General features: G+C 67.7%; 407 protein-coding genes, 1 tRNA gene, 3 rRNA genes, 12 pseudogenes and 1 riboswitch (2 of these 424 cut by a window edge). Of the genes and pseudogenes, 189 read left to right on the top strand and 234 right to left on the bottom strand.

Going from position 1 to position 461,373, the window contains the following annotated elements; translation table 11 throughout:
• The 8 genes from ehuA to murA form a co-directional block, all read right to left on the bottom strand.
• Positions 1-609 carry the 5' portion of an ectoine/hydroxyectoine ABC transporter ATP-binding protein EhuA gene (gene ehuA, locus IM25_RS14000; RefSeq protein ID WP_198162578.1) on the bottom strand. 156 nt of this gene lie to the left of the window's left edge, so the window shows 609 of its 765 coding nt (coding positions 1-609); the start codon lies at positions 607-609; the stop codon falls past the left edge of the window.
• A gap of 61 nt (positions 610-670) precedes the next feature.
• Positions 671-1,315, bottom strand: coding sequence for an ectoine/hydroxyectoine ABC transporter permease subunit EhuD (gene ehuD / locus IM25_RS13995; protein ID WP_006554720.1), 645 nt, complete (start codon positions 1,313-1,315; stop codon positions 671-673).
• A complete protein-coding gene (ehuC, locus tag IM25_RS13990; protein WP_006554719.1) occupies positions 1,312-2,046 on the bottom strand; it encodes an ectoine/hydroxyectoine ABC transporter permease subunit EhuC in 735 nt (244 codons plus the stop codon). Before ehuC ends, ehuD begins: the two co-directional genes overlap by 4 nt.
• A 16-nt stretch (positions 2,047-2,062) precedes the next feature.
• Positions 2,063-2,956 (bottom strand): ectoine/hydroxyectoine ABC transporter substrate-binding protein EhuB, encoded by an 894-nt coding sequence (gene ehuB / locus IM25_RS13985; protein WP_006554718.1) that lies wholly within the window; start codon positions 2,954-2,956, stop codon positions 2,063-2,065.
• 305 nt (positions 2,957-3,261) lie between these two features.
• Positions 3,262-3,378, bottom strand: a 5S ribosomal RNA gene (rrf, locus tag IM25_RS13980).
• A 109-nt stretch (positions 3,379-3,487) separates the two neighbouring features.
• Positions 3,488-6,621 (bottom strand): 23S ribosomal RNA (locus IM25_RS13975).
• Between the two features lie 304 nt (positions 6,622-6,925).
• Positions 6,926-8,447, bottom strand: a 16S ribosomal RNA gene (locus tag IM25_RS13970).
• Together the 16S, 23S and 5S rRNA genes form the textbook arrangement of a ribosomal RNA operon.
• Before the next feature lie 562 nt (positions 8,448-9,009).
• Positions 9,010-10,290 (bottom strand): UDP-N-acetylglucosamine 1-carboxyvinyltransferase, encoded by a 1,281-nt coding sequence (gene murA / locus IM25_RS13965; RefSeq protein WP_019288974.1) that lies wholly within the window; start codon positions 10,288-10,290, stop codon positions 9,010-9,012.
• A 58-nt stretch (positions 10,291-10,348) separates the two neighbouring features.
• Between murA and IM25_RS13960 the strand changes: the two genes are divergently transcribed.
• Complete coding sequence (locus IM25_RS13960) at positions 10,349-10,921, top strand: cob(I)yrinic acid a,c-diamide adenosyltransferase (RefSeq protein WP_033097976.1); 573 nt, start codon at positions 10,349-10,351, stop codon at positions 10,919-10,921.
• A 10-nt stretch (positions 10,922-10,931) separates the two neighbouring features.
• Here IM25_RS13960 and IM25_RS13955 read toward each other — a convergent pair whose 3' ends face one another.
• The 14 genes from IM25_RS13955 to IM25_RS13890 form a co-directional block, all read right to left on the bottom strand.
• A complete protein-coding gene (locus tag IM25_RS13955; RefSeq protein ID WP_371683106.1) occupies positions 10,932-11,330 on the bottom strand; it encodes a DUF2550 domain-containing protein in 399 nt (132 codons plus the stop codon).
• Positions 11,331-11,405: 75 nt separating this feature from the next.
• Positions 11,406-11,774: a F0F1 ATP synthase subunit epsilon gene (locus IM25_RS13950; protein WP_006552597.1), complete on the bottom strand. Its 369-nt coding sequence runs from the start codon at positions 11,772-11,774 to the stop codon at positions 11,406-11,408.
• Positions 11,775-11,780: 6 nt separating this feature from the next.
• A complete protein-coding gene (atpD, locus tag IM25_RS13945; protein ID WP_006552596.1) occupies positions 11,781-13,229 on the bottom strand; it encodes a F0F1 ATP synthase subunit beta in 1,449 nt (482 codons plus the stop codon).
• Positions 13,230-13,235: 6 nt separating this feature from the next.
• Entirely contained in the window at positions 13,236-14,219 is a 984-nt protein-coding gene (locus IM25_RS13940) for a F0F1 ATP synthase subunit gamma (protein ID WP_006552595.1), read from the bottom strand.
• A 48-nt stretch (positions 14,220-14,267) separates the two neighbouring features.
• Positions 14,268-15,911 (bottom strand): F0F1 ATP synthase subunit alpha, encoded by a 1,644-nt coding sequence (gene atpA, locus IM25_RS13935; protein WP_006552594.1) that lies wholly within the window; start codon positions 15,909-15,911, stop codon positions 14,268-14,270.
• A gap of 60 nt (positions 15,912-15,971) precedes the next feature.
• On the bottom strand, positions 15,972-16,787 hold the full coding sequence (locus IM25_RS13930) for a F0F1 ATP synthase subunit delta (RefSeq protein WP_065996527.1): 816 nt from the start codon (positions 16,785-16,787) through the stop codon (positions 15,972-15,974).
• 5 nt (positions 16,788-16,792) lie between these two features.
• On the bottom strand, positions 16,793-17,356 hold the full coding sequence (locus IM25_RS13925) for a F0F1 ATP synthase subunit B (RefSeq protein ID WP_006552592.1): 564 nt from the start codon (positions 17,354-17,356) through the stop codon (positions 16,793-16,795).
• A 13-nt stretch (positions 17,357-17,369) separates the two neighbouring features.
• Positions 17,370-17,618 (bottom strand): ATP synthase F0 subunit C, encoded by a 249-nt coding sequence (locus IM25_RS13920; protein ID WP_006552591.1) that lies wholly within the window; start codon positions 17,616-17,618, stop codon positions 17,370-17,372.
• Positions 17,619-17,708: 90 nt separating this feature from the next.
• On the bottom strand, positions 17,709-18,407 hold the full coding sequence (atpB, locus tag IM25_RS13915; RefSeq protein WP_006552590.1) for a F0F1 ATP synthase subunit A: 699 nt from the start codon (positions 18,405-18,407) through the stop codon (positions 17,709-17,711).
• 409 nt (positions 18,408-18,816) lie between these two features.
• Positions 18,817-19,296 (bottom strand): hypothetical protein, encoded by a 480-nt coding sequence (locus IM25_RS13910; protein WP_006552589.1) that lies wholly within the window; start codon positions 19,294-19,296, stop codon positions 18,817-18,819.
• 11 nt (positions 19,297-19,307) lie between these two features.
• Positions 19,308-20,513, bottom strand: coding sequence for an MraY family glycosyltransferase (locus IM25_RS13905; protein WP_065996129.1), 1,206 nt, complete (start codon positions 20,511-20,513; stop codon positions 19,308-19,310).
• A 19-nt stretch (positions 20,514-20,532) separates the two neighbouring features.
• Positions 20,533-21,195, bottom strand: coding sequence for an L-threonylcarbamoyladenylate synthase (locus tag IM25_RS13900; RefSeq protein ID WP_065996128.1), 663 nt, complete (start codon positions 21,193-21,195; stop codon positions 20,533-20,535).
• Positions 21,196-21,246: 51 nt separating this feature from the next.
• Positions 21,247-22,170, bottom strand: coding sequence for a peptide chain release factor N(5)-glutamine methyltransferase (prmC, locus tag IM25_RS13895; protein WP_006552586.1), 924 nt, complete (start codon positions 22,168-22,170; stop codon positions 21,247-21,249).
• Positions 22,171-22,293: 123 nt separating this feature from the next.
• On the bottom strand, positions 22,294-23,496 hold the full coding sequence (locus IM25_RS13890; RefSeq protein ID WP_033097977.1) for an IS110 family transposase: 1,203 nt from the start codon (positions 23,494-23,496) through the stop codon (positions 22,294-22,296).
• 249 nt (positions 23,497-23,745) lie between these two features.
• Here IM25_RS13890 and IM25_RS13885 point away from each other — a divergent pair, with 249 nt between their 5' ends.
• Positions 23,746-24,192: a hypothetical protein gene (locus tag IM25_RS13885; RefSeq protein WP_033097978.1), complete on the top strand. Its 447-nt coding sequence runs from the start codon at positions 23,746-23,748 to the stop codon at positions 24,190-24,192.
• A gap of 33 nt (positions 24,193-24,225) precedes the next feature.
• On the opposite strand, the gene prfA is transcribed toward IM25_RS13885, so the two are convergent.
• The 8 genes from prfA to argS form a co-directional block, all read right to left on the bottom strand.
• Positions 24,226-25,305: a peptide chain release factor 1 gene (prfA, locus tag IM25_RS13880; protein ID WP_033097979.1), complete on the bottom strand. Its 1,080-nt coding sequence runs from the start codon at positions 25,303-25,305 to the stop codon at positions 24,226-24,228.
• Positions 25,306-25,392: 87 nt separating this feature from the next.
• Positions 25,393-25,626, bottom strand: a complete 234-nt coding sequence (gene rpmE, locus IM25_RS13875; protein WP_006552583.1) for a 50S ribosomal protein L31 — start codon at positions 25,624-25,626, stop codon at positions 25,393-25,395.
• 122 nt (positions 25,627-25,748) lie between these two features.
• On the bottom strand, positions 25,749-27,872 hold the full coding sequence (gene rho, locus IM25_RS13870; RefSeq protein WP_084295013.1) for a transcription termination factor Rho: 2,124 nt from the start codon (positions 27,870-27,872) through the stop codon (positions 25,749-25,751).
• A gap of 391 nt (positions 27,873-28,263) precedes the next feature.
• The gene (gene thrB, locus IM25_RS13865) at positions 28,264-29,193 is read right to left on the bottom strand and encodes a homoserine kinase (protein ID WP_033097981.1); all 930 of its coding nucleotides are present in this window, start codon (positions 29,191-29,193) and stop codon (positions 28,264-28,266) included.
• A gap of 37 nt (positions 29,194-29,230) precedes the next feature.
• Entirely contained in the window at positions 29,231-30,322 is a 1,092-nt protein-coding gene (thrC, locus tag IM25_RS13860; protein WP_006552580.1) for a threonine synthase, read from the bottom strand.
• Entirely contained in the window at positions 30,319-31,605 is a 1,287-nt protein-coding gene (locus tag IM25_RS13855) for a homoserine dehydrogenase (protein WP_006552579.1), read from the bottom strand. Before IM25_RS13855 ends, thrC begins: the two co-directional genes overlap by 4 nt.
• A gap of 38 nt (positions 31,606-31,643) precedes the next feature.
• Positions 31,644-33,065, bottom strand: a complete 1,422-nt coding sequence (gene lysA, locus IM25_RS13850) for a diaminopimelate decarboxylase (RefSeq protein WP_024103697.1) — start codon at positions 33,063-33,065, stop codon at positions 31,644-31,646.
• Positions 33,062-34,714 carry an arginine--tRNA ligase gene (gene argS, locus IM25_RS13845; RefSeq protein WP_006552577.1) on the bottom strand — a complete coding sequence of 551 codons (1,653 nt, stop codon included), beginning with the start codon at positions 34,712-34,714 and terminating at the stop codon, positions 33,062-33,064. The genes lysA and argS overlap by 4 nt, the downstream gene beginning before the upstream one ends.
• A 155-nt stretch (positions 34,715-34,869) precedes the next feature.
• On the opposite strand from argS, the gene IM25_RS13840 reads away from it, so the two are divergent.
• The 3 genes from IM25_RS13840 (at position 34,870) to IM25_RS13830 (ending at position 36,597) form a co-directional block, all read left to right on the top strand.
• Positions 34,870-35,691 carry a DUF3105 domain-containing protein gene (locus tag IM25_RS13840; protein ID WP_065996126.1) on the top strand — a complete coding sequence of 274 codons (822 nt, stop codon included), beginning with the start codon at positions 34,870-34,872 and terminating at the stop codon, positions 35,689-35,691.
• A 2-nt stretch (positions 35,692-35,693) separates the two neighbouring features.
• The gene (locus IM25_RS13835; RefSeq protein WP_033097983.1) at positions 35,694-36,401 is read left to right on the top strand and encodes a DUF305 domain-containing protein; all 708 of its coding nucleotides are present in this window, start codon (positions 35,694-35,696) and stop codon (positions 36,399-36,401) included.
• A gap of 120 nt (positions 36,402-36,521) precedes the next feature.
• Positions 36,522-36,597: transfer RNA gene (locus tag IM25_RS13830), tRNA-Arg, on the top strand.
• A gap of 67 nt (positions 36,598-36,664) precedes the next feature.
• On the opposite strand, the gene IM25_RS13825 is transcribed toward IM25_RS13830, so the two are convergent.
• The 6 genes from IM25_RS13825 to IM25_RS13800 all read right to left on the bottom strand — a co-directional run bounded on the left by IM25_RS13825 (position 36,665) and on the right by IM25_RS13800 (position 43,023).
• The gene (locus IM25_RS13825; protein WP_006552574.1) at positions 36,665-37,027 is read right to left on the bottom strand and encodes a nuclear transport factor 2 family protein; all 363 of its coding nucleotides are present in this window, start codon (positions 37,025-37,027) and stop codon (positions 36,665-36,667) included.
• Positions 37,024-38,022 (bottom strand): MBL fold metallo-hydrolase, encoded by a 999-nt coding sequence (locus IM25_RS13820; RefSeq protein WP_033097984.1) that lies wholly within the window; start codon positions 38,020-38,022, stop codon positions 37,024-37,026. Before IM25_RS13820 ends, IM25_RS13825 begins: the two co-directional genes overlap by 4 nt.
• A 52-nt stretch (positions 38,023-38,074) precedes the next feature.
• Complete coding sequence (locus tag IM25_RS13815; protein WP_033097985.1) at positions 38,075-39,202, bottom strand: 3'(2'),5'-bisphosphate nucleotidase CysQ; 1,128 nt, start codon at positions 39,200-39,202, stop codon at positions 38,075-38,077.
• A complete protein-coding gene (gene cysC, locus IM25_RS13810) occupies positions 39,199-41,034 on the bottom strand; it encodes an adenylyl-sulfate kinase (RefSeq protein ID WP_065996125.1) in 1,836 nt (611 codons plus the stop codon). The genes IM25_RS13815 and cysC overlap by 4 nt, the downstream gene beginning before the upstream one ends.
• Positions 41,034-41,966, bottom strand: coding sequence for a sulfate adenylyltransferase subunit CysD (gene cysD, locus IM25_RS13805; RefSeq protein WP_033097986.1), 933 nt, complete (start codon positions 41,964-41,966; stop codon positions 41,034-41,036). Before cysD ends, cysC begins: the two co-directional genes overlap by 1 nt.
• Before the next feature lie 115 nt (positions 41,967-42,081).
• Positions 42,082-43,023 (bottom strand): IclR family transcriptional regulator, encoded by a 942-nt coding sequence (locus tag IM25_RS13800; RefSeq protein WP_033097987.1) that lies wholly within the window; start codon positions 43,021-43,023, stop codon positions 42,082-42,084.
• Positions 43,024-43,105: 82 nt separating this feature from the next.
• Between IM25_RS13800 and IM25_RS13795 the strand changes: the two genes are divergently transcribed.
• From IM25_RS13795 to IM25_RS13780, 4 genes are all read left to right on the top strand, one after another.
• Positions 43,106-44,272, top strand: coding sequence for a hypothetical protein (locus IM25_RS13795; RefSeq protein WP_006552567.1), 1,167 nt, complete (start codon positions 43,106-43,108; stop codon positions 44,270-44,272).
• Positions 44,269-45,060: an SDR family oxidoreductase gene (locus IM25_RS13790; RefSeq protein ID WP_065996124.1), complete on the top strand. Its 792-nt coding sequence runs from the start codon at positions 44,269-44,271 to the stop codon at positions 45,058-45,060. The genes IM25_RS13795 and IM25_RS13790 overlap by 4 nt, the downstream gene beginning before the upstream one ends.
• 12 nt (positions 45,061-45,072) lie before the next feature.
• Entirely contained in the window at positions 45,073-46,221 is a 1,149-nt protein-coding gene (locus IM25_RS13785; protein WP_033097988.1) for a sulfotransferase family protein, read from the top strand.
• Positions 46,222-46,293: 72 nt separating this feature from the next.
• Complete coding sequence (locus tag IM25_RS13780; protein WP_033097989.1) at positions 46,294-46,821, top strand: MarR family winged helix-turn-helix transcriptional regulator; 528 nt, start codon at positions 46,294-46,296, stop codon at positions 46,819-46,821.
• 76 nt (positions 46,822-46,897) lie between these two features.
• Here the strand turns inward: IM25_RS13780 and IM25_RS13775 are convergent, their stop codons facing one another.
• The 8 genes from IM25_RS13775 to IM25_RS13740 form a co-directional block, all read right to left on the bottom strand.
• The gene (locus tag IM25_RS13775) at positions 46,898-47,674 is read right to left on the bottom strand and encodes an enoyl-CoA hydratase (RefSeq protein ID WP_006552563.1); all 777 of its coding nucleotides are present in this window, start codon (positions 47,672-47,674) and stop codon (positions 46,898-46,900) included.
• Positions 47,671-48,579, bottom strand: coding sequence for a 3-hydroxyisobutyrate dehydrogenase (gene mmsB, locus IM25_RS13770; RefSeq protein ID WP_006552562.1), 909 nt, complete (start codon positions 48,577-48,579; stop codon positions 47,671-47,673). The genes IM25_RS13775 and mmsB overlap by 4 nt, the downstream gene beginning before the upstream one ends.
• Positions 48,576-49,640, bottom strand: a complete 1,065-nt coding sequence (locus IM25_RS13765; RefSeq protein ID WP_065996123.1) for an enoyl-CoA hydratase/isomerase family protein — start codon at positions 49,638-49,640, stop codon at positions 48,576-48,578. Before IM25_RS13765 ends, mmsB begins: the two co-directional genes overlap by 4 nt.
• Complete coding sequence (locus IM25_RS13760; protein WP_033097990.1) at positions 49,637-50,791, bottom strand: acyl-CoA dehydrogenase family protein; 1,155 nt, start codon at positions 50,789-50,791, stop codon at positions 49,637-49,639. Before IM25_RS13760 ends, IM25_RS13765 begins: the two co-directional genes overlap by 4 nt.
• An 11-nt stretch (positions 50,792-50,802) precedes the next feature.
• A complete protein-coding gene (locus IM25_RS13755) occupies positions 50,803-52,335 on the bottom strand; it encodes a CoA-acylating methylmalonate-semialdehyde dehydrogenase (RefSeq protein WP_006552559.1) in 1,533 nt (510 codons plus the stop codon).
• A gap of 176 nt (positions 52,336-52,511) precedes the next feature.
• Positions 52,512-53,063, bottom strand: coding sequence for a DUF1360 domain-containing protein (locus IM25_RS13750; protein ID WP_006552558.1), 552 nt, complete (start codon positions 53,061-53,063; stop codon positions 52,512-52,514).
• A gap of 108 nt (positions 53,064-53,171) precedes the next feature.
• Positions 53,172-53,942, bottom strand: coding sequence for an SWIM zinc finger family protein (locus IM25_RS13745; protein ID WP_033097991.1), 771 nt, complete (start codon positions 53,940-53,942; stop codon positions 53,172-53,174).
• Positions 53,943-56,750, bottom strand: coding sequence for a DEAD/DEAH box helicase (locus IM25_RS13740; RefSeq protein WP_065996122.1), 2,808 nt, complete (start codon positions 56,748-56,750; stop codon positions 53,943-53,945).
• Positions 56,751-56,799: 49 nt separating this feature from the next.
• Between IM25_RS13740 and IM25_RS13735 the strand changes: the two genes are divergently transcribed.
• The 3 genes from IM25_RS13735 to IM25_RS13725 all read left to right on the top strand — a co-directional run bounded on the left by IM25_RS13735 (position 56,800) and on the right by IM25_RS13725 (position 59,601).
• The gene (locus IM25_RS13735) at positions 56,800-57,723 is read left to right on the top strand and encodes an NADP-dependent oxidoreductase (protein WP_033097992.1); all 924 of its coding nucleotides are present in this window, start codon (positions 56,800-56,802) and stop codon (positions 57,721-57,723) included.
• A gap of 70 nt (positions 57,724-57,793) precedes the next feature.
• Positions 57,794-58,465, top strand: a complete 672-nt coding sequence (locus tag IM25_RS13730) for an HNH endonuclease family protein (protein ID WP_006552554.1) — start codon at positions 57,794-57,796, stop codon at positions 58,463-58,465.
• 317 nt (positions 58,466-58,782) lie between these two features.
• On the top strand, positions 58,783-59,601 hold the full coding sequence (locus IM25_RS13725; protein WP_006552553.1) for a shikimate 5-dehydrogenase: 819 nt from the start codon (positions 58,783-58,785) through the stop codon (positions 59,599-59,601).
• Here the strand turns inward: IM25_RS13725 and IM25_RS26445 are convergent.
• Entirely contained in the window at positions 59,538-60,065 is a 528-nt protein-coding gene (locus tag IM25_RS26445; protein ID WP_198162491.1) for a hypothetical protein, read from the bottom strand. The genes IM25_RS13725 and IM25_RS26445 overlap by 64 nt on opposite strands.
• A complete protein-coding gene (locus IM25_RS13715; protein WP_006552551.1) occupies positions 60,062-60,901 on the bottom strand; it encodes a sulfurtransferase in 840 nt (279 codons plus the stop codon). Before IM25_RS13715 ends, IM25_RS26445 begins: the two co-directional genes overlap by 4 nt.
• Before the next feature lie 184 nt (positions 60,902-61,085).
• Between IM25_RS13715 and IM25_RS13710 the strand changes: the two genes are divergently transcribed.
• Positions 61,086-61,559 carry an acyl-CoA thioesterase gene (locus IM25_RS13710; protein ID WP_065996121.1) on the top strand — a complete coding sequence of 158 codons (474 nt, stop codon included), beginning with the start codon at positions 61,086-61,088 and terminating at the stop codon, positions 61,557-61,559.
• Positions 61,560-61,563: 4 nt separating this feature from the next.
• Here the strand turns inward: IM25_RS13710 and IM25_RS13705 are convergent, their stop codons facing one another.
• The gene (locus IM25_RS13705; RefSeq protein WP_065996120.1) at positions 61,564-62,052 is read right to left on the bottom strand and encodes an Lrp/AsnC family transcriptional regulator; all 489 of its coding nucleotides are present in this window, start codon (positions 62,050-62,052) and stop codon (positions 61,564-61,566) included.
• A 166-nt stretch (positions 62,053-62,218) separates the two neighbouring features.
• Between IM25_RS13705 and pdhA the strand changes: the two genes are divergently transcribed.
• From pdhA to IM25_RS13685, 4 genes are read left to right on the top strand one after another with little or no spacing between them, the layout of a single operon-like run.
• Entirely contained in the window at positions 62,219-63,316 is a 1,098-nt protein-coding gene (pdhA, locus tag IM25_RS13700; RefSeq protein ID WP_033098049.1) for a pyruvate dehydrogenase (acetyl-transferring) E1 component subunit alpha, read from the top strand.
• Positions 63,313-64,296: an alpha-ketoacid dehydrogenase subunit beta gene (locus tag IM25_RS13695; RefSeq protein ID WP_006552547.1), complete on the top strand. Its 984-nt coding sequence runs from the start codon at positions 63,313-63,315 to the stop codon at positions 64,294-64,296. The genes pdhA and IM25_RS13695 overlap by 4 nt, the downstream gene beginning before the upstream one ends.
• 9 nt (positions 64,297-64,305) lie before the next feature.
• Positions 64,306-65,625 (top strand): dihydrolipoamide acetyltransferase family protein, encoded by a 1,320-nt coding sequence (locus tag IM25_RS13690; RefSeq protein ID WP_065996119.1) that lies wholly within the window; start codon positions 64,306-64,308, stop codon positions 65,623-65,625.
• A 31-nt stretch (positions 65,626-65,656) separates the two neighbouring features.
• The gene (locus IM25_RS13685; protein WP_084295011.1) at positions 65,657-66,826 is read left to right on the top strand and encodes an MFS transporter; all 1,170 of its coding nucleotides are present in this window, start codon (positions 65,657-65,659) and stop codon (positions 66,824-66,826) included.
• Between the two features lie 43 nt (positions 66,827-66,869).
• On the opposite strand, the gene IM25_RS13680 is transcribed toward IM25_RS13685, so the two are convergent.
• The 3 genes from IM25_RS13680 to IM25_RS13670 are packed head-to-tail and all read right to left on the bottom strand — an operon-like array spanning position 66,870 to position 69,751.
• Entirely contained in the window at positions 66,870-68,294 is a 1,425-nt protein-coding gene (locus IM25_RS13680) for an NAD(P)(+) transhydrogenase (Re/Si-specific) subunit beta (RefSeq protein ID WP_033097995.1), read from the bottom strand.
• On the bottom strand, positions 68,294-68,623 hold the full coding sequence (locus IM25_RS13675) for an NAD(P) transhydrogenase subunit alpha (RefSeq protein WP_006552916.1): 330 nt from the start codon (positions 68,621-68,623) through the stop codon (positions 68,294-68,296). Before IM25_RS13675 ends, IM25_RS13680 begins: the two co-directional genes overlap by 1 nt.
• Positions 68,624-69,751 carry a Re/Si-specific NAD(P)(+) transhydrogenase subunit alpha gene (locus tag IM25_RS13670; RefSeq protein ID WP_006552915.1) on the bottom strand — a complete coding sequence of 376 codons (1,128 nt, stop codon included), beginning with the start codon at positions 69,749-69,751 and terminating at the stop codon, positions 68,624-68,626.
• A gap of 437 nt (positions 69,752-70,188) precedes the next feature.
• Between IM25_RS13670 and IM25_RS13665 the strand changes: the two genes are divergently transcribed.
• Genes IM25_RS13665 through IM25_RS13640 form a run of 6 tightly spaced genes read left to right on the top strand, consistent with a single transcriptional unit; the run spans position 70,189 to position 73,422 of the window.
• Positions 70,189-70,392, top strand: coding sequence for a hypothetical protein (locus tag IM25_RS13665; protein WP_006552914.1), 204 nt, complete (start codon positions 70,189-70,191; stop codon positions 70,390-70,392).
• 22 nt (positions 70,393-70,414) lie between these two features.
• Positions 70,415-71,179 (top strand): SIR2 family NAD-dependent protein deacylase, encoded by a 765-nt coding sequence (locus IM25_RS13660; protein ID WP_033097996.1) that lies wholly within the window; start codon positions 70,415-70,417, stop codon positions 71,177-71,179.
• A gap of 9 nt (positions 71,180-71,188) precedes the next feature.
• Positions 71,189-71,629: an HIT family protein gene (locus IM25_RS13655; protein WP_052040114.1), complete on the top strand. Its 441-nt coding sequence runs from the start codon at positions 71,189-71,191 to the stop codon at positions 71,627-71,629.
• On the top strand, positions 71,626-72,480 hold the full coding sequence (locus IM25_RS13650; protein ID WP_065996118.1) for a maleylpyruvate isomerase family mycothiol-dependent enzyme: 855 nt from the start codon (positions 71,626-71,628) through the stop codon (positions 72,478-72,480). The genes IM25_RS13655 and IM25_RS13650 overlap by 4 nt, the downstream gene beginning before the upstream one ends.
• Before the next feature lie 4 nt (positions 72,481-72,484).
• The gene (locus IM25_RS13645) at positions 72,485-73,135 is read left to right on the top strand and encodes a Type 1 glutamine amidotransferase-like domain-containing protein (protein ID WP_033097999.1); all 651 of its coding nucleotides are present in this window, start codon (positions 72,485-72,487) and stop codon (positions 73,133-73,135) included.
• Entirely contained in the window at positions 73,132-73,422 is a 291-nt protein-coding gene (locus tag IM25_RS13640) for a GNAT family N-acetyltransferase (RefSeq protein ID WP_006552909.1), read from the top strand. The genes IM25_RS13645 and IM25_RS13640 overlap by 4 nt, the downstream gene beginning before the upstream one ends.
• Positions 73,423-73,426: 4 nt before the next feature.
• Here IM25_RS13640 and IM25_RS13635 read toward each other — a convergent pair whose 3' ends face one another.
• The 5 genes from IM25_RS13635 to IM25_RS13615 all read right to left on the bottom strand — a co-directional run bounded on the left by IM25_RS13635 (position 73,427) and on the right by IM25_RS13615 (position 78,736).
• Complete coding sequence (locus IM25_RS13635; protein WP_065996117.1) at positions 73,427-75,079, bottom strand: ABC transporter permease; 1,653 nt, start codon at positions 75,077-75,079, stop codon at positions 73,427-73,429.
• A complete protein-coding gene (locus IM25_RS13630) occupies positions 75,076-76,020 on the bottom strand; it encodes an ABC transporter ATP-binding protein (RefSeq protein WP_033098001.1) in 945 nt (314 codons plus the stop codon). Before IM25_RS13630 ends, IM25_RS13635 begins: the two co-directional genes overlap by 4 nt.
• A 10-nt stretch (positions 76,021-76,030) precedes the next feature.
• On the bottom strand, positions 76,031-76,687 hold the full coding sequence (locus tag IM25_RS13625) for a TetR/AcrR family transcriptional regulator (protein WP_006552906.1): 657 nt from the start codon (positions 76,685-76,687) through the stop codon (positions 76,031-76,033).
• Positions 76,688-76,789: 102 nt separating this feature from the next.
• Positions 76,790-78,328: a carboxylesterase/lipase family protein gene (locus IM25_RS13620; RefSeq protein WP_033098002.1), complete on the bottom strand. Its 1,539-nt coding sequence runs from the start codon at positions 78,326-78,328 to the stop codon at positions 76,790-76,792.
• A 93-nt stretch (positions 78,329-78,421) separates the two neighbouring features.
• A complete protein-coding gene (locus IM25_RS13615; RefSeq protein WP_228044996.1) occupies positions 78,422-78,736 on the bottom strand; it encodes a non-ribosomal peptide synthetase in 315 nt (104 codons plus the stop codon).
• A 341-nt stretch (positions 78,737-79,077) separates the two neighbouring features.
• On the opposite strand from IM25_RS13615, the gene IM25_RS13610 reads away from it, so the two are divergent.
• Positions 79,078-80,112, top strand: a complete 1,035-nt coding sequence (locus tag IM25_RS13610) for an alpha/beta hydrolase (RefSeq protein ID WP_033098051.1) — start codon at positions 79,078-79,080, stop codon at positions 80,110-80,112.
• A 25-nt stretch (positions 80,113-80,137) separates the two neighbouring features.
• Here IM25_RS13610 and IM25_RS13605 read toward each other — a convergent pair whose 3' ends face one another.
• The 3 genes from IM25_RS13605 to IM25_RS13595 are packed head-to-tail and all read right to left on the bottom strand — an operon-like array spanning position 80,138 to position 82,202.
• Positions 80,138-80,476, bottom strand: a complete 339-nt coding sequence (locus tag IM25_RS13605) for a 4Fe-4S dicluster domain-containing protein (protein WP_006552903.1) — start codon at positions 80,474-80,476, stop codon at positions 80,138-80,140.
• Positions 80,473-82,047 carry an FAD-dependent oxidoreductase gene (locus IM25_RS13600; RefSeq protein ID WP_033098004.1) on the bottom strand — a complete coding sequence of 525 codons (1,575 nt, stop codon included), beginning with the start codon at positions 82,045-82,047 and terminating at the stop codon, positions 80,473-80,475. Before IM25_RS13600 ends, IM25_RS13605 begins: the two co-directional genes overlap by 4 nt.
• On the bottom strand, positions 82,044-82,202 hold the full coding sequence (locus IM25_RS13595; RefSeq protein WP_019288929.1) for a hypothetical protein: 159 nt from the start codon (positions 82,200-82,202) through the stop codon (positions 82,044-82,046). The genes IM25_RS13600 and IM25_RS13595 overlap by 4 nt, the downstream gene beginning before the upstream one ends.
• Before the next feature lie 231 nt (positions 82,203-82,433).
• Between IM25_RS13595 and IM25_RS13590 the strand changes: the two genes are divergently transcribed.
• Positions 82,434-83,867: a T3SS (YopN, CesT) and YbjN peptide-binding chaperone 1 gene (locus tag IM25_RS13590; protein WP_006552899.1), complete on the top strand. Its 1,434-nt coding sequence runs from the start codon at positions 82,434-82,436 to the stop codon at positions 83,865-83,867.
• Here IM25_RS13590 and IM25_RS13585 read toward each other — a convergent pair.
• The gene (locus IM25_RS13585; protein ID WP_033098005.1) at positions 83,858-84,388 is read right to left on the bottom strand and encodes an O-acetyl-ADP-ribose deacetylase; all 531 of its coding nucleotides are present in this window, start codon (positions 84,386-84,388) and stop codon (positions 83,858-83,860) included. The genes IM25_RS13590 and IM25_RS13585 overlap by 10 nt on opposite strands.
• 61 nt (positions 84,389-84,449) lie before the next feature.
• Here IM25_RS13585 and malQ point away from each other — a divergent pair, with 61 nt between their 5' ends.
• Complete coding sequence (gene malQ, locus IM25_RS13580) at positions 84,450-86,573, top strand: 4-alpha-glucanotransferase (RefSeq protein WP_033098006.1); 2,124 nt, start codon at positions 84,450-84,452, stop codon at positions 86,571-86,573.
• A 75-nt stretch (positions 86,574-86,648) separates the two neighbouring features.
• Here the strand turns inward: malQ and IM25_RS13575 are convergent, their stop codons facing one another.
• Positions 86,649-88,439 carry an AMP-dependent synthetase/ligase gene (locus IM25_RS13575; protein WP_019288924.1) on the bottom strand — a complete coding sequence of 597 codons (1,791 nt, stop codon included), beginning with the start codon at positions 88,437-88,439 and terminating at the stop codon, positions 86,649-86,651.
• The gene (locus IM25_RS13570) at positions 88,432-88,920 is read right to left on the bottom strand and encodes a MarR family winged helix-turn-helix transcriptional regulator (RefSeq protein WP_016694262.1); all 489 of its coding nucleotides are present in this window, start codon (positions 88,918-88,920) and stop codon (positions 88,432-88,434) included. The genes IM25_RS13575 and IM25_RS13570 overlap by 8 nt, the downstream gene beginning before the upstream one ends.
• Before the next feature lie 174 nt (positions 88,921-89,094).
• Here IM25_RS13570 and IM25_RS13565 point away from each other — a divergent pair, with 174 nt between their 5' ends.
• From IM25_RS13565 to IM25_RS13555, 3 genes are read left to right on the top strand one after another with little or no spacing between them, the layout of a single operon-like run.
• Positions 89,095-90,624, top strand: a complete 1,530-nt coding sequence (locus IM25_RS13565) for a DUF2397 domain-containing protein (RefSeq protein WP_033098007.1) — start codon at positions 89,095-89,097, stop codon at positions 90,622-90,624.
• On the top strand, positions 90,621-91,766 hold the full coding sequence (locus IM25_RS13560; protein ID WP_033098008.1) for a TIGR02678 family protein: 1,146 nt from the start codon (positions 90,621-90,623) through the stop codon (positions 91,764-91,766). The genes IM25_RS13565 and IM25_RS13560 overlap by 4 nt, the downstream gene beginning before the upstream one ends.
• Positions 91,763-95,989 (top strand): TIGR02680 family protein, encoded by a 4,227-nt coding sequence (locus IM25_RS13555; protein ID WP_052040115.1) that lies wholly within the window; start codon positions 91,763-91,765, stop codon positions 95,987-95,989. The genes IM25_RS13560 and IM25_RS13555 overlap by 4 nt, the downstream gene beginning before the upstream one ends.
• Positions 95,990-96,049: 60 nt before the next feature.
• Here the strand turns inward: IM25_RS13555 and IM25_RS13550 are convergent, their stop codons facing one another.
• On the bottom strand, positions 96,050-97,234 hold the full coding sequence (locus tag IM25_RS13550; protein WP_006552890.1) for a thiolase family protein: 1,185 nt from the start codon (positions 97,232-97,234) through the stop codon (positions 96,050-96,052).
• A 192-nt stretch (positions 97,235-97,426) separates the two neighbouring features.
• The gene (locus IM25_RS13545; RefSeq protein WP_033098009.1) at positions 97,427-98,374 is read right to left on the bottom strand and encodes a hypothetical protein; all 948 of its coding nucleotides are present in this window, start codon (positions 98,372-98,374) and stop codon (positions 97,427-97,429) included.
• Between the two features lie 319 nt (positions 98,375-98,693).
• On the opposite strand from IM25_RS13545, the gene IM25_RS13540 reads away from it, so the two are divergent.
• Positions 98,694-98,990: a chorismate mutase gene (locus tag IM25_RS13540; protein ID WP_019288919.1), complete on the top strand. Its 297-nt coding sequence runs from the start codon at positions 98,694-98,696 to the stop codon at positions 98,988-98,990.
• Between the two features lie 149 nt (positions 98,991-99,139).
• Positions 99,140-99,937 carry an SDR family NAD(P)-dependent oxidoreductase gene (locus IM25_RS13535; RefSeq protein WP_033098010.1) on the top strand — a complete coding sequence of 266 codons (798 nt, stop codon included), beginning with the start codon at positions 99,140-99,142 and terminating at the stop codon, positions 99,935-99,937.
• Positions 99,938-99,994: 57 nt separating this feature from the next.
• Here IM25_RS13535 and IM25_RS13530 read toward each other — a convergent pair whose 3' ends face one another.
• The gene (locus tag IM25_RS13530) at positions 99,995-101,419 is read right to left on the bottom strand and encodes an aldehyde dehydrogenase family protein (protein WP_006552885.1); all 1,425 of its coding nucleotides are present in this window, start codon (positions 101,417-101,419) and stop codon (positions 99,995-99,997) included.
• 326 nt (positions 101,420-101,745) lie between these two features.
• Between IM25_RS13530 and IM25_RS13525 the strand changes: the two genes are divergently transcribed.
• The 6 genes from IM25_RS13525 to IM25_RS13500 all read left to right on the top strand — a co-directional run bounded on the left by IM25_RS13525 (position 101,746) and on the right by IM25_RS13500 (position 112,816).
• A complete protein-coding gene (locus IM25_RS13525) occupies positions 101,746-107,241 on the top strand; it encodes a glutamate synthase-related protein (protein ID WP_065996115.1) in 5,496 nt (1,831 codons plus the stop codon).
• Positions 107,238-109,001 (top strand): sulfite reductase subunit alpha, encoded by a 1,764-nt coding sequence (locus IM25_RS13520; RefSeq protein WP_033098012.1) that lies wholly within the window; start codon positions 107,238-107,240, stop codon positions 108,999-109,001. The genes IM25_RS13525 and IM25_RS13520 overlap by 4 nt, the downstream gene beginning before the upstream one ends.
• Before the next feature lie 151 nt (positions 109,002-109,152).
• Entirely contained in the window at positions 109,153-111,195 is a 2,043-nt protein-coding gene (locus tag IM25_RS13515) for an elongation factor G-like protein EF-G2 (protein WP_065996114.1), read from the top strand.
• Positions 111,196-111,233: 38 nt separating this feature from the next.
• Positions 111,234-112,007 carry a PIG-L deacetylase family protein gene (locus IM25_RS13510; RefSeq protein ID WP_033098053.1) on the top strand — a complete coding sequence of 258 codons (774 nt, stop codon included), beginning with the start codon at positions 111,234-111,236 and terminating at the stop codon, positions 112,005-112,007.
• A 23-nt stretch (positions 112,008-112,030) separates the two neighbouring features.
• Entirely contained in the window at positions 112,031-112,492 is a 462-nt protein-coding gene (locus IM25_RS13505) for an SRPBCC family protein (protein WP_033098014.1), read from the top strand.
• 129 nt (positions 112,493-112,621) lie between these two features.
• Positions 112,622-112,816, top strand: coding sequence for a hypothetical protein (locus IM25_RS13500; RefSeq protein WP_006552878.1), 195 nt, complete (start codon positions 112,622-112,624; stop codon positions 112,814-112,816).
• Between the two features lie 7 nt (positions 112,817-112,823).
• Here IM25_RS13500 and IM25_RS13495 read toward each other — a convergent pair whose 3' ends face one another.
• Both IM25_RS13495 and IM25_RS13490 read right to left on the bottom strand, forming a co-directional pair.
• Positions 112,824-113,954 carry an iron-containing alcohol dehydrogenase gene (locus IM25_RS13495; RefSeq protein ID WP_033098054.1) on the bottom strand — a complete coding sequence of 377 codons (1,131 nt, stop codon included), beginning with the start codon at positions 113,952-113,954 and terminating at the stop codon, positions 112,824-112,826.
• Between the two features lie 116 nt (positions 113,955-114,070).
• A complete protein-coding gene (locus IM25_RS13490) occupies positions 114,071-115,051 on the bottom strand; it encodes an ADP-ribosylglycohydrolase family protein (protein ID WP_033098015.1) in 981 nt (326 codons plus the stop codon).
• Between the two features lie 61 nt (positions 115,052-115,112).
• Between IM25_RS13490 and IM25_RS13485 the strand changes: the two genes are divergently transcribed.
• The gene (locus IM25_RS13485) at positions 115,113-115,778 is read left to right on the top strand and encodes an NUDIX hydrolase (RefSeq protein WP_024103645.1); all 666 of its coding nucleotides are present in this window, start codon (positions 115,113-115,115) and stop codon (positions 115,776-115,778) included.
• 30 nt (positions 115,779-115,808) lie between these two features.
• On the opposite strand, the gene IM25_RS13480 is transcribed toward IM25_RS13485, so the two are convergent.
• Entirely contained in the window at positions 115,809-116,717 is a 909-nt protein-coding gene (locus IM25_RS13480) for a pseudouridine-5'-phosphate glycosidase (RefSeq protein WP_033098016.1), read from the bottom strand.
• Positions 116,718-116,737: 20 nt separating this feature from the next.
• Positions 116,738-117,298, bottom strand: coding sequence for a TIGR03086 family metal-binding protein (locus IM25_RS13475; RefSeq protein WP_033098055.1), 561 nt, complete (start codon positions 117,296-117,298; stop codon positions 116,738-116,740).
• A gap of 36 nt (positions 117,299-117,334) precedes the next feature.
• Between IM25_RS13475 and IM25_RS13470 the strand changes: the two genes are divergently transcribed.
• Both IM25_RS13470 and IM25_RS13465 read left to right on the top strand, forming a co-directional pair.
• A complete protein-coding gene (locus IM25_RS13470; protein ID WP_006552873.1) occupies positions 117,335-118,207 on the top strand; it encodes a helix-turn-helix domain-containing protein in 873 nt (290 codons plus the stop codon).
• A 155-nt stretch (positions 118,208-118,362) separates the two neighbouring features.
• Positions 118,363-118,638 (top strand): hypothetical protein, encoded by a 276-nt coding sequence (locus tag IM25_RS13465; protein WP_006552872.1) that lies wholly within the window; start codon positions 118,363-118,365, stop codon positions 118,636-118,638.
• 102 nt (positions 118,639-118,740) lie between these two features.
• Here IM25_RS13465 and IM25_RS13460 read toward each other — a convergent pair whose 3' ends face one another.
• Entirely contained in the window at positions 118,741-119,520 is a 780-nt protein-coding gene (locus IM25_RS13460; RefSeq protein ID WP_033098017.1) for a maleylpyruvate isomerase family mycothiol-dependent enzyme, read from the bottom strand.
• Positions 119,521-119,577: 57 nt separating this feature from the next.
• Here IM25_RS13460 and IM25_RS13455 point away from each other — a divergent pair, with 57 nt between their 5' ends.
• A complete protein-coding gene (locus tag IM25_RS13455; protein ID WP_371746955.1) occupies positions 119,578-120,015 on the top strand; it encodes a PPOX class F420-dependent oxidoreductase in 438 nt (145 codons plus the stop codon).
• A 78-nt stretch (positions 120,016-120,093) separates the two neighbouring features.
• Here the strand turns inward: IM25_RS13455 and IM25_RS13450 are convergent, their stop codons facing one another.
• Entirely contained in the window at positions 120,094-121,056 is a 963-nt protein-coding gene (locus IM25_RS13450) for an Acg family FMN-binding oxidoreductase (RefSeq protein WP_033098056.1), read from the bottom strand.
• A 104-nt stretch (positions 121,057-121,160) separates the two neighbouring features.
• Here IM25_RS13450 and IM25_RS13445 point away from each other — a divergent pair, with 104 nt between their 5' ends.
• The gene (locus IM25_RS13445; protein WP_065996113.1) at positions 121,161-121,358 is read left to right on the top strand and encodes a DUF4177 domain-containing protein; all 198 of its coding nucleotides are present in this window, start codon (positions 121,161-121,163) and stop codon (positions 121,356-121,358) included.
• A gap of 90 nt (positions 121,359-121,448) precedes the next feature.
• The gene (locus IM25_RS13440) at positions 121,449-123,053 is read left to right on the top strand and encodes an MFS transporter (protein WP_033098019.1); all 1,605 of its coding nucleotides are present in this window, start codon (positions 121,449-121,451) and stop codon (positions 123,051-123,053) included.
• A gap of 64 nt (positions 123,054-123,117) precedes the next feature.
• Here the strand turns inward: IM25_RS13440 and IM25_RS13435 are convergent, their stop codons facing one another.
• Entirely contained in the window at positions 123,118-123,600 is a 483-nt protein-coding gene (locus IM25_RS13435) for a flavin reductase family protein (RefSeq protein WP_065996112.1), read from the bottom strand.
• The gene (locus tag IM25_RS13430; RefSeq protein ID WP_019288904.1) at positions 123,597-123,863 is read right to left on the bottom strand and encodes a hypothetical protein; all 267 of its coding nucleotides are present in this window, start codon (positions 123,861-123,863) and stop codon (positions 123,597-123,599) included. Before IM25_RS13430 ends, IM25_RS13435 begins: the two co-directional genes overlap by 4 nt.
• 136 nt (positions 123,864-123,999) lie before the next feature.
• On the opposite strand from IM25_RS13430, the gene IM25_RS13425 reads away from it, so the two are divergent.
• The gene (locus IM25_RS13425) at positions 124,000-124,659 is read left to right on the top strand and encodes a DedA family protein (RefSeq protein ID WP_033098021.1); all 660 of its coding nucleotides are present in this window, start codon (positions 124,000-124,002) and stop codon (positions 124,657-124,659) included.
• Positions 124,660-124,663: 4 nt separating this feature from the next.
• On the opposite strand, the gene IM25_RS13420 is transcribed toward IM25_RS13425, so the two are convergent.
• The 25 genes from IM25_RS13420 to IM25_RS13300 form a co-directional block, all read right to left on the bottom strand.
• Entirely contained in the window at positions 124,664-125,449 is a 786-nt protein-coding gene (locus IM25_RS13420) for an energy-coupling factor transporter transmembrane component T family protein (RefSeq protein ID WP_019288902.1), read from the bottom strand.
• On the bottom strand, positions 125,446-127,443 hold the full coding sequence (locus tag IM25_RS13415; protein WP_198162490.1) for an ABC transporter ATP-binding protein: 1,998 nt from the start codon (positions 127,441-127,443) through the stop codon (positions 125,446-125,448). The genes IM25_RS13420 and IM25_RS13415 overlap by 4 nt, the downstream gene beginning before the upstream one ends.
• Before the next feature lie 29 nt (positions 127,444-127,472).
• Positions 127,473-128,531, bottom strand: coding sequence for a DNA polymerase IV (locus IM25_RS13410; protein WP_033098023.1), 1,059 nt, complete (start codon positions 128,529-128,531; stop codon positions 127,473-127,475).
• A 130-nt stretch (positions 128,532-128,661) separates the two neighbouring features.
• Positions 128,662-129,882: a bifunctional 3,4-dihydroxy-2-butanone-4-phosphate synthase/GTP cyclohydrolase II gene (locus IM25_RS13405; protein WP_065996110.1), complete on the bottom strand. Its 1,221-nt coding sequence runs from the start codon at positions 129,880-129,882 to the stop codon at positions 128,662-128,664.
• The gene (locus IM25_RS13400) at positions 129,879-130,376 is read right to left on the bottom strand and encodes a flavin reductase family protein (protein WP_033098025.1); all 498 of its coding nucleotides are present in this window, start codon (positions 130,374-130,376) and stop codon (positions 129,879-129,881) included. The genes IM25_RS13405 and IM25_RS13400 overlap by 4 nt, the downstream gene beginning before the upstream one ends.
• On the bottom strand, positions 130,373-130,876 hold the full coding sequence (locus tag IM25_RS13395) for an NADPH-dependent FMN reductase (RefSeq protein ID WP_016692083.1): 504 nt from the start codon (positions 130,874-130,876) through the stop codon (positions 130,373-130,375). The genes IM25_RS13400 and IM25_RS13395 overlap by 4 nt, the downstream gene beginning before the upstream one ends.
• A 167-nt stretch (positions 130,877-131,043) precedes the next feature.
• Entirely contained in the window at positions 131,044-132,075 is a 1,032-nt protein-coding gene (locus IM25_RS13390) for an ABC transporter permease (protein WP_033098026.1), read from the bottom strand.
• Complete coding sequence (locus IM25_RS13385; protein WP_033098027.1) at positions 132,075-133,613, bottom strand: sugar ABC transporter ATP-binding protein; 1,539 nt, start codon at positions 133,611-133,613, stop codon at positions 132,075-132,077. Before IM25_RS13385 ends, IM25_RS13390 begins: the two co-directional genes overlap by 1 nt.
• Positions 133,600-134,778 (bottom strand): sugar ABC transporter substrate-binding protein, encoded by a 1,179-nt coding sequence (locus tag IM25_RS13380; RefSeq protein ID WP_065996109.1) that lies wholly within the window; start codon positions 134,776-134,778, stop codon positions 133,600-133,602. The genes IM25_RS13385 and IM25_RS13380 overlap by 14 nt, the downstream gene beginning before the upstream one ends.
• 131 nt (positions 134,779-134,909) lie before the next feature.
• Positions 134,910-135,560 carry an isochorismatase family protein gene (locus tag IM25_RS13375; protein WP_033098029.1) on the bottom strand — a complete coding sequence of 217 codons (651 nt, stop codon included), beginning with the start codon at positions 135,558-135,560 and terminating at the stop codon, positions 134,910-134,912.
• A complete protein-coding gene (locus IM25_RS13370) occupies positions 135,557-137,044 on the bottom strand; it encodes an MFS transporter (protein WP_065996526.1) in 1,488 nt (495 codons plus the stop codon). Before IM25_RS13370 ends, IM25_RS13375 begins: the two co-directional genes overlap by 4 nt.
• 8 nt (positions 137,045-137,052) lie before the next feature.
• Positions 137,053-138,705 carry an amidase gene (locus tag IM25_RS13365; protein ID WP_033098030.1) on the bottom strand — a complete coding sequence of 551 codons (1,653 nt, stop codon included), beginning with the start codon at positions 138,703-138,705 and terminating at the stop codon, positions 137,053-137,055.
• Positions 138,702-139,670, bottom strand: coding sequence for a carbon-nitrogen hydrolase family protein (locus IM25_RS13360; protein WP_065996108.1), 969 nt, complete (start codon positions 139,668-139,670; stop codon positions 138,702-138,704). Before IM25_RS13360 ends, IM25_RS13365 begins: the two co-directional genes overlap by 4 nt.
• 72 nt (positions 139,671-139,742) lie before the next feature.
• Positions 139,743-140,828: a pyrimidine utilization protein A gene (rutA, locus tag IM25_RS13355; RefSeq protein WP_033098032.1), complete on the bottom strand. Its 1,086-nt coding sequence runs from the start codon at positions 140,826-140,828 to the stop codon at positions 139,743-139,745.
• Between the two features lie 132 nt (positions 140,829-140,960).
• A complete protein-coding gene (locus IM25_RS13350; RefSeq protein WP_033098033.1) occupies positions 140,961-142,010 on the bottom strand; it encodes a LacI family DNA-binding transcriptional regulator in 1,050 nt (349 codons plus the stop codon).
• Between the two features lie 150 nt (positions 142,011-142,160).
• The gene (locus tag IM25_RS13345) at positions 142,161-142,961 is read right to left on the bottom strand and encodes an ABC transporter ATP-binding protein (protein WP_033098034.1); all 801 of its coding nucleotides are present in this window, start codon (positions 142,959-142,961) and stop codon (positions 142,161-142,163) included.
• Entirely contained in the window at positions 142,958-144,010 is a 1,053-nt protein-coding gene (locus IM25_RS13340) for a FecCD family ABC transporter permease (RefSeq protein ID WP_033098035.1), read from the bottom strand. Before IM25_RS13340 ends, IM25_RS13345 begins: the two co-directional genes overlap by 4 nt.
• Positions 144,007-145,026, bottom strand: a complete 1,020-nt coding sequence (locus IM25_RS13335) for a FecCD family ABC transporter permease (RefSeq protein ID WP_052040117.1) — start codon at positions 145,024-145,026, stop codon at positions 144,007-144,009. Before IM25_RS13335 ends, IM25_RS13340 begins: the two co-directional genes overlap by 4 nt.
• Before the next feature lie 20 nt (positions 145,027-145,046).
• The gene (locus IM25_RS13330; RefSeq protein ID WP_033098037.1) at positions 145,047-146,084 is read right to left on the bottom strand and encodes an iron-siderophore ABC transporter substrate-binding protein; all 1,038 of its coding nucleotides are present in this window, start codon (positions 146,082-146,084) and stop codon (positions 145,047-145,049) included.
• 141 nt (positions 146,085-146,225) lie between these two features.
• A complete protein-coding gene (locus IM25_RS13325; RefSeq protein ID WP_033098038.1) occupies positions 146,226-147,011 on the bottom strand; it encodes an AraC family transcriptional regulator in 786 nt (261 codons plus the stop codon).
• 60 nt (positions 147,012-147,071) lie between these two features.
• Positions 147,072-149,621, bottom strand: coding sequence for a phosphoenolpyruvate synthase (locus IM25_RS13320; protein WP_065996107.1), 2,550 nt, complete (start codon positions 149,619-149,621; stop codon positions 147,072-147,074).
• Between the two features lie 115 nt (positions 149,622-149,736).
• Complete coding sequence (locus IM25_RS13315; RefSeq protein WP_033098040.1) at positions 149,737-150,792, bottom strand: AAA family ATPase; 1,056 nt, start codon at positions 150,790-150,792, stop codon at positions 149,737-149,739.
• Positions 150,792-151,421 (bottom strand): nicotinamide riboside transporter PnuC, encoded by a 630-nt coding sequence (gene pnuC, locus IM25_RS13310; protein ID WP_006552830.1) that lies wholly within the window; start codon positions 151,419-151,421, stop codon positions 150,792-150,794. The genes IM25_RS13315 and pnuC overlap by 1 nt, the downstream gene beginning before the upstream one ends.
• A gap of 121 nt (positions 151,422-151,542) precedes the next feature.
• Positions 151,543-152,421 (bottom strand): sulfurtransferase, encoded by an 879-nt coding sequence (locus IM25_RS13305; protein ID WP_033098041.1) that lies wholly within the window; start codon positions 152,419-152,421, stop codon positions 151,543-151,545.
• 82 nt (positions 152,422-152,503) lie between these two features.
• Entirely contained in the window at positions 152,504-153,724 is a 1,221-nt protein-coding gene (locus IM25_RS13300) for an MFS transporter (RefSeq protein WP_033098042.1), read from the bottom strand.
• A gap of 11 nt (positions 153,725-153,735) precedes the next feature.
• Here IM25_RS13300 and IM25_RS13295 point away from each other — a divergent pair, with 11 nt between their 5' ends.
• Positions 153,736-154,401, top strand: coding sequence for a FadR/GntR family transcriptional regulator (locus IM25_RS13295; RefSeq protein WP_006552827.1), 666 nt, complete (start codon positions 153,736-153,738; stop codon positions 154,399-154,401).
• 9 nt (positions 154,402-154,410) lie between these two features.
• On the opposite strand, the gene IM25_RS13290 is transcribed toward IM25_RS13295, so the two are convergent.
• Positions 154,411-154,770 (bottom strand): hypothetical protein, encoded by a 360-nt coding sequence (locus IM25_RS13290; protein WP_033098043.1) that lies wholly within the window; start codon positions 154,768-154,770, stop codon positions 154,411-154,413.
• A gap of 82 nt (positions 154,771-154,852) precedes the next feature.
• Between IM25_RS13290 and IM25_RS13285 the strand changes: the two genes are divergently transcribed.
• The 3 genes from IM25_RS13285 to IM25_RS13275 all read left to right on the top strand — a co-directional run bounded on the left by IM25_RS13285 (position 154,853) and on the right by IM25_RS13275 (position 157,059).
• Complete coding sequence (locus IM25_RS13285; RefSeq protein WP_019288188.1) at positions 154,853-155,404, top strand: helix-turn-helix domain-containing protein; 552 nt, start codon at positions 154,853-154,855, stop codon at positions 155,402-155,404.
• 140 nt (positions 155,405-155,544) lie between these two features.
• Positions 155,545-155,898: a hypothetical protein gene (locus IM25_RS13280; RefSeq protein ID WP_006552824.1), complete on the top strand. Its 354-nt coding sequence runs from the start codon at positions 155,545-155,547 to the stop codon at positions 155,896-155,898.
• Between the two features lie 171 nt (positions 155,899-156,069).
• A complete protein-coding gene (locus tag IM25_RS13275; protein WP_024103618.1) occupies positions 156,070-157,059 on the top strand; it encodes a rod shape-determining protein in 990 nt (329 codons plus the stop codon).
• Positions 157,060-157,063: 4 nt separating this feature from the next.
• Here IM25_RS13275 and IM25_RS13270 read toward each other — a convergent pair whose 3' ends face one another.
• The 3 genes from IM25_RS13270 to IM25_RS13260 all read right to left on the bottom strand — a co-directional run bounded on the left by IM25_RS13270 (position 157,064) and on the right by IM25_RS13260 (position 162,054).
• A complete protein-coding gene (locus IM25_RS13270) occupies positions 157,064-159,892 on the bottom strand; it encodes an FtsW/RodA/SpoVE family cell cycle protein (RefSeq protein WP_065996106.1) in 2,829 nt (942 codons plus the stop codon).
• Positions 159,879-161,222: a hypothetical protein gene (locus IM25_RS13265; RefSeq protein ID WP_232333328.1), complete on the bottom strand. Its 1,344-nt coding sequence runs from the start codon at positions 161,220-161,222 to the stop codon at positions 159,879-159,881. The genes IM25_RS13270 and IM25_RS13265 overlap by 14 nt, the downstream gene beginning before the upstream one ends.
• Positions 161,223-161,316: 94 nt before the next feature.
• Positions 161,317-162,054, bottom strand: a complete 738-nt coding sequence (locus IM25_RS13260; protein WP_232333327.1) for a hypothetical protein — start codon at positions 162,052-162,054, stop codon at positions 161,317-161,319.
• A 109-nt stretch (positions 162,055-162,163) separates the two neighbouring features.
• On the opposite strand from IM25_RS13260, the gene IM25_RS13255 reads away from it, so the two are divergent.
• Positions 162,164-163,708 carry an HD domain-containing phosphohydrolase gene (locus IM25_RS13255; RefSeq protein ID WP_033098047.1) on the top strand — a complete coding sequence of 515 codons (1,545 nt, stop codon included), beginning with the start codon at positions 162,164-162,166 and terminating at the stop codon, positions 163,706-163,708.
• Between the two features lie 166 nt (positions 163,709-163,874).
• Here IM25_RS13255 and IM25_RS13250 read toward each other — a convergent pair.
• Both IM25_RS13250 and IM25_RS13240 read right to left on the bottom strand, forming a co-directional pair.
• Positions 163,875-165,040, bottom strand: a protein-coding gene (locus tag IM25_RS13250) for an IS3 family transposase (protein WP_112320133.1) whose coding sequence is annotated in 2 segments (ribosomal slippage) — positions 163,875-164,765 and positions 164,768-165,040 — 1,164 coding nt in all. Because the reading frame shifts where the segments join, the coding sequence is not laid out codon by codon here.
• A 149-nt stretch (positions 165,041-165,189) separates the two neighbouring features.
• Entirely contained in the window at positions 165,190-165,555 is a 366-nt protein-coding gene (locus IM25_RS13240; protein WP_033098712.1) for a VOC family protein, read from the bottom strand.
• Positions 165,556-165,874: 319 nt separating this feature from the next.
• Here IM25_RS13240 and IM25_RS26890 point away from each other — a divergent pair, with 319 nt between their 5' ends.
• From IM25_RS26890 to IM25_RS13215, 6 genes are all read left to right on the top strand, one after another.
• Entirely contained in the window at positions 165,875-166,321 is a 447-nt protein-coding gene (locus IM25_RS26890; RefSeq protein ID WP_033098695.1) for a hypothetical protein, read from the top strand.
• A 383-nt stretch (positions 166,322-166,704) separates the two neighbouring features.
• Positions 166,705-167,253: a hypothetical protein gene (locus tag IM25_RS13230; RefSeq protein WP_052040191.1), complete on the top strand. Its 549-nt coding sequence runs from the start codon at positions 166,705-166,707 to the stop codon at positions 167,251-167,253.
• A 155-nt stretch (positions 167,254-167,408) separates the two neighbouring features.
• Entirely contained in the window at positions 167,409-168,164 is a 756-nt protein-coding gene (locus IM25_RS13225) for a hypothetical protein (RefSeq protein WP_230826349.1), read from the top strand.
• Between the two features lie 345 nt (positions 168,165-168,509).
• Positions 168,510-169,145 carry a hypothetical protein gene (locus tag IM25_RS25510; protein WP_157126956.1) on the top strand — a complete coding sequence of 212 codons (636 nt, stop codon included), beginning with the start codon at positions 168,510-168,512 and terminating at the stop codon, positions 169,143-169,145.
• Positions 169,109-170,323, top strand: coding sequence for a hypothetical protein (locus IM25_RS13220; protein WP_033098697.1), 1,215 nt, complete (start codon positions 169,109-169,111; stop codon positions 170,321-170,323). The genes IM25_RS25510 and IM25_RS13220 overlap by 37 nt, the downstream gene beginning before the upstream one ends.
• On the top strand, positions 170,320-170,697 hold the full coding sequence (locus tag IM25_RS13215; RefSeq protein ID WP_033098698.1) for a hypothetical protein: 378 nt from the start codon (positions 170,320-170,322) through the stop codon (positions 170,695-170,697). Before IM25_RS13220 ends, IM25_RS13215 begins: the two co-directional genes overlap by 4 nt.
• A 160-nt stretch (positions 170,698-170,857) precedes the next feature.
• On the opposite strand, the gene IM25_RS26080 is transcribed toward IM25_RS13215, so the two are convergent.
• Complete coding sequence (locus tag IM25_RS26080) at positions 170,858-171,286, bottom strand: hypothetical protein (RefSeq protein ID WP_157126955.1); 429 nt, start codon at positions 171,284-171,286, stop codon at positions 170,858-170,860.
• A 14-nt stretch (positions 171,287-171,300) separates the two neighbouring features.
• On the opposite strand from IM25_RS26080, the pseudogene IM25_RS13210 reads away from it, so the two are divergent.
• The 5 genes and pseudogenes from IM25_RS13210 (at position 171,301) to IM25_RS13190 (ending at position 178,348) form a co-directional block, all read left to right on the top strand.
• A pseudogene (locus IM25_RS13210) lies at positions 171,301-172,699 on the top strand (IS1380 family transposase).
• A 628-nt stretch (positions 172,700-173,327) separates the two neighbouring features.
• Positions 173,328-174,365, top strand: coding sequence for an HNH endonuclease domain-containing protein (locus tag IM25_RS13205; RefSeq protein WP_033098699.1), 1,038 nt, complete (start codon positions 173,328-173,330; stop codon positions 174,363-174,365).
• Positions 174,366-174,491: 126 nt separating this feature from the next.
• Complete coding sequence (locus IM25_RS13200) at positions 174,492-176,363, top strand: DUF2075 domain-containing protein (RefSeq protein ID WP_065996105.1); 1,872 nt, start codon at positions 174,492-174,494, stop codon at positions 176,361-176,363.
• Positions 176,364-176,459: 96 nt separating this feature from the next.
• Complete coding sequence (locus IM25_RS13195; protein WP_232333326.1) at positions 176,460-177,317, top strand: HNH endonuclease signature motif containing protein; 858 nt, start codon at positions 176,460-176,462, stop codon at positions 177,315-177,317.
• 260 nt (positions 177,318-177,577) lie between these two features.
• A complete protein-coding gene (locus IM25_RS13190; RefSeq protein WP_084295009.1) occupies positions 177,578-178,348 on the top strand; it encodes a helix-turn-helix domain-containing protein in 771 nt (256 codons plus the stop codon).
• 16 nt (positions 178,349-178,364) lie between these two features.
• Here the strand turns inward: IM25_RS13190 and IM25_RS13185 are convergent, their stop codons facing one another.
• Positions 178,365-178,853 (bottom strand): DUF2510 domain-containing protein, encoded by a 489-nt coding sequence (locus IM25_RS13185; RefSeq protein WP_033098702.1) that lies wholly within the window; start codon positions 178,851-178,853, stop codon positions 178,365-178,367.
• Positions 178,854-179,675: 822 nt separating this feature from the next.
• On the opposite strand from IM25_RS13185, the gene IM25_RS13180 reads away from it, so the two are divergent.
• Positions 179,676-180,923 (top strand): IS3 family transposase, encoded by a 1,248-nt coding sequence (locus IM25_RS13180; RefSeq protein WP_442971902.1) that lies wholly within the window; start codon positions 179,676-179,678, stop codon positions 180,921-180,923.
• A 319-nt stretch (positions 180,924-181,242) separates the two neighbouring features.
• On the opposite strand, the gene IM25_RS13175 is transcribed toward IM25_RS13180, so the two are convergent.
• The 3 genes from IM25_RS13175 to IM25_RS13165 form a co-directional block, all read right to left on the bottom strand.
• The gene (locus IM25_RS13175) at positions 181,243-184,206 is read right to left on the bottom strand and encodes a Z1 domain-containing protein (RefSeq protein ID WP_157126953.1); all 2,964 of its coding nucleotides are present in this window, start codon (positions 184,204-184,206) and stop codon (positions 181,243-181,245) included.
• Positions 184,203-185,054, bottom strand: a complete 852-nt coding sequence (locus tag IM25_RS13170) for a PD-(D/E)XK motif protein (RefSeq protein WP_232333464.1) — start codon at positions 185,052-185,054, stop codon at positions 184,203-184,205. The genes IM25_RS13175 and IM25_RS13170 overlap by 4 nt, the downstream gene beginning before the upstream one ends.
• A 152-nt stretch (positions 185,055-185,206) precedes the next feature.
• A complete protein-coding gene (locus IM25_RS13165; protein ID WP_033098706.1) occupies positions 185,207-186,715 on the bottom strand; it encodes an ATP-binding protein in 1,509 nt (502 codons plus the stop codon).
• Positions 186,716-187,363: 648 nt separating this feature from the next.
• Between IM25_RS13165 and IM25_RS13160 the strand changes: the two genes are divergently transcribed.
• The 4 genes and pseudogenes from IM25_RS13160 to IM25_RS26870 all read left to right on the top strand — a co-directional run bounded on the left by IM25_RS13160 (position 187,364) and on the right by IM25_RS26870 (position 190,286).
• Positions 187,364-188,455, top strand: coding sequence for an MrcB family domain-containing protein (locus tag IM25_RS13160; RefSeq protein WP_198162487.1), 1,092 nt, complete (start codon positions 187,364-187,366; stop codon positions 188,453-188,455).
• A gap of 250 nt (positions 188,456-188,705) precedes the next feature.
• Positions 188,706-188,951: pseudogene (locus IM25_RS25505) on the top strand (DUF475 domain-containing protein); the annotation flags it as partial.
• Positions 188,887-189,456 (top strand): annotated as a pseudogene (locus IM25_RS27470) (TerD family protein); the annotation flags it as partial. The pseudogenes IM25_RS25505 and IM25_RS27470, both read left to right, overlap by 65 nt.
• 195 nt (positions 189,457-189,651) lie before the next feature.
• Positions 189,652-190,286: pseudogene (locus tag IM25_RS26870) on the top strand (TerD family protein).
• Between the two features lie 73 nt (positions 190,287-190,359).
• Here IM25_RS26870 and IM25_RS13150 read toward each other — a convergent pair.
• The 6 genes and pseudogenes from IM25_RS13150 to IM25_RS13120 form a co-directional block, all read right to left on the bottom strand.
• On the bottom strand, positions 190,360-191,832 hold the full coding sequence (locus IM25_RS13150) for a hypothetical protein (protein ID WP_157126952.1): 1,473 nt from the start codon (positions 191,830-191,832) through the stop codon (positions 190,360-190,362).
• A 654-nt stretch (positions 191,833-192,486) separates the two neighbouring features.
• On the bottom strand, positions 192,487-194,019 hold the full coding sequence (locus IM25_RS13140) for a DUF4407 domain-containing protein (protein WP_033098709.1): 1,533 nt from the start codon (positions 194,017-194,019) through the stop codon (positions 192,487-192,489).
• 81 nt (positions 194,020-194,100) lie between these two features.
• Positions 194,101-194,760, bottom strand: a complete 660-nt coding sequence (locus IM25_RS13135; protein WP_033098710.1) for a hypothetical protein — start codon at positions 194,758-194,760, stop codon at positions 194,101-194,103.
• Positions 194,720-195,655, bottom strand: a complete 936-nt coding sequence (locus tag IM25_RS13130) for a protein phosphatase 2C domain-containing protein (protein ID WP_157126951.1) — start codon at positions 195,653-195,655, stop codon at positions 194,720-194,722. The genes IM25_RS13135 and IM25_RS13130 overlap by 41 nt, the downstream gene beginning before the upstream one ends.
• Complete coding sequence (locus IM25_RS13125; RefSeq protein ID WP_157126950.1) at positions 195,652-196,323, bottom strand: vWA domain-containing protein; 672 nt, start codon at positions 196,321-196,323, stop codon at positions 195,652-195,654. Before IM25_RS13125 ends, IM25_RS13130 begins: the two co-directional genes overlap by 4 nt.
• A gap of 57 nt (positions 196,324-196,380) precedes the next feature.
• Positions 196,381-197,545, bottom strand: a pseudogene (locus tag IM25_RS13120) (IS3 family transposase).
• Positions 197,546-197,832: 287 nt separating this feature from the next.
• Between IM25_RS13120 and IM25_RS13110 the strand changes: the two are divergent.
• Together IM25_RS13110 and IM25_RS13105 are read left to right on the top strand one after the other, a co-directional pair.
• Positions 197,833-199,554, top strand: coding sequence for an alpha/beta hydrolase (locus IM25_RS13110; protein ID WP_033098794.1), 1,722 nt, complete (start codon positions 197,833-197,835; stop codon positions 199,552-199,554).
• A 112-nt stretch (positions 199,555-199,666) separates the two neighbouring features.
• The gene (locus tag IM25_RS13105) at positions 199,667-201,400 is read left to right on the top strand and encodes an alpha/beta hydrolase (protein WP_084295007.1); all 1,734 of its coding nucleotides are present in this window, start codon (positions 199,667-199,669) and stop codon (positions 201,398-201,400) included.
• 515 nt (positions 201,401-201,915) lie between these two features.
• Here IM25_RS13105 and IM25_RS27615 read toward each other — a convergent pair.
• Positions 201,916-206,222, bottom strand: a pseudogene (locus IM25_RS27615) (AAA domain-containing protein).
• A gap of 213 nt (positions 206,223-206,435) precedes the next feature.
• Positions 206,436-207,641, bottom strand: a complete 1,206-nt coding sequence (locus IM25_RS13095; RefSeq protein WP_065996103.1) for a glutamate dehydrogenase — start codon at positions 207,639-207,641, stop codon at positions 206,436-206,438.
• A 175-nt stretch (positions 207,642-207,816) separates the two neighbouring features.
• Between IM25_RS13095 and IM25_RS13090 the strand changes: the two genes are divergently transcribed.
• Positions 207,817-208,728 (top strand): LysR family transcriptional regulator, encoded by a 912-nt coding sequence (locus IM25_RS13090; protein WP_065996102.1) that lies wholly within the window; start codon positions 207,817-207,819, stop codon positions 208,726-208,728.
• A 24-nt stretch (positions 208,729-208,752) separates the two neighbouring features.
• Here the strand turns inward: IM25_RS13090 and IM25_RS13085 are convergent, their stop codons facing one another.
• On the bottom strand, positions 208,753-211,551 hold the full coding sequence (locus tag IM25_RS13085; RefSeq protein WP_065996101.1) for an aconitate hydratase: 2,799 nt from the start codon (positions 211,549-211,551) through the stop codon (positions 208,753-208,755).
• Positions 211,552-211,856: 305 nt separating this feature from the next.
• Here IM25_RS13085 and IM25_RS13080 point away from each other — a divergent pair, with 305 nt between their 5' ends.
• The 18 genes and pseudogenes from IM25_RS13080 (at position 211,857) to IM25_RS13010 (ending at position 222,294) form a co-directional block, all read left to right on the top strand.
• Entirely contained in the window at positions 211,857-212,696 is an 840-nt protein-coding gene (locus IM25_RS13080) for a formate/nitrite transporter family protein (protein ID WP_033098790.1), read from the top strand.
• Between the two features lie 136 nt (positions 212,697-212,832).
• The gene (locus IM25_RS13075) at positions 212,833-213,417 is read left to right on the top strand and encodes a DUF3558 domain-containing protein (protein ID WP_065996100.1); all 585 of its coding nucleotides are present in this window, start codon (positions 212,833-212,835) and stop codon (positions 213,415-213,417) included.
• Positions 213,418-213,498: 81 nt separating this feature from the next.
• On the top strand, positions 213,499-213,795 hold the full coding sequence (locus IM25_RS13070) for a hypothetical protein (RefSeq protein WP_232333323.1): 297 nt from the start codon (positions 213,499-213,501) through the stop codon (positions 213,793-213,795).
• A 124-nt stretch (positions 213,796-213,919) separates the two neighbouring features.
• Positions 213,920-214,105: pseudogene (locus IM25_RS27465) on the top strand (ISL3 family transposase); the annotation flags it as partial.
• Positions 214,106-214,206: 101 nt separating this feature from the next.
• On the top strand, positions 214,207-214,494 hold the full coding sequence (locus IM25_RS26850) for a helix-turn-helix domain-containing protein (protein ID WP_232333322.1): 288 nt from the start codon (positions 214,207-214,209) through the stop codon (positions 214,492-214,494).
• On the top strand, positions 214,461-215,237 hold the full coding sequence (locus IM25_RS26845; RefSeq protein ID WP_232333321.1) for an ISL3 family transposase: 777 nt from the start codon (positions 214,461-214,463) through the stop codon (positions 215,235-215,237). The genes IM25_RS26850 and IM25_RS26845 overlap by 34 nt, the downstream gene beginning before the upstream one ends.
• Positions 215,238-215,340: 103 nt before the next feature.
• Positions 215,341-215,937 carry a DUF3558 domain-containing protein gene (locus tag IM25_RS25495; protein WP_084295006.1) on the top strand — a complete coding sequence of 199 codons (597 nt, stop codon included), beginning with the start codon at positions 215,341-215,343 and terminating at the stop codon, positions 215,935-215,937.
• 25 nt (positions 215,938-215,962) lie between these two features.
• On the top strand, positions 215,963-216,322 hold the full coding sequence (locus tag IM25_RS13060; protein WP_033098787.1) for a hypothetical protein: 360 nt from the start codon (positions 215,963-215,965) through the stop codon (positions 216,320-216,322).
• Between the two features lie 82 nt (positions 216,323-216,404).
• On the top strand, positions 216,405-216,992 hold the full coding sequence (locus IM25_RS13055) for a DUF3558 domain-containing protein (protein WP_033098786.1): 588 nt from the start codon (positions 216,405-216,407) through the stop codon (positions 216,990-216,992).
• A gap of 26 nt (positions 216,993-217,018) precedes the next feature.
• Positions 217,019-217,378, top strand: a complete 360-nt coding sequence (locus IM25_RS13050; protein ID WP_033098795.1) for a hypothetical protein — start codon at positions 217,019-217,021, stop codon at positions 217,376-217,378.
• An 82-nt stretch (positions 217,379-217,460) separates the two neighbouring features.
• Positions 217,461-218,048 carry a DUF3558 domain-containing protein gene (locus IM25_RS13045; RefSeq protein WP_065996099.1) on the top strand — a complete coding sequence of 196 codons (588 nt, stop codon included), beginning with the start codon at positions 217,461-217,463 and terminating at the stop codon, positions 218,046-218,048.
• Between the two features lie 18 nt (positions 218,049-218,066).
• The gene (locus tag IM25_RS13040) at positions 218,067-218,426 is read left to right on the top strand and encodes a hypothetical protein (protein ID WP_033098784.1); all 360 of its coding nucleotides are present in this window, start codon (positions 218,067-218,069) and stop codon (positions 218,424-218,426) included.
• A gap of 255 nt (positions 218,427-218,681) precedes the next feature.
• A protein-coding gene (locus IM25_RS13030) for an IS3 family transposase (protein WP_112320133.1) occupies positions 218,682-219,847 on the top strand; the annotation gives its coding sequence in 2 pieces (ribosomal slippage) (positions 218,682-218,954 and positions 218,957-219,847; 1,164 coding nt in all).
• Positions 219,848-220,026: 179 nt separating this feature from the next.
• Positions 220,027-220,218: a hypothetical protein gene (locus IM25_RS27460; protein WP_335739964.1), complete on the top strand. Its 192-nt coding sequence runs from the start codon at positions 220,027-220,029 to the stop codon at positions 220,216-220,218.
• On the top strand, positions 220,215-220,613 hold the full coding sequence (locus tag IM25_RS13025; RefSeq protein ID WP_335739963.1) for a DUF3558 domain-containing protein: 399 nt from the start codon (positions 220,215-220,217) through the stop codon (positions 220,611-220,613). The genes IM25_RS27460 and IM25_RS13025 overlap by 4 nt, the downstream gene beginning before the upstream one ends.
• Positions 220,614-220,630: 17 nt before the next feature.
• Positions 220,631-220,990: a hypothetical protein gene (locus IM25_RS13020; RefSeq protein ID WP_065996098.1), complete on the top strand. Its 360-nt coding sequence runs from the start codon at positions 220,631-220,633 to the stop codon at positions 220,988-220,990.
• Positions 220,991-221,320: 330 nt separating this feature from the next.
• A complete protein-coding gene (locus IM25_RS13015) occupies positions 221,321-221,908 on the top strand; it encodes a DUF3558 domain-containing protein (RefSeq protein WP_065996097.1) in 588 nt (195 codons plus the stop codon).
• Positions 221,909-221,934: 26 nt separating this feature from the next.
• Positions 221,935-222,294 carry a hypothetical protein gene (locus tag IM25_RS13010; RefSeq protein WP_033097368.1) on the top strand — a complete coding sequence of 120 codons (360 nt, stop codon included), beginning with the start codon at positions 221,935-221,937 and terminating at the stop codon, positions 222,292-222,294.
• Between the two features lie 68 nt (positions 222,295-222,362).
• Here the strand turns inward: IM25_RS13010 and IM25_RS13005 are convergent, their stop codons facing one another.
• Positions 222,363-224,132, bottom strand: a complete 1,770-nt coding sequence (locus tag IM25_RS13005; protein ID WP_033097407.1) for a TerD family protein — start codon at positions 224,130-224,132, stop codon at positions 222,363-222,365.
• 199 nt (positions 224,133-224,331) lie between these two features.
• On the opposite strand from IM25_RS13005, the gene IM25_RS13000 reads away from it, so the two are divergent.
• The 5 genes from IM25_RS13000 to IM25_RS12980 are packed head-to-tail and all read left to right on the top strand — an operon-like array spanning position 224,332 to position 233,150.
• Positions 224,332-225,810, top strand: coding sequence for a DUF3375 domain-containing protein (locus IM25_RS13000; RefSeq protein WP_033097367.1), 1,479 nt, complete (start codon positions 224,332-224,334; stop codon positions 225,808-225,810).
• Positions 225,807-226,406: a DUF4194 domain-containing protein gene (locus IM25_RS12995; RefSeq protein ID WP_033097366.1), complete on the top strand. Its 600-nt coding sequence runs from the start codon at positions 225,807-225,809 to the stop codon at positions 226,404-226,406. Before IM25_RS13000 ends, IM25_RS12995 begins: the two co-directional genes overlap by 4 nt.
• Positions 226,403-229,711: an ATP-binding protein gene (locus IM25_RS12990; protein ID WP_065996096.1), complete on the top strand. Its 3,309-nt coding sequence runs from the start codon at positions 226,403-226,405 to the stop codon at positions 229,709-229,711. Before IM25_RS12995 ends, IM25_RS12990 begins: the two co-directional genes overlap by 4 nt.
• Positions 229,708-230,916, top strand: coding sequence for a DUF3322 domain-containing protein (locus IM25_RS12985; protein WP_082937549.1), 1,209 nt, complete (start codon positions 229,708-229,710; stop codon positions 230,914-230,916). The genes IM25_RS12990 and IM25_RS12985 overlap by 4 nt, the downstream gene beginning before the upstream one ends.
• Positions 230,913-233,150, top strand: a complete 2,238-nt coding sequence (locus IM25_RS12980) for a glycoside hydrolase family 3 C-terminal domain-containing protein (RefSeq protein ID WP_065996095.1) — start codon at positions 230,913-230,915, stop codon at positions 233,148-233,150. Before IM25_RS12985 ends, IM25_RS12980 begins: the two co-directional genes overlap by 4 nt.
• A gap of 12 nt (positions 233,151-233,162) precedes the next feature.
• Here IM25_RS12980 and IM25_RS12975 read toward each other — a convergent pair whose 3' ends face one another.
• Complete coding sequence (locus IM25_RS12975) at positions 233,163-234,209, bottom strand: zinc-dependent alcohol dehydrogenase family protein (RefSeq protein ID WP_033097404.1); 1,047 nt, start codon at positions 234,207-234,209, stop codon at positions 233,163-233,165.
• A gap of 180 nt (positions 234,210-234,389) precedes the next feature.
• Here IM25_RS12975 and IM25_RS12970 point away from each other — a divergent pair, with 180 nt between their 5' ends.
• Positions 234,390-235,670 carry a serine hydrolase domain-containing protein gene (locus tag IM25_RS12970; protein WP_033097364.1) on the top strand — a complete coding sequence of 427 codons (1,281 nt, stop codon included), beginning with the start codon at positions 234,390-234,392 and terminating at the stop codon, positions 235,668-235,670.
• Positions 235,671-235,803: 133 nt separating this feature from the next.
• Complete coding sequence (locus tag IM25_RS12965; RefSeq protein WP_065996094.1) at positions 235,804-236,748, top strand: type IV toxin-antitoxin system AbiEi family antitoxin domain-containing protein; 945 nt, start codon at positions 235,804-235,806, stop codon at positions 236,746-236,748.
• Positions 236,749-236,763: 15 nt separating this feature from the next.
• On the opposite strand, the gene IM25_RS12960 is transcribed toward IM25_RS12965, so the two are convergent.
• Positions 236,764-238,068, bottom strand: coding sequence for an LLM class flavin-dependent oxidoreductase (locus IM25_RS12960; protein ID WP_033097363.1), 1,305 nt, complete (start codon positions 238,066-238,068; stop codon positions 236,764-236,766).
• Positions 238,068-238,832 carry a 3-oxoacyl-ACP reductase gene (locus IM25_RS12955; protein ID WP_033097362.1) on the bottom strand — a complete coding sequence of 255 codons (765 nt, stop codon included), beginning with the start codon at positions 238,830-238,832 and terminating at the stop codon, positions 238,068-238,070. Before IM25_RS12955 ends, IM25_RS12960 begins: the two co-directional genes overlap by 1 nt.
• A 54-nt stretch (positions 238,833-238,886) precedes the next feature.
• Positions 238,887-238,978, bottom strand: a riboswitch (TPP riboswitch).
• Positions 238,979-239,240: 262 nt separating this feature from the next.
• On the opposite strand from IM25_RS12955, the gene IM25_RS12950 reads away from it, so the two are divergent.
• A complete protein-coding gene (locus IM25_RS12950) occupies positions 239,241-240,737 on the top strand; it encodes a stealth family protein (RefSeq protein WP_033097361.1) in 1,497 nt (498 codons plus the stop codon).
• On the opposite strand, the gene IM25_RS12945 is transcribed toward IM25_RS12950, so the two are convergent.
• Both IM25_RS12945 and IM25_RS12940 read right to left on the bottom strand, forming a co-directional pair.
• Positions 240,734-241,654, bottom strand: a complete 921-nt coding sequence (locus tag IM25_RS12945; protein WP_033097360.1) for a phosphodiesterase — start codon at positions 241,652-241,654, stop codon at positions 240,734-240,736. The genes IM25_RS12950 and IM25_RS12945 overlap by 4 nt on opposite strands.
• Before the next feature lie 162 nt (positions 241,655-241,816).
• A complete protein-coding gene (locus IM25_RS12940) occupies positions 241,817-242,734 on the bottom strand; it encodes an alpha/beta fold hydrolase (RefSeq protein WP_033097402.1) in 918 nt (305 codons plus the stop codon).
• A gap of 78 nt (positions 242,735-242,812) precedes the next feature.
• Here IM25_RS12940 and IM25_RS12935 point away from each other — a divergent pair, with 78 nt between their 5' ends.
• Together IM25_RS12935 and IM25_RS12930 are read left to right on the top strand one after the other, a co-directional pair.
• The gene (locus IM25_RS12935) at positions 242,813-243,280 is read left to right on the top strand and encodes a MarR family winged helix-turn-helix transcriptional regulator (RefSeq protein WP_033097359.1); all 468 of its coding nucleotides are present in this window, start codon (positions 242,813-242,815) and stop codon (positions 243,278-243,280) included.
• Positions 243,281-243,355: 75 nt separating this feature from the next.
• Positions 243,356-244,384 carry an esterase/lipase family protein gene (locus IM25_RS12930; RefSeq protein WP_052040059.1) on the top strand — a complete coding sequence of 343 codons (1,029 nt, stop codon included), beginning with the start codon at positions 243,356-243,358 and terminating at the stop codon, positions 244,382-244,384.
• A gap of 146 nt (positions 244,385-244,530) precedes the next feature.
• On the opposite strand, the gene IM25_RS12925 is transcribed toward IM25_RS12930, so the two are convergent.
• Positions 244,531-245,163: a TetR/AcrR family transcriptional regulator C-terminal domain-containing protein gene (locus tag IM25_RS12925; RefSeq protein ID WP_033097358.1), complete on the bottom strand. Its 633-nt coding sequence runs from the start codon at positions 245,161-245,163 to the stop codon at positions 244,531-244,533.
• Positions 245,164-245,240: 77 nt separating this feature from the next.
• Here IM25_RS12925 and IM25_RS12920 point away from each other — a divergent pair, with 77 nt between their 5' ends.
• The 7 genes from IM25_RS12920 to IM25_RS12890 all read left to right on the top strand — a co-directional run bounded on the left by IM25_RS12920 (position 245,241) and on the right by IM25_RS12890 (position 253,366).
• A complete protein-coding gene (locus IM25_RS12920) occupies positions 245,241-245,726 on the top strand; it encodes a hypothetical protein (protein ID WP_052040058.1) in 486 nt (161 codons plus the stop codon).
• A complete protein-coding gene (locus IM25_RS12915; RefSeq protein ID WP_033097356.1) occupies positions 245,719-247,164 on the top strand; it encodes an MFS transporter in 1,446 nt (481 codons plus the stop codon). The genes IM25_RS12920 and IM25_RS12915 overlap by 8 nt, the downstream gene beginning before the upstream one ends.
• Positions 247,161-248,933 carry an ABC transporter ATP-binding protein gene (locus IM25_RS12910; RefSeq protein ID WP_033097355.1) on the top strand — a complete coding sequence of 591 codons (1,773 nt, stop codon included), beginning with the start codon at positions 247,161-247,163 and terminating at the stop codon, positions 248,931-248,933. The genes IM25_RS12915 and IM25_RS12910 overlap by 4 nt, the downstream gene beginning before the upstream one ends.
• Entirely contained in the window at positions 248,930-250,654 is a 1,725-nt protein-coding gene (locus IM25_RS12905) for an ABC transporter ATP-binding protein (RefSeq protein ID WP_065996093.1), read from the top strand. The genes IM25_RS12910 and IM25_RS12905 overlap by 4 nt, the downstream gene beginning before the upstream one ends.
• A gap of 88 nt (positions 250,655-250,742) precedes the next feature.
• On the top strand, positions 250,743-251,054 hold the full coding sequence (locus tag IM25_RS12900; protein WP_065996092.1) for an antibiotic biosynthesis monooxygenase family protein: 312 nt from the start codon (positions 250,743-250,745) through the stop codon (positions 251,052-251,054).
• Positions 251,055-251,227: 173 nt separating this feature from the next.
• Positions 251,228-252,124 carry a hypothetical protein gene (locus tag IM25_RS12895; protein ID WP_065996524.1) on the top strand — a complete coding sequence of 299 codons (897 nt, stop codon included), beginning with the start codon at positions 251,228-251,230 and terminating at the stop codon, positions 252,122-252,124.
• 159 nt (positions 252,125-252,283) lie between these two features.
• Positions 252,284-253,366 (top strand): DUF3558 domain-containing protein, encoded by a 1,083-nt coding sequence (locus tag IM25_RS12890; protein ID WP_229567629.1) that lies wholly within the window; start codon positions 252,284-252,286, stop codon positions 253,364-253,366.
• Positions 253,367-253,426: 60 nt separating this feature from the next.
• Here IM25_RS12890 and IM25_RS12885 read toward each other — a convergent pair whose 3' ends face one another.
• The 6 genes from IM25_RS12885 to IM25_RS12860 form a co-directional block, all read right to left on the bottom strand.
• On the bottom strand, positions 253,427-254,908 hold the full coding sequence (locus IM25_RS12885; RefSeq protein ID WP_033097353.1) for a sodium:solute symporter family protein: 1,482 nt from the start codon (positions 254,906-254,908) through the stop codon (positions 253,427-253,429).
• Positions 254,909-254,929: 21 nt separating this feature from the next.
• Positions 254,930-255,961 carry an isopenicillin N synthase family dioxygenase gene (locus IM25_RS12880; protein ID WP_006550408.1) on the bottom strand — a complete coding sequence of 344 codons (1,032 nt, stop codon included), beginning with the start codon at positions 255,959-255,961 and terminating at the stop codon, positions 254,930-254,932.
• Positions 255,958-256,569, bottom strand: a complete 612-nt coding sequence (locus IM25_RS12875) for a hypothetical protein (RefSeq protein WP_232333320.1) — start codon at positions 256,567-256,569, stop codon at positions 255,958-255,960. Before IM25_RS12875 ends, IM25_RS12880 begins: the two co-directional genes overlap by 4 nt.
• A 152-nt stretch (positions 256,570-256,721) precedes the next feature.
• Complete coding sequence (locus tag IM25_RS12870) at positions 256,722-258,692, bottom strand: 5-oxoprolinase/urea amidolyase family protein (RefSeq protein WP_065996091.1); 1,971 nt, start codon at positions 258,690-258,692, stop codon at positions 256,722-256,724.
• Between the two features lie 7 nt (positions 258,693-258,699).
• The gene (locus IM25_RS12865; protein ID WP_019288136.1) at positions 258,700-259,350 is read right to left on the bottom strand and encodes an urea amidolyase associated protein UAAP2; all 651 of its coding nucleotides are present in this window, start codon (positions 259,348-259,350) and stop codon (positions 258,700-258,702) included.
• The gene (locus IM25_RS12860) at positions 259,347-260,195 is read right to left on the bottom strand and encodes an urea amidolyase associated protein UAAP1 (RefSeq protein WP_024103516.1); all 849 of its coding nucleotides are present in this window, start codon (positions 260,193-260,195) and stop codon (positions 259,347-259,349) included. The genes IM25_RS12865 and IM25_RS12860 overlap by 4 nt, the downstream gene beginning before the upstream one ends.
• A gap of 174 nt (positions 260,196-260,369) precedes the next feature.
• Here IM25_RS12860 and IM25_RS25490 point away from each other — a divergent pair, with 174 nt between their 5' ends.
• The gene (locus tag IM25_RS25490) at positions 260,370-261,056 is read left to right on the top strand and encodes a TetR/AcrR family transcriptional regulator (RefSeq protein ID WP_071934601.1); all 687 of its coding nucleotides are present in this window, start codon (positions 260,370-260,372) and stop codon (positions 261,054-261,056) included.
• Here the strand turns inward: IM25_RS25490 and IM25_RS12850 are convergent.
• Positions 260,953-262,524, bottom strand: a complete 1,572-nt coding sequence (locus IM25_RS12850; RefSeq protein ID WP_033097350.1) for a flavin-containing monooxygenase — start codon at positions 262,522-262,524, stop codon at positions 260,953-260,955. The two genes, IM25_RS25490 and IM25_RS12850, sit on opposite strands and share 104 nt — an antisense overlap.
• A 59-nt stretch (positions 262,525-262,583) precedes the next feature.
• A complete protein-coding gene (gene ctaD / locus IM25_RS12845; protein WP_065996090.1) occupies positions 262,584-264,332 on the bottom strand; it encodes an aa3-type cytochrome oxidase subunit I in 1,749 nt (582 codons plus the stop codon).
• A gap of 219 nt (positions 264,333-264,551) precedes the next feature.
• On the opposite strand from ctaD, the gene IM25_RS26840 reads away from it, so the two are divergent.
• Genes IM25_RS26840 through IM25_RS26830 form a run of 3 tightly spaced genes read left to right on the top strand, consistent with a single transcriptional unit; the run spans position 264,552 to position 265,260 of the window.
• Positions 264,552-264,881 carry an acyl-CoA synthetase gene (locus tag IM25_RS26840; RefSeq protein ID WP_033097348.1) on the top strand — a complete coding sequence of 110 codons (330 nt, stop codon included), beginning with the start codon at positions 264,552-264,554 and terminating at the stop codon, positions 264,879-264,881.
• Positions 264,875-265,141, top strand: a complete 267-nt coding sequence (locus tag IM25_RS26835) for an AMP-binding protein (protein ID WP_230810126.1) — start codon at positions 264,875-264,877, stop codon at positions 265,139-265,141. The genes IM25_RS26840 and IM25_RS26835 overlap by 7 nt, the downstream gene beginning before the upstream one ends.
• Positions 265,042-265,260, top strand: coding sequence for a hypothetical protein (locus IM25_RS26830; RefSeq protein WP_006553967.1), 219 nt, complete (start codon positions 265,042-265,044; stop codon positions 265,258-265,260). The genes IM25_RS26835 and IM25_RS26830 overlap by 100 nt, the downstream gene beginning before the upstream one ends.
• A gap of 72 nt (positions 265,261-265,332) precedes the next feature.
• Here IM25_RS26830 and IM25_RS12830 read toward each other — a convergent pair whose 3' ends face one another.
• The 6 genes from IM25_RS12830 to IM25_RS12805 form a co-directional block, all read right to left on the bottom strand.
• A complete protein-coding gene (locus IM25_RS12830) occupies positions 265,333-266,316 on the bottom strand; it encodes a TauD/TfdA dioxygenase family protein (RefSeq protein ID WP_019288129.1) in 984 nt (327 codons plus the stop codon).
• Between the two features lie 194 nt (positions 266,317-266,510).
• A complete protein-coding gene (locus IM25_RS12825; RefSeq protein ID WP_033097347.1) occupies positions 266,511-267,236 on the bottom strand; it encodes a hypothetical protein in 726 nt (241 codons plus the stop codon).
• Positions 267,237-267,381: 145 nt separating this feature from the next.
• Positions 267,382-267,894, bottom strand: a complete 513-nt coding sequence (locus tag IM25_RS12820) for a hypothetical protein (protein ID WP_006553962.1) — start codon at positions 267,892-267,894, stop codon at positions 267,382-267,384.
• Positions 267,891-268,748: a ParA family protein gene (locus IM25_RS12815; RefSeq protein ID WP_006553961.1), complete on the bottom strand. Its 858-nt coding sequence runs from the start codon at positions 268,746-268,748 to the stop codon at positions 267,891-267,893. The genes IM25_RS12820 and IM25_RS12815 overlap by 4 nt, the downstream gene beginning before the upstream one ends.
• A gap of 95 nt (positions 268,749-268,843) precedes the next feature.
• Positions 268,844-269,302, bottom strand: coding sequence for a hypothetical protein (locus IM25_RS12810; protein WP_231780921.1), 459 nt, complete (start codon positions 269,300-269,302; stop codon positions 268,844-268,846).
• Positions 269,303-269,454: 152 nt separating this feature from the next.
• A complete protein-coding gene (locus IM25_RS12805) occupies positions 269,455-270,657 on the bottom strand; it encodes a hypothetical protein (RefSeq protein ID WP_033097346.1) in 1,203 nt (400 codons plus the stop codon).
• Between the two features lie 793 nt (positions 270,658-271,450).
• Between IM25_RS12805 and IM25_RS12800 the strand changes: the two genes are divergently transcribed.
• The gene (locus IM25_RS12800; RefSeq protein WP_065996089.1) at positions 271,451-276,928 is read left to right on the top strand and encodes an ATP-binding protein; all 5,478 of its coding nucleotides are present in this window, start codon (positions 271,451-271,453) and stop codon (positions 276,926-276,928) included.
• Between the two features lie 73 nt (positions 276,929-277,001).
• Here IM25_RS12800 and IM25_RS12795 read toward each other — a convergent pair whose 3' ends face one another.
• On the bottom strand, positions 277,002-277,385 hold the full coding sequence (locus IM25_RS12795) for a hypothetical protein (protein WP_232333319.1): 384 nt from the start codon (positions 277,383-277,385) through the stop codon (positions 277,002-277,004).
• Between the two features lie 97 nt (positions 277,386-277,482).
• Positions 277,483-278,262: an alpha/beta fold hydrolase gene (locus tag IM25_RS12790; RefSeq protein WP_037215787.1), complete on the bottom strand. Its 780-nt coding sequence runs from the start codon at positions 278,260-278,262 to the stop codon at positions 277,483-277,485.
• A 672-nt stretch (positions 278,263-278,934) separates the two neighbouring features.
• Between IM25_RS12790 and IM25_RS12785 the strand changes: the two genes are divergently transcribed.
• From IM25_RS12785 to IM25_RS12760, 6 genes and pseudogenes are all read left to right on the top strand, one after another.
• Positions 278,935-279,768: a 3-oxoacyl-ACP reductase family protein gene (locus tag IM25_RS12785; protein WP_006553955.1), complete on the top strand. Its 834-nt coding sequence runs from the start codon at positions 278,935-278,937 to the stop codon at positions 279,766-279,768.
• Positions 279,769-279,814: 46 nt separating this feature from the next.
• Positions 279,815-281,698: a ketoacyl-ACP synthase III gene (locus tag IM25_RS12780; RefSeq protein ID WP_033097342.1), complete on the top strand. Its 1,884-nt coding sequence runs from the start codon at positions 279,815-279,817 to the stop codon at positions 281,696-281,698.
• A gap of 95 nt (positions 281,699-281,793) precedes the next feature.
• Positions 281,794-282,150 (top strand): excalibur calcium-binding domain-containing protein, encoded by a 357-nt coding sequence (locus IM25_RS12775; RefSeq protein WP_065996088.1) that lies wholly within the window; start codon positions 281,794-281,796, stop codon positions 282,148-282,150.
• A gap of 139 nt (positions 282,151-282,289) precedes the next feature.
• A pseudogene (locus IM25_RS26825) lies at positions 282,290-282,445 on the top strand (salicylate monooxygenase); the annotation flags it as partial.
• Between the two features lie 147 nt (positions 282,446-282,592).
• A complete protein-coding gene (locus IM25_RS12765; RefSeq protein WP_033097339.1) occupies positions 282,593-283,750 on the top strand; it encodes a helix-turn-helix transcriptional regulator in 1,158 nt (385 codons plus the stop codon).
• Between the two features lie 3 nt (positions 283,751-283,753).
• Entirely contained in the window at positions 283,754-284,857 is a 1,104-nt protein-coding gene (locus IM25_RS12760; protein WP_033097338.1) for a glycosyltransferase, read from the top strand.
• 53 nt (positions 284,858-284,910) lie between these two features.
• On the opposite strand, the gene IM25_RS12755 is transcribed toward IM25_RS12760, so the two are convergent.
• Positions 284,911-285,276: an SRPBCC family protein gene (locus tag IM25_RS12755; RefSeq protein ID WP_033097337.1), complete on the bottom strand. Its 366-nt coding sequence runs from the start codon at positions 285,274-285,276 to the stop codon at positions 284,911-284,913.
• Between the two features lie 21 nt (positions 285,277-285,297).
• Positions 285,298-286,098 carry a DUF5602 domain-containing protein gene (locus IM25_RS12750; RefSeq protein ID WP_033097398.1) on the bottom strand — a complete coding sequence of 267 codons (801 nt, stop codon included), beginning with the start codon at positions 286,096-286,098 and terminating at the stop codon, positions 285,298-285,300.
• Positions 286,099-286,308: 210 nt separating this feature from the next.
• On the opposite strand from IM25_RS12750, the gene lhgO reads away from it, so the two are divergent.
• From lhgO to IM25_RS12725, 5 genes are all read left to right on the top strand, one after another.
• On the top strand, positions 286,309-287,505 hold the full coding sequence (lhgO, locus tag IM25_RS12745) for an L-2-hydroxyglutarate oxidase (protein ID WP_065996523.1): 1,197 nt from the start codon (positions 286,309-286,311) through the stop codon (positions 287,503-287,505).
• An 88-nt stretch (positions 287,506-287,593) separates the two neighbouring features.
• Positions 287,594-288,253 carry an SDR family oxidoreductase gene (locus IM25_RS12740; protein WP_006553946.1) on the top strand — a complete coding sequence of 220 codons (660 nt, stop codon included), beginning with the start codon at positions 287,594-287,596 and terminating at the stop codon, positions 288,251-288,253.
• Positions 288,254-288,333: 80 nt separating this feature from the next.
• On the top strand, positions 288,334-288,918 hold the full coding sequence (locus IM25_RS12735; protein WP_033097336.1) for a DUF1772 domain-containing protein: 585 nt from the start codon (positions 288,334-288,336) through the stop codon (positions 288,916-288,918).
• A 10-nt stretch (positions 288,919-288,928) separates the two neighbouring features.
• Entirely contained in the window at positions 288,929-290,101 is a 1,173-nt protein-coding gene (locus IM25_RS12730; RefSeq protein ID WP_161793634.1) for a sensor histidine kinase, read from the top strand.
• Between the two features lie 13 nt (positions 290,102-290,114).
• Positions 290,115-290,774 (top strand): response regulator, encoded by a 660-nt coding sequence (locus IM25_RS12725; protein WP_033097335.1) that lies wholly within the window; start codon positions 290,115-290,117, stop codon positions 290,772-290,774.
• 61 nt (positions 290,775-290,835) lie between these two features.
• Here the strand turns inward: IM25_RS12725 and IM25_RS12720 are convergent.
• The 6 genes and pseudogenes from IM25_RS12720 to IM25_RS12695 form a co-directional block, all read right to left on the bottom strand.
• Positions 290,836-291,228: pseudogene (locus IM25_RS12720) on the bottom strand (aromatic ring hydroxylase); the annotation flags it as partial.
• A 325-nt stretch (positions 291,229-291,553) separates the two neighbouring features.
• Positions 291,554-292,906 (bottom strand): permease prefix domain 1-containing protein, encoded by a 1,353-nt coding sequence (locus IM25_RS12715; protein WP_033097395.1) that lies wholly within the window; start codon positions 292,904-292,906, stop codon positions 291,554-291,556.
• On the bottom strand, positions 292,906-293,268 hold the full coding sequence (locus tag IM25_RS12710; protein ID WP_024103494.1) for a PadR family transcriptional regulator: 363 nt from the start codon (positions 293,266-293,268) through the stop codon (positions 292,906-292,908). The genes IM25_RS12715 and IM25_RS12710 overlap by 1 nt, the downstream gene beginning before the upstream one ends.
• Before the next feature lie 95 nt (positions 293,269-293,363).
• On the bottom strand, positions 293,364-294,344 hold the full coding sequence (locus IM25_RS12705) for a hypothetical protein (protein ID WP_033097333.1): 981 nt from the start codon (positions 294,342-294,344) through the stop codon (positions 293,364-293,366).
• A gap of 106 nt (positions 294,345-294,450) precedes the next feature.
• Positions 294,451-296,526: a hypothetical protein gene (locus IM25_RS12700; protein WP_065996086.1), complete on the bottom strand. Its 2,076-nt coding sequence runs from the start codon at positions 296,524-296,526 to the stop codon at positions 294,451-294,453.
• A 240-nt stretch (positions 296,527-296,766) separates the two neighbouring features.
• Positions 296,767-296,958: a hypothetical protein gene (locus IM25_RS12695; protein WP_006553937.1), complete on the bottom strand. Its 192-nt coding sequence runs from the start codon at positions 296,956-296,958 to the stop codon at positions 296,767-296,769.
• A gap of 210 nt (positions 296,959-297,168) precedes the next feature.
• Between IM25_RS12695 and IM25_RS12690 the strand changes: the two genes are divergently transcribed.
• A complete protein-coding gene (locus tag IM25_RS12690) occupies positions 297,169-298,074 on the top strand; it encodes a hydroxymethylglutaryl-CoA lyase (RefSeq protein WP_033097331.1) in 906 nt (301 codons plus the stop codon).
• Positions 298,071-299,030: a glycerate kinase family protein gene (locus IM25_RS12685; protein WP_065996085.1), complete on the top strand. Its 960-nt coding sequence runs from the start codon at positions 298,071-298,073 to the stop codon at positions 299,028-299,030. The genes IM25_RS12690 and IM25_RS12685 overlap by 4 nt, the downstream gene beginning before the upstream one ends.
• 84 nt (positions 299,031-299,114) lie before the next feature.
• Here the strand turns inward: IM25_RS12685 and IM25_RS12680 are convergent, their stop codons facing one another.
• The 6 genes from IM25_RS12680 to IM25_RS12655 all read right to left on the bottom strand — a co-directional run bounded on the left by IM25_RS12680 (position 299,115) and on the right by IM25_RS12655 (position 306,572).
• A complete protein-coding gene (locus IM25_RS12680) occupies positions 299,115-300,116 on the bottom strand; it encodes a hypothetical protein (RefSeq protein WP_033097329.1) in 1,002 nt (333 codons plus the stop codon).
• An 83-nt stretch (positions 300,117-300,199) separates the two neighbouring features.
• Positions 300,200-300,694, bottom strand: coding sequence for an LppA family lipoprotein (locus IM25_RS12675; protein ID WP_006553933.1), 495 nt, complete (start codon positions 300,692-300,694; stop codon positions 300,200-300,202).
• Positions 300,691-302,271 (bottom strand): alpha/beta hydrolase, encoded by a 1,581-nt coding sequence (locus IM25_RS12670; protein WP_232333318.1) that lies wholly within the window; start codon positions 302,269-302,271, stop codon positions 300,691-300,693. The genes IM25_RS12675 and IM25_RS12670 overlap by 4 nt, the downstream gene beginning before the upstream one ends.
• A 134-nt stretch (positions 302,272-302,405) precedes the next feature.
• Entirely contained in the window at positions 302,406-304,931 is a 2,526-nt protein-coding gene (locus tag IM25_RS12665) for an ABC transporter permease (protein WP_065996084.1), read from the bottom strand.
• An 11-nt stretch (positions 304,932-304,942) separates the two neighbouring features.
• Positions 304,943-305,704, bottom strand: coding sequence for an ABC transporter ATP-binding protein (locus tag IM25_RS12660; RefSeq protein ID WP_006553930.1), 762 nt, complete (start codon positions 305,702-305,704; stop codon positions 304,943-304,945).
• A gap of 91 nt (positions 305,705-305,795) precedes the next feature.
• On the bottom strand, positions 305,796-306,572 hold the full coding sequence (locus tag IM25_RS12655; RefSeq protein WP_006553929.1) for an SDR family NAD(P)-dependent oxidoreductase: 777 nt from the start codon (positions 306,570-306,572) through the stop codon (positions 305,796-305,798).
• 78 nt (positions 306,573-306,650) lie between these two features.
• Here IM25_RS12655 and IM25_RS12650 point away from each other — a divergent pair, with 78 nt between their 5' ends.
• Complete coding sequence (locus IM25_RS12650; RefSeq protein ID WP_033097326.1) at positions 306,651-307,421, top strand: deoxyribonuclease IV; 771 nt, start codon at positions 306,651-306,653, stop codon at positions 307,419-307,421.
• 100 nt (positions 307,422-307,521) lie between these two features.
• Here the strand turns inward: IM25_RS12650 and IM25_RS12645 are convergent, their stop codons facing one another.
• The 3 genes from IM25_RS12645 to IM25_RS12635 are packed head-to-tail and all read right to left on the bottom strand — an operon-like array spanning position 307,522 to position 309,619.
• A complete protein-coding gene (locus IM25_RS12645) occupies positions 307,522-308,133 on the bottom strand; it encodes a TetR/AcrR family transcriptional regulator (protein WP_019288104.1) in 612 nt (203 codons plus the stop codon).
• Entirely contained in the window at positions 308,130-308,885 is a 756-nt protein-coding gene (locus tag IM25_RS12640; protein ID WP_033097325.1) for an ABC transporter permease, read from the bottom strand. Before IM25_RS12640 ends, IM25_RS12645 begins: the two co-directional genes overlap by 4 nt.
• A complete protein-coding gene (locus IM25_RS12635) occupies positions 308,882-309,619 on the bottom strand; it encodes an ABC transporter ATP-binding protein (protein WP_033097324.1) in 738 nt (245 codons plus the stop codon). Before IM25_RS12635 ends, IM25_RS12640 begins: the two co-directional genes overlap by 4 nt.
• 125 nt (positions 309,620-309,744) lie before the next feature.
• Between IM25_RS12635 and IM25_RS12630 the strand changes: the two genes are divergently transcribed.
• The 3 genes from IM25_RS12630 to IM25_RS12620 all read left to right on the top strand — a co-directional run bounded on the left by IM25_RS12630 (position 309,745) and on the right by IM25_RS12620 (position 312,838).
• The gene (locus IM25_RS12630; protein WP_033097323.1) at positions 309,745-310,335 is read left to right on the top strand and encodes an AMIN-like domain-containing (lipo)protein; all 591 of its coding nucleotides are present in this window, start codon (positions 309,745-309,747) and stop codon (positions 310,333-310,335) included.
• A gap of 89 nt (positions 310,336-310,424) precedes the next feature.
• Complete coding sequence (locus tag IM25_RS12625; RefSeq protein ID WP_033097322.1) at positions 310,425-312,326, top strand: ABC transporter ATP-binding protein; 1,902 nt, start codon at positions 310,425-310,427, stop codon at positions 312,324-312,326.
• Complete coding sequence (locus IM25_RS12620) at positions 312,323-312,838, top strand: mycothiol transferase (protein WP_033097321.1); 516 nt, start codon at positions 312,323-312,325, stop codon at positions 312,836-312,838. The genes IM25_RS12625 and IM25_RS12620 overlap by 4 nt, the downstream gene beginning before the upstream one ends.
• Before the next feature lie 6 nt (positions 312,839-312,844).
• Here IM25_RS12620 and IM25_RS12615 read toward each other — a convergent pair whose 3' ends face one another.
• The gene (locus tag IM25_RS12615) at positions 312,845-314,725 is read right to left on the bottom strand and encodes a DEAD/DEAH box helicase (RefSeq protein ID WP_033097320.1); all 1,881 of its coding nucleotides are present in this window, start codon (positions 314,723-314,725) and stop codon (positions 312,845-312,847) included.
• A 158-nt stretch (positions 314,726-314,883) separates the two neighbouring features.
• Between IM25_RS12615 and IM25_RS12610 the strand changes: the two genes are divergently transcribed.
• The 3 genes from IM25_RS12610 (at position 314,884) to IM25_RS12600 (ending at position 318,931) form a co-directional block, all read left to right on the top strand.
• On the top strand, positions 314,884-316,227 hold the full coding sequence (locus IM25_RS12610) for a TrpB-like pyridoxal phosphate-dependent enzyme (RefSeq protein ID WP_065996083.1): 1,344 nt from the start codon (positions 314,884-314,886) through the stop codon (positions 316,225-316,227).
• Between the two features lie 39 nt (positions 316,228-316,266).
• A complete protein-coding gene (locus tag IM25_RS12605; RefSeq protein ID WP_033097318.1) occupies positions 316,267-316,977 on the top strand; it encodes a phosphoribosyltransferase in 711 nt (236 codons plus the stop codon).
• 151 nt (positions 316,978-317,128) lie between these two features.
• Complete coding sequence (locus IM25_RS12600; protein ID WP_033097317.1) at positions 317,129-318,931, top strand: AMP-dependent synthetase/ligase; 1,803 nt, start codon at positions 317,129-317,131, stop codon at positions 318,929-318,931.
• Between the two features lie 28 nt (positions 318,932-318,959).
• Here IM25_RS12600 and IM25_RS12595 read toward each other — a convergent pair whose 3' ends face one another.
• The 3 genes from IM25_RS12595 to IM25_RS12585 are packed head-to-tail and all read right to left on the bottom strand — an operon-like array spanning position 318,960 to position 321,530.
• Positions 318,960-319,634, bottom strand: coding sequence for an alpha/beta hydrolase (locus tag IM25_RS12595; RefSeq protein WP_033097316.1), 675 nt, complete (start codon positions 319,632-319,634; stop codon positions 318,960-318,962).
• Positions 319,635-319,661: 27 nt separating this feature from the next.
• Positions 319,662-320,855: an alanine racemase gene (locus tag IM25_RS12590; RefSeq protein WP_006553919.1), complete on the bottom strand. Its 1,194-nt coding sequence runs from the start codon at positions 320,853-320,855 to the stop codon at positions 319,662-319,664.
• A gap of 30 nt (positions 320,856-320,885) precedes the next feature.
• On the bottom strand, positions 320,886-321,530 hold the full coding sequence (locus tag IM25_RS12585) for a TetR/AcrR family transcriptional regulator (protein WP_024103473.1): 645 nt from the start codon (positions 321,528-321,530) through the stop codon (positions 320,886-320,888).
• A 76-nt stretch (positions 321,531-321,606) separates the two neighbouring features.
• Here IM25_RS12585 and IM25_RS12580 point away from each other — a divergent pair, with 76 nt between their 5' ends.
• Entirely contained in the window at positions 321,607-322,914 is a 1,308-nt protein-coding gene (locus IM25_RS12580; protein WP_033097315.1) for a D-arabinono-1,4-lactone oxidase, read from the top strand.
• Positions 322,915-322,941: 27 nt separating this feature from the next.
• On the opposite strand, the gene IM25_RS12575 is transcribed toward IM25_RS12580, so the two are convergent.
• The 4 genes from IM25_RS12575 to IM25_RS12560 all read right to left on the bottom strand — a co-directional run bounded on the left by IM25_RS12575 (position 322,942) and on the right by IM25_RS12560 (position 327,420).
• Entirely contained in the window at positions 322,942-323,874 is a 933-nt protein-coding gene (locus IM25_RS12575; RefSeq protein ID WP_065996082.1) for an adenosine deaminase, read from the bottom strand.
• A 53-nt stretch (positions 323,875-323,927) separates the two neighbouring features.
• Positions 323,928-324,689 (bottom strand): crotonase/enoyl-CoA hydratase family protein, encoded by a 762-nt coding sequence (locus IM25_RS12570; RefSeq protein ID WP_033097313.1) that lies wholly within the window; start codon positions 324,687-324,689, stop codon positions 323,928-323,930.
• 78 nt (positions 324,690-324,767) lie between these two features.
• Positions 324,768-325,811 carry a class I adenylate-forming enzyme family protein gene (locus IM25_RS12565; protein ID WP_052040057.1) on the bottom strand — a complete coding sequence of 348 codons (1,044 nt, stop codon included), beginning with the start codon at positions 325,809-325,811 and terminating at the stop codon, positions 324,768-324,770.
• A gap of 133 nt (positions 325,812-325,944) precedes the next feature.
• Entirely contained in the window at positions 325,945-327,420 is a 1,476-nt protein-coding gene (locus IM25_RS12560) for an MFS transporter (RefSeq protein WP_033097394.1), read from the bottom strand.
• 94 nt (positions 327,421-327,514) lie between these two features.
• On the opposite strand from IM25_RS12560, the gene IM25_RS12555 reads away from it, so the two are divergent.
• The gene (locus IM25_RS12555) at positions 327,515-328,210 is read left to right on the top strand and encodes a hypothetical protein (RefSeq protein ID WP_024103467.1); all 696 of its coding nucleotides are present in this window, start codon (positions 327,515-327,517) and stop codon (positions 328,208-328,210) included.
• A 25-nt stretch (positions 328,211-328,235) separates the two neighbouring features.
• Positions 328,236-329,255 carry a glutathione S-transferase family protein gene (locus IM25_RS12550; RefSeq protein ID WP_065996081.1) on the top strand — a complete coding sequence of 340 codons (1,020 nt, stop codon included), beginning with the start codon at positions 328,236-328,238 and terminating at the stop codon, positions 329,253-329,255.
• 32 nt (positions 329,256-329,287) lie between these two features.
• Here the strand turns inward: IM25_RS12550 and IM25_RS12545 are convergent, their stop codons facing one another.
• Both IM25_RS12545 and IM25_RS12540 read right to left on the bottom strand, forming a co-directional pair.
• Positions 329,288-329,752 (bottom strand): VOC family protein, encoded by a 465-nt coding sequence (locus IM25_RS12545; RefSeq protein WP_006554329.1) that lies wholly within the window; start codon positions 329,750-329,752, stop codon positions 329,288-329,290.
• On the bottom strand, positions 329,749-330,609 hold the full coding sequence (locus tag IM25_RS12540) for an AraC family transcriptional regulator (RefSeq protein ID WP_033097311.1): 861 nt from the start codon (positions 330,607-330,609) through the stop codon (positions 329,749-329,751). The genes IM25_RS12545 and IM25_RS12540 overlap by 4 nt, the downstream gene beginning before the upstream one ends.
• Positions 330,610-330,666: 57 nt before the next feature.
• On the opposite strand from IM25_RS12540, the gene IM25_RS12535 reads away from it, so the two are divergent.
• The 7 genes from IM25_RS12535 (at position 330,667) to IM25_RS12500 (ending at position 344,091) form a co-directional block, all read left to right on the top strand.
• Positions 330,667-331,401: a hypothetical protein gene (locus tag IM25_RS12535; protein WP_033097310.1), complete on the top strand. Its 735-nt coding sequence runs from the start codon at positions 330,667-330,669 to the stop codon at positions 331,399-331,401.
• A gap of 2 nt (positions 331,402-331,403) precedes the next feature.
• Positions 331,404-332,198 (top strand): alpha/beta fold hydrolase, encoded by a 795-nt coding sequence (locus tag IM25_RS12530; protein WP_033097309.1) that lies wholly within the window; start codon positions 331,404-331,406, stop codon positions 332,196-332,198.
• A gap of 67 nt (positions 332,199-332,265) precedes the next feature.
• Complete coding sequence (locus IM25_RS12520; protein WP_442971901.1) at positions 332,266-333,447, top strand: ABC transporter ATP-binding protein; 1,182 nt, start codon at positions 332,266-332,268, stop codon at positions 333,445-333,447.
• The gene (locus IM25_RS12515; RefSeq protein WP_024103462.1) at positions 333,444-334,223 is read left to right on the top strand and encodes an ABC transporter permease; all 780 of its coding nucleotides are present in this window, start codon (positions 333,444-333,446) and stop codon (positions 334,221-334,223) included. Before IM25_RS12520 ends, IM25_RS12515 begins: the two co-directional genes overlap by 4 nt.
• Positions 334,224-334,304: 81 nt before the next feature.
• Entirely contained in the window at positions 334,305-338,147 is a 3,843-nt protein-coding gene (locus tag IM25_RS12510) for an ABC transporter ATP-binding protein (protein WP_033097307.1), read from the top strand.
• A 203-nt stretch (positions 338,148-338,350) separates the two neighbouring features.
• Positions 338,351-342,127 (top strand): multifunctional oxoglutarate decarboxylase/oxoglutarate dehydrogenase thiamine pyrophosphate-binding subunit/dihydrolipoyllysine-residue succinyltransferase subunit, encoded by a 3,777-nt coding sequence (locus IM25_RS12505; protein ID WP_084295005.1) that lies wholly within the window; start codon positions 338,351-338,353, stop codon positions 342,125-342,127.
• 170 nt (positions 342,128-342,297) lie between these two features.
• Complete coding sequence (locus IM25_RS12500; RefSeq protein ID WP_033097305.1) at positions 342,298-344,091, top strand: thiamine pyrophosphate-requiring protein; 1,794 nt, start codon at positions 342,298-342,300, stop codon at positions 344,089-344,091.
• Here the strand turns inward: IM25_RS12500 and IM25_RS12495 are convergent.
• Complete coding sequence (locus IM25_RS12495; protein WP_033097304.1) at positions 344,048-344,743, bottom strand: TetR/AcrR family transcriptional regulator; 696 nt, start codon at positions 344,741-344,743, stop codon at positions 344,048-344,050. The two genes, IM25_RS12500 and IM25_RS12495, sit on opposite strands and share 44 nt — an antisense overlap.
• Positions 344,744-344,813: 70 nt before the next feature.
• Between IM25_RS12495 and IM25_RS12490 the strand changes: the two genes are divergently transcribed.
• Genes IM25_RS12490 through IM25_RS12480 form a run of 3 tightly spaced genes read left to right on the top strand, consistent with a single transcriptional unit; the run spans position 344,814 to position 348,120 of the window.
• Positions 344,814-346,376, top strand: coding sequence for a flavin-containing monooxygenase (locus IM25_RS12490; RefSeq protein WP_033097303.1), 1,563 nt, complete (start codon positions 344,814-344,816; stop codon positions 346,374-346,376).
• The gene (locus IM25_RS12485) at positions 346,373-347,200 is read left to right on the top strand and encodes an SDR family NAD(P)-dependent oxidoreductase (RefSeq protein WP_065996078.1); all 828 of its coding nucleotides are present in this window, start codon (positions 346,373-346,375) and stop codon (positions 347,198-347,200) included. The genes IM25_RS12490 and IM25_RS12485 overlap by 4 nt, the downstream gene beginning before the upstream one ends.
• Before the next feature lie 8 nt (positions 347,201-347,208).
• The gene (locus IM25_RS12480; RefSeq protein WP_065996077.1) at positions 347,209-348,120 is read left to right on the top strand and encodes an alpha/beta hydrolase; all 912 of its coding nucleotides are present in this window, start codon (positions 347,209-347,211) and stop codon (positions 348,118-348,120) included.
• Positions 348,121-348,138: 18 nt separating this feature from the next.
• Here IM25_RS12480 and IM25_RS12475 read toward each other — a convergent pair whose 3' ends face one another.
• The 4 genes from IM25_RS12475 to IM25_RS12460 form a co-directional block, all read right to left on the bottom strand.
• Positions 348,139-349,095 carry a glycine betaine ABC transporter substrate-binding protein gene (locus IM25_RS12475; protein WP_019288076.1) on the bottom strand — a complete coding sequence of 319 codons (957 nt, stop codon included), beginning with the start codon at positions 349,093-349,095 and terminating at the stop codon, positions 348,139-348,141.
• A 132-nt stretch (positions 349,096-349,227) separates the two neighbouring features.
• Positions 349,228-350,421, bottom strand: a complete 1,194-nt coding sequence (locus tag IM25_RS12470) for an NAD(P)-dependent malic enzyme (protein ID WP_033097302.1) — start codon at positions 350,419-350,421, stop codon at positions 349,228-349,230.
• Between the two features lie 469 nt (positions 350,422-350,890).
• Positions 350,891-351,313 (bottom strand): hypothetical protein, encoded by a 423-nt coding sequence (locus IM25_RS12465; protein WP_006554312.1) that lies wholly within the window; start codon positions 351,311-351,313, stop codon positions 350,891-350,893.
• Positions 351,310-352,164: a PHP domain-containing protein gene (locus IM25_RS12460; protein WP_006554311.1), complete on the bottom strand. Its 855-nt coding sequence runs from the start codon at positions 352,162-352,164 to the stop codon at positions 351,310-351,312. The genes IM25_RS12465 and IM25_RS12460 overlap by 4 nt, the downstream gene beginning before the upstream one ends.
• Before the next feature lie 132 nt (positions 352,165-352,296).
• On the opposite strand from IM25_RS12460, the gene IM25_RS12455 reads away from it, so the two are divergent.
• Positions 352,297-353,352 (top strand): magnesium and cobalt transport protein CorA, encoded by a 1,056-nt coding sequence (locus IM25_RS12455; RefSeq protein ID WP_033097391.1) that lies wholly within the window; start codon positions 352,297-352,299, stop codon positions 353,350-353,352.
• On the top strand, positions 353,349-355,157 hold the full coding sequence (locus IM25_RS12450; RefSeq protein ID WP_006554309.1) for a hypothetical protein: 1,809 nt from the start codon (positions 353,349-353,351) through the stop codon (positions 355,155-355,157). The genes IM25_RS12455 and IM25_RS12450 overlap by 4 nt, the downstream gene beginning before the upstream one ends.
• Before the next feature lie 52 nt (positions 355,158-355,209).
• On the opposite strand, the gene IM25_RS12445 is transcribed toward IM25_RS12450, so the two are convergent.
• Complete coding sequence (locus IM25_RS12445; protein WP_006554308.1) at positions 355,210-355,800, bottom strand: suppressor of fused domain protein; 591 nt, start codon at positions 355,798-355,800, stop codon at positions 355,210-355,212.
• A gap of 74 nt (positions 355,801-355,874) precedes the next feature.
• On the opposite strand from IM25_RS12445, the gene IM25_RS12440 reads away from it, so the two are divergent.
• The gene (locus tag IM25_RS12440; protein ID WP_006554307.1) at positions 355,875-356,720 is read left to right on the top strand and encodes a hypothetical protein; all 846 of its coding nucleotides are present in this window, start codon (positions 355,875-355,877) and stop codon (positions 356,718-356,720) included.
• Between the two features lie 56 nt (positions 356,721-356,776).
• Here IM25_RS12440 and IM25_RS12435 read toward each other — a convergent pair whose 3' ends face one another.
• The 5 genes from IM25_RS12435 to IM25_RS12415 all read right to left on the bottom strand — a co-directional run bounded on the left by IM25_RS12435 (position 356,777) and on the right by IM25_RS12415 (position 362,428).
• Positions 356,777-357,943 carry an ABC transporter ATP-binding protein gene (locus IM25_RS12435; RefSeq protein ID WP_024103451.1) on the bottom strand — a complete coding sequence of 389 codons (1,167 nt, stop codon included), beginning with the start codon at positions 357,941-357,943 and terminating at the stop codon, positions 356,777-356,779.
• Positions 357,944-357,948: 5 nt separating this feature from the next.
• Positions 357,949-358,779: a carbohydrate ABC transporter permease gene (locus tag IM25_RS12430; protein ID WP_006554305.1), complete on the bottom strand. Its 831-nt coding sequence runs from the start codon at positions 358,777-358,779 to the stop codon at positions 357,949-357,951.
• Positions 358,779-359,660, bottom strand: coding sequence for a carbohydrate ABC transporter permease (locus IM25_RS12425; protein WP_094981110.1), 882 nt, complete (start codon positions 359,658-359,660; stop codon positions 358,779-358,781). The genes IM25_RS12430 and IM25_RS12425 overlap by 1 nt, the downstream gene beginning before the upstream one ends.
• Before the next feature lie 65 nt (positions 359,661-359,725).
• Positions 359,726-361,084, bottom strand: a complete 1,359-nt coding sequence (locus IM25_RS12420) for an ABC transporter substrate-binding protein (RefSeq protein ID WP_052040065.1) — start codon at positions 361,082-361,084, stop codon at positions 359,726-359,728.
• Positions 361,085-361,198: 114 nt separating this feature from the next.
• Positions 361,199-362,428 (bottom strand): GNAT family N-acetyltransferase, encoded by a 1,230-nt coding sequence (locus tag IM25_RS12415; protein ID WP_033097300.1) that lies wholly within the window; start codon positions 362,426-362,428, stop codon positions 361,199-361,201.
• Positions 362,429-362,515: 87 nt separating this feature from the next.
• On the opposite strand from IM25_RS12415, the gene IM25_RS12410 reads away from it, so the two are divergent.
• Entirely contained in the window at positions 362,516-362,956 is a 441-nt protein-coding gene (locus IM25_RS12410; protein WP_019288067.1) for a protein-tyrosine phosphatase family protein, read from the top strand.
• Positions 362,957-362,960: 4 nt separating this feature from the next.
• On the opposite strand, the gene IM25_RS12405 is transcribed toward IM25_RS12410, so the two are convergent.
• From IM25_RS12405 to IM25_RS12395, 3 genes are all read right to left on the bottom strand, one after another.
• Positions 362,961-363,839 (bottom strand): hypothetical protein, encoded by an 879-nt coding sequence (locus tag IM25_RS12405; RefSeq protein ID WP_033097299.1) that lies wholly within the window; start codon positions 363,837-363,839, stop codon positions 362,961-362,963.
• 72 nt (positions 363,840-363,911) lie between these two features.
• Positions 363,912-364,397 carry a general stress protein gene (locus tag IM25_RS12400; RefSeq protein ID WP_006554299.1) on the bottom strand — a complete coding sequence of 162 codons (486 nt, stop codon included), beginning with the start codon at positions 364,395-364,397 and terminating at the stop codon, positions 363,912-363,914.
• 121 nt (positions 364,398-364,518) lie between these two features.
• Entirely contained in the window at positions 364,519-365,478 is a 960-nt protein-coding gene (locus IM25_RS12395) for an HpcH/HpaI aldolase/citrate lyase family protein (protein ID WP_006554298.1), read from the bottom strand.
• A gap of 58 nt (positions 365,479-365,536) precedes the next feature.
• On the opposite strand from IM25_RS12395, the gene IM25_RS12390 reads away from it, so the two are divergent.
• The 5 genes from IM25_RS12390 to IM25_RS12370 all read left to right on the top strand — a co-directional run bounded on the left by IM25_RS12390 (position 365,537) and on the right by IM25_RS12370 (position 370,740).
• Entirely contained in the window at positions 365,537-366,811 is a 1,275-nt protein-coding gene (locus IM25_RS12390; RefSeq protein WP_065996076.1) for a magnesium transporter MgtE N-terminal domain-containing protein, read from the top strand.
• Complete coding sequence (locus IM25_RS12385; protein WP_006554296.1) at positions 366,804-367,325, top strand: DUF1003 domain-containing protein; 522 nt, start codon at positions 366,804-366,806, stop codon at positions 367,323-367,325. The genes IM25_RS12390 and IM25_RS12385 overlap by 8 nt, the downstream gene beginning before the upstream one ends.
• Positions 367,326-367,429: 104 nt before the next feature.
• Positions 367,430-368,359, top strand: a complete 930-nt coding sequence (locus IM25_RS12380) for a hypothetical protein (protein WP_033097298.1) — start codon at positions 367,430-367,432, stop codon at positions 368,357-368,359.
• A 222-nt stretch (positions 368,360-368,581) separates the two neighbouring features.
• Positions 368,582-369,448, top strand: coding sequence for a lytic transglycosylase domain-containing protein (locus tag IM25_RS12375; protein ID WP_065996075.1), 867 nt, complete (start codon positions 368,582-368,584; stop codon positions 369,446-369,448).
• Between the two features lie 158 nt (positions 369,449-369,606).
• Positions 369,607-370,740: an Mrp/NBP35 family ATP-binding protein gene (locus tag IM25_RS12370; RefSeq protein ID WP_065996521.1), complete on the top strand. Its 1,134-nt coding sequence runs from the start codon at positions 369,607-369,609 to the stop codon at positions 370,738-370,740.
• 63 nt (positions 370,741-370,803) lie between these two features.
• On the opposite strand, the gene tatB is transcribed toward IM25_RS12370, so the two are convergent.
• The 4 genes from tatB to sigE all read right to left on the bottom strand — a co-directional run bounded on the left by tatB (position 370,804) and on the right by sigE (position 374,002).
• Positions 370,804-371,208, bottom strand: coding sequence for a Sec-independent protein translocase protein TatB (gene tatB, locus IM25_RS12365; RefSeq protein WP_006554292.1), 405 nt, complete (start codon positions 371,206-371,208; stop codon positions 370,804-370,806).
• Between the two features lie 92 nt (positions 371,209-371,300).
• A complete protein-coding gene (locus IM25_RS12360; RefSeq protein WP_033097297.1) occupies positions 371,301-372,917 on the bottom strand; it encodes a trypsin-like peptidase domain-containing protein in 1,617 nt (538 codons plus the stop codon).
• A gap of 82 nt (positions 372,918-372,999) precedes the next feature.
• On the bottom strand, positions 373,000-373,332 hold the full coding sequence (locus IM25_RS12355; protein WP_019288062.1) for an anti-sigma factor family protein: 333 nt from the start codon (positions 373,330-373,332) through the stop codon (positions 373,000-373,002).
• A gap of 16 nt (positions 373,333-373,348) precedes the next feature.
• Positions 373,349-374,002 carry an RNA polymerase sigma factor SigE gene (gene sigE, locus IM25_RS12350; RefSeq protein ID WP_006554289.1) on the bottom strand — a complete coding sequence of 218 codons (654 nt, stop codon included), beginning with the start codon at positions 374,000-374,002 and terminating at the stop codon, positions 373,349-373,351.
• Positions 374,003-374,319: 317 nt separating this feature from the next.
• Here sigE and IM25_RS12345 point away from each other — a divergent pair, with 317 nt between their 5' ends.
• The gene (locus tag IM25_RS12345) at positions 374,320-374,955 is read left to right on the top strand and encodes an O-methyltransferase (protein ID WP_006554288.1); all 636 of its coding nucleotides are present in this window, start codon (positions 374,320-374,322) and stop codon (positions 374,953-374,955) included.
• 34 nt (positions 374,956-374,989) lie between these two features.
• Here IM25_RS12345 and glgC read toward each other — a convergent pair whose 3' ends face one another.
• Positions 374,990-376,204 carry a glucose-1-phosphate adenylyltransferase gene (glgC, locus tag IM25_RS12340; protein ID WP_006554287.1) on the bottom strand — a complete coding sequence of 405 codons (1,215 nt, stop codon included), beginning with the start codon at positions 376,202-376,204 and terminating at the stop codon, positions 374,990-374,992.
• A gap of 113 nt (positions 376,205-376,317) precedes the next feature.
• Between glgC and glgA the strand changes: the two genes are divergently transcribed.
• The gene (gene glgA, locus IM25_RS12335; RefSeq protein WP_006554286.1) at positions 376,318-377,490 is read left to right on the top strand and encodes a glycogen synthase; all 1,173 of its coding nucleotides are present in this window, start codon (positions 376,318-376,320) and stop codon (positions 377,488-377,490) included.
• Here the strand turns inward: glgA and IM25_RS12330 are convergent.
• From IM25_RS12330 to dapE, 10 genes are all read right to left on the bottom strand, one after another.
• On the bottom strand, positions 377,477-378,370 hold the full coding sequence (locus IM25_RS12330; protein WP_033097296.1) for a putative RNA methyltransferase: 894 nt from the start codon (positions 378,368-378,370) through the stop codon (positions 377,477-377,479). The two genes, glgA and IM25_RS12330, sit on opposite strands and share 14 nt — an antisense overlap.
• An 84-nt stretch (positions 378,371-378,454) precedes the next feature.
• Positions 378,455-378,622, bottom strand: a complete 168-nt coding sequence (locus IM25_RS12325; protein ID WP_006554284.1) for a DUF3117 domain-containing protein — start codon at positions 378,620-378,622, stop codon at positions 378,455-378,457.
• 151 nt (positions 378,623-378,773) lie between these two features.
• Entirely contained in the window at positions 378,774-379,451 is a 678-nt protein-coding gene (locus tag IM25_RS12320; protein ID WP_232333317.1) for a DNA-3-methyladenine glycosylase I, read from the bottom strand.
• The gene (locus tag IM25_RS12315; protein ID WP_033097295.1) at positions 379,448-379,906 is read right to left on the bottom strand and encodes a DivIVA domain-containing protein; all 459 of its coding nucleotides are present in this window, start codon (positions 379,904-379,906) and stop codon (positions 379,448-379,450) included. Before IM25_RS12315 ends, IM25_RS12320 begins: the two co-directional genes overlap by 4 nt.
• A 57-nt stretch (positions 379,907-379,963) precedes the next feature.
• On the bottom strand, positions 379,964-380,881 hold the full coding sequence (locus IM25_RS12310; RefSeq protein WP_033097294.1) for a glucosyl-3-phosphoglycerate synthase: 918 nt from the start codon (positions 380,879-380,881) through the stop codon (positions 379,964-379,966).
• The gene (gene folP, locus IM25_RS12305) at positions 380,878-381,798 is read right to left on the bottom strand and encodes a dihydropteroate synthase (protein WP_065996074.1); all 921 of its coding nucleotides are present in this window, start codon (positions 381,796-381,798) and stop codon (positions 380,878-380,880) included. Before folP ends, IM25_RS12310 begins: the two co-directional genes overlap by 4 nt.
• An 18-nt stretch (positions 381,799-381,816) precedes the next feature.
• Positions 381,817-383,568, bottom strand: coding sequence for a long-chain-acyl-CoA synthetase (locus IM25_RS12300; RefSeq protein ID WP_033097293.1), 1,752 nt, complete (start codon positions 383,566-383,568; stop codon positions 381,817-381,819).
• 148 nt (positions 383,569-383,716) lie between these two features.
• Positions 383,717-384,277, bottom strand: a complete 561-nt coding sequence (locus IM25_RS12295; protein ID WP_019288053.1) for a TIGR00730 family Rossman fold protein — start codon at positions 384,275-384,277, stop codon at positions 383,717-383,719.
• Positions 384,271-385,074, bottom strand: a complete 804-nt coding sequence (locus tag IM25_RS12290) for a TIGR00730 family Rossman fold protein (protein WP_006550564.1) — start codon at positions 385,072-385,074, stop codon at positions 384,271-384,273. The genes IM25_RS12295 and IM25_RS12290 overlap by 7 nt, the downstream gene beginning before the upstream one ends.
• Before the next feature lie 10 nt (positions 385,075-385,084).
• Entirely contained in the window at positions 385,085-386,161 is a 1,077-nt protein-coding gene (gene dapE, locus IM25_RS12285; RefSeq protein WP_006550565.1) for a succinyl-diaminopimelate desuccinylase, read from the bottom strand.
• A gap of 98 nt (positions 386,162-386,259) precedes the next feature.
• Between dapE and dapD the strand changes: the two genes are divergently transcribed.
• Both dapD and IM25_RS12275 read left to right on the top strand, forming a co-directional pair.
• Entirely contained in the window at positions 386,260-387,213 is a 954-nt protein-coding gene (dapD, locus tag IM25_RS12280; RefSeq protein ID WP_006550566.1) for a 2,3,4,5-tetrahydropyridine-2,6-dicarboxylate N-succinyltransferase, read from the top strand.
• Between the two features lie 107 nt (positions 387,214-387,320).
• Positions 387,321-388,658 (top strand): amino acid permease, encoded by a 1,338-nt coding sequence (locus IM25_RS12275; protein WP_220577881.1) that lies wholly within the window; start codon positions 387,321-387,323, stop codon positions 388,656-388,658.
• Here IM25_RS12275 and IM25_RS12270 read toward each other — a convergent pair.
• The 8 genes from IM25_RS12270 to IM25_RS12235 all read right to left on the bottom strand — a co-directional run bounded on the left by IM25_RS12270 (position 388,627) and on the right by IM25_RS12235 (position 398,518).
• Positions 388,627-390,243 carry a substrate-binding domain-containing protein gene (locus IM25_RS12270; RefSeq protein WP_232333316.1) on the bottom strand — a complete coding sequence of 539 codons (1,617 nt, stop codon included), beginning with the start codon at positions 390,241-390,243 and terminating at the stop codon, positions 388,627-388,629. The two genes, IM25_RS12275 and IM25_RS12270, sit on opposite strands and share 32 nt — an antisense overlap.
• A gap of 153 nt (positions 390,244-390,396) precedes the next feature.
• Complete coding sequence (locus tag IM25_RS12265; RefSeq protein ID WP_006550569.1) at positions 390,397-391,650, bottom strand: PucR family transcriptional regulator; 1,254 nt, start codon at positions 391,648-391,650, stop codon at positions 390,397-390,399.
• 172 nt (positions 391,651-391,822) lie between these two features.
• On the bottom strand, positions 391,823-393,253 hold the full coding sequence (locus IM25_RS12260; protein ID WP_033097291.1) for an acyl-CoA synthetase: 1,431 nt from the start codon (positions 393,251-393,253) through the stop codon (positions 391,823-391,825).
• Positions 393,254-393,310: 57 nt separating this feature from the next.
• A complete protein-coding gene (locus tag IM25_RS12255) occupies positions 393,311-394,015 on the bottom strand; it encodes a hypothetical protein (RefSeq protein ID WP_033097290.1) in 705 nt (234 codons plus the stop codon).
• Positions 394,016-394,064: 49 nt separating this feature from the next.
• Positions 394,065-395,177 (bottom strand): succinyldiaminopimelate transaminase, encoded by a 1,113-nt coding sequence (gene dapC / locus IM25_RS12250; protein ID WP_071934566.1) that lies wholly within the window; start codon positions 395,175-395,177, stop codon positions 394,065-394,067.
• Positions 395,178-395,199: 22 nt separating this feature from the next.
• Positions 395,200-395,523, bottom strand: coding sequence for a ferredoxin (gene fdxA / locus IM25_RS12245; RefSeq protein ID WP_006550573.1), 324 nt, complete (start codon positions 395,521-395,523; stop codon positions 395,200-395,202).
• Between the two features lie 154 nt (positions 395,524-395,677).
• On the bottom strand, positions 395,678-398,239 hold the full coding sequence (locus IM25_RS12240; RefSeq protein WP_442971921.1) for a bifunctional FO biosynthesis protein CofGH: 2,562 nt from the start codon (positions 398,237-398,239) through the stop codon (positions 395,678-395,680).
• Between the two features lie 81 nt (positions 398,240-398,320).
• Positions 398,321-398,518 carry a hypothetical protein gene (locus IM25_RS12235; RefSeq protein WP_006550575.1) on the bottom strand — a complete coding sequence of 66 codons (198 nt, stop codon included), beginning with the start codon at positions 398,516-398,518 and terminating at the stop codon, positions 398,321-398,323.
• Between the two features lie 101 nt (positions 398,519-398,619).
• Between IM25_RS12235 and IM25_RS12230 the strand changes: the two genes are divergently transcribed.
• Genes IM25_RS12230 through IM25_RS12220 form a run of 3 tightly spaced genes read left to right on the top strand, consistent with a single transcriptional unit; the run spans position 398,620 to position 401,434 of the window.
• On the top strand, positions 398,620-399,177 hold the full coding sequence (locus tag IM25_RS12230) for a PH domain-containing protein (RefSeq protein ID WP_006550576.1): 558 nt from the start codon (positions 398,620-398,622) through the stop codon (positions 399,175-399,177).
• Entirely contained in the window at positions 399,174-400,679 is a 1,506-nt protein-coding gene (locus tag IM25_RS12225) for a PH domain-containing protein (RefSeq protein ID WP_033097289.1), read from the top strand. The genes IM25_RS12230 and IM25_RS12225 overlap by 4 nt, the downstream gene beginning before the upstream one ends.
• On the top strand, positions 400,676-401,434 hold the full coding sequence (locus IM25_RS12220) for a uracil-DNA glycosylase (protein ID WP_019288045.1): 759 nt from the start codon (positions 400,676-400,678) through the stop codon (positions 401,432-401,434). The genes IM25_RS12225 and IM25_RS12220 overlap by 4 nt, the downstream gene beginning before the upstream one ends.
• Here IM25_RS12220 and IM25_RS12215 read toward each other — a convergent pair.
• The 5 genes from IM25_RS12215 to typA all read right to left on the bottom strand — a co-directional run bounded on the left by IM25_RS12215 (position 401,391) and on the right by typA (position 407,055).
• A complete protein-coding gene (locus IM25_RS12215) occupies positions 401,391-401,831 on the bottom strand; it encodes a hypothetical protein (RefSeq protein ID WP_065996073.1) in 441 nt (146 codons plus the stop codon). The genes IM25_RS12220 and IM25_RS12215 overlap by 44 nt on opposite strands.
• 77 nt (positions 401,832-401,908) lie before the next feature.
• Positions 401,909-402,067 carry a hypothetical protein gene (locus IM25_RS26435; RefSeq protein WP_198162486.1) on the bottom strand — a complete coding sequence of 53 codons (159 nt, stop codon included), beginning with the start codon at positions 402,065-402,067 and terminating at the stop codon, positions 401,909-401,911.
• 86 nt (positions 402,068-402,153) lie between these two features.
• On the bottom strand, positions 402,154-403,077 hold the full coding sequence (gene mshB / locus IM25_RS12210) for an N-acetyl-1-D-myo-inositol-2-amino-2-deoxy-alpha-D-glucopyranoside deacetylase (protein WP_052040055.1): 924 nt from the start codon (positions 403,075-403,077) through the stop codon (positions 402,154-402,156).
• Complete coding sequence (locus IM25_RS12205; protein ID WP_198162485.1) at positions 403,056-405,089, bottom strand: ABC transporter family substrate-binding protein; 2,034 nt, start codon at positions 405,087-405,089, stop codon at positions 403,056-403,058. Before IM25_RS12205 ends, mshB begins: the two co-directional genes overlap by 22 nt.
• Before the next feature lie 79 nt (positions 405,090-405,168).
• Entirely contained in the window at positions 405,169-407,055 is a 1,887-nt protein-coding gene (gene typA / locus IM25_RS12200; RefSeq protein ID WP_065996520.1) for a translational GTPase TypA, read from the bottom strand.
• A 360-nt stretch (positions 407,056-407,415) separates the two neighbouring features.
• Here typA and IM25_RS26430 point away from each other — a divergent pair, with 360 nt between their 5' ends.
• Positions 407,416-407,592, top strand: coding sequence for a hypothetical protein (locus tag IM25_RS26430; RefSeq protein ID WP_006550584.1), 177 nt, complete (start codon positions 407,416-407,418; stop codon positions 407,590-407,592).
• Positions 407,593-407,616: 24 nt separating this feature from the next.
• Here IM25_RS26430 and IM25_RS12195 read toward each other — a convergent pair whose 3' ends face one another.
• A complete protein-coding gene (locus tag IM25_RS12195) occupies positions 407,617-408,039 on the bottom strand; it encodes a (deoxy)nucleoside triphosphate pyrophosphohydrolase (protein WP_024103420.1) in 423 nt (140 codons plus the stop codon).
• A gap of 25 nt (positions 408,040-408,064) precedes the next feature.
• Here IM25_RS12195 and IM25_RS12190 point away from each other — a divergent pair, with 25 nt between their 5' ends.
• Positions 408,065-408,361 carry a 4a-hydroxytetrahydrobiopterin dehydratase gene (locus tag IM25_RS12190; protein WP_006550586.1) on the top strand — a complete coding sequence of 99 codons (297 nt, stop codon included), beginning with the start codon at positions 408,065-408,067 and terminating at the stop codon, positions 408,359-408,361.
• Here the strand turns inward: IM25_RS12190 and IM25_RS12185 are convergent.
• Positions 408,297-409,550, bottom strand: coding sequence for a mannosyltransferase (locus tag IM25_RS12185; protein WP_033097288.1), 1,254 nt, complete (start codon positions 409,548-409,550; stop codon positions 408,297-408,299). The two genes, IM25_RS12190 and IM25_RS12185, sit on opposite strands and share 65 nt — an antisense overlap.
• Positions 409,551-409,928: 378 nt before the next feature.
• Here IM25_RS12185 and IM25_RS12180 point away from each other — a divergent pair, with 378 nt between their 5' ends.
• The 3 genes from IM25_RS12180 to IM25_RS12170 all read left to right on the top strand — a co-directional run bounded on the left by IM25_RS12180 (position 409,929) and on the right by IM25_RS12170 (position 412,825).
• The gene (locus IM25_RS12180; protein ID WP_065996071.1) at positions 409,929-410,771 is read left to right on the top strand and encodes an Rv1157c family protein; all 843 of its coding nucleotides are present in this window, start codon (positions 409,929-409,931) and stop codon (positions 410,769-410,771) included.
• A gap of 70 nt (positions 410,772-410,841) precedes the next feature.
• Positions 410,842-411,225, top strand: coding sequence for a hypothetical protein (locus IM25_RS12175; RefSeq protein ID WP_019288039.1), 384 nt, complete (start codon positions 410,842-410,844; stop codon positions 411,223-411,225).
• A 157-nt stretch (positions 411,226-411,382) separates the two neighbouring features.
• Positions 411,383-412,825, top strand: coding sequence for an MFS transporter (locus tag IM25_RS12170; protein ID WP_033097287.1), 1,443 nt, complete (start codon positions 411,383-411,385; stop codon positions 412,823-412,825).
• Here the strand turns inward: IM25_RS12170 and IM25_RS12165 are convergent.
• Both IM25_RS12165 and IM25_RS12160 read right to left on the bottom strand, forming a co-directional pair.
• Positions 412,822-413,580, bottom strand: coding sequence for a DUF1906 domain-containing protein (locus IM25_RS12165; protein ID WP_033097286.1), 759 nt, complete (start codon positions 413,578-413,580; stop codon positions 412,822-412,824). The two genes, IM25_RS12170 and IM25_RS12165, sit on opposite strands and share 4 nt — an antisense overlap.
• Positions 413,581-413,706: 126 nt before the next feature.
• Positions 413,707-414,645, bottom strand: a complete 939-nt coding sequence (locus IM25_RS12160; RefSeq protein WP_065996070.1) for a winged helix-turn-helix domain-containing protein — start codon at positions 414,643-414,645, stop codon at positions 413,707-413,709.
• 183 nt (positions 414,646-414,828) lie between these two features.
• Here IM25_RS12160 and IM25_RS12155 point away from each other — a divergent pair, with 183 nt between their 5' ends.
• A complete protein-coding gene (locus IM25_RS12155; protein WP_065996069.1) occupies positions 414,829-416,214 on the top strand; it encodes a carotenoid oxygenase family protein in 1,386 nt (461 codons plus the stop codon).
• Between the two features lie 25 nt (positions 416,215-416,239).
• Positions 416,240-416,806 carry a G/U mismatch-specific DNA glycosylase gene (mug, locus tag IM25_RS12150; RefSeq protein WP_033097284.1) on the top strand — a complete coding sequence of 189 codons (567 nt, stop codon included), beginning with the start codon at positions 416,240-416,242 and terminating at the stop codon, positions 416,804-416,806.
• Between the two features lies 1 nt (position 416,807).
• On the opposite strand, the gene IM25_RS12145 is transcribed toward mug, so the two are convergent.
• A complete protein-coding gene (locus IM25_RS12145; RefSeq protein ID WP_006550595.1) occupies positions 416,808-417,149 on the bottom strand; it encodes a DUF1330 domain-containing protein in 342 nt (113 codons plus the stop codon).
• Between the two features lie 87 nt (positions 417,150-417,236).
• On the opposite strand from IM25_RS12145, the gene IM25_RS12140 reads away from it, so the two are divergent.
• Positions 417,237-418,016, top strand: a complete 780-nt coding sequence (locus IM25_RS12140) for a helix-turn-helix domain-containing protein (RefSeq protein ID WP_006550596.1) — start codon at positions 417,237-417,239, stop codon at positions 418,014-418,016.
• An 85-nt stretch (positions 418,017-418,101) separates the two neighbouring features.
• Entirely contained in the window at positions 418,102-418,317 is a 216-nt protein-coding gene (locus tag IM25_RS12135; protein ID WP_026061451.1) for a hypothetical protein, read from the top strand.
• A gap of 7 nt (positions 418,318-418,324) precedes the next feature.
• On the opposite strand, the gene IM25_RS12130 is transcribed toward IM25_RS12135, so the two are convergent.
• Both IM25_RS12130 and IM25_RS12125 read right to left on the bottom strand, forming a co-directional pair.
• Positions 418,325-418,849, bottom strand: a complete 525-nt coding sequence (locus IM25_RS12130; protein ID WP_033097283.1) for a 2'-5' RNA ligase family protein — start codon at positions 418,847-418,849, stop codon at positions 418,325-418,327.
• Positions 418,849-419,598: a CPBP family intramembrane glutamic endopeptidase gene (locus tag IM25_RS12125; RefSeq protein ID WP_228045102.1), complete on the bottom strand. Its 750-nt coding sequence runs from the start codon at positions 419,596-419,598 to the stop codon at positions 418,849-418,851. Before IM25_RS12125 ends, IM25_RS12130 begins: the two co-directional genes overlap by 1 nt.
• 281 nt (positions 419,599-419,879) lie before the next feature.
• Between IM25_RS12125 and IM25_RS12120 the strand changes: the two genes are divergently transcribed.
• Complete coding sequence (locus tag IM25_RS12120) at positions 419,880-421,577, top strand: fumarate hydratase (protein ID WP_019288028.1); 1,698 nt, start codon at positions 419,880-419,882, stop codon at positions 421,575-421,577.
• Between the two features lie 147 nt (positions 421,578-421,724).
• On the opposite strand, the gene IM25_RS12115 is transcribed toward IM25_RS12120, so the two are convergent.
• A complete protein-coding gene (locus tag IM25_RS12115; protein ID WP_006550601.1) occupies positions 421,725-422,117 on the bottom strand; it encodes a hypothetical protein in 393 nt (130 codons plus the stop codon).
• A gap of 221 nt (positions 422,118-422,338) precedes the next feature.
• Between IM25_RS12115 and uraD the strand changes: the two genes are divergently transcribed.
• Genes uraD through pucL form a run of 3 tightly spaced genes read left to right on the top strand, consistent with a single transcriptional unit; the run spans position 422,339 to position 424,091 of the window.
• Complete coding sequence (gene uraD / locus IM25_RS12110; RefSeq protein WP_006550602.1) at positions 422,339-422,845, top strand: 2-oxo-4-hydroxy-4-carboxy-5-ureidoimidazoline decarboxylase; 507 nt, start codon at positions 422,339-422,341, stop codon at positions 422,843-422,845.
• The gene (gene uraH / locus IM25_RS12105) at positions 422,842-423,165 is read left to right on the top strand and encodes a hydroxyisourate hydrolase (protein ID WP_065996068.1); all 324 of its coding nucleotides are present in this window, start codon (positions 422,842-422,844) and stop codon (positions 423,163-423,165) included. The genes uraD and uraH overlap by 4 nt, the downstream gene beginning before the upstream one ends.
• Before the next feature lie 5 nt (positions 423,166-423,170).
• Positions 423,171-424,091 carry a factor-independent urate hydroxylase gene (gene pucL, locus IM25_RS12100; protein WP_006550604.1) on the top strand — a complete coding sequence of 307 codons (921 nt, stop codon included), beginning with the start codon at positions 423,171-423,173 and terminating at the stop codon, positions 424,089-424,091.
• A 30-nt stretch (positions 424,092-424,121) separates the two neighbouring features.
• Here the strand turns inward: pucL and IM25_RS12095 are convergent, their stop codons facing one another.
• On the bottom strand, positions 424,122-425,585 hold the full coding sequence (locus tag IM25_RS12095; protein WP_232238041.1) for a PucR family transcriptional regulator: 1,464 nt from the start codon (positions 425,583-425,585) through the stop codon (positions 424,122-424,124).
• A 141-nt stretch (positions 425,586-425,726) separates the two neighbouring features.
• Between IM25_RS12095 and IM25_RS12090 the strand changes: the two genes are divergently transcribed.
• The 4 genes and pseudogenes from IM25_RS12090 to IM25_RS25480 form a co-directional block, all read left to right on the top strand.
• Complete coding sequence (locus tag IM25_RS12090; protein WP_033097281.1) at positions 425,727-427,100, top strand: 8-oxoguanine deaminase; 1,374 nt, start codon at positions 425,727-425,729, stop codon at positions 427,098-427,100.
• Positions 427,101-427,105: 5 nt separating this feature from the next.
• Positions 427,106-427,948, top strand: a complete 843-nt coding sequence (locus IM25_RS12085) for an FAD binding domain-containing protein (protein ID WP_050993395.1) — start codon at positions 427,106-427,108, stop codon at positions 427,946-427,948.
• Positions 427,945-430,641 carry a molybdopterin-dependent oxidoreductase gene (locus IM25_RS12080; RefSeq protein WP_033097280.1) on the top strand — a complete coding sequence of 899 codons (2,697 nt, stop codon included), beginning with the start codon at positions 427,945-427,947 and terminating at the stop codon, positions 430,639-430,641. Before IM25_RS12085 ends, IM25_RS12080 begins: the two co-directional genes overlap by 4 nt.
• Before the next feature lie 134 nt (positions 430,642-430,775).
• Positions 430,776-430,955, top strand: a pseudogene (locus IM25_RS25480) (GMC oxidoreductase); the annotation flags it as partial.
• Positions 430,956-431,010: 55 nt separating this feature from the next.
• On the opposite strand, the gene IM25_RS12075 reads toward IM25_RS25480, so the two are convergent.
• Positions 431,011-432,003, bottom strand: coding sequence for an isopenicillin N synthase family dioxygenase (locus IM25_RS12075; protein ID WP_033097279.1), 993 nt, complete (start codon positions 432,001-432,003; stop codon positions 431,011-431,013).
• 457 nt (positions 432,004-432,460) lie between these two features.
• Between IM25_RS12075 and IM25_RS27610 the strand changes: the two are divergent.
• The 5 genes and pseudogenes from IM25_RS27610 to IM25_RS12055 all read left to right on the top strand — a co-directional run.
• Positions 432,461-432,871, top strand: a pseudogene (locus tag IM25_RS27610) (ATP-binding cassette domain-containing protein); the annotation flags it as partial.
• Between the two features lie 228 nt (positions 432,872-433,099).
• A complete protein-coding gene (locus tag IM25_RS27605) occupies positions 433,100-433,903 on the top strand; it encodes an ATP-binding cassette domain-containing protein (RefSeq protein WP_418345743.1) in 804 nt (267 codons plus the stop codon).
• The gene (locus tag IM25_RS12065) at positions 433,900-434,973 is read left to right on the top strand and encodes an ABC transporter permease (RefSeq protein WP_006550610.1); all 1,074 of its coding nucleotides are present in this window, start codon (positions 433,900-433,902) and stop codon (positions 434,971-434,973) included. The genes IM25_RS27605 and IM25_RS12065 overlap by 4 nt, the downstream gene beginning before the upstream one ends.
• Entirely contained in the window at positions 434,970-435,932 is a 963-nt protein-coding gene (locus tag IM25_RS12060; protein WP_006550611.1) for an ABC transporter permease, read from the top strand. Before IM25_RS12065 ends, IM25_RS12060 begins: the two co-directional genes overlap by 4 nt.
• A 70-nt stretch (positions 435,933-436,002) precedes the next feature.
• Entirely contained in the window at positions 436,003-437,025 is a 1,023-nt protein-coding gene (locus IM25_RS12055) for a BMP family protein (protein ID WP_228044946.1), read from the top strand.
• 113 nt (positions 437,026-437,138) lie between these two features.
• Here IM25_RS12055 and IM25_RS12050 read toward each other — a convergent pair whose 3' ends face one another.
• The 6 genes from IM25_RS12050 to IM25_RS12025 all read right to left on the bottom strand — a co-directional run bounded on the left by IM25_RS12050 (position 437,139) and on the right by IM25_RS12025 (position 444,019).
• Positions 437,139-437,876 carry an alpha/beta fold hydrolase gene (locus IM25_RS12050; protein ID WP_065996067.1) on the bottom strand — a complete coding sequence of 246 codons (738 nt, stop codon included), beginning with the start codon at positions 437,874-437,876 and terminating at the stop codon, positions 437,139-437,141.
• On the bottom strand, positions 437,873-438,928 hold the full coding sequence (locus tag IM25_RS12045) for an isopenicillin N synthase family dioxygenase (protein ID WP_065996066.1): 1,056 nt from the start codon (positions 438,926-438,928) through the stop codon (positions 437,873-437,875). The genes IM25_RS12050 and IM25_RS12045 overlap by 4 nt, the downstream gene beginning before the upstream one ends.
• The gene (locus tag IM25_RS12040) at positions 438,909-440,303 is read right to left on the bottom strand and encodes a uracil-xanthine permease family protein (protein WP_019288016.1); all 1,395 of its coding nucleotides are present in this window, start codon (positions 440,301-440,303) and stop codon (positions 438,909-438,911) included. The genes IM25_RS12045 and IM25_RS12040 overlap by 20 nt, the downstream gene beginning before the upstream one ends.
• Before the next feature lie 127 nt (positions 440,304-440,430).
• Positions 440,431-441,399 (bottom strand): allantoicase, encoded by a 969-nt coding sequence (gene alc / locus IM25_RS12035; RefSeq protein WP_019288015.1) that lies wholly within the window; start codon positions 441,397-441,399, stop codon positions 440,431-440,433.
• Complete coding sequence (allB, locus tag IM25_RS12030; RefSeq protein ID WP_065996065.1) at positions 441,396-442,748, bottom strand: allantoinase AllB; 1,353 nt, start codon at positions 442,746-442,748, stop codon at positions 441,396-441,398. Before allB ends, alc begins: the two co-directional genes overlap by 4 nt.
• Entirely contained in the window at positions 442,745-444,019 is a 1,275-nt protein-coding gene (locus IM25_RS12025) for a DUF6986 family protein (RefSeq protein ID WP_019288013.1), read from the bottom strand. Before IM25_RS12025 ends, allB begins: the two co-directional genes overlap by 4 nt.
• A gap of 166 nt (positions 444,020-444,185) precedes the next feature.
• On the opposite strand from IM25_RS12025, the gene IM25_RS12020 reads away from it, so the two are divergent.
• The gene (locus IM25_RS12020; protein WP_006550619.1) at positions 444,186-444,611 is read left to right on the top strand and encodes a helix-turn-helix domain-containing protein; all 426 of its coding nucleotides are present in this window, start codon (positions 444,186-444,188) and stop codon (positions 444,609-444,611) included.
• 44 nt (positions 444,612-444,655) lie between these two features.
• Here the strand turns inward: IM25_RS12020 and IM25_RS12015 are convergent, their stop codons facing one another.
• The 3 genes from IM25_RS12015 to IM25_RS12005 all read right to left on the bottom strand — a co-directional run bounded on the left by IM25_RS12015 (position 444,656) and on the right by IM25_RS12005 (position 446,285).
• Positions 444,656-445,249: an ATP-dependent Clp protease proteolytic subunit gene (locus IM25_RS12015; RefSeq protein ID WP_033097276.1), complete on the bottom strand. Its 594-nt coding sequence runs from the start codon at positions 445,247-445,249 to the stop codon at positions 444,656-444,658.
• Positions 445,246-445,854, bottom strand: coding sequence for a ClpP family protease (locus IM25_RS12010; protein WP_006550621.1), 609 nt, complete (start codon positions 445,852-445,854; stop codon positions 445,246-445,248). The genes IM25_RS12015 and IM25_RS12010 overlap by 4 nt, the downstream gene beginning before the upstream one ends.
• A 77-nt stretch (positions 445,855-445,931) precedes the next feature.
• Positions 445,932-446,285: a hypothetical protein gene (locus IM25_RS12005; RefSeq protein ID WP_006550622.1), complete on the bottom strand. Its 354-nt coding sequence runs from the start codon at positions 446,283-446,285 to the stop codon at positions 445,932-445,934.
• A 684-nt stretch (positions 446,286-446,969) separates the two neighbouring features.
• Between IM25_RS12005 and IM25_RS12000 the strand changes: the two genes are divergently transcribed.
• Positions 446,970-448,496, top strand: a complete 1,527-nt coding sequence (locus IM25_RS12000; protein WP_033097275.1) for an acyl--CoA ligase family protein — start codon at positions 446,970-446,972, stop codon at positions 448,494-448,496.
• A gap of 25 nt (positions 448,497-448,521) precedes the next feature.
• Here IM25_RS12000 and IM25_RS11995 read toward each other — a convergent pair whose 3' ends face one another.
• A complete protein-coding gene (locus IM25_RS11995) occupies positions 448,522-449,844 on the bottom strand; it encodes an MFS transporter (RefSeq protein ID WP_033097274.1) in 1,323 nt (440 codons plus the stop codon).
• A 33-nt stretch (positions 449,845-449,877) separates the two neighbouring features.
• Positions 449,878-450,366 carry a VOC family protein gene (locus tag IM25_RS11990; protein WP_019288011.1) on the bottom strand — a complete coding sequence of 163 codons (489 nt, stop codon included), beginning with the start codon at positions 450,364-450,366 and terminating at the stop codon, positions 449,878-449,880.
• Between the two features lie 111 nt (positions 450,367-450,477).
• Between IM25_RS11990 and IM25_RS11985 the strand changes: the two genes are divergently transcribed.
• The 7 genes and pseudogenes from IM25_RS11985 (at position 450,478) to IM25_RS11960 (ending at position 456,049) form a co-directional block, all read left to right on the top strand.
• A complete protein-coding gene (locus IM25_RS11985) occupies positions 450,478-450,705 on the top strand; it encodes a hypothetical protein (RefSeq protein ID WP_019288010.1) in 228 nt (75 codons plus the stop codon).
• Positions 450,706-450,716: 11 nt separating this feature from the next.
• On the top strand, positions 450,717-452,786 hold the full coding sequence (locus IM25_RS11980) for an ATP-binding protein (protein WP_033097273.1): 2,070 nt from the start codon (positions 450,717-450,719) through the stop codon (positions 452,784-452,786).
• A 67-nt stretch (positions 452,787-452,853) separates the two neighbouring features.
• Positions 452,854-454,296 (top strand): FAD-dependent oxidoreductase, encoded by a 1,443-nt coding sequence (locus IM25_RS11975; RefSeq protein WP_232333315.1) that lies wholly within the window; start codon positions 452,854-452,856, stop codon positions 454,294-454,296.
• A 25-nt stretch (positions 454,297-454,321) separates the two neighbouring features.
• Positions 454,322-454,840, top strand: coding sequence for a phosphatase domain-containing protein (locus IM25_RS11970; RefSeq protein WP_006550630.1), 519 nt, complete (start codon positions 454,322-454,324; stop codon positions 454,838-454,840).
• Between the two features lie 275 nt (positions 454,841-455,115).
• Entirely contained in the window at positions 455,116-455,673 is a 558-nt protein-coding gene (locus tag IM25_RS11965) for a CGNR zinc finger domain-containing protein (protein WP_065996064.1), read from the top strand.
• Positions 455,660-455,707: pseudogene (locus IM25_RS27600) on the top strand (hypothetical protein); the annotation flags it as partial. The gene IM25_RS11965 and the pseudogene IM25_RS27600, both read left to right, overlap by 14 nt.
• Before the next feature lie 66 nt (positions 455,708-455,773).
• Entirely contained in the window at positions 455,774-456,049 is a 276-nt protein-coding gene (locus tag IM25_RS11960) for a hypothetical protein (RefSeq protein WP_019288005.1), read from the top strand.
• Between the two features lie 10 nt (positions 456,050-456,059).
• Here IM25_RS11960 and IM25_RS11955 read toward each other — a convergent pair whose 3' ends face one another.
• From IM25_RS11955 to IM25_RS11940, 4 genes are read right to left on the bottom strand one after another with little or no spacing between them, the layout of a single operon-like run.
• Positions 456,060-457,454, bottom strand: a complete 1,395-nt coding sequence (locus tag IM25_RS11955) for a xylulokinase (RefSeq protein WP_033097270.1) — start codon at positions 457,452-457,454, stop codon at positions 456,060-456,062.
• Positions 457,451-458,383, bottom strand: coding sequence for a carbohydrate kinase family protein (locus IM25_RS11950; protein ID WP_033097269.1), 933 nt, complete (start codon positions 458,381-458,383; stop codon positions 457,451-457,453). Before IM25_RS11950 ends, IM25_RS11955 begins: the two co-directional genes overlap by 4 nt.
• Positions 458,380-459,852 carry a mannitol dehydrogenase family protein gene (locus IM25_RS11945; RefSeq protein WP_065996063.1) on the bottom strand — a complete coding sequence of 491 codons (1,473 nt, stop codon included), beginning with the start codon at positions 459,850-459,852 and terminating at the stop codon, positions 458,380-458,382. The genes IM25_RS11950 and IM25_RS11945 overlap by 4 nt, the downstream gene beginning before the upstream one ends.
• Positions 459,853-459,858: 6 nt before the next feature.
• Complete coding sequence (locus IM25_RS11940) at positions 459,859-460,878, bottom strand: NAD(P)-dependent alcohol dehydrogenase (RefSeq protein WP_024103315.1); 1,020 nt, start codon at positions 460,876-460,878, stop codon at positions 459,859-459,861.
• 128 nt (positions 460,879-461,006) lie between these two features.
• Between IM25_RS11940 and IM25_RS11935 the strand changes: the two genes are divergently transcribed.
• Positions 461,007-461,373 carry the beginning of a sugar-binding transcriptional regulator gene (locus IM25_RS11935; protein ID WP_065996062.1) on the top strand. 701 nt of this gene lie beyond the right edge of the window, so the window shows 367 of its 1,068 coding nt (coding positions 1-367); it begins with the start codon at positions 461,007-461,009; the stop codon falls past the right edge of the window.

Below are 461,373 nucleotides of genomic sequence, written 5' to 3'. Positions count from 1 at the left end.
CACGATCAGCATCGTGATGTCGGTCGTCTCGGCGATCGTCCGCAGCACGTCCAGCACATCGGCGACGAGTTCGGGGTCGAGGGCCGAGGTCACCTCGTCGAGCAGCAGGATCTCCGGATCCATCGCGAGGGCACGGGCGATCGCGACCCGCTGCTGCTGACCACCCGACAGTTGCGTGGGGTGGGCGGTCTCCTTGTCGGACAGACCGACCATCGCGAGCAGCTCCCGCGCACGGTCGCGTGCCTCGGCCTTACTGCGACCGAGGACGTGGACCGGAGCCTCGGTGAGGTTCTCCATCACGTTCATGTTGGGGAAGAGGTTGAACTGCTGGAAGACCATGCCGATGCTGCGGCGCATCGTCCTCAGGTAGCGCTCGGAGGCCGGGACGAGACGCGTCCCCTTGCGTTCGTGGCTGAGTGGTTCGCCCTTGACCCACACCACACCGTCGTCGATCTTCTCGAGGGTCATGAGCAGGCGCAGGATGGTCGTCTTGCCCGAACCGCTCGGACCGATCAACGTGACCCGTTCCCCCTGGGCGACGGTGAAGTCCAAGTGGTCGAGTACTACGTGGTCGCCGAATCTCTTGACCACGGAGTCGAAACGGATCATGGATCCATCGGAGCTGGCGGCGGGAAGCGAGTCGCCGTCGGCACCGGCTTCCTTGTGCATCTCAATAGGCAAGGCGACGCTCCAATCGGCGGACGAGCAACGACGTCGGGTAGCTGGCGATGAGGAAGATCAGGCCGGCCAGCGTGAGCGGCTCGAGGTACTGAAAGTTGCGCGCACCGAACTGCTGGGCTGCGGTCACCATCTCCACGACGGAGATCGTGAACAGGAACGGGGTGTCCTTGAACAGCGACACCGCGTAGTTGCCCAGCGCGGGCACGACACGGCGCACGGCCTGCGGCAGGATCACCGCACGCCACGTACGCATCGGCGACAACGACAGGGCGCGGCACGCCTCCCATTGTCCCTTCGGCACGGCGTCGATGCCCGCCCGGTACACCTCGGCCATGTAGGTCGAGTAGTGGATCCCCAGTACCGCGATGCCGATCTGCAGCGCACTGAACTGCGGGAGCAGGTAGTACACGAACAGGAGCTGCACCACGAGTGGTGTGAGCCGGATGAACTGGACGACGGCGGACAGCGCCGTCGCGAGCACCTTCGGCAACGAGCGGCGGGCGACGGCCACGACCAGCCCCAGCACCGCGGCGACCACGAATCCGAGGACCGTGGCCAGCAGGGTGATCCGGAATCCTTCGAGCAGTACCGGAAGCGCGTCGGCCGCGCGTTGCCAACTCCAGTCGACGGTCATGAGCGTGCCCCCACCGGCTGATCGAAGACCGGGGCGAGCCCGAAGATCTCACGGAGCGTCGGACCGGTCCCGAGTCGGCTCTTCGCACGCACCTCGAGCGCATTCATCAGCAGCGTCAGCAGATAGCCGAGCACGAAGTACAGCACCAACCCCACACCGAACGCGAAGATGGTGTCGCCACTGCCTCTACGGAGCTGCTCGATCTGGAACGTGAGATCCTGCAGGAGGATGTAACTCGCCAGTGCTGTTCCCTTGAGCAGCTGGATGAGCAGATTGGTCAACGGCGGGATCATCTCGGCCCAGGCCTGCGGGAAGACCACCCGTCGCATGCGTTGCCAGTAGCCGAAATTCAGCGCTGTCGCCGCCTCGATTTGCGGCTTCGGCACCGAGGCGATCGCACCGCGCACCACCTCCGCTCCGTAGGCGCCGTAGTTGAGCGACAGCGCGAGGATCCCGCACACGATCGATTCGAGCCGGAACCCGAATAACGGCAGAACATAGAAGAACCAGAACAGCTGCACGAGAAGCGAAGTGCCGCGGAAGAACTCGATGAACACTCTCGCGCTGCCACGCAGGACGAGGTTCTTCGCGCCTGCCGCCAGCCCGAGGGCCACTGCGAGCAGGAACGCGAAGACCGCACTCCCCAGGGTCAATTCGACGGTGACGAGCAGACCGTCGAACAGTTGGGGGAAGGAGTTCCACAGCAGTTCGATCTTCGAACCGAAATCCATTACGACGCAGCCGAGATCAGGAAACGCCCTCGCAGAGCATCTCGGTCGTCAGCCCCGGATCGGGCATCTCGGCCTCCGTGAACCCGAAGTCGCCGACGATCGAAAGGTACTTCTGCGGGTCGGACGTGATCTTCGCCAGTTCCTCGTTGTAGGCGTCGCGCAGTTCGGTGTCCTCCTTGCGGAAGACCGTCCCGCCGGCGCCCACCTGAGGTACCCCGTCGATCTCCGCGACGAACGACTCGGTGACGTCGACGGGCGCACCCTCGTTGTTCTGCTTCATCCAGTTCAAGGAGATACCCGTCAGGGCGAAGACGTCGGCGCGTCCGTTGACGACGGCATCCATCCCGTCCTGGGGAGACGCCACCTGCATCGCGTCGATGCCGAGGGCGGACGCGTAGTCGGCTTCGATCGCGCCGGTCATGACGGCCATCCGGACGCCGCTCTCGGCGATCGACTGCATGTCGGCGAGTTGTTCCGGGTTGCCCTGCGGGACCATGAGTGCGGTGGTGTAGTTGAACTCCGGCTCGCTGAACAGTGCCTGTTCGCAACGCTGCGGGAGGATCGACATGCCGGCGCTGACCACGTCGAATCGTCCGGCCTGCAGGCCGGGAATGAGCGCACCGAAGTCGGTGGCCACACCTTCGACGTTGTCGATGCCGAGGTTCTTGAAGATCTCGCGGTGCAGAGCGACGGTGGCGCCGGTGAGTTCGCCGTCCTGCATGAAGCTGTAGGGTGCCTCGCCGGCGAACCCGACGGTGACGGTGCCTTCCTGCTGGAGCCGTTCGAGGGTCGAGCCCTCGGTGTCGGTGTCGACGCTCGTACATCCTGTGATGGCCGCGCCGATGAGTCCCAGTCCCGCGATCACCGCCGTGAACTTGCCGGCGGTACCCGTAGTCGATCGATTCGTCATCGTCTCGCCCCTCCTCGTCGTCGACGAGAACGCCCCCGACAGGCGCTCACACGCCGAACCCACACGAACCGTGCGATCGTGCATGAGCGGACGTTACCGACATAAGTAGGCATAGCCTGGAACAGGGCGTGTTTGTTACGAGGTCGTGATCGGCCGGGCGCCGGCGATGGAAAAGGGGCGCACCGTACCCGAGAACCGTTCGGAGCGTGAGTACTTTCCCGTGAGATGGGATCATCCGACGGTCCGGAGAGAGCCCGGAGAACACGAAAGGGGACCCACAGTGTGGGTCCCCTTTCGGAACGGGTGTTCGGCGGTGTCCTACTCTCCCACACCCTGTCGAGTGCAGTACCATCGGCGCAGACAGGCTTAGCTTCCGGGTTCGGAATGGGACCGGGCGTTTCCCTGTCGCTATGACCGCCGTAACTCTATGAAACAATAGTCCACGCAGATTCCTCGAATCACCTGCTGCTGCAGGATTTTCGGATCTGTGTGTGTTGTTTCAGATACCGCACAGTGGACGCGTAACATCTTCGTGGTAAGTCCTCGGCCTATTAGTACCGGTCACCTCCACCCATTGCTGGGCTTCCAGTTCCGGCCTATCAACCCGGTGGTCTGCCGGGGGCCTTACCCCCTCGAGGGGGTGAGAAACCTCATCTTGGAACAGGCTTCCCGCTTAGATGCTTTCAGCGGTTATCCCTTCCGAACGTAGCCAACCAGCCATGCCCCTGGCGGGACAACTGGCACACCAGAGGTTCGTCCGTCCCGGTCCTCTCGTACTAGGGACAGCCTTCCTCAAGTTTCTAACGCGCGCGGCGGATAGAGACCGAACTGTCTCACGACGTTCTAAACCCAGCTCGCGTGCCGCTTTAATGGGCGAACAGCCCAACCCTTGGGACCTACTCCAGCCCCAGGATGCGACGAGCCGACATCGAGGTGCCAAACCATCCCGTCGATATGGACTCTTGGGGAAGATCAGCCTGTTATCCCCGGGGTACCTTTTATCCGTTGAGCGACACCGCTTCCACATGCCGGTGCCGGATCACTAGTCCCGACTTTCGTCCCTGCTCGACCTGTCAGTCTCACAGTCAAGCTCCCTTGTGCACTTGCACTCGACACCTGATTGCCAACCAGGCTGAGGGAACCTTTGGGCGCCTCCGTTACATTTTGGGAGGCAACCGCCCCAGTTAAACTACCCACCAGGCACTGTCCCTGAACCAGATCATGGTCCGAGGTTAGAGGTCCAATACGATCAGAGTGGTATTTCAACAACGACTCCACCCATACTGGCGTATGAGCTTCACAGTCTCCCACCTATCCTACACAAACCGAACCGAACACCAATACCAAGCTATAGTGAAGGTCCCGGGGTCTTTTCGTCCTGCCGCGCGTAACGAGCATCTTTACTCGTAATGCAATTTCGCCGAGTCTGTGGTCGAGACAGCAGAGAAGTCGTTACGCCATTCGTGCAGGTCGGAACTTACCCGACAAGGAATTTCGCTACCTTAGGATGGTTATAGTTACCACCGCCGTTTACTGGGGCTTAAATTCTCAGCTTCGCGGATTGCTCCGCTAACCGGTCCTCTTAACCTTCCAGCACCGGGCAGGCGTCAGTCCGTATACATCGTCTTACGACTTCGCACGGACCTGTGTTTTTAGTAAACAGTCGCTTCTCTCTGGTCTCTGCGACCACCCCCAGCTCGGACCGCAAGGGCCGTCACCGAGCGTGGTCCCCCTTCTCCCGAAGTTACGGGGGCATTTTGCCGAGTTCCTTAACCACAGTTCTCTCGATCGCCTCGGTATTCTCTACCTGACCACCTGTGTCGGTTTGGGGTACGGGCCGTGTACCAACTCACTAGAGGCTTTTCTCGGCAGCATAGGATCACTGAATTCCCCTCAACGGGTACGCATCACCTCTCAGGCTTGATGAATGGCGGATTTGCCTACCATTCGCCCTACCGGCTTACACCAGGTACTCCATCACCTGGCCCAGCTACCTTCCTGCGTCACCCCATCGCTTGACTACTACAATCAGGGTCCCGTGCAGCCATCCCCACAGTTCCCGAAGGAACAGCGGAAACTTTTGGACGGTTAGCACAACTGATTCGCCATTGGGCGCGGATACACGGGTACGGGAATATCAACCCGTTGTCCATCGACTACGCCTGTCGGCCTCGCCTTAGGTCCCGACTCACCCTGGGCGGATTAACCTGGCCCAGGAACCCTTGGTCATCCGGCGGACGAGTTTCTCACTCGTCTTTCGCTACTCATGCCTGCATTCTCACTCGCGCAGCCTCCACACCTGGATCACTCCGGCGCTTCCACGGCTGCACGACGCTCCCCTACCCACCCACACCACTGCACACGTTCCCGCAGGAACGAATGGGTGTTGTGTGAGTGCCGCGGCTTCGGCGGTGTACTTGAGCCCCGCTACATTGTCGGCGCAGAACCACTTGACCAGTGAGCTATTACGCACTCTTTCAAGGGTGGCTGCTTCTAAGCCAACCTCCTGGTTGTCTCAGCGATCCCACATCCTTTTCCACTTAGTACACGCTTAGGGGCCTTAGCCGGCGATCTGGGCTGTTTCCCTCTCGACTACGAAGCTTATCCCCCGCAGTCTCACTGCCGCGCTCTCACTCACCGGCATTCGGAGTTTGGCTGATTTCGGTAAGCTTGTGGGCCCCCTAGACCATCCAGTAGCTCTACCTCCGGTGAGAAACACGCGACGCTGCACCTAAATGCATTTCGGGGAGAACCAGCTATCACGGAGTTTGATTGGCCTTTCACCCCTACCCACAACTCATCCCCTCAGTTTTCAACCTAAGTGGGTTCGGGCCTCCACGACGTCTTACCATCGCTTCACCCTGGCCATGGGTAGATCACTCCGCTTCGGGTCTAGAACATGCCACTACATGCGCCCTATTCGGACTCGCTTTCGCTACGACTACCCCACACGGGTTAACCTCGCGACATGCCACTAACTCGCAGGCTCATTCTTCAAAAGGCACGCCATCACCCACCACGAACTGAATCGTGCATCGGCTCTGACGGATTGTAAGCGCACGGTTTCAGGTACTATTTCACTCCCCTCCCGGGGTACTTTTCACCTTTCCCTCACGGTACTAGTCCGCTATCGGTCACCAGGGAGTATTCAGGCTTATCGGGTGGTCCCGACAGATTCACACCGGATTTCACGGGCCCGGTGCTACTCGGGTACTTCTCACGAGAGCCGGCAAGTTTTCGTCTACGGGATTCTCACCCTCTACGACAGGCCGTTCCAGACCACTTCGACTAACCAACCGGTTTCTTACTCTCGCCCGTCATGACAGTGACGGGAAGAAAAGCCCCACAACCCCACGGATGCAACGCCTGCCAGCTATCACACACCCATGGTTTAGCCTCATCCGCTTTCGCTCGCCACTACTCACGGAATCACTGTTGTTTTCTCTTCCTGTGGGTACTGAGATGTTTCACTTCCCCACGTTCCCTCCACACACCCTATATATTCAGATGCGGGTAACACGACATCACTCGTGCTGGGTTTCCCCATTCGGAAATCCTCGGATCACAGCTCGGTTGACAGCTCCCCGAGGCATATCGCAGCCTCCCACGTCCTTCATCGGCTCCTGGTGCCAAGGCATCCACCGTACGCTCATAAACACTTACAACAAAGATGCTCGCGTCCACTGTGCAGTTCTCAAACAACACACAACAACCCCTACCAACGCCGGCCACACGGCCAACCGCCTTCGTAAGTCATCGTCGCTGACAAAACACTCGCGTGTTCTCTCAGGACCCAACAGTGCACCGATATAACTTTCTTCCTGCCGGCACTCGGGCCCGCAGTAATGAAGAAAATGCTTGTCAGCGTTCCACCCATGAGCTTCTGCCGTTCCACCTGCGGGAACGAAACAGTCTCTGCCCGTAAGGAAGTCACCTGTGTGACCCCTCGCCGGGAGAAATGCTCCTTAGAAAGGAGGTGATCCAGCCGCACCTTCCGGTACGGCTACCTTGTTACGACTTCGTCCCAATCGCCGATCCCACCTTCGACGGCTCCCTCCCACAAGGGGTTAGGCCACCGGCTTCGGGTGTTACCGACTTTCATGACGTGACGGGCGGTGTGTACAAGGCCCGGGAACGTATTCACCGCAGCGTTGCTGATCTGCGATTACTAGCGACTCCGACTTCACGGGGTCGAGTTGCAGACCCCGATCCGAACTGAGACCGGCTTTAAGGGATTCGCTCCACCTCACGGTATCGCAGCCCTCTGTACCGACCATTGTAGCATGTGTGAAGCCCTGGACATAAGGGGCATGATGACTTGACGTCGTCCCCACCTTCCTCCGAGTTGACCCCGGCAGTCTCCTGCGAGTCCCCACCATCACGTGCTGGCAACACAGGACAAGGGTTGCGCTCGTTGCGGGACTTAACCCAACATCTCACGACACGAGCTGACGACAGCCATGCACCACCTGTCTACCGGCCACAAGGGAAACCACATCTCTGCAGTCGTCCGGTACATGTCAAACCCAGGTAAGGTTCTTCGCGTTGCATCGAATTAATCCACATGCTCCGCCGCTTGTGCGGGCCCCCGTCAATTCCTTTGAGTTTTAGCCTTGCGGCCGTACTCCCCAGGCGGGGCGCTTAATGCGTTGGCTACGGCACGGATCCCGTGGAAGGAAACCCACACCTAGCGCCCACCGTTTACGGCGTGGACTACCAGGGTATCTAATCCTGTTCGCTACCCACGCTTTCGCTCCTCAGCGTCAGTTACTGCCCAGAGACCCGCCTTCGCCACCGGTGTTCCTCCTGATATCTGCGCATTTCACCGCTACACCAGGAATTCCAGTCTCCCCTGCAGTACTCGAGTCTGCCCGTATCGCCTGCAAGCCCGCAGTTGAGCTGCGGGATTTCACAGACGACGCGACAAACCGCCTACGAGCTCTTTACGCCCAGTAATTCCGGACAACGCTCGCACCCTACGTATTACCGCGGCTGCTGGCACGTAGTTGGCCGGTGCTTCTTCTCCCACTACCGTCACTTGCGCTTCGTCATGGGTGAAAGAGGTTTACAACCCGAAGGCCGTCATCCCTCACGCGGCGTCGCTGCATCAGGCTTGCGCCCATTGTGCAATATTCCCCACTGCTGCCTCCCGTAGGAGTCTGGGCCGTGTCTCAGTCCCAGTGTGGCCGGTCGCCCTCTCAGGCCGGCTACCCGTCGTCGCCTTGGTAGGCCATTACCCCACCAACAAGCTGATAGGCCGCGGGCTCATCCTGCACCGAAAAACTTTCCACCCCAGAACATGCATCCCGAGGTCATATCCGGTATTAGACCCAGTTTCCCAGGCTTATCCCAGAGTGCAGGGCAGATCACCCACGTGTTACTCACCCGTTCGCCACTAATCCACCCAGCAAGCTGGGCTTCATCGTTCGACTTGCATGTGTTAAGCACGCCGCCAGCGTTCGTCCTGAGCCAGGATCAAACTCTCCGTTGAAGACTCACAATCACCCCCAAAAAGGGGCAATCAGTCAAAGACAAAAGAGTCAAATCACTAGCAAAAAAACTCAAACTAGCTCAAACACTGATCATCCCAGACGGAAGAATGAGACGATCAGCAAATACCCACCCCATCGAAAATGATGGAGCGGAGTACCAAAAATATTTGGCACTGACATTCATCGGCACACTGTTGAGTTCTCAAAGAACACGCACACACCATCGCTCCCGAACCTTCCGGTTCGTTCACTCCGGGGTGACTGTCCATCAGGAGGTCTCTTCGACCTCCGGGGCCACCGACCTTACCAGAAGAATCGGGGACTCGTAACCAAGTTCAGGCGCCTTCGTCCAACCTCGTTGTCCCGTTCCTCTCGGCCCGGGTCGGTGTCCGTGTCGCTCTGACCTGGAATAAGTTACGCGAGGATCAACTCCCTGCCAAATCGCCTGGTCAGAGGTGGTAGTCCTCGAGAAAAGCCCAGGTGAATGTCTCCGAGAGGCGCCGACCGGACCGAAATCGCTTCCGGTGACGCCGGACACAGGGCCCGAACAGGGTTTCCTCCCTAGTGAGACAGGAGTCGGCCTTCCTCGACACCCACCCGCTCGATGGTTCCGCCGAGCTCCTGGAGGATCTCGACGAACCGCGGATAACCACGGTCGATGTGGTAGACGTCGTGCACTTCCGTGACCCCGTCCGCACACAGGCCGGCGAGCACCAGACCTGCGCCCGCACGAATGTCCGATGCCCACACGGGAGCACTCGACAACTGCTCCACTCCCCGCACGACCGCGTGGTGGCCGTCGGTGCGGGCGTCCGCTCCGAGACGCACCATCTCCTCGACGAACCGGAACCGTGCTTCGAAGACGTTCTCGGTGATCATCGACGTCCCGTCGGCGATGGCCGCGAGACCGATGGCCATGGGCTGCAGGTCGGTGGGGAATCCCGGATACGGCAGCGTCGCGAAGTTGACGGCACGGGGCCGCTCCTTCTGCACGACGTGGAATCCGTCTGCCAACGGCATGACTTCGGCGCCGGCACTGCGCAACTTGTCCAGCACCAACGCGAGATGCTTCGGATTGACGCCACGGACGGCGATATCGCCCCGCGTCATCACAGCTGCGATCCCCCACGTCGCCGCAACGATCCGGTCGCCGATGCACCGGTGCTCGGTGGGACGGAGGGACGAGACTCCCGAGACCCGCAGCGTCGTACTGCCCGCACCGGTGATCCGTGCCCCCATGCGGACGAGCATGTTGCACAGGTCGACGATCTCGGGTTCGCGGGCCGCGTTGTCGATGGTCGTGTCCCCCTTGGCGAGGACCGCGGCCATGAGGATGTTCTCTGTCGCTCCCACCGAAGGGAACGCCAGACGGATGGTGGCACCGTGCAGATCGTCCGCTTCCGCGACGACGCATCCGTGCTCGATCGACGAATGGGCGCCGAGCAGTCGCAGACCCGCCTGGTGCATGTCGAGCGGACGGGAGCCGATGGCGTCGCCGCCGGGCAGCGCCACGATCGCCTTGCGGCAGCGTGCAACCAGCGGGCCGAGTACGCAGACCGACGCCCGGAACTGCCGCACTGCCGCGAAGTCGGCGCGGTACTCGGGTTCGGCAGGCGTCGTGATGCGTACGGCGTCGCCTTCGAGTTCGACCTCGCAGCCGAGTCCACGCAGGACGTCGGCCATCAGGGGCACGTCGAGGATGTCGGGGCAGTTGGTGATCGTGGTGGTGCCCTCGGCGAGCAGCGCCGCAGCCATCAACTTGAGGACGCTGTTCTTGGCACCCCCGACGACGACGTCGCCGGAAAGGCGGTTCCCACCTGTGACAAGAAAGCGTTCACTCACAACGACACAGCGTAACGGGCGTGTCCGCGGGAAGAGCAGAGCCGGTACCGTGACGCGCATGGCAGTCCACCTGACACGGATCTATACGCGCACCGGAGACGACGGAACAACGGGGCTCAGCGACTTCTCGCGCGTCTCGAAGAACGATCCTCGTCTGGTCGCCTACGCCGATTGCGACGAGACCAACGCGGCGATCGGTGTGGCCCTCGCACTGGGAGCGCTCCCGGAACGGCTCATCCCGGTACTCCGACAGATTCAGAACGATCTCTTCGATGCCGGCGCGGATCTGTCGACGCCCGTGGTCGAGAACCCGAAGTACCCGCCGCTGCGGATCACCCAGCAGTACATCGACCGGCTCGAGGGCTGGTGCGACGAATTCAACGAGGAGCTGGAACCGCTCAACTCGTTCATTCTTCCGGGCGGCACGCCGGGGGCGGCTCTGTTGCACACCGCCAGGACGGTGGCACGACGTGCGGAACGGTCGGCGTGGGCGGCGGTGGACGCGGCTCACGACGACACGAACGTCCTGCCCGCGAAGTACCTGAACCGGCTCTCGGATCTGCTGTTCATCCTGGGCCGGATCGCGAACCCGGACGGCGACGTGCTGTGGAAGCCGGGAGCGGGCGCGTGAGAAAGTCCCTCTAGAGGGGGCGGCGGCGCTGCGACCGGCCGTCGGGCCTGGATTCGACCCAGGACATGAAGGCCATCAAAGCGCCGCTGTCGAGCGCGATCTCGTACGAGTCGTCGCGGTCGATCACATCGAGGATCACGATGTCCTCGGTCATGATGTCGAATTCACTGCCTTCCGGCTTCCGTCGCGAACGCACATCGATGCCCTGACGGGTCAGTCGTACGTCGGGTCCGGGCCGAAGGCTCGAAAGCTTGTAGAACGCGAGTGTCTCGTCGCCGTACCGAACGATTCCGTGCCTCCAGCCGGAACCCTCGTTCTGAGGCATCACTCGCAGAATGGCGGCGGTACCCCCGCCGCGCAGGGCAAAGAGGCGGTACAACAAAGCCGCGACGGAGACCGCGAGCAGCACCACAAGGATACTGAGAATCAGAAATCCAGGTGACACTGCTCGTCGGCTCCGTCGCGGCTTCTCGTTGTTCGACGATCAGGCTCGTTCGACAGCCCGCAGGCGGCCGCGGGCCGCTGCGATCTCCGACTCGTCACGATCTGCATCGTTCAGAGTCGACTTGGCTGCCTCGACGTCGATGTCCTCCACGCGGTCGGCGGCTTCGGCGAGCACCGTCACCGTCGTCGCGGTCACCGAGAGGAATCCGCCATGGACGGCCATGACGATCCGCTCACCGTCCGCGGTCCTGACGGACACGACGCCACCCTCGACGAGCTGGCCGAGCACGGGCTCGTGACCGGGCATGATGCCGATCTCGCCCTCGGTGGTCTGGGCGGTGACGAGAGTCGCCGATCCGGACCACACACGCTCCTCGACGGCAACGATGTCCACGCTCATCTCAGCCACGGTGGCCTACTTTCCGGCGATCTTCTTGGCTGCAGCCTCGACGTCGTCGAGTCCACCGCAGCTGTTGAACGCCTGCTCGGGCAGGTGGTCGAACTCGCCCTTGCACACGCGGTCGAAGGCCTCGATGGTGTCGGCGAGCGGCACGACCGAACCCGGCTGACCCGTGAACTTCTCGGCGACGATGAAGTTCTGGCCGAGGAACTTCTGGAGACGACGGGCACGGGCGACCGTGACCTTGTCTTCTTCGGAGAGCTCGTCCATACCGAGGATGGCGATGATGTCCTGCAGTTCCTTGTACTTCTGCAGGATGCGCTTGACCTCGTTGGCCACCCGGAAGTGGTCGGCACCGACGATGCCCGGCTCGAGGATTCGCGAGGTCGACGTCAGCGGGTCCACAGCGGGGTAGATACCCATCTGCGAGATCGGACGCGAGAGCTCGGTGGTCGCATCGAGGTGAGCGAACGTCGTGGCCGGCGCGGGGTCGGTGTAGTCGTCGGCGGGCACGTAGATCGCCTGCAGCGAGGTGATCGAGCGGCCACGCGTCGAGGTGATGCGCTCCTGGAGCTCACCCATCTCGTCCGCGAGCGTGGGCTGGTAACCCACGGCCGACGGCATACGGCCGAGGAGGGTCGAAACCTCCGAGCCGGCCTGCGTGAAGCGGAAGATGTTGTCGATGAACAGGAGCACGTCCTGTCCCTGGACGTCGCGGAAGTACTCCGCCATCGTCAGGGCCGACAGGGCGACGCGCATACGCGTGCCCGGCGGCTCGTCCATCTGGCCGAAGACGAGGGCGGTGTCCTGGAGGACGCCCATCTCTTCCATCTCGAGGTGGAGGTCGGTGCCCTCACGGGTGCGCTCACCGACGCCGGCGAACACCGACGTACCGGAGAACTCACGCGCGATACGGGTGATCATCTCCTGGATCAGAACGGTCTTGCCGACACCGGCACCACCGAACAGACCGATCTTGCCGCCCTTCACGTACGGGGTCAGCAGGTCGATGACCTTGATGCCGGTCTCGAGGATCTCGGTCTTGCCCTCGAGCTGGTCGAAGGCCGGGGGCTTGCGGTGGATGCCCCACTGCTCGCCGTCGCGTCCGGTGCCCGGCGCGTCGAGGCAGTCGCCCAGCGCGTTGAACACGTGGCCCTTGACGACGTCGCCGACGGGAACCGAGATCGGCTTGCCGGTGTCGTTGACGGGGGCGCCACGCACCAGGCCGTCGGTGGGCTGCATCGAGATCGTGCGGACCAGGTTGTCACCCAGGTGCTGCGCGACTTCGAGGGTCAGGGTCTTCGCCACGGACGGCAGAGTGACCTCTGCGTGCAGGGCGTTGAACAGCTCGGGCACGGCGCCACGCGGAAATTCCACGTCGACGACGGCGCCGATGACGCGGACGACGCGCCCGGCAAGGGCCGACGCCGCACCGGCGTTGTTGTCGGTTACTGCTGCGGTCATTGTGGTTCAGTCACTTCCTGCACTCGAGGCGAGCGCACCGGCACCGCCGACGATCTCGCTGATTTCCTGGGTGATCTGGGCCTGCCGGGCCTGGTTCGCCTGACGGCTGAGGGTGTTCACCAATTCCGTGGCATTGTCCGTCGCGGCCTTCATGGCGGTACGACGGGCTGCCGACTCGGAGGCCGCCGCGTCCAGCAGCGACGCGTAGATGCGCGTGCTGATGTACTTCGGCAGGAGAGCCTCGAGCAGAACTCCGGCCTCCGGCTCGAAGTTGTACACGGCCTGCGGTCCCTCGTTGTCCGTGGCGCGGCGTCCGTCGGTGAGCATGTCCTCGCCGAGGTCGATCTCGTCCTCGGTGATGCTCACTTCGAGCGGAGCCATTCTGCGAACCTGGGGGGTCTGGGTCAGCATCGACACGAAGCGGGTGTAGACGATGTGCAGTTCGTCGACGCCCTCGATGGTGCCCTCGCCGTTCGGTGCGGGCACCTCGGTGCCCGAACCCGCCATGAACAGCTCGACCAGGTGACGGCTCGCCTTCGCGGCGTCCGTGTAACGGGGGTCCTGCGAGAAGCCCGTCCAGGCAGCGGCCACTTCACGCTCACGGAACGTGTAGTAGCCGAGGCCCTTACCGCCCATCACGTACAGCACAGGCTCCTTGCCCTCGCTGAGGAGCAGCTGACGCAGCTCCTCGGCTTCCTTGAGGACGTTGGAGTTGTAACCGCCGGCCATACCGCGGTCGCTGGTCACGACCAGCACTGCGGCACGCTTGGGGTTCTCGCGCTCGTTGAGCAGGGGGTGATCCAACGAGGCCGACGCACTCGCCAGCTCGGAGAGCACCTTGGTGATCTCCTCGGCGTACGGCTTGGACGCTGCCACTCGGGCCTGGGCCTTCGTGATACGCGACGTCGCGATCAGTTCCTGCGCCTTGGTGATCTTCTTGGTCGAGTTGACCGACTTGATCCGCGAGCGCAGTTCGCGCAAGTTCGCCATTCGTCGATCACACTCCCTTCACTGGACGCTGGGTCATGGACTCCCCGCTCACTTGCGAACGGTGGTGCGCTTGACGGAGACCTGCTCCTGCTGGATCTCGTCGGCACCGAGGGCCTCGGCCTCTGCCTCGTTCACGACACGGCTGCCGTCGGAGGCGATGAAGCCCTCCTTGAACTTGGCGGTCGCGGCGCGGAGGGCCTCGATCGACTCGTCGGACAGGGCCTTGCCACCGGCGATCTGCTCGTAGACGCCTGCGGCGTTGCGGTGCAGATCCTCGAGGAGCTCGGTCTCGAAGCGACGCACGTCCTCGACCGGAACCGAGTCGAAGACACCTTCGCCGGCGAGGTAGATCGACACGATCTGGTCCTCGACTGCGATGGGCGCGTACTGGTCCTGCTTGAGGAGCTCGACGAGACGCTGACCGCGCTCGAGCTGAGCCTTCGACGCGGCGTCGAGGTCGGAGGCGAAGGCGGCGAAGCCTTCGAGCTCACGGAACTGCGCGAGCTCGAGACGCAGCGAACCGGAGACCTTCTTCATGCCCTTGGTCTGGGCGGCGCCACCGACTCGGGAAACCGAGATACCGACGTTGATGGCGGGGCGGACACCCTTGTTGAACAGGTCGGACTCGAGGAAGACCTGGCCGTCGGTGATGGAGATGACGTTGGTCGGGATGTAGGCCGACACGTCGTTCGCCTTGGTCTCGATGATCGGCAGGGCCGTCAGCGAGCCGCCACCGAGCTCGTCGGAGAGCTTGGCGGAGCGCTCCAGCAGACGCGAGTGCAGGTAGAAGACGTCGCCGGGGTATGCCTCGCGGCCCGGCGGACGACGCAGCAGCAGCGAGATGGCGCGGTAGGCCTCGGCCTGCTTGGTCAGGTCGTCGAACACGATGAGGACGTGCTTGCCCTGGTACATCCAGTGCTGGCCGAGGGCCGAACCGGTGTAGGGGGCGAGCCACTTGAAGCCGGCGGAGTCGGAGGCCGGAGCCGCGACGATGGTGGTGTACTCCATCGCGCCGTTCTCCTCGAGTGCCTGCTTGACACCCGCGATGGTCGAGCCCTTCTGGCCGATCGCGACGTAGATGCAGCGGACCTGCTGTTTCGGGTCGCCGGTCTCCCAGTTCGCCTTCTGATTCAGGATCGCGTCGATGCAGACGGCGGTCTTGCCCGTCTTGCGGTCGCCGATCACGAGCTGACGCTGGCCACGGCCGATCGGGGTCATCGCGTCGATGGCCTTGATGCCGGTCTGCAGCGGCTCCTCGACCGGCTGGCGCTCCAGCACGGTCGCGGCCTGCAGCTCGAGGGCGCGGGTCTCATCGGCTTCGATGTCGCCGAGGCCGTCGATCGGCTGACCGAGCGGGTTCACGACGCGACCGAGGAAGTTGTCGCTCACCGGCACCGACAGAACGTCGCCGGTCCGCTTGACTTCCTGGCCTTCCTCGATGGTCTGGAAGTCGCCCAGGATAACGGCACCGATCTCGGTGGCCTCGAGGTTGAGGGCCACGCCGAGGACGCCACCGGGGAACTCCAGCAGCTCGTTGGCCATCGCCGACGGCAGACCGCTGATGTGCGCGATGCCGTCACTGGTGTCGACGACCACGCCGACCTCCTCGCGGGAGGCCTCCGGGGAGTAGCTCGCGGTGTAATTGTCAATCGCGCTACGGATCTCGTCGGAGGAGATCGTCAGCTCCGCCATGTTCTTCCTGCTCTCGGTATCTGGTCTTCGAAAAGATCTATGTGTGTGTTCGGTAGTGGACTACGTGAGGCTCTTGCGCACTGCAGCGAGTCGACCCGCGGCACTACCGTCGATGACCTCGTCGCCCACCCGGACGACCAATCCACTGAGAAGCTCGGGATCGACCTCGACGTGAACCGTCACAGGCTTCCCGTAGATGCGGGTCAGGGTCGCGGTGAGCCGCTCCTCCTGCTTCGCATCGAGCGGTGCCGCGCTGCGGACGTGCGCGACGGCACGGTCCCGCTGGGCCGCGGCGAGCGCCGACAACTCGTCGAACGTCTCGGCCGGCGACTTGCTCAGCCGACCGACCGCGTGGACCGCCAGCGCCTCGGTGACTGCGGTGACCTTGCCGTACAGCAGGCGCGTCAGCAGATCACGCTTGGCCGAAGCCGGGGTGCTGCGATCCGAGAGCGTCTGCTCGAGCTCCGGGTCGCCTGCCACGATGCGACCGAGGCGGAACAGTTCGTCCTCGACGGTGTCGAGCTGGTCCTGGTCCGCTGCGGCCTTCAGCAGTGCCTCACGGCCGAGCTGGACGAGCGAGTCGGTCAGGTCGGACTGTGCCGACCAGTCCTGTCCCGCTGCGGCCTTGACGGTCGCGAGGGTCTGGGCCGAACCCTTGCCGCCGAAGACCTGCTCGGCCAGCCGCTCGCGAACGGCAGCCGGGGCCGAGGCGTCGGCCAGCGCGGTCCGGAGGGCGCGCTGGCTGTCGAGCGCCTCGACCACCGAGAAGAGTTCGGAACCGGCCTGAGCCGCAGCGGCAGTCGCGGCACCCGAGCCCAGGGCGGACTGCAACGCGGAACGCGTATGAGCGAGTGCCTCACGGCTTGCTGCGTACATGGTGCTCACTTTCCGGATGCAGAGTCAGCGCTGAGGGAGTCGAGTTCGTCGAGGAACCGATCGATCGAGCCGGCACGCTTCACGTCGTCCGCGAGCGCTTCGCCGAGGATCTTCTCGGCGAGATCCACGGAGCTGCGTCCGAGATCGCTACGCAGCTCGGCCACGATCTGCTGGCGCTGGGCCTGCAGCTGGTTGTGACCGGCGGCGACGATACGGTCGCTCTCCTCTTGGGCCTGCGCCTTCATGTCGGCGATGATCTGCTGGCCCTGTGCACGGGCCTCTTCACGGATCTGCGCCGCCTCGGTGCGAGCCTCGGCGAGCTGGCTACGGTACTGCTCGAGCGCGGCCGCAGCCTCCGCCTGAGCTTCCTCTGCCTTCTTGATGCCGCCTTCGATCAGCTCCGAACGCTCGTCGAGCACCTTCTGGAACATCGGAAGCACGAACTTCCAGAAGACGAATCCGACGAGGATCAGGGCGACCAGCGACCAGACGATGTCGTATGTCGCGGGGAGAAGGGGATTGGGAGTCTCCCCTTCCTCTGCCGCGAGGATCAGGATGCTGTCAGCCATTGTGATCGTCGGATCAGAAGATGAAGCCGGCGACGATGCCGATCAGCGCGAGGGCCTCGGTGAAGGCGATACCGAGGAACATCGTGGTGCGCAGCTGGCCGGCCATCTCGGGCTGACGAGCCATGCCCTCGATCGCCTTGCCGACGACGATGCCGATGCCGATGCCGGGGCCGATGGCGGCGAGGCCGTAGCCGATGGCGCCTGCACCCGAGATCGTGGTCTCCTGGGCGAGGACGTCTGCTGCCTGAAGCGCAACGCTCATTGGTGTTCCATTCCCTTTCTTGTGGCTCGGCCCCGGGAGTCGGCAACCGAGTCAGTCTTTGTGTAGATGTGGGTCGTGCCGTTCGTCGAGCTAGTGCTCTTCGGCGTGCAGGGCCAGGTCGATGTACACCGCGGTGAGCAGCGCGAAGATGTAGGCCTGCAGGACGATCACCAGGAGCTCGAAGAAGGTGAACGCGATTCCGCCGATGAGAGAACCGATGCCGAACACCTTCATGAAGCCGTCGGAATCGAAGAAGAAGAACTGCGTGGCACTGAAGAACAGCACGAGCATGATGTGACCGGCCAGCATGTTGGCCATGAGACGAATGGTCAGCGTGAACGGCCGCAGAATGAACGTCGAGACGAACTCGATCGGGATCACCAGCACGTGGAGAGCGGGCGGCAGGTTCGGGATGACGATGCTGCTCTTGACGTAGCGGAAGAATCCGTACTTCTTGATGCCCACATAGTTGAAGACGATGTAGGCGAGTGCCGCGAGCACGATCGGCATACCGATTCGTGCGTTGGACGAGATGTTGAGGAACGGGATGACCGATGTCAGGTTCAGACCGACCACCAGGAAGAAGATGGTGACGATCACCGGGAGGAACCGGCGTCCCTGTTCCTTACCGAGGATGTCCTCGGCGATGTGGATCCGGACGAAGTCGAGCATGATCTCGGCGACGTTCTGCACGCCCCGCGGCACGATCTTCGGACTCCGCAACGCGAAGAAGAAGAACAGCGCGACGATCAGGGCGACGGCGACGCGGATGAGCATCAACCGGTCCATCTCGAAGGGGGTTCCTTCGAACAGGACTGCCGGTGGGAAAAAATCAGCTAGTGACGGCGCGTGGAATTCTCCGGCTGCCAAGGTGGTGACGCTCAGCGCTCTCTCCCGTAGTCGGCCGCAGGCATGCCGTCTGCGGTTCGATCGGACATTGACGATCCAGAAGTCGACCAGGTCGGCTCGCGTATTCGCCAGTGGTCCGAACCGCGTGAACGGTCCCGCTTCCTGCCGGTGTCGGCGACTCTCGTCGACTCGGCGGCCATTTGAACACGACCGCCTACGAAGTCACAACTGCGCACCCTCTTCGAACCCGATGCGGGCAGCGTCACTCTCGTAGAACTCACCCTACCAACTGCTCTACGACAGTGCGTAGGTGGGTTACTACGTGGGGGGTTATGGACAAGCGGTGCTACTACCGATCGTCGTTGTCGGATCCGGACGACGCCTGGGGATCGACGTACAGGGCACGTTGCGAGAGCACCCCGTAGGTCTCGGCTCCCAGAACGATGACCAGGGCGAACACGATGGTGAGGACGAGCGCGTTGCGGTTGTAGAAGTCGAGCGAGTCGAGCGAGCCCATCACGACGATGGCGAGGATCAGCTTCAGCAGCCAGGTGCCGAGAAGTACGGCTCCGGCGGTCATCGCCGGCATCTTCGACGTCAGGAGAACGCCGAGTGCGGTGAAGAGGATGAACCCTCCGCCGACGGCCGCTCCGATGAGTGCACCCCACAGACCGGGCATCCCGGCGACGAGCACCGAGATCACCGACGCCACGACGGCGAGCGCGAGAAGACCGAGGGCGCCGTACCGCACGGCCGCGCGCATCGGCGCGATCGGGTCGGGCAGCGAGGGCAGGCCGTGGTCGGGTTCGGGATGATCCGGGTTCGTCACGATATCCGAGCCTAACCGACCTCTCGGGAGTGCTCCGGCGGCGTCTCCCCCGACTCGTCGTGCCGCCGCAGCGACGGCACAGCGGTCACGACGAGGGCGAACACGAGACCGCCCGCGAGGATCAACACCACCGCCCGCCGGTCGAGCAGCGAGGAACCGACAGCCCCGAAGGCCAGGATTCCGACCCACAGGTAGAGCAGCAGCACCACGCGACGGTGCGAGTGCCCGATCTGCAGCAGGCGGTGGTGGAGGTGCATCTTGTCGGGGCTGAAGGGGCTGACGCCGGCCCGGGTGCGCCGCACGATCGCGAGGAGCAGGTCGAGGATCGGGATGAACATCACGGCACCGACCAGGATCAGCGGCGAGAGCAGACCGAGCAGGTCGCGCGAACCGTAGGCGCTGAGCGGGATGAGGCCCGAGGCGCTTGTGGAGATTGCGGCGAGCATGAGACCGATGAGCATGGACCCGGAGTCGCCCATGAAGATCTTGGCGGGCTGGAAGTTGTGCGGCAGGAAGCCGAGGCAGGCGCCGGCGAGGGCCGCGGCCATGAGGGCCGGCGGGGAGGCGGAGACGTCGCCGCCCTGATCGAGCAGCAGACCCACGGAGAACGCGCAGATCGCGAGTGCGGCGATGAGCCCCAGTCCGGCCGCGAGTCCGTCGAGCCCGTCGACGAAGTTCATCGCGTTGATCGTCACCGCGGCGACGGCGACGGTGATGAGACCGCCCTGGAGCTGGTCGAGTACGAGTGTCGAGGCACTGAACGGGTCGTAGATGACGATCCAGCTCACGCCCATGATCACGAGCACGCCGGCCGCGGTGACCTGGCCGACGAACTTGGTGAGCGCGTCGAGTCCCCACCGGTCGTCGACGATGCCGACGACGACGATGATCGAGGCCGCAGCGAGCGCCGCCCCCATATCCGGGGTGAATTCGAAACCCCTTGTCAGAGCAGGTAATTGCTGAGCGAAGACGATTCCCGCGACGAGGCCGATGTACATGCCGACCCCACCCATCCGCGGGGTCGGGGTCACGTGCACGTCGCGGTCGCGGGGAACGGCGACCGCTCCGAACTTCAGCGCGAGGATCCGCACCACACCGGTCGCGAGGAAGGTCACCACCGCGGCGGTGAGCAGGACGAGGAGAAGCTCCCGGATGGGAACGCCGGCGCCGCGCCCGGCCTGGGCGAGCAGTACGGCGGTGGTGTCGGCTGCAGTCACGTGCTCCGTTCCTCCGCCGCTACTCCCCGCCGGACCGAAGGCGCTCGGGATCGTCACCGAGCACCTCCGCGAGTGCTTCGGCCGTCACCGCACCTTCGCGCAGGATGCGCGGGCGGTCGCCCGTGAGGTCGACGATCGTCGATGCGACCCCGTGCTCTGCCGGGCCACCGTCGAGATAGACACTCGCCGATGCTCCGAGTTGCTCGCGCGCCTCGGTGACGTTCGTGGCGGGGGGGCGACCGGAGACGTTGGCGCTGGAGACCGCGAGCGGACCGACCTCGCGCAGCAGTTCCAGGATGACGGGGTGCAGCGGCATGCGGAGCATGACGGTGCCGCGGGGGTCGCCGAGATCCCAGGCCAGGGACGGTGCCTGGTGCACCACGAGGCTGAGTCCGCCCGGCCAGAACGCGCGGATCAACTCCCGCGCCTCGGGACGCACCGAGGCGACGAGACCGTCGATGGTCGTCCAGGAGCCGACGAGGACCGGCACCGGCATGTCGCGGCCGCGCCCCTTCGCGCGCAGGAGCGCCGTTACGGCGTCGGAGTCGAAGGCGTCGGCAGCGATGCCGTACACCGTGTCGGTGGGTACGACGACGAGTCGTCCGGCCTTGAGTGCGCCGCGCGCCGCGTTGAGTCCGGCGGCGCGCGAAGCTTCGTTGTTGCAGTCGTACACGGTGCTCACGCGCTCATCCTTCCACTTCGGCCGCAATCGGCACCGGACGGGTCCTGCCCGTCAGCCGTCCGCCGCAGACCGTACCGACTTCATGCGGTCGGCCTCCACCGCCGTAGGAACACGGTGCGCGGTCACGAAGCGGGCCTTCCCGGCGAGGTCGGGGTGCCGCACGACGTCGCCGAACACCCGACGCTGCTCGAACAGTTCGGCGACCAGCAGGCTGTGCGTGTCGTCGTGCTCGACCGCTGCCGCTCCCCCGATCCGCAGCCACCGCGCAATGTTGGAAACCATGGGCCGGATGACGGACAGTCCGTCCGCTCCCCCGAAGAGCGCCGAGTGCGGATCGTGTTCGACCACCTCGGGTTCGAGGTCGGCTCCTTCCGGGATGTAGGGCGGGTTGGCGACCACCAGGTCGACACTGCCTTCGAGGTTGGTGAGCAGCATGCGGTCGGTGACATCGCCCTGGTACAGCCGGATCGGGGTGTCCCCTTCCTCCGCGCGGGTCTCGGCGTTCCGACGCGCCCAGGCGAGGGCCTTCGCTTCGAGTTCGACGGCGTGGACCTCGGCGTCGGGACGCGCATGCGCGATCGCCAGCGCCAGCGCGCCGGATCCGGTGCACAGGTCGAGGACGACCGGGTTGCGGCTGCCGTGGCGTTCGAGGAAGGCCAGCGCCCACCCGAGCAGCAGTTCCGTCTCGGGTCGCGGGACGAACACCCCCGGCCCCACTGCCAGGTCGATCTCCCCCATCGGCGAGGTGCCGGTGATGTACTGCAGAGGAATCCGCTTCGCCCGTTGTTCGACCATCGAGCGGTAGGCGTCGATGGTCGTCGCCTCGACGAGCGGGACCAGACCGAGTCGCCCGCGCTCGATGCCGAGCAGGTGCGCTGCGAGAAGTTCGGCGTCGACCCGGGGACTCGGGACTCCGGCTTCCTCGAGGACCGATGCCGCTTCGATGATGGCCAGACGCAGAGGTTGACGACTCACGCGTCCAGGGTGCCACGTGGTCACGAAGCCGATACGAATAGGTCAAGAACGTCCCAACAACTGCCACATGCCCATAGCGTCCGAAGGGTTCGGGGACCAACGAAAGGACTCTCAATGATCCTGTCAAGCCGCCACCGCGGTGACCGGCACAGTCGGTTGCCAGGTGCGGTGGTCGCGGAGCAGAGCATAGAGAACGTCCACGCGCCGCCGAGCCAGGCAGATCGTGGCCTGGACGGGACGCTTACCTTCGGCACGTTTGCGCTGATAGTAGGCGCGAGAGGCGGGGTCGCAGCGGACCGCGGTCAACGCCGACATGTACATCACCCGGCGCAGGCGCCTGCTGTAGCGCTGAGGGGTGTGCAGACGCCCGGTGCGTTTACCCGAATCCCTGGGTCGCGGCGCCAATCCGGTCCAGGCAGCGAGCTGATCGGCCGATCCGATCAGGGCGGGGTCACCGACTGCGGCAAGGAATTCGGCGCCGAGCCGGAATCCCATACCCGGCAAGCTCAGGATCACTTCGGCCAGAGGGTGACGGCGAAATCGGGCCTCGATCTCCGCGTCCACGGCCCTGATACGTGCGTCGAGATCGATCACCGCCTGCGCCAATTCGGCGACCAGTTCGGCAGCGACATCTTCCCCCGGCAACCGCACGGTCTGCGCCTTCGCAGCGGTGACCGCGGCCCGGGCGATCGATTCGGCGTGGCGCACCCCGGCCCCGGTGAGCATCGTGGCCAGTCGGGCCGCACCGACGCGGCGGATCGCTTTCGGTCGCTGGTAGCGGGCCAGCAGCACCACCCAGCCCCGGTCCGAGGAGATCTGCGCGACGCGTTCGAGGCCGGGGCAGATCGCGACGAGTTGTTGACGCAGCCGGTTGATGGTCCGGGTACGGTCGGCGACCAGATTGGTGCGGTGGCCGGTGAGCATCTGCAGCTCACGGATCAACTCGTCGTCGGGACGCAGAACGGGCAGGTCCGACCGCATCCGGGACTGATCGGCGATCACTCGGGCGTCGCGGGCGTCGGTCTTGGCTTCGCCGCCGCGGTAGACCGACGATGCCTGCCACACCGAACGTCCGGACAGGTAGCGCACCGGTTTCCCGGCGTCGGCCAGCACAGTCAGCAACAAGGTGACGTAGGCGGTGGTCAGATCCACCGTCCACGACACCGTCTCGGCGAGGGCGTCGATCTCGGTGATCACCGCACGGATCGTTGCTTCGTCGTTGTCGCATCGCCGCGACAGCACCACCGTCCCGGAGGTGTCGAGTACGCATATCCAGTGGTGTTCTTTGCCGACGTCGACTCCTGCCCACAGTTGCGAACCGGTCATCGGATTTCCTCGTTTTCGCTTGTGTTCCGGCCTGGCCCCGATGGACGCCTCCGCCGGCATTTCCTTAAACAAGCGATCATTCGCAGATCTCAATCAGCGGTCCGAGGTGTCCAGACAGGTCGGGTGGCCAGTCCTTTCAAGCCCCACTCGAGAGTGGGCAAACCTTATGCAGCCTCGCCCGGCCCGCCCGGGTTACAGCTCAACGTAACTCTCACGAAGTAACTGCACCTACGAACTTAAGGAGTGCTTATGACGAAGACATCACGTGCCCTGCGCGCAGCTGCTGTGGTCGCGATGGGTGGAGCGGCCGCCTTCGCCGGGGCCGGAACCGCCACTGCCGCGCCGATCGATATTCAGCCGACTCCATTGCTGTGCCCGGCCGGAATCGCGGAAACACAGTCGTTGACATATACCGAGAACAAGGCAGTCGAAGGGGACGAACTCTTCTACGCGATCAACCAGAAAAGTGTCGGCGGTGCCACGGTCTCGTGGATCAACGTCAACACCGGGGCGACCGGAAATGCGACGCTGGAATCGAACCCGGCAGTGTTCGGCGTGCCCACCGCTCTGACCGAACCCGAAGCTGGAACTGTGCTGTCTGCGATCTGGGGCATGCACGAGAACGAAGCGGGAGAGCAGTGCTTCCTGCTCCCGGGTATCGACATCGCCCAGGTGCCCGGCGAAACCGACGACTGAGCTGATTCCCCGGACGTAGCCCGGTTCGTGGCGTTATTCCGCCGCGAGCCGGGCTTCTCTGTCTGCCGCGCCGAGCGCGTCGAGCAGGGCCTCCATCTCGCCGTCGAGGACCGCGTCGAGGTTGTGGGACTTGAAGCCGATGCGGTGATCGGTGATCCGGTTCTCCGGGAAGTTGTAGGTGCGGATGCGCTCCGACCGGTCGACGGTCCGGACCTGGCTGGCGCGCCCCGCCGATGCCTCGGCCTCGGCCGCCTCTTCGGCCGCCGCCTGCAGGCGCGCCGCGAGGACCTGCATCGCGCGGGCCTTGTTCTGCAGCTGCGAGCGTTCGTTCTGGCAGGTCACCACGATGCCGGTGGGAAGGTGCGTGATGCGCACGGCAGAATCGGTGGTGTTGACACCCTGACCACCCTTGCCGGACGACCGGTAGACGTCGATGCGCAGGTCGCTCTCGTCGATCTGCACCTGCTCGACCTCGTCGGGCTCGGGGTAGACGAAGACGCCGGCCGCGGAGGTGTGCACGCGTCCCTGCGACTCGGTGACGGGCACACGCTGGACGCGGTGCACGCCGCCCTCGAACTTCAGGCGGGACCACACGCCGTCGCGCACGTCGGTCCGCGACTTGATCGACAGCGTGACGTCCTTGTAACCGCCGAGATCGGAGTAGGTGGCACCGAGGACCTCGACGCGCCAACCGGCACGTTCGGCGTAGCGCGTGTACATCCGGGTGAGATCGCCGGCGAACAGGGCGGATTCCTCGCCGCCCTCACCGGACTTGACCTCGAGGACCACGTCGTCGCTGTCGTGCGGGTCGCGCGGGGCGAGCAGGTCGGTGAGCGAGCGGTCGAGCTCGGCGACCTGCGCCTCGAGGTCGTCGACCTCGGATGCGAAAGTCGCGTCGTCGGCGGCGAGTTCGCGCGCCGCCCCGAGGTCCTCGCGGGCCTGCTTCAGAGCGTTGTAGGTCGACATCACGGGGGCGAGTTCGGCGAACCGCTTGCCCACCCGACGCGCTGCCGCAGGATCGTCGTGCAGCGACGGGTCGGACAGCTGCTGCTCCAGACCCGCGTATTCGGCCAGGATGTCGTCGATGGCCGACGGCTTGGTCTGCCCCGCCATGAGTGTGCTCCGCTCTGATTTCGGTCTTGCAATGAAAAAGCCGACGCCCGGCCTGCACGAGGGCAGTACCGGGCGTCGGCGTGACAGCTAGCTGTCGGAAGCGGCCTTCTTCGGCGCACGCTTGCCGTAGCGAGCCTCGAAGCGCGCGACGCGTCCACCGGTATCGAGGATCTTCTGCTTGCCGGTGTAGAACGGGTGGCAGTTGGAGCAGACTTCGACGTTGATACGTCCCGACTCCTTGGTGCTGCGCGTCTCGAACGTGTTACCGCAACCGCAGACGACGGTCGTCGTCACGTAGTTGGGGTGGATTCCTGCCTTCATGGTGTCCCTTTCATGGCCGCCGGGTCGCCTTCGCGGGTCGAAGACGTGAACCGGAGCCGGACTGAGCCTGCCGATTATGCCAAACGTAGGGCCCCGGGAGGAAATTCCCCGGGGCGCCGACGTCAGTCGTCGAGTGCCCCCGGTGCGGTCTTCGCCACATTCATGAGGAACTCGATGTTCGTCTTGGACTTCTTGAGCCGGTCGATGAGCAGATCGATCGCCTGGTGCGAATCGAGGCCCGAAAGCACGCGGCGGAGCTTGTGCACCACGGCGAACTCGTCGGGGCTCATGAGCAGCTCGTCCTTGCGGGTACCGGACGGGTTGACGTCGACCGCCGGGAACACGCGCCGCTCGGCGATCTTCCGGTCGAGCTTGAGCTCGGCGTTACCCGTGCCTTTGAACTCCTCGAAGATCACTGTGTCGCCGGTGGAACCGGTCTCGACCATCGCGGTGGCGATGATCGTGAGCGATCCGCCGTTCTCGATGTTGCGGGCGGCACCGAGGAAACGCTTCGGCGGGGACAGCGCGGTCGAGTCGACACCACCGGAGAGGATGCGTCCGGATGCCGGCGACGAGTTGTTGTACGCGCGGCCGAGACGGGTGATGGAGTCGAGGAGCACCACGACGTCCTGGCCCATCTCCACGAGACGCTTCGCACGCTCGATGGCGAGCTCGGCGACCGAGGTGTGATCCGACGGCGGCCGGTCGAAGGTCGAGGCGATGACCTCACCCTTCACCGAACGCTGCATGTCGGTGACCTCTTCGGGACGCTCGTCGACGAGCACGACCATCAGGTAGCACTCGGGGTTGTTGACGGCGATCGCGTTCGCGATGTCCTGGAGGACGGTGGTCTTACCGGCCTTCGGCGGCGACACGATGAGTGCACGTTGACCCTTACCGATCGGCATGACCAGGTCGATCACGCGCGTGGTGAGGATGTTCGGCTGGGTCTCGAGGCGCAGTCGCTGGTTGGGGTACAGCGGCGTGAGCTTGTTGAACTCGGGGCGGCGCTTGGCCGAGTCGACCTCGCGCCCGTTGACGGTGTCGAGACGAACCAGCGGGTTGAACTTCTGACGCTGGTTGCCTTGCTCGCCCTCACGGGGGACCCGCACGGCGCCGGTGATGGCGTCGCCGCGGCGCAGGCCGTTCTTGCGCACCATGTTCATCGACACGTACACGTCGTTCGGGCCGGCGAGGTAGCCGGAGGTGCGGACGAACGCGTAGTTGTCGAGGACGTCGAGGATGCCGGCGACCGGCTGCAGGACGTCGTCCTCGCGGATCTCGGGCTCGCGCGAGTCCGAACCGCTCTCGCCGCGGTCGCGTCCACGACGACGCTCACGGAAGCGACGACCCCGGCGACCGCGGCCACCTTCCTCGTCGTCTCCCCCACGGTTGTCCTGGCCCTGGCGCGGACCCTGGTTACCGCCGTCGCGATCGCCGGCGTCCTGGTTGCGGTCGCCCTGGTTGCGGTCGCCCTGGTTGCGGTCACCCTGGTTACGGTCGCCCTGGTTACGGTCGCGGCGCGAGGAGCCGTCGCCGGAGTTACGGTCCTGGCCACGCTCGCGGTGCGAGTCGCGATCCTGGACCTTGTCGCGCTGCGAGTCGCGATCCTGGCGACCGTCCTCGGACGCGTCGGCACCCTCGGTCTGCTGGTTCTGGTCGGCGTTGTCGCCACCGCGGCGTCCGCGACGGCCACGGCCGCGGCGGTTACCGTCGGATTCGTTGTCGCCACTGGGGGTCTGGCCGCCCTGCGGCTTCTCCTGCGAGCTTTCTTCACCGTGCTTCACGTCGGCCTTCTGCTCGGCCTGTTCGGCGTCGGCCTTCTGCTCGGCCGGTGCGGCGTCGGCCTTCTGCTCGGGCGCGGCGGTCTCGTCGGTGGCGGCACGGCCACGGCGACCGCGGGTGCCACGCGAGGATGCTCCCTCGGGCTTGCCGGCAGTCTCGGGCTTCCCCGCCGTCTCGGGCTTCGCTGCCGCGTCGGTCTTCTCGGGGGCAGCGGTCTTCTCGGCTGCAGGCTGCTCGGCAGGTGCGGCGGCGCCGCCTCCCTGCTTCTCCTTGATCGCAGCGATGAGATCACCCTTGCGCATCCCGGAGGTGCCCTTGATTCCGAGCTCGGCGGCAAGAGTCCGCAACTCGGCAAGCACCATGCCCGAAAGGCCTGCTCCGCGGCGACCGCGCGTGGTCGTCCGGCTACCGGCCTCGGGAATGTCGAGAGCAGGTGTAGTGATCAGGTCCGTATCTGTCACGGAGATCCTTCCTTCCCTCGCTCGCTCATGCGCAGCAGAGGGTTCGTCCCGCAGATCAGTTCGTCCACTGAGCTGGGATTTGCCGTACGAGTTCAGGGAAAACGAACGGTCGGCACGTCCGCCACCACACCGAAATCCGGTAGGTGCGGTCTGTCCCCCTCCCGGATCCGGGAGCAGGTGAGGATCGATCCAGGCTCGACGCCCCGATGGAGCTGGAGTGATTACCCTGGAGAATCCGGCGACTGATACGCACGACGTGCGGACACCCCACAGAATAGCGACGATCTGTACGTAGAGCAAGAATCGCCGTGCCGGATGGGACGTGTGTGTTGCACCACCCGTCGACCTCCATCCGGCACCATCCGTCGGTCCCCCAGCACTGCGCGTCTACTCAGTCGACCTGGACGCCCTCGGCGATCTCGAGTTCGAGCACCGTCAGTTCGTCGGCCTCGGCGGCGGCCCGCAGTTCGTCGGGCAGCGCGGAGGTCGTGAGCGCGAGCACGGTCGGCCCGGCACCCGAGACGACGGCGGGGATGCCCGCCTCGCGCAGTGCGGCCACCCATTTGGTGGTGAGCGGGAGTGCGGGTGCCCGCTGAGCCTGGTGGAGCAGATCCTGCGTTGCCGGCATCAGCAGCTCGGGCCGCTCGGTGAGCGCGACGACCGCGAGAGCCGCTCGGCTGACGTTGAACGCCGCGTCCCGATGTGGGACGAGTTCGGGCAGCAGGCCCCGGGTGTGGGCCGTCGACGAACGGACCGACGGGACGAAGGCGTACGCCTTGATGTCCGGGTGCACACGCAGGCTCACCGCGCGGTAGGTCCGCTGTTCGGAGTCGACTTCGACCTCGGTCCACGACACCACTGCCCCACCGAGGACGCTCGCGGAGGCGTTATCGGGATGGCCCTCGAACTCGGAGGCGAGCTGCACGAGCTGCTCGTCGTCGAGGACGCGCTCGGGAGCGATCTTGCGGACGAGCCCATTGGCCGCTGCCAGTCCTCCCACCGCCGCCGAGGCGGAGGATCCCAGGCCACGCGAGTGTGGGATGACGTTGTGGCACACGACGTCCAGTCCGTCCGCCCACACACCGGCGGCCTCGAGTCCCCGCTCGACGGCACGGACCACGAGATGGGAGGGTCCCCACGGAACCTCCTGGGCGCCTTCCCCCTCCACCTTCACGTCGAGCCCGGAAGCCGTTGTCGTGACGGTGATCTCGTCGTACAGACCGAGGGCGAGCCCCAGACAATCGAAGCCGGGACCGAGATTCGCGCTCGAAGCGGGAACCCGTGCCGTCACCGAAAGCCCCACGGGCAACGTCTGCGTCATGTCCTGATTCCCAACGGAGGAAGGCGTGGCGGTCAACTCAGGCCAACTCGAGCGCGGAGGCGACCGCGACCGGGTCGACCGGGATGGGCTCGACCACGGGCACGTCGCGCAGGGCCGTATCGGGGTCCTTGAGACCGTTGCCGGTCACGGTGCACACGACCTTCAGGCCCCGCTCGAGCCAGCCTTCCTTGCTCGCGGCGAGCAGACCTGCGATGGAGGCGGCCGAGGCCGGCTCGACGAAGATCGACTCGGACTTCGCGAGCAGCCGGTACGCCTCGAGGATCTCCTCGTCGGTCGCCGCACGGAATGCGCCGTTCGACTCCTCCTTGGCGGCCACCGCGCCGTTCCACGATGCGGGAGCGCCGATGCGGATGGCGGTCGCGATGGTCTCGGGATCCTTCACCGGATGGCCGAGGACGAGCGGCGCGGCACCAGCGGCCTGGACGCCGAGCATGCGCGGGCGGCGCGTGCTGAGGCCGTCGGCGGCGTACTCGCTGTAGCCCTTCCAGTAGGCGGTGATGTTGCCGGCATTGCCGACGGGCAGCACATGCACGTCGGGGGCGTCGCCGAGCGCGTCGACGATCTCGAAGGCGGCAGTCTTCTGGCCCTCGATACGCACCGGGTTCACGGAGTTGACCAGACCGATGGTGGAGAACTCCGCGGTGGTCTTGCGTGCCAGTTCCAGACAATCGTCGAAGTTACCCTCGACCTGCACGATCTTCGCGCCGTGCATGACGGCCTGGGCGAGCTTGCCCATCGCGATCTTGCCCTGCGGGACGAGAACCGCGCAGCCGATGCCGGCGCGCGCGGCGTAGGCGGCGGCCGAGGCCGAGGTGTTGCCGGTGGACGCGCACAGCACCGCCTGCTTGCCGGTCGCGAGGGCCTCGGTGACCGCCATGGTCATACCGCGGTCCTTGAACGAGCCGGTGGGGTTGAGACCCTCGACCTTGACATGCACCTCGCAGCCGGTGATCTCCGACAGGCGCGGAGCCGGGAGCAGCGGCGTGCCACCCTCGCGCAGCGTGACCGTCTTCCAGTCGTCACCGATCGGCAGGCGCGAACGGTACGCCTCGATCAGGCCCGGCCACGGCGTGTGTACGGGGGTGGTGTTCTTCTCGGCCGCGCTCATTCGGCGGATCCCTCCAGTCTCAGGACGCTGGTCACAGCGATCACGGATTCGAGTTTGTCGAGCGCTGCGACGGTATCCGCCAGCGCACGGTCGGTGGCTTGATGGGTGAGTACCACCAGACGGGCAGCGTCGCCCGCGCCTTCCTGGCGGACCGCTGCGATGCTCACGCCCCGCGTGGCGAACTCGGCGGCGACCGCGGAGAGCACGCCGGCCCGGTCGGCGACCTTCAGATTGACGTAGTAGCGGGTGAGGATGTCACTCATGGGCGCGATTTCCAGCTGCGCGTACTTCGATTCACGCGGACCACGACCGCCCTGCACCCGATTGCGGGCGGCCATCACGAGATCGCCCATCACGGCGGAGGCGGTGGGGGCGCCACCGGCACCCTGGCCGTAGAACATGAGCCGACCCGAGGACTCCGCTTCGACGACGACGGCGTTGAACGCACCGTTGACCGAGGCCAGCGGGTGCTCGCGGGGCACGAGGGCCGGGTAGACCCGGGCGGACACGCGGTCCTTGCCGTCGACGGACGGGACGCGCTCGCACAGCGCGAGCAGCTTGATCGTGCAGTTGAGCGCGCGCGCCGAGGTGAGGTCGGCGGCGGTGATCGAGGAGATGCCCTCGCGGTAGACGTCGGCGGCCGTCACGCGGGTGTGGAAGGCGATCGACGCGAGGATCGCCGCCTTCGAGGCGGCGTCGAAGCCTTCGACGTCGGCGGTGGGATCGGCCTCGGCGTATCCGAGGCGGCCCGCCTCGGCGAGCGTCTCGCCGTAGTCGGCGCCCGTCTCGTCCATGGCCGAGAGGATGTAGTTCGTGGTGCCGTTGACGATGCCGACGACCCGGTTGACCTTGTCGCCCGCGAGCGACTGGGTAAGCGGGCGGATCACCGGGATCGCGCCGGCCACGGACGCCTCGAAGTACAGGTCGACGTTGCGGGCCTCGGCCACCTCGGCCAGTTCGCCGGTGTAGGCGGCGAGCAGTGCCTTGTTGGCGGTGACGACGGACTTGCCGGCGTCGAGCGCCGTGCGCACGAGCTTGCGGGGCAGTTCGATGCCACCGATGAGCTCGACGACGATGTCGACGTCGTCGCGGCGGATCAGCGCCTCGGCGTTCGTCGTGACCAGTTCCGCGGGAAGACCCCGGTCGCGGGCGGCGTCGCGCACGGCGACGCCCCTCAGCTCGAGGGGGGCACCGATGCGCGCCTCCAGATCCGCGGCGTCCTCGCGGATGATCCGCGCGACCTCGGCACCGACGGTGCCATGTCCGAGAACCGCCACACCCACCGGACGCCGGCCCGAAGCATCGGTCGCCGTTACACTGGTCACTCCGAAACCTCCAAGTTGAGCAGATCTTCGAGGGTCTCGCGGCGCAGCAGAACGCGCGAGACGCCGTCCTTGACCGCCACGACGGCGGGGCGAGGAAGCAGGTTGTACCTGCTCGACATCGAGTAGCAGTATGCACCCGTCGCCGCGACCGCCAGTAAATCACCGGCTGCGACGTCTGCGGGCATCCAAGCGTCGCGGATGACGATGTCGCCGCTCTCGCAGTGCTTGCCGACGACGCGCGAGACCACCGGCTCGGCGTCGCTCACGCGGGAGACGAGGCGCGACTCGTACTCCGCCTGGTACAGCGATGTGCGGATGTTGTCGCTCATGCCGCCGTCGACGCTGATGTAGCGGCGGACGTGCCCGGAACCGACCTCGACGTCCTTGAGGGTTCCCACCTCGTAGAGCGTCACTGTGCCCGGTCCGGCGATGGCGCGGCCCGGTTCGACCGCGAGGGTCGGGGCCGGCAGCCCGGCGAGCGCGGACTCGGTGCGGACGATGTCGCCCAACTTCGCCGCGAGGTCGGCGACCGGCGGCGGGTCGTCGCTCGGCACGTACGAGATGCCCAGACCACCGCCGAGATCGACGATGTTCATCTGCGAGGTCTTGTCGACACCGAACTCGGCGACGATGTCGCGCAGCAGGCCGATGACGCGGTGGGCGGCCAGTTCGAAGCCGTCGACATCGAAGATCTGCGAGCCGATGTGGCTGTGCAGGCCGACGAGGCGGAGATTGTCGGCCGCGAAGACGCGGCGCACGGCCTGCATGGCGTTGCCACCGGCGAGCGAGAGCCCGAACTTCTGGTCCTCGTGCGCGGTGGAGATGAACTCGTGGGTGTGGGCCTCGACGCCCACGGTCACGCGGATGAGCACGTCCTGGACGACACCGGCCTCACCGGCGACCGCGTCGAGCCGGTCGATTTCGGCGAGCGAGTCGAGCACGATGTGCCCGACCCCGGCGGTCACGGCGGCCTGCAGTTCGCGGACGGACTTGTTGTTGCCGTGCATCGCGATCTTCCCGGCGGGGAATCCGGCGTGCAGGGCCACGGCGAGCTCACCGCCGGACGCGACGTCGAGCGAGAGCCCTTCCTGATGAACCCACCGTGCGATCTCGCTGCACAGGAACGCCTTCGACGCGTAGTGCACCTTCGCCGACGGGCCGAAGGCCTCGGCGATCTCCCGGCAGCGGGAGCGGAAGTCGTCTTCGTCGACGACGAACAGCGGGGTGCCGTACTTCTCGGCGAGCTCGGTCACCGGGATACCGGCGATGCGCATGACGCCGTCCTCGCCGCGCGCGGCATTGCGGGGCCACACGTGCGGGGCCAGCGCGTTGAGCGCCGCGGTGTCGGCCGGGCGCTCGGGCAGGTTGGGGGCGTGCGGGATCTGGGCGTGACGCGGTCCCGCGGGGTGCGCGTTCACATCCGCTCCGGGGCGGTGACGCCGAGCAGGCCGAGGCCGTTGGCGAGGACCTGGCGTGCGGCCGCGCACAACGCGAGTCGCGCGGTGTGCAGCGGTCCGGCCTCCTCGTCGCCCTGCGGCAGGATCCGGCAGGCGTCGTAGAAGCGGTGGTAGGTGCCCGCGAGTTCCTCGAGATAGCGGGCGACGCGGTGCGGTTCGCGCAGTTCGGCCGCCTTTGCCAGCACCCGGGGGTACTCGCCGAGGGTGCGGATGAGGTCGCCCTCGCGCTCGTGGGTGAGTAGCGAGAAGTCGGCGCCCTCGGCGGTCAGGCCGAGATCGGCGGCGTTGCGCGCGATCGACGACAGTCGTGCGTGGGCGTACTGGACGTAGTAGACCGGGTTCTCGTTCGTGGTGCTCGCCCACAGCTCGAGGTCGATGTCGATGCTCTGGTCCACCGAGGAACGCACGAGCGAGTAGCGGGCGGCGTCGACGCCGATCGCCTCGACGAGGTCGTCGAGGGTGATCACGGTGCCGGCCCGCTTGCTCATCCTCACGGCCTCGCCGCCACGGACGAGGTTGACCATCTGGCCGATCATCACCTCGACGGTGTCGGGGTCGTCGCCGAACGCCGCCGCGGCGGCCTTCAGACGCGCGATGTAGCCGTGGTGGTCGGCACCGAGCATGTAGATGCACAGGTCGAAGCCGCGCGAGCGCTTGTCCTGGAAGTAGGCGATGTCGCCGGCGATGTAGGCGGCGTTGCCGTCGGACTTGATGACGACACGGTCCTTGTCGTCGCCGTAATCGGTGCTCTTGAGCCACCACGCGCCGTCGTCGAAGTACAGATTGCCCGACGCCTTCAGGGTCTCGACGGCCTTCTCGACGGCTCCGCTCTCGAAGAGGGAGTTCTCGTGGAAGTACACGTCGAAGTCGACGCCGAACTCGTGGAGGGTGCGCTTGATGTGCGCGAACATCAGGTCCACGCCGATCGAGCGGAACGTCTCGTGCCGCTCGTCCTCGGGGAGCTCGAGGGCGTCGGGGCGCTGCTCGAGCACGGAGGAGGCGATGTCGACGATGTACGCGCCGGCGTAGCCGTCCTCGGGGGCGGGCTGTCCGAGTGCGGAGGCGATGAGCGACCGGGTGAAGCGGTCGATCTGCGCGCCGTGGTCGTTGAAGTAGTACTCGCGGGTGACCTCGCCACCCTGGGCGGTGAGGATGCGTCCGAGCGCGTCGCCGACCGCGGCCCAGCGGGTGCCACCGAGGTGGATCGGGCCGGTGGGGTTGGCGGAGACGAACTCGAGGTTGATCCTCGTGTTCGCGAGGTCGCTGCCGGTGCCGTAGGCGGCGCCCTCGGCGAGCACCTTCGCCACGATCGCTCCCTGGGCGTCGGCGGCGAGCCGGATGTTGAGGAAGCCGGGGCCCGCGACCTCGGCGGAGTCGATGCCGTCGGCGGCGGTCAAGGCTTCGGCGAGCCAGGTGGCGAGTTCGCGGGGATTGACGCCGACCTTCTTCGCAACCTGCATCGCGACGTTGGTCGCGTAGTCGCCGTGCTCCGGATTGCGCGGGCGCTCGACGGTGAGGGTCTCGGGAAGAACGGACGCGTCGAGACCACGGTCGGTGAGGACACCGGCGGCGGTTCCGCGGAGCAGCTGAGCAAGGTCGGAGGGAGTCACAGGTGTCCATCCTATTGGCTGGTCGATCGCGGCGCCGACGCTCCCCCTACCGGCAGCTCCGGGCACCGCGCGAGAGCACGCCCGTAGAGTTGTGGGTGTTTGTGCGCCCGATGGGCGCGCGTCCGCCTGTCCACCCGTCGAAAGAGCACACAGCGATGCCCAGCGGTTCGGTTAGTGGCGGCTCCGGTAACAAGAAGACCGGAGCCAAGTCGTCGAAGGCCATTCAGGCCGCCAAGAAGAAGAGCGGCGGCGCTCGCGGGGTCCCCGCGCAGCGTCAGATCCCGTGGTTGACGATCGGCGGCGTGGCCCTGGTCGTCGTGCTGGTCGCCGTGATCGCTGTGAGCCTGATCCCGAAGTACCAGAACCAGCAGGAGATGTCGGCATGGACGCCGTCGGAGTCCAACCAGGACCCGTCGGACGACATCGAGGGCGTGCTGAAGATGGAGTACCCGGCCGGTGTGCACGTCGCGCCGGGCCAGCGCGTCGCGTACGACCAGTCGCCGCCGTTCGGTGGCCCTCACGACTCCGTCTGGGCGACCTGCACCGGAACGGTCTACGAGCAGCCTGTGCGGAACGAGAACATGGTGCATTCGCTCGAGCACGGCGCCGTGTGGGTGGCATACAACCCCGATCTGCTCGACGACGCCGCGGTCGACACGCTCCGCGCGAAGGTCGACGGCCGCACCTACATGATGATGTCACCGTATCCGGGACTCGAGGCTCCCGTCTCACTGCAGTCGTGGGGTCACCGGCTCGAGGTCGACAGCGTCGACGACGAGCGCATCGACCAGTTCATCAGCGCGCTGCGCCTGAACCAGTACACCTACCCCGAGGTGGGTGCGAGCTGCTCGACGATCCCCGGTTCGTTCGATCCGGCGACCCCGCCGGCCTTCGACGCCTCCGAGCCCGGCCCCGACGCGGTGCCTATGAACGCGGAGACCGCCGGCGACATGCAGCAAGCACCGGCCGGGAGCTGACGATGAGCGAGACCTCCTCGGACATCTCCACCCCAGAGCGCGGTGGGCACAACCGGCTGCTGCTGGTGCTGCTCACCGTCGCTGCGGTCGCCGTCGGTTTCCTCGCGGGGTTCCTGTCCCGGATCCCCTTCGAGGACTCCGCGCAGGCGGCGCCGGAGGCCGGCTCGGTGGACGTCGGATTCGCGCAGGACATGATCGTGCACCACGACCAGGGCGTCGAGATGGCCGCCGTGGTGGTCTCCAATTCGGAGGACGATCGGATCCGCAACATCGCGTACGACATCCTCACCACCCAGCAGAACCAGATCGGTCAGATGCAGGGCTGGTTGTCGCTGTGGGGACAGCCGGCGCTGCCGACGGGCGAGTACATGGAGTGGATGACGGAGACGGGTCACGGGCACGGTGATCACGGCACGACCGCCGAGTCCGAGGATTCGGACGGCTCGCACCTGATGCCGGGTATGGCGACCTCCGAGGATCTCGCGAATCTCCGGGCCGCGCGCGGTCCCGAACTGGACGTGCTCTTCCTCCAGCTGATGCTGCGCCACCACGAGGGTGGTCTGCCGATGATGGAGTACGGCGAGCAGTACGCGAGCACCTCGGCGGTGCGCAATCTGGCGGGCACGATGGTCGCGACGCAGCAGGGCGAATCGGATCTGATGAGGTCGCTGCTCGCCGAGCGCGGCGCCGAACCGCTGCCCCTCAACTGAGCCTTCGCGCGGCGAAACTGCGACTTCGGGCCGAAAACCGGCTCTGACCTGGCGATGTGGAGTTGAGCGCTCGATGCGCTAGGCTAACTCCCGCACCTCCGGTCATCCGGTGGTCCGGATGCCCTCGTAGCTCAGGGGATAGAGCGCTTGCCTCCGGAGCAAGAAGTCGCAGGTTCGAATCCTGCCGAGGGCACCACGAAGGCCCCGCTTCTCACGAAGCGGGGCCTTCGGTGTTCCAGGGGTCTTCGGTGTCCCAGAGCCGGTCAGTTTCCGGTGGTGAAGGGTGTGGGATCGAAGTAGTCGCGGCAGGCCGCGATCTTCCCGTCGACGATCTCGAAGACGCCCGTGACGGGCAGCTCGATCGTCCGGCCGTTCATCGTGAACACATCGGTGCGTTCGTTGAGCACGACGTTGCCGGAGACCGCCTGGTGGTGGATGCGGTAGTCGATGGCCCCGAAGGACGTCACGAAGCCCACGATGTACTTCTCGATCGCCGCGCGGCCGCGGATCGGTTCCATCGGGATGTTGTGGAAGACCGCATCCTCGGCGAAGAAGGCCGCGAGCTCGGCAGGATCGGGATCGGCCCAGCGACGGCAGAACTCGGTGACCAGCTCGTCGGGGCTCATCGGGTCTGCACGCGCGCGAAGCGGGCGGGTTCCGCACCGGGCACGCGACGGACCCGTCCCCGCTCGATGAGCTGCCGGACGTGCGCCGAGCCTTCTGCGAGCGCCATCCTCTTGCCGTGCAGGGGGGTCTCGTCCCACGGCCGGTACCAGCGCATGCGGGCGGTGGCCTCCCACAGCGTGAGTTCCTCGTCGCCGAACGCGTCGTAGAGATCGTCGAGGCGCTGGTCGTGGTGGGCGATCAATTCGCCGACGCGGTTCGGCAGGTCGTCGATCTGCCGCCGGTGCGCGGGCAGTGCGCGTCGCACGGGCAGGTCGGCGACCGCGCGCAGCGAGTCGAGGTACTCCCCCAGTGCGTCGCGTTGCGGCAGAGGGAAATCGAACTCGCCGACGTGCGGGGTCGTGGTCGCGAGGACGTGGTCGCCGCTGAACAGCACGCCGTGTTCCTCGAGCAGGAAACACGCGTGGCCGGCGGTGTGGCCGGGGGTCAGCACGGTGCGCAGGGACCGCCCGGTCAGCGGGATCGTCTCGTCGGCACCGAGTTTGCGGTCGGGCAGCGCGTCGGGACGGCCGACCGCCGGTACGAGGGTGGCGAGCGACTCCTCGATCGCGTCCTCGGGTGCCCCTGCGCGGCGCAGCAGTTCGGCTTCCTGGGGACGGCGGTCGTCGTCGGAGAGCATGACCTCGAGGTGGGCGAAGTCGGCCTCGTTCATCGCGACCCAGCACCCGGAGGCCTCCCGGATGCGTCCGGTGAGCCCGACGTGGTCGGGGTGGAAGTGGGTGACCACCACGCCCTCGACGTCGGTGACCGACAGGCCCGCCGTGGCCAGGCCGTCCTGCAGCGCCGCCCACGACCGGTCGTCGTTCCAGCCGACGTCGACGAGGACGACGCCACGCGGGGATTCCATCACGTAGACCTGGGTGTCGCCGACCGGCAGGTCCGCCACCGGGACGGGAACGACGTGGATGCCGTCCCCGATATCACGCGCTTCGGCCATGGTGATGCCTCTCGATCATGATGACTTTCGTTCGAAAGCTACAACAATGAATTCAACTATTACCCTGCGCGGGCTCGATGATCGCCACGATCGATCGGATCTCCCCCGCCGGGATGTCGAAGTGCTCGGTCACCGCGACCGACGTCTCGGCGCCCGGACGTGCTGCGATGTCCAGGACGAACCGCGCGACGATACTGTGGTGCCATTCGCGGAACTGCAGGTCGCGGACGCGGCGGATGGGCCGGTATTCCGGGCCGTTCTCGAGGCGGTCGCGGATCTCGATGCCGCTGTCGCCGGTGCGTTCCCCGTTCTCGACCCGCCAGGCGTCCTCGGCGAGCCGGACGTGGGACGCGTCGTGGCTGACCAGGGATCGGATGTATGCGCGTGCCATCGCGGCGCGGGGGCTGTCGGTCGGCCCGGTGGCGTGCGCGGCCAGCGCGGCCATCACCTCCGGTGCCCAGTCTGCGCGGCAGATCACGAGGTCGGGCAGATACGGGTGCGGCCGGTTGTATTCGAGTTCGCTGCCGTCGATCCGCGCGCAGTGCAGACCCGCAGCGCGCGCGACCGCGACCGGCGCCGCCGAATCCCACTCCCACTGACCTCCGGCGTGGATGTAGGCGTCGGCCTCCCCGCGGACCACCGCCATGGCCTTGGCACCGGCCGACCCCATCCGGATCAGATCGGCACCGAGATCGCGGGCCAGATCGAAGACGAAGGTGGGCGGCCTGCTCCCGCTGATGACGATGCGGGGGCGACGGCGGGCCGGCCGCGGCGCCGGGACCGGATCTGCGGTGCTGTGGACGACGCCGATCGCCGGTTGCGCGACCGCGGCGGCGGTGAGCCCTCGTCCTGCCTCCCAGAGCGCGATGTGGACCGCCCAGTCGACATGGTCGGGCATCCCGTACTCCTTCGACCCGTCGAGCGGGTCGATGATCCAGACGCGGTCGGCGCCGACCCGGGCCGGATCGTCCGCGGATTCCTCCGAGAGCACCGCGTCGCCGGGCCGCGCGGTCGCCAGCCGTTCGAGGATGTAGGTGTTGGCGGCGTGGTCGCCGCGCCGGCCCAGCTCGCGCCCGGTAAGGGCATCCGATTCGATGGCGCGGACCGTGAGCAGCAGTTCACCTGCGCCGGAAGCCGTCTCGGCCGCGAGCCGAGCGTCGTCGCTGTTGTCGTGCGTCATGGCCTCAACAATTCCACGACGAGGCCCGCCTGCACGGCAGGCGTGCCGTCGTGGGGGCGCACGACCAGCTCGGGATCGGACGGTGGTTCGTAGGGATCATCGACGCCGGTGAAACCGGTGATCTCACCGGCACGTGCCCGCGCGTACATGCCCTTCGGGTCGCGGGCCTCGCAGTCGGCGAGCGGCGTATCGACGAAGACCTCGACGAACCGGATCCCGGACTCCTCGTGCTGCCGGCGGATGCGGTCGCGGTCCTGACGGTAGGGACTGATGAGCGCGCAGATCGCGACGAGTCCGGCGTCGGCCATCAGCTGTGCGACCGCACCGACGCGGCGGACGTTCTCCGCGCGGTCCTCCGGACCGAAGCCGAGGTCGGCGTTGAGGCCGTGCCGGAGGTTGTCGCCGTCGAGGCGGTAGGCGGGGATGCCCTCGGCGAGCAGTCGTCGTTCGAGTTCGACGGCGAGGGTGGACTTGCCGGAGGCGGACAGCCCGGTGAGCCATACCGTCGCCCCGGCCCTCCCCCGTTCGGGCCGTGAGACCGCCGCCGAGTGCCAGACCACCGCCGTGTCGGCGAGTGTCGGGCCGGTGATCGTTCCGGCCGCGACGGTGTTGCCGGTGCGTTCGTCGACGAGCACGAAGCTTCCGGTGGTGCGGTTGCGCCGGTAGGGGTCGAACAGCAGCGGCTGTTGCGTCCACAATTGCACGCGGCCGATCTCGTTGAGACCGAGCGTCGTCGCGGCCTCGTCGCGGTGCAGGCTGTTGACGTCGAGGCGGTAGTCCAGCCGCGCGACCCGCGCGGTGGTCGAGCGCGTGGTGTGCAGCAGGGCGTAGCGGGCGTCCGGATCGAGGGCGGAGCGTTCGTCGAACCAGCACACCATGGCGTCGATCTCGTGGCCGACGAGCGGACGATTGTTGGGGCGGCACAGCATGTCGCCGCGTCCGACGTCGAGGTCGTCCTCGAGTTCGACGCACACCGCCGCACCGGCGAAGGCGTGCTCGAGTTCCGTCCCGCCCGGCCCCCACAACGTTCGCACCCGCGTTCCGAAACCGGAAGGGAGAACGACCACCTCATCGCCGGGCGCGAATCCGCCGGCGGCGACCGTCCCGGCGTAGCCGCGGAAGTCGCGGTGCTCACCCTCGCCCGGCCGGATGACGTACTGCACGGGCAGTCGGGCATCGATGAGGTTGGTGTCCGACGCGATGTGGACCTGTTCGAGATGGTGCAGCAGCGAAGTCCCCTCGTACCACGGCATGTTCGCGGTGCGGGAGACGACGTTGTCGCCGTGCAGGGCGGAGACGGGAACGAAGGCGAGGTCGGGCATGTCGAGCTTCGCCGCGAGATTCCGGAACTCGTCGCAGATCTCGTCGAACCGGCTCTGCGACCAGTCCACCAGGTCCATCTTGTTGATGCACAGCACCACGTGCCGCACCCCGAGCAGCGACGCGAGAAAGGCGTGCCGGCGGGGCTGCTCGACGATGCCGTTGCGGGCGTCGACGAGGACGAGTGCCAGGTCTGCGGTGGACGCCCCGGTGACCATGTTGCGCGTGTACTGCTCGTGACCGGGAGTGTCGGCGATGACGAATGTTCTGTGCGCCGTGGCGAAATAGCGATAGGCGACGTCGATCGTGATGCCCTGTTCGCGTTCGGCGCGCAGGCCGTCGGTGAGCAGCGCGAGATCGGCGCGGTCGGCGCCGCGGTCGAGGCTCGTGCGGGGCACCGCCTCGAGTTGGTCCTCGAAGACGGCCTTCGAGTCGAACAGCAATCGGCCGATGAGCGTGGACTTGCCGTCGTCGACGCTGCCGGCGGTGGCGATGCGCAGCAGGGGGGACATCAGAAATAGCCTTCCCTCTTGCGGTCTTCCATTCCGGCGTCGGAGATCCGGTCGTCCGCCCGCGTGGCGCCGCGTTCGGTGACCCTGCTGGCGGAGACCTCGGTGACCACCTCGTCCGCGGTGGTGGCGGCGGATTCGACGCAGCCGGTGCACGTCGCGTCACCGACGGTGCGGAACCGGACGAGGCTCTCGCGCGGAGTCTCCCCGGGGAGGAGGGTAAGAAAACGGTTGTGCGCGAGCAGCATTCCGTCGCGCTCGATCACCGGTCGCCGGTGGGCGTAGTACAGGGACGGCAGGTCGACGCCCTCGTCGCGGATGTAGCGCCAGATGTCGAGTTCGGTCCAGTTGGACAGCGGGAAGACCCGCATGTGTTCGCCGCGGCGGTGCCGGCCGTTGTACAGCTGCCACAGTTCGGGTCGCTGCGCCTTCGGGTCCCACTGCCCGAACTCGTCGCGCAGGCTGAAGACGCGTTCCTTCGCGCGGGCCTTCTCCTCGTCGCGACGAGCACCCCCGAAGACGGCGTCGAATCCCCCTTCCCACAACGCGCGCAGGAGGGTTCCGGTCTGCAGCCGGTTGCGGGTCGCGTGCGGTCCGTCGTCCTCGACGGCACGCCCGGCATCGATGTCGTCCTGCACCGAGGCGACGATCGACCGGATCCCCAGGCGCTCGACGGTGCGGTCGCGGAAGTCGATCACCTCGTCGAAGTTGTGCCCGGTGTCGATGTGCAGGACGGGGAACGGCAGCGGCGCCGGCCAGAACGCCTTGGCCGCGAGGTGGAGCATCACCGCGGAGTCCTTACCACCCGAGAACAGCAGGACGGGACGGGAGAAGGTCGCGGCGACCTCGCGGAAGATGTGCACGGACTCGGCTTCGAGCGCACCGAGCAGCGAAAGTTCGTAGGTCGGTGGTCGTTGCGGTGGCACCGTGGTCACTCGCGCCCCTCTCACCCGGCTCGGTACACATGTGTACCGATGCGGTCGAAGATTACTCCGCAACAGTAGAACGAGTTTCAATTCCAGGTCAACGGGTGGTCTCCGCAGCCCTCCGTCAGCGCGGTGGCCGGTGTCCGCCGAGATCCGCGGTGATCGCATCCGCGACCGCCACGAGCGCCGCGCCGTACCGTTCGATCCCGGCGGCGTCCACCTCCCGCTCGAGGTGCAGCGTGAGCACGAGCGACTGGTGGCCGTCGGGATCGTAGGCCGGGGCGGCCACGAGGTTGACCGCCCGCTTCTCCCCCGCGGCGAAGGCGTCGGGCAGCAGCACGCGCTCGCCGGGGCTGGCCACGAGTTCCGCCAGCATCTCCCTCATCTCGGGCGCGAGGTCGTGCGAGACCACTCCCGCCATGAGCGCGTACAGGCGACGGCCGCCGGGAGTGAGGGACTCCGCCAGATAACCTGTCCGGCGACATTCGGTGACGATCCGCCACAGCTCGTCGCGGTCGACGGTCACGGGCAGGGTCGGCTCTCGCCGCAGCCACTGTTCGATGCGCTCGTCGGTGTCCCACAGCACGTACATCAGCCCCACCGGGGGCGCGAAGGGGTACACCTCCCCCACGCGTGCCGCCGCGGCCGTGCCGTGGCCACCGATGACGTCGAGCACCGCGATCCGGTCGCCGACGACCGCCGACGCAGAGCACATCACGGCGAACTCCTCGGAGAGGGCGGCGAGATGCCGGTGGGCGACCGGCCCGGACGCGAAGCCGCGCTGGGCTGCGCGTCCCGCGACGATCAGTGCCGGCCCGAGACCGTAGGTCTTGTCGACGGGGTCGCGGATCAGATAACCCGCGTCGGCGAGCACGGTGAGGATGCCCAAGCAGGTGGGCTTGCTCAGATCGAGTTCGCGCGCCAGTTCCGACAGTCCGAACCGGACGCCGGGTCGCGCGACGAGGTGGTCGAGGACCTGCACGACGCGTTCCGTGGGCGGCGACCGGCGGGCGGCTCCCGCCCCGGCGGTCGGCTTCCCTAGTGTCTCGGTCTCGCGACGAGCCATTGACCCTCCCTGGAACACGTTCTACTCTCGGCGCAACGGAAGACTACCGCAGCGGTACATATTTGGACCAGAGGAGATCGTAGTGCTCACCGATCCGCTCACCGCGGCGATAGCCGAGGCCGAGAAGCTCGTCGCCACAGCCCCGCACATCCGCACCGAACAGGACCTCGTCGAGGGATACGGATATCTGGCGGGCGGGATCTCGGCGTGCATCCACGCCACCTTCGCGTACAGCCGATCCCATCCGGTCTTCGTCACCGGCACCGGCCCCTACGCGAAGATGGGCCTCGACAATCCCGACACCCTGTACTGGGGCGCATCGATCCGCGACGACGCCGAGTACGTCGTCGCCGGGCGCCGCGGCACGACCTGCGATCTCAGTTTCCAGGTGCTGGCCGGCAACTACACCGACGCCGAGGTGCCCGGCAACGTCACGGCCTTCGACGACCGCGCGTTGACCATCGCCGACGACGGCACCTTCCAGGTGCGGTTCGGACCCGGCCCACGAGACCCGGAACGTAACTACTTCCCGCTCGCGCCCGGCTCGTCGCAGCTCGTGGTCCGCGAGGTCTACAGCGACTGGACGCAGCGCCGCGGCATGCTGAGCATCCACCGGCTCGACAGTCTCGGCACCCCGGCACCCGAACCCACCCACCAGGACGCGGTCACCCGTTACGAACGCGCCGGTCGCGCACTGGTCTCGCGGGTGAAGACCTGGCTGCAGTTCCCCGAGTGGTTCTACCTGAAGCTGCCGGTGAACACGGTCACCGAGCCGCGCCGCACCCCAGGTGGTCTCGACACGCAGTACTCATCCGTCGGGCACTACGAACTCGGCGACGACGAGGCGATGGTCCTGACCCTCCCGGCGAGCGACGCGCCCTATCTGGGCTTCCAGATCGGCAGCCTCTGGTACATCTCCCTGGACTACATCCACCACCAGACCTCCCTGAACAACAGTCAGGCGCAGGTCGATCCCGACGGGATGGTCCGGATCGTGGTCTCGGCCCGCGATCCGGGGCTGACCAACTGGGTCGAGACCCTCGGCCGCAGCCGCGGGATCCTGCAGTTCCGCTGGCAGCGCCTCGATCGCGAACTCACCGCAGCCGACGGCCCGACCGCCGAGGTGGTGCCGTTCGACCGGCTCTCCGAGGTCCTGCCCTTCCACGATTCGAACCGCATCACTCCCGAGGCCTGGGCGCAGCGCATCGCGGACCGTCAGCGGGGCGTCGCCGATCGGATGCTCGCATGAGCGCGGCAGCGGGACTGCTCCGCGACCGCGTCGTCGTGATCTCCGGTGTCGGCCCGGGACTGGGGCGCACCCTCGCGCTGCGGTGCGCCGAACAAGGCGCCGACGTGGTGCTCGCCGCCCGGACCCGGGAGCGGCTCGAGAAGGGTGCAGCGGAAGTCGAGAGCACGGGCCGCCGGGCCCTGGTCGTGCCCACCGACATCACCGACGACGAGTCCGCCGCCGCCCTTGTCGAGTCTGCGGTCTCGGAGTTCGGTGGTGTCGACGTGCTCGTCAACAACGCGTTCTCCGTTCCGTCGATGAAACTGTTGGCGCGCACTGACTTCCAGCAGATCCGGGACAGCGTGGAGCTCACCGTCCTCGGCGCGCTGCGGCTCACGCAGTTGTTCACCCCCGCCCTCGCCGAGTCGGTCGGCGCGGTGGTCAACATCAATTCGATGGTGCTGCGGCACTCCCAGGAACGTTACGGCAGTTACAAACTCGCGAAGTCGGCGTTGCTGGCGATGTCGCAGTCCCTGGCGACGGAACTCGGACCGCAGGGAATCCGGGTGAACTCCGTTGCACCGGGGTACATCTGGGGGCCGATCCTGCAGGGGTACTTCGAACACCAGGCGGGAAAGTACGGCACCACCGTCGAACAGATCTACGAGCACACCGCCGCCACCTCCGATCTGAAGCGTCTCCCGACAACCGAGGAAATCGCGGATGCGGTGATCTTCCTGGCCTCGCCGATGGCGTCGGCGATCACCGGCCAGTGCCTCGACGTCAACTGCGGCGAATACCACCACTGAACGGGAAAGCACATGAGCGAACGCACCACCGTCGGCACCGTCGAGGATCTGCACGCTTCCGCGACCCGCCTGACGGGCCTGACCGATTTCGGCGACGACGACTACCGTGACGGGCTCGAGGTCCTGCTCGACTCGTATGCGCGGGACGAGAAGCTCACCCCGCTCGGCAGCAAGATGTCACGGGTCTTCCTGCGCGGCGCCCTCGTGGCGCGGTTGCTGTCGGCATCTGCCTGGTCTGCCCATCCCGAGCACGCGGACGTCCCGGTCACCCGGCCGATCTTCGTCACCGGCCTGCCCCGTACCGGCACGACGGCACTGCACCGCCTACTCGCCGCGGATCCCGCCCATCAGGGGCTCGAGATGTGGCTGACCGAGATGCCGCAACCGCGACCTCCTCGCGAGACCTGGGCGGAGAATCCCGTCTTCGCCGGGATCGAGGCCGGATTCGCACAGCACCACGTCGAGCATCCCGAATTCATGGGTGTGCACTACATGTCGGCCGCCGAGGTCGAGGAATGCTGGCAGTTGCTGCGCCAGTCGTTCCGCTCGATCTCCTACGAGTGCCTGGCCCACCTGCCCACCTATTCGCAGTGGCTCGCGGAGCAGGACTGGACCGCGGCCTATGCCCGGCACCGGAGGAATCTGCAGCTCATCGGACTGCCGGACGCCGACAAGCGGTGGGTGCTCAAGAATCCCAGTCATCTGTTCGCACTGGACGAACTGCTCACGGTGTATCCGGACGCGCTCATCGTCGTCACCCATCGAGATCCGCGCACCGTGATCCCGTCGGTGTGCAGCCTCGCGGCGCAGGCCACAGAGGGATGGTCCGACGCGTTCGTCGGTGAGACGATCGGGCGCAGCCAGCTCGACCTCTGGGCACGGGGTTTCGATCATTTCACCGAGGTGCGCCGCCGGCACGATCCCGCCCGTTTCGTCGACGTGGACTACCGGGATTTCGTCGCCGATCCACTCGGCACCGTCGGCGGCCTGTACGACCGGTTCGGTCTGCCGTTCACCGCGGAGGCCGAACGCGCGATGGCCGACCTGCACGAAGAAAGCCGCAGCGGGGCAAGGAAACCCGCGCACCGGTACACGCTCGAGGAGTTCGGGCTGAGTGTGGGCGAAGTCGACGAACGTTTCCGCGACTACGCGTACCGCTGAACCCGGCAGGAAAGGCACCGGAAACCGGTGTGCCCTGGCTACCTGCGCGTTCGTCCGTGGGATGATGGAGGCATGCCCGCACCACTCCCCCTCGACCCCATCGCCGAAGCCCACCGCCAGTGGACCGCCCACGGCTGGGGCGAAGTCGCGGACGGCATGGCCGCGGTCACCTCGGTGATGCGGGCACAGCAGATCATGATGGCGCGGGTCGAGGAGGTGCTCAAGCCCTTCGGCCTGACCTTCGCCCGCTACGAACTGCTCACGCTGCTGCATTTCACCAGGTCGGGAGCATTGCCGATGGCGAAGGCCAGCGCGCGCCTGCAGGTGCACCCCACCAGCGTCACCAATGCCGTCGACCGGCTCGAGAAGGCCGGACTGGTCCGGCGTACCCCGCATCCGAGCGATCGACGGGCCACACTCATCGAACTCACCGACGAGGGACGGGCATTGGCGATCCAGGGGACGGAGAAGCTCAACACGGAGGTCTTCGCCCGGCCCGGCATTCCGGAGGAGCACATCGACACACTGCTGCGCATCATCGCGACGATGCGGCACGACGCCGGCGACTTCGACACCGGCGGTGCGCCTTCCAAGTGGTGAGGCGCGAGAGATTGCCGAGAAACGAGGAGGGCCGCCCCGTTCGGGGCGGCCCTTCGTCGTGTACGGGTGGTGCGGATCAGGCGTGCTTGAACTCCGGCGCGCGCTTCTCGACGAAGGCCGCCATGCCTTCCTTCTGGTCGGCGGTGGCGAACGTCGAATGGAACACGCGGCGCTCGAACTTCACGCCCTCGGCCAGCGTCGTCTCGAAGGACCGGTTGACGGCCTCCTTCGCCATGATCGCAACCGGCAGCGACATCGACGCGATGGTCGTCGCCGTCTCGAGCGCCACGTCGAACAGTTCGGCGGCGGGAACGATGCGCGAGACGAGTCCGGCGCGCTCGGCCTCCTCGGCGTCCATGTTGCGGCCGGTCAGGCACATGTCCATGGCCTTGGCCTTACCCACGGCGCGGGTGAGACGCTGCGATCCGCCGATGCCCGGGATGACGCCGAGCTTGATCTCGGGCTGACCGAACTTGGCGGTGTCGGACGCGATGATGAAGTCGCACAGCATCGCCAGCTCGCAACCGCCACCGAGCGCGTAGCCCGACACCGCAGCGACGATCGGCTTGCGGACGGACGAGAGCCGATCCCACTGCGAGAACAGGTCTTCCGCGTAGACCTCGGCGAAGGTCTTCGGAGCCATCTCCTTGATGTCGGCGCCGGCGGCGAACGCCTTCTCCGAGCCGGTGAGCAGGATCGCACCGATCTCGTCGTCCGCGTCGAGTTCCTCGACGGCGGCGACGACTTCACGCATCAACTGGCTGTTGAGGGCGTTGAGCGCCTTCGGCCGGTTGAGGGTGACGATGCCGACGCGGCCTTTGCGGTCGAGCAGGATGGTCTCGAAATCGGTCACTGGCTGTCCTTCACGGTCGAGCGGTCTCGGATGTCGGTGATGATGGCGGAGAAGTCGAGTCCTCCACCACCCTCGGTGTTGAAACGATGGTAGAGCTCGGCTGCACGCAGTCCGAGTTCGGCCTCGACACCGTTGGCGCGCACCGCGTTCGCGGCCAGTCCGAGATCCTTGTCCATGAGCGCGGCCGCGAAGCCCGGCGTGTAGTCGTTGTTCGCGGGGGTGGTCGGGACGGGGCCCGGCACCGGGCAGTTGCTCGTCAGCGCCCAGCATTGACCGGACGCGTTGGACGCGACGTCGAACAGTGCCTGGTTGTCGAGGCCCAGCTTCTCACCGAGGACGAACGCCTCGCTGATGGCGATCATCGAGATGCCCAGGATCATGTTGTTGCAGATCTTCGCGGCCTGGCCGTTGCCCGACCCGCCGCAGTGGACGATCTTACGTCCCATGGCCTCGAGCAGCGGCTTCGCGGTGGCGAAGTCGTCCTCGCCGCCGCCGACCATGAACGCGAGGGTGCCTGCGGCGGCACCGGCGACACCGCCGGAGACCGGGGCGTCGACGGCACGGTGACCGGCCTTGCGTGCCTTCTCCGCCGCCGCGCGGGCATCGGCGACGTCGATGGTCGAGCTGTCGACGAACAACGTGTTCGCCTCGGCCGCAGGCAGGATCTCGTCGTACAGGTCGAGGACGAGCTTGCCGTTGGGCAGCATGGTGATCACGACCTGGGCGCCGCGCACCGCGTCGGTCGCGGTCTCGGCGACGGTGATGCCGTTCTTCGTGGCCTCTTCCTGCGCAGCGGGAACCGGGTCGTAACCGTTGACTGTGTACCCGGCGCGGACGAGGTTCGCGGCCATCGGCCCACCCATGTGTCCGAGGCCGAGGAAGGCGACGGTGGGAAGTTCACTCATCGGTCGTTCTCCTTGGAAGCGGCGAGCCCGAGTTCGAGATCGCCGAGCGGCTGGAAGTAGGCGTCGACGTCGGCCTCGGTGACATCGGCGAGGGTCGCCGGCGACCACTGCGGGGTGCGGTCCTTGTCGACGACCTGTGCGCGGATGCCCTCGACGAGGTCGTGCGACTTCAGCGAGGCGGTCGAGACCCGGAACTCCTCGTTCAGCACCTCTTCGAGGCTGCCGAGCTGCCGGGCGTGACGCAGCGAGCGGAGGGTCACCTTCAGCGCGACAGGCGATTTCGCGAGCACCTGGCCGGCGGTCTCCCGTGCCTCCGGAACATCGGAAGCCCGAAGGCGTTCGACGATCTCCTCGACGGTGTCGGCGGAGTACGCCGCGTCGATCCATTCGCGCTGCCCGAGCAGCGCCGATTCCGGTGCGGGCTGCGAGTATTCGGCGAGCGCGTCCTCGAGCGGGCCGGATTCGAGTGCGGCGACGAACTTGTCGAGCGAATCGGACGGCAGGTAGTGGTCGGCGAAGCCCAGGGTGACGGCGTCGCCGGCCTTCATCCGTCCGGTGGTCAGCGCGATGTGCGTGCCGATCTCGCCGGGGGTGCGCGAGAGCAGGTAGGTGCCGCCGACGTCGGGAACGAATCCGATTCCGGTCTCGGGCATCGCGATGCTCGAGCGTTCGGTGACGATCCGGACGTTGCCGTGCGCCGAGATCCCGACGCCGCCGCCCATGACGATGCCGTCCATGATCGCGATGTACGGCTTCGGGTAACGACCGATGGCGGCGTTGAGGATGTACTCGTCGCGCCAGAAGTCCTGCGATCCCGTGCCGCCGTCCTTGGCGTCGTGGTAGATCGAGACGATGTCGCCGCCGGCGCACAGGCCGCGCTCACCGGCACCGCGCACCAGCACAGCACGCACCGAATCGTCGTTCTCCCACGCGCTCAGGGCCTTCGACATCTCGAGGACCATGGCGTGGTTGAGGGCGTTGATGGCCTTGGGCCGGTTGAGCGTGATACGGCCGATGCCGTCCTTCACGTCGATGAGGATCTCGGGTTCCTGCCCGGTCATGCCACTCCGTTCTGCGCTGCGGCCACCACGCTCCGCGCGACGACCACCCGCATGATCTCGTTGGTTCCTTCCAGGATCTGATGCACGCGCAGGTCGCGGACGATCTTCTCGATCCCGTACTCGGCAAGGTAACCGTATCCGCCGTGCAACTGCAGCGCCTCGTTCGCGACCTCGAAACCGGTGTCGGTGGCGAAGCGCTTGGCCATCGCGCACAGCTCCACGACGTCGTCGGCGCCACGGTCGAGAGCGTCGGCGGCACGCCACAGCATCGTGCGTGCGGCCTCGAGTTCGATCCGCATGTCGGCGAGGCGGAACTGCAGCGCCTGCGAGTCGAGCAGCCGCTCGCCGAATGCCTTGCGCTCGGCGAGGTAGGCGACCGCCCGGTCGAGGGCGGTCTGGCCGCCGCCCACCGAGCACGCGGCGATGTTGATGCGGCCGCCGTTGAGGCCGTGCATGGCGATCCGGAAACCGCCGCCCTCGGTGCCGAGGAGGTTCTCGGCGGGCACGCGGGCGCCGTCGAGGATGACCTGGCGGGTGGGCTGCGCGTTCCAGCCCATCTTCTTCTCGTTGGCGCCGAAGGACAGCCCGGTGGTGTCCTTCGGGACGATGAACGCCGAAATACCGCGGGCGCCGGTATCGCCGGTGCGGGCCATGACCACGTAGACGTCGGACGTGCCGGCCCCGGAGATGAACTGCTTGACTCCGGTGAGCACGTACTCGTCGCCGTCACGAACGGCCTTGGTGCTCAGGGCCGCCGCATCGGATCCGGCGCCCGGCTCGGTGAGGCAGTAGCTCGCGAGGTTCTCCATCGTGCAGAGCTTCGGGATCCACTGCTTGCGCTGGTCGTCGTTGCCGAACTTGTCGATCATCCACGTGACCATGTTGTGGATGGAGATGTAGGCGGCGATGGACGGGCAACCCTTCGCGAGCTCCTCGAAGATGCGGACGGAGTCGAGGCGTCGCAGCCCCGATCCGCCCACGTCCTCGCGGACGTAGATCCCGCCCATGCCCAGTTCGGCGGCCTTGCGCAGCACGTCCACGGGGAAGTGCTTGCTCTGGTCCCATTCGACCGCGTTCGGGGCCAGATATTCGGTGGCGAAGTCCCGGGCGGTGTCGCGGATCGCCCGGTCGTCGTCGGTGAGAACGAACATCGATGGACCGCCTAGTTCATCGTCGGGATGACGAAGTGGTCGGTGTCGGCCACGTGCGCACCCTCGATGTCGCCTTCCTTGACACCGGACGGCCAGCGCTGCGTGACCGTCTTGGTCTTGGTGTAGAAGCGGAAGGCGTCGGGGCCGTGCTGGTTGAGGTCGCCGAAGCCGGAGGCCTTCCAGCCGCCGAAGGTGTAGTACGCGATCGGGACGGGGATGGGGACGTTGATGCCGACCATGCCGACCTCGACGCGGGCGGCGAAGTCGCGGGCGGTGTCGCCGTCGCGGGTGAAGATCGCGACGCCGTTGCCGTACTCGTGCTCGGTGGGCAGGCGCAGGGCGTCCTCGTAGTCGCGCGCACGCACCACGGTGAGCACGGGGCCGAAGATCTCCTCCTTGTAGATGGACATCTCGGGGGTGACCTTGTCGAACAGGGTGGCGCCCGAGAAGAAGCCGTTCTCGTGGCCCTCGAGGACGAAGTCGCGGCCGTCGACGACCAGCTCGGCGCCTTCTTCGACGCCCTGGGCGATGTAGCCGTGCACGCGGTCGCGGGCGGCGGCGGTCACGAGCGGACCGAAGTCGGCCTTCTCGTCGAAGCTGGTGCCGATACGCAGTTCGGCGATGCGCTCGGTGAGCTTGGCGACGAGACGATCCGCGGTCTCCTCGCCCACGGGGACGGCGACGGACAGCGCCATGCAGCGCTCACCGGCCGAGCCGTAGGCGGCGCCGACGAGTGCGTCCGCGACCTGGTCGAGGTCGGCGTCGGGCATGACGATCGCGTGGTTCTTCGCACCACCGAAGCACTGTGCGCGCTTGCCGTTCTTCGCGGCCGTCTCGTAGATGTACTGCGCGATGGGGGTCGAGCCGACGAAGCCGATCGCCTTGATGCGCGGGTCGTCGAGCAGGTAGTCGACGGCGCTCTTGTCGCCGTTGACGACGTTGAACACACCGGCGGGCAGGCCGGCCTCGAGGAACAGCTCGGCCAGACGGAGCGGCACCGAGGGGTCGCGCTCGGAAGGCTTGAGCACGAACGCGTTTCCGGCGGCGAGCGCCGGGCCGGCCTTCCACAGCGGGATCATGGCCGGGAAGTTGAACGGGGTGATCCCGGCGACGACGCCGAGGGGCTGACGCATCGAGTACACGTCGATTCCGCCGCCTGCGGACTCGGTGTACTCACCCTTGAGGAGGTGCGGGGCGCCGATCGCGACCTCGATCACCTCGAGGCCGCGCTGGATGTCGCCCTTCGCGTCGGGGACGGTCTTGCCGTGCTCGCTCGACAGCAGGTGGGCGAGCTCGTCCATGTTCTCCTGCACGAGGTACACGAACTTCATGAGGACGCGCACTCGCTTCTGCGGATTCCAGGACGCCCACACCTTCTGCGCCTCGGCGGCGTTGGCGATGACGGCGTCGACCTCGGAGTCGGCCGCGAGCGGCACGCGGGCCTGGACCTCTCCGGTGTTGGGGGCGAAGACGTCGGCGAAGCGGCCGGAGGTGCCGGCGACGTGCTGCCCGCCGACGAAGTGGGTCAATTCTCGAACGCTCATGTCCGATCCCGTCCTTTACTGGTGTGCGATGACGTGGGGTGTGCGATTTCGGCACGAACGGGCCCAGGCCCGAAGTCTTCGCTCATCCTATAGTTGGAAGTCCACGTATGTCTACCGTCACACCGGACCGGATCGGCCGGCACCCTCACGCACGGTCGATGCGCGAGGGGCCGATATCAGCCCTCGGCGATCTGCTGCGCCTTCGCGTACGCCAGGTGCAGGAAGTCGGCTCCGGTCAGCGCCGCGAACGAACCCGCCACCAGACGCGTGAGATTCGGAGCGTAGACGCGGCCGAAGACCATCGCCGTCACCGTCCACAGGTCGAGGCAGAAGGGGCAGGCCAGCAGTTCCCCGACGGCGTGACGGACCCGCGACGACTTGCGGGGCTGCTCCATCACCTCGGCCGGACCACCGGGGCCGTCGAACTTCGTGAACGGTGCGCGGACGGGACTGGTCACCGCCGCCTTGCTCACGATCCGGGAGACCTTGTGGCTCGCGAGCGCGGTCACCACGAGATCGCCGGCATCGGGCTTCGGCATCGGCCGCCCGCGCTTTGCCGCGACGGCGCCGAGCGTGCCGACAGTGGTGAGGTACACGGACATGAGCACCGCATATCCACCGAGGGGTCGATCCTCCCCGTTCCGATAGGTGTCAGCCTCCTGCTGGACCGCATCGACCGCACGTTCGGCGTTCTCCCGCGCTGTCGACGATGCTTCCGGAGTCCGCATGAATCCTCCACTCGTGGCATGTGCTGTCGGTGGCGCGACCGGAGCCGTCACCTTCACGGGCGGCATACCCCGGGGACGGACGACACAACCACCGGCGACCGATCGAGGTCAACGCATGCGGCGGTAGAGATCCTCGAGGTCGATGATCCCCCGGATCACCACGGCTTCGTCGGTTCCGCCGGCCCGCAACGCGCGGCGCAGCAGCATCGGATCGAGGTCCTCGAGCGCGGGACGGAACCGCTCCGTGGGCAGCTCGGACAACTCGGTGTCGTCGCCGTAGAAGTCCCGCGCCGCGGCCACCTCTTCGTCGGCGCCCGCATCGTCGACGCCGCCGATCAGCGTCGCGAGGTCCACCCCGCGCAGGGTCAGGACCGCGAACGGTTGGTCGTCGACGTGTTCTGCGAGCAGGTAGGCGACGGCCGCGGCGTGCTTGCAGGGCCACCCGTCGTCGGGGCAGGTGCAGTCGAAGTCGAGTTCACCCGCGCGTCGCGGGAGGAGGGCCGATCCGAGTTCCTCGGGAAGGATGCCCGCCGCAAGTCGCGCCAGCATGCCCGGCGACGAGCGGACGAGCGAGACGAGCTCTCCCACCGCCTCCTCGTCGAGCGTGCGCACCCGCACCGCCGAGGTGAACGGGGTGAGTTGACTGCCCTGCACGTCGCCGACGGCCGCTCCGGGTTCGAGCCGCATGGAGATCACCTGGCCGGCGCGTGCATACGCACGGCCCCGCGTCAGTCGCCCCTTCTCGGCGACCTCCTCCATCGCCGAGATCAGTTCCTTCGACCACCAGCTGCGGCCGATCGAGCCCCGCTTGGTGCGCGCCTCGATGCCGCCGTCGATCCGGCGGGCCGTGCCGTAGCGGCGTACGTTGCCCCGTGCCATCTAGTCCCCCACCGCGTCGTCGCCGAGGGTGAGCAGGGAGTGCAGCTGATCGGTGGACAGCTCGGTGATCCAGTTCTCCCCTGACCCGACCACAATCTCGGCCAGTTCCTGCTTGCCGGTGAGCATCTCGTCGATACGCTCCTCCACCGTTCCCACACAGACGAGCTTGCGGACCTGGACGTCGCGACGCTGCCCGATCCGGAACGCACGGTCGGTGGCCTGGTTCTCCACCGCCGGATTCCACCACCGGTCGAGATGCACGACGTGGTTGGCGGCCGTGAGGTTCAGTCCGGTGCCGCCCGCCTTGAGCGAGAGCACCATGATCGGCGGTCCGCCCTCGCTCTGGAAGCCGTCGACCATCGCGTCGCGCCGGCCCTTGGACACTCCCCCGTGCAGGAAGGGCACCGTCGTGGCGAACCGCTCCTCGAGATAGGGCACGAGGAGCTCACCGAACTCGCGGAACTGCGTGAACAGCAACACCTTCTCGCCGTCGGCCAGCACCGACTCGACAATGTCCTCGACCAGGCCGAGTTTGCCCGAGCGGTGCCGTCCGCGACGCAGGACGGGCGAGCCGTCGCCCAGATAGTGCGCGGGGTGGTTGCACACCTGCTTGAGCCGGGTCAGCGCCGCGAGCACCGCGCCCTTGCGGGCCATGCCCTCCTTGTCCCGGATCCGGCGCATCATGTCGTCCACGACGGCCCGATACAGGGCGGCCTGCTCGGCCGTGAGGTTGGCGCGCACGGTCTGCTCGAACTTCTCGGGCAGATCGGAGATCACGTCGGGGTCGGTCTTGACGCGGCGCATCACGAACGGTGCGGACAACGCCCGCAACCGCGCCGCAGCGACGGCGTCGTGGTCGCGCTCGATCGGCACCGCGAAGCGGGCCCGGAAGGACGCCGCGGTGCCGAGCAGGGACGGATTCGCGAAGTCCAGGATCGCGCGCAGTTCCTCGAGCCGGTTCTCCACCGGTGTGCCGGTGAGCGCGATCCGGTGCGCCGCGGGCACGGCGCGCGTGGCGCGGGACTGCGCGGTCGCGGTGTTCTTCACGTGCTGGGCCTCGTCGAGGACCACGCGTTGCCAGGTCAGCGTCGCGAGCTGCGCGACGTCGCGGGCGGCGATGGCGTAGGTCGTCACCACGAGGTCGTGGTCGGCGGCAGCGGCGGCGAGCGCCGGTCCGCTCAGCCGCTGGGCGCCGTGGTGGACGTGCACCCGCAGGTCGGGCACGAACCGTTCGGCCTCACGCTGCCAGTTGCCCACCACCGACATCGGGCAGACCAGCAGGGTCGGGGCGTTCCGCAGGCCCGACTCTCGTTCGTGGGCGAGCAGCGCGAGCACCTGGATGGTCTTGCCCAGGCCCATGTCGTCGGCGAGCACGGCGCCGAGACCGAGCCGGCTCATGAACGCGAGCCAGTCGAGGCCGCGCTGCTGGTAGGGACGCAGTTCGGCGTTCAGTCCCGCCGGCACGGGGACGGGCTCGGGATGCGCCTGCCCGTCGAGCAGCATCTCGACCCAGCCGGAGGCGGAGATCTCGGTGACCTCCGCGGGCGGAGCATCGTCGCCGGTGAACTGGGCGAACAACGACCCGAGGGTCGCATCCTCGGCGGAATGCGCGGTGACGTACCGGGCCGCGCGGGCCAGCGCCTCGGCATCTGCCCGCACCCATTTGCCGCGCAGCTTGACCAGGTCGCTGTTGGCCGCGACGAGCTCTTCCATCTCCGACGGGGTGAGCAGCATGTCGCCGACGGCGAGCTGCCATTCGTACGAGACGATCGCGTTCATCCCGACGACGCTGTCGTCGGCGCTCACGGGGGCGACGGGTGACTCGACCTGCAGACGCAGGGACGGATCGACCCGGGTCCAAGCGCGCGGTAGCAGCACCGCGATGCCCGCGGCGTCGAGCTCCCGGGCGCCGTGCTCGACGAGATCGACGACGACCGGGGTGGGCAGCAGAAGGTCGAGACTGTCGGGATCGCGGGGCACGTCCTGCAGGCGGGGATAGGCCTGGAGCGCGGTCCCGAGCTTGCGCACGCCGATCTGGAGCAGGTGCGGGTCGGTGTCCTCGACGGGCAGCGGCGTCGGGGACTGTCCCTCCGGACGCAGGCACACCTCGAGCCGCCAGATGGAGTCGGCTCCGACCCCGTCGTCGACGTCGTCCGGTTCGACGAGGCGCAGCACGAGGTCGGGTTCGTATCCGGCGAGGCTGGCACGCCATTCCTCGAGCGCATCGGCCATGCGCTGGGTGCCACGGGGATGGGGACTGCCCTCGGCCAGTGCAGCGACGAGGGGGTGCAGCGAGGTCGACGAGCCGTGGAGGGTGCGCACGATGGGGTCGGTCAGTTCGCGGCACAGATCGTCGAGGAGATCGACGGGCCGTCCGAGCTGTCGTTGCGCGGGAGACATCGCGGCCGCGAGTTCGGCGGACCAGGCCCGCGTCTTCTCGCCGCCGAGCAGGCGCCACCGCGCCCACCACTGCTTCTCGACACGCACGAGCTCCGGTGCGACGCGGCCGGCCTGCGCCCACCTCTCGATGCCACGGGCGACGTGCGCGAGATATCGCAGATCGCCGCCGACACCCCCGGGACGCCGCGGCATGTCCAGCAGAAGCTCGGCTGCGTCCGCCGGTGCGACCGCGACGGCGGGCAGCGTGCTCGGCTCGGTCTCCGTAGGGAAGGTGAGGGTGACGCGATGGCGGAACGGGCGGTCGATCCACCGGCGCAGCGCAGACGGCAGCGCGTCGGGATCGGGCTCTGCGGCGGGGGCCCACCACAGCATCAGGCCGGATCCCGGTGACCACAGCCCGTGCAACATGCCCACTATCGTGCCAGCCGCACCCGACCCCGATGGCAGGCTGGGTCCCATGGCACGCGCATACGGCTTCGTGGAGTACGGCGGTCCGGAGACACAGCAGCTGTTCGACACCCCCGTCCCACCGCCCGGTCCGGGGCAGCTCCTCGTGGCAGTCCGGGCCGCGGGCGTGAACCCCGCCGACTGGAAGGTGCGGTTCGGACGGCGCACAGGCAGCGTCACGGTGCACTTCCCGGCGGTCCTCGGCCGGGAGGTCGCCGGTGTGGTGGAGGCCGCCGGTCCGGACACCGGCTTCCGGCCGGGCGACGCCGTCTTCGGGACCACCGCGGAGGGCTACGGCGGCTACGCCGAGTACACCCTCGTCGACGCGCGGGCTGCTGCGCTCGTGCCCGAGTCGGTGCCGTTCGAGGTGGCGGCGACCCTTCCGGTCGCGGCCGGAACGGCCTTCGACATCGTCGAGTCTCTCGAGATCGTCGATGCGGACACCGTCCTCGTCCTGGGTGCCGGTGGTGGTGTCGGGTCGGCGACGACGCAGCTCGCGCACAACGCCGGGGCCGCCGTCCTCGGTGTGGCGAGTGCGGGGAAACGGGATCTCGTCGAATCGTGCGGCGGTCTGTGGATCGAGTCCGGTGACGGGTTCGACGCGCGGGTCGCGGCCACCGCGGAACGGTGCGGGGCGGTGACCGCGGTCGTCGACCTCGTCGGTGGCGACGTGCTCGAGCGGGCGGTCGCGCTGACGCGGGCACCGGAACGGGTCGTGAGTGTCGCCGATCCGGCACGCGCGGAGGAGCTGGGCGGTTCGGGAATCACGCGGCGACGGACCCGGGAGGTGTTCGAGCAGGTCGTGGCGCTCGTCGAGCGTGGTGTTCTGACGCCGCGCGTCGAGCGGACCTTTCCGCTCACCGAGGCCGGGGCTGCGCTGGAACTCGTCGAGTCCGGGCACGTCGGCGGGAAGATCGTCGTCACCGTGCCCTGAAGATCCTGTCGGCAGGGCATGTCAGGATCGCCGCGTGCGTGGGGGGAACGCGACGTGGTGGGTGGCGGCAGTGGTGGTCGCGGTGGCGGTGTCCTGGTTGTGGGACCGCACCGCGCCGGGGTCCGGGACGGTGCCGGGCAGCCCCACCCGAGCCGAGGTGCATCTCCTGCTCGAGCAGGTGACGGTGGTCGATCAGCGCCGGAAGGTTCCCGGCTATCAGCGGGGCTGCGGCGCGGGCGAGCGATGCGTGTTCGGTCCGGCCTGGTCCGACGACCATCCCGGGGCCGGTGGGCACGACGGTTGCGATACCCGCAACAACGTCCTCGCGCGCGACCTCACCTCCCCCACCTTCCGGGCCGGCACCGACGACTGTGTCGTGACGAGTGGGGTCCTGAACGATCCGTACACCGGTGCGCGCGTGGAGTTCCGGCGTGCCGAGGCGAACGCCGTGCACATCGATCACATCTATCCGCTCGCCGCGGCCTGGGATCTCGGTGCCGCCGCATGGCCCGCCGAACGTCGACTCCGGTTCGCGAACGACATCACCTACAACCTCGTCGCTGTCGACGGGCAGGCCAACCTCGACAAGCGCGACGGCACGCCGGCCCAGTGGCTGCCACCGGCTCCCGGTTACCGCTGCTGGTTCGCCGGCCGGTACCTGACCGTGGCGGTGCGCTACGCGTTGCCGATCACGGTCGACGACCACCGTGCCTTGGTGGGCGCGGCGGAGTCGTGCCCGTGACATCATCGCGACCAGCAGTCTCCCCGCCTGGCAGATGCCGTTGACGGCGGAGATGACGAGGGCGGCGAGGTCGGGATCGGAATCGACCAGTCGCACCGCACGTTCGGGTCCGCAGTACATCGCCGGGGTGAACGCGTTGCGCGCTGCGGGCCGGTCGATGATGCACCAGACGATCGCGCCTTCCCGTTCGAATCTCAGTCCTCCTGCACCCAGATCGTCTCCCTTGCATCGGACAGTATCTTGTTCTTTGTTGTGAGAACAACGTGCTCTCCTGAGAAAATCGCTGTTTCCGAACATGTAGGGTCTACGGTGAGCAAATGCTCGAGCGCATCTCCAAGGACACCCGGCTGTGCATCTCGATGTCCGGCCGTCCCAGCAACATCGGCACCCGGTTCCACAACCATCTCTACGAGGAACTCGGCCTCGACTTCGTCTACAAGGCGTTCGCGCCCGCGAACATCGAGGACGCCGTGGCGGGGATACGCGGCCTGGGCATCCGCGGCGCCGGGGTGTCGATGCCGTTCAAGGAAGCCGTGCTGCCCCTCGTCGACGTGCTGCACGATTCGGCGCGGGCCATCGAGTCCGTGAACACGATCGTCAACGACGACGGCGTCCTGCACGCTTACAACACCGACTACCAGGCGGTGAGCGATCTGCTCGTCGAGCACGGCGTCGATTCCGCCCTGCCCGTCACGGTGGTGGGCAGCGGCGGCATGGCGAAGGCGGTGACAGCGGCGCTGCGCCACAACGGATTCACCGACGGAACGATCGTCGCGCGCAACGGGGACACCGGACGACCGCTCGCACGCAAGTACGGCTACGAATGGCGCGCCGACACGAGCGACGTCGCACCCGGGCTGATCGTCAACGCCACTCCGATCGGGATGGCGGGCGGTGCCGAATCGGGCGACCTGCCGCTGCCCCACGACTTCGTCGCCGCAGCGTCGACGGTCTTCGATGTCGTGGCCGTGCCGCCGGACACCCCGCTCGTCCGATTCGCCCGCGAGCACGACATCCCGGTGATCACGGGCGACGAGGTCATCGCGCTGCAGGCGGCACTGCAGTTCGAGCTCTACACGGGAGTGACCCCGACGCGCGAGCAGGTGCGCCGCGCGTCGGAGTACTCCCGTTCCTGAACGGTCGGGACGGAGGAGGACTCGGCCGTCAGACGATATGGCTCTGTTCGAGACCGTCGAGCACCACGGCGGCGGCATCGACCGCGACGGTCATCTCGACGCGGGTGATGTCGTGCGTGGCGGGGGTTCTGCAGATCGAAGTTGTTGACCCACGCGGCCGTTCGCGCCGACTGGAACACGAACGTGGTGGTCACGGTGTCGCCCCCCAGGTCGCCGACGAACCAGCCGGTGAAGAACGGGCCGAGGTCGACGCCGTAGGTCGCCTCGCACTCGCCGGCGATCACCGGTGCGGCCTCGACGAGGTGGGCGACGATCGCTCCGAGCAGGGTCGCCAGGACTGCAGCACCTACCGTGGCAGCTGTCCCATTCACGACCGGTAGTCCCGCCTCCGGAGTGCAGTTCTCGTCGGCGATGTTGCGAATCGTCGACGAGAACTGCCCATCGGCCGGCGGGTCGCCGCTCAACTGCCGGTGGCGACCTCCCGCTTCGGATCCGCCGACCACTGCGACCACGAACCCGGATACAGCGCGGCGTCGATGCCCGCGATCTCGAGCGCGGCGATCTCGTGTGCGGCGTTGATTCCCGATCCGCAGTACACGGCGACGTCGGTACGCTTCACGCCCAGCGTCGAGAAGCGGTGCGCGATCTGATCCGCGGGCAGGAACGACCCGTCCTGACGGAGGTTCTCGGTGGTCGGCGCGCTGACCGCCCCGGGGATGTGGCCCGCCCGGCGATCCACCGGCTCCTCGTCGCCGCGGTACCGTGCGTGGGCGCGCGCATCGAGCAGAACTCCGTGGGTCGCGTAGGTCGCGGCCTCATCGGGACCGATGGTGGGCATGTGGCCGGGGCTCAACGTCACGTTGCCGGGCTTCTTCTCGCCGCCCGGTCCCGCGGCGAGAGGGTGCCCGCCGGCGATCCACGCCTGCAGTCCGCCGTCGAGCAATCGCACCTCGGAGTGCCCCGCCCAGCGCAACAGCCACCACGCGCGGGCCGCGGCGAGATCGCCGCTGTCGTCGTATGCGACGACGAGAGCACCGTCGTCGATCCCCCACCGGCGTGCGATGGCCTGGAAACGGTCGATGTCGGGCAGCGGATGACGACCGAGCTCGGGTGCGGGCGGATCGGCGAGATCCTCGTCCAGGTCGACGTAGACCGCTCCGCTGATGTGCCCCTCATGGAATCGGTCCCGTCCGTGTCTGTCGCCGAGTGCCCAGCGGACGTCGAGTATCACCGGCGACCGGCCCTGCTCGATCATCTCGGCGAGTTCGACGGTGGAGAGAAGAACGGGGGTATCGGACATGACCCGATCCTGACACGAACGGCACACGCCGTTCCGGCTTTGGGGCGACACGCCGTGCGTGCCGGGACGACCCCGGCGGGCGGACACGCCCTGTGCACGTCCGATTCGGGGGTTTTGCGTCTCGGTTCGGGATTGGCGTGGGGGTTGGTCTGATTTGACGTGCGGAGAGCACTATCGTCGAGACGTGAGCAACCGCCAACCGACGAGCCCAGCCGCCCCGCCTGAGCCGGAGCAGTTCCCGGTGTTGTGGCCCATGCAGACGCGTTGGGCCGACAACGACCATTACGGCCACGTCAACAACGTCACGTACTACTCGTACTTCGACTCGGCGGTCAACGGGTGGCTCATCTCCACCACCGGTGTCGACATCCGCGAACTCGACGCGATCGGGGTCGTGGCCGAGCCCTCCTGCCGCTATCTCGCCGAGCTGTCCTTCCCCGACCGCCTGCAGGTCGGACTGGCGGTCGAACGTCTGGGCACACAGTCGATCACCTATTCGCTCGCAATCTTCCGGGAGGCCGACGACACCCTGATCCCGGCGGCGACCGGCCGGTTCGTCCACGTCTACGTCGATCCGCAGACGCGCCGCCCCGTCCCGATCCCCGATCAGATCCGCAAGGCCGCCGCCCAGTTGGCCACCCCGAACGCGGGCCGCTGACGCCCTACGTCGCCTCGTCTCCGCTGCGCCCGGCCGCCCGGTTCAGCAGCGGAGCTGTGCGCTGCGGGACGAGGTCCTGCATGACCAGCGACATGTCCGTGCGCTCGACGCCGCGGATCTTCAGAATCCGGCCCGGGAGCCGATAGAGGTCGTCGGCGTCACGGGCGACCACCTTCACCGACAGGTCGATCTGCCCGGTCAGCCCGTAGACCTCGGTGACCTCGGGGATCTGTGCGAGTTCGTCGACGACCTCGTCGAGACGGTGCTGATCGACCCGGGTCGCCACGTAGGCGGCAAGCGGATAACCCAGGCTGACGGGATCCACCCGCCGGTCGAACGAGGCGAGCACGCCCTCGGCCTCCCATCGGGCAAGGCGCGCCTGGACGGTGTTGCGGGACAACCCGAGACGCTGCGCCAGCTCGACTCCCGTGGCCCGTGGTGTGCGCGTGAGTTCGAGCAGCAGACGCGCATCGGTGGCATCCAGACTGGTCATTTTCCGCAGTCTGCCAGCTAGGAGCACCCCGAAACCGTGCTTTCTGCACGGTTGGGAGCGGATCGATTGCGCACGCGCGAATTGCCCGGATGATGTGATGTACGGCACACATCATCCGGTCGGGCCTCACGAGGGCACGCTGGATCCGCACCGACGAGGTGATCCGATGGTTGTACCGACCGTCTATCCGGTCCAGTTGATCCAACCCGACGGGCGACGCGTCCTCGACACCGAGTACGGCCCACTCGTAACCGACGTCGGCCCCGACGAACTGCGCGGGCTCTACCGCGACATGGTCGTCGCGCGACGCGTCGACGCGGAAGCCACGGCGCTCCAACGGCAGGGGGAGCTCGGCCTCTGGGCGCCGCTCCAGGGCCAGGAGGCCGCGCAGGTCGGCTCCGCCCGGGCACTCGCGCCCGACGACTACGTCTTCACCAGCTACCGCGAGCACGCCGTCGCGTTGTGCCGCGGCGTCGACCCCGCCGACATGACCCGCCTGTGGCGTGGGTGCGGACTGTCCGGATGGGATCCGCAGACGGTCGCCACCACCAACCCAGCCATCGTCGTCGGAGCCCAGGGCCTGCACGCCACCGGTTACGCGATGGGCGCGAAGCTCGACGGAGCCGAGATCGCCACCGTCGTGTACTTCGGCGACGGCGCCACGAGCCAGGGCGACCTCTCGGAGGCCATGGTCTTCTCGGTCAGCTGGGGTGTCGGCGTGGTGTTCATCTGCCAGAACAACCACTGGGCGATCAGCGTGCCCACCCACGTGCAGAGTCCGGTCCCCCTCGCCCGGCGCGCCGCCGGATTCGGGATGCCGGCCGTGCAGGTCGACGGCAACGACGTCCTCGCAGTCCTGGCGGTGACCCGGCGTGCCGTCCGGCATGCCCGCGAGGGTGCCGGTCCGTTCTTCATCGAGGCACTCACCTACCGCATGGGCCCGCACACGACCTCCGACGACCCCACCCGCTACCGCACACCCGCCGATCTCGAGGAGTGGCAGGCACGCGACCCCATCGATCGGTTGCGACGACTGCTCGAACGTGAAGGGCACGCCGACGACGACTTCTTCGACGAGGTCCGGACCACTGCCGACGACGCCGCGATGCGGCTCCGGCGCGGCACGCTCGGGATGCCCGAACCCGAACCCGCCGCCCTGTTCGACCACGTCTACGCCACCGAGCATCCGCTCGTCGAACAGGAACGCGCGGACTACGCCGAATATCTGGCGAGTTTCGGCCCCACGGAGGAGGCGCGACGATGACCACCACGACGATGACCCTCGGCGGTGCCCTCAACGCCGGACTCCGCCGCGCACTCGAACGCGACCCCAAGGTCGTCATCATGGGTGAAGACGTCGGCACCCTCGGCGGCGTCTTCCGCATCACCGACACCCTGCAGAAGGATTTCGGTGAAGGTCGTGTGATCGACACTCCCCTCGCCGAATCCGGGATCGTGGGAACGGCGTTCGGGATGGCGCTGCGCGGCTACCGACCCGTGTGCGAGATCCAGTTCGACGGCTTCGTCTATCCGGCCTTCGACCAGATCGTCTCGCAGGTCGCGAAGATCCACTACCGCACGGCCGGTGCCGTGGTGGCCCCGCTCACCGTCCGGATCCCCTACGGCGGCGGCATCGGTGCGGTCGAACATCATTCGGAATCACCGGAGGTGTACTTCACCCACACCGCGGGTCTGCGGGTCGTGAGCCCGAGTACCCCGTCCGATGCGTACTCGATGATCCAGCAGGCCGTCGCGCTCGACGACCCGGTGATCTTCCTCGAACCGAAGCACCGCTACTGGGAACGCGGTGAGATCGACACGGAGACCGCACCCGACCTGCCGCTCACGTCCGCGCGGGTCGTCCGGTCCGGTTCGGACGCGACGATCGTGACCTTCGGTGCGCTGGTCGCTACCGCGCTACGCGCAGCCGACATCGCCGAAGCGGAAGGACATTCGCTCGAGGTCGTCGATCTGAGGTCGCTGTCCCCCATCGACTTCGACACGATCGAGGCGTCGGTGCGGCGAACCGGCCGGCTCGTCGTCGTGCAGGAGGCGCCGGTCTTCTGCGGCATCGGCGCGGAGATCGCCGCCCGCACGACCGAGCGGTGCTTCTACCAGCTCGAGGCACCGGTCCTGCGGGTCGGCGGATTCGACATCCCCTATCCCCCGGCCAAACTCGAATCCCACCACCGTCCCGACCCGGATCGCATCCTCGACGCGGTCGACCGCGCACTCGCAGCGTGAGGCGCACCGATGACGAATCCCACACGCGCAGTAGAGGAATTCCGTCTCCCCGATCTCGGTGAGGGACTCACCGAAGCGGACTGGGTGCACTGGGTCGTCGCGGTCGGCGATCGTGTCGAACTCAACCAGGTCATCGGGGAGGTCGAAACCGCCAAGGCCACGGTGGAACTGCCGTCGCCCTATGGCGGCACGGTCGAGGAACTGCTGGTCGAGCCGGGACAGACGGTGCCGGTCGGGGCACCCCTGCTGCGGATCGCGACCGAGGACGGGCCCGCCGAACCGGCCGGTGACAGCGACGGCCCGTCCCGACCGTCGGTGCTCGTCGGATACGGACCCGGCGACGCCCCGCAGAGCAGACGCGCGCCCCGCCGCATCTCGGCGGACGCCGGTCGTGCCCGCGACGGCGATCCCCCTCCCGCACGACCCGACGCGAAGCCCGGCGCACGCAAACTCGCGGCTCTCCTCGAGGTCGATCTGGACACGGTGACGGGCACCGGCCGCGGCGGTGTGATCACGCGCGACGACGTGCGGCGCACCGCCGGACACGGCGACGAACCTACCGCAGGCCACGGCGAAGAACCCACCGCCGAACGACCACACTCACCCGCCCCTGAGCCGTCCCCCGAACGGACCACGCGGATACCCGTCGGAGGGGTGCGCAAGCGGACCGCCGAGGCCGTCTCCCGCAGCGCCTTCACCGCCCCGCACGCGAGCGTCTTCCTCACGTGCGACGCGACCGCCACCGTCGACCTGGTGTCGACCCTGCGCGCGTCGCCGGCCTTCGAAGGCGTCCGTCCGACGGCGCTGAGCATCGTCACCCGCGCGCTGTTGCACGCGATCACTGACGAGCCGTCGCTCAATGCGCACTGGGACGACGACACGGGCGAGATCGTGCTCCACCACGACGTGCATCTCGGGATCGCCACTGCGACCTCCGACGGCCTGAAGGTCCCCGTGGTCCGGGAGGCCCAGCGCCTGTCGTTGCCGCGTCTGGCCCGGTCGATCGCCGAGGTCGCCGACCGCGCGCGGACGGGCCGCTCCACGCCGTCCGAGCTGACGGGTTCGACGGTCTCGGTGACGAACGTCGGGGTGTTCGGGGTGGACGGGGGAACACCGATCCTCAATCCCGGCGAGTCGGCGATCCTCGCCGTCGGAGCGATCTCCGACCGCCCGTGGGTCGTGGACGGTGCTCTCGCGATCCGGAAGGTGGTCACGTTGTCGCTGTCGTTCGACCATCGGCTCGTCGACGGGGGGCAGGCGGGACGGGCACTCGCGACGATCGGTGCGTTCCTCGGCGATCCCGTGCCCATGCTGCTCGCCGATACGTAGGGGCCGCGAACGCTCGGTAGCGTGCCTCCACGTGGTGGATTCGCAACGGACGACGGACCGGCTCACGCACGCCCGGGCGGCGGTGTTCGCGATCTTCGGGCTCAACGGCTTCCTGCTCGCCCTGTGGGTCGTCCACATCCCGGCGATCCGGGAACGGGTGGGCATCGATCACGCGGCACTCGGATCGTTGCTGTTGCTGCTCGCCCTCGGGGCGCTCGGCGGGATGCACGTGACGGGTCAGCTCGCCGACCTGATCGGTAGCCACCGCACGACGATCGTCTTCGCTCTGATGTTGTCCCTGACGGTGGTCGGGCCGGGCCTGGCCGCGGCGCCGTGGCAGCTCGGACTCGCTCTCGCAGTGTTCGGTTTCGCGAACGGCGCGCTGGACGTGTCGATGAACTCCCAGGCGGTCGTGGTCGAACAGCGGTACCGGCGACCGATCATGTCGGCCTTCCACGGGTTGTTCTCCGCGGGCGGGATCGCCGGGTCGCTGGTGGGCGCGGCCGCCCTGGCCGCCGGGGTTCGCCCCGCGCTCACGCTCGCGGTCGCCGGAGTCGTCGCGGCCGCGGTGGTGGGCCGGGCGGGGCCGCGCCTCGTCCGGACGGAGCCGCCGATCCGATCGTCGTCACCGGGGCCCCGGGCCGGTTACTCGCGCCGCGTGGTGCTGCTCGGAGGTGTGGCGTTCGCGCTGATGCTGTGCGAGGGGGTCGCGAACGACTGGAGCGCGCTGCAGGTGCAGGAACGGCTCGGCAGCCCGGAGTCGGTGGCCGCGCTCGCGTTCGGTGCGTTCTCGGCGACCATGACGATCGGGCGCTTCGTCGCCGACCGGGTCACCGCCCGGTTCGGCAGCGCCGCCGTCATCCGGTACGGAACGCTGGTCGCCGCGGTCGGGATCGGCGCCGTGGCACTGTCGCCGTGGCTGGTCCTCACACTCGCCGGATGGGCATTGTTCGGCCTGGGGTTGTCCGGTGCCCTCCCGCAGCTGTTCAGCGCCGCGGGCAATCTCGATTCGGGATCCCCCGGCGCGAACATGTCCCGCGTCGTCGGTCTGGGTTATCTGGGTCTCCTGGCCGGCCCTGCGTGCATCGGGTGGATCGCCGAGGCGACCTCCCTCACGACGGCGATGGTCGTACCGCTCGCATGCGTGCTCCTCGCCGCACTGCTGGCTCCCGTACTGACGCCGACGGCGCCCACGCGGTGATCCGCGTGGGCGCCGTGACGGAGCAGCGACAGGTCCGGAAGGCCTACAGGGCCTTCAGTTCCTCGGTGACCTCCGAGACCATCTTCTTCGCGTCACCGAACAGCATCGAGGTGTTGTCGGCGGTGAACAGCGGGTTGTCGATACCGGCGTAACCGGAGCTCATCGAGCGCTTGAGCACGATGACCGACTTCGACTGGTCGACGTTGAGGATCGGCATGCCGTAGATCGGGCTCGTCGAGTCCAGGCGGGCAGCCGGGTTGGTGACGTCGTTCGCGCCGATGACGATGGTGACATCGGTGCGGCCGAACTCGCCGTTGATGTCGTCCATCTCCTTCATCGCGTCGTATTCGACGTCGGCCTCGGCGAGCAGGACGTTCATGTGGCCGGGCATACGACCGGCGACCGGGTGGATCGCGTACTTGACCTCGACACCGCGGTCCTCGAGCAGCGCTGCCATCTCCTTGACGGCGTGCTGCGCCTGGGCGACGGCCAGACCGTAGCCGGGAACGACGATGACCTGGTTGGCGTACGCCATCTGGATGGCGGCGTCCGAAGCCGAGGTGGCCTTGACCGTGCCACCCGACGCCGAGGCCACACCGGCGGCCGCCTCGCCGCCACCGAAGGCGCCGAAGACGATCGCGGGGATCGACCGGTTCATGGCCTTGGCCATGAGGTTGGTCAGGATGGTGCCCGAGGCGCCGACGATCATGCCCGCGACGATCATGGCCTGGTTGTTCAGCGCGAGACCGGCAGCTGCTGCCGACAGACCCGTCAGGGCGTTGAGCAGCGAGATGACGACCGGCATGTCGGCGCCACCGATCGGCAGCACGACGAACAGACCCATCAGACCGGCGGCAATGAGCAGCGCCAGGATCCACCACGAGGCCAGCGGGTCACCGTCGGCGCTGATGCCGATGTAGACGGCGATGGCGATCGACGCGAGGACGAGGACGATGTTGGCCAGCTGGAACAGCTTCGCCGACGCGACGAGCTTGCGCTCGAGAGTCTTGTTCAGCAGTTCCTGCAGCTTCGCGAAGGCGACGAGCGAACCCCAGAACGAGATCGAGCCGATGATCGCGGCGAACAGTGAACCGACGATCATGACCACGGTCGGGTCGTCGTCCAACGTCGTGAAGCTGGTGGACTCGAGATATTCGGCCCACGCGATGAGTGCGACGGTGCCACCACCGACGCCGTTGAACAGCGCGACCAGCTGCGGCATCGCCGTCATCTTGGTCTTCAGTGCCGGCGGGACGCCGAGGATGATGCCGACGGCCAGACCGCCGATGATCAGACCCCAGTTCTCCGTCTCCCGGATGTCGATGAGCACCGCGACGACCGCGATGAACATACCGACGGCGGCGATGTAGTTGCCGCGCACGGCGGTCTTCGGGCCCGTCAGACCCGACAGACCGTAGATGAACATCGCGAAGGCGATGATGTACAGGACCGAGACGAGGTAGCCCATCAGGCGTCAGCCCCCTTCTTCTGTGCAGCCGGGGAGTCCTTGCGCTGCTTGAACATCCCGAGCATGCGGTCGGTGACGACGAAGCCACCGACGACGTTCAGGGTGCCGAAGACCAGAGCGACGAACAGGATGATCTTGATGCCCCAGTGGGCATCACCGGGGAGATGACCGAGCACGACGAGAGCGCCGAGCACGACGATGCCGTGGATCGCGTTGGTGCCCGACATCAGCGGCGTGTGCAGCGTGTTCGGCACCTTGGAGATGACGGCGAAACCGACGAATCCGGCCAGGACCAGAATCGCGATGTTCGCGAGTAGTTCGTTGTACATCTAGGAGTTCTCCTTCGAACGCGTCACGCAGGCGGCCTCGAGGATCTCGTCGGAGAAGTCCGGGGCCAGGGCACCCGACTCGTCGAGGAGCAGCTCGATCAGCGCGTACACGTTCTTCGAGTAGAGCTCGGAGGCATGCTCCGGCATCGTCGCGGGCAGGTTGAGCGGCGAGCAGATGGTGACGTCGTGCTTGACGACGGTCTGCCCCGGCTCGGTGAGTTCGCAGTTGCCGCCGGTCTCGCCGGCGAGGTCGACGATGACCGAACCCGGCTTCATCCCCTCGACCGCGGCGGCGGTCACCAGGCGCGGCGCCGGGCGGCCGGGCACGAGCGCTGTGGTGATGACGACGTCGAAGCCCTTGATGGCGTCTTCGAGCGCCTGCTGCTGCTGGGCCCGCTCGGCCTCGGTGAGCTCGCGTGCGTAGCCGCCCTCCCCCGCGGCGTCGATGCCGAGGTCGAGCCACTGGGCACCGACCGACCGGACCTGGTCGGCGACCTCGGGACGCACGTCGTAACCGGTGGTGCGGCCACCGAGACGCTTCGCCGTGGCCAGCGCCTGCAGACCCGCGACGCCCACCCCGAGCACCAGCACGGTCGCCGGCTTCACGGTGCCGGCGGCGGTGGTGAGCATCGGGAAGAAGCGGGTGGATTCGCTCGCCGCGACCAGCACGGCCTTGTAGCCGGCGACGTTCGCCTGCGACGACAGGGCATCCATGACCTGCGCGCGGGAGATACGCGGAATGGCCTCGACGGCGTACGCCTCGACTCCGGCCTGCGTGAGGGCGCCGATCTGGTTGTCTGCGTTGCGCGGGGCGAGGAAGCCGATCAGGCGCTGGCCGGACTTCAGGTGGGCGATCTCGGCGTCGCTCGGCGGAGCGACCTTGACGACGATGTCGGCGGACCAGGCGTCGCCGACGGTCGCGCCGGCTTCCTTGTAGGCCGCATCCGGAATCAGCGCGCCCTGGCCGGCACCGGACTCGACGACGACGTCGAGACCCTTGCCGATCAAGGAGGGCACGATCTTCGGCACGAGCGCGACCCGCCGTTCCCCGTCGTTCGTCTCACGAACCACGCCGACGGTCGGACGGCGGTGCGCTCCGCTCCCCGTGTTCGATCCTTCGGTACTCAATTCTTGACTCCTGCGTCGATGAAAGTGCGCGTCGTGCCGCGATCGGCGGCGAAAGATGCGTTATCGAAGGCCATGTGACGGCCTGTCATGCACTGAAAGGCTTAAGCAGACCTACCGTGCCCTCCCGTGACCTCGCAACCTGGTCAGATCATCTGAATCGAGTCCGAACAGCAAGACGGCGCAAGTTTGTGAGGCAGCTCACCTCACAAATGCCATTTTCCTCCGGTGAGCAAGACCGTGCAGGACGATCGGAATCGGTCCCGAAAACGGCCCGGGAGCGGCCCCCGATGCGAAAGAAGGCGGAGTGCAAACAGATTCGTTCCGTGTGTACCGAACGGCGGTGTGTACCGATTCAGAACACTTCGGAATCGATTCAGATACTCGGTCACCGGACCCGGCCTTTGCGCTCGTCCGGCAGCCCGCGTAGGGGGGTGTCCGTGACACACGAACCTCGGAAGGACCCCGCGAACGACACGCCCGCCGACTTCACGGTCGACGACGACCCCGGCACGGCCGACCTCGGCGGCGACCCGGTCTGCTGGCTCCATCTCCTCTGCCCCGACTGCGGGGCGATGCTCACCTCCGAGGAGGAACCGTGCCCGCGATGCGGCAGGGAGCACCCGATCCCGGATCCCTCCTGACCCGAACACCTAACCTGGCCCCATGAACGTGCCGGAACCCGTCCTCGACCTCGCCCGCTCGGCCCGCCGCGTCGCCGTCCTCACCGGTGCCGGGATGTCCGCCGAGAGCGGTGTCCCCACCTTTCGCGACGCGCAGACCGGGTTGTGGGAGAACTTCGACGCCACTGCCCTCGCCACACCGGCGGCGTGGGCGGACGATCCCGCGACGGTCTGGGCCTGGTATCAGTGGCGGGTCGCGCTCGTCCGGCGTGTACAGCCCAATGCCGGACACCGGGCCCTCACCGACTGGGCACGGGCGGCGCACGTGCAGATCGTGACGCAGAACGTCGACGACCTCCACGAGCGGGCCGGAAGCCACGAGGTCACCCATCTGCACGGGAGCCTGTTCGCCCCGCGGTGCAGCCGGTGCGAGCGTGCCGTCGACCTCCCCGATCCGCCGGAGGATCCCGTCGCCCGTCTCGATCCGCCGTCGTGCCCCGCATGCGGAGGCGACGGCCGGCCGGGCGTCGTGTGGTTCGGCGAGGTGCTGCCGCAGGACCCGTGGGAGACCGCGACCGAGTCCCTGCGCGAGGCCGACCTGCTGCTGGTCGTCGGCACCTCGGGCGTCGTCTACCCGGCGGCCGGCCTGCCGTCGCTCGCGCGCAGTCACGGCGTGCCGGTGGTACAGATCGATCCGCGCGAGACCGATCTGAGCGATCAGGTCGACCACGCCTGGCGCACCACGGCCGCCGTGGGTCTTCCCGCCCTCGTCGACGCGCTGAGGATCGGGACCGACACACCGCGTTAAGGTGACCCGGTGAGTTCCTGTGTGTTCTGCGCCATAGCCGACGGCAGCGGTACGGCGACACGGGTGTACGAGGACGACGAGGTCGTGGCCTTCCTCGACATCCGGCCGATCGCGCGCGGGCACACCCTCGTGATCCCGCGCGTGCACGCCGCACGCCTCGAGGACCTCGATCCGGCGTCGGGCGCGGCCGTCTTCCGCGCCGGACAGCGGATCGCCCGGGCGATGACCCGTTCCGAACTCGCCATCGACGGAACCAATCTCGTCCTGAACGACGGACGGGCAGCCTTCCAGACCGTCTTCCACACTCATCTGCACGTCCTGCCCCGCTGGAACGGCGATCGTGTCCGGATGGGTATCGGTCTGGTCCGCCGTCGACCCCACGACCCCGAGACCACCGCGGCACTCATCCGCGCCGGTCTCGAACGTCTCACCGCCGAGGAGCACCAGTGACATCGCAGCCCGACACCACCCCCGATCCCTCCGCTGCCGAGTTCCCGATCGACACGATCCGGCCGCTGCTGCTCGAGCAGTTCGCCGTGCTCGACGATCTGCTCTCGGGACCGACCGAGGACGAGTGGACCACCGCCACCTGCCTACCGGGATGGACGGTCAAGGACATCACTGCGCATCTCATCGGCACCGAGTCGATGCTCGCGGGCATCGAAGCGCCGCGCATCGAACGCGACGTGCGCTCGTTCGACCACGTGCGCAACGACATCGCGGCCTTCAACGAGTTGTGGGTGGAGTCGTTGCGTCCCGTCCCCGGCGCGGACGTGCTCGAGCGGTACCGCGAGATCGTCGCCCTGCGCACGGAGCAACTCGGCGCGATGACCCAGGAGGACTTCGGGAAACAGTCGAACACTCCCGTCGGGCCGGCGCCCTACGGGCGCTTCATGCGGATCCGCGTGTTCGACTGCTGGCTCCACGAACTCGACATCTGCGACGCGCTCGGCAGGACGGGCAGCGAGGGCGGCCCGCGTGCCGAACTCGGATCCGCGGAGGTCTTCGGTGCGGTTCCGTTCATCGTCGGCAAGCGCGGCAAGGCCCCCGAGGGAGCGCGCATCACGCTCGAACTCACCGGTCCCCTCGCGCGCACCATCCACATCGAGGTGCACGGACGGGCCACCGAGGTGCCGGCCCTGTCCGAACCGGTCACGACCACGATCGCGATGGACTCCGGGTTGTTCGTTCGGCTCGCCGGTGGACGCGTGCGCGCCGAGGACCGGATCGAGGAGATCTCCTTCGGCGGCGACACCGAGGTCGGACGCCGCATCGTCGACAACCTCGCGTTCACGATCTGACGTCGTGCGGCTGTTCCTGTCCTCCTACCGGTTCGGCACCGATCCGGACGCCTTCGTCCGGTTGACGACGCCGGGCCGGATCGCGGTGATCGCGAACGCCGCCGACGCGTGGCCCGCCTCGGCCCGCACGGCGGCGGTCACGAGCGAGATGGGCCCGCTGCGGTCGCTCGGCTTCGAACCGGAGGAGGTGGATCTACGTGATCACCTCGACGATCCCGACTCGCTCCGGCGGCGCCTGTCGGACTTCACGTCCGTGTGGGTGCGCGGCGGCAACACTTTCGTCCTGCGAGCGCAATTGGCCCGCAGCGGAGGCGATACCGTGCTCACGGATCTGGTGAGCGACAACCGTCTCGTGTACGGGGGCTACAGCGCCGGGGCCTGTGTCGCCACACCGTCGCTGCGCGGCATCGAGTTCTCCGACGACCCCGACGAGGTCGCCGCGACCTGCGGTGTCCCGGTGGTGTGGGACGGACTCGGCTGGGTCGAACACGCGATCGTGCCGCACGCCGGTGACTCGCTGCTGGCCGACGACGGGATACGGCAGACCCTGCGCTACCTGCGCGAGCACGACGTCGAACACGTGGCGTTGACCGACGACGACGCGATCGTCGTCGACACTCCTCCAGAGCACGCCCCGAGTACGGTGACATCATGACGCAGAACATCGACGGCACCGAACCCCGGATCGAGCACGACGCCGACAAGGCCCGCTTCGCGCTCTATCTCGGCGACGACCTCGCGGCCTACGCCGACTACACGCAGCACGGCGACCTGCGGGACTTCGACCACACCGTCACCGACCCGCAGTTCCGCGGTAAGGGTCTCGCCGGGATCGTGGTGAAGCACGCCCTCGACGAGACCAAGAAGCAGGGACTGAAGATCGGTACGTCCTGCTCGTACGTCGAGAAGTTCGTCTCCGAACATCCCGAATACCGCAACTGATCCGTCACACCTGCACGTCGCGGCGGCGGAAACCCACGATCGCCGCTGCGACGAGCAGCACCGCCGCAACCGCCTGGATGATCAGCGGCATCACCGTCACCCCCTCTGCGGGCACCAGCGGGATGTGCGAGAACGGCGACAGTGCGACGAGTTCGTCGGGGAGGTTCAGCATCTCGCCGAGCCACGCGACGAACACCATCCACACCACGAGCACCCACACGAGCCCGGTGGCACGCGGCACGCAGCCCAGCAGCGCGAACGCCACGGCGACCACGAGGATCGCAGCCGGCGCGTAGGCCAGGGACGCCGCGATCATCCGCGGCATCCACCCCCAGTCGCCCACCGCGAGCGCGACCCCCAGTCCGGTCGCAGCACCGGAGACGAGCAGCGCCACGACCAACTGGACGACGATCACGCCGAGTGCCGCGAACAGCCATGCGCTGCGCGCCGTTCCGGTGACGATCACGAGACCGGAACGTCCACCGTCCTCCTCGCTGCGCATCCGCATCACGCCGGACACACCGAAGGCGGTGGCGCCGAGAGCGAGGAACATCAGCATCATCCCGGAGAATGAGGCGGTGAGGGCGTCGGGGTCCACGCCGACCATGTCCAGCACCTGCGGCATCTCGTCGATGAGGTCCTCGACGGAGCTGGCGAGAGCGCCCATCGCGACGCCGAACAGGACCAGTCCCGTCAGCCAGCCCACGAAGGCTCCGCGCAGCAGGCGGCGGATCAGACCGACCGGACCGAGCAACGCGGAATTTGCCTCGGCGGGGCCGGGGTTCGGTGCCCGCAGTCCGGCTCCGAGGTCGCGGCGCCGCGACAGTGCGACGGCGACGGTGAGCAGCACGACCGTCGTGGCGACGGACAACAACAGCGGCCACCACCGCTCGTCGACGTAGAGCCGGGTCTGCTGGGCCCAGGCGATCGGCGAGAGCCACGACAGCCACGAGCCGGTCGACTCGATGATGTCGCCGGCGCCGCGGACGAAGAAGGCCGCAGCGAGCACTGCGAGCGCGGTACCCGTGGCCGAGCGGGAGTGTTCGCCGAACTGGGCGGTCACTGCCGCGACCGCACCGAAGAGCACCCCGGTGACGGCGGAGGCCACACCGAAGGCGACCGAGCCGACGACATCGAGCCCGCCTGCGATGAGCGCGACGGTGATACCGGTGCCCACGATGAGGTTCGCGACCGAGACCAGCATCAGGGCGGCCGCCGGCGGAGCATAGGCCCCGACGGGCAGCGCCCGCAGAAGTTCGAGCCGGCCGGATTCCTCCTGCGCCCGGGTGTGCCGCACGACGAGCAGGATGCTCATGATCGCGGTCGCGACGAAGACGGTCAGGCTCAGTTCGTTCGCGGTCATCGCCCCGAGCGTGTAGTTGTCGATCCCGTAGGCCGGGCCCGTCATGAGTACGGCAGCCGGATTCTCCAGCAGGGCAGCACGGGCCTGACGGGAGGCCTCGTCGGGATAGACCGCGGCCAGGCTGAGGACGGTCGACCACACCGTGAAGGCGAGCGCGAGGGTCCAGACGGTGATGCGCACGCGGTCCAGCCGCAGGTAGAGCCGCAGCAGGGTGCCGAGCCCGGTGAACGGTGCCGCGGACGTCGCGGAGGTACCGCTCGGGGTCGGTACAGCTGTCGGTGTCGTCGTGGTCATCGTGAGGACACCTCCTCCACCGCACCGGCGCCGTTCCCGTCACCGGTGTCGAAGGTGTCGCCGTAGTGCCGCATGAACAGCTCTTCGAGCGACGGGGGCGTGATGGTGAGGTTCTCGACGCCGAGTCCGGCGAGTTCCTGCAGGACCGGGGCGAGGGCGGTGTTGTCGACGTCGAACGCGAGCCGGCCGTCGTCGGCGTAGAGGTCGTGGACCCCGGAGAGCCCGGCCAGTCGCTCGGCAGGGGCACTCGTGGTGGCCCGCACGGACGAGCGCGTCAGGTGCCGCAACTGCGCGAGGGTGCCGGTCTCGACGTCGCGCCCGGCCCGGATGATCGTCACCGTGTCGCAGAGCTTCTCGACCTCGGCGAGGATGTGGCTGGACAACAGGACGGTCGCGCCGCGGTCGCGGAGCCTTCGCACCTCGTCGGTGAACACCGCCTCCATGAGCGGGTCGAGACCCGAGGTGGGTTCGTCGAGCAGGTAGAGCTCGGCGTCCGATGCGAGTGCGGCGACGAGTGCGACCTTCTGCCGGTTGCCCTTCGAGTAGGTGCGGGCCTTCTTCGTCGGATCGAGTTCGAACCGCTCGAGGAGTTCGGCGCGACGACGCGTGCGGACCTCGCCCCCGCGGATGCGGGTGAGGACGTCGATGATCTCGCCACCGGTGAGGGTGGGCCACAGGTTCGTGTCGCCGGGCACGTACGCGAGCCGGCGGTGGATCGCGACGGCGTCGGTCCACGGGTCGAGTCCGAGGACGCGGACGGTGCCGGAATCGGCACGCAGCATTCCGAGCAGCACGCGGATCGCCGTGGACTTGCCGGCGCCGTTCGGTCCGAGGAATCCCGCGACGGTGCCGCGTTCGACGGTCATCGAGAACCCGTCGAGAGCTCTGGTGGTTCCGAATGTCTTGACGATGTCGCGGATTTCGATAAGAGGGGTGTCCATCTTTCCTCCGTCAGGAGTCGGGGGGTGCCTCACGCGCTGCCAGACAGGCGTCGAGAAGGGTCGAGTCCGTCAGCAACGGCTCGGTGTAGAGCTCGAGCATCGGCAGCGCGAGGCGTTCGGTGTAGGCGCGCAGCCTGGCAGGAAAGGTTTCGAGGTCGAGGTATTCGTCGGGACCGGGAAGGTCCATGAGCACGGCGCCGACGCTGAACGAGATGAGGGCACGTGCTCGTTCGGAGGGGAACCGGCTGGGGCGCACGGTTCCGGCGGCCACAGCCTCCTCGAGATAAGCCTCGGTGTCGGCGACGAGCCGGTCGAGGAAGTCGGCGGCGGGGGCGCCGCCGGTCCGGAGGGTGCGGAAGAGGTAGGCGACCGTGGTCGCGTAGTTCTCGATGTGTTCCATCTGGTCGTTCAGCGCGGCCGGTCCGACCTTCGGGTCGAGGACGGCACTCTTCGCCTGCCGGATCCCGTCGAGCACGTACCGGTCGCAGTGTTCCTTCAATCCGGCGCGGGATCCGAAATGGTGCACGATCAGCGAGGCGCTGACGCCGCACTCGGCGGCGATGGTCCGCAGCGGCACGCCGACCCCGTACGCGGCGATGCACCGGATGGCAGCGTCGCGGATCCGTGCACGGGTGGTGAGGTCGTCACCGGCGGCGGTTGAATGCACGTTTCAAGGATTGCACACGTGTTCAACCCGGTCAACGCACCGTATGTGTCATCTCACGGCATGTGCCATCGGAGCACGTGCCGCACCGGTGCGCGGGCGCGCTCAGGTGAAGGCCATGACCTCGGTACCCCAGACCCGGCGCATCTCGCCGTCCGGATCCGACTCGACCCTGTCCGTGGAGTCGATGAGCAGGGTCGAGCGTTCCTCCGCCTCGTACTGCGGCCAGTGCTTCGAACCGTCCAGTGCCGCCGGCACACCGTGGTGCGCGAACGCGAACCAGCGCCGCTGCACACGACCGGAGACCTCACCGGCGGCCTTGCGGCCGCCGAGCCAGAAGGACGGATCCCGGCCGAGAGTGCCGAAATTTCCGAAGACATATGGCAATTCGGTCGCGTGCCCGGCTCCGATCCGGGCGGCCTTGAGCATCGGGGTGGCGTGGTCGAAGCGGTACACCCAGGTCGGCGAATGCGCGCTGTGCGCTTCGGCGACCCACAGCACCGGCATGCGGAAACCGGCGTCGCGCGAGAGCGCCATCGCCCCGATGGGTTTGGGCAGGTCGGGATACGCCGCGACGATCTCGGCGAGTCGCTCGGCAGGCAGATCCGTCCGGTCGTCGGCCAACGCCGCCAACATGGCCTGCACCGCCGTGTCGTCGACGGGCATCAGCGGGGACTTCATGAAGCGGAAGATGGACGGCTCGTCCTTGTTCGAGCCGATGATCAGCGGGATCCGGTGCGACAGCCCCTTCTGGAAGGCCGCGACCGGATATTTCGGCACCAGGCCGCGGTCGACGACCGGTGTCATGGCGAGCGTCCCCGGCACCTTCGTCGGAGTCTCGGCGACGAGCACCTCCGACGCCTCGACCAGCGTGTCGGTCGACATCGTGAGTAGTTCGGCGGCCCGGGACGGCGACAGGTCGAGGATCTCGAGGAAGCGCTGTGCAACGGTCGCGGCACGGTCGCTGCCGTACACCGAGGTGGCGGGCGGCGACTGGGCGATCGCACGATGGAAGAGGCCCTTGGCCCTCGGGACCGTCATGAGCGTGGTGATCGACCCCGCACCCGACGATTCGCCGAAGAGCGTCACGCAGTCCGGATCGCCACCGAAGTCGGCGATGCAGTCGCGCACCCATTCGAGGGCGGCGATCTGGTCCCGGAGGCCGACGTTGGATTCGAAGGTGGTCCCGGGCGTGGAGAAGGACGACAGGTCGAGGAAGCCGAGCGCGCCGAGCCGGTAGTTGATCGTGACGATCACGACATCGCCGCTCTCGCACAGGTTTCGGCCGTCGTAGATCTTCTGACCGGAGTAACCGAGCACGTAGGCGCCACCGTGGATCCAGACCATGACGGGGCGTCGGCGTCCGTCGGGCGACGGCGCCCAGATGTTGAGCGAGAGACAGTCCTCGCTCAACGTCATCTCGGGGTCGATCCCGATCGGGCTCTGTCGGCTCTGCGGAGCTATCGGTCCGAACCGTGCGCCGTCGAGGACGCCGTCCCACGGTTCCGGCGGTAGCGGCGCTCGAAACCGCCGGGAACCGGTCGGGGCCGCGTACGGGATGCCCTTCCAGACGTAGACCTCGCCGTCGCGATACCCCCGGACCTCGCCGTACTTGCAGGCGACGGTGAGCGTGTCGTCGTCCATGTGACCTCCCACCCGAACCGGTACCGCCGTGCAGCACCGATCACTTCGTTCGTCGACCTACCGATTCAATGATGGTGGATACCGGGCGGTTCGTCAGCCGGCCGCGGAAAGAGGCGCGGGGGCCACGCAGTCGACGAGGTCGATCACGAGTGCGTCGAGCACGTTGCGCAGGTCGCCGCGCGCCGAGTCGGCCAGCGCCGGGAAGACGGTGGCGAGCGCGATGGGCACGAGCGAGGCCTGTCCCAGCAGGATCCCCATGGCCGCATCGAGCTTGACGACCTCATCGTGCAAGCGGGCGTAGGTGGTGGTGTCCATGCCGTGCGCCACGGCGATCCGGTCGGGCTCGCATGCCGCGGCGTCCGCCACCATCCGGGGCAGGTCCGCCGCGGTGATCTCGTCGGCACTCATGCTTGCAACGTCGAATTTACGCAACATCTCGCCTTCGTTCGTCCCCCAGGAGCGACGCCGGGCCGCGCGCCGCAGTCGAAACATACAGTCAGTGTGGCCCGAAAAGTACGGGATGTGTAGAAGGTCCGGAAAACTTTTTGCACTGCCGGTACCTGACAGAAGGTACATCGCCGAGAACCCGCCTCCGCCCGGAATCGTCACTCTGAGACCAGGACCACAACGATTGCTCAGCAAACCCTCGCGACCTGGATGAACGGGCGTATCCTCGTAAATCCGAAGTTCGTGCAGCCACCCCGACCGGGTCCGACCACGACTCCGGGCAGACCGAGGAGGTGCCGGTCATGAGCGTCGCCCGCACCGAGTTGCTCCCTCTGCCCGCGCACCACGCGACCGCGCGCGAGTTCGCGGGGGTGAGCACTCGGTCCCGTGCCTTGTCCTTCTCGGTGCGCCGTACCGTGCGGCCGTTCATCGAGGCATGGTCGTACGCCCCGACCCTCCCCTGGCCGGCGTCGGCGATAGACCACCTCGCGTTCCCTCTCGTGCCCGTGCCCGGCACACACCGCCGGCGAGTCGACCTACCGATGTGCCCGGCGGAACTGCTCTGGGCGCAGGGTGCCGCACCCCCGGCCGCGCAGGTCGGTATGGACGGCACCGCCGTCGGGGGCGGTATGGACGGCACCGCCGTCCTGTACCTGCACGGCGGCGCGTTCCTGTGCTGCGGCCTCACCACGCACCGTCATCTGGTCTCCCGCATCTCCGCCACCACCGGCGCGCCGGTCCTGGCCGTCGGTTACCGCATGCTGCCCCGCCATCCGATCCGGCGCGCGGTCGAGGACGGCCTCGACGGACTGCGCTGGCTCGAGGCGCACGGCCACCCGGCCGAGCGTGTCGTGATCGCCGGGGATTCCGCCGGCGGCTTCCTCACCTTCGCCGTCGCCCACGAAGCCGTACGACTCGGCATCGGCCGCCCGGCCGGCACCGTCGCACTGTCGCCCCTCACCGATCTCGACCCGCGGGGCAAACTCGACCATCCCAACTCGCACCGGTGTGCCGTCTTCCCGCGACGCGCCGTCGCTGTGCTGTCCACCCTCGTCGAACGCGCCGAACGCCTCGGCGGCGAAGGCGCCGAACCGGTCCCCTCCCCCGTCGATCTCGATCTGTCGGAGATGCCTCCCGCACTCATCCAGACCGGATCCGAGGAGATGACCTACGTCGACGCCGAGCTGATGGCCCGGCGACTGCAACTCGCCGGGGTCTCCGCCGAACTCCAGGTGTGGGAGAAACAGGTGCACGCCTTCCAGGCCGCGGCGGGGGTCGTCCCGGAGAGCGGCCGCGCGATCGCCGAGATCGGCCGCTTCGTGCGTGAACTGCGGTGAACCCGCTCCCCGGGTGCCGCTGCCCTCAGGCCCGGCCCGTGAACAGGTCGTTGCGGTCCTCACGGGCACCGGCTCGTCGTCCCCGACCCCATCCGACGACGGCGCGGTAGCGCCCGAGCGCACCGGACTCCGTGAGCGCATCGACGTCCCGGTGTGGCGAATCCTCGCTCACCGCAGCCGAATAGGGTGCGACGTAGAGAGCGTCGGCGGGGCAGTTGACCTCGCACATGAAGCAGGTCTGGCAGTCCTCCTGGTGCGCGACAACGGGAAGCCCGTCGGGTGCACGCTCGAAGACGTCGGTCGGGCACACCGCGATGCAGATGTCGCACGAGATGCACCGCTCCGCGACGATCACCTCGATCATCGGTTCGCTCCTCGTCGCACGAGGTGTCCTTCAGCACGGACGTCCACGCGGTCCAGACCGCTCGTCACGAGGCGGTACTGCAGGTCGGGGTCGGTGTCCGGGTGGTCGGTGCGCACGTGCATGCCCCTCGTCTCCGTACGCGCGAGGGCGGTGCGGCTCACCCACCGGGCGACGGCGAGGAGCGCGGCACCGGACCGGGCTCGTACCAGCTCCCGCCCTCGTCCGCCGAGCACGACGGGCGCCGCGGTCCACGCGTCGTCGAGTGCGGCGATGCTGTCCTCGAGACTGCGGGCCGTCCGCCGGAAACTACGTCGGAGCGGGAGCGTGTGCTCCTGCACCAGGCCGATGATCGCGCGGGTCGCGGCGCGGTCCGGGTCACCCTCGAGGCCGACCCCGCCGATCGGTCTCGCCACGTCCGGGACACCGCGGTTCCGGGCGAACTCTGCGGCGGCCGCCCCGGACCACGAACCCGACGACATCGCCCAGGCCCCGTTGTGACTGCCTCCACCGCTGCGGCCCCCGGTGATCAGCTCGCGCGTGGCGACGTCGCCGGCGGCGAACAGACCAGGGACCGTCGTGCTGCAGTCCGTCCCGGTGATCCGTAGGCCACCGGTACCGCGCACCGTTCCCTCGAGGACCGCCCGCACCGGGTACATCTCGGTGAACGGGTCGACCCCGGCCTTGTCCAGAGGCAGGAAGTAGTTGGGCTGGGAACGACGCATCGCTTCGCGGTGGTCGGGATGTGCCCGGTCGAGACGGGCGTGGACGGGGATACCGTCGAGCAGGTACCGCATGGCGGTCGCGCGGTCGTCGCCGAGCCGCACACGGGCGTCGTCGTAGAACGTCGCGAACTGCATGAACAGTCCCTTCGTGTGCCCACTCCAGGAAGGCGCGAGCGCGTAGGCCGAGGAGAACTCCATCCCGGAGAACTCGGCACCGGCCTCGGCGGCCATGAGGTGACCGTCGCCGGTGTCGACGTCGGTACCGAAGCTGCCGGAGAGGAAGGCACAGCCTCCCGTGGCGAGGACGACCGCACCGGCACGCGCCGTCCACGGCTCGTACCCCTGCCGGCGGTGGACACCGGTCGCGCCGGCCACCGCACCGTCGGTGTCGACGAGCAGCTGCAGGGCGGGCGACTGATCCAGGATGCGCACGCCGGCGCGGTGGACGAGGCGGCGCATCCGCCGCATGTACTCGGGTCCCTGCACGCTGCTGCCCCGGCGACGTCCGGTCTCCGGGTCCACGCCGAAGGGATAACGGCCGTGGACGGCGAGGTCGTCGACGCGTCGATAGGTCTCGTCGAGCACCCGGTGCATCCAGGCGGGATCGGAGAGCAGTCCCCCTTCGATGTGGCGGCGGTCGACGGCCGCGGCGCGCTCGGGTCCGGGCGGCAGGTACCAGAGGTTGTTGCCGCCGGACGCGGTCGGGCCGCTCGTCCCGCAGTAGCCCTTGTCGGCGAGGACCACGCGACTCCCGGCCCGGGCGGCCGCTAGCGCCGCCCAGGTACCGGCCGGTCCCCCGCCGAGCACGAGGACGTCGGTGTCGATCTCCGTCCCGTCGCTGACGGTCATATCGACACGCGGATCGCGTAGTCCGCCACGGCATCTGCGGTGCATTCGGCCACCCCGGCCGATATGGCGACGATCTCCACGAACGGATCTGCCGACTGTACTGCGGGGATGCGGGCCGGCAGCGTCCGGACGAGACGGATGATGGCGTCGATCATGCGTCGATGGTCGACCATCTCCGGACGGATCGACACGGTTTCGCTCGCCGGGATCGGAACACTCCGGCGGGCCGTCGGCGGCCGAGAACCGTGCGCTCGCGCGGGCCGCCGGCGACCGCGCACCGTGCGCTCCGGCGAGCTGTCGCTCGTGCGACCGAGCGGAGGAAGGCCTGTCGGTACCGGCGACTAGTCTTTCTCTCGGCTCGACCGCACAGAGAAGGGGGTCCGATCATGGCCGACGCGCAGACCCGGTTCGACCAGGACGTCGATGCGGCCTGGCGCGAGTTCCGCACGCGCCTGGCCGACCATGTCGCGGCCATGAGCGATGGCGACGGCCTGGTCCTCGAACCCTTCACCGACGAGGCCGGCGGCCCGGCGGGGCCGTGCGTGCAGTTCTACGCGTGGGGAGACCGGCTCGTCCGCTGCGAGGTCCCGTCCAACGCCCACCTCGCCCCCGACCGGCACCTCACGCCGGTCGACGAGCAGATGCTCCTCGAACTCGGGCTGAAGGCGCCCTCCCGCGGACCGGACGATCCGGAGGACGACGGATCCCCGGCGTTCTGGATCGATCGTCCGGGCAGCTGGGCCGATCAGCTCGCCGTCATCGCCGTGCGTGCCCTGCGCTCGGTGTGGGGCGTTCCCCATCCCCTCTTCCTGCGGGCCGAGACATTCGGGACGGAGCGCTCGGTCGCCGAGCTCACCTCGTTCCTCGTGCCCGAGACGCCGCAGGCCGGTCGCACGCAGGCCCCGGAGGTGCCGCTCGCGGTCGTCCCCAGCGGCGACGACCACGTGCGCGAACTGATCGAATCCACCCTGCACGAGCGGATCGACGATCTGCCCGCCTGGGACGAGGACGGCGATCTCGTCCTGCGGATCGCCGGGGTCCTGGTGTTCGTCGGTGTCGGCCCCGGAGGCGGCACCGTCGACCTGTTCGCACCGATCGTCCATTCCATCACCGGACGCACGCGGGCCGCCGAGATCTGCGTCGACCTCAACCGCCGGTGGCCGCACCTGAAGTTCGTGCTGGTCGACGACCGCCTCGCGATCGTCGACCACGTTCCGGCCGCGCCGTTCGCTCCGGCGCACCTGCTCGGATCGCTCGAGACCATCACTCGGTTCCTCGACACCGTCGACAGTTCGTTCGCCACCCATATCGGTGGCTCGCTGCTGCGCGATCAGGGATTCGACGGGGCGACGGGTGGTGCGGCCGATCCGCCCTGGGGCGACGTCTCGCAGTTACCCGACGCCGAGGACGATCTGCCGGTGGCCCTGCTCGCGGTGCGCGACTTCCATCTCGACGGCGCGACCGATGTCGCCGCGAGCACCGTCGCGGCGATCGGCGATCGCAATCCCGAGCAGTTGCGGCGGTTCCTCACCATCAGCACCGAACTGCAGGTGTGGTGGGACGGCGAGTCGCAGACCCGCGAGGCGGCGCTCAACACCGACGGTGCTCGCGAGGCACGGGCGCGGGCACTCGAATGGGAGGCGACGAGCCGCTCGCTCGCGGAGGCCCTGCAGTTCCTCGAACAGGGCGAGGGCACCGATTCGGCCGGCTCACGCGCGTCGAAGCCGAGCGCCGGCCGTGAGTCGGCGCCCGAGCAGCCCGCACTGTTCGACAACCCCGACGAACCGACCCTCTTCGACGGCTTCGGCGATTACTCCTGAGCCGATCCCGCCCGGGACACGGCGCGACGGAGCGCGTCGACAGCGGCGTTGTCGAGGCCGACGAGTACGACGGTCTCCACGCCCGTCTGTGTCTCCCGGATGGTGGTGACGGCCTGCAGGGCGGCGTCGTCGAGCGGCCAGCCGTAGACGCCGGCCGAGACGAGCGGGAACGACACCGTACGGGCACCGAGATCGTGCGCGACGAGCAGACTGTTGTGGTACGCCGAACGCAGGATCCCGGATCGGTCCTCGTGCGCCGACCACACCGGGCCCACGGTGTGGATCACCCATCGCGCCGGGAGACGCCCAGCGGTTGTCGCCACTGCACGGCCCGGTTCGAGTCCGTCGGGTAGCGAGGTCGCGCGGAGTGCGCGGCAGGCCGCGAGGATCTCCGGGCCTCCGGCCCGGTGGATCGCACCGTCCACTCCCCCGCCACCGAGCAGGGAGGAGTTCGCGGCGTTGACGATCGCATCCACCGCGATGGTGGTGATGTCGCCGTGCGCGATGTCGAGAGCGGTCACCCTGTCGACCCTATGTTCCGCACGCTGCCCCCGAGTCGTTTTGCTGGCATGATTCAGGACCGTGACGTCCTCGGCGAAGCTGCGCGAACTGGCCGGAAAGCACGGCATCACCACCACCTACACGGGATGGGGGGGACACGACCACGATGTCTCCGACGAGACATTGCGGCGCGTACTCGCCGCGCTCGACGTCCCGGCCGGGACGGACGACGAGGTCGTGGCATCGCTCGCCGACTTCGACGACCGCCCGTGGCGCTGCATGCTCCCGCCCGCGCTCGTGGTCGTCGAGGGCGACGACCGGACGTTCCCGGTGCATGTGCCGCACGGCGACCCGGTGTCGGTGTGGGTCGTCGCCGAGGACGGGGCGGAGGTCGATGTCGAGCAACTCGACGTGTGGGTGGACCCGCGTACGGTCGACGGCCGGCTCGTGGGCCGCGCGACCTTCGCCGTTCCGCGGCTGCCCCTCGGCTGGCATGTCGTGCACGCCCGCAGCAACGACATCGAGACCACCGCGGGCCTGGTCGTGACCCCGCGCCGGTTGTCCACCGCCGACCGGCTGCTCGAGAAGAAGCGCTGGGGCCTTGCGGCCCAAATCTATTCGGTGCGCAGCCGCAGGTCGTGGGGCATCGGTGATTTCGCCGACCTGGCCGATCTGGCGGCGATCACGGCCGGTTACGGCGGCGACTTCGTCCTGATCAACCCCGTGCACGCGGCCGAGCCCGTGCCACCGCACGAACCGTCGCCCTACCTGCCGTCGTCGCGGCGTTTCGTCGACCCGCTGTACCTGCGGATCGAGGATATCCCGGAGGTGGCCTACCTCCCCGCGAAACACCGCAAGGAACTCGACGAGCACGCGCAGCGCGCGGCGAAGGCGAACCGGAAGGCGCGGCGTCTCGACCGGGACGCGACCTTCCGCGCGAAACTCGACGTCCTCGAGCGCGTGTACCGGGTGCCGCTCGGCCCGGCCCGCCGCGCACGGTACGAGGCGTTCTGCGCCGAGGGCGGGCAGGCGCTCGACGACTTCGCGCTGTGGTGCGCGCTGTACGAGAAGTTCGGCGACCGCGCCGACCGGTGGGCGGCACGCGCTCCGAGCCCCGACGACCCGAAGGTCACCCGGTTGCGCGAGCGACTGGCCTCGCGGATCGACTTCCACCGCCGGCTGCAGTGGTTGTGCGACGAGCAGCTCGCGAACGCTCAGACTGCTTCGCTTGCAGCAGGTTCCGATATCGGAATCCTGCACGACCTCGCAGTGGGTGTCGGTCCGCACGGCGCCGACGCCTGGACGCTGGGCGACGCGTTGGCGTCGGGCGTCACGGTGGGCGCCCCCGCCGACGACTTCAACCGCAACGGCCAGAACTGGAATCAGCCGCCGTGGCGGCCGGATCGTCTCGCGGAGCTGGGATACATCCCCTTCCGCGATGTGGTGCGCTCGGCGTTGCGGCACGCGGGTGGTGTCCGGGCCGATCACATCCTGGGACTGTTCCGCACCTGGTGGGTACCGGAGGGGATGTCGCCCGCCGACGGCGCGTACGTCCGCAGCGACCACGAGGCACTCGTCGGCATCCTGGCGCTCGAGGCGCATCGCGCCGGCGCCGTGGTCGTTGGTGAGGACCTCGGGGTCTTCGAGGAGTGGGTGCAGGAGTATCTTGCCGAGCGGGGGATCGCCGGGACGTCGATCCTGTGGTTCGAACGCGACGAGGACTCTCCACGCGGGCCGGAAACCTACCGCACCCTGTGCCTGACCTCGGTGACCACACACGACCTCGCGCCCACCGCGGGATACCTTGCGGGCGACCACATCCGGCTGCGGTCGGAGCTCGGCCTGCTCGAGGGCGACCTCGACGCCGAACTCACCGATGCGACGGCCGAACGCGACTCGGTTCTGGCGCTCGCGGTCGAACGGGGTCTGCTCGACGAAGGCGAGACCGACGTCGATCGCCAGGTCGAGGCGCTGCACCGGCTGATCGCGGCGAGTCCGTCTGCGCTGCTGGGCGTTTCGCTGGCAGATGTGACCGGCGAGCGTCGCAGCCAGAACCAGCCGGGCACCGTCGACGAGTATCCGAACTGGCGGGTTCCGCTCGCCGATGCCCGCGGCAAGGTCGTGCTCGTCGAGGATCTCGTCGACCACGACGGATTCGCGCGACTGGCCCGGGCGGTCTCCGGAGACACCTCACCGGTGGAGTGACACCACACGAACACTGCGGCCGCCGATCCGGATGCCGGATCGGCGGCCGCTGCTCGGGTACGCGCCCCTAGGGCATCACTTCGCGTACAGGGCGTCGATCTCGTGGGCGAAATGCTCGGTGACGACGTTGCGCTTGATCTTCAGCGTCGGCGTGAGCTCGCCGGACTCCTCGGTGAGATCGCGGTCGAGAATGGCGAACTTCTTGATCGCCTCGCTGTGCGAGACGAGGGTGTTGGCGTCGTCCACGATGGTCTGCATCGCGTCCCGCAGCGTGGCGTCGTGGCGCAGGTCGGCGATCGTCGCACCGGTGGGCTTGCCGTTCTCGTTCTTCCAGTTCTCGAAGACGTCCGGATCGACGGTCACCAGAGCGGTGACGAAGCTGCGTCCGTCGCCGACGACGACGGCCTGGGAGACGAGGGTGTGCGACCGCATGCGGTCCTCGAGCGGCCCGGGTGAGACGTTCTTGCCGCCGGCGGTGATGATGAGGTCCTTCTTGCGCCCGGTGATGGACAGGTAGCCGTCCTCGTCGAGCGAGCCGAGGTCGCCGGTGCGGAACCAGCCGTCGTGGAAGGCACCGGCAGTGGCCTCGTCGTTGCGCCAGTAGCCGTCGAAGACGACCATGCCGCGCAGCTCGATCTCGCCGTCATCCGCGATGCGCGCCGAGTTCCCGCCCATGGGACGCCCGACGGTGCCGATCTTCTGCGCGCCGGGCGTGTTCACGCTGTGTGCGGCCGTGGTCTCGGTGAGGCCGTAGCCCTCGTAGATCGGCACGCCGACGCCGCGGAAGAAGTGACCGAGACGGGCACTCAGGGCACCGCCGCCGGAGATCGCGTACCAGCACTCGTTGCCCATGGCCTCGCGCAGCTTGGAGTAGACCAGCTTGTCGGCGAGGGCGCGCTTGGCCTTCAACGTGAAGGTGGGGCCGCCGTGGTCGAGCGATTCGCTGTAGGCGATGGCGGTGCGCTCGGCGAAATCGAAGATCGCCGCTTTGACCGGTCCGCCGGCCACCGCCTTGCCCGCTGCCGCGTCACGCACCTTCTCGAAGACGCGCGGCACACCGAGGATGATGTTCGGCGAGTACCGGGCAAACTGCGCGGAGACGGTCGAGAAGTCCGCCCAGTGAGCCTGCGCCGTGCCTGCTTCGAAGAGCGCGAGCGACACCGCGCGCGCCAGCACGTGCGCGAGGGGCAGGAAGGTCAGGCCGCGGTTGCCGGGCTTGGCGACGATACCGATGTCCGAGGTGAGGATGGACCGGACCTCGGCGAGGAAGTTGCGGTGGGTGAGCATGCAGCCCTTGGGTCGCCCGGTGGTTCCCGAGGTGTAGACGAGGGAAGCCAGGCCGCCGGAACGGATTCCGGCCAGACGCGTGGTGATCTCGGCGTCGTCGACCTCGGCACCGTCGGCCGCAAGCGTGTTCACCGCGCCGTCCTCGATCTGCAGGATGCGACGGAGGGTGTCGGGCATGTCGACGAAGAGCTTCTCGTGCCGCGCGGTTTCGACGACGGCGAGGACGGCCCCGGAGTCCTGGAGGATCCAGCGAATCTGCTCGGTGGACGAGGAGTCGTAGATCGGTACCGACACCGCGCCGGCCGTCCAGATCGCGTAGTCGAACAGCGACCACTCGTAGCGGGTGGCCGAGAGCAGCGCGACACGATCGCCGGGCTGCACACCGTTGGCGATCAGGCCCTTTGCGACGGCCTTCACTTGGTCGGCGAACTGCTGCGCAGTGACCGCGACCCAGTCGTCACCCTGCGGCCGGGAGTACATCACGCGGTGCGGAGTCTTCTCCGCATGGGTGAACACCGTGTGGACGACCGATTCGTCGTCACCGATGGTGAACGGGGCCGGGGTCGAGTACTCACGCACTGCAATCTCCATCGTTCTGGTCGGGAGTCCGGTCGTCGGAATCGATTCCTGCGCGGAAGCGGCGCAGGAGATCCACGAAGCGTTCGAGTTCGTTCTCGTCCCAGCCCTCGAGGCCGGCGCGGACGTCGTCGAGACGACGCACGACCGCACCTTCGAGAACTGTCGCTCCGTGGTCGGTGAGCCGGAGCGGATGTCCGGCACGTGCCGGACCCGTCCCCGCCTCGACCCAGCCCGCATCGACGGCGTGACGCAGTTGGCGCGACACGGTCGAGCGGTGGACACCGAAGACCTCGGATATGTCGGTGGCGCGGCAGCCCGGATTTCGGGAGATGAAGCCGAGAAGCGAATGCTGGACCAGCGAGAGTCCGCTGTCCTGCGTTCTTGCTCCGGACGTCAGGAAGCGCACGAGAAGCACGAACTCCTCGTATACGCGGGCAACGCCGTCCGCAGACGGCCGCCGGGCCTGCCGATTGTGTTGCACAGGGCAACTATAAACGCGAGTGAGGCACGGCACGAATCCGCGCGGTGTCCTGCCGATTTCCGGCCGCCTCTCCACAGCCCGTGCGCGCACCCGGTGAACTCGTCCGCCCCGCTCGGCGTTCACCGGGCTAGCCTGTCTGTCCGTACGGCGTCAGCACTCGGGAGAAGAGGTCGGATGGGCGAACACATCGGTCGCGACCTGTTCCGTCATCTCGTCGCCGACGAAGCGGACGAGTACCTCGCGGTGATGGACTGCTTCACCGACCTCCTGCTCGCCGATCTGTCCGCCGACGATATCGCGGTCTCGTGTGCGCGGCGCGGGGTGGCGCTCGACATCACGGTCGTCGATGCCCGGTGCCGCAGCCTGGTCCGGTGGGGCAATCTCGCACTCACCAGCGGCGGAACCGACGGTGGCGGCTCCCACCGGCGGAGCGCTCCCGAGAGCGCCTCGACCGAGGTCCGTGCCCGATACCGGCCGACACCGGCCGGGCTGCGGGTGCACCGCGAGACCGGCAGGCTTCTCTCCACCTCCGACGACGTGCGCGGCGTGGCACGCGTGTCGCTCCGTTGTGTCGCGGACGGGCTCGCCCGCATCGAGGAGCTGCTGGTGGACGACGGGAGCGTGCCCGACCGGGACGAGCTGGCCGCCCACGTCACCGCCCTGTTCGCGCACCACCGGATGTTCACCGACAGCGTCGCCGATTTCTATTCGCACCTCGCCGAGATCCTGAGCCGTCTCGAGCACTCCGGCCGTCCCGAACACTCATCCGATCGCGAACGCGCCGGGGCGGTCGACGATTACGCGGAGACCAAGAACCTGCTCCTCGACTACGTCGACGTCATCGGTTCGGACGTCGAGCGCCTCGCCCCTCTCGTCGCCGGCAGGCTCGACCGGATCAGGCCGCGTCTGGACTCCCTGCTCGCCGCGTTGCGCGAGTCCGGCCTGCCGAACACCGTGCCCGGGTCCCCCGGTCGCCGTCGCACCGACTGGGACGAACTGGCGCAGTGGTACGCCGAGGACGCCGGCCCGCGCCGCATGCGCGAGGCAGCGGCGGAGGCGCTGAACCGGCTGCTCGTGCGCACTCGGCGGATCACGGCGAGCACGCCGGGCTTCTCGCACCGCGCAGATCTCCTGCGCCTGGCCCGGTGGTTCACCGAGTCCTCCGACGAGCAGGGCCACCGGTTGTTCGCCGCGACCTTCGGTGCCTTCCCGAGCCGGCACCTGCTGCTCGGCCCCGACGAGACCGACCCGCGAGTGGGTGCAGGCACGTCGTGGTGGCGGGCCGATCCCGTCGTCGTGCCCGTGTCGTTGCGCGAACGCGGCGATCACACGTCCCTCGGGGCCGTCGGCCGACTCCCCGATTCGATGCCCGGCCGGGTCCGGGCCGACGAACTCGCCCGGCGAGAGTCGCGCCGCCGCTCCGACGCCGTCGCCGAACTGAGTGCGGCGGGCGACCTGCACGGAGCGGACCTGTCGGCGGAGGCGCGCGACGTCCTGCTCGACGTCCTCGCCGCCGCGCTCGCGGGCCACCTCACCACCGACGGTCCGGTGCAGGTGGACGATCCCGATCTCGGGTTGTCGCTGACGGCGGAGCCCGGCGCCGACACCGTGGTGCACTCCCCCGACGGCGATCTCACCGTGCACGGTTTCTCGTTGCGCACGTCGGTCACGGCATCGCTCGATCACAGTGCGGCGGCGCCGTGAGCACCTCGTACGCGAGCACGGTGTCCGGGGACGTCTCCGGTCGGCGGGACGCGGCGCGGGCGCTGCTGCAACAGCCGATCGTCACCGCCGCGAGCGAACGGGAGACCTTCGACCTCGTTCGGCGCCACGCCCCGGCCCTGAAGTCGATGTTCGCCGACCGCCTCGGATACCGGCTCGTCGTCGAACCGACCTTCGCCCGTCTGATCAAGGCACCGCTCGGGCCCACCTCACCGCACCGGGCGCTCCGCCACGCCGACGGCACCGAGTTCGGCGCGATCACCTACGCGTGTCTCGCGCTGGTGTGCGCGGCACTGCTCGAACCCGGGACCGGCGAGAGGGTGTCCGTCGACGACCTGCTCGAGCAGGTGCGCGCCGATGCGCGCGAGAACGGGATCGTGTTCGGCGACCCGGTGTCCGAGGAGCGGAACCTCGCTGCGGCCCTGCGCGTCCTCGAGGAATGGGGCGTGATCGCCGAGTCCGGTCACGGGGACGAGGTGAGCGGCGACGAGGTGAGGGGCGACGGGCCGCATCTCGACGTCCACCGCGACCTGCTCTCCCAGCTGCTCGACACTCCTCTCCATGGGATGCCCGGTCCCGCAGCGGCACTCGCACGTCACGAGCACGAACCCGCCGCTCTCCGCCTGTACCGTAGGCTCGTCGAGGACCCGTTCGTCGCGCGCGACGAACTGGACGACGAGTCGGCGACGATCCTCGCCCGCGACCGGCACGAGCTCGCCCGGATGCTGGAGGGCGACTTCGGCCTCGTGCTCGAGGTGCGTGCCGAGGGCGCGCTCGCGTACGACCCGGCCGGCGTGCTCACCGACGAGGCGTTCCCGGGGTCGGGCACCCTGAAGCACGCCTGCCTGCTGCTCCTGGCCGAACTCACCGAACGGTTCGGCGACTCGGCGGCGACCACATTGCACGTCGACGCGCACATCCTCGACTCGGTTCTCGCCGATCTCGCCGCCGTGCGTTCCCGCACCTGGAAGAGCATCTACGTCCGCGATTTCGCGCTCCTGCGCCGGGACGTCGTGGCTCTGCTCTTCCGGCTCGGGCTGGCGCGACCGCACGAGAACGGACTCGAACTGACCGCCCCCGCCGCCCGCTACCGCCCCGTCCCCGCCGAAAGCAAGTGTCGATGATCCACTCGTCCGACCCGTCCGCCCTCGACGAGAACCCTCCACCCCGTTTCCCGGATCGCTGGCGTCTCCACCGCGCCGGCATCGTGAACGTGTGGCACTACCTGGACGTCGAGTTCGTCCTGTCCGGTGGGCGGATGATCCTGCGCGGCACCAACGGATCTGGGAAGTCCCGCGCCCTCGAGATGTTGCTGCCCTTCCTGCTCGACGCCGACCGCAGGCGCATGGACGCGACGGGCGCCGCGAAGGTCGATCTCGACGAACTCATGCGTACCGGGGCCTCGGACACCACCGACCGTGTCGGTTATCTCTGGCTCGAACTGGCGCGCACCAGCGGACATCTCACCGTCGGGGCGCAGGTCCGGCACCGCGCCGACGCCCGTCGCAGCGACGTGCACTTCTTCACGACACCTTTGCGTGTCGGCACCGAGTTGCACCTCGTCGATGACGCCCGCATCCCGCTCTCGCGGGAGCGACTCGCCGAACTCGTCGGTGCCGACAACCTCACCCGTGATCCGGAGCGGCATCGCGAGACCGTGCGGAAGTCGGTGTTCGGCCTGCACGCGGAGACGGGACGCGAACGCTACGACGGCCTGCTGCAACTGCTGCACACCCTGCGCTCACCCGATGTCGGCCACCGCATCGACGAGGGACGCCTCCCTCAGATCCTGTCGGATGCGCTGCCACCGCTGACGGAGAACATGCTCGCCGAAGCGGGAGGTCGCCTCGATCTGCTCGGTGACACCCGTCAGGAACAGGTCCGTCTCGAAGCGGCGCACGCACACGTGCTGCGGTTCCACGAGGTGTACCGGCAGTACGCTGCGGATCTGCTGCGCGCCGGCGCCGAGACCGCGCGCGACCTCGCGCAGCGGGTCGTCGAGACGCGACGCGCACTCACCGTCGCGGAAGCCGAGGCGGCCGACCTCGACGCGCAGGCCGCCGCCGCGGACACCCGCCTGAAGGAGCGCCGCGACCAGGTCGCCGAACTCGACCGCGCGATCCGCGGACTCGAGACCCACGAGATGTTCCGGTCCGCGGACGATCTCGCGCAGCGCCAGCTCGCCGTCGATGCGCTCCGCCGCGCCGCCGAGCACGCAACCGCCGCCGCCGATCGCAGCCGCATGCAGGAACGGCGCCACACCGACCACGCGGCCCGCCTCCTCGACGAACTGACCTTCTCGGTCACGCGTGCCGCGAGACGGCTTGCGACGGTAGGTCGCGACCTGCTGTCGGTGGGTCTTCCGCACGACACCGCGCCGACCACGCTGCACTTCTCCGCCGACCGTCCACCCGCTGTGCTCGAGCCCGTGCGCACCGGCATCGACGACACCACCGAGCCGGTGGTGCGGCCGGTGGTCGCGACGGTCTCCCTCGACGCAGGGCACGTCGACGAGGTCCGGGGCGCGATCCTGCGTGCCGCCGAGGCGACCCGTCGCCGGCGGGACCAGGCGGGTCGGCGACTGCTCGAGGCGCGTCGACTCGACGCCGCCGCGCATGCGGTCCGGGAAGCCGAGGCGGCGGCCGACCGCGCGGCCCGCGACGCCGAGCAGCGTGCCGTCGAGGCCGCCGAGACGGATGCCGGTGTCGGTGCGGCCGCCGCCGGTCTGCAGCACCGGTGGCGCGAGTGGATCACCGCCGACCGCACGACGGCTCTGCTGCCGGAACTCGATCGGGATCGGGTCATCCTGATGCGCCGACTGTCCACGCGACTCGACGCACTGATCGACTCGTCCCCCACCGACGCCGGCGACACGGACTCCGAGGACGTCGACGTCGATTCGGCACTCGCCGAGCTGGATTCGCTGCCCGCGGCTGCCGCTCGGTCCGCTCTGAGCGACCTCGTCGGCGCCCCGGCCGATCGCGAGCGCCGCGAACGTGAGGCGCGGACCGCGCGCGAGGACCTCGTCCGGGAACAGGCGGCACTCGACGCGATCGGCGAGGGACCGGAACAGGCACCCTGGCACGTGCGCACCGACGGTGTCCCGCTGTGGCGGGCGGTCGAGTTCGTCGACACCCTCGGGGACGACGATCGCGCCGGAATCGAGGCGGCGTTGCTCTCCGCGGGTTTCCTCACCGCCACGGTCGACGGCGAGGGCCGCTTGCGTGCACTGGGCGGCCAGGTCCTCGTCTCGCCGCGCGGTGAACCACCGGCGCAGCCCCTGTCGACGGTCCTGCGTCCCGACCCCGAGGCCGACGTGCCGCGCCCGGCGGTCGAGGCGGTCCTCAACACGATCGGATTCGAGGACGCCACCGCGGTGGCCTCCGTCTCGCGGGACGGCCGCTGGCACAACGGCGTTCTGCGTGGGCGCCACACCGCCGAGACCCCGGGCTGCATCGGCAGGCCGGCCCGGGAGGCCGCGACCGCGGCACGGCGGGTGCGTCTCGACGAGATCCGCGCCGAACTCACCCGGATCGACCTGGCGGTGGAACAGCTGCGCGTCGACTATCCCGACGCGGCGCACCGGCGGGCGAAGATCGACGCGCACCTGTCGACCGCGCCGACCTCGCACGCCCTGCGCTCCGCGCTCGAACGACGTCGGCACGCGTACGCGCATGTGCGGTCCGCAGCGAACACCGCGGTGGAACTGCGTGAGCGGGCGACGACACTGCGTGCTCGCTGGACCGCCGAGCTCGACGCCCACCGCACGGCGTGCGAGTACTTCGGCGTGCCCGGCGATGTTCCGGAACTCGAGGCGCTGGTCGCCGGATGCGCCTCCGCAGAGACACTGTGCACCGAGCTGGCACGCGATCTCGGTGACGTCCTTGCTGCCCACGTCCGGTTCACGGATGCCGCCGAACGGTGCGTGCAGGCCACCGCCGAGCGGATCGACTCGGAGGAGATCGCCGAATCGTGCCGCTACGAATGGCACGCGAAGGCCGCGGTGGTCGCTGCCCAGACCGCCGCTGTCGACGTCGACGCCGCCGACCTGGCGCAGGAACTGCGTGACTCGGAGGCCGAACGGGCACGCGCCGACGAACAGTTCCGGCGCACGGTCGCCCATCGCGACCATCTCGGCCGTGCCGTCGCCGAGGTGCTGCAGCGATGTGCTGCCGCACGCGAACGACTCGACCGCGACCGTCGCGAACTCGCCGCGGCCGCCGAACTGCTCGCCGCTCACCTGCAGCTGCCCGAACTACGCGGCGCACTCGAGGAGGATCCGGAGTCGGACTCCGCCTCTGCCCGGACGGTTCTGCCTCCCGTCCACCTCGAGGATCCGGATCACGTGCTCTCCGTGGCCCGCACCCTGCTGGCCACGTTGCCGCCACGCACGGGAGTCGACGAGAACGCGATGCTCGTCGCGCTGCAACAGTTCGACCGCGACCTCACGGCCCGGTTCGACATCGAGCACACGGTGACGCACGGCGCCCATCGCGTCCGGATCGCCGGGGCGGGTGACGACACCACGCCCGCGGGTCTCTCAGCCACCCTGACCCGGCAGGTCGAGGACGGCCGACGGGCACTGTCGCAACGCGAACACGACGTGTTCACGGGATTCGTGCTCGGCGGTGTGGCCGACGAACTGCGCCGGCGGATCGAGCGGGCACGACAGGTGATCGCCGCGATGAACGACAGTCTCGCCGACAGCCGCACGACGCACGGGATCGGAGTGAGGATCGAGTGGCGCCCCGGTGGCGAGGACGCCGACGCGGCGCGGCTGACGCAGCTGCTCACCGCCACCGAGCGATCACCCGAGGATGCGTCCGAACTGGTCGGGATGCTGCGGCGCCGGGTGGAATCCGCCCACACCGCCGATCCGTCCGCCGGCTACGCGCAGCACCTGTCGCAGGCACTGGACTACCGGCGCTGGCACGAGGTCGAGGTGACCATCCTCGGCCCCGAACCGGACCGGGAGAGGCGGATCTCCGCGCGCGCCAAGATATCCCAGGGTGAGACCCGATTCGTGTCGTACGTGGCGCTGTTCGCGGCGGCGGACGGCTATCTCTCGGGCCTACCCGACACCGGCACCGCACTGCGGCTCGTGCTGCTCGACGACGCGTTCGCCAAGATCGACGACCCGACGATCGGTGAACTCATGGGTCTGCTCGTACGGCAGGATATCGACTTCGTCATGACCGGGCACGCACTGTGGGGTTGTGTGCCGGAGGTGCCCGAGCTCGACGTCTACGAGGTCCGGCGACTCGCCGACGGCGCGGCCGTGACGACCCGCGTGCACTGGGACGGGCGCGTCCGGCAACTCCGACCGCTCACCGAGCTGCAGACATGACAGTGGTGGGAGCGATACGTATCGCTCCCACCACTGTCGGTCCTTCGAAACCTGCCCGGATCAGGATACGCGGCGCAGCAGCGCGGCGAGTGCCTGTCCGCCACCGATGCACATGGTGACGACGCCGAGTTCGAGATCGCGACGGATCAGGTCCTTGGCGACGCGCAGCGTCAGGATCGCGCCGGTCGCGCCGACCGGGTGGCCCAGGGCGATGGCACCGCCGTAGGGGTTGGTCTTCTCCGGGTCGAGCTTGGCGTCGCGCGCCACCGCCACGGCCTGCGAGGCGAAGGCCTCGTTGAGCTCGACGGTGTCGATGTCGGCCGGGGTCAGGCCGTTCTGCTCGAACAGCTTCACCAGGGCGAGGGTCGGGGCGTAGCCCATCAGCTCGGGCTCCATCGCCGAGGTGACGACCGACTCGAGCACGACAGAGGCACCGAGACCGCGTTCACGGGCGACCGACTCGCGGGCCAGGACGAGCGCGGCAGCGCCGTCGTTGATCCCGGAGGCATTACCGGCGGTGACGGTGCCGTCCTTGATGAACGCCGAGCGCAGCTTGCCGAGCACCTCGAGGGTGGTGTCGGGCTTGGGGTGCTCGTCCTCGGTGACGGTGACGGGCTTGCGGCCACCGATCTCGACCGGGGTGATCTCCTCGGCGAAGGCGGCCTTCGCGGCGTCGGTGGCGGCGCGGCGCTGCGATTCGAGGGCGAACTCGTCCTGCTGCTCGCGGCTGACGCCGTACTCGCGGGCGACGTTCTCGGCCGTGACGCCCATGTGCAGTCCGCTGAACGGATCGGTGAGCATGCCGACGGTGCCGTCGACGAGCTCGCGGTTGCCGAGCTTGTAACCGTTGCGGGCACCGAAGTCGTAGAACGGCATGCGCGACATGCTCTCGTCGCCACCGGCGACGGTGATCTCCGCGGCACCCCAACGGATCTCCTGGGCTGCGGACCACACGGCCTGCAGCCCCGAGCCGCACAGGCGGTTGACGGTGAGGGCCGGGGTGGAGACGGGAAGTCCGGCGGCGAGGGTGACGCGACGGGCGTTGTAGGCGTCGGCACCGACCTGGCCGATGCAACCCATGACAACCTCGTCGATGTCCTCACCTGCGACACCCGCGCGCTGCAGCGCCTCGCGGACCGCGGTGGCGCCGAGTTCGTGCGCGGGTACGTCCTTGAGTGCGCCGCCGAAGCTGCCGACGGGGGTGCGTGCGCCGTCGACGATGACGATGCGTTCCGGAGCGGTCATTTCTCGTCCAATCTGGTCGAACACCTGGGGTCCACGCGCCGGCACCGCCGAGCGCACAGATCTTCGGGAAGGCGTCCTCCCGAAGCGTCTGACTCGATGCTACGGCACCGAGTGCCGCACTTGTGAAGGTCCGAACACGAGTTGCAGGAACGGGAACGGAAACGCCATTCTGCAATACGGACTACGTTATTTTCACTCGTCGTCGACGGTGAACGGAGGACCCTCCGCGAGACGTTCCGCAGCCGCCGGTGTGCCCAGTTCACGGCGGTGGCGAGGGTGCTCCACGTAGAACTCGAGGAAACGGTACAACTGCACCGGATCGACGGCCAGATGCCGTGAGTCCACCTCGATCCGGGGCTCGGACGGCAGGCGCTCGAAGGGGAACACCCGACTCGTGCGCCGACGCGCCCACGCCGCCGACCCGTGCCCCTCGATCCAGATTTCCGGGAACCCCCGGTCGACCGCACGAAGACCCCGCACCGACACCCACGGCAGATAGGACTCCACGAACCAGCCGCGCAGCCTGATCCCGTCCGGCCCGAGAACCAGCGAACCGGCCCGGATGCGCCCGAGTGCCACCTCCACGAGGAAGGCCAGACACACCCCGGCGACGAGCGCCAGCACCAGCGCCACGAGAGGTAGACCCTCGTTCCCGACCACGATCTCCACGGCTGCGCCGAGCGAGAGGAACGTCCCGCACAGCACCATCGCGAGCAGCAGACCGAAGACGGGGCGACGGCCCGCGATCTCGGTACTGCCGCGATCGGCCGTCTCGACGTACCGGAACCGCGGTGTGCGGCTCGGAGGCCACGACGACGGTCGCCGGGCCCCAGATCCGGCAGGCCACCAGAAGGTGGCGCCGAAGGCCGCCGTCAGCAGCATCAGCACCGCCAGGATCGAATAGAAGCGGTCGGCGCCCACCGAATCGGTGCCCCACGCGCTCGCTCCGCGGGCCGCGGCGAAAATCGCCACGAGCACCGCCGCACCGGCCGCTGCGTACACGTGCAGATTGCGCGTGCCGTGCTGCCATTCGCTCGGCGGTTCGATGTGGGATGTCGGTTCGGCACCGGAAGTCGGTTCGGTACCGGAAGTCGCAGCCTCCGTGCCGCGCCCACCCCACGGGACAACAGGTCGTCGCATCGGTCTCCCCTCCAGGTGTACCGAGGAGCCCCGACGTCCTCGGCCCTGCCGGTCGGCCGGAACGCTACCTCGAGCGGCGGACCCGATGCGGACCCTTCGGGTGCGACGTCACCGACGGGCACACGAGTTGGCACCGGTCGGTGTGACAATTAACATACCCCTCGGTCATCGGGGTGTTGAACCAGGTCACGGCCGTTTATGAAGGAACAGGACGCGCATGGGAGAATCTCGCGAGAATTTTTCCCTACGTGTCGGTAACACCTATAGGCGTGAGCACGACACAATCTGTGACGATTCAGACGAGACCGGAGGAGTCTGCATGACTGTCCAGCTTGATTCGCCTGGCCTTGCGTCCGTCGGCGAAGCTTCGTCGGCCGAGGCAGAGCTCGGGGAGCTGTTCGAGCAGATCAAGGAGCTCGACGCTCAGCTGCTCGCGGTGATCAAGCGGCGTTCGGAGCTCGTTCAGCGCGCCGGAGCATCCGCGAAGGGCACCGACGCGAGCCGCGAAGCACAGGCCGAGGAAATGGCCGTCATGGGACGCTTCGCCGAACTCGGCACCGACGGCAGCACGCTCGCGATGACGCTGCTGCGCCTCGGCCGCACCCGCAAGGCCTGAGACCTACCACCGACGGCCCCCGCACCACATGGTGCGGGGGCCGTCGCCGTAGCCGTCCACCGCTTCGCATCACGCCGGTCGCAAATGTGGCCGCCCGCTCCCCTGTCGGCATACCGTCGGGACATCCCCGAAGAACGGACAAGGGCAGCATGGATCTCGGACTCACTGCGAAGAGGGCCATCGTCACCGGCGGTAGCCGCGGCATCGGCTACGCCATCGCGCGGGCACTGGCCACCGAAGGTGCCGACGTGGTGATCGCGGCCCGTACCGCGGCCGATCTCGACATCGCGGCGAAGACCCTCTCGGAGGAGACCGGGCGACGAATCGTTCCCGTGCCCACCGACACCAGCGACCATGCCTCGGTCGACGCACTCGTCGCGCGGGCCGTCGCCGAACTCGGTGGCGTCGACATCCTCGTCAACTCCGCCGCCACACCCTGGAGCGCCGACAAGCCGACGAGTTTCGCCGCGACCACCGACGACATCGTGCGCAACGAAGTCGAGATCAAGGTCCTCGGCTGTCTGCGCACCGCACGCGCCGTCGCCCCCTACCTGATCGAGCAGGGCTGGGGCCGGATCATCAACATCAGCGGGCTCGGCGCGCGCAGCGCGAACTCCATCGCCCAGACGGTCCGGAACGTCAGCGTTGCAGCCGTGACGAAGAACCTCGCCGACGAACTCGGCCCGCACGGCATCAACGTCACCGTGGTCCACCCCGGCCGCACCCGCACAGAACGGCTGGCGGCGCGACTGGCCGAGGAGTCCGCCGAGACGGGCACGCCGATAGCCGAACTGGAACGGCAGATCGCGAAGAACTCCGTGAACCGCCTCATCGACGCGAGCGAGGTCGCCGACGTCGTCGCGTTCCTCGCGAGCCCGCGCAGCATCGGCATCACCGGCGATGCGATCGCCGTGGGCGGCGGCGTACCCGGCGCGGTCTACTACTGACCGGTCCGACGAAACGATACGGCACCGCCGTCAGCGCAAGATTCGACGGCACCGCCGTCAGCGCAGGATCGTTTTGATCTCCAGGAACTCCTCGAGCCCGAAGACACCGGCCTCGCGTCCGATACCCGACTGCTTGTAACCACCGAAAGGTGCGTCGGTGTTGAAGGCGCCGCCGTTGATGTAGACCTGACCGGTGCGCATACGGCGGGCCACGGCCTCCGCTCGCGCTGGGTCGGCCGACCAGACCCCACCGGACAGGCCGTACTCGCTGTCGTTGGCAATGCGCACCGCATCGTCCTCGTCCTGGTATCCGATGATCGACAGCACCGGCCCGAAGATCTCCTCGCGGGCGATCGTCATCTCCGGCGCGACGTTCGTGAACACGGTCGGGCCGACGAAGTAGCCGGTGGTGAACTCGGTTTCGCGTCCGTCGAGCACCAGTTCGGCCCCCTCCTCGACGCCCTTGTCGATGTACGCCTTCACGCGGGCCTGCTGCGTGCCGCTGACGAGCGGGCCCAGCTTCGACGACGGATCGTCGGGCAGCCCGACGGTGTAGGCCCGCGCGACCTGCTCGGCGACGGCGGTGGCCTCCTGCAGACGGTCGGCGGGGACGAGCATGCGGGTCAGGGCGGTGCAGGTCTGGCCGGAGTTGAGGAAGCACTTGCCGACACCCTCGGTGACGGCGGCGGTGAGGTCGGCATCGTCGAGGATGATGTTGGCCGACTTGCCGCCGAGTTCGAGCGCGACCTTCTTCACCGTCTCCGCAGCGACGACCGAGACGCGCTTGCCGGCACGCGTCGAGCCCGTGAACGACACCATGTCGACGTCGGGGTGTGCGGCGATGGCCTCGCCGACGACCGGTCCGTAACCGCTGACGAGGTTGAACACGCCCGGCGGCAGGCCGGCCTCGTCGACGATGTCGACGAGCGCGTAGGTCACCAGCGGCGCGACCTCGGTGGGCTTGAGCACCACGGTGCACCCGGCGGCGAGCGCGGCGAACACCTTGAGCACCACCTGGTGCAGCGGGTAGTTCCACGGGGTGATCGCCCCGACGACCCCGATGGGTTCGCGTACGACCAGGGCGTTGCCGATCTCCTGGTCGTCGAAGTCGTACGTTCCGGCCAGCGACGCATAGGCGGCAATATTCTTCAGCGGCATCCCGACCTGGATGGCACGCGCGAAGTGAGCGGGCATCCCCATGTCCTGGGAGACGACGCTCGTGAGTTCGTCGGCACGCTCGTTCGCCAGCGAGGAGACCTTCTCCAGGTAGGCGGCGCGCGACGCACCACTGAGCGCGGACCAGGCCGGGAAGGCCGCCTTCGCTGCGGCGACCGCCCGATCGACATCGGAGGCGGCACCCTCGGCGACCGCGGCGACGACCTCTTCGGTCGTCGGGTTCACGACCTCGATGCGGCCGGCGCCGTCGGAGTCCACCCACTGCCCGTCGATGTAGATCTTCGTGCGGTCGAGAATGTCGGTCATATCGCTCTCCCTGCTCGTAGTCCGGCCTGTCGACGCCGTTGGGCGCGAGCGTAGCGAAGACCCTCCCGCAATAAAGCGTTTACTCCCGGCGGGTTGTGATGTATCCCGCCGTCACCGGAGTTAACACGTGCGCTACACTTGCCATTGCTGCTCGCGCGCTCCACCGTCGCAACGCACGGCGCATTCGGACAAAGACGTCTGCATTCACACACATCGTCTCCGGCACACGTCTATGCACCTCAGGAGCTGCGCCTTCCCACGCGTTCCCCTTCTTCGCATCGTCACTGCCGGTCGACGTCGAATTCGATGCACCGAGGAGGACGTCCGTGACGCACGCCAGTGACACCGGCCTGTACGACAGCACGCTGGACAAGAGCAGTTGTGGTGTCGGTTTCATCACCCGCAAGGACGGCGTGCAGACCCACGACGTGCTCACCCGCGGTCACGAGGCCCTGTGCGTCGTGCCGCACCGCGGTGGCATGTCCGCCGAGGGTGTCGGCGACGGAGCCGGCATCAACGTGGACCTGTCGGTCGCCTTCTTCTCCGAGATCACCGGAACACCCTTGCAGGAAGGGCACTTCGGTGTCGGAAACTTCTTCCTCCCCACCGATCCCGCGGCGCATGCCGATGCCGAGGAACTCGTCTCGTCGGCACTCGCCGGAGCCGGGGTCACCGTGCTCACGATGCGCGACGTCCCCGTCGACGACAGCGTGTTGCGTTCTGCCGCAACGAAATACCAGCTGCCGATCCGTCAGTGGATCTTCACGCGGCCCGATGCGTGCGACTCCGTCGACGAGTTCGACCGACTGCTGCACGGCGTGCTCCTCGAGGTCGAGGCCCGCGCCTACACCGAGCCGGAACTGGGCGGGCTGTACCCGCTCTCGCTCAGTGCGCGCACGCAGGTTCTCAAGAACCGCTTGAACTCTCACGAGGTCATCCCGTACTTCCGCGATCTCACCGATCCGCGGCACGCGGTGCACACCCTGTTCTTCCACACCCGGTTCTCGACGAACACCGATCCGCATCCGACGATGGCGCAGCCGTTCCGCCTCATAGCGCACAACGGTGAGCTGAACACCGATCGCAAGAACCGGCTGTTCGAGGGCGCCCTCGCCCGCGCGATGGGCCGTGACATCATTCGCCCGCCGGGACAGTCCGACAGCTGCCGCTTCGACCAGACCCTGGCCTCGCGTATCGCCCACAACGAACTCGACCTCGTCACCGCCGTCGTGCAGATGATGCCGCCTGCCTGGGAGAACGACACCGAGCTGTCGCCACAGGTCCGCGCGATGCTCGAGTTCTTCTCCCTGTACGAGGAGAAGAACGACGGCCCCGCGGCGCTGGTCTTCGGCAACGGCACCGTCGTCGGCGCGCGCCTCGACCGCCTCGGCCTGCGTCCGCTGCGCACCGTGGAGACCGAAGAGTACCTCGCCGTCACCTCCGAGGCCGGCCAGTTCGACTTCGCGCCCGAGACCGTGCTGCGTCGCGGCCGCATCGAGGCCGGTGGCATGCTGTACTTCGATCACCGCACGCGCCGCTCCTACGGAGCGGATGAGGCGCTCGAACTTCTTGCTGCCCGGCAGAATTACGCGTCGCTCGTCGACGAGGCCCGCCGCAATCTCGATGCCCTGCCCGAGGTTCCCGCCGAGAAGGCCGGTTCCCCGCTGCGCTACAACGGCGATCTCGAGCGTTACCAGCGCTACGTGTCCTACAGCATCAACCAGGAATCCTTCCGGTTCATGCTCGACCCGATGCTCGCGTCGGGTCAGGAGCGCATCTCCGCGATGGGTTACGGCAACGCCATCAACGCCCTGTCGGATCAGGAAGGCGGTGTGGCCAAGTACTTCTCGCAGCGCTTCGCCCAGGTCACCAACCCGTCGCTGGACTCGATCCGCGAAGCGGACGGCATGACCCTGCGCGTCGCGCTCGGTGCTCGCCCCGGTAGCGGTGCTCCCGTCTCGTCCGCGACCCAGATCGTGGTGCCCACCCCGATCCTCACGCACCTCGACATGCTGCGTATCCGCGAGCAGTCCGACACCCCGGTGCGGCGTTTCGAGATGCTGTACTCCCCCGTCTTCGACGACGCCAAGGCGAACGCGGCCGCGCTCGCCGCCGCGATCGACGGTACGGCCGAGGCCATTGCCGATTTCGCCCGCGAATCCGGTGGCATCGCCGTGCTCACCGACCGCCACGTCTCCACCGACCGCGCCGGACTGCCGATGGTGCTCACCGTCGCCGCGGTCAACCAGCGCCTGATCGACGAGGGATTGCGTCTGCGCGTGTCCGTCATCGTCGAATCCGGACAGCTGTTCTCGTCGCATCACATCGCCGCGACCCTCGGTTTCGGTGCCGCTGCGGTGTATCCGCTCACGGTGCAGATGCGCGCCGAGGAGAAGTTCGGCGACGATGCCGACGCCGCGTTCCTGAAGTTCCGCAAGGCTGCGGAGAAGTCGCTCATGAAGACGATGGGACGCGTCGGCCTGTGCACCGTCGAGTCGTACATCGGCGGTGAGTTCTTCGAGCCGAGCTATCTCGACACGAGTGACGAGGTGCTCGCGCGCTGGTTCCCGAACGTGAAGTCCCCGGTCGGCGGTGTCGGTTTCACCACCCTCGCGCAGGCCGTCGCCGACTGGCACCGTCGCGCTCTCACCGTGGAGACGGAGAAGGACGTCCCGCTGCTGGGTCTGTTCAAGGAGCGCGCCGAGGGCGCCGGTCACTCGTTCGGCACGACCGCCGTGCGCGGCTTCGTGGACATGACCGAGGAGCCCTTCGCGCTGCCCGTGGAGAAGGAGGCCGAGCCGGATCTGACCGACGCGCTGCGTCTGCTGCCGCTGCACCGGCTCTCCGACGCGCACGGTCTCGACGACGCGTCGTACCGCTACGGCGGCTTCCGCGCCCTGACACCCGCCGAGATCGATGCCTTCGAGATCACCCCGGGTTACCGCGCGTTCGCCCGCACGATGGCCGACGAGCGCACACAGCGTCCCGCGGCGCTGCGCGACGTGCTCGCCCTGCCCGCCGACGTCACCTACGCCGTCACCGCCGAGGACTTCACCAAGGAGATGGGCCGCTTCGCGCGGTTCGGCAACAACTCGATGCTCGTGCGCGGGATCTCCGCGGCGCGGGTCGGTGAGAGCGAATTCGTCCTGCGTCTGACCGGTCCGCTCGCAGACGACCACCGTCGTCCCGATGCGCTCGCGGCCTCGCTCGTCGCGCGCTTCGGTGACGGCATCGTCTCGCACCGTTGCTACGGCGACACCCTGACCGTGCACGCGATCGGTGACGCCGCGCGCTATCTCGAGCAGGTCCGCCAGGCCCCGCTGAGCGTGCGGCTCGACCGGGTGCAGCCGGCGCACGAGATCACCCCGGCGCTCGCGTCGGGTGCGATGAGCCATGGCGCGCTCAACTCCAACGCCCACGAGGCCGTCGCCCACGGCACCAACATGGTCGGCGGCATGTCGAACTGCGGTGAGGGCGGCGAGCACATCTCCCGCTACGGCACCATCCGCGGGTCGCGCATCAAGCAGTTCGCGTCCGGCCGCTTCGGTGTGTGGGCCGGTTATCTCGCCGATCCGATGCTCGAGGAGATCGAGATCAAGATCGCGCAGGGCGCGAAGCCCGGTGAGGGCGGCCAGTTGCCCGCCAAGAAGGTCACGGTGGAGATCGCCGCGGCGCGCGGTGCGACCCCGGGCGTCGAGCTGGTCTCGCCGCCGCCGCACCACGACACCTACTCCATCGAGGACCTCGCCCAGCTCATCCACGACGCCAAGGCGGCGCGGGTGCGGGTGATCGTCAAGCTCGTCTCCTCGGAGGGTATCGGCACGATCGCCGTGGGTGTCGCGAAGGCCGGCGCCGACGTCATCAACGTCGCCGGCAACACCGGCGGCACGGGTGCCGCCTCGGTGACCTCGCTGAAGTACGCGGGCCGGTCCGCGGAGATCGGTGTGGCCGAGGTCCACCAGGCCCTCACGGCCAACGGTCTGCGCGACAAGGTCGTGCTGCGCTGCTCGGGTGCGCACCAGACGGCGTCGGACGTCATCGTCTCCGCGCTGCTCGGCGCCGACAGCTTCGAGTTCGGCACCACCGCGCTGATGATGCTCGGCTGCGTCATGGCGAAGAACTGCAACGTCAAGTGCCCGGCAGGTCTGACCACGAATCCCGAAGTGTTCAACGGCGATCCGCGGGCGATGGCCCAGTACCTGCTCAACGTCGCGCACGAGACCCGAGAGCTGCTCGCCCGCCTGGGTCTGCGGTCGCTGCGCGACGCGCGTGGCCGCGCCGACCTGCTGCACCTGCTCGACCACCCGTCGAGCGTGGGCCGGCTGGACCTGCGGGCGATGCTCGCGGTGCTGCCCGAGGTGCACATCGACAATCCGGTCTACATGGAGAAGGACTACTCGCTCGACGAGGCGTGGGTGGCCCGGCTGCGCGAGGCCCTCGTCGATGCGAAGGAGCTCACCGTCTCGCTCGGCGACGGCGTGCAGCTGACGAACAACAACAAGAGCGTCGGCGCGCAGCTGGCGATCGACATCGAGCGCATGCTCAACCACGAGGATCTCGGCGCCCTGCCGGCCGTGCTCGACGACGAGCGCGGACGCCGGTGGCTACGCGACGGCACCGTCACCATCACCACCTCCGGTTCGGCGGGCCTGTCCTTCGGGGCGTTCTGCAACGACGGCATGCACATCGAGCACACCGGTACCGCCAACGACGGCGTCGGCAAGGGCCAGTGCGGCGGGCAGATCGTGCTGCACTCCCCCCGCGGCGGCAGCGACCGACGCGGCGGCAACGTGCTCATCGGCAACTTCGCGCTCTTCGGTGCGACCGGTGGTCGCCTGTTCGTCGAGGGTGAGGCCGGCGACCGCTTCGCGGTGCGCAACTCCGGCGCCACCGCCGTCGTCGAGGGTGTCGGCGAGTTCGCCTGCGAGTACATGACCAACGGCGCGGTGCTCAACATCGGCGAGTTCGGCAAGGGCTTCGGCAACGGCATGTCGGGCGGGGTCGTCTACCAGTACGACCCCGAGGGCCTGCTCCCCCGCAAGGCCAGCGCCGACTCGATCGTCCTCGGGTCGATCACCGGCGACGCCCCGCAGGCCGCGATCCACAACGCCGCCGTGCTGCAGCTGCTGCACCTGCACGTCGAGGCGACCGGCTCGGTGAAGGCCCGCTTCCTGATCGACAACTGGCAGGTCGAGCAGCACCGCTTCGCGTACGGCATGCCGCGCGCGCTGCTGCAGTACCAGGACCTCGACGAGATCCTCGCCGCAGCGTCGCGCAAGGACCTCGCCGCCGAGGTCGCCACGGCGCTGGTCGCGCACCAGGTGCGCAAGTTCAAGGAGAACTACCGCTCGGGTGTTCCCGTCGCCGGTGGTGTCACCCCGGACGCGACCGACACCGAGGCCATGTACGCGCTGCTCAACAACTACACGGTGCTCGCCGCCGCGCAGGAGATGGCGCTGCAGAAGGTCCCCGGCGCCACCGACGTGTCGGATCCGGCGGTGCAGAAGGCCGCTCGCAATCTGCTGCTCACCGAGGACTTCTTCCTCGTCGCGAAGCTCGAGCGCTACGCCCTCGCGGCGATCGCCGATCACACCGACGAGCAGCTCGCGGCGCTGGTCGCCGACAAGCGCCTGAACGACTACAAGCAGGCCCTGGCCCTGCGCAACGTCCGCTCGGTCGATGCGCCGGGTACCTACGGCTGGATCCTCTTGCAGAGCCGCAAGAATCTCGACGCCGCAGGTCGCCTGCCCGGTTACGAGGAACTGTTCGCACGCAACGCCGTCCCGAACGTCCTCACCTCCACGATGGGAGTCTCCGCGTGACCACCACCGGCCCGTTCATTCCCCTCGACGCTCCGTTCACCGCCGATCAGCGGTCGTGGCTCTCCGGCTTCGTCGCCGGGATGCAGACCCGCCTGTTCTCCGGGGGTCCCGCCGCCGATGCCGGGACCGTCGGCTCGGCGACTGCTCTGCACGTGCTCTACGGCTCGCAGACCGGCAATGCCGAAGCCGTCGCCGAGGACGCCGCGGCTGCAGCGCGCACCCAGGGCTTCGCGCCCGTCGTGTGCGCTCTCGACGACATGGACCTCGACCGGTTCGCCGGTCTGGGCCAGGTCCTGATCGTCACATCCACCTACGGCGAGGGCGAGATGCCCGACAACGCCGAGCTGTTCTGGGATGCGCTGTCGGCCGAGAGCGCGCCGCGCCTCGACGGCATGAACTTCGCGGTGCTCGCTCTCGGTGACACGGGGTACGACGGGTTCTGCCAGGCCGGCAAGCTCATCGATATGCGTCTCGAGCAGCTCGGTGCGCAGCGCATCGTGCCGCGGGTGGACTGCGACGTCGAGTTCGAGGAGCTCGCCGCGACGTGGATCGCGGAGACGCTGCCGCTCGTCGCGGCCGTCGAGGGCATCGTGGGCGATGGTGCTCCCGCTCCCGCGGCACCGGCGGCACCGGCCCGGGCGAAGTCGCAGTGGACCCGCAAGAATCCCTATCCGGCGGTGTTGACGTCGAACGTGCTCCTGTCCGGGGAGGACTCGGCCAAGGAGATTCGGCACTACGAGTTCGCGCTCGCCGATTCCGGTCTCGAATACGAAGCGGGCGACGCGCTGAACGTGGTGCCCGTCAACGACACCGAACTCGTGCACGCGATCCTCGGTCGGCTCGGTCTCGATGGCGCGACCGTCCCCGAGGGTCACGACGACACGCTCGAGCACCTCCTCACCTACAACTACGAGATCACCGCTCCGTCCGTCGATCTCCTCGAGGAGATCGAGAAACACACGGGTAACGAGGAACTCACCTATGTGCTGCGGCACGGCGACAAGGCCGCGCTCGACGAATGGTTGTGGGGCCGCGACATTCTCGACGTGCTCCTGCTCGATCCCGCGCCCGAGCTGTCGGCCGAGCAGTTCCTGGCGCTGCTGCGTCCGCTGCAGCACCGGGCGTACTCGATCTCGTCGAGCCCGAACGCGTGCGACGGTTCGGTGCACCTGACGGTCGCGGCGGTGCGCTACGGCACCGACGGCCGCGAGCGTCGCGGCGTGTGCTCGACCTTCCTCGCCGATCGTGTCGGTGAAGGCAAGGTCGGCATCTTCGTGTCGAAGAACAAGGCCTTCCGCGTGCCCGCCGACGACACCGCACCGATGATCATGGTCGGTCCGGGCACCGGCATCGCACCCTTCCGCGGCTTCCTGCAGGAACGTCGCGCACGGGGTGCGACGGGGAAGAACTGGCTGTTCTTCGGCGACCAGAAGCGCGGCTGCGACTACATCTACGAACAGGAGTTGGCCGAGTTCGCCGACTCGGGTGTGCTCACGCGCCTGGACCTGGCGTTCTCCCGCGATCAGGCCGAGAAGATCTACGTGCAGACCCGCATGAAGGAGCACGGCGCGGAACTGTTCGCGTGGCTCGAGGAGGGTGGACACTTCTACATCTGCGGCGACGCGTCGCGGATGGCGAAGGACGTCGACCGTGCGCTGCACGAGATCGTCGCCGAGCACGGCGGCATGAACGACGAGCAGGCCGCGGAGTACGTCACCACCCTCAAGCGCGAGAAGCGGTACGTGCGCGACGTGTACTGAGCAGGCCGGGGGTACGCACCGCCGCCGCGAGGCTCGCAACACCATCGGTCACCGGTGGCGTTGCGAGCCCCGAGCGCGTGTTGCGAACCTCCCCGGAGGCACCATCGGAATGCCTTAGACTGTGCTGCAGGTCACACGAGGGAGTAGCTCGATGCCCGATCGCTCCGCAGCACGCAGCCGGCAGGCACCGACCGCCGACAGTCCCGACCGGATCCGCAACGTTGCCCTGGTGGGGTGCAGCGGCTCCGGGAAAACCACCCTCACCGAATCCCTCGCCGTCGCAGCGGGCGCCGTCGGGCGCGCCGGGCGCGTGGCAGAGGGCACCACGGTGTCCGACTACGAGGGGATCGAGCAGCGCCACCGCAGGTCGGTGCAGCTGTCCGTCGTCCCCCTCGAATGGAACGACATCAAGATCAACCTGATCGACACGCCGGGACACCCCGACTTCGACGCCGAGGTCCGCGCAGCCCTGCACGCGGCCGACGCGGCGATCTTCGTCGTCTCCGCCACCGATCCCATCAGCGCAGCGACCCGCGCGCTCTGGCGCGAATGCGACGACGAGGCGATCCCCCGCGCGATCGTGGTGAACAAACTCGATGTCGCCCGGCACAGCTTCGACGACATGCTCACCGACAGTCACGTCGCCTTCGGATTGGGACCGGACACCCTGAGGGCCATGTTCTATCCCGTCTACGACGGCGACCGCCCGATCGGGTCGATGGGTCTGCTGACGGGCCGCAGCTACGGCGAACCCGGTCCGTGCCCGGTGTCCACCGAAGCGCGCGAGAGCCTCGTGGAGGCCATCTCCGGCCAGGACGACACGCTCATGGAGCGGTTCATCGCCGGCGAGCAACTCGACACGGCCTCCCTGCAGGAAGGACTCACCCGCGAGATCCTGGCGTGCACCCTGCACCCGGCCGTTCCCGCCGACGAGACGGGAATCGGTGCCGTCGAACTGCTCGAATTGATCACCACCGGATTCCCCGCACCGACGCAGCGCGGTCGTGGTGCACCGCCGTGCGATCCGGACGGTCCGCTCGCCGCGCAGGTCGTGCGCGTGGCCGGCGACTCCTATGTCGGGCGGATCAGCCTGGTGCGCGTGTACTCCGGCACGCTGCGACCCGACACGATCGTCGCGCTGGCCGACGGCGACCGCGACAGCCGCGAACGCATTCCCGCCCTGACGAGCCCGTTCGGCAAGCAACAGCGCCCGGTCGGTGAAGCCGTGGCGGGAGACATCGCCTCCGTCGGGAAGCTCGCGACGGCACAACCCGGTGACGTCCTGTACGCCCCCGACCATCCGGTCCCGCTCGACCGGTGGCCCACCCCGACTCCCCTGCTGCCCGTCGCGATCGAGGCACACACCCGCACCGACGACGACAAGCTGTCCCAGGCCCTGTCGCGCCTCGCCTCCGAGGATCCCGCGCTGCGCGTCGAGCAGAATCCCGAGACCCATCAGCTCGTGCTGTGGTGCACGGGTGAAGCGCACGCCGAACTGGTCCTCGAACGGTTGCGCACCCGGCACGGTGTCCAGGTCGACACGGTCGAGCATCGGGTGCCGCTCGAGGAGACCTTCGCCGGCCCCGCGAAAGGCCACGGCAGGCTCGTCAAACAATCCGGCGGGCACGGTCAGTACGCGGTCGTCGACGTCGAGGTCGAACCACTGCCGGTGGGCAGCGGGGTGGTGTTCGCCGAGAAGGTGGTGGGCGGTGCGGTTCCGCGCCAGTTCATCCCGTCCGTGGAGAAGGGCGTGTACGCGCAGGCCGAGAAGGGCGTGACGACGGGATATCCGCTCGTCGACGTGCAGGTCACCCTGGTCGACGGCAAGGCCCACTCGGTGGATTCGTCCGACGCGGCCTTCCAGGCCGCCGCCGGGCTGGCCCTGCGGGATGCGGCCTCACACAGCACCGTTCGCGTACTCGAACCGGTCGCCGCCGTGCGGGTGATCGTGCCGGAGGAGCATCTCGGCGCGGTCCTCGGCGATCTGTCGGCCCGGCGCGGACGGGTGCTCGGCACCGAATCCCCCGAGCCGGGTGTCGCCCTGTTGCGCGCGGAGGTTCCCGAGCTCGAACTCGGCCGCTATCCGGTGGAACTGCGGGCCATCACGCAGGGCACCGCCGATTTCGCCCGCCAGTATCTGCGGCACGAACCGATGCCCGAGAATCTCGCGGCCCGATACGGCGAGTCGGACTGACCGCTGCACCGCACGAGCAGCGTGTCAGCATGAACGCCATGAGCGTTCTGCTGTGCTTTCACGCACACCCCGACGACGAGGTGTTCCTCACCGGTGGCGTGATGCGCCGAGCCGCCGACGCCGGGCATCGCGTCGTCCTCGTCGTCGCCACCGACGGTGCCCGCGGCGAATATCCCGACGGGCTGCTCGCGCCCGGCGAATCCCTCGCCGCCCGCCGCACGAAGGAACTCGAGGAATCGGCCCGGGCGCTGGGTGCGGCGCGGGTAGTGCCCTTCGGATACGGCGATTCGGGGATGGCCGGCACCGCCGGCAACCACGACCCGAATGCCTTCACCAACGCCGATCCGAGCAAGGTGGGAGCCAGGCTGGCCGCCGTGATCGAGCAGGAACGCGCCGATGTCGTCACGATCTACGACGCGCACGGCGGCTACGGTCATCCCGATCACGTCCAGGTCCACCGTGCCGGTGTCCATGCCGAACGGATCAGCGGACACGACGCCGTCTACGAGGCATCCACGAATCGGGACCACCTGATGCGGCTGCTCTCGGCGCTGCCGGACACCCCCGACGACGTGCGCCCACCCGACCTCGAGACGTTCGGCCTACCGGAATCGGAACTGACCACCGCGGTGGACGTGTCGGAGGCGCTGGGTGCCAAACGTGCGGCGATGGTCGGCTACGAGTCGCAGATCGGCGACTTCGGGCCGATGCTGAACATGCCCGAGGAACACCTGCGGGCCGCCTTCGGTGTCGAATGGTTCCGGCGCCGCGGTGTTCCGCCCGGGCTGCAGGAGACCGAGCTCCCGCTCTGACCCGAACGATCACGAGGAGAGAAGTGGAACAACGCATCGAGGTCTCGCGCAACATCGCCGCACCGCCATCCGCGGTGTGGCGGGTGCTCACCGCGCTGGACGAGGCGCTCACCACCCTGCGTGGGGTGAAGGCCGTGGAACGACTGGACGGCACCGGCTACGAGGTGGGCACACGGTGGCGGGAGACCCGCGTGATGCTCGGGCAGTCGGCGACCGAGGAGATGCAGGTCGCCGAGGTGGATCCGGAGCGGCGCACCGTCGTCGTCGCCGAATCCCGCGGCGCCCGCTACCGGACCGTCTTCGACCTGACCCCCTCGGCGGACGGCACGGATCTGTCCGTGGAGTTCTCCGGCGAGAGCGGACCCCTCGGCGCCTTCGCTCAGCTTGCGATGACCGTGTTCGCGCCGCTCGCGAAACGCGCGACCCGCAAGGCCCTCGAACAGGACCTCGCCGACATCGCCGCCGCAGCCGAGCGGGCGGGATGAGCTAGGCGGCGGGAACGGTCTCAGCGAGCTTGCCGGTGGTGATCGGTGTGAGCAGAACCGTTGCCCGTTTGACCGTTCCGGCGCTCGGGTACCGCTCCCCTGCACCCTACGAACGAAGGACGGACGTCGATGGACAACGCCCCCAAGCACGGTTCGGGCCGCCCAGAGGACAACGACGACCTCACCGGGCAGAAGATCAAGCATCTCGTCGACAAGCTCGAGCAGAAGGTCGAGAAGGAACGCGAGGAGGAGGGTGCGCCCGGCAACGTCGCGGACCGGGTGAGGACGGAGAAGGTCGAGCCCGACGATCAGGCTCCCGAATGAGCCGGCCTCAGGCGTAGATCCGCCCGTAGAGATCGCGGATCTCCTCGGCCGTCGGGATCCTCGGGTTGTTGTTCGGGGATCCCGACGCCAGCGCCTGCTCGGCCATGACCGGGACCCTCTCGTCCCAGGTCTGCTTGTCGATGCCGTACGACTTCGGTGTCGGCACCTCCACGTCGCGGCACAGTTCCTTCAGCGCGACGACCAGGTCTGCGGCGGCGGTCGCATCCGAGGCGTCCGCCGAGGCCGCGCCGAGCGCGCGGGCGCAGTCGGCATAGCGGGACTCGGCGGCATCCACCGAGAACTCGGTGACCGCCGGGAACAGCATCGCGTTCGACAGTCCGTGCGCAACATGGAAGTGCGCCCCGATCGGACGGCTCATGCCGTGCACGAGCGCGACGCTGGAGTTGGAGAACGCGATGCCCGCCTGCGTGGCGGCCAGCATCATCCGCTCGCGCGCCTCGGCGTCCTGCCCGTCCGCGTAGACGCGCCGCAGTACCTGTCCGATGGTGTCGATCGCGACGAGCGCGAGGCTGTCGGAGAACGGGTTCGCCTTCCTGCTGACATAGGCCTCGATGGCATGGGTGAGTGCATCCACGCCGGTGTCCGCCGTCAGGCGCGGGGGCATCGTCATGGTGAGCCGATAGTCGACGATCGCAGCGACCGGCAGGAAGGCCTGGCCCGTGCACAGCATCTTCTCGTCGGACTCGCTGTCGCTGATGATCGTGAACTGGGTTGCCTCCGAGCCGCTTCCCGCCGTGGTCGGCACGGCGATCACCGGTAGCGCCGGGCCGATGTTGTCGCGCGGCACCTTGTAGTCGCGCATGTGACCGCCCTTCCGGGCGAGCAGGCCGAGGGCCTTGGCCGTGTCCATCGGGCTTCCCCCACCGAACCCGATCACGCAGTCGGCGTCGTGCTCGGCGACCGCTGCGGCACCCGCGTCGAGCGAGGCGGTGGTGGGGTCGGGCACGGTCTCGGCGAAGACGGCCGGCCGCAGTCCGGCGGCCTCGAGCTGCGCGACCATCCGATCCACCGCACCGGTGCCGACCAGGAATTTGTCGGTCACCACCAGGGGCCGGGCGAGTCCGAGTCCGGCGACTACCTCACCGATCTCCTCGACGGCGCCCCCGCCGACGCGCATGATGCGTGGAAGTGCGATGGAAGCCACGTGCGATCCCTCCTCGAGTATCCGTCGGACGGGTCGTGTCTACCGCATCACAACCGCGAGTGGAGACATCCGGCGGATCTCGGGGAGTCTCAGCTCTGGACGACCCGTAGTACATCCCCGCCTGCCCCGGAGCCCTTCCGCGCGGTGAGCAGCCCGAGGCGCTCGAGGTCGTCCGCGCGGTAACCGGGCCATCCGTGCAGCATGCGACGCCACCGTTCCGGCACTGCGGACGCACCCCACCGGGCGCCGAGCAGTCCGCCCGCGATGGCCGCGACCGTGTCGGTGTCGTTGCCTGCGCGGACGGCCAGTTCGAGCGCCTCCGGCAGGTGTCCGGGGCCGTCGGTGCGGGCGTGCGTGATCGCCCACCACGCCGCCTGCAGGGCGTGGACGACCCAGCCGTTGTTGTCGAACACGCGCGGACTCGGCGCGGTCTCCGCCTCGTCCAGCAGCGCCGTCCACCGCTGTGCGGCGGGCTTGGACAGGCAGGACAGGGCGACCCGCACCCCGTCGAAGGTGCCGTGGAGGACGGCGTGACGGATCGCGAACGACCACAGTCGGCATGCCTCGGATGCCTGCTCGTCCGCGTGGGTGAGGCTGCTGATCGCATGCGCCGTGGACAGGCACCGCTCGGCGTCGTCGAGGTAGGCGAGCCCGACGGGTGCGGTGCGCATGAGCGATCCGTTGCCACCGGTGCGTCCGGGGAGGCTGCGGGCGCGCGCCGTCATGGTGACGGCGGTGGGGCCCGCCTCGCGCAGGACGGCACGCGTCTGGTTGCCGATGTCCTTGGGGTTCGTGGCGTACCAGCGGAGGAACTGCGCCGCGACCGCGTCGAGTCCGGCGCCCTCACCGATGTCGACGCCGGTCGCCGAGACCTCGGCGATCGCGAGGGCCATGGAGGTGTCATCGGTCCACTCACCGGGCGCGAACGGCCCGAGTCCGCCGCCGATCATGTCGATGGGCGTGGTGTCCGTCGGATACGTGAATTCGTATCCGGCCCCGAGTGCGTCGCCTGCTGCGGTGGCGAGCAGGACTCCGGCTGCCCGGTCGTTCTGTGCTGCGGTTGTTTCCATGAACCCCTCTATTCGATCAAGTCTGCGCTAAAGTTAGCGCATCAATGATTGAATGTCCATCATGGGCACACCGACCGACTCGACCGGCAGGTCGCTCACCGACTACCCGCGCCCCTCGGTGGCCGTGGACGTCGCCGTCCTCACCATCGACGAAGTACTGAAGGTACTGGTCGTCGAACGTCCCGACGGCACCTTCGCCCTGCCGGGCACCTTCCTGCACCCCGGTGAGCGACTCGCCGAGGCCGCCGAACGCGCCCTGCGCGACAAGGCCGGACTCACGGGTGTCGACTTCCACCAGCTGGCCATGCTCGACGATCCCGAGCGCGACGACCGCGGGTGGGTGCTGTCGATGGCCCACGGCGCCGCGGTGCCGGTCGCCGAGATCCCCGCCGAGGCGTATCTCGTGCCGACCACCGAGACCTCCGACCTCGCCTTCGACCATGCCGAGATCGTCGACCTGGCCGTCGCCGACCTGCGACGCCGGTACTCCGCCGAGGTCGACCCCGGCAACTTCCTCGGCGAGCAGTTCACCGTGCTCGACCTGCGACTGCTGTACGAGACCGTCTATGCCCGCAGCTATCCCAAGGACACCTTCCGCCGGCACCTGCTGCACGGCCTCGAACCCACCGGCGAACTGCACAGGGAGGGCACGGGCCGGCCCGCCGAGATCTACCGCCGGCGCGGCACTCCCCTGCCGTCGTCCACCGCCGCCTTCCTCCTGCAGTGAGAAATCAGGCCGTCGGCCTGCAACGAAGAATCAGGACGCCAGCGCGTGCGCGATCTCCGCGGCGACCGCGACGTTCCCGCGATAGACCGCGACATTCGTCTCGAGCGAGTGCCCCTCGGTGGCCCGGTGCATGTGTTCGAGCAGGAACGGGGTGATCGCCTTGCCGCGTGTCCCGGCCTCGGCTGCGGCGTGTTCGGCCTCGGCGAGCACGCGATCGTGCAGTTCCGGATCGATCTGAGCCTCGGCCGCCACCGGATTCCCGACGAGCACCGCCGCCCGCAGACCCAGCCCGTCCCGCGCCCGCGCCACCGCCGCGGCCTGCTCCGCCGACTCCACCTCGTCGACATCGCAGCCGCTGTCGCGCACATAGAAGCCGGGAAAACGCGTGGTCCGATAGCCGACCACGACCACCCCGAGCGTCTCGAGCCGTTCGAGTGTGGCAGGGATGTCGAGGACGGATTTGACGCCGCCGCTCACCACAAGGATCGGAAGTGTCGCCAGCGCAACGAGATCCGCGCTCTCGTCGAAGGTCGACGAAGCCCCCCGATGCACGCCGCCCAGGCCGCCGGTGGCGAATACGTCGATCCCGGCGCGATGCGCGAGCAGCGCCGTCGCCGACACCGTGGTCCCCCCGTGCAATCCCTTCGCCGCCGCGACCGGCAGGTCGCGGATACCGAGCTTGACGACCGGGACGTCCTCGGCACCGAGCATGCGGATCTGCTGTTCCGACAGACCGACCGTCGGCGTGCCGTCGACAACCCCGATGGTCGCGGGCAGCACCCCGGAATCGCGCAGACGTTTCTCGGCCTCGAGGGCGACCTCGACGTTGCGTGGCCGGGTGAGGCCGTGTGTGAAGATCGTCGATTCGAGCGCCACGACCGGCCGTCCGGCCGCGATCGCTTCGCGCACGTAGTCCGCGACGCGGATCGTTTCGCTCATACGACCGACGATAACGCGGCCTAACCGATCGACGCGGCCGTGCGACGTCCCATCTTCGCGAGGATCCGGGCCGTGCGGTCTGCGTCCTCGGGAACCGGCACCGCCGGAGCACAGACACCGTCCATGTAGAGCGCGTCGCCGAAACTGTCGGCGCCGGCCTCCATCCGGTCGAGTTCGGCGTCCGAGAAGGTCACATCGACCCCCGCGCTGCGTGCGATGTCCCAGCGATGCACGAGCATGTCCCAGAGGTAGAACTGTTCGAAGGTCGCACCCACCGTGGTCGGCCCGAAGTATCCGTCGTATGTCGTCGAGACGAACGAGTCGTCCGCGAGGATCTCGGCGATCCGTGCCGTGTGCGTCCTCCACGCCTCGACAGGACGGTCGGTCTCGGGCCGCTCCCCCATCTCGACGCCGCGTCCGGCGAAGAAGTCCCGCTGCGTGTCGATGACGTGGGCCAGGACGTCGCGCGCCGTCCACCCCTCACACGGCGACTGCGCATCCCAGTCGGTGCCGCGGAGCGACGAGATCACGTCGGTGAGCGGCTTGTCGGCCTCTGCGTGTCGCAGTGCTGTTGTATTCATGACTCGATACTGACGACCGGCGAGCGTGAGGTATTGATGAAACCCGACGGCGGCGACCCCCTCGGCGGTCACGACGACACCGACCGTGTCGGCGGTCGCGACGACATCGAACGTGCCCACCTGAAGGATCCGCACGACGCCTCGCACACCATCCACCGTTATCCCGCCGCTTCCGACCTCACGGATCTGATGCAGCGGTACTGGATTCCCGTGTGGTCGGTGCCGGCCGGGCGGGAGGCACCCCAGCGGGTGCTGCGCTATCCGGTCTGCCAACTGGTGGTTGCGCACGATTACGCGCGCTTCTACGGTGTCGAACACGGACTGTCCACGGTCACCCTCACCGGCGAGGGCTGGGCGGTCGGGTCCATGCTCAGCCCGGCGGCCGGGGCACTGATCACGGGCACCTCGCTCGCGGCGTTCACCGACCGGGCCGTCGACCTCACCGATGTCCTCGGCGATGCCGGCGCGCGTCTGATCACGCGGGTTCGGGAGGCGATGGCACACGGCCCGGACTCTCGCGAGTCGCACCGCGCCGCGACGGAGGCGTTCGACGACGTGCTGCGCGCCCATCTGCCGATCGATGAGGAGGGGCGACTGGTCAACCGGGTGGTGGCGTTCGTCGAGGAGAACTCCGACGTCCTGCGGGTCGAGCAGGTGCGCGCGGAGTTCGGTCTCGGCGAGCGCGCGCTGCAACGCCTCGTCCAGCGACGGATCGGGCTGACCCCGAAGTGGCTGATCCAGCGGCGGCGACTGCAGGAGGCCGCCGGTCGCCTGCGCGAGAAACCCGGTTCGTTGTCGGAGGTCGCCGCGGTCCTCGGTTACGCCGACCAGCCGCATTTCGTACGTGATTTCGCGAGGGTCATGGGCATGACGCCGGGCGCGTTCGCGGCTCGCTACGGCGGTGGATGATCGCCCTTGTCCGACAGGTCCGTCGGATTCGGGCGGGTGTACCACATAGTGGAAGGTCCTAAACCTGCGACGCTTCTCGATCAGGTGAATGTAACGAAGCGCACAGTGAAGACGACCTACCTGTCGAAGCACGAGAAGGAACGAAGGGGTTCACCGTGGGACACGACCGCCTACTTTTCATCGGACGTCCGGATGCGGACGAGGTCGCACACTGGAGCACTCTGCGCGAGCTCGCTCCTCAGCGAGGATGGAAGCCCACCCGGACGTTCGAGCCCGGCGAAGTCGCCTGGGCCGTCGCCGCCGGTAGCGCCTTCGAGCAGTCCGGACCGATCGCCGAGGTGATCCATTCGCTGCAGGAAGCTCATATTCCCTGCACCAGCGCACTCGACGCGATCCGCCACGCGTACTCGGCCTCGCGCCTGTCGGTCTAGTTCATAGGTGGGGGCCGCGTCTCGCCGTCGCGGTGCGACTACTCGGGCCCGTCGCGGTGCGACCACTCGGGCCCGTCGCGGTGCGGCCACCCGCTGTGCGTTCTATCCGAAGGGACTGACGTCGAGCCAGGACGCCAGGAACCCGGAGTCGCCGAAGACCTCCACGTCGGCTGCGCCCACAGCGCGCCGACGATAGAGCACCAACAGCAGTTCCGTCAGCGGGCCGCGTACCGCCACGGCACTCTTCTCGTGGGCATGCCGCCACGCGAAGTCCTCGCCGGACAGGTCCACGACCCATTCCGCCGACGTGTCCGTCGCGTGGAAATGCAGCGTCCGGTCGGGTCCGTGCAACGCGCGGTGCCGTTCGACATCGAGTCGTGGCCAGGTGACGACCGCCAGGTCGAGCCATTCGTCCACGCAGTCCACCGCAAGATCGTGGGCCGGCTCGAAGTCCGCTCCCAGTGCGAGTGCAGCGTCGGCGCGATGCACCACGGTCTCGTGGGCGAAGCGTCGGGCGAAGAACTCCGGGGTCTTCTTGCCACCCGGGATCGGTGTCCACACCCGCATGTTCGGACCGACCTCCCGCAACGCGGCCCCGAATTCGCGCGCTCCTTCCCGTAACCACGGAATCAGCTCGTCCGGATCCTCGTCGACGTAGTCCGACAACTCCCGCATCGCGCGGTCGGTGCGCGGCATCGACCCTTCACCGCGGACCGCCTCGCTCGCCCAGCGGTGGCCGTAGCCGATGTGTCGGGCGAGCTGACCGAGGTTCCATCCCGGGCACGACGGCACCGGTGTGGTCATGTCCTGCCCGGCCAGTGAGTCCACCAGCAGTTCCGTCTGTTCGACGATCTCTCCGCAGTAACGCGCGTAGTCCAGCATGCCTACCCTTCGTACTCGGCCCGATCCCCGCCCCGATTCTGCACGGTCGGCCGTAGGCTGGGCGCCATGCCGGCCGACGAGAGCGCACTCGAAGCCCTGTTCCCTCCCACCGGTGTCGCTGTGCTCGCGACGATCAAGCGCGACGGGCGACCCCAGTTGTCGAACGTCACCTACCGGTACGAGCCCGCGACCCGCACGTTCTCCGTCTCCATCACCGACGACCGGGCAAAGACCCGGAACGTGCGCCGCGACCCGCGTGTGAGCCTGTTCGTCGACTCCGACGACAAGTGGTCCTACGCCGTCGCGGAGGGCGAGGCCGAGCTGACGCCGGTGGCCGCGGACCCCCACGACGACACCGTCGAGCAGCTCGTCGAGTTGTATCGAGCGGTGCAGGGCGAGCATCCGGACTGGGACGACTTCCGGGCCGCGATGGTCGCCGATCGCAGGTTGCTGCTGCGTGTACGGGTCTCCCGCTTCTACGGCGCCGCCCGCTGATCCGGGCTTTTGTTGTCCTCGAACGATTCTGGTGGTTTCGACGTCGCTGAGCTCGGTCGGGAACACCGAAGTTCGGGATCAGGATTGCTTGCGGAACAGAATCGCGGAAGTCGGACGGCGCGGCGTCGCCGCATCCGGACCCGGTCCCGCGCGTACACCGACCCGGATCATCACTTGCGGCACGCCCTCGATGCGGGCCGTTTCCCGCAGGAACGCACGTGAGGATTCGGATTCCGTCAGGTGCGTGACGGAGCAGGTGGCCAGTCCACGGGCGGTGCACGCGAGGAGCACGGCCGATAGGGCTTCACCGCTCCGCAGCCAGTCGAGCCGCGTGTCCGTCGTGGTCGACAGGAGAAGTATCGCGGCTCGGTCCTCCGTCTCTGCCGACTCGCCGGTCGCGTTGCCGGGAGGGAACTCCCGCTCCGTCGCTACCGTGCGCCGTCCCGGTGGGAGTGCGTCCGGAGGTATTCCGTCCGGGTACATCCCGTGCCCGGCCCACCAGGAAAGTTCCGTCTGGTAGGCCGCATCGGAGCGACGCTCACCGCCGATGCGACGGGACAACTCTTCCAGTGCAGGTCGCTCGTGTTCGGCGATGGCACTCAGGCGGACACCCGCGGGTTCGGCGAACATCTGCAGAGCGCTCTCGGTCCGAGCCCACTCCTGCGGAGCCCCCATCGGTAACCGCTCGGTACGTCGGCGGCCGATCGCCTCTGCCATCCGGAGGTCGGTGTCGGTCACCGCGTCAACTCGGCGGAAGCGCAGCGTCGCGAGACAACGACGATTCGTCGCGTCCGGCATCCGTTCGACCACCGTGGCCCAGCGCCGGGCGGTGAGCGCCACCCGCAGATGGTGCAGCACTGCTCCACAGGACAACACCATCTGACGACCGGACGGATCGGTGGCCGGAAGGATGCGATCACTGTCGCTGAACAGCGCAAGCTCGTCCGCATCCAGAGTCCACCGCCACGGCTGGCTGTTGTGAAGCGACGGCGCGCGACCCGCGAGCGCAACTGCCGACTCGAGAGTCCGACGGTCCGGCATCGTCTCCACTGCTGCCTCCGGGTTTCGAAAACGTCACCTTCCAGTGTCACGTACAGCCGTCGGATTTCGACGAGATTCTCGCGGGACGACCGTAAGCTGAACGGGTGTACTCGTACAAGGTGATCGAGATCCGCGAGGGCATGCTCGGCGGGAAGATGTCCGGCGGCAAGCTCGAGAAGATCCTCAACGATCATGCCCGAGATGGGTGGCGCCTGAAGGCGATCCCCTCCGCCGACATCAAGGGACGGATCGGTCCCGGTGGCGTCGAGGGAATGCTCGTGACGTTCGAACGCGAAGAATAGAAGTCATGTCGCAGCGGATGCCGGTGCCCACCGGTAGCGGCAGTAGCTCCTGTCGGCCGTTGCCGGCGACCTGAGCCGAAGGACGGACAGGTGTCGTCGCAGCCGGAGGTCCGCTCGGGTTCGACACTGGTACTCGCAGTGCTGGCGTCGGGCCAGTTCCTGATGACGCTCGACAGCTCGGTGATGAACGTGTCGATGGCGACCGTCGCGCAGGACGTCGGCACCACGATCACCGGCATCCAGACCGCGATCACCCTCTACACCCTGGTGATGGCATCCCTGATGATCACCGGCGGGAAGGCCGGCACGATCCTCGGTCGACGTCGCGCGTTCGGTATCGGACTGGTCATCTACGGCATCGGCTCGTTCACCACCGGACTCGCCCCGAACCTCGCGGTCCTACTGGTGGGCTGGTCGTTGCTCGAAGGCATCGGCGCGGCCCTGATCATGCCGGCGATCGTCTCGCTCGTCGCGGCCAACTTCGCTCCCGAGCGACGTTCCGCAGCGTACGGTCTGGTGGCGGCGGCCGGTGCGTCGGCCGTGGCTGTGGGGCCGTTGCTGGGCGGGGCCGTCACGACGTTCGCGTCGTGGCGCTACGTCTTCTTCGGTGAGGTCGTCCTGGTAGTGCTGATCCTGCTGGTGCTGCGCCGCATCGAGGACGTTCCCCCTCACCGCGTCCACCTCGACCTCGTGGGATCCGCACTGTCTGTGCTCGGTCTGGGATCCGTCGTCTACGGCGTCCTGCGCTCGAGCGAGTGGGGCTGGGTACGGGCCGAGCCGGGCGCACCCGCCGTACTGGGCCTGTCCCCGGTCATCTGGCTTCTCGTCGCGGGCTCGCTGGTGCTCTATGCATTCGTGCGATGGCAGAACGCTCTCATGAGCAAGGGCCGCGACCCACTGGTCGATCCGGGGCTGTTTGCCAACCGACAGCTCGTCGGTGGTCTGACGATGTTCTTCGCACAGTTCGCGGTGCAGGCCGGAGTCTTCTTCTCCGTCCCTCTCTTCCTGTCGGTCGTACTCGAACTCAGCGCAGTCGAGACAGGTGTCCGAATCCTGCCGTTGTCGATCGCGCTGGTGCTGGCCGCAACGGTGATCCCGAAAGTGCGACCCCACGCCGATCCCCGACGTGTGGTGCGTATGGGCCTGGGTTCGATGATCCTGGGGATCCTGATCCTCGTTGCCGGTATGGACCCGGGTGCCGATGCGGCCGTGGTGTCGATACCGATGTTGTTGATGGGTCTCGGCTTGGGGGCGCTGGCTTCCCAGCTCGGCGCGGTCACGGTCTCGTCGGTACCGGATTCCCAGAGCGCCGAGGTCGGCGGTTTGCAGAACACCGCAACGAATCTCGGGGCGTCGCTGGGCACCGCACTGATCGGATCGATCCTGATCGCCACCCTCACCACATCGGTCGTTGCCGGAATCGAGGACAACTCCGACATCCCGCCGTCGGTGCAGCAGCAGGCGACGACCGAGCTGGCCTCCGGTGTGCCGTTCCTGTCCACGACCCAGTTGCGGACCGGGCTCGACGAGGCGGGTGTCGACCCGTCCACAACGGAAGCACTCGTCGCGGTCAACGCCGACGCTCGACTCGAAGGGCTACGCGCCGCGTTCGCCGTAACAGCACTGCTCGCGATCGCAGCGCTGTTCGGAACCGGACGGCTGCCGCGACGACCGGTCGGAACACCACCGCCCTAGAAGACTTCGGTGGTTCCGGCCCCGCTGAGCGGGGCCGGAACCACCGAAATCGTTCGTCTGTGGGTCAGGACGCGAGCAGGCGGCGGAACGAGCTGCGGTGGAACACGATGGGCTCTACGTCGGCGTCGGTGAGCAGTTCGTTGATGCGCAGCACGACGATCGCGTGATCGCCGGCCAGGACCTCCTGCTCCACGGTCACGTCCATGCGCACGCTCGTGCCGGAGACGAACAGGGCACCGCCCTCGCGACTCTCGATGTCGATACCGGCGAAGCGATCGCCGTTCTTCGCGGCGAGCACCCGCGCGGCGCCGTCGTGCTCCTCGCTGAGCACGCTGATGCCCAGGTGCGGGAGCGACGACAGTCGCGGCCACGTGGTCGAGGTGTTCTGCACGCAGAACGAGACGAGCGGCGGGGCGAGGGACACCGGCACGAAGGTGCTCGCCGCCATCCCGATCCGCTCCCCGTCCACCTCCGCGCAGATCGCGACGACGCCCGAGGGGACGTGCGCGAATGCCTGGCGCAGAGACGGTCCGTCGAGAGTGGTCATGAGGCGGCCTCGTTTCGAAGTGCGGCGGACAGCACCGACGACCAGCGTTCGGCGTAGTCCGCAATACGGATCTCGGTTGTGTAGGTCGAATCGTGAAGATACAGGCCGGGGGCTGGGCATAGCGCCCCAGTTCTACCACCGAGTGTGATCACATCCACAACGTGATCGGGCTCTCGTCCGGTGAGGGCCGTGGCGAGGCGGGCTCCGGCGTCGAGGGTGCGGGACGCGAGCTTCGGGTTGCCCGCGACGACAACGATCGTCACTGGAGATCACCTTCCGGATCGGCCCTCGGGGTGGAGAGCGACATTCGCCGCCATCCTTCTCGCCGATCGAGCAGACCGGAACTGTTTCGATCCGTACGAGCGGAAACCTCGACGACCCCTCGGTAGGGTCGGGTGGATGAGTGTCGCGGATTCACAGTCAGCCCCCACGGACGGTCTCGCAGGATGGGCGCTCGAGTTGATGGATCGCCTCGGCGGTGTCGGCGCCGGCATCGCGATCGCTCTCGAGAACTTCTTTCCGCCGCTTCCCAGCGAGGTCATCCTGCCGCTCGCCGGGTTCGCCGCGAGCCTGGGCAGTTTCACCCTGTTCGGTGCGCTGTTCTGGACGACCCTCGGTTCCGTGGTCGGCGCTCTCGGTCTCTATTCGATCGGCCGTTGGGTGGGTGAGGACAGGATTCGCGCGGTCATGCGGAAGCTTCCACTCGTCGATGTCGAGGACCTCGACCGTTCGACCGCCTGGTTCCAGCGGCACGGACGCAAGGCCGTCTTCTTCGGCCGGATGGTGCCCGTCTTCCGGAGCCTCATCTCCATCCCCGCCGGTGTCACACGGATGCCGATCTGGCAGTTCCTCGCGTTCACCACCGCGGGCAGCCTCATCTGGAACTCGATCTTCGTGCTGGCCGGTTATCAGCTCGGCGAGAACTGGAGCGCCGTCGAACCGTACGCCTCGGCGCTGCAGTACGTCGTGATCGCCGTCGTCGTGGCGGTGATCGGCTACGGGATCGTCCGGCGCATCCGCTCGCGTTCGAAGGACACCGCTTCGCACAACCGCAACTGACGGGTCAACCCCACACGGTGATCGCCGTGCACGCGCCTGCCACGACCAGCACCGTCAGGACGTCCCCGAGCCGCAGTCGCAGCGGCCGGCGGGTCGCCGATCGAGGACCCCGGCGGGTCGCCGATCGTGGTCCCCGTACCGCCAGCGCGTCGCCGAGATCGCGGACCTGGCGCATGGATACCGACACCACCGCGCCGACGGAGTCGGCCACCTCCTGCCACCATCCCGCCGGAGTGCGGATGCCGGGCCGGCCGCGGACCTTGCGCGCGGCGAACAGCACCCGCATCTCGGCGCGAACGGTCGGCAGCATCCGCAGCGCCAGCGCGCACACCGTCACCCATTCGTCGACGGGTAGCCGTAACAGTCGCAGCGGGGCGAACAACACGGGCAGGGCGTCGACGAGGTCGGACAGTCGCGTCGTCCACCCGACCAGCGACGCAAGGACCAGCAAACCCACGCCGAGCAGCATCGTCCGGACGTAGGCGGTGAGCCCGCCACCCGCTGCGTTGAGGACCAGGCCGACGGCGAGGACCGCGAACACCCACCACGGAATCGTCGGGACCACCCCGCGCGGGATCCGTGCGACGAGCACACCCACGACCAGCACGCTGAGCAGGATGCCGAGTCCGGTCCAGCTCGGAGCGAAGCTCGCCGCCACCGACAGCGCCGCTGCCGACAGGACCTTCGTGCCGGCCCACACCCGGTGCAGGGGTGTCTCCCGAGGCACGGGCCGCAGCAGGATGATCGGGCGCCGCTGGCGTGTGCGCGTGCGTGTGCGTGTGCGACTCATGCGATCACCGCTCCCGTCTGCTCCACGATGCGTCCGTCCTCGAGTACCACGGTGCGTGAACACACCTCTTCCATTCCGTGCAGGTCGTGGGAGATGACGACGACGGTGACGTGCTCGACCGCGCGTAGATGGGCGAGGATCGACACGACCTCGCGGCGGCCCTGCAGGTCCAGTCCGGCCAGCGGTTCGTCGAGCACGAGCACCCGCGGGGTGCGGGCGAGTTGGGCGGCGATCGCGCCCCGCCGCATCTCGCCTCCGCTGAGCCGGTCGATCGGCCGGTCGATCAGTTCGGGACGCAGACCCACCCGGTGCAGGACGGCGGCGACGTAGCCGCGGTCGGTGTGCGGAAGCCCGGCCACCTCGGAGATCTCCTGGGCCACGGTCGGTCGTTGCAATTGCAGCCGTGCCTGCTGGAAGACCATGCCCACTTCTCCGTGCAGATCGGCCGTCGGGGTGTCGTGCAGCACGGCCGTTCCGCGCGTGGGGCGCATCAGTCCGGCGACGATCCACGCGAGCGTGGACTTGCCCGAACCGTTCTCCCCGACGACCAGTACCCCTTCACCGCGGCAGATCGTCAGCGACACGTCGCGCAGCGCGGTGTGTGCCCAAGGTGTGCCGGCCGCGTAGATGTGCGTGACGTCGCGCAGTTCGAGGATCGGCTGCGGGAAGGACGGGACGGTAGCAGGCACCGGCGCCGGGGGTGGCGGCGCCGCGACCCGCGGGACGATCCGGCCGTCGGCGATGTGCACGATCCGGTCGGCGGCGCGGGCCTCGTCGTCGAGGTGGGTGACGAGCACGACCGCGATGCCCTCCCGCGCGGCGTCGGCGAGCAGGCGGATCAGGTCCGCGCGGCTGTCGGCGTCGACCATCGCGGTGATCTCGTCGGCGATGAGCAGTGCGGGTCGCCGGGCGAGTGCGCCCGCCAGTGCCAGTCGCTGCAGTTGCCCGCCGGACAGATCTTCCGTGGCGCGGTCCGCCATCCCGGCCAGGCCGACGCGGGCGAGCAGATCGTCGACGTCGACGTCGTCGATCCCCCACCGCAGGTCCTCGGCGACCGTGCGACCGAGCACCTGGCTCTCGGGATGTTGCAGGATCATCGCGGTGCCACCGGGGCGTCCCGGCCCGACGGGTCCGGGCCGGTCGACCAGGCCGACGGTCGGCTCGAGTCCCGCGAGCAGCCGCACGAGTGTCGACTTGCCCGAGCCGTTGCCGCCGACGATCGCGACGAACTCCCCCGGGTCGATCGTGAGGTCGATGTCCGACAGGGCGTCGCGGTCGGTTCCCGGATACCGGTAGCCGGCCAGACGCAGTGCGACGGGCAGCGGAGCCGGGTCGGCCGTGGGGTCCTGCTCGGGCCAGTCGACCGATCGGGTCGCCCACGTACTGCGCAGGGCGACCACCCGGAAGATCCCGAAGCACAGCAGTGCGGTGCCCACGGTCCCGATGAGCACTGCGCCACCGATCCACACCCACCACAGCCGCACCATGATCTCGAGGGTCCGGTCCCAGGTGTCGACGAACTGCTCACCCGCACCTGCGGCTTCGAACGCACGGAGCGTGCCGCGCATCGAGGCTTCCAGTGCCTCGAGCAGCAGGATCCGGGTCCGGTCGAACAACAGCAGCAGACCGCACGCGACCGCCGCGAGCAGCAGCCCGGCCGGGACGGATCCAGCCAGCACCGCGAGCACCGCCGCGTGACCCCACCGACGGTGCGCGAACCCGACGAGGGTTCCGATACCGGACAGGACGACGACCGCGGCGACGGCGAACGGCCCACCGGCCACGAGCGCAACGACCCCGGCGGCGACCGTCGCAGCGACGATCGCGCGCAGGCGGCCGGTGGCGGCGAGTAAGGCGACGGGGAGCGCGACGAGCACCTGAGCGACTCCGACGGGTATCAGTCCCGCGACGACCGACAGCACAGCCGTCAACGTCCCGAAGACCGCCGCTGCGGCGGCCTCCGGTGGTCGTAGAGGTCCCCGTGTCCTGGTCACCGATCGCACCGGGCCCAGTCTGCCAGCCGCTATTGCGACCGCACGTTCTCCGGTGGCGTCATCTCCACCCGCACTCCGACGAGCCGGACCTCCCGCTCGTGATCGAACCGGTCGAGCAGTCCGACGGCGGCCTCCGTGACGGTCGCGAGATCCGTGGTGGGCGATGGAAGAGCGACGCTCGCGGTGTGGGTGACGAACGGCGCGTAGCGGATCTTCAGCGCGACCCGCACTCCCTCACGCCTCTCACCTCGGACGTCGTCGACGGCCCGCGCCGCGAGGTCGCGCACGCACTCGGTGATCGCGTTCCAGTCGCCGACATTGTGTTGGAAGGTCGTCTCCCGACTGCGCGACCGCGCCACCCACGGTTCCGCCGACACCTCCGTCGAACCCGCACCGGCGCCGAGGCCGACGAGCCACGGGCCGATCTTGGGTCCGAACCGCGCCGCCATCTCGTCGACCGGGGCACTCGCCAGCTCGCGGACCGTGCGGATGCCCATGTCGTCGAGTTTCTTCACCGTGCGCGAACCGATGCCCCACAACGAATCGGGTGAGCGCTCCCCCATCACCGCGAACCAGTTGTCGCGCGTCAACCGGAAGATCCCGCGGGGCTTGCCGAAACCCGTCGCGATCTTCGCGCGCAGGACGTTGTCGCCGATCCCGACGGAACAGTGCAGCCCGGTCGCGTCGAGCACGGCGGCCTGCACCTCGCGCGCGAACGCTTCCGGATCGGAGGTTTGCACGCCCATGAACGCCTCGTCCCATCCGAGCACGTCGACGACCGTGCCGAAGCCGCGGAGGGTGTCCATCACGACCTGCGATACCTCGTTGTAGGTATCGGCGTCGACAGGGAGGAAGACCGCGTCGGGTATCTTGCGCGCAGCGACCCGCAGCGGCATCCCCGACCCCACCCCGTGCGCCCGCGCCTCGTAGGACGCAGTGGAGACCACGCCGCGCTCGGTGGGATCGCCGCGACCGCCGACCACCACCGGACGGCCCGCCAACTCCGGATTGCGCAGCACCTCGACCGCAGCGATGAACTGATCGAGGTCGACGTGGAGGACCCACTGGTCGATGCCGGGCGTGCCCATGCCGACAACCGTAGGACGCGCGGTAAGTGTGCGTTCGAGAATTCCGACAGTGTCCGGGTTCGCTCGCCGAAACGAGGTTTGCCCCTGCTGCAGCAGGGGCGAACCTCGGTTCGTGCAGCGAGGATCCGATTCAGTTCTGCGCCGCGGGCAGCATGTGCCCCATCCGTCGCCGCTTCGTTTCGAGATACCGCACGTTCGCCGGTGCGACGCCGACGTGCAGCGGTTCCCGCCCTGCGACGACGATGCCGTTGTCCTCGAGTCCGGCGATCTTGGCGGGGGTGTTGGTGAGCAGTCGCACCGAGCCGATGCCGAGATCGTGGAGTATCGCCGCGGCGCCGCCGTATTCGCGTCCGTCGGCCGGTTCGTCGAGTTCGAGGTTGGCTGCGACCGTGTCGAAGCCGCCGTCCTGCAGTCGGTAGGCCGCGAGCTTCTTGAGCAGGCCGATCCCCCGGCCTTCGTGTCCGCGCAGATAGACGAGGACGCCGCCTTCCTGAGCGATCCGTTCCAGCGCGGTATCCAGCTGGGGGCCGCACTCGCAGCGCTGCGACGCGAACGACTCGCCCGTCAGACACTCCGAATGCACCCGGACCAGCGGGGCGTCACCCAACGGTCCGGCGATGAGCGCCATGTGATCGGCGCCGGTGTGGCGGTCGAGATAGCCGACGGCACGGAAGGTTCCGAAGCGGGTCGGCATCGATGCCTCGTCGGCCCTCACGACCCGTCCGGACGGCACCACCGGTGACGGAAACGGATGCGCCGCGCGGTAGCGGATCAACTCCTCGATCGTGAGCACGGGCAGGTCGTACTGCGCTCCCAGCGCTTCGATCTCCGGCATGCGCATCATCGATCCGTCGTCGGAGACGAGCTCGGCGATCACACCGACCTGCGGCAGACCCGCGAGTGCACACAGGTCGACGGCGGCTTCGGTGTGACCGGGACGCTCGAGCACTCCACCGGGGCGGGCCCGCAACGGCAGAATGTGGCCGGGGCGGATCAGATCGCGCGAGGTGGCCGTCGGATCGGCGAGCACACGCAGGGTCGTAGCACGATCCGCGGCACTGATGCCGGTGGTGACGCCTCGCGCGGCGTCGACCGTGACGGTGTAGGCGGTCTGCTTCGGATCCTGGTTGTCGGCGACCATTGCCGGCAGGTCCAGGGCGTCGGCGCGGGCACCGGTCATCGGGGCGCACAGCAGACCCGAGGTGTGTCGGACGGTCCACGCGATCCATTCCGGGGTCGCGTGCTGCGCGGAGAGGATGACGTCGCCCTCGTTCTCCCGGTCCGCGGCGTCCGAGACGAGGACCGGCTTGCCCGCCCGCAACGCCTCGAGCGCCGCCTCGATGCGGCTCACGACGCCACCAGACGCCGGAACGAGCTGCGGTGGAAGACGATCGGTTCCGTCGCGTGATCGGCTTCGTCGCAGAACAGTTCGTGCACGCGCAGCACGACGATCGCGTGATCGCCGGCCGGCACCTGCTGTTCGATCGACACGTCCATCCGCACACCGCAGCCGTCGATGAACAACGCTCCGCTGTCACGGGTCTCGGTCTCGATGCCCCCGAACCGGTCGCCGTTCTTAGCTGCGAGCACCCGGGCCGCGATGTCGTGTTCGGACGACAGGACGCTGATGCCCAGGCGCGGCTGCGCTTCGAGCTTCGGCCAGGTGGTCGAACTGTTCTGCACGCAGAACGCCACCAGCGGCGGGTCGAGGGAGACGGGAACGAACGTGCTTGCGGCCATGCCGATCCGCCCACTGCCGGTGTCGGCGCAGATCGCGACGACACCCGAGGGGACGTGGGCGAACGCGCGGCGCAGGGTGGCGCCGTCGAGGGCGAGGGTGGTCATCGTGCCTCCGTCCGGATGGTGGATCGCAGCACCGGCGCCCAGCGCTCGGCGTACTCGGCGATCCGGGTGTCGGTGGTGTAGGTGGAATCGATCAGGTACAGCCCCGCGGCGGGGCAGGTGGCGCCGAGTTCGACGAGCACGGGCTTGAGCAGCAGGTCGGGCGCCATCGCATGGGCCGGGCCGGCGCCGAGCATGAGCGGCACCGCCGTGACGTCGCGCAGACCGTCGCCGGTCGCGAACTGGTCGAGGAACAACTTCAGGATGCCGGTGTAGGTGGCCTTGAAGGTCGGGCTGGCGAAGACCACGAGGTCGGAGGAGGCGACGGTCTCGACCGCCTCCTTCACCGCGTCGTCGCCCCAGCCGAGCAGGCCCGGACCGAGAGTGACGACGTCGACCACGTGATCGGGGGCCTCCCCGGTGAGCGCGGTGGCCAGCACGGTGGCGGCGTCGAGCGTACGGGAGCCGGGCTTCGGGTTACCGGCAACGACAGTGACCTTCATGTGGATCTCCTTTCGGGCGAGGCTTTCCGCCCGTCACCGGATATTCGACCCGACAGGCATGTCGGGAACGATGCCGAAATATGGCGTGCACATTGCGCCGTCGGGAGGCGGATCTGGCTGCGTGGCACCAGGGCGGATCCGACGATGCAGCCCGATTCCGCCGTTCGTCATCGTGTGGAGCGTGACGCCGTGCGGCGCCGCACCGCGCCGGACAGCGCGACCGCGACCACCAGTGCGCCGCCGTAGAACAACTGCTGGACGAAACTGGCGACACCGAGCATCTGCAGGCCGACCACCCCGGCGACGAGGAAGTACACCGCGACCAGCGTGCCGAACGCGTTGAAGCGGCCGGGGACGATCGCGGTGGCACCGAGGAAGGCCGCCGCGAAGGCCGGCAGCATGAACGACTGGCCGGAGGACGGGTCGGCGCCACCGAGCATGCCGGCGTAGACGATGCCGGCCAGAGCCGCGACGAGCGCGGAGGTGACGAGTGCGCCGCCGCGGATGCGGTCGACGTGCAGGCCGCTGAGCCGTGCCACCTGGGCGCCGCGCCCGACGAAGAGCAGGCGGCGTCCGATCGGGGTGTACTGGAAGACCACCGCCATGATCAGCACCAGGGCGAGGGCGTAGTAGAACTGCAGCGACACCCCGAAGATACGGGTGCCGATGGTAGCGTCGACGAGCGCGGAGTCGACGCCGGTGACCGAGGTCGAGTCGGAGATCCACTGCACCACACCGAGGACGACGGTTCCGCTGCCGAGGGTCGCGATGAACGAATCGATCTGCAATCGCACGACCAGCAGTGCGTTGATCAGGCCGACGACGAGGCACGCGAGCACGGGGACGGCGATGGCCGACAGCAGCGACCAGCCGTGTTGCACGTTCAGTACCGCGATCGTCATGGCTGCCAGCGACATCGTCGACACGGCCGACAGGTCGAACTCGCCCGCGGTGAGCGGAACGATGAGCCCCAGGGCCAGGACGAGCAGGACGGCCTGGGAGCCGAGGATGTTCTGCAGGTTGTTGGCGGTCGGGTAGGTCTCGGGTCGCAGGGCACTGAACACGACGATGACGGCGATCAGTGCCAGGACGAGCGCGTACTTCTCGAACAGCGGACCGAGAGAGCGACGGGGGCGCGCGGGATCCGGTTCGGTAGATGCGGTTTTCGCGGTGGTGCTCTTGTCGATGGTGACGGACATCAGGCGATCACTTCCTGTCGGGTCAGACCGAGAACACTGTCCGAGATGTGATGCTTGGAGAGGTTGTCGCCGGTGAGTTCGGCGCCGACGTGCCCGTGGGAGAAGACGAGGACACGGTCGCACAGGACCGACAACTGCTCGTAGTCGGAGCTGGCGACGACGATGCCCGCTCCCCCACGCGCGGTCTCCCGCAACATCTCGAAGATGCGGGCGCGGGCACCGATGTCCACACCCTGGGTGGGTTCGGCGAGGAGCACCAGTACCGGGTCGGTCTGGAGCCACTTGCCGAGCAGAGCCTTCTGCTGGTTGCCGCCGGACAGCGACCCGTAGACGGCCTGCGGGTCCCGTGGCCGGACGTCGCAGTGCTCGGCGAGCGCGGTCGCGATGTCCTTCAGCGCTCGCGGTTTGACGAAGCCTGTACCGAGCACGGGCAGGGTGACGTTCTCGGCGACGGTCAGTTCGGGTGCGCTGCCTTCGACCTTGCGGTCCGGCGGCACGTAGACGACCTTGCGGGCCAGCGCGTCGATCGGTGTCATCGCGGGCAGTTCCACGCTGTCGTCGCCGACCGTCAGCCGCCCGCCACGAGCCTGCCGCGCCCCGTACAGGGCGGGCAGCACGTCGTCGTAGCCCGAACCGGCGATGCCGGTGAGTCCGACGACCTCCCCGGGCCGGACGTCGAACCCGACGCCGTCGACGGTGGTGGTCTCGAGGTCCTCGATCCGGGCGAGGGCCGGAACGTCCTCGAAGTAGCGGACGGGCCCGGCGACACGCGGGTCGGCGGAGTCGAGACTGCGTCCGACGATGAGGTCGATGAGCGAGGTCGCGGTGAGGTCGCGGGTGCGGTGCGTGCCCTGCGACACCCCGTCGCGCAGCACGGTGACGCGGTCGGTGTGGTCGAGCACCTCGTCGAGATCGTGGGAGACGAACAGGACGGCGGCTTTCTTGTCGGCGACGATCTCGCGGACGACGGCGAACAGCAGGTCGGTGCCCTCGCGGGGTAGGAAGACCGTGGGCTCGTCGAGCACGAGCAGGGTGCGGCGCTCCCCCAGTTCCTCGGTCGCCCGCAGGATCGCGAGGAGGGCGCGTTCGGTCTCGTTCAGGCTCGACACCGGTGCCTCGGGGTCGATGTGGAGTCCGAAGCGCTCGAACAGTGTTCGGGCGGTGCGCTTCTCGCGACGCCACGAGATCCACGGCCTCGATGCGGCCACGACCGGTCCGACGCGGAGGTTCTCGACCACCGACAGATCGGGCACGAGGGCGAGGTCCTGGTGGACGAAGCTGATGCCGAGGTCGCGGAATCCGCCGGCCGGGACCGGCAGTGTCACGTCCCTGCCGCGCACCTGCAGCGCGGCACCGGGATCGGGGGCATGGAAGCCGGCGAGGACCTTGATGAGCGTGGACTTGCCGGAACCGTTCTCCCCCAGCAGACCGTGCACCTCACCGGCGTGGATCGTCAGGCCGACCTTCTTCAGCACCGTGTGCTCACCGAAGGTCTTGGACAGACCGACGATGTTGACGATGGGATCAGGACTGCTCACTGGGCCCCCACAGTGCTTCGTAACCGGTGACGTAGGCCGTGCCATAGCCCTTGTCGGGCTGCGGCGGGGTGCCGGTCTCGTCGATGTTCTCGGCAGTGATGAGCTTGAGCGGGGTTTCCTGCGCACCGTTGGGGACTGGGTCGTAGCCGAGCAGGAGTCGACCGGCCTGGTCCATCGTCGCCCATGCGAGCCACGGGATGGATTCACCGACGTTCATGGTGACGATGCCGTCGTCCTGCTGGATCTTCAGGACTGCGGGGGTGCCGTTGACCGAGGAGATCTCGACCTGGCCGGTCTTGCCCGCGGCATTGATGCCCGACTGGGCGTAGAGCGACATCGAGTCGTAGATGGGCAGGATGAAGTTGATGTTCGGGTCGGCGGAGAGCGCGGATTGCACCTCGGACTGGATCTTGGTGGCCCACTCCGTGACCGGGACGTTGACGATCTTGTAGGTGCACTTGGGGCAGTACTGTGCGATCTCGTCTTCCATCGCAGCGACCTCGGCCTTGGCCGGCGGAACCTCGTTGGAGGTGATGATGAGCGCGTTGCCCTCGCCTTCGGTGCGGTCGATCATCCAGTCGACGGTGAGCCGGTTGGCCTCGGAGAGCGGGGCGTCGGTGGTGGCGTCGATCAGTCCTTCGAGGTCGGTCGGCACCGGCTCGCCGCGCAGGATGGGATGGGTGAGCAGAACGGGAATCCCCGCAGCATCGGCTTTTTCGAGCGCCGGCTTGATGAGGGATGCGTCGACACCCTGCGACAGGATGATGAGATCGACCTTCTGGTTCACGGCCTGTTCGACACCGGTCGCCCACTGGGCGGGCTGGCCCTGGTTCGTGTACTCGATCCAGGTGGCGCCGTAGCGTTCGGCGACCTTCTTCGATTCCTCGTCGACGGCGACGTTGTACGGGTTCTCGCTGTTGGTGGGGATCGCGAAGATCGTCTTGCCGGCGATGTCCTTCATCGGGAACGGCTCGGCCTCGAGCGTGAACTCCGGGTCCGCCTCGTACAGGGCGAGCTGGGCGCGGGCGTACTCGATTCCGGCGGTGACGTCGGCGTCGGACACGTCGCCGCCACCCGAGCCGACGCTGCTGCACGCGGCGAGACCGAAGACGGCCGAGAAGGCGAGCGCGGCGATCGCGGCGCGGCCGGGAAGGGAATGACGCATGGATTCTCCTGGGGGATGAGGAGTGTGCCGAAGAAGAAGCGGCCGCGTCGTTGCGGGACCGACTGGGAAGGCGATGACTTCGAATGTATCCGCATCGTGTTGCGTGCGCCGACATCCTTGGTTCGATCGTGTTAATTGCGTGCGGAAATCGTCTCCAGGTACTCCTGTGCCCGGCCGAGCGGCCACACCTCTGCCATCTTCTGCTGCATGTCGAACAGGTTCGACGAATGGATCGCCGGATCACGATCTCCCACAGCATCTTCCACGACGATCGGAACGAAGCCGTGCTGCATCGCATCCAGTGTCGTCGCGCGGACGCACCCGCTGGTGGACAACCCCGCGATGAGCACGGTGTCCACGCCGAGCGACGTGAGGTGCGAATTGAGAGTGGTCCCGAAGAACGCGCTCGGATACTTCTTCGTCACCAGCATTTCCGCGCACGTCGGTTCGAGACCCTCGATCAACTCCCCGTACGGACTGCCTTCGCAGAACGCGACGAGGGTGCCCGACTTCTTGAAGAACACCCCGGCGTCGGCACCGTCGGCGCGCAGGCGAACCTCGGTGATCACCACCGGGATTCCGGCCTCGCGCGCGGAAGTGAGCAGGGTGCGCATCGCCTCGACGTTCTCCTCCACCCCTGCATACAGCGGGGAGTCGGGATCGATGTAGGCACGGGCGGGATCGACGACGACCAGCGCAGGACGGGTTCCGGGCTGGAGCTCCTGCCCGAAACCGGCGCGGGCGTAGTCGGCGGCCTGTTCTGCACGATCGACGATGGTCATGCGGACTCCTTCAGTGGGGTGACGGATTCGAGGGTGTGGACGGTCGCGGCCGGATTCCGGCGCGGAAAGGCGAGACACACGCCGACACCGAGCAGGGCGACGACGGCGAGCGCGATGCCGACCGCTCGCACGTTGTCGACGAACCGCGCCACCTCCGCACTGCCGAGCGTGCCGAGAGCCCCGCCGTAGGCAGCCTGGCGGGCAGCGGCGCTGAGGCCGGCAGTAGCGAAGACGAGCGCCAGCGCGGTGCTGAGCAGGTAGCCGACGTTCTGCAGGGTCGAGCGCAGCCCGTTGGCGATGCCACGGCGGTCCGCGGGGGCGGTGAGCATCAATGCGCTGGTGCTCGGTGTCATGAACAGTCCGGTGCCGCAACCGAGTACGAACAGGAAAGGCGCGGTCGCCCCGAGCGGGCCGCCGTCCGGCGACAACAACAGTGCCACTCCGAGCAGACCGACGGCGTTGAGTCCCATGCCGGTCGCGGTGAGCGTGCGAGGACTGAAACGCAGCATCAGGGATCCCGCTGCTGCCGCGGCGACGACGGTGCCGATCGCGACCGGCATCACCAGCGCACCCGCGGCGACCGCGGAAATTCCGCTCACCGCCTGCCCGTACAGCGACACGAGCAGCGTGACGGCGTAGGTGGCGATCGCATTGACGAGCACCGCGGCGAGAACGAGCGCGATACCTCGGTCGCGGAACAACGACAGGTCGACGAGCGGATGGGTCCGTCTGATCTGCACCGCGACGAATGCCCCGGCGAGGACGAGGCTCGCCGTGCCGCACGTCCAGGGCAACCAGGGCATCGAACCGACGCCCGGGGTGAGAGCCAGGACGACCGCGGCGAGCAGCGCAGTGGACAGGACCGCGCCGGAGACATCGAAGGGCTCCCGGGTCACCGCCCTGGAGGGACTGCGCGGAATCACCGCGATCGACGCGGCGATCGCGAGCAACCCCACGGGCAGCACCACGACGAACAACCCACGCCACCCGAAGACCGCGGTGGCGGCACCGCCGATCACCGGTCCCACCACCTGCGCGACGGCCGCGACCGTCGCGTTCCAGCCCAGCGCCCGACCGAGGGTCCGCGGCGGGAAGGTGTCGGTGAGCAGCGCCGTGTTGTTCGTGACGATGGCAGCCGCCCCGGCTCCCTGGAGCACGCGAGCCGCGACGAGCCAACCCGCCGAGGGCGCCAGCATGCACAGTCCCGTCGCGACGGTGAAGGTGATCAGTCCTGCGAGGTAGAGCGGTCGTCGTCCGATGATGTCGGCGAGCCGGCCGAACACCAGGATCAGGGCGGTCGTGACGAGCATGTAGCCGAGCAGGATCCACGTCGACTGGGCGCCGGAGGCATCGAGTTCGCGTGCGACCGTGGGCAGTGCGACGGTCAACCCGCTCAGGCTGAGGAACACCGCGACGCCCCCGATGCTCGTCGCCGAAAATCCCCGCCACGGATGCGGATGACGCTGCGGGGCCAGGCTATCCATCGGCACGGCTATCCATCGGCACGGCGGTCGTGGACATCGGTGACGGACTGCAGCACCTGCGCCAGGCGCAAGCACGTGTCGTCCGCCCACGGCCGTCCCACCAATTGCACACCGACCGGCATCCCGTCGGAGAAACCCGCGGGCGCCATGACGGCGGGCAGGCCGAGATAGTCGAACAGCCCCGTGTTGCGGCCGACGATCGACTGCATCGGGTACCGCACGCCGTCGATCTCCATCGTCACGTCCGACAATCGCGCCGCCGTGGCGCCGATACCCGGCGTGACGAGCACATCGATACCCGCGGTGTCGAAAGCGCGGATCGCGTCCTGCTGGGCGAGCGTGCGCCGGCGCACCGACCGCAGATAGTCCACCGCCGAGGGCACGAGTCCGCGCGCGATCCGCACCTGCGTGCCGACGTCGTACAGGGCGAACTTCTCGAGGGCGCTCTCCTGATTGGAGGCGAGCTCGCAGGTCATGACGATCGTGACGTCGTCGTGGAGCTGGTGGGCCTCCGGGATGTCGACGGACACGATCTCCGCGCCGAGGGTGCGGAAGGTGTCCACGACGGTCTCCCAGGCGGCGAGCACGCCGGCGTCGCACAGCTCGGTGAACCAGGTCGTAGGGACACCGAGGCGAACACCGGCCAGGGACGGTGCCGCGGCGGTTCCCGCGGCGACGAGTCCGTCCTGCACCTGCTGTGCTGTCTCGTCCGGTACGGCAGCCGGGTCGTAACCGTCCGGCCCGGCGAGCACCTCGAGGGCGAGCCGCAGGTCGGCCGCGGAACGTGCCATGGGACCGATGTGGTCGAGGGTCCACGACAGCGACGCGACGCCGGTGCGCGGCACGAGACCGTAGGTGGGCTTGATTCCGGTGAGATTGCACAGGGCGCTGGGCACCCGGATGGATCCACCGGTGTCGGTGCCGAGGGCGAGCGGGACGAGTCGCTCGGCGAGGGCGCCGGCCGAACCGGTCGACGATCCTCCCGTCCATCGGTTCCGGTCCCACGGATTGGTCACGGCACCGTAGCGTGCGTTGTGCGGTGCACCGCAGGCGAACTCGGTGGTGGCGGTCATGAGCACGGGGATGGCTCCGGCCGCGCGGAGGCGGGCTACGACGGTCGCGTCGGTCGCCGCGATGCGGTCGCCGGTGGTGCGTGAGCCCGCGGTGACGGGCGCCCCGGCCACGTCGATGATGTCCTTGACGGCGAAGAAGACGCCCTCGAGCGGGCGTGCGGTGCCGGTGCTCCACCGTCGGTCCGAGTCCGCGGCCGCGCCGTCGGCACCGTCGATCACGGCGAGGACGGCCCCACCGGACAGTTCCGGGTCGCTCCATCGGGCCCGCAGCGCGGTGAGAACGTCGGTGGGGGTGGTCGCGCCGGACCGGTAGGCGGCGAGCAGGTCGAGGACGCCGAGTTCGTGTACGGGCGTGTCGGTACGGACGGCGTGGGCGGGTGCCTCGATCGGCGAGGCCGGGACGGGACTTGCCGCCAGCAACGCGGTGGAATGCGCCGGCTCGCAGGCCGGACCGTCCGGCACCGAGGCCAGGGGCGTGCGTCGCCCTGCCGCGAGAAGCGGCTCCATGTCGGCGCGAGCCTGCGGGAGCAGGTCGTCGACGGTCGTGGCCGATGCGGCGGTGAGGTCGGGATAGTCGGTGGTGGTCATCGGAGCACCTCCGTCGTCGCGGAGGCCGGCCGAGGCAGCGGGGCCGGCCGCACCGTGCCGGTGGTGAGGTCGGCGAGCAGGCGCAGCACGTCCGGGCGCCGGTCACGCATCAGCGGGAAGGCGGCGCGTTGCGTGGGGACCGCGTCGAGATCGAGGGTGAACCGCAACGTCTCCCCCGCACGATGGGCCGGGGCCTGGGCGACGATCGCACCGTTGGGGGCGATCACGCACGACAGGCCGAAGTAGTCGACCGTGACCCCGTTGAGGGTCTCCGGGCCGGCGCGGTTGGCCGCGACGATCCACATCTGAGATTCGAGGGCGCGGGTCTGCAGTTCGGCGAGGAAGAGGTCCTCGCGGGTGCCGAGCGACGAGACGATCGCGAGCATCACCTCGGCGCCGAGTGCACGGGCGACCGCCCAGTTCTCGGGGAACGTGCGGTCGTAGCAGATGACGCAACCGAAGCGGGTGCCGAAGGCGTCGACGGTCGCGGGCGCCTGCCCGGGCGCGAAGTGATACTTCTCGTCGATGTCGACGTCGCCGACCTTGCTCGCCGGCAGCGACAGTTTCCGGTAGGCGGGCAGTGTTCCGCCGTCGGGGGTGCGCCAGCTCAGGATCTCGCCGGTGGCGTCGATCATGACGACGGAGTTGTGGGTGACGTCGTGGGCGGTACGTTCGAAGACACCGAAGGCGATGGCGCATCCGAGTTCTCGCGCGAGTGCGCCGAACAGGTCGGTGGCGTCGCCGGGGATGGTCTCGGCCCAGGACGTGCGGTCGACCTCGTGGCTGGGGCAGAAGTAGGGGGGGGTGATCAATTCGGGTAGAACCACCAGGTCGGGGGTGGTGCCGTCGCCGCCGGGTGCAGCTGCCGCGCGCACGAGGGCGGCGAGTCCGGCAAGGTTGCCGAGGAGGTCCTCGGTCAGTTCGCCGGCCTGAACGATGGCGACGTCGAGGGTGCGCGAAGTCAAGAGGAACCTCCTGGAAATGGGAGGACGGGTGGGAGCGCGGCTCGACGCTCGCGCTCCCACCCGTCGTTCGTGTCAGGCTGCGGCGGCCTGGATGGTGTTGCGGCTCTTCATCAGAGGCTGGATACGGGTGCCGAAGTTCTCGATGCCCTCGACGAAATCGTCGAAGGTGAGCATGACGCCCTTGATACCTTCGAGCTCCGCGACCTCGTCGAGCATCCTCGCCACCGTCTCATAGGAACCGACGAGAGTACCCATGTTGAAGTTCACCGCACCCTCGGGCAACGAGATCGTCTTCGCCGTGGACGAATCGTCGGCGGTGGCGTCGGCGGCGGACTGATCTGCCATGTACCCGAGCGCGGCGAGGTCGGCGTTGTCGTGGTAGTCCTGCCACTTCGCCTGCGCCGCTTCGTCCGTCTCGTCGGCGATGATCATGAACAGGGTCAGCGCACCGACGTCCCGGCCGGTCTCACCAGCCGCCTCGACGAGGGTCGCCACCGAATCCGAGATCGCCGTCGGAGTGTTGATCCCGGTACCCATGATGAAGTTGAAGTCGGCCATCTCGGAGGCGAACTTCATGCCACTCTTGGACTGTCCCGCCGCGACGATCGGTACCCCGCCTCCGGTAGGGCTCGGCGACAGGACGCACTCGTCCATCGTGTAGTGCTCGCCCTTGAAGTTGCTGACGCCGTCGGCCCACAGCTGCTTCATCACCGTCACGTACTCGGTGGCCTGCGCGTAGCGGTAGCCGAAGTACTCGTCGCCGGGCCACGAACCCATCTGCGTGTATTCGTTGGGCGCCCAACCGGTCACGATGTTGACACCGAACCGGCCGGGAGCGATCGAGTCGATCGTCGACGCCATCCGGGCGACCATCGCCGGCGGCAGGGTGAGGATCGGAGTGGAGGCGAACAGCTTGATCTTCTCGGTGACGGCCGCGAGACCCGCCATGAGCGTGAAGGATTCGAGGTTGTGGTCCCAGAACTCGGTCTCGCCACCGAAACCCTTGAGCTTGATCATCGACAGGGCGAAATCGAGGCCGTGCTTCTCGGCCTTCTGCACGATCGTCATGTTGAGTTCGAACGACGGCATGTACTGCGGGGCGCTCTTGGAGATGAGCCAGCCGTTGTTGCCGATGGGGATGAAGACGCCGATTTCCATGTCACTCACTCCTGAGGGGCGGGGAGATTCGAGGAAGCGATCCGGCGGCACTGCCTGGCTCGCTGTGACTTCGAATGTATTCAGGAGTTGTTGCCGGATGTGTGTCGACGGGTAACGGGATTGTTGCCCGCGTTAACGATCGGCGACGGACTGCGCAAAGGGCACCGAACAGGGTGCCGCACTCCCCCGCGGCACCCACTCGACGTCGAAGTTCCGATGCACCGGCCGTCCCTCGTCCCCGTCGATCCGCGCCAGCAGCAGCTCCGCCGCGGCCACCGCCATGTCCTCGAGCGGCTGGCGCACGGTCGTCAGATCGAAGATCGACCAGCTCGACTGCTGCAGGTCGTTGTATCCCACCACCGAGACCTCACCGGGCACATCCAGATCGAGCCGCTTGGCCGCGTCGAGAGTGCCGTAGGCGATGTAGTCGGTCGCGCAGAACACCGCCGTGGGACGATCCGGCCCGGTCAGCAGCATCAACCCACCGGCGAGACCCGTGGCCGCATCGACGGCACCGCGATGGACGCACCCCTCGTCGATCGGTATCCCGCGCTCCTCGAGCCGGTCGCGGAAGCCCTTCTCACGCAATCGGATGCTGGGGTTCTCCAGAGGACCGGAGATCAGGGCGATGCGGGTGTGTCCCATGTCGACCAGATGGTCGGCGACAAGCCTGCCACCACCGATGTTGTCGGAGGTGACCCGATCCACCCGGTGCGCATACCGACCGTCGACGTCGCGATTGAGGATGACGAGGGGAATCTTCCAGTCGATGATCTCCGACACCATCGGTGAATCGAGGCGCGAGGAGATGAACACGACGCCGTCCACCAGCCCCCCGCGCAACGCGAGGATGTCCTTATCCAGAGATCCCTCGGTGCGGTCGCTCATGAGCAGGACCCGGTAGTCGTTGCGGGCGAAGCAATCCTGCAGAGTGTTGACCAGCGTCGGGTACGACGGATTGTGCAGGTCGCCGCTGACGATCCCGATGGTCGACGACTTCCGGGTGATCAGGCTCCGGGCCGTGACGTGCGGGACATACCCCATCTCCTTCGCGAGAGCCCGGATGCGCAGGCGGGTCTTCTCCACGACGCGCGGGTCGTCGCGCAGGGCGCGCGAGACCGTCGATTGCGACACCCCCGCGCGGCGGGCGACGTCGTAACTGGTGACCGACCTGTTCCCCATTCCCGGATTGTAGGGACACGAGACAGGGAGAGCAGAGTTCGCGCGGAGAACAGGGCGAACCTCCGGCCTCTCCCGCGCATTCGCTACGACTTCTGCTATCCGCTGCAGAAATTTCCGTAGCGGATGACCATTCCTGTAGCGGATGGACGATCACATGATGTGGTGCCGACCCACCGGCAGCACCAGCGGCTTGCCGGAGACCGGATCGGAGATCACGCGACTGTCCAGACCGAAGACCGCCTTCACGGTCTCCCCGGTGAGCACCTCGGAGGGATCCCCCGACGCATAGATGCTGCCGTCGGCCATCGCGACGAGGTGGTCGGCGTAGCGCGCGGCGAGGTTGAGGTCGTGCAGCACCATCACGATGGTCGTCCCGCGGTCGCGGTTGAGGTCGGTGAGCAGGTCGAGCACCTCCACCTGGTGGCTGACGTCGAGGAAGGTGGTGGGTTCGTCGAGTAGCAGCAGGTCGGTCTGCTGCGCGAGCACCATCGCGATCCACACGCGCTGCCGCTGACCGCCCGACAGTTCGTCCACGGAACGCTCGGCGAGTTCGGTGGTGTGGGTGGCGGCGAGCGCATCGGCCACTGCCGCGTCGTCCTCCCGGCTCCAGCGCGAGAGCACCCGCTGGTGCGGATGCCGGCCGCGGCCCACCAGATCGGCGACGACGATGCCCTCGGGGGCGATCGGCGACTGCGGCAGCAGCCCGAGCGTGCGGGCGAGCTTCTTGGCGGGCAAGCGGTGGACGTCCTTGCCGTCGAGCAGGACGTGGCCGCCGCGCGGCGACAACAGTCGCGACATCGACCGCAGCAGCGTCGATTTCCCGCACGCGTTGGCGCCGACGATGCACGTGATCCGCCCCGGCGGCACCTGCAGGTCGAGGTTCTCGACGACGGTGCGGTTGCCGTAGCCGAGTTCGAGGTTCTCGGCGATCAGGGCGTGCGTTGCGGTCACAGCGAGCCTCCCGCGCGGTTGGAGCGAATGATGAGGTAGACGAGATAGGGCGCGCCGAGCGCACCCGTCACCACCCCCACCGGGTAGCGCGTGCCGAAGGCGTATTGGCCGACGAAATCCGCGACCAGCACGAGCAGCGCCCCGACGAGTGCCGCCGGGACGAACAGCGACGTGCCCCGCCCCACGATCCGCGCGGCGATCGGGCCGGACAGGAAGGCGACGAATGCGATGGGTCCGGCCGCGGCGGTCGCGAACGCGATGAGTCCGACCGCGGAGACGATCGCGAACACGCGTGTGCGTTCGACCCGCACGCCGAGTGCCTGCGCGGCATCGTCGCCGAGCTGGACCATCGACAGGTTGCGTGTCTGCACGAGCAGCACGGGCCCGAGCACCAGGAGGGCGGCGACGACGGGCACCGTCGCACCCCACGTCGCACCGTTGAGGCTGCCGGTGAGCCAGCGCATCGTCTCCTGCAGATCCCAGGTCGCCGCGGTGCTCAGCAGGTAGGAGGTGACGCTGTCGAGCATGGCGGCGATACCGATGCCGATGAGGATCAGGCGTGTGCCCGCCACCCCGCCGCGATAGGACAGGCCGTAGATCAGGAGAGCCACGGCGAGACCGGCGATGATCGCGACGACCGACACCCCGGTGCCACCGAGTCCGAGCACGATGATGGCGAAGGCCGCCGCGGCACCGGCCCCGGAGCTGATGCCGATGATGTCGGGGCTCGCGAGCGGGTTGCGCAGCATCGTCTGGAAGGTGATGCCACCGAGGCCGAAGCAGATTCCGGCGACCACCGCGAGGACCGCGCGGGGAAGTCTCAGGCGGCCGACGGTGAAGTTCGCGCCGGCCACGTCCTGTCCGAGGACGACGCGCAGCACGTCCGCGGGCGGATAGAACGTCTTGCCGAACATCAGATTCGCGGCGAAGGCTGCGGCCACGAGAGTCGTGAGCACGGCGATGACGAGGTGTCGACGCCGTCCGCGCCGCACTCTGCTCGCGGCGAGTTCGTCGATGTCGGGTTCGGTGGTCTCGAGTGTGATTGTCACAGTTCGCGCAGCTTCTGCCGTCGGACGATGTATACGAAGAAGGGCGCTCCGATGAGCGCGGTGATGATGCCGACGTCGATCTCGGCGGGTCGCGCCACGATGCGGCCCACGACGTCGGCGGCGGTCAGCAGTCCCGCTCCCACGAGAGCGGAGAAGGGCAGCAGCCATCGGTTGTCGATGCCGATGAGCAACCGGCACAGGTGCGGCACGACGAGGCCGACGAATGCGATGGGACCGGCGATGGCGGTCGCCGCCCCGCACAACAGCACCGCACCGAGCGCGGCGGTGCCCCGGACGAGAGAGACACGCTCCCCGAGTCCGGCGGCCATGTCGTCACCGAGCGCGAGCGAATTGAGGCTGCGCGCCGACAGCAGGCAGATGGCGAAGCCGACGCCGAAGAACGGCAGCGCCTGGGAGATGGCGTCGTAGTTCGCTCCGCCCACACCGCCGATCTGCCACGACCGCACGCTGCCGGCGATGTCGCCGCGCGGCAGGATCACGGCGGTGACGAACGATGCGAGCGCCGCCGAGGTGGCGGCACCGGCGAGAGCGAGTTTGAGGGGTGTCGCTCCCCCGCGCCCGAGCGACCCGATCGTGTAGACGAACACCGCAGCAGCGGCGGCACCGATGATCGCGACCCAGATCATCGAGGTCTGCGTCCACAGTCCGAACCACGCCATGCCGATCACGACGGCGAGCGAGGCGCCCATGTTGACGCCGAGAATGCCCGGGTCCGCCAAGGGATTACGGGTCACCCCCTGCATCACGGCACCGGCGAGACCGAGCGCCGCGCCGACCAGCAGCGCGAGCACCGTGCGCGGGATGCGTTTGGCGATCGCGCCCTGACCGATGTTGTCAGTGGCGCCGCCGAGGGCCGCGACGATGTCGGCCCAGTCGACGTTGCGCGAACCGATCGTGATCGATGCGATCACCAACAGGACGAGCACACCGAGCAGAACGAGAAGCCAGACGGAATTGCCGATGGCCGAGCGCCCCTTCTCGGAGGCGCTCGGCATCGACTCGTCGTGTAGTGCGGTCACTCCGCGTTCGTCTTGGCAGCTGCGTCGGAGAGCAGCTGGACGTAGTCGGACAGAACCCAGGAGATCGCCAGCGGCGTCGGGTTCGCTGCGGTGCCGAGCGGGCCGGAGCCGTCGAGGAAGACGATCGAGCCGTTGCGGACGGCGGGCATCTGCGACAGCAGCGGGTCGGCCTCGAGCGCGTCGACGAGTTCCTGGTCGCCGTAGGTGACGATGATCTGCACGTCGTCGAAGACGTCGACCTGCTCGGCGCTGACCTTCTTGGAGAAGGCGTCGTCGGTGGAGGCGTCCGCGACGCTCTTCGGGGTGGCCAGTCCGAGGTCCTCGAAGAAGGCGGCGCGGGTGTCGTTGGCGGTGTAGAAGCTGACCTGGCTCAGGTCGGCGGTGTCGACGTGGGTGAGGAACATCGTCGCCTTGCCCTCGAGTTCGGGGTGGGCGGCGGCCGCGTCGGCGATCTCCTGTTCGAGGCTCGCGACGAGCTCCTCGCCCTCCTCGGCCATGCCCAGGCCGGCGCTGTTGAGCTCGATCATGTCGCGCCACGAGGTGGCCCAGGGAGCCTCCGGGTACGCGACGACGGGAGCGATCTCGCTGAGGGTCTCGTAGTCCTCCTGCGTCAGACCGGAGTAGGCGGCGAGGATGACGTCGGGGTTCGTGTCGGACACGGCCTCGAAGTCGATGCCGTCGGTCTCGTCGAACAGCACGGGGGTCTCGGCGCCGAGTTCCTCGAGACGTTCCTCGACCCACGGCAGCATGCCGTTGCCGTCGTCGTCACCGAAGTTGGCGGCCGCCATACCCACGGGTACGACGCCGAGCGCAAGCGGCACCTCGTGGTTGGCCCAGTTGACCGTGGCGACGCGTTCGGGTTTCTCGTCGAGGGTGACGGTGCCGAGCGCGTGCTCGATGGTGATCGGGTACTCGCCCGAACCGGCGGAGCCGGAGTCGGCGGTGTCCGAGGAGTCGGAGGATCCACAGGCGGTGAGACCGACGGCGACCGCGACGGATGCGGCGGCGATCGTCAGGAGGCGCTTCGAACGCATGGAGGCAGAACTCACTCTCGTACGGGGTGGGGACTCGGCCTTACCACTGGCGGCAGTTAGGCGAGGTTTGCCTAAACCGTAATGTTCGCCCGAATCCGACGCAATCGCTCGATCGGGACATCCCCTGTAGCGATCGGGACATCAGCCCACCCGGAACATTCCCGGTGTCGTGCCGGTGACCCTGCGGAAGGCCGCGCCGAACGCGCTCGCCGATCGGTAGCCCACCTGTTCGGCGACGTCGTCGACATCCGTGCCGTGGCCGAGCAGCATCACCGCTCGCTGCGCACGGACCGCCGCGACCCAGCGTCCGAGACTCAGGCCGGTCTCCGCCCGGAAGGTGCGGGTGATGGTGCGGGTGCTCACCCCGAGTTCGGCCGCCCAATCCGAGAGCGTCCGCGGATTGCTCGGGTCCTCGGCGATCGCCTCGACGATCGGTCGCACGACCGTCGACGACGGCACCTGCACCATCAGTTGGTGCTCGGCGGGGGTGAGCACGTCGAGCACCATGCGCTCGGTCAACGACCGCGACTCGTCGCCGAGACGATCGTCCGCCAGCCGGTCGAGCAGCAGTCGCAGCAGGGGTGCCATCTCCACCGCGACCGGACCGTCGGACAGCGAGGGAGCGGAGTCGATCCCGAAATGCGCGGTGCGGTACCAGGTTCCGGCGGGCATGACACCCCAGTGCAGCAGGCCCGCCGGAATCCACAGTCCCATCGTCGAGGTGATGGTCCATGTGCGCGACCCGATGGTCGCGCTGGACGCACCCCGGTCGTTCCACAGCAACTCGTGCGTCGGGTGCGAATGCGGCTCGAAGCGGGTCTCGCGGGAGACGAGTTCGTCCATGCCTGCGATGACGAACGGCACGTTGATCTCGCCGGCCTCGTAGACCGGCAACGTCCTGCTCTCCGCCGCCTCGACACTCTTCACTCGGCCTCCTCCGCTGCACGACGACGACAATCCTCACACGTCGCGCTGCCGAGGCGCCGGTCAGGACAGGATCTCGACGTACCCTTCCGTGCCGTGCACGCGGATGCGCTGTCCGTCGCGGATGATGCGGGTGGCGTCCTCCACGCCCACCACGGCCGGCAGCCCGTACTCGCGCGCGATCACCGCGCCGTGCGTCATCACGCCCCCGACCTCCGTCACCAGCGCGCTGACGGTGACGAACGCCGGGGTCCAGCTGGGGTCGGTGAACGCGGTGACCAGGATGTCGCCGGGTTCGAGCTCGGCCCGGTCCAGGTCGGTGACCACGCGGGCGCGGCCCTCCACGACACCGGTGGACACCGCGATACCGGGTAGCGCCCCGTCGGGCAGGCCGTCACGGCTGTACGCGCCGGTAAGCGTCTCACCTGTCGACAGCAGCACCCGAGGCGGCGTGAGCGTGGCGAACGATGCGAACTCCCGCTTCCGCTCCGTAACGAGGTCGCCGACCGGCCGCGGCGCGCGCACGACGTCCTCGAGTTCGTCGAACCGCAGGAAGAAGATGTCCTCCTCGTCGTCGATCACCCCGGCTCGGACGAGACGTTCCGCTTCCCGCAACAATGCCTGCTTGTAGACGAAGTAGCGGCCGATCATGCCGTACTTCGGATACTCCCGATATCCCGCGAACGCGCGGACCCGGTCGACGAGCCTCTCGATCTCCCGCTCCTTCTGCTCTCCGTCGGGCAGACCCCGCACACGTTCGAGGAGTTCGCGCTTCTTCTCCTCCGCCTGGCGGCGACCATCGTCGAAACGCTTTGTCGCGGCACCGGTTTCGAAGTTGTCGAGATTGCTCACGATCATCGGGACCAGTATCGTGGGGCGCTCACCCCATCTGGGCCGGGTGATGTCGATTCCCCCGACACACCGCCTGCCGTACTTGTCGAGGAAGTCCTCGAGTGCCGCTCGTACCTGCGGTCCGCCCTCACGCGCGCCGAGTTCGCCGAGGAAGCGTGCGTCGTCGAAGCCCTCCTCGTCGACTTGCCGCAGGAACGCCACGACGTCCGGGTACGGGCGTGCGGCATCGGCGACGTCGAGCAGCGCCAACCCCATCTCCGAAGTGACGTTGTAGGGCACCGAGCGCGAGACGACGTCCGCAACGTTCCTCTCCCCCAACCATTTCTGCCCCACCTCGTTGAGACGCTCGGCCGCTTGCATACCGGCGGCGAGCACCTCTCCGACCTGTTTACCGAACAACGACTCCTGCAGTTCGCGGATGTCGGCGCGGATGAAATCGAGCAGTGCCGAACCGGTTTCGTTCTCGATGCGACGCGCCGATTCGGCGATCGCGGCCTCGTTGCGCGCGACGAGTTCGGGCACGACGGCCGGGTCGATCTCGTCCGGAGCGGGTGGCAGGCCGACCCGCGAGGCGGCAGGGTCATCCGGGCGCGTCGGGACGAATCCTCGATCGAGCACGGTTCGCAGCGCGTCGCCGAAGAGCGGGTCGGACCTGCCGATCATGTCCACGATGCCCGGTCCCTGGGTGGGTGAGGCCAGCATGGGCGTGACGTCGACGAACAGCCGCCCACCCGCGTGTCGCATGGGCGCACGGCTGGTCAACTGCCACACGGAGATTCCCAACGGTTTCAGCGGATCGGTCATCATCTGCTGATGTCCGACGGACAGGTACACGTGATTGTCGTCGTCGCCGGCCTCCGGGACGGGGAACAGCGTGGTGATCGGTCGACTCTGCACGATGTGGAAGACGCCGTCCGCCAGGCACCATTCGATGTCCTGGGGTCGCCCGAAGTGCGCTTCGAGGCGCCTGCCCAACCCGACGAGTTCGACGAGGTGCGTGTCGCTCAGCACCGGTGTCTCCTGCCGTTGCGTCCGGTCCACGACCTCGTCGGCACGCACCGCGTACGCGTCGGCGTTCACCAAGCCCGACACCAGGTCGTCACCGAGTCCGGCGACCGCATCCACGCGGGACACCGTGCGGTCCGAAGTGACGGGATCGGCGGTGAACAGCACACCCGATGCCTGCGGGAACACCATCCTCTGCACGACCACGGCCATGTACACCTTCCGGTGGTCGAAACCGTTGTTCACCCGGTAGGCGACGGCACGCTCGGTGAACAACGAGGCCCAGCACCTGCTCACGTGCCGGAGAACGTCCTCGACACCCCGGATGTCCAGGTAGCTGTCCTGTTGCCCGGCGAACGACACCGTCGGCAGATCCTCGGCGGTCGCGGACGAGCGCACCGCGACGGGCACGTCCTCCCCGAGTTCGCGGACCCGCGCGGCGATCTCCTCCGCGATGTCACCGGGGATCGTGCACTCTTCGATCGCCGTACGGATCTGCGTGCTCAGCGCTGCGATGTCGTCGGGTTCGGCCTTCGCGAGTCGCTCGAGCAGGTCATCGATACGCGGTAGCTCGGAGAGCACCGTTCGATAGGCGTCCGTCGTCACGCAGAACCCGTCGGGCACGTCGACGTCGGCGGCGGACGTATTGCCGCGGAGCGGCACGAGGCGCCACAACTTCCCCAGGCTCGCTCCCTTGCCACCCACGATCGACACCGCCGTGCGGTCGATCTCCCGAAAATTCTGTATGTAACCCATTCCAGCTCCCCACCTGCGAATTCAATGCTGTGTGGGCGAGTATGAACCCACTTTTCGATCCTCATGAGGGCCGAGGATCCGGTATAACGTGAGAAGGGGAAGACGAATTTCGACGCTACAGCGGCGCGCCGAACTGCGAGCCCAGCCGCAATGCCTGGTCCGCCACCCGTTCCGCCAGGTCGACCCGCTCCTCGAGACTGCCGGTGAGCATCACCCACGAGCGTCCCGTGGCAGTGAGCGCGTCGACGAACCACTCCGTCATCTGCGCGCGGATGTGTTCGCCGTCCCGGATGCCGTCCTGCACGAACGGAACACCGTTGTGGTCGGTGAGCAAGTACAGCGCTCGCCGGTGGCGGACACCGCGCCACGCCCGTTCACTGCTGCCGAGATAGCGTCGCTCCCACACGGTGGTCGCGAACGCGTCGGTGTCGCAGACGAGCAGCGGAGACCCTTCCCGTGCTGCCTGTTCCTCGAGTCGCGTCTGTTCGACGGCGATGTTCTCGAAATCGTCGCCGGTCCAGATGATGTCGCTCACTTCTCCGGTGCGGAGCTTGTCGTAGGTGACCTGTCGTCCGTATTCCGGCACCCAGCCGGTTCGTTCCCACACACCACCGCGATTTCGGAATCGACGCACCAACTCTCGGCTCACGGTGGTGGTGCCCGTGGATTCGGAGCCGAGGACGACGATGCGGGTCGTGAGGCCGGCACGGGCCGGTGCGTCGAGATCGTCCCAGCGCCCGGCGAGATCATTACGGCAGGCTGTGCCGGAGCCGGGATGCGCGACACGCAGCGGGTCGACGCACACGTGCGTGGCCGAGAAGCGTCGCGCGAGCTCGTCGCCGTACCTCTCGCTGGAGACCACCGCATCGACCGGAACATCGGTGACGGTGCGCGCGGCTGCTTTCATACAGGCGACCTGCGCGGCCCATACGGTGTCCGATTCCAGGTCCATCGGTGCGTCGCACGGAATTCCCGTCACGGTGACCGTCGTGTCGACGGCGTGTGATTCGCGCATCCACGACACGCGGTCACCCAACGGAATCGTCTCTGCTACAGAGGACATGACGACGACGGTGACGCGTTCGGCGATTTCCGCAGCGCGCCGGACGAGGTGATGGTGACCGACGTGAGGTGGATAGAACTTCCCGATGACGAGTGCGTGCCGATACATCACTGCACCTCCACCAGTTGCCGCTCGACCGCCATGGAGCGTCGCCAGGCAACCAGGCCCCGAATGCACAGGAGCAGGAAACCTGCGTACAGCAACGCCGTGAGCGTCAGTCCCTTGTGCAGGTAGAGCGGGATGTAGATCAGGTCGACGACGATCCACAGCAGCCACGACTCCCACCGCTTCTTCGCCTGCCCCCACGTCGCGAGCAACGACAGCACGGTGGTGGTCGCGTCCCAGAACGCGACGGTCGAGTTCGTCGCGACCTCCAGCAACGCTGTCAGCCCGATCACCGCAGCGACACCGACGACCGCGAGCACGCTCCACTCGGTCGTGTTCGTGCCCGTCACCGGCAGGGCATCCCCGTCCCTGCCCCGCGCCCAGTTGCTCCAACCCCACACGGCGAGCACGATGTACACGACCTGCAGTCCGGAATCGGCGTAGAGTCCGGCGGTCGCGAAGAGCAGGATCCACACGAGGTTGTTGGCGATCCCGATCGGCCAGTTGAGGATCGACTGCCGTCCCACCAGATACACGCACCACGCGCCGCTGACGAAGCCGAACACTTCGGCCCAGGTGGTGGGCGTACCGAGTGCGGTGAATGCCGTCGAGTTCAGAAATGCGATCATCATCGCCGCCTTTCGCTTGTGGCAGCGATTAGATCATGTTTGCTCTAACTGATGCAACGGTGAAATCGACTTCGGTGTTCTCGACGGCGCTATACGACGTCGAGAACACCGAAGTTTCGGAGGATCAGCGGGGGTCGGGGCCCTCCACGAGCGGCAGGGATTCGTCGGCGGTCCACGCGTTGAGCGAACCGTCGTACACCGCAACGTCCGACCGACCTGCAGCTGCGAGCGCGTGCGCGAGTCCGGAGGCCGCGATGCCGCCGCCACAGTAGGTCACCGGCTTGACGTCCGGATTCAGGGCACCCGCCTTGTCGAAGATCTCGCGCAGTTCCGCCGCCGGCTTCAAGCGTCCGGTCGACGGGTCGACGAGGTCGCCGAAGGGGATGTTGATGCTGCCGGGGATGTGTCCGCGCCGCGGGTAGGACGGGCTCTCGCCGCGGTAGGTCGCAGGATCCAGGGCGTTGATGATCAGCGTGTTCGGGTCGTCGAGCGACGCCGCGATCTCCTCGGTCGACCGCACGAGCTCGGGCCGATGCTGCGAGGTGAAGGTCGCGCCGTGCGGGACCACCTGCTCGTCGGAGACCGGATAGCCGGCAGCCTTCCAGGCGGGCAGTCCGCCGTCGAGCACGGCGGCGTCGTCGAAACCTTCGAGCCGCAGCTGCCACCACAGTCGCGCGGCCCAGATGCCGTTCTTCTGGTCGTACAGCACCACACGGCGTCCCTCACCGATGCCGACCGCACCGGCGGCGGTGGCGAACCGTTCCGACGACGCCGCGGTGAACGGTTGCGGCGCTTCGTGATCGGAGAAGTCCGTGAACAGGTCGGCGTAGACCGCGCCGGGAATGTGCTCTTCCAGGTAGGTCGCCAACCCGGGTTCGATGTGCACGGACCCGTCCGGCGGCGTGCTCAGGTGCACGGTGGCGTCGACGATGACGAGGTCCTCGTCCCCCAACTGCTCGTACAGCCACTCCGCGGAGACGGTGTTCGGCTTCGTGTCGCTCATCGAGGTCCTCCTCTGCTCTCGGAATCTCCTTCCAGTAGAGCAGCCATACGACTTGGGTGGGTTCGTCCCCGCTGAGCGGTGTCTAACCCACCGAGATCGGGCGGGTGTTCCAGCTGTCCTCGACCACCCGCGGCTTGCAGGCCTGATAGGCGCCGGCCACCAGTACCGCGACGGCGACCGTCATGAAGGCGAACGAGGCCGCCCAGCCCGAGGTGAGGTCGTGGAAGACACCGAACAGCAGCGGGCCCAGGCACGCCACGGTGTAGCCGACACCCTGGGTGAATCCCGACAGGGCTGCGGATCCGGCGTGGCTGCGGGAGCGCAGATTGATGAGGGTCAGGGCCATCGGGAACGTGCTCGGCCCGAGTCCGAGCAGCACGATCCACAGGATCGGTGCACTCATCGGCGCGATCCACAGGCCTGCGAAGGCGACGAGGAAGCACGACGCGCACGCCACGACCACGGGGAACGGATTCGTCATCCGCGCGCACAGCGACGGAGCGCCGAATGCGGAGACCAGTCCGAGCAGGGCGAACAGCCCCACCATCGCGCCTCCGAAAGCGGGGCTGGCACCGGCGTCGGCGAGGATGTCCGGGATCCACGTGAACATCGAATAGGTGACGAGCGACGTCATGCCGAACATGCCGACCATCCCCCAACCCACCGGCGACCGCCAGACCCTGCCGTCGACGTTCCGGTCGACGGGAGCCACTTCCCCGGCATCGGCATTCCGATGACGCCGCAGCACCCACACCCACGGAACGGCCGCAGCGAATCCGACGAGCGCCCACACTCCGAGCGAGACGCGCCAGCCGAAGGCGTCGGCGAGAGGAACCGCGACGAAGGCGGGCACGATGGTGCTCAGCTGCACGCCGACGATGTACACCGAGCTGACGAGTGCCAGCGTGTCGGAGAAGTAGCGCTTGACCAGAGGAGGGATGACGACGTTGCCGATGCCCATCCCACCGAGCGCGAGCCCCGACAGGAGCAGCAGCGACCAGGTGTCGGTCATGAGCGCGCGGGTCGCCATGCCCACGCCGGCCATGAGCATGGCGATCAGCGCGGTGCGTTCGAGTCCCCATCGTCGGCCGAGCGCCGGGGTGGCGAGGCCGAAGGCCGCGAACATCGCGGTCGGGATCATGCCGAAGACACCGACGACCGTGGACGAGAAGCCGATCTCCTCACTGATCTGCGCGGCGAGCGGGCTGAACGAGGTGACCGCAACTCTCAGCACGAGGGCCGACATCGCGATCGCACAGAACACCAGCAGCCGGCCACGCAGAAGACTCACACCGGAAATCATAGGATGATGGGATGACTTCGGGAAAACCTGTTCAGCGAACGAACCTGATCGAGCAGGTCACCGAGCAGTTGCGCAGCGAGATCTGCAGCGGTCGCTGGAAGGTCGGTGAGAAGATCCCCACCGAACCGCACCTGTGCGAATTCACCGGCACCGGCCGCAACACCGTCCGCGAAGCCGTGCAGGCCCTCGTCCACACCGGCATGCTCGAACGTCGCCAGGGCTCGGGCACCTACGTCCTCGCGACCTCCGACGTCACCGGCACCCTCGGCAAGTATTTCGCCACGGCCCACGAACGCGATGTGCTCGAACTGCGGCAGGCCCTCGACGTCACCGCCGCCGTCCTGGCCGCGCGCCGGCGCACCCCCGACGACGTGGCCCGGCTCGAACAGTTGCTCGCCGAGCGCAACCGATTGTTCGCCGGATCCGACATCGACGCCGCGGTGGCCGCCGACGTCGCCCTGCACCGCGGCATCGTCGAGGCCAGCCACAACGCGGTGTACCTCGAGTTCTACGACTCGCTGCTTCCGTCGATCCGCCGCACCATCGACCGGCACGTCCGCGTCACGGGCCTGGGTTTCGAACCCGAACACACCACCTTGGTCGCCGCCGTCATCGCCGGCGACGAGGACGCCACCGTGGAGGCGGCGCAGGGGCTCTTCGCGGAACTCACCGACTGACGCCGCCGCTCATCGAACCCCGGCCGAACGCAGGCCGTCCGCGAGGGTGTACGCCTCCGGAGAGCTCAGGAGAAGTTCGTCGAACTCGACGCCCGGGCCGCCCAGCGCGACGCGCAGCACCGGATGGCCTCGCTTCATGACGACCAGGCGTTTGATGCCGCGCGGGTGCCGGAAGGTGCCCACCTTCAAGAAGCCGGAGATCACCATGCCCGATCTGATGCCGAGGATCTCGGACGTCCATCCCGGAAGGACCTCCACGCCGGTGATCGCCGAGATCGGCACCTCCATCGCGGTTCGGCGGACCATGAAGGCTTCCCACCGAGAGAAGGACAGGTGGAGGGTTGCGTTGTCGTATGCCGTTCGGGCCATGACGTCGGACCTTCCGTCGACGGTAAACTGACTACAGCACTGAGAACATTATCACGGTGATAACAATGATGGGTAGGTACCGATGGCGAAGACGTCCCCGATCGCGGAAGTCGTGCTGCACCCGGTTCGACTGCGGATCGTGCAGCAACTCGGAGGACGGCAGCTGACCACGAGCGAACTCCGGTCGGCACTCCCCGACGTCACCCAGGCCACGCTCTACCGGCACGTCGCAGCATTGATCGACGCCGAGATCGTCACCGTCGTCGACGAACGTCGCGTGCGCGGAACCGTCGAACGCACCCTCGCGCTCGGCGACCGCATGGCACACGTCGGCCACGACGACCTCGCGGCGATGAGCGACGCCGAACTGCGCAATGCCTTCGTCACCTTCCTGGGTGCGCTCGGCGAGAGCTTCGACAAGTTCATCGGGGACGACGACCGGAGCCTGCGGGACTATCTGGGTTTCGGGACCACCCCGCTCTACGTCACGACCGACGATCTCGCGGATATCCAGAGCAGGCTCGCCGACATCCTCGCCCCGTATCGCACGGATACCGGTGACGACCGGATGCGCATCACCCTGACGACCGCGGTGATACCGGTTCCTCCTGGCACCGCGTCCGAAGAGGGGTAGGGCTCGGCAGAGGAACAGACCTCAGCGGAACTCGTCGACGTGCGCGTCGGCCCACTGCGCGAAGATCGTCGTGGGCCGGCCGAAGTCGAACCGATGTCGGACGGTTACGCCTTCCCGTACCGTGTCTGCGGGAGGTAGACATGACAGTTGCCGGTACGTTGTTCCGTCTCGCAGGCCCCTTCAACTCCATGGTCATGGCAGCCGCCGGTCTACCCGTCATCGGTAACCGGATCCGCAGCTATGTCGCACCGATCAGGTACACGGGTCGAAAATCCGGCAGGACGATCACGTTGCCGATCAGTTACCGACGTTCGGGCGACTCCGTGATGATCGGCGTCGCGATGCCCGACGAGAAGTCCTGGTGGCGCAACTTTCTCGGCGCCGGTGCTCCCATGAGCATCCAACTCGACGACGAGGAACGCACCGGCCACGCCGTCGCGACCCGCGACGAACGCGGTCGCGTCGAGGTTGTGCTGCAACTCGATCCCGCCTGATCCGGTCATCCGAGACGAGCGGGGCACTCAGCGGCACAACGCGGCATATCATTCCGGTGAACAACGCGCGTAACAGAATTCGGCGGCGGTAACCTGAGCGGTACACGACATCATCACGATGCCGTTGGACACCATCCGGAAAATTTCGCTGGGATCCTCTCGGAGGCCGACGTGCGTGGATTCGGTATCGATCTCGGAACAGCCAACACCGTAGTCGGAACGCCCGACGAGGGCATAGTGCTCAACGAGCCGTCGCTGATGATGGTGCGGACGAAGGAGCCGCGCCGAGCGCTCGCGATCGGCAAGGAGGCGAGCGACCTCGTCGACCGCACACCCGGTGGGATCACTCCCGTCCACCCGATACGCGACGGAGTGATCGTGGATCTCGAAACGGCACGGACATTCGTCACGGCCGTGCTCGCCCAGCTCGCGCCCCGACGTCGCTACGGCATCCGGCCCGTGGGTGTCATCGCAGCTCCCGCCGGGGCCACGCCGCTCGAGCGTCGTGCGCTGCTCGAGGTGGGGCACGAGGCCGGTCTGCGGAAGGTCGGGTTGATTCCCGAGCCGGTCGCCGGTGCCATCGGGTGCGGGATCGACCCGCTCGAGCCCCGAACCCATCTCGTCGTCGACATCGGCGGCGGCACTGCGGAAGTCACCGCTCTCTGCTACGGCGGTGTCCTGTCGCACCGCAGTTGCCGCATCGCCGGGGACGACCTGACGAGCGCGATCCTCCGGTATCTCCGCGCCGAACACCAGATCATCGTCGGCGAACTCACTGCCGAGCGCGCCAAGGTGGGTGCGCCCGAGACCGCCGACGAACGGTCGCTCGTGGTGGAAGGTCGCGACGCCGCGACCGGCCGCGCGCGTCTGGTGACACTCGAGACCGAAGAGATCATGGATGCGGTCCGGCCCACCACGACGAGCATCGTGCAGACGCTGTCGAGCTGCCTGGACGACCTGCCGCCGCGCGCGATCAGCGACGTGATGGCCGAAGGCATCCTGGCGATCGGCGGCGGATCGATGCTGCGCGGCGTGCCGCAACTGCTCGAGGAGGCCTTCGGCCTGCCGGTGAAGACTGCCGAGCGTCCGCTCACCTGCGTCGCCGAGGGCGCGACCTCGTGCATCGAGCACGCCGACGTGATCGCCGCCTACGCCGCCTGACCTGTCAGGGATTCGGCGTCCGGATCTGCGCGAGGTAGCGCTCGAGCAGACCTTTGACGACCGGTCCCGAGGTGGCCGATCCGAAACCGCCGCCGCGCACCAGCGCTGTCACCACGACCTCCGGCGACTCGGCGGGGACGACCGCGGAGAACCAGGCGTTGAGTCCCTTGCCCGGTGCCGAGGGATCCTCTGCCGTGCCGGTCTTGGCGGCGGCCGTGACCGGCAGGCTCGCGAGCTGACCGGCGGTACCGGCCGAGGCCGACGCCCGCATGCCGGCGCGCACCGGTTCGAGTTTGTCGGCGAACGACAACGGCCGAGGTTGCTCGGTGGGAATCGGGACCGCGTCGCCGGGTCCGTAGGCGGCAGCGAGCTTCGGGGTCACCATCTGACCCGACGCGATACCCGCCGTCCACCGCGCGACCTGGATCGGCGTGGCCGTGACGGTGCCCTGGCCGATACCCATGAGCAGGGTCGAACCCGGATACCAGGCACCTCCGATGCTCTCGACGTTGTCCGGGGTACCGAGGAAGCCTGCGGACTCGGCCGGCAGATCGATCCCCGAGGGGGCACCCGCGCCGAGCTCGGAAGCGATCTGGGCGATGCGGTAGGGACCGAGAAGGTCGGCCAGTTGGTAGAAGTAGACGTTGTCGGACCACTGGATCGCCCCGAGCAGGTTGTTCGGGCCCATCGGCTGCCAATTGGCGAAGGTGTGACCGCCGTAGGTGTAGGCCGCGCCGCCCGCCAGGAAGGCATCCGGGGACAGCACGTCGAACGCCGCGTTCGTCGACGCTGTGACGATCTTGAACGTCGACCCCGGTGGCGCTGCCGTCTGCACCGCATGGTTGAGCATGCGGCCCGGACCCGATGCCGCGGTCTGCGCCGCGATCGCGGCGAGGTCGGCCGGGGGTCCGTAGACGTTGTTGTCGTAGCCGGGAACGCTGGCCAGCGCCAGCACCGCGCCGGTGCGGGCGTCCATCACGACCGCGGCGCCGAGGTCGCCTCCGCTGGTGCGCACCGTCTGGGCGAGCGCGTCGGTCGCGGCCCGCTGCATGCCGACATCGAGATGCAACCGCAGGTCGTGGCCGCGGATCGGATCCACCCGCTCCCCCGTGCCCACCGGACGTCCGGACGGATCGACGTACACGCACTGCTTGCCGTCGACGCCGCGCAGCAACGCGTCGTACTGCCGCTCGAGCCCGGCCTTGCCGACCCGTGATCCGAGCGCGAGGGTCGGCCAGAGTTCCATGTCCTGCTCGTCCGCGATCCCGACGTATCCGAGGAGCGACGCCAGCATCTCCCCGTGCGGGTACTGTCTGCGGCCCGTCGGGTAGACGAGCACCCACGGCAGCCGAGCGTCCACGATCGCCCGGGCCTGTTCGGGCCCGACGCGTCCGAGCACGACCTGGATCTCCCCGCCGGTACTGCTCCGCAGTTCCTCGTCGAGCTTCTCCAGTGGCATGCCGAGGAGCGCCGCGAGTTCGTAGCGCGCCGACGGGGCACCTTCGGCGAACATCCGGGCGACCACCGCGACGGTGTACTCTGCGACGTTGGTCGCGACGGGAACGCCGGCCCGGTCGAGGATCTGACCACGCTCGGCGGGCAGACGGATGCAGCGGAGCATCTGCGTGTCGCTCGTCGCGCGGAACTCGGTGCCGTGCGCGGTCTGCATCTGCCACGCGAAGGCCGACATCGTGGCGAGCGAGGCCGTCAGCGTCAGCGCACCCACCGACACTCCGCGCGGCAGACGGCGCTTCTTTGGTTCGGTCACCCACAGCGGCCGGGTCACGCCGTCGCGGCGCACCGCGAGCACCAAGCCGATCGAGACGAACCCGATGATCGAGGCGGTGCCTCCGTAGCTGAAGATCGGGATCGGCATGCCGGTGTGCGGCAACAGCGACAGGCTCTGGGCCACCGACACCACGGTATGCAGGCCGAAGACACCACCGATACCCGCTGCGACGAGCGCTGCCTCCCGGGTGCGTGCGACACGGGCGGCGACCACGGAACGCCACACGATGATCACGACGGCCGCCACCACAGCGATGCCGGCGACCAGGCCCCACCCGTACACCAGGCTCGCGAAGGCGAGGTCGTGTTCCGATTCGGGGAGGTACTGGGCCCGCAGGTCGTAGTCCGGTTCGCGGCCGAGACCCCACCCCCCCGCACTGCCGATCGCGATGTCCGCCTGCCACGCGGCCCAGCCCGATCCCTGCGGGTCGGCGTCGTTCGACAGGAAGACGTGGATCCGCTCGAGCTGGTACGGACGCAGGAACAGCACGGCCATCGGCAGCGAGGCGAGCCCGAGCGCGAACAGCGGGAACAGCGACCGCAATGGGACTCTCGCCAGGATCAGCATGAGCAGCACGGTCGCCACGAGCACCACGGCGGTCGAAAGGTCGGGTTGCAGCGCCACCAGGGCGATCGGCACCGCCGACACGATCAGGACACCGACGAACCTGCCGAGCGTGTACCCGCCGGCCAGTATCGCGGCGGGAACCATGACCAGCGCGAGCTTGGCGATCTCGGAGGGCTGCAGGGTGAACACGCCGAGATCCAGCCAGCGTTGAGCGCCTTTGGTCGCGATACCCACCAGCGGCACCGCCGCGAGCAGGACCACCGAGGCGGCGAACAGCGCCCACCCGAAACGGCTCAGAGCGGCGATCCGCATGCGCGAGGTCGCCCACATCGCACCGAGCCCCACGGCGGCGAGCGCGGCGTGACGCACTGCGAGCGACGACATGCCCGTCGAGATCATGTTGAGCATGCCGAGAGCGACCAGGGCGACGGCCGCCGCGACGAGCCCGGGATCGGATGGGTGCCTATCCGCCGTCACGAGAGCCCCCGGGCACGCAGGCGGCATTCTCGGTGGGAACGTACACCGGCTCGGACGCGGCCTCTGCAGGAACGGTGGTGGCCGCGGCGACGGCGAGCGCCGACCCGGGTGGCAGGTCGACGCTTCCGATGCCGTAGGCCTCCGGGCTTCCCGCCGGCACCGGCAGGGTGATCGCCCCGCCCGGCAGTGTCACGCCCGTACATCGGTCGTAGACGGTCAGATTCCACGTGACCGCACCGATATTCGCGGCGGGGTCGAGCCCGACGTCGACGCGGACGGTGCACGATCGTCCCGGCTCGCACGGACCGTTCGCGAAGCTCGCGGCGACCTGCGTGATCGGTCCGGCGTTCGCGGGAAGACCGGTGTCGACGGGACCCGGCACGCCCGCCTCTGGTGCCGCTTCGGGCACCGGCGGCGGTGGTGAGACCGGATCGATCCGGTCGTCCATCGACGAGTCCACCGGGTCGAGAAGGGTGTGCCAGCCCCGATTCAGCTCCGACCACGCTGCGGGAGCTACCCACGCCAGCCCGACGAGCGCGATGATCACGACCAGCGTGATGACCGTCCGGCGTGGCGGCAGCCGTCGCTTCTTGCGATGCCACACCGTCCCGGCCGGCGGGCGACGTCGATTCGGGACGAAGGTCCTCTCTTCCGTCACGCGCGGCACGTCTGCCCGTTCCGCCGTACCGTCCACCGGACGAGCATGCCCCTTCACCACCGAGACGAGCGCGGCGATCTGCGATCGTTTCCTTCCTACCTCGGTTTCGTCGAATTCGGTTGCGGCAGCATAACGAACGCGTCTCGCCAGGCCGACGAGATCCGACGACTCGGCGATCGCCGCGTCCACCCTCTCCTCGAGCGCTTCGTTGCGGCAGTTCGTCACGATTCGGCGAAGAAGTCCGGCCGTCGCGTCGCGCACCTCGTCCCAGGAGCCCGCGTTCTTGACGCAGTCGATGGTGAGCTGACCATCCTCGGACACCATCACGGCGTCGCCTCGGAGGCGGATCGGATGGTGGCCCCGGGTGTGCGCGAGTTCGAGTTGATCGACCGTATCGGTGACGAGCAGCGCGGCCTGCGCAGGTGTCAAAGTCGCTACGGCAAGCAGTCTTCCGAGTTTTACGCCGCCCCCTGCGTCGTCGTCCGTCCGTGTGGGCGGGACGGATCGAACCTCGACGGGCTCGTAGTCTCTCGCATGGATTCCCAAGACTGCTTCGATCATCGCGCATCCCGAAAACGCCAGGCCTCCCGCAAGTGTCAGCCAGACCGGAGCGGGCGGGTGAATTGACCTTGAATTGCCTTTCCCACTTGACGACTCGTTACCGAAATCCATTGTGTGTCATTTGCGCAAGAGTTGCCTCGACTTTCGAACGAAACCTTGCGGCACTTCTGCCCCAGAGGCTGTTACCGCCGGGAACACCCACCTATCACTCGCCGTCCGCATACACCGTGTCGGGACGTGCCGGGTGGTGGCGCCGGGCGTCGAACGGTTCGAGCCAGACCTGCACCGTCGCGAACAGGCCGCGCTGCGGGAGCCGGAAGTCGCCGAAGCGGTCCTGGTGAGTCAGTGGACCTTCCGGTCCGAGATCCACTCCACGGACGACGGCACGCTCGGTGTGCGCGACCCACAGTTGCCGCGGGTTGGCCCGGAACCACTGCCCGTTCGGCAGGTGCCCACCGAGCCGCATCCGGCCGGCGCCGAGCACCGGCCCGGCGGCGCGACCCATCGCGGCCAGCACCGTCGGGCTGTGCCAGAGGGCATCGGGCATCAGACTGCCCGCCGCGTTCATGACGGTGGTCGCCGGCGAGGTGGTCATCCGGAGATCCCACTCCAATTCGGTACCGACGGTCACGTGCAGGTCGGCGGGGTCGGTCCACTCGGCGCGCACGTCGGTCTGCTCGGTGCGGCTCAGCGCGCGACCGAGATAGCGCGGGCAGCTCAGTTCGGCGGGCACGTCGCTGTACACAGTCCATGCGCCGTCCGGGTCGCGGTGCCACACGGACGTGAAGCCGGCGCCGATGCTGTTGGTCGGGAATCTGCGCAGCGCGAGATAGTGGCCGCTCGCGAACGGCGCGCCGATCACGGCGTAGCCGGCGAAACGCTCCCCGGAAACCCGGGGCAGTTCGCAGGACTGCAGGGCGGCTGCGTGCGGGGTGATGGTCATGTCGTCCTCCTCGATTGCGGGTACTTCGATCCTGTGCTCACGGCGTCCGCACGTCATGAGGCCGCTGCCTCATCTTTCGGACCGAGCATCGTGCGAGGACACTGAGTCCATGACGTCCACGGGTGACGGTCCGCGACGGGCGGAACTGGTCGCCGCGCTGTCTCTCGCCATCGATCTGGGTCTCGGGCAGCCGATGGAACACATGCTGCGCTCGGCAGTGCTCGCCACGCGCATCGCCGACCGGATGGGACTGAGCGCCGACCAGCGGGACGTCGTCTTCTACGCCAACCTGGTGGCCTGGATCGGATGCCACGCGGACTCCCACGAACTGGCACGGATGTTCGGCGACGACATCGCGTTCCGCGCCGATACCTACGCGGTGGACATGACGGGACTCCCCTTCTTCCGCATGCTGATGGGGCACAGCGGGCGGGGACTGCCGTACACGGAGCGTTTCCTCCACGCCACGGCCTTCCTGTTCACCGCGCGCCGGCAGGTGTCCGAACTCATCCGATCCCACTGCGGGTCCGCGAGTGTTCTCTCCGATCGCGTCGGGCTGGACCCTCGGGTGAGCGCGATGCTGACCTTCACCTTCGAGCGCTGGGACGGTGCGGGGCTACCTTCGGGCGTTCGCGGCGACGAGATTCCGGTCGAGATGCAGATCGTGCAACTGGCCGACGTCGCCGAGGTGTACGTCCGTCTCGGTGGGTCCGCGCAGGCGGTCGCTGTCGCTCGTGCGCGAAGCGGAACCCAGTTCGGCCCGCGCGTGGCGCAGGTGTTCGTCGACGACGTCGACGCCATCACGGCGGGTGTGCTCGAACAGGACGCATGGTCGGCGGCGCTCGCCCAGGCGTCCGATCGTGACTACATCCTGAGCAGACCCGAACTGGACGAGATGCTGCGGGCGATGGCGGATTTCGTCGACCTGAAATGTCCTTACCTGTTGGGGCATTCGAGACGTGTGGCGGATCTGGCGGCAGCTGCGGGCCGGCATCGTGGACTTCCGGTCGACGAGGTCGAACTCCTCTACCGCGCGGGTCTCGTGCACGGACTGGGACGGATGGGTGTGCCCAATCAGATCTGGGAGAAGGCCGGTCCGCTCACCACCGCGGAATGGGAGCGGGTCCGCTTGTATCCGTATCTGACCGGACGGATCCTCAGCCGCGTCGGCGGGCTGGAGCCGGTCGTCGCGGTTGCTGTGACGCACCGCGAGCGACTCGACGGTTCCGGATATCCCGGCGGACTCCGGGCCGCCGATCTGGGCGTGACGGCGCGGATCCTCGCCGCCGCGGAGACCTATCAGCGGCTACGAGAGCCTCGACCGCACCGCAAGGCACTGACGGCCGAGGCCGCGGCGGCCAGGATGTGCCGCGACGCGCAGGCTGGTCGACTCGACACCGAAGCGGTCGAGGCCGTGCTGCTCGCGGCGGGGCACCCGACGAAGCGACGCGCGCCCTGGCCTGCGGGACTGACGGGTCGCGAGGTGGAGATCCTCAGACTCGTCGCTCTGGGGTATTCGAACCGACAGATCGCCGACGAGCTGGGCATCGCGCACAAGACGACGCGCAATCACGTCGAGCACGTGTACACGAAGCTCGACGTCCACAACCGCACGCAGGCAGGACTCGCCGCCATCGACCTCGGCCTGAGCTGATTAATGTGGATCTGCCCCCCCCCTTTCCGGGGTCGAACCCACACAAATCAGTGTCCGCACCAGACGATGCGCCAGATGTATGCCGACGTACTACAGGACTGGGTACTTCCTCGCCTCCGCACGCGACGGCGCGAGGGACTGCTGCACGATCCGGTGACAGATTCGGTCACGCAGCCTGTGTGGCTGGTGTGGTCATGATGGTCTCGAACTCGACAGGCGTCAATCTGCCGAGCCGGAGCTGACGTCGCCGGCGGTGATAGGTCCGCTCGATCCAAGTCACGATCGCGATGCGCAACTGCTCGCGTGTGGCCCATCTCTGCCGGTCGAGGACGTTCTTCTGGAGCAGCGCAAAGAACGATTCCATCGCGGCATTGTCGCCGGCCGCACCCACCCGACCCATCGATCCGACCAGGTCGTGGCGGGCGAGGGCGCGGACAAATTTCCGGCTGCGAAATTGCGATCCACGGTCGGAATGAACCACACATCCGGCAACCGAGTCCCGCCGTGCCACTGCCGATTCGAGGGCCGTGACAGCCAGACGGGATTTCATCCGATCGCTGATCGAGTAGCCGACGATCCGGTTCGAGTACACGTCCTTGACCGCACACAGGTAGAGCTTGCCTTCCTCGGTTCTGTGTTCGGTGATATCGGTGAGCCACAAAGTGTTTGGAGCATCCGCGGTGAAGACGCGGCCGACGAGATCATCGTGCACCGGCGGCCCGGAGCGGCCCTTCTTCGAGCCACGTTTCTTGCCGAACACACTCCACCACCTGTTGGTCGAACAGATCCGCCACGCCGTGCGGTCCGACATCGACTCGCCCGCATCGCGGGCTTCGTCGGCGAGGAACCGGTAGCCGAACTCCGGGTCCTCGCGGTGGGCGTCGAACAGGGCGTTCGCCCGGTACGCCTCCTCGAGTTCGGCGTCGGTGACCGGGTCGGCGAGCCACCGGTAGTACGGCTGGCGCGCGATCCCCAGAACCCGGCACGTCACCGCGACGGGAATCCCGCCGGCGGCCAGCTCGCGGACGAGCGGGTACATCATTTTCCCGGAAGATTCGCCTGTGATAGATACGCCGCGGCCCGCCGCAGCACTTCGTTCTCCTGCTCAAGCAACCGGATCCGCTTTCTCAGCTCGCGGTTCTCTCTGGACTCCTCGTTCGTCGTCCCTGGCTTGGTGCCGTCCTCGACGTCGGCATTCCTGAGCCAGTTGGTCAGGCAGGATTCGCTGATGCCGAAGTCGGCGGCGATCTGCCGCAGGTGCTGACCTGGTTCGCGGTTGCGGGCCACGCGGACGACGTCGTCGCGGAACTCTTTCGGATAGGGCTTGGGCACGGGGTCCATCCTTCCAGCAGTGCCTCACGGCACCACAGTTCAGATGTCACCTATCCGTGCAGCAGTCCCCGACGAGCCGGAAGATCTGGTGTTCTCGACCGATATATGCGCCGTCGAGAACACCGGATCGGAACGGCGTCCTCGTCCCCCTACCGCGTGTCGTCGGAGTGGCTGACGACGTTGACGACCGTGCCGTCCGGTGCGCGCACGAAGAACCGCCGCACTCCCCACGGCTCCGAAGTCAGCGGATACACGATTTCGAACCCTCGACGCTGCGCTTCCTCGTAGGCCGCTTCCACCTCGTCGCCGACGTGGACGGAGATCGCCGAGTCCACAGGAGCTGACTCGTCACCGCTGACCAACTGGACGACGGCACGACCATCGGGAGTGGCGAACCGCGCGACCCACCCGAGGTTCATCTCCTCGGCGCTCAGCCCCAGATAGTCCGCGTAGAAACTCCGCGCCTCCCCGATGTCCGGGACGTTGATATTCGTGGTGATGCCGGTCGGACGCATGCGGTTCACTCCTTCGACGATCTTCGGTGGGTTCGACCCCGCTCAGCGGGGTTCATTCCCCACAAATCGGGTGATGGGTCATCTCGAACTCGAGTACACCACTACCCGCGCTTCGGAGTCCCGAGAATGAGTACGCAACCCGGACAGTGGCGGCTGTTGGACGAAGCCGAGGCCGCCGCACTCTCTCTGGCCGACGAATCGCACACCCCGCCCCGAGAGGGAAGAACTCACCGTCGCTCTGCGAAAGTTCATCCGCACCAAGGGCGCCGACTACCTCAATGATCCGAACGTCTCGTCTGTCGGCGTCGGATACAAGCATGTGGACGGCAAACCCACCGACGAGCTCGCCGTGCAGTTCACGGTGAACGAGAAGGTATCGAAGCCCAAGGCTCTCGAAGCACTGGGCACCTCCCCGCTTCCCGAGAGCATCACCGTGAACGGTGTGAAGGTCCCGACCGATGTGATCGAGCGGTCGTACGAACCCGCATTCCATCGCGCCCCGGAAGCAGCGACGCCGCCCCGGAAGACGCGACTGGATCCGATCGTCCCGGGTGTGAGCGTCGGGCACACGAGTGTCAGTGCCGAGAACCTCGACCAGCTCGAGGTGCTCGACCTCGACAAGTTCCGGGTCTTCCACGTTCCGCCGGCCGAGATCGAACAACGCGCCCGGCTGCGGTTCCCGCAGGCCATGCGTGATGCGGATCTGCAGGTCGCGACGGAGGCGATCACCGAGCCACTGGATTCGGTGGCCGCCATCCACTGGTGACGGCTCGATAGGCGTGGGAGCGTTTGCGTCCCTTTAACTCTCGCGCGCTGAACCGAGGCTCGCTTCGCGTGTAGCGCGAACGAGCCTCGGTTCAGCGCGTCAAGTTGCGCCTGTTACAGTCGCCGCGCTGGTCTCGAGGGGGTCGAGATCACGTCGAAGGGGGGCACGTGAAGTCGCTTCTGCTGCGTAAAGTGCTGCCGATAATCGGCGGGATAATGGCGCTGCTGCTACTTCCTCGGGTGTCCGCGCTCCTGGGTCCCGAGATTCCATCGGTACCGACCTTGGTACCGACGACATCCGCTCCATCCACACAAACGAGCCCACGAACCCTTCCCCCGCCATTGCCGGAGGGGTTCCCCTCCATGTTGCGTCCACCGCCTCAAATGACCGCCGCGCCGGGCGGTCCGCAACCGATCAGCACCAGATACGGTCTCACATACGATATTCCGGCGGACTGGACCAACGACTACCGCTCTATCGCTGGGTGGTCGAACAAGGACGACCGGGCGAGCTTCGGGGCAATCGGGCATTTCGGCGAAGGTTACTGCTCGGAGAACGACGGCGCTCAACTGGCGATGTCGGGTGCCGCAGGTTCACGGGACCTCGACCTTCTCGCGGTCGCGTCGAACGAGATTCGAGCTGTCGAGTGGATCTTCGATGACGACGCGGGCACACTACCGACGGTCGAGTACGCCGAACCTGTGTGGTTCGAGGTGGCCGGCCGTCCGGCCGTCCGACTCTCCGCCCACGTCACGGACATCCCGCAGGTCAGCGAGTGTGACCCCGTAGCCGCCTTATTCGACATTGTTGCGACACCTGGATACGCCAGTGCGGAAACCATGGTGCTGATGGTCGAGATACACGAAGGCATCGACGGCGCATACGATGTCGGTGTCGCAGACGAGATCATTGGGACACTCCGGCCGACGTAAGCAACTTACCAAGGCCAGCACCACCTCGACCGACCTGCGAAATCCACGGGCGGCAACGTGCGGCCACGCACCGCGCTCGACGAGTCCAATGGGGCCACCTGTTACAGTCGCCGCGCTGGTCTCGAGGGGGTCGAGATCAAGCCGAAGGGGGGCGCGTGAAGTCGTTTCTGCTGCGTAAAGTGCTGCCGATAATCGGCGGGATAACAGCACTGTTGCTACTTCCTCGGGTGTCCTCGTTTCTCGGTCCCGAAGTCCCGTCCGTATCTACCTTGGTGCCGACCACCGTCGCGGCATCGGGCCCTTCCACACCGCAGACCACGCGACCTCCCCTTCCGGAGGGTTTTCCCTCCATGTTGTTTCCCCCACCGAAGATCGACGTCGAGCCAGGGCAACCGCAACCGATCGACACCAGATACGGCCTCACCTATGAGATTCCGGCGGACTGGAAGAACGACCACGGCGCTAGCTCCGGATGGTCCGGTGAGGAAGGTCATGCCGTCTACGGCAGCGTCGGTTCGTTCGGCTACGGGTCCTGTCCCGAAAAGGACGGAGGCTGGCTGGCGATGTCCGGCGTGGCGGGCTCGCGAGATATCGACCTCGAAACCGTAGCTACCGAGAGGATCCGAGACGTCGAGTGGATCTTCGACGACAACGCCGGCACGCGGCCGACAGTCGAGTACGCCGCCCCCGTATGGTTCGAGATCGCTGACCGCCCCGCCGTTCGAATTTCCGCCCGTATCACTGATATTCCGCAGGTCAGCGGTTGCGAACCCGACGCCGCCCGGTTCGACATCGTTGCCACCCCGGGCTATGCGACGGCGCAGACCATGGTGTTGATGGTGCAGGTCAACGAAGGCGCGTACGACGTCGACGTCGCCGACGACATCATCGCAACGCTCCGACCGTCTTGATCGACTTTTGGACTCAGTGACACCGCAGCACTGTGCAGATCCCAGTCGATGGAGCTCTCGTCGAGTGCACTCGACGAGACGAACCGCGGCACCTGTTACAGTCTCCGCGCTGATCTCGAGGGGGGTCGAGATCCAGTCGGGAGGGGGCACGTGAAGTCGTTTCTGTTGCGCACCGTACTGCCTATTGCAGGAGGGATAGCAGCAATCCTGCTGCTACCGCGGGTGTCCTCGATTGTCGGCCCTGACGTCCCCTCGGTTCCGACCTTGGTGCCGACTACCTCCGCGCCATCGGCACCAGTGGGTCCACGAACCTCTCCCCCGCCATTGCCGGAGGGGTTCCCCTCGATGCTGCGCCCACCGCCTCAGATGACCGCCACTCCAGGTGCGCCGCAACCGATCAGCACGAGATACGGTCTTACATACGATATTCCGGCGGACTGGACCAACGACTACCGTTCTATCGCCGGATGGTCCAACGAGAACGACAAGGCCAGTTATGGAGCTGTCGGGTTCTTCGGTTACGGTTATTGCCCGGAGGAAGACGGGGGCTGGCTTGCGATCTCCGGCGCGGCAGGTTCGCGTGACCTGGACCTCGAATCGGTAGCGCAACAAGAGGTCCGCTCCGTCGAGTGGATTTTCGACGACAATGCCGGAACATTGCCGACGGTCGAGTACACCGACCCCGTGTGGTTCGAAGTCGCAGGGCGGCCCGCGGTCCGCGTCTCAGCCCTCGTTACCGATATCCCGCGAATCAGTTCGTGCGAACCAGGCTCGGCCCGCTTCGACGTCGTGGCGACGCCAGGTTACGCCACCGCAGAAACCATGGTGTTGATGGTCGAAGTCCACCAGGATATCGATGGCGCGTACGAGGGCGGGGTTGCAGACGCCATCATTTCGACGCTTCGACCCACCAAACGAAGCGCATCAAGAAGACAGAGAGTGTCATGGGCGAAACATTTAAGGCAGCTCCCGAAGAAGTAGCCGGAGCCGCTGTGTTATTCGATGACATTGCCGACGACGCCTCGGCCTCCACCGACTACATACGTGCGGAATGCAGTGTTCAGCAAGGATTGGGCGCAGGTGTACTTGCACTATTGAGCGCCCCTCTGGCAGCGACCGCGGACTTCATGTCTTCCCGATACGGCGGCTTGGCGGCGGTTACTCGGTCGACCGGTGTGGAGCTCAACCGAGTTGCGTGGATGTACGCAGACCAAGAGGCCCAAACATATGACGCTCTCAACGCGAACATACTGTTCGAAGAGCTGATCGACGCCCACTACGACTCGTACACCCCAGCGCCCGGCCCCGCAGCTCCGTTCCTCGACCCGGTGACTTACCGGAAGGCAGAGGAAGTAGACCTTCCGCTGTCCGAAGTAGGAGCCGAGGATATTCGGCAAGTCATCGCGGACGCAGCAGGTTGGCTCGGAGACGTCGACGACGCGATTCACGCTGCAACGGGATGGAGTCCGCTCCTGCAGTTCGTGGAGCCATTGACGGGAAACTGGAACGAACTGAAGCGTATCGGCGACGCATACCGCATCGCAGCCGAAGGTATGGAGACGTGCGGTTCCAACGTCCGCGCCGGCTATGAACAACTCGATCCGCATTGGGACGGCGCCGCGGCTCAAAGCTTCACCGAACACGCTGAACGCCAGGCAGCAGCTATGGAGTGGGAAGGCCCGGTAGGCCGAGTAGCGAAAGAAATGTGTTTCTTCACCTCCGACAAGGTCAGACAGGCGGCTATCAGCGGGGTTCGGCGACTCGCCACGATGCTGGAAGCGGAAGTCTCACTCGAGAACACCACCCAGGCATTGAAGTTCGCCGTCAAGAAGATCCCCTGGATCGGCACGTACATCCAGGTGAACACCATTGTCGAGATCATCAGACAAGCGGCTTCGCAGATCGATGATCTCGTGGATAGCGTGCGGGAGATCGTCGAGGCGCTCGAAGGATTCCTTGCGGCGATGGCATCTCCGTCCGGCTATCTCAACGAGAAGTTCGAAGAGAAGCTTGCACCGATGACCGACGCCTACACCGACACCAAGACGAAAGCCGAACTCGCCATGGATATCGCCAGCGTGGCCGATACAGGCGATACATACAACGCCCCCAAATCCGGCTATGTCGTCGGCGACGACCCCTGGGCGGATGCCGTATGAGGGACGTCCCGCCCCACCTGGAAGCAGCCGTCCGCAGGATCCAGGACGCCGGACACGCCATCGACACGCGCCGCATCCGCGCCGACCAGGTGAGCAACGGTGACTGGGATACGCGCATCGACGTCGACGAAGCACTGATGAGCCGGCTCGCCGAAACCGACGCCGCATCCGACGCGCTCCGAGCCTTCGCGGCCCGCGTCGACGCAGGCACAGCCGAATGGCGCGACATCGAACGGATCCTTCGCACTCTCCCACCGGAGGTGATCGAACTGAAAGCAACGAAGCATTACCGCTGGCGTTGGGATCATCAGCCACCTGTCGCAACTCCGGTCGAGGACGAGCCAGGGCCGTACAGACTTCCCTGGCAGCCATGATCGACCATCACGTGCATTCGTTGTAGAGCTATCCCTGCGGACGTGGATTGCGAGCTGGTGCAGCTCCTCCTGATTTGGGTGGTTCCACCCCCGGATGGCGGGGCTGGAACCACCCAAGTCGTTGTCGCGTCGGCATCGACGGCCAGGATCTCGCGCAGCGTCAGATCGTGGTGGCCGCCAACTCAGTGCGTAGGCGATCGAGCTGCTCTGGTGTCACGGCCGTCGCGAATCGCTTTTTCTTGCCGCCACTCGACGGATGGTCGAGATAGACGAACGCTCGGGGACGGCCGTCGTGAACGAACTCGGCGTATCGGTGCTCTCCGTCGAGACCCAGGTGGAACAATTGTGAAACCTCCCGAGCTGCATGCACGCCGATGACAGCAAAGACGCGAGCTTCTGACGCAGCCGACACCACCTGCGGGAGGTACTTTGTCGCACGTGTGTGACGCGCCTCGGCAACACCGATCTCATTCCTGCCCTTACCCTGATTCCACCGAAAGACCGACTGCGAAGCAGCGTGTCGAACTGAAGAAAGTGCCCCCTGAACTGGGAAGATTGGAGTTCTCACAGAACAAATCCACCAGTTCACGAAAGGCACTTCCGGTGAAAGTGCCCCACAAGTTCATCGACGGCTCCGCGATGTTCGACGAGGACAACCTCGTCTCGTGCGCCGGCCTGGTCCCGATCATGCCCCTGGCCGAGCACACCCGCCTGCCGGACCTGCTCTCAGAGAAGATCTCGATCACCACCACCAAGGTCGCCTCCGGAGCGGCGAACCCGGCACCGAAACTGCTCACCCTGATCGCCGGGATGTGCGCAGGCGCCGACAGCATCGACGATATCGACCTGCTGCGCTCGGGCGGCATGACACACCTGTTCGCAGGTGTCTATGCACCCTCGACTGTGGGAACACTGCTACGCGAGTTCAGCTTCGGTCATGCCCGTCAGCTCGAATCCGTGCTCCGCGAACACCTGATCGCACTCACCGCCCGAGTCGAGATCCTGCCCGGTTTGGCCAAGCAGGCGTTCCTCGACATCGACTCGCTGCTGCGCCCGGTCTACGACCGCGCCAAACAAGGCGCGAGCTACGGACACACGAAAATCGCCGGCAAACAGATCCTGCGCAAAGGCCTGTCCCCGCTGGCCACCACCATCAGCACAGCCGACTCCACACCGATCATCACCGGCATGCGACTACGCGCCGGGAAAGCCGGATCCGGTAAAGGTGCAGGTCGGATGGTCACCCAGGCCATCGTCACCGCCCGGGCAGCGGGCGCGGCCGGTGCCATCACGGCCTGCGGTGATTCCGCCTACGGCACCCGTTCGGTCATCTCGGCGTGCCTGCGCGCGAAAGTGTGCTTCTCGCTGGTCCTGGACAAGAACACCGCGGTCCGGTGCGCGATCGACTCCATCGCCGACGAGGCGTGGACCCCGGTGAAGTACCCCGGAGCGGTCCGCGACCCGGACACCGGAGCGTGGATCTGAAGATGCCGAGGTCGCCGAAACCACCTACACCGCTTTTGCTTCCACCACGACTCCGGTTACCGCCCGGTTGATCGTGCGCCGCGTCAAGGACGCCCGCTACCCCGACGCGTTGTTCCCGGTGTGGCGGCATCATCCGTTCTTCACCAACACCACTACCTCGGCCACCGACGCCGATGTCACCCATCGCCGGCACGCGATCATCGAAACCGTCTTCGCCGACCTCATCGACGGACCCCTGGCGCACATGCCATCGGGGCGCTTCGGGGCGAACTCCGCGTGGGTGCTCTGCGCGGCGATCGCCCACAACCTGCTGCGCGCCACCGGCCTTCTTGCAGGTGGTGGGCATGTTCGCGCCCGTGGGGCGACGCTACGGCGCAAGATCGTCGATATCCCGGCCCGATTGTGTCGACCGCAACGAGAACCGATCTCGCGGCTACCCACGCACTGGCCCTGGTCGGACGCATGGCTTCGATTGTGGACCAATACCATCGGCCACAGCCCGCCAGCTATCGCCTGAACACCGACCGCCCCGCCGAGACGGCACGACCGGAACCGCACCGTGGAAAAGCTCGGCAAACCAGCGGTCACCGCATGTCCGCAACTGCCCATACATCCACTCGCCCGGCCGGAATGGGCTTCGGCATCACGTCAGTGGATTCAGGCTAAGAATCTCGACGCAGTCATTTGCGGCAACGACGGTCGGGTGTACACGACGTAGTGGAAGGGGTCGTAGCCCAGAAGGCCCGGGATCCTGTCTCCAGGCCGCGTGCGCCCCCACAACTCTCGCGCGCTGACCCGAGGCTTGCCCCGCGTGTAGCGTGAGCAAACCCGGGTTCGGCGCGCGAGGAAGCCCATTGCAATCCCCTATCGTCCACATATCAAATTCGGGTTCGAGTTCGATCATTGCCGGTCGCTCGTCGTCCCTGTCTCCATTCGGATCCGCCCCCATACAGTGGCCAACGCCACGATGCTGCTCGCCCATGCTTGAGCCGAGCAATAGATCGCTCTCACGTCGCAGGACATCTTCGATGAACGATTCGGATTGACAGAAGAACCGCATCGACCGAACGCTCTCACCGCACGACCTTCGGTTCAGAATTCGTAGCGCGAAAGCCTCAGGCTCGAGCGGCGGATATTGTGCCGGGATGAGCTTTGCGGCACTTGACCCCCTCGACGTCGCCGGCCGTGTCGTGCAACTGCTCGAGGCCGGCCGCCGCAATTCGACGTACAAGCTCGCGACCGTCATGGCGCTCGTCGACATCTGCGTCGAGAACACCGCTGCTCCCGACGGGAGTCTCACTGTTCCGATCGACGAGATCACTCATCGGGTCATCGGCTATTACTGGAATCAGGTCCGGTCGTTCCACCGCCACGGACGGCTTACTCAGGTCAGGCGCGGACGTTCGATCCCTGATCGAATCGCAGAAGCCAGAGACGTCCTGATACTCGACGGGCTTCGCACCGCGGAGGTAGCTCGCGAGTCCGCCCATCCGGTCTATCGACGACTCGTTCGCTCCGTACGGCTGACGATCGCGCAACAGCCACTTACGCACCTGCAGAGCGTTCCTCACAGCGCTACCCGCGACGAGTTCATGTACGACGCGGCGGGCTTCCACAAGAAGATGACCATGAGCGACGTCGACCGAATCGCCGTCATCGTGCTGCGACCAGGAGTTCCCGAAGGCTTACGACGGACATCCGTACTGCTCAGGACCTTCGTGCGCTCCGTGTGGGCGCACGACGTCATCGACCTCAATCGCGCCGAACTCGACGCCGAGGACATCGACGGGTTTCTCTTCGGCACCGACCGCACAGCACTGCGTGCTCTCGTCGACCCACTCCGTGACCTGCAGTCAGGTCGTTGCTTCTACTGCGACGGCCGTCTGCAATCCGATGTCCACATCGATCACGTTGTGCCTTGGTCGATGATCCCCATCGACGGTGTTGCCAACCTGGTGGCAACCGACGCACGATGCAACCTCGACAAGTCGGCGAGCATCCCGGTGCAGGACCACGTGACACGAGCCCTGGAACGACAATCCTTGTCCGAGATTTCCAGCCTTACCCGCATCCCGGTCCTGCACAAGCGGACGGCGTCGGCTGCTCACGGCGTGTATGCGGCCTTGCCTGCCGGCTCGTTGCTGTGGAGATCGTCCGGGACGTACCAACCGCACGCGCCCTGAACGACCCGCGGCCGCTCTCACCGATATAGTTCTGTCCTGCGGCCCGACGGACTTCCGCTGCGATGAGCAGCCACGGACATGCCCCCACCCGCACGAGTGGATTCGTGCTGCCTTGGGGACCTGACTGTGACGCTGCTTCGTACTACCGCCCGCCGGATCGTCGACCTCGATCGTCCTGAATCACTCGCGGAGCAGTTGTTGGAGCAAATGCTGTTCCGCACGGGACGACGTGCCGGGGAAGCCGAGCAGAGGTCCTGGACACGGAGCCTGCCTGTTCTCGCTCGCGATCTCGTCGACGCCGGTCTCCACGACATCGAGATGCTGCTCGAATATCACTTGCCGTTGACGTCCCAGCGAGCCGACGTCGTCCTCGCAGGGACGCATCCACAGACCGGCGCGGCTTCGTACGTGGTCGTCGAACTGAAGCAATGGTCGGCAGCGCGCCGATATGAGGACAACCCCGAACTTGTCGAGGTATCCGGGATGCCTGGAGGACCGAAGCTGCATCCTGCCGCGCAGGTGAAGGGTTACTGCGACTACCTCGCGGACTTCGCCCGTACGGTGTCCGATCAACCGGACGCTCTTGCAGGCATCGCCTATCTGCACAATGCGACCGATCCGGGAGCCGTTGCCGATCTGCGTTCCTATCCGATGAGCGTCACCGGGCGCATGTTCACCGCTGGCGAGCGCGGGGACATGATCGAATTTCTCCGGAGTCGCCTCGCACCCACGCCCGGCTACGCCGCCGCCGACGCTCTGATGAAGTCGGCAATCGCACCGTCGCAGCAACTGCTCAAAGTTGCCGCTGCAGAAGTACGCGACCGGCCACAGTTTCATCTGCTCGGCAATCAACAACTCGCCGTCGACCTCGTGCTTCACGAGGTGGAGCAGTCTCGCGCCGCCGATCGAAAGCGCGTCATCATCGTCACCGGTGGTCCCGGTAGCGGCAAGAGCGTCGTGGCGTTATCGCTACTCGGTGAGCTCGCCCGGCGCGGCCGAACCGTGCTGCATGCGACAGGGTCCCGATCGTTCACACAAACCCTGCGGAAGGTTGCGGGGCACCGCGCGCCGCGCGTGCAGAAGATGTTCAAGTACTTCAACCAGTTCATGACGGCGGATCGCAACGGACTGGACGTCCTCATCCTCGACGAGGCGCACCGCATCCGTGAGACCTCCGTCGACCGGTACACACGAGCCGAACTCCGCACAGACCGACCGCAGGTCGACGAACTCATCGCGGCCGCGCGCGTCCCTGTCTTCCTTCTCGACGAGCACCAGGTGGTACGCCCCGGAGAGATGGGATCCTATGCCCAGATCGAACATTATGCAGCCTCACTCGGGCTCGAGACACAGCACATCCATCTGGGAGAACAGTTCCGCTGCGGAGGTAGCGAAGAGTATCTGCTGTGGGTGAAGCGGCTGCTCGATCTGGCGGACGGAGGGCCGTTCGAGTGGAAGGGCGATCCGCAGTTCACCGTTCGTATTGCGGACAGCCCCGAAGAGATGGAGCACCTTCTCTCCCAGCAGAGGGATCTCGGATATTCGGCGCGGATGACGGCAGGCTACTGCTGGCCGTGGAGCGACGCAGACAAGGACGGGAATCTGGTGCCCGACGTTCGGATCGGTAGTTGGGCACGCCCGTGGAACAGCAAGAGCGACCGGCGGGGCGGCGACGCTCCCCCAGCTGCGTTGTGGGCTACCGAGGACGGCGGGTTCGGGCAGGTCGGTTGCGTCTACACGGCCCAGGGTTTCGAATACGACTGGAACGGAGTCATCCTCGGACCCGATCTGGTCTGGCGTAACGGACGGTTCACGACGATTCGCGAGGCGAACCGCGATCCCGATTTCAAGAACCGCACACGAATTTCCGACGTGCGCTTCGACAGGTTGGTCCGCAATGTCTACAAGGTGCTGCTTACCCGCGGAATGATCGGCACCGTCATCTACTCGACCGATGCCGAAACGCGAGATGCGCTCCGTCAACTGATCTCCGACTGACCCTCACGACGACTACCGAACACCGAGCACGGCCCGACGGGCTTCCGCAGCAGGACATGCCCCCACCCGATGCGAACCTGAGAAGGCGCATGGGCAATGACCAGCTGGATCGTAAAGATCAACGAGAAGACACCACAGCACTGGGATTACGCACGAGACGACGGCTTCTGGGATGTGCGTAGCCCGTCGTACTTCAAGAAGATTGTGCCCGGTGACGACATCTACTTCTGGATAACGGGTCAGGGCAACGGGTTCGTCGCGTACGCACGAGCAACTTCCGGCCTCTACGAAATCACTCCCAGCGCGCCGCCCGCACATTGGAGCGACGGTCGAACCGGCGGTTACACCCACCGATTCGAGTTCGACACAATCAGTGAGGACGTAGTTTCATCTCCCACCTGGGCTCAGTTGCAGAAGTTGCTCGGGAGGGATCTCGCGGCGCAGGCCGGAGCCAACCAAGTGTCCGACCCGTCTGCCGAGAGTCGCTTGCGCTCTCTGTTCGGACCGGAAGCCGATCTTGCTTTCACCCACTTCCCCGTCGTCGATGTAGAGCTGCCCGCCAGCCTTCCCACCTACGAGAAGGGCGACGATGTCCGTACGCGCGCTCAACGAGCCATTGCTGTGCGATACGGTCAGCCCAAGTTCCGTCGCGCACTGCTGGCAGCGTATGAACGTCGTTGCGCAGTCACCGGATGCGACGTCGAGGCGGTCCTGGAAGCAGCTCATATCGACCGCTACTTCGGAGAGCACAGCAACCATGTGGCCAACGGTCTGCTCCTCCGTCGACCTCCACACCTTGTTCGACCTGCAACTGTGGACGGTGCGCAGCGACCTCACCATCGAAGTGGCTCCCCAACTCGCGGGCAGCGAGTACGCCGCACTGGCCGGCAAGCGGCTTCGCGTACCGAAAAGCTCCGCTCATCGCCCGGACGCTGCGGCGCTCGGCCGGCATAGAGAAGCGTGCAGCTGGATCTGATCGGCTCCCTAACTCCGGCAGAAAGGCCCGATGACGACCGCCGCAGAGATGTCGCGGCCCGCGTGGTCATGTAAACCGTTGCGCTGAAGCGACTTCGAAGTTTTTCCTTGCGCGCACAACCAGAGGAGTGCCAAGATCTCAAGATCGTCACCGATCCGCGTGGCGTCACAAGTGAAGAAGGCCCGCCAGGAGCGGCAACTCCCGACGGGCCGGATGTCCGACTTATAGGGAGTCGAACGTGGGCCAGAATACCCTGGCTGGCGGCGTGCGTCGTGGACCGCGCCTGGCCAGCAACTTCACCATCCTCAGCAACGCCGTCATCAACGACGAGCGCCTCTCCTTCCGCGCACGCGGTGTGCTCATCTGGTTGCTGTCCAAACCGGACGACTGGCGTACCCGGTCCGACTCGATCGCCGGCCAGTCGCCGATGGAACGTCGCGACGCCATCCGCTCCGCTCTCCGAGAGCTTGCCGAACTCGGATATCTGATCCGCGAGAAGATTCAGAACGAGCGTGGCCAGTGGATCACCATTCAGACGATCTACGAGGAGCCGCACGTCCAGCCGGGGCCTGAAAATCCGACCCGCGGCAACGCGGACATCGGAGAGCCAGGCGGTCTTTTAAGTACTGATTCACCAAGGACGGAAACCAACCGCACGTCCCAGGTCTCGAACGCATCGCACAGTCCCGAGGTCGCCCGGTTGGCGGCGGCATGTAAAGAATCCGGACTGACAGCAACATTCGCGTACCTCAGGCCGGATGCCGTAGCCGCGATCGAAGCGTTGATCGCGACGCACGGCGTTCCGACGCTGGTAGCGGCCGCGAAGGCTGCGCACCGCCCCAGCAACCCGATGCGATATGCGCACGCATGGCTACCGATGTGGCAGGGACTGTCCGTTCCACGGATCCGACCGGCGAAGTGCGGAGCGTGCGACGAGTACGGGTGGCTACCGGACGACGCGCACGGCAGGGCGGTGAGGTGTCCCTGCCGAACTGCTCAGGCAGCGTGAAGAGCCGAAACTGCGGCTACTCGCACAGGTTCATTTCGTCGAGATTCTCTGCCTCACTGATGCAATCGCTGTAATCCTGCAGGTCGGTTCCGATCTGGTCGAGATCGTTTCCGAGCTGGTCGACGGCGGTGAAGAACATGACGATGCCAACGATGCCGAAGATCACGGCAAGGGCACTGAGAATGGTGCCCGAGATCGCGGTCTTCTTGTTCGTCGCCTTGTTCTTACGACAACGGCTGATACCCGCTAGACCCAGAGCGAGCCCGATGATGCCGAGAATGAAGCCGATGAACCCGGTGATCGGCATCAAACAGAACAGGAGACCCACGATCCCCAGAATCAGCGAGGCCAGGCCCATCCCGTTCTTCTCCGGATTTACGGGAGCTGGCGCTCCGAATCCCGGCCCCGACATCGGACGAGTCTGCTCTGTCCATTGATTTCCGTCCCACCAGCGCTCGACGCCCGGGCTATTGCCGTCTGCATACCATCCCGCTTGCGTGCTCATGTCTTGTCCATTCTCGACGGGGATTTGCTGGACTAATCGGCATGGGAGCGGGCGTTGTTAACACTTCCGTCCAGCGGAGCGTTTATGACGCGCCGCAGCTTTCCTCAGTTTCCGGATAGCGACCTCCAGCGCTTTTTACCCTGCGTTCGGTAGTGCTCGGCGAGTAGCTCTTCGATGCGTATCCACGGCACCCGTCGACGAAAGGCAGCGCACTGAGAGGACGGATTGGACCCGGAGGCTCGGACATCGGCGACCGCACTGCGCAGCACCTCCGGGTTCTCCCCAAGCGCTTCGGCAAGCCAGATCAACCCGGCTACGCACCTGAAGCGTTGGTAAAAATCACGAGCCGTGCCCGTGTGCGTTTTGCGGTTGTACGCGCCTGGACCGTTGTATTCGGTCAGCCATCTCTGCAGGTGTTCCTTCTGCGATTATTTCGACTCGCGCGACGCCGAGCTCAGTCAAGCACGATTCAACTGGCTCCATGAGCATCGCGCAGCCTTCGCAGCCGCATTGGGCCGAGCTCCCTCTTGGGACGAGATGGCGGGCAGAAAAGGCGCCCGCATCGTTGTGACTTCGGAGTTCGACGATATCGCCATGACGGAGCGTGGGCCGGAGATGGTCTCTTGGCTCGTCGAGCAACAGATCCTTCAACCGCGTGAATTCCGGCGGCACCAAGCTGTCGAAGGGCGACCTTGCGCTCACGTCTCTGTGCGCACAGTGGCCGCCCGCACGCCAGGAGATGCGCGACCACCTGGGACTGCTGTAGGAGCAGGTGACATCTGAACTGTGGTGCCGTCAGGCACTGCTGGAAGGATGGACCCCGTGCCCAAGCCCTATCCGAAAGAGTTCCGCGACGACGTCGTCCGGGTGGCCCGAAACCGCGAACCAGGCCAGCACCTGCGGCAGATCGCCGCGGACTTCGGCATCAACGAATCCTGTCTGACCAACTGGATGCGAAAGGCCGACGTCGAGGACGGCATCACTCCCCGGGACCGCCGCCAGCGAGAACGCCGAACTGCGCGAAGCGCGCAAACGCATTCGCCTGCTCGAGCAGGAGAACGAAGTGCTGCGCCGGGCTGCCGCGTATCTGTCGCAGGCGAATCCTCCGGGAAAAGGTTCTACCCGCTCGTGAAGCAGCTCGTCGCGGACGGGATTCCCGTCGCGGTGTCGTGCCGGGTCCTCGAGCTTGCCCGCCAGCCCTACTACCGGTGGCTCGAGCGCCCGGTCACCGATGCCGAGCTCGAAGAGGCGTACCGGGCGAACGCACTGTTCGACGCCCACCGCGAGGATCCGGAATTCGGCTACCGGATTCTGGTTGACGAGGCCCGCGATGCGGGTGAGTCGATGTCGGACCGCACAGCGTGGCGGATCTGCTCGACCAACAAGTGGTGGAGCTCCTTCGGTAAGAAACGTGGGTCCGAGAAAGGCCGTTCCGGACCGCCGGTGCACGACGATCTCGTCGGCCGCGTCTTCACTGCGGACGAACCGAATCGCTTGTGGCTCACCGATATCACCGAATACCGCACCGACGAGGGCAAGCTGTATCTGTGTGCGGTCAAGGACGTGTACTCGAACCGGATCGTGGGCTACTCGATCAGCGATCAGATGAAGTCCCGGCTCGCCGCGGCCGCCCTCGAATCTGCGGTGGCACGGCGAGGTTCGGCCGCCGGGTGCGTGGTCCACTCCGACCGCGGCTCGCAATTCCGTAGCCGGAATTTTGTCCGCGCCCTGAGCCGCCACGACCTGGTCGGATCGATGGGCCGGGTCGGGGCGGCCGGCGACAACGCCGCCATGGAGATCGTTCTGCAGGTCACACCGGCTGACACCACCTTGCCGCGCAGCATGCTGAAAAGTGTCACAATCGTTCTTCGCGCTCCTACAGAAAAACGTCCTCGACCGGCAGCGTTGGGCCACTCGCGAGCAGTTGCGCATCGCGATCGTCACCTGGATCGAGCGGACCTACCACCGCCGGCGACGTCAGCTCCGGCTCGGCAGATTGACGCCCGTCGAGTTCGAGACAATCATGACCACACCAGCCACACAGGCTGCGTGACGCTATCTGTCACCTGACCATGCAGCAGTCCCGACAGGCGGACCTTTCGCTTTGGTGGGCGAACCCCACATGTCGCAACGCACCTCGATCCCGCCCGAAGCAACTTCGCCAACGGGTCGTCACCCGCACCCATGGTTACCGTCGAGAGAGACAGCACCTACGCACGAACCAGTCCGAGACAGCTCCTCGAACGAGACGATTCGGCCAGTACTCGTCTGGAACGCGAACATACCTACTACCACCGACATGGGCATCAACCGGCAAAGCCCGTGGAGGCGTCGTCCCATGCGTGCCGGCTCGGGCATCTCCCTGATTGCCGCCTACGCCTGGACCCAATCACCCGGCTCGTGATTCATCGACTACAGGCTGTTCTTCCTGGTCGGGGATGATCACCGAATACTGGATCAAGTCGCGCTTGCTGCGCACGGAGCGGTCGGGCACTCGAAGCGAGAGAAGTCCAACCACATCTTCCCGAGCAACCGGAAACTTCTCGCTGTCCTCATCCTGATCTGCCACCAACGAGATAACGATTACACCTCGTTTCTCACTCTTCCCGAGGACTGCAACGTCCTTTCCTTCCGGAATAGCCTCCGCCGACAATATATTCCGCTTGTTCTCGCCAGTGAAATCTATACGAGGAGCAGCACGACGAGCGCGCTTGAAGATCGGTGCTTCGACTCCCAATTCTGGGATGCCCAGCATTCGCCCTGCGGACTGCCGCTGCGGCCAGACGATCGCCCAGTCCTGGATATATCCCTTGTCCGTCGCCGAGCCGATGAACGCGCGTAGCGGTTTGATGACGCCCATGTAGTCCGGATTCCAGATGTACCTATCGAAGTAGGAAAGGAAATCGGTAGCGGAAATAAGCCCGAGCTTTACGGCTTGAGTTTTTTTCACTCCATTATCGAGGTACGGAAGTTCGGCGTCCTGCGTTGCTCGTGTGAGCAATGGGAGCACCACGGTGTTCAGGTTTGCTTGATTCTCTTTCTTCTTTTCCCGAGGTGGGACCGACGACAACTGGTGGAACGTACCGGCGGAACCACGAGCGGCGATCACGGCGTTGAACATCTTGTTCCGCGCCGTAGGCTTAAGCCAGGGCAGGTGCTGACTCACCAACGGAGGGATCTGACGTGGCTCGACGATAGGCCTACCATCCTCGTCGAGCCCGGCATACTTACCGAGCTCATCGCGGAACGCTTCCTCGTCCAGAAGGAGCGCCTCGAATGCCTCGTATAGATCGACCGTATGGTCTCGGCGGATGTACAACCGAACGAGATCCTGATATCCCTGCCGGAACCCGAACCATCGCCCGGCCTGCATCAAGGTGTCTGCCTGCCCCGCTTTACGTCTGAAGTATGAGACCGTCAAGCCCTCTACCGTAAAACCACGACTGAGCTTCGTACCACCCACGAGGATTCGCCACACTTTTCCGGCGTCGAAATCGAGTGCTTCCTGTTGATCTTGCACACTCTTGTCCGAGTTGACAATAAGCACCGGACTACTGCCACTGCTCGTCATCTCCGCATAGGCAGCCGCGATGTAAGGCTTAACCTCGTCGAAAGTGGTCGGCACAGGCTCGGTTCCCGCACGCGCTCGCATGACAGGCAGGTAATCCTTGTCGAACAGCCTGCGAAGCCTGGAGAGGCCTTCACCAGAGGTGAATTTTCCTGTATTCCAGATTGATTCGACAAGCTTCGCCGCATCATAGTGGGCCGCGTTCTTCGTCTCCTCATGGACGAGCATCGTATGATGCCGATAGATTCTCCCACGCTTGGACTCTCGGTACTTCTTGAGTGCACCACTGAGCACCCATGCATCGACCGCCGCAGCCAGTTCAGCTTTACGCCGAACCTGATCGGAGTCCGGGTCACCCTCGATCTTCCGTACATAGGCCAACTCGTTCGAGGTTGCGGCGGTTTTCGTGACATTTTCCCAGTCGGGATCGACGTCGTGAAACTCCTGCACCCCCATGTATCCGTCAGGTCGGGGCAACGAGAGAACGAAGTCCGAGGGGAAAAGATCGCGTGCATCGTCGGGATCGATGAAGACGTTTGCGAACGGTGTCGCGGTGTATCCGACATATTGCGCACGTGGAACGATATGCATCATCTCGGTGATGAGACCGTTGATGGTCGTGCGCTCCTTCGACTTCTTCGGATCCTTGGTATTGACCGAGGCCAGATCCGACTCGTCGTCGATGATCAACGCCGGCAGCTCGTTGAGCATCGCTTGAAGCGGTTTCAGGTCCTTGATGAGTTTCTTGAGCGACGACTGGTTCTTTTTCACGACAGCGACATACGCGTCGGTATGGAAGAGGTTTTCTTTGGCATTCAGACTCTTGGTCTTGTCGTGGCGTTCGTATCGCAACTGCGACATGCCCTGCGGCAGACTCTTGTAATCGGAATGGTGAGTGGTGATTCGACGGATTCGCGCGACGCCCGGCTGGTTGAGAGCGACGTCCGTGTGCCGCACGAACCTCCCGCCGAGCCAGTCTTCGTCCTGTTGGTAATCGAGCCCTTTTGCAACCTCGGGGTCTGTGGGATCCTGCCCTGCCAGGACGTTCTCAACTCCCATCAGTTCCATATCGATCCGCCGCTGGGTCTGTGCGCGCAGAATCTCGATGGTTCCGGTCATCACGACCACGAGCCGGTAACCGGCATCGATCGCCTTGGCGACTACCCCGGTGAAGTTCGCGGTCTTTCCGCTTTGGACATAACCCACCACGAGACCCTTGGTCTGTTTGATCTCTGTGCGCGTTGGATCTGTCAGACGCTCCACGATGGCATCCGTGCTCTGGTCCAACGTTGTGATCGACGAGGCCGGCCACATTTTGACCCCGGCCAGATACTTTTCGTAGTCATCCCAGTAGAGGCTGCTACGCTCGCGCCGGGCCGTCTCGTACCAGGGCTCGAATTCCTTGGAGATGACAACGGTGCCTTCCTGATGAACAGGAATAAGCGCGCGCAACGCCTCTTCAGCTGTTGCAGACAGACCCAATGCGGCAGCGACGGCTCGCCGGCGCGCAATAGTTCCTGCCCCTGTCTCGGTGCCGTCCGGGTCGAACAGGACAATGTCGTTGCTCGCATCCCATTTCGCGAAGGCAAGTCGAAGCGCGATCATGGTCGGGTTGTTAACCGGAGCACGTTCGACAAAGTCGAGGAGATCCGCCTCGGAGACACGTTCTCCGGAGAAAGCCTCCAACACTGGAAGGAGTGGGCGGGGTTTCTGTTCGGCAAATCCCTGGAGAAGGTTACGAAGTGCGTCCGCCCATTGCGGTGCGGAGATCAGGTTGGTCGTCATGAATGCTCCTGGAAGATCTCGACCAGATCGGCGAGCGGTTCTGGCAATCGGTCAGGTTTGAAGTGGGTCAGATCTACTCGGTACGACAAATCGCCGAGCGACTCGTAATTCGGAACCACTTGCTTCAGCCGCTCTAGGGTAATTGCCGGAAAGCGATCATCGACGCTATATGCCCGATTGGGCGATCGTTTGGTCCAATAGTTGGCGTAGAGGCCACCGTCGCTGTCTCGCCAGCCGAGGACGTCGAGGCGATCGTCAACTTTCGGTCGGAATCCTTCCGCGAGCTCACGGATTCGGGACACCATCTGAGCGAGCGTGAGGCCGGACTCGTCATTACCGCGGGTAAGCATGATTGAGATCAGACTCAAAGGAACACCTCTCAATGGAACAAGCTGAGTGAACCCGCGCATCATGTGTCGACGATACTCATTGATTGTCGTTTTCACCTCTAGGTGCACATCGCTGAAGACGAAATCATGCTCCTCCGAAATCGGCCCCTGCCAGGCCGTAACGGCGTCCTTCGGGCCCAGCTTTGCAATCAGAAATTCGAGGACCATCAACTCACCGAACAGACCGATCTCCTGCTCGATACTGAGGCTCGTTTTGCTTGCGAATAGATTCTTGTGCTTCTTGACCGCCGCTGATACGGCGGCCGAAAAGTGCACATCACCAAGCTGCAGTTCATCCGCGATAGCAGTCAGGAGACCGTATACGCCATGAACGTTGCCTTCGACGTCGATCGTCAACTCCGCTAATTCGCCTTCGCTGGAAGCGATTCGGCGGAATGTGATACTTCGCAGCTTGGCGACGTCCGGTTCCGGCGGGACGAAGGGAGTCACCAATGACATCGTGCCGTGAACTGGCCGAAGGGCGAGCCGACACTCAGGAACTCCCGCAATGGGCAGCACCACAGGATTTCGGCCAGCCCAGAGTGCGTCGACGTTGTCGAAGGACAAGTGTCGCGCGTCGCCACTGGAGCTGCCTGCCGGGGACGACGGAATCATCCACGAGCTCCGCGCATCTCGTCTTCCAACTCGGCCGCAGCCCCTAAAATCCCACGCCACAATGCAATATCATCTTTGTCCTTGGGCCCTAAATGTGCCCCCTCGAATACATTGTGCGTGAGCAAAAAGAGGAGGGCTTTCAACATGGGAGCGTCGTTTAGACTCCCACCTTCCGGCGCGAAAAGACGGCGATATTTCGTGTTGATCCAGAGCGTACTCTTACTGAAATCGACATCGATGAATTCGCCACGCGGAAGGTTCTTCCACTGGATCTTCAGCTTCTCCGACCGCTTCAATGGAAGCTCGGACTTGATGGCCTTCCGAAGTCCGGGAGCGAATCCACGATCCGGTGAAATCACCGGATGTCGCTTCCGAGTGCGCCGGTTTCCTTCGGCGTACGTTTGTTCGGCATCCAAGAGGAACTGATCGAACGTGGTCCCGTCGCTCGACTTGGCCTTCGAGAGCGCATCCTTGAATGCCGGCTCGAATCGGAGTCCGGACTTCTCGGGGTTCATCGTAAGGAACGTGCCGATTGCTTTGGCGTCGTCGAGGACGACACGCGCGAGCTGACGTTTCGACGATGTATTCGCCACGGCCGACCACCCCCCGATCTGAAGAAGCCTGTCTGCTCTGTAGATGTAGAACCCCTGGAAGCTGTCTCCCGACTTCCCGAAAATGCGAAAGCCGGGGATATCCGTCTTCGGTGGCCAGATATGGCACGTCAGCTCGACGGACTGCGAACCAGACTTGGCGACGATCTTCTTGGGATATCCGGGCCGTCCACTACTTGCGTAGCCGAAAGGGTCGATGGCATGGACCGGCGTACCGACCGCTTCGTCCGCATACGCGAGATCGTCCACGAGAACGTCTATCTCGAGCGCGTGCTTCTGAATCAGCCGGTGGAATGTCACGCCCAAGTGGGAGCGAACGCTCCGCTCAGTATTGGCTAGCCACGTCCGCGCTTCGTCGGTGTTTGTGCCACGGTAGGTGCCACGGAGTGAAGTCCACACAATTGAAGTACCGCGGGTAGTTCCTACCACAGTTGCACGGTGCCGTTCGGCTGCCTTGGCAGCTCGGGAGGAGAGCCGATCGCAGGAGAAGTCTTTCGAGAACTTGGAACGGTGGATGCGACGCCCGACCGGTCCCGATCCCGGCGCCGAGGACCATACCGTCAGGACGTTGCTATGACTGAACGATGCCGCTTTCATCCCGACGCCGAAGTGCCCGAGATCGTGAGTGTCGTACTCCCGCTGGTGACCGAGTGTCATCGCCCGGTCGATCGCCTCAGCGTCCATGCCCTTTCCGTTGTCGATCACCTCGACCTGGACAAGGACATCGTTCTCGGTAAGGAGACGGACCGCGATGCGATCGGCACCCGCGTCGAGGCAGTTGTCGAGGAGGTCGGCAATCGCAGATTCGAGGCTATGGTGCGTCCCAAGACTCTTGACGAATCCCGCTTCGGGCTTGAGCTTGACCGTGTCGACAACGTCGTTATCCGTTGGCACTGTAACTCCCGTACTTCTCGACGCTGAAGCAATATGACGTCCTCGACGGAGAGGCGATCCCTGCATCGAGGCTGCCGACTTCGTAACGAAGATCTTCATATGACGCACAGAACCGATTGCCCCGGCTCCCGCGTTGCCGCGGCCACGTCCCGCGCGCGATCGTCACTAACGCAAACCCCCAAACTTCTGCTTTCACCTGCACGACCTCATCTACATACACTCATGCATTCAGTCGCCCTACTTCCAGATTTCGTTACCGTGTGAGCAATCCCGTTCGCCACAGTAGCAATCACATTTACCAAGAGACGCCAGCCTCCAGCAGGGCTGGGCATCTTGTGATGAGCGTGCGGGAACTGTTCAAGAACAGACGCCTGTCGCTCCGCGGGTCCATCCTCACTCCGTTGGCGTCATGAAGCCCCTCGCAATCGGTAAGGCTGTACGATCTCGATCCACGTAACCCAACCCATGCGGGACTGCGGCACGACTCCTCGCAAGCGCCGGCCCGCGCATCCGCCGGCCCGCGAATCGGGAGCAGTACGGGTAGAGCGGATACCCTATCCCGTACTACGGGATCCGTGACCCACGCCCTCTGCCTGCGGTCGGAGGGCACAGAGGTTCATGTCTGCCGCCGCAGCTACAGTGCTCGCTGTGAGAGAAGCGATCGAGGCCATTCTTGAGCTCCAGGACGAATACACCCCACAGAAGACGCCTGCGATGGACCGGCGGCGGGAATTGATCTCGGGCGTCGTCACCCAGGAATTGCGTAGTTTCCTCGAGACACACCCATCCCTCTCACCATTAGAATGGTCGGTACAGGGACGAAATGGGAGCGGTTCCAATGCCGGAGTTCCCTGGATTCGCATCTACGACCCTGAGAAGAGCCCGAGCGCGACCGTCGGAACGTATATCGTCTACCTCTTCAGTCAAAAGGGCGCCTCGGCCTACCTTGTGCTGATGGGCGGAACGTCCCAGTGGAGCGAAGCTCGCCAGAAGTTTCTCAGTCGACCTCCTGCTGAGGTGGCAGCGAAAGTCGAGTGGGCGCGGTCGGCGCTTGCTGTTGAAGATACTGACGGTCTCCTCACATCCATTTCCCTCGAGTCGGACTTCGACACTCCGCGCGGATACGAGCGTGGCGCTATGTACGCAATCGAATATCCCAAGGGCGCCGTTCCTGGAGACGCTGAGCTGAAGGAGGACATCGTCCGAATGGCGCGACTTCTGCAGCGCCTATATGCGGTCGAGCCTCCGTTGGGACGTTCCGACGATATCCCGGAAATTTCGGATGCAGTTCTATCAGCAACGCAGGCGGCAGGAAATACTCGCAAGACTCGTGCCCGCGGTCAGGGATTCGCCTTGTCTCAAGCTGCAAAGGTAGCGATCGAGGAGCACGCAGTAGCGTTGGTAACCAAGCACTTCGAGGATCTCCGATATTCGGTCGACAACGTCGGTGCCACGGAATCGTACGATCTCGTAGCGACCAAGGATGGGACACCGATCCATGTAGAGGTCAAGGGCACAACTTCCTTCGGCCAGCAGGTAATTCTAACCTTCAATGAGGTTGAGCATCATCGAGATGTGTACCCGCACAACGCGCTGGCAATCGTGCACTCGATCGTCTTGGATCGAAGCGTCGAGCCGCCTGTCGCGTCTGGTGGCGTACTGGTCGTAGAACAACCCTGGGCGATCGATCAGACCGACCTAGTGCCGATCTCCTATAAGTATTCGACTGGGCTCGGATGATACCGTCGATTGCAGGCCTCGTCGCCATCACACCAATGGAATTCGAACCCATTTGCCTGCGGTGGTTGGACCGTGTCACTGATCCATCGGTCGGCTCGCTCGCCCATTCGGAACGGTAATGCGAGATGGTCGTCTACCACTTATAGCGCAGGAACCATTCCGAGCCGACCTGATCCTCGTACGGACGCTTCGCACCGGGTGCGCGAACGTCGTACTGACGGACAGGGCTGACGAAAGCTGCTTCGGCTAGGGCACGCTCTCCGAATACGTCTTCCTCGAGCACGGGGCACACTGGGCGATCGGTGCGCTGGCGCTCATCCTGCTGTACTCGATCGGTCACCACGTCAGCGAGATCGTCACCGGCCTGACCGGCGTGTTCCTGATCCTCGCGGCTCTGATCACCAGCATCATCCGGAACAAGAACAACCCCGATGACGAGGCGACCACGGACTCGGATGAAGATCCGCAGCCCGAGACGGTCGCCGTCAACGTCTGATCAGTTCCACGTGTGGGCAGCCGGACGGGCCGGCTGCCCACACGCATCTCCGCCGAAAGGAGTCGGCCGTAGGGCCGGACACGCCATGCCTGCACTTCCCCCCGGAGCGGACACAGTCATCCATGACGGCACCGCGACCTTGTCGGTGACCGGCGCACGTCAGGGCACAGTCGACCTGATGGCCTTCCAGCTGACAGTCGACCAACGTGTGCGAAACGACAACGACTTCATCTTCTTCAACCAGCCCAAGTCCCCCGAAGGCGCGGTTCGACTCATCGGTGCAGATCGAATCTCGTTGGATCTATCGTTTATCCCCTCACACATCCACGCCCTGTCCATTGCGGTCGCTCTGGACGAGAGCGTGAGCGGAAGCCTGGCAACGGTTCCCGGACTCGACGTCACCCTCGAACAACCGACCGGGCTGGTTGTTCAGGCACCTGCCAGCGGATTGCGCACCGAACGTGCAGCCATCCTGATGGAGGTCTATCGTCGCAACGGGACGTGGAAGGTCCGCAACGTCTCGCAGGGATGGAGCACCGGACTCACGGCGCTCGCCACGAACTACGGCGGGGACGTCAGTCAACCGGCACCGCCGACGCCAACCCCCGCGCCTACCCCTTCCCCCGCGCCTACTCCTCGTCCCACGCCGACACCCGCCCCGACGACAGAGCGTCGCGGGGTTCCGCCGTCCCGGCCGCGTGTGCAGCCGCCGGCAGCACCGCCGGTCACTCTGTCCAAGATCACCCTCGACAAGAACACTCCCTCGGTGAGTCTCGTGAAAGCCGGCGAGGAGCAGGGTCTCATGCGAGTGAACCTGAACTGGACCACCAGGGATCCGGCAAGGGGTTCCTGGGTCGCCTTGCCGGTGGAAACGGCATCGACCTCGATCTCGATTGCCCGTACGAAATGGCAGATGGGCGCAAGGGTGTCATCCAGGCTCTCGGCGAGGCATTCGGATCGCGGTACGACTATCCGTTCATCGAGCTTGATGGCGACGACCGCACAGGTTCCGTGGCAGATGGCGAGAACTTGTACATCGACCTGTCGAATCCGTGGGTCTTCAAACGCATCCTGATCTTCGCGTACATCTATGAGGGCGTACCGAACTGCGCGGCCGCGGACGGTGTGGTCACGCTCTACCGAACGTCAGGATCCGAGATCGAGGTTCGTCTGGACTCCGGCGACAACCGTGCTCCGATGTGCGCGATTGCGTTGCTGGAGAGCAAGAACGGACAGATCGACATCAATCGCGAAGTCCGTTACATCAAGGGCGACCAGTCCCACCTCGACAAGGCATACAAGTGGGGAATGCGTTGGACGCCGGGCAGTAAGTAACAGCTCCCGAGAGGGGACTGCCACTGACGCATTCGATCCCGCTGTAGCCGAACTTTCTCGGCTACAGCGGGGCTCAACGCGGTGTCCAGAGGAATCGGATGATGTCCAGGGTTGAGGACCCACGCACCGGATCCCGACCGACTTCTCGATCCGCCACGTTCAGCGCGTCCGTCAGCGCACCCGACAAGCCGTCCGCCGAGAGCATCATCGATCCGAGATCGGGGACCTGGAGAGACGCGTCGCCCACCACCTCGGGAAGCTGTGGGGGTGTCACCTGGCGTAGCAGGTCGTCGACCCACTCGACATCACGCTCGGGTTCGAGCAGTCGACTCAGAGGCTCGATATCGATCCCCGTTATGACACGACTGACATCCTGTAGCGCAGGAACATTCACAAAATTGATCCGGGGCGGCGTGAAGACGTGCACGACGTCACTGAGCATCTCTGTCGCACCGTTCGAATTCGTTGCGACGAGCCTGAACTGCCCAGAATTCTGAAGGGTTACCTGGAGCGAATCAGGGGCGCTGACTCCCAGATCGTGAACCGTGCCCCACGGCGTATGCAGTACCAATGCTTCCTGCCCCTGGACCTGCCATCGAACGGTGATCGACTGGCCGGCGAGTCCGTGGGCGGGTTCCACGTGCAAGCCGGCGATCTTCGGAAACTCGATGAGCGCGGTGTACCGAGCGTAGAAGTACCGGTACCACTCTTCGGCCGAAGGTCGTCGGTCCCGATCGCCCCCCAGGGCCGCGGCGAACATCTGCACGCCCGTGGAGTCGATCTTGCCCTGAACCGCAGACAACTTCGGATCGATACGCATCGATGCACCGAGCACGTTGTACAGCAACACGGCAAGCTTGAAACGATCCGTCTCGACGTCCTGCTCGCGCGTTGCGTTCGCTCCCCTAGCCTCGGGCGGACGCATTCCGGGAGAGGTCGCCTGCGCCAGCGGCGGAGATTTCGACGCCACCCGGACGGGATCCGTGTCGATCAGCATGACGGGGTTGTCGCGCGCGTCGCTGTACAACACGTTCGTCAGGCTGAGATCCCCGTAGACCATCCCGTTCCGATGCAGAAGATGGAAGACGCGGGAGAGCCATGCGCAATAACGCAGCCGGGTCTTGACGTCACCGGCCTCGACGACGAGGGATGCCCCGGACTTCCTGGCATGGACGGGGTTCGCCAACCAGTCGATGCTTCGCATGACCGACGTGGTTCGTTCGACCTGTGCGATCGAGGCTTCCATGAAGTCCTGCGGAACGATACGCATCAGAAAGCCGACGACGTCACGGCCATTCGTCACGACCTCGCGTGGCCATGTCGTGAACCGGTCGAGGACCTCGCGATCCTCCTGAGACATCGCAGCTCTGTGTGCGATGAGCACATGCAGGTTCTGGATCTCAGTGTGCCCCGGGGACTTGAACTCCTTGAACGCGCATATCTGTTCCGAGAAGAGGGAATTCGGAGTGTCGACCTCGTAGACCGTGCCGAATCCACCCGAACCGAGTTCCCGGTGAACCGTCAGACTTGCTCTGTCGATCGGCACGAACAACCCCTCCTCCCGATCCTCGTACCGTCCGACTCAGTGGGATCGACCGGCCGCATAACCCATGCTCTCTGTGATCGGACTGACGCGGTTGTCGATCCATCGGGCGACGTCGGGCTGATCTGCTGTCGCAACCTCGTCCAGGAAGCGACTGCAGACGAGGGTGATCCGATCGGACGCGTCTGCGGGATCCGCAACAGTCCGCATGGGTCCGAGCTCTTTGTGAACTCGAAAGTAGACCTCGTTCGCATCCTCTCCGACAAGCCAGAGGAGAACCGGCCAGGGAGACCGTCGAACCCTCTCCTTCTCGATCCTTCCGGTCGACGCAACCACCAAGGTCATTCCGGTATGCGACTCGCTCGGTTCGTTCCGACCGCTGTGCGGGATCGTCCCTCGCAAGATTGCATCGGGACCGGAGCCGACCTCCAGTGGCTGGTGGGAACTGTCGAACACAAGTCTTCCGCCCCTCAGGACCACGAGCCGGAAGACGCCGTCTAGATGCGGTTGGGACAGCATGCGGTCGGACAGTGCGGTCAGCGCCGGGACGACAACGGCAGGGTTCCAATCGTCACCCGGTAGATCGAGGACGAGGTCGGTACGCAGCAATGGATCGACATCGATGTCGAACGATAGGTCGGACACGCGCTACGCCTTTCAGATCCTGGTCGGATCGGGCAACGGGTCCACCAATGTCCTGGTAGCAGTGCCACCTCGCGGTGTAGGCCGTCCGTACTCACCGTTCCCGGTGCCACTCTTGTCGAGGGTGACCGACGCAGCAGTCGGCCGCGGAGGCATACCGGCCGGCGGCATTCCCACGGTTCCGGTCCCTCCGAGCGTCGCAGCCCAGCTGTTCAGCCGCTCCGACGCGGTTTCCTTCGCGTGGTCGGTCCAACGCTCAAGCGCTGCGTCGATCACATCGACCTGGTGCGCAACTACTGCGTCGTTGATCTTCAACACCGCCGCTTGCTGCTTGTCGATGCGATCCTTCTCGGCCTCCATCTGAGCGTCCGTCCGGAGCTTGTCCCGCTCACGCTTGGCGTCGATGTCGGCGGTCGCAGCCGCCACCTCTACTTCTTCCTGCTTGGCCAGTACGTCGTCGTAGGCGGTCTGCTTGCCCAGATTGGTGAGAACCTTGAAGATCACGGGGAGCAGTTCGAGACACATGAACAGTGCGGCCACTGCGTAGCGTGCCGCGGCTGCCGTGCTGTCTCCTGCCGAGAGATCGTTCAGTGCCTTGAGACGAGCGATGATGCCCTGGTTCGCCTGTTCCAGCTGATAGCTCGTGTCCTGCGCCGACGAGATCTGCTCACGAAGCTGGGCGACCGTCTGTTCGACGATCGGAAGTTCGACCTCGGCGTCTGCGATCCGCCGCTCACTCTCTTCCAGGAGAGTGCCCTCGAGCTCGGATGCCAGTCGCGCCTTGTCGCCCTCCTTGGCCTGGACCTCACCGAGGGTCTCCTCCCAGCGAGCCTTGGCTTCGTTCGCAAGACGTTTCTTCTCCAGACACATATCGGCACAGCCCGCTATTCCAGTTCCACCGCTTCCTTCTTCCTCAGCAATGGCCAGACCCTGGAGCCTGTCGTAATCGGCCTTCTGCTCGGCCGCCTCTTCGTTCAGTGCGTCGATCTCGGCCTGCACGGATTGAATCTTCGGGTTGGCCGCCGGGTCCGCCGAGGGACCGGCATTGATCAGAGCACGCAGCTCTGCCAACTCCGATTCTGCTGCCGTAAGGTCCGCAGAAGCAGTCGAATTGTTCAGGTCGGATCGGAGTTGTTCCTGCGCCGCGAGAATGTTCCGGTTCAACTGAGCTTCGATTTCGGACTCGAACACCTTGAGCATCAGCGGAGTCGAAATGACGACGCCAATGATGACAGCGAGCACCACTCGGGGCGCGGCCAACATCACCAGCTTCTTCATACTTCGTTCCTGGGACAACCCCAGAACGAGCATCCGGTCGAGATTGAGGATCGCGACGCCCCACACCAGTCCCGCGACGAGAGCGAAGAACCATCCCGCTGTAACGCCAGTGATATAGAGGGCGTACGCAGCCGAGATTGCCGCAAAGAACGCGGTCGTCAGCAGGACTGCACCCATCGCCACCTGCTTGGGAATCTGTCCCGGCAGCTGCCGCAGGACATCGATTCGCGCGCCGGCAAGTCGTGCGAGGAACAGGGAGAAAGGACTCATGCGATTTCCGTTCAGAACAGCGAGATTGCTTCTCGAACCATCAGGTACGAGAGGTCGATGATGGACACTGCATGCTTCGACTCATCGTCGAGACCTGACATGCCATAGCAGTGCGGAGGGGAATCCGACGACCAACAGCGATATGCAGGCCATCATGGCGATAGCCGACGACATCTGCCACAGACGTAGATAACCGACGGCCGAATAGCACGGCCACGCAACAGAAGTAGTGGTGAAGCGTTGGATCGTTTCGCAAGGACCATACGAAGGCGAACTCGGAGCCGACCCGTAGATCGCCTCTGGAATGACTGTGTCCAGATCATTCGTGTCCGCTTCCACTGTTGCAACCGTCGGAGCCGCCATCGCCCTCAGGTCGTTCGCGAAGAACACCTGCGTCAGCGGGATCGACATCGCCACCGCGAGTATGCAAACCAGCAGAACATGGCCGCAACGCTCACCACGAAAACGTTCGACGTCCAACTTCATCACTGCAACGGCCCTCTGGACCTCACGATGGAAGAAGCGAAACAGGTAGGCGCCCCAGAGCAATCCGATTACACCCAGTGGACGCCAGAGGATTCCTCCAATCGCCCCCATCGTCAATACCGGAATGCATGCCACTACGACAACACATGCCTTCTCCGAGTCGAAGAAGGTGTCTCTGAAGACATCCCGGAACCACGACTCGAGCCCGGACTTCCTAACCTGTGGGGGCCCAGAGTGCGACGCCGGTTCGGTCATCGAGAAGTCTCCTCCTTCCGAAGGAAACCTGAGCTGCGAAGTTCAATGCGGTGGGCGGCTTCATCCATGACTGCTTGAGCGCCCGGGCGACTTCGCCGTCTCCCGCTCCGAACGCGTCACCGACACCATCCGTGCATGCGAGGAGCAGCTGTCCCTCGAGCAGAGTGAACTGCCCCGGCCGCACGGAGGTACTGACGCGCAGCGGCAGGGCCGACGTTCGATTGGTGGCAACGTCTTCTGCAACGGCCTTGCCTCCGAGGACGGGGATCCATGCCGCCTCGTCGTCTGTAGACACGTCTGTCAGCCACAAGGAGCTGTCGCCGATGCCCGCATAGCGCACCGTCCACGAACCGGAAACCGACACCTTGTCCACGACGACAAGGATCGCTGTCGTTGCCATTACCTCACGGACCCCGGCTGCTGACGCATCCGACATCCCGAGGTTCGCGGCAGCGGCCGTGACAGCGTCGGACGCAACCTGGAACGTCTCGGTCCACCACTCGCTGTCGCTCGCCATCGCACCATCCATTGCGCGATCGACCAGGCGATTCGCAGCTGCTTCCGCGGCAATGTGAGACTGCGGAGCACTACCGACACCGTCACATACGGCGACGGCGAATCGATCGGTATCCGGCGAGTACCGCACCGCGTACGCATCTTGACGAGGCGATCCGTCGCTGCGATGCATGAGTCCGCGTACCGACGCCGCCCTGAGCGACCATCCGAAGCAATCGAACGCGTCGCACATCGAATCCGGCGGCATCACCGAGCGAAACGGCACCCCACCTCCGAGCTCGGTGTATGCGCGCCCCGGGTCACCTACCGTGTACGGCTCAGGATGCTTGAGATCGATCGTTCCGCGCTCATGCGAGTTCCCTCGCAGAACGTCGCTCACACCATGTCCCAAGCGGGCGCCTGCTGGAGAACATGCTCTGTCCCAGCCTTCTCCAAGCTCACGCGCGGCATTCCGTCTGCCGCCGACTGGGTCGAACTCACAACGGACTGAACGACGATCTTGGCAATCGCAGCCATGGCTTCGGCGCGCCCCAATCCCTGACGGGCGATAAAGTAGTAGCTCTCCCCGCGCTTCTTGGGGAACGTGATCTCCTTCAGGATCTCACCGTTCGCATCACCGAAGCCGAAGGGAATGATGTTCGGAAACGGCTTGGCCATCGTCAGATCCTGAAAGGCCCGGCGCCATTCGTGGTCGTCGTCGGTCGGGCGACCGTCCGTCACGAAGAACACCATGGGCCGATAGACGGCGCCACCGGACTCCGCCTTGAGCAACGGAAGATCTCGCTGAATCTGGTCCTTCAACGTCTGGAAAGCTTCCACGTAGGACGTCGCGCCTTCCTCCTCCAATAGGTCACCGCGCCCGATCCGCTCGTCGTGAGCGAGATCCATCATCGGAATGACCACACGCGCATCGGTGCTGAAGCTGATCAGGGAGACACGGGCGATGTCGGCCAGGATGGGGCTCTTCAGCATCTCGTTCTTCAAATCCCGAAGAGCTTGATTGAGAGCCGGCATCTCCTCCGCCATCGAGTACGACACGTCGAACACCAGGTAGAACGGCGCCAGAGCAGCCGGGACTGCTGCACGATCCGGTGACAGATTCGGTCACGCAGCCTGTGTGGCTGGTGTGGTCATGATGGTCTCGAACTCGACAGGCGTCAATCTGCCGAGCCGGAGCTGACGTCGCCGGCGGTGATAGGTCCGCTCGATCCAAGTCACGATCGCGATGCGCAACTGCTCGCGTGTGGCCCATCTCTGCCGGTCGAGGACGTTCTTCTGGAGCAGCGCAAAGAACGATTCCATCGCGGCATTGTCGCCGGCCGCACCCACCCGACCCATCGATCCGACCAGGTCGTGGCGGGCGAGGGCGCGGACAAATTTCCGGCTGCGAAATTGCGATCCACGGTCGGAATGAACCACACATCCGGCAACCGAGTCCCGCCGTGCCACTGCCGATTCGAGGGCCGTGACAGCCAGACGGGATTTCATCCGATCGCTGATCGAGTAGCCGACGATCCGGTTCGAGTACACGTCCTTGACCGCACACAGGTAGAGCTTGCCTTCCTCGGTTCTGTGTTCGGTGATATCGGTGAGCCACAAAGTGTTTGGAGCATCCGCGGTGAAGACGCGGCCGACGAGATCATCGTGCACCGGCGGCCCGGAGCGGCCCTTCTTCGAGCCACGTTTCTTGCCGAACACACTCCACCACCTGTTGGTCGAACAGATCCGCCACGCCGTGCGGTCCGACATCGACTCGCCCGCATCGCGGGCTTCGTCGGCGAGGAACCGGTAGCCGAACTCCGGGTCCTCGCGGTGGGCGTCGAACAGGGCGTTCGCCCGGTACGCCTCCTCGAGTTCGGCGTCGGTGACCGGGTCGGCGAGCCACCGGTAGTACGGCTGGCGCGCGATCCCAGAACCCGGCACGTCACCGCGACGGGAATCCCGCCGGCGGCCAGCTCGCGGACGAGCGGGTACATCATTTTCCCGGAAGATTCGCCTGTGATAGATACGCCGCGGCCCGCCGCAGCACTTCGTTCTCCTGCTCAAGCAACCGGATCCGCTTTCTCAGCTCGCGGTTCTCTCTGGACTCCTCGTTCGTCGTCCCTGGCTTGGTGCCGTCCTCGACGTCGGCATTCCTGAGCCAGTTGGTCAGGCAGGATTCGCTGATGCCGAAGTCGGCGGCGATCTGCCGCAGGTGCTGACCTGGTTCGCGGTTGCGGGCCACGCGGACGACGTCGTCGCGGAACTCTTTCGGATAGGGCTTGGGCACGGGGTCCATCCTTCCAGCAGTGCCTCACGGCACCACAGTTCAGATGTCACCTATCCGTGCAGCAGTCCCGCCTGTTCGACCTGCACGTTCATGTTCGACACCACTTGCCTCCTTGTTACGAGAACACGCCCGTCCGAGACGGGCACACAGACGTATCGATTGACCGTCCGTTAGAGTTACGAACGAACATCGTCGCGAGAATCACTCTTCACACCCAGCTCGAATGGGACTAGAGGACGGTTTCGCTCGGCCCGCGGCGGGTCACCGACCGGGTTAGGGTCACTCCCGTGAGCACGCAAGTCGATACAAGTGCGACAGCATCCAACGAAGGTCATCCGAGTCGACGCCACCTCTCCGTCTTCGGCCTCGACTTCGTCGGCCTCGTCGTCGCCCTGTTTTTCTTCGCGTGGAGCCTGAGCCCCTCCCTCATCCCCCGCGAGTGGTACTACCAAGGGTTGATCAGCGGCGCGACGGGCATCGTCGGGTACGGCATCGGTGTCCTCGTCGCCTTCCCCGCGCGGCGATGGATCGCTCCACGCCTCACGTGGTGGCGACGTCGTCACACGGTCCGGCGCATCGCCGAGGTGGTGGTCGCTCTCGCCGCGGTGGGAACGCTTCTGGGGAGTCTGTTCGCTGCGGCGGGATGGCAGAACGAGGTCCGCGCCCTCATGGGCATCGAGGCCACGACGGGCTTCGCGTATCTGCGCACCGGGTTGGTGAGCGTCGCGATCTTCGCCGCCCTCCTCTACATCGCACGTGGATTGCGGTGGGTCGGACGACGCTTCGCGGAGTTTCTCGCGACCCGCCTTCGTGTTCCGGTTGCTGCGGCCGGCGTTCTCGCACCGGTGATTCTCGTGCTCGCGGTGGTCGTCTTCGTCGACGAAGTTCTCCTCGCGAGCAGCTCGGTGGCGGCACGCATCGTGTTCGCCGACGACAACAACAGCACAGATCCCGGCGTGGAGCAGCCTCGGATTCCCGAGCGGTCGGGCAGCCCGGCGTCTCCGTCGTCGTGGGAGAGCCTCGGTCGTCAGGGACGCACGTTCGTCGCAGGCGGGATGACCGCCGAGCAGCTGACCGAGCTGAACGGCACTCCCGCGCTCGAACCCATACGGGTGTATGCGGGGCTCGAAGCCGACGGCACCACCGACGAACAGGTGCAGCTGATCCTCGACGAACTCGACCGTACGAAGGCATGGGAACGCGAGATCCTCGTGGTCGCCGGTACCACCGGGACCGGGTGGGTGAATCCGTTCGCCGCCGACTCGATCGAGATGATCTACAACGGCAACTCGGCGATCGCCGCGATCCAGTACTCGTTCCTGCCGAGCTGGATTTCTTTCCTCGTCGACGGTTCCGCTGCCAAGGCCGCCGGTAACGCACTGATCAACGGGGTCCACGAACGCTGGTCGGAACTGCCGGAGGATCAGCGACCCGAGCTGGTGGTCTACGGCGAAAGCCTGGGATCTCAATCCGCCGAGGCGGCCTTCGACGGCCTCGACGACATGCGCAGCAAGATCGACGGCGCGCTGTTCGTCGGCCCTCCGAACTCGAACCAGCTGTGGCGCAGCATCGTCGACCATCGAGATCCCAGCAGCCCCGAGGTCCTTCCCGTCTACGAGGACGGCGTCGCGGTGCGGTTCGCCTCCGACGTTCAGACGCTCGAAGACCAGCGCGGACCGTGGAGCGACCCGCGGATCCTGTATCTGCAGCACGCGTCCGATCCGGTGGTGTGGTGGGGACCGGGACTGCTGTTCGAGCGACCCGACTGGCTCGCCGAACCTCCGGGCTCGGATCGCTCACCGTCGATGCGGTGGTACCCGATCGTCACCTTCGCTCAGGTCGCGGCCGACATCATGGTCGGCACGTCGCCGCCCGTCGGTCACGGGCACAACTACGAGGACCTCATCCCCTACGGCTGGGCCGCGGTGACGTCCCCCGAGGGATGGACGTTCGCCGACACCCAGCGCATCGCCGATGCCGTCGAACAATTGAACACCGCGGACGAGTAGACGAACACGGCACGCATCCTGCTCGTCTGCTACCTTCTCCATCACGGCTTCGCATTCCGTCACCTCGCCCTGCCCTCCTGCGCACCTTGGGTTCCGACGAAAGCGACCGCCGATGACCACGACCCTCGATACACCACCCGCGCTTCCTGAGCCCGAACCGTCGTTCCCGGCTCGGTTGAAGGACGGCACCTTGCGATGGCTAGGACGGTTCCATCCGGTCGGTCTGGCCGTCGCGCTGCTGTTCTACTGCTGGTCGCTGTCACCGTCCCTGCTTCCACGCCCCTGGTACCTGCAGGGCGTCGCGACCGGCATCAGCGTCGTCACGGGTTACGGCATCGGTGTACTCGTCGCATGGATCGTCCGCAAGTGCGGTGTCGAGACGAACTGGTCGGCGACCGTGAAGAAGGTCGGCTGGTATCTGCTCGCACTGGCCGCCGTCGTGGTGGGGCCGACCTTCCTCGTCCTCGGCTCGTGGTGGCAGGACATCAGCCGCGAGCTCGTCGAGATGGAACCCGGCAGTAGCTGGGACTATCCGGGTGTGCTGTTCGTCGCCGTGCTCGTGGCACTGCTTCTGCTCGTGATCGGTCGTGGTCTGCGTCGCGTGGCACAGTGGGTCACCGCGCTCGTCGTCCGCGTGTTGCCGGCCCCTCTGGCGCGGATCGTGAGTGTCGTGCTGGTGGGGCTCCTCGTGTTCTGGGCGGTCGAGGGTCTGCTGTCGGTCCAGATCGCGCGTATCGCCAACGGCTCGGCGATGGCCGTCGACGAAGGCACCGCCGACGGAGTCGAGCAGCCGCAGGCGCCGGAGCGATCCGGCTCCGACGCGTCGCTCGAACGGTGGGATTCGCTGGGACGTGAAGGGCGCACGTTCGTCGCAGGTGGCCCGTCTCCGGAGGAGATCACCGCGGTGACCGGTGAACCCGCAATGATGCCGATCCGGGTCTACGCCGGTTACCGCTCGCTGGACAGCCTCGACCGCTACACCGAGTTCGACGAGATGGAGGTACTCGCGTCCCATGTCGTCGCCGAACTCGATCGCACCGGCGCCTTCGACCGGGAGTACCTGGCAGTGGCCACGACGACCGGCCGGGGCTGGGTCAACCAGGACGTCGCCGCCGCACTGGAATACCTTTCCGACGGCAATTCAGCCATCGCGGCCATGCAGTATTCGTTCCTGGCCAGCCCCTTGGCCTTTCTCGCCGACCGGGTCTCGCCGCGCAATGCAGGTCGTGCGCTGTTCGAAGCGGTGTACGCGAGGTGGAGTGTTCTCGATCCGACTACCCGGCCGAAGCTGCTCGTCTTCGGCGAGTCGCTGGGTTCGTACGGAGGTCAATCGGCCTTCGCCGGCGTGCAGGACATGATCACCCGAACCGACGGCGCACTGTGGGTGGGCACACCGAATTTCACGGAGCAGTGGCGACGCATCACCGATTCGCGCGATCCGGGAAGTCGCGAAATTCTTCCGGTGATCTACGGCGGGCAGAACGTGCGATTCGCTGCGACTCCCGACGACCTCACCGATCTCGACGGCCTGCGCGACTGGGAATCTCCCCGCATCGTGTACTGGCAGCACCCCAGCGATCCGATCGTGTGGTGGTCCTCCCAGTTGGTCCGGCACCGCCCGGATTGGCTGCGCGAGGAGCGCGGCGCCGACATCGACAAGGGGATGTCGTGGATTCCCTTCGTCACCTTCTGGCAGGTCACCCTGGACATGGTGTTCGCCGCCGAAGTACCGGGCGGCCACGGCCACACCTACACCGCCGAGGCGGCGTTCTTCTGGGCGGACATCCTCGGAATCGAAGACGAATCGCGGGTGGCGGCTGTCTTCGACGCACTGTCGGATGGGTGACGACGCGAATTCACCCTCATTTTTAATCCGACGGATCGAGTTTCCTTCACATTTATTTCCCCACCCCGTGATAGAACGTCGATATTGCTTGTGAATCGACACAGGAATGCGAACCGGAGTATGTCGATTCACGGGTACAGATAGTTCGTCGACGCGGCCCCTGCCGCGGAGAGGTGTCGCATATGTGCACGTGAGCGGTGAGAGCGGCACCCCCTAGGCACACACGAAAGATCCCCGAAGGAAACACCTTCGGGGATTCTTCGCTGCCCGAATATTACTGGCCGCTGAGGCTGCTGATGCTGCCGATGAGCTCCATGAACGGGCCGAGCAGCTTCGCCAGCTCGACGAGGGCCTGAAGTTCTTCCATGGGGGACTCCTGTCGCAAGGGGGAATTATGTGCAACGAGACTCGTTGCGCATCAATAAATATCAGGAATCCGTGCACTTCGCTGAAGAAGGGGCGTGAAAAGACGCACTGTAACGTTCCCGGTCGATAACCGATGCTACCGAGTTGTTTCAGTAAACATCCGTCGCTGCGATCGATCGCATATCCACGCGACCGGGCGTGATTCCGCGGCGCTCCAGCTCCTCCCAGAGTCCCGACAGGGCCGCGACCGGGTCGAGGTAGTACTCCGATTCCCGCACCCGCCAGAACTTCCAGCCGCTGCGGTGCAGTTCACGCTCCCGCTCCAGATCGGCGTTCTGTCGGTCGGGGCTGGTGTGCCACTGCTCGTCGTCGCAGGCGACTGCAAGCTTGCCCGCCTCCCCTGTCACGACGAGATCGATGAAGTGACCGTTCACCTCGACCCGCGGATTCACGTGATAGCCGCGGGCGGCGATGTCGAGGAAGACGTCCTGCTGGAAGAGGCTGTCGAACGCCTCGTGCCGCTCGTCGCGCGTCACGCCGTCGGGCATCGGCTCGGCCGGCCGCGGGGACGTCGTCCGCATGTGGGTGAGCAGCGAGTACCGCAGGTCGGCGCGACGCAGCGTGTCGATGGTTCTCGAATGGAACAGCCACAGCTGGTCCTGGGCACGCGAGGCGGCGACGTTGAACCGTCGCTGGTATTCGGTCCGCGTCAATGCGGCGATGTTCTGTTCGGGCGCCACGACCATCGACAGGAACACCACGTTCCGCTCGTCGCCCTGGAAGTCCGGGGGCGTGCCGACGCGGAGCCTGCGTTCCTCCCACTGCTCTGGGGTGAGTCGCTCGAGCAGTTCGTTCTGGATGATGTCGACCTGCAGCTGCCCCTGCAGCACCACGACACCGAAGGTCTTGCCGTCGTAGGCGGGGTCCTCGACGCACTTCACGAGCGTGTCGACGAGGGCGTGTGCCTCGGCGTAGTTCGTCAGCGTCGAGTTCTGTCCGGTGACGGCGCCGTCCTCGACCAGCGTGGTGCGCAGCGGCTGCAGACGATCGGAGCCGTACTGCCGCATGGGCACGAGCGGGTCGTCGGCGTAGAACTGGTCGCTCGACCACGCGATGATCTCCGGCATCGACCGGAAGTGCTCGCGCAGCCGGACGATGCTGCCGAACCGCGACCGCAGCAACGAGAACAGACTCGAGCGCGGAGTGAAGCTGTCGCGCAGGTAGTTCGGGATGTCGGGCAGATACGAGTCGAGACGGCTGAACACCCCGTCGAGCGCACCCAGCGACACCGCGCTCGGCGCACACTGCTTGTCGTCGCCGACGACGATCACGCGCGGCGCCAGCCACAGCAGGAACAGGCTGCTGATGTCGGTCTGGCTCGCTTCGTCGACGATGACGACGTCGAACGAATTCTGTTCCGGTGGAATCGAAGCCAGCACCTGCTGCAACGGCATCACCCAGGCCGGCACCGCACCCTGCGCGACCTGCATGGCCTCGCGTGCCGCCGCCCGATAGCGCTCCGCGTAGCGGCCGGTGCCCTTACCGATGCTCGCGATGTGGTCGCGGTACGAGTGGAGTGCCTGCACCTGCTCGGCGGTGGTGCGGTCGAGACACGCGCTCCACGCCTTCTCCTCGACGAGTTCGGTCGTGAGTCGCGCGATGTCCTTCTCGAGTGCGTCGAGGTCGCGTTCGAACTGTCCGTCGTCGCTGCGCTCGTGGAAGCGTCGCACCCACTCGTCGGCGCGTCGCCACGCCCACGCCTCGTCGATGTCGGCGAGACGAACCGGCCAAGCCAGGCTCAACGGATTCTCCGCGAGGACCTGAGCGAGTGCGGGTGCTGCGGTGGTCAGACGCGCGTGGAGGGAGACCAGTTCCAGTTCCTCACGCTGCTCCCCCGCCGCCCGGTCCCACGCATCCAGGGCCGCGTTGATGGCGTCGAAGTCGGCGTCGTGGAAGGCACGGGCCAGCGCGCGTCCTTCGGGCGACGCTCCCCCGGAGATCTGGCTCCAGACGCGCGTGGAGGGGATTCAGAGCCAGTTCTTGCGCTGCTCCCGCCCGCGGCGGCGATGGTCCAGGGCGACTCGGATGTGGCCCGCGCCTGCTCGATGCTCGTGATCCGCGGCGCCCCCGGATGAACCTCGCGCAGTGCCGATTCCACGTCGTGCACCCGGGCCACGAGATTGTCGACGATGGCGCGATCCCGGTCGAGAAACGCGAGGGTGCCGACCGCGCGGCTGCGCGACTCGTCCAGTTCGATGTCGATGCCGAGGTCGCGGAGGACCACCCGCGCGACCCGGATCGCCTCGAGCGCACGAAGGTGTTCGGCGACGATGCGCGCCGTCTGGGCGGTGGTGGCGGCGACACCGTCGACGGTCGCGATCTCACCGAGCGCCTCGACGGCGGATTGCTCGTCGCTGCGCCGGAACCGGCTGAATCCGCTGCGCCACGTGTCGCCGGCCTCGAGCTTGCGGGCGAGCGCGTCGTACGCCTCGAATGCCTGTCGTCCCGTCGCGGAGATGTCCACGGAGCTGGCGCCGACGATCCGGTCGGCTTCCTGCGCGGCCTGCACGAGCCTGGCGAGCTCGGCGGTCTTCCCCCACAGGTGCTGGGCGCGGCCCGACAGGACGTCGTCGGCGACGCGCCGGATCCGCGCGTCGAGCCGGTCCGCGTCCTCGAGGGCACCCTGCAACTGCTCGCACAGGTCGCGGATACGGCCGAGTGCTTCGAGCGACGCGCCCTCGAGGATCCGCAGCAATCCCTGCGTCTCACCGTTGGTCGTGCCGCTCGACGCCTGGGAGACGGCGGCGCACGCGTACTGCAGTTCTCTCTGGGTGGGCAGGGACAGTTCGGGGAAGCGCTGCTGGCGACGGCGCGCCCGCTCGACGCTCGACCGCTGATGCAGCGAGTGGAGGGTGACGAGTTCGTCGACCGTCAGCGGTGGGGTGTCGGTGAGCAGAGGCGCGGGCAACCACGCGTACTTGGATTCGTGCGCGCGGACCCGCCGGACGATCGACGCGGCCGTCCCCTCGTAGCCGGCGGCGACATCGGCGTGGGCCTCGGTCTCCTCCGCGCGCGCCTGCCGGATCTGTTCCATCAGCGTCGCGCGACGCTCGAGTGCGTCGTTGCGTTGCGTGGTGAGCTCGTCGATGCGTTCCTGCGCGCGCCGAACGTTGAATTGTGCCTTGCGGATGGCGATTTCGCTGACACTGCGAGTGAGTTCGACCGTGCCGCCGTGCACCGGGTCGGTGACGGCCACGCACAGTTCCTGCAGCTCGGACGGGAGCTTCTCCCGGAGCACACGCAGCGCCTGCGCCTTCTCACTGGTGACCAGCACACGCTGCCCACGCGCGAGTAGCGCCGCGACGATATTGGCGATGGTGTGGGTCTTGCCCGTGCCCGGCGGACCCTCGACCACGACGCCGCTGTCGCCGGCGAGCCGGTCGATGATGTCGCGCTGTTCCTCGTTCGCGGGCAGCGGCAGCAGCTGCTCCCCGGTGAACTCGGTCGACGGCGTGCCGATGCGGTCGAGCCACGCGACCCGGTCGGCCGGTTCGATCGCTTCGACGAGCTGCGCCAGCCCGAGCGGCACCGGATTCGACTCCTCGGCGGCCGCCTCGGTCATGCGGTTGTAGTACTCGATGAGCGCGTGGGCGCCGCGCTTACGCAGCACGAGGACCGGCGACTGCGTCACGAACGCATCCGACGACGACGCTTCGTCCGCACGATCGACGACGTCGACCGGCACGGTGAGCGCACGCTCGGCCCAGCTCTTCAGGAACGCGCGGGCCGCGGGGTCGAGGGGCGACGCAACCTGGGTGACGAGCGCATCGTGCAGTTCGCGGACACTCGTCGGGTCGAAGATCTCCAGTCCGGTGAGGAGCTGGACGTCTTCGAGCGACGGTCCGGCGCTGGGACTCAACCGGACCACGAGGTCGCCGGAATCGCCCTGCCGCTCGATGAGCGCGGTCTGCGTGATCAGGTGCGTGTGGACCCGCGCGCCCGCCACACCCTCGGACAGGTGCAGCAGACCCGACGCGACGACGAGCTCCAGCGATTCCGGCTGGTCCTCGAGGTCGAGCATCGCTCGCTGCAGGAAGCTGTACAGATGCGAGGCGGCCTGCCGCTCGCGGTCGACGACCGCCCACGTCCGCCAGTCCGTCAGCCAGGCGTCGAGACCGTCGATATCGATGGCCTGCGGGTCGAGTTCGGGCTCGACGGCGGACTCCGCGATGTCTCCGTGCACGTATTTCGCGAGTTCGGCGGGCGGACGCGGGGGCTCTTCGAGCTGAGCGCGACGCGCGCGCAGAATGATGTCGCCCGACGCGGCATGGGCCCGCAGCCCGGCCCTGATGTTTCCCTCCTCGAGGGACATCACGGCGCGGTGTTTGTCGACGACGCGGACGGGTGCGCTGCGGGCCTTGACGAGCTCGGCCAGGAAGGCGAGCAGGCGCTGCACGCGATCCCTCAATTCGGGTTCGCGCTCGCCTGACCCCACTCGCACTCCACTCACCCTTGCGGACGTCCTTCCGCCCGTCGACGGAGACGGGCATGTCCACCTTAGAAGTCTTGGTCGACATACGCGTTTCCGGACCCGGACGACGCGCGCCGCCATTTCCGCCGAGTCTCGCCGTCAAGATGCTGACCTGCAGGAATGAGCGAGGTCGACGTGTCAAGGGATGGTGATCGTGCGCGAGGCGCTCGGAGCGTGGTTGGTCGTGCCGAGCTCCCGTGCCGTCTGCCGCGGCGGCACATGATCGAGCGCCCACCGCTCGACCAGCAACGTGATCTTGGTCAGCATCTCGCTGCGCAGGCGCTGGAACGAATCCTCAGGATCGGTCCCCACCCACCCGAGGAGCACCCACCACGCCCACGCGACCGCACCGGCGTTGGCGACGAAATCCGGGATCACCGGGATGTCGCGGCCGGTGAGCACGGCTTCGGCGTCCGGCGTCGTCGCGGAGTTCGCGGCTTCGATCACGACCCGCCCGGCGACCCGGCCGACGTTCTCCGCCGTGATGGCGTAAGAGATGGCGGCGGGGACGAAGATGTCGGCGGGAATGCCGATCACCGCGTCGCGGGGCAGTTGCTCGACGTGCGACGGGACGCGGGAGCGGTCGATCTCCCCGTACTCGTCGCGGAGGTCGAGCAGTGCCGGGATGTCCAGTCCGTCAGCGCAATACAGTGTTCCTGCGGCATCGGCGACGGCGGTCACGCGCATGCCCGCTTCGTGCAGATACCAGGCTGCGCCGCCACCCATCGTGCCGATTCCCTGGATCGCGACGGTGGTCTCGACCGGTGCCCAGCGGTATGCGTTCGCGGTGGCGATGCAGGCCTGCGCGACGCCGTAACCACCGATCACGTCACCCAGCAGGAAGCCGCCGTAGACCGGCGCATTCAGGGAGGTGCGCACCCGGTCCAGGGTGATCGCCGGGTCTGCCGCACGGTTGATCGCGGCGTGGAAGGACTGGTGCAGTCCCAGCCGCTCGAAGACCTCGTCGAGGAGGTGCTGGGGAACGCCCAGGTCCTCGGCGGTGACCCAGTGCGCGTTCAACCAGGGACGCATCGCCTGGCAGAAGCGCTGCAGCACATCGACGGCACGGGGGTCCTTCGGGTCGAAGTCGATCCCGCCCTTCGCGCCGCCCACCGGCAGGGCGAACACCGCGGTCTTCGCGGCCATGCCGCGTGCCAGGTCCTCGACCTCCGACATCGTGCACCCGGCCCGCATGCGGGTGCCACCGGTCGCCAGATCGCCCACCAGGGTGTGGACGACGAGATAGCCGTACGCACCTGTCATCGGGTCCGTCCAGGTGAGACGCAGGAAGGGTTCGTCCCTGCGGGTGTCCACCGCGTCGACGCGTGTTGCCATGGTGGTCATATGCGGTCCCCCGTTCGTCAGAGCCGTCGCTACGTCGATTCGGCCGGTGACGCCAGCGTGCCCGGGGGCGGCGCGGGGCGTCCAGTTACGAAACTCGAAGGTCGGAGTTCACGATTTCTACACAACGCGAGCTCACAGCGGTTGCAGGTCCCCAGGCGCGCCCTACGCTGACGGCATGGAGTTGTCCCTGCGCCGGTTACGGATGCTTCGAGAACTGCATCGCCGAGGCACCGTCACGGCCGCCGCACTCGCCCTGCATTACACCACCTCGGCTGTCTCGCAACAGCTCACCCAACTCGAACGGGACGTCGGCGCAACGCTTTTCGTGCGAAGGGGACGGCGGGTCCAGTTGACGGAGGCGGGCGTGCTGCTCGCCGAACACGCCGAGGAGATCCTGCAGTCGGTGGAGCGCGCGACGACCGCGCTCGAACAGACCCGCGACGGGGTCACCGCGCGCCTGACCGCCGGGGTATGGGCCTCCGTCGCATCCACTCTGATCCCCAGCGCGCTGGCATTGCTGGCCACCGAGCATCCCGGCATCGAGGTCCGCACGCGAGAGCTCGCCCCCGAGGAGACCGCCGGCGCCGTCCGTGACGGATCGCTGGACTTCTCGTTCGTCATCGAATACTCCGGCTACCCGATGTTGTGGGATCCGGAGCTGACCAAGGTGGTGATCGCGGTCGAGCGACTGCACGCCGCGGTGCCGCCCGGGACGGTGCCGGCGGGCACCATCGCACTCGCCGACCTCGCCGAGCATCCGTGGGGATTGGCCGGCCCGAACTCGCACTTCGGCCGCGCGGTGAGCCTCGCGTGTCAACGTGCGGGGTTCGAGCCGAGGATCAACCACGAGGTCGGTGAGCAGGCGACGGCGCTGGCGATGGTCGCCGCGGGGCTGGGTGTCACGCTCGTCTCCGATCTCGGGCTGACGTTGAGCTCACCCGGGGTCGAGGTGGTGGCGCTGACCGAACCGCTCGTGCGCACGATCTCCATCGCGCATCGCGGGGTCGCGTCGGAACGGCCGCCGCTGCGCCTCGTGATCGACGCGGTGCGCACCGCCGCAGCGGAACGGGGGCTCGCGGCGCAGTAGCCACGAGCCCCCGTCTGTCGCTGCCTACTGCGCGAGCTGCTTACGCAGCACGTACTTCAGGATTCCGCCGTGCTGGAAGTACTCGGCCTCGGCGGGGGGGTCGATGCGCACCGTCGCGTCGAACTCCGTGTCCCCCGCCTTCACGTGCACGGTCTCGGGGATCTCGTCGCTGTCCGCCAGACCGGTGATGGTGAATTCCTCCTCCCCCGTCAGGCCGAGGCTCTGCGCCGACTCGCCCTCCGGGAACTGCAACGGCAGCACGCCCATACCGATGAGGTTGGAGCGGTGGATGCGCTCGTACGACTGCGCGATCACCGCGCGCACCCCCAACAGCAACGTGCCCTTGGCCGCCCAGTCACGCGACGAGCCCGACCCGTACTCCGCGCCCGCGAGCACGACCAGCGGTGTGCCGTCCTCCGCGTACTTCTGCGCGGCGTCGTAGATACTCATCTGCTCGTCGGTCGGCAGATAGCGGGTGACGCCACCCTCGACGTCCGGCACCAGTTGGTTGCGCAGTCGGATGTTGGCGAAGGTGCCGCGGATCATCACCTCGTGGTTGCCGCGTCGCGACCCGTAGGAGTTGAAGTCGGCCTGCTCGACGCCGTGCTCCTGCAGGTAGCGACCCGCGGGGCTGTCGCGTCGGATCGCACCGGCCGGCGAGATGTGGTCGGTGGTCACGGAGTCGCCGAGCAGCGCGAGTACCCGCGCGCCCTCGATGTCGCGCAGCGGCTCGGGTTCCGACGACATGTCCTCGAAGTAGGGAGGACGTCGCACGTAGGTCGACTCGTCCTTCCATTCGAACACCTCACTGTCGGGCACGTCGAGGTTCCGCCACGTCTCGTCACCGGTGTAGACGTCCTGGTAACCGGTCTCGAACATCTCCGCGCGCACCGCGTCGTCGATGACCTCCTGGATCTCCTGCGTCGTGGGCCAGATGTCGCGCAGGTAGACCTCGTTGCCCTCGCTGTCGGTGCCGAGCGGGTCATTGAAGAGGTCGACGAGCATCGACCCGGCCAGCGCATACGCGATCACCAGCGGCGGCGACGCGAGGAAATTCATCTTCGTCTGCGGATGGATGCGTCCCTCGAAGTTGCGGTTGCCCGACAGCACGGCCGAGACGTTGACGTCGTGCTCGTCGATCGCGGCCGCGATCTCGTCGGGAAGCGGGCCGGAATTGCCGATGCAGGTCGTGCAGCCGTAACCGACGAGGTTGAAGCCGAGCTTGTCGAGATAGGGCGTCAGACCCGAACGTTCGTAGTAGTCGGTGACGATCCGCGACCCTGGAGCCAGCGTGGTCTTCACCCACGGCTTGCTCCGCAGCCCCTTCTCCACGGCCTTCTTGGCGAGCAGCGCCGCACCGATCATCACCGACGGGTTCGACGTGTTCGTGCACGATGTGATCGCCGCGATCACCACGTGTCCGTTGTCGAGTTCGAACTCGTCGCCGTCCCCGACCCGCACCGGGACCTTCTTCGACGGCGGCGCCGAGGTGTCGGCGTCGTCGGGCACCGGGTCGCGCGGCTCGTCGCGGGAGTCCTCGCTGCGCACCGACACCGGGTCGCTGGCAGGGAATGATTCGAGCACGCCCTCGTCGACACCCGAGTCCTGGACGCGGGAGACGACGTCGGGCACTTCCTCACCGTTGAGCAGCGAGGTCACGGCCTTCGGCGCGAGGGCGACGGGGATGCGGTCCTGCGGTCGCTTCGGGCCGGCGACGGACGGTCGCACCTTCGACAGATCCAGTTCGACGACCTCGCTGTAGTCGGGTTCGCGATCGGGGTCGTGCCACAGACCCTGTTCTTTCGCATACGCCTCGACGAGGCGGATCTGCCCCTCGTCGCGACCGGTGAGACGCAGGTAGTCGAGGGTCGCGTCGTCGATCGGGAAGATCGAGATCGTCGAGCCGTACTCGGGGCTCATGTTGCCGATGGTCGCGCGGTTGGCGAGCGGCACGTTGGCGACACCGGGACCGAAGAACTCGACGAACTTGCCGACCACGCCTGTCTTGCGGAGCATCTCGGCGACGGTGAGCACGAGGTCGGTCGCCGTGGTGCCCTCCTGCAGTTCGCCGGTGAGCTTGAAGCCGACGACCTGCGGGATCAACATCGACGCCGGCTGGCCCAGCATCGCCGCCTCGGCTTCGATGCCGCCGACCCCCCAGCCGACGACACCGAGGCCGTTGATCATGGGGGTGTGCGAGTCGGTGCCGACAAGCGAGTCGGGATAGGCGACGAGCCCGCCGTCCTCGTCCTCCCGCGTGAAGACGACGCGGGCCAGGTACTCGAGGTTCACCTGATGGCAGATGCCGGTGCCGGGCGGGACCACCTTGAAGTCGTCGAACGCTCCCTGCGCCCAGCGCAGTAGCTCATAACGTTCGCGGTTGCGCTGGAACTCGAGGTCGGTGTTGATCCGAAAGGCGTCCTCGGTGCCGAAGACGTCGGCGATCACCGAGTGGTCGATGACCAGTTCGGTGGGGATCAGCGGGTTGATGCGCTTCGGGTCGCCACCCTGCTGGGTCATGGCGTCGCGCATGGCGACGAGGTCCACGACGCACGGCACGCCGGTGAAGTCCTGCATGAGAACGCGTGCCGGGGAGAACTGGATCTCCGGGTTGTGCGTCGACTTCGGATCCCAACCCGCGACGGCCTCGATCTGCTCCCGGGTGACCAGTCGCCCGTCCTCGGTGCGCAGCAGGTTCTCCAGCAGGACCTTGAGACTGTAGGGCAATCGCTCCGAGCCCGGGACCTTGTCGATGCGATAGATGCGATAGTCGGTGTCGTCGACCTCCAGGGTGTCGCGCGTGCCGAAACTGTCGTCACTCATGAACGTGCCTCCCGACTGCGATGTTTCCGGTGGTTACCCGGATGGGTAGCCCGTTCCGCCGCGTCGCAATCACCACCCGGACCGTCGTCTCGACACCACGACGGAACCGTCGTGGGCGTAGGGCGAGCGCGCGGTCGACCTCGTCCGACGGTCGCGACGCCCTCGAGCCGGGAGTCCGACAGGATCCTCACAGCCGACAGGCGCGTGACGCGAGCAGAACGCAACGCGGCCTTACGGTGAGGCAACCCCTGGGACATGCACCGTCCCGACACTGGTCCGCGCACTGTTCGCACCAGGAGGTAGCCGTGTCCTACGTTCCACCCGCCGAATTGGCCCGCGCGATGGTCGATGCCGGTCAGAGCAAGGTCCTCATGTCGACGCGCGATACGCTCATCCGCGCGTACATGGCAGGCGCGATCCTCGCCCTGGGGGCCGCGTTCGCGATCACGATCACCGTACAGACGGGCAACGCCCTCCTCGGTGCCCTGCTCTTCCCCGTCGGGTTCTGCCTGCTCTACCTTCTGGGGTTCGACCTGCTCACAGGCGTCTTCACGATGGTTCCGATCGCCTATCTGGACAAGCGCCCCGGTGTGACGATCGGCGCGATGCTGCGCAACTGGGGCCTGGTCTTCGTCGGGAACTTCCTCGGCGCATTCACCGTCGCCGTGTTCATCACCTTCGTCCTCACCTACGGGTACTCGATTCCACCGGACGCTGTCGGTGAACGCCTCGGTGAGATCGGTGAGGCCCGCACACTCGGCTACGCCGAGCACGGCGCCGCCGGAATGATGACGCTGTTCCTTCGTGGCGTCCTGTGCAACTGGATGGTGTCCACCGGCGTGGTGGCCGCGATGATGTCCAAGAGCGTCCCCGGCAAGGTGATCGTGATGTGGATGCCGGTACTGCTGTTCTTCTACATGGGTTTCGAACACTCGGTGGTCAACATGTTCCTGTTCCCGTCCGGTTTGCTTCTCGGAGGAGACTTCTCGATCGGCGACTATCTGGTGTGGAACGAGATTCCGACGGTCCTCGGCAACATGGTGGGTGGCATCGTCTTCGTGGGATTGGCCCTGTACACGACGCACGTGCGCACGCAGCCGAAGAGGCAGGTCGTGGAGCCGACGGTACCCGTGTCTTCGTCCTGACCCCTGAGATCCGGACAGCAGCAAACGACATGGTCATCGGTGCTCGCAATAGCGCGCACCGATGACCATTCGGCGCGTCGAGCATCGACCCGCGTCGGTGTGCTAGCGTCTGCGCGACTATCGATCGGGGGGTCGCATGGGTAGGTGGGGAATCGTCGCGCTCGCAGCAGTCGCGGCAGTGGTGACGGCGTGCAGTCCGAGCGCCGCGGACGAGGCCGCTGGAGACGAGACGACGACGTCGACCACCCGCACCCCGCGCATCACCGACGACTCCGGCCGACCGCCCGTCACCTTCGACCCCTGCTACGACATCCCCGACGACGTCATGAACGCGGCCGGGTACGACGCGGCGAAGAAGGAAGTCGCGGACATGCCGATGGGGACGTACACATTCCTCGGATGCCTGTACAAGAACGACGACTACCTCCCTGGCGTTAGTCGGGGATTCGGGCTCAACATCTTGGCGGGGAACGTCACCCTCGAAGAAGAAGCTCAGAAGAACGGGCACATTTCCGAACCGGCATCGATCAATGGCCGGGCTGCACTCCTACGAGTCGACCCGTCGGCGTCACTCGCCTGCACGTATGTCCTGGAAACAAACTTCGGAATCGTTATTTTCGACAGGCTCTACCATTCGGACTCCGTAACTCGTCCGCCCATCGAGGTGTGGTGTGACGGGTTTGAGGAACTCGTCGCGTCGATCGAACCCTTTCTCAGCTGACCTGCAAGGAGTGCTATGCCCCCCGGCTTCGCCCGACTCGAGCCGCACGTCTTGGACGAGATTCTCAGGATATGCAAAGTCATGCTCGATGAATTCGACGAGTCGCAGGAGACAGCGCGTAGGCTGCTCAACGTCGAGGGGTTCGGGGACTTCGCGTCAGCGCAACAGCTCGCGGCTGGTTACAGACGCAAAGCGTCCGGCACACCGGAATCCGCAGTCGAACGCATCGAGCAGTTCACTCTCGCCCTCCTCAAACTCCGCGACGCCTTCGCAACCGGCGGAGAAGCATTCCTCGACACCGAATCCGACTGGGCTCGCCAACTCGCCATCACCGACCCCGACAGCGAAGCGGGAAACGGTCATCAGAGCGCGCAATAACGGCTCTTCGCACTTGGTAGGGGCTGGTGCCGATCGACCCGTTGCCGTGTCGGTGATTGAAAAAGGGCCCGCGCCCTTGTGAGCTGGGTGTTCTCAGGCATCCAGGACAGCAAGGAACGCGGGCATGCACCACGGTAGTTCATTGCTGCTCGATCTCGACGGCGTCATCGTCGAATCGGTGCAGCGCACGGTCGACGACAGCCGGATCGTGCAGATCGCAACGGCACCCGAATGGGTCGGGATGTGCCCGCAGTGCGGGCAGAAATCATCGCGCTCGAAGGGTTGGGTCACCACCAGACCGCGGGATGTGCAGGTCGGACCCGACCGTCCGCTGTTGGTGTGGCGGAAACGGAAATGGTTGTGCACCAATACCTCCTGTGACCGTAAGGTGTTCACCGAGTCGACGCCGGGGTGCCGTCCCGGGCACGGGTCACGCCACGAGCGAAGGCGCTGCTGGTCGAGGCGGTCCTCGACGGGGACCGGTCGGTGTCCGCGGTCGCCGGCGACTACGGGTGCGCCTGGCACACCGTCCACGGCCACCTCGTCGTGGTCGCCGACGCCGCCCTGGCCGGCGAGCCTGAGCCGGTGATGGTGCTCGGGATCGATGAGACCCGACGCGGGAAGGCGAAATGGGAAACTTGCCCGAGACCGGGGAACGGAGATGGGTGGACCGGTGGGACACCGGACTGGTCGACCTGACCGGCGATCAAGGGTTGCTGGCGCAGGTCAACGGACGCACCTCGGCGGTGGTGATCGACTGGTTCGACGCCCGCGACGAGACGTGGAAGGCACAGATCACCCATGTCGCGATCGACATGTCGTCGGTGTATGCGAAGGCGGTGCGCGAGGCACTGCCGCACGCACAACTGGTGGTGGACCGGTTCCACCTGGTCAAGAAGGCCAACGAGATGGTCGATACCGTCCGGCGCAGGGTCACCCAGGCCGAGCGGGGTCGGCGCGGCCGCAAGAGCGATGTCGAATGGATCAATCGACGACGGTTGTTGCGGGCCTCCGAACGCCTGACCGACGAACAACGATCGGCCCTGTTCGAGAAGCTGACCGCCGCCGACCCGCACGGGGACATCGCTGCGGCATGGATCGCCAAAGAACTACTGCGCGATGTGTTGCGCTGCACCGATCGTGGTGGCCTTCGCCATGAGATCCGACAGGCTGTATCGGTTCTACACGTTCTGCGCGGCATGCCGTGTCCGGAGATCGGCAAGCTGGCGACGACCGTCTCGGCGTGGCAGGAACCGATGATCCTGGCGATCACCACCGGCCTGTCGAATGCGCGCAGTGAAGGCTACAACCGCATCGTCAAGCACGTCGGCCGTATCGCGTTCGGGTTCCGTACCCCGGAGAACCAACGCCGCCGGGTACGGTGGGCCTGCACTCGACGGTCACGTCGGGTCGCACCCAGCCGGCGCCAATGCCACTGCTAACTGCGAAGAGCGCAATAACGCGCGCCGACGACCATTTCGCGCGCCCGCGTGCGCGGTGGAACCGTTGTGTTAGCGTCTGCCGACAAATCGATCGGGGGGTCGCATGGGTAGGTGGGGAACAGTCGCGCTCACAGCAGTCGCAGCAGTCGCGGCAGTGGTGACGGCGTGCAGTCCGAGCGCCGCGGACGATGCCACAGGAGACGAGACGACGACGTCGACCACCCGCACCCCGCGCATCACCGACGACTCCGGTCGACCACCGGTCACCTTCGACCCCTGCTACGACATCCCCGACGACGTCATGAACGCAGCTGGGTATGACGCGGCAAAGAAGGAAGTCGCGGACATGCCGATGGGGACTTATACGTTCCTAGGATGCACATATCGCGATGACAACAAAATTCCTGGTACCAGACGCGGATATGGTCTCAACATTCTTGCTGGAAACGTGACACTCGATGAAGAACACAGCAACAACGCGCACATCGCTACAGCAGTTTCCATCAATGGCCGACGCGCCCTCCTCGAAGTCGATCCAAATCGGAATGACACCTGTAAATACGTCGTAGAAACTGGCTTCGGCCTCCTCATGCTCACCCGGATATACCACACGGACTACCCAGGATCTGCTCCGATCGGGGAATGGTGCACAGGATTGGAGGAGCTTGCCAACTCGATTGAGCCTTTCCTCCCCACGTGAACCACAACTATTCGAAGGACCCTCGATGAGTGACTTCGCCAGGCTCGAACCGCATGTCGTCGACGAAATTGTCCGTATCTGCGAGGTGATGCTTCGGGAGTTCGAGGACGCCCAAACGACCGCAGCGAAGCTCCCTGACGTTCGTGGCTTCGGCGACTTCGCGTCCGCCCAACAACTTGCCGCTGGCTATAGACGCAAAGCGTCCGGCACCCCTGAATCTGCAATCGAGCGCATTGAACAATTCACCCTCGTTCTCGCACAACTTCGCGACGCCTTCGCCACCGGTGGAGAAGCGTTCCTCGACACCGAAGCCGACTGGGCCCGCCAACTCGCCATCACCGACCCCGACAGCGAAGCGGGAAACGGTCAACAGAGCGCGCAATAACGCGCACCGATGCCCATTTCGCGCTCCGGAGTACTGCTGGCGGTTGTGTTAGCGTCTGGCCGACAATCGATCGGGGGGTCGCATGGGCAGGTGGGGAATCGTCGCGCTCGCAGCACTGGCTGTCATGGGGACGGGGTGCAGTCCGGGTTCGGCGAAGCCGGCCACGAGCGACGAGGCCGCTACTTCGACCACCCACACTCCGCGCATCACCGACGACTCCGGCCGCCCGCCCGTCACCTTCGACCCCTGCTACGACATACCCGACGACGTCATGAACGCAGCGGGGTACGACGCGAGTGAGAAGAAGATGGCGGACATGCCCATGGGGTCGCACACCTTCCTCGGTTGCCGCTACGCCGGAACCATCCATATTCCTGGAGCACTTGCTCGCTACGGGCTGATCATCCTGGCGGGCAACGTGACCCTCGAAGAAGAACTCGAGAAAAACGGCGTTGTTTCAACCACAACCACCATCAATGGACGTCGCGCCTTACGGGAAGTCGGAGCGAACGGCAACGACGAATGCACCTACGTCCTCGAAGCCGACTTCGGAATCATCCTGTTCAATCGGCTTTACCACAAGGACCACGCCGGGCCTGTACCTGTGGACGAGTGGTGTGCTGGCCTCGATCAATTCGTCGAGAGAATTGAGCCATTCGTCGGTGCATGACCGAGCAGAAGGAACGAGTGGGATTGATGACCGACTTCACGCGGCTCGAACCGCACGTTGTTGAAGAAATCGTCAGGATCTGTGAAGTGATGCTGCTCGAGTTCCGGGAAGCATTGGAAATTACGTCGCTGTTGGGTAATCCTCATGGTTTCGGCGACTTCGACTCCGCTCAGCAACTCGCCGCAGGCTATCGTCGCAAAGCCGCAGGCACACCTGAGTCAGCAAGAGAACGCGTCGAGCAGTTCATAGAAGTACTCACCCAACTTCGCGACGCCTTCGCAACCGGCGGAGAAGCCTTCCTCGACACCGAATCCGACTGGGCCCGCCAACTCGCCGCCACCGACCCCGACAGCGAAGCGAGAAACGGTCAACAGAGCGCGCAATAACGCGCACCGATGCCCATTTCGCGCTCCGGAGTACTGCTGGCGGTTGTGTTAGCGTCTGCCCGACAATCGATCGGGGGGTCGCATGGGCAGGTGGGGCATCGTCACGTTCGCAACAGTCGCGGCAGTGGTGACGGCGTGCAGCCCGAGCGCCGCGGACGACGCCGCTGGAGACGAGACCACGACGTCGACCACCCGAACCCCGCGCATCACCGACGACTCCGGCCGCCCGCCAGTCACCTTCGACCCCTGCTACGACATCCCCGACGACGTCATGAACGCAGCGGGGTACGACGCGGCCAAGAAGGAAATCGCGGACATGCCGATGGGGACGTACACCTTCCTCGGCTGCGCCTACGAAGGAACCATCAGCGTCCCAGGTGTACTGGCTCGTTACGACCTGCTTGTGCTGGCTGGGGACGTCACACTCGACGAGGAACTGAAAAGGAACGGGCATGTCGCCGAGTCAGTGCAGATAAATGGGCGGCCCGCACTCGTCGAAGTCGACCCGAACGCGCGAGACACGTGCCGATACGTCTTACAGACGACCTTCGGAATCGTGGGCCTGAGTCGCATCTATCACAAGGATCACCCCGGTGCAGTCCCCCAAGATGAATGGTGCGCGGGCGTTCTGGATCTGGCAACGACATTGGAACCATTCATCCAAGACTGAATACTGCGGGGAGTAGGCATGTCCGAGGCAGTGAGGCTGGAACCAGAAGTCATCACCGAGATCGTGCGTATATGCGACGTTATGCTCGAAGAGTTCCGAAGCTCTGCAAGAGTCACCGAAAAACTGGCATTCACGGCCGGTTTCGGCGATTTCGACTCTGCACAGCAGCTCGCCGCCGGGTATCGCCGCAAGGCGGCTGGAACCCCGGAATCCGCGAAGGAACGCGTCGAGCAGTTCATAGAAGCACTCACCCAACTTCGCGACGCCTTTGCGGCAGGCGGAGAAGCCTTCCTCAACACCGAATCCGACTGGACACGCCAACTCACCATCACCGACCCCGACAGCGGAGCGGGAAACGGTCATCAGAGCGCGCAATAACGCGCGCCTCTGACCACTTCGCGCGCTCGAGCGGTTGTGTCGGCGTCCGGCTGGCATTCGATCGGGGTCGAATGGGCAAGGGGAACAACCGATGCGACTTCCATCCGCTCGCCCGTTGGCTATTCGGAACGGTGCAGACAGTATCTGCGATTGCGATCACAATCAATCCGATCCTGCGAATCAGGCGGGACTGCTGCACGGATAGGTGACATCTGAACTGTGGTGCCGTGAGGCACTGCTGGAAGGATGGACCCCGTGCCCAAGCCCTATCCGAAAGAGTTCCGCGACGACGTCGTCCGCGTGGCCCGCAACCGCGAACCAGGTCAGCACCTGCGGCAGATCGCCGCCGACTTCGGCATCAGCGAATCCTGCCTGACCAACTGGCTCAGGAATGCCGACGTCGAGGACGGCACCAAGCCAGGGACGACGAACGAGGAGTCCAGAGAGAACCGCGAGCTGAGAAAGCGGATCCGGTTGCTTGAGCAGGAGAACGAAGTGCTGCGGCGGGCCGCGGCGTATCTATCACAGGCGAATCTTCCGGGAAAATGATGTACCCGCTCGTCCGCGAGCTGGCCGCCGGCGGGATTCCCGTCGCGGTGACGTGCCGGGTTCTGGGGATCGCGCGCCAGCCGTACTACCGGTGGCTCGCCGACCCGGTCACCGACGCCGAACTCGAGGAGGCGTACCGGGCGAACGCCCTGTTCGACGCCCACCGCGAGGACCCGGAGTTCGGCTACCGGTTCCTCGCCGACGAAGCCCGCGATGCGGGCGAGTCGATGTCGGACCGCACGGCGTGGCGGATCTGTTCGACCAACAGGTGGTGGAGTGTGTTCGGCAAGAAACGTGGCTCGAAGAAGGGCCGCTCCGGGCCGCCGGTGCACGATGATCTCGTCGGCCGCGTCTTCACCGCGGATGCTCCAAACACTTTGTGGCTCACCGATATCACCGAACACAGAACCGAGGAAGGCAAGCTCTACCTGTGTGCGGTCAAGGACGTGTACTCGAACCGGATCGTCGGCTACTCGATCAGCGATCGGATGAAATCCCGTCTGGCTGTCACGGCCCTCGAATCGGCAGTGGCACGGCGGGACTCGGTTGCCGGATGTGTGGTTCATTCCGACCGTGGATCGCAATTTCGCAGCCGGAAATTTGTCCGCGCCCTCGCCCGCCACGACCTGGTCGGATCGATGGGTCGGGTGGGTGCGGCCGGCGACAATGCCGCGATGGAATCGTTCTTTGCGCTGCTCCAGAAGAACGTCCTCGACCGGCAGAGATGGGCCACACGCGAGCAGTTGCGCATCGCGATCGTGACTTGGATCGAGCGGACCTATCACCGCCGGCGACGTCAGCTCCGGCTCGGCAGATTGACGCCTGTCGAGTTCGAGACCATCATGACCACACCAGCCACACAGGCTGCGTGACCGAATCTGTCACCGGATCGTGCAGCAGTCCCGGCCACCTTGCAGATACCTATGGGCGCGCGGAGCGGGAAACGGTCATCGGAGCGCGCTACAACGCGCTCTTGTGACTAGTTCGCGCTCCGGAGTGCTGGGCCGAGCCGTTGTGTTAGCGTCTGCCGACAAATCGATCAGGGGGTCGCATGGGCAGGTGGGGAACAGCCGCGCTCGCAGCACTGGCGGTAGTGGCGACGGCGTGCAGTCCGGGTTCGGCGGAGCCGGCCACGAGCGACGAGGCTTCCACGTCGGCCACCCGGACCCCGCGCATCACCGACGACTCCGGCCGACCCCCCGTCACCTTCGACCCCTGCTACGACATCCCGACGATCTCATGAACGCGGCCGGGTACGACGCGGCCAAGAAGGAAATCGCGGACATGCCAATGGGGACGTACACCTTCCTCGGCTGCACATACGACAACAGGGACCACATCCCAGGCGTGCGCCGTGGATACGGCCTCAACATCCTGGCTGGCAATGTCTCTTTGGACGAGGAGTTCCAAAAGAATGCACATGTTGCCAGCCAGACAAGCATTAACGGCAGACCGGCGCTCCTAGAAGTAGACCCCGACGCACGAAACGGCTGCAAGTACGCCCTGCAGACAGATTTCGGAGTTGTACTCGTCACCCGAGTTCTCTACACCGACCACTCGGGCCCTGCACCTCAAATCGATTGGTGTGCAGGCATGGAAAACCTCGTCGCCTCGGTTGAACCCTTCATCGCGAACTGACATCGAACAGGACGAACATGCCGGAGTTCAGCAGGCTCGAGCCTCGCGTCGTCGCAGAGATCCTAAGGATCTGCGAAACCATGCTGGATGAGTTCGACCAGTCGTACAAACACACTTTTAGGCTCACCGACGTCCACGGCTTCGGTGATTTCGACTCCGCTCAACAACTTGCTGCAGGCTATCGACGCAAAGCTGCAGGCACACCCGAGTCGGCCAGAGAACGGATGCAACAGTTCATCGACGCCCTCACCCATCTCCGCGACGCCTTCGCCACCGGCGGGGAAGCCTTCCTCAACACCGAATCCGACTGGGCCCGCCAACTCGCCGCCACCGACCCCGACAGCGGAGCGGGAAACGGTCATCAGAGCGCGCAATAACGCGCGCCTCTGACCACTTCGCGCGCTCGAGCGGTTGTGTCGGCGTCCGGCTGGCATTCGATCGGGGTCGAATGGGCAAGGGGAACAACCGATGCGACTTCCATCCGCTCGCCCGTTGGCTATTCGGAACGGTGCAGACAGTATCTGCGATTGCGATCACAATCAATCCGATCCTGCGAATCAGGCCACCTTGCAGATACCTATGGGCGCGCGGAGCGGGAAACGGTCATCGGAGCGCGCTACAACGCGCTCTTGTGACTAGTTCGCGCTCCGGAGTGCTGGGCCGAGCCGTTGTGTTAGCGTCTGCCGACAAATCGATCAGGGGGTCGCATGGGCAGGTGGGGAACAGCCGCGCTCGCAGCACTGGCGGTAGTGGCGACGGCGTGCAGTCCGGGTTCGGCGGAGCCGGCCACGAGCGACGAGGCTTCCACGTCGGCCACCCGGACCCCGCGCATCACCGACGACTCCGGCCGACCCCCCGTCACCTTCGACCCCTGCTACGACATCCCCGACGATCTCATGAACGCGGCCGGGTACGACGCGGCCAAGAAGGAAATCGCGGACATGCCAATGGGGACGTACACCTTCCTCGGATGCACGTACCGAGACCGCAACAAAGTCCCCGGTGTACGACGCGGTTATAGTCTCAACATTCTTGCTGGAAACGTCTCCCTCACGGAAGAACTCGACAACAACAGGCACATCGCAACAACGTTGACTATCAACGATCGTCGCGCGTTGCTCGAAATCGACACGAACCGGAGCGACACGTGCAAGTACGTTCTCGAAACCGAGTTCGGAATCGTCATGTTCACGCGAATCCTCCATACCGAGCGACCCGGCAACGCCCTTGTAGAGGAATGGTGCGCTGACTTCGAGGAACTGGTAGCCGCAGTCGAACGGCAAATCCTTAGCTGATTCGCCTGCCAAGTCGAGAGGTTACAATGCCCGAATTCACCAGGCTGGAACCACATGTAATTGACGAGATCCTGCGGATCTGCGAGGTGATGCTCGCAGAGTTCGACGGTACACAGGCGACGGCAGCGAAGCTCACCGACGTTCGCGGATTCGGCGACTTCGAATCCGCCCAACAGCTCGCAGCCGGCTACAAGCGTAAAGCCATGGGCACTCCGGAGTCAGCTCACGAACGCGTCAAACAATTCATTCAAGCATTGAGGAAACTCCGCGACGCCTTCGCTACCGGCGGCGAAGCCTTCCTCGACACCGAATCCGACTGGGCCCGCCAACTCGCCGCCACCGACCCCGACAGCGGAGCGCGAAATAGTCATCAGAGCGGGCAATAACACGCGCCGATGACCATTTCGCGCTCTGCAGTGCTCTGTCGATCCCCACCCGCGTGACGAAGCAGAGATCAGTCGTCGACTTCCACCCCGTAACGGCGTGCGAGGGCTGCGAGGTCGTCGTCGTACCCCTGCCCCACCGCGCGCAGCCGCCATTTGCCGGCGCGGCGGTAGATCTCGGCGAGGACCATGGTGCGTTCGGTGGTGCCGGCGTCGAGCACGAAGGTCGCGGCGGTGCCGGTCTCACTGTCGACCGCGACCGATACCGCGCCGAGTTCGCCGAAGGTGCGGTTGCCGTCGATGGCCGCTGCGATGGCGATGCGTTCGCATTCGGCGGGAAGTTCCGCGAGGTCGACGCGGATGCAGTGCTCACTCGAACCGTCGATGGTCAGTTCGATGACGCCGTCGTCGTAGAGCGGATTGTTGTAGAAGACGAAGTCGTCGTCGGTGTCGACCTTCTCGTCGGCGCCGAGCAGGAAGGCGACGATGTCGAGATCGAATTCGTCGCCGACAGCTTCGGCCTTCCAGGCGACGTTCACGGCCCAGCGGTGACTGTCGGACGGCAGGTCGATCACTTCACCGCGGGACAGCACCGGCGCCGTGAGCCGTGACTCCACCCGCGTGTGCGGGGGCATCACTCCGTTCTCCACTGCGGCATCGACGTCGTCGGGTCGCAGGACGGGCAGCTCACGTGCCGCGACCCGCGTCATCCGCTTGTCGGCCTCTCCTCCTTCGAGGACCAGCACGTCGGTGACGGCGGCCGTGAAGTTGAGGGCCGGGCGGGCACCGAGCTGGGTGAGACGCGAGCGCATCATGACGGCCTGCAGGTGCGTGCCGCCGAGCAGCAGCACCTTGCGTCCTGTCCACAGCTTGGGCTTCTGCCCGGTCGGCGGCCGGACCGGGGGCACCACCGCGACCTGCGGTTCCGGTGGCGGGATGATGTCGACGACGGTCGCAACCTTCGATTCGCCCGGACTCACCCGCGTCAACAGCTCCTCGAGCTGCTGTTCGCTGATCACGGGAATGCCTTCGGCCATCGCCTTGCGGACCTTGGCGGTCTGCACGGTCGGGTCGTTGCACACCACGACGCTGGTCTGTCTGCTCGCGTTGTTCATCACGTCGAGTCCGGCGTCGGTCAGCCGGTTCGCGAGTGCGACCCGCGGAGTGACGGTGGAGCCGCTGATCACGACCTTCATGCCTTGGACGAGCCCATCGTTGCCGAGGCGACCCGGGTTCTTCCACTGGCACGCGACCCGCGGAACGGATGCGGGATACACCGATTTGCGGCTGCGGCAGTTGACGACGGGCAGCGGCAGTTGCAGGTTGTCGGCCATCGCGGCGCTGCGCAGGAAGATCTCCGACAGGACGCGCGCGTCGTCGTAGGCGTCGTGCTCCTGCAGCTGGTGGACCTGCCAGTGCTGCGCAAGGGTCGCCAATCGGAAGTTGGGGACGTCGAGTTCGAGCCGGCGCGACAACGCGAGCGTGCACAGACGGTGCTCCGCCGGCAGCGACGTGCCGGCCCGACGGAACTCGGCGTCGAGGAATCCGTAGTCGAACGACGCGTTGTGGGCGACGATCGTGGCGCCGTCGAGAATCCCGGCCAGTTCACCGGCGATGTCCTCGAAGCGCGGCGACCCGGTGAGGCGCTCCCGCGTGAGGTTGTGGATGTGCACCGGTCCCGGGTCGCAGCCGGGGTCGACGAGGGTCGAGAACTCCTGCTCGACAGAGCCGTCCTCGCGCAACACGAGGGCGGCCACGCTCAGGACCCTGTGGGCGTTGGACCGCACACCCGAGGTTTCGACGTCGACCACCACCCATCGATGGTCGCGGGGCAACGTCATGGCGCCCTCCGCGGGTGCGTGCACTTCGATCACGTCATCCTCCGATCGCTTTCATCCCCCGACGAAAACCGACACGGTCGGACATTGTGGCCCTTGTTACCGACACTGTCGTCACCGCCCCGACATCGAGCCGATCCCGTAGGAGACGGTTGTCGTAGGCGTGTGCCACCATGGGCGCGATCGAAGCGAGAGGGAAGCTGTGTCGACTGCCGACCTGTACCGCCTGACGCGGCTGCGCGATCAGCACGCCGCGTGGACGCTGCTGCGCGCCGACCACGCCCCCGCAATCCTCGGGATGCTGGGACGACACTTCGATCGGGGAACCCGGCGACTTCCCGCCCCCGAACTGTTCGCCCGCCTCGACGCAGACCTGCAGGACCTCCGCGACCAGGGATTCGACCTTCCACGCACCGCCCAGGCCTACTGCGCAGATTGGGTGCGCGCCGGATTTCTGCTCCGACGTGCCGATACGGGCTCGCGCGAAGAGACGCTGGAGCCGACCGAGTCCGCATTCGTCGCACTGAATTTCGTTGCGCAACTGACGACCGACACCAGTTCGATCACGGAATCACGACTGACAACCCTGTCGAGCCAGTTGCAGGCGCTGGCTCGCGATTCGGACCCACGGAGCGAAACCCGTCTGGCAACGCTGCGGACCGAGCGCGACGCACTCGACCGGCAGATCGCAGCGGTGGAATCCGGCGACTTCCCTGTCCTCGATGGCCCACGGGCCGCGGAACGCGTGTCGGAGATCCTCGCGCTTGCCGGCGAGATCCCCGGGGATTTCGCACGAGTACGGGCCGAACTCGAAGGGCTCAATCGCGAGTTGCGCGCACGGATCCTCGACGACGAAGGCGACCGCGGCGACACTCTGGGCGAGGTCTTCCGAGGTGTCGACCTCATCGGCAGTTCCGATGCAGGACGCAGCTTCACCGGGTTCTACGACATGATCATCGATCCTGAACGGTCTGCACAGCTCGACGACTGGATCGAGGCGGTACTGACTCGTCCGTTCGCCCGGAGCCTGTCTCCCGAGCAACGTCATCGGTTCCGATCCTTGCTCACCGAGATGGAGGACGCAGGTGGCGAAGTGCATGCGACGATGACATCGCTGTCACGCTCACTGCGGCATTTCGTGCAGTCCCGCCATTACGAGGAACATCGCCGATTGCAACGTCTGTTGCGCTCGGCGCAACAGCACGCTCTGCAGGTGGCACCCCACCGCAAGCCTTATGAACCGCTCGACCTCGACCTGGTGCGGATCGGCATGAGTATCGAATCGGTCGCGGCATTACAGTTGCACAATCCCGCAGACGATCTGGTGGCCGAACCGGTGGTGTCGCAGACGCCAGGTGAGGTCGACCTCGACGATCTGCGGCGCATCGTCCGCGAATCGGAAATCGACATGGACGAGCTGCTCGGTAGCATAGCGGCCACACTGCGCGTGCGCGGTAGCGCGACGATCGGCGAGGTCCTGCGCGAACATCCCGCAACCCAAGGGTTGGCAAGCGCCATCGGGCTTCTGGTTCTCGCCGTCGAGCACGGACACCGCGTGGAGGGCGATGAGGAGATTTGCTGGAGCTCCCCATCCGGCGTCGAACGGGTGGCCACGGTACGCCGGCATCTGTTCGATCCCACCGATCCTGCCTTCACCACCTTGGAACAGGACAGCCTATGACCGACACCACGACCGGGCTGTATCCCGGCGACACCGGCGAACTCGAACTCGACACCCGGCGCGCATTGGTCCAGCTCCTCAAGGGTCCGCTCATTACCGCCGGCAAGCATCCCGAGGTGTGGCGGACGGTGATCCGCGACGAGCGCGTGCTGCGTTCTCGGTTGGCCGATGTGTTTCTCGATCTCGTCGTCGACGAGGACGAACAGCTCGCATTCACCCGTCCCGCCGAAACCGGCGATCACAAGGCCCCCGCAGTGTTGCGCACCGAGCGATTGACATTCATGGACACCGTGATGCTGTTGTCGCTGCGGCAGCTGCTCCTCCGCGCACAACCCGGTGATCGGGTCATCGTCGATTTCGACGAAATGGCCGGGCAGCTCGAGATGTACCGTGCGGCCACGAGTACCGACCCGGCCGGTTTCCGGCGCAGGGTCAACGCTTCGTGGGAGAAGTTGAAGAAGTACAGCCTTCTCGCGTCGACGTCGACGGAGGGTCGGATGGAAGTCTCTCCGGTGTTGCGGCAGTTGTTCGATGCCGATCAGGTTGCTGCTGTGGAAGCGGAGTTCCGGCACATCGTCGCGGAGAGTCAGCCGTGACGGCCACCCCTCCCCACCCGTCCCAGTTCCGGCTTGCCCGCGTGCAGGTGGTGAATTGGGGAACCTTACACGGTCACCACGACATTCCGATTGCGCGCAAGGGTTTCCTGATCACCGGCGCGTCGGGATCCGGAAAATCCACTCTCATCGATGCGATCTCCACAGTGCTCATGCCGGGCGGCAGTGTCCGATTCAACGCGGCCGCGCAGGAATCCGCGGCCGGTTCCGGGCGCAACTTCGTCAGTTACATCCGCGGTGCGTGGCGGCGCGAAGCCGACGTCGATACCGACTCCCTGACCGCTTCCTATCTACGTACGGGCGCCACCTGGAGTGCCGTCGCGCTCACCTACCGCACCGGCGACGGTGCCGCGCCCGTGACGCTCGTCAAGCTCATGCACCTGCGGCGTGGAGCCAACGCGAACAACGATGTCTCTCACCTGCATCTGATCTTCGATTTTGATTTCGACCTGATCGATCTCGAGCCGTTCGCCGGCCGCGGTATCGACACCCGGGGCATCCGAAAGCGTTGGCCCGGGGCTACTGTCAATCCCAGTTACACGCCGTTCGCTCGCGCCTTCCGCGCGAAGCTGGGCATTTCGTCGGAGGCGGCCCAACGGTTGTTGCACCGAACACTGTCGGCCAAGAGTCTGAACAGTCTCGATCAGTTGCTGCGCGACTACATGCTCGACGAACCCGACACCTTCGCGATGGCCGATCGCGCGACGTCCCAGTTCCGCGACCTGCGCGAGGCGCACCGTGTCGTCGTCGACGCGCGTCGGCAAGTCGAGGCACTCGATCCCCTTGTCGGTCTCGCGGAGGTTCGCCGCCGAGGCCTCCAGCAACAACGCGAACTACAGGAAGAGAACGACCACCTCGACGCCGTGCATGCCCGGATGACGGTGGATCTACTGCGAGAGAAGCTCGACGAGGCCTACGCACAGATCGGACTGTTGCAGACTGCCGTCGACAAGACCTCGGTCGAAGCCGAGCGCGCGGCCGAGCGCACCCTCGATCTGCGGGTGCGGCTCGAAACCACCGACGGTGGACGTTTGTCCACTCTCAGGCTGCAACGCGACGCGGCGGAAGCCGACCTGACTCGGACCGTACAGTCACGGAGCAGGTTCGACACCGCCGTCGGATCGTGGGAAGCAGAGGCACCGACCACCGCTGAGGAGTTCGCGCATCTGCGAGCCCAGCTCGAAACGGAGTTGCGTGAGCTCGACGCGACAGTCGGTACACGCAGAAACGATGTGTACGAGGTGGTGCGAGCACTCGGCACACTGCGTTCCGAACACCGACAACTCATCGCCGACCGAGAGCTGCTCGCCCGGCGACGCTCCAATCTCGATCCCGCTCTACTGCGGATACGCGAACTGGTCTGCACCGCAGCTGGTCTCAGCGAAGACATGTTGCACTTCGCGGGCGAACTCCTCGAAGTGCGCTCCGAGCATGCCGAGTGGACCGGCCCCATCGAGCGCGTACTCGGCGGGCTTGCTCGCACGATGCTCGTACCCGACGAATATTATTCACGCGTTGCAGCAGTGGTCGACGCGCAGCATCTCGGCACCCGGTTGGTGTACCGCCGGGTGCGTACTCGTTCCGGCCGGCCTGCCACCCCGGCGAGCGGTGACGAATCGCTGGTTCGAAAACTGGACGTGCGGCCGGGACCGCTCGCAGCGTGGCTGCAGCACCACCTCGCCGAGCGTTTCGACTATGCGTGCGTGGCGACCGTCGACGACCTGCGAGGTGTGCCGCGCGGCGTGACCCGGGCCGGTCAGGTCAAGCACGGCGGCGAGCGGCACGAGAAGGACGACAGGTACCGCGTCGACGACCGCAGCCGATGGGTGCTCGGGTTCGACAACGAAACCAAGCTCTCCGATCTGCGTCGCCGCATCGGCGAGGTCGAATCCGAGATCGCCCGCCTGCAACGTCGGCAGGAGTTGCTCGAGCACGCAGAGTGCACGGTACAGCAGCGTCGACACGCGGCGGAGATCATCCTCGACACGACCTGGGCCGACATCGACGTCGAAGCGGCCGAGGCAGCGGTTGGCGCGATCGAGCATCGACTCGAGGGATGGTTGCAGGGCAATGCCGAGTACGCCTCGCTCACGCTCGATCTTGCCCGTGCGGAAACCGAGGAGAAGGAGGCCCGCGCAGCGTATACCGCAGCCGGATCCGGTCTCGAACGCCACCGTGGCGATGTGGAGCACACTCGGCAGCGGCTTGCAGAAGTGGAAGCACACGCCGATTCGGCGGTCCCCGACGGGATCGACAAGCGCATCCGCGCACGCTTCGATGCTGCCGCACGTCGACCGACGAGCGAGAACATCGACCGGTTGCTGCATACCGTCGGACGAACCATCACCGACGAGCACCGTGCGGCGCTCACGAGAACCACGGACGCCGAGCGGCGCATCACCGCGATCCTCACCGCCTATCTCGCCGAATGGGAGTCACGACGCGCCGAGATGCGCTCCGACGCAGAGTACGTAGACGATGCTCTCGCGGTGCTCACTCGCCTGCGCAACGACGGATTACCCGCATACGAGAACGAGTTCTTCCGGCTACTCAACGACCAATCGAGCCGCAACATCGGAGAGCTGGCCCGCGCGATCCGCAGGGCACCGGGCGAGATCCGTTCCCGTATCGAGCCGGTGAACGAATCGCTCCGGCGTTCTCCGTTCGACACCGACCGGACTCTGCGGATCGATGTGAAGGATCGGCGTTCGCCTGCCGCGGCCGATTTCCTCGCGGAACTGCAGCGCATTGTCAGCGGCTCGTTCAAGGAAGAGGACCGGGTCGCCGCCGAGCAACGGTTCGAACAGATGGAGCGGATCCTCGAACGCCTCGACTCGGGCGACCCCGCCGACCGGCGCTGGCGGCAGTTGGTACTGGACACCCGCCTGCACGTCGGCTTCATCGGAGTCGAGGTCGACGGGGAGGGCGTGGACGTCAATTTCCACGACTCCAGCTCCGGCCTGTCGGGTGGGCAGGCCCAGAAACTGGTGTTCTTCTGTCTCGCCGCCGCCCTGCGCTATCAGCTGGCGGCATCGGGGGAAGAGTTGCCGCGCTACGGCACGGTGATCCTCGACGAGGCATTCGACCGTGCAGATCCTGCGTACACGCGGCGAGCACTCGACGTGTTCACCCGATTCGGTTTCCATATGGTGCTCGCGACGCCGCTGAAGTTGCTGCAAACCCTCGACGATTACATTGATGGGGTGGCCGCGGTGAGCATCAGGGACAAAAAGTACTCGCAGCTGGCCTTGTTGCCGATCCGCAGCGCGGAGGAGCCCCGCGAGTGAGTACAGTGTGCGTGCCGCCGTCAGCCGTAAGTACCAGGGCAGAGACGGCCTACCGGAATCGTCGCAGCAAGTGGGTGGCCGATCCAATTGCAGCCGAATCCGATTCACTGTCGATTGCGTTGCACCCACCCTCGGAACGGCAGGTCGCGGAGGATCCCGACGCCGTGGTCGCATGGGTGCGCGCCTGGCAGATGCACCGCGGAATCGGTCGCGTGCACTGGGAGACGCGGCGCTGGCCGAGCTTCGGCACGCAGGATGTGCCGGTGCGGGTCGTGTTTGCAGGTCCCGGTGAGATTGCCGCCGCGGCAGGCCGGATGTCCGAATGGCACAGGCTCACCGCCCGGCGGGTGCAGTTGGTGGAGATTCTGGCACCCGGTACCCCCGCGCTTGCCGACGCGATCGGCTCGACGCTTTCACGGTGGCTCGAACTCGGCGAAGCCGACTTCGTGCGCCTTGTCGGCGTGGTCCGGTGGCTGGCCGACCATCCGGCTTCGGGCGTTTTCATTCGGCAGCTTCCGGTGCCCGGTGTGGATACCAAGTGGATTTCGCGGCATCGCGGACTGGTCGAGGTACTTCTCGAAGGCGCTGTGGGGAATCGTGACCTCGGTGTGCGTTCGGTGCCTCGATTGTGCGAAATTGCGGTTTGTGACCGCACCTTGCTACCCACGGCACCGCGACATTGTGCAGCGCCGCTGGACGAGCTCGCCGAGTTGCCGCTCCACCCGGAGCGCATACTGGTCCTCGAGAACAAAGAGGGCCTCCATGCGCTGCCTGATCTGCCGGGCACCGTGGCCGTACACGGCAGTGGTTACGCAGTGCACGAACTGGCCGCACTATCCTGGCTCGCCGACTCGGATGTCGTTTACTGGGGTGATCTCGACACGCACGGCTTCGTGATTCTCGACCGCTTCCGCGCTTACCTGCCTGACGTGCGCAGTTTCCTCATGGACCTCCACACCCTGGAAGCGTGGAGTGCTCTCGCGGTAGAGGAACCGTCCCCCAGCTCGCACGTGCCGATGCGACTGACGCCCGCGGAAAATGAGGTCTTCACGCGGTTGCGCGTGGAACGACTCCGCCTCGAGCAGGAGCGGATTCCGTGGCCGCACGTGATGGAGGAACTTGCCCGCGCCTTCACCGGCGCGATCGGACATGATCGAGACTCGACCAGGATGGATCCGACCGCGCTTCGAGAAGGAGTCTCATGACCGAACCGGCCCTCCGCTCACCCCTCGAGATCGTGGCGCGACTGACCGTCGAGGAGAGGGCGTCGCTCACCAGCGGCCTCGACTTCTGGCACACCGAACCGGTTGCGCGCGAGAACATCCCCTCGATCATGCTCACCGACGGGCCGCACGGTGTGCGGAAGCAGACCGCCGAGGGCGACCATCTCGGTCTGCACTCGTCCGTGCCCGCGACCTGCTTCCCGCCTGCCGTCGCGCTGGGGTGTTCCTTCGACCCGGAGTTGCTCGAGCGCGTCGGCGCGGCGTTGGGCGCGGAGGCCCGCGCACTGCAGGTCGGTGTCCTGCTCGGGCCCGGTATCAACATCAAGCGCTCCCCATTGTGCGGCCGGAACTTCGAGTACCTGTCGGAAGATCCGCTGCTCTCGGGTGTTCTGGGCGCTGCGCTCGTGCACGGCATGCAGTCGCAGGGTGTCGGTGCGTCACTCAAGCACTTCGCAGCGAACAACCAGGAGACCGACCGGATGCGGGTCTCCGCCGACGTCGACCCGCGGCCACTGCGGGAGATCTACCTGCGTGCCTTCGAGCGGGTCGTGCGCGACGCGCAGCCGTGGACGGTGATGTGCTCGTACAACCGGATCAACGGGGTGTACTCGTCCCGTAACCCGTGGCTGCTCACCGACGTCCTGCGCGGCGAGTGGGGTTTCGAGGGTCTGGTCGTGAGCGATTGGGGTGCTGTCGACGACCGCGTCGCGTCCCTCGCGGCAGGTCTGGATCTCGAGATGCCGTCCACAGGAGGTCGTACGGACGCCGAGATCGTCGCAGCGGTACGGGCGGGCACGGTCGACGAATCGGTCCTCGACACGGCAGCCGCGCGGGGGATCGAACTGGTGCAGAAGGCCGTCGCTGCGTCCGATCCCCGCGCGACCTTCGACGCCGATGCCCATCACGCCCTCGCACGCGAGGTGGCCGGGCAGAGCATCGTGCTGCTCCGCAACGAGAACGACCTGCTCCCCCTCGCCACCGACGCGAACATTGCGGTGATCGGCGAACTGGCCCGCACGCCGCGCTACCAGGGCGCTGGATCGTCCCGGATCGAACCGACGCGCCTCGACAACGCGCTCGACGAGATCCGGTCGCTGTCCGGCCGGGACGTTCCCTTCGCCGCCGGTTACGCGCTCGACGGATCGGACTCGGCCGAACTCGTCGATGAGGCAGTGAAGCGTGCCGCAGACGCCGATATCGCGGTCGTGTTCCTCGGTGTACCCGCCGAACTCGAATCCGAAGGTTTCGACCGCGACGACCTCGAACTCCCGCAGCGTCAAACCGCGCTGCTCGATGCTGTGCTGACGGCGAACCCGAACGTCGTCGTCGTGTTGTCGAACGGCGGTGTCGTGCGGCTCAGCGGCTTCGCCGACCGTGTTCCGGCGATCGTGGAAGGGTGGCTGCTCGGGCAGGCCGGTGGCGGCGCCGTCGCCGACGTGCTCTACGGGCACGTGAATCCGAGCGGCCGCCTCGCGGAGACCGTCCCGATCCGGCTCGAGGACACCCCGGCGCACACGAACTTCCCGGGCGAACACGGCCATGTGCGGTACGGAGAAGGATTGTTCGTCGGATACCGCTCGTACGACGCGCGTCGCCTCGACGTGTCCTTCCCCTTCGGTCACGGCTTGTCGTACACGACGTTCGAATACTCCGATGCCGCTGTGGAATCCGACGGCGATCTCACGGTGCAGGTCACCGTCACCAACACGGGTGGGCGTGCGGGCGCCGAGGTCGTGCAGGTGTACGCCGGTGCACCCGGTTCGTCCGTTGCTCGGGCGCCGCGAGAGTTGAAGGGCTTCACCAAGGTCCGTCTGGATTCCGGCGAATCGCAACGTGTGGCCGTGAGTATCCGACGCGACGACCTCGCCTACTGGGACACCCGCGTCGATTCCTGGGTGGTCGAAGGTGGCACGTACAGCATCGACATCGGTGCGTCGAGCCGCGACATCCGGCAGACGCTCACCGTCGACATGACGGGCGACGCGGTGCGAATTCCGCTGACGATGGAATCGTCTCTCGGAGAACTGTTCCAGAACCCCGCGGCCGCCGAGATCGTCCTGCAGGCGTTCGGTTCGCTCGGCGGCGAGGTCGGGGTCGACGAGAGTGTTCTGAAGATGGCAGCGTCGATGCCGCTCGGTCGCCTCGCCGGATTCGCTCCAGGGGTCGAGTCGGAGCAGATCCAGCAGCTTCTCGATGTGGTCAACCAGCAGGAGTGAAGGCAGAGCCGGTCACGAACCGGCGGTGAGGAGCACCTTCAACGCACCGGTTTCGCCGGCGCGAGAGAACACGTCGTAGGCCTGTTCGAACTCGTCGAGCGCGAACCGGTGCGTGATCATCGGCGACGTGTCGAGCTGACCACTGCTCACGAGACCGATCAGTGTGGGCGTCGAGTAGGTGTCGACCAGGCCGGTGGTGATCGTCAGGTTCTTGATCCAGATGTCCTCGAGGTGCAGGGTCGCAGGTTTGCCGTGCACGCCGATGTTCGCGACGTGTCCGCACGGCCTGACGAGCGCGACCGCCTGTTCGAACGTTTCGGGATAGCCGACGGCCTCCACGGTGACATCGGCGCCGAGGCCTCCCGTGAGATCGCGGACGACCGTCGCGACGTCGTCGCGACCGCTGTTGACCACGATGTTCGCCCCGAATGCCTTCGCCGCGTCGAGCCGGCTGTCGGCGAGGTCGACGGCGACGATGCGGCTCGGACTGAACAGTCGTGCGGCGAGGATCGCAGCGAGCCCGATGGGTCCGGCTCCGATGACGACGACGACGTCCGCCGGCCGGAGACGGCCGTTGAGTACGCCGACCTCGTAGGAGGTGGGCAGAATGTCGGCGAGCATGAGCATCTGCTCGTCGCTCACGCCGTCGGGAATGCGGTGGGTCGAATTGTCGGCGTACGGAACTCGGACCAATTCGGCCTGGGTGCCGTCGATCAGGTGCCCGAGGATCCAGCCGCCGCCGCCGAGGCACTGCCCGTACCGGCTCTCGCGACAGAAGCGGCACGTACCGCACGCGGTGATACACGAGACGAGCACTCGGTCGCCGGGAGCGAGTGTCTGCACTCCGTCCCCCACCTCGACCACGGTGCCGACGGCCTCGTGGCCGAGGATCCGGCCGTCGGTCACCTCGGGCACATCCCCCCCGAGGATGTGCAGGTCGGTGCCGCAGATGGTGACCGCGTCGACCCGCACCACCGCGTCGGTACTGTCCTGGATGGTTGCGTCGGGAACGTCCTCCCAGGATCGCTTCCCCGGCCCGTGGAACACCAGTGCCTTCATGATCTGACCTCCGTACACGGATTCGGCCCTGTTCCAAGGATGACATGAGGGACACTGCGATCGGAATCGTTCGGAGGGGGTGAAAAATTCACCTCGACAGCGGGACATGTCCGGATTCGTGACACCACCACAGAGTCCCCTGCTCTTTCGGGGACCACCGATCCCGAAAGCAGACGATCGATGAAGACACTCGCAACCTCACTCGTGGCGGTGGTCGTACTGGCCGTCTCGGCGTGCAGTTCCGACACCACCGAGCCCGAATCCGCGACGCCCCCTGCCTCCTCCGAGGAGGCCGGGTCCGAGTATGTGGCGGAGGTGGAATCGACCGTCGACCGGTTGATGCGCGACAACGCCATTCCCGGCGCGGTGATACAGATCAGCTCCCCCGACCGCGGTGACTGGACCGGCACGTTCGGCACGTCCACCCTCGACACCGACGATCCGATCTCCGCCGACGATCATTTCCGGATCGGGAGCAACACGAAGACGATGACGGTCACCGCCATCCTGCAGCTGGTGCAGGAAGGTCGCCTGTCGCTCGACGACCCGATATCTAAGTACATCGACGGTGTCCCGAACGGCGACACCATCACCCTCGCGCAGCTCGCCGAGATGCGGAGCGGCCTGTACAGCTACACCTTCGACCCGGAGTTCAACGCGACACTCGACCGCGAACCCGAGAAGGTGTGGACGCAGGAGGAACTGCTGCAGATCGCGTTCGCCCAGCCGGTGAACTTCTCGCCCGGCGAACAGTTCGAATACAGCAACACCAATACGGTGCTCCTCGGACTCGTCGTGGAGGAACTGACCGGCATGCCGGTCGCCGAGGCGTTCGACGAGCGGATCTTCGCTCCGCTCGGATTGGCGAACACCTCGTTCCCGGCGATCGAGGATTCCTCGATCCCGGATCCGCATCCGCGGGGCTACATGTTCGGCACCAACGTCTCCACCATCGATACCTTCGAATTGCCGGACGACCAGCAGGCCGCAGCGGTCGCCGGAACACTGAAGCCGAATGACGTGACCGACGACAATCCCTCCTGGGCGTGGACCGCGGGCGCCGCGATCTCCACCGTCGACGACATGACCACTTATGTGAAGGCACTGGTCGGCGGCGGTCTGCTCGATGAGCAGATGCAGAATACCCGGCTCGACAGCGTGCAGTCGGTGGGCGGGGGAACCGCCGGATACGGACTCGGCATGGCGCAGTTCGGTCCCCTGCTCGGGCACGACGGTCAGCTTCCCGGCTTCATGACCTTCATGGGACACGACCCCGACACCGACCTGACGATCGTCATCGCCACGAATCTGTCGACGGTGCCCTCGGGTGAAGGTTCGGCGCTGACCCTCGTCAAGGGCATCCTGCCGATCTTCTACGGCTCCGATTATCAGGCGCCGAGCGATCCGGCACGCGCTCCCGGAGCGGAGGAAAGCACTCCCGTGCCGACGCCGGGAGGCTGATCGTACCGGCGTCCGGTGGGCGAGCACGGCCGCGTCACGTGGTTGTCCACAGGCATTCGTGTTCTCCACAGACCGAGGCGATCGGGGTGCGACGGCCCCGGATCGGGTCCGGCCGTGCCCGAAGATCGGGTCCATGACCCGACAGGTGTGGACGAGGGCAATGCTCGCCGAGGCCGGCATATCGGATCGTGCGGTGCGCACACGGCTCCGGCACGGCGGGCTCGTCAGGATCGCTCGCGGCACGTACATGACACGAGAGGACGTCGACGCCCTCGGCCCCGTGGGAGTTCATCTCGCCCGGGCACGCCTCGTCGGCTCCCGCTTCGACGCCGACGAGGCGCTCAGTCATGTGACGGCCGCGGTCGTCCACGGCCTCGACGTGTGGGACGCGCCGCTGGGACGGATCCACGTCACGCGCCCACCGACGCGCAGCTGCCGGGTGAGCGACGACCTGCACATCCACACCTCCGACCTGGACGGCGACGTCGTCGACGTGGACGGTCTCCGCGTCACGTCGCTCGCTCGTACCGTCGTCGACGTCGCGCGCACACTGACGCGTCCGCGTGCTCTCGTCATCGGCGACGCCGCGTTGCGCGCGGAACCGACGGCGCATCTCGACCTGCCCCGGATCCTTGCTGCATGTCGAGGTAGGACCGGGATCGTCGCGGCGGAGTCGGTGGCGCGCCTCGTCGACGGCCGGAGCGAGAGTGTCGGGGAGTCGCTGTCGCGGCTGCACATGATCGAGGCGGGGCTACCGATGCCCGACCTGCAGCACGAGATCGTCGTTCGTGACGGACGCCGGTACCGCGTGGACTTCTTGTGGCGCGAACTCGGCATCGTCGGCGAGTTCGACGGTGCCGGAAAGTACACCGAGCGCCACGATCTGCTCGCTGAGAAGGAGCGCGAGGATGCGCTACGGGATCTCGGGCTGGAGGTGATCCGCTGGAACTGGGCGGAGCTGTCGCGATTCCACGTCGTCGTCGATCGGTTCGAGCGCGCACGTCGTCGGCAGCAGGCACGTCGGGCTACTCTGGAGCGCGAAACGGTCATCGGCGCGCGCTACAACCCGCTCCGATGACCGCTTCGCGCTCCGCTATACCGTCTTCAGACCGAGCGAGTCGCGCAGGGTCGAGCCGGGATATTCGGTCCGGAACAGGCCGCGACGCTGCAGTTCCGGGACGACGAGGTCGACGAAGTCGTCGAGGGAATCCGGATAGGCGGGGCACATCAGATTGAAGCCGTCGCAGGCACCCGCGCTGAACCATTCCTCGATGCTGTCGGCGACGGATTCGGGGGTGCCGATCATCGTCGCGTGACCACCACCCGCGGCGAGGTAGCCGAGCAGTTCGCGCAGGGTGGGACGGCGGGTCTCGATGATGCGCTGCACCGTCGCGTAGCGCCCCTGCGGCCCGGTGAACTCCTCAATGGGTGGCAGGTCGGCGACGGGAGCGTCGAGGTCGTGGCCGGTGTAGTCCTGACCCGTGAACACGCCGAGCTGGGTGATGGCAGCATCTACGTCGAGGAGCGCATCGAGTTCCGCCTTCTTCGCCCACGCCTCCTCCTCGCTGCGACCGACGTAGGTGACGAGCCCGGGCAGGATGGCGACCGTACCGGGATCCCTGCCGGCCGCGGCGATCCGCGCGCGCAGGTCGGTGGCGTACTCGATCGCCGCGGTCATGTCCCACGCGACGGAGTAGACGGCCTCGGCGTGGCGGGCCGCCAGGTTGCGCCCGGTCTCCGACGCCCCCGCCTGGAACAGCACGGGTCGGCCTTGCGGGCACCGCGGCACGGTCAGGGGACCGTCGACGCGGAAGTGCTTGCCCCGGTGATGGATCGGATGGATCGCGGAGGAGTCCAGGAACCTGCCGCCGACCCGGTCGACGAGGACACCGCCGTCGTCCCACGAATCCCACAGTGCGCACAGCACTTCGATGAACTCTTCCGCCCGGGCATATCGCTCCGTGTGCGGCGGGAGCGCGTCGAATCCGTGGTTGCGCGCTTCCTCGTCGAACATCGAGGTGACGATGTTGGCTCCTACGCGGCCACCACTGATGTGGTCGAGCGAGGCCAGCATCCGTGCCGCGTGGAACGGCGTGAAGAAGCTTGCAGAAACGGTGGTGACCAGACCGATGTGCTCGGTCGCGCGCGCCATGGCCGCCAGCGCGGTGAGGGGTTCGAGGAACCAGGTGGTGCCCGCCGTGTACTTCGGGTTGACGCTGTGACCGTCCGCGAAGAACACGGCGTCGAGGCGTCCTCGTTCGGCGGTGCGGGCGAGTTCCTCGAAATACGTGATGTCGCCGATGCGTTCGGCGGCGGAGTCGGGATGGCGCCATGCCGCCGAGTGGTGCCCGACGCCGTAGAGGAAGGCGTTGAGGTGGAGGGTGCGTGGTCCGGTCATCAGTTCATCACCAGTCCCCCGTCGACCACCAGGTTCTGCCCGGTGACGGCCCGCGACCAGTCGGAGGCGAAGAACAGCACCGCGGCCGCGAAATCCTCGGGGGTGGTGACCTTCCGCAGCGGCGTCGACGACGCGATGAGGTCGAACACCGCTTCGGGGGTCGCCGACGATGCGTCGGTCGTGCGCAGCAGACCACCGGAGACCATGTTGACGCGGATCCCGTCGGGGCCGAGGTCGGCGGCGAAGGTGCGGGTCAGCGACAGCAGCGCGGCCTTGGCGGCGGTGTAGTCGTGGTACGGGACGACGGGGTGCTGGAACAGGTTGGTGCCGATGTTGACGACGCTGCCGCCGCCGGCTTCCCGCATGCCCGGCAGCGCGGCCTGGATGACGTTGACGGCACCACCGACGACCCCGTCGAACTGGGCACCGAATTCGGCGTATCCGATCTCGTCCGCCTTGGCGCGGGCGTCGCCGTTGAACGAGAAGTCGGGCAGGGCGTTGTTGACGACCGTGGTGACGGGTCGCCCGAAGTGCTCGCGGGCCCGCGCGAACAGCGACTCGACGTCGGCGCGGTCGGTGACATCGGCTTTCAGAGCGACGGCCCGCTCGGGTCCGATCTTGTCGGCCAGTTCGTGCGCGCTCTCGCCGCTGCGCCGGTAATCGAGAACGACGGCGGCTCCTTCGTCGGCGAACGCCTGCGCGATGCTGTGGCCGAGGCCGCGACCGGCACCGGTGACGAGGACGACCTGGTTCTGCAATGACATCTTCTGTGCCTTCCCTGTGTCGGGAAGGGTGCGTGAGGGCGACAGACCTCAGGCCTGTCGCCGGCTCGGCATCCCTTCGCTCGCATAATCGAGATCAGGTTCGACGGGTGTTCTCTCAGCCGTGTCCGGCACCCCGTGTCGAGTCCTGCGCACAGGTTACACCTCGGGATCTCGACCCCGTCGAGACCGTCGGCGTCGGCATTCATCGGATCGTCACATCACCGACCCGGGAACTTAGCTCAGATCGGCGTTAAAATGAGCCTTTCCTGCCCCGACCCGTGAAAGGAGATTCCGACGCACACGCCGGCCCCCTACAACGCTCCCTACGTCTCCCTTTCCCAGCAGGTCGGAGACGCCCCGCCGCTCGGCCGTGCCCCGGTCCGCGGACCCGCGCGCCACGAGGACGTCGTGTGGTTCGAGGATCGCTACGCGATCCCCATCACCACCACGACGCCCGACGAAGCGCAGATCGAGGACGTACTGCTCCTGCGCCGCGTCCTCGACCGGGCGCACATCGACTACCTGCTCGTCCGCGACGACAGCGACCGCCCGATCCTGGCGATCGACCGTGCCGATCGGAAGAGATTGCGTGCCGCGCTCGCCGAGGGATGCGCCGACGAGCCGTTCTACTCGAAGGCTGTCGGCTCCAAGCGACGCCCGGTTCCGGTGTCGGACGGACGGCTCTCACGCGACAGGAAGGACCGCGTGTTCCGGCTGTTCCGCCCGCGCGTCGAACTGACCAGCGGGATGCGGTACGGCGCGTCGAACGGAGTCGACATCGAACTGTGGACCTACACCGACGACGAGGTGATCATGCCTCGCCCGAACGCCCTCACCCGCACGATCGCCCTGCGCGACGAGATGCGCCGGACGACGGTCGAGCGGTACGGACAGCTGTGGCCCACGATCGAGGGCATGTTCGACCGCCACCCCGGCGACATCCCGTTCGAGATCGACCTCGTGTTCTCGTGGGTGGACGGGTCGTCGAAGTCGTTCCAGGCCAAGCGCGCGAAGCTGATGCAGAACTATGTCGTCGGTGAGGGTGACGACTCGCCGGCGCGCTACCGGCAGATCAACGAACTCAAGTACGCCCTGCGTTCGGTCCACATGTACGCGCCGTGGGTGCGGCGGATCTTCGTCGCCACCGACTCGCCGCGACCGGCGTGGCTCGCCGACGATCCGCGTGTGACGTTCGTGCGGAGCGAGGAGTTCTTCGCCGACCCGTCGGCGCTGCCCACCTACAACTCGATGGCGGTCGAGTCGCAACTGCACCACATCCCGGGATTGTCCGAGCACTTCCTGTACTCGAACGACGACATGTTCTTCGGTCGCCGGGTGAGCCCGAGCCTGTTCTTCTCCGGCGGGGGCGTCGGCAAGTTCATCGAGTGCGACGTGCGGATCGGTCTCGGCCGAAACAACGCGTCGCGCAGCGGATTCGAGAACTCCGCGCGCATGAACCGTAAGCTTCTGCAGGACCGCTTCGGGGTCACCATCACTCGGCACCTCGAGCACACACCTGTCCCGTTGCGCAGGTCGATCATGGCGGAGATGGAGCGCGAGTTCGCGGACGAGTTCGCTGCGACGGCGGCGAGCCCGTTCCGGGCGGCCGACAACATCTCGGTGACGAACTCCTTCTACCACTACTACACACTGCTGACCGGCCGCGCGGTGCAGCAGACCACGGCGAAGGTGGAGTACGTCGACACCACCGTGAAGTCCGGCCTGCGACATCTGGACACGATCCTGGCGCGCCGCAATCTCGACCTGTTCTGCCTCAACGACGGCAGCGCGCCCGAGGTCGACCTGGAGCTGCGCACCGCGAAGGTCACGCAGTTCCTGGAGCGGTACTACCCGATTCCGGCGCCCTGGGAGACCGACTACCCGGGCCGACCGGACATCGGCTAGACGCGAACGGTGAGATCGGGGTTCTCGGGGATGCGGATGCCGGCTTCGGCCAGGCGCCGCGCCGCGTCCTCGGCCGTGTGGGGTTGCCCGGCGGTGGCGTAGCTTCCGCTGGGCACCACGGAGTGCACGATGGTGTCGGGATAGACGTGCACGAGGTTGAAGCCCTGCGCTCCGTCGTGTCCGCGCTGCGAGCCGACCGGGACGTTCAGGTCCTGGGTGTAGCAGGTCGACGAGGCGACCGAGACCGGGATGCCGGCGAACGTGGCCGAGGTCGAGTAGTGCAGGTGACCACCGAGGATGGCGCGCACATCGGTGCCACGCAGCACTTCGGCGAGGCCCGCTTGGTCGCGCAGTTCGACGAGGACGGCCATGTCGAACACGCTCGGGACCGGCGGATGATGCAGTGCGAGAACGGTACCGAACGGGGCGGATGCCGAGAGTTCGTCGGCCAGCCAGGCGAGCTGCTCGGCGGAGACCTCGCCGTGGTGATGGCCCGGAACCGAGGTGTCGAGCGTGATGATCCTCAGTCCGCCGACCATGTGGACTCCGTCGATGGGTGCACCCACGGGATCTTCGTCGAGGAGCTCCTCACGGAAGGTCGCGCGGTCGTCGTGATTACCCATGGCCCAGACGATGTCGGCTCCGAGCGCTGCTGCCAGCGGTTCGACGAGACCGCGGAGCTTGCGGTAGGCGTCGGGCTGGCCGCGGTCGGCGAGGTCGCCGGTGAACACCAGGGCATCGGGACGGACCTGCGACGCACGGATGTCCTCGAGAATCAGTCCGAGGCGGGTGTCGGCGTCGACGGTGCCGTAGAGGAGTTCGTCTCCACCGACGAGATGTGTATCGGTGAGATGAAGGAGGGTGTGCGAAGGTCTGGGATATTCGGCTATTCGCTCAGGGGCTGGAGAGCTGCCCATGATCTCTCACTTCCATTCGCCCGTTTCGGGGCACTCGATCGCCATCAACGGTAGCGAGTGTGTTTCTACGACTCCATGGCTTCTGGATCACATCGAGACGCCGAACCTGCGGCGAACACCTCGTTACTGCGCGGTGACCTGCGGAAACGGACAATCGAACATTTACTGGTGATCTGGGTCACAATCCAGTTCGACGGGCGCACCGGCACCCAGTGCATCCCGCAGCACGAGGTCGACCTCGTCGCTCGGGTACATCGGCAGGGTGTGGTGGGTACCGGCGGTGAGAGTGACGGCTCGACAGGACGGCAGCGCCTTCCGCGCTGCGCGGGCCACCTCGTCGGGGTCGTGGACGCGCCCGAACGGAGCGAGCACCACCGTGGTGTCGACTGTGCACCGTCCCAACTCCTCGGACGACGGACGCCGGGGCACGATCGTCTTCGCGGTCGGGAAGTGTGCCGCGCCCAGCGCCATCAGGGTGACCCAGTCGGGATCGAGTTGCGCCCCTCGGGTTTCCCACTCGAGGAATGCCCGTTCGCGGGCAGCGGTGGGCCGGACGAGAACCGGAAGTGCCCGCAGGAGATAGCCGAACCGCATCCCGACAAAGCACGAGGTGGGGTCGAGCAACACGAGCCGGCCGACCCGTTCGGGAGTCCGCACGGCTGCCGCGAGCGCGATCATCGCACCATACGAGTGACCGGCGAGTGCGCACCGCGTCGCCCCGAGAGCATCGGCGACGGAGCCGAGCCATTCGAGCAGATCGTCGACGCTGCGTACGGGATCACCACCGGCGACGCTGCGTCCGACGTCGCCGATGATGTCGACGGCCAGCACGCGGTGGGTCTCCCCCAGCGCTGCGGCGTTGGCGAACCAGACCATCGACGTGGCGCCGGCACCCGGGAGCAGCAGGACCGGCGGTGCGTCGGGTGGCCCGTACTCGGTGACGCGGGCGGTGCCGAAGCGGGAGTCGAGATCGTGGATCACGGTGCCGCGCGGCCATTTCGCGAGGAGCGCGTCGTACGCGGCGTAGAAGGCGCGGCCCTCGTCGGATTCTGCGAACGATGTGCGTGGTGACCGGAGCATCGGAACCTCCACCGTCGAATATCTCGATGATCGAGATACTAGGTGGACGAGTAGAGTCTGTCGAGAGGCGGAGGTGACATGACGGACGACGGCAAACTCGACATGATCCACCGGTTGCGCGCGCTCACCGTGCAACTCGATCTGCTCGGCGCCGAATTCGCACAGAAACACGCGCTGCATCCCACCGATCTGCGAGCACTGATCGGACTTCTCGACCGGGAACGGGCCGGGGAGATCGCGACACCCGGCTGGCTCGCCGAGCACCTGCGGCTCAACACCGCATCGATCACCGCACTCGTCGACAGGCTCGAACGGGCCGGTCACGTGCGGCGGGATCGCGACAGCGACGACCGGCGGCGCGTCATCCTGCGCGTGACCCCGGCGGCCGAGAAACTCGGATGGGATTTCTTCGGTCCGCTCTTCGCGCGGGCATCCACTGCGCTCGAGTCCTTCTCCGAGTCGCAACTGGAGGTCGTGCGGGAGTTCCTCGGCTCCATGACTGCTGCAGTGGAGTCCGCGCGCTCCCCGGAAGACACCGAGGCCTGACACCCGCGGGAACCACGCTCCCCCAGTAGGAAGAATTTCTGTTAACTTCCTTGCCCATCCACATACTTCGGGGGGATGGGAATGCACATACGCTCATGGGTCGCCGCGGTACTCGCGGTCGCCTTCGCTGTGGTCGGGGCAGGAACGGCAGTCGCAGAGGAGACCGCTCCTCCCCTGCCCGTCGGAAAGACGTTCCTGGACGGGTTCGCCCACGAATTCGGCGACCCGAACGGTAACGCGCTCGGCACGAACGACTGGGTCTGCGTCCCGTCGCAGGAACACCCGGATCCCGTCGTGCTCGTCCACGGCACGGTGCTCAACCGGCACAACAACTGGTCGTATCTCGGGCCTCTTCTCGCGAACGAGGGCTATTGCGTCTTCGCTCTCACTTACGGCAACCATGCCGACCTCCCCTGGCCGTTGAATTCCGTCGGTGGGCTGCTGCCGATGGAGGACAGCGCACAGCAGCTCTCCGATTTCGTCGACGAGGTCCTTGTCGCGACCGGCGCGGAGAAGGTCGACCTCGTGGGTCACTCGCAGGGCACCCTGATGCCCGTCTGGTACGTGAAGTTCCTCGGCGGCAACGAGAAGGTCGACGATTACATTTCGCTCGGACCGGTCTACGAGGGCAGCCACGCCTTCCTGCTCGCGGCGTCGTTCGAACTGTTCGAGCACGTCGGTGTGCGGCAGGACGTGGAGAATCTCGCCCACTTCGTCGGATGCGGTGCGTGCCCGCAGGTCCTTGCCGGATCGGATTGGATCCACACAATCCAGGAGGCCGGCGTCTACGCCGACGAGGTGACGTACACGAACATCATGACCCGCTACGAGGAGATCGTCCTCCCGCACACCAGTGGCTACCGCGAGGCGCCCAACGCGACAAACATCGTGCTGCAGGACCACTGCGCGAACGACTTCGTCGAACATGCCGGCATCGTCAACGACCCGAACGCGGCATGGTTCGTCCTCGACGCGCTCGATCCGGGTTCGGCAGGGCCGCTGGAGTGCGTCTTCGTGCCGCCGATCCTCGGTTGGAGCCCGGATCCGACGATCGGCAATCCCACGACCGAGGACGCCGTGGTCGTGAGTCGCCCCGGCGCGTGAGTCGTCCGATCCTCATTACGTCGCGGTTCCTGTCTCACGAAATGCCGAGATCTTCTGTGACGGGTGCGGACAGGTCGCGAAGCTGACGCGCTGAACCGGGGCTCGCGCGGCGTGTTGCGGTAGCGAACCCCGGTTCGGCGCGCGAACTATATTGCGGCGCTGCTCGGTTCCTTCAGCCCGGCGATGAACGCCTGCAGCGCGAACTCCACCCGCGACTCCACGGACGGCACACCGGATCCGATCGCTTCGACGAACAACGGGAACTCGGCGAGGGCTTCGGTATCGATGCCCGGATCGCCGTCGTCTGCCGGTGGTGCGCTGTGCTGGCCCAGCACGATGGCGGCCAGTGTCTGGATCACGAGGAGCGCATCCTGCGGCGTGAATCCGGCGTCCCGCAACACCTCGAGCATCTTCTCCAGGTGCACGGCATTGCCCGAGGTGACCGCCGGACGGGACGCAAAGAACGGTACTGCCCCGGGGTGCGCGAGCAAGCCGCGATGGAAGGCCCGGCCGTAGCCCTCGAGGACCGTCCGCCACGGAGCGTCGGTCTCGGCTCCGGTGAGCGCTTCGTCCATCACGTACTGGACGATGGCGTCCTCGAGTCCCTGTTTGTTCTTCACGTGGTGGTACAGCGTCATCGCTTCCACGTCCAGCTCACGTGCCAGCTTCCGCATCGACAGCGCGGCCGCACCTTCCCGGTCGACCATCTGCACCGCTGCATGGAGCACCTGCTGCCGGGTCAGTCCGGCGTGCCGACCCTGCGCGCGCGTCGATCCCATGAAACCTCCTTGCCACTCTTACGACGTAAGACTACCATCGCCGACGTAAGTCATACACCGTAAGAGAGGAGTCCGGCATGACCGTCCGAACCGAAATTCGTACGACGAAACGCCGGCCCAACCTTGTGCAGGCCCTCACCCTCGGCGCGTGCCTGCAGATCCTCTGCATCGCACTCCCTCTGCTGGACGTGTGGATGATCGGATCGATCGAGCAGCACGTGCAGAACGCATATCCCGAATGGGGACCCGACAATGTGAACCTCGACCGGAACGCGATCGCCGGATACCTCGTGATCGTGGGCGTCCTCGGCCTGGCCGGCTGGCTCGGCGCGCTGTGGAGCGCGAAGAAGGACGTCGCGGTCCGCGCTGTGGTGACGACACTGTTCGTGATCGGAACCTGCGTGCTGCTGTTCGACGTCGGATACGCGGGCGAACACTACAACCCGATCGTCCCGCTGTGGCTGGGCATCACCCTGCTGGTGATCCCGCTGCTGCCGGGCATCACCGCTGTCATGGCCGCCTGGGTCCTGCCCCCGACCGAAAGGGCCGACCGGCATGACTGACACAACGAGGCCCGGATACACCCTTGCAGCCGTCGCGACCGTGCAGTTCATGGTGTCGCTGGATCTGTCCGTCGCGAACATCGGACTCCCCCGGATCACCGAGGGGTTGCATTTCGACCCGATGGGAGCGACGTGGGTGATCCACGCCTACGCACTGTTCTTCGGCGGTCTGCTCCTCCTCGGAGGACGCGCGGCCGATCTCTACGGGCACAAGCGGGCTCTCCTCGTAGGACTGGGCGTGTTCGGTCTCGCCTCGCTGCTCGGCGGGTTCGCTGCAGCACCCGGCCACCTCGTCGCCGCACGAGCGATGCAGGGTGTCGGGGCTGCAGCCCTCGCGCCGGCCGCGCTGGCACTGCTGTCGTCGACCTTCCCCGACGGCCGCGCCCGGGTTCGCGCCTTCGGGATATGGAGCGCCATGAATGCCGGCGGTGCCGCCTTCGGTCTCATCATCGGCGGCGTCCTCACCGAGTACGCCGGATGGCGGTGGGTCATGTTCGTCAACGTGCCCATGGCCGCTGCAGCACTCGCGCTGACCCGTCTGGGTGTGGGAGTCGACGGAGTACCCGTGCGGCGCGGTCGCCCGGACGTGCTCGGAGCGATTCTCGGCACCGCCGGCACGACAGCCCTGGTGTTCGCACTCGTGCGTACCGACCGCCACGGCTGGACCTCGACGATCACGCTCGTCACCCTCGCCGCGGCCGTCGCCCTGCTGGTGGCGTTCGTCCACGTCGAGCGAACCACCCGCCGCGACCCGCTGATCCGGCTCGGCCTCTTCGCCAACCGGTCGGTGAGCGGGGCGAACGCCTTCAACCTGCTGGTGGGCGCCACCATCGGGTCGGCGTTCTATTTCGTCTCGCTGTATCTACAGCAGGTACTCGGCAACAGCCCGGCTGCCACGGGTCTGATGACCCTGCCGGTGGCCGTGGGTGTCATCGTCGGATCGGTGGTCGCCGTCAAGCTCGGCTACCGCGTGGCGGCGCGCACCCTCCTCGTCGCCGGTGGGCTTCTCAGCGCTTGCGGGTTCGCATGGTTCGGTCTGATCAGCGCCGACGGGTCGTTCGTCACCGACGTTCTGGGACCGGCCGTCGTCGTCGGCATCGGGTTCGGACTCTGCCTCGGTCCGGTGGTGTCCGTCGCGACCTCGGGGGTGGACGCACGCGAGATGGGCACGGCCTCCGGACTTCTCAATACGTCGCGGCAGATCGGTGCGTCGCTCGGACTCGCCGTTCTCGGTACCGCCGCACACCACCGGATCGGTCCACTCGCGACACCCGAGAGCATGAACAGCGGCTACGCGCTCGGATTCGCGCTGGGTGCAGTGCTTCTCGTCGTCGCTGCCGCGATCGCATTCACCGTTCTCCCCCGGACCGGCGCGCCCGCCGAGACTACCGGCGACGCAGCCCCGGTCCGAGGGCCGACGAAAGCACGGACATCATGACATCCACGGAAACATCCTTCCCCGAGACGGATCCGGCGTCGCGGCGAACACTGTCGTCGCTGCTGCGGCCGTTCGTCGGCAGGTTCACTGCGAGTGTGGCTCTCCAGGCCGCGGGCGGTATCGCGGGTCTCGTTCCGCTTCTCGCCGTCGCCGAGGTCGGCCGGACGCTCCTCGCGCCGGGACCGGTCGACCAGTCCCGCGCCTGGACCGCCGTCGTCGTCGGCGCACTCGGACTCTTCGCCCGACTCGTCCTCACGTCGATCGGATCCGGCCTCGCGCACGGCCTCGACGGCTCCGTGCAGCTGGCGTTCCGCCGCGAACTCGCACGTCACCTCGGCAAGGTCCCGATCGGCTGGTTCTCCCGTCGCCGAACGGGTGAACTCGCGAAGGTCGTCGGCGACGACGTCTCCGCCGTTCACCCGTTCATCGCGCACACGCCCGGCGAGATGGTCAACGCCTTCCTCGTTCCGGCCGTGTCGGCGGTCTACCTGTTCACAGTCGACTGGCGGCTGACGCTGATCACCATGATCCCGATCGTCCTGGCCGTGTCGCTGGTTCCCCTGCTGTCCACTGCGGCCCGGCGACGGGAGCAGGAGGAGTTCGACGACGCGATGGGACGCATCGCCGATGTGGTCGTCGAATTCGTGAACGGCATCTCGGTCGTGAAGGTCTTCGGGGACACTCGCCGGTCCCGGAACAGATTCGTCACGGCAGCAGACGATTTCGTCTCGACCTTCACGCGATGGGTGCGCGGCGTCTCCGGCGTGGCAGCGGGGATGCAACTCGCCCTCTCGCCGCCGTTCGTGCTCCTGACCGTGCTGATCGGCAGTTCGATCCTGATCACGGGCGGCAGTATGCCCGCGGCGGATCTGCTGCCCTTCGTGCTCCTCGGCGTGGGGCTGACCACCCCGATCGCGGCGTTGGGCCACGGATTCGACGACATCCTGGCCGCCCGGCGCGCCGTCGAGCGGATCCGGGAGGTGCTGGACGTGCCACCGGTGCCGGAACCCGAGCGGCCGATAGCGCCGAGCGGGCACCGGATCGACCTGCACGACGTCCGCTTCGGCTATTCGGATGCGCACGAGGTCCTCCGGGGCATCGACCTGACACTCGAGTCGGGGACGGTCACCGCCCTGGTGGGTCCGTCCGGCAGTGGGAAGTCCACCCTGGCGACACTGTTGCTGCGCTTCTTCGATCCGACCCACGGCACGATCACTCTCGGTGGCGTCGACCTGCGGGAGGTCGGGAGCAGGACGCTCTACCGCACGATCGCATGTGTCTTCCAGGACGTTCGTCTGCTGCGTGCGTCGATCGCCGACAACATCGCCCTGGCCGTCCCGCACGCCGACCGCGACGCCGTGGTCCGCGCAGCCGTTGCGGCCGACATCCACGAGCGGATCGTCGAACTGCCCCACGGATACGACACGATCCTCGGAGAGGGGGTCGAACTGTCCGGCGGGGAGAGGCAACGCCTGTCGCTCGCGCGGGCACTGCTCACCGATGCACCGGTGCTGGTGCTCGACGAGGCGACGGCCTTCGCCGATCCCCGGACCGAAGGTGCGATCCACGCTGCCCTCACCCGTTTGCGCGGCAACCGGACCATCCTGACCGTCACGCACCGACCGGAGACGATCACCGGGGCGGACACGGTCGTGGTTCTCGAGGACGGAGCGATCGTCGAACAGGGTTCACCGGAGGACGTTCTCGTCCGCGAGGGCTCCCTCCAACCGTCCGCAGGTTCCGACCTGCAAGGAAGCAGAGCACGATGATCACCACACTGTTCCGCACACTCGGACGCGAACACGCCGGCCCGCTGCGCCGGACGCTGGCGCTCATGGTGGGATGCGCGATCGCCGAGGGGTTGTCGTACGCCTTCCTCGTCCCGGTGCTGCGCATCCTGTTCGGGGACGCCCCCTCGGACGTCGGACCCTGGCTGATCGGATTCGGGGCGTCGGTCGCGGTCTACGCGGTGCTGCGCTACGTCAGCGACCTGTCGGGTTTCCGCGTCGGGACCTCGCTGCTGCGCGGCGTCTATCACCGGCTGGGCGACCAGCTCGTACGATTGCCGCTCGGCTGGTATCGCGCCGACCTGGTCGGCGAACTGTCGGCGACGGCGAGTCGTGGTGTCCTGCAATCGATGAGCGTGATCGCTCACATGCTCGCGCCGTTCGTCTCGGCATGCGTGACCCCGTTGACCATCGTGGTGGTGATGACCGCCTACGACCTGCGGATGGGCCTGGCGGCCGCCGCGGCGATCCCCGTGGTGACCGCGGTGCAGATGTGGTCGGCGCGCACCACCGCGGCGACCGATATCGAACGCGCCGCACGCGATCACGAGGCCACCGCTCGCGTCGTCGAATATCTTCAGGCACAGCCTGTCCTACGCGCGGGCGGGCGAACCGTCGAACGCTTCCGGTTGCTCGACGACTCGCTCGACGGTATCCGGCGTGCTTCGCGGCGTTCGACGCTCGCAGCCGTGCCGGGCATCGTCTGCACGACGGTCACCGTGCAGGCGGCGTTCACCGCGCTGCTGGCACTGGGCACCTACCTTGTGATCGGCGGGAGCCTCGCGGGGCCGGACATGTTGGCACTCGTCGTCCTCGCAGGTCGCTGCGCCGAACCGCTGTTGTCACTGTCGGAGATCGGCGGAAAGCTGCGCGCCGCCCGCGGCGAACTGACACGACTCGACGCCTTCCTGAGCACCCCTCCCCTCCCCGAGCCGGTTCGTCCGGCGCGACCGCACGGTCACGACATCAAGTTCGACTCGGTGGCCTTCCGGCGGGACGGTCGTACGGTGATCGACGGGTTGTCGCTGGCGGTGCCGCAGGGCCGGCGGTTCGCGGTGGTCGGGCCGTCCGGCGCCGGGAAGAGCACGCTGCTGCAACTGCTCGCACGGTTCCACGACGTGGATGCGGGGTCCGTGCGGATCGGCGGGGGGGACGTGCGGGACATCGCGACCGACGTGCTGATGTCGCAGATCGCGGTGGTCTTCCAGGACGTCTACCTGTTCGATGAGACCCTCGAGGAGAACGTGCGGCTCGGACGTGCGGATGCGACCGACGACGAGGTGCGCGCCGCTGGTGCCGCCGCGGGGCTGGACGAGGTGATCGAACGCCTACCCGACGGCTGGTCGTCGCGAGTCGGTGAAGGCGGCGCGATGTTGTCCGGCGGGGAACGGCAGCGGGTGTCGATCGCGCGAGCACTGCTCAAGGACGCGCCGATCGTCCTGTTGGACGAGACGACGTCCGCCCTGGACCCGGAGAACGAGGCGGTCGTCCGCGCCGGGTTGGAGCGGCTCACGGCGGGACGGACGGTGCTGATGGTCGCGCATCGGTTGCACACCGTCCGCGACGCCGACCGGATCGTGTTCCTGGACCGAGGGCGAATCGTCGAGGAGGGAACCCACGATGAACTGGTGCGTCGCGGCGGCCGCTACGCGCAGTTCTGGGAGATGTCGATCGGGCCGGCTTCACCGATCCGCGCATCGTGAGCGGGCACGGACCGTAGGTTATCGACAGGGTGTCGTTATAATTCCTGAGGGCTCCCGGGTCCGCCACGACTTCTCAGAAAGGGTCACCGTGTACGTCATCACCACCCGCATCGACGTTCCTGCCGATACCACCGAGGCATTCGAAAAGGTCTTCGTCGAGAGCATGCGTTCGACGCTCGACGGAGTGCCGGGCCTCAACCGCACGACGTTGATGCGTCCCGCAGCCGACGGCCTGCCCTACGTGTCCACCATGGAGTTCGACTCCAAGGAAGACTTCCTCGCGTGGCTGCGTTCGGACTCGTTCAAGGCGTCGCACTCGGACGATCAGGCTCCGGGCATGCAGGCACCCTCCGCGGTCGAGCAGCACACGCTCATCGAGGACATCGTCTTCGAGAAGTAGAGAACGCGCCGAAACGGGGTTCGCCGCCGCTGTAGCACGCGCGAACCTCGGTTCGGCGCGTCAACGGCCTCCGAACAGGAGTTTGTCCCCAACCCCGCGATCGATCCACAGGTACACCGGATCGGGAGGTCGTCGCGGGTTCGGTGGGTGTCGCTCCGCGCAGGATCGTCGTCGTGACAGATCCGAACATTCTCACCAACACCTCGCTCGCCGTCGCGGGTCTCTCGGACACCGAGATCCGCACCGGCGTTCGCACCGGCTCACTCGTACGGGTCGGGCGCGGGTGCTATCTGCACCGCTGTGACGTCGACGCGATCGGACCCGTCGGCGTCCACCGTGTCCGTGCCCGGCATGTCGGAGCGACGCTCGGTCCCGACGAGGCGCTCAGCCACGTGTCGGCGGCGGCACTGCACGGCCTCGAACTGTGGGACGTACCGCTCGACCTCGTCCACATCTCCCGGCCCGCCACGCGGCGCGGTCGTGTCACCTCGCAGATCCACGTGCATCCGACCGAACTCGGCGACGACGTGGTGGTCGTCGACGGAGTAGCCGTCACGTCGATTGCCCGCACCGTCGTCGACCTCGCGCGCACGCTCCCGAAGGAGCAGGCCGTCATCGCAGGCGATTCCGCTCTTCGCCTGTACCCCGGTATGCGTGAACAGGTTTCGCGGGCGCTGGCCGATGCCCGGCCCCGCCACGGCCTGGCTCGTGCCCGCACAGTGGTGCCGTTTCTGGACGGTCGCAGCGAGAGTGCGGGCGAATCGCTGTCGCGTCTACGCATTGCGGAAGCAGGACTGCCGCGACCGATCCTCCAGTACGAGATCGTGGGCGGGAACGGGCGGCGCTATCGCGTCGACTTCTTCTGGGAGAACGGCGTCGTCGGCGAGTTCGACGGGCGGATCAAGTATTCCGACCCGCGCGACGTGTTCGACGAGAAGCTCCGGCAGGACGCGATCCGCGACGCGGGCTACGAAGTGGTGCGCTGGACGTGGGCGGAATTGGAGCGGTTCGACGTCGTGGCGGAGAGACTCCAGCAGGCCGCGCGTCGCGCTGCGAAACTGACGCGATGAACCGGGGCTCGCCCCGCGTGTTGCGGTAGCAAGCCCCGGTGCGGCGCGCAAGCAATCACTGCGCCGTGCGGGGCTGAGGAAGGAACGTGCTAACGTCCCGCCGGCAGAAACGGATCGGGGGGTCACGTGCGTAGGTGGACGACAGTCGTCACGAAGTCGGTGACGGCAGTTGCAATAACAGTGATTCTTGTTGCGGGATGCAGCCATTCTCCAGGGCCGGCATCGATCGCGGCCGAAGGCGTGTTTCCCACCAACGACACACCGAAAGCGGTCGACCCGGAAGTGCATGCACAAATCACATTCGATCCATGTGCGGACATTCCGGAGGAGGCCTTCCGTGCGGAACGTGTCGACCTCTCCACCGGGCAGAAGTCCGAGCACACCTCCGGTGGTTACACGTCGATCCTGTGCACCTTCGACAGCATTCCCCCGGACAGTAACGATACGGGTTGGTTCGACCTGTACCTGCTGGCGTCGAACAGGACGCTCGACGAAGCCTACAAGCGGGACCCCGAGAACACCACCGAGACAACAGTCAGCGGTCGTCCCGCCCTCGTCAAGTTCGACCCGAACGTAACAAACAGCTGCGAGATATCGATGAGCACCCGATTCGGCCTGATCAGCATCAAGCACCACAACCTCACACGCGAGATGCAGCCGATGACGGACGACGCACGATGCAGCCGGACCAGAAGCTTCGTCGAGCGGATCGAGGATTCGGTGGACCGAGAAGTCGACGCAGGACGAATCATGATGGAGGTCGCCACGACCGTACGTACGCCTCGCGTCGTCGACGATTCGGAACGACCTGACATCACTTTCGATCCGTGCCTGGATGTTCCGATGGAGATACTTCTCGAAAGAGGTTTCGACGACCGTAGCAAGGATCTCACCGACCTTCCCTTCGGCACGTACACATTCATCAGCTGCTCATGGAAGAGCTTCGCCCAGACGACCGACCACAAGGATTCCTACGCGATCACTTTCCTCGCCGGCAATGTCTCCTACGAGGAATATCTCGAGCGCGACCGCGATATCTCCACCGAGATCACGATCAATAGCAGGAGAGCGCTCCTCCAGCATGACCGCAACGATTGCGCGATCATCCTGGACACGAAATTCGGCGTTCTCGTCAGCTCGTGGTTGCACTTCCCCTACGACAACGAACCGATTCCTTCCGAGAAACAGTGCGCTCCCCTGTTCTCCCTCGTTCAGGACATCGAAACACTCGTCGATCTCTGACGCGGTGAACCGGGGTTCGCCCCGCGTGTTGCGGTAGCGAACCCCGGTTCGGCGCGCGAGCTACACCGCGACCGGTTGCTTCGCAGGCAGGACGGCCGGCTCCGGAACGGTGACCGCGCGGACGGGGCGTCGCACCAGCGCGACCGTCACGTAGGCGACCAGCGACACCAGGAATCCGATGAAGGTGGTCCAGCCGTCGACGGACGAGGTGACCAGTGAGTTCGGGATGTACAGCAGGGTGTTGTCGACGCCGTAGATCGTCGGGGTGAGGACGAAGAAGCCGGCGCGCACCGTGATACCGGCGATCGCTGCGGCAGCCACAGCGCGACCGTCACCGCGCGACCAGAACAGTCCGAGGATGAACGGCACTACCAGCGAGGCGAGCAGCAGGTCGAAGGTGAGGGTGAGCAGGATGCCGGTCTGCGGGACCCGCAGCGCGACGAGGGCACCGAAGGCAGCCATCGGCAGCATGAGCAGGCGGGTGGCCTTCATGACGTCCGACGACATCGCGGCGTTCTCGCCGCCTACGCGGAAGACGTTGCGCACCAGAACCGTCGCGGTGGACAGCAGCACACCACTGATCGTGGTCAGCGAAGCCGTCACCAGACCGGAGAGCACAAGGATCGACAACCACTGCGGCGTGTACTCGCCCAGCAGAACGTAGAGGATCGGGGCGTCGGCTGCGCTGTCACCGACGATCGACACGGCAGCAAGGGCCACGAAGGACAGCGGCACACACAGGACGAGAATGCCGGTCGCCGCAGAGAAGCAGGCGCGCTGCGCAGCGATCGGGGACTTGGCGGAGAACACGCGCTGCATCAGGTCGATCGCGACGAGGTTGCCGAGACCGAGAGCGACGATGGTGGCCCAGTTGACCGCGGCCCCCTGCGCCGGATCGGTGAGCTGTCCGAGATCGCCGATGCCGAGGCCGTCCCCGTGGGTGAAGCCGGGTCCGAAGGCCGTCCACACGAGGAGCGAGACGATACCGACGGCCATGATCGCGAACTGGACCATGCCGGTGTAGACGCTGGCGAACATGCCGCCGGCCACCGTGTAGGCGAGCACGAACGGGATGATCACCAGCACCGCCGCCGTGTAGTTCAGGCCGAGGAAGTACTGGAGCAGGTAGCCCAGGGCGACGAGGTTGCCGGCGAGGAGGATGCCGAAGCTGCCGACCGTGAGCACGGACGCGGTGATCTCGGTGCTGCGGCCGAAGCGGCGGGCGAAGAACTCGGGCAGGGTCACGACGCCCGTCGCGCGTAGGCGCTTCGCGAAGAACAGTCCGACGAGCAGCACGCTCGATGCGACACCCAGCGGCATCGCCGCACCCGCCCAGAATCCGAATCCGGCCGCGAGGTCGGCGGAACCGAGGGTCGCGTTGGAATCGATGACCTGCGACATGAGCAGGACGGCAAGGACAGGGGCACCGAGCGAGCGACCTGCGAGAAGAAAGTTCCCGGCCTGTCCGCGGACCTTGCGGGTGGAGTAGAAGCCGGCCCCGAGGAGAACGACGAGGCACACGGCGACACCGATGATGATCATGGCTGCTCCGTATGGAGAGGGTCAGACGGCAGGAGCGCTGCGTTGGGCTTCGCGTCCGAGTGAGTAGAGGGGGCGTGCATTGTCGGGAAGGGTGATCTCGCCCGCGGCGAGCCGCTTGCGGAGATAGGTGAAGCTCTGGGCCGTCTGGGCGAACAGGTGCTCGCCGGCGGTGACTCCGCCGTAGCGCGGTCCGTCGGCGTCGACGAACCTCTCCAGCGGGTCGACCCGGGTGTCGTGATCGACGTTGAAGAACAAGGGGAACGAGTAACGTTCCTCGGCAACCTTACGCACCCGATGTGACGTCGCTGTAAATACTCCGTTGGTCCAGATCTCCAGCAGGTCACCGATATTCAGGACGAAAGCATCCTCGCGGTAGGGCACGTCGATCCAGTCGCCGTCGGCGTTGAGGACCTCGAGTCCCGGCGCCGTGGGGAGCAGAAGAGTGAACACCTCGTAGTCGGTGTGGGCACCGATGCCGGGACGGTCCGAGGCGTCGGGATCGTAGGGATAGTGGATCATTCGAAGCTGAGCAGGCGGCGTGGTCACATAGCGGTCGAACCGATCCGCCGCCTCGCCGAGTGCTTCGGCAAAGGCACGCAACAACACACGTCCCAGAGCGAAGACGGATTCGTAGTACGCATTCACGGGCTCGTCGAAGTCCGGCAGGTCGGGCCACTGGTTCGGGCCGAGCAGCGGGTTGCCGGCGAGATATTCGGGATGATCGGACGGAAGGTCGATCGACAGGTCGAATGCTTCCTTGTGGTCCGGTGTGGCTCCGGCGAACACTTCCTCACCGGGCGGCACGTAGCCGCGGTGGTTGGTGGAATTGCCGATGTACACATCCATTTTCGCGTCGTCGGGAAGAGCGAAGAAGCGTTCGGCCGCGTCCTTCAATCCGCCGACGAGGATGGGGTCGACTCCGTGTCCGACGATCTGCGCGAAGCCGACTTCTCGCGCGGCGCGCCCGAGTTCGGCGACGACGGCGTCGCGTCCGGTTTCGTCGCCGGACACCAGCGCATGCACATCGACGATGGGAATACTCGTGAACGTCATGTGTCACCCCTCGGGGTCGGGTGGACGGAACGCCACCGACGGGTGATAGACGTTCCGTCGAATGTTGTGTCTCGGGTGCGGATCTCGTGACCGAAGACGGGGTAGAGATTGCGCCCGCTTCGGTACGGGAGGGTCGATGCGGAGATGGTCCACCGGCTGTCTTCGATGCGACCCACCGCGATCTCGCAGTCCAGCAACGCTCGGGCATCCGACACCGTCGCTGCGCCGAGGATCTGTTCGACGAGGGGTTCGGATCCGAGCGCGTGATCGCGACTCCGCCCGAATGCGAAGCACTCTCCGACCCGCACGAGCACTGCGGTCGCTCCGGTCTCGACGTCCTCGAGTAGGTACTCCTCGATGTCGGGCGAGACATCCGTGATGCGCCAGTGCTCGGTGTACTCCTCGAATACACCGTGTTCGACGAGGGTGTCGGTGTCGAGGGCCTCCAGGGTGCCGGCGTCGGGTGTCGGTCCGAGCGGGTGGAACGACACGGCCCGTTCCCATTCGACATGGTTGCTGCTGTCGAGCAGTCGGCCGGCGAATCCGTCCTGGCTCGCGAGAGCGACGAGGTCGTCGATCTCCATCTCGGCGAGAGTAGAGGCCGTCACCGTCGGCAGTGTCGCCGGTCGTCGCAGGTCGCAGTACAACCGCTCACCCTGCAGCCACGTGACGCGGGTGGTGGTGTCCGGGATTGCTCCCGGCCGAGCCAACAGTGTTCGCTCGAAACGGGTTCCCACCGGACGGATTCGTTCGGCGGCCGTCATACGCCGTCGGCCTTCCACCGCGCGCGTTCCTGGCCGAAGGCGACGGACTGCGTCGCCTGGAACCCGCTGATCGAAGCAGCGTTGTCCGCGAGGAACTTCCGGTGCTCGGTCAGGGAGAATGTGCCGTCGGTGATCTCCACTCCCCCACCGCGACCCGCAGCGAGATCCGCTCGCAGATCGAGCAGTTCGTCGGGGTCGACGGGGTACCACGAGATGCGGTCGAAGAAGCGCAGCAGCCACGGGGTGCCGTCCTCGAACGGGCCGGCCGGCTGCGGGTGCCGGTGGTTCCACACCTGGGTGGTGCGGCCGACGAACTGGTAGCCGCCGGGGCCTTCCATGCCGTAGATGCACAGGTAGGCGCCGCCGATGCCGACGGCGTTCTCGGGGGTCCAGGTGCGCGCGGGGTTGTACTTGGTGGTGACGAGACGGTGCCGCGGGTCGAGCGGCGTCGCGACCGGGGCGCCGAGGTAGACGTCGCCGAGGCCGAGGACCATGTAGTCGGCGGCGAAGACCGTGTCGAAGACGTCGGCGACGGTGTCGAGGCCGTTCATGCGGCGGATGAACTCGATGTTCCACGGGCACCACGGGGCGTCGGAGCGCACGCCGTGCATGTAGCGCTGGATGGCCTCGCGGGTCGCCGGGTCGTCCCAGGACAGCGGGAGTCGTACCTGCCGGCTGGGGACTTCGAGTTCGTCGCTGTCGCCGATGGTGTCCTCGACCTCGCCGAGCAGGCCGAGCAGGGTCGGCACGGGCAGGACGTCGGGGTCGACCTTGACCTGCAGCGACCGGATTCCCGGGGTGAGTTCGAGCAGACCTGCAGGACGGTCGGCCTCGAGGCGCTGGTGCAGCGCGTGCACGCGGGCCCGCAGCGCCAGGTCGAGGGTCATGTCGCCGTACTCGATGAGGACGTTGTCGTCGCCGCTACGGCGGTAGGTGACGGCGGTGTGGCCGTCACGGCGGGGGAGCACTCCGTCGTCACCGTCGCCACCGGCCGAGGTGACCAGCGACAGTCCGGCGCGACGCGCGACGCCGAGTTCGCGGCGGGACGCGGTGTGCTGCGACTTCACGGGCACGAACCGGACCGTGTTGCCGGGAGCGAGTTGGCCGAGCTTCCAACGGTCGGCGGCCACGACGGTCACCGGGCACACGAACCCGCCGAGGCTGGGACCGTCGGGGCCGAGCAGGATCGGGGTGTCGCCGGTGAAGTCGAGTGCGCCGACGGAGTAGGCGTTGTCGTGGATGTTCGACGGGTGCAGGCCCGCCTCGCCACCGTCGGTGCGCGCCCATTCGGGCTTGGGGCCGATGAGCCGCACGCCGGTGCGGTCGGAGTTGAAGTGCACCTCGTAGTCGGTGGCGTAGAGGGCATCGATGTCGGCACGGGTGAAGAATTCCGGTGCGCCGTGCGGACCTTCGGTGACCGCGATCTCCCAGCGCGTGCTCAGTGCGGGCACGTGCTCGGACGGGACCGGGGCGCTCGCGCCGGGAGCGTTCTCCCCGACGACGAGGACGTCACCCTCGCGCAGTGTGCGCCCCTCGTGACCGCCGAACGTTCCGAGCGTGAAGGTCGCTGCGCTGCCCAGGAATTCGGGAACGTCGAGACCACCGCGAATGAGGACGTAGACGCGCAACCCCGGCCCGGAGACAGCTCCGACGTCGAGCAGGCCGCCCGCCGGGACGGTGACCGGGCGCCACTGCGGGACGGCGGCCCCGTCGACGCGCACGGTGACGGGCGCACCCGTCACGCACACCTCGGTTTCCTCCGTGAACCGCAGGGCGGGGCCGGCCATGGCGGTCTCGAGACCGGGGGTGCCCTCGTCGTTGCCGAGCGCGACGTTGCCGAGGCGGAACGACAGGTCGTCCATCGGGCCCGAGGGTGGCACACCGATCTGCCAGTAACCGGTGCGTCCGGGATAGTCCTGGACGGTCGTGAGCATTCCGGGACGTTCGACGGTGATCTTCGTGGTCATGACTACCTCATTCCCCGCGGGTGACGATCATGCGGACCGGCGTGGGGTCGAAGCCGTTGCACGGGTTGTTGATCTGAGGGCAGTTGGAGACGAGGACGAGCACGTCGCGCTCGGCGCGGATTGCGAGTCGCTTGCCGGGTGCGGACAGGCCGTCGACGATGCCGAGGGTGCCGTCGGCCTCGACCGGCACGTTCATGAAGAAGTTGATGTTGGAGACGAGGTCGCGCTTGCCCAGTCCCCACTTGGCGCCTTCGATGAGGAAGTTCTCGACGCAGGCGTGCTGGTGCTTGGTGTGGTGCCCGTAGCGGAGGGTGTTGGACTCCTGCGAGCAGGCACCGCCGACGGTGTCGTGGTTGCCCACCTCGTCGGCGACGAGCGTCATCAGCGGCTCACCGTCGGCGTCGCGTAACACCGAACCGGTGGAGAGGAAGAGGTTCTGCTGGGCGGCCACGGTGGCAGCGGCACTGTAGCGGCGGGTGTGGTCGGCGGCGTCGTAGACGAGGGTGTCGACCGCCTGGTTGCCGTGCAGGTCGACGATGGTGAGTACGTCGCCGGCGGCGACGACGGCCGACCACGGGCCGCGGAGTCCGACGATCTCGTCGAGGACGACGCGGCCGGGAACGAGGGCGAGGTCTGCGGTGTCGGCGGTGATGGTCATCGGTGGATCTCCGTTTCGGACGTGGCGGCGGCCCAAGCGTCGTCGGTGTTGAGCACGGCGCGCTGGCACTCGGGGTCGGTGTTCGGCAGCGAGTTCAGTTCGCCGGGTGCTCGCCAGGCGAGGACTTCGAGGCTGCCGGTGGTGAACTCGGGATTCGGATCGAGCGGGTGTGCGGTGTTGGCGATCAGGGCGATCACCGGCAGGTGGATCAGCAGGTCGACGGCGGCACCGGGACCGGCGTTGCCGGTGCTGACGAGGCTGCCGTCCTCCTCGACGCGGACACCGTGGAAGAAGGACAGTGAGGGCGGCAGGTCGCGCGGTTGCAGGTCGTGCTTGGCGGCGGCGACGGTGAACAGTTCGCGACCCGCAGGAGAGCTCGAATGGAGCGATCCCTCACCGTATTTCGCAGTGTTCCCCGCGACGTGGGTGGTGCCGCACAGCGCGTCGTGGCGTCCGGAGGTGTCGGCGACGATCGTGGCGAGGACGCGGCCCTGATCGGAGAGCAGTGGGTGCCCGACACCGAGATAGGCCTGCCACGGCACCTTCACCGTGTCGGCGACGTTGAGCCGTTCGTGCGGGGCGTCGGCGCGGAACAGGAGGATGTTGGCGCAGGCGGTGCCGTGGACGTCCCGCAGGCGCAGGCGGGTGCCGCGGGCGAGGACCTTGCTGGTGTAGCGGCCACCGGGGACGGTCTCGGCCCAGGTCATCGACGCTGCGCGACCGCTGGGCGGAGCCGGCCACGACGATGCCGGGACGATCGGCATGGCGTCGGTGACGGTTCCTGCCTGCGCTCGGGCATGGGCACGAGCAGCGTGCGTGGTGGCGGTCGCGAGGGTCTCGGTCATGGTGCTCCGATCGGCGGTCCGGGGAAACTGTCGATCGACAGTTTTCCCATCGCGCATCTTCGGGGAATGTCCATGGCGTAACGAGTCCGTGACGCGTGTTTCGTACGTGTGACGAAAACTTCACGCACGAAGACGGTGGCGCTGCAGCACCTTTCGTCGTGTCACAGTGGAGGCGTGACCCATGCAGGACCAGGACGCCCCCGCCTCCACGCCCCGCGACGGCCCGGGCCGACCGCGCGTGCCGAGATCCTCGACGCCGCCGCGGAGCTGTTCACCACCCGCGGGTTCTCCCCCACATCGACACGCACGATCGCCGAGGCCGTGGGGATCCGGCAGGCATCGCTGTACAACCACTTCGCGACGAAGAACGACATCCTCGTCGCGTTGCTCGAGGACACCGTCGAACCGACCCTCGACTTCGACGACAATCTCGACCCTGCGCTGCCGCCCGAGGTGCGCCTGTGCACACTCGCCTGGTTCGACACGGCTCAGTTGTCCGCGGGCAGATGGAATCTCGGTGCGCTCTACCATCTTCCGGAGGTTCGCACCGAACCGTTCGATCGGTTCCGGGAGGAACGTCGGCACCTGATGGAGCGCTACCGGACCCTGGCGGCGCAGATCGTGGGCGACGGCGATCCTCGCACCCATCTGCCGTTCCGGGTCGTCGAATCGGTCATCGGCATGCGAGCCGACGACGGCGACGTCGACGCCGGGCTCCCCGAAGCGCTGGCGACGGCATCGCTGACGGTGCTCGGTGTCAGCGACCTTGCGGCAGTGACGAGCGCGGCCCGGGCACTCGTGGTGGGGGTTCCCGGCTACCTGCTGGGCTCGATGAACCCGCCGGCTCGGCCACCCGCGTGAAACGCAGGGCGGGATCGTCGACCGGTTCGCGGCGCAGCCGTCTGCGGTCGAGATAGTAGTTCTGCTCCATCGACCACGGGCCGCCTTCCCCGGATGTGGGGAACACGTCGGCCGAGCGCCGGAGATAGTTCGACGTGAGGTCCCAGAACGGCCCTCCGCCGACGGCCGGATCGTCGCAGATCGGGGTGACGACGTCGTAGCCCTGGTCGTCCACGTGGTCGAGCAACCGGCACAGATGATGGCCGGTGAGGTCGACCTTGAGGGTCCACGACGAGTTGGTGTAGCCGAACGCGAAGGCGAAGTTCGGCACGCCGGTGAGCATCGTCGCCTTGTAGGTGACGCATTCGTGCCAGTCGACCGGGACGCCGTCGACGTCGACTTCGATCCTCCCGAACGGCACCAGTTTCAGGCCGGTCGCGGTGACGATGACGTCGGCCTCGATCTCGCGCCCCGATTCGAGGGCGATCCCCGTGGGCATGAACCGGGTGATCCGATCGGTGACCACCGACGCCTCGCCGGTGGCGATGGCGTGGAAGAGGTCACCGTCGGTCGCGACGCACAGGCGCTGATCCCACGGGTCGTAGGACGGGTTGAAGTGCACGTCGACGGGATAGTCGTCGGGCAGCACGCTCGTCATCCGAAGGTGCAGGAGACGGCGGAAAAGGTTCGGCGCCCGGCGACTCGTCCGGTACATCTCGTGCAGCATCCGGATGCTCAGGGAACGGACGGCACGGTCGGCCGCCGCTGTCGGGAGTGCACGTCGCAGCGCGTTGACGACCTTGTTCTCCTTCGGCCACCCCAAGACGTAGGACGGGGAGCGCTGCAGCATCGTCACGTGCTCGGCGACGCCGGCCAGGGCGGGAATGAGCGTCACCGCGGTGGCGCCACTGCCGATGACGACGACGCGTTTGCCCGCACAGTCGAGAGCCTCGGGCCAGTGCTGGGGATGGACGATCGTGCCGCGGAAGTCGTCGCTGCCCTCGAACTCCGGGCTGTACCCCTCGTCGTAGTCGTAGTAGCCGGTCGCGGAGAAGAAGAACGAGCAGGTCACCGTAAGCATGGTGTCGTCGCTCGTGCGCAGGAGCGTGACCGTCCACCTGCCGGTATCGGACGAGAAGGACGCGCCGACGACGCGGTGCCCGAGGTGCAGGTAGGGACGGAGTCCGTGTTCGTCCACCGTCTCGTGGAGATAGCCGAGGATCTCGCCGCCTCCGGCGTACGCATGCTTCTTCCGCCACGGCTTGAACTCGTACCCGAGGGTGTGGAGGTCGGAGTCGGAGCGCACGCCGGGATATCGGAACAGGTCCCACGTGCCACCGAGCGCGTCACGCGCCTCGACGATCGCGAAGCTCGTCCCCGGTCTCTTCGTCTTCAGGTGGTAGGCCGTGCCGATGCCGGAGATACCGGCACCGACGATCAGGACATCCACCTCGGCGGGCACGCTCCCGCCGGGTTCGACTGCGGTCATGTTCGCTCGACTCCGTCCTTCGGCGGGGTTCGTTCGATGCGCGGAGCTATCGCGGTCGATCACTCCCGGGGGATGTCGCCCGGCGTGCGGTCGGCACCTTCGAGCACGTTCACCTCGTGCTTGTCGCTACCCGGACCCACGTGCGCCTCGGCACGCATCCGCTCGACCATGTCGGGATAGTGCAGCTCGAAGGCGGGACGCTCCGAGCGGATCCGCGGCAGCTCGTAGAAGTTGTGCCGCGGCGGCGGGCAGGTCGTCGCCCATTCGAGCGAGTTGCCGTAACCCCACGGGTCGTCGACCGTGACGACCTGGCCGTAGCGGTAGCTCTTGAAGACGTTCCACAGGAACGGCAGCGTCGACGCGCCCACGACGAAGGCCCCGATCGTCGAGATGGTGTTCAGGGTGGTGAACCCGTCGGAGGGCAGGTAGTCGGCGTAGCGACGCGGCATGCCCTCGTTACCGAGCCAGTGCTGCACCAGGAAGGTGGTGTGGAAACCGATGAAGGTCAGCCAGAAGTGCCAGCGGCCGAGCTGCTCGTCCATCATCCTGCCGGTCATCTTCGGGAACCAGAAGTAGATGCCGGCGTAGGTCGCGAACACGATGGTGCCGAAGAGCACGTAGTGGAAGTGCGCGACCACGAAGTACGAGTCGTGCAGGTGGAAGTCCAGCGGCGGGCTCGCGAGGATGACACCGGTGAGGCCACCGAAGAGGAAGGTCACGATGAAGCCGACCGCGAACAGCATCGGCGTCTCGAAGGTGATCTGGCCCTTCCACATCGTGCCGATCCAGTTGAAGAACTTCACGCCCGTCGGGACGGCGATCAGGAAGGTCATGAACGAGAAGTACGGCAGCAGCACGGCGCCGGTGGCGTACATGTGGTGCGCCCACACCGCGATGGAGAGCGCGGCGATGGCAATGGTCGCGTACACGAGGCCGCTGTATCCGAAGATCGGCTTGCGGGAGAAGACCGGGAAGATCTCCGAGACGATGCCGAAGAACGGCAGCGCGATGACGTACACCTCGGGGTGACCGAAGAACCAGAACAGGTGCTGGAAGAGCAGCACACCGCCGGTCGCGGGGTCGTAGATGTTGCCGCCGATCACCCGATCGACGAAGGCACCCATGAAGGCCGCGGCGAGCAGCGGGAAGACGAGGAGCACGAGGATCATCGTGATGAAGATGTTCCAGGTGAAGATCGGCATTCGGAACATGGTCATGCCGGGCGCGCGCATGCACACCACGGTGGTGATCATGTTGACGCCGCCGAGGATGGTACCGAGACCCATGACGATCAGGCCGAGGAACCACAGATTGCCGCCGATCCCCGGCGAATGGATCTCGTCGGCGAGCGGCATGTAGGACGTCCAGCCGAAATCGGCAGCGCCGCCGGGCGTGATGAATCCGAAGGCGACCGTGAGTGCGCCGAAGAGGAAGAGCCAGTAGCTGAAGGCGTTCAGGCGCGGGAAGGCGACGTCGGGGGCACCGATCTGCAGCGGCAGGATGTAGTTCGCGAAACCGAAGACGACCGGCGTGGCGTACATCAGCAGCATGATGCCGCCGTGGTTGGTGAACAGCTGGTTGTACTGCTCGTTCGACAGGAACTGCAGCCCGGGCACCGCGAGCTCCGCGCGCATCAGCAGGGCGAGCAGACCACCGAACAGGAAGAACGCGAACGAGGTGAAGATGTACATCAGCCCGAGCGTCTTCGGGTCCGTGGTGGTGATCAGGTCATGGAGGACCGCCCCCTTGGACTTCGCTCGCGGTGGATAGGGCCGCGTGGGCTTGACGGGAGCGACAACCGCGTTCATCGGGCCTCCTCGAGCCGCCGTGAGGCGGCAACGGTGCGGCGCGGACGGGATCGACGGCGCACGGCGATCACCACCCGCGATGCTGCAGGTGAACTCAGAGTAGGCGTTCCACCTCACACGCGCACCGGGTTCGCGGACCGAATTGTGACGCGACGACGAGCGACCCGAACGACTCGTGTACGGCGAAGAGAACGTGTTCTCCATATATCCGAGGTAGCCATGGCAGAGACCGTCCAGCAGGCACTCCGTGACCTGTTCGAGAACAACACCGCGGCCGTCGTCCACGCGATCGCCGGGGCCGGGCTCGCGGGCTTCCCGCTCGTCGGCCTCAACAACACCCGACGCGGTGAGGGTCTGGCACGCGACATCCTGCGTGCGGACTGCCAGATCCTGCTGACCGATGCCGAGCACGCCCCTCTGCTGGACGGCCTGGATCTCGGCGACGTCGCCGTCTTCGACGTCGCGAGCCCCGAGTGGCGGGCGCTCGTCGACAGGGCCTGTCCGCTGGAGCCGTACCGGAAGGTCGGGCCCACCATCCGTTCATGTTGATCTTCACCTCGGGGACGAGCGACGATCCGAAGCCGGTGATGCTCGCCCACATGATGGTGTTGTTCTCGGGCAGCACGCTCGTCCCGCAGTTCTCGATCACGAGCGACGACGTAATCTACCTGTCGATGCCGTTGTTCCACTCCAACGCGATCCTCACCGGGTGGCCTACAAGGACGCGGACGGCTGGATCTACCTCGCCGGTCGCACGGCCGACTGGATGCGCGTGGACGGCGAGAACCTCGCCGCCGCCCCTATCATGACCGCGATCGTGCTGCGCGACGAGACGTCGCTCGTACCCGAGGAATTCGAGAAGGAAGGACCCACAGCGGGCGACGGCGTGCTGTGGGTCCGCGAGAACGAGAAGTACGTCGTGGCCTGACGTTGAGGAGCGCGAAACGGTCTTCGGCGCGGGATGTTTCGCGCTCCTATGACCGTTTCGCGCTCTGCTGTGTCAGTGCCCGTCGAAGCCGGGCAGTCGCGCCGGCTCCTCGACCACCGAGTACTCGCTCGCGTCGCCCTGCACGACCCTGCTGCGCGAGCCGTCGACGCCGACGGGGATGTCGCCGGCGAGGGTGATGCGATGCAGGCGGCGGGTGTGGTCGCCGAAGTCGGCGATGCCGTAGTGCTGCGTGGCGCGGTTGTCCCAGATCGCGACGTCGCCACTCTCCCACGACCAGCGGAACGTGTTCTCCAGCTTCGTGATCCGACTCTGCAGCAGCTGGAGCAGCGCGGCGGTCTCCGACGGCTCGAGACCGACGAACTCCTTGACGAAGTGACCGAGCAACAGGGTGCGCTCACCCGTCTCGGGATGGACCCGCACCACCGGGTGGATCGTTTCGTAGGTGTTGCGGCGGAACTCGTCCTGGTAGCGGCGTCGCTCCTCGGTCAGCGCCGGATCGGAGCTGCCCGCGTCGAGCTTCTCGGCGTAGTCGTAGAGATTGGTGTGCAGGGCCCACAGGTTGTCGACGAGCGCCTTCAGCGCATCCGGCAACTGCTCGTAGGCCGCGGTCGTGGAGGCCCACGTCGTCGCACCGCCGTACGGCGGCAGGGTCACCGCCCGCAGGATCGACGCCTTCGGAATGCGGTCGACGAAACTGACGTCGGTGTGCCAGCTGTTCGCAGCACCCTCGATGGGCAACAGCCGCTTACCCTTCGAGTGGACCGTGGGGTGCGACTGGGTCTGCGTGCCGAGCAGGCCGGCGAAGGCCCACTGCTCCTCGTCGTCGAGGTGATGCTGGTCGCGGAAGACGATCGCCTTGTGCACGGCGAGTGCGTAGCGGATGGCCTCGACGGTCTCGGACGCCAACGAGCCGGACAACCGCACCCCGTCGATCCGCGCACCGATGTGCTCCCCCAGCTTGGTGACGACGATGCCCCCGGCGGTGTAGACGGATTCGGCGGTGGTCGTATCGCGATCGAGTTCGGTGATGGTCATGCGATCTCTCCTTCGATGATCTGAACCTGGCGTTGTCGCTTGCGCCGATTCAGTTCACCGCCATCCGTCGGCAGAGTCGACGGTTGTGGTCAGCGAGATCGAAACGAGCCGAGCTCGCTTACGGGAGATCGAAACGAGCCGAGCTCGCTCACGGGAGATCGAAACGAGCCGAAGCCGCTATCGGGAGTGCGTTCTCACTCGAGGATCTCGCTCCGCCAGAAGGTGTCGCCGTCGGGGACGGTCTCGTGGTCGTCGAAGAAGGTGACGAGCGCCTGTGCGGCTGCCGCGGCGTCGGGGAAGCGACGCCCCTCCATCGGTCCCCGGTTGATCTCGAGCGTCCCGGACACCGGATCGACGCGCCCCTGCACGCGGTATCCCCCGATGTCGGCGACCACCGCGAGCCGTCCGTCGTCGGTGTCGGGTTCGGCGACCGCCGGTGTGGCCGGACGTGCTACGCGGACGGCCGCTGCCGGCACCGGCGCCGCGTCGTGGTCGGGATCCTTGACCGCGTCGAGACCGAGCAGATCCCAATGATCTTGACCGTGAACGACATTGCTGCGCTGAATCGGGTGACTGCCGGTCGGTGTCCGGCCGGGGCGGTCGGCGAGCCAGAGCGCGACCTCCTCCTCGATTCCCCCTTCGATGTCGTCCGCGTCCACCACATAGAACTCCGGTAGCTCGGGTGCGAGATCGACGAACACCCAGTACGACACGCCCGCACCGTCGGCGGCGGGCACTCCGTCGCGGCGTCGCGCGAGCCACGGATCGCTCGCCGTCGAGCACACCCGCACCACACGTTCGGATCCGTCCGCGCCCTGTACGCGGACGTCCCGCTGTCCAGGGATCGGCTCGGCCCGGCCGCCTCGCGCCAGAACCTCGGCCACGAAGGCCGCGACTCCCTGTCGAACGATGTCCCCCATATCGACTCCTCTTCTCGGTGCGCACATCGAGCAGTGAATCGGGATCGACGCGCGATGTGCCCACGTCCTGCGCGGTCTCATCGAGACCGGAGGTCTGGTGCGACCATACGTGGCTACGAGCAGAAGAAGAACTGCATGTGACCGATCACCGGAAAGCATCACCCTTCGTGGTGAGCGCCTTGACCCGTTCGACGATGCGGTCCTGAAGTTTGGACGGGGTGCGCCAGCGCATCGCGAGTTTGTCGTAGTCCATGGCGTGCTCGGCGATGATGTCCTTGAGTTGTTCGACCCCGAGGGTCGACAGCCTCTCCCGCAGAGTCGCCTCGCCGCTCTCGCGGAACACCACGAACGGGTCGAAGGCCCCGGGTGCGCGACGACTGCGACGCGCAGACGTTCGGGCCGCGGCCGGGCGCGTAGCAGGAGCGGGAGCAGGGGTCGGGGCGCTTGCGTCCGCGGTAACCGAGAGCGCTCCCGCGAGTGCCCTCGCGAACCGCGGCGTGCGTGCCGCCTCATCGGCGATCACCTGGACGAGAGCGACGAGCGCGCCGGCCGTGCCGGGTGCCGCCTCGTCGAGACGGAGCAACGCCGAACTCGCCTCGCCGATGCGCACCCGCAGACGCGCCTGTGCCATGTCGGTATCGGGGTCGGGATTCGTCACAGGTACACCTGCGCATTCATCATGATCGTCTCGGTGAGGATTCGCAGTGCGTCGTACTGGCCGGTGTTGCCGTACTTTCGCTTGAGCGTGCCGTAGGGCACGAACTCGGCGGACGCCGCGATCTGATTGGCCTCGGGCACCCAGGCGGGAACGACGCTCGCAATCCGGGGGTCGCGCTGGAGCTGTTCGATGATCGTGCGGTGCAGATTCGAGGCACTGCGGTACTTCGTGATGACGAGACCGATCTCCCGCACGGTGTGCCCGGTCCGTGTCGCGAATTCCTGGATCTTCGTCTGCAGCGGCGGAATTCCGTAGGTGGACAGGATGTCGGGAATCGTCGGGATGAGATAGCCGTCGGCGAGACGCAATCCGTTGAGGGTGAGGATCCCGAGATTCGGCGGGCAGTCGATCAGGATGTAGTCGTACCGGTCGGCGATGGGCCGGACAGCGGAGAGCAGCACCTCGACGGGACGGTGCGAGCCGGGATCGGCGTACTGCTGGTGGGTGAGCCCCTCCTGGATGTCCATGAGATCCAGCGACGACGCGAGCAGGTCGAGATCACGGACCGCTCGCACGGGCGAGACGTTCTTCTGGACGGCCTTCTCGATGTCGAACGCGTCGGCGTGGGGCGTGATCGCCTTACGGAAGAGCGTCGCGAGGGTCAGACCGAGTTCGTTCAGTTCCTGCCAGCGTTCCTCCCCCACCATCATCGTGGTGAGGTTGGTCTGCGGGTCGAGATCGATCATCAGCACCCGCTGCCCGAACTCCGCCGCCATGAACTCGCCCAGAGCGGCCGTCGTCGTGGTCTTGCCGACGCCACCTTTCAGGTTGATCGTCGCGATTACCCGTGCCACCCCACACCTCTTCGGGAAAGAAATTCATTACTCGATATCGCGAGCAAAACTACCCGAAGGCGGACATACGAGGCAGCCGGGTGACAGCTACCGGATCATCGGCCCCTCGACTCGACCGCGAGACGGGGCATGCCGGCGAGTTCGTCGGGCGTGACGTACGAATCGGAGGTCGCGAAACCGCTCAGGTACAGCGGCGGCTTGCGGTCGGCGACCGCGCGCACGATCTGCCCCTCCGAGACGAAGACGATGAGCCCTTCGGCATCGGATCCCGGCATGTTCCGCCAGGTGACTCCGGGGGTGTGCATCACGCGGTTGAGTTCGCTCATCAGCACCGGGACGCGGAAGTAGTACATCCGGTCCCACGACTCGACACCCGCTGCGGCCGCGACCTCCCCGAGCGTGCGGGACTGTCCGGAGACGAGCACCGATTCGAACTCGGCCTCGAGCTGCGGGTCGTCGACGACGGACACGCTCGTCGCCCCCGAACAACCCGAAACCCCCAGCACCGCAGCGACAGCCAGCGCGAAACCCGTACGCACGAACCGCGACGCCACCGCACCCCCCTGTGTATCGACCCCCGATAGGACGCGAGGAAGCTACCACCGGTTCGGACGAATACACCAGTGAAGACGGTCACTTTCCACGAGTTCGGGGATACGACCCGAAACGCAGCCGAATCGATGTGACAGATGACAGTAACTCCGAGTTACTCCTTTGCGGTGAGCTCGGCGATGTCCGTCCACAGAGCACTGCGGAGCGCGACCATCGGTTCGGCTGCGGCGCCGAGCTGGTCGCCGACGAAATCGGTGTTCTCGGCGGACAACTCGCGCGCACCCGATCTGCCGATCAGGTCGTCGATCCGCTGGTCGAGACTCGCGGTCCGCTGCGCGATGTGTGTGAGATGCAGATGGCCCTCCGCGCGCGTGAGCAGGTCGCCGATGCGCGCGAGCGCGGTGACGCGCGCAAGGATCTGGTCCCATACCGGTTCGAGCGCTGCCACCCGGGATTCGAGACCGGACCGCGCCTCGGGCGCCGATCGGATCGCGGACTGCAACTCGTCGAGCAGGTCGCGCAGGGCGACGGTGTCCACCGCGATCTGGGTGAGCTCCTCGGCGAGATCGAGCTGGGCTCGTTGAACCTCGAAGTACTCCGAACGCCACGCCGCCGATGCCTCGACGCGGTCGTACAGGGCACCGGCGAGGAAGAGCAGGGTGTCGTAGCGGTCGACGAAGCGGTCGTCGCCGGAGGGCACCTCGCGTCCGAGCCGTTCGGCGACGCGACGCCCCGTCTCGGCCAGCGGGGTGCGTTCGGACCAGCGACCCACGCGGTCGACGGCGACACCGAGCACCACTCCCCGGGCCTGCTCGACGGGCGTGACGGGCAGGGGCGCCGGGGTGCGTCGCAGTGCAGCGAACAGCGCCTCGCGTTGTTCGATCTCGAGATGCAGCCCGTCGCGTCGGTCGCGGCGCACGGCGCGGACGCCCTGGGCGTAGTGCAGCGGCGAGTGCACGACGGTCTGTCGCGCCGCCCGGATGCGTTTACCGAGCTCGTTGGCCCGGTATTCGAGTGCGAGTCGCGCAGCGCCGGGACGCAGGCCGTCGATCCGTGTGCGGAGGCGGGCGTGCTCGTCGGACAGGCGGCGCAGCTCACCGAATCCGTCGAGGGTGGGCAACCGGCGCCCGACGCGCCGGCGGTTCGCCAGCACAGCACGTGCCGATTCGTCGAGGTAGCCGGCGGCCAGTGCGACCGCCGCGGCGTCCGACAGAGGAGCGTGCCCGCCCTCGATACTGCCGGTCTCGCACCACCGGCGGACCTGCCCGGCGATACGTGTCCGCCGGTCCACCGACGGGATGTCCCGGCCGGGCGCGTCGTCGCGCCCCGGGAGGTGGGGTCGATCGGCTTCGGACACGGGGATCCTCCTCGCGGCTCGTCCGCAGGCATGCACCGTCCACTGTTCCAGATTCCGCGCGGGCTCGGAGAAATGCCCGGTAACGGCCCCGATCCCGGGCGCTCGACGGGCACGATCCCACACGTCCACGGCCGCGCTCCGGTTCGGTTGAGACCTTCACCTTTTCGCCCTTCGTGACGGATGTCACAGCATTATCGAGGTAGCTCCGAGCGATTTGCTCGATCCCGGATCGCGCCCGAGACGGGGGCGCGCGAAAACCGTTGCGTACCAGCAGAAGCGAGAGGACGCCGGCGACGGGTCCCTGACCCCTCAGGAAGTTACCGATCGGTGTTACTGCACAGTACCGGCAGCCTCCGGGACCGGAGACCCCCTCCCCGACACCCGTTCCCGAGCGAAATCCTCTGCGCGCGAATGCCTGTGAGAGAAGTCGGCCACGAGGGCGCCGCCGATCGCCCCGCATGGAAGCAAAACGTGACAAACCCTCATGTTTCCTCCATGCTGTAATCCGAACGGAGCCTTCGCCCAGGGGGACGTGACCGTCGCAACCGACGGCCGTAGCTGCGGAGACCTGTTCGAAACGGTCCTTCGGACACCGCGGATGTTGCCCGGTGGATCGACGACGAACACGCATGCCCATGCCAACCACGAGGAGCCGACCGCTACATGTTCCCGCTCGCGTCGCCAACACGAGACGTGGAAGGTAGGACCGGTTAGTTTGACTTCCTCATTGGGGTGGAGCTTCGAGACGCGCGCCCGATGCGTGCACAAACCATGGAGAACGGTGGCAACGAGTATGTTCAAGCGGATCGCAGTGGTCAATCGCGGTGAGGCGGCCGTACGCCTCATCCGGGCAGTCCGGGAGCTCAACTCCGAGCACGGCTACGACATCAAGACGATCGCTCTGCACACCGATGCCGAGCGACGGGCGATGTTCGTCCGTCAGGCCGACGAAGGAGTGACCCTCCGGCCGTCGACGACGGCGGCGACCCCCTACCTCGATCATGCAGAACTCGAGCGCGCGCTCCTCGAGGCGAAGGCCGACGCCGTCTGGGTCGGCTGGGGCTTCGTCGCCGAGGACCCCGCCTTCGCCGAGCTGTGCGCCCGCCTCGGGATCACCTTCATCGGTCCCTCCGCCGACGCCATGCGTCTGCTCGGCGACAAGGTCGAGGCGAAACTCCTCGCCGAGAAGGTCGGCGTTCCCGTCGCACCGTGGTCCGGTGGACCCGTCGATTCCCGCGCCGACGCGCGCCGCCACGCGCAGGCCATCGGCTACCCGCTGATCATCAAGGCCCGCTCCGGCGGCGGTGGCCGTGGCATCCGCAAGGTCTACGCCGAAGACGAGCTCGAGCTCGCCCTCGAGCGCACCCAGGGTGAGGCCGAGCGTTCCTTCGGCGACCCCGTCGTGTTCATCGAGCGTCTCGTCACCGACGCACGCCACGTCGAGGTCCAGGTCATCGCCGACAAGCACGGCAACGTCTGGGCCCCGGGCGTGCGCGACTGCTCGATCCAGCGCAAGAACCAGAAGGTCATCGAGGAGTCCGCCTCGCCGCTGCTCACCAAGGAGCAGTCCGACCACCTGCGCACGGTCTCGGCCGATCTCGTCCGCGCCGCCGGCTACGCCGGTGCCGGCACCGTCGAGTACCTCTACCAGCCCGACCTGAAGATCTTCACCTTCCTCGAGGTCAACACGCGTCTTCAGGTCGAGCACCCCATCACCGAGGCCACGACCGGCATCGACCTCGTCAAGCTGCAGATCCTCGTCGCCTCCGGCGAGAAGCTTCCCGGCGAGTGCCCCGGCGAGTTCGGGCACGCCGTCGAGGCCCGTCTGAACGCCGAGGACGCCGCCAACGGCTTCGCACCCGCTCCCGGCACCGTGCAGCTGCTCAAGTTCCCGCTCGGCTCCGGTCTGCGTGTCGACACCGGCATCGCCCAGGGCGACGTCATTCCGCCCGACTACGACTCCATGGTCGCCAAGATCATCGCGTGGGGCCGCGACCGCGACGAGGCACTCGCCCGCCTGCGCACCGCTCTGCGCGAGACCACCGTCGTCCTCGACGGCGGCACGACGACCAAGTCGTTCCTGCTCGACCTGCTCGACCGTCCCGAGGTCATCGACGCCTCCGCCGACACCGGCTGGCTCGACCGCACCGGCGCCGGCACCGAGACCGGTCCGTCCAAGGTCGCCGACGTCGCTCTGATCGCGACGGCCGTCGATGTCTACGACACCGACGAGGCCCACGAGCGCTCCGCCTTCCTCGCTTCGGCCCGCGGCGGTCGCCCGCGTGCCGGACACGCCGTCGGACGCAAGATCGAGCTGAGCTACCAGGGCCAGGCCTACGAGCTCGTCGTCGGCCAGGTCGGCCCGCACCGCTACCGGGTCGACACCGGTTCCGCCGAGTTCGACGTCGACGTCGAGCGGCTGGGCGACTACGAGTCGCGCCTGCCCCTCGGCGGACGCCGCCACAACGTGGTGTCGATCGCCGGTCCGGCCCACTTCCTCGTCGAGGTCGACGGCATCAGCCACCAGATCAGCCAGGACGAGGCCGGCGTGGTGCGCACCCCTGCCCCGGCCGTGGTCGTCGCGGTTCCCGTCGCCGTCGGTGACGAGGTCGAGGCCGGTCAGACCCTCGTCGTGCTCGAGTCGATGAAGATGGAGACCGCGGTCCGCGCTCCCTTCGCCGGCAAGGTCCGCGAGATCCTCGCCGTCGTCAACGCGCAGGTCGACGCGGGCGCCCCGCTTCTGCGGGTCGACCAGATCGTCGAGGAGGTCGTCACCGAGACCGTCGAGCGCGTGGAGTTCGCTGCACCGGCGCCCTCGCTCAGCGACGATGTCGCCGCCGACGCACTCGCTCGCCTCGACTCGCTCGCCGCTCTGGTCACCGGATACGACGTGTCCGCCAAGCGCACCGCGGCACTGCTCGCCGAGTACGAGCGTCTCTCCGGCTCGGTCGACTCGTGCGCGCTCGTCCGCGCCGAGCTCTCGCTGCTGACGACCTTCGCGGACGTGTGCGAACTGTCGCGCAACCGTCCGACCGAGGAGGAGAAGAACAGCGACGACCGGGTCCACAGCCCCCGCGAGTTCTTCCACGGCTACCTGCAGTCGCTCGACGTGGAGGTCGGGGGTCTGCCCGACAGCTTCCGCGCGCGTCTCGCCCGTGCCCTGCGGCACTACGACGTCCTGGAACTCGATCGCACCCCGGAGCTCGAGGAGGCCGTCTACCGGTTGTTCCTCGCGCTCGAGCGCATCGAGGCCCACGTCCCCGTGGTCACCTCGCTGCTCGACCGCTGGGTCGAGCGCGACGACACCGAGGTGGGGATCTCCCACGAGCTCAACGAAGTCCTCGACCGGCTGATCGTCGCGACCCAGGTCCGCTTCCCGGTCATCGGCGACACCGCCCGCAACCTGCGGTACCGCTACTTCGAGGAGCCGGTGATCCGCAAGGCCCGCGAGCAGGTCTACGACGGGGTCCGCGGTTCGCTCGCGTACCTCGCCGAGCATCCGCAGGCGACGGACTACGCGCAGCGCATCGATTCGCTGGTCGCCACACCCGAGCCGCTGATCGACCTTCTCGCACAGCAGATCACGCGTCCGGAGACCGTTCCGGGCCCGCTGCTCGAGGTCATCGCTCGCCGGGCGTACAAGATCCGCACCCTCGAGGACGTGCGTTCGTGCACCGTCGGCGGACACCAGTTCGTCACCGGCAACTTCGATCTGCGCGGCACGCGCCTATACCTGATCTCCGCCGAGGCCCCGCAGGCCGAGTTCGCGTCGCTGCTCGACGCCGTCGAGGAGTCGGCGTCCTCGGTTCCCGACACGAAGAACCTCGTGATCGACCTGTACCTCGCGTGGGACGACGCTCCGGCCGATGCCGACGCCCAGGCCGACGCGCTGCGCGCCGAACTCGCCGCACGCCCGGTGACCGGCGTGGCCCGTCGCGTGACCGTGACGGTCTGCCACACCGACACGGCCGAAGAGCACGTGTTCACCTTCCGCCCCTACGAGACCGGATACGCGGAGGAGACCAACATCCGCGACATCCACCCGCTCACGGGTCAGCGTCTGGATCTGTGGCGCCTGAAGAACTTCGACGGCACCCGCCTGCCCGCCAACCCGGACACCTACCTGTATCACCTGGTGTCGCAGGACAATCCGTCCGATGAGCGGTTCATCGCCCTCGCCGAGGTGCGCGACCTGACGCCGCAGCGCGACGAGTCCGGTCGCATCGTCGGACTGCCGGCCTTCGAACGCGCTCTCGCGAGCTCGCTCGACGGCATGCGACGCGCCCAGGCCAACCGCGGCGGGCGACGTCTCGACGCGAACCGCGTGGTGCTCTACGTGTGGCCCGCCGTCGATCTCGACATGGAGGACCTACGCCGCATCGGCCGCAACGCCGCGCCGCTGACCGTGGGTGCCGGACTCGAGGAGATCACCGTCATCGGGTCGTGGCGTGATCGCCAGGACGAGCCGGCACGCGAGGTCGCCCTGCGCTTCTCGTACCGCTCCGGTGCGGGCGTCATCGTGCGGGTCACCGAGCCGCCGAAGGAGCCGCTGAAGCCGCTCGACGAGTACACCCAGAAGGTCCAGCGGTCCCGTGCCCGCGGCACCGTCTACCCGTACGAGCTGATCCCGCTGCTCACCGGCGGCGAGGGCACCTTCGTCGAGTACGACTTCGACGAGCAGGGCACCCTCGTGCCCGTCGACCGCCCCTACGGCCGCAACACCGCGGGTCTGATCGTCGGCGTCGTCGACACCCCGACCCCGCGGTACCCCGAGGGCATGAAGCGCGTCACGCTGTTCGGTGATCCCACCAAGGCGCTGGGCACCGTCGCGGAGGCCGAGTGCTCCCGTGTGGTCGCCGCGATCGACCTGGCGGAGAGCCTGAACGCTCCCGTCGAGTGGTTCGCGCTGTCGTCCGGCGCGACGATCTCCATGGACTCGGGCACCGAGAACATGGACTGGGTGTCGCGCGGTCTGCGTCGCATCATCACATTCACGCAGAACGGCGGCGAGATCAACGTCGTGGTCACCGGCATCAATGTCGGCGCGCAGCCGTACTGGAACGCCGAGGCGACGATGCTCATGCACACCAAGGGCATCCTCGTGATGACCCCGGACAGCGCCATGGTGCTCACCGGCAAGCAGTCGCTCGATTACTCGGGTGGCGTCTCCGCCGAGGACAACTTCGGTATCGGTGGCTACGACCGCGTCATGGGCCCCAACGGTCAGGCGCAGTACTGGGCTCCCAACCTCAGGGCCGCCATCGAGACGCTGTTCGCGCACTACGCCCACGCCTACGTCGCGCCGGGCGAGCGCTTCCCGCGCAAGGCCGCGTCCACCGACCCGGTCGACCGCAACGTGTGCGTGTACCCGCACGTGCATCCGTCCAGCGACTTCACCACCGTGGGCGACATCTTCTCGTCCGAGACCAACCCGGATCGCAAGAAGCCGTTCGACATCCGTACGGTGATGCGCTCGGTGGTCGACCAGGACCACGCTGTGCTCGAACGGTGGGCCGACATGGCCGACGCCGACACCTCGGTCGTGTTCGACGCGCACCTGGGCGGAAACCCGGTGACGGTCATCGGCATCGAGTCCCGCGCGATCCCGCGCAAGGGCTGGTTCCCCGCCGACGGACCGGACCAGTGGACCTCGGGCACGCTGTTCCCCAAGTCGTCGAAGAAGACGGCACGGGCGATCAACGCGGCGAGCGGCAACCGTCCGCTCGTGGTGCTCGCCAACCTGTCGGGCTTCGACGGCTCCCCCGAGTCGCTGCGCAACCTGCAGCTCGAGTACGGCGCCGAGATCGGCCGGGCCATCGTCAACTTCGACGGTCCGATCGTGTTCGTCGTGGTCTCCCGCTACCACGGTGGTGCCTTCGTGGTGTTCTCGGGCGCACTGAACGAGAACATGGAAGTCCTCGCCGTGGAGGGTTCGTTCGCCTCGGTGCTCGGTGGCGCTCCGGCGGCTGCGGTGGTCTTCACCCGCGACGTCAACAAGCGCACCGCGAGCGATCCGCGGGTCGTGGAACTCGAGGCGCAGCTGCGGGCCGCCGAGGACGGCGACAAGGCACGATTGGGCGTCGAGCTCACCGCTCTGCGCACCGCGGTGCGGTCGGAGAAGCTCGGTGAGGTGGCAGCCGAGTTCGAGGCGATCCACAACATCCAGCGCGCACAGCAGGTCGGCTCGGTCGACGCGATCGTGCCGGCGGTCGAGCTGCGGCCGCAGATCATCGCGGCCGTCGAGCGCGGCATGGCACGCACGCTCGCGTAACCCACGCAACTAGAGCGAGACCCCACCGGAACACTTCCGGTGGGGTCTCGTCGTCGTGGGGCCGTCGTGCGGGTCAGTCGTCGTGATCGTCGTCCCGGTCGTCGTCCCGGTCGTCGTCGTGTACATCGTCACAGCGGTCGTCCCACTCGTCGTAGAAGTCCTCGACGTGGTCCGGCACCGTGTCGTCCCAGTCCTCGAACCACGCGTCGCAGCTCGTGACGTCGATGTAGGGGATGTCGGTGGGCAGGTCACCCGGCCCCGCATCCCGGGCCGGGTCGACGCCCGCCCGAACAGTTCCATCCGGGCCGCCGGTCGTCGTCTCGTCCACCACGCGGGCGACGGTGAACGACGACGGTTCGGAGGGAGCGGACTCACCTTGGTTCGCCGACACGAAACCGACGGTGCCGGCCGTCATCGCGACCGCTACAGCGGTCACGGCCCATGCGGTGCGGCTCATCGCCATGATCGTTCTCCTCGACTCGGTGTTCGTCCTGGTCACCGGTAACTTTGGCGCACGACGATGAGGGGTCGATGAGCCGAAGATGACGAAACCTTCATCCGAGACGCGTACGGATCCACTCGACCAGGATCCTGGCTACCTCGTGAGGAGCCTCCGGGACGAGGGCGTGCCCGCAAGCCGGCACGACGGCCGTGGAGACGAGTTCGCTCCCGAACTCGTCGACGAGCTCACCTCGGGTCTCCGCGGGCCGGAAAACGTCCTCTCCTGCTTGTACGTCGAGCAGAGGTGACGGCGCCACCGTCCACCACGATTCCTTGTCGGTCGCGGCCATCGCTGCCCGCTGCGACACGATCGCGTCGGGCCACCCCCCGTCGAGCCACACCGCCGGATCGTGTCCTGCGGCGAAGAAGACGTCGCGCAGGTGCACGAGTCGTTCGTGGTCGGGAAGCGAGAGGTCGGAGCACTTGGCGACACGCTCGGTCAGCGAAGCCGGAAACCGGCGGGCCCCGGCGGCGAGCACGGCGACCCCCCGGACGAGTTCGGGCCGGTCGGCGGCGAGTACCCGGGCCACGTAGTGCCCGAACGCATGACCGGCCACAACAGCGGGTGCGGCGTCGAAATGCTCGATGACGGCGGCGACGTCGCCCGCGAGATCGTGCAGGTCGAGACCGGTCATGGGTCCGCGGCTGCTGCCGATACCCCGGGGTTGCGGTCGCAGAGCGGTGAATCCCGCTGCGGCGAGGTCGCTCGCGATCGGATCGAATTCGTAGGAGTCGCGCCCGAGGGAGGGCAGCAGGACGACTGCCGGCCCTTCCCCGTCGAGACGTACCTCGAGTTCGGCCACCGGTGTTTCGACAAGACGAGTGTTGCTCACGGGGCCATCCTCTCATCGCCAGAAAGACCTGCGCTTCGCCACAACGACCCTCTGTAGTGTCGAGAATCACACCGACGCCAGGTGTGGCGCGTTTTCGAACGGGGAATACCAACGAGCTCGTCTTGGTCGAGCTTCGGCGGCACGGAGTGCGCCTCTCCCCGACAGGCGTCAAGCGACCGCCCACGGTAGGAAATCGACCCCGAATCCCTTCATCTGCAATTACTTTCGGGACCGTGCGCGAAACACGTTCGCGTCCACGCCATGTGCACACAGTTGTACCTGACTCCCCGGTAGCACGTTGTGCCATTCTGGAGCAGTCCGATTCGTGCAGGCTGTACGTCCGGATGGATACGAACATTCAGCATGTTCGTACCGTGGGGTAACCCCGAATATTCGTCGAATATGATTGTGCTCCAATACTTCTCGAACGATTTGGACAAATTGACGAAATTCGAGACTCGAATTGTTTCTGGTGACAACATCATCGAGGTGGTGCATGATTGGTGCCGCAGGGAGTTATGAGCCAATGAAGGCTCGTTTCAGGGGACACGCGTTCGAGTCAGGGGGATTCGAAACGTGCTCCTCCACAGAGAAATCAACGCGCAGGGGGCGTTTGTGCGACGTCGGCGAACAGCCGCGCCCGTCGCCCCCTCGCACAGCGAGGAGATCAGCATGACCAGCACCATCGAACCCAGCTCGCAGATCGCTGCCGGCGGAAACAAGCTCCGCGGACGCGTCGCGTTCGTCACCGGCGGCACGCGCGGCATCGGTGCGGCGATCAGCCGCAGCCTGGCGAGCCAGGGCGCCACCGTCGCCGCAGGCTACGGACGCAACACCGCCCAGGCGGATCAGTTCCTCGCAGACCTGAACGAGACGGGCCGCAAGGACGTCCGTTACTCCGTGCACCGCGGTGACGTCGCGAACGCCGACGACTGCCGACGCACCATCGACGAGGTCATCGAAACGCACGGCCGTCTCGACATCCTGATCAACAACGCCGGCATCACCATCGACCGCACGGTGCTGAAGATGCAGGACGAGGACTGGGACACCGTCATCGGCGTGAACCTCTCGGGTGCGTTCTACCTGGCGCAGGCCGCACTGCGCCACATGCTCGAGCGTGGCACCGGACGCATCGTCAACGTCTCCTCCGTCATCGGCGAGACCGGCAACATCGGCCAGGCCAACTACGCGGCATCGAAGGCCGGCCTGTTCGGTCTCACCAAGACCCTCGCCAAGGAAGCGGCCTTCTACCTGGCCAAGAACGACAAGCTGGACCCGAACGGCATCGGCGTCACCGTCAACACCGTCACCCCGGGCTTCGTCGCCACCGAGATGGTCGAGGCCATCCCCGAGAAGGTTCTCGCACGCATCACCGACACCATCCCCGTGAAACGACTGGCCGACCCGCAGGAGATCGCCCGGGTCGTGCACTTCCTCGCCGCGGACGCCTCCTCGTACATCACCGGTCAGGTATGGGGCGTCAACGGCGGCCTGGACATGTGATCCGGTCTCCCCACCCACTACTTCGAATCGAACGGTCCCCTCGCACATGCAGCCATTCGAGCTCAATCGGCACGGCCGAATTGTCTTCCCCTCCAATTTCGTTCCCGAACTCGACTTCTCTACGCTGAGCAGCGTCGACCACCTCGACGCCGTCATCCGACGCGACTTCGACACCAAGGCACCCACGGTCTCGGAGATCCTCTCCCGGCACGAACTGGGCAAGTACGCCTCGAAGTTCGAGATCATGCGGGACATGGCCCTGAACGTCTTCTGGGCCGACCGATTCCCGCTGATGATGTTCGAGCGGCGCGTCATTCGCTGGGGCGACGTTCCCCGCAACCGCGACGACGTCTACATGCCTCGTCTGACTCCCTGGCCCGAGGCCGAAGAGCGGCTGGGGGCGGTCGAGGACGCCTACCGCGCTCTCCCCCGCGCATGGGACAGTGCCGCCGAGGACCGCATCTTCGATCGACTCTTCGCGGTCTTCGGTTCGCGTCGTCACTTCGCCGGCGACCTGCCCACGGTCAAACCGACCGTGCCACAGCTGATCTCCGATCCGGAGAACATCACCCTGCGTGTTCGCCACTACGATCCGAACCACCCCGTCTTCGGATACGACGAGATCCTCGACTGTCACGAGGACGTCGCCGAACTCGAGGCACTGAGCCGCTGGTCGATGGTTCTGCACAACCAGCAGCCCTGGGACGGAAGCGAAACCGAACTCGTCCGGGTCGCGGACCTCAAGGACGACGACTACGTCGTGGCCTCCCATCCGCGCAATCGCGAGGTCCAGCGGTTCATCAACCGGGTCATGTCGGGCAGGACCCGTAAGGCCACCTCGTACACGCGGCACGAACCGGTGGCACCGTCTGCGCCCTACCCGGCCGTCGACGTGCGCTCGGAGTTCGCGATCGCACCCCGCATCGATGCGATCGCGGTCGCGCACGGCGACCAGGTGTGCACCAACGAGGACCTGATCCGTAACACCGCCTACAACTGGTCGCCCATGTCGGCCGACGAGATCACGGCCAAGACCGGGATCGAGCAGCGCCGGTACACCTCGGGAACCTTCGAGGACCTGGCCCTGACGGCGGCGAAGCAGGCGATCACCCACGCCGGAGTCGGCCCGCAGGACATCGGCGCGGTCATCACGTGCACGTGCACGAGCGGTCGGCTGATCCCGTCGCTGGCCACGTGGATCTCGGGCGAACTGGGCATCGGGCAGACCCATGCCTCGTTCGACCTGATCGCGGCGTGCGCGGGAATGCCCTACGGCTTGGCCGAGGCGACCCGCATCCTGCAGCAGGTCAAGCGCCCCGTCCTCGTGGTGTGCGTCGAGAAGTTCTCGGACAAGATCGGCACCGTCCGGCCGTCCCGGATGATCTTCGGTGACGGCGCCGCGGCGATGGTCATCTCTCCGGCCGCCGAGGGCGAGGCACCCGATCTCGAGTTCTTCAACAGCTACGCGAGCGGCCCGACGAGCGAGGTCAACTCGATCATCTGGCCGAACCCGGACTTCGACAACTTCATCACGGTCTACGGACCCGAGGTGAAGACGCTCGCCGGTCGTTATCTGGCGCAGATGCTCGACGAGATCAAGGCCCTCCCGTCTCCCGACGACGCCGAGCGTTCGCTGCTCGACGACATCGATCTCATCGTTCCCCATCAGGCGAACAAGACGATGGTCATCGAGCTCGCCGCGAACGCCGGACTCTCGGCCGACCGGTTGTACTTCAACATCGAGAAGGTCGGCAACACGTCGTCGGCGAGCATCCCACTCGCGATCCACGACGCCGTCCGCGAGGGGGTCATCACCGAACCGGTGCGCATCTTCGCTCCCGGCTTCGGCGCCGGAGCGGTGGCGGGGTACACCGTCATGCGGATCGACCCGAAGGTGGTCGTGGCGTTCGAGGAGGCCGACGCCGGCTGAGCCCGGCGTACGACGGACTTCCGGGCCGTCCCCCGGCAGGCCCGGAGTACATCGGCCCGTTCGCGACATCCGGTCGCGAGCGGGCCGATCGTCGTCTGCGACCGGGCGACGTAACACCCGCACCCTCGACCGCCACCGCCTTCCCTCTCGTGGACCTGCTCCCGAAGGGCATCGCCGATCTCGTTCCGAGCGGATCGTTCAATCCGTTCGCTCCGCCGCCGGCACCTCCGGCTCCCCCGTCCCCGCCGGCACCTCAGGCCGGCCCGGCTCCGCAGGTGGCACCGGCTCCCCCGGCTCCCCGTCCGGCTCCGTCCGCACCGAGCGGCGGGGTCAAGAACTGCACCGAGGCCTGGAACGCGGGCGCTGCTCCGGTCCACCGCAACGACCCCGGATACGCACCGCGCCTCGACCGCGACAACGACGGGATCGGCTGCGAGCGCGATCCGCGCTGATCGGTCCGTCCCGTAAAAGAGCGAAGGCTCTTCCATCCTCTCCGGGATGGAAGAGCCTTCGTCGTTCGTACGTGCGGAAACCTCAGAGCCAGCGCGGCGGCGTGAGTTCTCCGCCGGTGACGCCGACGGCTCCGCGACCGACCGCATCCTCACCACCGGACGCATGTGGGGCGACCTGTGGCACCTCGACGGTGCCGGTCGCGAGGCCCGCAACGAGCTGTTCCGCATCCGCGACACCTCGAGCTACAAGTACACCGACTGGCTCCGGGGCTACAGCTCCGACCGCAACCGCTGAGCACTCACACAGCGCCGCAGAGCAATTCGTCCCGTTCCGGACAATGCCGTCCCCGATCACCGATCGGGGGCGGCATTCGCCGTATATACGTCGTTCGTCCCGCACCGAAAGGTACCAGAGCGACCGTGACCAGCACATACTGAAAATATGACCGCGTCACGGCAGGCGTCGGCGCTCCGCAGCGAGGTTCGGGACATCGCACTCGGAACCGCCGACCCGGTCGAGTTCCGGCACGCCGTCCTCGACACGATCCGGCGGCGTATCCACTACGACATCGGATGCATCGCTCTCGTCGATCCGGCGAGCATGTTGTTCACGTCCGTGACCATGCTCGGCGCCGACGCCCCGCCCGGTCGTGCCGCGAAGACGGTGGCACACATCGAGTACGGCACGTCGCGCTTCGCGAACACCTACTGCAAGCTCGCCCGGACGCGCACCGGTGTCCAGACGATCCGCGAGGCGATCGACTGCGACATCCGCGATTCCTTGCCCTACAGCGAGATCCTCGAACCGCAGGGAATGGACGACGAGGTGCGCCTCGTCTTCCGGGGCCGTGACGGGCGCGTCTGGGGCGGCGGCACTCTCATGCGCGCCCCCGGCCGACGCTTCGACGCCGACGATGTGGCAGCACTCGCAGGATGCGTGGGCGAGATCGGCGACGGACTGCGGTTGTCGTTGCTCCGCGAATCCCCTCGACTCGCGGCGGACGCATCACCCGGCGGTTCCGGTCCCGCGGTCGTGGTGGTGGGCGCGGACAACGAGATCGAATCGGCTACTCCGCAGGCGGTGGAGTATCTCGAGCGACTCGGTGCCGAAGGCGCCTTCATGCTCCCGGCCGTAGTGGTCGCCGTCCGTTTCCGCTACGAAGGGGCCGCCGCGCGCGTCGTCCGTGTCCGTACGGAGGACGGTCAGTGGCTCGTCCTGCGGGCCGGGTCGCTGGACGGCCGAGGAGAATCGGCCCGGATCGTCGTCGCGGTCGAACCCGCGCAGCCCGGTCAGCTCGTGGCTCTGACCGCCGCCCTTCACGGTCTCACCGAACGGGAGACCGATGTCCTCGCCCGCGTTCTTGTGGGAGAGACACGCACCGAGATCGCGCGTGGACTGTTCGTCAGCCCGTACACCGTGCAGGACCACCTGAAGAGCATCTATGCGAAGACGGGCGTGAACAGTCGGCAGGAACTCGTCGCACGACTGTTCTTCACGCACTGCCTCCCCCGGGTCGGTACGGAGATCGGGCCGGACGGGTGGTTCGTCGAGAAACCGGCGCCGACGAGCGTCCCGGTCGGTGCACATCGGAAGAGGTGAGCCGTGGCACGCATCCTGATCGTCACACTGGAAGGCGGCGGGAACTACCCGCCCGAAGCAGCGCTCGGACGCGAGTTGCACCGCCGCGGACATCACGTTCGGGTTCTCGGTCACGAATCGCAACGGAAGGTCGCGGAGGATGCCGGCCTCGTCTTCTGCGGCTACCGGCACTCGCCGACCTGGACCCCGCACGTAGAACTGAGCACCCCGAAAGTGCTGACCATGGCCTACGCCATGATGACCGACCCCGCCGTCGCGCGGGATGTGGAGGACGAGATCGCCGGGGAGCCGACCGACCTGGTGATCGTCGATTGCATGCTGTTCAACGCCCAGGACGCTGCGGCGCGCACCGGGGTGCCGTACGTGGTGCTGTTCCATTCCTTCTTCGCCGCATTCGACGGCGCCTTCCGGCACGGACCGTTCGGGATCGGTTCGCGACTACGCGGCCTGGGTCCGAAGCGACTGTGGGAACAGGCCGACATGCGACTCGTGTGCTCGGACCGAATGCTCGACCCGGCCGCGCGACGGCGCACGGACGGCTCGCTGACCTGGACCGGTGCGATTCACGACGCGAAGGCCGCGGCGTTCGGTCGAACACCGCCGCGCGTGCTGGTCAGTCTGAGCACCGCCGGCTTCCCGGGTCAGCGCCGCACTTACCAGAACATCTTCGACGCCGCCGCGGAGATGGACGCGGAGTTCGTCGTCACGACCGGGCCGGCGATCGACCCTACCGGGTTGCGCGTACCGCCCAATGCGACCGTCCACCGGTACGTCCCGCACCACGAGCTGATGCGGACCTGTTCGGCGGTCGTCGGGCACGGCGGGCACGCGACGACCTTCCGGGCTCTCGCACACGGACTTCCGATACTGATCATGCCCATGTCGGCGGTGACGGATCAGGCGATCATCGGTCGTGAGGTCGCGAAGGCGGGGGCTGGAATCCGCCTGCGGAAGACCGCCTCGCCCGAGCAGATACGCGCGGCCTTGGAGAGGCTGCTGACCGACGACGGTTATCGCACGGCAGCAGCAGAACTCGGCGCCCGTCTCCGAACCGTCGACGGTGCATCGGCTGCGGCCGACCGGGTGCTGACGCTCGTCGACCACTGACGAACACGCGAAGGACCGGCACCTGTCCGGTAGGTGCGGGTCGATCCTTCGCATCACCCTTCGATCGCATCTCCCTCCTCCAGAAGCTGTTTCGCGTGTTCGAGGTTGTTCCGCACATCGCGCGCGTACAGCTTCTCCACGACCGGCTGGGTGAACCTGCCGAAGAAGTTCCCGACGTCCTCGGTGTCCTGGTGGAAGGTGACGCGGGTTCCCGTCTCCACCGGCTCGAAGCGATAGACGGTCTCGTACCGGATCGGACTCTTCACGCTGCGGCGGTGCTGGGCTCTGCCGGGCTCGACGCGGGCCAGTTCCTCGGTGAGTTCGATCCGCCGTCCGGCAAACTTGACGGTGGCGCGCGAGACGGATCCCTCCTTGCCGCCCTCACCCGAGATGCAGTGACTGTTCCTGCTGTACCGCAATGGTTCTCATGGAGGTGCGCGTCAGGATGCCTGGCGCGGGACCATTCCTCCGAGGGCGATGTCGTATTCCTGCGCCTGCTCATCGAATCCGACGCTGTAGACGGTGGGATACCAGGCCGAGTGCTGATAGGCGGCCGGCAACTTGATCTGTTCGCGGATGGTGGGACGGGTCAGCAGCCACTCCCGCGTGATCATGGGCTCCATGAAGGTGTAATCGCCGTCCCACGAACCGTTGACGAACGTCTCGGTGAAGTCGTAGACGCCCGGAACCATTTTTTCCGTGATGTCGAGCCAGTGCACACCCATGAACGGCACCGCGAGTTGCGATGCGAGCATCCCCGGCGGGGTCACGTAGTCGCCGGGCATGTACTTCGGGTCCGGGAGTCGTTCCGCGCGAGCGGCGTAATCCGGTGCGGTCGGGTCGATTGCTTCGATCGCCGCCATGTCGGTCATATAGAAGTGCATGTCGAAATGGGGCTTCCCGAACAGCACGGTCGGATCGTGTCCGCGCGGGTTCCAGTTCAGCATGACGTGGTCGAACACCGTGTCGGATGCCTGAACGGGCAGGTGCAGCATGTACATCTCGTCGGCATCGGGCAGTCCGTCGAGGGCCGCCGGCGAGAAGCGGATACCGACGGCGGTCGGGGCCCCGTTCGCATCGACGGTGGCGTACGCACGCGCGGTTCCGTCACCGACGCTCACGGCCTGACCGAAGTGCAGGTGGGCATGTGTGGGCACCGCCGACGCCACGCCGCCGACCGCCACGGCGACGCACGCGGCGAGGAGCACTGCGATGGAACGAGATGATCGATGTTTCTTCATGGTGATATCCGATCGCCGAGGGTTCTCGGTGAACCTCTCCATTCCGTGGGTCCAGTCTCGATCGGTGTTCGTCACCCCGGCCATCCCTCATTCGGGGGATTTCGCCGAGCGATCCGACAGAAGAACCCGTCGTCACAGCGTCGCGGCATATACTCGCCGGACTGCAGACAGACGTCACGATCCGCGGAGAACAGGGAGCGGCCCTTGAGTATTCGCAACCTTCGCGTCGCGGTGGTCGGTGGGGGCATCATCGGTGCCGCGACCGCCCGGCAACTCGCCCTCACGGACGCCGACGTCACGCTGTTCGAGAAGGAGGACCGGCTCGCCGCGCATCAGACGGGGCACAACAGCGGTATCGTCCACGCCGGCCTCTACTACACACCCGGCAGCCTCAAGGCCCGGTTGTGCAGGCGTGGGGTGGAGTTGTTGCAGACGTTCACCACGGACAAGGGCCTGCCCTACGACGAGTGCGGCAAGGTCGTCGTCGCCCTCGACGAATCGGACCTCGGCCGGCTCGACGCGATCTTCTCGCGGGCCACGGCGAACGGGGTCCCCGGCATCAGACGCATCGGCGGCGACGAGATCACCGCGATCGAACCGCACGCCGTCGGGATCGCGGCCCTGCACTCCCCGCACACGGCGATCATCGATTTCGTCGCCGTCACCCGCGCGCTCGCGGACGACGTCGTCGCCGCGGGCGGCACGGTGCAGACCGGTACCGCCGTGACGGCGATCCGTGAGGCGGGCGAGCAGGTCGTCGTCGACATCCCGGGCGATCAACTGGCCTTCGACCTGGTGATCACGTGCGCGGGACTGCAGTCCGACCGCCTCGCCCACACCTCGGGTGACACCCGCGACCCGCGGATCGTCCCGTTCCTCGGCGACTATCTGCTACTCGAACCCGACGCGGCGGCGAAGGTGCGCGGGTTGATCTATCCGGTGCCCGATCCCCGCTATCCGTTCCTCGGTGTGCATCTCACCCGGCGGATAGACGGTGAGGTGATGGTGGGACCCAACGCCTTCCTCTCCCCCGGCCGCGAGGCCTATCGCGGCGGGCGCGGATCGTGGCGGGGTCTGCGCGATGCCGTCGCCTGGCCCGGTTTCTGGCGGTTCGCCGCCCACAACCTGCCCGCAGCGGGCCGGGAACTGCGCACCGCGAGCAGCACTCGGCGGTTCGTCGCCGATGCGGCCGCGTACATGCCCGGGCTGACCGTCGACGACGTGCGGCCGGGTCCGCGCGGCATCCGCGCCCAGGCGATGAACTCCGACGGAGGTCTCGAGGACGACTTCGTCGTCACCGGGCACGGACGGGTCGTGCACCTGCGCAACGCCCCGTCGCCCGGGGCCACCTCGTCGATGGCGATCGCGGAGTATCTCATCGACCACGCACTCGAACGCATCGCCTGATCGGGTCACCCGGCGGCGGACGTCACGGTTCGCGGTGACCGGTTCCGGGCATGCTGCATGGGAAACACTTCATCGTCAGGAGGTCTCCATGGCACGAATCGCACTCTTCGGAGGACACGGCAAGGTCGCGTTGCATCTCGAGCGGCTGCTGGCCGATGCCGGTCACGAGACCAGCGCATTCATCCGCAATCCCGATCACGCCGACGATGTCCGCGCTGCCGGTGGCACGCCCGTCGTCGCCGACGTCGAGAAGATGGACATCGCCGAGATCACCGAGCTGCTGCGCGGCCACGACGCGGTGGTCTGGTCTGCAGGCGCGGGCGGAGGGAATCCCGAACGCACCTACGCGGTGGACCGCGACGCGGCGATCGCCTCGATGACCGCCGCGCAGGAGGCCGGGGTCCGCCGGTACGTGATGGTGTCGTACTTCGGGGCCCGCCCCGACCACGGCGTCCCCGAGGACAACAGCTTCTATGCCTATGCCGAGGCCAAGTCGGCCGCGGACACCCATCTGCGGGGTACCGACCTCGACTGGACGATCCTCGGTCCGAGCGCGTTGACCCTCGACCCGCCCACCGGCCGCATCGAGATCGAGGGGCACGGGGCGAGCGACAAGGGGCAGGTCTCGCGCGCCGACGTCGCGGCCGTCGCCGCAGCGGTGCTCGAGCGACCGGAGACGGTGGGACGCACCATCGAGTTCAACAACGGTGACGTCCCGATCGACGAGGCACTCGACGCGCTGCGGTAATCCCCGTACGTCGGAAGTCGTACGCGGATCACGATCACGGGTGGACGCTTGCGGAGCCCACCGCTCCTAACGTCGATCCCATGACCGCACTCCGAGTCACGAACTCCCGAAGCGACACCCTCCGAACCGTGGTGAGCGCGGCCTATTCCTGGGTCGCGCTCATCGCGTTCGGGGGCGTCCTCGCCGAAACGATCATTCTGTATCCCAACATCTTCCACGCTCCGCCGGACTCTCTCGATCTGGCCGTCCGGTTCTTCTCGCAGACCGGTCCCGCCGATTTCTTCCCGCCGATGGGAGCACTCACGGTCGCTCTCGGTCTCGCCGCCCTCATCGTCGTACGCCGGGACCGGGCGGCGCGCAGGTGGGTTCTCGCGAGCCTGACCGTCCTGCTCCTGGGCGAGTTCGCGTTCTCCGCGCTGTACTTCTGGCCGCGCAACACCATCATGTTCGACGAGGGCATCGCGGTGCACTCGGCGGAGACACTGCGTCGCGTGGCCACGGAGTTCGTGACCGGCCACCGTGTGCGGCTCGCGATGAGTGCACTCACCGCGACACTCGCGTTCGGCGCCCTGCGTCGCGTGCTGATCTCGTCTGCACTCGCTCGTGCCGCACGGGAGCAGGCCGCACACGATGTTCGAATGCCGCCCGCGCCGTCCGCGCGGTAACGTCGCCGACGTGTGGTGGTCCGCTCGCGGCCCCGGCGGCACCGGAAGCCGGGCCCGCACGATCGATGTGCTCCTCGCGGCTGTGGTCCTTGCCGTTCTCGTCGGGGCGATCGTCGCGGATCTCGGGAGCGACAGCTCGGGACCGACGGCACTCGCCTACGTCTTTGCTGCACTCGTCGCCGGCGCGGTCCTCGTACGCCGGACTCACCCGGTGGGCGTATTGCTCTTCACGGCCGTCGCGCTCGTCGTGTACTACAGCCTGTCGCTGCCGCCGATCGGTCTCGCCGTTCCGCTGGCGGTGGCGTTGTACTCGGCTGCCGAGCGGGCACATCTGCGCTGGGCTGTGACCGTGGCCGTCACGTTGGCGGTGTTGTCGACCGGGGTGCGCTGGGCGCAGGGCGACGATCTCGCGTACCTCTTCGGCTTCGAGGTGGGAGGGCAGATCGGACTGATGGCCGCGGTCATCGCCCTGGGCGACAGTGTCCGGTCGCGACGCGCTCTGCGAGCGGAGATGGTCCGGCGGGAACGGGCAGCACAGCTCGAACGCGAGCACGAAACCGCCCGGCGGGTCGAGCGGGAACGGGTGCAGATCGCCCGCGACCTCCACGACCTGCTCGCGCACACCGTCTCGGTCATCTCGTTGCACGCCGGCGTCGCGACGGAAGCGATCGAGGACGATCCGCCGCTCGCTCGCCGGTCGCTCGCCGCGGTACGCACCGGTTGTTCGCGTGCGGTGGAGGAACTCCACGCCACGGTCGAGGCCCTCCGCTCCCCTGACGATTCCCGCCGCGCCCCGACACCGTCGCTCGCGCAGCTGCCCCGTCTCGTCGACACGGTGCGCGCCGCGGGACTCGACATGCGCATCGACCGCGACGGAACGACCGACGACCTTCCATCGGTTGTGGCCGCGACTGCCTATCGGGTGGTGCAGGAGGCGCTGAGCAACGTCCTACGACATGCCGATGCCTCGAAAGCGGTTGTGAGAATGACACTTCGGGACGATGTCCTCGTCGTGGCCGTAGAGGACGACGGTCGGGGTCCGAGCCAGGGCGCCTCGGCCGGCTGGGGGCTCGCCGGCATGCGCGAACGCGTCGGTCTGCTCGGCGGAACGATCGAGACGGGACGATCGGACGGTGGGGGTTTCCTCGTGTCGGCCCGGATCCCCACGGGAAGTCGATCGTGACAGGAGGTCGATCGTGATCAGGGTGGTGATCGTCGACGACCAGGCCCTCGTCCGGGAGGGGCTGCGGGCACTGCTCGGTCGCGCCGACGACATCGAGGTGGTGGGCGAAGCCGCCGACGGCAACGACGCCGTGAGAGTGGTCGAGCGTACGGAACCCGATGTGGTGCTCATGGACATCCGGATGCCGGGGACGGACGGGATCACAGCGACCCGCCGGATCCTCGGCGCCTCGCCGTCGACCCGGATACGGGTGGTGGTGCTGACGACCTTCGACAGCGACGACAACATTCTCGACGCGATCGGTGCAGGTGCGACCGGCTTTCTCGTGAAGGACTCGGCCCCCGAGGAACTGCGTACCGCCGTCCGCACCGTCGCGGCCGGCGAGGCGATGCTCTCGCCGACGGTGACGCGCCGTGTCATGCAGGCGGCAGCGCGCAGTCCCCGGGTGCGAGGGACGGAGATGCTGAGTGTGCTCACCGAGCGCGAACGCGAGATCCTCGCCGAGGTCGGTCGGGGGCTGTCGAACGACGAGATCGGACGCGAGCTGTTCATCAGTCCCACGACAGTGCGTACCCATGTCACCCGTATTCTCGCGAAGCTCCAGGCGCGGGACCGGGCGAATCTCGTCGCGATCGCCTTCCGCACGGGATTGGTCCCGCCGACCGATCCCTGACAGGGGTCCGCCCCCGGTAGCAGGGGGCTACCGGGGACGGATGGTCGAGCGGTATCGGCGGTCAGGCCTGCGGGGCGAGTTCCTCCACGCGCAGCGGTGAGGTGTCCGCGGCGGCCGCGATGGCCTCCTCGAACTGCCGGCGGTCGATCTGCGAGCCGAGCACCAGCGCGAGTCGTGTCAGGAAGCCCTCGCGGTCGTCCTCGGCGGCCTGATCCAGGGCAGTCGACAGGCCGAGCCAGACGTTCTCGCGACGCTGGTCGTCCTCGGTGACCTGCTCGGCAGGCCGGGCCGGGAGTCCCGCGCCCGCCGGAGCGGCACCGGAGCGCAGGGATGCGGCGACACTGTCCAGGTCGGCGACCGGCACACGGCACAGCAGCAGACCGTCGGGGCGGACTACGAAGGCCTCACCGGCCGTCGCGCCGAGTGCCTCGACGAGATCGGGCGAGTCGAGCAGCATCCGCAAACGGTTCTGGGTGTCCTCGCGGAAGTCGATGTCGGCGCGAGGGAGAGATAACACCCCACCGCCACCGGACCGACGATGTCGCCCGCCTCCGACCGCGCGTCGCTCTCGAGTTCGCTCGCGTGGTGCAGCAGCATCTTCGCCCGCTCGAGCACCGCGTGACCGGTCGGTGTGAGCGTGACGCCCTGGGCGCGCTGCCGGACGAGGAACTTGACCGCGAGGGCCTTCTGGTCGGTGATCGCAGACGAGAGCGAGTTGCCTCATCGTGTACGTGGGCACCGCGTCCGTCCTGGGCATGGTAGTCCCGAGTCGAGAGCGCTCACACGAACCGGAAGAGCGGCGGGATCGCGACGACCGCCAGTGCCGCCCACCCGCAGTAGACGGGCAGGTAGCGCATCTGCCACCGCTCGACCGCCGCGAAACCGGTGCGGCCCCGCAGGAACGAGATGCCGAGCCACGCCGCCCACACGAGGTTCACCAGGAGGACGAGGTTCAGACCGAGGGCGGTGACCTTGTTGGCGGTGAAGCCGAACTCGGCGATGCGGGTGGCCATCGCGGTGAGCATCAGCAGGTCGACGGCGAGCGCCGCGGCGATCAGCATCACCTGCAGCAGATCGAAGACGTCCGGTGCGGCGTGCGGGTCGCGGGCAGAGATCGAGTAGAGCAGAAGTCCGAGGACGAGCACGAGGATCAGGTCCATGAGGATCAGCAGGCCCCGGTCGACGTCGACGACGCTGTGGGACGCGATCACCGCGACGAACAGCGCGACCAGCATGAGGATCGTGACGGGCGTGAAGACCCGGGTGAGAACGGGAGCGATGTTCTCCACGACCTGCTGCTTCGCCTCGACGAGCCAGGCCGCGACGACGATCGCTCCGGCCGGCCCGAACGGGACGATCCACTGTTCGAAGAACGGTTCGATATCGATCTCCAGGGCGCTGAAGGCACCCGCGGTCAGCCCCATGAGCACGCCGCCGCCGAGCGCGAGCAGCGCCAGGTACACGGCGAACTCCCCGGTGAAGCGCACGAAGTCCATGCGACGGCGATGGGATCGCCACTGCCCTGCGACATAGGCCGCACCGACGACGAACCACAGGACCACCGGGGCGTGGATCGCCGCGATGATCTCGGTGGCGCCGCCCGGTTCGAACGGGAAGACGTTGAGCACGATCGCCACGAGGACGAACGGAACGGCAAGGAGCGCACTGCTCTTCGGACTCATCTGACGCTTCCACGCGAAATACAGCGTGAGGAAGGGCAGCACGAGCACGGCGGCGTTGCGCACCAGTGCGTTATCGGAGAGCCACTCGAATCCGGCCCGGACGGCCAGACCGGCACCGAGCGCGCAGGCGAGGACGACCGCGAGTTCCCTACGGCGACGCGGGGTTCCGGACTCCTCACCGCGACCGCCACCGGTGAGGACGAGCTGCTTCCACAGCCGGTCGGAGTGTTCCTGGGCGAACTCGCGGGAGACCTCGTCGAGACCACCCATCCGGCCGACCGCGACGAGGAATGCCTCGTCGGCCGTCAGTCCGACCGACACGAGGTCCGAGATCTGTTCCCGCAGATGATCTTCCATCTCTTCGATGTCCGAGGACGAGATGACCCGATGGTCGGCGACGTAGTTGCGCCAGCCGGCGATCCGGTCCTCGAGATGTGCGTCGAGTGTCATCACGACCACCCCGGCGCGACGGCGGGAGGCAACTGGGCCGACTGCCACACCTGGTGCAGGGCCTCGGCGACGACCGTCCACTGCGCCGCCCGTTCGGTGAGGACTTCCCGGCCCGCGTCGGTGATGGCGTAGTGCTTGCGGCGCCGCCCGTTGTCGGCGACACGCCAGGTGGCGGACACGTGCCCCGCCCGCTCGAGACGGTGCAGGAGGGGATAGAGCATCCCGTCGGTCCACTGCATCCGGCCCTGCGACAGCTCGTTGACGCGTTTGATGATCGCATACCCGTACGACTCGCCCTCGGCGAGGATGCCGAGCACGAGCGGGGTGGCGGACGCGGCCACCAAATCCTTCTCGATGAACATGTCGTCCTCATACCTAGAGGTTCTATGGATAACGGTGACCCTAGCAGATCTAGGTATGAGGACCGAGCGCTCTTCGCAAGGTGGTGCGGTGGCGTCTACTGCCGGTCGTCGGATCCGGCGGTTGTGGATTCGTCGGAGCCGGAGGCGGTCGATCCGGAATCCGCAGATCCCGAAGCGGCAGATCCCGAAGCGGCAGATCCCGAAGCGGCAGATTCCGAAGCCTCGGAGCGACTCCACGTCTCCGTCACCCGCGCCCGGCCGCGTTCGAACACGTCTCCGAGGACTCCCCCGACCGCCTTGAGCGGACTGCTCATCGAGTCCAGGGCCTCGGCGATCACCGGGTCCTCGTCGTCGAGCCAACCCGCCTCGTCGGCACGGCACGCCCACCGGAAGTCGTCGAAGTCCTGACGCAGACCCGCGAGCACCTTCGTCGTCCGTCCCGACGACAAGCGGCGTACGACCTCGATCGGGGTGCCCTCCGCGAACCGGGCGAGCGCGGCACGGGCGCGGCGCAGCAGTTCGGCGTCCTGCGTGAAGTGGTCGGCCAGGACCTGACGGGCGGAGGTCAGCGCGTCGCGCAGTTCGTCGTCGGGCGTGCGTGCCAGGTGCACGCGATGCCACAGGAACAGGCAGTCCTCGACGATCACGAGCAACTGCAGCGTCTCCCCCAGAGCCTCCTCCACCGCGACCTTCTGCAACAGTTCGACGTGCTCACCCACCGCCGCGTCGAGTCCGAGATCGTCGAGCGACGAAGAGACGTGCCCGCGCAGACGCGTCACCGTCCGGGCGAAGACCTCACCGAGGTCGGCGATCGACTGCCAGTCCCGGTCGGGAAGACCGCCGGTGTGGTCGGCGATCGATGCCGCCCTGGTCAGAACATTGTGGGTCGCGACGATGTCGCCGGCCGGCTCCGCCCCGGCCAGGTCGAGCACGCGGTCGACGGTTCCGGGCGCCGCATCGTCGCCTTCGAGACGCACGACGGCGGCCTCCACCGACGCGACTGCTCCCCGCAACGCCTCGAGGACCGCGTCGGGGGCGGTGGGGACTGCGGCGGTGGGTTTCGACGTGTCGGCCATACCCCAATCGTGCTACGTCGAAGGGCCGGATGCATCACGTCTTCCGGCTCAGTTCGGGACGCGCACCCACTTCCCGCTCAGTTCGGGACACGGACCCACTTCCCGCTCAGTTCGGGACACGGACCCACGCCTGTTCGAGCAGGGCCACCACTTCGGTCTCCCTGCGGGCCCGGTAGGCCGACAGGATCCGGCGCGGGCGCGACTCCCCGTCGAGGCCGAGAGCGGACGCCAACGCCGACGCGATCCGCTCCTCGGGGACGGTCTCCGGTTCGGTGTGGCCGATGAGCGAGAGCGCCTTGCGCAGCGGTTCGGCGTTGTCGGCGACGGTGCGCAGCGGCAGGACGTCGAACCGGCCGTCGGTGCGGACCTCGAGCAGCAGCTCGTTGTCCTCCTCCACCCCGACGTCCTCGAGGAACCGGCGGATCGACGACAGACGCGGCACCGGTCCCGTCCAGCGCAGGGTCTGGCCGCCCAGGCGGGACGGGAGCACCACGTGCCCACCCGGCGCACACCCGGCGATCACCGCGACGGCGGACGGAACCGTGAACTCGGCTCCCCGCAGGTGGTCGCGGGTCGCGGGGATGCGCAGGCGCCAGGCCTCCCCCAGCCGGTAGAGGCGGCGTGTGCGCTCGGGCAGGGCGATCGGGACGTGCGAGCGGTGACGACGCCGGACACGGCCGTCGACGACCTCGAAATCCCCTCCGGCCGTGAACGTCCGAGCGGAATCCTCCGAGATGCCGAATCGGTCGACGAGCGCGGCGACCACCATGTCGCGATCGGCGCTTCCGCCGCGGGCATCGACCAGCCGTGCGATGCGGTTGCGGATGGCGGTGACCACGTCGACGTCCCACTCGGCCAGCGCCCAACGTTCACCGTCGGATGTGAAGCGCTCGTCGTCGGCGAGTTCGGAGACGAGGGTGTGGACGTCGGCATTGACCCCCATGCGCGCGACAAGCGTGTCGGCGGTCAGGGGGTCGCCGAGCACCTCGAGGACCTGGGCGGCACGTCCGGCGAGCCCGTCCGGCGGGGACAGTAAACGGCCTTCGAAGGTCGTCGTGCCGCAGTACCGGGTCCACGCCTCGAACTCGTCGTCGGGAAGCGACCACACGGCCTTCACGGCGGCGGGCTCGACCACACCGTTCGGTGATTCGAACTCCGAGAGCAGTCCGCGGGTCTGCTTCTCGGCGTCGGGCAGATCCGGTACCGCGATCCACCCGTCCGCGACCTCGAAACGGTCGTCGAGACGGTGCAACACCCGCCACAGGGGCACGTCGAAACCCTGGACGGTCCGGCCCAGCACCGGGTGGGTGCGCACCATCCGGTCGAAGGCCGCCACCGGCCGCACGTCGACGCGCAACGCCGCGAGCAGGTCGCCGACCGCCGTGCCGAATGGGAAGGTGGACGGCCCGGCCGGGTCGTCGACGCCGTCGTGGACGCGGCGCCGCAAGGCCGTGCGTTCCGCGTCGGGCAAGCCCTCGAGGTAGTCGGTGAGTTCGGCGATCGGATCGGCCGGCGCCGCCACCGGCAGGGCGCGGGCGGGGAGTGCCCGCAACCGGGCCGCGGCGTCCTGGATCTCCTCCGGCGCCCCGTCGTCGATCACGGCCAGCAGGAGAGGAGCATCGTCGCGGCCGCACACGCGACTCCACCGCGCCAGCGCCGCCAGGTCGTCGAGGAGCAGCGCCGCGGCGGGCACCCGCGCGGCACGCGGATCGGCTTCGAGGGTGGCCGGTTCGCGGAGCACCGTCGCGACGAGCGCGGCGCAGACGATCTCCTCCACCGCGTCGCGGTCGGCGCCGCGGATCCCGAGCAGATCGGCCGGACTGCGACTGAACAATTCGGCGGTGGTGGGTGCGTGCGGGAGGCGCGCGACGAGGGTCGCGGCGGCCGGACCGAGATCGAGTGCGGCCACAGGCACTTCGTCCTCACGCAGCAGACCGTCCGCGAAGCGCAGCTCCGGGTGGTCGGTGACGTAGATGTGGGCGAGTTCGGCGCACAGTTCGGGAATCTCGGTGTGCTCACAGGTCTCGGCGGGCGACTCGTTCTCCCACCAGCGGGACGACGATACGAGTGCCCCGAGGGCGGCGGTGCGGGCCGATCCGTAGCGGTCGATCCACGGCATCAGATCCACCCAGCGACGACTGTCGAGTTCGTCCGACGACAAGGCACGAGACCACAGCGACACTGACCGATGCTCCTCTTCCACGCCCGGCGGAGGCCGCGGGCCCCCTCTCCGGCGTCGACGCCGCGCTCGTGCAGCGCGTCCACGCGAGGCGCCCTCGACCCGGACGCCGGTTCTCACCCTACAGTCCGAACGCCCCGTTTCCCGTCAGGTGAGGGCGGTGTCGACCGCTCAGGTGATCGCGAGGTCGACCGCTCAGGTGATCGCGAGGTCGACCGCTCAGGTGATCGCGAGGTCGACCGCTCAGGTGAGCGCAATGTCGGAGTCGTCACGCGCCTCCGGGCGCAGCCGCAGCAGGACGAGTCCCGTCACCGACGCGACGATGAGCGAGGCCACCAGCCCGTTCACGTGCAGCGCCCACACGGCGATCACCGCCCCGGCCAGTCCCCCCAGCAGAGCGATCCAGAGCAGTACTTTTCCCAGGACCGAAGCCATTTCCCCGCACCTTCCGGCAATTCACGATCAGAACGGTGAGGATAGTGTCATCTGTCACAGTCCTCGCGAAAGTCCATCGGTGTGTCGACGGATCGTGCCCGCACGGTGACCGGGGCATACTGGTGCGGTTCGAGACGGTGGGGTCGGCAGGAACACGACGGGGAGGCGGAAACAGTGGCGGAACCGACGAGTGACCGAGCATGCACGGACGTGATCCTGCGCGACGTGACGCTGCGCGACGGACTGCAGCTGACCGGCAAACTGCTCCCCACCGAACGCAAGGTGGAGATCGTCCGGGCGCTGCTCGCCGCGGGCGTGCCCGAACTCGAGATCGGGTCCCTGGCCCGCGCCGACCTCGTGCCGCCGATGGCGAACACCCTCGACCTCGTCGCAGCGCTGACCGAGGAGGAACTCGACCGCTGCTGGATCTGGGTCGCCACGCCGCGCCACGTCGAGAAGGCGATCGCGGCCGGTGCCCGACGGTTCCAGTACTGCTTCTCGGTCTCCGACGCCCATAACCGCGCCAACATCGGCCGCGACACCGCGGACAGCATCGCCGCGATGCCGGCGGCGATCGAACGCGCCCACGCCGTCGGCGGCGGTATCCAGTTGTGCCTGGCCACGGCGTTCACGTGCCCGTTCGACGGGCCGGTCGATCCCGACCGGGTCGTGGAGATCGCATGCGATCCGCGCACCGACGGGGCCGCCGACATCGTCGTCGCCGACACCCTGGGCCAGGCCGTGCCCGGCCAGGTGTCGTCGCTGGTCGCGCGCCTGGCCGCCGAATCCCCCGACCGACGGATCGTCTACCACGGTCACGACACGTGGGGTCTCGGTGTCGCCAACAGCCTCGCCGCGATCGACGCCGGGGCGACCGTCGTCGACGGCGCACTCGCCGGCCTGGGCGGGTGCCCGTTCGCACCGGGTGCGAGCGGCAACACCGCGAGCGAGGACCTGCTGTTCGCGACCCGCCCGTCGTGGCTGGACCCGGAGGTCTTCGGCTCCCTGGTCCGGCTCGGCGAGGACATCGTCGCCGAACTGGACGAACCGAACCGGTCGCGTGCCCGGCAGGGCGCCCGCTCCGAGGCCGAGGCCTTCGACTGGGTCCTCCGGTGACCCGCATCCTGATCGCCCCCGACAGCTTCAAGGGCACCTACACCGCCGTCGAGGTCGCCGACGCGATCGCCTCCGGTGTGGAGAGCGCCGGGCACACCGCGATCCGGATGCCCGTCGCGGACGGCGGCGAGGGCACTCTCGACGCGCTCGCCGGGCCGCTCGGTCTCGCCCGGATCGAGGTCGAGGCCGTGAACCCGTGGCGCGCACCGTGCCGCGGACTGCTGGGGATGTCGCCGGACGGCACGGCCGTCGTCGAACTCGCGACGGCGAGCGGCATCACCACTCCGCACGACGGTCCGCGCGACGCCGTCACCGCCGACACCTACGGCACCGGGATGGTCATGGCCGAAGCCGTCCGGCGCGGAGCACGACACATCGTCGTCGCGGCCGGTGGGTCGGCGACGACCGACGGGGGCGCAGGTGCGATCGCCGCGATCGACGAGCGGGGTGGGCTCGACGACGCCCGCGTCACCGTGCTGTCCGACGTGACGACCCGCTACACCGATGCGGCACGGATCTTCGGGCCGCAGAAGGGCGCCGATACGGCAGCCGTCGCGCTGCTCACGCGCCGCCTCGAAGAGAGGGCGCTGACCCTCCCCCGCGACCCGCGGGAGGTCGACGGCTCCGGAGCGTCCGGGGGGTTCTCCGGTGGGATGTGGTCGCGGTTCGGTGCAGAACTGCGGTCGGGAGCCGACTTCGTGCTCGACGCAGTGGAATTCGACGACGCCGTGCGCACCGCCGATCTCGTGGTGGTCGGCGAGGGACGGCTCGACGGCCAGTCGCGGGCGGGCAAGATCGTCTCGGCGATCCTCGCGCGCTGCAGCGACGTTCCGGTGGTCGCGGTGGTCGGTTCGGTCGGCGACGACCTCGGCGACTACCGCGAGCGGTTCGCCGATGTCGTCGTCGCATCCGATGCGGAATCGCTGACGCGCGCCGGTCGGACACTGCGCACCTGAGAGATGTACCTTTCGGCACTGCGCACCTGAGAGATGCGCCTTTCGGCACTGCGCACCTGAGGAATGCGCCCGATCACCGGCCGATCACGGAGCGGTGGGAGGTGCGCTGCCGCAGGGAATCTCGGTGGGCGTCTCGGGCGTCGGCACCGGGTCGACCGGATCGGACGCGTGGGCCGGCCACGATGCCGGTCGCGCCTCGGAGCACGGGTCGTCGACGGGTGCGCGATCGGGCGACGGCACCGGCGACGGCGGCGGCGCCACGGCCGTCTGCAGTCCCGGCGCGGAGCGTTCCGCCTGCACGCCGCTGCTCACCGCGACGGCCAGTCCCCCACCCAGCAGGGCGACGAGCGCGATGAGCATGGCCGGCAGGACGGTGCCGCGACGACGGTTCGTGGGCGCGGCGACGACCGTCGGGGAACGGCGGGCGGCTGCGACGAGCGCGGCACCGGTCGCGCGATGCCAGGGCACCCCGTGCGGAGTCACGAAGGGAACACCGAGGACGGTGGCGAGTTCTCGTGCCGGACGGGCGTCGCCGGGACGCAGATCGAGGAAGACCACCGCGTCGGGCGAGGTGCCGGCGCGGGCGACCGCTTCGTCCATCGCCTCGGGCAGGGACTGCGTGTAGGGACCGAACTCGTCGCCGTCGGGACTCACCGTGGACAGCACCGTGCGCGAGGGGACGTCGACCATCGATGCGGATTCGACGCCGTAGGTACGGGTGTGCAGGGCCAGGACCGGCAGTTCCGCGAGTTCGGGTGCTCCGGCGAGGAAGGCCAGTCGCGCGTCGTCGAGCAGGACCGTGTCGACGTCGATACCGAGCACGGCTCGCACCGCCTCGGTGACCGGTTCGGCGTCCTCGTCGTTCTCGGGACCGGTCACCACCGCGGCCGCGGACAGGGTCAGCGACGCCGCCGCGGCACGTTCCGCCATGGCGGAGGCGGCAGCGGCAGCGGCCTCCGCCGGTGTGTCCCCGGGTGCGCCGAAGCCTCGCTGGGAGTCGAACGGACCGAGACTCGGAACGTCGGCATCGACGAGGACCGCGCACACTTCACCGTCGTCGACGGAGATGCCGAGCATCGGGCGCATCTGTTCGTCCCTCCACGGCTGCCAGCACGAATCACGACGGCCCGAGCGGCCGTCGCTCGGACGAGCCTAGCCGACTACCGGGCCTACTCCGGGTAACAACCGACGGTGAGTCCGACGGTCGCGGCGACGTAACTGCCGAAGGTGATGTACGAGCCGTCGGCCGCGAACATCCGGACGGCGAGACCGGTATCCGGAGGCAGCACATGGCGACCGTGGAAGCCCGCCCGCGCGGCGGTGTCCTCGAAGACCCTGGCCGCACGGTCCAGTTCGTCGACCGGCACCGGCCTGCCCGAGCCGTGGATCGGGAGGTGCACCGTCAGGCCCGAGGTGCCGTCGGGCAGCGTGCATCCCGCGGTGGTGCTCGCGTACTTCGGTTCGAAGCGCACGCTGGGGAACTCGGCGGACAGCGCGGTGAGGACGTCGCGCTGCACGGCGGTGTAGAACTCGACCGCGCCCGCGCTGGTCGTGGCGACCGGTTCGGGCATCGCGACCGGGGTCACCGTGGTGGTGCACGCCGCGAGCAGTGCTGCCGGAACGACGACGCACGCCCCGAGCCGAGAACTCCACACAGAGGTCACGGCGTACTCCGTTCTGCGGTGCCCGCGACGACACCGGCGATGTGGTGGGAACTCGACGTTCCGGGGGTGAGATACGAGCTGTGGCCGGTGATGCCCGCGAGCGGGACTCCGGCGGTGGTGGTGCCCGGACCGGCGGGAAGATGCGTCAGGCCGTCGAGGAAGCTCGGGTCGCCACCGAAGGTTCCGGCGTCGGCGACGATGTCGCGCTCGGCTTCGACGAGATAGGCGGAGTCGGGCGGGATCCGCAGGTCGGTCACGTCGCCGGTCCCGATCCCCGGAGCCCCGACGAACACCGCGGCATCGACCGCACCGGTCTCCCTCAGCGCCAGACCAGAGACGACGGCCCCGTAGGAATGCCCGACCGTGGTGATACGCGGGTCGTCGGGACGCGAGGCCGCGATGCCGTCGAGGAAGTCGACCAGGCGAGGCGCGGCGATCCGGGCGGCGAGGTCGGAGACCGGACTGCGCTCGGTGAACGCGAGACCCCATCCCCATTGGGGAGCCTGGTAATTCAGCCAGGTGACCGCCGCGACGGAGGGATCGCCGCCGGTGAGGTGGAGCCGAGCGGCGTCGCGCAGCGCCGCGACCTGCGTGTCGTAGCCCTGCAGATTGCCCTGCACGGTCGAGCCGGCGCCGGGGACGAAGACGGCCAGGTGCTCGGCGGTGTCGACGTCCCCGACGGCCACCGCCGCCATCGCTTCGCGTCCGGACAGGTCGAGGGCGAGCAATTGCCGGTCGCCGTGGGCGAGGGTCGCGTCGATCGCGGCGAGGGCCTCGATCTTCCGCACCGTCTGTTCGAGCCCGGCATCGGCGTCGGTGAACAGTCCGGTGACGCCGAGACTGTCGATCACGGTGCCACCGAGGAACATCGCGTCGAGTTCGGCCCGCAGTTGTGTCGCGACGGATTCGAGGCGGCGACGTTCGTCGTCGAGCAGGGCACGATTGGCGAGATCGCGAACCGCAGCGGGTAGTCCGTCGAGGGCGCCGATCCGTTCGGGATGTTCGGCGACCAGCGCGGTGCGTGCCGTGTCGTCGAGACCGTTCCACCACTGCGCGACCTGCACGGGATCGGTGGCCGGATCCGGCAGGACCGGCAGCGTCGTCGATCCGGACCGCGCGATCGCGGTATGTAGTCGACCCTGTTCGCCGAGAACCGTTCCCGGCGGCTCGGATTCGACACTCAGGCGAGCGGCGGCCTCGCGGTCGAGCCCATCGGCACGGACGAGCAGCGATCGCAGCGACGCCGCGAGCAATTCGTCGGCGTCGAGCGGGAAACCCCGCGCAGCGGCCCTGGTCTGCAGCTCGCCCAGTTCGGAGTGCAGTGCCCGCAGTCGCGGCACGACGAACCGCGCACATGCGGACACGCGCCGATACGACTCGGCCTGTGCCGCGAGATCCCGCCCGTACGAGGCGAATGCGGACGTCGCTCCGTCATGCGCCGCACCGCTCCAGGCGTCGCCGAAGGACGCCGACCGCGCGACGTCGCCGGCCACGGCGTCGACGGCATCGGCACATGCCGCGAGCTCGGTCGCCGTGCGCTCGAGCGCATCCGGATCCCACCCCGCCAGATCGTCCACCTGCACACCACCACCCCCTGCCGCGGAAGCATAAGGGGCACCGACGACGGCCGGCCCGCGGAATGCTCCGCGGGCCGGCCGCTGTGGACAACTCCACTGCCTGTGGACAACTCGTGTCCACCTGCACTTTCTGCCTACATGTCGCTGATCGCTTCGAGCGGCGGCGTCTTCGCCGCCCGCTGGCCGGGCCACAGCGCCGCGAGGACACCGATGATGCCGGACGCGACGAGCATGCCGACGACCTGCGACCACGGCACCGAGATGATGTCGAGTCCCTGATCGGCGAGGGTGCGTACGAACGCCCAGCCGAACGCGAGACCGAGCACGACACCCACGACCGCGCCGAAGACCGCGATGAGCAGCGACTCCAGGTAGATCGTGCGACGCACCTGGGCGCGTTGCATACCGACGGCGCGGAGCATGCCGATTTCCCGCCGCCGTTCCACCACCGACAGCGCGAGGGTGTTGACGATGCCGAGGATGGCGATGACTACGGCGAGGGCGAGCAGGCCGTAGAGGATCGCGAGGAGCATGTCGATCTGCTGCGCCTGCTGACCCTTGAACTGCTCACGGTCGAGGACCTGCACGATCACGTAGTCCTTGACGGCCTCCTCGATCGACGCGCGCACGGTCTCCGGATCGGCACCGTCGACGGTGTTCATGAGGACGACGAGCGCCGACCGGTTGTTCGGCGGCGTGAACTGCTCGAACAGCTCCTGCGAGACGACCCACGGACCGATCAGCTGGTTGTCGGCGAAGATGCCGGCGACCGTGGTGTCGACGGTGTCGCCGTCGCGACTGGTGAGCGGAACGGTGGAGCCCACTTCCCAGCCGTGGTCGTCCGCCGAGGCCTGCGAGACGAGAATCTCGTTCCCGGTCACCTCGAAGGCTCCCGCGACCATGTCCAGGTCGAGAACGTCCTGGAGGGGCCCGCCCGCTCCGGTGCCGAACTCGAAGTCCTCGTCGATCTTGGCCTGCACGCCGTAGGCGGGCACGACCTCCTCGATGCCGTCCACTCCGCGGACCGCCTCGGCGGCGGGGGCCGGGACACCGAACATCTGCGGCCCGGTGAGCATGAAGTCCGCCTCGACCCCGTTGTCGACGAGCGCGTCGACACTGGCCTTCGCCGACGACCCGAATACCCCGATGACGGAGACGAGCATCAGTCCCAGGGTGAGGGCGAACGCGGTCGCGGCGGTGCGACGCGGATTGCGGGTCGCATTGGTGCGCGCGAGCCGGCCGATCGCCCCGAACGGCCGAGCGAAGACCGCACCGAGCGCGTTCACGACGGGCCGGGACAACGCCGGCGCCGCGAACAGCACCGACAGGATCAGCAGGAAGGCGCCGATACCGACGGTCGCGGCCGCGCCGCCACCGACCTGCTGTGCGCCCACCACGACGAGTGCCGCACCGACGATCGCGCAGAGCACACCGATGATCGTGCGGATGCGCAGCGACTCGACGGTCGCTGTGGATTCCTCGCGCATCGCGGCGACGGGCGGAACGTGGGTCGCGCGCCGCGCCGGGGCGTAGGCGCTGACCATCGTCACGACCACGCCGACGAGCAGCGCGACGATCACGGTGCGCGGGGACAACTGCAGCGGGCCCGACGGCAGTCCGAGATCCGCGGCGTTCAGTGCCGCGCGCAGACCGTAGGCGAGCGCGACGCCCGCGGCGATACCGATGATGCTGCCGATCAGACCGACGACGAAGGCCTCGAGGGTGACCGACCGGCCGACCTGCTTGCGGCTCCCGCCGATCGCGCGGAGCAGGGCGAGTTCGCGTAGTCGCTGGGCGACGATCATCGAGAAGGTGTTGTAGATGATGAACGTGCCGACGAGCAGTGCGATCGCGCCGAACGCGAGCAGGAAGTAGTTGAGGAAGTTCAGGGCCTCGGCGACCTGCGACTTGGTCTCCTCGGTGACCTCGGCTCCGGTCTGCACCTTCAGCTCGGGCAGCGCTGCCGCAATCTCGTCGCGCAGCTGCTCGGGCGAGAGCGAACCGTCGCCTGCGACGTCGAGGAAGCCGATGTGCCGGCCGTCGGTGAACAGCTGCGATGCCTGTTCCTCGGTGAACAACGCACCGATGTAGCCGCCGGTGTCGGTCTCGAGTTCGTAGATGCCGCTGACGGTCACCGGCACCATGCCCTGCGAGATGGTGAGCACGGTCGTGCTGTCGCCGATCGAGAGATCACCGCGTTCGGCCGCGCTCTCGTTGAGCGCGATCTGCCCGCTCTCCGCGGGTGGTCCACCGGCCACGAAGGTCTCCGGTTCGCCGACGAGACGGTCGGGCGGGATGTAGGCGTAACCCTCGGCGGGTGCGCCTCCGGTCTGGATCGCGGCGCCCTCGGAGTCGAGGACGATGATGCCGCCACCGATCGACGGGGACGTGCGCTCGACGCCGGGGAGGGCGACGACCTGGTCGACGGCCTCGATCGGGACACCGCTGGTGCCGTACTGCTCGGTGCTGACGCGGACGTCGACGCCCTGGGCGACGTCGCCGAAGATGCCGTCGAAGGTGCGCTGCAGTGTGTCGGTGAAGACGAACGAACCGGTGATGAAGGCCGTGCCGAGCACCACGGAGAGCACGGTCAGGGCGAGCCGCACCTTGTGTGCGGCGAGGTTGCGCAGGGCAACCCTGCGGATGGGATTCCCACTCATCGCGGTGTCTCCTATTCCGCCACGGGAGCCGCGGAGGCGGGATCGAACTGTTTCATCCGGTCGAGCACTCGTTCGGCCGTCGGTTCGCGCATCTCGTCGACGATGCGTCCGTCGGCGAGGAACACCACGCGGTCGGCGTAGCCGGCGGCGCGCGGGTCGTGGGTGACGATCACGACGGTCTGGTCGAACTCGTCGACGGCCGCCCTCAGGATGGACAGCACCTCACCGGACGAGCGGGAGTCGAGGTTGCCGGTCGGCTCGTCGCCGAAGATGATCTCCGGCCGGCCCGCGAGGGCACGCGCGCACGCGACACGCTGCTGCTGGCCACCGGACAATTCGCCGGGGCGGTGTCCGAGACGGTCGGTGAGACCGAGACGGGTGACGACGGTGTCGAGCCATTCCTGATCGATCTTGCGGCCCGCGATGTCCACCGGCAGGGTGATGTTCTCGAGCGCGGTGAGGGTGGGGACGAGGTTGAACGCCTGGAAGACGAAGCCGATGCGGTCGCGCCGCAGCTGGGTCATCCCCTTGTCGGACAGGGTCGTCAGATCGGTGTCGCCGATGAAGACCGCTCCGGAGGTCGCGCTGTCGAGACCTGCGAGGCAGTGCATGAGGGTCGACTTGCCCGATCCGGAGGGACCCATGATCGCGGTGAACTCACCGGCGGCGAAATCCGCGGTCACACCGTCGAGGGCGTGTACCGCGGTTTCTCCGGTTCCGTAGATCTTCTTCAGGTCCTGGGCGCGGGCTGCTGGGGCCGAGTGCAGTGGCATGCACCCATCTTCCCGGTGCCGGGACCACCGCACCATCGGGGATGACCCCGATCTTCGATTCGGGGATACGGGTGTCTGCCGGGGCGGTGGCTCAGGCCCAGCGTGCCTGACCCCCGTCCAGCGGGATCGTCGCGCCGGTGAGATAGCGTGCGTCGTCGCTCACAATCCACGCCACGGCGCGCCCGATGTCCTCTTCGGGGTCGCCGATGCGGCGGAGCGGGATGGTTTGCACGAACTCGGCGGCCTCCTCCGGGTTCTTCTCCGTCCACCATTTCAGGCCCGGCGAAAGAGCGTGCGGGGCGATGGCATTGACTCGGATGCCGTCGACTCCCCATTCGGATGCCGCGGTGCGGGTCAGCGACCGCAGTGCCTCCTTGGTCGAGGCGTAGCCGCCGTAACCACTCGCGTCCCAGCGCACCGCGGCGGAGGTGACCATGTTGACGATCGACCCGCCACCGCGTTCCTTCATGATCGGGTGGACGAGTTGCATGGCGTGCAGCGCGGCGAGCGGACCCGAGCGGTACGCCTTCTCCAGCACGGCCGGCTTCAGGTCGAGCAGCGGCCCGAGCGGATTGAAGCTCGCGTTGTTGACGAGGATGTCGACACCTCCGAAGGCTCTGACCGTGCGGTCCACCGCGGCGGCGATCGCATCCGGATCGGCGATGTCGCACACGACCGGCTCGGCGGTGCCGCCGAAGGCGCGGATCTGCTCGGCGGTGTCGATCAGCTTCGACTCGGTCCGGCCGGCGACCGCGATGGCCACACCTTGGCGGGCCAGCGCGAACGCAACCCCCTGACCGACCCCCTGACCTGCGCCGGTGATCAGCGCGACCCTGCCGTCGAGTTTGCCGCCTTCGAGTGTGCCCATGCGAGGAGTCGAGCAGATTCCGGGCACGTCCGGGTATTGCGGTCCCGGTCGGCGGGACACTGCCCTAACCTGTGGCACATGCGGATAGGTGCGCACGTCCGGCAGGACGACGATCCCATCGGTCAGGGCGAACATCTCGGTGCCGATCTGGTGCAGGTGTTCCTGTCGGACCCGCAGAAATGGACGAAGCCCGGTGAGCATCCGCGCACCGAGGAGATCCTCGCATCGGACGTCGACGTGGTGGTGCACTCGCCGTACGTCATCAACGTAGCGAGCCTGAACAACAGGGTGCGGATGCCGTCGCGCAAGGCCGTCGCCGACCACGCCGAGGCGGCCGCGCGTATCGGTGCGCTCGGGCTGGTGGTCCACGGCGGGCACGTGCGCGCGGGTGAGGACGTCGCCGCCGGGGTGGAGAACTGGCGCAAGCTGTTCGAACGGCAGGAGGACAAGGGCGGGTTCGGGGTGCCGATCCTCGTCGAGAACACGGCGGGCGGCGACTTCGCGATGGCCCGCTACATCGACGCGATCGGACGTCTGTGGGACGCCATCGGCGACTACAGTCCCGGCTTCTGCCTCGACACCTGCCACGCCTGGGCGGGCGGTGAGGATCTCGTCGGTGTCGTCGAACGGGTGCGTGCGGTCACCGGCCGGATCGATCTGGTGCACCTGAACAATTCGCGTGACGAGTTCGATTCGGCCCGCGACCGGCACGCCAATCTCGCCGACGGGCAGATCGATCCGCAGTTGCTCGCGGAGATCGCGGTGCAGGCCGACGCACCGATCGTGCTCGAGACCCCGGCGGAGGGACTCGCCGAGGACATCGCCTTCCTGCGGGAGCACTCGACCTGACGACACACTCCGTTCTACGTTTGCGTCGTGCGCGGACCGATGCACCGTGTCGACGGCGCGCCTCTGTCTCCGACCGAAGCGCACGCCCCCGAAGCTGCGGTCACATGCCGGGCAGGTCGCCGGTCAGATAGCGCTGCACAGTGGGGGCGACGATCTCGACGAGCTGCTCCGACGACATCGACGCGAGCGGTTCGAGTCCGATGATGTAGCGCACCAGCATGATCCCGGTCATCTGGGTGGCCACCAGTTCGGCCCGCAGCCGGCCGGTGCCGACGGGACGGTCGATACGCTCGAACAGCGGTGCGAGCGCGACTTCCAGCAGGAACGAGCGGATCAGACCACTGTCGCCCCCGGCGATCTGCGCACGGAACATCGCCACGGCCGCGTCGCGGTGCGGGGAGTCCCACACACCGAGAAGGGCGGTCGTGAGGGCACGGCCGAGATCCTCGGGTTCGGCCGCGTAGACGGGGGCGAGGACGTCGCGCGGATCGACCGGCAGCGCGATGGACGCGGTGAACAGCTGCAGCTTGGTGCCGAAGTAATGGTGCACGAGCGCCGGGTCCACCCCTGCACGGGCCGCTACCGCACGCACCGTCGTCTTGTCGAAACCGTTGGCGGCAAACAGTTCCCGGGCGCTCGCGAGGATGTCGCCGCGCGCGCCCGAGTTCCCGGGACGGCGGCCGGGGCGCCGCGTCCCGGCCTCGCTCGTCACGGGGTGCGACGGCGCAGCGTCGCCGCACCGAGTGTGAGGGCCGCGGCGGCGAACGCCGCGACGACGATCAGATCCCGCACCATGACGGCGGTGACCCCCGGATTCACGGTGATCTCCTGCAGCGCCTCCACCGCGTAGCTCAACGGCAGTGCGTTGCTGATCCAGCGCAGCCAGTCGGGCAGATCGTCCCGGGCGACGAGCAACCCGCACAGCAGGAACTGCGGAATGACGATCACCGGCATGAACTGCACGGCCTGGAACTCGGTGCGGGCGAAGGCGCTGCACAGCAGCCCCAGGGAGACCCCGAGGACGGCGACGAGAACCGCGACGACCAGCACCCACAGCACGGATCCGGCGCTGGTGACGTCGAGCAGCCAGAAGGCCACCACGCATGCGAGACCGGCTTGGACGGCCGCCGCGAGAGAGAAGGCGCTGCCGTAACCGGCGAGCAGGTCGAGTTTCGTCAGCGGTGTGGTGAGAAGCCGTTCGAGGGTGCCCGAACTGCGTTCGCGTTGCATCGCGATGGAGGTGACCAGGAACATCACGACGAACGGGAGGATCCCGAGCATCGTGACGGCGATCCGGTCGAACAGCGAGACTCCGCCCGGGCCGGTGGGCGCGTTCTGGTACATGAAGTACAGCAGCGTCATCAACAGGCTCGGGACGAGCACGATCATCGCGACGGTGCGATGGTCGGCTCGCAACTGACGCAGGATGCGGGTGGTCGTGGTGGCATAGATGACGGCGCTCACGGTCGTGCTCCCGTCCGGTTCCGGATGAGTCGGAGAAAGGCGTTCTCGAGGCCCGTTTCCCCTGTCTGTTCGCGCAGCTCGGCCGGGGTCAGCTGGGCCACCAGCCGGCCTTCGCGCAGGAGGACGAGCTCGTCGCAGTGGCCGGCCTCGTCCATGACGTGGCTCGACACGAGCAGGGTGGTGCCGCGGTCGGCGAGTGCGCGGAAGTGTTCCCACAGTTCGGCGCGCAGCAGTGGATCGAGTCCGACGGTGGGTTCGTCGAGCACGAGCAGTTCGGGATCGCCCACCAGCGCACACGCGAGCGACACCCGGCCCATTTGACCGCCGGAGAGGGCCGCCGTCCGGTTGCCGGCGTGGTCGGTGAGCCCGACCGCCGCGAGGGTGTCGGCGACCGCGGCGCCCTTCCGCCCGTAGAGGGAGGCGAAATAGGAGACGTTCTCGGTGACGGTCAGGTCGGGGTAGACGCTCGGCGACTGGGTGACGTAACCGATGCGGCGGCGCAGTTCGACGCTGCCCGCGCGCAGGCCCAGCACCGTGACCGTGCCGGATTCGACGATCTGGGTGCCGACGATCGTGCGCATCAGGGTGGTCTTCCCGCAGCCCGAGGGGCCGAGCAGTCCGGTGATCGCCCCGCGCGGGACGCGCACGCTCACGTCCTCGAGAGCTCGATGGGTGCCACGCCGAACGTGCAGATCGCGGATGTCGACAGCGTCGGAGATGTGGTCGATGGCCATGATCCACTCAATTCATCGAGTGTTGAAATCATCCTCGGATGAATTGTGCGCCTCACGTCTCGATCCGGTCAACCCCCGCGAGCGTCGCCAGTGGCCGACGGGAGCTCCGACGTACCATGAGTCCCATGAAGCACACGCGTCTCGCCCTGGCCGTCACCGCAACAGCACTGGTCCTGGCGGGATGCTCCGCCGGTGCCGACGAGCCCGCATCCTCCCCCGCCGTCTCGGTCGACACGCCGACGTCCTCGGCTCCCGAGACCACCACCTCCGACGAGGTCCCGCGCGACGCGCGCGAGAAGGTCTCCCCGGCCGGAGAGGGCGCAAAACTCACGGTCGTCGACATCCGCACCGGACGTCACGAGGGCTTCGACCGCGTGGTCTACGAACTCGGCGGCGAGGGCACACCGGGGTGGCGGGTCGGCTACGTCGACGAGCCGCTCCAGCAGGGCAGCGGCAACGAGGTCCCCGTCGCCGGCGACGCCGTGCTGCAGGTGCTCATCGACGGCTCGGCCTATCCGTTCGACAGCGGTGTCGAGCAGTACGCCGGCCCGGATCCCGTGCTCGCCGATGCCGGCGGATCCGTGGTGGAGGTCAGCGGGTCCGGCGTCTTCGAAGGTGTCACCCAGTCGTTCATCGGCGTCGCCGCGCACGGCACGCCGTTCTCGGTGTACTCCCTCACCGGACCGACCCGCGTGGTGATCGACGTGGCCCGCTGACGTCTCGTCCTGTCGTGGTGCGAGCCTAGGCTTGACCTCGAGCGCACTCGAGGTCCTAGCCTCGGCTGCGACCCGAGGAGGCCGACACCATGAGCATGGAAGTCACCGCGTGGAACGCGATGTACAACGCGATGCACGCCGAGAGCGACCGCAGGCCGTTCTCCCGAGCGAGCCTGCGGCGGATCGCCGAGTTCGCCCGGCCGCACCGCCGTAACATCACCTTCTATCTCGTCCTGAGCGTGACCATCGCGGCGCTCGGCGTCGCGACACCGGTACTCGCGGGGCGGGTGATCGACGCGATCGTCGACGGCGCCGCGGTCTCGGTCGTGGTGCTGCTCGCGGTGATCATCGCCGCGATCGCACTGATCGAGGCCGGCCTCGGGATCGCGAACCGCTGGTTGTCGGCGAGCATCGGCGAGGATCTCATCCTCGATCTGCGCACCACGGTCTTCGACCACGTGCAGCGCATGCCGGTTGCCTTCTTCACGAGAACCCGTACGGGCGCGCTCGTCTCGCGCCTGAACAACGACGTCATCGGTGCGCAGCGTGCCTTCAGCGACACCCTGTCCGGCGTGGTCGGCAACATCGTCACCCTCGCGATCACCCTGGTGGTGATGATCGGGATCTCCTGGCAGATCACACTTCTCGCACTGCTGCTACTCCCGATCTTCGTGGTTCCCGCCCGGCACATGGGCGCCCGGCTCGCGCAGCTCAGCCGGGAGGCGGCCAACCACAACTCGGTGATGAACACGCAGATGACCGAACGGTTCTCGGCACCGGGCGCCACCCTGGTCAAGCTGTTCGGCCGTCCGGCACAGGAGTCGAGGGAGTTCGCCGTCCGGGCGAAGCGGGTCCGCGACATCGGCGTGCGCACCGCGATGCTGCAGAGCGTGTTCGTCACCGCTCTGACACTCGTGTCCGCACTCGCGCTCGCGCTCGTCTACGGCCTCGGCGGTTTCTATGCGCTGCGCGATCAGCTCGATCCCGGTGCGGTGGTCGCGATGGCGATGCTCCTCACGCGCCTGTACTCGCCGCTGACGGCGCTGGCCAGCGCCCGCATGGACGTCATGAGTGCGATGGTGAGCTTCGAGCGGGTCTTCGAGATCCTCGATCTGAAGCCGCTGATCGAGCAGTCGCCCGACGCCCGGCCGGTGCCCGGCGGTCCGGTCTCGGTGGAACTCCGGGAGGTCGGCTTCGCGTATCCGTCCGCCGACAAGGTCTCGCTCGCATCGCTCGAGGAGGTCGCGGTGCTCGATTCGCGGGGCGGCGAAGAGGTGCTGCGCGACGTGTCGTTCCGCGTGGAACCGGGCCGGATGGTCGCACTGGTCGGATCGTCCGGCGCGGGCAAATCGACCATCGCACAACTGATCCCGCGATTGTACGATGTCGATTCCGGCGCCGTGCTGCTCGGCGGAGCGGACGTCCGCGAACTGACCGCCGACTCGATCCGCGCGACAGTCGGGCTGGTCACCCAGGACGGTCACCTGTTCCACGACACGGTCCGCAACAACCTGCTGCTCGCCCGCCCCGAAGCCGGCGAGGACGAACTGTGGGACGCCCTACGTCGCGCACGCCTCGAGCCCCTGATCGCGTCGTTGCCGAACGGACTCGACACGGTCGTCGGCGAACGCGGCTACCGGCTCTCGGGTGGTGAGCGTCAGCGGCTGACGATCGCGCGACTGCTGCTCGCCCATCCGCGGGTGGTGATCCTGGACGAGGCCACCGCCCATCTCGATTCGACCTCGGAGGCCGCTGTGCAGGAGGCGTTGACCGAGGCGCTCGAGGGTCGCACGTCGGTGGTCATCGCGCACCGCCTGTCGACCATCCGCGCCGCCGACGAGATCCTGGTCGTCGAGGCCGGGCGCATCGTCGAACGCGGCAACCACGACGATCTCCTGGCGGCGGGTGGCCGCTACGCGGAGCTGTACCGCACGCAGTTCGCCGATTCGGGGCCGAAGGTGTCGGTGGGAGCCCCCATACTCGACGCATGAGCACCCCAGAACACGATCTGTTGCTGAAGCTGCTTTCCAACCAATTCGATGCCCTGCGCAACGCGCTGTCGGGCCTGACCGAGGATCAGGCCCGCAGCGCGCCGAGCGCATCGTCGATGAGCCTGGCATCGCTGGTCAACCATCTCGTCGACGGTCTCACCGCCACGGACGGCCGGATCCGCGGCGACAATACTCGCGATGCCGACCCGGTCGCGGCGTGGCAGGCCGGGTGGCGGGTCGAGGAGAGCGAGACGGTCGCCGACCAGCTCGCCCGCCTCGACGCCGAGGCCGAACGGTTCGCCGCGACGGTTCGCGCCGAAGCTGACCTCGGCCGGGTCGTGGAGATCTCCCCCGACGTCGCGCAGTGGCTCGATCAGGGCGAACCGTTCACCGTCCGGTTCCTGATCCTGCATCAGATCGAGGAATGGGCTCGCCACGCCGGGCACGCCGACATCATCCGCGAGTCGATCGACGGCGCCACCGTCGACGTCCTGGCGCAGCGAGTGAGCTGACCGACGTCAGTCGCGGTAGCCGCCGCGACCGCCACGGTCGTTGCGGTCGCTGCGGTGCGTGAAGTCGCCGGAACGGCCACCACGGCTGTCGCCGTACTCACGCTTGCCGCCGCGGTCGCGCTTGCCGTGATCGCGCCGGTCTCCCCCGCGTCGATCGTCGCCGCGACGGTCGTCGCGTCCGCGATACGAGCTCGGACGTCCGGTCGGTGCGCCGGAGTCGGGCTGCAGCTGGATGAGCACACCCGAGATGCGGGTGGAGCGCAGCGCGTCGAGGGTCTGCGGCGACAGATCCTTCGGCAGCTCGACAAGGCTGTGATCGGCACGGATGCTGATGTGCCCGAAGTCGCCGCGGCGCAGTCCGCCCTCGTTGGCGATGGCACCGACGATCGCACCGGGCTGCACGCGGTGACGCTTGCCCACGGCGATGCGGTAGGTGGTCATCTCCTGGCCGTCGCGACCGACCTTCGGCCCGTCGTCGAAGCGACGCGGCGGACGCTCGCGCGGTTCGCGGTCGCGGCGCGGCGGTGCGACCGGCTCGGGTTCGGCCTCCATGAGGAACGACTCGCCGTCGCGTGACAGGACCGCCAGTGCGGCGGCGATGTCGGCGAGCGGCACGTCGTGCTCACGCTCGTAGTCCTCGATGAAGGTGCGGAACAGCTGCAGGTGATCGGAGGCGAGCGCCTCGGTGATCGAGTCGTTGAACTTCGATACGCGCTGGGCGTTGACGTCCTCGACGGTGGGCAGCTGCATCTCGGCGAGCGGCTGGCGGGTGGCCCGCTCGATCGCCTTGAGCAGGTGACGCTCGCGCGGAGCGACGAACAGCAGCGCGTCGCCGGTGCGGCCGGCGCGGCCTGTGCGGCCGATGCGGTGCACGTACGACTCGGTGTCGTGAGGGATGTCGTAGTTGACGACGTGGCTGATGCGCTCGACGTCGAGACCACGCGCGGCGACGTCGGTGGCGACGAGGATGTCGAGCGTGCCGTTCTTGAGCTGGTTGATCGTGCGCTCGCGCTGGGCCTGCACGATGTCGCCGTTGATGGCGGCGGCGGAGAAACCGCGGGCGCGCAGGCGCTCGGCCAGGTCCTCGGTGGCCTGCTTCGTGCGCACGAAGATGATCATGGCCTCGAAGGTCTCGACCTCGAGGATTCGGGTCAGCGCGTCGAGCTTGCGCTGATGGGAGACGAGAACCCAGCGCTGGGAGATGTTCGCCGACGTCGTCGTCTTCGACTTGACGGTGATCTCCTGCGGATCCTTCAGGTATTGCTTCGACAGCCGGCGGATCGCGCCCGGCATGGTCGCGGAGAACAGCGCGACCTGCTTGGTGTCGGGGGTGTCGGCGAGGATGCGCTCGACGTCCTCCTGGAAGCCCATGGTGAGCATCTCGTCGGCCTCGTCGAGGACGAGGAACTCGAGTTCGGAGATGTCGAGGGTGCCCTTGGCGAGGTGATCGATCACACGTCCGGGGGTGCCGACGATGACCTGGGCGCCGCGGCGGAGGCCGGACAGCTGTACACCGTATGCCTGACCGCCGTAGATGGGCAGGACGGACAGGCCCGGGATATGGACGGAATACTTACCGAAAGCCTCCGCGACCTGCAGCGCGAGCTCGCGGGTGGGCGCCAGCACCAGGGCCTGGGGCCGCTTCACGGAGGTGTCGATACGCGAGAGGATCGGCACCGCGAAGGCGGCGGTCTTGCCGGTGCCGGTCTGAGCGAGACCGACGACGTCCCGTCCCTCCAGCAGCGGTGGGATGGTCGCCGCCTGGATCGGCGACGGGGACTCGTAACCCACATCCGAAAGAGCTTGCAGCACACGTGCATCGATGTCGAGATCGGCAAACGTGAGAGCTGCGGTCTCCTGGTCGGGGGCGTCTTGAATATCACTCATTTGACCAGCAGTTTATCGGATGAACTCACCTCTTCGCGCCCGGACCCGGCCGCGACCTGGGCTCGAGCGCGCGAACAATGACCCACCCCACCCCGTCGCCGGCACCCGGGGCGCGTCACACTGGGCAGGTTCACCGTCCTCGACCGAAGGATTCCACAGTGACGGCTTCCCCCTCCGCGCACGCGTCCGCGACACCCCCGTCCGTCGCCGATTCGGGTATTCCGACGCACTGGTACAACATCGTCGGCGACCTCGCGGGGGCCCCGCCGCCGCACCTGCACCCCGGCACCCGCGAACCGATCACCGCCGACGATCTCGCACCTCTGTTCGCCTCGGGACTGATCGAGCAGGAACTGTCGACCGAGACCGACATCGAGATCCCGGAGGCCGTGCGCGAGGTCTACGCCGGTTACCGCTCCACGCCCCTTTTCCGCGCCCGCTCGTTCGAGAAGGCACTCGGCACCCCGGCCCGCATCTACGTCAAGTACGAGGGCGTGAGCCCGGTGGGCAGCCACAAGGTGAACTCGGCGGTCGCACAGGCCTACTACAACTCGCTCGACGGCGTCACCCGGCTCACGACGGAGACCGGTGCCGGACAGTGGGGTTCGGCCCTGTCGTTCGCGTGCGCGAAGTTCGGTATCGATCTCGAGGTGTGGCAGGGCCGCGCCTCCTACGACTCGAAGCCCTACCGCCGCTTCCTCATCGAGACCTACGGCGGCACAGTACATCCCAGCCCGTCCGACCTGACGGAGGCCGGTCGCGCCGTCCTTGCCGAGCACCCGGACACACCCGGCTCGCTCGGCATCGCGGTCTCGGAGGCCGTGGAGGTCGCAGTGAAGGACGCCGCCGCCCGCTACACCCTCGGCAGCGTGCTCAACCACGTGGTGCTGCACCAGACCGTCATCGGCCTCGAGGCCGTGGAGCAACTGCGGGCCGCGGGTGAGGACCAGGCCGACGTCGTCTTCGGTTGCGCGGGCGGCGGTTCGAACCTCGCCGGCCTGTCGTTCCCGTTCCTGCGCGAGGTCATCCACGAGCGGGCGACCACGCGTGTCGTCGCCGTCGAGCCCGCGGCGTGCCCGTCGATCACCCGCGGCGAGTACCGCTACGACCACGGTGACATCGCGGGTCTGACCCCGCTGCTGAAGATGCACACCCTCGGTCAGGACTTCATCCCGGATCCGATCCACGCCGGCGGGCTGCGATATCACGGCATGGCGCCGTTGCTCAGCCACACCGTCGAGCTCGGCTACGTGCAGGGACAGTCCGTGGCACAGACCGATGCCTTCTCCGCGGCGGTGCTCTTCGCCCGGAACGAGGGCATCGTGCCGGCGCCGGAGTCGTCGCACGCGATCGCCGCGGCCGCGGAGTACGCGCGGGGCCTCACCGAACCCGAGGTCATCGTGATCGGCCTGTCCGGCCACGGCCAGCTCGATCTGCCCGCCTACCACTCGTACCTGTCGGGCGAGCTCGACCGAGATCCCCTCGGTCCGTCCGGGCGGTGAGTGCTCGCCCGCCCGGGCGGACCGTCCCATACTGGAGGTGTGGGGTACGCCACACGCGAGGAGGCAGGCCGGCGACTCGCCCGGTCGGCCGGGCACCTGCGCGACGCCGACCCGGTGGTCCTCGCACTACCTCGCGGCGGCATTCCCGTCGCCCGTGAACTCGCCGCAGCCCTCGATGCGCCCCTGGACGTCCTCGTGGTGCGCAAACTGGGCGTGCCCTGGCATCCCGAACTCGCGATGGGCGCGATCGCCGAAGGACCGGGTCCCGGAACCGCCGGGGAATCGACCACGCAGGACGCCGTCTTCCAGGTCCTCAACGACGACGTGATCCGGCGCGGGCGGATCGCCCCCGAATCCGTGGCGGCCGTCGAGCGACGCGAGCTGGCCGAACTGGCTCGACGTGCCGATTGCCTGCGTGCCGGTCGCACCCGGGTGCCGCTGGAGGGCCGCACGGCGATCGTCGTCGACGACGGCATCGCCACAGGTGCGACGGCCGCGGTGGCATGCCTCGCCGCGCGCGCCTCCGGAGCGACCCGGGTCGTCCTCGCGGTGCCGGTGGCCTCCCCCGACGCACTGCGCCGGGCCGGCCGGACGGCCGACGAGGTGATCTGCCCGTGGACGCCGGTGGACACCGACAGCGTCGGCGCCGCCTACGACGACTTCCATCAGCTCGGCGACGACGAAGCGATTCTCCTTCTCCGAAATACTGGTACTTCCGGTACCGGGAAATCCGACGAGACGATCCGATAGTGGCAATCCTCGTTACCGGCGGGTAGCATTGTTACCTGGATCACTGCCTATCGGACTGTAAAAAGGGGGCAAAGCGGTCCGAGGGTAATGCATTTCCCAACGACGTGTGATGCAATGCACACCGACAGCACCTAACGATGGAGGGGTCACAGTGAGTGAGATTGCCGTACCACAGTCGTTCTCGATTCCCGAGAACACGTCGATGGCCGACAGCGTCTTCCGGCACGAGAAGGAGTCGCCTGAGTTCGTGCCGTTCGAGCGACTGGTCGACGGCAAGTGGGTTCCCGTCACCGCCCGCCAGTTCGCATCCGAGGTGCGCGCCGTGGCGAAGGGCCTGATCGCGTCGGGTATCGAGCTCGGCGACCGCGTCGCGGTCCTGTCGGCGACGCGCTACGAATGGGTCCTGCTCGACTATGCCATCTGGGCCGCGGGCGGTGCCACCGTGGCGATCTACGAGACGTCGTCGGCCGACCAGGCCCAGTGGATCCTCGAGGACTCCGGGACCAAGCTGCTCATCGTCGAGAACTCCGGTCACGTCGACACCGTCCGCGAGGTCGCCGAGAACGCCCCGACCGTGCGCGAGATCCTGCAGATCGAGCCGGCGCCGGGCGGCAAGAGCGCGGTCGACGAGCTCATCGCACGCGGCGCAGCGGTCACCGACGAGCAGGTCGAGGAACGGCGCAACTCGGTCACGGCCGAATCCGCGGCGACCCTCATCTACACCTCCGGCACCACGGGCCGGCCGAAGGGCGTCCAGCTCAAGCACCGCCACTTCGCCTCGGAGTCCGCAGCCTGCGGCCTGGCCCTGCCCGACTCGATGCACGAGGGCCAGCGCACCCTGTTGTTCATCCCGATGGCACACGTCTTCGCGCGCCTGATCTCGTTCGCGGCATTCGACAGCAAGGTCACCGTCGGTCATACCTCCGACCTGACGACGCTGCTCGACCAGTTCGCGGTCTTCAAGCCGAACTTCATCCTCTCGGTGCCCCGCGTGTTCGAGAAGGTCTACAACTCGGCGAAGCAGAAGGCCTACGACGGCGGCAAGGGCAAGATCTTCGAGAAGGCCTCGGAGGTCGCGATCGAGTACAGCAAGGCCCTCGAGAACGGCGGCCCCGGCCTCGGCCTGAAGATCCAGCACTTCGTCTTCGACAAGCTGGTCTACGGCAAGCTCAAGGCCGCGCTCGGCGGCAACGTCACCCGGGCCGTCTCGGGCGGCGCCGCACTCGGCGCACGTCTCGGCCACTTCTTCCGCGGTGTCGGCGTCACCATCTACGAGGGTTACGGCCTGACGGAGACCACCGGCGGCATCATCATGAACACCCCGGCCGCCCAGAAGATCGGCACCGTCGGCACGCCGTTCAACGGCTGCGCCGCGAAGATCGCCGAGGACGGCGAGCTCCTCCTCAAGGGCCCCCAGGTGTTCGACGGCTACTGGCAGAACGACAAGGCCACCGACGAAGCCATCCGCGACGGCTGGTTCCACACCGGCGACATCGGTGCGATCGACGAGGACGGCTTCATCTCGATCACCGGCCGCAAGAAGGAACTCATCGTCACCGCGGGCGGCAAGAACGTCGCCCCGGCCGTCCTCGAGGATTCGCTGCGCGCCCACCCGCTGATCAGCCAGGTCATCGTGGTCGGTGATTCCAAGCCATTCGTCGGCGCGCTGATCACCCTCGATCCGGAGGCGCTGCCGGGCTGGCTCGAGCGACACGGTCTGCCGGCGGAAACCACGGTCGCCGATCTGATCAAGAACCCCGACCTGATCGCCGAGATCGACGAGGCGGTTGCCGAGACCAACAAGAAGGTCTCGAAGGCCGAGGCGATCCGCAAGTACCGCCTCCTCGAGACCGATTTCAGCGTCGAGAGCGGCGAGCTGACCCCGACGCTCAAGCTCAAGAGGAACATCATCCACGACAAGCACGGCGCCGAGATCGCAGCGATCTACAACTGAGGTTCCACACCGTCGACCGGGCCCCTCGTCACCGCGAGGGGCCCGGTCGTTTCTCGGGGAATCTGGGAATCCGGTCGGCCACGTCGCCCACGAACGCGGCAATATCCGAAGTCACCCTGCGATGTACGGGTTCGTGCAACAGGTCGTGCCCGGCATCGGAATACTCGCACCACTGTGCCCCGGGCAGCGACGACGCCCACTCGCGTACCGGGTCGATGGGGGCCAGCCGGTCGTCGACGCCGTGGACCAGCAGGACCGGCAGGTCGCTCGCGCCGAGCGCTTCGGCCGTCTCCGGCAGGGCCGCGGTGCGCGGCGTACCGCACAGCACGACGCCCGCGAGGCGGCTACCACCGGAGGGATCGGCATCCAGCGCCGTCAGGACCGTCGCCGCCCCCAGCGAATGGCCCATCACCACCAGCGGCAGACCGGACTCGGCGGCGAGGCCGGTGAGCACGCCGAAGTCCTCGGCGTGGAACTCGACGTTGCCCGGTGAGCCGGGTTCTCCTTCGGAGAGCCCGTGTCCGGCGAGGTCGAGTCCCCACCACGCGATGCCGTGGGCGGCGAGGCCGGAGGCGAAACGGTGGTAGTGCCCGGTGTGCTGCCCGAAACCGTGCGCGAACACCACACCGGCTCTCGCGTCGTCGACGGTCCGGCACCGCCAGTGGACCCGGCCGACCGACCCGGGGAAGAACGTCAACGGCATGGCCTCATTGTGGCCGGAGCCGGAAGGTCACCAGCAGCCGCCCTCACCGCGATAGGTGGGAACCTCGGTGCGTCCGTTCTCGTCGACGAGGTACACCCGGTCGAACCTCTCGCACAGTTCGCCGGCCTTCGCGTGGCGGAACCACACCCGTCCCCCGACGGGGATCGACGCAGCAGCGCGACCGCGCACCGGGGTCTGCACCTCGCCGGCACCTTCCGTCCCCAGCAACTTCAATCCCGCAGGACGGACCGGGCGCGGCACCCGCGAGGCGCCGGTCGGGCCGGACGCGATGTACCCGCCGCCGAACAACGTCGTGACCGACGGTGACGGTTTGCGTACGGCAGGCAGCGCGAAGAACATCGACGGGTTCGGGGTGAACGCCCGGTAGCCGTCGAACAGGGTGGGCACATACAGCCCCGATCCCGCGGTGGCCTCGGTGACGACACGATCGGCGGTGGTCACCTCGAGCGAGCCGGTTCCGCCACCGTTGACCAGTTCGAGGTCACCCACGACCGCACGCACGGCCTCCACCACGGCGCGGCGGCGCGAGGAGAGATCCCGCGCCGACAGTCCCTTGACGAGTCGTACCGGCAGCGACGAGTCGGGCAGGCCCGCGATCTGGGCCTCGTAGAACATCACTCCGACGACGTCGAATCCGGCGGCGTCGGCGCGACGGGCCAGGCCGGAGGCTGCCTCCGGGTCGCGCAGCGGAGAACGGCGCACACCGAGATGGAGCGGACCCACCCGCAACGACGCATCGATGTCCAGGCAGACCTTCGTCCGGAAAGTGTTCTTCCCCAAAGCCGTACGGATGATGTCGAGGTGCTCGGCCGAATCGACCATGAGCGTGATCGCCTGCACCGCGTCCGGCGACACCGCGAGCTTCCCGAGCGCCGCCCGGTCGACCGTGGGGTAGCCCATCAGGATGTCGCGCGCTCCGTGCTCGACGAGCCACAGCGCCTCCCGTAGCGAGTACGCCATGATGCCGCGAAAACCGCCGCGGGTGGTCAGTTCCGGGCCGAGGACCTCGGCGAGGACGGCACGACAGCGCACCGATTTGCTCGCGACCCGCACGGGCACACCGTTCGCGCGGCGGATCAGGTCGTCGGCGTTGCGCCGCAGGGTGGGCAGATCGACGGCGGCGAACGGCGGGTCGAGGTCGGCCGTCGCCGCGTGCACCCGGTCGAGGGCGGCGTCGTGAACGGAAGCAGCACGGAGCACGGGCGATCCCTTCGAAAAGGTCGGGTCGGGTCAGGAACGTTCTACGGCACGGGTCGCGATGATGTCGGCGACGACTCCCAGTTCGGCCGTGGCCGCCTCGCCGTCGCGATCGACGAGCCACCGGAGCACGACGCCGTCGAGCACGGACAACGACAGTCGTGCGAGCGTCGAAGTGGGCAGCGACCATTCGACGCCGCACCGCTCGGCGCAGGTGTCGAGGAACAACTGGGCCTGCTTGTCCATCAGGCGGTACTGCTCCACGGCGATGTCGCCGCCGGCGGGACTGCCATCGGTGCGCTGCCGGAGCGAGTAGGCGGTGATCTCGTAGGTGAGGGTCTGCAGCCCCGGCGTGGACTCGATCGTCGACCACATGGAGCGAAGGCCGGTGTGGAGCATCGAGCGGAGACAGTCGACGCCGCCGGTCTGCTGCGCGTCCTCGGGCACATCGAAGGCCGCGTGCATGGCTCCGGCGAGTTCGCCGACGACGGCGTTCGCCATGGCGACGACGAGGGCTTCCTTGCTGTCGAAACAGTAGTGGACAACGCCCAGTGACACTCCGGCCTTCTCGGCGACGGCGCGGACCGTGACGGCTCCGACTCCCCCGCCCTCCGCCAGTTCCAGTGCTGCTGCCACGAGTTGGGCGCGGCGCTCGTCAGCAGGCAACCGATTCGGCATGACCCTGATGGTAGAGGTCGGGAAAGGTTCACGAGCAGGTGTTGACTTGGACGCTTGTCCAGGTCGAGGATGAGGCATGGCCACCTGGCACAATTGGGCTCGCACCGAGAGTGCGGCACCTCGCCGTTTCGAGACCCCCGGCAGCACCGACGACCTCGCGCGCGTCGTCGTCCGCGCCTCCGAGCAGGGCGAACATGTCAAGGCCGTGGGCGCCGGGCACTCGTTCACCGGCGCGGCCGTCACCGACGGCACGCTCATCTCGCTCGACCGGATGTCCGGTCTCGTCGCGGTGGAACCGTCGGCCACCGGCGCGCGCGTCACCGTGCGGGCGGGGACGCGACTGCGCGGCCTGGGCGACCTGCTGTGGGCACAGGGCCTCGCCGTACCGAATCTCGGCGACATCGACGTGCAGTCCGTCGCCGGCGCGATCTCGACCGGCACCCACGGCACCGGCGCGACCTTCCGCGGACTGGCAGCAGCCGTGTGCGGCGCGACGATCGTGCTCGCCGACGGCCGGATCGTCGACTGCTCCCCCGAGCACGAGCCCGACCTGTTCGAGGCCGCCCGGCTCGGCCTCGGCGCCCTCGGCGTGCTCGCGACCGTGACGCTCGATTGTGTCCCCGCATTCCGCCTGCGCGCAGAGGAAGCCCCCTCGTCGCTCCGCACCACACTCGATGTCCTCGACGAACTGCGAAGCGGTGTCGACCATTTCGAGTTCTACTGGTTCCCACACACCGACGGCGTGCTCATCAAACGCAACACCCGCCTCCCCGGTGAGGCACCGGTGCAGCCGGTCGGGCGGGTGCGCACCCTCCTCGACGACGAACTGCTCTCCAACGGCGCCTTCGCACTCCTCCAGCAGGTCGGGACGCGGGTTCCCGCCACCATCCCGGCGCTGAACCGGGTCGCGTCCCGGGCGTTGTCCCCGCGCACCTTCGTCGACCGCAGTTACCGGGTGTTCGCCTCCACCCGCCGGGTGCGGTTCCGGGAGATGGAGTACGCGCTCCCCGCCGAGCACCTTCCAGCGGTTCTGCGCGAGATCGATGCGTGGCTGCAGCGCACGGACGTTCGTGTCGGTTTTCCGGTGGAGGTGCGGTTCGCGCAGGGCGACGATGTCTGGTTGTCCACGGCGCAGGGCCGCGATACCGCCTATGTGGCCGTGCACCAGTACCATCGGCGCGACCACACGCCTTACTTCGACGGTGTCGAGCCGATCCTGCGCGCCGCGCAGGGACGCCCGCACTGGGGCAAGCTCCATTCCCTGACCGCGGACGCTCTACGCGAGCTCTACCCTCGGTTCGACGACTTCCTCGCCGTGCGCGACCGCGTGGATCCGCACCGCACCTTCACGAACCCGTATCTGCGCCGCGTCCTGGGCGAATGACGCCCGAGCCGACTCACCCGGACGGACTCAGAGGAAGGCGGCGTCCCACGAATTGCGCCGGAGCACATCCCGTTCGGCATCGGTCAGACCGAGCTGATCCTTCAGCCCTGCGAGGTTGTCGTCGACGTAACCACCGAAATAGGCGGGATCGTCCGAGTGCACGCTCACCGACAGGCCCGCCTCGAGCATGCGGCGCAGCGGATGGTCGGCGAGCGTATCCACCACGCGGAGGCGGACATTCGAGAACGGGCAGACGGTGAGGGGAATGCTCTCGTCGACCAGGCGCGCGACGAGTTCGGGATCCTCGAGCGAGCGGATGCCGTGGTCGATGCGCTCGGCGCCGAGCAGATCGAGCGCCTGCCAAACATATTCCGGAGGTCCCTCCTCCCCCGCGTGCGCGGTGATGTGCAGCCCTTCGGCCCGCGCCCGCGCGAAGACGTCCTCGAACAGTGACGGCGGGGGACCGTCCTCCGCCGAGTCCAGGCCGAGAGCGATGATCGGCGCACCGAGGCGCAGCAGTTCGCCGAACACCTCATGCGCTTCGGGCACGGGGCGATCGCGCACGATCGACGCGATCATCGCCGCATCGACCCCGAACTCCCGGTGTGCCCCGGCGACCGCGTCGGAGAGCCCGGCTACGACCTCTGGCAGCGGGACACCGCGCGAGGTGTGGGCCTGCGGATCGAAGAAGAACTCCGCGTGGGTGACACCCGCCCGCGCCGCACGAGCGAAATAGGCGCGGGCGAGGTCGGCGAAGTCCTGCGCGGTGCGCAGGACCTCCATGTTCGCGTAGTACAGGTCGAGGAACGACTGCAGATCGGTGAACTCGTAGCGGCTGCGCAGATCGTCGAGATCGCGATAGGGCAACTCGATGCGGTTCCGCTCGGCGAGGGCGAGGATCAGCTCGGGTTCGAGCGTGCCCTCGATGTGTACGTGCAGTTCTGCGAACCCGTCGGTCACCTGATCCTCGTCATCTCTCGTTCGGTCTTTCAGCGACCCTTCCACACCGGAGCTCAGCGACCCTTCCACACAGGGGGTCGCTTCTCGGCGAATGCGGTGGCGCCTTCACGCGCGTCCTCCGAGGTGAACACGGGCGCCATGATCTCCATCTGCTTCGCGAATGCTTCGTCGCTCGACCAGTCGGCCGAGCGGACGATGATCTCCTTGGTCGCCGCCACGGCGAGCGGTCCGTTCGCTGTGATGCGCTCGGCCAGTTCGAATGCACCCTCGAGTGCCCCACCGGGTTCGGTAAGACGATTGACGAAACCGTATCCGTAGCCTTCCTCGGCGGTGAACGCGTCCCCGGTGAGGGCGAGTTCGAGGGCCTTCTGGTAAGGGATGCGAGACGGCAGGCGCAGCAGGCCACCGCCCCCGGCGACGAGGCCGCGCTTGACCTCCGGGATGCCGAACTTCGCGTCCTTCGCGGCGACGACGAGGTCGGTGGCCAGGACGAGTTCGGTTCCGCCGGCGAGGGCGAATCCTTCGACGGCGGAGATGAGCGGCTTGCGCGGCGGCGCCTCCGTGAAGCCGAGACCCTTACCGGGCACGACCACGTTCTCGCCTGCGACGAACGCCTTGAGGTCCATGCCCGCGCAGAAGTTGCCGTCGGCGCCGGTGAGCACACCGACCGACAGGGAGTCGTCGCTGTCGAGCTGGTCGACCGCCTCGGCGAGCGCGTGGCTCACGGCGGCGTTGACGGCGTTGCGCGCCTCGGGCCGGTTGATGGTGATGACGAGAACGCGATCGCGTCGTTCGAGCAGGACTACGTCGGACATGGACACACCTCTCCACTACGAAAAATGCCGGTTCATCGGGTTACAGGCTGTATACCGGACGGGAACCCGTTGCAGGGTTCACGACACCCGGACGGCGATCTGATCGACGAAGCCCTCGTCGTCGATGCGCACCTGATCGCCCGTGCGGAACCAGCCGTCCTCCGTGAACGTCTCGTCCGTGGCGCACGGATCGCGCCAATAGCGGCGGGCCACGCTCGGTCCGCGACAGAGCAGTTCGCCGACACCGTGTTCGGCATCGGGCCCGAGCAGCGCGATCTCGATCCCTCCGAACGGCACTCCGACACTGCGGGGATGGCGGGAGCGGTGTTCCGAAGGCAGCAGCAGACCGATCCCTCCCGTCTCGGCGACTCCCCAGCCCCGCACACACCGCGAGGTGGGGAAAGCTGCGCGGAGGTGCCGCCACGGTGCGCGGATCACGCGGGATCCCGAGACCACGACGGTCCCCCCGGAGGCGAGGGTGGGCAGCAACTGGACGCTGCATCCGACCGCCGTGGACAGCGGCGCCGTCAGCACGGTCCGTACGCCGTCGCCGACGAGATCCATTGCGTGGGCGACGGCCTCGATCGTCGACAGCACGTTGGTGTTCGTCAGTTCGACGCCGCGCAGTCCACCACCGGCGACGCGCACGTAGTAGAGCACCGCGAGCTCGTCCGGTGACGCACCTCCGTCGAGGAAGGCGACACCGTCGGGCAGATCGGAGTCCAGGGTGAGAACCGCACCGCTGTGGACCCCGATCTCCGCCGTTTCCTCGGGGCTGCAGCTCGGGTCGGGGAGCACCGGAACACCTCCGGCAAGGACCACGCCCAGGAACCCGATCAGCCAACGGACCCCGTTCGGCTGACAGACGACCACCCGGTCGGTGGGGCCGACCCCCTGATCGAGGAGACCACCGGCGACGCGGGCGGCGGCGGCCCACAGTTCGCGGTAGGTGAGTGCGTGGCCGCATCGGTCGACCACCGCGACGCGGTTCGCGAAACGCAACGCACTCCGATCGAGCAGCTCGGCGATGCACGGCTCCAGGCAGTCGTACTGGAGGATGCCGCTGTCGCGGCGAGTGACCCGATCGTCGCGGAGCCAACGACTCCCTGCCGGAATTTCCACTACGGCCACCGACATGCCACCTCCCACCCGGCGTGCGTGCCTGCACTATATGGCGTGGATCACAGCCATGTGAGGAAACGGCGGGTCACGGACAACCGGGGAAGGTGCCGCAGGGTGGTCGCTGGAACGTCCGTCAGGCGCTCGCTGCCGCCGAACGCTCCTCGGCGGCACGCTGTTCCTTCTGGCTCGCGGGACGGTCGAAGGCGAGCGCGGCCACGAGCCCGATGAGCAGGATGCCGGCGGGAAGCCACAACGATTCGGCCATCGCCGCGGCGAACGGTTCGTGCAGGGGCTCCGGCAGGACGGAGCCGGACGTCTCCATCTCCGGCGCCCCTCCTCCCCCGCCGACACCGTTGGCGCTCAACCGCGCCGCCATGATCGCACCGAGAGCGGCACTCCCCATCACCGCGCCCACCTGACGCGTCGTGTTGTACACACCGGACCCCGCCCCGGCCCGGCTCGGTGCGAGACCGTTCGTCGCGGTGGCCGAGAGCGGCGACCAGATGCCCGCGTTCGCCACCCCGATCAGGGCGATCGGCAGCAGCAACTGCCAGATCTCCGCGTCGGGGGTCATCACCAGCGCGAGCCAACCCAGCCCGATCGTGAGCAGCGAGAAGCCGGTGCCGGCGATCAGCCGCGGATGGACCCGGTCGACGAGCCTGCCCACGAGCGGCGCGAGCACACCACTGAAGACCGCCATCGGCACCATGAGCATCGCGGCGCCGGTCGGGCTCAGACCGCGCACCGACTGGGCGTAGAACATGATCGGCAGCATGACGCCGGTGATGGCGAAACCCATCGTCGCGATACCGATGTTCGCCAACCCGAAGTTGCGGTCCCGGAACAGCGACAGCGGTACGAGCGGTTCACCGCGGTTGAGCGACTGCTGGACGACGAACACGACGAGCAACACGATGCCCAGCCCGATCAGCACCCACACGCGGGCGGTCCACTCGAACGAGTTGCCCTCCTGGATCCCGAACACGAGGCAGAACAGGCCGGCGCCGCTGAGCAGCATGCCGAGCACGTCGAACCGGTGCGGGCTCGTGGGCAGCACCGGCACGTACCGCACTGCGAGCGCGAACCCGACGATCCCGACGGGCACGTTCACGAAGAAGATCCATTCCCAGCCCAGCCCGTCGACCAGGACACCGCCGGCCAGCGGCCCGACGAGCGTCGCGACCCCGGCCACGGCGCCCCACAGGCCCATCGCGGTCCCGCGCCGCTCACGCGGGAAGATCCGGGTCACCACGGCCATGGTCTGCGGCGACATGAGCGCCGCGCCGAATCCCTGGAACACGCGGGCGACGATGAGCATCTCGATCGTCGACGAGAAACCGCACCACAACGACGCGATCGTGAACAGCACCAGCCCGCAGAGGTAGACCCGGCGCTGACCGAAGCGGTCGCCGAGGCGGCCCGTCACGAGCAGCGGCACCGCGTAGGCGAGCAGATAGGCGCTCGTGACCCACACGACGGCGGCGATGTCGGCCCCGAAGGTCCGCATGATCGCCGGGTTGGCGACGGCGACGATCGTGCTGTCCACCAGGATCATGAAGAAGCCCAGGCACAGAGCGCCCAACGCCGCCCAGCGGGCACCGTCGGACATCTCCACCGCCACATCGGACCCGCGTTCGCGCGTGTCCACCCCGCTGTCGTCGCTCACCGGACCTCTCCCCTCGTCGGCGGTCTACGGTAGCGGGGTGGACCCGCACATCTCGAGCATCGCCGCCCTCGCGTGGTGTCGTGCACTGGGCCTACCCGACGGCGCACTCGTCGAACCCGGGTGCGTGACGCGTGTCGACGACTCGTTCCGCGACGTCCGACTGCTCGCCGTGGGGCGCGCCACCGCGATCGTCGGACCCGACGCCGCGGTCTCCCGCCTCGCGGCCGAACCCGACCCGGCCGAGATCGATGCCCCGAACGCCGAGCTCGTCGTCGCAGGCCACGCGGGTCGCACGGAGATCCTCGCCCTGTGCACCGACTGGATCGACGCGACACGCGTCGAGAACCCGCTCATCTCCGACGACCCCGAGGACCTCGCCGAACTGCTGCGGTGCTGCCCGCCCGACGACGTCACCGAGGCCGAACTGTCGCCGACCGGGCCGTCGCGCGTGTTCGTATTGCTCGACGACGATCACCGTCCCCTCGCCGGCGCGGCCTACAGCGAACTCGGGTCGTTGCTGGCCGATGTGCGGGTGCTGACGACACCGCCGGCGCGCCGGCTCGGGCTCGCCTCGACGGTCGCGACGCTGGCGACCCACGACGCGCTCGACGCCGGACTCGTCCCGCTGGCCCGCATGCGCCGCGACAACCGCGGTGCCCGGACGGTCGCGGCGGTGTCGGGATACGACATCTGGGGAACCCTCGTGACGGTTCGGGTTCCACCCGGGAAGTGACGAGTGTGCACGGAAGGATGCGTAGGTGACCGAGAACAAGTACGTCGAGCCGGGTGCGGAGTTCGCCCGCGACACCAACTACATCCGAACCCGCATCACCGCGGACGGGCGCGACGGCTATCCCGTCGAGTCGGGGCGGTACCGGCTCGTCGCCGCCCGGGCGTGCCCGTGGGCCAACCGCACCCTCATCGTGCGGCGGCTGCTCGGTCTCGAGGACGCTCTGTCGCTGGGACTGTGCGGCCCGACGCACGACGAGCGCAGCTGGACGTTCGATCTGGACCCGGGCGGGGTCGACCCCGTCCTCGGCATCCCGCGACTGCAGGACGCGTACTTCGCGCGATTCCCCGGATACGACCGCGGCATCACCGTCCCGGCCGTCGTCGACGTGCCCACCGGGCAGGTCGTGACGAACGACTATCCGCAGATCACCCTCGACTTCTCCACCGAGTGGACGCAGTTCCACCGCGAGGGCGCCCCGGATCTGTATCCCGAGGAGCTACGAGGCGAAATCGACGAGGTGGCCGAGCTCGTCTACCAGGACGTCAACAACGGCGTGTACCGGTGCGGTTTCGCCGGTTCGCAGGAGTCCTACGACAAGGCCTTCGACCGTCTCTTCGCCCGCCTCGACTGGCTCGAGGAACGCCTCGGGGCGCAGCGCTATCTCGTGGGCGAGACCATCACCGAGGCCGACGTGCGCCTGTTCACCACGCTCGTCCGGTTCGATCCCGTCTACCACGGGCACTTCAAGTGCAACCGGAACCGGCTGGCGGACTTCCCGGCGCTGTGGGCCTACGCGCGCGATCTGTTCCAGACACCCGGCTTCGGCGACACCATCGACTTCGTTCAGATCAAGCAGCACTACTACCTCGTGCACACCGACGTCAATCCCACGGGCATCGTGCCGAAGGGACCGGACCTGTCGAACTGGCTCGATCCGCACGGCCGTGAGGCGCTCGGCGGGGGGCCGGTCGGGGGCGGCACCCCGCCGCCCCCGCCGCGTCCGAGCGAGGTGGTCCCCGAAGGGCACGGCACGGTCGCCCGCTGATCCCCTGCGACGCTGCCCCCCTGCGACGGTTCCTACGGCCGGCGGGGCCGGTAGGTGCCGATCGTCCAGTACACACCGTGCGGGTCCCGGCAGGTGAACCCGTGCGATCCGTAGTCCTCGTCGCGGAGTTCGACGGTCACGGTCGCGCGGACCGCCGGGTCCTCCGCCTGCGCCGAGGCGAGCACCCTCTCGTACAGGGCATCGACGGTGACGTCGTCGGGAAGCACGAGATAGGCGGCGCCCCTGTCGGCGTGCTGGTCGAGCGGCGACCCGCGACCGGTCGAGCCGAGCATGACCCCTCCGCCGTGCGGCCAGAGCAGGGCTGCGTGGTCGACGCGGTCCCCTTCCCCGTAGACCTCCGCTTCGGCGAACCCGAGGGTGTCCACGAGGAAACGGATCGCGCCCCGGGCGTCGGTGTAGGCGAAGCACGGCCACACCGTGTCGACGGTGGGTGTGAGGGTGGTCGACTGCTGCGTGGAATTCGTTGTGTTCGTCATGTCTCCGAGTGTCGGCCCGGAACCCCCCGGTCGTCTTGGACGAATGGGAACACCTCGTCCTCGAGCCACCGCGACGGCGGGACGCCCGCCAGATCGCGCCAGTCGCGGGCGAGATGCGCCTGGTCGTAGAAGCCGCACTCGGCGGCGACATCGGCGAGGCGGCGGCCGGGGTCGGCCCGCAGCATCCGTCGCGACCGGTCGAAGCGCGCCACCCGGGCCACGTCCTTCGGGGACAGTCCGAACTCGGCGGCGCACCGGTTCGCGAGGTGTCGCCTGCTCCATCCGAGTTCGTCCGCAACAGCGCGGACCGGGCGAGCCGGGTGCGTCACGAGCAGGTGCCAGGCGTGGACGAGGTGCCCGTCCGGACTCGTCGACCGTGCGGCGACCAGGCGGCGGGTGAGAATCCGGTCGAGGACGGCGAACCGCTCGTCCCACGATTCGACCGCGGAGATCCGGTCGAACAACTCCCGGCCGTCGGCGCCGATGACGTCCTCGAGATCGACGGCCCACGGCCCGAGCGCGGCGGCGGGCACACCCAGCAGGGCGCGCGCACCCGCGGGGGTGAGCGCGAGTTGGATCCCGTGCTGCCGGCCGTGGTGGACGATGGGCACCGGTTGCGTCGACAACCCTCCGGCGAGCGCGTCGAAACGTTCCGGGCACCGTCCGTCGCCCCGCGAGAGTTCGACGGGTTCGGAGATCGTGAGGATTACGGTGACCTCCGGAGAGGGCATACCCAGATGGGTCCCCGACGGGAAACCGTCGAGCCGATACCCCTCGTACGACCGTACGTAGGGTGTCAGCAGGGGTGTCGGACGCCGCCTGGCGCCGTCAGACTCACCGACTGCGGACCCGGTCATGGCACCAGCGTAGTGAGAGCAGTCCGGAAGACAAGAGCACCGGAGAACAGGGGCACGATGAGCAACAAGGCAGGCGTCGCAGAGGCCTTTATCGTCAAGATGCTGGACAACGGCGCGAGGCTGCAGGGCCCTGCGGTGGCCAAGTACGTCGATCTCATGCGGCGCTCGCACCCCGACGAGTCCCCGGCGCAGATCATCGAGCGGCTCGAGAAGCAGTTCCTGCTGACCGTCACCGGCAGCGGGTCCGCGGCGGGCGCGACCGCAGCCTTCCCCGGCATCGGGACACTCGCGGCCATCGGCGCGGTCGGCGCCGAGACGGCCTTCTTCTTCGAGGCGTCCGCGCTGCTCACCCTGGCCATCGCATCGGTGCACGGGATCGAACCCCACAACCACGAGCAGCGCCGCGCGCTGGTGCTCGCCGTCTCCCTCGGTGACGCCGGCCGGGAGATCGTCGCGACCGCGACCGGCGCGTCGCTGCGCAACTGGCCCAAGGCGCTGACCACCGGCACGGGCGGCACCCAGCTGAAGACGCTGAACAATTCCCTGGTCAAGAAGTTCATCCGCCGGTACTTCGCCAAGCGCAGTCCGCTGCTGATCGGCAAGCTCGTCCCCGCTGGTATCGGCGCCGCGATCGGTGGCGTCGGCAACCGTGCGCTGGGCAAGCGCACGATCCAGAACGCCCGCGACGCCTTCGGTCCACCGCCGGCCGCGTGGCCCGTCGCACGTCCCGTCCTCCCGGCGAGCGGAGAGGCACCGGCGCTCGACACCGGTGTTCCGGTCCCGAAGGACTGACCGTGCCGGCCGACGGGAAGGTGTTCGTACGGGAGTCCGGTGCGGGACCACGCACCGTCGTTCTGCTGCACGGCTTCTCCGATCACGGCGGTACGTGGTGCAAGGTCGCGCCGGCGATCGCCGAACGGCACCGGGTGCTCGCGGTCGACCTGCCCGGTTTCGGACGTAGCGCGCAGCACTGGGAGACCCCCGTGCTCGACCACTATGTCGACGTCCTGGACGAGCTCGTCGACGACGTTCCCGAACCGGTGTCGCTGGTCGGGAACTCGCTCGGTGCGGTCACCGCACTGGTGTTCGCGTCGGTCCACCCGTCCCGGGTCGACCGCGTGGTGCTCGCCGACATGCCGGGTCTCGCCGGGATCCCCCGGTGGTGGACGCAGGGTGCACGCATGCCGGTCGAACTGTCGCGCCTGCTGCCCGCTCCGGTGATACAGCAGGCCATGGGTGCCCTGTACGCGCGGGCCGCCGTGCACCGGCGCGGCACCTTCGACCGGGCGGCGCGCACGGCGTTCGCGGCGAACTACGCGACCCGCGAGCAGGTCGACACGCTGCTGACCGTGGGCCGGCACGCGATCGGTGAGCTCGGCCGACTGCCGATCCCGGAGATGGTGCACGCCCTCGACATGCCGGCCCTGCTGGTGTGGGGTGCACAAGACCGGTTGACGCCCGCTCACGCCGCACGACGGGTGCAGGCCGGCGGCCGGAGACGGGTGGTGATCATCCCCGATGCCGGGCACTGTCCTCAGCTCGACGCGCCCCGCGAATTCCTCGACGCCGTCCTGCCCTTCCTCGACTGACCCGTAAGCTCACGGCGCCCGCGGCACCAGCCGCACCCATATCTCGACGACGCGGGGGTCCGAATCCGTGACAGCACCGTCAACGCAACCGCCGTACGGCACACCCGATCCCCGGGTGCCCTCGGGGGCACCGGGCGCGGGGATCGCCGTCCACGGCCTGAACAGGACGTTCGGTGACCACACGGCCGTATCGAATCTGTGGTTCACGGTGCCGCCGGGCTCGATCACCGGCTTCCTCGGACCCAACGGATCGGGCAAGACCACCACCCTCGGCATGATGCTCGGCCTCGTCCGGCCGAGCGCCGGGAACGCCTTCGTCGACGGCGTGCCGTTCACCTCCCTGCAGCAGCCTGCACAGGTCGTCGGAGCGGTGCTCGACGCGCGCAGCGCCCACCCCAAACACCGGGCGCTGACACACCTGCAGATCTACTGTGCCGCGATCGGCGTGCCCGACGAACGGGCGAGGCAGATGCTCGACCTCGTCGGCCTGGGGTCGGTCGCGCGGCGTCGCATCGGGGAGTTCTCCCTCGGCATGCGGCAGCGACTCGCCCTGGCGACGGCCCTGCTCGGACAACCGCGTTATCTCGTACTCGACGAACCGGCGAACGGACTCGACCCCGAGGGCATGGCCTGGCTGCGCGACTTCCTCCGCGCATTCGCCGCCAACGGCGGGACCGTGCTGATCTCGAGCCACATCCTGCGGGAGATCGAGCAGATGGCCGACCGCCTCGTGATCATCGCGAACGGTCACCTGGTCGCGGAGACCTCGATGACCGATCTGCGCGACGCCTACCGCTCGCGGGTGTTCGCCGCGGCCTCCGACCCGGCCCGCCTCGCGACCGCACTCGCCGCGGCCGGGCACACCGACGCGCAGGTGCAGCAGGACGGACGGCTCGCGGGCGTCGGTGTGACTTCCGACCGCATCGCCGAGATCGCCGCGACCGCGGAGGTGACGCTGTTCGGGACGAGTGTCGAGCACGTCGATCTCGAGCAGGTCTACCTGGCGATGACGGCCGGTCGCTACGCGGCCGCGCCGGTCGCGCAGTATCCGGGGCACGGAGCCCACCATCCGCCGGGCGGGCAGTATCCGCAGGGCCCGCACTACCCGAGTGCCCAGCAGCCCCCGCAGGCCCAGCCGTATCCGAACGGCCAGCAGTATCAGCAGTACCCGACCGCACAGCAGTACCCGCAGTCGCAGTGGGGACAGCCGAACCGACCGCCGACCGGGCAAGGAGGTCCCACCGCATGACCGCGCTTCTCACCGCCGAGTTCCGCAAGGTCCTGAGCCTGCGCTACTGGTGGATCCTCGGCATCGCACCGCTGCTGGTGGGACTGTTCTGCGGGGCGCTGACGCTGCCGGTCGCGCGGCAACTCGAACTCGGCTTCGGTGACGGTTTCGCCGAGGCCGTCGCCGCCGCGGTCGGCATCTCCCTCTCGTTGTCGCTGGTGTTCCTGTTCGCCGCGATCTTCGGCGCGGTGGCGACGGGCAGCGAGTTCGCGCACCGAACGATCGTGACGACCTTCCTCACCGCGCGGGGACGCGACCGGGTCGTCGGCGTGAAGTTCGCGACCGTCGCCGTGATCGGGCTGCTGTACTGCATCGTCACGGAAGTCGCGGCGGCCGCGACGCTCGTGTTGTTCGGTGGGGGCTTCGACGGTGCCGACCTCGGATCGGTCGCCAAGGTGATGGGCATCGGTCTGTTCTGCGCGCTGATGTGGTCGCTCATCGGAGCGGGGCTGGGTCTGCTCACACGGTCGACGACGGGCAGTGTGCTCGCGATCTGCGCGTGGGTGCCGTTCGGGGAGCTGATGGTCTCGGTCGTCCTGCACGGTCTCGGTCTCGGCGCGATCGCGTCGTACCTGCCGGCGCAGGTGACCTGGTACGTGCTGTTCTCCGCGGTGTCGATGCCCGAGGACGTGACACTCGAGATGACGTGGCCGGCGGCCCCGCTGCTCCTGCTCCTCTGGACCGTGGTGCTGGGCGGCCTCGGCTGGTGGCGCGCCCGCACCGCCGACGTCGTCTGACACGTTCGATCACCTGCGTCACCGGGCCTCCCCGGGCGGCTCCGACGTGCCCTGTCGTCGCTCGGCGCTAATGTCGGTTCGATGGCACACGACCCGATTCCGCGCTCGCCGGGATGGATTTCCCGGCTCGTCGCCGAATGCCTGAAACACCGCAGAACAGCCGTCGGGGCGCTGGCCGTCACCGTCGTCGCCGCCCTGATCGACATCACCTTCCCACTGCTGACGAAGGTCGCGGTCGACAGCGCGACCGGGCAGGGCGACGTGCCCGCCGACGACCTGCGCCTGATCGGGCTGGCCGCGGCTGCGATCGCGGCAGGGGCGGTGATCCGGTTCGGCTGCCAGTACGGGCGCCGCATGCTCGCCGGACGCCTGTCGCTCGACGTGCAGCACGACCTGCGGTTGCGCCTGCTCGGCTCACTCCAACGTCTCGACGGCCACGGTCAGGACCGCATCCGCACGGGTCAGGTGGTCTCGCGGTCCATCACCGACCTGCAGCTCGTGCAAGGGCTGCTCGCGATGGTGCCGATGTCGGCGGGGGCGCTGCTGCAATTCGTGCTCGCGCTGGTGATCATGACGACCCTCTCGCCGCTGCTCACGCTGGTCGCGGTGGTCATCGTCCCGATCATCGCGGGTCTCGTGCGGGTCGTGCGCCCGAGGCTGTTCGCCGCGACCTGGTCGGCGCAGCAGCGCGCGGCCGATCTCGCCCAGCACGTCGAGGAGACGGTCACGGGCGTGCGGGTCGTGAAGGGATTCGGGCAGGAATCGCACGCGGTCGACCAACTCGAGGAGCACGGTCGCAGGCTGTACGCGGAGCGTCTGCGTGCCGCCCGAATCAACGCGTGGTTCTCGGCGCCGATGGGTGCGATCCCGCAGTTCGGGCTCGTCGCCACCATCGCTCTCGGCGGCTGGCTCGCCCTCGAGGGCGGAATCACCGTGGGCACCTTCGTGGCGTTCACCGCCTATGTGGCGACGATGACGGGGACGACCCGCACCCTCTCGCAGGTCGTGATCATGGCGCAGCTGTCCCGCGCCGCCGTCGAGCGGGTGTACGAGGTGATCGACACCGAACCCGACGTCGCCGATCCCCCGCATCCCGTCGAACTGCCCGACGGTCCGCTCGGGGTGCACCTGGAGGACGTGACGTTCGGCTTCGACGACGACCGGGACGTACTGCGCGGCCTCGACCTGGAGATCGCGCCCGGCGAGACCGTCGCGATCGTCGGCCCGGCCGGGTCGGGCAAGACCGTGCTGTCGCTGCTGCTCCCCCGCTTCTACGCGCCACACCGCGGGTCGGTGTGCCTGACCGCGGACGGCCGCGACATCGACGTCGCCACGCTCCGCGCCGACGATCTGCGCGGGGCGGTCGGCCTCGTCTTCGACGAGCCGTTCCTGTTCTCCGACACGGTCGCGTCCAACATCGCGCTCGGCCGGCCCGACGCGTCGGACGACGAGATCCGCACCGCGGCCGCGGCGGCACGCGCCGACGACTTCGTCGAGGCCCTCCCCGAGGGTTACGACACGGTCGTCGGTGAACGCGGCCTGACACTATCCGGTGGGCAGCGGCAGCGGGTCGCGCTGGCGCGGGCACTGCTCGTCGATCCGCGGGTGCTGATCCTCGACGACGCGACCTCTGCGGTCGACGCCGAGACCGAGGCTGCGATCTACGGCGCGTTGCGGGCGGGTCGGCGCCGCACGACCCTCGTGCTCGCCCATCGGCGGTCGACGCTCGCACTCGCCGACCGGGTCGCCGTGCTCGACGAGGGACGCATCGTCGACATCGGGACGGTCGACGAACTCGAGGAGCGCAGTCCCGTCTTCCGGCGTCTGCTCTCGACCGACGACGACGCCGCACCGGCACCGGAACGCCCGGTTCCCGCCGGTGAGTTGTGGCCCGAGGAACCGGACGACGATGAGCCGTCCGGTACCGTCCGGAATCCTCCGGCGGTCGGTGGAGGTCGCGGCGGACCGGCGGGCAGTGGTGGCCGCGGCGGGCCGGTGTCCGGGGCGCTCGGCGCGGTGGCCCCGACCCCGGAACTGCGCGCGGCCGTCGACGCGCTTCCCCCGGCCACCGAGACCCCCGGACGCGATCCGGCCCTGCGGTCCGAGGCCCTGCGCCTGCCCGACCCGCAGTTCCGATTGTGGACGACGCTGCGCCCGGTGCGCGCACTGCTGGCGATCGTCGTGCTGTGCCTGGCGGTGGAGTCGCTGACGAGCATCGCGTTCCCGTCGCTGGTGCGGTACGCCGTCGACCGCGGGGTGACCCCGGGCGATCCGTCCCGGCTGTGGCAGGCGACCGCCGCGGGTGTGGTGCTCGCGCTGCTCGGCTGGTTCGTGGTCGCGATCCTCACGGTGCTCACCGCGCGGGCGGGCGAACGGGTGTTGTTCGGGCTGCGCGTGCGCTCGTACGCGCACCTGCAACGGCTCGGGCTCGACTACTACGAACGCGAACTGTCGGGCCGGATCATGACGCGGATGACGACCGATGTGGACGCGCTGTCGCAGTTCATCCAGACCGGCCTGTCCACCGCGGTCGTGGCGGTGCTGACGCTCACCGGTATCTCGATCGCGCTGATCGCCACCGATCTGTCGCTGGCCCTGGTAGTGCTGGCGGTGCTGCCCGTGCTGGTCGGCGCGACCCTGTGGTTCCGGAAGGTCTCCGGGACGGCGTACGCGCAGTCCCGCGAACGCATCTCCCTGGTGAACGCGGATTTCCAGGAGAACGTCACGGGTCTGCGCGCCGCCCAGGCCTACCGCAGGGAGGAGACCGCGGCGCGGCGGTTCGCCGAGCGCGCGGAGGCCTATCGGCGCAGTCGCCTGCGGTCGCAGCGGGCCATCTCGCTGTACTTCCCGTTCATCACTTTCCTGTCCGATCTGGCGCTCGCGGCGGTCGTCTTCGTCGGCGCCCGCGAGGTGGCGTCGGGCGCGGTCGGCCCCGGTGTGCTGATCGCGTTCGTGCTGTATCTGAACCTGTTGTTCGCACCCATCCAGCAGTTGTCGCAGGTCTTCGACGGTTACCAGCAGGCGCGGGTCGGTCTGCGCCGGATCGGCGACCTGCTGCGGACCGAGAGCTCGCTCGAGTCTGCCGAGGAGGGCACGGTCGCCATCACCGGGCACCTCCGCGGCGACGTCGACCTGCGGCAGGTGGGCTTCCGGTACAGCGAGGCCGACCGTGACGCGTTGAGCGATGTGGACCTGTCGATCCCGGCCGGGTCGACGGTCGCCCTGGTGGGCCGCACCGGTGCCGGGAAGTCGACGGTCGTCAAACTGCTCGCCCGGTTCTACGACCCGACCTCCGGTTCGGTGCGGGTGGACGACACCGATCTGCGCCGTTACCGTCTGCGCGACTATCGGGGCCGGCTCGGGGTGGTGCCGCAGGAGGCGCACCTGTTCACGGGCACGGTGGCGACCAACATCGCCTACGGCCGGCCCGAGGCGACGCGCGAGGAGATCGAATCGTCCGCGCGCGCCGTGGGGGCGCTGGACATGATCGCGGGACTCGCCGGCGGCATGAACCATCCGGTGGGTGAGCGCGGTCAGGGTCTGTCGGCAGGGCAGCGTCAGCTCATCGCACTCGCGCGCGCCGAACTGGTGGACCCCGATCTTCTGTTGCTCGACGAGGCCACCGCGACCCTCGATCCCGCCACCGAGAAGGCGGTGCTCGAGGCGGGTGCGCGGGTGGCCCGCTCGCGGACGGCCGTGGTGGTGGCGCACCGTCTCGCGACTGCCGCACGCGCCGATCTCGTGGTGGTCGTCGACGACGGCCGTATCGTCGAGTGCGGGCCCCACGACGAGCTCCGCCGAGCGGGAGGTCCGTACACCACTTTGTGGCAACTCGCTACCGGTGGTCTCGTTCCGGAGGAGCCCGAGATCCTGCTCACTTCGACGACGGAAGGATCGAACATGAGATCGTCCTCACGTTTGTAACGGGGTGCGCGCTGCGCCGATGCACCTTAGAGGGAATAATCGGCTCTCGAGAACCGTCATCGATGGAGACCCCATCGCACCAGATTGTGAGGTAGCCCACCGACATGCGCGGTCAGTTCGGATCGTCACATGCCACGGGCTAGCCTCATATTCACAGGCGCTCCGATCGGGTACCGAAGAAAGAAACGAGGCGAACAACTGCCGTGAGCAGCAGCTCTACATCACAGTTCGGACAGAACCAGTGGTTGGTTGACGAGATGTACCAGCGCTTCCAGGACGACCCTTCGTCCGTGGACGCGAGTTGGCACGAATTCCTCACCGACTATTCGCCGGAAGCCGCGGTGGCCGGAGGCACCAACGGCTCCGACACCGCCACGACCGAGAAGCCCGCGCCGAGCACAGCATCTGCGCCGAGTTCCTCCGCTTCGGCCCCCACCAAGCCTGCACCGGAAACCGAGACCGCGTCGGCGAAGCCCGCACCGCAGGCCGAGGCCGCGCCGGCCAAGCCTGCACCGAAGGCGGAGACCAAGCCTGCGACGCAGCCGAAGGCCCAGGCCGCGCCCGCGAAGCCGGCTCCCAAGCCCGCCGCGGCCCCGTCGGGCCAGGCCACCGAGGACAAGAAGGTTCTGCGCGGCGCCGCTGCTGCCGTTGCGAAGAACATGAACGCCTCGCTGTCGATCCCGACCGCCACCAGTGTTCGCGCGGTGCCCGCGAAGTTGATGTTCGACAACCGCATCGTCATCAACAACCACCTCGCCCGCACCCGGGGCGGCAAGGTCTCGTTCACCCACATCCTCGGTTACGCGATCGTCCAGGCGGTCAAGGCGTTCCCGAACATGAACAACCACTTCGCCGAGGTCGACGGCAAGCCGAACCTCGTCGTGCCCGCGCACACGAACCTCGGTCTCGCGATCGACCTGCCCGGCAAGAACGGCCAGCGTTCGCTGGTCGTGGCGGCCATCAAGAACTGCGAGACGATGAACTTCGCGCAGTTCTACTCGGCCTACGAGGACATCGTGCGCCGCGCCCGCGACGGCAAGCTCACCGGCGACGACTTCTCCGGCGTCACGATCTCGCTGACCAACCCGGGCGGTATCGGCACCGTGCACTCGGTCCCGCGTCTGATGCAGGGCCAGGGCGCGATCATCGGCGCCGGCGCCATGGAGTACCCGGCCGAGTTCCAGGGTGCGTCCGACGCGCGGCTCGCCGAGATCGGCATCGGCAAGCTGCTGACGCTCACCTCCACCTACGACCACCGCGTGATCCAGGGCGCGGAGTCGGGTGAGTTCCTGAAGAAGATCCACGAGCTGCTCATCAGCGACGACTTCTACGACGGCATCTTCCACCCCCTGCACATCCCCTACGAGCCGGTCCGCTGGCGCAAGGACGTGCCGGAAGGTCTCGTCGACAAGCACACCCGTGTGCTCGAGCTCATCGCCGCCTACCGCAGCCGCGGCCACCTCATGGCCGACACCGATCCGCTGCAGTTCGTGCGCGACAAGTTCCGGTCGCATCCCGACCTCGACGTCACGACCCACGACCTGACGCTGTGGGATCTCGATCGCGAGTTCAATGTCGGTGGCTTCCACGGCCGCCAGAAGATGAAGCTGCGCGACGTGCTGTCGGTGCTACGCGACGCGTACTGCCGCCACGTCGGTGTCGAGTACACCCACATCCTCGAGCCCGAGCAGCAGCAGTGGCTGCAGGAGCGGGTCGAGGCGCACCACGTCAAGCCGACGGTCGCCCAGCAGAAGTACATCCTGAGCCGCCTCAACGCCGCCGAGGCGTTCGAGACGTTCCTGCAGACCAAGTACGTCGGTCAGAAGCGCTTCTCGCTCGAGGGCGCCGAGTCCGTCATCCCGATGATGGACGCGATCATCGACCAGGCCGCCGAGCACACGCTCGACGAGGTCGCCATCGCGATGCCGCACCGCGGTCGCCTGAACGTGCTCGCGAACATCGTCGGCAAGCCGTACTCGCAGATCTTCTCGGAGTTCGAGGGCAACCTGAACCCGGCCGCTGCGCACGGTTCCGGCGACGTGAAGTACCACCTCGGCGCCGAGGGCACCTACATCCAGATGTTCGGCGACAACGACATCAAGGTCTCGCTCACCGCGAACCCCTCGCACCTCGAGGCGGTCAACCCGGTGCTCGAGGGCCTCGTCCGCGCCAAGCAGGACATCCTCGACAAGGGCGAGGACGGCTTCACCGTCCTGCCCTTGCTCCTGCACGGCGACGCTGCGTTCGCCGGTCAGGGCGTCGTCGCGGAGACCCTCAACCTCGCGCTGCTGCGCGGCTACCGCACCGGCGGCACCGTGCACATCGTCGTCAACAACCAGGTCGGCTTCACCACCGCGCCGGAGCACTCGCGTTCGTCCGAGTACTGCACCGACGTGGCGAAGATGATCGGCGCGCCGATCTTCCACGTCAACGGCGACGACCCCGAGGCCTGCGTGTGGGTCGCGAAGCTCGCCGTGGACTTCCGCGAGAAGTTCCACAAGGACGTCGTCATCGACATGATCTGCTACCGCCGCCGCGGTCACAACGAGGGCGACGACCCGTCGATGACCCAGCCGGCGATGTACGACGTGATCGACACCAAGCGCAGCGTCCGCAAGAGCTACACCGAGGCCCTGATCGGCCGCGGCGACATCTCGCTCAAGGAAGCGGAAGACGCCCTGCGCGACTACCAGGGACAGCTCGAACGGGTCTTCAACGAGGTCCGCGAACTCGAGAAGTACCCGCCGGAGCCGTCGGAGTCGGTCGAGCTCGACCAGACCCCGCCGAAGCGTCTCGACACCTCCGTCGACCGGCCGGTGCTCGAGCGGATCGGCGACGCCTTCGCCGAGGCGCCCGAGGGCTTCACCGTCCACCCGCGCGTCAAGCCGGTGCTCGAGAAGCGTCGTGAGATGTCACGCAACGGCAAGATCGACTGGGCGTTCGCCGAGCTGCTCGCGTTCGGTTCGCTGGCCGAGGAAGGTGCCCTGGTGCGCCTGGCCGGTCAGGACTCGCGTCGCGGCACGTTCACGCAGCGCCACTCGGTCATCATCGACCGCAAGACGGGCGACGAGTACAACCCGCTCGCCTCGCTGGCCAACCAGGCCGGCAACGGCGGCCGCTTCATGGTCTACGACTCGGCGCTGACCGAGTTCGCGGGTCTGGGCTTCGAGTACGGCTACTCGGTGGGCAACCCCGACGCGCTCGTGCTGTGGGAGGCGCAGTTCGGCGACTTCGTCAACGGCGCGCAGCCCATCATCGACGAGTTCATCTCGTCCGGTGAGGCCAAGTGGGGTCAGCTCTCCGACGTCGTGCTGCTGCTGCCGCACGGCCACGAGGGCCAGGGTCCCGACCACACCTCGGGCCGCATCGAGCGCTGGCTGCAGCTGTGCGCCGAGGGTTCGATGACGGTCGCGGTTCCGTCGACCCCGGCGAGCTACTTCCACCTGCTGCGCCGCCATCACCTCGACGGCATCCGCCGCCCGCTGGTGGTGTTCACGCCCAAGTCGATGCTGCGCAACAAGGCCGCGGTCAGCAACATCGAGGACTTCACGCAGGGCAAGTTCCGCTCGCTGCTCGAAGAGGTTCCTTACGAGGAGGGCACGGCCGACCGGTCGAAGGCCACTCGTGTGCTGCTCACCTCCGGCAAGATCTACTGGGAACTGCTGGCGAAGAAGCAGAAGGAAGGTCGTGACGACGTCGCGATCGTGCGCATCGAGCAGCTGTACCCGGTGCCGCGTCGCCGCATCGCCGAGACGCTCGAGCAGTACCCGAACGCCACCGAGTTCTTCTGGGTCCAGGAGGAGCCGGCGAACCAGGGTGCCTGGCCGTTCCTCGGCCTCGCGCTGCCGGAACTGCTGCCCGACAAGCTCAGCGGTATCAAGCGCGTGTCGCGTCGCGCGATGTCGGCACCGTCGTCCGGCTCGAGCAAGGTCCACGCTGTCGAGCAGCAGGAGATCATCGAGAAGGCCTTCGGTCGCTAGAAGCTCCGTTTCGGATCCTTCGGGTCCTTGACGGTTCTCATGTGAGCCGGGTCGGTTCGTCCCCGCGAGGGGCGATCGACCCGGCTCACGCCTTTTTCCGGTGTGTTTCGGACCGGGCACGACGGGCACCCTCCGGAGGACCCCCGATCGTGTCCTGCGAGGAGCTACCGATGGCAAATCCGACCGTGGCCGACTACCTGTTGCACCGCCTGCGCGCGTGGGGGGTGGACCACGTCTTCGGATATCCCGGCGACGGCATCAACGGGATCCTCGCCGCCTGGACGCGCACCGGCAACGATCCGGTCTTCGTGCAGTCCCGGCACGAGGAGATGAGCGCCTTCGAAGCCGTGGGCTATGCGAAGTTCACGGGCCGGCCCGGGGTGTGCATGGCGACCTCCGGCCCGGGCGCGATCCATCTGCTCAACGGCCTGTACGACGCGAAACTCGACCACGTTCCGGTGGTGGCGATCGTGGGCCAGACCGACCGTTCAGCGATGGGCGGGTCGTACCAGCAGGAAGTGGACCTGCACACGCTGTACAAGGATGTGGCGTCGGCGTTCGTGGAAACGGTGACGGTGCCCGAGCAGTTGCCGAACGTCCTCGACCGGGCGATGCGCACCGCCATCGCGTACCGCACTCCCACGGCAGTCATCATCCACGGCGACGTGCAGGAACTCGAGTACTCCCCGCCCGGCCACGAGTTCAAGATGGTGCCGTCGAGCGTCGGCTTCGACCGTCCCCGGATCACACCGGACGACGACGCGATCCGGCGGGCCGCGGAGATCCTCAACGACGGGGACAAGGTGGCGATGCTCGTCGGCAGCGGCGCCCGCGGTGCGCGGGCGCAACTCGAGCAGGTCGCGGATCTGCTCGGCGCCGGGGTGGCGAAAGCCCTGCTGGGCAAGGACGTGCTGTCGGACGAGTTGCCATGGGTCACCGGATCGATCGGGTTGCTGGGCACGCGGCCCACCCACGAGATGATGACCGGCTGCGACACGCTGCTCATCGTCGGTTCGTCCCTCCCCTACAGCCAGTTCCTGCCCGAATACGGCCAGGCCCGCTGCGTGCAGATCGACATCGACCCGAACATGATCGGGATGCGCTATCCGAACGAGGTCAACCTCGTCGCGGATGCCGCCGCCGCGCTCGACGCGCTCGTCCCGCTGCTGCAGCGCAAGGAGGACCGGTCGTGGCGTGAGGGCATCGAGCAGAACGTGCAGCGCTGGTGGCAGACCATGGGACAGCAGGCGGAGGTCGAGACGGAGTTCGTCAATCCGCTGCGGATGTTCGCCGAGGCCTCACCGCGACTGCCGGACGATGCGATCGTCACCGCCGACTCGGGTTCGGCCGCCAATTGGTATGCGCGCCAATTGCAGTTCCGCGGTGACATGCGCGGTTCGCTGTCGGGCACCCTCGCGACGATGGGTCCGGCGGTGCCGTACGGGATCGGCGCGAAGTTCGCGCATCCGGGTCGTCCGGTGGTCGCGTTCGCCGGCGACGGGGCGATGCAGATGAACGGCATGGCCGAGCTGATCACCATCCAGCGGTACTGGCAGCAGTGGACCGATCCGCGGCTCGTCGTCGCGATCATCCACAACAACGATCTCAACCAGGTCACCTGGGAGATGCGTGCGATGGGTGGGGCACCGAAATTTGCGGAGTCCCAGTCGCTTCCGGACGTCGACTACGCTGCCTTCGCGCGCAGTCTCGGGCTGGGCGGCGAAACCGTGAAGTCCTCGGACGAGATGGGCTCGGCCTGGGATCGCGCGCTGGCCGCGGACCGTCCGACGGTGCTCGACGTGTACACCGATCCGGACATGCCGCCGATCCCGCCGCACGCGACGTGGGAGCAGTTCACCGATGTCGCCAAGGCCGTGCTCGCCGGTGACGAGAACCGTTGGGGCTTCGTGAAACAGGGCGTCAAGACGAAGCTGCAGGAGTACCTTCCCGGAAACGATCGCTGAGAAACCCCCCGGCCGGAGCAGCGTCACCGGCCGATGAGTGGAGCGAATGTGCCGCCAGCGCAACGCCGGACAGCGCCGCGATGGCCAGTTCGACGAACTCGTCGCGGGTGAGTTCGGGATCGCGTAGCCACGCGATGGTCGTGTCCTCGACGAAGGCCACCCAGCCGCGCACGGCGAGCCGCACGGCGGGCGTCGGCTCGATCCCGATGGCGGGCAGGTGCGCGACGGTCCGGTCGACGAGCGCTGTGCGGGTGTCCTCGAAGGCCGCCCGCATGTCGGGGTCGCCGCTGGTGGCGCCGCGCAGGATCGAGACGTACATGTCGCGGCGCCGGGTGACGTAGTCGACGTACGCGACGAGCGTGCCGCGCAGCATCTCGATCGGTTCGAGACCTTCGTCCGGTGCGGTGTACTCGACGAGATCCTGGCCGACGCATCGCACGAGTTCGACGTGGTAGTCGTGCTTCGAGGCGAAGTAGTGGAACAGCAGCCCCTTCGAGACCCCGGCCCGATCGGCGACCTCGTCGACGGAGATCTGTTCGAGGGGCCGGTCGGCGAGCAGTTCGAGACCCTGTTCGATCAGCTGGGCCCGGCGTTGGGCGGGACCGAGGCGGGTCCGGCGGGGGCCGGGACTGTCGTCTGTCACGTCCACCATGCAAACACCGTTATTGAATTATGGTCAACAAGTGTTGACCAGGTCACTGGAACGCTCTAACCTCAAGTACATGAGTCTTCCGGTTACAGATACCGTCGCCGACGCGGAGATCCGTCAGGTCGACACGCTGATCATCGGCAGCGGGTTCGCCGGGCTCGGTGCGGCCATCCGACTGTCGCAGGCGGGCAAGGACTTCCTCGTGCTCGAACGCGCCTCCGAGGTGGGCGGCACCTGGCGCGACAACACCTACCCCGGCGCGGCGTGCGACGTGCCGTCGAACCTGTACTCCTACTCGTTCGCCCTCAACCCCGGCTGGACGCGCTCGTTCTCGCCGCAGCCGGAGATCCAGAAGTACATCCGCTCGGTCGCCGACCGGTACGACGTGCGGCGACGCACTGTCTTCGGGTGCGACGTGCAGACGGCCCGCTGGAACACCGCGACGCACCGCTGGGACGTGGCCACCACGCGCGGGAAGTACAGCGCCAAGGTCGTGATCTCCGCGGTGGGCGCCCTGTGCGAGCCGTCGCTCCCCGACATCGAGGGCATCTCCGGTTTCGAGGGCGAGATCTTCCACTCGGCACGGTGGAACCACGACGCCGACCTCGCCGGCAAGCGCGTCGCGGTCATCGGCACCGGCGCCTCCGCCATCCAGATCGTGCCGGCCATCGCCGGCACCGTGGGCCATCTCGACGTCTACCAGCGCACGGCACCGTGGATCCTCCCCCGCTTCGATCGCGAGTACACCGCTCCCGAGCGGTTCGCCTTCCGGTTCATCCCCGGCTTCCAGCGCCTTTCACGCGCCCTGCAGTACACCGCCCGCGAGACGCAAGTCGTGGGTCTGGCCAAGGCGCAGGCCTTCATGAAGCCGCTCGAGCTCGCCGCGCGCATCCAGGTCCGGCGGCAGATCCGCGACAAGGAACTGCGCCGGAAGGTCACGCCGAACTACGGTATCGGCTGCAAGCGCATGCTGATCTCGAACAACTACTACCCCGCACTCGACCGGCCGAACGTCGACCTCGTCACCGACGGCATCGCCCGCGTCACCCCGCGCGGCATCGTCACGAAGGACGGCACCGAACGCGAGGTCGACGCGATCGTCGTCGCGACGGGCTTCCACGTCACCGACTCGCCGACCTTCGCCGGCATCTTCGGCAAGGAAGGCCGTTCGCTCGCCGAGGTCTTCGACGAGACCGGCATGCGGGGGTACAAGGGCAGCTCGGTCGCCGGATTCCCGAACCTGTTCTTCCTCGTCGGACCGAACACCGGACTCGGGCACACCTCGATGGTGTACATGATCGAGTCGCAGCTCGAATACGTCGTCGACGCCGTTCGCACGATCGATCGCAACCGCATCGGCACGGTCGAGGTCCGCGAGGACGTGCAGGACGAGTACAACCGCGACCTGCAGCGCGCGATGCGGTCGAGCGTGTGGAACAACGGCGGGTGCGCGAGCTGGTATCTCGACAAGCACGGCAACAACACCACGCTGTGGCCGGGATTCACCTTCGAATTCCGCCGTATCACCCGCAGATTCGACCTCGAGGCGTACCGTAGCGTCGCCGAATCGGATCTCCCCGTCGCCACCGACCGTCCCGCGCAGGAGCGCACGTCCCGAGAGGCAGCAGTTCGATGAGTGATGTCGCAGGCCGGGTCGTCGTCGTCACGGGCGCGGGTTCCGGGATCGGCCGGGCCCTCGTCCTCGCCCTCGCGGCCCGAGGCGCCCGCCTGGCGATCTCGGATGTCGACACCACAGGGCTCGAGGAGACCGCGCGTCGCGCACGGGAACTCGGCGCCGAGGTGAAGGCCGACCATCTCGACGTCACCCAGCGCGAGAAGGTCCTCGAGTACGCCGAGCAGGTCGCCGCCCACTTCGGCGCGGTCCACCAGGTGTACAACAACGCGGGCATCGCCTATCACGGCGACCTCGAGCGCACCGAGTTCAAGGACATCGAGCGCGTGATGGACGTCGACTTCTGGGGAGTCGTCAACGGCACCAAGGCTTTCCTGCCGTATCTCATCGCGTCGGGCGACGGCCACCTGATCAATGTCTCGAGCCTGTTCGGTCTGCTGAGCATCCCGGGTCAGGCGGCGTACAACTCGGCGAAGTTCGCCGTGCGCGGCTTCACCGAGGCGGTGCGGCAGGAGATGCTCGTCGCGCGGCATCCCGTGCAGGTCACGTGCGTGCATCCCGGTGGTATCAAGACCGCGATCGCGCGCAACGCCGCCGTCCCCGACGGCGACGACCAGGCGACCTTCGCGGAGTTCTTCGACCGCAAGCTCGCACGCACGACCCCCCAGGACGCGGCGAAGACCATCCTCACCGGTGTGCGGAAGAACAAGGCGCGTGTACTGATCGGCGCCGATGCGAAGCTGCTCGACGCCTTCGTCCGCGTTGCCGGACCGGCCTATCAGCGTGTCGTCGCCACCGTGACCTCCCGGGTCGTGCCGAGGGGATAGGCTGCGGCATGCCTCCGACACCGCAGTTGTCACCGCGGGTGGCGCGTACCGCCCTGCGTCCTCTCTTCCGTGCCCTGCTGTCGCCGCGCTGGTCGTTCGCCACGCAGCGCCGGTTGCTCGACCTCGCGGCGCCGTTGCAGTTCCTCCCGAAGGACACCGTGGTGCGCCCGATCCGTCTGGGAGGACGCCCCGCCGAGCGGATCACGGTGGGCGCCACCGAGCGGACCACGGCGATCCTGTACCTGCACGGCGGGGCATACACCGGCGGGTCGCTCGCCACGCACCGCTCGCTCGCGGCGCATCTCGCCGCCGCGTCCGGAGCGGCCGTGTACGTCCTCGACTACCGGCTCCCGCCCGAGCATCCCTATCCGGCGGCGTTGAACGACGCCGAGGCGGCCTATCTCGAACTCGTCAGCGAGCACGGCTTCGAGGTGTCGAGCATCGCGATCGCCGGCGACTCGGCCGGCGGTGGCCTCGCCGCGGCCACCACACACCGGCTCGTCGACCGTCACGGGATCACCCCGCCGGCGCTCGGATTGTTGTCGCCGTGGACCGATCCGGCCGCCCGCGACCTGCCCGACGTGAACGACGTCGTTCTGAACAAGGGCTGGGTGTATTCCTCGGCCGAGGCGTATCTCGCCGGAGGCGATCCCACCGATCCCGGTTACGCGCCCATCCACGCCGATCCCACGGGTCTGCCGCCGACGCTCATCCAGGTGGGCACCGCGGAGATGTTCCACCCACAGGTGCGGCAGTACGCCGAGAAGCTCCGGGCGGCGGGCGTCGAGGTCACCCTCGTCGAACAACCCGAGCTGTGGCACGTCGCGCCGTTGCAGGCGTCGCTCGTTCCCGAGGCCGCCGCGGCGATCTCCGACTTCGGTGTGTTCCTCCGCGACCGGATGGGCACCCGCGCGGGCTGAGTACTCGCGGGGTGCCGTTCACGCTCCGGCGTGTTCGTCGATCCATTCGCGGGCCACGGTCTCGGGATCGTCTCCCTCCTCGACACGCGCACGCAGTTCGGTGAGATCGCTCGTGGTCAGTTCACCCGCGATGGTCCGCAACGCGTCGAGTTGTGCCTCGTCGAGGGTGCCCTTGCGGAAGACCGGGACGACGTTCTGGGCCGGCAGGACCGGGGCGGGCGCATCGTCGGCGTTCGTGTCGTCCTGCGGGCTGCGGTCGGGTGCGTCGGGCACGGTGCTCACGGGCGAATCCGCGTCGATCTCCGCGAGGGCGGACGACGTCGTGGTGGTTCCGACGACCGTGTCGGGTTCCGACGCGACGGCGACGGACTGTGCATCCTCGATCCGTCGCACCTCGCGCGGGCGGCAGTCGGCGCGTTCGAGGGCGGTGAGTCCACCGGCGGTGTCGAAGTCCTCGGTCACCGCGAAGGTCAGGTCGGCGCAGCGGCCGGCGAGGTCGGCCACGCGGCTCACCGACCATTGCGTGAGCCGTTCGCGGTCGGCGAGCAGCACCGCGCGGTCCTGCGCCGAGGCGTAATCGGAGATGGTCAGTTCGTCGGGCAGTGCGCGCGCCAGCGCTTCGAAGACGTCCTCGGCGTCGGTCGCGTCGGCACCGGGATCGTAGGACGCGAGCAGCCGTCCCGTGTAGCCGGGGATCAGTGTGAGATCGGCGGCGTCGAGCGCTGGGGTCGGATCGGCGACGCCGGAGCGGACCTGCACGTCGATCCCGCTACTGCGCAGCGCTCCCGCGTACAGCTGCGCGAGCAGTTCCTCGTCGGGCCGCTCCCCCGCCCCGACGATCACCGTCGTCGACGGTGCCGCCTCGTCGAGAACGGGCGACGCACACCCCTGGAGCACGGCCGCCGCCGCGCATGCGGTGAGCACCGTCGCCGCGACCGGCCGGATCCGTCTCGCTTCGTTCGCCACGGCGGTCATTGTCGCCCACCGGTGCGCCACGGTCCGCACGTGCCCGACCGTCCGGCCCGCCGAGACGCCGAACGCCCCGGTCCGGAACCCTTGTGCGGTTCGGATCGGGGCGTTCGGTGCGATCTCGCCGGGAGCGAATCCCTAGTCGGTGACGCCTTCGGCCTTCGCCGCGGCCGCGACGGCCTCGGCGACGGCGGGCGCCACGCGCGGGTCGAGCGGGCTCGGGACGATCTTGTCCGCAGCCAGTTCGTCACCGACGACCGAGAGGATGGCCTCGGCGGCGGCGAGCTTCATGCCCTCGGTGATGCGGCGGGCACCTGCGTCGAGAGCGCCCTTGAACACACCGGGGAAAGCCAGCACGTTGTTGATCTGGTTCGGGAAGTCGCTGCGACCGGTCGCCACGATCGCGGCGTGCTTGTGGGCGATGTCGGGGTGGATCTCCGGATCCGGGTTCGACATCGCGAAGATGATGGCGTCGTCGGCCATCGTCGCGACGATCTCCTCGGGCACGGTGCCCGACGACACGCCGAGGTAGACGTCGGCGCCGTCGAGCGCCTCGGCGATGCCGCCCTTGCGGCCCTCCGGGTTGGTGCGGGAGGCCAGATCGGCCTTGATCTCACCGAGATCGGTGCGGTCGGAGGAGATGATGCCCTTCGAATCGAGCACCACCACATCGCGCGCACCGGCGGCGAGCAGGATGTTCGTGCACGCCACGCCGGCAGCTCCGGCGCCGGAGATCACGATGCGCAGGTCGGCGATGTCGCGGCCCTGCACCTTCACCGCACCCTTGAGGGCGGCCAGGGCGACGATGGCGGTGCCGTGCTGGTCGTCGTGCATGACCGGGCAGTCGAGCGCCTCGATGACGCGCTTCTCGATCTCGAAGCAGCGCGGAGCCGAGATGTCCTCGAGGTTGACGGCGCCGAAGGACGGACGCAGCCGGATGAGGGTCTCGACGATCGCGTCGGGATCGGTGGTGTCGAGCACCAGCGGGATGGAGTTCAGGCCCGCGAACTTCTTGAACAGCGCGGACTTGCCCTCCATCACCGGCAGCGAGGCACGTGCGCCGATGTTGCCGAGACCGAGGACCGCGGTGCCGTCGGAGACGACGACGACCAGGCGGTTGGTCCAGGTGTAACGGTCGACGAGGGTCTCGTCGGCGGCGATGGCCCGGCAGACCTGGGCGACACCGGGGGTGTATGCAATGGACAGATCGCGCTGGTTCTCGAGCGGCGCGGTCAGTTCGACCGACAGCTTGCCGTCGACGTGACTCGAGAAGATCTCCTCGTCCGTCAACTCGAGCTTCTGAGGGGTAGGTGCATCAGACACAATTGACACGATGACACTCCTGCGTGTTCCGAGTCGACCTCTGGACTCGGTTGCTGCGAAAACACCGCAGTTCGATGCATCTCACACACGTGCATGCATCGAGTTGCAGCGCTTCGCCAAGGACATTGGATTGAAGCTTCCGGGCGCGATCACGACTGCCGCTGTACAACGCTGTACGGCTTCCGGAACGTGATGGAGCCGGGGCGGGTGGCCCTGGCATCGAGCCCTGGGTGATCTAGCCCTGGGTGGGTCTGCCATCCTTCGTCCGATTCCGGGGTATTCCGGCTTTCGGATTGCCGCAAGTTTGCCACCTTCGCAGACGAACAATCAAATCGGCATCGATTGCGAAGGTCTCACGGTTTTGTCGCCTCACCTGTGAGTTTACGTGCCGTGAACACCGCGCCGCGGGCGCACCGCGATGAATTTCCGCAGTTACACGATGGCTACCGACGGGTAGCCGAGACGGCACTCGGGGCCGTCATCCCCACCACTGAGTGATCATCAGAATCGATGCAGTGAAGATCACCACAAGGCTCGACAGGAGTGCTGTGCCACCCGAGCGTCGATCCGCCGTCACCTGGGCGATCACGGCCACGAGCGCGGCGACGACGTGCGCGGCGACCGAGGTGGCGCCCGGGCCGGGGAAACCGCGGTCGCCGGCGAGGTACTGGGCCCCGCACACCACGAACGTCAGGACCAGCACCGCCCCGCACACCACACCGGAGAGAGCGCGGAGGGCGCGGACGGGCAGACTCGCGCGGCGCGATGCGGGTTCGTACGGATCGGCGTAGTACCCCTCGTCCGGGTAATACGGTTCGTTGTAGTACTCACTGTCGTAGTAGTTTTCGTCGTTCGGCGACCCGTACTCCTCGTCCGGATACCGCGCACCCCGTCGCCTCATCCCTCGAGCACCTCCACACCGGTCGCGCAGTCGAGCAACGCCTCGTACGCCGCCGGAGCCGTGGTGAAGCTGCCGAGCCTGATGGTCTTGTTGTCGCCGTGATAGTCGGACGATCCCGTGACGACGACCCCGAGCGACCGCGCGAGATCGCGCATCGTCCGCACATCCTGCTCGTCGTGATCGGGATGATCGGCCTCGACACCGCCGAGCCCGAGTTCGGCGAGTTCCTCGATGTGGTCGAGGGCGAGGAGCCGCCCACGCGCACGTGCCCGGGCGTGCGCCACCACCGGCACACCGCCCGCGGCCGTCACCATCTTCACGGCGTCGGCGAGCGGGGTATCAGCCTTCGGTACGTAGTAACGGCCGCGCGGCGACAGCAGCTCGGTGAAGGCGTCGGCCACCGTGGGCACCACACCGGCGGCGACGAGCGCCCGCGCCAGATGGGGCCGGCCCGCGGCGGGGCCCGCCTCGGCGAGCACTGCGTCGATGTCGATCGGCAGACCATCGTCCGCCATCCGCACACCCATCGCCCGGATCCGCGACACCCGTTCACCACGGAGCCGCTCGAGTTCGGCGACGAAGACCGGATCGTGCGGGTCGAACAGATAGGCCAGCAGGTGCACGGCGACCGGGGCGCCGTCCTCCCCGCGTCCCGTGCAGGACATCTCCATTCCCCGGACGAGACGCAGGCCCGTCGGCAGGGCCGCTGCGGCCTCGTCCCATCCCGCGGTCGTGTCGTGGTCGGTCAGGGCCACGACGTCGAGACCCGCCCGGGCAGCGGCACGGACCAGTTCCGCGGGACGGTCGGTGCCGTCCGATGCGGACGAGTGGGTGTGGAGATCGATACGCACGCCACCAGTCTGTCAGGTCGGCGGGCTAGCATGATTGGAGCTGCCCCGCCCGGTCCCCGTCGACGGGCGACCGCCCCGCCGCGGGCCTGCGACCGGGCCGCGTCCCAGCGGCATGCCGTGAGGAAGGACAACATGCCGCACCAGCCTTCTCGTGCCCCCCGTCGCGGCCCCACTCCCCCGGTCCCCACCGAGCAAGCGGTGGTCGACTGCGCGGTCTACGTCGACGGGCACCGCCTGCCCGGCCGCTACAGCCACACCGAGGCGGTGGCAGAGGTACGTCGGCGCGGTACGGGATTCGTGTGGCTCGGGCTGCACCACCCCGACGAGAAGCAGATGACGAACGTCTCGCACACCTTCGGACTCCACGAGCTGATGGTCGAGGACGCCGTCCACGCCCACCAGCGCCCGAAGCTCGAGCGCTACGACGACGTGCTGTTCCTGGTGCTGCGCACCGTCAGTTACATCGAGCACGAGTCGGTGACGACCACCAAGGACATCGTCGAGACCGGCGAGATCATGTTGTTCACCGGCCCCGACTTCATCGTGAGCGTGCGGCACGGCGACCACTCCGAGCTCTCGCACGTGCGCAAGCGCCTCGAACGCGACCCCGATCATCTGTCCCGCGGTCCGGCGGCCGTGCTCCACGCGATCGCCGACCACGTGGTCGACTCCTATCTCGCCGTCACCACGGCCGTGCAACCCGACGTCGACGACATCGAGGAACTCGTGTTCACCCCCGACACGCGGATCGCGGTCGACCAGATCTACATGCTCAAGCGCGAGATCGTGCAGTTGCGCCGCGCCGTCGTGCCGCTCGCCGAACCACTGCAGCAACTCATCCGGGCGCCGGGCAACCCGATCCCGAAGGACGTCCGGCGCTACTTCCGCGACGTCGCCGACCACCACACCACGGTGTCCGACCGCATCGCGGCCTTCGACGAGACGCTCGGCACGCTGCTCGACGCGGCGATCGCGAAGGTCACCGTGCAGCAGAACACCGACATGCGCAAGATCTCCGCGTGGGTCGCGATCGCCGCCGTGCCGACGATGATCGCCGGGATCTACGGCATGAACTTCGATCGCATGCCCGAACTGCATTGGCAATACGGCTATTACGTCGTGCTCTCCGCGATCGTCGCGATCACCGTGGGACTGTTCGTCACCTTCAGGCGCAACAACTGGTTGTGACCACCGAACTCGACCGCCCCTCGACACGCGCTGCGCAGGCTGCGCGATCTCCTCGGCGCCACGTGCTCGCCGTCGCCCTCGCGCTGATCCTGCTGCAGACGATCCTCCGGACCGTGGTGGCCGCGACCGGCGAGTTCTACTGGGACGACCTGATCCTCGTCGGGCGCGCGGGGTCGTATCCGCTGCTGTCCGACGCCTTCCTGCGGTACGACCACGACGGTCACCTGATGCCCGCCGCCTTCCTCGTGGCGGGGATCGCCACGGCGATCGCGCCGCTGGAATGGTGGCCGGCGGCGGCCTCGCTCGTGATCGGTCAGTTGCTCGCCTCGCTGGCGGTGCTGCGGGTGCTCTGGTTGCTGCTCGGCCCGCGACGCGCTCTGTGGGGACCGTTGCTGTTCTATCTCCTCACGCCGCTGACGCTTCCGGCCTTCGCGTGGTGGTCGGCCGCGCTCAACGCGTTGCCGCTGCAGGCCGCACTGGCCTGGGTGGCGGGAGATGCGCTGCAGTACAGCAGGACCGGCCGGCGCCGTCATATCGTGAGCGCCCTCGTCGTCACCGCTGTGGCGCTGGTGTTCTTCGAGAAGTCGGTCCTCGTTCCGTTCGCCGCGTTCGCGACGGTCGCCCTCGCACACCACGTCGACGGACTCGTTCGGCCGATCCGCAGCACGTGGGCGCAGGCCCGGCCGTTGTGGCTCGGCTCGGCGGCCGTGCTGGTCGTGTGGGCGGTCTGTTACTCGACGATCGTCGAATCCCGGTTCGGGATCCCGCCGTGGTCGATGGTGGCCGGGTTGACCCATCACGGCATCTCCTACGGGCTGTTGCCGTCGCTGCTCGGGGGTCCCTGGGAATGGGAGCGGTGGAATCCGAGCCCGCCCTGGGCCGATCCCCCGCTCGTGCTCGTCGTGGTCGCGTGGCTCGCTGTCGCGGGCGCCGCAGCGTGGACGGTGCGCCGGCGACGGCGGACGGGGCCCGTGTGGTTCGCTGTGATCGCCTACATCCTGGCCTCGCTCGCGGCGATGATCAGCACCCGCTTCGGTCCGGAGACCACCTACGAACTCGCGCGCACTCTGCGCTACTTCGCCGACTCCGCCGTGGTCGTCGCGATCGCCGCGGCGCTGATCCTGCGCGCCCCGCGACGAGGCACGACGTCCCGTCCTCGTGCCGTGCGTGCGGCCGCCTGGACCTGCGCGGCCGTGTTCACCGTCGGCTCCCTGTGGTCGACCGTGACGTTCGCGCGCAGCTGGTCGGACAATCCGACGGGCGATTATCTCGGGGCGGCGAAGGCGGCGCTCACGGCCCGGCCCGACGAGCCCGTGCTCGATCACCCGGTGTCGGTATGGATCCTGCTGCCCGTCACCTACCCGCACAACCTGGTGGGGTCCGTCTTCTCCGCGCTGCCCGTCCGGTCCGACATCCGCGACCACGCGACCGACCTGTGGGTCCTCGACGATCTCGGTCACCGCACTCCTGCCGACCTGCTGCCGCTGCGCCTCGTCCCGCCCGGCCCCGAGCCCGACTGTGGCCATCGCGTCACCACCGACGCCGTCACGGCCGTGCCGCTCGATTCCCCCGCGGGCGACTGGGAGTGGACCGTGCAGGTGAACTACCGGGCCTCCGCCGACGGCACGATCGACCTCGGCTTCCCCGGCCGCGCATCCGTTCCGGTCCCCGTCACCGAAGGACTCGGGACGGTGTACGTCCGCGTCTCCGGGGACGGGTCGGCGTTGCAGGCGCGCTCGTCCACCCCCGGCACGACCGTGTGCCTCGGTGCCGGATCGCTCGGAGTGGTCGTGCCGCGGGGGTGACGGCGGGCCAGCGTGGCGCGTCCGAGCGCGCGGTCCGTGAGAACCGGGACGGTCACAGACGTGCTTGCGCCCGGCGCGGGTCGCTCAGGTCGATGCCCGCTTCCTCCCACGCCTCGCGCAGCGCCTCGGTTCCCTTCAGCCGCTTCCAGGCCGCCTCGGTACCGGTGATCGGGCGGGCCTCGAAGAAGTGGACCGGATCGGAGGGCTCGGGCAGTTCCAGCGACGGCACGTCGGCCGTCTCGAGCAACACCGCGGTGAACGGAGCGCCCGGCCACAGCGGCTCCCCGAGATCGAGCAGGGCGTCGTCGGTGAGGACCACACCCTCCACGGCGGGCAGCGCCGCGAGCACCGCGAGGGTGCGGTGGACGCCGGCGGTGACGCCCTCGTCGTCGCGCAGGCTGAGCACCAGTTCGGCACGCGGCCCGCGCGTCGGGTCGGCCACCATGTCGGTCGGGTCGCCCATCGGGTGCCGGGAGCACCCCAGGGTCGCGTACCGCAGGAGCTCTGCACCACGGAAGCGGAGGACCTCGATCGGTTCGAGACCGAGGAAGGTCACCGACGCCGATTCCGGCTCCGGATCCCCCGGCACGGTCAGATGCTCGGTGAGGTGGCTGCGGACGGTGGCGAGAACTGCGTCGGTCACCCCTGCAATGTAGTCCCCGTCCCCGCACATGCGGTTCACACCCAGACCTGTGCACCGCGCGGTACCGTCGACGCGTGGCTCGCGACACCGGTTTTCCGGTCTCCGATGCCGGCGACGATTTCGCCCGGCAACGCCGGCGCGCCGAGTACGCCCGGCTGATCGCATGGCTGCGCCGCGAACCGGCCGACGTCAACACGGTGCTGCCCTTCGACGACGTCGTCGCAGCCCTCGGACGCCTCGGTGAACGGCGACTCGGGTTGCAGATCATCGAGGTCGCCTCGATCGTCGGCAGCGTCGACCGTGCCGACGACTTCGACCGCCGTTTCCGCCCCACCTCGGCACGCCTGCGCGCCAGGTGGGAACGCATCGCGGCCGCGCGGCGGCGCGGCGAGGCCATGCCCCCGATCTCTGTGTACCGGGTGGGACCGATGCATTTCGTGCAGGACGGGCACCACCGTGTGTCCATCGCCTACGCGCAGGGCGACCGCACCATCGACGCCTACGTCACCGAGATCACCACGAAGGTGCCCGCGGAGGGCATCACCGCCCGTCCCGATCTCGTGCGCAAGGACCACTTCAGGATGTTTCTCGGCCGCGTTCCCCTGCACGGCGCGGCCCAGGACACGATCCGCGTGTCCGACCCGTGGGGATACGCCGAACTGGCCGAGGCCGTCGAGGCGTGGGGTTTCCGCTTGATGCAGGATCTCGGCGAGTACCTCACCCGCGAGGAGGTCGCGCGGCGCTGGTACGAGGAGGAATTCGTCCCCGTCGTCGCGATGGCCCGGGAAGCGGGGATGTTGCGCTCACGCACCGACGCCGAGGTGTATCTGTGGATCGCGAGCGAGCGGTACCGGCTCGTGCGGCGGCACGTGTGGAGCGAGGAGATCGTCGACGAGCTCCGTAGCCGCGCACCCCGCTGACGGCTTCGGTGGATCCGACCCCGCTTTCCGGGGTCGGATCCACCGAAGCCGGTTTGTCAGAGGGTGACGTTCGCGCCGGTCTCCTGATCGAACAAGGCGATCTTCGCCCTGTCGAACCACAACTGCACGGTCCCGCCCTTGGTGGCCTGCGATTCCACCGACAATCGCGCGACCAGCGATTCGGCCGACATGTCGGCACCGGCGTCGGCGGCGAGTTCGTCGAGGTCCTTCGAGTGCACGCCCGGCCCCTCGGCCGTGAAGTACGCGAACTTGTCGGAGCCCATCGACTCGAGCACGTCGACCTCGGCGGAGAAGGTCACGCCCGTCTCCCGTTGGGTCGGGTCGAGCAGGTCGGTGTCCTCGAAGTGCTCCGGACGGATACCGACGACCACCTCGCGCGACGGATTGTTGCGACGCACGGTCTCCCACCGCTCGTCGGGCAACCGGAACTCGCCGAACGAGGTGCGGATCGAACCGTTCTCGATCTGCCCCGGAACGAAGTTCATCGACGGCGATCCGATGAAGCCGGCGACGAACAGGTTCCGCGGATGGTCGTACAACTCCTGCGGCGCCCCGACCTGCTGCACGATCCCACCGCGCATCACGACGACGCGGTCGCCGAGCGTCATCGCCTCGGTCTGGTCGTGCGTGACGTACACCGTCGTGGTCCCGAGACGCTTCTGCAGGCGCGCGATCTCGGTGCGCATCTGCACGCGCAGCTTCGCGTCGAGATTCGACAGCGGCTCATCCATGAGGAACGCCTTGGGGCTGCGCACGATCGCACGACCCATGGCCACGCGTTGCCGCTGACCGCCCGACAGGTTGGCGGGCTTGCGGTCGAGATGCTGTGTGAGATCGAGGATCCGGGCCGCCTCGTCGACCTTGCGGGCGATCTCGTCCTTGGACACCTTCGCGAGGGTGAGCGGGAACGCGATGTTGTCGCGCACCGACATGTGCGGGTACAGCGCGTAGGACTGGAAGACCATCGCGATGTCGCGGTCCTTCGGTGCCCGCTCGTTGACACGCTCACCCGCGATGCGCAGCTCGCCGTCGGAGATGTCCTCGAGACCGGCGATCATGTTGAGCGTCGTGGATTTTCCGCACCCGGACGGGCCGACGAGGATGATGAACTCGCCGTCGGCGATCTCGAGATCCACGTCGCTGACGGCCTTCGCTCCGTCCGGATATTCCTTCGTCACCTTGTCGAGCACGATCTCGGCCACGATAGTTATCCCTTCACTGCGCCGGAGGTCAGTCCGGCGACGATTCGACGTTGGAAGATCAGGACGAACACGATGATCGGGATCGTGATGACGACGGCCGCCGCCGCGATCGAGCCGGTCGGTTCCTCGAACTGCGATGCACCCGTGAAGTTCGCGATCGCGGCGGGTGCGGTGATGGACCGCTCGGTGGAGGTCAGCGAGATCGCGAACAGCAGGTCGTTCCAGCAGAAGATGAACACCAGGATCGCCGCCGTGATGATGCCGGGAGCGGCGAGTGGGGCCACGACCTTCCGGAACGCCTGACCCGGTGTCGCGCCGTCCATCTTCGCGGCCTTCTCGAGTTCCCACGGGATCTCCTTGAAGAAGGCCGACAGGGTGTAGATCGCGAGCGGTAGCGAGAAGGTGATGTACGGCAGGATCAGTGCCGCCCACGTGTCGAACAGTCCGAGGCCGCGCATGATCTCGAACAGCGGGCTGACGAGGGAGATCTGGGGGAACATCGCGATGAGCAGCGCCACGCCCACCAGAATCTTCTTACCGGGGAAGTCGAGCCGGGCGATCGCGTAGGCGGCCATCGTCCCGAGGATCACCGCGATGACCGTGGCGATCAGGCCGATGCCGATGGAGTTGATCAGCGCGCTCGTGAACGCGTCGGTGCGGAAGATGCCGCGGTAGTTGTCGAGCGTCCACTGCTGCGGGATGAACCGGCCGTCCTGGATGGTGCCGGGCGGCTTGAACGACAGGCTCGCGATCCACAGCACCGGGACGAGTGCGTAGAGCAGGACGATCAGGTTCACCGCCGACCACGACAGGGTCCGTTTCCTGGTCTCGGCCATCATCGGCCCCCTTCGTCCGAGCCGGGCGCGGATGCACCGAACAACTTGATGAACACGAACGCGATGATCGCGACGCACAGGAAGATCAGGACGCTGATCGCCGACCCGATGCCGAGGTTGAAGGCCCGGAACAGATTGTCGTAACCGAGGATCGACACCGATCCGGTGCCGTTGGCACCGCGGGTGAGGACGTAGATGTTGTCGAAGATGCGGAAGGCGTCGAGCGTGCGGAAGAGCAGGGCGACGAGGATCGCCGGTTTCATCAGCGGCACGATGATCCGCACCAGACGTGTCCACGCTCCGGCGCCGTCGACCTGCGCCGCCTTGAGCAGATCGTCGGGGACGAGTGCGAGGCCGGCGAGGAGCAGCAGTGCCATGAACGGCGTGGTCTTCCACACCTCGGCGAGCACGATGATCGCCAGGGACGGGATCTGGTCGGTGAGCGGGGCGCTGCCGTCGGGCAGCAGGTTCGCGAGATAGCCCGTGCCCGGGGTCCACGCGTAGTACCAGCTGTAGGCGGCGGCGACGGTGACGATGCCGTACGGGATCAGCACCACCGTGCGCACGATGCCCTTGCCGACGATGGTGCGGTGCATGACGAGTGCGATCGCGAGGCCGAGCACGAACTCGATCGCGACGGAGACCAGGGTGACGAGCGAGGTGACCATGAAGGCCTGCCACCAGAATCCGTCGCTGAGCACCGCGACATAGTTCGACAGTCCGACGAAGCGCCGTTCGTCGGGGAAGCGCAGATCGTAACGCTGCAGACTGAGCCAGACGGCGTATCCCACCGGATAGGCCGTGACGGCGAGCATCACGATCGCGGCGGGGGCGACGAGCAGCAGACCGAGTCGCCGTTCGGCCTTCTTCCCCTCGGACAGCGCTGCTTTCGTCTTCGTCGACGGTTCCTTCGGGGTCTCGTCGGTCGGTGTCGATTCGACGGCGGTCACGGGATCAGTCCTTCCGAATTGACCGCCTTGCGCACCTGCTCGGCGAGTTCCTCGACGGTGCGGGGCGGATCGATCTGGTCGACCGGGTTGAGGGTGGCCGTCACCAGTGTCGAAATGCTCTGGTAGGCCGGTGAAGCGGGACGCACCGCGGCGTTCTCGAGACCGGCGCGGACCTCACGCCAGGCCGGATAGGCCTCCTGGAAATCGGGGTCGTCGTACAGCGCCGCGAGCGTCGGCGGCACGCCGCCACCGATGGCGTTGTTGCGCTGGTTCTCCTCGTTGCGCAGGCACTGCATCGCTTCGAACGCGAGATCCGGGTGGGTACTCGTGCGGGCGACGGCGATGTTGAACCCGCCGATGGTGACCTGGGCGGGCTCGCCGGGGGTCACCGAGGGGTACGGCGCGGGAAGGAAATTCTGCTCACCGTCGACGGCGAGGACCGTGTTGCCGGTGTTCTCCGAGGTGACATTGCCGTTCTCGTCGATGAAGGGCAGGGCCCCCTCGTTCTCCATGATGCCCGGCAGGACGAACGGCCAGTTGACCTGGAACGCGGTGCGCCCGCTCTCCATACCGAGACGGACGGCCGCCTCGTCGGCCTGGTTCAGGGAGGGATCGGCGCCGGGCGCGGTCGCAACGCGCTTCATGATGTCGAGCGCGGTCACCGCCGCGTCGTTGTCGGTGAGGGTGACGGTGACACCGTCCTCCCCCACCACCGAGCCTCCGGCGCTCGAGAGCAAGGTGTTGAACCACACCATCAGCCCCTCGTACTGCCGGCCCTGCACACCGATCCACGACGGCCGGCCCTCCTCGGCGAGGCCGCTCGCAATCTCGATCATCTCGTCCCAGGTCTCCGGAGGTTGCCCGTCCGGCATGAGATCCTTTCGGTACCAGAGCAACTGGGTGTTGGTGTTGAGCGGTGCGGCGTACAGCCGGTCCTGCCAGGTCGCCGATTCGAGGGGACCTTCGAGGGTGCCCTCGGAGACCGCAGCTGCAACATCGTCGGGCAGCGGCAGCGCCCACCCGGCCTCGGCGAACTCGGCCGTCCACACGACGTCGAGGGTCATGAGGTCGAGCCCCGGGTCGTTACCCGTCAGCCGCCGCGCCAACTGCAGTCGCTGGTCGTCGGCGTTCTTCGGAAGTGTCCTCTGCTGCACGCGATATCGGCCGCCCGCCTCCGCGGTGCACACCTCCGCGGCCTGCGCGTACTGCTCGGCACCGTCGGCGGCCGTGTAGAAGGACAGGACGACACCCTCGTCGTCGCTGCCGCACGCGGCCAGCCCCGACGCCAGGAGCACAGCAGCTGCGGAAGCTGTGACCGCTCGGCTCGTCCGCCGACTCTTGCCCGACCGTCTCATGCGCGACTCCGCTCGCATCGGGGACCTCGTGATCCGACGATAACGCCCGTACCGGCCAGCCGTAGCAAAACGAGCAGGGCGTACATCCGGAACGGAATCGGCACGACGACGAGGTCAGAAGGAGGTCCCCGAGAAGGGTGCCTGGGGCCAGGAGAACAGCAGGTCAGCGGTGTCGACGGCCTCGGGCCGGTGCACCCGGGCGCGCCCCGCGTCGACCATCCGGTGCCAGCCCTGCCGGCCGAGCAGGAGCGCACCGAGGTCGGCGATGTCGATCGTCAGGTCGGCCGGTCCCGCGGTGCGCGCCACGCCGTCGGCGGAGATCTCGAAGACACCGGCGTTGTCGGTCAGCACCGGATCGGTCACCTCCACGGTCACCGAGCCGAAGCCTCGGTAACTCCGCGCCGACAGCGCCCGATAGAGGTCGAGGATGCGCAACCACGTCTCGTCCGAGACCGAGCGGAAGTGCACGGCACGCGCGTCGCCGAGCATGAGCGGGAGTTGGTCGTCCTGCGGAAGTGCCGCGAACCGCAAGGTGTCGACCAGGTCGAGGTCGAGCAGGAACCGGATCAGGCCGGCGTACGCCGCGGGCGAGGGGGCGAAGAAGTCGTCGACCACGACGGTGCGGTTTCGACTGGTGAACCACCCCTGCGTGTCGACGGGGTGGTACCGGACGAAACCGTCCTCCTGTCCCGGTTCGCCGTGCACCGCCACGTACATCGGATCGGTGAGCGAGTCGGCCCGCCACCGGCGCGAGTTCCACCAGTACTCCGACCGATCGATCATGCCGGGGCGCGGCGGCAGATGACGGGAATGGATCTGCGCCAGCACGTCCCACGCCTCCGGATAGGTCAGCAGACGCACCGCTCCGGACTCGGGCACGTCGGGACGCAGTGCGGCACCACGCACGTCGACGTCGACGGACACCGAAGTCGAGGCGACGCCGTAGCCGAACCGGCCGTAGATGGTCGCTTCGGAGGCACGCAGCGTCGCGAGGATCTCACCGCGGTCGCGCGCGTCGCTCAACTGCCGGTGCACGAGTCCGGAGATCACGCCGCGACGCGTGTGGGTGGGCAGCACACCGATGTGGGTGACCGCCGCGTGCGGCACCCGGGCGCCGCCGGGCAGGGTGAGATTTCCGCTCGTGGCGTCGACTGTCCCGACGAGCATGCCGTCGAGGAAAGCACCCCACGTGCGGCCGGCCTCGAGGTAGCGGCTCACCGTCCCGTCGGGAACCTCGGGCCACGAGGGCAGACCCACCATCGCCGTGCGGAACAGCGCGGACGCCTCCCGCAGTTCGGCTTCCGACTCCAGAACTCTGATCTCCGGTTCCGTTCGCTCACCCATGGAACGACACTATCGACCGCGAACTTGCACCGCGGGTGAACGGCCGTGACGTTCGGTACACCGGCTCCGGGCGGGTAGGTTTCCAGCGTGCGACGCGAGTGGGATCCAGCAGACACCGGGGTGCTGCAGCTGCCCTCCGGCCGACTCGTGCGGGGACGCGGGATGCGCAGACCGGTGTTCGGCGAGCCGTTTCCCGACTTCGGGGTGTATCTCCTCGGCCGCCCCCCGGCAGCACCGTTCGAATGGGAGTCGCGGTGGATCCACTGGCCCGACTTCCGCACGCCACGCGACCCGGAGGACGCTCTCGCCATCCTGTACGAGGCGTGGATCCGCGCGGGAAGACAGCGGGTGGAGATCGCGTGCGGGCGTGGACGCGGCCGCACCGGCACCGCACTGGCGTGCCTCGCCGTCCTCGACGGGCTCTCCCCGGAGGAGGCGGTCGACTTCGTTCGGCGGCACTACCATCCGCGCGCGGTCGAGACGCCCTGGCAGCGCAAGTTCGTCGCGCACGCGAAGGCGCATTCCTGACAGCTCAGTTCTTCGTCCGGGCGAGGTCGACCTCGGCGGCCGAGACGGCACGTTCGGCGGCGACCACCCGCTTCTTCGCCTCGGCGGCGGCGCGGCGCGCGAAGGTGCGTTGCTGCTCTGCGTGTTCGAGCTTCGCCCGCAGCTCGGCGACCTCCTCCTCGTGACGGGCCAGCTCCTGCTCTGCCGCCGACGCGGCTTCGCGCGCTTCCTCGGCCGCGCTGTGCGCCGAGTCGAGAGCGGCAGCGGCCTCGTCGATCTCCGCCTCGCGAGCCGCCTGGTCCGCCTTCTCACGCTCCGTGGGTTCGCGCTCGCCCTTGCTCTTGCGTGCAGACTTGCCCGCTGCCGTCCGGTCGTCCTCGTCGTCCTCCTCCGACCCTCCGCGGACGACGGTGAGCGGCATCGCCGACAGGTCGCCGAAACCGTCGGACTCGACGATCGCGTCGAGCCGGCCCTGCCGGACCTGCTGCCCGATGTCGGGATCCGACAACGCGGCGTTGAGGGTGCGCCCCACCTCACGCAGTGCGCTCTCCGAGACGGTGCGGCCGCGGTCGGCGGCGAGCCGACCCGCGTCGCGCTCGAGCGCGGCGACCACCCGGCGACGCTGCTCCGACAGTTTCCGCATCTCGCTGCCGGACAGTCGTCGTTGCGCGGTGCGCAGGGCGGATCCGATGTCGAGCAACGCCGCGAGTTCGTCGGCCCGTTCGCGGGCGAGCAGGTTGACCATCCAGGCCGCGACCGTCGGTTTGCGCAGTCTGCCGATGGCCGCCGTCAGCTCGCGGTCGCCCGCTTCGCGTGCCTGCGCCGCGAATTCGGAGCGGGCCGCCACGAAGTCTCCTGGGTCGAGGCCGTAGAGGGCATCGGCCACCGAATCGAGGTCGGGCATGGGATCGACAGTAGTGGCGCGAGGCCGATCACGACGAGTGCCGTTCTCGGCGAACGCGCGACCGCGAGACGATCAGATGGCGAGCTTGGCGAGGATGTCGCGCGCCTTCTCGGCGGTGGGCGGCTGGCACAGCACGTCGTAGCGGCCGGCGACGAGCTGCATGGTGGACGAGAAGTCGCGCTGACCGCGGGTCGCGGCGTACGGGATGCTCGCCGAGATGAGGCCGAAGATGATGCCGCCGACGAGGCCGACGAGCAGCGGGCCGAGGAAGTCGGTGGAGAAGATGCCGAGCAGGAGACCGAAGAACACGCCGAGCCATGCGCCCGAGACGATGCCGCCGCCGATCACCTTCGGCCACGTGAGCCGACCGGTGACCCGTTCGACCTGCATGAGATCGACACCGACGATGGTGACGTCCTCGACGGAGAAGTTCTGATCGGCCAGGTGGTCGACCGCCCGTTGCGCCTCGGCATAGGTCGGGTACGAACCGACGGGCCAGCCCGTGGGAGGTGTCGGCAGACCGGGTACCTGGCGACCGGGTCCGAGGGGATTCGTCATGTCGTTTCGGCTCCTTCGCGATGCACGCCGACGGTCGCGGCGCCGGTCTCCATTCTGCCTCGACAGGGACCAGCACGCCGCGATGGTTCGCCCGATATGTTCTTTTCCCTGGTCGTTCCCGTCAGGAGGCCGGCGGCTCGAACTTCTGGGTGCGCTGCAACCCCGCGGCCCGGCCCTTCGCGGAGATCACGAGGGCCATCTTCCGGCTCGCCTCGTCGATCATCTCGTCACCGAGCATCGCGGCACCGCGGGCGCCGCCCTCGGCCGAGGTGTGCCACTCGTAGGCGTCGAGGATCATCTCGGCCTTGTCGTAGTCCTCCTGCCGGGGGCTGAAGACCTCGTTGGCCGCGTCGATCTGGCTCGGGTGCAGCACCCACTTGCCGTCGAAGCCCAGGGCGGCGGTGCGCTGCGCCGACCGGCGGAAGGCGTCGACGTCGCGGATCTGGAGGTAGGGACCGTCGATGGCCTGCAGCCCGTGCGCACGCGCGGCCATGAGGATCGTCATGAGGATGTGGTGGTAGGCGTCGCCGACGTCGTAACCCTCGGGCTGCTCACCGACGACGAGGGTGCGCATGTTGATGCTCGCCATGAAGTCTGCCGGACCGAACACGAGTGTCTGCACGCGCGGGCTCGCCGTCGCGATCTCGTTGATGTTCGTCAACCCGATGGCGTTCTCGATCTGCGGTTCGATACCGATCCGTCCCGCCTCGAGACCGTGGGCCTTCTCGACCTGCGTGAGGAGCAGGTCGAGCGCCTTCACGTGGCTCGCGTCGGGCACCTTCGGCAGCAGGATCGCGTCGAGATTCGCGCCGGCACCACCGACGACCGTCGCGACGTCGAGATAGGTCGCGTCCGTGGTCCAGTCGTTGACGCGCACGACCTTGATCTGGTCGCCCCAGCCGTCCTCGTTCAGAGCTTCGACGATGGTGCTGCGGGCCTGCTCCTTGGCCAGCGGCGACACCGCGTCCTCGAGATCGAGGAAGATCTCGTCGGCGGGAAGGCCCTTGGCCTTGTCGATCATCTTCCGGCTGCTGCCGGGAACCGCGAGTACCGATCTTCGGGGCCTGAACGAAAACGACATGACCTGACCAGACCTCCGAGTTCCGGGAACAGCGTGGGCACGCTCTAGCCTGGCAATCATGGCAGCAGTGAGCAAGGTCTTCGTCGCGCGGCTGGCCGGACTGGTCGTTCTCGGCCCCGACGGCGAGTCCATCGGCCGCGTCCGCGATGTCGTGCTGACCATACGAGTGGGACGTCAGCCGCCTCGTGCGCTGGGGCTCGTCGTCGAACTGCCCACCCGCAAGCGGATCTTCGTCCCGATGCTGCGCGTGACCGCGATCGAACCCGGCGCGGTCACCCTCGTCACCGGCAACGTCAGTCTGCGCCGGTTCACGCAGCGACCCTCGGAGGTGCTCGCCCTCGGTCAGGTCCTCGATTCGCGTGTGCGCGTCGACGACCCGGAGCTGCCGGACCTGATGGGTGTCGACGCCGTCGTGGTGGATCTGGGGCTCGAGCTCATGCGCACCCGCGACTGGGTCGTCGCCCGCGTGGCGGTGCGTCGCCATCGCGGCCGGCTCGCGCGCCGCTCCCCCATCCACATCGTGGAATGGCCGCACGTGCACGGACTCACCCAGCAGGCACTGTCGATGCCCGGACAGGGTGTCGCGCAGTTGCTCCTGCAGTTCGAGGACATGCGCCCGCCGGACGTCGCGAACGCCCTGCGCGCCCTGCCGATCAAGAGACGCACCGAGGTCGCCGCGGCGCTCGACGACGAACGCCTCGCCGACATCGTGCAGGAGCTGCCCTCCGACGACCAGACCGACCTGCTCACCCAGCTCGGCCTCGACCGGGCGGTCGCGGTGCTCGAGGCGATGGATCCCGACGACGTCGCCGACCTCCTCGGTGAGCTGCCTGCGACGGATGCCGAGTCGTTCCTGCAACGCATGGACCCCGAGGACTCCGAGCCGGTGCGCCGCCTGCTCGAGCACTCCCCCGACACCGCCGGTGGTCTGATGACCCCCGAGCCGGTCGTGCTGACGCCGGCGACCACGGTGGCCGAAGCGCTCGCCCGCGCCCGCAATCCGGATCTGAGTCCCGCCCTGGCGTCGATGGTCTTCGTCGTGCGGCCGCCCACCGCGACGCCCACCGGCAAGTACCTCGGCTGTGTCCATCTGCAACGATTGCTCCGGGAACCGCCTGCGAGCCTGGTGGGAGGGGTCGTCGACGACGACCTGCCGCGCCTGGCCCCCGACGACGCCCTGACCACCGTCACCCGGTACTTCGCGACGTACAACCTGGTCTGCGGTCCGGTGGTGGACGACGAGGGGCACCTGCTCGGCGCGGTGAGCGTCGACGACGTGCTCGACCATCTGCTGCCGGAGGACTGGCGCGAGGAGGACATCGAGGATGAGTGACCGCAGCACGCAGGGCCGCTCGCGCCTCGAGACCCCACAGGCGTCGAGGTTCCGCTTCAACTTCGACGCCGAGGCGGTGGGCCGGGTCAGCGAGTCGATCGCCCGGTTCCTCGGAACGGGCCGTTATCTCGCCATCCAGACGATCGTCGTCATCGTGTGGATCGCCCTCAACATCGCCGCGGTCGGACTGCAGTGGGATCCCTATCCCTTCATCCTTCTCAACCTGGCCTTCTCGACGCAGGCCGCCTATGCGGCGCCGTTGATCCTGCTGGCGCAGAACCGGCAGGAGAACCGCGACCGCGTATCTCTCGAGGAGGATCGCGCCCGCGCCGAGCAGACCAAGGCCGACACCGAGTTCCTGGCACGCGAACTCGCGGCTCTGCGACTCGCGGTGGGTGAGGTCGCGACCCGCGACTATCTGCGTCGCGAACTCGACGATCTGCGCGCCCTGCTGATCGACGACGAGAACGAGGACGACGCCGGCACTCCACGCACCCGCGGGCCCCGTCACTGAGGGACCCCGTCCTGTTGTCCGGCACGCCCCGTTGCACACAACCCGACACCCTTCTGTAACCTTCGTCACATCAGTCGGACGGACGATCGGAGGAGGGTGATCGCGTGCGGTGGAAGGTCGCGCTGGCGATGCCGGTGATCGTCGCTGCCGGACTCGCGGCGACAGCGTCGTCGGCGACGGTGGTGGCGGAGACGACGTCCGCCGAGACCGAGCCGAGCGCCGCTCCGGCGGTGGGCGTGCTCCCCGGCGAGGTGCGCGAGGCGCAACCGCTGCGCAGCCCGAGCGACCCGCTCACCCAGCTTCCGCCCGATGCCGTGGCCGCGGCAGGGGGTGCGGCGGCCCTCGGCGACGGGCCGCTCGCGATCCCCGAACTCGTCTTCTACGCCTATCGCGCGGCCGAGATGCAGCTGGCCATCGACTCTCCCGAGTGCGGCCTGCCGTGGAATCTGCTCGCCGCCGTCGGGCGCCTGAACTCCGGACACGCGGACGGGGGACGCACCGACATCCTGGGCACGCTGACCGCGCCGGTCGTCACCCCGGAGGGGCTGCTCGGGCCGATGCGCCTGGCCCCCGCGGTGTGGGAGCAGTACTCGGCGGACGGCAACGCGGACGGCACCGCCGATCCACAGAACATCTTCGACGCGACCCTGGCCGCCGGTGCCCGGATGTGCGCGGAGGGCGGAAACCTGCGCGAGCCGGACGGGGAGGCGCGGGCGGTGGCGTCGGTCGATCCGTCACCGGACTATCTGGCGAATGTCCGGCACTGGTCCGGTGCGTATTCGAAGGCCGCCGAGGTGGCTCCCGCCGATCTCGCTCCGATCCCGGCGCGGCCCGTTCCGAACGCCTCGGATGTCGCGGCCGCCGCGCCGGCTCCGGCGGTCACCGCGCCCGCTCCGGAGGCGACACCTCAGCCGGCCCAGCAAGCGCCCGCCGACACTCCGGCTCAGCAGGCACCCGAACAGAACATCCCGGCTCCGCCGCCGATGCCGGAGTTGCCCGAACTCCCCTGCCTGGTGCCCGCCTTCTGCGAATAACTCCCGGCACACACGTGAGGTGACGCCACGCACGACACGCGTGTCGTCATCTTTTTCTTTCACCCCACCCGACCCACCGGACCAGCACGGACGGGCCACAGCAGTACGCATACGACCCCGTTACATCACGTTTGAGTAACGGAAAGGCATCGAATGCTGTAACCTCGGCCCGGCACGTAACGAAGGTGTCTCGTTCCGAGGCACCCGAGGGAGGGTTATCCATTGGGCCGCCACGCCAAACCGTCGGATTCGAAGCTTCGGCGAAATTCCGTCATCGCGATGACCGGACTCGTTCCGGTCGGACTGGTCGCCGCAGCCGCGACCACCGCGGGTGCGTCGCCGCGAGCGCTGATGGGTGCAGCTCACCACGAGACCGAGCCGACGGCGTCGTCGACCGACTCGGCCGACCTCGCGAACGCGATTCCCGAAGCGGTCGCCGCCGTGCAGACGATCATGCTCGAGCCCGAACCGGCACCCGTGCGCACCTTCAAGGCCGCCCCCCCGCCGGAACCCGAGCCCGAGGTCCTCCACGAGGGCCCCCTCGGCATCCCCGGCATCAACTACGCCGCCTACCGCAACGCCGAGCGCATCCTCGCCGAGGAGAATCCCGCCTGCGGCATGCACTGGACGCTCCTCGCCGGCATCGGCCGCGTCGAGTCCGGACACGCCAACGGTGGTCATGCCGACGCCAAGGGCAACCTGCTCGAGCCCGTCATCGGACTGCCGCTCAACGGCAGCCTGCCCGGCCAGGCCGTCATCCACGACACCGACGGCGGCGCCCTCGACGGCGACACCGTCTACGACCGTGCGGTCGGGCCGATGCAATTCATCCCCACCACGTGGAACCAGTACGCGGGCGACGGCAACGGCGACGGGGTCTCCGATCCCCAGAACCTGTACGATTCGACGCTCACCACCGCGAAGTACCTGTGCGACGGTGGCCTCGACATGCGCAACCTCGCGCACTCGACGAAGGCGATCCACCGCTACAACAACTCGATGGCCTACGTGGCGAACGTGCTCGCCTGGTCGACGGCCTACTCCACCGGCATCGACCCGAGCCCCGCGGATCTCCCCCGCATCCACTGAGGTCCGGAGAGGGTCGTCGGGTCACCCCGGACCGAAGGCCGTCGTCGGGTGACCCCGAACCGAAGGCCGTCGTCGGGTCACCCCGGACCGGAGGCCGTCGTCGGGTCACCGTCGACCCGTATCCCGTCGCGAGCGGCGTGCCGCCTACCATGGGCGTCATGGCAGTCAGTGAGTCCGACGTCCGCAGTGCGCTCGCACGGGTCCAGGACCCGGAGATCCGCAAGCCCATCACCGATCTCGGAATGGTCAAGAGCATCGAGATCGGCGCCGACAGCAGCGTCGATGTGGCGATCTATCTGACCACCGCCGGGTGCCCCATGCGCACCGAGATCTCGGAGCGCGTCACCAAGGCCGTCGCCGACGTCGCCGGCGTGGGCGAGGTCCGGGTGACCCTCGACGTGATGAGCGACGAGCAGCGCACCGAGCTCCGCAAGTCGCTGCGCGGCGACTCCACGGAGCCCGTCATCCCGTTCGCCCAGCCCGGTTCGCTCACGCGCGTCTACGCGGTGGCCTCCGGCAAGGGTGGTGTCGGCAAGTCGTCGGTCACCGTCAATCTCGCCGCGGCGATGGCCGCGCGCGGACTGTCGGTGGGTGTGCTCGACGCCGACATCTACGGTCACTCGATCCCCCGCATGCTCGGCACGTCCGCCAAGCCCACGCAGGTCGAGCGGATGATCATGCCGCCGATCGCGCACGACGTGAAGACGATCTCCATCGCCCAGTTCACCGAGGGCAACCCCCCGGTGGTGTGGCGTGGCCCGATGCTGCACCGCGCGCTGCAGCAGTTCCTCGCCGACGTCTTCTGGGGCGACCTCGACGTCCTGCTCCTCGACCTGCCGCCCGGCACGGGTGACGTCGCCATCTCCGTCGCGCAGCTGATCCCCAACGCCGAGATCCTCGTCGTGACGACGCCGCAGCAGGCAGCCGCCGAGGTCGCCGAGCGCGCCGGTTCCATCGCGCTGCAGACGCGTCAGCGCATCGCCGGCGTGGTGGAGAACATGTCGTGGCTCGAGCTGCCCGACGGCACCCGAATGGACGTCTTCGGCAGCGGCGGCGGTCAGGCCGTCGCCGAGCGGCTCACCCGCGCGGTGGGCGCGACGGTGCCGCTGCTCGGCCAGATCCCGCTCGACCCGGCAGTGCGCGAGGCCGGCGACTCCGGTACCCCGATCGTCCTCGCGGCGCCCGACTCGGCGCCCGCGGTGGCGCTCGAGGAGATCTCCGACAAGCTCGCCGTGCGCAGGCGCGGACTGGCCGGCATGTCGCTGGGAATCGACACCACGCGTCACCTGTAAGAACCCGATATCGATCGAGCCCCCGCCGTGCTTCACGGCGGGGGCTCGATCGTAGGAAAGCTGTCAGGTGGCGTCGGGATCGATCGGCGGCTTCTCGTCCGGAGCGAGCGGCTTCGACAGGTTCGGCCGGGCCGCGCCGTTGGTGGGCGTTCCCGGAGCCGCCGAGGACGGCTTGTCGAAATTGCCGGTGAGAATCGAGTCGTCGCCGTCGAGCAGATGCTTCGTGATCACGGCCCGCGGTGTCATGCCGCGCAGCTGGTTCAGCTCGGACAGCGGTTGCCGCAGGTCGTCGAACTCCGGTCCGAATTCCTGCTCGAGCTGGTCGCGCGCACCCGTGGCGTAGTCGCGTACCTGACGCAGCGACTTGGCCACCCACGAGACGGCGCCGGGGAGGCGCTCCGGGCCGAGGACCACGAGGGCCGCCACGATGAGTACCAGGAACTCGCCCCAACCGATGTTGCCGAACACGCATCCAGGGTACGTGGTCTCGTCCGGATCGCAGCACCTACGTGGAAGGTCACATCACACGGCTGGGACGTTCTGTCCGAGACAGGGGCCGCTCAGTCAGAGACGGGGGTGACCTCGACGTCGACGAGGCGGCCGTTGCGCACGAGCTGGACGGTGATCGGTTCGTCGATCTCCTGCTGCTGGACCGCCACGACGAGCTCGTCGGCGCTGGTGACTTCGCGGGCGCCGACCTTGACGATGACGTCGCCCTCGACGATGCCGGCGCGCTGGGCCGGGCTGTCCTGACGAACGTTGGCGACCTCCGCGCCGCTCGCGACGTCGTTGACCACCGAGCGTGCGTTCACGCCGATGTCCGGGTGCCGCATCTCGCCGGTGCGGATCAGCTCCTGCGCCACCTCGGTGACGTCGTCGATGGGGATCGCGAAGCCCAGGCCCACCGAACCGCCGGTCTCCGACTTGATCGCGGAATTGATACCGATCACGCGACCCTCCATGTCGATGAGGGGGCCGCCGGAGTTGCCGGGGTTGATCGAAGCGTCGGTCTGGACGGCGTCGATCACCGCGTCGGTGTCGGTGCCCTGCCCGCTGAGCCGCATGGGCCGGTGCAGCGCGCTGACGATGCCGCGGGTGACGGTCTTGCTCAGGCCGAGCGGCGAACCGACCGCGACGACGTCCTCGCCCACCTGGACGTCCTCGGAGCGGCCCAGCTCGGCGACGACCAGGTTGTCGACGTTCTCGACGGCGAGCACGGCCAAGTCGGTCTTGATGTCGCGTCCGACGATCGAGGCGGGCACCTTCGTGCCGTCATCGAAGGTGACCTGTACCTTCGCATCGGGATTGCCGGCGGCCATCGAAACGACGTGGTTGTTGGTGACGATGTAACCGGCACCGTCGATCACCACGCCCGAGCCGGTGCCGGCGTCGCCGCCGACGGTGGTCTGGATGGAGACGACCGCGGGCAGCACGGTGTCGGCGACACGCGCGACCGCGCCGGTAGGCAGTTCCTCGTCGGGACCCGACTGGCTCAGCGTCACTCCGCGACTGGTCAGCGAACCGTTGTCGGCGGTCGCGAGCGCGACGACGAGTCCGCCGACCATGCCGATCACGACAGCCACAGCGGCCAGGGTCGCGAGTGCGCGGGGTTGGACGCGGCGGTCGAACAACACCTCACGCAGGGTCAGTCCGGGAGCCGGAGGAAGTTCCTTCTCCTCGGTCTGCCCGGCCAGGGGCGGACCGAGCCGCACCGCTGAGTCGGGGTCGCGCCAGGGATCGGGTTCGGTGTCGTCCTCGGTCTCGTCCGCGGGCTGCGAAGGGGGACGCTGGAGCGTCTCGTCGACGTCGGACGGCCGTCCGTAGGCCTCGGCCAGGATCGCATCGGTCGGAGGTGCCTGCTGGACGCGCGGGTCGACGACGCGGGGATGGGCCGAGGAGTCGAACGATCCCTCGGCGCCGGCCGGGCGCCCGAAGACACGGGCCGATGCCGGGTCGACGGTGGGCCGGTAGACGGGCCGCGGTTCGAGACGGGGAGCGTCGTCGGGGCGCGCGATCGCTCCGTCGGGGAGACCCGACGAGGCGTTGCCGGACGAGCCTCTGCCGGACGAGTCTCCGCCCGAGGAGTCCTTACCCGACGAGGCATGGGGCAGCTCGTCGTCGCGACGACGATCGTCGCCGCCCCGCCGTCCGGTGTGCTGCGCAGATTCGGCCGTCACGCGTGCCCGTCTCCCCCGTCTAGGTCCGTCACGCAGCCCAGTATCACCGATGGCATCGGATCACCTGTTACCGCCCGTCCGGTCACCGGCGCCGGAGAATCGACCAGCGGCGCGCGGCGAAGCCTTCCTCCGCCTGAGGGCGCGGGGTCGGGTCGCACAGGTGGGACGGGATGTTGCTGAGCGTACCGCGCAGTGAACTCGGCATACGCGGTATGTGATCGGCAGCGGACCGCAGTGCGTGGCGGGCCTGCTGCTGGGCTTCGACCTCGGCGGCACACTCCGGACACATCGACAGATGCTGGGCGGCCCGCATGTAGGCCGCCATGCGCAGTTCGCCGTCGACGAATGCGGCAATTGCCTCGCTGGCGAGGTGTTCCGTGGAGCCGAACCTGCGAGGTGGTTGCACCATCGTCATCACTACCTCCCGGCGGCTACCCCGCATCGACGCGACCGTTTTCGACCTTTCCATGCTCGCGCAGGTACTCGCGGAGTGCCTGGCGGCCTCGGTGGATACGACTACGCACCGTACCGAGTTTCACCCCCAGTGTGGCACCGATCTCCTCGTAGGACAGACCTTCGATGTCACAGAGCACCACCGCGGCACGGTACTCGGGTCCGAGCGAGTCCAGAGCGGACTGCAGGTCGGCGCCGAGACGCGCGTCGTGGTAGATCTCCTCGGGGTTCGGCCCTGCGGCCGGTACACGATCGTAGTCCTCCGGGAGCGCTTCCATCCGGATGCGGTTCCGGCGGCGCACCATGTCCAGGAAGAGGTTCGTGGTGATGCGATGCAACCAACCCTCGAAAGTGCCGGGCTGGTAGTTCTGCAACGACCGGAAGACGCGGATGAAGGTCTCCTGCGTGAGATCCTCGGCGTCCTGGGCGTTGCCGGAAAGACGGTAGGCGAGGCGGTAGACGCGGTCGCCGTGCTCACGAACGAGTTCGTCCCACGACGGCATGGCCGCGTGGTCCCCGGTGGCGTCGAACGCCGCGGTGCCGCTCAGGTCCGCCTCGAGCGCCGCGGTGCCGCTCAGGTCCGCCTCGAGCGCCGAGGCGTCGTTCTCGGGAACAGTGTGGGCTCGGGTCATGTGGATCGGTGGATCCTCCTCGTCGGGACCGCAGTGGTACTGGCTTCAGGGCCTATCAACACTCGATCTGCAGGGAATATTCCTTCACAGGAGCGTTCCCCGAGAGCGGTGCGTCCTCGAAGTCGTGAACCGGTGCGATCGTCCGGTTCGCCGATTGTCAGTTTTCCTCGCGGCGATGTGGCCGCCGTATGAGTAACCTGAAACGTCCCTGAGAAAATCGGTTCGGGCGTGGTCATCCGCCTGAATCACACAACTGGCGGCACCACTCCGTGCGCGCCTGCCTGCGCGAACGAATCGCCGAGGATAGCCTCAGTGAGGTGCAGACCAACGCCGATCGCATCCTGACCCACGCCGAGAACATCGTCGTCGAGGACGACGAGCTCGCCGCGGCGCGTGACCGTGCCGAAGATCTGGGCGCCGACCCGGTGTCCCCCTCCGTCGGAGCCGCCCTCGCGATGTTCGCCCGCATGCTCGACGCCAGGACGGTAGTGGAGATCGGGACCGGTGCGGGTGTGAGCGGACTGTGGTTGCTGCACGGCCTCCGCGAGGACGGCGTGCTCACCACCATCGACAGCGAGCCGGAGCATCAGCGGGCCGCGAAGATCGCCTTCCGCGAGGCGGGTGTCGTGGCGTCGCGCACCCGGCTCATCAACGGCCGCGCGCTGGACGTGCTGCCGCGACTCGCCGACTCCGGCTACGACATGGTCTTCGTCGATGCGACCCCGGCCGACCATCCGCACTTCGTGCGCGAAGGGGTGCGTCTGCTCCGGCCGGGTGGGGTGATCGTGCTGCACAACGCCCTGCTCGACGGACGCGTCGCCGACCCCGCTGCCCGCGACGCAACGGTGCTCGCGGTGCGCGAGGCGACCCGCGCGGTGTCCGACGACGAGCGTCTCGCTCCGGTGGTCCTGCCGCTCGGCGACGGCCTGCTCTGCGCGGTGCGCCTCAGCTGATCCGCGCAGCCGCCTCCGGGCGGGCAGCACGCTCTCAGATCCAGATGCCCTTGCCGATGGCGACGACACCGCCGTTGCTCACCGCGAACCGCTGACGGTCGCGCTCGAGGTCGACGCCGATGATCTCGCCGTCGCCGACGACGACGTTCTTGTCGAGGATCGCTCGTCGCACGACCGCACCCTTGCCGATGCGCACACCGGGCATGAGCACGCTGCCCTCGACGGTCGCGCCGTCGTCGACCATGACGTTCGAGCTGAGCACCGAGTTGCGGACCGTGGCGGCCGACAGGATGCTGCCGGCGCCGACGATCGACTCCTGCGCCAGACCGCCCTGCACGAACTTCGCGGGCGGCAGGTTCTCGGCGGCGCCGCGGATGGGCCAGCGCCGGTTGTAGAGATTGAAGATCGGGTGGACCGACACGAGGTCCATGTGAGCGTCGTAGAAGGCGTCGAGCGTACCGACGTCGCGCCAGTAGGCACGATCGCGTTCGGTCGCGCCCGGGACGACGTTGTCGTTGAAGTCGTAGACGTGAGCCTCGCCCCGCTCGACGAGCGCGGGGATGATGTCGCCCCCCATGTCGTGGTCGGAGTCGGGATTCTCCGAGTCGGCCCGCAGCGCCTCGACGAGGACCTTCGTGGTGAAGACGTAGTTACCCATGGACGCGAACGTGACGTTGGGGTCGTCGGGTGTCCCGGGCGGATGAGCGGGCTTCTCGAGGAACTGGGTGATCCTGCCGCTCTCGTCGCTGTCGATGCAGCCGAACGCGAATGCCTCGCTGCGCGGGACGCGGATACCGGCGACGGTGACACCGGCGCCCGACTCGATGTGCTGGCGCACCATCTGCTCGGGGTCCATCCGGTACACGTGGTCGGCGCCGAAGACCACGATGTACTCGGGATCCTCGTCGTAGACCAGGTTGAGCGACTGCAGGATCGCGTCGGCGCTGCCGGTGTACCAGCGTGGACCGAGCCGCTGCTGGGCCGGCACCGGGGTGATGTACTCACCGGTGAAGCCGGAGAGGCGCCAGGTCTGCGAGATGTGCCGGTCGAGGGAGTGCGACTTGTACTGCGTGAGAACGCAGATGCGCAGGTAACCGGCATTCACGAGATTGCTGAGCACGAAATCGATGAGGCGGTATGCGCCCCCGAACGGCACTGCCGGCTTGGCTCTGTCCGCGGTCAGCGGATACAGACGTTTGCCCTCGCCGCCGGCGAGAACGATTCCAAGCACATGGGGCTGGCTCCTCACACGCTTCAACCTATCCCCCGACCCAGGCCGCCGCCAGCGAAGCGCGATCTCGACGCCCTTCGGAGTGTCGGGGCCGGGTGGCCGGAACCTGCGCGGCCCGCTACTTTGAGGCGGTGAGGGTGGCAATGATGACGCGGGAGTATCCGCCTGAGGTGTACGGCGGGGCCGGGGTCCACGTCACCGAACTCGTCGAACAACTGCGTCGACTGGTCGAGGTCGACGTGCACTGCACGGGCGCACCGCGCGATACCGCGTTCGTGCACTCCCCCGACCCGGCACTGCGCGATGCCAATCCTGCCCTGACGACCCTGTCGGCCGGGTTGCGCATGGCGCACGCCGCGGCCGGAGTCGACGTGGTGCACTCGCACACCTGGTACACCGGGCTGGCCGGTCATCTGGCCGCCGAACTCCACGACGTCCCGCACATCCTCACCGCGCACTCCCTCGAGCCCCGACGGCCGTGGAAGGCCGAGCAGCTCGGGGGCGGTTATCGCATCTCCTCCTGGTCCGAGCGCAACGCCGTCCGGTACGCCGACGCGATCATCGCGGTCAGCGACGGGATGCGCCTCGACGTGCTCGACGCCTATCCGTTCGTCGATCCCGCTCGGGTCCACGTGGTGCGCAACGGGATCGACACCACCGTCTGGCATCCGGGCCCGGCCGAGCCCGGCCACGAGTCCGTCGTCACCCGCATCGGTCTCGATCCGGATCGTCCGATCGTCGTATTCGTCGGCCGCATCACCCGGCAGAAGGGCGTCGGGCACCTGATCGCCGCGGCGCACCATCTCGACCCCGACATCCAGCTCGTCCTGTGTGCCGGCGCGCCCGACACCCCCGAGATCGCCGCGGAGACCGAACGGGCGGTGACCGCCCTGCAGGACGCCCGTGACGGGGTGCACTGGGTACGCGAGATGCTGCCCACCGAATCGGTCCGCGAACTACTCTCGATTGCAACGGTTTTCGTCTGTCCGTCGGTGTACGAGCCGCTGGGGATCGTCAACCTCGAGGCGATGGCCTGCGAGACCGCCGTGGTGGCGTCCGACGTCGGAGGCATCCCGGAGGTCGTGCAGGACGGGGTCACCGGGCGACTGGTGCACTACGACGCCTTCGACACCGAGACCTACGAGCGTGCGCTAGCCGATGCGATCGACGACGTCGCGCGCGACCGCGACCGTGCCGCCCGGTGGGGCCGGGCCGGACGCGACCGCGCTGTCAACGAGTTCTCGTGGGCGCAGATCGCCCGCCAGACCGTCGCCGTCTACCAGCAGGTGCTCACGACGCGCTAGGTTCGTCGGCCGTCTCGACCCGTCGCCACGAGGTGACGGTGACCGAGACCGTCACCTCGAACGGATCGGGCAGGGAGGCCAGCAACTCCGCACGCCGGTCGGACGTCACATGATGGGCGGACGGTCCCATCCCCGCGACGAGACCGAGCGCCTCGCACGGGAGTGCGGCCGTGAAGCGCACGTCCGTCCGTCCCGTTCGCTCGAAACGTCCCGACAGCGCGGACGAGAGCCGCTCCGTCTTCCGGTCGTCCACACTCACCATGCCGGGCAACGTGACCAGTTCGCGCAGATGCTCCGAGGTGGGTGTAGCAACGACGAGCGTGCCTCCGGGGACGAGCACGCGATGACTCTCGGCGGCGTTGCGGGGCGCGAACACCGACAGCACGTGGGTGAGCGATGCCGACTTCACAGGCAGTCGTTGCCACGCATCGGCGAGGATCGCTCCGGTCCGGGGATGACTGCGGGCGATGCGCCGCACCGCGGGCTTGGAGACGTCGAGCCCGATGCCGCGCGCCGCCGGCAGGGCGTCGAGCACGGACGCGAGGTACTGCCCCGTACCGGCCCCGACCTCGAGGATCGCAGTGTCGGCGGCTGCGACTACCGCATCGGTGTCCACCGTATCGGCGGTGTCGAGGCATGCGTCGGCCACCGCGCGCCGGATCGGGTCGTAGTGCCCGGCACCGAGGAAATCGGCGCGGGCCGCGATCATGTCGGCGGTGTCGCCGGTGAACGGCGTCGAACCGCCGGCGAGCAGCGACACGTAGCCCTGGCGTGCGACGTCGAAGCTGTGCCCGCGATCGCACACCACGACGTTGTCGTCGAGGTCGAGCGCGGACTCGCAGTGAGGGCACGCGAGAAGATCGATCACGTCGGCGAGCATCGCGCCTCCGATCCTGCTCTCAGGACGACACCGGGCCCCGCGCGCCGAGGAGCGCGGGGCCCGGAGTGCCCTGAGAGGGGCCGATCAGCTGGTGACACTCTTGAGTTCGTCGCCGAGTGCCGCAGCCTCTTCCGGCGTGAGCTCGACGACCAGACGTCCGCCGCCCTCGAGTGGAACCCTCATGACGATTCCTCGTCCCTCTTTGGTTGCTTCGAGGGGACCGTCCCCGGTCCGGGGCTTCATGGCCGCCATCCTCTGCTCCCTCCAAATCTGCACCCGACCGCCGGGCGCGTGGGTTACCGTGTGGTTGCATCGCCGGTCGCGGCGACGCGCACCTTCTCATTCTTCCCTATCCGGAATACGTGCGCGTAGCTGACTCCTGGGTAAGACACTCCTCCGGGTTCTACGAGTCGAGTGACACCCAGCACGATTCGAGGTGATCGTCGACCATTCCGGTAGCTTGCATCAGCGCATACGCAGTGGTAGGGCCCACAAAACGGAAGCCGTGACGCTTCAGCTCACGGGCCATCGCCGTGGACTCCGGCGTCACCGCCGGAATCTCCTCGACCGTCACCGAACGTCGCGCGCGTCGCGGCGGTGCGAACGACCACAGCAGCTCGTCGAGATCGGTGGACAGTTCGAGCACGGCCCGCGCGTTGGCGATCACCGCCTCGATCTTGCGGCGGTTGCGCACGATGCCGGAGTCGGCAAGCAACCTCTCGACGTCGGCCTCCGTGAAGTGGGCGACCGCCTCGACGTCGAAGCCGTGGAAAGCCGCGCGGAAGGCCTCCTGCTTGCGCAGGATCGTCAGCCACGACAGTCCCGACTGGAATGCCTCGAGGGAGAGCCGCTCGAACATCTCGTCGCGGCCGTGGAGCTGCCGACCCCACTCGTAGTCGTGATAGTCGCGGTAGAGCGACGAACCGGGACCGTCGACGGCCCACGGGCACCGCACGCGGTCGTCGGTATCGGTTACGGGCCCCTGCCCGTCGGTATCGGTTACGGGACCCTGCCCGTCGGTATCGACCACGGGACCCTGCCCGTCGGTATCGACCACGGGACCCTGCCCGTCTGCCGTCATCGTGACTCCCCCGTCGACTCCGACGAAGCCCGCTCGGCGACGTTCTCCCCATCGACGTCGGCTGCTCCGACGTCCTCTGCTCCGACGTCCTCTGCTCCGACGTCCTCTGCTCCGCCGCACTTTCCGGTGCCGTCGCCCTTTCCGGTGCCGTCGACCGGCGGCTCCTCTGCGCGGGCCTCGGCGTCGGCGAGGCGGACCCGCAGATCGTCGACCTCGCGGGCGAGACGATCGAGCGCCCAGTCGACCTCGCTCATCTTGTAACCCCGCACGGTCTGTTGGAACCGCAGGTCGCGGATGTCGGTGCCGGTGACGTCGGTGGCCGGCAACACCGTGACGGTGGTGCCCGGAGGCAGCGGCGCCAACGTCTCGCCCCGGCCGAAGACGGCGCTCGCGACGAAGAACAGCACCGCGGCGACGCCCGCCATCACGAGCACGTACAGCAGAACCGTGAGCATGCTCCGATCTTGGCACGAGCGGCCGACACCGGCCGGGACCGGTGCCGGACGGTCGGGTCAGCCGGTGACCGTCGCCATCGGGGGGCGGTCGGTGAGATCGACGGAGGTGTCGAACGGCACGAACGCATCGCCCTCCACCAGGAACTGGGTGAGCGGCGCACCCGAATCGGGGATCCCGCAGCGCGCGAGCATCGTGCCCACGATCTGCCGGCTCATCGCCCCGAGTTCGGACAGCGGCCGGTTGCGGTGCTTGCGGAGCCCGAGGTTGACCTGCGCGATCGCGTGGAGACCGAACCGGTCGTAGGTGTCGAGCAGCAACCCGATCTCCACCCCGTAACCCGGTGCGAACGGGACCGACTCAAGCAGTTCCCGCGTCCCCGCGTACTCACCGCCGAGCGGTTGCAGCACGCAGGTCAGCTCCGGTCGCAGTGCCGCGAGCAGCGGCCGTGCGACAAGCTCGGTGACGCGGCCACCGCCGTGGGCGTCCTCGCCCCCACCGGTGCGCAGCGGGCGCCGGTAGTACCCCTTGACGAGGTGCACACCGTCGCCGAGCAGCAGGGGTCCGAGCAGTTTCGGCACGAAGGCCGGATCGGGATCGATCAGATCGGAGTCGACGAAGGCGATGATGTCGCCGGAGGTCGCCGCGAGCGACCGCCACAGCACCTCCCCCTTGCCGGGGACCGGTTCGATGCCCGGCACCGCTTCCTCCCTGGACATGACACGGGCACCCGCCGCCCGCGCCCGGGTGGCGGTCTCGTCGGTGGAACCCGAATCGAGGACCACCAGTTCGTCCACGAGACCACCGAGCAGCGGGTGGATCGTGTCGATCACACTCGCGACGGTCTCCTCCTCGTTGAGGGCGGGCAGCACCACGGTCACTGTGCGGCCGGCCTTGGCCGCGATCAGCTCGTCGATCGCCCAGGCGGGCCGATCCCAGCTGTTGGCTTCGTTCCACGTGCGTGCAGGTGCACTCATGCCAACCCCCTCACCGTGCGCGCCGGCGGGCGTGTACCCGTGATCGCCGCGACCATGTCGACCACCCGACGTGTGGCTGCCACCTCGTGTACCCGGAACATTCGTGCGCCGGCCGCTGCCGCCAGAGCTGTCGCTGCCAATGTGCCCTCCAACCGGTCGGCGAGTTCGACTCCCAGAGTCTCCCCCACGAAGTCCTTGTTGCTCAGCGCCATAAGCACAGGCCACCCGGTTTTTACAAGAACGTCCACGTGCCGCAACAGAGCGAGTCCGTGATGGGTGTTCTTTCCGAAATCGTGGGTCGGGTCGATGAGGATCGAGTCGCTCGCGACGCCGGCGCGGGCGGCGGCATCCGCGGCCGCGACGACCTCCCGCACCACCTCCCCGACGACGTCGGTGTACCGCACACGGTGCGGGCGGGTGCGCGGGACGGCGCCGCCCGTGTGGGAGCAGACGATGCCGGCCCCGAGTTCCGCGGCGACCGCGACGAGCTCGGGATCGGCACCGGCCCACGTGTCGTTGATCAGATCGGCGCCTTCGCCCACAGCGCGACGCGCGACCTCGCTGCGCCAGGTGTCGACGCTGATGAGCACATCCGGATAGCGCTCGCGGATCGCGGCGACGAACGGCACGACGCGCCGGATCTCCTCGTCGCTGTCGACGACCTCACCCGGCCCGGCCTTCCCCCCGCCGATGTCGACGAGGTCGGCACCCTCGGCCACTGCGCGGTCGACGGCCGCGAGCGCCATGTCGTCCTCGAAGGTCGCTCCCCGGTCGTAGAACGAGTCCGGGGTGCGGTTGACGATCGCCATGACGAGCGCCCTGTCGGTGGCGACGGGGCGCCCGCACAGGGTGGACGGTGCCGGACCGGGACGGGTCACGGGGGTCTGCTCGTCGACATCGGTCGCGGGGCCGCTCATGATCCCATCCTGACATGCTCAGCGACCGGGCAATTCTCCTCGCGCGACGCCGTCGACGAAGCCGTCGAAGATCGGCCGGTAACCCTCGCTGCGACTCGCGAGGACGTACACCTCGTCCTCACCGGTCTCGCTGTAGCCCTGCTTGCGCAGATCGACCTTCCTGCTCTTGAAGGTCGTCGTGTACTCGAGTTCGTCGACGATGCGGACGAACAGCGGAACCGCGTAGTCCGGCAACGCGTCGTGCAGCGACTTCGCGAGCGCCGCTCCGTCGAGCTCGGCGCCCTCCTTCAAGGTGATCGCGGCCATCCCGGTGCGGCCGTCGGCCCCGTCGACCTCGACGCCGTAGACGACGGCCTCGGCGATCGTCTCGTGCGACGACACCGCGGCTTCGACCTGCGTGGTCGCGACGTTCTCGCCCTTCCACCGGAAGGTGTCGCCGAGCCGGTCGACGAACGCGACGTGCATCCAGCCCTGGTTGCGGACGAGGTCGCCGGTGTCGAACCAGACGTCGCCGTCGGAGATCGCGTCGCGGAGCAGCTTCTTCTCGGTGGCCTCGGGATCGGTGTACCCGTCGAAGGGTGCGCGGGAGGTGACCTTCGCGAGGAGCAGTCCGACCTCGCCCTTGCCGACCTTCTTCAACCGGCCGTCGTCGCCGCGACGTGCCTGGCCCGAATCGGGGTCGTACTCGACGACGGCGTAGGGCAGCGGGCAGATGCCGGCGGTGCGCTTCTGGTCGAGCGCGTTGATGAAGGCGATGTTGCATTCGCTCGCACCGTAGAACTCCGCGACGCGGTCGATACCGAAGCGTTCGGTGAACTCGTCCCACAGTTCTGCGCGCAGACCGTTGCCGACGGCGAGGCGGATCCCGTGGTCGGCGTCGTCCTCCCGCGGCGGCTGGTTGAGCAGGTAGCGGCAGATCTCGCCGATGTAGATGAAGGTCGTGGCGCCGTTGCGCTCCGCGTCGTTCCAGAAGTTGGACGCCGAGAACTTCCGGCCGAGCCCGAGCGTGGCGCCGGCGGCGAGCACCGAGGACAACGCGACCGTGAGGGCGTTGTTGTGATAGAGCGGCAGGCAGGAGTACAGGACGTCGGTCCGGCGCAGGCGCACGCCGAGGCTGCCCAGGCCCGACATCGACTTCAGCCACCGGAAGTGCGTCATGCGGCTGGCCTTCGGCAGTCCTGTCGTGCCGGAGGTGAAGATGTAGTAGGCCGTCTCGGACGCTTGCAGCTCCTCGGTGACTGCGGGATTCGACGCGTCGGCGTCGCGGGCGGCGGTGTCGAGATCGTCGAAGCGCAGCACGGTGCGGGCCTGCGGCTCGCCACCGAGAGAGTCGACGGCCTCCTCGCACTCCTCCCCGATCACGAGGGCGGCGCTGTCGAGCAGCGACAGGCTGTGCTCGAGCACCTCACCACGCTGGTTGATGTTGAGCATGCCGGCGGCCGCACCGAGCTTGACCGCGGCCAGCGCGACCAGCAGGGTCTCGGGCCGGTTGCCCATGAGGATGCCCACGACGTCGCCCATGCCGACACCGCGATCGGCGAGCACCGCTGCGTACCGGTTGACCTGCGCGTTGGCCTCGCCGTACCCGATGGAGACTCCCTCGAACCGGATGAAGGGCCGCTCCGGGTGACGCTCGGCGAGCTTCTGGAAGACCGACCCGATCGTCTCGCGGGCGGTCGGCTTCCGGGTCATCCCGGCTGCTCCGCGCAGCACGATGGGGAGATCGGTAGCCATCCGGGGCAGTTTCGAGACGAGTCCGGGCAGGGACACGACGGGGACATTGCCTCGATCGGATCGAGTGGTCACGACAGATTTCCTCACGGCGACGTTGGGGACGGGCGGGCTCGCTCGGGCGACACCCACGGCGTTCCCCCCAACTTACCGAAGAGTAGATAAGCGCGCGGCGAAGTGGAACACCTCAGACCGTCGCGTACGGCGCAGCGCAACGGTCGAGCGCGTCGGCGAGGTCGGTGGTGACCGCGAGACCGTCGAGTGCGCGTTGCGCGACGAAGCCGGTGTCGACCATCGACCCGAGCCAGCCGAGCAGGCCGTCGAAGTGGCCCGTGGGATCGAGCAGGACGACCGGCTTGTCATGCATACCGAGATACCCCGCGGTCCACGTCTCGAACAGTTCCTCGAGGGTTCCGATGCCGCCGGGCAGGGTCAGGAAGGCGTTGGCGCGGTCCTCCATGATGCGTTTGCGCTCGCGCATCGTCTCGGTGACGATCAACTCGTCGGCGTCGACGTCCGCGACCTCGCGGTGCACGAGTGCCTTCGGAATGACCCCGATCGTGTGCGCGCCGGCCGCGCGGGCCGCGTCGGCGACCGCGCCCATCATCGATACGTTGCCGCCGCCGGAGACCAGCTGCCAGCCCCGTCGGCCTATCTCGGTGCCGACAGCGGCGGCGAGTTCGAGGAACTTCTGGTCGACAGGGCCCGACGCGCAGTACACACAGACCGACAGAGCTTCGGTTACCATCCACTCCCGTTTCCGTACAGTTCGTTCTCGTCCTCGCCGCGATGCGCCTCGAGGATGATGTCCACCGTCTCCTCGACGCTGTCGGTGACGAAGAGGAGGTCGAGGTCGGCGGGCGAGATCTTGCCGCCGCGGACCAGGGTCTCGCGCAGCCAGCCCACCAGACCGTTCCAGTACTCCGAACCGAACAGCACGATCGGGAACTGCGTGATCTTGCGGGTCTGCACGAGGGTCAGTGCCTCGAACAGCTCGTCGAGCGTCCCGAAGCCCCCGGGCAGGCACACGAACGCCTGCGAGTACTTCACGAACATCGTCTTGCGCGCGAAGAAGTACCGGAAGTTCAGGCCGAGATCGACCCACTCGTTGAGGCCCTGTTCGAAGGGCAGCTCGATCCCCAGTCCGATCGACAGTCCCCCCGCCTCGCTGGCACCGCGGTTGGCCGCCTCCATCGCGCCCGGACCGCCACCGGTGACGACGGCGTATCCGGCGTGGACGAGTGCGGCGCCGAGCTCGCGGCCGATCTCGTACTCCTCGTGACCGGCCGGGGTGCGCGCCGATCCGAAGACGGTGACGGCGCGGGGCACCTCGGCGAGCGCACCGAAGCCTTCGACGAACTCGCTCTGGATCCGCAGCACACGCCACGGATCGGTGTGCACCCAGTCGGACGGGCCGCGGCGATCGAGCAGCCGCTGGTCCATCGTCGTCGCCTCGCGGGCGAGAGAGCCGCGCAGTTGCACCGGGCCCTGGTGCACGACCTCGCGCCGGGAGCCGCGTTCGGAGGAGGAGTTGTCGCCGGACATGGCGGCCACGTTATCGGGTGAGATAGGAGCGCAGAACGGAGGTCACCTCGGTGATCCGCCCGACCTCGACGTGCTCGTCGCGCTTGTGCGCGAGGTTCGGGTCGCCCGGCCCGTAGTTGACGGCCGGAATCCCCAGCGCGGCGAACCGCGAGACGTCGGTCCAGCCGTACTTGGCCCGGAACTTCCCGCCCGCAGCCTCGACGAGCGCCGCCGCGGCCGGGTTCGACAGTCCGGGCAGCGCGCCGGGTGACATGTCGGTGAGTTCCATCGAGATCGCGAGACCGTCGAAGACCTCGCGGACGTGCGCGAGTGCGTCGTCGGGGCTGCGATCCGGGGCGAACCGGAAGTTCACGTCGAGCGCAGCGGCGTCGGGCACCACGTTGCCGGCGACACCGCCCTCGATGTGCACGGCCGACAGTCCTTCCCGGTACACACAACCGTCGATGTCGACCGACCGTGCCTCGTAGCGGGCCAGACGGTCGAGCACGGGAGCGAGCTTGTGGATCGCGTTGTCGCCGAGCCAGGAGCGCGCCGAATGCGCCCGCACACCGTCGGTCGTGATGCGCACCCGCAGGGTGCCCTGGCAACCGGCCTCGATCTCACCCGAGGTGGGTTCGCCGAGGATCGCGACGTCCGCGTCGAGCCAGTCGCGCAGTTCGGTCTCGATCCGTCCGAGCCCGTTGTACGCGGCCGCGATCTCCTCGCAGTCGTACATCACGATCGTCAGGTCGTGAGCGAGATCGGTGACGGTCGCCGCGAGGTGCAGGAAGACGGCGTCGCCGGCCTTCATGTCGGAGGTGCCGCAGCCCCACATCAGGTCGCCGTCGCGCCGCGACGGCACGTTGTCGGCGATCGGGACGGTGTCGAGGTGGCCGGCGAGCATCACACGGCTGCCGAGTCCGCGGTTCGTCCGCGCCAGGACACAGTTGCCGTTGCGCACGACCTCGAAGCCGTCGGTCTGCTCGCGCAGGGCCGTCTCCACGGCGTCGGCGATGAGCGTCTCGTTCTGCGACACGCTCGGGATGTCGACGAGCGCGGCGGTCAGTTCGACGGGGTCGGCGTGCAGGTCCAGCTGCGGTACGGGCATACCTGCACGATACGAAACGCGCCTGCTCCTCAGACCCCGCACACGATTTTCTCAGGGGGGACACAGGCGCAGGACCGCCTCGCGTACGCTTCTCACCCGTGAGTGCACACGGAGCATCAGCAGTAGGCATCGCGAACATCACGGAGGACGGGACCGTCCTCGACACGTGGTACCCGGCACCCGCCCTCGGCGAGCCGAGCGAAACCGGAACGACGCGACTCGAGGGCACGGACATCCCGTCCGATCTCGCCCTGCTCGCCGGTCACGACGAGGCGCGCGAGGTCCAGCAGGTCGTGGTGCGCACCGACATCGCGGACCTGTCGAAGCCGCCCGTCGACACTCACGACGTCTACCTGCGCCTGCACCTGCTGTCGCACCGTCTCGTCCAGCCGCACGGGCTCAGCCTCGACGGCATCTTCGGCATGCTCGCGAACGTCGTGTGGACCAACTACGGCCCGTGCTCGCTCGAGAACTTCGAGACCGTGCGCTCCCGTCTGCGCATCCGCGGACCGGTGACAGTCTTCGGTGTCGACAAGTTCCCCCGCATGGTCGACTACGTCGTTCCGGCCGGTGTCCGCATCGCCGACGCCGACCGCGTCCGCCTCGGTGCGCACCTCGCGTCCGGCACCACCGTGATGCACGAGGGCTTCGTCAACTTCAACGCCGGCACGCTCGGCAACTCGATGGTCGAGGGCCGCATCTCCGCGGGTGTCGTCGTCGACGACGGTTCCGACGTCGGTGGAGGCGCCTCGATCATGGGCACCCTCTCCGGTGGCGGCAAGGAGGTCATCTCCGTCGGCAAGCGCTGCCTGCTCGGTGCGAACGCGGGCGTGGGCATCTCGCTCGGCGACGACTGCATCGTCGAGGCCGGCCTGTACGTCACCGCCGGTACCAAGGTCACCGGCCCTGACGGCACCGTCGTCAAGGCCGCGACCCTCAGCGGCGCGTCCAACCTCCTGCTGCGACGCAACTCGGTGAGCGGCGCGGTCGAGGTCGTGCCGAACAAGGGCAGCGGAGTCGAACTGAACGCGGCTCTGCACGCCAACGACTGACTCTGCACCCACAACAGATTCGGAACCGAGAAACTGTGAGTGAAACCCAGCGGCCCGCGTCCGAGGCCGAACATCTCGGGAGCGGCCTGAAGGTCCGCCATCTGACCATGATGGGACTCGGCTCCGCCATCGGCGCGGGCCTGTTCCTCGGTTCCGGAGTGGGTATCGCCGCAGCCGGTCCGGCCATCATCGTCTCGTACCTGCTCGCCGGCGTGATGATCATCTTCGTGATGCGCATGCTCGGCGAGATGGGTGCCGCGCTGCCGGTGAGCGGTTCGTTCTCGCACTACGCGCGCATCGGAATCGGCCGCTGGGCCGGATTCAGCATGGGGTGGCTGTACTGGTTCATGCTGATCATGGTGCTCGGTGTCGAGATCACCGGTGCCTCCGCGATCGTGCAGTCGTGGCTGCCGGGCGTACCCCAATGGGTGGTCGCGCTGGTGTTCGTCACCTTCTTCGCGGTGGTCAATCTGGCGAGGGTCGCCAACTTCGGTGAGTTCGAGTTCTGGTTCGCGGCACTGAAGGTCGCGGTCATCCTCGGGTTCCTGGTGATCGGCATCCTGCTCGTGTTCGGTCTGCTTCCGGGCACCGAACCCGTCGGCACCACGCACCTGCTCGGCGACGGCGACGGTTTCGCGCCCAACGGGATCGCCGGTGTCGCGGCCGGTCTGCTCGCGGTGGCCTTCGCGTTCGGCGGCATCGAGATCGTCACGATCGCCGCGGCCGAATCGAAGGATCCGGAACGGTCCATCGCGACGGCCGTGCGCAGTGTCGTCTGGCGGATCTCGGTCTTCTACCTCGGGTCGATCTCGATCATGGTGCTCGTGCTGCCGTGGACCGCGGCGAGCGGTGAGACCTCCCCGTTCGTCTCGGTGCTCGACATCGCCGGCATCCCCTACGTGTCCGGCTTCATGGAACTCGTCGTGGTGATCGCGCTGCTGTCGGCGTTCAACGCCAACGTCTACGGCACCTCCCGCATGGCCTACTCGCTGGCACGCGGCGGCGACGGACCGGCCTGGCTCAGTAAGCTCACCCACCACGGAGTGCCCCGCAACGCGGTGCTCGTCTCGGTGTTCTTCGGCTTCGTCAGCGTGTGGCTCAACTGGCTGCTGCCCGACACCATCCTCGGGATCCTGCTCAACGCGGTCGGATCGGCGCTCATCGCGATCTGGTTGTTCATCGTCGTCTCGCATCTGCGGCTGCGCCGCAAGTTCGAGCGCGAAGGCACCATCCGCCTGCGCATGTGGCTGTTCCCCTATCTCAGCTGGTTCACGCTCGCGATGCTCATCGGCTTCATCGTGCTGATGCTGTCCGACAGCGCGGCCCGGGTCCAGCTCGCGTCGACCTTCGTGCTGTTCCTGATCATCACGGCGCTCGGCTTGCTCTGGCACCGCACCCACGACGACAAGACGGTCAGCCACCCGTCCGATCGGCCAGCGCAGTGAGCACGAGCTCGGTGATGTCGAGCGGATCGCTCGTCCGGTAGCTCACCCCTCCGGTCGCCGCGGCGATCTGCTCGAGGGTTGCGGTGTCCACGTCCTCACCGAGTCCGATCGTCACGATCCGTACCGGCCTGGACGGATCGTTCTCGTTCGAGAGGACCGCGAGCAGTTCGTCCTTCGACATCGCGGAACCGTTGTCGGCGCCGTCGGTCACCACGACGACACTGTTGGCCGCGCGCGGATCGTAGCTGTCCTGCACGTACCGGAAGGCCGCGAGGATCGTGTCGTAGAGCGCGGTGGTCTCGTCGGCCGTACCGGCCATCTGCGCGACGAGCGAGGTGAGCAGGTCGCGTTGGGTACCGTCGTCCACCACCGCATCGAAGCGCCGGATCGGTGCCGCCACGATGTAGTCCCCCGTTGCCTCGGCGCGGTCGTTCGGCAATGTGGCGTAGTCGCTCACTCCCCCACCGAAGAACCACAGGCCCGCTGAGACGTTCCCGGGCAGGACCTCGTTGGCGGCGGTCGCGGCGCGCCGGACCAGTTCGATCCGACTCTCGTCGCCGAGATCACGGTTCATCGACGCGGAGACGTCCACCGCGAACACGGTGCGCACGGGAAGCGCCTGCAACGCCCACACGTTCATCGCCTCCTCGGCGACGGTCTCGTCGTCGAGTTCGAGCACCGGCACCGCTCCCGCACCGCGGCCGTCGGGCAGGGGTCGTCCGCCTCCGTCCCGGAAGCCGTGACGGGTCAGCCTGTCGAGTCCTTCGGACGTGTGCAGCGCGTCGGTCAGCGCCGTGGCGGCCGCCGCCGCGGCGTCGTGCCGTTCTCCACGCGCCGTCACGACCACCGGATAGTCCACGAGCAGCGTCCCGGTGACGGGTACCTCGATGCCCAGTTCGCGCTTGTGGACGCTGCGATAGGTCTCGACCTGCTGTTCGGTGCTCACCACCGTCCCACCATCGGCGACGGTCTCCTCGAGCAAGGTCGATCCGGTAGGTACCTCCTCGTCGCGAACCCCCTCCCGCTCGGCGAGCGGCGCCATGACGGGACGGACCGTGCCCATCGCGACGGGATCGTCGGCGGCCTCGGCCAGCACGGCGCGGATGGCACCTGCCGCGGGACCGGAGCGCAATGGATTGCCGAAGACGAGACCGGGATCGGACAGGGCCTCCTGCCAGTCGGCCGCCGGTTCGACGGTGCCCGGCGCACCCGCGATCACGAGCGGCGTGGTGGCCAGCGGTGTCGACACCGTGCGCACCGGGCCCGTGGCGGTCTCACCCGCCCACGACGCCCACCAACCGCCCGCCGGGAGCCACAGGTCGGGAACGTCGTCGGTCGCCAGTCGCGCCGACACCTCCCCCGGTTCCTGTTCGACGACCTCGAACTCCGTACATCCGGATACCGAGGTCCCCTCGATCACCGGTGCGAGGTCGGCGGTGACCGCCACGGTGTAGCGCTCGGAGTCGTCGCACCCACTCCGCCGCTCCACGAACAGGAAGGCGACGGATCCGGCCGCGAGGACGAGGATCACGGCGACGACGAACCAGCGCGCCCGACCCCCGCCCGGCCGTGCATCCCCACTCACGCCGCCACGACGGCTCGGCGGATCCGACTCGGACGGTCCGGACTCCCCCGCCATGCGTCGGCCCCCTCGTGCTCACTCCGGGTGACGACCCTCGGTCGCCCGAGACCGATGATATAGACCGGCACGCCTCGGGAAGCCGAATCCGACGCGATATCAGCCCTGTTCGGAGCTCTCCAGTTCGAGTCGTCGAGCGATCAGCGCCGCCTGCAGCTGGCGCAGTCCGGAGGGCCGGGTGGGATCGAATCCGGTGAGTTGCGCGACCCGCTTGAGGCGGTAGTCGACAGTGTTCGCGTGGACGTGCAGGGTCTTGGCCGTGAGCTGGCGGCTCAGGTCGTGGGCGATGTGCGTTTCCAGCGTCTCGACGAGTTCGGGTGATTCGTCGAGCGGGTCGAGGACGCGTGCGAGGTGACGGCGCGCCGGTCCGGGCCGCGTGAGCTGGTATTCGAGGGCCAGATCCTGCATACCGTAGGCCCCGACCGCACGGCCGAGCCGTCGCACCAGATCGAGCAGTTCGTGGGCCTGCTTCGCCGCGGTGGGCACCTCCCGGACGGGGGCGTGGACGAGAGCGATCGTGACGGACACGCCCGCGACGGTCTCGATGCGCTGCCGGAATTCCTCGATCGCCTCGGTCGAGGGCGATTCGGGGAGCAGGACGGTGCCGCCCTCGGGGCCGAGCATCGCGAGGTGGCGGCCCTCGCAGATCGCCTCGAGTTCGGTCTCGACCCGGCGCAGGGTGCGCCGCGCGACGACCTCCGGCCGCACGTGCGGATTGCGTTCGTCGGGATGTCGGGTGAGCGAGACCGCGAGCACGGTGTAGGTGTCGGCGAGCACCAGCCCGGAGCGTTGCGCCACGGCCGCGGCGTCCTGCCCGCTCAGCAGCGCGGCGACCAGTTCCTGCGCGGCGACGTCGCGTTCACGGCGGATGGCGTCGAGTTCGGCGACGAAACCGGTGGTCGCGGCGACGGTGACCTTCTCGAGCAGCGCCATCCACAGGCGGGACGCGTCGGCGACGGAGGAGACATCGCCCTCCCGGGCCCGATCGGTGACCAGCTCCCATCCGAGACGGATGCCTTCGTGATAGATCCGGAGCATGTATTCGAGCCGGAAGCCGGCGCGGGCCCACTGGGCTGCGCTGCTGCGCAGGTCGGCGAGTTCCGCGTCGGAGGGTAGTTCTCCGGAGTCGAGGAGATGGATCGCGATGCGCAGGCAGCGCACGGTGACCTCGGTGACGTCACCGCGCAGCGATTCACCCGGTCGCAGCGAACACGGCGCCACGTTGTCGGCGAAGTGCGCCACGAGTTTGCGAGCCACGGCGGGCAGATCGCGCAGCGGAACGGACGCGGGCTTCCCGTCCACCAGGAAGAGCGGAGCGTTGTCACCGTCCCCCCGACGATCGTGCCCGGTCACCCGGACCTGATCCGTTACAGACATCCCTCGAACCCCCATCGAAGTGAGTAGATCTACATACGGTGCAGTAGAGAATCCGCCTCGCAGTGTGACACATGCAACCCCTGTGACCGATTTTCCACGAAGTTCCGGTGACAGGAACCTGCCCGCGGGCGCCCCCCCACCGACCCTGTCAGCCCAGTTTCTTCTTCTGCACCTTGCCCATCGCATTGCGTGGAAGGTCACCCACCACACGCACCTCCCGGGGCCGCTTGTGCACGGAAAGCTGTTGTGCGACAAGGTCGATCAGTTCCGACCCGTCGACTTGGGGGCCGTCGGCGGCGGGCACCACGAACGCGACGATCCGCTGACCGAGGTCGTCGTCGGGCAGGCCCACCACGGCCACCTCCCGCACCGCGGGATGACCGAGCAGAACGGTCTCGATCTCCCCCGCACCCACCCGGAACCCACCGGTCTTGATCAGATCGGTCGACTCGCGACCCACGATGCGGTGGAATCCGCCCTCGTCGACGGCCGCCACGTCGCCGGTGACGAACCATCCATCCTCGGTCCACGCGGCCGCGGTGGCCTCCGGCCTGTTCAGGTAGCCGTCGAAGAGCATCGGTCCACGCACCTGCAAGACGCCGATGCTCTCCCCGTCGTGGGGCACGTCGCGGCCCTGCTCGTCGCGCAGGCGCGTCTCGACCCGGGCCACCGGCGTGCCGACCCAGCCGGGACGGCGCTCGCCGTCGACGCGCGTGCTGAGCGTCAGCATCGTCTCGCTCATGCCGTAGCGCTCGATCGGAACCAGTCCCGTGAGCTCACGCAGTCGTTCGAAGACCGGCACCGGCAGCGGCGCGCTGCCGGAGACGAGCAGTCGCGCGCCGCTGAGCGCGCGGGCGGAGTCCTCGTCCTCGACGACGCGTGTCCACACCGTCGGCACCCCGAAGTAGAGGGATCCCTGCGCTTCGGCGTAGGCCTGCGGAGTGGGCTTCCCGGTGTGGATCAGCCGGCTGCCCACCCGCAGGGCTCCGACCACACCGAGCACGAGTCCGTGCACGTGGAACAGCGGCAGCCCGTGGACGAGCGTGTCGCGCTCGGTCCAGGCCCACGCCTCGGCGAGCGCGTCGATGCCCGCGGCGATCGCCCGGCGGCTCAGCAGCACACCCTTCGGAGCGCCGGTGGTCCCGGAGGTGTAGAGCACGAACGCGATTCGCGCCGGGTTCGGCTCGGGCAGGTGGTGCCAGTCGCGGGCGTGCAGGCGGACCGGCAGGCTCGGCAACTGCGGAACGTCGGGATGCTGCACCTCCGGCGCCGGACCGAGCCAGGCCTGCGCGTCCGAGTCCGTCAGGATGTGGGCGAGTTCGGCGGGCCCCGAGTCCGGTGGCACCGGCACCACGGTCGTCCCGGCGAGCAGGGCACCGGTCACGGCGACGACGGTGGTCGCGCTCGGAGTCGCGAGCACGGCCACCCGATCGGCGCGCGCCACCCGCGCCGCGACGGCGGTGGCCGCGCCGAGCAGACCGCTGCGGGAGAAGGTGTGGCCGTCGATACGGACGACGTCCGGGAGATCGTCGCCGCGCGCGACGGCCAGCGGATTCAGCGAACGAAGCAGTGCAGACACGACAGCCACGATTCCATATCGATGCCGCAGCCTCGCGGGGGCGGTCGGGTGTGGCGGTCAGGTGTGGATGTCGCCGCGCGCCGCGGACATCGATGTCCGCGCCAGATGTGCCGGGGGAAGCACGGTGGCCAGGACCGCGCCCAGCAGCATTCCGATGAGGACGGCCACGCCGTGCGCATCGCCCGCGATCACGAGGACCACACCGAGAAGGAAGGTCGCCGCGGAGGCGACGAGCAGCGAGCGTGTCGCTCCGACGACCGGCCACAGTCCCGCGAGAGTCGCGGCCGCCGCGAGCGTCGCGCCGGTTGTTCCCGCGCCGTCGGACGGGAAGACGAAGGTGGTGAACAACCCCCACAGCACCTGGCCGACCAGGAACAACCCGAGTGCGCGGTACCACCCCCACACCCGCACGATCGCGATGGCGACCACCGCGAGCAACAGCAGGTTCACGACGGTGAGGAGCACGCCGCCGTCCTCGATCAGACCTGCGGTGAGGACACGCCACCACTCCCCCGAGTCCCGGGTGCGGACCGGCTGCCGCCGGAAGACGTCGAGCAGTCCCGGGAAGACCAGTCGCGCGAGCGAGGCCACCGCGACCACCGACCACAGGATCGTCGCCGCGACCGGCGGAGGCCACCAGAACGATCGCGTCGTCGCGTGCGCGGAACTTCCCGCATGGGAGCGTGACGCGCTCACCGCAGCGATGGCCACCACGGCGACGTAGAGCACCCACAGCAGCGGATCCTCACCGGACGAACTCACGGGGCCAATCTACCGGCGAGCTGCTCGCCGAGCGGTGCGCCGGCGCGCTCTATCGGCGCAGTCGGGCAGCGGCGGCGTCGATGGCGTCGTCGGTCGCGGTGAGCGCGATCCGGACGTGCAGGACACCTCCGGGACCGTAGAACTCGCCGGGTGCGACGAGGATGCCGCGGTCGGCGAACCAGTCGACGGTCGCGCGGCATCCCTCACCGCGCGTCGCCCACAGGTACAGGCCCGCCTCCGAATGGTCGACGGTGAAGCCGGCGCCGCGCACGGCCTCGAGGAGCACCTCGCGACGCTTGCGGTACTTCTCGCGCTGCGCGTTCTCGTGTTCGTCGTCGTTCAGTGCCGCGGTCATCGCGGCCTGGATCGGCAGCGGCAGCATCATCCCGGAGTGCTTACGGACCTCGAGCAGGTCGGCGACGAGGTCGGCGTCGCCGGTGACGAAACCGGCCCGGTAGCTCGCGAGATTGGAGGTCTTCGACAGCGAGTGCACCGCGAGGAGGTTGGTGTGGTCGCCCCCGCACACGTTCGGGTGCAGGATCGACAGGGCCTCACACTCCCAGGTGAGCCCGAGATAACACTCGTCGGAGACGACGATCGCGTTGCGGCTGCGCGCCCAGTCGACGACCTTGCGCAGGTGGTCGGGTCCGAGCACCTTGCCGGTGGGGTTCGACGGCGAGTTCACGAAGACCAGCGACGCGACCTCGGGGCCGAGGCGGGTCAGCCCGTCGGCGCGGATGATGCGGGCACCGGCGAGCAGCCCGCCCACCTCGTAGGTCGGGTACGCCAGTTCGGGGATCACGACGAGATCGTCGGCACCGAGGCCGAGCAGCGACGGCAGCCAGGCGATCATCTCCTTGGTGCCGATCGCCGGCAGGATCGCCGAGTCGTCGAGACCGGTGATGCCGTAGCGACGTTCGAGCGCACCCACGGCCGCCCGCCGCAGTTCGGCGGTGCCGTGCGTGGTCGGGTAGCCCGGCTCCTCCGCGACGGAGACGAGCGCCTCCCGGATCACGGGGGCGACCGGGTCGACCGGTGTGCCCACCGACAGGTTGACGATGCCGTCGGGATGCGCCGCTGCCTTCGTTTTCGCGTCGGTCAGGGAATCCCAGGGGAAGTCCGGCAGGCTCTTCGCCACCGAACGGCGGACACGCGTGCTCACGAAAGTTCCACCGGTCCGTTCGTCACTCTTCGCCCATGGGAGGGAGATTCTTGACGAACGGCGGGTCGTAGTCGACCTTGCCGAGCTTCGCGGCGCCCCCGGGCGAGCCGAGATCGTTGAAGAAGTCGACGTTGGCCTTGACGTACTCGGACCACTCGTCCGGGACGTCGTCCTCGTAGAAGATCGCTTCGACGGGGCACACGGGCTCGCACGCACCGCAGTCGACGCACTCGTCGGGGTGGATGTACAGCATGCGACCGCCCTCGTAGATGCAGTCGACGGGGCACTCCTCGATGCATGCCTTGTCCAACACGTCCACGCACGGTTCCGCAATCGTGTACGTCACTGCTGTTCTCCCTGCCTCTCTGTAAGCCCGCCGACCTGCGCGGTCTCGCCCGAGCGGGCACCCTCGGCGCCCACGGTCCTCCAGTATCCCCCGTGCCCGTGCCACACACCGGAGTAAGGGTCCCCTACTTCAGAGTGCAGACCGTCGAGGCGGGTCAGCCCGCGGTGACCGGGAGCTCGATCGGCGTGTACGCGGTGGTCCGTTGGCGCGCCGGCCGCCCGATGCCCTCGGCGATCGCGACCAGTTCGGCGACGGTCTTCTCCGAACCGTGCTGCGAGCCCGCCATGCGCGAGATCGTCTCCTCCATGAGCGTGCCGCCGAGATCGTTCGCCCCGCCCTCGAGCATGGCCTGCGTCCCGGCGACACCCAGCTTGACCCAGCTGGTCTGGATGTTGTCGATCCGGCCGTGCAGCATGACCCGGGCGAGGGCGTGCGCGGCACGGTTGTCGCGCATGGTCGGGCCGGGACGCGACGCGCCGGCCAGATACAGCGGCGACGACTGGTGCACGAAGGGCAACAGCACGAACTCGGTGAATCCGCCCGTGCGGTCCTGGATCCCGCGGATCACCTCGAGGTGGCCGACCCAGTGGTGCGGCTGGTCGACGTGCCCGTACATCATCGTCGAGCTCGATCGCAGGCCCACCTCGTGCGCGGTGGTCACCACCTCGATCCACTCGGCGGTCGGGAGCTTGCCCTTCGTGAGCACCCACCGCACCTCGTCGTCGAGGATCTCCGCGGCGGTGCCCGGGATGGTGTCGAGCCCGGCCTCACGCAGTTCGGTGAGCCAGTCCCGGATCGACGTGCCGCTGCGCGCGACACCGTTGACGATCTCCATCGGCGAGAACGCGTGGACGTGCATCGACGGCACCCGCGCCTTGACGGCGCGGACGAGATCGGCGTAGCCGGTCACCGGCAGTTCCGGATCGATACCGCCCTGCATGCACACCTCGGTGGCGCCGGCGACGTGCGCCTCCCACGCCCGGTCGGCGACCTCGCTCGCCGAGAGGGTGAACGCGTCGGCGTCGCCCTTGCGCTGCGCGAAGGCGCAGAACCGGCAGCCGGTGTAGCAGATGTTGGTGAAGTTGATGTTCCGGTTGACGACATAGGTGACGTCGTCGCCGACGGTGTCGCGGCGCAGCTGGTCGGCGAGCGCCACGAGTGCTTCGAGACCGGCGCCGTCGGCGTTGGCGAGGGCGATGTACTCCGCTTCGGTGCAACCGCCCGGATCCCGTTCGGCGGAGCGCAGCGCCGAGAGCACGTCGCTGTCGAGCCGCACCGGTGCTGAGGCGCCCAGCTGGAGCACCTGTTCGCGGACGGTCTCCCAGTCGCCGAAAGCGCTCCCGAGATCGGACCGGTGCTCGGTGTTGCGTCCGGTCACGTCGATCTCGGAGTTCAGATCGACGCGACCCGACGACTCCCAGTCGATGTCGGGTTCCTGCCAGGGCAGTCCGGACGGGATCACCTCGCGCGCGAGGCCCGTGGCCGGATCGGCGAGGGCGTGCACGTGCGCGGTGATGCGCGGATCGATCCACGGCTGCCCGGCGAGCACGTACTTCGGCTGCGCGGCGATCCGCTCGGTGAGCTCGAAGCCGGCCTCGGAGCTCAGGCGCGCCAGGGTGTCGAGATTCGGCCAGGGCCGTTCGGGGTTGACGTGATCGGGCGTCAACGGCGAGACACCACCCCAGTCGTCGACCCCCGCCCCGAGCAGCGCGCGGCACTCGTCGAGCGAGACGAGATTCGGCGGGGCCTGGATGCGCATTCCCGGCCCGAGGACGAGCCGCGCGACGGCGATCGCGGCGAGGAACTCGTCGAGATCGGCGTCGTCGTGCTCGCGCATCGCGGTGTCGTCCTTGGCGCGGAAGTTCTGGACGATTACTTCCTGGATATGACCGAATGCCTTGTGCGACTTACGGATCACGTGGATCGATTCGGCACGCTCGGTGAAGTCCTCACCGATGCCGACGAGGATGCCGGTGGTGAACGGCACCGCGAGTCGGCCCGCGTCGGTGAGCACCCGCAGCCGCACCGCCGGATCCTTGTCGGGGCTGCCGTAGTGGCACTGCCCCTTCTCGGTGAACAACCGTTCGGAGGTGGTCTCGAGCATCATGCCCATCGACGGGGCGACCGGCTTCAGCCGCGAGATCTCGGCCCAGCTCATCACCCCGGGATTGAGGTGCGGCAGCAGACCGGTCTCCTCGAGGACGCGGATCGCCATCGCTCGCACGTAGTCGAGGGTGGAATCGTAGCCGCGCTCGTCGAGCCACTGCTTCGCTTCGGGCCACCGGTCCTCGGGCCGGTCGCCGAGTGTGAACAAGGCTTCCTTGCAACCCAGTTCGGCTCCCTGACGGGCGATCTCGAGGATCTCGTCGGGTTCGAGATACATGCCGTGCCCCTCGGCGCGGAGCTTGCCGGGGACGGTGACGAAGGTGCAGTAGTGGCATCGGTCCCGGCACAGCCGGGTGATGGGGACGAAGACCTTGCGCGAATAGGTGACCGTGCCGGGTCGACCCTCCGCGAGAAGGCCGGCATCGCGCACCCGCGCCGCCGACGCACAGAGATCCTCGAGATCGGCACCCCGGGCCTGCAGCAGGACCGCCGCTTCGTCGACGTTCAGTGCGACCCCGTCGCGAGCCCGACGCAACGCTCGACGCATTCCCGAGGGAGTCGCCGTGGATCGGTGCGCAGCGCCGGGACGCACGGTGGGGGTCGGGAGCATCGCGGACTGCGGGGTGTCGTCTGCGGAATCGGTCATGGGCCCGATCATGCGCCTACGAGCACCCCCATGCCACTTCGGGGTCTATCCGCGCGGGTAGTCGTCGTCCGCCGGGACTTCGCGGGACTGCTCGTAGGTGTCTGCCGGGTCGGCTTCGAGGGGCACGTCCGAAGGCAGGTCGTCGGCAGGATCGTCGTAGACGGGAATGGCCTGCTCGAGCCGGTCGGCCTCGGAATCGTTGTCGGACTGGATCTCGATGCCGAGCGCATTCGACTCCGTCATTGCGATCTCCTCCTGATAGGGCCCGATCGTGAGATCGGATCGGGCGAGTCCGGCCGGGTTCTACGGATCCCAGCCTAGCGTGGAACCGGACACGGGGCCCGATGGAGCAGGAGGTGCGGGTGGAGGACGACGAGAGTTCGCCGGCGGGGTCGGCCGACAACACGGCAGCGACGAGCGTGGTGATGAGGGAACCGTCGTGGCGGCCGAGCCCGAAGGCGCGTGTGCTGTGGGCCGTGAGTGCAGCGCTGATGTGGTTGCCGCTGGTCGTCGCGCAGGTCGTGTGGGTGCTCGTCACGCCGGTGGGCGCCGGGTGGCACGTCGCCGCCGCGGCCGCGACCGTCGTCCTCGGTGGACTGCACGTCGCGGTGGTGCCGGTCTGGCGATACCGCGTCCATCGCTGGGAGATGGACGAGACCGCGGTCTACACGCGTTCGGGTTGGTGGACGCAGGAGCACCGCATCGCACCGATCTCCCGGATCCAGACCGTCGACACCGAGCGTGGACCGCTCGACCGGTGGCTCGGCCTGACCACCGTCACCGTCACCACCGCCTCGGCGGCGGGTGCGGTGGAGATCGTCGGGCTCGACAGCCGGGTCGCCGACGAGACCGTCGCTCGCCTGACCGCACTCGCGGCGAGCTCGGAGACGGACGCGACATGAACGACGCCCTCGTGGCCGGGACGGACGAGGAGGTGCCGTGGTCGCGTCTCGATCGCCGGATGCTGCTGATCCACCCGATCGAGGAGATCCTGCGCCTGCTGCCCGTCCTCGCAGGCTCGTTCGTCATCGGGTCCACCAGCGGCAATCCCGTGTGGGGCCTCGCAGCGACGGGCGTGCTCGTGCTGGTCGGTCTGCTGCGCTGGTTCACCACCACCTACCGCGTAGGACCAGAGCACGTCGAACTCCGCCGCGGCCTGCTGCAACGACGCGAGTTGTCGATCCCCCGCAGCCGCATCCGGTCGGTGGACGTCGAGCAACGCCTCCTGCATCGCGTGCTGGGCCTCGCGGTCGTGAAGATCGGCACGGGTCAGAGCGGGGGCGCCGATCGCAACCGGTTCGAACTCAACGGCCTTCCGATCGCAGCAGTCCCCGAGCTCCGTGCCGTTCTCCTGAGGGGTGGGCAACAGGACGACGTGCCGGTCGAGACGACCTCGACCGCTGCCGTCACCGAGCGTCAGCTGGCGCGATTCGACCCGGCCTGGGTGCGCTACGCGCCGTTCTCCACGACGGGACTGCTCGCCGTCGCGGCCGTCGCCGGTGCCGCCTTCCAGTTCGGGCTCGGCCGGTGGATCGCCGAATCGCAGGTCGTCCGCCGCGCGGTGGAGACCGCGGAAGACCTCGGCCTGGTGGTCGCGCTCGTGATCCTCGTGCTGGTCGTCGTGCTCGTCGCCAGCCCGGCCGCGTGCGTGCGGTACCTGCTGCTCTACGGCGATCTGCGGGTGACCGACGACCAACGGGTCCTGCGCATCGCGCACGGCCTGCTCACGACCCGTCACACCACCCTCGACCGGGCGCGGCTACGCGGGATCGCGCTGCACGAACCGCTGGCGCTGCGGCTCGTCGGCGCCGCACGGCTCGACGCCGTCATGACGGGCAGAACCGCGCAACAGGGCGGTTCGTCACTGGTCCTGCCGTCGGCGCCCGACGGGGAGGTCCGGCGGGTCGCGGCCGAGGTGCTCACCGGGGGGCTGCCGCTCGACGTTCCGCTGCGCAGTCACGGTCCCCGTGCCCGGCGTCGCCGCTACACGCGGACGCTGTGGCCGGTGGCCGTCGTGGTCGCCGCCGGGCTCGTCGCCCTGAGCGTCACCGACCGGCACGTGCCGTTCGCCGTGATCGCCACGGTGGTCGTGGTGCTGGTCGCGGGGGCGTGCGCGCTGGCGCAGGACCGCTACCGGGGTCTCGGCCACGCCGTCGTCGACGGACATCTCGTCGCCCGCAGCGGTTCGATCGACCGGCAGCGCATCTGTCTCGATGCGGACGGTGTGATCGGCTGGACGGTGCGGCAGACCTTCTTCCAGCGCCGTGCCGGTCTCGCGACCGTCGTCGCGGCGACGCCGGCGGGGGCGGGACGCTACGAGGTGATCGACATCCCCGTGGACGAGGCGTGGGCGCTTGTCCAGGAGGTCACACCGGGTATGGGAGAAGCATGGATCGACCGATGAAGCCGACATCCGGCAAAGGCCCCCTGCACGGCACTCCCCCGGCGACGCTGGCCGAGCTCGACGACGCGCTCGTCGACTGCCACGCGTGTCCGCGGCTGGTCGCATGGCGTGAGCAGGTCGCGCGGGAGAAACGGGCGGCCTTCCGCGACGAGGAGTACTGGGGCCGGCCCGTCCCGGGCTTCGGCCCGGCCGATGCGTCCCTGCTGATCGTCGGGCTGGCGCCCGCCGCGCACGGCGGGAACCGCACAGGACGGATGTTCACGGGCGACCGGTCGGGCGACGTGCTGTACGCGGCCCTGTACGACGCGGGACTGGCGTCGCAACCGACCGCGACGCACATCGGCGACGGCCTCGAACTGTTCGGCACGCGCATCACGTCGCCGGTGCACTGCGCGCCACCGGCCAATCGCCCCACGGTCGTCGAACGCGACACCTGCCGGCACTGGCTCGAACAGGAACTCGACCTGCTCTCCCCCACGCTGAGGTCGGTCGTCGTGCTCGGCGGGTTCGGGTGGCAGGCACTACTGCCGGTCCTGTCGGCGGCGGGGTGGACGATTCCGGTTCCCCGCCCCAAGTTCGGGCACGGCGCACATGTGCTGCTCGCTGCCACCGAGGCGCGGGAGCACCCGTTGCACCTGTTCGGTTGCTATCACGTCAGCCAGCAGAACACCTTCACCGGCCGGTTGACGAAGGAGATGGTGACCGAGGTGCTCAGGGACGCGGCGCGGGCTGCGTCCCTCCCACTGCCTGGGTGATCTCCCTGATGCGGGCCGAGAACAGGTAGCCGCCGGGGGGGGCGAGCGCGGCCACGGGCAGCAGCAGGGTCCGCCAGTCGCCGAGCGCGAGCTGGTCGCCGCCCGGACCGCCCACGAGGCAGACGAGGAAGACGACGGCCCAGGCCAGCAGCGGCAGGGTCGCGCTGCGCAGGGATCCGGTCTCGGCGCGGAGGGCCATCACCAGCAGCAGGTTGACGAGGCCGGCCAGCAGGATGGTGATCGGGAAGGGCACTCCGGCGATGTACACGCCGAGATAGAAGACCGACAACAGGGCGCACAGCGCACCGTCGAGCACGAGCAGCGCGACGAGCCCCCGGCGGGGTTGGACGTCCACCGGTGACGCGAGGGGTGCAGCGGTTGCTGGATCGACCGTCATGCTTCGATGGTGCGCTACCGGACGCGCCCGAGCGCAACCGGGGTCCGCGGAACCATCCGCGACCCACGCACGGGACGTCAGGGAACCGGCGGGGATCCGAGCATGGTGAGCAGCGCGCTCTGCTGGTCGGCGAAGGAGTACAGAGCGTGCCAGTAGTCGGCCCGGATCTCGTCGGCGTACGGCCTCAACGACTCCACGAACGCGACGATCTGGTTCTGGACGGACCAGTTGTACATCGACAACCCCCTGACGGTGTGCCTGCGTGGTACGCGAGGCCGGGTGACGCGAACCACCCACAGCCTCATTGATGACTCGGGTCACACTAGCCGATGCCGGAGAAGAGGTCGTCCTCTCGTCCTGTGGAGTCGGTCAGGCCGAGCTGCCCGCGCACGAGCACGAAGTGCTCCTGGTCGAAGACGGGCTGGGCGACGAGGTTGGAGAGCACGAACTGCTCGCCGTCCTCCGCGACCAGCACCTGGGTCGTGTGCGCGGTCATCGCGGTCCGCTTCGCGTCGAGAACCGAGCGGACGTCGACGACGGTGGTGACCTCGTCGTCGGGCACGCTCGGCAGTTCGCCGGCCTCCGGTCGGCGCCAGCCGTCGGGCAGCGTGCCCATGGCGGCGATGCCGCGTTCGAGCGCGGACCGTTCGGCGACGGTCCAGTACACCTTCGCGGGGGTCCACGCCGCCCCGGCGGACGGATAGTCCTCGGTGCCGGCCGCTTCGACGGCCGCGGTCACCCGTTCGTGCACCGCGATGTGGTCGGGATGCCCGTAGCCACCGAACGGGTCGTAGGTGACGACCACGTGCGGACGCGTCTCGCGGATCACGGCGACGAGCGCCTCGATCGCCTCGTCGCGGTCGGCGTTGACCCAGGCGCGAGGATTGTCGGCGGACGGGGTGCCCGCCATCCCGGAGTCGCGCCAGTGCCCGGCACCGCCGAGAAAACGCGGTCGCTCGACGCCGAGCGCGTCGAGCGCCCGGGTGAGTTCGAGGATGCGGTATCCGCCGAGCTGATCGGCGCGGTCGGCGGTGAGCTGGGCCCACTCGTCGCCGATCACTTCGCCCTCCTCACCGAGCGTGCAGGTCACGACGGTGACCTCGGCGCCCTCGGCGACGTACCGGGCGATGGTGCCGCCGGTGGTGAGGGTTTCGTCGTCGGGATGGGCGTGGACGAGCAGAAGTCGTCGATCCGCAACGTCGGGGAGAGCTCCCGGAGCATCGGTCACGGTGTGGTCCTTCCCCACAGATGGGCGTCGCCGAGAATACCGGTGGCGACGGCGGCTGTCAGCGAGACGTTCTCGACGCCCGGACCGGCGGCGACAACGGCCCGGTCCTGCAGGATCGGCAGATTCACCGCGAGATCCCACAGCCTGGCCTGCGCGTCGGCGACGACCTTCGCCGGGTCGGTGGTGCCGTTCAGTGCAGCGAGCAGATCGGGTTCGAGACCGGGATCGCACGCACCCGAGAGGTTGCTCGGAGCCTCGAGCTGCGCTGCGAGCGCATCCTCACGTTCCTCGACGTCGTCCTCGTCGAGCGTGGTGGTCGCGGGGTCCGACGACTGTGCCGCCTCCGCCGTCCCGGGGGCGTCGGGCTGCGCCGGGAGGTCGGACTCGGGCACGGTCGGCAGGTCCTCCCCCGCCACGGTGGGTGCTGCGGCCACCGGGACGCATCCGAATCGGGACAGCGCGGCGGTGGCAAGGTCTCCACCGGCACGCATCCAGCCGACGACCGCGTGCACGGTGCCCTCGACGAGGGCTTCGCCGTACAGCTCGTCGGGGGGAAGTTCGTCGACCGATGCGTCGATCCCGGCGCCACGCCACAGGTCGACGGCGGTGCGTGCGACGGCGCGCGCGGTCTCGTCACCCTCCGGCACCCCCACGACCAGCGTCAACGGCACGCCGGCCCGGGCCAGGGTGCCCTCGGGCAGGGCCGGCCCGTCGGGGGTTCTCGGTCCGGGAGTCGCGCTCGTCGGCGCCGCCGTCTCGGATGCCGCCGTCTCGGATGCCGCCGTCTCGGATGCCCCTGTCTCCGGTGCAGCGGCCTCCGGCGCTTCGGGGCCGGGTGCGCCGGGGTCCGTCGGGACCGGGGGCACCGCAGGCGGGACGGGTAGATATCCGGCCTCGGCGAGACGTCCGAGGGCCTGCTCCCGGGACAGACGCGCCGGCATCGTGTCGGTGTATCCCGGATCGGACGGCGCGAGCACCTGGGCCCGCGCCCGCACGACCCCGGTGCTGTTGGCCGTGGCGACAAGTCCGAGCAGCTCGGGGTCGAGCAGGTCGAGCATGCCTCGCCGGACGACCGGGTCGGCGAGTTCGGCGGTGCGCGTGTTGAGGGTCAGATCGAGGGTGCGCGGCTGGAGCTGGACGCCGGTCCGCACACCCGGCACGGCGGCGAGCTGCGCCTCGAGAGCGACACCGCCCGCGCTCTGGACCACTTGGGCGTCGTCGCTGCGCACCGATTCGGTCACCTGGGCGTCGGTGCCGGCGCGGCGCATGATCAGTTCGTCGGGTCCGGCCGGGGTGCCCCAGAACCGGTCGTTGCGTTCGAGCAGCACCTCGGCGCGCCCCCGATCGACGTTGTCGACGTGGAATCGCGCGCCGGACACGGGAATCGTCTCGGACAGGCCGGTGGAAAAGCCACCCGGAGTGTCCTTGACCAGGTGGGCGGGCAAGAGATTCGTGAACAGTTCGCGCCAGGCCGGATACGGCTCGCGCAGGGGGACGGTGACAATCTTGCCTCCGCCCGACGATCGGATGTCGTCGATGAGGCGGTAGCCGGCAGGATCGACGACGCCGGGCTGGGTGATCATCTGCCGCCACAGATACCGGAAGTCCTCGGCAACGATCGGCGCTCCGTCCGACCACTGGGCCTCGTCGCGCAGGCGGTAGGTGATGGTGAACGGCGCCTCGTCGGTGACCTCCGCGGACAGCAGCAGCGAGTCGTCCGGAACCCACAGTGCTGCAGCGGGATTCTCCGGATCGGGCACGGCCCGGAAGGCACTCGGGAGCACGAGTTCGGCAACGGCGTTCGCGACGGGCGACTGGTCTGCGAGCAGGTGGGGGTTGAAGCCCGAACCGACCTCGTCGATCGCGACCACCACCGTGCTGCGCTTCGGAGCGGGAGCCGGGGTCGTGGTCGGCTCCGTCTGCTCGATGGGCGGCGGCGGGTCGGCGGTGCAACCGGTGAGGACCAGCGCAGTCACAGCCAGGCCGGCCGTCGCCCCGATCAGTCGGCGACGAGCGCGCGTACGCGACACTCGGGCTCCTTCCGTGAGGCAGGTGGTACGTGGGTGGCCCCGGCCAGCATGCGCTCGCCGGGGCCACCCCACACCTGGACTACTTGTTACGGGCCTTCTCCCGCGACCGCGCACGCGCACGGTCGGTCTGCGAGAGGTGCAGCTTGCGCACGCGCACGTCCTCCGGCGTGACCTCGACGCACTCGTCCGCAGCACAGAACTCGAGCGCTGCCTCGAGGGTCAGCTCGATCGGCTTGGCGAGGGGCTCCATCACGTCGGCGGTCGAAGAGCGCATGTTGGTGAGCTTCTTCTCGCGGGTGACGTTGATGTCGAGGTCCTCGGCGCGCGGGTTGATGCCCACGACGTGGCCCTCGTAGGTGTCGCTGCCCGGTTCGACGAAGAAGGTGCCGCGGTCGGCGAGCTGGATCATCGCGAACGGGGTGACCGAGCCTGCACGGTCGGAGACGAGCGAACCCGTGTGGCGGGCGCGGATCTCGCCGGCCCACGGCGCGTAACCGTGGAAGATGGCGTTCGAAATGCCGGTGCCGCGGGTCTCCGTGAGGAAGTCGGTACGGAAACCGATCAGACCGCGCGACGGGATGATGAACTCCATACGAACCCAGCCGGTGCCCTGGTTGGTCATCTGGACCATCTTGCCCTTGCGGTTCGCGAGCAGCTGGGTGATGGCGCCGAGGTGCTCCTCGGGGCTGTCGATGGTCAGCTCCTCGTAGGGCTCGTGGAGCTTGCCGTCGATGGTGCGGGTGACCACCTGCGGCTTGCCGACGGTCAGCTCGAAGCCTTCACGGCGCATCTGCTCGACGAGGATGGCGAGGGCGAGTTCGCCTCGGCCCTGCACCTCCCACGCGTCGGGGCGTCCGATGTCGAGGACGCGCAGCGAGACGTTGCCGACGAGCTCGGAGTCGAGCCGCGTCTTCACCATGCGAGCGGTGAGCTTGTGGCCCTTGACCCGGCCGACGAGCGGCGAGGTGTTGGTGCCGATGACCATCGAGATGGCCGGCTCGTCGACGGTGATGCGCGGCAGCGCCACCGGGTTCTCCGGATCGGCGAGCGTGTCGCCGATCATGATCTCCGGGATGCCGGCCACGGCGACGATATCGCCGGCGACCGCGACCTCGCCCGGCTGCCGCTCGACACCGACGGTCTTGAGCAGCTCGGTGATCTTGACGTTCTTGACGCCGTCGGCGTGCATCCACGCGACGGTCTGGCCCTTGCGCAGCTCACCCTGGTGGATGCGCAGCAGCGCGAGACGACCGAGGAACTCGGAGGCGTCGAGGTTGGTGACGTGGGCCTGCAGCGGCGCCGACGGATCACCCTTGGGTGCGGGGATGCACTCCATGAGGACCTCGAAGAGCTCGTCGAGGTTCTCGGCGTCGGGGACCTGGCCGTTCTCGGGCTGCTTCTTCGAGGCCTTGCCCTCACGACCGGAGGCGTAGAGGACGGGCAGCTCGAGGGCGAGCTCGGCGGCTTCGGCGGCCTCGTCGTCGAGGTCGGACGCGAGGTCGAGCAGCAGGGTCTGGCTCTCCTCGACGACCTCGGCGATGCGGGCGTCCGGGCGGTCGGTCTTGTTGACCACGAGGATCACCGGCAGCGACGCGGCGAGCGCCTTGCGGAGCACGAAGCGGGTCTGCGGCAGCGGGCCCTCGGAGGAGTCGACCAGCAGGACGACGCCGTCGACCATGGACAGGCCGCGCTCGACCTCACCGCCGAAGTCGGCGTGGCCGGGGGTGTCGATGACGTTGATGACAGTGACGGTGCCGTCCGGGTGGTGACGGTGCACCGCGGTGTTCTTCGCGAGAATGGTGATGCCCTTCTCGCGCTCGAGGTCGCCCGAGTCCATGACCCGGTCGACGAGTTCCGCACGTTCGGCGAACGCGCCCGACTGGCGCAACATGGCGTCGACGAGAGTGGTCTTTCCATGGTCGACGTGCGCCACGATGGCGACGTTCCGAAAATCAGCGGTGCTCACGCGATAGCTCTCCTGGCTGTAGTCCGGCCACACGGCACTGGACCCGGTCGGCACCTCGCCCGTACGGCGTTCGTCTCGATGGCCGCGACGCGAGATTGCGAGCTACCTGCCCCGTCCGATTCTCGGCGTGCAGGCACTGCGGCCGTCAATACACTTTACAGGCCGTTCGTCGGTCGCCGCTTCTACCTCATCAGATACCCGCAGGTCGGCGACGATCGGGGTGACGCTCGACACTCCCCCAGGAGACGTAACCGCCGAATCCGGCACCACATGCACCCCTGGGTCCGTGAGTAAGGGGATGCTAACCTTCGCCCGCCGGTGATTCGCCGCGCGCAGGACCGTGGAAGGCAGGCGGGACGTATGGGGAAGGTGAAGGCGAGCAAGGTCGCAGGCCTGAAGCCGAAGAAGAAGTGCTGCCGCAAGAAGACGCGGTGCCTCAAATGCCCCGTCGTCGTCATGCGCATGAAGAAGGTCGAGAACGACGGGCTCAGCAAGAAGGAACTGCGCAAGTATCTCGACAAGGCCCGCGCCGCCTGACCACCAGGCATGCGCCGTATGACCTCAGCGCCGCAGATGTTCGCGTAGATCGGGAATCCACGCACGATCGGCCGGGACGAGATCGACCTCCCCGAGTTCGTCCGCGTCGACCCACCGCAACGCCGCGTGGTCCAGCGGCTCGGGATCACCCGAGACGAGTTCGACCCTGTAGGCACACAACTCGCGACCTCCGGCCAACGGCACCGCGACCCCCAGTCGCTCCGCACCGCGCACCTCGACACCGAGCTCTTCCCTCAGCTCCCGCACGAGCGCCGCCTCCACGCTCTCCCCCGGTTCCGCCTTGCCTCCGGGCAACTCCCACAGGCCCGCGAGGTCGACGGGCCGCGTGCGCTGGGCGAGCAGCACGCGTCCGTCCCGGATGACGGCGCCGGCCACGACGTGCCCGTCGGGCGCCGGTGTACTCGCGGACGATGTGCTTGCAGACATGACGTGCATCGTCCCAGAATGAGTCATGTCCCAGCTGCTGACGGACGGAGAGATCGACGCCGCGCTGGCCGAGTTGCCGCACTGGCACCGCGCGGGACAGTCGCTGGTCCGCACCATCGAGGCGCCCACCTTCCCCGACGCGATCGCACTCGTCGACCGGGTGGCCGTCGTCGCCGAGGAGGCGAATCACCATCCGGACATCGACATCAGGTGGCGGAAGGTGACCTTCGCGTTGAGCACGCATTCCGCCGGTGGCATCACGGAGTCGGATCCGGCTCTTGCGCGTCGGATCGACGAGGAGGCACGGCGCTCGGGTCTGTAGTCACCCGTTCGTCCTGCCCCTCACGTCCCCGGGCTGCGAGGATCACGACGACGTAGACGGCGAGGACACCGACCACGTTGACGGCGCCGAGCCAGGCGAGCGGAGCGGGACGTTCGACATCCCAGATCGAGTTCTGCGCCGTACTCAGTACCCACGGAACGCCGATCAGCGTGACCGCGGCCCAGCACGCGGCGACGATGCGGGCTCCGAGCGACCGCGCCAAGGGTCCGTAGAGAAGCCACAGCAGCAAAGGGACCACCCACACCCAGTGGTGGACCCACGAGATGGGCGAGACGAGCAGACCGAACAACTGCACGATCAGCAGCGTGCCGAGACGGTCGCGCGTTCCGTCGGGCAGCGGTTCCAGCGACCGCCACGCCGCGAACGCGAGGACCGCGCAGACGACGACGCCGACCAGCCACACCGGCCCGAGTCCGACGTCCTCACCCGCGAGACGACCCAGCGCTCCGCGCAGCGACTGGTTCCACACCGACACGACCGGCCCGATCCGATCCGCGTCGCCGAAGAGGGACCCGAAATAGGTGGCGGCTTGGGAGCCGAGCACGAGCAGGCTCACCAGGACGGTCCCCACGAAGACGACCGCGGAGAACACCGCCTCGCGCCAGCGTCGCTGCGCGAGGAAGTACAGGCCGGTGATGGCGGGCGTGAGCTTGATCCCGGCGAGCACGCCGACGAGCCCACCCGACAGCCACCACCGGGAACTGCGGGCCGCGAGCATCACGCCGAGGACGAGAAAGACGTTGATCTGGCCGTAGTCGAGGGTCGTGCGTACCGGCTCGGTCCATATGCCCGCAGCCGTCCACAGCATCGCGACACCGACCCACGACCGGCTCCGTGCCCGCGCGTCCACGACGAGTTCGAGCGAGATCCACACGACGGCGAACAGCGCCGCGACCGTCAGCAGCTGCCAGGCCACGCCCAGGATCCCGAACGGGATCAGGTGCAGGGGCAGGAAGACGAGCGCGGCGAAGGGCGGATAGGTGAACGGCAGGGGGAAGTCGGGGGTGTCCTCCGAATAGGTGAACCCGTAGAGGTCGCCCTGCAGCAGAGCGGCCGATCCGTCGACGTAGACGTGCAGGTCGACGAGGTTCATGCCGTTGGGAGTGATGAATCCCCAGGCGATCCGGACGACGACGGACAGCGCCAGTAACGCCGCGCACCACCACATCCGGTGCGAAGGAAACCCTCGTGGCACTGCGGTGCGGCCTCTCCCGTCGAACGTCCGTCCGGTGAACCGGACCCGGCGAAGGAGATTACCGTTCCGATAGGCATGCAAACGAACCGGAGTTCACTCCCGTAACGATTTCATCTACAGTCACAATCTTCTCAGGTCGAACGCGTTATGTTCGACAGGATCCGAGGGACGGAACACCCCGTGGTTAGAATCCCGAACCAGCGATGGGCGCGCCGTTCCGAAACGGCAGGCTTGTCCCGTGTGCGGGGGGGCCATAGAGTGTCTCCTCGAGCCGTCAGCATCCGGTCGTTCGTCCCGAACAACCGGATGCTTCAACGACAAGGATGGGGAACAGTGCTTCGTACTCGAGGAATGCGACGGGCGCTCACGCTGTGCGCACTCGCCGCCACCGCGGGATTGGCCGTGCCTACGCAGGCCGTCGCGCAACCGGCGCCACCCGTACTGCCGGACCTGGCAGGGCTCGTCGAACTGCCCCAGTTCGAGATTCCCGCTGATCTTTCCGTAGAGTCGTTGACCGACCTGCTCGCCGGGGTCCGGGCGAACCCCGAAGAGGCCGAGGCCCTGGCTTCCCTCGCGCCCGCGATCATCGGTGCGGCCGCGGCCCCCGCCGATGTCGCCGACGCGGCCGACGGCAAGAACGACCTGCTGGCGCAGGCCAAGGAACTGCTCGCGAACTCCGAGCTCCCCGAATCGGTGAAGAGCACGCTCCAGCGCGTCATCACCTTCCTCGATGGCAGCGGCGGCGGCGGACCCGAGATCCCCGAGCCCGGCGCCGTGGTGATCTCGCAGTTCCTCTACCCGACTATCGGCAAGGGCTGCATCGGCGACAGCCAGGACTCCGTGGGCACCGCCCTCGCGGTCGCGGGTCCGTCGCACCTTCCCCCTCCCGGACCGGGCGCAGGCCAGACCGGCTTCGTCTTCACCGCGCTGGGCACCGCACCCGCTGCCGGCGAACAGCAACAGCCGCTCACCCTGAGCTGGGTCAACGTCTCCAACGGACGCACGGGCACGCAACCGCTCACCAACGACGCGAAGATCAACCCCGACGGCCCGACCACGCTGAGCGCGATCGCCGACACCGGTTCGGGTCAGGTCCTTGCCGTGATCTCCGGTGGAATCACCACGCAGGACGAGGGCGCCGATCCGCGTTCGTGCACCTTCCTGCCCACCGTGGGTCTCGTCGCCGTTCCCTGATTCACGTACTCACGGAAGGCCGCCTGGAGTTTCTCCCGGCGGCCTTCCGCCGGGCGTGATAGACCGGAGCATGGCCTTCACCGCGGCGCGCATCCCGTCGAAGCAGAGTCGTCTGCGGCACCTGGCCGGCGCCGCGTCCGTGAACTCCCGGCGCTCGCTCCTCTCTCACCGCTCGATCCTGTCGATCGCCTCGGAGCGGTCGATCCTGTCGATCGGTTCCTCGTACTCGATCCTGTCGATCGGTAGCTGCGGGTCGGTCCTGTCCATCGGCTCCGTCGGGTCGTTCGGTTCGGCGTTGTCCTCACTGTCGTTCGCGAGTCTCGGTTCGGCGTTGTCCGGGCTGTCGCGCTGGTCGCTGCTGGCGTGGCGCGGCGATCATGCCGCCCCCGACGAGCATCCGCCGCTCTCGATCACCGTCGACGAATCCGAGCCCGACAAGCACTGTCAGTCCTGACACCGGACGCCGGTCGAACGGCCACGCAGGACCGGACGGCGGGAGGGTACTAGGGATCGACGGCCCTGCCGTGTTAGACACGATGGCAGCGTCGTTCGTATTGCGCACAAATTGTCGTTGTAGGCCGCGTCACCCCGGCCCCGGACCGAGGAGCCGCATGGCCGTTGAGACACCGCTCTCCACCCGGGAGGTTCCTGCCCCGCGCGGCATCGTGCCGGTCCTCGCGACCGTCGGGATCAGCGTCGCGCTCATGCAGACCCTCATCGTCCCGATCCTCCCGCGGCTGCCGGTGCTCGTCGGCGCGTCACCCGAGAACACGTCCTGGGCTGTGACGGTGACTCTGCTCGCCGGCGCGGTGGTCACCCCCATCAGCGGTCGCCTCGGCGACATGTTCGGCAAACGCCGGATGCTGCTGACCTCGCTCTCGCTCATGGTGCTCGGTTCGGCGGTCTGCGCGCTCGCGACGACCCTCGTCCCGCTCGTGGTCGGCCGGGCTCTCCAGGGCGCCGCGATGGGCGCGATCCCGCTCGGTATCGCGATCCTGCGCGACGAGCTGCCTTCCCGGCGACTCCCGGGCGCCATGGCCACCATCAGCGCCACGATGGGTGTCGGCGGCGCGATCGGCCTTCCCGCCGCGGCCTTCGTCGCCCAGGCGACCGACTGGCACATGCTGTTCGTCGCGTCGCTGGTCCTCGGGCTCATCGGTATCACCGCGATCCTGTTCGTCGTGCCCGAATCGTCGCAACGCAATCCGGGACGTTTCGACATCGCCGGGGCGCTGCTGCTCTCCGTCGCCCTCGTGTTGTTGCTCCTGCCCGTCACCAAGGGCAACGACTGGGGATGGACCGCCCCGGCCACGCTCGGGATGCTCGCGGGGGCAGTCGTGGTGTTCGTCGGTTGGGGCCTGTACGAGCTGCGGGTACCGCGACCTCTCGTGGACCTTCGATTGTCGGCCCGCCGACCGATCCTCATGACGAATCTCGCGTCGGTCGCGATCGGCTTCTCGATGTACTCGAACATCCTGGCGTTCCCGCAGCTGCTGATGGCACCGACGGAGACCGGCTACGGCTTCGGGCAGACGATGGTCACCGCCGGTATCGCGCTCGCCCCCGCGGGGCTCGTCATGATGGCGCTGTCCCCCGTCTCGGCGCGCATCACGACGCGGTTCGGCGCGCGCGTGACCCTCGGTTGCGGCACGGTGCTCGTAGGCCTCGGATACCTGATGGCGTACGTGCTGTACCAGGAGGTCTGGCACATCGTCGGCGCGTCGATGCTCATCGGCGCCGGCATAGGCCTCGCCTACGCCGCGATGCCCGCACTCATCATGGGTGCCGTGCCGCTACGCGAGTCCGCCGCGGCCAACAGCCTCAACACCCTGATGCGGTCCATCGGCACGACGAGTGCCGCAGCGGTGGTGGGCGTGATGCTGGCGGCGATGACCCAGCGCATCGGCGACTCCGTGGTGCCCGCACTCGAAGGGTTCCGCGCCACCTTCCTGGTGGCGACGGGGGCGGCGGTGGTGGGACTGGTCTTCACGATCCTCATCCCGCCGCCGGGCCGCTCCGTGCGACCCGTCGACGACACCCGACCGGATCGCTAACTGCCCGGCAGTCCTGGGTCGGAACTCGGTGCGCTGCCGGCGAGCGACCACTGGCCGTAGTCGGGCGTGAGCACGTGGTTGATGTCGACGCCGATGCCGTCGATCCGGACCTCGCCCGGAATCTGGTGCAGGTTCGCCCGCGGATGCACGTAGCCCTTGGGCGTGCCCCAGTCGTGCTGCCAGTAGAAGGACCCGAGGGAGACCGCCGACGCCCAGTCGATCGTCGGCGAGTTGGCGTACACACCGAGATTTCCGGCGCCGACCACTTCCTGCCAGCCCAGCAGATACGGCACGACCTGGAGCGTGAACTGCTCGAAGGTCGGGTTGTCGTCGATCGAGGCGTAGATCGGTCGGTTCTCCGGGCCACCGGCCGCGTAGTGGAGGTCGAGGCCGCGCCGGGCGTGCTTCAGCCCCGCCTCGTAACCACCGAGCCAGTCTGCGGTCGCGGCCTTGCCGTACTGGTAGCACGAGACCACTTCGAGTCCGCTGTCGAGCAGCGCATCCGCTTCCCGTCCGGTGAGCGGCTTGGCGCGCATCCAGGCGGCATCGGGTCGTGCATCGGACACGTACCGGATGGCGCCGATATGGCCGGCGGCGCGGATCGACGACGGCGACGGTACGGCGGCCGAGTAGTCGATGATGGTCCCGAGCACCGGGCGTCCCTGGGCCAGACCCGGTGTGCCGAGCGCAGAGATCAACGCGACGCCCGATCCGAGCGTCGCGTACCGCAACATGTCCCGCCGCGAAAGGCTCATCGCAACCTGTCCTTCGTATTGCCGTCTGTACGTCCGCCGTATTGCATCACAATCACAGCCGTCCCACCGGCCACACCGAGAATTCGACAGGTCGCGGCAGGCGATATCCGCAACGGCGCTACGAGGTCAGCGGCCGGACAGTTCGGCGAAGAAGGCCGGCACCAGGGAAACGTCCTCGACCGTCCGCACCGTGGAACGGACACCGAGACCGTGCTCCTTGAGCAGATCGCACAACCCGTCGCCGTCGACGAGATCGATCGGCGGGGCGCCGTGCCGGTGGGCTTCGGCGCGCGCGTCCTCGGTGAACGATCCGGTGGCGACGAGGAGACCCTTCTCGCCCCGCCCGACCATCGCGGCACGGAACTCGCGGACCACGTCGGCACCCGCCTTCTCCGGTGCCCGCAGGAAACGGAAGAACACCGAGAAGCTCAGCAGCGATACGCGCAGGACACCGGTGCCCTCGACGTGACCGGCGCCCTCGGGGGCGTGGGATCCGCCCGGGGCCGGAATCGTCAGGGTGGTGAATCCGGCCGCGCGCAGTCCCGCGGTGGCGAGCCGTTCGAAACCGTCCTCCGACAGGTCGGCGACGGCACCGAGGACGGGTTCGCGCCACAGTTCGGGATCCTCGGGGGCGGCTGCGAGCGGCACGACCTGGGCACCCTGCGAGACGTTCCGCACCATGCGCTTGCGACGCTTCTCGGCCGTGTACGCGACCTGCATGGGCTTGATCTCCGACTCGCGCACGGCGCGGCCACGGTCGGTCACGCTCCACACACCGCGGCGGGTATTCGACAGCAGACCCATGCCCTTGAGGTAGGTCCGGGCCCAGGCCAGCCGGTATTCGATCTCCGTTCCGGGGCCGTCACCGTGGAGTACCGCCTGTGCGGCCTCGGACAGTCCCGTCCGGGAGATCACGGCGGAATCGATCTCCTCGATGACACCGGATCCGCCGAGTTCGATCACCGCCTGCACGGTCGGCCAGAGAAGATCCGTGTACGGCGGCAACGTGGCCTCGTCACCTCCGGTGTTCCGGACGGAGTTTCCGATCGCGTTCCGGCGCTGCACACCTTCCCCTAACGTCGCGGCCGTGCGGCCGCACTATCAGTCCTGCACGTAGGCAACAACCCTATCCGATGCACGGTCCCCGTCCGTGGGTGTGGGATCGGGCGCGCCGAATCACGAACCGATCGCCCTTCCTGGTCCTACGATTGCCCCACAGAAGAATCGCCTCCACCGAAGCGAGTCGTCATGCAACGTCCGGCGCCTGTCGACCTGGCACACCATCCGCACCTCAGTGGCCTGTTCGCGCCTCAACGCGAGGAAGTGGACGTCCGCGAGCTGGAGGTCCACGGGGAACTGCCCGCAGATCTGCACGGAAGCTATCTCCGCAACGGACCCAATCCGCGCTTCGACCCGATCGGTCACTACGTCTACCCGATCGACGGCGACGGCATGGTCCACCGCGTGCAGATCGCCGGGGGCACCGCGCGCTACACGAACAGGTTCGTGCGGACCCCGCAGGTCGTCGCGGAGGAGAAGGCCGGTCGCGCGCTGTGGGCCGGCATCACCGATCCGTACTTCCCTCCCGAGGAGGAGGTCGGGCCCGGCCTGGCGAACACCATGCGCGAGCTGCCGGACATCAACATCGTCCGGCACGGCGGGCGGCTCATGGCGATGGCCGAAGCGGCGCCACCGTACACCCTGGGTTCCGACCTCGAGACGCTCGGACGCGAGACCTTCGACGGACCCCTGCCGGTCGGGCTGACGGCGCACCCGAAGATCGATCCGCACACCGGCGAGATGGTCGCCTTCTGCTACATGCTCGACCCGCCGTATCTGACCTGGTCGGTGGTCGCACCGGACGGGACGGTGACGCGCGCGCCCACCCCGATCGACGGCGTCGACCGGCCGTTGATGATCCACGACATGGCACTGACGCCGACCTATGTCGTCCTGGTCCTGGCCCCGCTCGTGTTCGATCTCTCGCAGATCTTCTCCGGCGGGTCGCCGCTCGACTGGAAGCCGGATCTCGGAACGCGTGTCGCGCTCGTCCCCCGCGACGGCGGCGCGGTGCGGTGGTTCTCGACCGACACGTTCTGGATGTGGCACACCGCCAACGCCTTCGACCTGCCCGACGGCGACGTCGCGCTCGACTACGTCGAATGGTGTTATCCCGGCGGATTGACTCGGCAGAGCGAACCGAACCGGTCCACCCTGAGCCGTGCGGTGATCGGACGGAACGGGATCACGCGGACCGTCCTGTGCGAGCGCGACATGGAGTTCCCGCGCATAGACGACCGGTCCACAACCCTCGGTCACCGCGTCGTAGCGACGATCGGCAAGAGCGGATCCTCGAACCTACCTCCTGGATCGGCCGATTCGTTGTGCTGGTTCGACGTACAGGCGGGTACGGAGTCGGTGTGGACGCACGACAGTCTCGCTCCCGGCGAGCCGATCCTGATGCCGGGAGACGCGGCGGACCACTGGGGCACCATCGCCACCGACCGCGAGGACATGTCGAGCTGGTTCCTGATCTTCCCCGCATCCGACCCGGCATCGGGCCCGATCGCGCGGGTCCGTCTGCCGATCCGTGTCCCGGCCGGCCTGCACGGAGCCTGGCTCCCGCCGGACTGAGCGTCGCTCCGGCTAGTTTGGGTGGATGGGTTTCACACGAGCCGAACTCGAGTCCTTCCGCGATGCGGTGATCCCCGATCTCGTCGCGCCCGGTTGCCGCCTGTTGTTCGTCGGCATCAATCCGGGATTGTGGACCGCGGCGACGGGAGCCCACTTCGCGCGGCCCGGAAATCGCTTCTACCCCGCCCTGTTCCGTGCCGGCATCGTCGACCGGCCGATCGACGCGTCGTCCGGTATGAGCGACGCCGACCGCGATCACCTGCTCGAGCGGGGTGTCGGCATCACGAACCTGGCGCCGCGTGCGACGGCCCGCGCCGACGAGCTCACCGACGAGGAACTGCGTGAGGGCGGACGCCATCTGGCGCACGTGGTGGCGCAGTTCCGCCCTCGCGCCGTGGCGGTCGCGGGCATCACCGCCTACCGCGCGGCCTTCGGCCGGCGCAAGGCGAAGGCCGGGCGGCAGGACGACACGATCGGTGACGTCCCGTTGTGGGTGGTGCCCAATCCGAGCGGGTTGAACGCCCACGAGACGGTGGAGTCGCTGGCGCGGGCCTACGCCGAACCGGCCCGGGCGGCCGGCATCCTGTCCTGAACTACCGCTGAGCGCCGAACACCTTGTCGAGGAAGTGGGTGGCGCGGTAGCCGGGCGGTGTGCCCTGCACGACGACCGCCCATCCCTCGGAGTTCTCGGTGCGGAGCGGGAGGATCGCCTGGTACTCCGGGGATTCGTACCAGGACCGGGCACGGTCGACGTCGGGGAATTCGATGATCACGAGGTTCCCCTCGAAGGGTCCTTCCATCCCTTCGGGGTCGACGCCGTGGACGAGGAAGCGTCCGTCGTACGGGGCGAGGGTGTCGTCGATGGTCTCGATGTACCGGACGATGTCGTCGTTGAGGTCGACGTTGCGGAGATGAGCCACTGCGTATGCGTTCATGGGGACCACCCTGCGCCGCGTCGTGCACGGAATCGATTACCCCGGAAGTAATGGTGACCGTTCCCCGCCGGCTCTACTGTCGGGTGCATGACCACGGTCGACACTCCCCACGCCGGCGCCCTGCTGCGGGCATGGCGCGAGCGCCGCGGCCTGAGCCAGCTCACCCTGGCCCATACCGCCGGCATCTCGTCGCGGCATCTCAGCTTCGTCGAGACCGGCCGGTCCCGCCCGTCACGCGCGACCGTGCTGAAGCTGAGTGACCGGCTGGACATCCCGCTGCGCGAACGCAACACCATTCTGGTCGCGGCGGGACATGCGCCTGTCTACCCCGAGCATCACCTCGGCGATATGCCGATGGCGGCGATCTCCGACGCGATCACGCGAATCCTGTCGTCGCACCACCCCTTTCCCGCACTCGTCGTCGACCGGCACTGGACGATGGTCGATTCCAACGACGCCGTCGGGGTGTTCGTCGAGGGGTGCGCTCCGGAACTGCTGGAACCGCCGATCAACGTGCTGCGACTGACTCTGCACCCGCGGGGACTGGCGCCGCGCATCGTCGATCTCGGGCAGTGGCGCGGTCATCTGCTCGCCCGGCTGCAACACCAGATCGGTGCGACCGCCGACCCTGTCCTGCTGCGCCTGTACGACGAACTCGCCGGTTATCCCTGCGACGATCCGGTGGAGGAGATCGAACCGCATTCGCTGGTCGTGCCGATGCGGTTGCGGACCGAGGCCGGCGAGTTGTCGTTCTTCAGCACGACCACCCTCTTCGGGACCCCGCTCGACGTGACGGTGTCGGAACTGGCGATCGAGGCGTTCTATCCCGCCGACGAGGCGACGGCCCGGGTCCTGAACGGATCGTGATCGCCGAATCGGCCGATCACGAACGGTTTCCGCGCTAACGTGGGAGGTGCGCGTCTGCCGAGCGGATCATGCGGAGGACACCGACATGAGCACTGCGAAATGGTGGGTTCTCGATCAGCGGGAGTCCGGCTTCGCCCTCGAACACCGCCCCAGCGGCGACCTCGTACTGATGAACACCGCGACGTCGGAAGAACACGTCCTGCACGGCTACGTGTGGAAGCACTGTCCGCACTTCGGCCTGCAGATCCAGAGCGAGGGCCCACCCCCGTACGGACCGTGGGTGGAGAACCCCGAGGAGTGAGTTTCCCTCACGGGATCATCCGTAGCGGCGTGTGCTCGCCGGTGGCGGTGTCGATCAGCACCGCGCGATCGAGTGTCGCTTCGACGGGCAGCACGTCGTAGACGACCGCGCCCAGACGATCGAGTTCCTCACGCCGGGTTCGGGGACTCAGCGAACAGTGCGGGGTCCAGCGTCCCGGGACGTAGTAGCGGTGCAGGTCCGCTCCCGTCGTCTCCACGACCCGCACGACGCGGTCCTGTCGCTGCACGAGTTCGGACGAGGGGGCGGGCACGAGCGACGCCCGGCCGCGCCGGAACAGCCCGAGCGTGTCGATGTAGACCGGGACCGGTCCCCCGTCGGGCACGCCCTCGAGGGCCGAGACGACGGCGGCCCGGTCGTAGGTCCGCAGTACCGCGTACGACAGGTGCGGCACGTGCTTGCGGTGCGTGTGGGTGAGCAGGGTCGGGATGCCGCTCTCCTCGAGCCGGCCCCACAGGCGCCGGATCGCGCGGTCGGTCTCGGGGTCGAACAGGAGACAGACCGCCAGCGCCATCAGTTGAGTGTGGCGTGCCAGACGAGCGCGGCGGCGAGGGCACCGGCGCCGTTGAGCGACCAGTGCAGGGCGATGGGCGCGAGGATGCTGCCGCTGCGACGACGCAGCCACGTGAAGACGAAGCCCGCGGCGGCGGTCGCGATCACCGCGCCGACGATGCCGGCGATCTGCGCGAGCAGCCCGGCACCGAGGAAGGCGCTGAGGCCGGCGTTCCCCGCCGTGAGACCGAACGACGAGGCGACGTGCCACAGCCCGAACAGCAGGGATCCCGCGGCGAAGACCCCGCGTGCGCCCCACACTCGCTCGAGGGTTCCGTGGAGCACCCCGCGGAAGGCGAGTTCCTCGGGGATGACGGTCTGGAGCGGGATGATGATCATCGAGGCGACGAGGGCACCGGAGATCGTGGCGTAGCGCTCGGAGAGGAAGAACTGCCTGGTGAACGGCAGGGCGATGCCGATCGCCACCACCGCCAGGACGAGGGCCACGGCTGCTACCGAGTAGAGCGTCCCCTTCTTCCAGTGCCGGGGTGAGAGGCCGAGTTCCGACCAGCGCATGCCGCGTCGACGCATCATCGCGACCAGCACGCATGCTGCGATCGGCACGGTCGCGATCGACGCCCACGCCGTGGTGAAGTGGGCGATCAGGTTGGTGGTGACGAGCACCGCGATCACGACGGCGAGATCGATCCAGGCGTGGAAACGGGAAAGCCAGGCCAGCGACGGCAGGCGTCCGGTCTCGGGCGAGGGCAACCGTTCGATTTCTACGGTCACGTGCGATCCCTCCGGAAACTCTCGAACATCCGGTCAAGTGTACGGATCGGGGCCTGCCGGCCGCCGTGACGGCGAACACTCCGGCCTCGACTTCCTTGCGGGATTTCCGGTCGTCGGCGACATAAACACGCCGCCGAAAGTCGCGAGACGCAGGTCACATCGAGTTTGCAGGTCGAGTCCGTCACATGCCCCGTTGTCAAGGCCTTGCGCCGGCGCCGCTAACGTGTACGGCGATCACCAGCCCTCTTCCAGGAGAAACAATGGCCGACTTCCTCTACGAGGACCTGCTGCCGATCGGGGAAGACCCCACCGAGTATCGGTTGCTGACCACCGAGGGGGTGTCCACCGTCGAAGGACCCGACGGCCGCACCTTCCTGAAGGTGGAACCCGAGGCCCTGCGCCTGCTCACCGAGACCGCACTGCACGACATCTCCCATTACCTGCGCACGGATCACCTGAAGCAGCTGGCGAGCATCCTCGAGGACCCCGAGGCGTCGAACAACGACAAGTTCGTTGCGCTCGACCTCCTGAAGAACGCAAACATTGCCGCCGGCGGCGTGCTGCCCATGTGCCAGGACACCGGCACCGCCATCGTCATGGGCAAGCGCGGCCAGCAGGTGCTCACCCCGGGTGACGACGAGGAGTCCATCGCGCGCGGTGTGTACGACGCGTACACGAAGTTGAACCTGCGGTACTCGCAGAACGCCCCGCTGACGATGTGGGACGAGAAGAACACGGGCAACAACCTGCCGGCGCAGATCGAGCTGTACGCGGACACCGCGAAGGGCCACGAGAACGCCTACAAGTTCCTGTTCATGGCCAAGGGCGGCGGATCGGCCAACAAGTCGTACCTGTACCAGGAGACGAAGGCCATTCTGAACCCGGACTCGATGATGCAGTTCCTCGAGGCCAAGATCCGGTCGCTCGGCACCGCGGCGTGCCCGCCCTACCACCTCGCGATCGTTGTCGGCGGCACCTCCGCCGAGTTCGCGCTCAAGACGGCCAAGTACGCCTCGGCGCACTACCTCGACGAGCTGCCCACCGAGGGTGCCATCACCGGCCGCGGCTTCCGCGATCTCGAACTCGAGAAGAAGGTCTTCGAGCTCACCCAGAAGATCGGCATCGGCGCGCAGTTCGGTGGCAAGTACTTCTGCCACGACGTCCGCGTCGTCCGCCTGCCGCGCCACGGCGCGTCGCTGCCCGTCGCGATCGCCGTCTCCTGCTCGGCCGACCGCCAGGCCAAGGCCAAGATCACGCCCGAGGGTGTCTTCCTCGAGCAGCTCGAGTTCAACCCCGGTCAGTTCCTGCCCGAGGTCACCGACAGCCAGCTCGACTCCGAGACGTCGGGCGTCTCGGGCACCGGCAAGGGTGCCGCGGTCAAGATCGACCTCACCCGGCCGATGCCGGAGATCCTCGCCGAGCTGTCCAAGCACCCGGTCAAGACGCGCCTGTCGCTCACCGGTCCGCTGGTCGTCGCGCGCGACATCGCGCACGCGAAGATCAAGGAGCGCCTCGACCGTGGTGAGGAGATGCCGCAGTACCTGAAGGATCACCCGGTCTACTACGCCGGTCCGGCGAAGACCCCCGAGGGTCTGGCGTCGGGTTCGTTCGGCCCGACGACGGCCGGTCGTATGGACTCCTACGTCGACCAGTTCCAGGCCGCCGGTGGCTCGATGGTGATGCTCGCGAAGGGCAATCGCTCCAAGCAGGTCACCGACGCATGCCACACGTACGGCGGCTTCTACCTAGGTTCGATCGGCGGTCCGGCCGCGCGTCTGGCGCTCGACTGCATCAAGAACGTCGAGGTCGTCGAGTACGAAGAGCTCGGCATGGAAGCGGTCTGGAAGATCGAGGTCGAGGACTTCCCCGCATTCATCGTCGTCGACGACAAGGGCAACGACTTCTTCGCGCACACCGGCGAGGTCACGCTCACGGTCGGCAAGCGACCCGGTCTGTAGACCCGACTCGCTGTAGACGCACTATCCCGAACGGCCCGGCAGGATTTTCTGCCGGGCCGTTCGCGTTCGGGTGGATGTGCGCACCGTGCGGACAGAAACACGCTGCCGGAGCGTGTGCTCATGTCCACAGGACGAGCAAATTCGGACTCAAGCAGCGCAAGTGTGCGTCCGCGCGAGCACCGCGGGCGACTGCACGACCACCTGCTGCAGGAAGTCGAGGACGATGCCTGGTGCCGGTTCGGCGCCGGGTGTGAGCACCGCGCACAGTGCGCGGTACTGGTCGTCGCTCATCACGGGCGCGATACGGAAATGCGTGGTCATCGCGAGCGTGAAGTCGATCCCGAAGTCGCGGGCGCGGACCTGCAGCTGCGGACCGTGCTCCCCCGCGATCAGGCAGACGTCGAAGACGGCCCGTCCGGCGGTGTGCTCGAACGATGCGGCCGGAACGTTGTTGCGGACCATCTGCCGGTAGAGAGGTCGCAGTCCGCCGAGCACGACCGGCGGAAGCGTCACTGCTCGAGGACGGTCGGCGGTGAACATGTGATCACTCCTTCAACCCTGCGACCCCACCCGGGTCGCCCACTTCTTCTGGAATAAATCCAATAACTGGAACTATTCCAGAAAAACGTTCAAGACGCAACCACCTCGTTGGCCGATCATCCAACCGGCGCACCCGCGGCGAACCGAACTCTGTAGCGCTTGCCCCTCCCCCGCCGCACGCCCACCGGACAGTATCGAATGCACCGACGAAAGGAGGGTCCGTGCAGCTCACAACGGCCCGGTTCGATGCGATGCCCGAGGACGAGGCCGTCGCTCTGTTGCTCGACTGCTGTTCGAGCCGGACATGGGCACACTCCGTCGTCGCAGCGCGCCCGTTCGGTTCGCGCACCGTGCTGCTCACCGCCGCCGCTGCCGCGGCCGAGAACCTCGACGGTGACGACCTCACCGACGCCCTCGCCGGCCACCCGCGCATCGGCGAACGCAGCGAACACGCTGCTTCCCGTCGCGAGCAGTCCGCCGTCGCCACGGCCGACGCCGACATCCTCGACCGGCTCGCCGCCGGCAACCGTGAGTACGAGGAACGGTTCGGGCACGTCTACCTCGTCCGCGCCGCCGGCCGCACGGCCCCGGAACTGCTGGAGATCCTCGAGCGTCGCCTCGACAACGACCCGGAGAGCGAGAAAGCCGAGATGCGTGCGGCGCTCGCCGAGATCACCCGACTCCGCCTCGAGCGGATCGTCATCGAGACCGCAGGGAGCCGCGCATGAACACCCTGAGTACCCACGTGCTCGACGCGACGGCCGGTGCCCCCGCGGTGGGGTTGCGCGTCGCCCTCACCGATACGCACGGAACCTCGTTGGGCGCCGGTGTCACCGACGACGACGGTCGTCTCACCGGTTTCACCGATCCATTGCCCGAGGGCACCTACCACCTGACCTTCGCCACCGGTGACTGGTTCTCGCGCCGCGGAGTCGCGTCCTTCTATCCGGAGGTGACCGTCCCCTTCCGTATCCCGGAGGGCAGCAGCCACTTCCACGTGCCGCTCCTCCTGTCGCCCTATTCGTATTCCACCTACCGCGGGAGCTGACCACCATGACCGAACTGACCGGCAAGATCGTCCTCGGACCGCACCGCTACGGCAAGGCCGAGAATCGGGTGGTGCGCATCGTGCGCGACACCGACCGGCACGAGATCCGCGACCTGAACGTCTCGTCCTGCCTGCACGGCGATTTCGACGCCGCACATCTCGAGGGAGATCAGGGCACGGTGCTGCCCACCGACAGCCAGAAGCAGACCATCTACTCCTACGCCAAGGAGAAGGGCGTCGAGTTCGTCGAGGAGTACGGCCTCGCGCTCGCGCGGCATTTCGTCGACGACGTCGAACCCGTCCGCTCGGCGCGCATCGAGATCGAGGAGTACGCCTGGGAGCGGGTCGTCGTCGACGGCGCCGAGCACGACCACACCTGGACGCGCAAGGGATCCGAGGTCCGCACCGCCGCGATCACCGTCGAGGGCACCGGGACCGACCGACGCGAATGGGTGGTCGGCGGCCTGAAGGATCTCGTCGTCCTCAAGTCCACCGGCTCGGAGTTCCAGGGCTTCCTCACCGACCCGTACACGGTTCTCGAACCGGCGGAGGATCGCATCATGGCGACGAGCCTCCAGGCGCGCTGGCGGTTCGCATCGACCGACGTCGACTGGGACACCGTCTACGCGGGCGTGCGCGCCACCCTCCTCGAGGTGTTCGCGAACCTGCATTCGAAGGCCCTGCAACAGAGCCTGTACGAGATGGGCCGCGCCGTGCTCGAGCGGTACCCATCGATCGCCGAGATCCGCCTGTCCGCACCGAACAAGCACCACTTCCTCTACGACCTGGCACGTTTCGGAGTCGAGAACGCCGGTGAGGTCTTCCACGCCGACGACCGGCCCTACGGACTGATCCAGGCGAGCGTGCTGCGCGAGGACGCCCCCGATGCCGGCATCTCCTGGGAGCCCTACACCGGCGCCATGTGACCACTCACGCGGCACGACAACGGATACCGCTCACGCGAGAGCGGGTTCCAACGAACGCAGCGCGAGATACAGATCGAAGCGGTCACCGGTGCGCGCGAGGGAACGCCCGGTGAGCGCTTCGACTCGCCCGATGCGGTAGCGGACCGTGTTCAGGTGCACGTGCAGTCGATCGGCCGCGCGCCGCCACGATCCGTCGCAGTCGAGGAATGCCTCGAGGGTCGCGAGCAGACCCGCGTCGGTGCGTCGGTCGTGTTCGACGACGTCCCCGAGCAGCCGGTCGGCGTAGGCGCGACGCAGTTCGTCGGGCAGGGTCGACAACAGGTCGAGCGCCGAATCGAGTTCGGCACGTCGCACCGACACCGGACCCGGATCGTTGTGTGCTGCAGCGCATGCCGATGCCGCCGCGCGGACCGCGCCGGCCGGGTCGTCGTCGGAACTCTGCCCGCCGACACCGACGAACATCCGGTCGCCGCGCAACGCCGGCGCGAGACGCCCGAGGCGTCGGCTCAACAGCCGTGCCACGTCGACGTCGCTGCCGATCGCCGGGGCGACCACCCTGTTCGCCGCGTCGATCGACGTGACCGCTCCGTCCAGGACGTCCTCGACGAGACCGCGTAGGACGTCCGGCGAGATCCGGCCCTCGGCTTCGGCCACCACCGCGACCCGCGAGTCCGCAGCGCGCACGGTCGGGGTCCGGTCGGTGATCTCCCATGCCACCCGGCGCCGTTCGTCGCGCCGGATCCGATCGAGAGCGACCACCGCGGCGAGTTCGGAGAACGCCTCGACGCACTCCGGTCCGCTCTCGTCGTGCCGGATCACCAGGAACCACGCGTCGATCCGGTCCGTCAGTCCGCGTCCCACCGGCAGGACGGTGAAGTCACCGTCGAGCCGCAGTGGAAAGCGGTCGGCGGTCAACGCTGCTGCGGTGATCCGGTCGAGTTCGGCGTCGTCGAGCTCAGCACCTCCTGCGACCGTCACGCCTGTGGAGGTGATCAGCGCCGATTCCACCCCGAGCTGCTGCGCGAGTCCGTCGAGCAGCTCCCCCACACTCCGACCGTCGGCGACGGCGGCGAGCCATTGCCGCTGCCGTGCCAGTCCCGTCTGCAGACGATCCATCCGGGCTCCGGCCATATGCCCGGTCATGTATTCGATGACCCGGCTGAACGGCACCTCGTCGGGCACGACCAGGAGCGGCATGCGATGTCGTGCACACGCCTCGATCACGTCGTCGGGTACCCGGCCGTGCAGGGCCTCGCCGGCGGCCATCGCCGTCACCCCCGCTCGGACGAGCCGTTTGACGAACAGGTCGGAGTCCTCGACGGAGCGTCGCCACACCAGGCCGGTGAACACGAGCGAGCCTGCGCTGACGTAGCGCGTGGGGTCGGGCATGTCGGTGGTGCACGCGCGCAGCACGGGACGGCTCAGGGCCTCCGCGTCGCCGTGCAGTACACCGATTCCCAGCCCCGGCGCCTCCACCACATCTCGAAGAAGCACGATGTTCACCTCCTGATGACGGTCTTGGACGATCGCACAGTACGAGCCGCGGATTTCCGAGGTGTTTCGTGCGTGCTGCCGCAGAGGTACATCTGTTCGGCGCAGTTGACTGAAGACTCCCGACGATCCGAGGAGTCGACTATGCACGCGCATCCCACCACCCGGCCGCTCGTCATCCGCGGCGCACACGTGGTGAGCATGGACGCCGCCCGCGCCGAACACCGCGACGGTTATGTCGTCGTCTCCGGCAACCGGATCGTCGCGGTCGGGTCGGGCGAACCGACCGGCTACGACGATGCGCAGATCGTCGACGGCACCGGTTGCGTGCTCACCCCCGGCCTGATCAATACCCACCACCACCTGTACCAATGGATCACGCGTGGGCTCGCCGCCGACCACACCCTGTTCGAATGGCTCACCACCCTCTATCCAGTCTGGGGTGGCATCGACGCCGACGCCGTGCACGTCGCGGCCAAGGGCGCACTCGCGCATCTGGTGCGCACCGGATGCACGACCAGCACCGACCACCACTACGTCGTGCCCCGCGAGGGCGGTGACGTCTTCGGCGCGGAGATCGCCGCAGCGGCCGAGGTCGGTATCCGCTTCCATCCCTGCCGCGGGTCGATGGACCTCGGTGCGAGCGCCGGGGGTCTGCCGCCCGATCACATCGTCGAGGACATCGACGCGATCCTCGAGGGCAGCCGCGAGGCCGTCGACCGCTGGCACGATCCGTCGTTCGATTCGATGTTGCGGGTCGCGCTCGCGCCGTGCTCGCCCTTCTCGGTGACCGGTGAGCTGCTGAAGCAGTCCGCGTTGCTCGCCCGCGATCTCGGGGTGCGGCTGCACACCCATCTCGCCGAGACCCTCGACGAGGAGGACTTCTGCCTCGAGAAGTTCGGATGCAAGCCCGTCCAGTACATGGAGTCGCTGGGCTGGACCGGACCCGACGTCTGGTACGCGCACGCCGTGCACCTCGACGACCGTGACATCGGTGTGCTCGCCGCGTCGGGTACAGGTGCGGCCCACTGCCCCACCTCGAACGCCCGGCTCGGTGCCGGCATCGCCCGCGCCGCCGACCTCTACGCCGCGGGCGTGCCGCTCGGCCTCGGCGTCGACGGTGCCGCGAGCAACGAGTCGTGCTGCATGCTCGAAGAGGCCCACCACGCCGCACTGTTCGCCCGTGCCCGCAGCGGCCCCCGCGCCATGACGGTGCGGCAGAGCCTCGAACTCGCCACCATCGGCGGCGCCCGGGTCCTCGGACGCGAGGACGAGATCGGATCGATCGAGCCCGGCAAGCTCGCCGATCTGGCGTTGTGGCGGATCGACGGCCTCGCCCACTCCGGCATCGCCGACCCGGTCGCGGCCCTCGTCCTCGGCAGCACACCGCCTCTCGAACTGCTGTTGATCAACGGCCGTGAGGTGGTCGTCCGCGACGAGGTCCGGACCGTCGACGAGGACGTCGTGGCACGGCAGGTCGCGGCGGAACACGCCGCGCTGGTCGCCAAGGCGGGGTGAAGGCGATGGATCTGCACAACATCACCGCCTACGACATCGCCCGCGACCGCACCGATCTGACCTTCGAGGAGGGCGCGGCCCCGCTCGGCGGTGGCACCTGGTTGTTCTCCGAACCGCAACCGCACCTCCACCGACTCGTGGATCTGTCCGGTCTCGGCTGGCCTGCCGTGACCCGGCACCCCGACGCTCTCGAGATCGCCGCGACCTGCACGGTCGAACAGATGGCCGCACTCTCGGACGAGGCGGAACATACTGCGGCACCGCTGTTCCGGCAGTGCGCCGAGGCACTGTTGGCGTCGTGGAAGATCTGGAAGCGCGCCACGGTCGGCGGCAACATCTGCCTGTCCTTCCCCGCCGGTGCCATGATCTCGCTGGCGACCGCACTCGACGCGGACGCGGTGATCTGGACGATCGACGGCGGCGAACGGCGGATCCCGGTGGCCGACTTCGTCCTCGGAGTCGCCTCCAACGCCCTCGCACCCGGAGAGATCCTGCGGAGCATCCGGATTCCTCTGCGGGTCCTGAGTTCCCGCACGGTCTTCCGCAAGATCGCCCTCTCTCCGCTGGGACGTTCGGGGGCCGTCGTGATCGGACGCCGCGACGACGACGGCAGTGTCACGCTGTCGATCACCGCGTCGACGGTGCGTCCCTGTCTCCTGCGGTTCACGGAAGTCCCGTCGGCACAGGCGTTGTCCGACGCACTGGCCCGTCTCGTCCCGACGACGAGCTACTACACCGATGCGCATGGCTCCGCCGACTGGCGACGTGCCGTTACCGCGGTGCTCGCCGAAGAGATCCGCACCGAACTGTCGAACACTGCACTGCCGAAAACGGAGGTTCAGCCGTGAAACTCACCGTCAACGGCCGCGAACGCGACGTCGACCCCCGGCCCGGCCAGTGCCTGCGTACCCTGCTGCGCGAGACCGAGCACTTCGAGGTCAAGAAGGGCTGCGACGCCGGCGACTGCGGCGCGTGCTCGGTCCTGCTCGACGGCGAACCCGTCCACTCCTGCGTGGTCCCGGCCGTGCGGGTCGAGGGTCGCGAGGTCACCACGGTCGCGGGACTGGGAACCCCCGACGACCTGCATCCCGTCCAACAACAGTTCGCCGACGCCGCCGGTTTCCAGTGCGGCTTCTGTACCGCAGGCATGATCGTCACCGCGTCCACCTTCACCGACGAAGATCTCGACGACCTGCCGAAACGCTTGAAGGGCAACCTGTGCCGGTGCACCGGCTACCGATCGATCGAGGATGCCCTGCGGTCGCGCACCAACGTCGAGCAGGTCGATGGCCCGTCGTGCGGCCGCTCGCAGCGCGCACCGGCCGCGACGCGGGTCGTCACCGGCACCGAGCCGTACACCCTCGACACCACCGTCGAGGGCCTGCTGCACATCGCCGTCCTCGGCAGCCCGCACACCCATGCGCGGATCCTCTCCGTCGACGTCTCGGCCGCCGAGGCGTTCCCCGGTGTCCACGCGGTGTTGTACCACCGCGACGCCCCGGCCACCGCCTATTCGACCGCTCGCCACGAGAACCGCAACGACGATCCCGACGACACATACCTGTTCGACCGGGTCGTGCGCTTCCGCGGACAGCGGGTCGCCGCGGTGGTCGCCGAGAGTCCGGCAATCGCACACCGGGCGCTCGCGTCGATCCACGTCGAGTACGAGGAACTGCCCTTCGTCCTCGATCCCGACGAGGCCCGGAAGCCTGGGGCTCCCCTCCTGCACGCCGACAAGTCCGCCGACGCGCGCATCGCCGATCCCGGACGCAACGTCGTCGCCGCGATCCACGGCAGCAGCGGGGACGTCGACGCGGCGGTCGCGTCCGCTGCGGCGGTGGTGCAGGGACGCTGGCAGACCCACCGCGTCCAACACACCCATCTCGAAACACACGGAGCCATCGGTCATCTCGACGAGGCCGGACGGCTCGTCATCCGCAGTTCCACACAGGTTCCGTTCCTGGTGCGCGACGAGCTGTGCCATATCTTCGGACTCGACCGGGACCGGGTGCGCGTGCACACGGCCCGGGTGGGCGGGGGGTTCGGCGCCAAGCAGGAGATGCTGGTCGAAGATGTCGTCGCGGCGGCGGTCTTGAAGACGGGGCGCCCGGTGCAGTGGGAGTTCACCCGTTCCGATCAGCTCACCGTCGCTCCGTGCCGGCATCCCATGCGGGTCGACGTCACCCTCGCCGCCGACGCCGACGGTGTCCTCACCGCCCTCGCGATCGACGTGCTGGCCGACGCGGGCGCCTACGGCAACCACAGCCCCGGGGTGATGTTCCACGGCTGCACGGAGTCGATCGCGGTGTACCGATGCCCGAACAAGCGGGTCGACGCCGAATCCGTGTACACGAACAACCGGCCGTCGGGCGCCTTCCGCGGCTACGGCCTCGGCCAGGTGATCTTCGCCGTGGAGTCGGCCATGGACGAACTCGCCATCAAGCTCGGCATCGACCCGTACGAGTTCCGGCGCCGCAACATCATCGCGCCGGGAGAGCCACTGGTCGCGGCGCATCCCGAGGGCGTCGACCTGACGTACGGCAGCTACGGACTCGACCAGTGTCTCGATCTTGCCGAACGGGCGATGGCGCGCACCGGCGGCCGGCCCACGCCGACCGGTGATCACTGGCGGATCGGCGAGGGGATGGCGCTCGCGATGATCGCGACCAACCCGCCCAACGGGCACATCTCCGAAGCGTCGATCGAACTTCTGCCCGACGGCCGGTATCTTGCCCGGGTGGGCACCGCGGAGTTCGGCAACGGCACCACCACCGTCCACACCCAGATCGCGGCCACCGCGCTCGGCACCACTCCCGACCGCATCGTGGTCCAGCAGTCCGACACCGACGTCACCACCCACGACACCGGCGCCTTCGGGTCGTCGGGCACGGTCGTCGCGTCGAAGGCCCTGCTGGCGGCCTCCCACGAGTTGCGACGGCGGATGGCCAAGACCGCCGCGGAGCTGACCGGCCTCGACCCGGAGCAGGCCGAGCTGCAGGCCGACGGCGTGCGGTGCGGCGATCGTCTCGTCACGCCTGGTGAGCTGCTGGAGGTCGCGGGTGGCCGGTTGCGCGCCGAGGGCCGGCACGGCGGTCTGCCGCGCTCGCTGTCGTTCAACGTGCAGGCCTTCCGCGTCGCCGTCGACACCCGTACCGGTGAGGTGCAGATCCTCCGCTCGGTCCAGGCCGCCGATGCCGGCACCGTCCTCAACCCCGAGCAGTGCCGCGGGCAGATCGAAGGCGGCACTGCGCAGGCGCTCGGTGCGTCGATGTACGAGGAGATCATCACAGACGACGCCGGCCGCGTGACGACAGATGTGTTACGCAACTACCATATTCCGCAATTCGCGGACGTCCCGCGCACCGAGGTCTACTTCGCCGACACCTACGACGAACTCGGGCCGATGGGCGCGAAGTCGATGAGCGAGGCCCCGTTCAACCCGGTGGCCCCGGCGTTGGCGAACGCCGTGCGCAACGCCATCGGGGTGCGGCCGCACGAGCTGCCGCTGTCCCGCGACCGCATCTGGCGCCTCATGCAGTGAGCCCGACCCGTCGAGACCGATGTTGTGTGCGATTTCCGGCCGGATTTCGCACACGACATCGGTCTCGTTCGTTGTACGGCCGGACACGCAACGCAGCCGTAACACGAAGTTGATGCAGCGGGGTCGATTCGACTCATCACGCTGTGTGCGCGATGGGCGTGGGATCCGACGCCGTCGTCGACCCGGACCTGCGGGTCCACGGCGTGGACGGACTGCGCGTCGTCGACGCCTCCGTCATCCCGGTGCTCCCGTCGTGCAACACCAACGCCCCCGTGATCGCCCTCGCCGAGCGCGCGGCCTCGCTGATCACCGGAACCGAGAGGAGACTGTCGTCTGGGATTACGAGAACGGCGCCGCCGGGCCGGAGAACTACTTGGAGACGAAGACGGTGTGCTTGTCGATCTGACCGTCGGTCGGGGCCCCGAGGTATGCGTGCGTCGCTTCGAACCGCGATTGAAGGTACTCGCCGGCCCTGATCGGTGGATGGATCGGCTCCGCGCCCGGTTCGACACAGGTCGGGATCGCCTCGATCACGGCGTGGTAGTCCGGGGTGACGAAATAGGGCAGCGAATAACGGTGTCCGTGTGTGGGATTCAGCACCCGATGGCGGGTGGAGACGTAGCGGTGGTTGGTCCACCGGGCGATCATGTCGCCGAGGTTGACGATCAGCGCGTCGGGCGGGGTCACGACGTCGATCCATCCGCCGCCTCGCGCGGCGACCTGCAGCCCACCGATGTCGTTCTGGGCGAGCAGTGTCAACGAGCCGTAGTCGGTGTGGGGCGCGACGCCGAGTGTGGTATCGCCGACAGGAACGGGTGCGTAGTGCAGCATACGGAGCGACCCGAGCGGGTCGGTGAACATCGGCACGAAGGCGTCGGCGTCGAGGCCGAGAGCGAGTGCGAGACCGCGCATGAGGTGGGCGTTGATGTCCAGACACGCCTTCGCGTACTCGTCGGCGACACTCTTGAAGTCGGGCATCAGCGAGGCGGGCCATTGTGCCGGACCGTGCAGCGGCGTACCCGCCATCACCTCCGGATGATCGGCCGCACGGTCGGTGGTGATGTCGAGGGCCTCCTTGCCGTCGGCTCCGACGGTGGGGTCGAGTGCCTCGGTCTTCGGCGGCACATATCCGCTGTGACAGGTGGATCTCGCGATGGCGATCTCCATCTTCTCCTCGAAAGGCAGCGCGAAGAAGCGCCGCGCCTGCTCCATCGTCGCCGCGCGGAGGTCGGGGTCGAGTCCGTGACCGGTGACGACGAAGAACCCGAGGTCGGTACACGCGGCGTCGAGCGCGCCGACGACGGCGTGCGGGTCGCTCCCGTCGCGCAGCGGACGCAGATCGATGAGAGGCAGGGCTTCCATAGGTGACTCCTGGACAGAGCGGACGGGTGATCGCTCCGAGTCAACTCCTGCGATACTGCGGATCCGTCTCGCTGAGGTGAGGACCGTGTTACCGGTTCCCGGACCGCGCCCCGACGCAGAGCACCGGGCGAGCCGGATCGAGGAAGTCCGACGGCGACCGTCCGAGCGACGCGATCCTGTTCCGGCACTGCATTCTCCGTCGGCATCACGAACTTCATTCCCTTCCGCCGCCCGAAACACAATCGTCATGAATCGGACACGACCGCTCAACTACCAACCTGGATCGTCTCGACTCGACACATAGCGATTACTCGGAAGGCCCCACCGTATGGTGACAGCAACTTCGACCGCGAGCATCACCACCACTGCGGGAGTGACAGAATCGGTTCCCGCCGAGGGCGTCGTGATGCGCGGTATCCACCGGTCCTTCGGTGAGAACACCGTCCTGCGCGACGTGTCGTTGCATGTGCGCCCCGGCGAGGTCTACGCACTGCTCGGCGAGAACGGCGCCGGCAAGTCGACCCTGATGCGCATCCTCACCGGGCTTCTCCCGCCCGACTCCGGTTCCATTGCGGTGGACGGAGAGTCGCTCATCGACGGAGGCCGGGAACGGATCGCGATGGTCCACCAGCACTTCATGCTCGTGCCGAGCATGACGGTTGCGGAGAACTTCCTGCTCGGCCGGTCCCGCGGAGTGATCGGCCGGAAGCGCCTGCGGCGCAACGAAGCCGAGATCGCCGCCCTCGCGAAGAACACCGGTCTCGCCTGCGACCCCACCGCACGCGTGGAGAACCTGTCGGTCGGCGAGCAGCAGCGCGTCGAGATCCTCCGAGCCCTGCACCTGGGCGCCCGTTACCTGCTGCTCGACGAACCGACCGCGAATCTGGCTCCGGCCGAGGTGCACTCACTGCTCGCACAGGTCCGCCGACTCGCCGCCGAACGCGGCGTCGGGATCGTGCTCATCACTCACCATCTGGAAGAGGTCCTCGAGGCCGCCGATCGGGTCGGTGTGCTGCGGGGAGGACGGCTCGTCGCCGAACGCCCCATCCGCGGGAACGGCGCCGAGAGGGTCACCACCGCCGAACTCGCCCGCGACATGGTCGGCCGTGAGGTCGGGCTCGGTATCCGCCGTGCGGCCACCGAACCGGCCGGGAACCGGATGCTCGAACTGGTCGGTGTGTCCGTCCCCGGTCAGTTGCACGACGTGACCCTGCGGGTCGCATCCGGGCAGCTCGTCGCCGTCGCCGGAGTCGAGGGCAACGGCCAGTCCGCCCTCGAGGACGTCCTGTCCGGGCTCTCCCCCGACTCCACCGGTGCGGTGGTCGTCGCCGAACGGGAGATCGACTCCTCGTCCCCCCGCGCGATGCGCGAGGCCGGTGTCGGCATCGTCCCCGCCGACCGCTACACCCGGGGACTGATCAAGTCGTTGGGAATCGACACCAATCTCGCGATCGACAGCTACACCGATCCCCCGCTCGCCCGTCGCTGGGGCCGCCTGTCGCGGGCAGCCGTCCGCGAACGCGCCGAGCGCATCATCGCCGCCCTGTCGGTCAAGGCCCAGAGCCCGCGCACGCTCGCCGGCACCCTGTCCGGTGGGCACGCCCAGCGCGTCGTGCTCGGCCGGGTCCTCGACGGTGAGCCGGACGTCCTCGTCGTCGCCCAGCCCACCCGCGGTCTCGACATCGGCGCCACCGAGTTCGTCTGGGACACGCTCGTCGACCATCGCTCCCGGGGCGCCGCGATCCTGCTCATCTCGTCCGATCTCGACGAGATCTGCAGCCTCGCCGACAGGATCGTCGTGCTCTACCGCGGACGGATCGTCGCCGAGTTCGACGAAGGCCCGTTCGACCGCGAAGCCCTCGGCTCGGCCATGGGCGGATTCCAGGAGGCCGCAGCATGACCGCCACGCTCAGCCCACCGGTGACGACGCCACCCGAGCCGCCCACCGCGTCGCGGATCCGGAGTCTCACGACCACTATCGGGGTGCCGCTACTCGCCGTCGCCGTCGGTCTCGCGGCGGGCGGGATCCTCATCGTCCTCGCGGGCGGTGATCCGGGGCAGGCCTACGCGACGATGCTCGACGCCGCTCTCGGCGGCGATACGCAGCTCGGCCGCCTGCTCACGGGTATGACGCCGCTCGTCCTCATGGGTCTCGGCTACGCGATCGCGTACCGCACCGGCTTCATCACCATCGGCGCGCAGGGCCATTACGACGTCGGCGCGATCACCGCGACGGCCGTGGTGCTGAGCATGCCGTTGGGGACGAGCTGGATCGCGATCCCGATCGTCGCCGTCACCGCCGCGGCCGCAGGTGCGTGCATCGGCGGCATCGCAGGCGTGCTGAAGGCGCGGCTCGGGGTCAACGAGATCATCTCGTCGCTCATGCTCAACTACCTCGTCTTCTACACATTGGCGTGGGCGGTGCGCAAACCCCTCGCCAATCCCAACGGTTTCACCCCCGAGTCCGAACGCATTCCCGACTGGGCCGCACTCGCGACGATTCCCGGCACCCGCATCCACATCGGTGTGTTCGTCGCGATCGCGGCGGTGCCGCTGGTGTGGTGGCTCATGCGTTCGACCCGGTTCGGTTTCGCGTCGCAGATCGTCGGTGGGAGCCCGAGCGTCGCCGAGGCCAATGGCATCTCCGTCGCCCGCACCGTGGTCACCTCCGCTCTGATCAGCGGCGCACTCGGCGGTATCGCCGGCGCGATCATGTTGCTGGGCAGCGAGTTCCGACTGTCGCTGGCGATCTCCTCCGGGATCGGGTTCACCGCGATCGTGGTAGCACTGCTCGGGCGTCGCAATCCGTTCGGCATCGTGCTCGCAGCAGCATTGGTCTCCGGGCTGACCCTCGGCAGTCAGGCGGTGCAGCGTACCCAGGAGATCCCCGCGTCCATCGGCACCGTCGTCCAGGCAGTGATGATCCTGACGGTGCTGCTCGCCAACCGAATCGTGGAGCGTGCTCGATGAACTGGTCCGATGTCCTGGGCGCCGGTGCGCTCGTCCCGCTGTTCACCGCTGCGCTGCGGCTGGCGGTGCCGATCATCCTCGCCGCCGCCGGCGCGTGCCTCGCCGAGCGCTCGGGGCTGATGAACCTCGGTATCGAGGGACAGATGATGGTCGGCGCGATCATCGCGTTCGTGACGGTGTACTACACCGGGCAACCGATGCTCGGCGCCGCCACCGGCGCCGCCGCGGGCCTCGTGATCGCCGCGATCGTCGGCTACCTGACGATCACGATGGCCGTCGACCAGATCATCACGGGGATCTCGGTGGTGATCCTCGGGACCGGACTCGCGTCCTTCCTGTACCTGCAGGTGTTCGGCATGACCGGTACACCGCCGCGCATCCAGGGCACCATTCCCCTCGACCTTCCGGTGCTGTCCGACCTGCCGGTGCTCGGCCCGATCGTGTTCTCGCAGTCCCCGCTCGTCTACCTCGCGCTCGCACTCGTCGTCGCCCTGTGGTGGGTGCTCACCCGCACGGCCTTCGGCCTGTCGATCCGCGCGGCCGGGGAAAGCCCCGAGGCCGCCGACTCGGTGGGCGTCTCCGTCCCCCGCACCCGATGGAGCACGCTGCTGATCTCCGGCGCCGCAGCAGGTATGGCCGGCGCGCTCGTCATCGACAGCCTGGGCTTCTTCCAGGACGGCATCACCGGTGGTCGCGGCTGGATCGCGCTCGGTGTCGTCATCCTCGCCCGGTGGAATCCGCTCGGCGCCATCGTCGGTGGCTTCATGTTCGGTCTCGTCGACGCCTTCCAGCTGCGCGTACAGGCCGCGTCCGGTGGACAGGCCACGTCGGTACCGTACGAGCTGTTCCAGGCCATGCCGTACGCGGTGACGTTGCTCGCGGTCATCGCCACAACCGTGTGGTTCTCGCGCAGCAATTCCCCGAAGGCGCTCGGCATCCCGTTCGTGCCCGCGAAATAGCTTTCCGTCAGCTTTCCCGTCAGTCCTGGGGTTCGCAGTCGCGAGCCCTCCCTTCCCCGAGGAGAACCACGTGAAGAAATTGGGTACCGCTGTGGCGGCCGCCGCCGTCGTCGGAGCCGCCGTGACCGGGTGTTCGAGTTCCGACCCCGGTGGGAGCGGCTCGGCCGACGGGGTCGTCAAGGCCGCGATCATCACCTCGGGTCCGGTCAACGACGTCGGCTGGAACCAGGGCATGGTCGAGGGCGCCGAGAAACTCGAAGCGGAAGGTCTTATCGACCTGACCGTGGTGCAGCAGGATTCGGGCGCGACCTCGGAGCAGATCGCCCAGATCGTCACCGACCTCGCGGAGGACGGCAACCAGCTCATCGTCGGCCACTCGTTCAATTACGGCGAACCCATCAAGGGCATCATCGCCGACTACCCCGACGTGCTGTTCGCCTATCCCGGCGGCTTCGGCGACATCACCGCCAACCTCGCCGACTACAGCCAGCCGTTCTATCAGGGTTCGTTCCTCACCGGCATCCTCGCCGGCGACCTGACGGAGACCGGCATCCTCGCCGGCACCGCCGGTTTCGAGATCCCGGTGTGCAAGGCCCAGATCGAGGCGTTCGCCGACGGCGCGCGCCTGACCTACAAGGGCCCCGGTGAGATCCAGTTGCGTCCGTCCTACATCGGCGGATGGTCCGACGCGGCGGCCCAGACCATCGAGGCCGTCAACGCCCTCGTCGACCAGGGCGCCGACCAGTTCTCCACGTGCGGTGTCGACGCGGCCACCATCGAGGGCGCCAAGCAGCGCGGTGTCGGCGTCGCCGGCTACACGATGGATCAGACCCCGCTGGCACCCCAGAACGTCGTCTCCTCCGTCGTGTGGAATCTCGACGAGGTCCTCCGCGCGATGATCGCCGACGTCGAGGCCGGCAACGTCGACCCGGCGAAGTACTACGAGGTGGACATCACCGAAGGCGGCCTGGACGTCGTCATCAATCCGGCCTTCGCCGACAAGATCTCGCCCGAGGCGATGGCGCTGTTCGAGGAGTACCGCGAGAGGATCATGGCCGGCGAGTTCGAGGTCGAGTACAAGGGCGGCGACTGACCCGGAGCACCTCCTGTAGAACGAACGAGACCGACCTTGTGCGCGATTTCCCACCGGATTTCGCACACAACGTCGGTCTCGTTCCGTAGCTTCGACCTTTGTGAAGATCCGACCTATGTTCGGACGCGCTCCGCGCACCACTCCACCAGCGCCGCCGCGAGGTCGTCGCGGGCGGACAGCTGTGGCGCATGGTCGGACTCGAGCGACACGACCTGCGCACCCGGGGTGAGGCGTTGCATCCCCCGTTGGGTGACGAGGGGAACCGAACGATCCAGTGTCGCTTCGACGTACAGGCGTGGCAGGCGCCCGAATCGTTCCGGTGTCCAGCTGGGCGCCATGAGCCGGGTGGTCTCGAGTTGCGGCACGAGTCGGCGCGCGGCACCGATCGCGTCGGCCGAATCCGCCTCGTGGAAGAACACCGCCGCACCGGCCTCCGGGGGCACGATCGTCCCGCGACCGTCCTCGGTGGGTTCGAGCCATCGCGAGATGCCCACCGGCGATTCGAGACCGATTCCGTCGCAGAGCATCCCGAAGTCGCCCCCGGACGGAAGCATCACCCCCGCCACATAGGCGACCCCGGTGACACGCTCGGGTAGCATCTCCGCGACCTGCGTGACGACGATGCCGCCACCGGAATGGCCGACGAGGATCACCGGACCGTCGAGTCCGGCAACGTGGTCGGCCACGACCGCGGCGACGTCGTCGAGCGTCACGTCGTCGGCACCCCACGATCCGACACCGGGAAGCTCGAGCGGATGTGGGACGTGCCCGGCCCGACGGAGCGGTTCGAGCAGTGTGTCCCACACCCAACTTCCGGCCCACGCGCCGTGCACGAGCACGACATGACTCACTCGCGGTTCTCCCCCGTCGCCGCCAGCACCCGGGCGGCTTCCCGCACAGCAGCGGTGTTGGCCTTGCCGTGCCGCGACCCGGCGAGCTTCGCTTTGATGTGATCGCGGATCAGGATGGGTTCATAGGGTTCCAGGCCCGCATATTCGGGCAACGTGGAGACCACCGCGTCGACGTTGCCGTCGTGGAAGAACGCCACCGAACGACGGCGCCGGATCCTCCCGTCGACGATCGGCGGCTTGACGCGGTGCAGCGTCGACATCCACCGGTCGTCGGTGATGCGGGCGGTGAGATCGCCGAGATTGACCAGCAGGGCGCCGGGCAGCGGTTCGACGTCGTGCCAGATGCCGTCGGTGCCGAGCACCTGCAGCCCTGCGACCCGGTCGGCCCACAGCACGGTGACGATCCCGAAGTCGGTGTGCTCGCCCATGCCGGTGAGGTCGCCGTCGAGGTCGACAGTGCCTTCGGGCAGCGCGTAGTTGTTCATGCGCAGCACGTCGATCGAGTGGTCGGTGAGCCGCTCGAAGTAGTCGGGGGGCTGCCCGAGCGCGTCGGCGAAGATCCGGGTGAGGGTCCGCGCGACCCGCGAGGCCTCGGTGAAGTAGGTCTGCACGCGGTCCTCAAAGCCGGGGACGTCGGGCCAGACGTTGAGTCCGTAGTCGTCCTCCGACAGGTCCAGGTGGGGGAACGACCGGGCCTCCACGCCGACGTTGTATGCCTCGAAGAAATCGTTCATACGGCTGGCGGATTCGACGCCGAGGCTCAGGCTCAGCGACTCGCTCTTCGGCGGGCTGTATCCGCGGTTCGCGCCGACCACCCGGTACTGCTGCTTGTCGTCCATCGGCAGACCGAAGAAGTCGTCGAGGGCGCCGGCGAGGCCGTCGACCACCGGATCGGGGATGCCGTGTCCGAGGATCTGGACGAATCCCACACGGCTGCAGGCTTCGTCGATCTCACGGGCGACACGAGAGCGTTCGGCCTCGTCGCCGGCCCGGACGTACGGGCCGATATCGACGGCGGGAACGACGAAGGCGTCAGACGGCGACTGGTTCATGGGCAACTCCGTGGGGAGAGGGGGTGCCGGCCGAGGTGACGGGGGCCGGTGTGCCGGACCGGGACGCGCGAGCCAGTGTCCCGAGACGAGTGTGGTTGAACAGCAGGTTCAACGAGAACGCCGCGATCGCGGCGAGCGTGATGCCGCTGCCGAGCAGGATCTGCGCGGCGGACGGGAAGCGCTCGAACATGCCCTCGGCGAGTTCGGGGAGCAGACCCACACCCACCGCGACGGCGGCGATCGTGGAGTTGATGCGGTCGGACAGGTCCACCGAGCGCAGCGTGTTGATGCCCACCAGGGCGACGGTGGCGAACAGGATCAGGCCGACACCGCCGACCACGGGCTTCGGCAGCGCCGCGACCACCGAGCTCACCTTCGGCAGCGCACCGAGGACGACAAGGATCGCACCCGACGTGGCGGTGACGTAGCGGCTGTAGACCCGGGTGGTGGCCACCGCACCGACGTTCTGGGTGAAGACGGTGTCGACGAAGGCGTTGAAGACACCGGCGAGCACAGCGGACGCTCCGTCGCCGGCGAGTCCGCGGGCGATGTCGCCCTTACTGACGCGCTTGCCGGTGATCTCGGCGACGGCGAGCATGCTCGCGGTGGATTCGGCGAAGACCACGGCCATGACGATGCTCATGGCGACGACCGCGGTGATCGGGAATTCCGGTGCACCGAAGTGGAAGGGCGCGGGCAGACCCACCCACGCCGAGCCGGCCACGCCGCCGAGGTCGATCAGGCCGAGCGGAACCGCGACGACGGTGCCGACGGCGAGGGCGATCAACACCCCGAGCTGTGCCCAGATGCCGCGCCCGAGGCACAGGAAGGCAACGGCGACGACGATCACCAGCACGGCCAGGGCGATGTTGGTGGGCGAGGCGAAGGTGGGCGACGACGGGTCGGTGCCGACGATCAGCCCGCCCGCCACGCCGATGAGCGAGATCCCGACGACGGTGAGCACGGCACCGGTGACGAGCGGCGGGAAGAAACGGATGATCCTGGCGAAGGGCCAGGCCAGGGCGAGACCGACGATGCCGCCGATCAGCATGGATCCGTAGACGGCCTGCAGGCCGTATTCCTTCGCGATGAGGATCATCGGCGTCAGGCCGGCGAAGGTCGCACCGCAGACGATGGGCAGGCGGACGCCGACGAGTTTGCCGACACCGAGACTCTGGACGATGGTGATCAGACCGGCGATCAGCAGGTCGGCGCTGATGAGCATCGCGATGGTGTCGCGGTCGAGTCCGACGGCCGCGCCGAAGACCAACGGGACGGTGATGCATCCGGTGTACATGATCAGGACATGCTGGAGGCCGAACGCGAACTGCCGGAGGAACGGCAGTCGCGCGTCGACGGGGTGCGGTGAGGTCATGTGATCGCTCCCATTTCGGATGCAGTGCTGTATACGGTGCCGGATACAGCTTGGGGGCCGAAGTTTTCGGGCTCGAGTCATCGTGTTTCGTGCGGGTAAGGAACCGCTCACCGCACCCGCGTCGGAGTTAGGTCAGTCGTCCGTTCACGCGCAGGCGGGCGATGCCGCCGTCCGGATAGACGTCGAGCCGCACGAATTCCACCGGCGTCGGCGAATCGACGCGGAAACGGTGCCGGCAGTCCGGGAGCAGCGCGGTGCGCGGCACGAGTTCGACCCAGGACGATTCGTCGGACATCGCGTTCCCGCTGGGAATTCCGCTCAGGCGTGCCGCTCCCGGTGCGTTGCCGACGAAATAGGAGGTGTCGATCTCGACGTGGTCGACGCAGCCCTGCCCCGCGAGGCGGATCACGACGTAGTCGTTGCCGTCGTCGCGGCGACGCGCGTTCTCCCAGCCCTCCCCCATGTGCCGCGAGCGGCCGAGGCCGATGATGTTGCGCGGCGACGAATAGAAACGGTTCGAGCAGGCGACGACGTCGCCACCGTTCTCGAGGGCTGCGAGATCGATCGTGCCCGTGAGAAAGGCCGGGTCCGGACGGGCATGTCCGTGCACGCGGAATCGGGCTACACCGCCGTCGGGAAAGATGTTCAGGCGCAGGTGTGTCCAGCGCCGGTCGTCGTCCACCGCGAAGGCGTTCGCGGTGTCGCCCTTCAGGGCCACGCGATCGAGGACCGGTTCCCACGGCGCGTCCAGCAACTCCTGATCGGTCGGGTATCCGTCGAGGTTCACCCCGTCGACGGATGCGAAGGGCGGGTAGTTACCGGTGAACCAGGCGGTGTCGATCACGACGCCCTCGACGACGCCGGGAACGCCGAGCCGGACCACCGCGAAGTCGTGCCCGGCTTCGCGGCGACGCCGGGTCTCCCACCCGTCGTAGACCTTTCCCTTGTGCCCGAACTCGGACGGATCGAAATCGGGTGCACCCGGCGAGATCAGGTTCTCGCGACTCGCGAAGAACTCGTCGTTCGCGAACACGACGGCCCCGCCCAGCGATCGCGCGGCGAGATCGGGTAGTTGCAGGAAATCTGCTTCGGTCAACGGTTTTCCTTTCGGGAGAGCAGCGCACCACGCGGTGCGGGGTCGGTGGCGTCGAGGGTGACGGTGAGCGGTTCACCGGCGAGCCAGGTCTGCCGCACGACCCCGGCCAGCGCGCGTTCGGCGTAGGGCGTCACGGCGTTGCGGTGGTGCAGCCGCTCCGGGAAGACGACGAAGGCGTCGTCGGGCGCGAAGACACACAGGTCGGCACTGTTGCCCACGGCGATGGCACCGCGGTCGGCCAGTCCCACGAGGTCGGCGGTGCGGCCGGCCATCCAGCGCACCACGTCGACGAGGGCGTGCCCGCGCTTGCGGGCCTCCGACCACACGATGGGCAGTCCGAGTTGCAGCGACGAGATTCCGCCCCAGGCCTCGCCGAAGTCGCCGGTGACGAACTTCTTCAGCTCCGGCAGGCACGGCGAGTGATCGGAGACGATGCAGTCGAGCGTGCCGTCGGCCAGGCCGCGCCACAGCGCTTCCCGGTTGCGGGCCTCACGGATCGGCGGGCAGCACTTGAAATGTGTGGAGCCGTCGAGGATCTCCTCGCTGAACAGCGACAGATAGTGCGGGCAGGTCTCCGCGGTGACGGGCAGGCCCTCGGCCTTCGCCGCGGCCACGAGCGGAAGGCTTCCCGCATCCGACAGATGCAGGATGTGCACGCGGCACCCGGTCTGCCGCGCGCCGTCGATCACCTGGGCCACGGCACGGGACTCGGCGACCGGTGGTCGCGAGTACAGGAAGTCGTCGTAGCGCGGTCCGGCCGGTGGGTCCTGCGCGTCGAGGGTCGGTCCGTCCTCGGCATGCACGATGAGCAGGCCGCCGAAGCCGGCGATCACGCGCATCGCCTCGATCATCTGCTCGCGGTCCAGCGGCGGGGACTCGTCGAGACCCGAATACGCGAGGAAGCACTTGAATCCGTACACCCCTGCGTCCCAGAGCGGTTCGAGATCGGCGAGGTTACCGGGAATCGCACCGCCCCAGAATCCGACGTCGACGGTGACCTGCCCGTCCGCGACCTTCTGCTTCACCTCGAGGGCCGCCACGTCGACGGTGGACGGGATGGAGTTGAGGGGCATGTCGACGATCGTCGTCACTCCCCCGGCCGCGGCGGCACGCGTGGCCGTCGCGAAGCCCTCCCATTCGGTGCGGCCGGGTTCGTTGACGTGGACGTGCGTGTCCACCAGGCCGGGGAGCAGCACCTCGTCGTCGGCGAGGACGGTCTCCCGCGCACCGGTCGGAGCGGCACCGTCGTATTCCTCGATCGCGACGATGCGGCCGTCGCGCACGTGGACGGCGCAGCTGCGTTCCTCGTCCCCCACCACAGCGCGTCGCGCGCGGATCACGGTGGTCATCGCGTCACCGCCGTCGGTCGACCCGCGAGCCGGGCCAGGTGGTCGAGATTCGTGCCGGTGCGATCGCATACTTCCTTCTCGGTGAGGGCTCCGCAGCTCGTTCCCCGCAGGAGGAAGGCGGCGAGAGCACGGGCGGTGGCGGGTTCGTCGAGGTATCCCGACGACAGGGCCGGGTCGATGTAGGCCGCGACGCGTCCCGCGGCGGTGGACAGCGACCGGCGGTAGAACGCGAAGGTCGCGGCGTAGCGGGTGGGCAGTTGCGCCGGATGCAGGTCCCATCCCTGGTAGAAGCCGCGGCGTAGCGACCGGTCGATCAGGTGGGCGTGCAGCCCCCATGCCGCGCGGATCTCGTCGCGGGTGCCGACGGGAAGGCGGTTGGTGGAGCCGTCGGACAACCGCACCCCCGTGCCCGCTGCCGCAACCTGCATCGTGGCCTTGGCGTGGTCGGCGACGGGGTGGTCCATCGCCTGGTACTCGGCGGCGATGTCGCACGCGGCCGAGTAGTCATAGGTGCCGTAGTGCAGTCCCGAACAGCGGCCCCGGGCCGCTCGGATCATGGTGGCGACGGCAGCGGTGCCATCGGGTCCGCAGATCGCCTGCGGCGTCTCGATCTGGATCTCGAACCGCAGGGGCGCTGCGAGCGGGTAGGTGGACTCGAGATGCTCGCAGACGGTCACCATAGCGGCGACCTGTTCGGGCGCGGTGACCTTGGGCAGCGTGACGACGAATCCGTCGGGGAGAGAGCACTTTCCGGTCAGTTCGGCGACGAAGGAGTCGAGCGTGCGCAGTCCGCGGCGCCGGGTGGCGGCCTCGAAGGACTTGAACCGGATGCCGACGAAGGGTGTCGCGGTGGGATCGGTCGCGAGCGCGGCGGCGGCGCGGGCGACGTGGGCGTCCTCGTCGGCGTCACGTTCGTGCTCCGGAATGCCGGGGCGGGTGAACCCGTCCTCGAAGTCGATGCGCAGATCCTCGATCGGTTCGGTGCGCAGTTTGGCCTCCACGAGAGGGAGGACGGCGTCGGCCAGTTCGGGTTCGATGCCGGTGACCGCGGCGAGGTCCGCGGGACCGTCGATGTGGGTGTCGAGGACGTCGAGCGCGTCGGCTCCCCATCGTGCCGCGATCCCGGCGTCGTAGCGGTCGGCCGGGACGTAGACGGTGTGCACTGGTTGGCGGGCACCGTCGGTCCCGGGATAGGTCGCAGTGTATGCCGCGTCGGTGCCCGCGAGCTGCGCGTCGAGCGCAGCCGCAAGCCTGTGCAATCCTGTCGGCACCCGAACTCCTGTCCTGTATCCACGGCTGTATACGTCGTGGTGCGCCGACGTTATCGGCGCCAGGTCATGTGTTCGGTTAACTGCGGTTACGGGCCCGTTACACATCTGCCGGGGCGGTGTTCGTCCTCGGCAGAACCCGGCCCGATGCCGCCGGATCGACGGCACAATGGTCGGCATGGAGCCGGAGCAGGGTCGCGTGATCGATTTCGCCACTGCCGCGAAGGCGGCACGTGTGACTGCCGCGAAGGCGGCACGTGTGACCGCCGCGAAGTCGGCACGGACTCCCGTGCGGGGAGCCGACAGCACCGAGCCCCGGCTGCTCCGCCAGATCTACGGCGAGATCCTGCGCGACGAGCGTCGCGATCAGGACCGCAGCCTCGAGGACGTCGCCCGCACGGTCGGGATGTCGAAGCAATATCTGTCGGAGGTCGAACGTGGGCGCAAGGAGGCCTCCTCCGAGATGCTGCGGTCCGTGTGCGATGCGCTGGAACTTCCGATGGAGCAACTGCTCGCGCGCGGGATCCGCCGGATGACCGCGCATCGCACACTTCGGACCACGGGTCACGCCGGCGTCGAGTTGTGCGCGGCATGACGGTATGACTGCGTCACAGTGTGACCACGTGACTGCGTGACGGGTCATCCGTCCCGATCGACGACGACGTGATCGGCCAGGCCGTAGGCCACCGCCTCCGTCGGTGAGAAGATCCGGTCCCGGTCGGTGTCGCGGCGCAGTCGGTCGATGTCACGTCCGGTGTGCGCGGCGAGGATCTCCTCGGTCTGGGCCCGTACCCTCATCACCTCCGCTGCCTGCAGGGCCAGATCCGAGATGGTGCCCTGCCCCTGCGCCGACGGCTGGTGCAGCAGCACCCGCGAATGGGCGAGCACGTGCCGACGGCCGGGCGCTCCGGCCGCGAGCAGCACGGCGGCCGCCGAGGCGGCCTGTCCCATGCAGTAGGTCGCGACCTTCGGGCGCAGGAACTGCATGGTGTCGTAGATCGCGAGCATCGCGGTGGACGATCCGCCGGGCGAGTTGATGTAGAGCCCGATCTCCCGATCGGGGGATTCGGCCTCGAGGTGCAACATCTGAGCCATGACGACGTTGGCGACCCCGTCGCCGATCTCGGTGCCGAGGAAGACGATGCGTTCGTTGAGCAACCGGCTGAAGACGTCGAACGACCGCTCCCCCGCCGGTGTGCGTTCGATGACGTTGGGGATCGTGTAGGTGCTCATCGTCCCAGTCCCATCTGCCGTCCTGCGGCGAACGGCGCCAGTTCGGCGAGCGACCCGACGACGGTGTCGACGATGCCGTACTCGCGCGCCTGTTCGGCTGTGAACCACCGGTCGCGGTCGCTGTCGCGTTCGATCTCCTCGAGTGAATGCCCGGTGGCGTCCGAGAGGATCTGCTGCGACTGCAGTTTCATGTATTCGAGATTCTCGGCCTGGATCGCGATGTCGACGGCCGTCCCCGAGAATCCGGCCGACGGTTGGTGCATCATGATCCGGCTGTGGGCAAGGCTCGCGCGTTTGCCCTTGGTGCCCGCCGCGAGCAGGACCTGCCCCATACTGGCGGCGAATCCCGCTGCCACGGTGACGATGTCGTTGGGAACGAGTTGCATCGTGTCGTAGATGGCGAGGCCGGCGAAGACGGATCCGCCGGGTGAGTTGATGTGCAGGACGATGTCGCGCCGGTCGTCGGCGGAGGCGAGCAGGACGAGTTCCGAGCAGACGCGCTCGGCCATCTCGTCGTCCACCTCTCCGGTCAGTCGCAGGATGCGCTGACGGAAGAGCCTGTCGGCCAGTTGGTCCCGGTACGAGAATGGTTCGGTGGTCGTCATGCAGCCAGCCTGACCCCCGATGGGTGCGAACCGGCGGTTCGTCTGCTCACGGCAGACGGACCGGGCGTTCCGGCAGATCAGTCCCCCGCGGACCGGACGGCGCTGATCACCACCGCGACGAGGACGGCCAGCAGAAGGAGCACGAGCAGGACCGGTCCGAGCAGCAGCACCAGCGTGATCACGACGGCCAGGCCGATCTTCGCCTTGGTGCTGAGTCCGGAAATCAGCCCGCCCAGCGCGGCGAGGGCCGGATTGCGACCCTCCAGCGCGGCTCGGATGCCGGCGAGGACCGCCTGCAATCCCACGCCGCCGCTGGTGACCTCGCCGAGGAGCGAGTCCACCCATCCGCGGATCTTCCGGATCAGTCTCGCCCCGAGTCCCCGGAGTTCGGCCAGTGCGCTGCGGACACCGGCCCGCAGCGCATCCTTCAACCTCTCGAGGAGCGATGTGGGTTCCGGCTGTGCCTGCTCGGGTCGGGTCTGCTCGGATCGTGTCCGCTCACGTCCGGGGCGGGTGGGTTTCCCTGCCCGGGCGTCGTTCGCCGGCGGACGCGGTCGTCGTCTCTCCTTCGGAGGCGCCGGCTTCACACGAGAGCGGGGCGTGGCGTCCGAACGGGTCGATGTCCGAGTGGTCGATCGGGATGAGGTTCGGGTCGAGGTGCGCCGCGAGCCGGTTCCGGGGTCGCGGTCCCGACGCCGTGCAGCGGGTTCGGGTTCGCGGGTGCGACGCCGCGCGGTGGGCTCGGGCTCGCGAGGTCGACGGCTGCGCGTCCGCACAGGCTCGACGGGAGTCTCCGTCTCCGTGGCCCTCGCGCGCGTCGCGGTCGGCCGCCGCGCCGGACGGGAGGTTCGGCGGGCTTCGTTCTGCCGAGCACTCATACCACTCGCCTTCTCTCGTGGACGAGCACGGTGCCTCTCAGTGAACGCCGGATTCCGGGTCCGGTCAACGGCAGACGGAGCGTTCAGCCGGTACGGAAAAGGGGTGGACCCTGTTCAAGATCGGTAACGGCTCTTGGAAGAATGGTCATCGCCCTCACAGCACACGGGGAGGTGTGCGCATCATCGTTCGCGATGGGGAGTGCGCGCGCGACGTAATCCGAAGGAGCACCGACAGACGTGACCGAGCAATTCAGTTTCGAAACACTCACGCCCACGGCATTTCTCGACCGCTCCGCCCGGGTCTTCCGTGACGACCTCGCAGTGGTGGACGGCGACATCCGTCGCACCTATGCCGAATTGCGCGATCGGTGCCTGCGACAGTCGGGCATGCTGCACGCTCTCGGTGTCGAGCCCGGCGACCGTGTCGCAGTACTCGCGCCGAACACCTCGCTGATGCTCGAGGCGCACTACGGTGTGCTCTACGCGGGCGCCGTGCTCGTCTCGCTCAACACGCGCCTCACCGCGCCGGAACTGCGGTTCATTCTCGAGCACTCGGGCAGCCGGGTCCTGCTCGTCGAGGAGTCGCTGGCCGACCTGGCCCGCGAGGCCACGGCCGATCTGCCGTCGATCACGGTCGTCGGCGACGACTACGAGGACAAGCTCGCCGCCGCCCGTCATCGGTGCGTGCCGCTCGCCGACGAGCGCACCATGATCGCCCTGAACTACACGTCCGGCACGACGGGTGATCCGAAGGGCGTGATGTACCACGCGCGCGGCGCCTACCTGCAGGCCCTGGCGATGGTCGCGCACTTCGGGCTCGACAGCGGATCCACCTATCTGTGGACGCTGCCTATGTTCCACTGCAACGGCTGGACGTTCACCTGGGCCGTCACAGCAGCCGGTGGCACGCACGTGTGCCTGCCCAAGGTCGACCCCGAGCGGATCTGGGATCTCGTGCGCACCGAGAACGTCACGCACCTGTGCGGCGCGCCGACCGTTCTCGCGTCGCTGGTCGACGCCCCGAATGCGGGCGGCATCGACCATCGTGTCGTCGCGGCGATCGGTGGCGCACCGCCGGCGCCCGCCCTCATCGAGCGGTGCACCGCGCTCGGACTCGACATCACGCACCTGTACGGGCTCACCGAGACGTACGGCCCGGCGGCGATCTGCGAGTGGCGTTCGGAATGGGACGTCCTCCCCGAGGACGAGAAGGCACGGCTGCGCTCGCGGCAGGGCGTGGGCAACGTCGTGGCCGGCGAACTCCGCATCGTCGACCCGATGGGATCCGACGTTCCCGCCGACGGTGAGACGACCGGTGAGATCGCGCTGCGCGGCAACAACGTGATGCTCGGTTACTACAACAACCCGGACGCGACCGCCCGCGCCGTGCCGGACGGCTGGTTCCGCACCGGCGACATCGGCGTCATGCATCCGGACGGCTACATCGAGATCCGCGACCGCGCGAAGGACGTCATCATCTCCGGTGGCGAGAACATCTCGTCCGTCGAGGTCGAATCGGCGCTCATCAGCCATCCGGCCGTTCTCGAGGCCGCCGTCGTCGCGGCGCCGAGCGAGAAGTGGGGCGAACGTCCCGTCGCCTACGTGGCACTGCGCAGCGGCGCGAGTGCCGACGAAGCGGAACTGCGCGCGCATGTGCGTTCGCAGCTCGCCGGTTTCAAGGTTCCCGACAGCATCGTCTTCGGTGCCCTGCCGAAGACCGCCTCGGGCAAGATCCGCAAGGTCGAACTGCGCGAGCGTCTCTGAGCACCGGCCGGGGCGGTTCCCGACGTCACCTCTCGTCGAGAACCGTCCCGGCCCGCTCGGGCAGCGTGAATGCCGCGACCGCGGCGACGACGAACGATGCCGCGAACGCACCGAAGACGAGACCGTTGCCGCCGGCGCCCAGCAGCACCGGCACCAGCAGCGGCGCGATGATCGACGCGAGCCGCCCGAAGGCCGCCGCCGAACCGGTGCCCGCGCCCCGCACCGGCGTGGGATACAGCTCGGGTCCGATCGCGTACAGGGCACCCCACGCGCCCAGGTTGAAGAACGACAGCGCCATGCCCGCCGCGACGATCGTCGACGGAGTCTCGGCGAGCCCGAACAGCCCCGCCGAGACTGCCGATCCGGCGAGGAAGACCCCCAGAGTCAGGCGACGTCCCCACACCTCGATCAGCCACGCCGCGACGCCGTAGCCCGGTAGCTGGGCGAGCGTGATGAGCAGCGTGTAGCCGAACGAGGTGACCAGGTCGAAGCCCTGCGCGACGAGCAGGCTCGGCAGCCAGATGAACGCGCCGTAGTACGAGAAGTTGATGCCGAACCACACGATCCACAGCGCCGCCGTGCGGCGGCGCAGGTTCGGCGCCCACACCGAGCCTCGGGGTGCGCGCTCGACTTCCGCGACGGTCCGGACGGGCTGTTCGTCCTCCGGAACGGACGTGACACCGGCCGAGCGCTCGTAGTCGCGCACGATCGCCTCGGCTTCCGCGTGCCGTCCGCGACTCTCGAGATAGCGCACCGATTCGGGTAGGCCGAACCGGACGACGAGGGCGTAGGCAGCCGGGACGAGCCCGACGGCGAGCGCCCACCGCCACCCGACGTCGCCGGTGGGAACGACGAAGTAGCCGATGAGAGCGGCCAGGAGCCAGCCCACCGCCCAGAACGCCTCGAGGGCGACGACCACGCGGCCTCGCACCTTGCGGGGCGCGAACTCACTGACCAGTGTCGACGCGACGGGCAGTTCGGCGCCGAGACCGAGTCCGACGACGAACCGCAGGACGATGAGCATCGCCACCGAGGTCGACAGCGCCGCCGCGCCGGTCGCGAGACCGTAGACGAGCAGCGTCGCGGCGAAGACCTGCCGGCGTCCGATGCGGTCGGCGAGCAGACCACCGAGGGACGCACCGATCGCCATGCCGACGAAGCCGATGGATCCGATCCACGAGAGCTGCGTCGACGACAGATCCCACTGCACGGCGAGGGCTGCCATGACGAACGAGATCAACCCGACGTCCATGGCGTCGAGGGCCCAGCCCACGCCGGAGCCGGTCAGCAGGCGGCGATGTCTGCCGGTGAACGGCAGGTCGTCGAGCCGCTGGGTGCGAGTGGTCATGCACCGAAACGTACCGCAGCGCTCGGGCGCCGATCAGCCGCGCGCGGCGGCCTCCAGCGCCGACACGTCGATCCGGCGCATCTTCATCATCGCGGCGGTCACGCGCTTCGCGACCTCCGGATCGGGGTCGGCGAGCAGTTCGTTCAGCCGTTTCGGTACCACCTGCCACGACAGGCCGTACTTGTCCTTCAACCATCCGCAGGCGGATTCCTCGCCGCCGTCGGCGGTCAGCGCGTACCAGTAGTGGTCGGCCTCCTCCTGATCGGCGCAGTCGATCTGGAGGGACACCGCTTCGGAGAACCGGAACTGCGGTCCCCCGTTGAGTCCGTAGAAGACCTGACCGTCGAGGAAGAACTCGACCGTCATCGGGGTCCCGGGCGGGACCGGGATGTCGCCTCCGGTGGACTCTTCGGTGTAGCGGGTGATCTCACCGATCTCGGAGTTGGGGAAGATGCCGATGTAGAAGTTCGCGGCCTCCTCGGCGTTCATATCGAACCACAACCACGGGGTGATCCTGGGCATCGTGACTCCTCGTGTCGTCGAATGTGTTCCACTCTCACGAAGGCAGACCCTGTCCGGCCCGGATTCTCATCGCCGCAAAGCGGGACAGCATGCCTCTACCGCCTCGACATTGTGCAGGACACCTTCAACACGCAGACCGAAGCCGGGAACACGCTCGCAGACCTCGTTCTCGGTGACATCGACGTTCCGGACGGGCGGGTTTGTTTCGCACTGCGCCGCGGCGAGCCGTGGTGGGCGGAACCGTCGGTGCTCGTTCGCAGCGACGAGCAGGCCGAACGGTTGTGGCGCGAGAGCGCACGGCTCGTCGGACTGCCCGACCGTTGGGTCCCCCGGGCGTAGCATCGGGTGGCATGGGGAGCGCCTCGCGGTCCTCACGGCCTCTCAGCGATCGTCTCGCCGCACGGGCGCGACGCGTGTTCGTCGGTCGCGATGCCGAGCTCGAGATCGTTCGCTCCGCACTGGACTCCCCCGAACCCTCGATCGCCGTGCTGTACCTGTACGGTCCGGGAGGCATCGGCAAGACCTGCTTGCTCGGCGCGATCTCCGATCTTGCGGAACGGAGCCATCGCGCGGTGACTGTGATCGACGGGCGCAACACGGATGCGTCGCCCGGCTCGGTCCTCGCGTCGGTGGATCGCCACATCGGCGACCGGCCGAGGGTGCTCCTCCTGGACTCGTACGAGCGGCTACGCGTGCTCGACGACTGGATCCGAACCGATTTTCTTCCCGGCCTTCCTGCGACGACGCTGACGGTGATCGCCGATAGGTCACCGCCCTCCGCGGGATGGCGCACCGATCCGGGTTGGGGTGATCTGCTCCGGATCGTGTCTCTCAGGAATTTCGACCCCGCTACGAGCGCTGCCTACCTCACCGCTGCGCGGGTTCCCGAGGAACTGCACGACGAGATCATCGGGGCAACGCACGGACATCCGCTCGGGCTCGGTCTGCTCACGGATGTCTTCGCCCGAGGAGGCGATGTACGTGTGCCGTGGCCTCCGGATCTCGTCGGGATGTTGCTCCGACGGTTTCTCGATACCGAGCCGGGGATCGCACATCGCCGCGCCCTGGAAGTGTGTGCGCTCGCCCGGGTGACCACCGAAGCCCTGCTGCGTGACGCCCTCGAGCTCACCGATGCACACGCCGAGTTCGAATGGCTCCGTGAGCTGTCGTTCGTCGAAGCAGGGCCGGACGGATTGTTTCCCCACGATCTGGCACGCGATGTCCTCGACGCCGATCTGCGCTGGCGCGATCCCGATGCCTACCGGTACACCTTCCACCGCGTGTGGAAGGGCATTCGCCGCGGTCTCGATTCTGCAGGAGAATGCGAACAGCAGCAGGCCATCGTGGACTTGAAGTTCGTGTTCCGCAATCTCCCCGGTGTGCTGTCGCCGGTGGATTGGCAGTCGTGGGGAAGCGCGCAACCCGAACGTGCGGAGCAGGCCGATCACTCCGCGATCGTCGATCTCGTGCGGACGTCGGAGGGAGACGAATCCGCGGTGCACGCGCGACGATGGCTCGAGCGACAACCCGAGGGTTTCTTCGTGTTGCGCGACACCGACGGATCGATACGTGGTGTGCTCGGTCTGTTGGAACTCTCGCGAGCGTCACCCGACGATGTCCGTGCCGACCCGGCGACGCGAGCCGCGTGGGATTTCGCCCGGCGGACAGCGCCTTCCCGTCCCGGCGAGTGTGTCGCGATCACACGCATCGTCATCGACCGCGCTGACTACCAGAATCCTTCTCCGACAATGAACTCGGTTCCGGTGCTCACCTTCCAGCGCTATTTCACCCTGCCGCATCTGTCGTGGGACTTCCTGGCGCTGGCGGAGCCCGACCGGTGGAACGAGTACTTCGCGGTCGCAGATCTCCCCCGTGCCGAAGGAGCGGATTTCACGGTCGGCGATCGTCACTACGGACTGTTCGCTCACGACTTCCGCCGTCGGGATGTCGACGAGTGGCTCACCGTCGTAACCGATCGTGCTCTGGCTCAGGGGCACAGCGGTCCCGAGCCCACGATGTCCCTGCCTCTCGCGCTGTCGGAGAAAGAATTCGCGGAGGCGGTCCGAAATGCGCTGCACGACCTCCGTCGGCCCGATCTCCTCTCTCGTAATCCCCTGTTGCACACGAGGGTCCTCCACAAACGGTCCTCTCCCGACGATCCCGATCCGGTGGTGCTGCGCGCGCTCCTTCGTGAGGCGATCGATTCCTTGGCGAGCGACCCTCGGGACGACAAGCTCTTCCGCGCGGTGGACCGCACGTACGTGCGCGGCGCAGCAACACAGGAAGCAGCGGCAGCCAGACTCGGGCTGCCGTTCAGTACGTACCGCCGACATCTGACCCGCGGCGTCACCCGCGTCGTCGGATGGCTGTGGGATCTGGAGGTGTACGGCGAGGCACCGTCCGGCCGTGAGCACATGTGAGCAGGTTCCGGCCTGTCGACCGAGCACCTTCCGCAGCGACGATCGATTCCGAGGAGGAGGTGTGATCATGCCGATCGGAGAGCGCGCCGTGGTTCTCGGCGCGAGCATGAGTGGATTGTCGGCGGCCCGTGTCCTGTCGGACAGGTTCGCCGAGGTGACGGTGATCGATCGTGACCGGCTGCCGTCCACGAACGAACCACGCCGTGGGGTGCCCCAGGGACGGCACATCCACGTGCTGATCTCACGGGGACAGCAACTCCTCGAGGAGATGTTCCCCGGGTTGTCACAGGAGCTGACCGCTGCAGGCGTTCCCACCCTCGACCACCTGGGCGACGTACGGTGGATTCTCAGTGGTCACCGGATTCGTCAGGGGCCGAGCGGTCTTCGAGTACTGGCAGCCGGCCGTTCGCTGCTGGAGCGCCGGATTCGTGACCGTGTGGCCGCGTTGGCGAACGTCGAGATCGTCGAACGGTGTGATGCCGCGGGTCTCGTCGCGACCGCGGACCGCAGCCGGGTGGTCGGTGCGCGGATCATCCGCCATGCCGACGGAAGCGCCGAGCAGGTGCTCGATGCCGACCTCGTCGTCGATGCGACCGGACGCGGATCCCGCGCCTCCGAATGGCTCGGGAGACAGGGCTGCCCGCAGCCCCGGGTCGACACCGTCGAACTCGATGTCGGCTACGCCACCGCGGTGTTCCGTGCGTCTTCGGTTGCACTCGGCAGCGACCGGGGCATCGTCATGGCGCCCACGCCCGAACATCCACGCGGTGCCGCCCTGCTCACCCTCGAATCAGATCGGTGCATGGTGGCCCTGATCGGGGTCCGCGGCGAAACCGTGCCGGCGACCCGGAGGGACTATCTCGAATTCGCACGGTCCCTGAGGTACCCGGACGTGTACGACGCGATCGCGGATGCCGAATGGGTCGAGGATGTCGTCCGGTATCGCTTCCGGGCGAGCACGTGGCATCGCTACGACCTTCTCGACCGATTTCCCGACGGATTCCTCGTCCTCGGCGACGCGTTCTGCAGTTTCGATCCGATCTATGCCCAGGGGATGACGGTCGCCGCCCTCGAAGCCACCGCAATGGGCCGCCTCCTCGACGACCACGGGCCGTCCGCTGCCGTTCAGCGGAAGCTCGCACGTGTCGTCGACGATGCCTGGGCGATGTCCACCGGTGGCGATCTCGCGTTCCCCGGTGTCGAGGGCCGGCGGGATCCGAAGACGAGGATCGGCAATGCATACGTACCGATGGTGCACGCGGCAGCCGCATACGACACGAAGGTGGGCACAGCGTTCGCCCGGGTGTCCGGACTGCTGGATCCCCCATCGGCATTGATGCGCCCAGGAATCATGGCACGTGTTGTCCGACAGAACATTTCGCATTCGGTCGCGTGGCCGTGGCGCCGAGCCGACGGATCCGCGATGCCGCCTCGCCGGTCGTCTCCGGGACCCGCCGGTCCGGCGGCACGATCTTCGTCCCTCTCGCGGGCCGGGCGCATGCACACGTAGTCGTCGGAGTGGGTATGCATCGTCCGTGACGAAGAAGACGCGCGATCGCAGGAAACCGGGGCGGCAACGGCACCGGCCGCCGAGCACCGCGCCCCCACCACCGGCGGGATACGTCGAGGATCCGACGCTGCCGGCGGCCTGGCTCGTCGACATCGACGGAACGCTCGCGCACATGAGCGACCGGAGTCCCTTCCACTGGCACAGGGTGGGCGAGGACACCGTCTCCCCGGCGGTCGAGGCCGCGGTGCGCGCGTTCGCCGCCGCACCCGACAGGGCTGTGATCGTGCTGCTCTCGGGACGCGACGGCGTGTGCCGACCGGAAACCGAGGAGTGGCTCGCCCGGCACGACATCCCCTACGACGAGCTGTACATGCGTCCGGCCGGCGACAACCGGAAGGATTCGATCGTCAAGGCCGAGCTGTTCGACCGTCACATCCGGCACCGCTATCGCATCATCGCGGTGCTCGACGATCGCGATCAGGTGGTGCGCATGTGGCGACGGATGGGACTGGTGTGCTTCCAGGTCGCCGAGGGCGACTTCTGACGAGCACCGGCGCATACCCGGTTCTCGAACGATGTTTCAATCATGCTGGGACACTTCGGCACTCAGCGCAGACGGTGGAACGAACGGGGCCACGACGAGATCGACACGCCGAGTCCCGCACCCGACACAGCGCACGTACAGCACCTGTCCGATCGACGTGGCGTGGCTCGACTCCACACTCCATGCGTGTTCGTGAGGACGGGTCGAGGTCGGGCATTCCTGTGGGTTCCGAGCTTCGATGGCGGCCATGCCCACCACCATGATGTAATGCCCTTATCCATCTCAACCCTTACGGCGAGTATGCGGTCCTCCTCGCGGCGTCACTGGCCGGCGACTGGCCCGACGATCGGGCCGGCATCATGGCTCGTACCCGCGAGGGGGGCATGACCATGGACTTCCCGACCGCGCCCGACGACCATCAGCGCACCCGTGAGGTCATAGACGACTGGCTCGCCGTCGTCGACGCGTCCGACCCCAGGGAACGTGCGCGCCTGCTCAACGAGCAGATGGCCGCCGCAGCGGCTTATCCCCGGCTGACCGATCACGACGGCGAGGGGTGGCACCTGCACTACCGCGACGAGGTCCAACCGCTCCCCGACGTACTGCGCGCGGTGATCAGCGTCGGCACGGCACTGCACCTCACCACTCGTGGAATGCACCGCCTCCACCGGTGCGCCGCAGCGGACATCCCGACCAACCCGTGCTCGGCCGTGGTCGTCGACATCACCCGCAACGGCCGCCAGCAGTACTGCTCCGTGCGCTGCGCGAACCGCGCTGCAGTGCGCCGGCACCGAGCGCGAGCGCTACACCGATGCGGACCTGACGGGCCGTGATCTGACGGGGGCCGTCCTGTCCGAATGTTCGCTCGTCGCACCGATCGTCGCCGACAGCGACCTCACGAGCGCACGCCTGCGCGACACTCTCGTCGAGCGTATGCAGGCACCGAATCTGTTCGCGCCGCGCAGCAGCCTGCACCGCGTGCACATCCGGGACAGCCGGATCGGTGCGCTGGACCTCTTCGACGCGGATCTGCGCAGTGTCACGATCGCGGATTCGAAACTCGGCCTGGTCGATCTGCGTGGCCTGCGGATCGACACGATCCGCAGCATGGGCGGGATGAAGGGCGCGACGATCGACGCCCACCAGGCCGTAGCCCTGGCAGGGCAGTTCGCCTCCCACCTGTGTCTGCGCATCGAGGACCTCCCCTGAGCACTGCGTCTCAGCGGTCCGTCAGGTCCCGCACCTCCGCGTAGCGCTCCCGCACGTGCGGGGTCGGGTCGGCCTCGTAGCGGCGTGTCGCGCCGGATTCCCACGCGGGGGGCTCGTCGCCTCCGCGCAGCACCCACGCCGCCTGCCTGGCGGCGCCCCGCGCCACATACTCCCCCGGTTCGGGAACGTCGACAGGCATGCCCAGCACCGCCGGCGCCATCTCGCACACCGCCTGCGAGCGCGCCCCACCGCCGACGAGCAGCACCCGCCGGACCTCGGTGCCCTGCGCCCGGATGTGGTCGATGCCGTCGGCCAGCGAACACAGCAGGCCCTCGAACGCCGCGCGGGCGACATGCGCGGGCGTCGCCGTTCCGAGCCGCAGCCCGTGCAGGGCGCCCGTCGCGCCGGGACGGTTCGGGGTACGCTCCCCTTCCAGATACGGGACCAGCACGAGTCCGTCGCTGCCGGCCGGCGCCGAGAATGCGAGCCGCGTGAGCTCGGTGTGGTCGACCCCGAGCATCGTCGCGGTGGCGTCCAGTACCCGGGCCCCGTTGAGCGTGCACACCAGTGGCAGATGCCGGCCGGTCGCGTCGGCGAATCCCGCGACGTAACCGTCTGCGTCGCGGGCCGGTGTCGTGGACACCGCGCACACCACGCCCGACGTGCCGATCGAGACGACCACATCGCCTTCGCGGACGTCGAGAGCCAGCGCGCTCGCCGCATTGTCGCCGGCCCCCGGACCGAGCAGGGCACCGGCGACCGTCTCCCCGACACTCTCGGCCGGCCCGGCGACCCGAGGGAGGAATGGGCTCGGCCGGCGCAGGGCCTGTTCGAGCAGATCGTGTCGGTAGGTGTCGGTGGATGCGTCGAAGTAGCCGGTGCCGCTCGCGTCACTGCGATCGGTGGCGAGCCGGTCGAGGTCGCGGTCGGTGCGCATCGTCCACGTCAGCCAGTCGTGCGGCAGGCACAACGCCGCCGTGCGGTCGGCATTGCCGGGTTCGTGGTCGGCGAGCCAGCGTGCCTTCGCGACGGTGATCGCGGCGAGCGGGACCACCCCCACGGCCTCGGCCCACGCGCCCGCGCCACCGGCCTCGTCGACGAGATCGGTCGCTGCCGCTGCGGATCTCGTGTCGTTCCACAACAACGCGTCGCGGACCACGTCGCCGCGCTCGTCGAGGCACACCATGCCGTGCTGCTGCGCTCCCACCGAGATCGCCGAGACGTCGTCGAGTCCGCCCGCTTCCGAACACGCCCGCTCGAAGGCAGCACGCCACTCCAGCGGGTCGACCGCGGTGCCGGACGGATGGGGAGCGCGACCCTCGCGCACGACGGCCCCGGTGTCGGCGTCGCACACGACGACCTTGCAGGACTGGGTGGACGAATCGATCCCGGCGACGAGCGTCATCGCGCCGCCTCCCGGGCCGCGGTGCGGTCGGCCAGCGTGGGCAGGTCGGCACCGGCGCGGGCCACCGTCAGACCGGACGTCCACGCGGCGATGTCGAACACATCGCGCACATCGTCGATGCCGATGCCACGCAGTCGTTCCCGACGGTCGGCCCCGAGGAGACCGCAGGTCCACAATCCGTCGAGCAGACCGGTGGTGAAGGCGTCGCCGGCGCCGACCGTGTCGACCACCTCGACCCGCACGGCGGGTACCTCGACGGTCCCGGCCGCGCACAGCGCCACCGCACCTTGTTCTCCACGGGTCACCGCAACGATCGCCGGCCCTCGCGAGAGCCAATCCCGCGCGGTGTCGAGGGGATTACGATCGGGCGCGAACCACGTCAGGTCCTCGTCGCTGGCCTTGACCACGTCGGCGAGCGAGACCAGACGTTCGATCCGTTCCCGTCCGCGCGCCGGGTCGTCGATCAGCGCCGGTCGGACGTTCGGATCGAAGCTCACCGTGGATGTTCCCGCCTGCTGCGCAACGAGTTCGGCGACGAGATCGCAGCCGGGTTCGAGCACCGTCGCGATGGACCCGGTGTGCACGAGCACGGCGTCCACCGACGGCGGCGGCTCGACAGGATCCCAGACGATGTCGAATTCGTATGTCGCGGAACCCTTCTCGTCGATCTCCGCCTGCGCGGTCGCTGTGCGCTCGGCTGCCGCGCTGCCCGGTGTCAACGACACGCCGGAGGCGGCGAGATGGTCGACGATCCGCCGTCCGCGAGCGTCGGTGCCGACGCGTGTCGTGAACTGCACGGGCCGGTCGAGCCGCCCCAGACCGAGCGCGACGTTGAGCGGACTCCCGCCCACATGCTCGACGGGTTCGGCACCGCCGCGGTGGACGATGTCGACGAGGGCTTCTCCGACGACGAGGGCGTGGCCGTTCATTCCGGCTCTCCCGGAAGTTCCTTCAGGGTGGCGCGGGCGCCGTCGTTGTGCAGGGCGTTGAGCGCCCAGGTGTAGGCGTCGACGAAGCGATGGTCCTGCGCGAGATCACCGAAGACCTCGGTGTTCTCGATGAAGGCGGTGGGATGCGTGAGTTGTCGTCGCGCGATCGGGACGAGCGTGTCGGCGAGTCGGTCGACCACCTCGATCGGTTGCCCCTGCTCGTCGACGCCTTCGGCGTAGCGCGCCCACGAGGCGACGATCGCCGCGGACAACTGCACGTGACCACCGGTGGCCAGGTTCTCCCGGATCCCCGGCCCCAGCCACTTCGGGATGCGATCGGACGACTCGGCGCACAAGCGGGCGATCGTGTCCCGGATCTCGGGGTTCGCGAACCTCTCGATGAGGGTGGTCTTGTACTCGTCGAGATCGATGCCCGGCACCGGTTTCAGGGTCGGTGTCGCTTCGGTGTCCATGTAGGCACGGACGAATCCGGCGAGGAGCGGATCTTGCGCGGCCTCGTGGACGAGTCGGTATCCCATGAGATACGCGAAATAGCAGAGCCCCTGGTGACCGGCGTTGAGCAGACGCAACTTCATCAGCTCGTAGGGAGCGACGTCGTCGACGATCTGGACTCCCGCATCCTCGAAGGGCGGTCGTCCGTCGGCGAAGTCCTCCTCGAGCACCCAGGAGGTGAAGGGTTCGGCGGCGACCGGCCAGCGGTCCTGCACGTCGAAGCGTTCGGAGAGCGCCGAGACCACCTCGTCGGTGGTCACCGGGGTGATCCGGTCGACCATCGAGTTGGGGAAACGGACGTGCTCGGTGATCCATTCTGCGAGATCGGGATTCAGAAGGCGCGCGTATTCGGTGAAGACGCGACGCGCGACGGTTCCGTTGCCCTCGATGTTGTCGCACGACATCACCGTCGGAGCGCGCAGCCCCCGCTCCCGGCGCCGGGCGAGAGCCTCGGTGACGAGACCGAAGACGGTGGCCGGGGGTTCGCCGGACCGCAGATCGTGTTGCACGGCCGGATCGTCGACGTCGAACTCACCGGTGTCGTGACGGATGTTGTAACCGCCCTCGGTGACGGTCAGCGAGATGATCCGGGTGGTCGGGGCCGCGAGGAGCTCGATGACCGCCTCGGGATCGTCTGGGGCGTAACGATAGTCGATGATGGAGCCGATCACCCGCGGCTCCCAGGTGCCGTCGGGGTGGGTGAGCACCAGCGTGTACAGGTGGTCCTGGACGGCGAGCGCCTCCTGCATACGGCGATCACCGGGGAGCACCCCGACGCCGCAGATACCCCATTCCTTTGCCTTCCCCTGTTCGAGGAGCCGGTCTACGTACATCGCCTGGTGCGCGCGGTGGAATCCGCCCACACCGAAGTGCACGATGCCGACGGAGACGTCGTCCCGACGGTAGGTCGGGACGGGCACACCCAACTCGGGAAGCGTCTGCTCGTTCACGTGCATGGATCTTCAGTCCTTTCCCGCCGGATCGGTCACGTCCACGACGGCCTTGATGTTTCCGGGTGTCCGATCGGATTCGAGTGCGTCGGCGGTCTTGTCGAGGGGGAACCGGGCGGTGACCATCGAGTCGAGATCGACCCGTCCCGCCCCGAGGAGCGCGAGCGCGGTCGGCCACGTGTTCGCGTAGCGGAACACGCCGGTCAGGATCAGTTCGCGGTTCTGGACCCACTGCACCGGCAGGGTCATCGTCTCGGCGCCGGATCCGACGAGGACGACGGTGCCGCCGGGACGGACCGCGCGGATGCCCGAATCGACGGCGGAGGGGGCGCCGGACGCGTCGACGTAGGCGTCCACACGCAGGGCCGACGGGTCGTCGACGCGGGGATCGAGCGCAGCGCTCGCCCCGAACGACAGTGCGGTCTCGCGTCGTCGCTCGTCGAGGTCGGTGACGACGACCTCGACCGCACCGAAGGCGCGCGCGACCTGTGCGACGACGATGCCGACGGGCCCGGCACCGGTGACGAGGACTCGTGAGCCGGCGGTGACACGGGCCTTCCGGACGGCCGCGATACCGACCGACAGCGGCTCGCACAGGGCGGCGGCATCGTCGGACACGGTGTCCGGAACGGGATGCGCGAAGGCCGCCCCGATGGTGACGTACTCGCACAGCGCGCCGTCGACGGGCGGTGTGGCGTAGAAGCGCATGTGCGGGCACAGGTTGTAGTCGCCGCGGCGCGTCTCCTCGGTGAGCGGGTCGGGGCGTTGCGGTTCGATCGAGACCCGCTCGCCGATCCGGCTCTGCGGAACACCGTCCCCGACCGCGACCACGACCCCGGACGCCTCGTGGCCGAGCACGATCGGATCGGTCACGACGAACTCGCCGATACGTCCTTCGCGGTAGTAGTGCGCGTCCGAACCGCACACCCCTACGGTGGTCACCCGGACGAGGACGTCGCCGGGCTCCGGTGCAGGTAGTGGCCTTTCCTGCATCTCGATGCGGCCCGGTTCGAGAAGTACGGCGGCACGCATCGTGTCCGGGAGCGGCGGGCGAACTGTTGTGTGGGTCACACTGTGATGCTAACGTACTGAGCAGATGCACGCACCCCTGAGCAGATGCTCACGAAGCGTCCGAATACTGCTCACACCAAGGAGAGCTCGTGACCGCCCCCGGCCCCACCAACATCCCCGACACGGAGAGCCCGGTAGCCACCGATGATCTCCGTCTCGCCGTGCGGGCCGCGACGCTCTACTACCTCGACGGACTCACGCAGGCCGAGGTGGCGCAGCGTCTCGGCGTCTCCCGTCCCACCGCCGGCCGGCTCGTCGCGCGCGCTCGCGCCCAGGGCCTGGTGCGCATCGAGGTCACCGTGCCACCCGCCTGGCGCGACGACCTGCACGCCGAGACCGAACGGGCACTCGAGGAGCGCTACGGACTCGTCGAGGCCGTGGTGGTCGGGCGCCGGGTCGACGACGCGGGTCCGATCGAGGACTCCGCAAGCTTCACCGCCCTCGGGCGCGCCGCCG

It is taken from the genome of Rhodococcus sp. p52, assembly GCF_000763325.2.
GTDB lineage: Bacteria > Actinomycetota > Actinomycetes > Mycobacteriales > Mycobacteriaceae > Rhodococcus > Rhodococcus pyridinivorans.
The sequence above is the reverse complement of the archived record's forward strand: the minus strand, read 5'-3'. Positions and strand labels throughout refer to the sequence as shown.

What these genes read in the sequence shown, in the direction of transcription:
- IM25_RS13140 (WP_033098709.1), bottom strand. Translation starts at nt 194,019, where the DNA reads ATGAGTCCTTTCTCCCTGTTCCTCGCACGACTTGCCGGCGCGCGAATC.
- IM25_RS12620 (WP_033097321.1), top strand. Translation starts at nt 312,323, where the DNA reads ATGAGCACCCCAGAACACGATCTGTTGCTGAAGCTGCTTTCCAACCAA.
- IM25_RS25510 (WP_157126956.1), top strand. Translation starts at nt 168,510, where the DNA reads ATGCTGCGCCCACCGCCTCAGATGACCGCCACTCCAGGTGCGCCGCAA.
- IM25_RS12220 (WP_019288045.1), top strand. Translation starts at nt 400,676, where the DNA reads ATGAAGCCGACATCCGGCAAAGGCCCCCTGCACGGCACTCCCCCGGCG.
- IM25_RS12625 (WP_033097322.1), top strand. Translation starts at nt 310,425, where the DNA reads ATGAGCATGGAAGTCACCGCGTGGAACGCGATGTACAACGCGATGCAC.
- IM25_RS13695 (WP_006552547.1), top strand. Translation starts at nt 63,313, where the DNA reads ATGACCACCACGACGATGACCCTCGGCGGTGCCCTCAACGCCGGACTC.
- IM25_RS13680 (WP_033097995.1), bottom strand. Translation starts at nt 68,294, where the DNA reads ATGGGCTACCTCGTCTCGGTCCTGTACATCATCGCCTTCGCGATGTTC.
- IM25_RS12825 (WP_033097347.1), bottom strand. Translation starts at nt 267,236, where the DNA reads ATGGGGGACATCGTTCGACAGGGAGTCGCGGCCTTCGTGGCCGAGGTT.
- IM25_RS12015 (WP_033097276.1), bottom strand. Translation starts at nt 445,249, where the DNA reads ATGAGCACCTACACGATCCCCAACGTCATCGAACGCACACCGGCGGGG.
- IM25_RS12870 (WP_065996091.1), bottom strand. Translation starts at nt 258,692, where the DNA reads ATGACCACGAAGATCACCGTCGAACGTCCCGGAATGCTCACGACCGTC.
- IM25_RS13890 (WP_033097977.1), bottom strand. Translation starts at nt 23,496, where the DNA reads ATGACCGGTTCGCAACTGTGGGCAGGAGTCGACGTCGGCAAAGAACAC.
- IM25_RS12905 (WP_065996093.1), top strand. Translation starts at nt 248,930, where the DNA reads ATGATCACCACACTGTTCCGCACACTCGGACGCGAACACGCCGGCCCG.
- IM25_RS13215 (WP_033098698.1), top strand. Translation starts at nt 170,320, where the DNA reads ATGAGGGACGTCCCGCCCCACCTGGAAGCAGCCGTCCGCAGGATCCAG.
- IM25_RS13600 (WP_033098004.1), bottom strand. Translation starts at nt 82,047, where the DNA reads ATGACCGTCAGCGACGGGACGGAGATCGACACCGACGTCCTCGTGCTC.
- IM25_RS12885 (WP_033097353.1), bottom strand. Translation starts at nt 254,908, where the DNA reads ATGATCATCATCGGTGTCGCCGTGTGCCTCGTCGTTCTCCTCGGGGCC.
- IM25_RS12850 (WP_033097350.1), bottom strand. Translation starts at nt 262,524, where the DNA reads ATGACCGCAGTCGAACCCGGCGGGAGCGTGCCCGCCGAGGTGGATGTC.
- IM25_RS13195 (WP_232333326.1), top strand. Translation starts at nt 176,460, where the DNA reads ATGACCAGCTGGATCGTAAAGATCAACGAGAAGACACCACAGCACTGG.
- IM25_RS12695 (WP_006553937.1), bottom strand. Translation starts at nt 296,958, where the DNA reads ATGGCTTCGGTCCTGGGAAAAGTACTGCTCTGGATCGCTCTGCTGGGG.
- IM25_RS13040 (WP_033098784.1), top strand. Translation starts at nt 218,067, where the DNA reads ATGTCCGAGGCAGTGAGGCTGGAACCAGAAGTCATCACCGAGATCGTG.
- IM25_RS12995 (WP_033097366.1), top strand. Translation starts at nt 225,807, where the DNA reads ATGACCGACACCACGACCGGGCTGTATCCCGGCGACACCGGCGAACTC.
- IM25_RS12225 (WP_033097289.1), top strand. Translation starts at nt 399,174, where the DNA reads ATGAACGACGCCCTCGTGGCCGGGACGGACGAGGAGGTGCCGTGGTCG.
- IM25_RS12480 (WP_065996077.1), top strand. Translation starts at nt 347,209, where the DNA reads ATGCCTCCGACACCGCAGTTGTCACCGCGGGTGGCGCGTACCGCCCTG.
- IM25_RS12040 (WP_019288016.1), bottom strand. Translation starts at nt 440,303, where the DNA reads ATGACCTCACCGCACCCCGTCGACGCGCGACTGCCGTTCCTCCGGCAG.
- IM25_RS13620 (WP_033098002.1), bottom strand. Translation starts at nt 78,328, where the DNA reads ATGGACGACGACACGCTCACCGTCGCCTGCAAGTACGGCGAGGTCCGG.
- IM25_RS12735 (WP_033097336.1), top strand. Translation starts at nt 288,334, where the DNA reads ATGACCGCACTCCGAGTCACGAACTCCCGAAGCGACACCCTCCGAACC.
- IM25_RS12915 (WP_033097356.1), top strand. Translation starts at nt 245,719, where the DNA reads ATGACTGACACAACGAGGCCCGGATACACCCTTGCAGCCGTCGCGACC.
- IM25_RS12865 (WP_019288136.1), bottom strand. Translation starts at nt 259,350, where the DNA reads ATGACCATCACCGCCGACACCGCAGACCTCGCCCTCGTTCCCGGCCGC.
- IM25_RS12330 (WP_033097296.1), bottom strand. Translation starts at nt 378,370, where the DNA reads ATGCTCGCCGACGTGATCGATCTTCTCGCGTGCCCTCACTGCGAGTCC.
- IM25_RS13480 (WP_033098016.1), bottom strand. Translation starts at nt 116,717, where the DNA reads ATGAGCGAAACGATCCGCGTCGCGGACTACGTGCGCGAAGCGATCGCG.
- IM25_RS11950 (WP_033097269.1), bottom strand. Translation starts at nt 458,383, where the DNA reads ATGAACGGCCACGCCCTCGTCGTCGGAGAAGCCCTCGTCGACATCGTC.
- IM25_RS13320 (WP_065996107.1), bottom strand. Translation starts at nt 149,621, where the DNA reads ATGGGTTACATACAGAATTTTCGGGAGATCGACCGCACGGCGGTGTCG.
- IM25_RS13230 (WP_052040191.1), top strand. Translation starts at nt 166,705, where the DNA reads ATGACCGCCGCGCCGGGCGGTCCGCAACCGATCAGCACCAGATACGGT.
- IM25_RS12275 (WP_220577881.1), top strand. Translation starts at nt 387,321, where the DNA reads ATGATGGGACTCGGCTCCGCCATCGGCGCGGGCCTGTTCCTCGGTTCC.
- IM25_RS26840 (WP_033097348.1), top strand. Translation starts at nt 264,552, where the DNA reads ATGGCAGAGACCGTCCAGCAGGCACTCCGTGACCTGTTCGAGAACAAC.
- IM25_RS11980 (WP_033097273.1), top strand. Translation starts at nt 450,717, where the DNA reads ATGGGGAGCGCCTCGCGGTCCTCACGGCCTCTCAGCGATCGTCTCGCC.
- mug (WP_033097284.1), top strand. Translation starts at nt 416,240, where the DNA reads ATGGGTTTCACACGAGCCGAACTCGAGTCCTTCCGCGATGCGGTGATC.
- IM25_RS13425 (WP_033098021.1), top strand. Translation starts at nt 124,000, where the DNA reads ATGAGTGTCGCGGATTCACAGTCAGCCCCCACGGACGGTCTCGCAGGA.
- IM25_RS12405 (WP_033097299.1), bottom strand. Translation starts at nt 363,839, where the DNA reads ATGCCCGACCTCGATTCGGTGGCCGATGCCCTCTACGGCCTCGACCCA.
- IM25_RS11960 (WP_019288005.1), top strand. Translation starts at nt 455,774, where the DNA reads ATGCAGGCACCGAATCTGTTCGCGCCGCGCAGCAGCCTGCACCGCGTG.
- IM25_RS12115 (WP_006550601.1), bottom strand. Translation starts at nt 422,117, where the DNA reads ATGTTCACCGCCGACCGTCCTCGAGCAGTGACGCTTCCGCCGGTCGTG.
- IM25_RS13515 (WP_065996114.1), top strand. Translation starts at nt 109,153, where the DNA reads ATGCCCGATCGCTCCGCAGCACGCAGCCGGCAGGCACCGACCGCCGAC.
- IM25_RS13375 (WP_033098029.1), bottom strand. Translation starts at nt 135,560, where the DNA reads ATGACCATCGTCGATCGTGCAGAACAGGCCGCCGACTACGCCCGCGCC.
- IM25_RS12075 (WP_033097279.1), bottom strand. Translation starts at nt 432,003, where the DNA reads ATGGAAGCCCTGCCTCTCATCGATCTGCGTCCGCTGCGCGACGGGAGC.
- IM25_RS12955 (WP_033097362.1), bottom strand. Translation starts at nt 238,832, where the DNA reads ATGTCATTGCAGAACCAGGTCGTCCTCGTCACCGGTGCCGGTCGCGGC.
- allB (WP_065996065.1), bottom strand. Translation starts at nt 442,748, where the DNA reads ATGACCACCGTGATCCGCGCGCGACGCGCTGTGGTGGGGGACGAGGAA.
- IM25_RS13760 (WP_033097990.1), bottom strand. Translation starts at nt 50,791, where the DNA reads ATGTTCGTTCTCACCGACGACGACCGGGCGATCCGCGACACCGCCCGG.
- IM25_RS12295 (WP_019288053.1), bottom strand. Translation starts at nt 384,277, where the DNA reads ATGGTAACCGAAGCTCTGTCGGTCTGTGTGTACTGCGCGTCGGGCCCT.
- IM25_RS13280 (WP_006552824.1), top strand. Translation starts at nt 155,545, where the DNA reads ATGACAGTTGCCGGTACGTTGTTCCGTCTCGCAGGCCCCTTCAACTCC.
- IM25_RS12935 (WP_033097359.1), top strand. Translation starts at nt 242,813, where the DNA reads ATGACGGACGACGGCAAACTCGACATGATCCACCGGTTGCGCGCGCTC.
- IM25_RS13530 (WP_006552885.1), bottom strand. Translation starts at nt 101,419, where the DNA reads ATGACCGACATTCTCGACCGCACGAAGATCTACATCGACGGGCAGTGG.
- IM25_RS13490 (WP_033098015.1), bottom strand. Translation starts at nt 115,051, where the DNA reads ATGGAAACAACCGCAGCACAGAACGACCGGGCAGCCGGAGTCCTGCTC.
- IM25_RS13460 (WP_033098017.1), bottom strand. Translation starts at nt 119,520, where the DNA reads ATGCTGGACTACGCGCGTTACTGCGGAGAGATCGTCGAACAGACGGAA.
- IM25_RS12195 (WP_024103420.1), bottom strand. Translation starts at nt 408,039, where the DNA reads ATGTCTGCAAGCACATCGTCCGCGAGTACACCGGCGCCCGACGGGCAC.
- IM25_RS13640 (WP_006552909.1), top strand. Translation starts at nt 73,132, where the DNA reads ATGACGCAGAACATCGACGGCACCGAACCCCGGATCGAGCACGACGCC.
- IM25_RS12190 (WP_006550586.1), top strand. Translation starts at nt 408,065, where the DNA reads ATGTCCCAGCTGCTGACGGACGGAGAGATCGACGCCGCGCTGGCCGAG.
- IM25_RS12155 (WP_065996069.1), top strand. Translation starts at nt 414,829, where the DNA reads ATGCAACGTCCGGCGCCTGTCGACCTGGCACACCATCCGCACCTCAGT.
- IM25_RS12910 (WP_033097355.1), top strand. Translation starts at nt 247,161, where the DNA reads ATGACATCCACGGAAACATCCTTCCCCGAGACGGATCCGGCGTCGCGG.
- IM25_RS13020 (WP_065996098.1), top strand. Translation starts at nt 220,631, where the DNA reads ATGCCGGAGTTCAGCAGGCTCGAGCCTCGCGTCGTCGCAGAGATCCTA.
- IM25_RS12400 (WP_006554299.1), bottom strand. Translation starts at nt 364,397, where the DNA reads ATGACGAATCCCCTCGGACCCGGTCGCCAGGTACCCGGTCTGCCGACA.
- IM25_RS12945 (WP_033097360.1), bottom strand. Translation starts at nt 241,654, where the DNA reads ATGGGCAGCTCTCCAGCCCCTGAGCGAATAGCCGAATATCCCAGACCT.
- IM25_RS12490 (WP_033097303.1), top strand. Translation starts at nt 344,814, where the DNA reads ATGAGTCTTCCGGTTACAGATACCGTCGCCGACGCGGAGATCCGTCAG.
- IM25_RS11990 (WP_019288011.1), bottom strand. Translation starts at nt 450,366, where the DNA reads ATGCCCAGGATCACCCCGTGGTTGTGGTTCGATATGAACGCCGAGGAG.
- IM25_RS13495 (WP_033098054.1), bottom strand. Translation starts at nt 113,954, where the DNA reads ATGCGCGTCGGCGGGGGCGCCGTCGAGGAGATCGGTGAGGTAGTCGCC.
- dapE (WP_006550565.1), bottom strand. Translation starts at nt 386,161, where the DNA reads ATGCCCGTACCGCAGCTGGACCTGCACGCCGACCCCGTCGAACTGACC.
- IM25_RS12230 (WP_006550576.1), top strand. Translation starts at nt 398,620, where the DNA reads ATGGAGCAGGAGGTGCGGGTGGAGGACGACGAGAGTTCGCCGGCGGGG.
- IM25_RS12680 (WP_033097329.1), bottom strand. Translation starts at nt 300,116, where the DNA reads ATGCGCCCGATGCTCGGCATCTCCGTCGACGACGGTGAAGTGTGCGCG.
- IM25_RS13930 (WP_065996527.1), bottom strand. Translation starts at nt 16,787, where the DNA reads ATGTACGCAGCAAGCCGTGAGGCACTCGCTCATACGCGTTCCGCGTTG.
- IM25_RS13885 (WP_033097978.1), top strand. Translation starts at nt 23,746, where the DNA reads ATGACGAAGACATCACGTGCCCTGCGCGCAGCTGCTGTGGTCGCGATG.
- IM25_RS13780 (WP_033097989.1), top strand. Translation starts at nt 46,294, where the DNA reads ATGCCCGCACCACTCCCCCTCGACCCCATCGCCGAAGCCCACCGCCAG.
- IM25_RS12385 (WP_006554296.1), top strand. Translation starts at nt 366,804, where the DNA reads ATGAGTGACCGCAGCACGCAGGGCCGCTCGCGCCTCGAGACCCCACAG.
- IM25_RS12065 (WP_006550610.1), top strand. Translation starts at nt 433,900, where the DNA reads ATGACCGCCACGCTCAGCCCACCGGTGACGACGCCACCCGAGCCGCCC.
- IM25_RS12975 (WP_033097404.1), bottom strand. Translation starts at nt 234,209, where the DNA reads ATGAAGGCACTGGTGTTCCACGGGCCGGGGAAGCGATCCTGGGAGGAC.
- IM25_RS13450 (WP_033098056.1), bottom strand. Translation starts at nt 121,056, where the DNA reads ATGCCGGACCGTCGGACTCTCGAGTCGGCAGTTGCGCTCGCGGGTCGC.
- IM25_RS13550 (WP_006552890.1), bottom strand. Translation starts at nt 97,234, where the DNA reads ATGACCGCTCCGGAACGCATCGTCATCGTCGACGGCGCACGCACCCCC.
- IM25_RS13045 (WP_065996099.1), top strand. Translation starts at nt 217,461, where the DNA reads ATGGGCAGGTGGGGCATCGTCACGTTCGCAACAGTCGCGGCAGTGGTG.
- IM25_RS12395 (WP_006554298.1), bottom strand. Translation starts at nt 365,478, where the DNA reads ATGTCGTTTTCGTTCAGGCCCCGAAGATCGGTACTCGCGGTTCCCGGC.
- IM25_RS13820 (WP_033097984.1), bottom strand. Translation starts at nt 38,022, where the DNA reads ATGGCCGAAGCGCGTGATATCGGGGACGGCATCCACGTCGTTCCCGTC.
- IM25_RS11940 (WP_024103315.1), bottom strand. Translation starts at nt 460,878, where the DNA reads ATGCGTGCCGCCGTACTTCTCGAACCGGGCCGCATCGAGATGCAGGAA.
- IM25_RS12170 (WP_033097287.1), top strand. Translation starts at nt 411,383, where the DNA reads ATGGCCGTTGAGACACCGCTCTCCACCCGGGAGGTTCCTGCCCCGCGC.
- IM25_RS13420 (WP_019288902.1), bottom strand. Translation starts at nt 125,449, where the DNA reads ATGAGTCGCACACGCACACGCACGCGCACACGCCAGCGGCGCCCGATC.
- IM25_RS12560 (WP_033097394.1), bottom strand. Translation starts at nt 327,420, where the DNA reads ATGTCCGACGGTGCCCGCTGGGCGGCGTTGGGCGCTCTGTGCCTGGGC.
- IM25_RS13185 (WP_033098702.1), bottom strand. Translation starts at nt 178,853, where the DNA reads ATGAGCACGCAAGCGGGATGGTATGCAGACGGCAATAGCCCGGGCGTC.
- IM25_RS13290 (WP_033098043.1), bottom strand. Translation starts at nt 154,770, where the DNA reads ATGGCCCGAACGGCATACGACAACGCAACCCTCCACCTGTCCTTCTCT.
- IM25_RS12545 (WP_006554329.1), bottom strand. Translation starts at nt 329,752, where the DNA reads ATGACGAACACAACGAATTCCACGCAGCAGTCGACCACCCTCACACCC.
- IM25_RS13025 (WP_335739963.1), top strand. Translation starts at nt 220,215, where the DNA reads ATGAACGCGGCCGGGTACGACGCGGCCAAGAAGGAAATCGCGGACATG.
- IM25_RS13055 (WP_033098786.1), top strand. Translation starts at nt 216,405, where the DNA reads ATGGGCAGGTGGGGAATCGTCGCGCTCGCAGCACTGGCTGTCATGGGG.
- IM25_RS13090 (WP_065996102.1), top strand. Translation starts at nt 207,817, where the DNA reads ATGGAGTTGTCCCTGCGCCGGTTACGGATGCTTCGAGAACTGCATCGC.
- IM25_RS12650 (WP_033097326.1), top strand. Translation starts at nt 306,651, where the DNA reads ATGCGGATAGGTGCGCACGTCCGGCAGGACGACGATCCCATCGGTCAG.
- rpmE (WP_006552583.1), bottom strand. Translation starts at nt 25,626, where the DNA reads ATGAAGGCAGGAATCCACCCCAACTACGTGACGACGACCGTCGTCTGC.
- IM25_RS12215 (WP_065996073.1), bottom strand. Translation starts at nt 401,831, where the DNA reads ATGACGGTCGATCCAGCAACCGCTGCACCCCTCGCGTCACCGGTGGAC.
- IM25_RS13305 (WP_033098041.1), bottom strand. Translation starts at nt 152,421, where the DNA reads ATGAGCGACACGAAGCCGAACACCGTCTCCGCGGAGTGGCTGTACGAG.
- thrC (WP_006552580.1), bottom strand. Translation starts at nt 30,322, where the DNA reads ATGAGCGCGGCCGAGAAGAACACCACCCCCGTACACACGCCGTGGCCG.
- IM25_RS13295 (WP_006552827.1), top strand. Translation starts at nt 153,736, where the DNA reads ATGACTTCGGGAAAACCTGTTCAGCGAACGAACCTGATCGAGCAGGTC.
- IM25_RS12180 (WP_065996071.1), top strand. Translation starts at nt 409,929, where the DNA reads ATGCGACGGGCGCTCACGCTGTGCGCACTCGCCGCCACCGCGGGATTG.
- uraH (WP_065996068.1), top strand. Translation starts at nt 422,842, where the DNA reads ATGAACACCCTGAGTACCCACGTGCTCGACGCGACGGCCGGTGCCCCC.
- IM25_RS12515 (WP_024103462.1), top strand. Translation starts at nt 333,444, where the DNA reads ATGACCGCGCTTCTCACCGCCGAGTTCCGCAAGGTCCTGAGCCTGCGC.
- IM25_RS13395 (WP_016692083.1), bottom strand. Translation starts at nt 130,876, where the DNA reads ATGAAGGTCACTGTCGTTGCCGGTAACCCGAAGCCCGGCTCCCGTACG.
- IM25_RS13675 (WP_006552916.1), bottom strand. Translation starts at nt 68,623, where the DNA reads ATGTACAACGAACTACTCGCGAACATCGCGATTCTGGTCCTGGCCGGA.
- IM25_RS25495 (WP_084295006.1), top strand. Translation starts at nt 215,341, where the DNA reads ATGGGTAGGTGGGGAACAGTCGCGCTCACAGCAGTCGCAGCAGTCGCG.
- mmsB (WP_006552562.1), bottom strand. Translation starts at nt 48,579, where the DNA reads ATGAGTGAACTTCCCACCGTCGCCTTCCTCGGCCTCGGACACATGGGT.
- IM25_RS12140 (WP_006550596.1), top strand. Translation starts at nt 417,237, where the DNA reads ATGACCACGGTCGACACTCCCCACGCCGGCGCCCTGCTGCGGGCATGG.
- IM25_RS12920 (WP_052040058.1), top strand. Translation starts at nt 245,241, where the DNA reads ATGACCGTCCGAACCGAAATTCGTACGACGAAACGCCGGCCCAACCTT.
- pnuC (WP_006552830.1), bottom strand. Translation starts at nt 151,421, where the DNA reads ATGATGATCGCATTTCTGAACTCGACGGCATTCACCGCACTCGGTACG.
- IM25_RS13010 (WP_033097368.1), top strand. Translation starts at nt 221,935, where the DNA reads ATGCCCGAATTCACCAGGCTGGAACCACATGTAATTGACGAGATCCTG.
- IM25_RS13315 (WP_033098040.1), bottom strand. Translation starts at nt 150,792, where the DNA reads ATGTATCGGCACGCACTCGTCATCGGGAAGTTCTATCCACCTCACGTC.
- IM25_RS13085 (WP_065996101.1), bottom strand. Translation starts at nt 211,551, where the DNA reads ATGAGTGACGACAGTTTCGGCACGCGCGACACCCTGGAGGTCGACGAC.
- IM25_RS13380 (WP_065996109.1), bottom strand. Translation starts at nt 134,778, where the DNA reads ATGCGTCATTCCCTTCCCGGCCGCGCCGCGATCGCCGCGCTCGCCTTC.
- IM25_RS12630 (WP_033097323.1), top strand. Translation starts at nt 309,745, where the DNA reads ATGAAGCACACGCGTCTCGCCCTGGCCGTCACCGCAACAGCACTGGTC.
- IM25_RS13765 (WP_065996123.1), bottom strand. Translation starts at nt 49,640, where the DNA reads ATGACCGGGCAGGAACCCGAGATCCTCATCGACGTGAAGGACGGCATC.
- IM25_RS12085 (WP_050993395.1), top strand. Translation starts at nt 427,106, where the DNA reads ATGGATCTGCACAACATCACCGCCTACGACATCGCCCGCGACCGCACC.
- rutA (WP_033098032.1), bottom strand. Translation starts at nt 140,828, where the DNA reads ATGGAAATCGGCGTCTTCATCCCCATCGGCAACAACGGCTGGCTCATC.
- IM25_RS12925 (WP_033097358.1), bottom strand. Translation starts at nt 245,163, where the DNA reads ATGGGATCGACGCGCGCGCAGGGTCGGCACGCCGGACTGACCCGGCAG.
- IM25_RS13475 (WP_033098055.1), bottom strand. Translation starts at nt 117,298, where the DNA reads ATGAATACAACAGCACTGCGACACGCAGAGGCCGACAAGCCGCTCACC.
- IM25_RS12310 (WP_033097294.1), bottom strand. Translation starts at nt 380,881, where the DNA reads ATGAGTGCACCTGCACGCACGTGGAACGAAGCCAACAGCTGGGATCGG.
- IM25_RS13590 (WP_006552899.1), top strand. Translation starts at nt 82,434, where the DNA reads ATGGCCGACGCGCAGACCCGGTTCGACCAGGACGTCGATGCGGCCTGG.
- IM25_RS12540 (WP_033097311.1), bottom strand. Translation starts at nt 330,609, where the DNA reads ATGACCGGGTCCGCAGTCGGTGAGTCTGACGGCGCCAGGCGGCGTCCG.
- pdhA (WP_033098049.1), top strand. Translation starts at nt 62,219, where the DNA reads ATGGTTGTACCGACCGTCTATCCGGTCCAGTTGATCCAACCCGACGGG.
- IM25_RS13390 (WP_033098026.1), bottom strand. Translation starts at nt 132,075, where the DNA reads ATGTCCGTCACCATCGACAAGAGCACCACCGCGAAAACCGCATCTACC.
- IM25_RS12665 (WP_065996084.1), bottom strand. Translation starts at nt 304,931, where the DNA reads ATGAGTGGGAATCCCATCCGCAGGGTTGCCCTGCGCAACCTCGCCGCA.
- IM25_RS13070 (WP_232333323.1), top strand. Translation starts at nt 213,499, where the DNA reads ATGCTCGATGAATTCGACGAGTCGCAGGAGACAGCGCGTAGGCTGCTC.
- IM25_RS13370 (WP_065996526.1), bottom strand. Translation starts at nt 137,044, where the DNA reads ATGGATAGCCTGGCCCCGCAGCGTCATCCGCATCCGTGGCGGGGATTT.
- IM25_RS27460 (WP_335739964.1), top strand. Translation starts at nt 220,027, where the DNA reads ATGGGCAGGTGGGGAACAGCCGCGCTCGCAGCACTGGCGGTAGTGGCG.
- IM25_RS13825 (WP_006552574.1), bottom strand. Translation starts at nt 37,027, where the DNA reads ATGAGCCCCGACGAGCTGGTCACCGAGTTCTGCCGTCGCTGGGCCGAT.
- IM25_RS12355 (WP_019288062.1), bottom strand. Translation starts at nt 373,332, where the DNA reads ATGACGATGGTGCAACCACCTCGCAGGTTCGGCTCCACGGAACACCTC.
- IM25_RS13240 (WP_033098712.1), bottom strand. Translation starts at nt 165,555, where the DNA reads ATGCGTCCGACCGGCATCACCACGAATATCAACGTCCCGGACATCGGG.
- IM25_RS12615 (WP_033097320.1), bottom strand. Translation starts at nt 314,725, where the DNA reads ATGAGTGATATTCAAGACGCCCCCGACCAGGAGACCGCAGCTCTCACG.
- IM25_RS12585 (WP_024103473.1), bottom strand. Translation starts at nt 321,530, where the DNA reads ATGCCGAATCGGTTGCCTGCTGACGAGCGCCGCGCCCAACTCGTGGCA.
- IM25_RS12570 (WP_033097313.1), bottom strand. Translation starts at nt 324,689, where the DNA reads ATGTCCGACGTAGTCCTGCTCGAACGACGCGATCGCGTTCTCGTCATC.
- IM25_RS13615 (WP_228044996.1), bottom strand. Translation starts at nt 78,736, where the DNA reads ATGAGTGCCGACGAGATCACCGCGGCGGACCTGCCCCGGATGGTGGCG.
- IM25_RS12795 (WP_232333319.1), bottom strand. Translation starts at nt 277,385, where the DNA reads ATGAGCCGCACCGCATGGGCCGTGACCGCTGTAGCGGTCGCGATGACG.
- IM25_RS12145 (WP_006550595.1), bottom strand. Translation starts at nt 417,149, where the DNA reads ATGAACGCATACGCAGTGGCTCATCTCCGCAACGTCGACCTCAACGAC.
- ehuC (WP_006554719.1), bottom strand. Translation starts at nt 2,046, where the DNA reads ATGGATTTCGGTTCGAAGATCGAACTGCTGTGGAACTCCTTCCCCCAA.
- IM25_RS12045 (WP_065996066.1), bottom strand. Translation starts at nt 438,928, where the DNA reads ATGAACCAGTCGCCGTCTGACGCCTTCGTCGTTCCCGCCGTCGATATC.
- IM25_RS12235 (WP_006550575.1), bottom strand. Translation starts at nt 398,518, where the DNA reads ATGACGGAGTCGAATGCGCTCGGCATCGAGATCCAGTCCGACAACGAT.
- IM25_RS13610 (WP_033098051.1), top strand. Translation starts at nt 79,078, where the DNA reads ATGAGCGTCGCCCGCACCGAGTTGCTCCCTCTGCCCGCGCACCACGCG.
- IM25_RS13005 (WP_033097407.1), bottom strand. Translation starts at nt 224,132, where the DNA reads ATGACGTTGCCCCGCGACCATCGATGGGTGGTGGTCGACGTCGAAACC.
- IM25_RS12510 (WP_033097307.1), top strand. Translation starts at nt 334,305, where the DNA reads ATGGCACACGACCCGATTCCGCGCTCGCCGGGATGGATTTCCCGGCTC.
- IM25_RS12135 (WP_026061451.1), top strand. Translation starts at nt 418,102, where the DNA reads ATGAGCACTGCGAAATGGTGGGTTCTCGATCAGCGGGAGTCCGGCTTC.
- IM25_RS13815 (WP_033097985.1), bottom strand. Translation starts at nt 39,202, where the DNA reads ATGACGCACGACAACAGCGACGACGCTCGGCTCGCGGCCGAGACGGCT.
- atpA (WP_006552594.1), bottom strand. Translation starts at nt 15,911, where the DNA reads ATGGCGGAGCTGACGATCTCCTCCGACGAGATCCGTAGCGCGATTGAC.
- IM25_RS13725 (WP_006552553.1), top strand. Translation starts at nt 58,783, where the DNA reads ATGCTCGAGCGCATCTCCAAGGACACCCGGCTGTGCATCTCGATGTCC.
- IM25_RS12010 (WP_006550621.1), bottom strand. Translation starts at nt 445,854, where the DNA reads ATGACGACCACCGAACCATTCTCGTACCGGGACCAACTGGCCGACAGG.
- IM25_RS12090 (WP_033097281.1), top strand. Translation starts at nt 425,727, where the DNA reads ATGCACGCGCATCCCACCACCCGGCCGCTCGTCATCCGCGGCGCACAC.
- IM25_RS12830 (WP_019288129.1), bottom strand. Translation starts at nt 266,316, where the DNA reads ATGACCATCACCGAACTCGATCGCGATACGACCACCGCCGAATCCGTC.
- IM25_RS12710 (WP_024103494.1), bottom strand. Translation starts at nt 293,268, where the DNA reads ATGTTCATCGAGAAGGATTTGGTGGCCGCGTCCGCCACCCCGCTCGTG.
- IM25_RS11945 (WP_065996063.1), bottom strand. Translation starts at nt 459,852, where the DNA reads ATGCACGTGAACGAGCAGACGCTTCCCGAGTTGGGTGTGCCCGTCCCG.
- IM25_RS13510 (WP_033098053.1), top strand. Translation starts at nt 111,234, where the DNA reads ATGAGCGTTCTGCTGTGCTTTCACGCACACCCCGACGACGAGGTGTTC.
- IM25_RS13470 (WP_006552873.1), top strand. Translation starts at nt 117,335, where the DNA reads ATGAAACCCGACGGCGGCGACCCCCTCGGCGGTCACGACGACACCGAC.
- IM25_RS12655 (WP_006553929.1), bottom strand. Translation starts at nt 306,572, where the DNA reads ATGGGCACACTCGAAGGCGGCAAACTCGACGGCAGGGTCGCGCTGATC.
- IM25_RS12500 (WP_033097305.1), top strand. Translation starts at nt 342,298, where the DNA reads ATGGCAAATCCGACCGTGGCCGACTACCTGTTGCACCGCCTGCGCGCG.
- IM25_RS12880 (WP_006550408.1), bottom strand. Translation starts at nt 255,961, where the DNA reads ATGACGTTCACGAGTATTCCCATCGTCGATGTGCATGCGCTGGTGTCC.
- IM25_RS12785 (WP_006553955.1), top strand. Translation starts at nt 278,935, where the DNA reads ATGACCAGCACCATCGAACCCAGCTCGCAGATCGCTGCCGGCGGAAAC.
- IM25_RS12430 (WP_006554305.1), bottom strand. Translation starts at nt 358,779, where the DNA reads ATGGCCGAGACCAGGAAACGGACCCTGTCGTGGTCGGCGGTGAACCTG.
- IM25_RS13605 (WP_006552903.1), bottom strand. Translation starts at nt 80,476, where the DNA reads ATGATCGAGGTGATCGTCGCGGAGCGGTGCATCTCGTGCGACATCTGC.
- IM25_RS13105 (WP_084295007.1), top strand. Translation starts at nt 199,667, where the DNA reads ATGACCACGACCCTCGATACACCACCCGCGCTTCCTGAGCCCGAACCG.
- IM25_RS12320 (WP_232333317.1), bottom strand. Translation starts at nt 379,451, where the DNA reads ATGACGGCAGACGGGCAGGGTCCCGTGGTCGATACCGACGGGCAGGGT.
- IM25_RS12325 (WP_006554284.1), bottom strand. Translation starts at nt 378,622, where the DNA reads ATGGCGGCCATGAAGCCCCGGACCGGGGACGGTCCCCTCGAAGCAACC.
- IM25_RS13330 (WP_033098037.1), bottom strand. Translation starts at nt 146,084, where the DNA reads ATGCGTTCGAAGCGCCTCCTGACGATCGCCGCCGCATCCGTCGCGGTC.
- IM25_RS12965 (WP_065996094.1), top strand. Translation starts at nt 235,804, where the DNA reads ATGACCCGACAGGTGTGGACGAGGGCAATGCTCGCCGAGGCCGGCATA.
- IM25_RS13260 (WP_232333327.1), bottom strand. Translation starts at nt 162,054, where the DNA reads ATGACCATCACCCCGCACGCAGCCGCCCTGCAGTCCTGCGAACTGCCC.
- IM25_RS12765 (WP_033097339.1), top strand. Translation starts at nt 282,593, where the DNA reads ATGACCGCGTCACGGCAGGCGTCGGCGCTCCGCAGCGAGGTTCGGGAC.
- IM25_RS12495 (WP_033097304.1), bottom strand. Translation starts at nt 344,743, where the DNA reads ATGGTGGACGTGACAGACGACAGTCCCGGCCCCCGCCGGACCCGCCTC.
- IM25_RS13940 (WP_006552595.1), bottom strand. Translation starts at nt 14,219, where the DNA reads ATGGCGAACTTGCGCGAACTGCGCTCGCGGATCAAGTCGGTCAACTCG.
- IM25_RS13715 (WP_006552551.1), bottom strand. Translation starts at nt 60,901, where the DNA reads ATGTCCGATACCCCCGTTCTTCTCTCCACCGTCGAACTCGCCGAGATG.
- IM25_RS13740 (WP_065996122.1), bottom strand. Translation starts at nt 56,750, where the DNA reads ATGTTGCACGGGCTGTGGTCACCGGGATCCGGCCTGATGCTGTGGTGG.
- IM25_RS13535 (WP_033098010.1), top strand. Translation starts at nt 99,140, where the DNA reads ATGGATCTCGGACTCACTGCGAAGAGGGCCATCGTCACCGGCGGTAGC.
- IM25_RS26430 (WP_006550584.1), top strand. Translation starts at nt 407,416, where the DNA reads ATGGGGAAGGTGAAGGCGAGCAAGGTCGCAGGCCTGAAGCCGAAGAAG.
- IM25_RS12020 (WP_006550619.1), top strand. Translation starts at nt 444,186, where the DNA reads ATGGTCGGCATGGAGCCGGAGCAGGGTCGCGTGATCGATTTCGCCACT.
- IM25_RS12465 (WP_006554312.1), bottom strand. Translation starts at nt 351,313, where the DNA reads ATGAGGCGACGGGGTGCGCGGTATCCGGACGAGGAGTACGGGTCGCCG.
- IM25_RS12740 (WP_006553946.1), top strand. Translation starts at nt 287,594, where the DNA reads ATGGCACGAATCGCACTCTTCGGAGGACACGGCAAGGTCGCGTTGCAT.
- IM25_RS13410 (WP_033098023.1), bottom strand. Translation starts at nt 128,531, where the DNA reads ATGGGCACGCCCGGCATCGACCAGTGGGTCCTCCACGTCGACCTCGAT.
- IM25_RS12130 (WP_033097283.1), bottom strand. Translation starts at nt 418,849, where the DNA reads ATGGCGCTGGCGGTCTGTCTCCTGTTCGACCCCGAGACCGACCGCGCG.
- IM25_RS12860 (WP_024103516.1), bottom strand. Translation starts at nt 260,195, where the DNA reads ATGACCGAGACCCTCGCGACCGCCACCACGCACGCTGCTCGTGCCCAT.
- IM25_RS13630 (WP_033098001.1), bottom strand. Translation starts at nt 76,020, where the DNA reads ATGGACACCCCTCTTATCGAAATCCGCGACATCGTCAAGACATTCGGA.
- IM25_RS13285 (WP_019288188.1), top strand. Translation starts at nt 154,853, where the DNA reads ATGGCGAAGACGTCCCCGATCGCGGAAGTCGTGCTGCACCCGGTTCGA.
- IM25_RS13755 (WP_006552559.1), bottom strand. Translation starts at nt 52,335, where the DNA reads ATGAGCGTTCGAGAATTGACCCACTTCGTCGGCGGGCAGCACGTCGCC.
- IM25_RS13365 (WP_033098030.1), bottom strand. Translation starts at nt 138,705, where the DNA reads ATGACCACCACCGACTATCCCGACCTCACCGCCGCATCGGCCACGACC.
- IM25_RS12940 (WP_033097402.1), bottom strand. Translation starts at nt 242,734, where the DNA reads ATGCTCCGGTCACCACGCACATCGTTCGCAGAATCCGACGAGGGCCGC.
- IM25_RS12780 (WP_033097342.1), top strand. Translation starts at nt 279,815, where the DNA reads ATGCAGCCATTCGAGCTCAATCGGCACGGCCGAATTGTCTTCCCCTCC.
- IM25_RS12370 (WP_065996521.1), top strand. Translation starts at nt 369,607, where the DNA reads ATGGCAGTCAGTGAGTCCGACGTCCGCAGTGCGCTCGCACGGGTCCAG.
- IM25_RS12705 (WP_033097333.1), bottom strand. Translation starts at nt 294,344, where the DNA reads ATGGCCGACACGTCGAAACCCACCGCCGCAGTCCCCACCGCCCCCGAC.
- IM25_RS13435 (WP_065996112.1), bottom strand. Translation starts at nt 123,600, where the DNA reads ATGACCACTCTCGACGGACCGTCTCTGCGCCAGGCATTCGCGCACGTC.
- IM25_RS13745 (WP_033097991.1), bottom strand. Translation starts at nt 53,942, where the DNA reads ATGGCACGGGGCAACGTACGCCGCTACGGCACGGCCCGCCGGATCGAC.
- ehuD (WP_006554720.1), bottom strand. Translation starts at nt 1,315, where the DNA reads ATGACCGTCGACTGGAGTTGGCAACGCGCGGCCGACGCGCTTCCGGTA.
- IM25_RS13050 (WP_033098795.1), top strand. Translation starts at nt 217,019, where the DNA reads ATGACCGACTTCACGCGGCTCGAACCGCACGTTGTTGAAGAAATCGTC.
- IM25_RS13255 (WP_033098047.1), top strand. Translation starts at nt 162,164, where the DNA reads ATGACGTCCACGGGTGACGGTCCGCGACGGGCGGAACTGGTCGCCGCG.
- IM25_RS13300 (WP_033098042.1), bottom strand. Translation starts at nt 153,724, where the DNA reads ATGATTTCCGGTGTGAGTCTTCTGCGTGGCCGGCTGCTGGTGTTCTGT.
- IM25_RS13920 (WP_006552591.1), bottom strand. Translation starts at nt 17,618, where the DNA reads ATGAGCGTTGCGCTTCAGGCAGCAGACGTCCTCGCCCAGGAGACCACG.
- IM25_RS13135 (WP_033098710.1), bottom strand. Translation starts at nt 194,760, where the DNA reads ATGACCGAACCGGCGTCGCACTCTGGGCCCCCACAGGTTAGGAAGTCC.
- IM25_RS13960 (WP_033097976.1), top strand. Translation starts at nt 10,349, where the DNA reads ATGGCAGTCCACCTGACACGGATCTATACGCGCACCGGAGACGACGGA.
- pucL (WP_006550604.1), top strand. Translation starts at nt 423,171, where the DNA reads ATGACCGAACTGACCGGCAAGATCGTCCTCGGACCGCACCGCTACGGC.
- IM25_RS11975 (WP_232333315.1), top strand. Translation starts at nt 452,854, where the DNA reads ATGCCGATCGGAGAGCGCGCCGTGGTTCTCGGCGCGAGCATGAGTGGA.
- cysC (WP_065996125.1), bottom strand. Translation starts at nt 41,034, where the DNA reads ATGTCCCCCCTGCTGCGCATCGCCACCGCCGGCAGCGTCGACGACGGC.
- IM25_RS13350 (WP_033098033.1), bottom strand. Translation starts at nt 142,010, where the DNA reads ATGGGGAACAGGTCGGTCACCAGTTACGACGTCGCCCGCCGCGCGGGG.
- IM25_RS12420 (WP_052040065.1), bottom strand. Translation starts at nt 361,084, where the DNA reads ATGAGACGGTCGGGCAAGAGTCGGCGGACGAGCCGAGCGGTCACAGCT.
- IM25_RS13015 (WP_065996097.1), top strand. Translation starts at nt 221,321, where the DNA reads ATGGGCAGGTGGGGAACAGCCGCGCTCGCAGCACTGGCGGTAGTGGCG.
- IM25_RS12800 (WP_065996089.1), top strand. Translation starts at nt 271,451, where the DNA reads ATGTTCAAGCGGATCGCAGTGGTCAATCGCGGTGAGGCGGCCGTACGC.
- IM25_RS12175 (WP_019288039.1), top strand. Translation starts at nt 410,842, where the DNA reads ATGGCCTTCACCGCGGCGCGCATCCCGTCGAAGCAGAGTCGTCTGCGG.
- IM25_RS13835 (WP_033097983.1), top strand. Translation starts at nt 35,694, where the DNA reads ATGAGCGAGACCTCCTCGGACATCTCCACCCCAGAGCGCGGTGGGCAC.
- IM25_RS26435 (WP_198162486.1), bottom strand. Translation starts at nt 402,067, where the DNA reads ATGTACAACTGGTCCGTCCAGAACCAGATCGTCGCGTTCGTGGAGTCG.
- IM25_RS12535 (WP_033097310.1), top strand. Translation starts at nt 330,667, where the DNA reads ATGAGCAACAAGGCAGGCGTCGCAGAGGCCTTTATCGTCAAGATGCTG.
- IM25_RS12660 (WP_006553930.1), bottom strand. Translation starts at nt 305,704, where the DNA reads ATGCCACTGCACTCGGCCCCAGCAGCCCGCGCCCAGGACCTGAAGAAG.
- IM25_RS13170 (WP_232333464.1), bottom strand. Translation starts at nt 185,054, where the DNA reads ATGTCATTGGTGACTCCCTTCGTCCCGCCGGAACCGGACGTCGCCAAG.
- IM25_RS13565 (WP_033098007.1), top strand. Translation starts at nt 89,095, where the DNA reads ATGGGCGAACACATCGGTCGCGACCTGTTCCGTCATCTCGTCGCCGAC.
- IM25_RS12475 (WP_019288076.1), bottom strand. Translation starts at nt 349,095, where the DNA reads ATGACCGCCGTGGCGAACGAAGCGAGACGGATCCGGCCGGTCGCGGCG.
- IM25_RS13075 (WP_065996100.1), top strand. Translation starts at nt 212,833, where the DNA reads ATGGGTAGGTGGGGAATCGTCGCGCTCGCAGCAGTCGCGGCAGTGGTG.
- IM25_RS12120 (WP_019288028.1), top strand. Translation starts at nt 419,880, where the DNA reads ATGGCCGACTTCCTCTACGAGGACCTGCTGCCGATCGGGGAAGACCCC.
- IM25_RS12185 (WP_033097288.1), bottom strand. Translation starts at nt 409,550, where the DNA reads ATGTGGTGGTGCGCGGCGTTACTGGCGCTGTCCGTCGTCGTCCGGATC.
- IM25_RS13595 (WP_019288929.1), bottom strand. Translation starts at nt 82,202, where the DNA reads ATGATCGACGCCATCATCCGTCTCGTCCGGACGCTGCCGGCCCGCATC.
- IM25_RS13785 (WP_033097988.1), top strand. Translation starts at nt 45,073, where the DNA reads ATGAGCGAACGCACCACCGTCGGCACCGTCGAGGATCTGCACGCTTCC.
- IM25_RS13790 (WP_065996124.1), top strand. Translation starts at nt 44,269, where the DNA reads ATGAGCGCGGCAGCGGGACTGCTCCGCGACCGCGTCGTCGTGATCTCC.
- IM25_RS12930 (WP_052040059.1), top strand. Translation starts at nt 243,356, where the DNA reads ATGGGAATGCACATACGCTCATGGGTCGCCGCGGTACTCGCGGTCGCC.
- IM25_RS12455 (WP_033097391.1), top strand. Translation starts at nt 352,297, where the DNA reads ATGCCGCACCAGCCTTCTCGTGCCCCCCGTCGCGGCCCCACTCCCCCG.
- IM25_RS26835 (WP_230810126.1), top strand. Translation starts at nt 264,875, where the DNA reads ATGTTGATCTTCACCTCGGGGACGAGCGACGATCCGAAGCCGGTGATG.
- IM25_RS12415 (WP_033097300.1), bottom strand. Translation starts at nt 362,428, where the DNA reads ATGGGTGAGCGAACGGAACCGGAGATCAGAGTTCTGGAGTCGGAAGCC.
- IM25_RS13335 (WP_052040117.1), bottom strand. Translation starts at nt 145,026, where the DNA reads ATGCCGAGCGCCTCCGAGAAGGGGCGCTCGGCCATCGGCAATTCCGTC.
- IM25_RS13265 (WP_232333328.1), bottom strand. Translation starts at nt 161,222, where the DNA reads ATGGATTTCGGTAACGAGTCGTCAAGTGGGAAAGGCAATTCAAGGTCA.
- IM25_RS12580 (WP_033097315.1), top strand. Translation starts at nt 321,607, where the DNA reads ATGGCCACCTGGCACAATTGGGCTCGCACCGAGAGTGCGGCACCTCGC.
- IM25_RS13555 (WP_052040115.1), top strand. Translation starts at nt 91,763, where the DNA reads ATGATCCACTCGTCCGACCCGTCCGCCCTCGACGAGAACCCTCCACCC.
- IM25_RS12390 (WP_065996076.1), top strand. Translation starts at nt 365,537, where the DNA reads ATGGCAGCAGTGAGCAAGGTCTTCGTCGCGCGGCTGGCCGGACTGGTC.
- IM25_RS13735 (WP_033097992.1), top strand. Translation starts at nt 56,800, where the DNA reads ATGGCACGCGCATACGGCTTCGTGGAGTACGGCGGTCCGGAGACACAG.
- IM25_RS12485 (WP_065996078.1), top strand. Translation starts at nt 346,373, where the DNA reads ATGAGTGATGTCGCAGGCCGGGTCGTCGTCGTCACGGGCGCGGGTTCC.
- IM25_RS11995 (WP_033097274.1), bottom strand. Translation starts at nt 449,844, where the DNA reads ATGACCACTCGCACCCAGCGGCTCGACGACCTGCCGTTCACCGGCAGA.
- IM25_RS13220 (WP_033098697.1), top strand. Translation starts at nt 169,109, where the DNA reads ATGGGCGAAACATTTAAGGCAGCTCCCGAAGAAGTAGCCGGAGCCGCT.
- IM25_RS13400 (WP_033098025.1), bottom strand. Translation starts at nt 130,376, where the DNA reads ATGACCACCCTCGCCCTCGACGGCGCCACCCTGCGCCGCGCGTTCGCC.
- ctaD (WP_065996090.1), bottom strand. Translation starts at nt 264,332, where the DNA reads ATGAACGCGGTTGTCGCTCCCGTCAAGCCCACGCGGCCCTATCCACCG.
- IM25_RS12315 (WP_033097295.1), bottom strand. Translation starts at nt 379,906, where the DNA reads ATGCTCACGGTTCTGCTGTACGTGCTCGTGATGGCGGGCGTCGCCGCG.
- IM25_RS13060 (WP_033098787.1), top strand. Translation starts at nt 215,963, where the DNA reads ATGAGTGACTTCGCCAGGCTCGAACCGCATGTCGTCGACGAAATTGTC.
- atpB (WP_006552590.1), bottom strand. Translation starts at nt 18,407, where the DNA reads ATGGACCGGTTGATGCTCATCCGCGTCGCCGTCGCCCTGATCGTCGCG.
- IM25_RS13545 (WP_033098009.1), bottom strand. Translation starts at nt 98,374, where the DNA reads ATGCGACGACCTGTTGTCCCGTGGGGTGGGCGCGGCACGGAGGCTGCG.
- IM25_RS13800 (WP_033097987.1), bottom strand. Translation starts at nt 43,023, where the DNA reads ATGGCTCGTCGCGAGACCGAGACACTAGGGAAGCCGACCGCCGGGGCG.
- IM25_RS13925 (WP_006552592.1), bottom strand. Translation starts at nt 17,356, where the DNA reads ATGGCTGACAGCATCCTGATCCTCGCGGCAGAGGAAGGGGAGACTCCC.
- IM25_RS13690 (WP_065996119.1), top strand. Translation starts at nt 64,306, where the DNA reads ATGACGAATCCCACACGCGCAGTAGAGGAATTCCGTCTCCCCGATCTC.
- IM25_RS13175 (WP_157126953.1), bottom strand. Translation starts at nt 184,206, where the DNA reads ATGACGACCAACCTGATCTCCGCACCGCAATGGGCGGACGCACTTCGT.
- atpD (WP_006552596.1), bottom strand. Translation starts at nt 13,229, where the DNA reads ATGACCGCAGCAGTAACCGACAACAACGCCGGTGCGGCGTCGGCCCTT.
- IM25_RS12240 (WP_442971921.1), bottom strand. Translation starts at nt 398,239, where the DNA reads ATGCTCCCGACCCCCACCGTGCGTCCCGGCGCTGCGCACCGATCCACG.
- IM25_RS12970 (WP_033097364.1), top strand. Translation starts at nt 234,390, where the DNA reads ATGAAGACACTCGCAACCTCACTCGTGGCGGTGGTCGTACTGGCCGTC.
- IM25_RS13705 (WP_065996120.1), bottom strand. Translation starts at nt 62,052, where the DNA reads ATGACCAGTCTGGATGCCACCGATGCGCGTCTGCTGCTCGAACTCACG.
- IM25_RS13750 (WP_006552558.1), bottom strand. Translation starts at nt 53,063, where the DNA reads ATGCGGACTCCGGAAGCATCGTCGACAGCGCGGGAGAACGCCGAACGT.
- IM25_RS13205 (WP_033098699.1), top strand. Translation starts at nt 173,328, where the DNA reads ATGAGCTTTGCGGCACTTGACCCCCTCGACGTCGCCGGCCGTGTCGTG.
- thrB (WP_033097981.1), bottom strand. Translation starts at nt 29,193, where the DNA reads ATGACGCAGACGTTGCCCGTGGGGCTTTCGGTGACGGCACGGGTTCCC.
- IM25_RS12060 (WP_006550611.1), top strand. Translation starts at nt 434,970, where the DNA reads ATGAACTGGTCCGATGTCCTGGGCGCCGGTGCGCTCGTCCCGCTGTTC.
- IM25_RS12595 (WP_033097316.1), bottom strand. Translation starts at nt 319,634, where the DNA reads ATGCCGTTGACGTTCTTCCCCGGGTCGGTCGGCCGGGTCCACTGGCGG.
- sigE (WP_006554289.1), bottom strand. Translation starts at nt 374,002, where the DNA reads ATGACCCGAGCCCACACTGTTCCCGAGAACGACGCCTCGGCGCTCGAG.
- IM25_RS12715 (WP_033097395.1), bottom strand. Translation starts at nt 292,906, where the DNA reads ATGACACTCGACGCACATCTCGAGGACCGGATCGCCGGCTGGCGCAAC.
- IM25_RS11955 (WP_033097270.1), bottom strand. Translation starts at nt 457,454, where the DNA reads ATGACGCTCGTCGCCGGGATCGATTCGTCCACCCAGTCCTGCAAGGTC.
- IM25_RS12750 (WP_033097398.1), bottom strand. Translation starts at nt 286,098, where the DNA reads ATGAAGAAACATCGATCATCTCGTTCCATCGCAGTGCTCCTCGCCGCG.
- IM25_RS12980 (WP_065996095.1), top strand. Translation starts at nt 230,913, where the DNA reads ATGACCGAACCGGCCCTCCGCTCACCCCTCGAGATCGTGGCGCGACTG.
- IM25_RS13500 (WP_006552878.1), top strand. Translation starts at nt 112,622, where the DNA reads ATGGACAACGCCCCCAAGCACGGTTCGGGCCGCCCAGAGGACAACGAC.
- IM25_RS27605 (WP_418345743.1), top strand. Translation starts at nt 433,100, where the DNA reads ATGGTCGGCCGTGAGGTCGGGCTCGGTATCCGCCGTGCGGCCACCGAA.
- IM25_RS13485 (WP_024103645.1), top strand. Translation starts at nt 115,113, where the DNA reads ATGGGCACACCGACCGACTCGACCGGCAGGTCGCTCACCGACTACCCG.
- IM25_RS12290 (WP_006550564.1), bottom strand. Translation starts at nt 385,074, where the DNA reads ATGTCCGGCGACAACTCCTCCTCCGAACGCGGCTCCCGGCGCGAGGTC.
- prfA (WP_033097979.1), bottom strand. Translation starts at nt 25,305, where the DNA reads ATGGCGGGGCAGACCAAGCCGTCGGCCATCGACGACATCCTGGCCGAA.
- IM25_RS13660 (WP_033097996.1), top strand. Translation starts at nt 70,415, where the DNA reads ATGAACGTGCCGGAACCCGTCCTCGACCTCGCCCGCTCGGCCCGCCGC.
- IM25_RS13540 (WP_019288919.1), top strand. Translation starts at nt 98,694, where the DNA reads ATGACTGTCCAGCTTGATTCGCCTGGCCTTGCGTCCGTCGGCGAAGCT.
- IM25_RS12960 (WP_033097363.1), bottom strand. Translation starts at nt 238,068, where the DNA reads ATGACCGGACCACGCACCCTCCACCTCAACGCCTTCCTCTACGGCGTC.
- IM25_RS13840 (WP_065996126.1), top strand. Translation starts at nt 34,870, where the DNA reads ATGCCCAGCGGTTCGGTTAGTGGCGGCTCCGGTAACAAGAAGACCGGA.
- ehuB (WP_006554718.1), bottom strand. Translation starts at nt 2,956, where the DNA reads ATGACGAATCGATCGACTACGGGTACCGCCGGCAAGTTCACGGCGGTG.
- IM25_RS13095 (WP_065996103.1), bottom strand. Translation starts at nt 207,641, where the DNA reads ATGACCACCATGGCAACACGCGTCGACGCGGTGGACACCCGCAGGGAC.
- IM25_RS12635 (WP_033097324.1), bottom strand. Translation starts at nt 309,619, where the DNA reads ATGGCCATCGACCACATCTCCGACGCTGTCGACATCCGCGATCTGCAC.
- folP (WP_065996074.1), bottom strand. Translation starts at nt 381,798, where the DNA reads ATGAGCGGCCCCGCGACCGATGTCGACGAGCAGACCCCCGTGACCCGT.
- IM25_RS13635 (WP_065996117.1), bottom strand. Translation starts at nt 75,079, where the DNA reads ATGACCACGACGACACCGACAGCTGTACCGACCCCGAGCGGTACCTCC.
- IM25_RS12165 (WP_033097286.1), bottom strand. Translation starts at nt 413,580, where the DNA reads ATGAGCCTTTCGCGGCGGGACATGTTGCGGTACGCGACGCTCGGATCG.